Origin of the sequence: Paraburkholderia antibiotica (genome assembly GCF_012927125.1) — a bacterium.
Classification (GTDB): Bacteria; Pseudomonadota; Gammaproteobacteria; order Burkholderiales; family Burkholderiaceae; genus Paraburkholderia; species Paraburkholderia antibiotica.
In genome coordinates, this window is record NZ_JABBFZ010000001.1 from 283,251 (window position 1) to 744,623 (window position 461,373).

The 461,373-nt window shown below is 64.3% G+C and carries 393 protein-coding genes, 12 tRNA genes and 1 riboswitch (1 of these 406 cut by a window edge); of the genes, 245 read left to right on the forward strand and 160 right to left on the reverse strand.

Translation table 11 applies throughout. The features are described from left to right. Window positions 1-82: 82 nt before the first annotated feature. Window positions 83-1,237 (forward strand): PA0069 family radical SAM protein, encoded by a 1,155-nt coding sequence (locus HHL14_RS01330; protein WP_169495790.1) that lies wholly within the window; start codon window positions 83-85, stop codon window positions 1,235-1,237. A gap of 49 nt (window positions 1,238-1,286) precedes the next feature. Here HHL14_RS01330 and HHL14_RS01335 read toward each other — a convergent pair whose 3' ends face one another. After that, entirely contained in the window at window positions 1,287-1,754 is a 468-nt protein-coding gene (locus HHL14_RS01335; protein ID WP_169495791.1) for an NINE protein, read from the reverse strand. A 290-nt stretch (window positions 1,755-2,044) separates the two neighbouring features. Then, on the reverse strand, window positions 2,045-3,181 hold the full coding sequence (locus HHL14_RS01340; protein WP_456238709.1) for a PQQ-dependent sugar dehydrogenase: 1,137 nt from the start codon (window positions 3,179-3,181) through the stop codon (window positions 2,045-2,047). 222 nt (window positions 3,182-3,403) lie between these two features. Here HHL14_RS01340 and rpsP point away from each other — a divergent pair, with 222 nt between their 5' ends. The 7 genes from rpsP (at window position 3,404) to HHL14_RS01370 (ending at window position 7,813) form a co-directional block, all read left to right on the forward strand. Continuing rightward, window positions 3,404-3,658: a 30S ribosomal protein S16 gene (gene rpsP, locus HHL14_RS01345; protein WP_169495793.1), complete on the forward strand. Its 255-nt coding sequence runs from the start codon at window positions 3,404-3,406 to the stop codon at window positions 3,656-3,658. A gap of 13 nt (window positions 3,659-3,671) precedes the next feature. Then, entirely contained in the window at window positions 3,672-3,800 is a 129-nt protein-coding gene (locus HHL14_RS33505) for a hypothetical protein (RefSeq protein ID WP_268966563.1), read from the forward strand. Next, on the forward strand, window positions 3,793-4,518 hold the full coding sequence (gene rimM / locus HHL14_RS01350) for a ribosome maturation factor RimM (protein ID WP_169495794.1): 726 nt from the start codon (window positions 3,793-3,795) through the stop codon (window positions 4,516-4,518). Before HHL14_RS33505 ends, rimM begins: the two co-directional genes overlap by 8 nt. Before the next feature lie 25 nt (window positions 4,519-4,543). Then, window positions 4,544-5,311: a tRNA (guanosine(37)-N1)-methyltransferase TrmD gene (trmD, locus tag HHL14_RS01355; RefSeq protein WP_169495795.1), complete on the forward strand. Its 768-nt coding sequence runs from the start codon at window positions 4,544-4,546 to the stop codon at window positions 5,309-5,311. Window positions 5,312-5,477: 166 nt separating this feature from the next. Then, window positions 5,478-5,864: a 50S ribosomal protein L19 gene (rplS, locus tag HHL14_RS01360; RefSeq protein WP_169495796.1), complete on the forward strand. Its 387-nt coding sequence runs from the start codon at window positions 5,478-5,480 to the stop codon at window positions 5,862-5,864. A gap of 87 nt (window positions 5,865-5,951) precedes the next feature. Continuing rightward, window positions 5,952-6,734 (forward strand): NUDIX hydrolase, encoded by a 783-nt coding sequence (locus HHL14_RS01365; RefSeq protein WP_169495797.1) that lies wholly within the window; start codon window positions 5,952-5,954, stop codon window positions 6,732-6,734. Between the two features lie 140 nt (window positions 6,735-6,874). After that, the gene (locus HHL14_RS01370) at window positions 6,875-7,813 is read left to right on the forward strand and encodes a CobD/CbiB family protein (RefSeq protein ID WP_169495798.1); all 939 of its coding nucleotides are present in this window, start codon (window positions 6,875-6,877) and stop codon (window positions 7,811-7,813) included. A 146-nt stretch (window positions 7,814-7,959) separates the two neighbouring features. On the opposite strand, the gene HHL14_RS01375 is transcribed toward HHL14_RS01370, so the two are convergent. From HHL14_RS01375 to HHL14_RS01385, 3 genes are read right to left on the reverse strand one after another with little or no spacing between them, the layout of a single operon-like run. Continuing rightward, window positions 7,960-8,280, reverse strand: coding sequence for a putative signal transducing protein (locus HHL14_RS01375; RefSeq protein ID WP_169495799.1), 321 nt, complete (start codon window positions 8,278-8,280; stop codon window positions 7,960-7,962). 1 nt (window position 8,281) lies between these two features. Then, entirely contained in the window at window positions 8,282-9,289 is a 1,008-nt protein-coding gene (rsgA, locus tag HHL14_RS01380; protein ID WP_169495800.1) for a ribosome small subunit-dependent GTPase A, read from the reverse strand. Next, entirely contained in the window at window positions 9,286-10,545 is a 1,260-nt protein-coding gene (locus HHL14_RS01385) for a M48 family metallopeptidase (protein WP_169495801.1), read from the reverse strand. Before HHL14_RS01385 ends, rsgA begins: the two co-directional genes overlap by 4 nt. Before the next feature lie 294 nt (window positions 10,546-10,839). Between HHL14_RS01385 and orn the strand changes: the two genes are divergently transcribed. Next, window positions 10,840-11,457: an oligoribonuclease gene (gene orn / locus HHL14_RS01390; protein ID WP_169495802.1), complete on the forward strand. Its 618-nt coding sequence runs from the start codon at window positions 10,840-10,842 to the stop codon at window positions 11,455-11,457. 12 nt (window positions 11,458-11,469) lie between these two features. Here orn and mog read toward each other — a convergent pair whose 3' ends face one another. Together mog and yjgA are read right to left on the reverse strand one after the other, a co-directional pair. Then, a complete protein-coding gene (mog, locus tag HHL14_RS01395) occupies window positions 11,470-12,120 on the reverse strand; it encodes a molybdopterin adenylyltransferase (protein WP_169495803.1) in 651 nt (216 codons plus the stop codon). Then, window positions 12,101-12,718 (reverse strand): ribosome biogenesis factor YjgA, encoded by a 618-nt coding sequence (gene yjgA, locus HHL14_RS01400; RefSeq protein WP_169495804.1) that lies wholly within the window; start codon window positions 12,716-12,718, stop codon window positions 12,101-12,103. Before yjgA ends, mog begins: the two co-directional genes overlap by 20 nt. Window positions 12,719-12,979: 261 nt before the next feature. Between yjgA and pmbA the strand changes: the two genes are divergently transcribed. Further along, window positions 12,980-14,350 carry a metalloprotease PmbA gene (pmbA, locus tag HHL14_RS01405; RefSeq protein WP_169495805.1) on the forward strand — a complete coding sequence of 457 codons (1,371 nt, stop codon included), beginning with the start codon at window positions 12,980-12,982 and terminating at the stop codon, window positions 14,348-14,350. A 225-nt stretch (window positions 14,351-14,575) separates the two neighbouring features. On the opposite strand, the gene HHL14_RS01410 is transcribed toward pmbA, so the two are convergent. From HHL14_RS01410 to HHL14_RS33710, 9 genes are all read right to left on the reverse strand, one after another. Next, window positions 14,576-15,076, reverse strand: coding sequence for a dihydrofolate reductase (locus HHL14_RS01410; protein WP_169495806.1), 501 nt, complete (start codon window positions 15,074-15,076; stop codon window positions 14,576-14,578). 123 nt (window positions 15,077-15,199) lie between these two features. Then, window positions 15,200-16,837, reverse strand: a complete 1,638-nt coding sequence (locus HHL14_RS01415) for a sigma-54 dependent transcriptional regulator (RefSeq protein WP_329601595.1) — start codon at window positions 16,835-16,837, stop codon at window positions 15,200-15,202. Window positions 16,838-16,861: 24 nt separating this feature from the next. Further along, entirely contained in the window at window positions 16,862-18,301 is a 1,440-nt protein-coding gene (locus tag HHL14_RS01420) for a hypothetical protein (protein ID WP_169495807.1), read from the reverse strand. Window positions 18,302-18,407: 106 nt separating this feature from the next. Then, the gene (locus HHL14_RS01425) at window positions 18,408-19,220 is read right to left on the reverse strand and encodes a peptidase C39 (RefSeq protein WP_169495808.1); all 813 of its coding nucleotides are present in this window, start codon (window positions 19,218-19,220) and stop codon (window positions 18,408-18,410) included. A gap of 7 nt (window positions 19,221-19,227) precedes the next feature. Next, entirely contained in the window at window positions 19,228-19,941 is a 714-nt protein-coding gene (locus HHL14_RS01430) for a C39 family peptidase (protein WP_169495809.1), read from the reverse strand. Between the two features lie 106 nt (window positions 19,942-20,047). Next, complete coding sequence (locus HHL14_RS01435; protein WP_169495810.1) at window positions 20,048-21,439, reverse strand: serine-rich family protein; 1,392 nt, start codon at window positions 21,437-21,439, stop codon at window positions 20,048-20,050. A gap of 25 nt (window positions 21,440-21,464) precedes the next feature. Further along, window positions 21,465-22,148, reverse strand: coding sequence for a hypothetical protein (locus HHL14_RS01440; RefSeq protein ID WP_206002146.1), 684 nt, complete (start codon window positions 22,146-22,148; stop codon window positions 21,465-21,467). Further along, a complete protein-coding gene (locus HHL14_RS01445) occupies window positions 22,145-22,702 on the reverse strand; it encodes a hypothetical protein (protein WP_169495811.1) in 558 nt (185 codons plus the stop codon). Before HHL14_RS01445 ends, HHL14_RS01440 begins: the two co-directional genes overlap by 4 nt. 282 nt (window positions 22,703-22,984) lie before the next feature. Continuing rightward, on the reverse strand, window positions 22,985-23,287 hold the full coding sequence (locus tag HHL14_RS33710; RefSeq protein WP_329601596.1) for a hypothetical protein: 303 nt from the start codon (window positions 23,285-23,287) through the stop codon (window positions 22,985-22,987). A 703-nt stretch (window positions 23,288-23,990) separates the two neighbouring features. Here HHL14_RS33710 and HHL14_RS01455 point away from each other — a divergent pair. Continuing rightward, a complete protein-coding gene (locus HHL14_RS01455; protein ID WP_169495813.1) occupies window positions 23,991-25,388 on the forward strand; it encodes a sigma-54 dependent transcriptional regulator in 1,398 nt (465 codons plus the stop codon). 349 nt (window positions 25,389-25,737) lie between these two features. Then, a complete protein-coding gene (locus tag HHL14_RS01460) occupies window positions 25,738-26,709 on the forward strand; it encodes a thymidylate synthase (protein ID WP_169495814.1) in 972 nt (323 codons plus the stop codon). 139 nt (window positions 26,710-26,848) lie between these two features. Here the strand turns inward: HHL14_RS01460 and HHL14_RS01465 are convergent, their stop codons facing one another. Together HHL14_RS01465 and HHL14_RS01470 are read right to left on the reverse strand one after the other, a co-directional pair. Further along, on the reverse strand, window positions 26,849-29,674 hold the full coding sequence (locus HHL14_RS01465) for a DUF6600 domain-containing protein (RefSeq protein WP_169495815.1): 2,826 nt from the start codon (window positions 29,672-29,674) through the stop codon (window positions 26,849-26,851). Window positions 29,675-29,948: 274 nt separating this feature from the next. Beyond that, window positions 29,949-30,677 (reverse strand): ArsR/SmtB family transcription factor, encoded by a 729-nt coding sequence (locus HHL14_RS01470; RefSeq protein ID WP_169495816.1) that lies wholly within the window; start codon window positions 30,675-30,677, stop codon window positions 29,949-29,951. A gap of 537 nt (window positions 30,678-31,214) precedes the next feature. Between HHL14_RS01470 and HHL14_RS01475 the strand changes: the two genes are divergently transcribed. Then, entirely contained in the window at window positions 31,215-31,355 is a 141-nt protein-coding gene (locus HHL14_RS01475; protein ID WP_169495817.1) for a hypothetical protein, read from the forward strand. 317 nt (window positions 31,356-31,672) lie between these two features. Continuing rightward, on the forward strand, window positions 31,673-32,179 hold the full coding sequence (locus tag HHL14_RS01480; RefSeq protein ID WP_169495818.1) for an acyl-CoA thioesterase: 507 nt from the start codon (window positions 31,673-31,675) through the stop codon (window positions 32,177-32,179). An 86-nt stretch (window positions 32,180-32,265) separates the two neighbouring features. On the opposite strand, the gene fumC is transcribed toward HHL14_RS01480, so the two are convergent. The 4 genes from fumC to HHL14_RS01500 form a co-directional block, all read right to left on the reverse strand. Continuing rightward, window positions 32,266-33,663 carry a class II fumarate hydratase gene (gene fumC / locus HHL14_RS01485; RefSeq protein WP_169495819.1) on the reverse strand — a complete coding sequence of 466 codons (1,398 nt, stop codon included), beginning with the start codon at window positions 33,661-33,663 and terminating at the stop codon, window positions 32,266-32,268. Between the two features lie 59 nt (window positions 33,664-33,722). Continuing rightward, on the reverse strand, window positions 33,723-35,339 hold the full coding sequence (locus HHL14_RS01490; protein ID WP_169496280.1) for a phospholipase D family protein: 1,617 nt from the start codon (window positions 35,337-35,339) through the stop codon (window positions 33,723-33,725). A gap of 442 nt (window positions 35,340-35,781) precedes the next feature. Further along, complete coding sequence (panS, locus tag HHL14_RS01495) at window positions 35,782-36,741, reverse strand: ketopantoate/pantoate/pantothenate transporter PanS (protein WP_169495820.1); 960 nt, start codon at window positions 36,739-36,741, stop codon at window positions 35,782-35,784. Between the two features lie 353 nt (window positions 36,742-37,094). After that, complete coding sequence (locus HHL14_RS01500; protein ID WP_169495821.1) at window positions 37,095-38,507, reverse strand: MATE family efflux transporter; 1,413 nt, start codon at window positions 38,505-38,507, stop codon at window positions 37,095-37,097. 218 nt (window positions 38,508-38,725) lie between these two features. Between HHL14_RS01500 and HHL14_RS01505 the strand changes: the two genes are divergently transcribed. After that, window positions 38,726-38,899 (forward strand): hypothetical protein, encoded by a 174-nt coding sequence (locus HHL14_RS01505; protein WP_169495822.1) that lies wholly within the window; start codon window positions 38,726-38,728, stop codon window positions 38,897-38,899. Between the two features lie 184 nt (window positions 38,900-39,083). Here the strand turns inward: HHL14_RS01505 and HHL14_RS01510 are convergent, their stop codons facing one another. Continuing rightward, window positions 39,084-39,302, reverse strand: coding sequence for an RNA-binding S4 domain-containing protein (locus HHL14_RS01510; protein ID WP_075301915.1), 219 nt, complete (start codon window positions 39,300-39,302; stop codon window positions 39,084-39,086). A gap of 327 nt (window positions 39,303-39,629) precedes the next feature. Here HHL14_RS01510 and HHL14_RS01515 point away from each other — a divergent pair, with 327 nt between their 5' ends. The 3 genes from HHL14_RS01515 (at window position 39,630) to HHL14_RS01525 (ending at window position 42,913) form a co-directional block, all read left to right on the forward strand. Next, window positions 39,630-40,202 carry a hypothetical protein gene (locus HHL14_RS01515; protein WP_169495823.1) on the forward strand — a complete coding sequence of 191 codons (573 nt, stop codon included), beginning with the start codon at window positions 39,630-39,632 and terminating at the stop codon, window positions 40,200-40,202. 50 nt (window positions 40,203-40,252) lie between these two features. Further along, window positions 40,253-40,516: a hypothetical protein gene (locus tag HHL14_RS01520; RefSeq protein WP_169495824.1), complete on the forward strand. Its 264-nt coding sequence runs from the start codon at window positions 40,253-40,255 to the stop codon at window positions 40,514-40,516. A gap of 201 nt (window positions 40,517-40,717) precedes the next feature. Beyond that, window positions 40,718-42,913, forward strand: a complete 2,196-nt coding sequence (locus tag HHL14_RS01525; RefSeq protein ID WP_169495825.1) for an ATP-dependent helicase — start codon at window positions 40,718-40,720, stop codon at window positions 42,911-42,913. 20 nt (window positions 42,914-42,933) lie between these two features. On the opposite strand, the gene HHL14_RS01530 is transcribed toward HHL14_RS01525, so the two are convergent. The 8 genes from HHL14_RS01530 to fdxA all read right to left on the reverse strand — a co-directional run bounded on the left by HHL14_RS01530 (window position 42,934) and on the right by fdxA (window position 47,842). After that, a complete protein-coding gene (locus HHL14_RS01530) occupies window positions 42,934-43,704 on the reverse strand; it encodes a DUF4088 family protein (protein ID WP_169495826.1) in 771 nt (256 codons plus the stop codon). A gap of 450 nt (window positions 43,705-44,154) precedes the next feature. Then, on the reverse strand, window positions 44,155-44,478 hold the full coding sequence (locus HHL14_RS01535) for an AzlD domain-containing protein (RefSeq protein ID WP_169495827.1): 324 nt from the start codon (window positions 44,476-44,478) through the stop codon (window positions 44,155-44,157). Beyond that, window positions 44,475-45,236 (reverse strand): AzlC family ABC transporter permease, encoded by a 762-nt coding sequence (locus HHL14_RS01540; protein WP_169495828.1) that lies wholly within the window; start codon window positions 45,234-45,236, stop codon window positions 44,475-44,477. The genes HHL14_RS01535 and HHL14_RS01540 overlap by 4 nt, the downstream gene beginning before the upstream one ends. A 249-nt stretch (window positions 45,237-45,485) precedes the next feature. Then, window positions 45,486-46,328 carry a helix-turn-helix domain-containing protein gene (locus tag HHL14_RS01545; RefSeq protein ID WP_169495829.1) on the reverse strand — a complete coding sequence of 281 codons (843 nt, stop codon included), beginning with the start codon at window positions 46,326-46,328 and terminating at the stop codon, window positions 45,486-45,488. A gap of 103 nt (window positions 46,329-46,431) precedes the next feature. After that, complete coding sequence (locus tag HHL14_RS01550; RefSeq protein ID WP_169495830.1) at window positions 46,432-46,908, reverse strand: CreA family protein; 477 nt, start codon at window positions 46,906-46,908, stop codon at window positions 46,432-46,434. 278 nt (window positions 46,909-47,186) lie between these two features. Next, window positions 47,187-47,262 (reverse strand) — tRNA-Asn (locus HHL14_RS01555). 62 nt (window positions 47,263-47,324) lie between these two features. Beyond that, window positions 47,325-47,400: transfer RNA gene (locus HHL14_RS01560), tRNA-Asn, on the reverse strand. 118 nt (window positions 47,401-47,518) lie between these two features. Continuing rightward, entirely contained in the window at window positions 47,519-47,842 is a 324-nt protein-coding gene (gene fdxA, locus HHL14_RS01565; protein WP_169495831.1) for a ferredoxin FdxA, read from the reverse strand. 271 nt (window positions 47,843-48,113) lie between these two features. On the opposite strand from fdxA, the gene pncB reads away from it, so the two are divergent. The 5 genes from pncB to HHL14_RS01590 all read left to right on the forward strand — a co-directional run bounded on the left by pncB (window position 48,114) and on the right by HHL14_RS01590 (window position 54,293). Next, window positions 48,114-49,313, forward strand: coding sequence for a nicotinate phosphoribosyltransferase (gene pncB / locus HHL14_RS01570; RefSeq protein WP_169495832.1), 1,200 nt, complete (start codon window positions 48,114-48,116; stop codon window positions 49,311-49,313). A 216-nt stretch (window positions 49,314-49,529) separates the two neighbouring features. Further along, window positions 49,530-50,192 carry a LutC/YkgG family protein gene (locus HHL14_RS01575; RefSeq protein ID WP_169495833.1) on the forward strand — a complete coding sequence of 221 codons (663 nt, stop codon included), beginning with the start codon at window positions 49,530-49,532 and terminating at the stop codon, window positions 50,190-50,192. Between the two features lie 223 nt (window positions 50,193-50,415). Further along, complete coding sequence (locus HHL14_RS01580; RefSeq protein WP_407945258.1) at window positions 50,416-51,804, forward strand: sodium:proton antiporter; 1,389 nt, start codon at window positions 50,416-50,418, stop codon at window positions 51,802-51,804. A 54-nt stretch (window positions 51,805-51,858) separates the two neighbouring features. Further along, window positions 51,859-52,848, forward strand: a complete 990-nt coding sequence (locus tag HHL14_RS01585) for a 2-hydroxyacid dehydrogenase (protein ID WP_169495835.1) — start codon at window positions 51,859-51,861, stop codon at window positions 52,846-52,848. Then, window positions 52,845-54,293: a DNA recombination protein RmuC gene (locus HHL14_RS01590; protein WP_169495836.1), complete on the forward strand. Its 1,449-nt coding sequence runs from the start codon at window positions 52,845-52,847 to the stop codon at window positions 54,291-54,293. Before HHL14_RS01585 ends, HHL14_RS01590 begins: the two co-directional genes overlap by 4 nt. A 109-nt stretch (window positions 54,294-54,402) precedes the next feature. Here the strand turns inward: HHL14_RS01590 and HHL14_RS01595 are convergent, their stop codons facing one another. The 6 genes from HHL14_RS01595 to HHL14_RS01620 all read right to left on the reverse strand — a co-directional run bounded on the left by HHL14_RS01595 (window position 54,403) and on the right by HHL14_RS01620 (window position 61,979). Next, window positions 54,403-54,939: a GNAT family N-acetyltransferase gene (locus HHL14_RS01595; RefSeq protein ID WP_230412880.1), complete on the reverse strand. Its 537-nt coding sequence runs from the start codon at window positions 54,937-54,939 to the stop codon at window positions 54,403-54,405. After that, entirely contained in the window at window positions 54,939-55,214 is a 276-nt protein-coding gene (locus tag HHL14_RS01600) for a hypothetical protein (protein WP_085480927.1), read from the reverse strand. Before HHL14_RS01600 ends, HHL14_RS01595 begins: the two co-directional genes overlap by 1 nt. Window positions 55,215-55,284: 70 nt before the next feature. After that, the gene (moeA, locus tag HHL14_RS01605) at window positions 55,285-56,631 is read right to left on the reverse strand and encodes a molybdopterin molybdotransferase MoeA (RefSeq protein ID WP_169496281.1); all 1,347 of its coding nucleotides are present in this window, start codon (window positions 56,629-56,631) and stop codon (window positions 55,285-55,287) included. A gap of 61 nt (window positions 56,632-56,692) precedes the next feature. Beyond that, complete coding sequence (mobA, locus tag HHL14_RS01610) at window positions 56,693-57,319, reverse strand: molybdenum cofactor guanylyltransferase MobA (protein ID WP_169495837.1); 627 nt, start codon at window positions 57,317-57,319, stop codon at window positions 56,693-56,695. 10 nt (window positions 57,320-57,329) lie between these two features. Further along, window positions 57,330-58,436, reverse strand: a complete 1,107-nt coding sequence (gene moaA / locus HHL14_RS01615; protein WP_169495838.1) for a GTP 3',8-cyclase MoaA — start codon at window positions 58,434-58,436, stop codon at window positions 57,330-57,332. A gap of 276 nt (window positions 58,437-58,712) precedes the next feature. After that, window positions 58,713-61,979 (reverse strand): Rne/Rng family ribonuclease, encoded by a 3,267-nt coding sequence (locus tag HHL14_RS01620; RefSeq protein WP_169495839.1) that lies wholly within the window; start codon window positions 61,977-61,979, stop codon window positions 58,713-58,715. A gap of 738 nt (window positions 61,980-62,717) precedes the next feature. Between HHL14_RS01620 and HHL14_RS01625 the strand changes: the two genes are divergently transcribed. Genes HHL14_RS01625 through HHL14_RS01640 form a run of 4 tightly spaced genes read left to right on the forward strand, consistent with a single transcriptional unit; the run spans window position 62,718 to window position 65,845 of the window. After that, entirely contained in the window at window positions 62,718-63,752 is a 1,035-nt protein-coding gene (locus tag HHL14_RS01625; RefSeq protein WP_169495840.1) for an RluA family pseudouridine synthase, read from the forward strand. Further along, complete coding sequence (locus HHL14_RS01630) at window positions 63,745-64,404, forward strand: HAD-IA family hydrolase (RefSeq protein ID WP_169495841.1); 660 nt, start codon at window positions 63,745-63,747, stop codon at window positions 64,402-64,404. Before HHL14_RS01625 ends, HHL14_RS01630 begins: the two co-directional genes overlap by 8 nt. Further along, the gene (locus HHL14_RS01635) at window positions 64,401-64,811 is read left to right on the forward strand and encodes a Rieske (2Fe-2S) protein (protein ID WP_169495842.1); all 411 of its coding nucleotides are present in this window, start codon (window positions 64,401-64,403) and stop codon (window positions 64,809-64,811) included. The genes HHL14_RS01630 and HHL14_RS01635 overlap by 4 nt, the downstream gene beginning before the upstream one ends. 32 nt (window positions 64,812-64,843) lie before the next feature. After that, entirely contained in the window at window positions 64,844-65,845 is a 1,002-nt protein-coding gene (locus HHL14_RS01640) for a S49 family peptidase (RefSeq protein WP_169495843.1), read from the forward strand. Window positions 65,846-65,934: 89 nt separating this feature from the next. Here HHL14_RS01640 and HHL14_RS01645 read toward each other — a convergent pair whose 3' ends face one another. Continuing rightward, window positions 65,935-66,654 (reverse strand): SAM-dependent methyltransferase, encoded by a 720-nt coding sequence (locus tag HHL14_RS01645; protein WP_169495844.1) that lies wholly within the window; start codon window positions 66,652-66,654, stop codon window positions 65,935-65,937. Then, a complete protein-coding gene (locus tag HHL14_RS01650) occupies window positions 66,651-67,268 on the reverse strand; it encodes a Maf-like protein (protein WP_169495845.1) in 618 nt (205 codons plus the stop codon). Before HHL14_RS01650 ends, HHL14_RS01645 begins: the two co-directional genes overlap by 4 nt. A gap of 348 nt (window positions 67,269-67,616) precedes the next feature. Between HHL14_RS01650 and HHL14_RS01655 the strand changes: the two genes are divergently transcribed. The 22 genes from HHL14_RS01655 (at window position 67,617) to nagZ (ending at window position 88,077) form a co-directional block, all read left to right on the forward strand. Next, the gene (locus HHL14_RS01655) at window positions 67,617-68,273 is read left to right on the forward strand and encodes a DUF177 domain-containing protein (protein WP_169495846.1); all 657 of its coding nucleotides are present in this window, start codon (window positions 67,617-67,619) and stop codon (window positions 68,271-68,273) included. Window positions 68,274-68,375: 102 nt separating this feature from the next. Beyond that, on the forward strand, window positions 68,376-68,555 hold the full coding sequence (rpmF, locus tag HHL14_RS01660) for a 50S ribosomal protein L32 (RefSeq protein ID WP_006401275.1): 180 nt from the start codon (window positions 68,376-68,378) through the stop codon (window positions 68,553-68,555). Window positions 68,556-68,678: 123 nt separating this feature from the next. Next, the gene (gene plsX / locus HHL14_RS01665; RefSeq protein ID WP_169495847.1) at window positions 68,679-69,785 is read left to right on the forward strand and encodes a phosphate acyltransferase PlsX; all 1,107 of its coding nucleotides are present in this window, start codon (window positions 68,679-68,681) and stop codon (window positions 69,783-69,785) included. Further along, window positions 69,785-70,774 (forward strand): beta-ketoacyl-ACP synthase III, encoded by a 990-nt coding sequence (locus HHL14_RS01670; RefSeq protein WP_169495848.1) that lies wholly within the window; start codon window positions 69,785-69,787, stop codon window positions 70,772-70,774. The genes plsX and HHL14_RS01670 overlap by 1 nt, the downstream gene beginning before the upstream one ends. Window positions 70,775-70,895: 121 nt before the next feature. Beyond that, entirely contained in the window at window positions 70,896-71,831 is a 936-nt protein-coding gene (gene fabD / locus HHL14_RS01675; protein WP_169495849.1) for an ACP S-malonyltransferase, read from the forward strand. 116 nt (window positions 71,832-71,947) lie between these two features. Beyond that, window positions 71,948-72,697: a 3-oxoacyl-ACP reductase FabG gene (fabG, locus tag HHL14_RS01680; RefSeq protein ID WP_169495850.1), complete on the forward strand. Its 750-nt coding sequence runs from the start codon at window positions 71,948-71,950 to the stop codon at window positions 72,695-72,697. Between the two features lie 151 nt (window positions 72,698-72,848). Next, window positions 72,849-73,088, forward strand: coding sequence for an acyl carrier protein (acpP, locus tag HHL14_RS01685; RefSeq protein WP_004197638.1), 240 nt, complete (start codon window positions 72,849-72,851; stop codon window positions 73,086-73,088). 256 nt (window positions 73,089-73,344) lie between these two features. Further along, window positions 73,345-74,583, forward strand: coding sequence for a beta-ketoacyl-ACP synthase II (fabF, locus tag HHL14_RS01690; protein WP_169495851.1), 1,239 nt, complete (start codon window positions 73,345-73,347; stop codon window positions 74,581-74,583). Window positions 74,584-74,624: 41 nt separating this feature from the next. Beyond that, on the forward strand, window positions 74,625-75,104 hold the full coding sequence (locus tag HHL14_RS01695) for a hypothetical protein (RefSeq protein WP_407945247.1): 480 nt from the start codon (window positions 74,625-74,627) through the stop codon (window positions 75,102-75,104). A gap of 101 nt (window positions 75,105-75,205) precedes the next feature. Continuing rightward, window positions 75,206-75,805 carry an RNA polymerase sigma factor RpoE gene (gene rpoE / locus HHL14_RS01700; protein WP_006051939.1) on the forward strand — a complete coding sequence of 200 codons (600 nt, stop codon included), beginning with the start codon at window positions 75,206-75,208 and terminating at the stop codon, window positions 75,803-75,805. A gap of 92 nt (window positions 75,806-75,897) precedes the next feature. Then, window positions 75,898-76,509, forward strand: coding sequence for a sigma-E factor negative regulatory protein (locus HHL14_RS01705; RefSeq protein WP_169495853.1), 612 nt, complete (start codon window positions 75,898-75,900; stop codon window positions 76,507-76,509). 4 nt (window positions 76,510-76,513) lie between these two features. Further along, window positions 76,514-77,557, forward strand: a complete 1,044-nt coding sequence (locus tag HHL14_RS01710; protein WP_169495854.1) for a MucB/RseB C-terminal domain-containing protein — start codon at window positions 76,514-76,516, stop codon at window positions 77,555-77,557. A 38-nt stretch (window positions 77,558-77,595) separates the two neighbouring features. Then, window positions 77,596-79,113 carry a DegQ family serine endoprotease gene (locus tag HHL14_RS01715; protein ID WP_169495855.1) on the forward strand — a complete coding sequence of 506 codons (1,518 nt, stop codon included), beginning with the start codon at window positions 77,596-77,598 and terminating at the stop codon, window positions 79,111-79,113. After that, window positions 79,110-79,403 (forward strand): glutaredoxin family protein, encoded by a 294-nt coding sequence (locus HHL14_RS01720; protein WP_169495856.1) that lies wholly within the window; start codon window positions 79,110-79,112, stop codon window positions 79,401-79,403. Before HHL14_RS01715 ends, HHL14_RS01720 begins: the two co-directional genes overlap by 4 nt. A gap of 257 nt (window positions 79,404-79,660) precedes the next feature. After that, entirely contained in the window at window positions 79,661-81,454 is a 1,794-nt protein-coding gene (gene lepA / locus HHL14_RS01725; RefSeq protein WP_169495857.1) for a translation elongation factor 4, read from the forward strand. Window positions 81,455-81,472: 18 nt separating this feature from the next. After that, a complete protein-coding gene (gene lepB / locus HHL14_RS01730) occupies window positions 81,473-82,366 on the forward strand; it encodes a signal peptidase I (RefSeq protein ID WP_169495858.1) in 894 nt (297 codons plus the stop codon). Window positions 82,367-82,562: 196 nt separating this feature from the next. After that, window positions 82,563-83,846, forward strand: coding sequence for a ribonuclease III (gene rnc, locus HHL14_RS01735; protein WP_169495859.1), 1,284 nt, complete (start codon window positions 82,563-82,565; stop codon window positions 83,844-83,846). Between the two features lie 54 nt (window positions 83,847-83,900). Next, window positions 83,901-84,800 (forward strand): GTPase Era, encoded by a 900-nt coding sequence (era, locus tag HHL14_RS01740; protein ID WP_169495860.1) that lies wholly within the window; start codon window positions 83,901-83,903, stop codon window positions 84,798-84,800. Next, window positions 84,787-85,686, forward strand: coding sequence for a DNA repair protein RecO (gene recO / locus HHL14_RS01745; protein WP_169495861.1), 900 nt, complete (start codon window positions 84,787-84,789; stop codon window positions 85,684-85,686). The genes era and recO overlap by 14 nt, the downstream gene beginning before the upstream one ends. Further along, window positions 85,683-86,447, forward strand: coding sequence for a pyridoxine 5'-phosphate synthase (gene pdxJ / locus HHL14_RS01750; protein ID WP_169495862.1), 765 nt, complete (start codon window positions 85,683-85,685; stop codon window positions 86,445-86,447). Before recO ends, pdxJ begins: the two co-directional genes overlap by 4 nt. Window positions 86,448-86,472: 25 nt before the next feature. After that, the gene (gene acpS / locus HHL14_RS01755) at window positions 86,473-86,982 is read left to right on the forward strand and encodes a holo-ACP synthase (protein WP_230412881.1); all 510 of its coding nucleotides are present in this window, start codon (window positions 86,473-86,475) and stop codon (window positions 86,980-86,982) included. A 66-nt stretch (window positions 86,983-87,048) separates the two neighbouring features. Next, window positions 87,049-88,077, forward strand: coding sequence for a beta-N-acetylhexosaminidase (gene nagZ, locus HHL14_RS01760; protein WP_169495863.1), 1,029 nt, complete (start codon window positions 87,049-87,051; stop codon window positions 88,075-88,077). A 293-nt stretch (window positions 88,078-88,370) separates the two neighbouring features. On the opposite strand, the gene HHL14_RS01765 is transcribed toward nagZ, so the two are convergent. The 4 genes from HHL14_RS01765 to earP form a co-directional block, all read right to left on the reverse strand. Next, window positions 88,371-89,753 (reverse strand): sigma-54-dependent transcriptional regulator, encoded by a 1,383-nt coding sequence (locus HHL14_RS01765; protein WP_169495864.1) that lies wholly within the window; start codon window positions 89,751-89,753, stop codon window positions 88,371-88,373. Window positions 89,754-89,939: 186 nt separating this feature from the next. Further along, entirely contained in the window at window positions 89,940-90,146 is a 207-nt protein-coding gene (locus HHL14_RS01770) for a CsbD family protein (protein WP_169495865.1), read from the reverse strand. A gap of 269 nt (window positions 90,147-90,415) precedes the next feature. Next, window positions 90,416-90,973: an elongation factor P gene (gene efp / locus HHL14_RS01775; RefSeq protein ID WP_169495866.1), complete on the reverse strand. Its 558-nt coding sequence runs from the start codon at window positions 90,971-90,973 to the stop codon at window positions 90,416-90,418. Between the two features lie 401 nt (window positions 90,974-91,374). Beyond that, window positions 91,375-92,568 carry an elongation factor P maturation arginine rhamnosyltransferase EarP gene (gene earP / locus HHL14_RS01780; RefSeq protein ID WP_169495867.1) on the reverse strand — a complete coding sequence of 398 codons (1,194 nt, stop codon included), beginning with the start codon at window positions 92,566-92,568 and terminating at the stop codon, window positions 91,375-91,377. Window positions 92,569-92,901: 333 nt separating this feature from the next. On the opposite strand from earP, the gene uvrC reads away from it, so the two are divergent. From uvrC to HHL14_RS01820, 8 genes are all read left to right on the forward strand, one after another. Further along, window positions 92,902-95,208 (forward strand): excinuclease ABC subunit UvrC, encoded by a 2,307-nt coding sequence (gene uvrC / locus HHL14_RS01785; RefSeq protein ID WP_169495868.1) that lies wholly within the window; start codon window positions 92,902-92,904, stop codon window positions 95,206-95,208. A 201-nt stretch (window positions 95,209-95,409) separates the two neighbouring features. Continuing rightward, window positions 95,410-96,003 (forward strand): CDP-diacylglycerol--glycerol-3-phosphate 3-phosphatidyltransferase, encoded by a 594-nt coding sequence (gene pgsA / locus HHL14_RS01790; protein WP_169495869.1) that lies wholly within the window; start codon window positions 95,410-95,412, stop codon window positions 96,001-96,003. A gap of 199 nt (window positions 96,004-96,202) precedes the next feature. Next, window positions 96,203-96,278, forward strand: a tRNA-Gly gene (locus HHL14_RS01795). Window positions 96,279-96,341: 63 nt separating this feature from the next. Beyond that, a tRNA-Gly gene (locus tag HHL14_RS01800) sits at window positions 96,342-96,417 on the forward strand. A 129-nt stretch (window positions 96,418-96,546) separates the two neighbouring features. Beyond that, window positions 96,547-96,620: transfer RNA gene (locus tag HHL14_RS01805), tRNA-Cys, on the forward strand. 168 nt (window positions 96,621-96,788) lie between these two features. Further along, window positions 96,789-97,538, forward strand: a complete 750-nt coding sequence (locus HHL14_RS01810) for a TraB/GumN family protein (protein ID WP_169495870.1) — start codon at window positions 96,789-96,791, stop codon at window positions 97,536-97,538. Window positions 97,539-97,679: 141 nt separating this feature from the next. Further along, window positions 97,680-98,660, forward strand: coding sequence for a GGDEF domain-containing protein (locus HHL14_RS01815; protein WP_169495871.1), 981 nt, complete (start codon window positions 97,680-97,682; stop codon window positions 98,658-98,660). 207 nt (window positions 98,661-98,867) lie between these two features. Continuing rightward, window positions 98,868-99,368, forward strand: coding sequence for a GNAT family N-acetyltransferase (locus HHL14_RS01820; protein ID WP_169495872.1), 501 nt, complete (start codon window positions 98,868-98,870; stop codon window positions 99,366-99,368). Window positions 99,369-99,590: 222 nt separating this feature from the next. Here HHL14_RS01820 and HHL14_RS01825 read toward each other — a convergent pair whose 3' ends face one another. Genes HHL14_RS01825 through HHL14_RS01835 form a run of 3 tightly spaced genes read right to left on the reverse strand, consistent with a single transcriptional unit; the run spans window position 99,591 to window position 101,756 of the window. Beyond that, window positions 99,591-100,478, reverse strand: a complete 888-nt coding sequence (locus HHL14_RS01825) for a cytochrome c oxidase assembly protein (protein ID WP_169495873.1) — start codon at window positions 100,476-100,478, stop codon at window positions 99,591-99,593. A 44-nt stretch (window positions 100,479-100,522) separates the two neighbouring features. Continuing rightward, the gene (locus tag HHL14_RS01830; protein WP_169495874.1) at window positions 100,523-100,990 is read right to left on the reverse strand and encodes a copper chaperone PCu(A)C; all 468 of its coding nucleotides are present in this window, start codon (window positions 100,988-100,990) and stop codon (window positions 100,523-100,525) included. Window positions 100,991-101,018: 28 nt separating this feature from the next. Then, complete coding sequence (locus tag HHL14_RS01835) at window positions 101,019-101,756, reverse strand: SCO family protein (RefSeq protein WP_407945259.1); 738 nt, start codon at window positions 101,754-101,756, stop codon at window positions 101,019-101,021. A gap of 343 nt (window positions 101,757-102,099) precedes the next feature. Here HHL14_RS01835 and otsB point away from each other — a divergent pair, with 343 nt between their 5' ends. Next, window positions 102,100-102,849, forward strand: coding sequence for a trehalose-phosphatase (gene otsB / locus HHL14_RS01840; RefSeq protein WP_169495875.1), 750 nt, complete (start codon window positions 102,100-102,102; stop codon window positions 102,847-102,849). 55 nt (window positions 102,850-102,904) lie between these two features. Then, window positions 102,905-104,362: an alpha,alpha-trehalose-phosphate synthase (UDP-forming) gene (gene otsA, locus HHL14_RS01845; RefSeq protein ID WP_169495876.1), complete on the forward strand. Its 1,458-nt coding sequence runs from the start codon at window positions 102,905-102,907 to the stop codon at window positions 104,360-104,362. A gap of 134 nt (window positions 104,363-104,496) precedes the next feature. Here otsA and HHL14_RS01850 read toward each other — a convergent pair whose 3' ends face one another. Further along, entirely contained in the window at window positions 104,497-106,332 is a 1,836-nt protein-coding gene (locus HHL14_RS01850; RefSeq protein ID WP_169495877.1) for an ABC transporter ATP-binding protein, read from the reverse strand. 693 nt (window positions 106,333-107,025) lie between these two features. On the opposite strand from HHL14_RS01850, the gene HHL14_RS01855 reads away from it, so the two are divergent. The 3 genes from HHL14_RS01855 to HHL14_RS01865 all read left to right on the forward strand — a co-directional run bounded on the left by HHL14_RS01855 (window position 107,026) and on the right by HHL14_RS01865 (window position 109,823). Further along, complete coding sequence (locus HHL14_RS01855) at window positions 107,026-108,090, forward strand: glycosyltransferase family 4 protein (protein ID WP_169495878.1); 1,065 nt, start codon at window positions 107,026-107,028, stop codon at window positions 108,088-108,090. A gap of 255 nt (window positions 108,091-108,345) precedes the next feature. Beyond that, the gene (locus HHL14_RS01860) at window positions 108,346-109,206 is read left to right on the forward strand and encodes a hypothetical protein (protein WP_169495879.1); all 861 of its coding nucleotides are present in this window, start codon (window positions 108,346-108,348) and stop codon (window positions 109,204-109,206) included. Window positions 109,207-109,358: 152 nt separating this feature from the next. Continuing rightward, on the forward strand, window positions 109,359-109,823 hold the full coding sequence (locus HHL14_RS01865; protein WP_169495880.1) for a DUF2214 family protein: 465 nt from the start codon (window positions 109,359-109,361) through the stop codon (window positions 109,821-109,823). 184 nt (window positions 109,824-110,007) lie between these two features. On the opposite strand, the gene HHL14_RS01870 is transcribed toward HHL14_RS01865, so the two are convergent. The 5 genes from HHL14_RS01870 to HHL14_RS01890 form a co-directional block, all read right to left on the reverse strand. Then, entirely contained in the window at window positions 110,008-111,882 is a 1,875-nt protein-coding gene (locus HHL14_RS01870) for an ABC transporter ATP-binding protein (RefSeq protein WP_169495881.1), read from the reverse strand. A gap of 538 nt (window positions 111,883-112,420) precedes the next feature. Further along, window positions 112,421-112,495 (reverse strand) — tRNA-Val (locus HHL14_RS01875). 48 nt (window positions 112,496-112,543) lie between these two features. Then, window positions 112,544-113,278, reverse strand: coding sequence for a DNA polymerase III subunit epsilon (gene dnaQ, locus HHL14_RS01880; RefSeq protein WP_169495882.1), 735 nt, complete (start codon window positions 113,276-113,278; stop codon window positions 112,544-112,546). A 94-nt stretch (window positions 113,279-113,372) separates the two neighbouring features. Beyond that, window positions 113,373-113,819 carry a ribonuclease HI gene (gene rnhA, locus HHL14_RS01885; RefSeq protein ID WP_169495883.1) on the reverse strand — a complete coding sequence of 149 codons (447 nt, stop codon included), beginning with the start codon at window positions 113,817-113,819 and terminating at the stop codon, window positions 113,373-113,375. Next, window positions 113,816-114,697, reverse strand: a complete 882-nt coding sequence (locus HHL14_RS01890) for a class I SAM-dependent methyltransferase (protein ID WP_169495884.1) — start codon at window positions 114,695-114,697, stop codon at window positions 113,816-113,818. Before HHL14_RS01890 ends, rnhA begins: the two co-directional genes overlap by 4 nt. A 19-nt stretch (window positions 114,698-114,716) precedes the next feature. Here HHL14_RS01890 and gloB point away from each other — a divergent pair, with 19 nt between their 5' ends. From gloB to HHL14_RS01925, 7 genes are all read left to right on the forward strand, one after another. Next, a complete protein-coding gene (gloB, locus tag HHL14_RS01895) occupies window positions 114,717-115,508 on the forward strand; it encodes a hydroxyacylglutathione hydrolase (protein ID WP_169495885.1) in 792 nt (263 codons plus the stop codon). Between the two features lie 157 nt (window positions 115,509-115,665). Then, window positions 115,666-117,348 (forward strand): transglycosylase SLT domain-containing protein, encoded by a 1,683-nt coding sequence (locus HHL14_RS01900; RefSeq protein ID WP_169495886.1) that lies wholly within the window; start codon window positions 115,666-115,668, stop codon window positions 117,346-117,348. A gap of 260 nt (window positions 117,349-117,608) precedes the next feature. After that, window positions 117,609-118,850: an MFS transporter gene (locus HHL14_RS01905; protein WP_169495887.1), complete on the forward strand. Its 1,242-nt coding sequence runs from the start codon at window positions 117,609-117,611 to the stop codon at window positions 118,848-118,850. Between the two features lie 450 nt (window positions 118,851-119,300). Beyond that, entirely contained in the window at window positions 119,301-120,455 is a 1,155-nt protein-coding gene (gene carA, locus HHL14_RS01910) for a glutamine-hydrolyzing carbamoyl-phosphate synthase small subunit (RefSeq protein WP_169495888.1), read from the forward strand. Between the two features lie 272 nt (window positions 120,456-120,727). Next, entirely contained in the window at window positions 120,728-123,979 is a 3,252-nt protein-coding gene (gene carB / locus HHL14_RS01915) for a carbamoyl-phosphate synthase large subunit (protein WP_169495889.1), read from the forward strand. Window positions 123,980-124,133: 154 nt separating this feature from the next. Then, window positions 124,134-124,610 carry a transcription elongation factor GreA gene (greA, locus tag HHL14_RS01920; RefSeq protein ID WP_169495890.1) on the forward strand — a complete coding sequence of 159 codons (477 nt, stop codon included), beginning with the start codon at window positions 124,134-124,136 and terminating at the stop codon, window positions 124,608-124,610. Window positions 124,611-124,630: 20 nt separating this feature from the next. After that, window positions 124,631-125,140, forward strand: coding sequence for a DUF4149 domain-containing protein (locus tag HHL14_RS01925; RefSeq protein WP_206002185.1), 510 nt, complete (start codon window positions 124,631-124,633; stop codon window positions 125,138-125,140). 257 nt (window positions 125,141-125,397) lie between these two features. Here HHL14_RS01925 and HHL14_RS01930 read toward each other — a convergent pair whose 3' ends face one another. Then, entirely contained in the window at window positions 125,398-125,928 is a 531-nt protein-coding gene (locus HHL14_RS01930; RefSeq protein ID WP_169495892.1) for a YhbY family RNA-binding protein, read from the reverse strand. 196 nt (window positions 125,929-126,124) lie between these two features. Between HHL14_RS01930 and HHL14_RS01935 the strand changes: the two genes are divergently transcribed. From HHL14_RS01935 to phoR, 11 genes are all read left to right on the forward strand, one after another. After that, entirely contained in the window at window positions 126,125-126,787 is a 663-nt protein-coding gene (locus HHL14_RS01935) for an RlmE family RNA methyltransferase (RefSeq protein WP_169496283.1), read from the forward strand. 189 nt (window positions 126,788-126,976) lie between these two features. Beyond that, the gene (gene ftsH, locus HHL14_RS01940) at window positions 126,977-128,866 is read left to right on the forward strand and encodes an ATP-dependent zinc metalloprotease FtsH (protein ID WP_062127747.1); all 1,890 of its coding nucleotides are present in this window, start codon (window positions 126,977-126,979) and stop codon (window positions 128,864-128,866) included. A gap of 83 nt (window positions 128,867-128,949) precedes the next feature. Then, a complete protein-coding gene (gene folP / locus HHL14_RS01945) occupies window positions 128,950-129,849 on the forward strand; it encodes a dihydropteroate synthase (RefSeq protein ID WP_329601597.1) in 900 nt (299 codons plus the stop codon). Window positions 129,850-129,877: 28 nt separating this feature from the next. Then, window positions 129,878-131,239, forward strand: coding sequence for a phosphoglucosamine mutase (glmM, locus tag HHL14_RS01950; protein ID WP_169495893.1), 1,362 nt, complete (start codon window positions 129,878-129,880; stop codon window positions 131,237-131,239). Between the two features lie 592 nt (window positions 131,240-131,831). After that, a complete protein-coding gene (gene pstS, locus HHL14_RS01955) occupies window positions 131,832-132,863 on the forward strand; it encodes a phosphate ABC transporter substrate-binding protein PstS (protein WP_169495894.1) in 1,032 nt (343 codons plus the stop codon). A gap of 170 nt (window positions 132,864-133,033) precedes the next feature. Next, the gene (pstC, locus tag HHL14_RS01960; RefSeq protein ID WP_169495895.1) at window positions 133,034-134,035 is read left to right on the forward strand and encodes a phosphate ABC transporter permease PstC; all 1,002 of its coding nucleotides are present in this window, start codon (window positions 133,034-133,036) and stop codon (window positions 134,033-134,035) included. Continuing rightward, complete coding sequence (pstA, locus tag HHL14_RS01965) at window positions 134,032-134,928, forward strand: phosphate ABC transporter permease PstA (RefSeq protein ID WP_169495896.1); 897 nt, start codon at window positions 134,032-134,034, stop codon at window positions 134,926-134,928. Before pstC ends, pstA begins: the two co-directional genes overlap by 4 nt. A 17-nt stretch (window positions 134,929-134,945) precedes the next feature. After that, window positions 134,946-135,794 carry a phosphate ABC transporter ATP-binding protein PstB gene (pstB, locus tag HHL14_RS01970; RefSeq protein ID WP_169495897.1) on the forward strand — a complete coding sequence of 283 codons (849 nt, stop codon included), beginning with the start codon at window positions 134,946-134,948 and terminating at the stop codon, window positions 135,792-135,794. A gap of 26 nt (window positions 135,795-135,820) precedes the next feature. Continuing rightward, the gene (phoU, locus tag HHL14_RS01975; protein ID WP_169495898.1) at window positions 135,821-136,525 is read left to right on the forward strand and encodes a phosphate signaling complex protein PhoU; all 705 of its coding nucleotides are present in this window, start codon (window positions 135,821-135,823) and stop codon (window positions 136,523-136,525) included. 26 nt (window positions 136,526-136,551) lie between these two features. After that, window positions 136,552-137,253 (forward strand): phosphate regulon transcriptional regulator PhoB, encoded by a 702-nt coding sequence (gene phoB / locus HHL14_RS01980; protein ID WP_008922879.1) that lies wholly within the window; start codon window positions 136,552-136,554, stop codon window positions 137,251-137,253. A gap of 75 nt (window positions 137,254-137,328) precedes the next feature. Continuing rightward, the gene (gene phoR / locus HHL14_RS01985; RefSeq protein WP_169495899.1) at window positions 137,329-138,642 is read left to right on the forward strand and encodes a phosphate regulon sensor histidine kinase PhoR; all 1,314 of its coding nucleotides are present in this window, start codon (window positions 137,329-137,331) and stop codon (window positions 138,640-138,642) included. A 162-nt stretch (window positions 138,643-138,804) separates the two neighbouring features. Here the strand turns inward: phoR and ppk1 are convergent, their stop codons facing one another. Then, the gene (gene ppk1 / locus HHL14_RS01990) at window positions 138,805-140,868 is read right to left on the reverse strand and encodes a polyphosphate kinase 1 (protein ID WP_169495900.1); all 2,064 of its coding nucleotides are present in this window, start codon (window positions 140,866-140,868) and stop codon (window positions 138,805-138,807) included. A gap of 205 nt (window positions 140,869-141,073) precedes the next feature. On the opposite strand from ppk1, the gene ppx reads away from it, so the two are divergent. Next, the gene (ppx, locus tag HHL14_RS01995; RefSeq protein ID WP_169495901.1) at window positions 141,074-142,729 is read left to right on the forward strand and encodes an exopolyphosphatase; all 1,656 of its coding nucleotides are present in this window, start codon (window positions 141,074-141,076) and stop codon (window positions 142,727-142,729) included. A gap of 134 nt (window positions 142,730-142,863) precedes the next feature. On the opposite strand, the gene HHL14_RS02000 is transcribed toward ppx, so the two are convergent. Next, the gene (locus tag HHL14_RS02000; protein WP_169495902.1) at window positions 142,864-143,676 is read right to left on the reverse strand and encodes a GNAT family N-acetyltransferase; all 813 of its coding nucleotides are present in this window, start codon (window positions 143,674-143,676) and stop codon (window positions 142,864-142,866) included. Between the two features lie 263 nt (window positions 143,677-143,939). Continuing rightward, window positions 143,940-144,398 carry a phosphohistidine phosphatase SixA gene (sixA, locus tag HHL14_RS02005; protein ID WP_169495903.1) on the reverse strand — a complete coding sequence of 153 codons (459 nt, stop codon included), beginning with the start codon at window positions 144,396-144,398 and terminating at the stop codon, window positions 143,940-143,942. 340 nt (window positions 144,399-144,738) lie between these two features. On the opposite strand from sixA, the gene HHL14_RS33025 reads away from it, so the two are divergent. Together HHL14_RS33025 and HHL14_RS02015 are read left to right on the forward strand one after the other, a co-directional pair. Then, window positions 144,739-145,248, forward strand: coding sequence for a hypothetical protein (locus tag HHL14_RS33025; protein WP_230412882.1), 510 nt, complete (start codon window positions 144,739-144,741; stop codon window positions 145,246-145,248). Between the two features lie 9 nt (window positions 145,249-145,257). Then, window positions 145,258-145,674 carry a DUF4279 domain-containing protein gene (locus tag HHL14_RS02015; protein ID WP_169495904.1) on the forward strand — a complete coding sequence of 139 codons (417 nt, stop codon included), beginning with the start codon at window positions 145,258-145,260 and terminating at the stop codon, window positions 145,672-145,674. 208 nt (window positions 145,675-145,882) lie between these two features. Here HHL14_RS02015 and HHL14_RS02020 read toward each other — a convergent pair. From HHL14_RS02020 to HHL14_RS02035, 4 genes are all read right to left on the reverse strand, one after another. After that, window positions 145,883-145,959: transfer RNA gene (locus tag HHL14_RS02020), tRNA-Pro, on the reverse strand. A gap of 194 nt (window positions 145,960-146,153) precedes the next feature. After that, complete coding sequence (locus tag HHL14_RS02025; RefSeq protein WP_169495905.1) at window positions 146,154-146,333, reverse strand: hypothetical protein; 180 nt, start codon at window positions 146,331-146,333, stop codon at window positions 146,154-146,156. Between the two features lie 921 nt (window positions 146,334-147,254). After that, window positions 147,255-148,631 (reverse strand): MATE family efflux transporter, encoded by a 1,377-nt coding sequence (locus HHL14_RS02030; RefSeq protein ID WP_169495906.1) that lies wholly within the window; start codon window positions 148,629-148,631, stop codon window positions 147,255-147,257. Further along, on the reverse strand, window positions 148,628-148,936 hold the full coding sequence (locus HHL14_RS02035) for a DUF2288 domain-containing protein (RefSeq protein ID WP_169495907.1): 309 nt from the start codon (window positions 148,934-148,936) through the stop codon (window positions 148,628-148,630). Before HHL14_RS02035 ends, HHL14_RS02030 begins: the two co-directional genes overlap by 4 nt. A gap of 664 nt (window positions 148,937-149,600) precedes the next feature. Between HHL14_RS02035 and HHL14_RS02040 the strand changes: the two genes are divergently transcribed. After that, entirely contained in the window at window positions 149,601-149,873 is a 273-nt protein-coding gene (locus HHL14_RS02040) for a hypothetical protein (protein ID WP_169495557.1), read from the forward strand. Between the two features lie 32 nt (window positions 149,874-149,905). Here HHL14_RS02040 and HHL14_RS02045 read toward each other — a convergent pair whose 3' ends face one another. The 3 genes from HHL14_RS02045 to HHL14_RS02055 form a co-directional block, all read right to left on the reverse strand. After that, on the reverse strand, window positions 149,906-150,232 hold the full coding sequence (locus HHL14_RS02045) for a hypothetical protein (RefSeq protein WP_169495908.1): 327 nt from the start codon (window positions 150,230-150,232) through the stop codon (window positions 149,906-149,908). A gap of 209 nt (window positions 150,233-150,441) precedes the next feature. Next, the gene (locus tag HHL14_RS02050) at window positions 150,442-151,161 is read right to left on the reverse strand and encodes a peptidoglycan DD-metalloendopeptidase family protein (RefSeq protein ID WP_169495909.1); all 720 of its coding nucleotides are present in this window, start codon (window positions 151,159-151,161) and stop codon (window positions 150,442-150,444) included. A gap of 342 nt (window positions 151,162-151,503) precedes the next feature. Then, on the reverse strand, window positions 151,504-152,412 hold the full coding sequence (locus HHL14_RS02055) for an aldose epimerase family protein (RefSeq protein ID WP_169495910.1): 909 nt from the start codon (window positions 152,410-152,412) through the stop codon (window positions 151,504-151,506). Window positions 152,413-152,517: 105 nt separating this feature from the next. On the opposite strand from HHL14_RS02055, the gene HHL14_RS02060 reads away from it, so the two are divergent. The 12 genes from HHL14_RS02060 (at window position 152,518) to HHL14_RS02115 (ending at window position 168,980) form a co-directional block, all read left to right on the forward strand. After that, window positions 152,518-152,799, forward strand: a complete 282-nt coding sequence (locus tag HHL14_RS02060) for a hypothetical protein (RefSeq protein ID WP_169495558.1) — start codon at window positions 152,518-152,520, stop codon at window positions 152,797-152,799. 361 nt (window positions 152,800-153,160) lie between these two features. Further along, the gene (locus tag HHL14_RS02065) at window positions 153,161-153,991 is read left to right on the forward strand and encodes an undecaprenyl-diphosphate phosphatase (RefSeq protein WP_169495911.1); all 831 of its coding nucleotides are present in this window, start codon (window positions 153,161-153,163) and stop codon (window positions 153,989-153,991) included. A gap of 269 nt (window positions 153,992-154,260) precedes the next feature. Then, window positions 154,261-154,337, forward strand: a tRNA-Arg gene (locus HHL14_RS02070). Window positions 154,338-155,164: 827 nt separating this feature from the next. Beyond that, window positions 155,165-163,000: a beta strand repeat-containing protein gene (locus tag HHL14_RS02075; RefSeq protein ID WP_230412883.1), complete on the forward strand. Its 7,836-nt coding sequence runs from the start codon at window positions 155,165-155,167 to the stop codon at window positions 162,998-163,000. Further along, entirely contained in the window at window positions 162,985-163,821 is an 837-nt protein-coding gene (locus HHL14_RS02080) for a hypothetical protein (RefSeq protein ID WP_169495913.1), read from the forward strand. The genes HHL14_RS02075 and HHL14_RS02080 overlap by 16 nt, the downstream gene beginning before the upstream one ends. A 158-nt stretch (window positions 163,822-163,979) precedes the next feature. Next, complete coding sequence (locus HHL14_RS02085) at window positions 163,980-164,456, forward strand: toxin glutamine deamidase domain-containing protein (protein WP_206002148.1); 477 nt, start codon at window positions 163,980-163,982, stop codon at window positions 164,454-164,456. Between the two features lie 330 nt (window positions 164,457-164,786). After that, complete coding sequence (locus HHL14_RS33905) at window positions 164,787-165,257, forward strand: DUF6862 domain-containing protein (protein ID WP_407945248.1); 471 nt, start codon at window positions 164,787-164,789, stop codon at window positions 165,255-165,257. After that, entirely contained in the window at window positions 165,157-165,603 is a 447-nt protein-coding gene (locus HHL14_RS33910; protein ID WP_169495915.1) for a TNT domain-containing protein, read from the forward strand. The genes HHL14_RS33905 and HHL14_RS33910 overlap by 101 nt, the downstream gene beginning before the upstream one ends. A gap of 552 nt (window positions 165,604-166,155) precedes the next feature. Beyond that, entirely contained in the window at window positions 166,156-166,710 is a 555-nt protein-coding gene (locus HHL14_RS33030; RefSeq protein ID WP_230412884.1) for a hypothetical protein, read from the forward strand. Window positions 166,711-166,952: 242 nt separating this feature from the next. After that, on the forward strand, window positions 166,953-167,237 hold the full coding sequence (locus tag HHL14_RS02100) for a hypothetical protein (protein ID WP_169495916.1): 285 nt from the start codon (window positions 166,953-166,955) through the stop codon (window positions 167,235-167,237). Window positions 167,238-168,347: 1,110 nt separating this feature from the next. After that, window positions 168,348-168,575 carry a hypothetical protein gene (locus tag HHL14_RS32800; protein WP_206002149.1) on the forward strand — a complete coding sequence of 76 codons (228 nt, stop codon included), beginning with the start codon at window positions 168,348-168,350 and terminating at the stop codon, window positions 168,573-168,575. Between the two features lie 9 nt (window positions 168,576-168,584). Further along, the gene (locus HHL14_RS02115) at window positions 168,585-168,980 is read left to right on the forward strand and encodes a hypothetical protein (RefSeq protein WP_169495918.1); all 396 of its coding nucleotides are present in this window, start codon (window positions 168,585-168,587) and stop codon (window positions 168,978-168,980) included. Window positions 168,981-169,110: 130 nt separating this feature from the next. Here HHL14_RS02115 and HHL14_RS33035 read toward each other — a convergent pair whose 3' ends face one another. Beyond that, window positions 169,111-169,233: a type I toxin-antitoxin system SymE family toxin gene (locus HHL14_RS33035; protein ID WP_230412885.1), complete on the reverse strand. Its 123-nt coding sequence runs from the start codon at window positions 169,231-169,233 to the stop codon at window positions 169,111-169,113. A 1,312-nt stretch (window positions 169,234-170,545) separates the two neighbouring features. Here HHL14_RS33035 and HHL14_RS02125 point away from each other — a divergent pair. The 8 genes from HHL14_RS02125 to HHL14_RS02160 all read left to right on the forward strand — a co-directional run bounded on the left by HHL14_RS02125 (window position 170,546) and on the right by HHL14_RS02160 (window position 181,890). After that, window positions 170,546-171,726, forward strand: a protein-coding gene (locus HHL14_RS02125; RefSeq protein ID WP_169495920.1) for an IS3 family transposase whose coding sequence is annotated in 2 segments (ribosomal slippage) — window positions 170,546-170,798 and window positions 170,798-171,726 — 1,182 coding nt in all. Because the reading frame shifts where the segments join, the coding sequence is not laid out codon by codon here. 174 nt (window positions 171,727-171,900) lie between these two features. Then, window positions 171,901-172,263: a hypothetical protein gene (locus HHL14_RS02130; RefSeq protein ID WP_169495921.1), complete on the forward strand. Its 363-nt coding sequence runs from the start codon at window positions 171,901-171,903 to the stop codon at window positions 172,261-172,263. Window positions 172,264-172,664: 401 nt separating this feature from the next. Beyond that, a complete protein-coding gene (locus HHL14_RS33715) occupies window positions 172,665-175,271 on the forward strand; it encodes a DUF637 domain-containing protein (protein ID WP_206002150.1) in 2,607 nt (868 codons plus the stop codon). Window positions 175,272-175,273: 2 nt separating this feature from the next. Beyond that, window positions 175,274-175,576 carry a hypothetical protein gene (locus HHL14_RS02140; protein WP_169495923.1) on the forward strand — a complete coding sequence of 101 codons (303 nt, stop codon included), beginning with the start codon at window positions 175,274-175,276 and terminating at the stop codon, window positions 175,574-175,576. Window positions 175,577-175,795: 219 nt separating this feature from the next. Continuing rightward, on the forward strand, window positions 175,796-176,254 hold the full coding sequence (locus tag HHL14_RS02145; RefSeq protein ID WP_169495924.1) for a hypothetical protein: 459 nt from the start codon (window positions 175,796-175,798) through the stop codon (window positions 176,252-176,254). Between the two features lie 867 nt (window positions 176,255-177,121). Further along, complete coding sequence (locus HHL14_RS02150) at window positions 177,122-179,161, forward strand: two-partner secretion domain-containing protein (protein WP_169495925.1); 2,040 nt, start codon at window positions 177,122-177,124, stop codon at window positions 179,159-179,161. A 71-nt stretch (window positions 179,162-179,232) separates the two neighbouring features. Beyond that, window positions 179,233-180,999 carry a ShlB/FhaC/HecB family hemolysin secretion/activation protein gene (locus HHL14_RS02155; RefSeq protein WP_169495926.1) on the forward strand — a complete coding sequence of 589 codons (1,767 nt, stop codon included), beginning with the start codon at window positions 179,233-179,235 and terminating at the stop codon, window positions 180,997-180,999. A 21-nt stretch (window positions 181,000-181,020) separates the two neighbouring features. After that, entirely contained in the window at window positions 181,021-181,890 is an 870-nt protein-coding gene (locus HHL14_RS02160) for a peptidyl-prolyl cis-trans isomerase (protein WP_169495927.1), read from the forward strand. Window positions 181,891-182,249: 359 nt separating this feature from the next. Here the strand turns inward: HHL14_RS02160 and HHL14_RS02165 are convergent, their stop codons facing one another. Further along, on the reverse strand, window positions 182,250-183,812 hold the full coding sequence (locus HHL14_RS02165; RefSeq protein WP_206002151.1) for a metal-dependent hydrolase family protein: 1,563 nt from the start codon (window positions 183,810-183,812) through the stop codon (window positions 182,250-182,252). Between the two features lie 235 nt (window positions 183,813-184,047). Between HHL14_RS02165 and HHL14_RS02170 the strand changes: the two genes are divergently transcribed. Continuing rightward, window positions 184,048-185,613, forward strand: a complete 1,566-nt coding sequence (locus HHL14_RS02170) for a methyl-accepting chemotaxis protein (protein ID WP_169495928.1) — start codon at window positions 184,048-184,050, stop codon at window positions 185,611-185,613. A 133-nt stretch (window positions 185,614-185,746) separates the two neighbouring features. On the opposite strand, the gene HHL14_RS02175 is transcribed toward HHL14_RS02170, so the two are convergent. Further along, the gene (locus HHL14_RS02175; protein ID WP_169495929.1) at window positions 185,747-187,327 is read right to left on the reverse strand and encodes an acid phosphatase; all 1,581 of its coding nucleotides are present in this window, start codon (window positions 187,325-187,327) and stop codon (window positions 185,747-185,749) included. Between the two features lie 229 nt (window positions 187,328-187,556). Between HHL14_RS02175 and HHL14_RS02180 the strand changes: the two genes are divergently transcribed. The 3 genes from HHL14_RS02180 (at window position 187,557) to HHL14_RS02190 (ending at window position 190,174) form a co-directional block, all read left to right on the forward strand. Then, window positions 187,557-189,020 carry a cytochrome-c peroxidase gene (locus HHL14_RS02180; protein WP_169495930.1) on the forward strand — a complete coding sequence of 488 codons (1,464 nt, stop codon included), beginning with the start codon at window positions 187,557-187,559 and terminating at the stop codon, window positions 189,018-189,020. Window positions 189,021-189,240: 220 nt separating this feature from the next. After that, on the forward strand, window positions 189,241-189,630 hold the full coding sequence (locus tag HHL14_RS02185) for an RT0821/Lpp0805 family surface protein (protein WP_169495931.1): 390 nt from the start codon (window positions 189,241-189,243) through the stop codon (window positions 189,628-189,630). 88 nt (window positions 189,631-189,718) lie between these two features. After that, entirely contained in the window at window positions 189,719-190,174 is a 456-nt protein-coding gene (locus HHL14_RS02190) for an NUDIX hydrolase (RefSeq protein WP_169495932.1), read from the forward strand. Window positions 190,175-190,223: 49 nt separating this feature from the next. On the opposite strand, the gene HHL14_RS02195 is transcribed toward HHL14_RS02190, so the two are convergent. Both HHL14_RS02195 and HHL14_RS02200 read right to left on the reverse strand, forming a co-directional pair. After that, complete coding sequence (locus tag HHL14_RS02195) at window positions 190,224-191,117, reverse strand: transporter substrate-binding domain-containing protein (RefSeq protein ID WP_230412909.1); 894 nt, start codon at window positions 191,115-191,117, stop codon at window positions 190,224-190,226. 277 nt (window positions 191,118-191,394) lie between these two features. Then, the gene (locus HHL14_RS02200; protein ID WP_169495934.1) at window positions 191,395-193,119 is read right to left on the reverse strand and encodes a glutamine--tRNA ligase/YqeY domain fusion protein; all 1,725 of its coding nucleotides are present in this window, start codon (window positions 193,117-193,119) and stop codon (window positions 191,395-191,397) included. Window positions 193,120-193,814: 695 nt separating this feature from the next. On the opposite strand from HHL14_RS02200, the gene ggt reads away from it, so the two are divergent. After that, window positions 193,815-195,677 (forward strand): gamma-glutamyltransferase, encoded by a 1,863-nt coding sequence (gene ggt, locus HHL14_RS02205; RefSeq protein ID WP_169495935.1) that lies wholly within the window; start codon window positions 193,815-193,817, stop codon window positions 195,675-195,677. Between the two features lie 103 nt (window positions 195,678-195,780). Further along, window positions 195,781-196,341: an RBBP9/YdeN family alpha/beta hydrolase gene (locus tag HHL14_RS02210; protein ID WP_169495936.1), complete on the forward strand. Its 561-nt coding sequence runs from the start codon at window positions 195,781-195,783 to the stop codon at window positions 196,339-196,341. Between the two features lie 302 nt (window positions 196,342-196,643). Here the strand turns inward: HHL14_RS02210 and HHL14_RS02215 are convergent, their stop codons facing one another. Then, window positions 196,644-197,864 (reverse strand): CaiB/BaiF CoA transferase family protein, encoded by a 1,221-nt coding sequence (locus HHL14_RS02215; RefSeq protein ID WP_169495937.1) that lies wholly within the window; start codon window positions 197,862-197,864, stop codon window positions 196,644-196,646. A gap of 298 nt (window positions 197,865-198,162) precedes the next feature. Between HHL14_RS02215 and alaS the strand changes: the two genes are divergently transcribed. Continuing rightward, window positions 198,163-200,787, forward strand: a complete 2,625-nt coding sequence (gene alaS, locus HHL14_RS02220; RefSeq protein WP_169495938.1) for an alanine--tRNA ligase — start codon at window positions 198,163-198,165, stop codon at window positions 200,785-200,787. A gap of 211 nt (window positions 200,788-200,998) precedes the next feature. On the opposite strand, the gene HHL14_RS02225 is transcribed toward alaS, so the two are convergent. Beyond that, a complete protein-coding gene (locus HHL14_RS02225) occupies window positions 200,999-201,979 on the reverse strand; it encodes a LysR family transcriptional regulator (protein WP_230412886.1) in 981 nt (326 codons plus the stop codon). 147 nt (window positions 201,980-202,126) lie between these two features. Here HHL14_RS02225 and HHL14_RS02230 point away from each other — a divergent pair, with 147 nt between their 5' ends. The 9 genes from HHL14_RS02230 to HHL14_RS02270 all read left to right on the forward strand — a co-directional run bounded on the left by HHL14_RS02230 (window position 202,127) and on the right by HHL14_RS02270 (window position 213,624). Then, window positions 202,127-203,602: a YbfB/YjiJ family MFS transporter gene (locus HHL14_RS02230; RefSeq protein WP_169495939.1), complete on the forward strand. Its 1,476-nt coding sequence runs from the start codon at window positions 202,127-202,129 to the stop codon at window positions 203,600-203,602. Window positions 203,603-204,239: 637 nt separating this feature from the next. After that, entirely contained in the window at window positions 204,240-204,770 is a 531-nt protein-coding gene (locus HHL14_RS02235; protein WP_169495940.1) for an NUDIX domain-containing protein, read from the forward strand. A 163-nt stretch (window positions 204,771-204,933) separates the two neighbouring features. Continuing rightward, on the forward strand, window positions 204,934-206,082 hold the full coding sequence (locus tag HHL14_RS02240; protein WP_169495941.1) for an iron-containing alcohol dehydrogenase: 1,149 nt from the start codon (window positions 204,934-204,936) through the stop codon (window positions 206,080-206,082). Between the two features lie 182 nt (window positions 206,083-206,264). Beyond that, on the forward strand, window positions 206,265-206,714 hold the full coding sequence (locus HHL14_RS02245) for an acyl-CoA thioesterase (protein ID WP_169495942.1): 450 nt from the start codon (window positions 206,265-206,267) through the stop codon (window positions 206,712-206,714). Between the two features lie 58 nt (window positions 206,715-206,772). Then, window positions 206,773-207,711 (forward strand): branched-chain amino acid ABC transporter permease, encoded by a 939-nt coding sequence (locus HHL14_RS02250; RefSeq protein ID WP_169495943.1) that lies wholly within the window; start codon window positions 206,773-206,775, stop codon window positions 207,709-207,711. Window positions 207,712-207,859: 148 nt separating this feature from the next. After that, window positions 207,860-209,206 carry a branched-chain amino acid ABC transporter permease gene (locus HHL14_RS02255; RefSeq protein ID WP_329601603.1) on the forward strand — a complete coding sequence of 449 codons (1,347 nt, stop codon included), beginning with the start codon at window positions 207,860-207,862 and terminating at the stop codon, window positions 209,204-209,206. Continuing rightward, a complete protein-coding gene (locus HHL14_RS02260) occupies window positions 209,203-210,015 on the forward strand; it encodes an ABC transporter ATP-binding protein (RefSeq protein ID WP_169495945.1) in 813 nt (270 codons plus the stop codon). The genes HHL14_RS02255 and HHL14_RS02260 overlap by 4 nt, the downstream gene beginning before the upstream one ends. Beyond that, on the forward strand, window positions 210,012-210,737 hold the full coding sequence (locus tag HHL14_RS02265) for an ABC transporter ATP-binding protein (RefSeq protein ID WP_169495946.1): 726 nt from the start codon (window positions 210,012-210,014) through the stop codon (window positions 210,735-210,737). Before HHL14_RS02260 ends, HHL14_RS02265 begins: the two co-directional genes overlap by 4 nt. Before the next feature lie 445 nt (window positions 210,738-211,182). Further along, window positions 211,183-213,624 (forward strand): hypothetical protein, encoded by a 2,442-nt coding sequence (locus HHL14_RS02270; RefSeq protein WP_407945249.1) that lies wholly within the window; start codon window positions 211,183-211,185, stop codon window positions 213,622-213,624. 94 nt (window positions 213,625-213,718) lie between these two features. Here HHL14_RS02270 and iolB read toward each other — a convergent pair whose 3' ends face one another. From iolB to HHL14_RS02305, 7 genes are all read right to left on the reverse strand, one after another. After that, window positions 213,719-214,519 (reverse strand): 5-deoxy-glucuronate isomerase, encoded by an 801-nt coding sequence (gene iolB / locus HHL14_RS02275; RefSeq protein ID WP_169495947.1) that lies wholly within the window; start codon window positions 214,517-214,519, stop codon window positions 213,719-213,721. An 86-nt stretch (window positions 214,520-214,605) separates the two neighbouring features. Then, the gene (gene iolE / locus HHL14_RS02280) at window positions 214,606-215,523 is read right to left on the reverse strand and encodes a myo-inosose-2 dehydratase (RefSeq protein WP_169495948.1); all 918 of its coding nucleotides are present in this window, start codon (window positions 215,521-215,523) and stop codon (window positions 214,606-214,608) included. A 10-nt stretch (window positions 215,524-215,533) separates the two neighbouring features. Continuing rightward, window positions 215,534-217,555: a 3D-(3,5/4)-trihydroxycyclohexane-1,2-dione acylhydrolase (decyclizing) gene (gene iolD, locus HHL14_RS02285; RefSeq protein WP_169495949.1), complete on the reverse strand. Its 2,022-nt coding sequence runs from the start codon at window positions 217,553-217,555 to the stop codon at window positions 215,534-215,536. Then, entirely contained in the window at window positions 217,552-219,576 is a 2,025-nt protein-coding gene (locus tag HHL14_RS02290; RefSeq protein ID WP_169495950.1) for a bifunctional 5-dehydro-2-deoxygluconokinase/5-dehydro-2-deoxyphosphogluconate aldolase, read from the reverse strand. Before HHL14_RS02290 ends, iolD begins: the two co-directional genes overlap by 4 nt. Window positions 219,577-219,592: 16 nt before the next feature. Continuing rightward, window positions 219,593-220,411, reverse strand: a complete 819-nt coding sequence (locus tag HHL14_RS02295; RefSeq protein ID WP_169495951.1) for an ATP-binding cassette domain-containing protein — start codon at window positions 220,409-220,411, stop codon at window positions 219,593-219,595. A gap of 13 nt (window positions 220,412-220,424) precedes the next feature. Continuing rightward, window positions 220,425-221,603, reverse strand: a complete 1,179-nt coding sequence (locus HHL14_RS02300) for an ABC transporter permease (protein WP_169495952.1) — start codon at window positions 221,601-221,603, stop codon at window positions 220,425-220,427. Between the two features lie 322 nt (window positions 221,604-221,925). Beyond that, window positions 221,926-222,972, reverse strand: coding sequence for a sugar ABC transporter substrate-binding protein (locus HHL14_RS02305; protein WP_169495953.1), 1,047 nt, complete (start codon window positions 222,970-222,972; stop codon window positions 221,926-221,928). A gap of 309 nt (window positions 222,973-223,281) precedes the next feature. Here HHL14_RS02305 and HHL14_RS02310 point away from each other — a divergent pair, with 309 nt between their 5' ends. The 4 genes from HHL14_RS02310 (at window position 223,282) to HHL14_RS02325 (ending at window position 226,544) form a co-directional block, all read left to right on the forward strand. Further along, window positions 223,282-224,166, forward strand: coding sequence for a MurR/RpiR family transcriptional regulator (locus HHL14_RS02310; protein ID WP_169495954.1), 885 nt, complete (start codon window positions 223,282-223,284; stop codon window positions 224,164-224,166). Next, the gene (gene iolG / locus HHL14_RS02315; RefSeq protein ID WP_169495955.1) at window positions 224,159-225,175 is read left to right on the forward strand and encodes an inositol 2-dehydrogenase; all 1,017 of its coding nucleotides are present in this window, start codon (window positions 224,159-224,161) and stop codon (window positions 225,173-225,175) included. Before HHL14_RS02310 ends, iolG begins: the two co-directional genes overlap by 8 nt. Continuing rightward, window positions 225,175-226,206: a Gfo/Idh/MocA family oxidoreductase gene (locus tag HHL14_RS02320; protein ID WP_169496288.1), complete on the forward strand. Its 1,032-nt coding sequence runs from the start codon at window positions 225,175-225,177 to the stop codon at window positions 226,204-226,206. The genes iolG and HHL14_RS02320 overlap by 1 nt, the downstream gene beginning before the upstream one ends. 110 nt (window positions 226,207-226,316) lie before the next feature. Continuing rightward, the gene (locus HHL14_RS02325) at window positions 226,317-226,544 is read left to right on the forward strand and encodes a sulfurtransferase TusA family protein (RefSeq protein ID WP_075301700.1); all 228 of its coding nucleotides are present in this window, start codon (window positions 226,317-226,319) and stop codon (window positions 226,542-226,544) included. A 144-nt stretch (window positions 226,545-226,688) separates the two neighbouring features. Here HHL14_RS02325 and galU read toward each other — a convergent pair whose 3' ends face one another. Next, a complete protein-coding gene (gene galU, locus HHL14_RS02330; RefSeq protein ID WP_169495956.1) occupies window positions 226,689-227,570 on the reverse strand; it encodes a UTP--glucose-1-phosphate uridylyltransferase GalU in 882 nt (293 codons plus the stop codon). Window positions 227,571-227,636: 66 nt separating this feature from the next. Next, on the reverse strand, window positions 227,637-230,516 hold the full coding sequence (locus tag HHL14_RS02335) for a valine--tRNA ligase (protein WP_169495957.1): 2,880 nt from the start codon (window positions 230,514-230,516) through the stop codon (window positions 227,637-227,639). 905 nt (window positions 230,517-231,421) lie between these two features. Between HHL14_RS02335 and HHL14_RS02340 the strand changes: the two genes are divergently transcribed. Beyond that, the gene (locus tag HHL14_RS02340; RefSeq protein WP_169495958.1) at window positions 231,422-233,782 is read left to right on the forward strand and encodes a UvrD-helicase domain-containing protein; all 2,361 of its coding nucleotides are present in this window, start codon (window positions 231,422-231,424) and stop codon (window positions 233,780-233,782) included. Continuing rightward, window positions 233,779-234,591, forward strand: a complete 813-nt coding sequence (locus HHL14_RS02345) for a 5'-methylthioadenosine/adenosylhomocysteine nucleosidase (protein WP_169495959.1) — start codon at window positions 233,779-233,781, stop codon at window positions 234,589-234,591. The genes HHL14_RS02340 and HHL14_RS02345 overlap by 4 nt, the downstream gene beginning before the upstream one ends. A gap of 129 nt (window positions 234,592-234,720) precedes the next feature. Here HHL14_RS02345 and HHL14_RS02350 read toward each other — a convergent pair whose 3' ends face one another. Further along, complete coding sequence (locus tag HHL14_RS02350; RefSeq protein WP_169495960.1) at window positions 234,721-236,625, reverse strand: propionate--CoA ligase; 1,905 nt, start codon at window positions 236,623-236,625, stop codon at window positions 234,721-234,723. Between the two features lie 462 nt (window positions 236,626-237,087). Here HHL14_RS02350 and HHL14_RS02355 point away from each other — a divergent pair, with 462 nt between their 5' ends. Together HHL14_RS02355 and HHL14_RS02360 are read left to right on the forward strand one after the other, a co-directional pair. Next, window positions 237,088-237,573 carry a tlde1 domain-containing protein gene (locus tag HHL14_RS02355; RefSeq protein ID WP_169495961.1) on the forward strand — a complete coding sequence of 162 codons (486 nt, stop codon included), beginning with the start codon at window positions 237,088-237,090 and terminating at the stop codon, window positions 237,571-237,573. A 1-nt stretch (window position 237,574) separates the two neighbouring features. Further along, on the forward strand, window positions 237,575-237,826 hold the full coding sequence (locus HHL14_RS02360) for a hypothetical protein (protein ID WP_407945250.1): 252 nt from the start codon (window positions 237,575-237,577) through the stop codon (window positions 237,824-237,826). A 182-nt stretch (window positions 237,827-238,008) separates the two neighbouring features. On the opposite strand, the gene HHL14_RS02365 is transcribed toward HHL14_RS02360, so the two are convergent. The 5 genes from HHL14_RS02365 to HHL14_RS02385 all read right to left on the reverse strand — a co-directional run bounded on the left by HHL14_RS02365 (window position 238,009) and on the right by HHL14_RS02385 (window position 244,849). After that, a complete protein-coding gene (locus HHL14_RS02365; protein WP_169495962.1) occupies window positions 238,009-239,274 on the reverse strand; it encodes an MFS transporter in 1,266 nt (421 codons plus the stop codon). A gap of 524 nt (window positions 239,275-239,798) precedes the next feature. Next, window positions 239,799-240,734 carry an efflux RND transporter periplasmic adaptor subunit gene (locus HHL14_RS02370; RefSeq protein WP_169495963.1) on the reverse strand — a complete coding sequence of 312 codons (936 nt, stop codon included), beginning with the start codon at window positions 240,732-240,734 and terminating at the stop codon, window positions 239,799-239,801. 14 nt (window positions 240,735-240,748) lie between these two features. After that, entirely contained in the window at window positions 240,749-240,949 is a 201-nt protein-coding gene (locus tag HHL14_RS02375; protein WP_169495964.1) for a DUF1656 domain-containing protein, read from the reverse strand. Beyond that, on the reverse strand, window positions 240,939-243,152 hold the full coding sequence (locus HHL14_RS02380) for an FUSC family protein (RefSeq protein ID WP_169495965.1): 2,214 nt from the start codon (window positions 243,150-243,152) through the stop codon (window positions 240,939-240,941). Before HHL14_RS02380 ends, HHL14_RS02375 begins: the two co-directional genes overlap by 11 nt. Before the next feature lie 8 nt (window positions 243,153-243,160). Continuing rightward, window positions 243,161-244,849: an efflux transporter outer membrane subunit gene (locus HHL14_RS02385; RefSeq protein ID WP_169495966.1), complete on the reverse strand. Its 1,689-nt coding sequence runs from the start codon at window positions 244,847-244,849 to the stop codon at window positions 243,161-243,163. A 266-nt stretch (window positions 244,850-245,115) separates the two neighbouring features. Here HHL14_RS02385 and HHL14_RS02390 point away from each other — a divergent pair, with 266 nt between their 5' ends. Further along, window positions 245,116-246,054, forward strand: coding sequence for a LysR family transcriptional regulator (locus tag HHL14_RS02390; protein ID WP_169495967.1), 939 nt, complete (start codon window positions 245,116-245,118; stop codon window positions 246,052-246,054). A gap of 281 nt (window positions 246,055-246,335) precedes the next feature. Further along, a complete protein-coding gene (locus HHL14_RS02395) occupies window positions 246,336-246,488 on the forward strand; it encodes a hypothetical protein (RefSeq protein ID WP_169495968.1) in 153 nt (50 codons plus the stop codon). A gap of 196 nt (window positions 246,489-246,684) precedes the next feature. Here the strand turns inward: HHL14_RS02395 and HHL14_RS02400 are convergent, their stop codons facing one another. The 4 genes from HHL14_RS02400 to wrbA all read right to left on the reverse strand — a co-directional run bounded on the left by HHL14_RS02400 (window position 246,685) and on the right by wrbA (window position 250,310). Further along, the gene (locus HHL14_RS02400) at window positions 246,685-247,491 is read right to left on the reverse strand and encodes a metallophosphoesterase (protein WP_169495969.1); all 807 of its coding nucleotides are present in this window, start codon (window positions 247,489-247,491) and stop codon (window positions 246,685-246,687) included. 53 nt (window positions 247,492-247,544) lie between these two features. Beyond that, window positions 247,545-248,963: an FAD-binding oxidoreductase gene (locus HHL14_RS02405; RefSeq protein WP_169495970.1), complete on the reverse strand. Its 1,419-nt coding sequence runs from the start codon at window positions 248,961-248,963 to the stop codon at window positions 247,545-247,547. 154 nt (window positions 248,964-249,117) lie between these two features. Then, window positions 249,118-249,609: a DUF2069 domain-containing protein gene (locus HHL14_RS02410; RefSeq protein ID WP_169495971.1), complete on the reverse strand. Its 492-nt coding sequence runs from the start codon at window positions 249,607-249,609 to the stop codon at window positions 249,118-249,120. Between the two features lie 98 nt (window positions 249,610-249,707). After that, window positions 249,708-250,310 carry an NAD(P)H:quinone oxidoreductase gene (gene wrbA / locus HHL14_RS02415; protein ID WP_169495972.1) on the reverse strand — a complete coding sequence of 201 codons (603 nt, stop codon included), beginning with the start codon at window positions 250,308-250,310 and terminating at the stop codon, window positions 249,708-249,710. Between the two features lie 144 nt (window positions 250,311-250,454). On the opposite strand from wrbA, the gene HHL14_RS02420 reads away from it, so the two are divergent. After that, window positions 250,455-251,768 (forward strand): YihY family inner membrane protein, encoded by a 1,314-nt coding sequence (locus HHL14_RS02420; protein WP_230412888.1) that lies wholly within the window; start codon window positions 250,455-250,457, stop codon window positions 251,766-251,768. Window positions 251,769-251,846: 78 nt separating this feature from the next. On the opposite strand, the gene HHL14_RS02425 is transcribed toward HHL14_RS02420, so the two are convergent. The 3 genes from HHL14_RS02425 to HHL14_RS02435 form a co-directional block, all read right to left on the reverse strand. Next, window positions 251,847-252,167 (reverse strand): Mpo1-like protein, encoded by a 321-nt coding sequence (locus HHL14_RS02425; RefSeq protein ID WP_169495973.1) that lies wholly within the window; start codon window positions 252,165-252,167, stop codon window positions 251,847-251,849. 423 nt (window positions 252,168-252,590) lie between these two features. Then, a complete protein-coding gene (locus HHL14_RS02430) occupies window positions 252,591-253,424 on the reverse strand; it encodes an alpha/beta fold hydrolase (RefSeq protein ID WP_169495974.1) in 834 nt (277 codons plus the stop codon). Then, entirely contained in the window at window positions 253,421-254,833 is a 1,413-nt protein-coding gene (locus tag HHL14_RS02435; RefSeq protein ID WP_169495975.1) for an O-acetylhomoserine aminocarboxypropyltransferase, read from the reverse strand. The genes HHL14_RS02430 and HHL14_RS02435 overlap by 4 nt, the downstream gene beginning before the upstream one ends. 285 nt (window positions 254,834-255,118) lie before the next feature. On the opposite strand from HHL14_RS02435, the gene HHL14_RS02440 reads away from it, so the two are divergent. From HHL14_RS02440 to aroC, 3 genes are all read left to right on the forward strand, one after another. Further along, a complete protein-coding gene (locus HHL14_RS02440) occupies window positions 255,119-255,589 on the forward strand; it encodes a CBS domain-containing protein (RefSeq protein ID WP_169495976.1) in 471 nt (156 codons plus the stop codon). 166 nt (window positions 255,590-255,755) lie between these two features. Next, window positions 255,756-257,693, forward strand: a complete 1,938-nt coding sequence (locus HHL14_RS02445) for an MFS transporter (RefSeq protein ID WP_169495977.1) — start codon at window positions 255,756-255,758, stop codon at window positions 257,691-257,693. A gap of 169 nt (window positions 257,694-257,862) precedes the next feature. Then, on the forward strand, window positions 257,863-258,963 hold the full coding sequence (aroC, locus tag HHL14_RS02450; RefSeq protein ID WP_169495978.1) for a chorismate synthase: 1,101 nt from the start codon (window positions 257,863-257,865) through the stop codon (window positions 258,961-258,963). 110 nt (window positions 258,964-259,073) lie between these two features. Here the strand turns inward: aroC and HHL14_RS02455 are convergent, their stop codons facing one another. Beyond that, the gene (locus HHL14_RS02455; protein ID WP_169495979.1) at window positions 259,074-260,747 is read right to left on the reverse strand and encodes an electron transfer flavoprotein-ubiquinone oxidoreductase; all 1,674 of its coding nucleotides are present in this window, start codon (window positions 260,745-260,747) and stop codon (window positions 259,074-259,076) included. Between the two features lie 189 nt (window positions 260,748-260,936). Here HHL14_RS02455 and HHL14_RS02460 point away from each other — a divergent pair, with 189 nt between their 5' ends. Both HHL14_RS02460 and HHL14_RS02465 read left to right on the forward strand, forming a co-directional pair. After that, window positions 260,937-261,713 (forward strand): SDR family oxidoreductase, encoded by a 777-nt coding sequence (locus HHL14_RS02460; RefSeq protein WP_006052429.1) that lies wholly within the window; start codon window positions 260,937-260,939, stop codon window positions 261,711-261,713. A 106-nt stretch (window positions 261,714-261,819) separates the two neighbouring features. Beyond that, window positions 261,820-262,251, forward strand: coding sequence for an acyl-CoA thioesterase (locus HHL14_RS02465; RefSeq protein ID WP_169495980.1), 432 nt, complete (start codon window positions 261,820-261,822; stop codon window positions 262,249-262,251). 108 nt (window positions 262,252-262,359) lie between these two features. Here the strand turns inward: HHL14_RS02465 and HHL14_RS02470 are convergent, their stop codons facing one another. Further along, a complete protein-coding gene (locus HHL14_RS02470) occupies window positions 262,360-262,905 on the reverse strand; it encodes a LuxR C-terminal-related transcriptional regulator (RefSeq protein ID WP_169495981.1) in 546 nt (181 codons plus the stop codon). 269 nt (window positions 262,906-263,174) lie between these two features. Here HHL14_RS02470 and HHL14_RS02475 point away from each other — a divergent pair, with 269 nt between their 5' ends. The 16 genes from HHL14_RS02475 to HHL14_RS02550 all read left to right on the forward strand — a co-directional run bounded on the left by HHL14_RS02475 (window position 263,175) and on the right by HHL14_RS02550 (window position 278,124). Continuing rightward, window positions 263,175-263,879, forward strand: coding sequence for a CoA transferase subunit A (locus HHL14_RS02475; RefSeq protein WP_169495982.1), 705 nt, complete (start codon window positions 263,175-263,177; stop codon window positions 263,877-263,879). A 2-nt stretch (window positions 263,880-263,881) separates the two neighbouring features. After that, entirely contained in the window at window positions 263,882-264,523 is a 642-nt protein-coding gene (locus HHL14_RS02480) for a CoA transferase subunit B (protein WP_169495983.1), read from the forward strand. Between the two features lie 309 nt (window positions 264,524-264,832). Beyond that, the gene (locus tag HHL14_RS02485; RefSeq protein WP_169495984.1) at window positions 264,833-265,744 is read left to right on the forward strand and encodes an alpha/beta fold hydrolase; all 912 of its coding nucleotides are present in this window, start codon (window positions 264,833-264,835) and stop codon (window positions 265,742-265,744) included. Between the two features lie 83 nt (window positions 265,745-265,827). Further along, window positions 265,828-266,181 carry a RidA family protein gene (locus HHL14_RS02490; RefSeq protein WP_169495985.1) on the forward strand — a complete coding sequence of 118 codons (354 nt, stop codon included), beginning with the start codon at window positions 265,828-265,830 and terminating at the stop codon, window positions 266,179-266,181. An 81-nt stretch (window positions 266,182-266,262) separates the two neighbouring features. Continuing rightward, window positions 266,263-268,506 carry a RelA/SpoT family protein gene (locus tag HHL14_RS02495; protein ID WP_169495986.1) on the forward strand — a complete coding sequence of 748 codons (2,244 nt, stop codon included), beginning with the start codon at window positions 266,263-266,265 and terminating at the stop codon, window positions 268,504-268,506. A 120-nt stretch (window positions 268,507-268,626) separates the two neighbouring features. Next, window positions 268,627-268,703: transfer RNA gene (locus tag HHL14_RS02500), tRNA-Val, on the forward strand. Window positions 268,704-268,958: 255 nt separating this feature from the next. Further along, a complete protein-coding gene (gene thrS / locus HHL14_RS02505; protein ID WP_169495987.1) occupies window positions 268,959-270,866 on the forward strand; it encodes a threonine--tRNA ligase in 1,908 nt (635 codons plus the stop codon). 50 nt (window positions 270,867-270,916) lie between these two features. Beyond that, window positions 270,917-271,441, forward strand: a complete 525-nt coding sequence (gene infC / locus HHL14_RS02510) for a translation initiation factor IF-3 (RefSeq protein WP_073430551.1) — start codon at window positions 270,917-270,919, stop codon at window positions 271,439-271,441. 257 nt (window positions 271,442-271,698) lie between these two features. After that, window positions 271,699-271,896 carry a 50S ribosomal protein L35 gene (rpmI, locus tag HHL14_RS02515; protein ID WP_006052501.1) on the forward strand — a complete coding sequence of 66 codons (198 nt, stop codon included), beginning with the start codon at window positions 271,699-271,701 and terminating at the stop codon, window positions 271,894-271,896. A gap of 29 nt (window positions 271,897-271,925) precedes the next feature. Beyond that, window positions 271,926-272,285 carry a 50S ribosomal protein L20 gene (gene rplT / locus HHL14_RS02520; protein WP_006052502.1) on the forward strand — a complete coding sequence of 120 codons (360 nt, stop codon included), beginning with the start codon at window positions 271,926-271,928 and terminating at the stop codon, window positions 272,283-272,285. Window positions 272,286-272,443: 158 nt separating this feature from the next. Beyond that, on the forward strand, window positions 272,444-273,457 hold the full coding sequence (gene pheS / locus HHL14_RS02525) for a phenylalanine--tRNA ligase subunit alpha (protein WP_169495988.1): 1,014 nt from the start codon (window positions 272,444-272,446) through the stop codon (window positions 273,455-273,457). A 175-nt stretch (window positions 273,458-273,632) separates the two neighbouring features. Then, window positions 273,633-276,068: a phenylalanine--tRNA ligase subunit beta gene (gene pheT / locus HHL14_RS02530; RefSeq protein ID WP_169495989.1), complete on the forward strand. Its 2,436-nt coding sequence runs from the start codon at window positions 273,633-273,635 to the stop codon at window positions 276,066-276,068. Window positions 276,069-276,136: 68 nt separating this feature from the next. Then, the gene (locus tag HHL14_RS02535; protein WP_093643287.1) at window positions 276,137-276,547 is read left to right on the forward strand and encodes an integration host factor subunit alpha; all 411 of its coding nucleotides are present in this window, start codon (window positions 276,137-276,139) and stop codon (window positions 276,545-276,547) included. Window positions 276,548-276,589: 42 nt separating this feature from the next. Beyond that, window positions 276,590-277,009, forward strand: coding sequence for a MerR family transcriptional regulator (locus tag HHL14_RS02540; RefSeq protein WP_169495990.1), 420 nt, complete (start codon window positions 276,590-276,592; stop codon window positions 277,007-277,009). A gap of 87 nt (window positions 277,010-277,096) precedes the next feature. Beyond that, a tRNA-Pro gene (locus HHL14_RS02545) sits at window positions 277,097-277,173 on the forward strand. A gap of 123 nt (window positions 277,174-277,296) precedes the next feature. Beyond that, window positions 277,297-278,124, forward strand: coding sequence for an AbiJ-NTD4 domain-containing protein (locus HHL14_RS02550; protein ID WP_230412889.1), 828 nt, complete (start codon window positions 277,297-277,299; stop codon window positions 278,122-278,124). A 92-nt stretch (window positions 278,125-278,216) separates the two neighbouring features. On the opposite strand, the gene HHL14_RS02555 is transcribed toward HHL14_RS02550, so the two are convergent. From HHL14_RS02555 to HHL14_RS02590, 8 genes are all read right to left on the reverse strand, one after another. Beyond that, complete coding sequence (locus HHL14_RS02555) at window positions 278,217-278,942, reverse strand: hypothetical protein (RefSeq protein WP_169495991.1); 726 nt, start codon at window positions 278,940-278,942, stop codon at window positions 278,217-278,219. A 9-nt stretch (window positions 278,943-278,951) separates the two neighbouring features. After that, window positions 278,952-279,266, reverse strand: coding sequence for a hypothetical protein (locus HHL14_RS02560; RefSeq protein WP_169495992.1), 315 nt, complete (start codon window positions 279,264-279,266; stop codon window positions 278,952-278,954). A gap of 115 nt (window positions 279,267-279,381) precedes the next feature. After that, complete coding sequence (locus HHL14_RS02565) at window positions 279,382-279,753, reverse strand: DUF1493 family protein (RefSeq protein ID WP_169495993.1); 372 nt, start codon at window positions 279,751-279,753, stop codon at window positions 279,382-279,384. Window positions 279,754-279,755: 2 nt separating this feature from the next. Beyond that, window positions 279,756-280,187: an STM2901 family protein gene (locus HHL14_RS02570; protein ID WP_169495994.1), complete on the reverse strand. Its 432-nt coding sequence runs from the start codon at window positions 280,185-280,187 to the stop codon at window positions 279,756-279,758. Between the two features lie 683 nt (window positions 280,188-280,870). Next, entirely contained in the window at window positions 280,871-281,473 is a 603-nt protein-coding gene (locus HHL14_RS02575; RefSeq protein ID WP_329601598.1) for a lysozyme, read from the reverse strand. Between the two features lie 44 nt (window positions 281,474-281,517). Continuing rightward, window positions 281,518-282,651, reverse strand: a complete 1,134-nt coding sequence (locus HHL14_RS02580; RefSeq protein WP_169495995.1) for an acyl-CoA dehydrogenase family protein — start codon at window positions 282,649-282,651, stop codon at window positions 281,518-281,520. A 27-nt stretch (window positions 282,652-282,678) separates the two neighbouring features. After that, on the reverse strand, window positions 282,679-283,887 hold the full coding sequence (locus HHL14_RS02585) for an acyl-CoA dehydrogenase family protein (RefSeq protein WP_169495996.1): 1,209 nt from the start codon (window positions 283,885-283,887) through the stop codon (window positions 282,679-282,681). A gap of 76 nt (window positions 283,888-283,963) precedes the next feature. Further along, window positions 283,964-286,084 (reverse strand): 3-hydroxyacyl-CoA dehydrogenase NAD-binding domain-containing protein, encoded by a 2,121-nt coding sequence (locus HHL14_RS02590; protein ID WP_169495997.1) that lies wholly within the window; start codon window positions 286,082-286,084, stop codon window positions 283,964-283,966. A 155-nt stretch (window positions 286,085-286,239) separates the two neighbouring features. Between HHL14_RS02590 and HHL14_RS02595 the strand changes: the two genes are divergently transcribed. Then, entirely contained in the window at window positions 286,240-287,148 is a 909-nt protein-coding gene (locus HHL14_RS02595) for a LysR family transcriptional regulator (RefSeq protein WP_169495998.1), read from the forward strand. 30 nt (window positions 287,149-287,178) lie between these two features. Here HHL14_RS02595 and HHL14_RS02600 read toward each other — a convergent pair whose 3' ends face one another. After that, the gene (locus HHL14_RS02600; RefSeq protein WP_169495999.1) at window positions 287,179-288,045 is read right to left on the reverse strand and encodes a hypothetical protein; all 867 of its coding nucleotides are present in this window, start codon (window positions 288,043-288,045) and stop codon (window positions 287,179-287,181) included. A gap of 341 nt (window positions 288,046-288,386) precedes the next feature. Between HHL14_RS02600 and HHL14_RS02605 the strand changes: the two genes are divergently transcribed. Next, a complete protein-coding gene (locus tag HHL14_RS02605; RefSeq protein ID WP_169496000.1) occupies window positions 288,387-288,767 on the forward strand; it encodes a DUF5594 family protein in 381 nt (126 codons plus the stop codon). 142 nt (window positions 288,768-288,909) lie between these two features. Here HHL14_RS02605 and HHL14_RS02610 read toward each other — a convergent pair whose 3' ends face one another. The 5 genes from HHL14_RS02610 to HHL14_RS02630 form a co-directional block, all read right to left on the reverse strand. Next, a complete protein-coding gene (locus HHL14_RS02610; protein ID WP_169496001.1) occupies window positions 288,910-291,027 on the reverse strand; it encodes a phosphocholine-specific phospholipase C in 2,118 nt (705 codons plus the stop codon). A gap of 113 nt (window positions 291,028-291,140) precedes the next feature. After that, a complete protein-coding gene (locus HHL14_RS02615) occupies window positions 291,141-291,452 on the reverse strand; it encodes a hypothetical protein (protein WP_169496002.1) in 312 nt (103 codons plus the stop codon). A gap of 124 nt (window positions 291,453-291,576) precedes the next feature. After that, window positions 291,577-292,488 (reverse strand): alpha/beta fold hydrolase, encoded by a 912-nt coding sequence (locus HHL14_RS02620; protein WP_169496003.1) that lies wholly within the window; start codon window positions 292,486-292,488, stop codon window positions 291,577-291,579. Between the two features lie 12 nt (window positions 292,489-292,500). Then, window positions 292,501-294,099: a benzoate-CoA ligase family protein gene (locus tag HHL14_RS02625; protein ID WP_169496004.1), complete on the reverse strand. Its 1,599-nt coding sequence runs from the start codon at window positions 294,097-294,099 to the stop codon at window positions 292,501-292,503. 163 nt (window positions 294,100-294,262) lie between these two features. Continuing rightward, the gene (locus tag HHL14_RS02630; protein ID WP_169496005.1) at window positions 294,263-294,730 is read right to left on the reverse strand and encodes a DUF4863 family protein; all 468 of its coding nucleotides are present in this window, start codon (window positions 294,728-294,730) and stop codon (window positions 294,263-294,265) included. 215 nt (window positions 294,731-294,945) lie between these two features. Here HHL14_RS02630 and HHL14_RS02635 point away from each other — a divergent pair, with 215 nt between their 5' ends. From HHL14_RS02635 to HHL14_RS02655, 5 genes are all read left to right on the forward strand, one after another. Further along, entirely contained in the window at window positions 294,946-295,989 is a 1,044-nt protein-coding gene (locus tag HHL14_RS02635) for a helix-turn-helix transcriptional regulator (protein ID WP_169496006.1), read from the forward strand. 123 nt (window positions 295,990-296,112) lie between these two features. Further along, complete coding sequence (gene boxC, locus HHL14_RS02640) at window positions 296,113-297,792, forward strand: 2,3-epoxybenzoyl-CoA dihydrolase (protein ID WP_169496007.1); 1,680 nt, start codon at window positions 296,113-296,115, stop codon at window positions 297,790-297,792. A gap of 121 nt (window positions 297,793-297,913) precedes the next feature. Beyond that, a complete protein-coding gene (boxB, locus tag HHL14_RS02645) occupies window positions 297,914-299,341 on the forward strand; it encodes a benzoyl-CoA 2,3-epoxidase subunit BoxB (protein WP_169496008.1) in 1,428 nt (475 codons plus the stop codon). A gap of 58 nt (window positions 299,342-299,399) precedes the next feature. Then, a complete protein-coding gene (gene boxA, locus HHL14_RS02650; protein ID WP_169496009.1) occupies window positions 299,400-300,635 on the forward strand; it encodes a benzoyl-CoA 2,3-epoxidase subunit BoxA in 1,236 nt (411 codons plus the stop codon). Window positions 300,636-300,861: 226 nt separating this feature from the next. After that, on the forward strand, window positions 300,862-301,641 hold the full coding sequence (locus HHL14_RS02655; protein WP_169496010.1) for an amino acid ABC transporter substrate-binding protein: 780 nt from the start codon (window positions 300,862-300,864) through the stop codon (window positions 301,639-301,641). Between the two features lie 136 nt (window positions 301,642-301,777). Here HHL14_RS02655 and leuA read toward each other — a convergent pair whose 3' ends face one another. Next, complete coding sequence (leuA, locus tag HHL14_RS02660; RefSeq protein WP_169496011.1) at window positions 301,778-303,484, reverse strand: 2-isopropylmalate synthase; 1,707 nt, start codon at window positions 303,482-303,484, stop codon at window positions 301,778-301,780. A 389-nt stretch (window positions 303,485-303,873) separates the two neighbouring features. Between leuA and HHL14_RS02665 the strand changes: the two genes are divergently transcribed. Then, window positions 303,874-304,206, forward strand: coding sequence for a hypothetical protein (locus HHL14_RS02665; RefSeq protein WP_169496012.1), 333 nt, complete (start codon window positions 303,874-303,876; stop codon window positions 304,204-304,206). 58 nt (window positions 304,207-304,264) lie between these two features. On the opposite strand, the gene HHL14_RS02670 is transcribed toward HHL14_RS02665, so the two are convergent. Continuing rightward, the gene (locus HHL14_RS02670; RefSeq protein WP_169496013.1) at window positions 304,265-304,933 is read right to left on the reverse strand and encodes a cadmium resistance transporter; all 669 of its coding nucleotides are present in this window, start codon (window positions 304,931-304,933) and stop codon (window positions 304,265-304,267) included. A gap of 160 nt (window positions 304,934-305,093) precedes the next feature. On the opposite strand from HHL14_RS02670, the gene HHL14_RS02675 reads away from it, so the two are divergent. Continuing rightward, window positions 305,094-305,594 (forward strand): hypothetical protein, encoded by a 501-nt coding sequence (locus HHL14_RS02675; protein ID WP_169496014.1) that lies wholly within the window; start codon window positions 305,094-305,096, stop codon window positions 305,592-305,594. 287 nt (window positions 305,595-305,881) lie between these two features. Here the strand turns inward: HHL14_RS02675 and HHL14_RS02680 are convergent, their stop codons facing one another. Both HHL14_RS02680 and HHL14_RS02685 read right to left on the reverse strand, forming a co-directional pair. Next, window positions 305,882-307,198 (reverse strand): DUF3443 domain-containing protein, encoded by a 1,317-nt coding sequence (locus HHL14_RS02680; protein WP_169496015.1) that lies wholly within the window; start codon window positions 307,196-307,198, stop codon window positions 305,882-305,884. A gap of 83 nt (window positions 307,199-307,281) precedes the next feature. Further along, window positions 307,282-307,746 (reverse strand): DUF2844 domain-containing protein, encoded by a 465-nt coding sequence (locus tag HHL14_RS02685; RefSeq protein WP_169496016.1) that lies wholly within the window; start codon window positions 307,744-307,746, stop codon window positions 307,282-307,284. A gap of 489 nt (window positions 307,747-308,235) precedes the next feature. Here HHL14_RS02685 and bamC (HHL14_RS02690) point away from each other — a divergent pair, with 489 nt between their 5' ends. Further along, a complete protein-coding gene (gene bamC / locus HHL14_RS02690) occupies window positions 308,236-309,471 on the forward strand; it encodes an outer membrane protein assembly factor BamC (RefSeq protein ID WP_169496017.1) in 1,236 nt (411 codons plus the stop codon). A 167-nt stretch (window positions 309,472-309,638) separates the two neighbouring features. Continuing rightward, window positions 309,639-309,794 carry a hypothetical protein gene (locus HHL14_RS02695; protein WP_169496018.1) on the forward strand — a complete coding sequence of 52 codons (156 nt, stop codon included), beginning with the start codon at window positions 309,639-309,641 and terminating at the stop codon, window positions 309,792-309,794. A 598-nt stretch (window positions 309,795-310,392) separates the two neighbouring features. Here HHL14_RS02695 and HHL14_RS02700 read toward each other — a convergent pair. The 6 genes from HHL14_RS02700 to HHL14_RS02725 all read right to left on the reverse strand — a co-directional run bounded on the left by HHL14_RS02700 (window position 310,393) and on the right by HHL14_RS02725 (window position 317,631). Then, entirely contained in the window at window positions 310,393-311,331 is a 939-nt protein-coding gene (locus tag HHL14_RS02700; protein ID WP_169496019.1) for a DMT family transporter, read from the reverse strand. 344 nt (window positions 311,332-311,675) lie between these two features. Next, complete coding sequence (locus tag HHL14_RS02705) at window positions 311,676-313,274, reverse strand: L-lactate permease (RefSeq protein WP_169496020.1); 1,599 nt, start codon at window positions 313,272-313,274, stop codon at window positions 311,676-311,678. A 425-nt stretch (window positions 313,275-313,699) separates the two neighbouring features. Further along, complete coding sequence (locus HHL14_RS02710; protein ID WP_169496021.1) at window positions 313,700-314,215, reverse strand: hypothetical protein; 516 nt, start codon at window positions 314,213-314,215, stop codon at window positions 313,700-313,702. Window positions 314,216-314,406: 191 nt separating this feature from the next. Continuing rightward, entirely contained in the window at window positions 314,407-314,619 is a 213-nt protein-coding gene (locus HHL14_RS02715) for a glycine zipper 2TM domain-containing protein (RefSeq protein ID WP_169496022.1), read from the reverse strand. A 324-nt stretch (window positions 314,620-314,943) separates the two neighbouring features. After that, window positions 314,944-316,875: a phosphomethylpyrimidine synthase ThiC gene (gene thiC, locus HHL14_RS02720; RefSeq protein WP_169496023.1), complete on the reverse strand. Its 1,932-nt coding sequence runs from the start codon at window positions 316,873-316,875 to the stop codon at window positions 314,944-314,946. Window positions 316,876-316,969: 94 nt separating this feature from the next. Further along, window positions 316,970-317,087: riboswitch (TPP riboswitch) on the reverse strand. Window positions 317,088-317,229: 142 nt separating this feature from the next. Continuing rightward, window positions 317,230-317,631, reverse strand: coding sequence for a GreA/GreB family elongation factor (locus tag HHL14_RS02725; protein WP_329601599.1), 402 nt, complete (start codon window positions 317,629-317,631; stop codon window positions 317,230-317,232). Window positions 317,632-318,344: 713 nt separating this feature from the next. Between HHL14_RS02725 and HHL14_RS02730 the strand changes: the two genes are divergently transcribed. Then, window positions 318,345-318,788 (forward strand): hypothetical protein, encoded by a 444-nt coding sequence (locus HHL14_RS02730; protein ID WP_169496024.1) that lies wholly within the window; start codon window positions 318,345-318,347, stop codon window positions 318,786-318,788. 560 nt (window positions 318,789-319,348) lie between these two features. Then, window positions 319,349-320,269 carry an EamA family transporter gene (locus HHL14_RS02735; RefSeq protein WP_169496025.1) on the forward strand — a complete coding sequence of 307 codons (921 nt, stop codon included), beginning with the start codon at window positions 319,349-319,351 and terminating at the stop codon, window positions 320,267-320,269. A gap of 120 nt (window positions 320,270-320,389) precedes the next feature. Here HHL14_RS02735 and HHL14_RS02740 read toward each other — a convergent pair whose 3' ends face one another. Beyond that, a complete protein-coding gene (locus HHL14_RS02740) occupies window positions 320,390-322,429 on the reverse strand; it encodes an NADPH-dependent 2,4-dienoyl-CoA reductase (protein WP_169496026.1) in 2,040 nt (679 codons plus the stop codon). A 307-nt stretch (window positions 322,430-322,736) separates the two neighbouring features. Here HHL14_RS02740 and HHL14_RS02745 point away from each other — a divergent pair, with 307 nt between their 5' ends. After that, a complete protein-coding gene (locus tag HHL14_RS02745; RefSeq protein WP_169496027.1) occupies window positions 322,737-323,534 on the forward strand; it encodes a DUF4397 domain-containing protein in 798 nt (265 codons plus the stop codon). Between the two features lie 309 nt (window positions 323,535-323,843). Here the strand turns inward: HHL14_RS02745 and HHL14_RS02750 are convergent, their stop codons facing one another. Together HHL14_RS02750 and HHL14_RS02755 are read right to left on the reverse strand one after the other, a co-directional pair. Continuing rightward, a complete protein-coding gene (locus HHL14_RS02750) occupies window positions 323,844-323,981 on the reverse strand; it encodes an entericidin A/B family lipoprotein (protein ID WP_169496028.1) in 138 nt (45 codons plus the stop codon). 241 nt (window positions 323,982-324,222) lie between these two features. Beyond that, window positions 324,223-325,908 carry a sensor histidine kinase gene (locus HHL14_RS02755; protein WP_169496029.1) on the reverse strand — a complete coding sequence of 562 codons (1,686 nt, stop codon included), beginning with the start codon at window positions 325,906-325,908 and terminating at the stop codon, window positions 324,223-324,225. A gap of 40 nt (window positions 325,909-325,948) precedes the next feature. On the opposite strand from HHL14_RS02755, the gene HHL14_RS02760 reads away from it, so the two are divergent. The 5 genes from HHL14_RS02760 (at window position 325,949) to HHL14_RS02780 (ending at window position 328,628) form a co-directional block, all read left to right on the forward strand. Then, a complete protein-coding gene (locus tag HHL14_RS02760; RefSeq protein WP_090805380.1) occupies window positions 325,949-326,125 on the forward strand; it encodes a DUF1328 family protein in 177 nt (58 codons plus the stop codon). A gap of 138 nt (window positions 326,126-326,263) precedes the next feature. Continuing rightward, window positions 326,264-326,425 carry a DUF1328 domain-containing protein gene (locus HHL14_RS02765; RefSeq protein WP_006052455.1) on the forward strand — a complete coding sequence of 54 codons (162 nt, stop codon included), beginning with the start codon at window positions 326,264-326,266 and terminating at the stop codon, window positions 326,423-326,425. 234 nt (window positions 326,426-326,659) lie between these two features. Continuing rightward, the gene (locus HHL14_RS02770; protein WP_169496030.1) at window positions 326,660-327,205 is read left to right on the forward strand and encodes a ferritin-like domain-containing protein; all 546 of its coding nucleotides are present in this window, start codon (window positions 326,660-326,662) and stop codon (window positions 327,203-327,205) included. Between the two features lie 338 nt (window positions 327,206-327,543). Then, window positions 327,544-328,176 carry a response regulator gene (locus HHL14_RS02775; protein ID WP_169496031.1) on the forward strand — a complete coding sequence of 211 codons (633 nt, stop codon included), beginning with the start codon at window positions 327,544-327,546 and terminating at the stop codon, window positions 328,174-328,176. 20 nt (window positions 328,177-328,196) lie between these two features. Beyond that, window positions 328,197-328,628 (forward strand): response regulator, encoded by a 432-nt coding sequence (locus HHL14_RS02780; protein WP_169496032.1) that lies wholly within the window; start codon window positions 328,197-328,199, stop codon window positions 328,626-328,628. 148 nt (window positions 328,629-328,776) lie between these two features. Here the strand turns inward: HHL14_RS02780 and HHL14_RS02785 are convergent, their stop codons facing one another. The 8 genes from HHL14_RS02785 to HHL14_RS02820 form a co-directional block, all read right to left on the reverse strand. Then, the gene (locus tag HHL14_RS02785; RefSeq protein WP_230412890.1) at window positions 328,777-329,157 is read right to left on the reverse strand and encodes a DUF1493 family protein; all 381 of its coding nucleotides are present in this window, start codon (window positions 329,155-329,157) and stop codon (window positions 328,777-328,779) included. Further along, window positions 329,154-330,356 (reverse strand): MFS transporter, encoded by a 1,203-nt coding sequence (locus tag HHL14_RS02790; protein WP_169496034.1) that lies wholly within the window; start codon window positions 330,354-330,356, stop codon window positions 329,154-329,156. Before HHL14_RS02790 ends, HHL14_RS02785 begins: the two co-directional genes overlap by 4 nt. A 164-nt stretch (window positions 330,357-330,520) precedes the next feature. Continuing rightward, the gene (locus HHL14_RS02795; RefSeq protein ID WP_169496035.1) at window positions 330,521-331,345 is read right to left on the reverse strand and encodes a phosphodiesterase; all 825 of its coding nucleotides are present in this window, start codon (window positions 331,343-331,345) and stop codon (window positions 330,521-330,523) included. A 55-nt stretch (window positions 331,346-331,400) separates the two neighbouring features. Beyond that, window positions 331,401-332,456, reverse strand: a complete 1,056-nt coding sequence (locus HHL14_RS02800; protein WP_169496036.1) for an ABC transporter ATP-binding protein — start codon at window positions 332,454-332,456, stop codon at window positions 331,401-331,403. Continuing rightward, window positions 332,453-333,394 (reverse strand): ABC transporter permease, encoded by a 942-nt coding sequence (locus HHL14_RS02805; RefSeq protein WP_230412891.1) that lies wholly within the window; start codon window positions 333,392-333,394, stop codon window positions 332,453-332,455. The genes HHL14_RS02800 and HHL14_RS02805 overlap by 4 nt, the downstream gene beginning before the upstream one ends. Window positions 333,395-333,444: 50 nt before the next feature. Continuing rightward, window positions 333,445-334,269, reverse strand: coding sequence for an ABC transporter permease (locus HHL14_RS02810; protein ID WP_169496038.1), 825 nt, complete (start codon window positions 334,267-334,269; stop codon window positions 333,445-333,447). Next, window positions 334,266-335,270: an ABC transporter substrate-binding protein gene (locus HHL14_RS02815; RefSeq protein ID WP_206002190.1), complete on the reverse strand. Its 1,005-nt coding sequence runs from the start codon at window positions 335,268-335,270 to the stop codon at window positions 334,266-334,268. Before HHL14_RS02815 ends, HHL14_RS02810 begins: the two co-directional genes overlap by 4 nt. A gap of 315 nt (window positions 335,271-335,585) precedes the next feature. Next, window positions 335,586-336,656, reverse strand: coding sequence for a LacI family DNA-binding transcriptional regulator (locus tag HHL14_RS02820; protein ID WP_169496039.1), 1,071 nt, complete (start codon window positions 336,654-336,656; stop codon window positions 335,586-335,588). 253 nt (window positions 336,657-336,909) lie between these two features. Here HHL14_RS02820 and HHL14_RS02825 point away from each other — a divergent pair. The 5 genes from HHL14_RS02825 (at window position 336,910) to HHL14_RS02845 (ending at window position 341,392) form a co-directional block, all read left to right on the forward strand. Then, window positions 336,910-336,994, forward strand: a tRNA-Leu gene (locus HHL14_RS02825). Window positions 336,995-337,511: 517 nt separating this feature from the next. Further along, window positions 337,512-337,856 carry an effector-associated constant component EACC1 gene (locus HHL14_RS02830; RefSeq protein ID WP_169496040.1) on the forward strand — a complete coding sequence of 115 codons (345 nt, stop codon included), beginning with the start codon at window positions 337,512-337,514 and terminating at the stop codon, window positions 337,854-337,856. A gap of 19 nt (window positions 337,857-337,875) precedes the next feature. Continuing rightward, window positions 337,876-339,021: a caspase family protein gene (locus HHL14_RS02835; RefSeq protein ID WP_169496041.1), complete on the forward strand. Its 1,146-nt coding sequence runs from the start codon at window positions 337,876-337,878 to the stop codon at window positions 339,019-339,021. 515 nt (window positions 339,022-339,536) lie between these two features. Next, window positions 339,537-340,403, forward strand: a complete 867-nt coding sequence (locus tag HHL14_RS02840; RefSeq protein WP_169496042.1) for a hypothetical protein — start codon at window positions 339,537-339,539, stop codon at window positions 340,401-340,403. A gap of 110 nt (window positions 340,404-340,513) precedes the next feature. Further along, a complete protein-coding gene (locus tag HHL14_RS02845; protein ID WP_169496043.1) occupies window positions 340,514-341,392 on the forward strand; it encodes a Tll0287-like domain-containing protein in 879 nt (292 codons plus the stop codon). Between the two features lie 152 nt (window positions 341,393-341,544). Here the strand turns inward: HHL14_RS02845 and HHL14_RS02850 are convergent, their stop codons facing one another. After that, window positions 341,545-341,832, reverse strand: coding sequence for a hypothetical protein (locus HHL14_RS02850; RefSeq protein WP_169496044.1), 288 nt, complete (start codon window positions 341,830-341,832; stop codon window positions 341,545-341,547). Between the two features lie 303 nt (window positions 341,833-342,135). On the opposite strand from HHL14_RS02850, the gene HHL14_RS02855 reads away from it, so the two are divergent. Next, window positions 342,136-342,645 carry a M48 metallopeptidase family protein gene (locus tag HHL14_RS02855; RefSeq protein ID WP_169496045.1) on the forward strand — a complete coding sequence of 170 codons (510 nt, stop codon included), beginning with the start codon at window positions 342,136-342,138 and terminating at the stop codon, window positions 342,643-342,645. 60 nt (window positions 342,646-342,705) lie between these two features. Here HHL14_RS02855 and HHL14_RS02860 read toward each other — a convergent pair whose 3' ends face one another. After that, entirely contained in the window at window positions 342,706-345,063 is a 2,358-nt protein-coding gene (locus HHL14_RS02860) for an FdhF/YdeP family oxidoreductase (protein WP_169496046.1), read from the reverse strand. A gap of 211 nt (window positions 345,064-345,274) precedes the next feature. Here HHL14_RS02860 and HHL14_RS02865 point away from each other — a divergent pair, with 211 nt between their 5' ends. Beyond that, complete coding sequence (locus HHL14_RS02865; RefSeq protein ID WP_169496047.1) at window positions 345,275-346,711, forward strand: aminotransferase-like domain-containing protein; 1,437 nt, start codon at window positions 345,275-345,277, stop codon at window positions 346,709-346,711. A 61-nt stretch (window positions 346,712-346,772) separates the two neighbouring features. Then, window positions 346,773-347,132 (forward strand): helix-turn-helix domain-containing protein, encoded by a 360-nt coding sequence (locus tag HHL14_RS02870; RefSeq protein ID WP_169496048.1) that lies wholly within the window; start codon window positions 346,773-346,775, stop codon window positions 347,130-347,132. Window positions 347,133-347,217: 85 nt separating this feature from the next. Here HHL14_RS02870 and HHL14_RS02875 read toward each other — a convergent pair whose 3' ends face one another. Beyond that, a complete protein-coding gene (locus tag HHL14_RS02875) occupies window positions 347,218-347,784 on the reverse strand; it encodes a lysozyme inhibitor LprI family protein (protein ID WP_169496049.1) in 567 nt (188 codons plus the stop codon). A gap of 363 nt (window positions 347,785-348,147) precedes the next feature. Here HHL14_RS02875 and HHL14_RS02880 point away from each other — a divergent pair, with 363 nt between their 5' ends. The 8 genes from HHL14_RS02880 to HHL14_RS02915 all read left to right on the forward strand — a co-directional run bounded on the left by HHL14_RS02880 (window position 348,148) and on the right by HHL14_RS02915 (window position 356,061). After that, on the forward strand, window positions 348,148-349,098 hold the full coding sequence (locus HHL14_RS02880) for an SH3 domain-containing protein (protein ID WP_169496050.1): 951 nt from the start codon (window positions 348,148-348,150) through the stop codon (window positions 349,096-349,098). Window positions 349,099-349,374: 276 nt separating this feature from the next. Next, on the forward strand, window positions 349,375-351,690 hold the full coding sequence (locus HHL14_RS02885) for a putative bifunctional diguanylate cyclase/phosphodiesterase (protein ID WP_169496051.1): 2,316 nt from the start codon (window positions 349,375-349,377) through the stop codon (window positions 351,688-351,690). Window positions 351,691-351,840: 150 nt separating this feature from the next. After that, window positions 351,841-352,029, forward strand: a complete 189-nt coding sequence (locus HHL14_RS02890) for a hypothetical protein (protein WP_169496052.1) — start codon at window positions 351,841-351,843, stop codon at window positions 352,027-352,029. 147 nt (window positions 352,030-352,176) lie between these two features. After that, window positions 352,177-353,580: an FAD-containing oxidoreductase gene (locus tag HHL14_RS02895; RefSeq protein ID WP_169496053.1), complete on the forward strand. Its 1,404-nt coding sequence runs from the start codon at window positions 352,177-352,179 to the stop codon at window positions 353,578-353,580. A gap of 71 nt (window positions 353,581-353,651) precedes the next feature. Beyond that, complete coding sequence (locus HHL14_RS02900; protein WP_169496295.1) at window positions 353,652-354,026, forward strand: cupin domain-containing protein; 375 nt, start codon at window positions 353,652-353,654, stop codon at window positions 354,024-354,026. 116 nt (window positions 354,027-354,142) lie between these two features. Beyond that, complete coding sequence (locus HHL14_RS02905) at window positions 354,143-354,718, forward strand: TMEM175 family protein (protein ID WP_169496054.1); 576 nt, start codon at window positions 354,143-354,145, stop codon at window positions 354,716-354,718. Window positions 354,719-354,723: 5 nt separating this feature from the next. Beyond that, window positions 354,724-355,539 (forward strand): hypothetical protein, encoded by an 816-nt coding sequence (locus HHL14_RS02910; protein ID WP_169496296.1) that lies wholly within the window; start codon window positions 354,724-354,726, stop codon window positions 355,537-355,539. A gap of 33 nt (window positions 355,540-355,572) precedes the next feature. Further along, the gene (locus HHL14_RS02915) at window positions 355,573-356,061 is read left to right on the forward strand and encodes a metallophosphoesterase family protein (RefSeq protein ID WP_169496055.1); all 489 of its coding nucleotides are present in this window, start codon (window positions 355,573-355,575) and stop codon (window positions 356,059-356,061) included. Window positions 356,062-356,304: 243 nt separating this feature from the next. Here the strand turns inward: HHL14_RS02915 and proP are convergent, their stop codons facing one another. The 4 genes from proP to HHL14_RS02935 all read right to left on the reverse strand — a co-directional run bounded on the left by proP (window position 356,305) and on the right by HHL14_RS02935 (window position 360,915). Further along, the gene (gene proP, locus HHL14_RS02920; protein WP_169496056.1) at window positions 356,305-357,768 is read right to left on the reverse strand and encodes a glycine betaine/L-proline transporter ProP; all 1,464 of its coding nucleotides are present in this window, start codon (window positions 357,766-357,768) and stop codon (window positions 356,305-356,307) included. A gap of 827 nt (window positions 357,769-358,595) precedes the next feature. Next, a complete protein-coding gene (locus HHL14_RS02925) occupies window positions 358,596-358,868 on the reverse strand; it encodes an oxidative damage protection protein (RefSeq protein ID WP_169496057.1) in 273 nt (90 codons plus the stop codon). A 77-nt stretch (window positions 358,869-358,945) separates the two neighbouring features. Beyond that, window positions 358,946-360,334, reverse strand: coding sequence for an amino-acid N-acetyltransferase (gene argA / locus HHL14_RS02930; RefSeq protein ID WP_169496058.1), 1,389 nt, complete (start codon window positions 360,332-360,334; stop codon window positions 358,946-358,948). Window positions 360,335-360,342: 8 nt separating this feature from the next. Further along, window positions 360,343-360,915 carry a hypothetical protein gene (locus HHL14_RS02935; RefSeq protein ID WP_169496059.1) on the reverse strand — a complete coding sequence of 191 codons (573 nt, stop codon included), beginning with the start codon at window positions 360,913-360,915 and terminating at the stop codon, window positions 360,343-360,345. Window positions 360,916-361,167: 252 nt separating this feature from the next. On the opposite strand from HHL14_RS02935, the gene hrpA reads away from it, so the two are divergent. Further along, the gene (gene hrpA, locus HHL14_RS02940; protein ID WP_407945251.1) at window positions 361,168-365,376 is read left to right on the forward strand and encodes an ATP-dependent RNA helicase HrpA; all 4,209 of its coding nucleotides are present in this window, start codon (window positions 361,168-361,170) and stop codon (window positions 365,374-365,376) included. An 83-nt stretch (window positions 365,377-365,459) separates the two neighbouring features. Here the strand turns inward: hrpA and HHL14_RS02945 are convergent, their stop codons facing one another. Then, the gene (locus HHL14_RS02945; RefSeq protein ID WP_329601601.1) at window positions 365,460-367,817 is read right to left on the reverse strand and encodes a YadA family autotransporter adhesin; all 2,358 of its coding nucleotides are present in this window, start codon (window positions 367,815-367,817) and stop codon (window positions 365,460-365,462) included. 268 nt (window positions 367,818-368,085) lie between these two features. Here HHL14_RS02945 and HHL14_RS02950 point away from each other — a divergent pair, with 268 nt between their 5' ends. The 6 genes from HHL14_RS02950 (at window position 368,086) to HHL14_RS02975 (ending at window position 376,110) form a co-directional block, all read left to right on the forward strand. Then, window positions 368,086-368,271 carry a hypothetical protein gene (locus HHL14_RS02950; RefSeq protein WP_206002157.1) on the forward strand — a complete coding sequence of 62 codons (186 nt, stop codon included), beginning with the start codon at window positions 368,086-368,088 and terminating at the stop codon, window positions 368,269-368,271. A gap of 364 nt (window positions 368,272-368,635) precedes the next feature. Continuing rightward, window positions 368,636-369,655, forward strand: coding sequence for a YVTN family beta-propeller repeat protein (locus HHL14_RS02955; RefSeq protein WP_169496062.1), 1,020 nt, complete (start codon window positions 368,636-368,638; stop codon window positions 369,653-369,655). 74 nt (window positions 369,656-369,729) lie between these two features. After that, entirely contained in the window at window positions 369,730-370,728 is a 999-nt protein-coding gene (locus HHL14_RS02960) for a sterol desaturase family protein (RefSeq protein ID WP_169496063.1), read from the forward strand. Between the two features lie 214 nt (window positions 370,729-370,942). Beyond that, the gene (locus HHL14_RS02965; RefSeq protein WP_169496064.1) at window positions 370,943-371,809 is read left to right on the forward strand and encodes an EI24 domain-containing protein; all 867 of its coding nucleotides are present in this window, start codon (window positions 370,943-370,945) and stop codon (window positions 371,807-371,809) included. Between the two features lie 10 nt (window positions 371,810-371,819). Beyond that, window positions 371,820-372,647: a competence/damage-inducible protein A gene (locus HHL14_RS02970; RefSeq protein WP_169496065.1), complete on the forward strand. Its 828-nt coding sequence runs from the start codon at window positions 371,820-371,822 to the stop codon at window positions 372,645-372,647. Between the two features lie 550 nt (window positions 372,648-373,197). After that, window positions 373,198-376,110, forward strand: coding sequence for a GH92 family glycosyl hydrolase (locus HHL14_RS02975; protein WP_169496066.1), 2,913 nt, complete (start codon window positions 373,198-373,200; stop codon window positions 376,108-376,110). Between the two features lie 339 nt (window positions 376,111-376,449). On the opposite strand, the gene HHL14_RS02980 is transcribed toward HHL14_RS02975, so the two are convergent. Beyond that, complete coding sequence (locus tag HHL14_RS02980) at window positions 376,450-376,914, reverse strand: rhodanese-like domain-containing protein (RefSeq protein WP_169496067.1); 465 nt, start codon at window positions 376,912-376,914, stop codon at window positions 376,450-376,452. A gap of 456 nt (window positions 376,915-377,370) precedes the next feature. Here HHL14_RS02980 and glnA point away from each other — a divergent pair, with 456 nt between their 5' ends. The 4 genes from glnA to HHL14_RS03000 all read left to right on the forward strand — a co-directional run bounded on the left by glnA (window position 377,371) and on the right by HHL14_RS03000 (window position 384,168). Next, a complete protein-coding gene (gene glnA / locus HHL14_RS02985) occupies window positions 377,371-378,786 on the forward strand; it encodes a type I glutamate--ammonia ligase (RefSeq protein ID WP_169496068.1) in 1,416 nt (471 codons plus the stop codon). Window positions 378,787-379,005: 219 nt separating this feature from the next. After that, window positions 379,006-380,148: a nitrogen regulation protein NR(II) gene (glnL, locus tag HHL14_RS02990; RefSeq protein ID WP_169496069.1), complete on the forward strand. Its 1,143-nt coding sequence runs from the start codon at window positions 379,006-379,008 to the stop codon at window positions 380,146-380,148. A gap of 36 nt (window positions 380,149-380,184) precedes the next feature. After that, window positions 380,185-381,723: a nitrogen regulation protein NR(I) gene (ntrC, locus tag HHL14_RS02995; protein WP_169496070.1), complete on the forward strand. Its 1,539-nt coding sequence runs from the start codon at window positions 380,185-380,187 to the stop codon at window positions 381,721-381,723. Window positions 381,724-382,044: 321 nt separating this feature from the next. Then, window positions 382,045-384,168: a prolyl oligopeptidase family serine peptidase gene (locus HHL14_RS03000; protein ID WP_169496071.1), complete on the forward strand. Its 2,124-nt coding sequence runs from the start codon at window positions 382,045-382,047 to the stop codon at window positions 384,166-384,168. Between the two features lie 80 nt (window positions 384,169-384,248). Here HHL14_RS03000 and xth read toward each other — a convergent pair whose 3' ends face one another. The 3 genes from xth to HHL14_RS03015 all read right to left on the reverse strand — a co-directional run bounded on the left by xth (window position 384,249) and on the right by HHL14_RS03015 (window position 387,378). Continuing rightward, entirely contained in the window at window positions 384,249-385,025 is a 777-nt protein-coding gene (xth, locus tag HHL14_RS03005; RefSeq protein WP_169496072.1) for an exodeoxyribonuclease III, read from the reverse strand. 238 nt (window positions 385,026-385,263) lie between these two features. After that, a complete protein-coding gene (locus tag HHL14_RS03010; protein WP_169496073.1) occupies window positions 385,264-385,743 on the reverse strand; it encodes a hypothetical protein in 480 nt (159 codons plus the stop codon). A 9-nt stretch (window positions 385,744-385,752) separates the two neighbouring features. After that, a complete protein-coding gene (locus HHL14_RS03015; RefSeq protein ID WP_169496074.1) occupies window positions 385,753-387,378 on the reverse strand; it encodes a GMC oxidoreductase in 1,626 nt (541 codons plus the stop codon). 589 nt (window positions 387,379-387,967) lie between these two features. Between HHL14_RS03015 and HHL14_RS03020 the strand changes: the two genes are divergently transcribed. After that, window positions 387,968-388,044, forward strand: a tRNA-Met gene (locus HHL14_RS03020). Between the two features lie 670 nt (window positions 388,045-388,714). Here HHL14_RS03020 and HHL14_RS03025 read toward each other — a convergent pair. Further along, window positions 388,715-388,948, reverse strand: coding sequence for a hypothetical protein (locus HHL14_RS03025; RefSeq protein ID WP_169496075.1), 234 nt, complete (start codon window positions 388,946-388,948; stop codon window positions 388,715-388,717). Between the two features lie 156 nt (window positions 388,949-389,104). Between HHL14_RS03025 and HHL14_RS03030 the strand changes: the two genes are divergently transcribed. From HHL14_RS03030 to HHL14_RS03050, 5 genes are all read left to right on the forward strand, one after another. Continuing rightward, the gene (locus HHL14_RS03030) at window positions 389,105-389,581 is read left to right on the forward strand and encodes an Hcp family type VI secretion system effector (RefSeq protein ID WP_169496076.1); all 477 of its coding nucleotides are present in this window, start codon (window positions 389,105-389,107) and stop codon (window positions 389,579-389,581) included. Window positions 389,582-389,583: 2 nt separating this feature from the next. Continuing rightward, on the forward strand, window positions 389,584-390,234 hold the full coding sequence (locus HHL14_RS03035; RefSeq protein ID WP_169496077.1) for a hypothetical protein: 651 nt from the start codon (window positions 389,584-389,586) through the stop codon (window positions 390,232-390,234). Next, window positions 390,231-390,797, forward strand: coding sequence for a hypothetical protein (locus tag HHL14_RS03040; RefSeq protein WP_169496078.1), 567 nt, complete (start codon window positions 390,231-390,233; stop codon window positions 390,795-390,797). The genes HHL14_RS03035 and HHL14_RS03040 overlap by 4 nt, the downstream gene beginning before the upstream one ends. A 975-nt stretch (window positions 390,798-391,772) precedes the next feature. Continuing rightward, window positions 391,773-392,366: a lysozyme gene (locus HHL14_RS03045; protein WP_169496079.1), complete on the forward strand. Its 594-nt coding sequence runs from the start codon at window positions 391,773-391,775 to the stop codon at window positions 392,364-392,366. After that, window positions 392,353-392,838: a lysozyme inhibitor LprI family protein gene (locus tag HHL14_RS03050; RefSeq protein ID WP_169496080.1), complete on the forward strand. Its 486-nt coding sequence runs from the start codon at window positions 392,353-392,355 to the stop codon at window positions 392,836-392,838. The genes HHL14_RS03045 and HHL14_RS03050 overlap by 14 nt, the downstream gene beginning before the upstream one ends. A gap of 19 nt (window positions 392,839-392,857) precedes the next feature. Here HHL14_RS03050 and HHL14_RS03055 read toward each other — a convergent pair whose 3' ends face one another. Continuing rightward, window positions 392,858-393,556, reverse strand: coding sequence for an aspartate/glutamate racemase family protein (locus HHL14_RS03055; RefSeq protein WP_169496081.1), 699 nt, complete (start codon window positions 393,554-393,556; stop codon window positions 392,858-392,860). Between the two features lie 254 nt (window positions 393,557-393,810). Here HHL14_RS03055 and HHL14_RS03060 point away from each other — a divergent pair, with 254 nt between their 5' ends. Continuing rightward, entirely contained in the window at window positions 393,811-395,115 is a 1,305-nt protein-coding gene (locus HHL14_RS03060; protein ID WP_169496082.1) for an amidohydrolase family protein, read from the forward strand. 148 nt (window positions 395,116-395,263) lie between these two features. On the opposite strand, the gene HHL14_RS03065 is transcribed toward HHL14_RS03060, so the two are convergent. Beyond that, window positions 395,264-397,369: a M3 family metallopeptidase gene (locus HHL14_RS03065; RefSeq protein WP_169496083.1), complete on the reverse strand. Its 2,106-nt coding sequence runs from the start codon at window positions 397,367-397,369 to the stop codon at window positions 395,264-395,266. Between the two features lie 500 nt (window positions 397,370-397,869). Between HHL14_RS03065 and HHL14_RS03070 the strand changes: the two genes are divergently transcribed. After that, a complete protein-coding gene (locus HHL14_RS03070; protein ID WP_169496084.1) occupies window positions 397,870-398,988 on the forward strand; it encodes an acyltransferase family protein in 1,119 nt (372 codons plus the stop codon). 237 nt (window positions 398,989-399,225) lie between these two features. On the opposite strand, the gene folD is transcribed toward HHL14_RS03070, so the two are convergent. The 3 genes from folD to fixL all read right to left on the reverse strand — a co-directional run bounded on the left by folD (window position 399,226) and on the right by fixL (window position 403,810). Beyond that, a complete protein-coding gene (folD, locus tag HHL14_RS03075) occupies window positions 399,226-400,098 on the reverse strand; it encodes a bifunctional methylenetetrahydrofolate dehydrogenase/methenyltetrahydrofolate cyclohydrolase FolD (protein ID WP_169496085.1) in 873 nt (290 codons plus the stop codon). Window positions 400,099-400,652: 554 nt separating this feature from the next. Further along, complete coding sequence (fixJ, locus tag HHL14_RS03080) at window positions 400,653-401,297, reverse strand: oxygen response regulator transcription factor FixJ (RefSeq protein WP_169496086.1); 645 nt, start codon at window positions 401,295-401,297, stop codon at window positions 400,653-400,655. Continuing rightward, entirely contained in the window at window positions 401,294-403,810 is a 2,517-nt protein-coding gene (gene fixL / locus HHL14_RS03085) for an oxygen sensor histidine kinase FixL (protein ID WP_169496087.1), read from the reverse strand. The genes fixJ and fixL overlap by 4 nt, the downstream gene beginning before the upstream one ends. A 275-nt stretch (window positions 403,811-404,085) precedes the next feature. Here fixL and aceE point away from each other — a divergent pair, with 275 nt between their 5' ends. The 3 genes from aceE (at window position 404,086) to lpdA (ending at window position 410,568) form a co-directional block, all read left to right on the forward strand. Then, window positions 404,086-406,782, forward strand: coding sequence for a pyruvate dehydrogenase (acetyl-transferring), homodimeric type (gene aceE / locus HHL14_RS03090; RefSeq protein WP_169496088.1), 2,697 nt, complete (start codon window positions 404,086-404,088; stop codon window positions 406,780-406,782). Between the two features lie 84 nt (window positions 406,783-406,866). Continuing rightward, entirely contained in the window at window positions 406,867-408,513 is a 1,647-nt protein-coding gene (gene aceF, locus HHL14_RS03095) for a dihydrolipoyllysine-residue acetyltransferase (protein WP_169496089.1), read from the forward strand. Window positions 408,514-408,804: 291 nt separating this feature from the next. Next, a complete protein-coding gene (gene lpdA / locus HHL14_RS03100) occupies window positions 408,805-410,568 on the forward strand; it encodes a dihydrolipoyl dehydrogenase (RefSeq protein ID WP_169496090.1) in 1,764 nt (587 codons plus the stop codon). Window positions 410,569-410,952: 384 nt separating this feature from the next. Here the strand turns inward: lpdA and HHL14_RS03105 are convergent, their stop codons facing one another. Further along, entirely contained in the window at window positions 410,953-411,525 is a 573-nt protein-coding gene (locus tag HHL14_RS03105) for a phasin family protein (RefSeq protein WP_169496091.1), read from the reverse strand. Between the two features lie 275 nt (window positions 411,526-411,800). Then, window positions 411,801-412,019, reverse strand: coding sequence for a hypothetical protein (locus HHL14_RS03110; protein ID WP_169496092.1), 219 nt, complete (start codon window positions 412,017-412,019; stop codon window positions 411,801-411,803). Between the two features lie 291 nt (window positions 412,020-412,310). Here HHL14_RS03110 and pbpG point away from each other — a divergent pair, with 291 nt between their 5' ends. Then, entirely contained in the window at window positions 412,311-413,501 is a 1,191-nt protein-coding gene (gene pbpG, locus HHL14_RS03115; protein ID WP_169496093.1) for a D-alanyl-D-alanine endopeptidase, read from the forward strand. 114 nt (window positions 413,502-413,615) lie between these two features. Here the strand turns inward: pbpG and HHL14_RS03120 are convergent, their stop codons facing one another. Then, entirely contained in the window at window positions 413,616-414,428 is an 813-nt protein-coding gene (locus HHL14_RS03120; RefSeq protein ID WP_169496094.1) for an IclR family transcriptional regulator, read from the reverse strand. A gap of 178 nt (window positions 414,429-414,606) precedes the next feature. On the opposite strand from HHL14_RS03120, the gene HHL14_RS03125 reads away from it, so the two are divergent. Both HHL14_RS03125 and HHL14_RS03130 read left to right on the forward strand, forming a co-directional pair. Further along, window positions 414,607-415,329 carry a (Fe-S)-binding protein gene (locus HHL14_RS03125; RefSeq protein WP_169496095.1) on the forward strand — a complete coding sequence of 241 codons (723 nt, stop codon included), beginning with the start codon at window positions 414,607-414,609 and terminating at the stop codon, window positions 415,327-415,329. Window positions 415,330-415,442: 113 nt separating this feature from the next. Continuing rightward, window positions 415,443-416,858: a lactate utilization protein B gene (locus tag HHL14_RS03130; RefSeq protein WP_169496096.1), complete on the forward strand. Its 1,416-nt coding sequence runs from the start codon at window positions 415,443-415,445 to the stop codon at window positions 416,856-416,858. Window positions 416,859-417,045: 187 nt separating this feature from the next. Here the strand turns inward: HHL14_RS03130 and HHL14_RS03135 are convergent, their stop codons facing one another. After that, window positions 417,046-417,585: a hypothetical protein gene (locus HHL14_RS03135; protein ID WP_169496097.1), complete on the reverse strand. Its 540-nt coding sequence runs from the start codon at window positions 417,583-417,585 to the stop codon at window positions 417,046-417,048. Window positions 417,586-417,872: 287 nt separating this feature from the next. Here HHL14_RS03135 and HHL14_RS03140 point away from each other — a divergent pair, with 287 nt between their 5' ends. From HHL14_RS03140 to iscX, 10 genes are all read left to right on the forward strand, one after another. Beyond that, window positions 417,873-418,109 carry a hypothetical protein gene (locus HHL14_RS03140; protein ID WP_169496098.1) on the forward strand — a complete coding sequence of 79 codons (237 nt, stop codon included), beginning with the start codon at window positions 417,873-417,875 and terminating at the stop codon, window positions 418,107-418,109. Between the two features lie 163 nt (window positions 418,110-418,272). Further along, entirely contained in the window at window positions 418,273-418,770 is a 498-nt protein-coding gene (locus tag HHL14_RS03145) for a low molecular weight protein-tyrosine-phosphatase (RefSeq protein WP_169496099.1), read from the forward strand. Window positions 418,771-419,012: 242 nt separating this feature from the next. Further along, window positions 419,013-419,543, forward strand: a complete 531-nt coding sequence (gene iscR / locus HHL14_RS03150) for a Fe-S cluster assembly transcriptional regulator IscR (protein WP_169496100.1) — start codon at window positions 419,013-419,015, stop codon at window positions 419,541-419,543. 78 nt (window positions 419,544-419,621) lie between these two features. Next, complete coding sequence (locus HHL14_RS03155; protein ID WP_169496101.1) at window positions 419,622-420,845, forward strand: IscS subfamily cysteine desulfurase; 1,224 nt, start codon at window positions 419,622-419,624, stop codon at window positions 420,843-420,845. An 82-nt stretch (window positions 420,846-420,927) separates the two neighbouring features. Beyond that, window positions 420,928-421,338, forward strand: a complete 411-nt coding sequence (gene iscU / locus HHL14_RS03160; RefSeq protein ID WP_169496102.1) for a Fe-S cluster assembly scaffold IscU — start codon at window positions 420,928-420,930, stop codon at window positions 421,336-421,338. A gap of 75 nt (window positions 421,339-421,413) precedes the next feature. Next, on the forward strand, window positions 421,414-421,737 hold the full coding sequence (iscA, locus tag HHL14_RS03165) for an iron-sulfur cluster assembly protein IscA (RefSeq protein WP_169496103.1): 324 nt from the start codon (window positions 421,414-421,416) through the stop codon (window positions 421,735-421,737). A gap of 168 nt (window positions 421,738-421,905) precedes the next feature. Beyond that, window positions 421,906-422,433, forward strand: coding sequence for a Fe-S protein assembly co-chaperone HscB (gene hscB, locus HHL14_RS03170; RefSeq protein WP_169496104.1), 528 nt, complete (start codon window positions 421,906-421,908; stop codon window positions 422,431-422,433). Window positions 422,434-422,833: 400 nt separating this feature from the next. Continuing rightward, a complete protein-coding gene (hscA, locus tag HHL14_RS03175; protein ID WP_169496105.1) occupies window positions 422,834-424,705 on the forward strand; it encodes a Fe-S protein assembly chaperone HscA in 1,872 nt (623 codons plus the stop codon). A 160-nt stretch (window positions 424,706-424,865) separates the two neighbouring features. After that, window positions 424,866-425,207, forward strand: a complete 342-nt coding sequence (fdx, locus tag HHL14_RS03180) for an ISC system 2Fe-2S type ferredoxin (RefSeq protein WP_169496106.1) — start codon at window positions 424,866-424,868, stop codon at window positions 425,205-425,207. Between the two features lie 15 nt (window positions 425,208-425,222). Continuing rightward, window positions 425,223-425,420 (forward strand): Fe-S cluster assembly protein IscX, encoded by a 198-nt coding sequence (gene iscX, locus HHL14_RS03185; protein WP_013588918.1) that lies wholly within the window; start codon window positions 425,223-425,225, stop codon window positions 425,418-425,420. Between the two features lie 118 nt (window positions 425,421-425,538). Here the strand turns inward: iscX and HHL14_RS03190 are convergent, their stop codons facing one another. The 5 genes from HHL14_RS03190 to HHL14_RS03210 form a co-directional block, all read right to left on the reverse strand. Next, window positions 425,539-426,279 (reverse strand): glycine zipper 2TM domain-containing protein, encoded by a 741-nt coding sequence (locus HHL14_RS03190; protein WP_169496107.1) that lies wholly within the window; start codon window positions 426,277-426,279, stop codon window positions 425,539-425,541. Window positions 426,280-426,730: 451 nt separating this feature from the next. Then, complete coding sequence (gene lysS / locus HHL14_RS03195) at window positions 426,731-428,275, reverse strand: lysine--tRNA ligase (protein WP_169496108.1); 1,545 nt, start codon at window positions 428,273-428,275, stop codon at window positions 426,731-426,733. A 130-nt stretch (window positions 428,276-428,405) separates the two neighbouring features. Then, a protein-coding gene (gene prfB, locus HHL14_RS03200; protein WP_169496109.1) for a peptide chain release factor 2 occupies window positions 428,406-429,510 on the reverse strand; the annotation gives its coding sequence in 2 pieces (ribosomal slippage) (window positions 428,406-429,428 and window positions 429,430-429,510; 1,104 coding nt in all). A 110-nt stretch (window positions 429,511-429,620) separates the two neighbouring features. Next, window positions 429,621-431,327, reverse strand: coding sequence for a single-stranded-DNA-specific exonuclease RecJ (gene recJ, locus HHL14_RS03205; protein ID WP_169496110.1), 1,707 nt, complete (start codon window positions 431,325-431,327; stop codon window positions 429,621-429,623). 64 nt (window positions 431,328-431,391) lie between these two features. Then, window positions 431,392-432,612, reverse strand: coding sequence for a regulator (locus tag HHL14_RS03210; protein WP_169496111.1), 1,221 nt, complete (start codon window positions 432,610-432,612; stop codon window positions 431,392-431,394). A gap of 344 nt (window positions 432,613-432,956) precedes the next feature. Between HHL14_RS03210 and HHL14_RS03215 the strand changes: the two genes are divergently transcribed. From HHL14_RS03215 to ftsB, 9 genes are all read left to right on the forward strand, one after another. Further along, entirely contained in the window at window positions 432,957-434,210 is a 1,254-nt protein-coding gene (locus tag HHL14_RS03215) for a lipoprotein-releasing ABC transporter permease subunit (protein ID WP_169496112.1), read from the forward strand. 31 nt (window positions 434,211-434,241) lie between these two features. Further along, window positions 434,242-434,958, forward strand: coding sequence for a lipoprotein-releasing ABC transporter ATP-binding protein LolD (gene lolD / locus HHL14_RS03220; RefSeq protein ID WP_407945252.1), 717 nt, complete (start codon window positions 434,242-434,244; stop codon window positions 434,956-434,958). Window positions 434,959-435,251: 293 nt separating this feature from the next. Continuing rightward, window positions 435,252-436,040 carry a TatD family hydrolase gene (locus tag HHL14_RS03225; protein WP_169496114.1) on the forward strand — a complete coding sequence of 263 codons (789 nt, stop codon included), beginning with the start codon at window positions 435,252-435,254 and terminating at the stop codon, window positions 436,038-436,040. 122 nt (window positions 436,041-436,162) lie between these two features. Beyond that, window positions 436,163-438,919 carry a DNA internalization-related competence protein ComEC/Rec2 gene (locus HHL14_RS03230; RefSeq protein WP_169496115.1) on the forward strand — a complete coding sequence of 919 codons (2,757 nt, stop codon included), beginning with the start codon at window positions 436,163-436,165 and terminating at the stop codon, window positions 438,917-438,919. A gap of 357 nt (window positions 438,920-439,276) precedes the next feature. Then, window positions 439,277-440,080 (forward strand): alpha/beta fold hydrolase, encoded by an 804-nt coding sequence (locus HHL14_RS03235; RefSeq protein ID WP_169496116.1) that lies wholly within the window; start codon window positions 439,277-439,279, stop codon window positions 440,078-440,080. 147 nt (window positions 440,081-440,227) lie between these two features. Beyond that, window positions 440,228-441,889 carry a CTP synthase gene (locus HHL14_RS03240; RefSeq protein ID WP_169496117.1) on the forward strand — a complete coding sequence of 554 codons (1,662 nt, stop codon included), beginning with the start codon at window positions 440,228-440,230 and terminating at the stop codon, window positions 441,887-441,889. Continuing rightward, window positions 441,886-442,740 carry a 3-deoxy-8-phosphooctulonate synthase gene (kdsA, locus tag HHL14_RS03245; RefSeq protein ID WP_169496118.1) on the forward strand — a complete coding sequence of 285 codons (855 nt, stop codon included), beginning with the start codon at window positions 441,886-441,888 and terminating at the stop codon, window positions 442,738-442,740. The genes HHL14_RS03240 and kdsA overlap by 4 nt, the downstream gene beginning before the upstream one ends. Window positions 442,741-442,904: 164 nt before the next feature. Beyond that, entirely contained in the window at window positions 442,905-444,188 is a 1,284-nt protein-coding gene (gene eno / locus HHL14_RS03250) for a phosphopyruvate hydratase (RefSeq protein ID WP_085480598.1), read from the forward strand. Window positions 444,189-444,301: 113 nt separating this feature from the next. Continuing rightward, window positions 444,302-444,739, forward strand: coding sequence for a cell division protein FtsB (gene ftsB / locus HHL14_RS03255; protein ID WP_169496119.1), 438 nt, complete (start codon window positions 444,302-444,304; stop codon window positions 444,737-444,739). A gap of 165 nt (window positions 444,740-444,904) precedes the next feature. Here the strand turns inward: ftsB and HHL14_RS03260 are convergent, their stop codons facing one another. The 3 genes from HHL14_RS03260 to HHL14_RS03270 all read right to left on the reverse strand — a co-directional run bounded on the left by HHL14_RS03260 (window position 444,905) and on the right by HHL14_RS03270 (window position 447,105). Further along, window positions 444,905-445,291: a hypothetical protein gene (locus tag HHL14_RS03260; RefSeq protein WP_169496120.1), complete on the reverse strand. Its 387-nt coding sequence runs from the start codon at window positions 445,289-445,291 to the stop codon at window positions 444,905-444,907. A 274-nt stretch (window positions 445,292-445,565) separates the two neighbouring features. Next, the gene (hslO, locus tag HHL14_RS03265) at window positions 445,566-446,516 is read right to left on the reverse strand and encodes an Hsp33 family molecular chaperone HslO (protein WP_169496121.1); all 951 of its coding nucleotides are present in this window, start codon (window positions 446,514-446,516) and stop codon (window positions 445,566-445,568) included. Window positions 446,517-446,580: 64 nt separating this feature from the next. Continuing rightward, complete coding sequence (locus HHL14_RS03270; RefSeq protein ID WP_169496122.1) at window positions 446,581-447,105, reverse strand: gamma carbonic anhydrase family protein; 525 nt, start codon at window positions 447,103-447,105, stop codon at window positions 446,581-446,583. Between the two features lie 395 nt (window positions 447,106-447,500). Here HHL14_RS03270 and HHL14_RS03275 point away from each other — a divergent pair, with 395 nt between their 5' ends. From HHL14_RS03275 to HHL14_RS03320, 10 genes are all read left to right on the forward strand, one after another. Further along, window positions 447,501-448,478, forward strand: coding sequence for a ferritin-like domain-containing protein (locus HHL14_RS03275; RefSeq protein WP_169496123.1), 978 nt, complete (start codon window positions 447,501-447,503; stop codon window positions 448,476-448,478). Window positions 448,479-448,547: 69 nt separating this feature from the next. After that, window positions 448,548-449,432, forward strand: coding sequence for an alpha/beta fold hydrolase (locus tag HHL14_RS03280; protein ID WP_169496124.1), 885 nt, complete (start codon window positions 448,548-448,550; stop codon window positions 449,430-449,432). A gap of 192 nt (window positions 449,433-449,624) precedes the next feature. After that, window positions 449,625-450,455, forward strand: a complete 831-nt coding sequence (locus HHL14_RS03285) for a 3',5'-nucleoside bisphosphate phosphatase (RefSeq protein ID WP_169496125.1) — start codon at window positions 449,625-449,627, stop codon at window positions 450,453-450,455. A gap of 138 nt (window positions 450,456-450,593) precedes the next feature. Beyond that, a complete protein-coding gene (locus HHL14_RS03290) occupies window positions 450,594-451,229 on the forward strand; it encodes an L-threonylcarbamoyladenylate synthase (RefSeq protein WP_169496126.1) in 636 nt (211 codons plus the stop codon). Between the two features lie 64 nt (window positions 451,230-451,293). Continuing rightward, window positions 451,294-451,956, forward strand: coding sequence for a site-2 protease family protein (locus HHL14_RS03295; RefSeq protein WP_169496127.1), 663 nt, complete (start codon window positions 451,294-451,296; stop codon window positions 451,954-451,956). A 7-nt stretch (window positions 451,957-451,963) separates the two neighbouring features. After that, the gene (locus HHL14_RS03300) at window positions 451,964-453,166 is read left to right on the forward strand and encodes a tryptophan--tRNA ligase (RefSeq protein WP_169496128.1); all 1,203 of its coding nucleotides are present in this window, start codon (window positions 451,964-451,966) and stop codon (window positions 453,164-453,166) included. Between the two features lie 56 nt (window positions 453,167-453,222). After that, on the forward strand, window positions 453,223-453,822 hold the full coding sequence (locus HHL14_RS03305) for a class I SAM-dependent methyltransferase (protein ID WP_169496129.1): 600 nt from the start codon (window positions 453,223-453,225) through the stop codon (window positions 453,820-453,822). Between the two features lie 43 nt (window positions 453,823-453,865). Next, window positions 453,866-454,783 carry a 4-hydroxy-tetrahydrodipicolinate synthase gene (gene dapA / locus HHL14_RS03310; protein ID WP_169496130.1) on the forward strand — a complete coding sequence of 306 codons (918 nt, stop codon included), beginning with the start codon at window positions 453,866-453,868 and terminating at the stop codon, window positions 454,781-454,783. A gap of 129 nt (window positions 454,784-454,912) precedes the next feature. Then, entirely contained in the window at window positions 454,913-456,052 is a 1,140-nt protein-coding gene (bamC, locus tag HHL14_RS03315; protein ID WP_169496131.1) for an outer membrane protein assembly factor BamC, read from the forward strand. Between the two features lie 7 nt (window positions 456,053-456,059). After that, on the forward strand, window positions 456,060-456,833 hold the full coding sequence (locus HHL14_RS03320; RefSeq protein ID WP_169496132.1) for an MBL fold metallo-hydrolase: 774 nt from the start codon (window positions 456,060-456,062) through the stop codon (window positions 456,831-456,833). 163 nt (window positions 456,834-456,996) lie between these two features. Here HHL14_RS03320 and HHL14_RS03325 read toward each other — a convergent pair whose 3' ends face one another. Further along, on the reverse strand, window positions 456,997-457,695 hold the full coding sequence (locus HHL14_RS03325; RefSeq protein ID WP_169496133.1) for a Bax inhibitor-1/YccA family protein: 699 nt from the start codon (window positions 457,693-457,695) through the stop codon (window positions 456,997-456,999). 268 nt (window positions 457,696-457,963) lie between these two features. Between HHL14_RS03325 and ndk the strand changes: the two genes are divergently transcribed. The 4 genes from ndk to ispG form a co-directional block, all read left to right on the forward strand. Beyond that, complete coding sequence (ndk, locus tag HHL14_RS03330; RefSeq protein ID WP_027198082.1) at window positions 457,964-458,389, forward strand: nucleoside-diphosphate kinase; 426 nt, start codon at window positions 457,964-457,966, stop codon at window positions 458,387-458,389. A 214-nt stretch (window positions 458,390-458,603) separates the two neighbouring features. Further along, window positions 458,604-459,755 (forward strand): 23S rRNA (adenine(2503)-C(2))-methyltransferase RlmN, encoded by a 1,152-nt coding sequence (rlmN, locus tag HHL14_RS03335; RefSeq protein WP_169496134.1) that lies wholly within the window; start codon window positions 458,604-458,606, stop codon window positions 459,753-459,755. A 213-nt stretch (window positions 459,756-459,968) separates the two neighbouring features. Next, window positions 459,969-461,069: a helix-turn-helix domain-containing protein gene (locus HHL14_RS03340; protein WP_169496135.1), complete on the forward strand. Its 1,101-nt coding sequence runs from the start codon at window positions 459,969-459,971 to the stop codon at window positions 461,067-461,069. An 86-nt stretch (window positions 461,070-461,155) separates the two neighbouring features. Next, a protein-coding gene (gene ispG / locus HHL14_RS03345; protein WP_169496136.1) for a flavodoxin-dependent (E)-4-hydroxy-3-methylbut-2-enyl-diphosphate synthase crosses the window boundary here: on the forward strand, window positions 461,156-461,373 show its 5' portion. 1,099 nt of this gene lie beyond the right edge of the window; the window shows 218 of its 1,317 coding nt (coding positions 1-218); its start codon is at window positions 461,156-461,158; the stop codon falls past the right edge of the window.

Here is a 461,373-nt window from a genome sequence, read left to right on the forward strand (position 1 = left end):
ATTTATACAGGTGTTTTGCGCCGTTTTTGTTGTTAGTGCCCAGCGCTTCCTGCCCCGTTTTTCTGCCCTCGTGTGCCTCGCCGTGGATACCCCCGACACTCCTGACGTTCCGGAATTTCCGATCGCACCGCCGGCGCCTCGCAAGGGGCGCGGGGCGGTCGCGAATCTGCAGGGCCGCTATGAAGTCGACCAGCGTGAAGCCGTCGACGATGGCTGGCAGGCGGCCGAAGAAGACGGCGAACCGAAAGCGCTGCGCACGCAGGTGTTCGAGGAGCGCGCCAAAACCATCCTCACGCGCAACGCGTCGCCGGATATTCCGTTTTCCGTGTCGCTGAATCCGTATCGCGGTTGCGAGCACGGTTGCATCTACTGCTTCGCGCGGCCCACGCACAGTTATCTCGGGTTGTCGCCGGGGCTCGATTTCGAAAGCCGCATCTACGCGAAAATCAATGCGCCGGAGCTGCTCGAGCGGGAGTTGTCGAAGAAGTCGTATGTGCCGGAGCCGATCGCGCTCGGTGTCGCCACCGACGCATGGCAGCCGGCCGAACGCGATCTGCGTCTCACGCGCCGCGTGATCGAAGTGCTGAGCGAGCGCAATCAGCCGTTCGCGGCGATCACCAAGTCGTCGTTGATCGAGCGCGACATCGACCTGCTCGCGCCCATGGCCGCGCGCGGGCAGTTCATGGCGGCGATCACGATCACGACATTGGATGCCGACATTGCGCGCACGCTCGAACCGCGCGCGGCCACGCCGTCGCGTCGGCTACGCGCCATCCGCACGCTCAGCGAGGCGGGCATTCCGGTCGGCGTCAGCATTGCGCCCGTGATTCCATTCGTCACCGAACAGGATATGGAGCGCGTGCTCGAAGCCTGCGCGGAAGCGGGCGCGAGCAACGCCAGCTATATCGTGCTGCGCTTGCCATGGGAAGTCGCGCCGCTATTCAAGGACTGGCTCGCCGCGCATTTCCCGGATCGGGCCGAGCGCGTGATGAACCGGGTGCGCGATATGCGCGGCGGCAAGGACTACGACTCGTCGTTTGCGAAACGCATGAAAGGGGAAGGCCTGTGGGCCGACCTGCTCAGGCAGCGCTTTCACAAGGCCGTGCGCCGCCTCGGGCTGAACGAGCGCGAGCGCGGCATTCTCGATATGTCGCACTTCCGGCGGATCGAGCCGTCGGTTGCGGCAGGGCAGGCTACGGCGTCGGAGCGGGACAATCCGCAACTACGGCTTTTCTGATGCGTGTGAAGCGCCGCTGCCGATGCCGGTGCAGCGCGACGCATGCCGCTTACTGCGAGATCGCCTTGGCGGCTTCGACCTGACTTTCGAAGTAGGTCTGGAACGACAGCGCGAGACCGGTCATCAGCAGGAACGCGCCGATCAGCAGCGAGAAGATCACGACGAAAATGACCGTCCAGCCGGAGCGGCTTTTGCGTTGCGTGTGGGCGTTGAACTGTTCGTCCCATTTCTGATCCGGCCGCAAGCCATACACGAGCGCGGCAAGAAACGCGGCGAACAGGGAAATGGCGCCGATGGTCGCGAGCACCCAGCCGAGTATCGACGCGCGCTCGGTGGCGATCAGCAGCATCACGCCCGGAATACCGATCAGCGTGCCGAGCAGATGCGCCCAGCCGTAGAGGTCGCGCGTGCCGTACAGATAAAAGCGGTGGGCGCCGAGGCTGCCGAACAGGAACGCCAGGGCGGCGGTAATCGTCTTGGATCTGAAGCGCGGGGAACTCGAAGCAACGGTGGACATAAACGCGTGGGCAGAGTGACAGGCGGTCGAAAGGAGTGCCGCGCGGTGGGGCGCGGACCGACGCGCATTCTACGCCGGTCACGCGCGGGCGGTCACTTCGGGGGCGAGGGTGGGCTATCGGATGGTCGTGAATGACGCGGGCGTGGGGAGCTTTGGCGCTTGCGCGGCGACGAGGAGGTTCCGAGGAACGTCGCTCGACGCGGCATGGGCGAGAGCCTCGGGCTGAACTCGTCGTGGCAGTCCGCCGTTCGTGAGCACGGCCGCGCTGCTCAGCCGCGCGCTCTGTCACATTACGGCGCCGAATACGTCACGCGATAAATCGCGCCGGCCGTATCGTCGCTGATCAGCAGCGAGCCGTCGGGCAGCGGCAGCACGTCGGCGGGGCGACCCCAGACGGCTTCGCCGGGTTGCAGCCAGCCTTCCGCGAAGACTTGCTGGCGCGCGTGGCTGCCGTCCGGATCGGTGATCACGCGCACCACGCGGTAGCCGACCTTCTTGCTGCGGTTCCATGAACCGTGCTCGGCGATGAAGATGTTGTTGCGGTAGTCGGCCGGAAACATTGGACCATCGTAAAAGCGCATGCCGAGTGCCGCCACGTGCGCGCCGAGCGTGACCACGGGCGGGGTGAACTCGCTGCACGGATGGTCTTTGCCGAACTCGGGGTCGGGCGTGTCGCCGCCGTGGCAGTACGGAAAGCCGAAATGCATGCCGGCTCGCGGGGCGTGATTGAACTTGTCGTTGGGGATGTCGTCGCCGAGCAGGTCGCGGCCGTTGTCGGTGAACCACAGTTCGTGCGTGACCGGATGCCACGCGAAGCCGACCGAATTGCGGATGCCGCGCGCGAAGACTTCATAGTGGCTGCCATCCGGATCCATCCGGCCGATCAGCGCAAAACGGTTCGGATCCTTGTCGCAGATATTGCAGGGCGCGCCCTGCGGCACATAGAGCTTGCCGTCCGGGCCGAATGCGATGAATTTCCAGCCGTGGTGGGTCTCGGTGGGCAGCTTGTCGGTGATGACGACGGACTTCGGCGGATCGTTCAGATGGGAATCGATGGCATCGAAGCGGACGATTTTCGACACCGCGGACACGTACAGCGCGCCGTCATGCCAGGCCACGCCGGCCGGCATCTGCAGGCCGGAGGCGATCACGTGGCGGTCCGTCACGCGGCCGTTCTGCAACTCCAGCGCATAGACGTGTCCGTCGAGACTGCCTATATAAAGGATGCCTTTCGGCGACAGCGCCATCGCGCGCGCGCTCGGCACGTCATCCGACAGCACCTCGATATGAAAGCCCGGCGGCAGTTTGATTTTCTCGATCGGCAGCGCGGCGGCCGCGGCTGTCAGCATGGGCGCGGCGAGTAGAACGGCGGCTGCTGCGCGTAGAATCCGGCTTCGCGTTGTGCGGGCGGCGCCGGCAAAGCGCACGAAGAAGGCAAAAAAAGCGGGCAGAAACGGGATGGTCGACGGACGTTTCACGGGCGCTCCCTCAGGAAATTCGGGCGTTTGGGCGGGTTCGCGGGCTTCTCGTGGAAGGCCGGCGCAGCCTCGTCGCTCAGTTTATCCCGGTAAGTGTTTGTTATGGCGTCAGTTTCCCGCTATAATCGCGTGTTTCAGTCGTTCCGAACCCCGGTTTTCAAGGATTCTAGTATGGTCATCATCCGCTTGGCTCGTGGCGGCTCCAAGAAGCGCCCGTTCTACAACATCGTTGCCACCGATTCGCGTAGCCGTCGTGACGGCCGCTTCATCGAGCGCGTCGGCTTCTACAACCCGGTCGCTACGAAGGGCGAAGCCCTGCGTATCGCTCAGGACCGCCTGACGTACTGGCAAGGTGTTGGCGCACAACTGTCGCCGACCGTTGCACGTCTCGTGAAGGAAGCGCAAAAGGCGCAGCCGGCTGCTTAAGATGGCGGCCCGCATGCGTATCGTCGTCGGCGTGGCCGGCGGCTCGCGCAGCTTGCGCGAGCAGTCCGATGCGCAAATTGTTTCACTGATGCAGGTGCCAAAGCTGGCAGCGAAGTTGTCGTTGAGGATATCTCATGTCTGAGCGTGATTCCGGCAGTTCTGGGCGCGCCAAGGCAGCTTCGCGCGCGAAGGCGTCTGGTCAGGCGTCGTTTGGTGCATTCGTCCGCAAACCGGTCGAGCGCACCGAAGACACGGCGAAAGTCAATGTCGCAACCGCCGCTTCCGAAGCTGCAGAAATGCGCGCGGAAACGGCGGCAAGCTGGCCGGCCGATGCGGTCGAGGTCGGCGCAATCGTCGACGCTTATGGTCTCAAAGGCTGGGTCAAGGTAGCCGCGCATGCGGATGCTGGGCGGGGCGGCGACGCCTTGCTGAGCGCGAAGCGCTGGTGGCTGCTGAGAGGCCAGGAGCGCAGATCGGCGCCTTCCTCGCAGGCCAAAACGCATGGCGATAGCGTGGTTGCCCGTCTGGGCGGCGTCGCTGACCGCGATGCGGCGCTGGCTATGCGCGGTTCTCGCGTGTACATCAGCCGCAGCGAATTTCCGGCTCTCGAAGCCGACGAATTCTACTGGGTCGATCTGATCGGCCTGGATGTCGTGAACCTCGCCGGGATTAACCTCGGCAAGGTTGCCGGCATGATCGACAACGGTGCGCAGTCGGTGCTGCGCATCGAATATCCGGCTACCGACAAAACCGGCAAGCCGGTCGCGGACGAACGTCTGATCCCGTTCGTTGGCGTCTTTGTCAAAACGGTGGACCAGGCGGCCAAGCAGATCGTCGTCGACTGGGAAGCCGACTATTGAAATCTTTCGTTGAGTGGGGAGAGCGATGCAGTTCGATGTCGTAACGCTCTTTCCTGAAATGTTCCGCGCGCTGACCGACTGGGGTATCACCAGCCGGGCCGCGAAGCAGGAGCGCTATGGGTTGCGTACGTGGAATCCGCGCGATTTCACCACCGACAACTACCGCACGATCGACGATCGCCCGTACGGCGGTGGCCCCGGCATGGTGATGCTGGCTAAACCGCTCGAAGCAGCGATCGATGCCGCGAAAGCGGCGCAGTCGGAGCAGGGCATCGGCGCGTCGCGTGTCGTGATGATGTCGCCGCAAGGCGCCACGCTGAATCACGATCGCGTGATGAAGTTCGCGGCCGAGCCTGGTCTGATCCTGTTGTGCGGGCGTTACGAGGCAATTGATCAGCGTCTGCTCGATCGTGTCGTCGACGAGGAAGTCAGTCTTGGCGACTTCGTGCTGTCGGGCGGCGAGCTGCCGGCAATGGCGTTGATGGATGCGGTCGTGCGGCAACTGCCCGGCGTGCTCAACGATTCGCAGTCGGCGGTGCAGGACAGTTTCGTCGATGTGCTGCTCGATTGTCCGCATTACACGCGTCCCGAGGAATACGAGGGCGTGCGGGTGCCCGATGTGCTGCTCGGCGGCCATCATGCGGAAATCGAAGCGTGGCGGCGGCGCGAAGCGTTGCGCAACACGCTGAACAAACGGCCCGATCTGATCGTGAAGGCCAGAAAGAACAAGATGCTGAGCCGTGCCGATGAGGCATGGCTCGCAAGTCTCGCGAAGGAAGAGCCGAAGGCCTGAGGCCCCGGTCTTTCGAGCGGACACAAGGCGGTGCCGACCATGCGTGGGCGGTGCCAGATGTGAACCCATCCTCTATCGGGGCCGTAGCCGAGCGCAGCAGGGCAACCTGCGGGAAACCAGCGTGAAGCAGGTACGAACGCCGACAAGATGGATCCAGGAGTCAGTCATGAATCTGATTGCAAAACTCGAGCAGGAAGAAATTACGCGCGTTCTCGGCGAAAAGACCATCCCCGACTTCGGTCCGGGCGACACGGTCATCGTCAGCGTGAACGTGGTTGAAGGTACGCGTAAGCGCGTGCAGGCTTACGAAGGCGTCGTGATCGCCAAGCGTAACCGTGGTCTGAATTCGTCGTTCATCGTCCGCAAGATTTCGTCGGGCGAAGGCGTCGAGCGTACGTTCCAGACGTATTCGCCGCTGCTGGCAAGCATCGTCGTCAAGCGTCGTGGCGATGTGCGTCGTGCAAAGCTGTACTATCTGCGCGAGCGTTCGGGCAAGTCGGCTCGAATCAAGGAAAAGCTGGTCTCGAAGGACCGCGCTGCTTCCCAGGCGTAAATGCTGTAAGAAAAAGCACCCCATGTGGGTGCTTTTTTGTTGGCCAGGTCAAAATAGCGGTATGTCCCCGCTCATCAGAGAGACCCGTTGATCCGCCCCGTCTTTGAGCCCGAAACGCTGCCTGTCGTCGCGACGGGCGCCGATCTGCCCGCGATCGAGGGCGAACGTCTCACGCCCGACGCACTGCGGGCCCGCTTCGAGCGCCAGCTTGCCTGGACGCCCGAAAAAATCGCCGATGCGCCGTGGCGCAATACCGAACTCGATCCGCGTGTGGCCGCTGTGCTGGTGCCCCTGGTCGTGCGCGAGCGCGGCCTCACTGTTCTGCTCACCCAGCGCGCGGACCATCTGAGTGATCACGCCGGCCAGGTGAGTTTTCCAGGCGGGCGCCAGGAACCGTTCGACGCCGACGCAACCGCGACCGCGCTGCGTGAAGCTCAGGAAGAGGTGGGGCTCGATGCGTCGCGTGTGGAAATCCTTGGCGTGTTACCCGACTATCTGACCGGCACCGGCTTTTGCGTATCGCCGGTGATCGGTCTTGTGCATCCGCCGTTCTCGCTGCGCATCGACACGCTCGAAGTGGCCGAGGTCTTCGAAGTGCCGCTCGCGTTTCTGATGAACCCGGCCAATCACGAAGAGCGAGTGTTCCGTTACGAAGGCGGCGAGCGTCGCTTCTTTGCGATGCCGTATCCGCGCGGCGAATTGACGGCGGCACCGGAACTCGCCCACGAGCCAGTTGAGCAAGGCGTGGCGTCGGCCATACCTGCGGCCACATCCGCGGCCACACCCGCAACCGTTCAGAGCGGCCAACATTTCATCTGGGGCGCGACGGCGGCGATGCTGCGCAACTTCTATCGCTTCCTTGCCGCATGAGTCTGACGACCGACCGGGCCGGCAAAGTTGCGTGGACGACGCACTTGTCGGCGGTTTGTCAGCGTGCTTGCTCAGTCGCATCCGACCCTGTGCTATCGTTATAAAACAATCGTAAAAACTTAAAAAGCACGGCGCATCGCATGACTTTTTTCTCCGTATTGCTGGCTCTGATCATTGAACAGGTGCGCGCGCTGTCGCCGAACAATCCGGTGTCCGCGTTGCTTCAATACCATGCGGAGTCGGCGGCGCACGGATTCGATGCCGGCAAGCCGCGCCACGGTCTGCTCGCGTGGCTCGTGGTGGTGGTGCCCTGGACGCTCGCGGTCGCGCTCGTCTACTACGTGCTGTATCACCTCCACTTCATGCTCGCGTTCCTGTGGAACGTCGTGGTGCTGTACTTCACGCTCGGCTTCCGGCAGTTCAGCCATTACTTCACCGACATCCATCTCGCGCTGAACAACGACGACGTGCCGCGCGCGCGCGAAATTCTCAACGAGTGGACAGGGCTCGACACGGTCGACATGCCGGTCAGCGAGATCGTGCGTCATACGCTGATTCACGCGGTGGTCGCGTCGCATCGTCATGTGTTCGGCGTGTTCTTCTGGTTCCTGATTCCGGTGGGGCCCGCGGGCGCGGTGTTGTACCGGTGCGCCGAGTATCTGGCGCGCGCGTGGGCGCAACCGGCCGACGACCGTACCGCCGCTTTTTCGAGCTTCGCGCAGCGTGCGTTCTTCGTGATCGACTGGGTGCCGGCGCGGTTGACGTCGCTGGGCTTTGCGATCGTCGGTAATTTCGAGGATGCGATTTACGCGTGGCGCAATCATGCGCGGCAATGGCCCGACGCAAACGACGGCGTGCTGCTCGCCGCCGGCAGCGGGGCGCTTGGCGCACGTCTGGCCGGCCCGCTTGCCGAACCGTCGAGCCTCGACGCGCTCGCGACCGGCGACGGCGGCCCGATGCAGGTCGGCGACGACTGCACGCCGCGCACGTTGCAGTCGGCGGTGGGTCTGGTGTGGCGCGCGGTGGTGCTGTGGATGATTCTGTTGCTGATGCTGACGATCGCCGTGTGGCTTGCGTGACGCATCCGCGCCTCTCGATGTGATAGCAAGCAAAACAAAAAGCCGGGCATGCCCGGCTTTTTCAATTCCTGAACCTGAAAGCGTGAACCCGAAAGGCGCGACGCCGACATCATCGTCATCGCCAGCGTTACCACCGCGAGCCCACATCATCCCTTCAACGGATCGCGCGCGGTTCCGCATTGCCAGCACACGGTGAACTGCGCCTCGAGCATTTCTCCGCACTGCTGACACTGCCAGCCCGGCGCCCCCGGCGCCGGCCCTTGAGACGCCGCCTCGATCAGGCTCCGCGCGAGCGCCTCGTCGCGCTCGTCGACGAGCCACAGTTCCGGCGCGCACTGATCGGCCGGAATTTCGCCGAGCGCGCCGTTCAGATAGCGGTTGTGCAATTCGCACGCGATGCCCGCGGCCTCCAGCACATTGACCCAATGCTGTCCGATGATCAGATTCGGCGCACGCATCAGCTTCATGTCAGCGGACGATCTGGCTCGCCTCGTGCACGAGCTGCGCATACAGCGTATGCCGCTCGCGGCGGATGCGGCCATCGGCGACCGCTTCGAGAATCGCGCAGCCCGGTTCGTGCAGATGATGGCAGTTGTAGAAGCGGCAGTTCGGCAGCAGCGGCCGGAACTCGGGGAACGCGCGTTCGAGCCGGCCTTCGGTCAGGTGGTGCAGACCGAATTCCTGGAAGCCCGGCGAGTCGATCAGCGCGCCGGCCGTGCCGTTCACGTCGGTGCTGCCAGGTTCGCCAGCTTCACCGTCCACACCGTCGACGGAATCCGGCAACGGATAAAGACGCGTGAACGTGGTCGTATGGCGCCCGCTGTTCAGCGCGGTCGAGATTTCGCGCGTCGCCACTTCGGCGTCCGGGATCAGCAGATTCACGAGCGTCGATTTGCCCATGCCGGACTGGCCGAGCAGCAGGGTCGCGTGGCCTTGCAGATGCTCGGTCAGGGTCACGCGCGCCGCGTCGGGCTGCATGCGGATCGATACTTCGAGCACCGGATAGCCGAGCGCGCGATACGGCTCGAGCCGCCGCCGCGCACCATCGAGCGCGCCGGTCACGTCGATCTTGTTGAGCACGATCAGCGGTTTCAGCTCGTTGGCTTCGGCGGCGACGAGCGCGCGGCCGAGCAGGTCCTCGCTGAAATGCGGTTCGGTCGCGAGCACGATCAGCAACTGGTCGAGATTCGCCGCGAACAGCTTCGACTTGTACTGATCCGAGCGATACAGCAGATTGCGCCGCTCGCCGATCTCGACGATCACGCCCTGGTCGGCGGACGTCGGTTCGTAGATCACCCGGTCGCCGACCGCGACCTCGCTGCGCTTGCCGCGCGGGAAGCATTGCAGCATTGCGCCGCCATCCTCGGGAGCGACCAGATAGTGGCGGCCATGCGAGGCCACCACGAGGCCGCCGACGCGCGTGCCGTGCGCGCCTGCCTGCGCGCGCGGCGCTTTTTTCGGGGCGCGGCCGCTCATGCGTGCCGCAGCAGTCGGTCGATCCGCTGCGACGCCGGCGGATGCGAGTAGTAGAACGCGGTGTAGAGCGGATCGGGCGTCAGCGTCGACGCGTTGTCCTCGTACAGCTTGACGAGCGCGTTGACGAGATCCTGCGCGTCGGTCTGGGTCGCCGCGAACGCGTCGGCTTCGAACTCGTGCTTGCGCGAGCTGAGGCTGCCGAGCGGCGTGACGAAGAACATGAACACCGGCAGCGCGAGGAAGAACAGCACGAGTGCGAGCCCGCTATTGCCGCCGATCAGCGACGGCCGCACGCCGAGCCCTTCATAGAACCACACGCATTGGGACAGCCAGCCGAGCAGCGCGAGCATCACGAGACTGATCGCGAACGTGACCAGCATCCGTTTCATCACGTGACGTCGCTTGAAATGGCCAAGCTCGTGCGCGAGCACCGCTTCGATTTCGCGGCCCGACAGGCGCGCGAGCAGAGTGTCGAAGAAGACGATGCGCTTGCTCGCGCCGAAGCCCGTGAAGTACGCGTTGCCGTGCGCCGAACGACGGCTGCCGTCCATCACGAACAGGCCCTTCGCGGCGAAGCCGCAGCGCTTCATCAGCGCCTCGATGCGGCTGACCAACGCCTCGTCCTTCAGCGGTTCGAACTTGTTGAACAGCGGCGCGATGAAGGTCGGGAAAATCAGCAGGCCAAACATCTGGAAGCCGACCCACACGACCCATGCCCACAGCCACCACAGGCCGCCGGCGCGATTCATCAGCCACAGCACGACGAACAGCAGCGGCAGGCCGAACGCGACGCCGAGCAGCGTGCCCTTCAGGCGGTCGAAGAAGAACAGGCCGCGGCTCATGCGGTTAAAGCCGAAGCGTTGCTCGACGACGAACTGCCGGTAGTAGTCGAACGGCAGGTCGATGGCGCTGGTGATCGCGATGACCGCCGCCACCAGCGCGATCTGGCCGAGATAGCCGCGGCCGAGCCAGTCGGAGATCGCGAGATCGAGCATCTGCACACCGCCCAGCAGCGTGAGCCAGATCAGCACGGCCGCGCCGACGACGATCTCGATCATCGCGAGCCGGGTGCGTTCGATCGTGTAGTCGGCCGCGCGCTGGTGCGCGGTGAGCGCGATGGTGGTCGCGAACTGGCTCGGCACCTGTTCGCGATGAGCGGCGACGAAGCGGATCTGCCGCGACGCGAGCCAGAGTTTGGTGCCGACCATCGCCACGACGGCGATGACGAACAGAGCGGTGAAGTACAGGGTAGGCATCCGGGGATTCCGTGGTATCTATGCGAGAATTATATGTTTCTTCCCGTCTTGCGGCGGGGCGGTACGGTTTTCAGCGGTTTGGTTTGGGTTGGGGGCGGAGACAACGGCAGCGGTTCGTGGTGTCGTTCGAGGTAGTCGCACGAGGCAGCGCGCCGCTGCCGCAAGACTGCCGGGCTGCCGGACCACCTGAGCACGCCCGCCGCGCCGGACCGCACGAAGCCATTTCAAACGAACACACGCCGCGGCACGCGGGTTTCCAGTGAAGCTCGCCGCGCGGCCCTCAGGGTTGCCTTCATGACTGACATCCTCGCATCCACCGAACAGCCGCCGCTCGTACGCAGCGACATGAATCTCGTCTGGCTGGACATGGAAATGACCGGGCTCGAGCCCGACACCGATCGCATCATCGAAATCGCGGTGGTGGTGACGAATTCGACGCTCGACAGGATGGTCGAAGGTCCGGTGCTGGCGATTCATCAAAGCGACGAGACACTCGCGAAAATGGACGAGTGGAACCAGAACACGCATGGCCGCTCGGGGTTGATCGACCGCGTGAAGGCGTCGACGGTCAGCGAGGCCGATGCGGTCGAACAGATCCGCGCGTTCCTCGGTGCGTACGTGCCGCCCGGCAAATCGCCGATGTGCGGCAACTCGATTTGCCAGGACCGCCGCTTCATGGCGCGCTGGATGCCGGATCTGGAGCGCTTCTTCCATTACCGCAATCTCGACGTGAGCACGCTGAAGGAACTGTGCCGCCGCTGGCAGCCGACGATCTACAAGGGCTTCCAGAAGCGCGCGATGCACACGGCGCTGGCCGACATCCACGAGTCGATCGACGAGCTGAAGTACTACCGCGAGCATTTCCTCGTGCCGTCGGCACCGACCCTGGATGCGGCCGCGGGCGACAAATAAACGGAAACCGCCTTAATCCTGCCGCGGAGCGCGCACCGCGCTCTTCGGCCGGAACGCCTTCACCACGTCGGCGTTGGTTTCCACATACGGGCCACCGATCAGATCGATGCAATACGGCACCGCCGCGAAAATGCCCGGCACCTTCACCGCATTGCCCGCGTCCGCGTCGCGCAGACCTTCGAGCGTTTCCTTGATCGATTTCGGCTGACCCGGCAGGTTGACGATCAGCGCCGCATGATCCGCCGTCTCGCGGATCACCGCGACCTGACGCGACAGGATCGCGGTCGGCACGAAATTCAGACTGATCTGCCGCATCTGCTCGCCGAAACCGGGCATCTCTTTAGTGGCGACCGCGAGGGTCGCCTCGGGCGTCACGTCGCGCCGCGACGGGCCCGTGCCGCCTGTCGTCAGCACCAGATCGCAGCCGACTTCATCGACCATCTCGACGAGCGTCGCCGAGATGGTCGGCGCGTCGTCGGCGATCAGGCGGGTAACCACCTGCCACGGCGACGTGAGCGCCGCGCCCAGCCATTCCTGCAGCGCCGGAATGCCTTTGTCCTCGTACACGCCGCTCGACGCGCGGTCGCTGATCGACACGAGGCCGATCACGATTTCATCGGGATGGTTGCGCGGCTGACGTCGCTCAGGCGTCGCGGTCGTCATCGTCGTCGTCCGTGGGGAGATCGGCGTTGTGTGCGTCGTCGGCTTCGTCGTCCGCGCCGGCGGCGTTCTTGATCCACTGGAACAGTTCGCGGAAGTAGCGCGGCGGCTTGCTCTGCTGCGCTTCCTTGCGTGCGTTGCGGATCAGCGTGCGGCCCTGCTGCGGATCGGCGTTCGGATGCTGGCGGATGAATTCGGTCAGCGCGGCATCGTCGGCGAGCAGCTTTTCGCGGGTGCGCTCGATCCAGTGCAGCTTCGCCGTTTCCGACTTGTTGACGCCCTTGTAGGTGTCGAGCGCGGTACGCAGCGCGGCGACTTCCGTCTCCAGCAGCGCGCGCATCACGCGGCCGACGTACTGGACCTGGCGGCGCTTGCCTTCGAAGTCGGTGATGCGGCGAGCTTCGCGCACGGCCTCGTCGAGCTTTTCGGGCATCGGCATGCGCTTGAGCGCGTCTTTCGGCAGCGCGATCAGCTCCGCGCCCAGATCCTGCAGCGCGGCCATTTCGCGCTTGATCTGGGACTTGCTGGGGCGGTCGTAGCCGTTTTCGTCGACTTCCGTCACGACGGATTCGATCGGTTGAATGCGGGTTTTGCGTGTCATGGCGATATTGTAACTTGCCGCGCTGGCCTGGCCGTGAGGCTGCCGGCTCGTGGAGTCGGGCGCAGTGGGTCGAAGCGGGTCAAAGCGGGCCGCGTCGCTCGCGCATGCGGCCTCGCGCGCGGCGGTGCCGCGAATCACAGGTACGGCGTCGCGTACCTTGCTATGATCGCGGGATGCATTTATCCCGCACCCGCGCGCGCCTGCGCCGAACCCGGTGCGCATACCCAGGGCCCGCGCGGCCCCAACAGGACGACAACCACAATGGCAGCAGACATGGACGTCAAGCAGCGCTTTTTTCCGCATACCCAGGATGAGCTGAAGGAAATCGCCTCGGACATCCTTCGTCACGCGAAGGCGCTCGGCGGCACCGACGCCGCAACCGAGATTTCCGAGGGCGACGGCCTGTCCGTCTCCGTGCGGCGCGGCGAAGTCGAAACGATCGAGCACAACCGCGACAAGATGGTCGGCGTGACGGTGTTCATCGGCAACAAGCGCGGCAACGCGAGCACCTCGGACTTCTCGTCTCAGGCGCTGAAGGACACGGTCGCGGCCGCCTACAACATCGCGCGCTTCACCGCCGAAGACGATTGCGCGGGCCTCGCCGAAGCCGAGCTGCTCGAAACTGCGCCGCGCGACCTCGATCTGTATCACCCGTGGAATCTGTCCGCCGACGAAGCCGTTGAAATCGCGCGCCGCGCCGAAGATGCCGCATTCGCGACCGATCCGCAGATCAAGAATTCGGAAGGCGCGAGCGTGTCGGCGCAGCACTCGCAGTTCGTGCTGGCGACCTCGCGCGGCTTCCTCGCCGGCTATCCGTATTCGCGCCACTACGTCGCGTGCGCGCCGATCGCCGGCAGCGGGCGCAACATGCAGCGCGACGACTGGTACACGTCGACGCGCAGCGCCGACGAGCTCGCCGATCCCGAAGCGGTCGGCCGGTACGCGGCCGAGCGCGCGCTGGCACGCATCGGCGCGCGCGGTCTCGACACCCGCAAGGTGCCGGTGCTGTTCGAGGCGCCGCTCGCGGCCGGGCTGCTCGGCGCGTTCGTGCAGGCGACGAGCGGCGGCGCGCTGTATCGCAAGACCTCGTTCCTCGTCGACAGTCTTGGCAAGCCGGTGTTCGCGCCGCACGTGCAGGTGGTCGAAGACCCGCACGTCGCGCGCGCGATGGGCAGCGCGCCGTTCGACGAAGAAGGCGTGCGCACGCATCAGCGCTCGGTCGTGAAGGACGGCGTGGTGGAGGGCTATTTCCTGTCCACGTACTCCGCGCGCAAGCTCGGCATGCAAACTACCGGCAACGCGGGCGGCTCGCACAACCTGTCGTTGCGCAGTTCGAACACGCGCCCGGACGACGACTTCGAAGCGATGCTGAAGAAGCTCGGCACGGGGCTGCTGCTGACCGAGCTGATGGGGCAGGGCGTCAACTACGTGACCGGCGACTATTCGCGCGGCGCGTCGGGCTTCTGGGTCGAGAACGGCAAGATCCAGTATCCGGTCGAGGAGATCACGGTCGCGAGCACGCTGCAGGAGATGTTCCGCCACATCGTCGCGATCGGCGCGGATACGATCACGCGCGGTACCAAGCAGACCGGCTCGGTGCTGATCGAACGGATGACGATCGCGGGGCAGTGAGGGGGAATATAAGCAGGCAATCAGCGGTGGGCCGGTTTGCGGCCGCGCGGATGCGCTCCCGATGCTGGTGAGCGCGCCTCGAAAACAGAAACGCCACGCAACGGCAGGTTGCGTGGCGTTTTTTTTATTCGCGCGGTAGGTGTCGCGAGGACCGACACAGGCGTGCTTGACGCGCGGTACATGCGTGGCAAGTGTCTTGCAAACGCGCGTTAAGCGCGCCCGCCTTCAGACGTCCTTGCGCTGATACGTGACGAACGCGTAGTCGAAGTCGTTCGGCGCGTTCGAGTGATGCGCCTCGCGCGCGATCTCTTCCCACACGGCGCGGTCGATCACGGGGAAGGTCGCGTCGCCGTCGAAGTCGGCGGCGATCTCGGTGACGATCAGCTTGTCCGCGTGCTGCAGCCCCTCCTGATACAGCTGCGCGCCGCCGATCAGAAATGCCTGCGGCGCCTGATCCTGGCCGGCGAGGCGCAGCGCGTCGTCGAGATTGGTCGCGGTGTCGCAGCCCTGATAGCGCCGCGACGCATCGCGCGTGACGACGATGTTGCGACGTCCCGGCAAGGGCCGGCCGATCGATTCGTGCGTCTTGCGGCCCATGATGATGGGCGCGCCCATCGTGGTGCGCTTGAAGAACTTGAGGTCCTCGGGCAGTCGCCAGGGCAACTGGTTGTCGCGGCCGATCACGCCGTTGCTGGCGCGAGCGACGATCAGGGTGAGCGTCGTCATCGAATGGAAAGAGGAGGGTAACCGGGCGATTCTACCCGACCCGCCGGCACGTACCGCCGCGCATGCGGCTTGGGGCGGTGCCGGCGGCGGCTCATTGCCTCACTCGGCCCCACCCAGTCCCATTCACCCCCGCGCCGGCTCATCCGCCGCGAGCGCACCCTTGTCGTCGGTGCCGCCGAGTTCGCGTAGCCCGTGCACGCCCATCAGCCGGTACAGCGTGACGCGCGAGATATTCAGATCCGCGGCGGCCTCCGTCAGTCGATGCCGATGACGCAGCAGCGCCGCCTCGATCGCGCGCTTCTCGGCGGCCTCGCGCGCCTGCGTGAGCGTCATGCTTTCCTGCTCGGTGAAGCCCGCGAGGTCGAGATCGTCGGCGGAGATCAGCTTGTTCTCGGCCATCACGATCGCGCGGCGCACGCGATTGATCAGCTCGCGCACGTTGCCGGGCCAGCCGTAGTTGTAAAGCGCCTCGATCGCCGACGGCGTGAAGCCGCGAATCTTGCGCGCATTGTCGTTCTTGAACTTGTGCAGGATGTGATACGCGAGAATTTCGATGTCCTTGCCGCGCGTGCGCAACGGCGGCTCGTCGACGCGCAGCACGCACAGACGGTGGAACAGGTCGGCGCGGAACTGGCCGTCGCGCATCGCGCCGTCGAGATCGACGTGGGTCGCCGAAATGATGCGCACGTCGACCGGAATCGATTCGCGCCCGCCGAGCCGCTCGATCTTGCCTTCCTGCAGAAAGCGCAGCAGGCTCGCCTGGCTTTCGAGCGGCAGATCGCCGATTTCGTCGAGAAAGAGGGTGCCGCCGTCGGCCGCCTCGACCCGGCCGATCTTGCGCTGGTTCGCGCCGGTGAACGCGCCGCGCTCGTAGCCGAACAGTTCGGATTGCAGAAGATGATGCGGAATCGCGCCGCAGTTGATCGCCGTGAACGGCGCCTTGCGGCGCGGCGAGCGCTCGTGAATCGCCAGCGCGGTGAGCTCCTTGCCGGTGCCCGATTCGCCGGAGATGAACACGCTCGCGTCGGTGTTGGCGACCTTGCGGATGGTGCGAAAGAGCTGCTGCATCGCCTCGCAGGTGCCGACCATTTCCTCGTCGCCCGATTCACCGACGGGCGGCGCGACCTCCGGATCGCACAGCGCGACCATGCCGAACGCGTGGCCGGCCAGATAGTCGATCGTCGCGTGCGCGACTGGCAGCTTCACGAAGTCGAAGCAGTAGTGGCGCACGAGGCGTCGCACGAGCGGATCGTTGAGGCGCTCGTTGGTGGCGAGCGCGATCCAGCCGACCTGCTGCTGGCGCAGGCTGGTCTCGAGTCCGCCGATGTCGCGCGGCGCGAAGCTCGCCAGATCGACGATCCCCGCGCACGCGAGATCGGGCTTCACGAGCCGCCCGAGTTCGTGCGCGGAGCGCGCGGCCGCGACCTGCCAGCCCCGGCTTTTCAGCTGCGCGATCAGCGTTTCGTCGGGCGCGCGCGCGACGTACAGCAACACACGGGCGACGCCGCGTGCCGACGCGGCCGTCCCGCTCGCTCCGGTTGCATGGGCCGCATTGACGCCGCCGCCGGCGGCGATGCCGAGCACGTTCGCGGCGGCGGCAGGCGTCGGCTCGCCGGCTAGCGCCATCGCGTCGGCTTCCGGCGCCTCAGCCGCCGACACATCGTCGCCGGCCGCATCGCGCTCCACCGGCCGCGCCAGCGACAGATGCGATCCCGCTGCCGCCACGGCAGTCACACTGGTCAGATGAGGTGATTCACGCACGTTCGACCTCGCATCGTTGGCACGTCAGAAGGTGTAGGGAAACCGCACGCCGACCACGAAGTTCGGCGCGTCGGGGGTGAGCCCGATCGACACCGACCCGTTGATGGTCAGGTGCTTGTTCACGACGTGGTTCAGGCCAAAATTCATCGCTGCGGCCGTGGTTTCGCTGCCCGGCACCTTCGTGTAGGAGCCGCCCGGCGCGCGGGTCTGCGACTCGGGTTCGAGCGCCATCGTGAACGACACGCTGGCCGAATCCTTGTCGGAGAACGCCAGCGCGACGCCGCCGCCGAACTGCACGATGTCGCCGAGCTTGACGGTCGCCGGTTCGGTTTGCCCCTGCACCGACGAGATGTCCGCGAACGAACGCGCGATGTTGTAGGTGTACGAAACACTGCCGAACAGCACCACCGGGTCGTAGGTCTTCAGCACCGACAGACCCGCGGTGATGTTCCAGAAGCCGGTGCCGGTCGGCAGCCTGGTCGGCGCGACCAGGTTGGTGTTGTCGGCGTCGACCTGCACGACCTTCTGGCCGAACGGCGAGGTGCCGGTCGGCGCCTTGAAGCGCAGGCTGCCGACCACGTCCGGCATGCTGTTGGTCTCTCTCAGGAACTGGTAGTAGATGCCGAAGTTCACGTCGCCGAGCGCATGGCTCGACACCGTCGCGTCCGACAACGTGCTCGCCGCGCCGCCCGCGCCGCCGACGATGAAGTTGCTGCGCCGGTACACGTACGGCACGTCGACGTCGACGCTGATGCGGTCGGTCAGCCCGTAGCGCGTATCGAGGTCGGCCATCACCTGGTGCGACTTGGTCTGGCCGAGGTTGATGTTGCCGAGGAAGATCGCATCGAGCGCGAGGAAGCCCGACAACTGCAACTGACGACGGTCGTAGTAGGTATCGCTGATACCGAAGTCCATCGTCAGCTTGTGGTCGAACAGCGGCGCATGTTCGCGCTGCACGACCGCCTGCTCGGCCTGGGTGCGCACCGGCTCGGCGGCGCGCTGGGTCTGGCCGACCGCGCCGCTGCCGTCGGTGGCGGGCGGCAGGCCGCCGGCCGCGCTGCCCGTATCCGGCGGCGGCGGGTTGACCGGCACGCCGGTCGCGGTGCCGGTGGTGCCGGCCGGCGCGGGCGCGCCCGGCGTGATCTGCGCGAGCGGCGGCAGCGGCACCGGCAGGTTGTCGGCGCCGGGCTGCTCGGCGACCGCGTCGCTGCCCGCGGGCGCGCCCGCGCCGGGCATGCCGCGGCCGCGTTGCGCCATCTCGAGCTGGGTGACCTGGCGTTCGAGCGAATGGATTTGCCGCTGCTGTTCGTCGACGACGCGCATCAGCGTATTCAGACGATCTTCCACGGATTGACCGGCGAGCGCCTGCGCGCTCGCCGATTGCGAAAGGGCCCATAGCATGGCGGCGGCCGGAATGGCCGCCAGCGCCATGCGCGGCGCCCTGGTTGACGACATGTTTTTCATCTTTTACCCCCCGGTGTACCGGCCGCGCGTCCTGCCTCCCTGCCTCCGTGGCGCGCGACCGTATCTTTACTGCCTGTGCTGCGATGGCGGGTGGCGGCCCGCCGGTTTATCTCCTGTTCTGCAAAGCCTGTAGTACGCCGATCTGACGGAGCATCGCGGCCGACATCTGCTGCGTTTGCAGATGCAGTTGCAGGGCGTTGGCGACTTGCTGGTTATTGCCCGCAATCTGCAGCAACTGGGCGATCTGCCCGTTGCCCGGTGCGATGGTCTGGGTGGCGAGCCCAGCCGGTGTCTGCAACGTGACATTCACGCCGCCGTTGCCGAACGAGATGCCGGCTTTCACCGAGCCGGTCGAATTGCTGGCCACGGCCGACGGCGTGTTCGCGGCACCCGTCAGCGTGACTGCGTTGTTGTTGAAGTCGATCAGCGCGGCATTGGTGCCGCTGTTGTTATCGCCCGCGACCTGGGTGATCTGCGAGACGCCGTTCACGCCGATGCTCTGGCCGCCGCTCGCCGACGCGTTGGGATTGGCGCCCCAATCCCCGCCATGGCCGCCGTGGCCATGCGAGCCGCCGCTCACGCTGGCCGAGGTGGCGACGGAACTGGCGAGCTGGCCGCTCGCGTTCTGCGCCGCGCTCAGCGTGCCCTGGGCGAGCGCGCTCACGCCGTTGGGCAACTGCCACTGCGAAATGACGTTCAGCACGAAGCCGGAAATCATCGTGGCGCCGGCATATTTGCCGGTCTGGGTCGCGAGGACGTCGTCGCCGACGACCTGCACCGTGAGGGGCGCGACGGCGGCGCGCGGTATCGGATCGGACGTCGCTGGCGAGGCGGCGCCCTCCGACGCCTGGGCCATGCCGGCGGCGCCGCATGCGGCGGCGCAGAGCACGAACCCAAGCTGTGTAAGGTGTGACTTCATGGCGGGATCAGAACATGTCTGCCTTGTTCAAGCCGTACTCGAAAAAGGGAGTCGCGGCGGTGCCGCCTTCCAGCGCACCGGCGCGCAGCTTCAGCGCGAGCGACTCGTTGCCCTGCAACAGCGGTGAATCCTCCCTGAAGGGTTTGCCGAGGACCGCGAACACCAGACCGTTCCAGGTCTTCGCGAAGTCCTCTTCGAGCACGATGCGATTGCCGAGGGCCGGGTCCGCGATGAACACGCGGCCGTCCTGCGCATGCTTGACGATCACGAAATGCTCGTACCCGTCGATGTTCATCAGGACCATCACGGGGATCTGAAGGTGGTGAAGCGCTTCGACGGTGACGCGAAAGCCGCGTCCGCGCAGACCGATGGTCTCGACGAAGTTCTTCATGTCGAGCATCGAGAAGCCGTTCTTGACGACGACTTCAGGCGTCGAAAAAGCCATCATCCGGCGAATCAGTTCGGTCTCCGGAATATCGATGCCATAGCCGTACTTGAGGAGGGTGGCGAGCGCCGCGGCGCCGCAGCTGTAGTCGAACTGCTGATTGACGATGTGGCTGTAGCGCAGATCCTTCATCGAGCGGATCGGCTTCGTCAAAGGCACGCCGACGAGCGTCGACGTGTCGATGCTCGACTGTGCGGCGGCGTGACCCGCGCACAGCACACAGCCTGCCAGCGCTACGGCGAACGGTAGCGCCGGGAACCCCTTGAACCCGGTCATGCTGGTCTCCTGCCCGATGCGCGCCGGCAGCTTCTGCGGCTGCCGGCGCGTCCTCCCGACTGCTTTAACGCTTCTTCTGCTGTACTGCTGTTGTTGCTGCGCCGGCTTAGTGGCCGCTGTTCAGAGCCGCGATCGCCAGGCCGTTGTGCTGCAGGTTGCCCGCGCCGCCGGCGATGTTCACGCCGATGTTGCCGGACGCGCCGTGCAAGGTGTCGGCGCCGAGCATCGCAGTGCCCTGGAATTGCCCGCGTACCGTCATGCCGGCGGTTTGCGAGTTGTCATCCGTGGCGTCCATCGCGGTCGTCATCGCGTGGCCCGGCGAGGTCGTCGTGACGGCGCCGGCAAGGCTGTTGTTCTGCACGTTGCCGATACCCGACGCGACGTTCACGCCGACATTGCCCGTCACACCCGACAGCGAGCCGTTGCCGACCGACGCGTTCAGGTTGAAGTTGTTGATGCGGGCATTGCCGCTCGACGATTGCGTGTTGAAGTCCTGCGCGTTGCCGAACACGTTGCCGATGTCGACCGAAGCGAGCGAGACGTCGTTGCTTTGCTCGTTGCTGATGCCTTCGGCGATGTTCACGCCGAGGTTGCCCGACACGTTGCTCGCCGCGTTGGTGCCGGTTGTCGCCGTTAGCGTGCCGGCCACCTGGTTGTTGATGTGCTCGGTGACCGAGCCGCGGGTCGTCACGTCGGTGGTCGCGAGGCTGGCGTCGACGCCCCATGCGGCGCCGTATGCATCGGTCGACGACGAGCGGCTGCGCGAATAGCCCGAGGACTGTTCGCCGACCGCCGCATAGCCCGAGCCCTGGCTCGCGGTGAAGCCCCACATACGGCCTTGACCGGACGCTTCGCTCGCTTCGAAGCCGCCGGCGAGGCCCGACGAGTTCGAATAGCTCGATTCGCGATAGCCGGCCTGCAGGCCGCCGTGCGCGTTGAACGAGCCGTTGCCGTGCGAGAACGTGTTGTGGTCCGAATAGCTGTAGCCGCCGCCGATCGAGCCGCCCGCCGCGATGTGGCCGCCGGAGTTCTGGCTGGTGTGCGAGAAGCCGCCCGCGATGCCGGCTGCCTGCTGGCTCATTTCATAACCGCCGCCCGACACCGACGAGCTCTGGCTGCCGTAGACATAGCCGCCCGAAGCTTCGAAGCCTTGCGAGCCGGAGCTCGAGGTCGAATGGTTTTGCGTCGTGAACGCGAAGGCCGTGCCGCCGCCTCTGACCGACGAGCGGTTGTTGTTGATCGTGGTGGTCACGCTGCCGCTGGCATAGGTCTGCGCCTGCGGATCGAGCGATGCATTCACGGTGACTGACTGATTGTTGTTGATCACCGCGCCGGCCGTGCTCGACACGTGCACGCAGCCATACAGTCCGACCAGCCCTTCCACGCCGACCATCTCGCCCACGGCGGTGGTGTTGAACAGCCAGGCCTTTTGCGGTGCGGCAAACGCGCTGCCGGATGCGGCAACGAGCACGGCTGCGGCAATAAGAGTGCGCTTCATGATTCGCTCCGATACTTAAGTGTGGTCAGTTAAAAAAAGTGCCCGCCGGGGGACGGAGCACAAAACTGTTTGCCGTGGCATTACCGGCGCCGGCTGCCTGGTTGACCTGTACGATCCCGTTCGCGTTGCGGAAGGCCTGGTTGGAAATGTTGGCCTCGCGCATGCCGTGAGCCGTACTGGATGGCCCCAGACTCCCGTTTTTCGGGGCCGTCGCGGATAGCTCCCCATCCGAGACGGTCTCGACTCCGAGCGCCGCAGTCCCCAACAGGGTGCTGTTGCGCTGCAGATTCCCTGCTCCGGCGGACTGGTTCACCAGTACCGCGCCGGATGTATTCGAAAAGGCGTTGGCTTCGATCGAGGCCTGTGCGCGCGGTACCTTGGCCGCGACCGACGCGCTTTGCACGCTCGCGTTCGCGTTGCCGACCAGGCCGCCGCTCGTCACCGTGATCTGGTTGGCCTGGGCGTTGTCGACGCCGGCCGTTTCGTTGACCGTGAATGCGCCGGTGACGCCCGCGCCGGCACCGTTGCCGATCGTCGCGGTTGCGCCGACGACGGGGATCGACTGGGCCTGCGCCTGGTTCGCCACGAGGGCCGTCGCGCCGATGCCGATGCCGACGGAGATTGCGACCTGAGCGCACGCGCTGACCCAGACACGCAACGCGCCGGCGTGCAGTGGCCTGAGCGGAAGACGAATGAGGCGCGCGTTCATTTCATGCCTCCGAACGCGCCGCCGAGTACGTTCGACAGCGGCGCGAGCGCGCCCGTCACCGTCGAACTGATCGTGCCGCCGATGCCGGCCGCCGGACCCCCGATGCCGCCCGCGTTCAACGGGATGGCGTTGCCGGTCGCCTTGCCGGAGAGAATCTGCGTGACCGCCTGCATGCCGGTGCCGCCGAGCACGCCGCCTTCGGCGACGCCGCTCGACCCGTGCGCATTGGTCAGATCGGTGTCGCCCACGAGTGTGGCGAGCGCCGGATTGAACGAATTGGCCGGGAAAGTGGTGGCGCGCACCGCGACCGGGTCCTGGTCGCGCGGCACGGGGACGAACGCGTCGCGCGGCGTAACAGTGCGCTCGACGATGATGTCGCCCGGATTGGCGACCTGTTCGGCACGCGCGGCGCTCGCGAAGCAGACGGTGAGGAGGGCGGTGGCGAGAGCGGCGGCCATCGTGCTGGTGCAAGCCGCGGGCGCGAAGGCAGGCGCGCCGTGAAGCGACGCCGTCGCCAGCCTTGAGGCGCGCGGCATCTGGAGGGTCGTAGTCATGTCCCGGTCCTTTCTCTTCTCTCTTGTAGCCCGCCGGCGCGCGGCGTGTGGTGCGCGCCGCGTGGCCGGTCCTGCATTGCCTGGTCTCTGTTGCTTTTGAGCTGCTTGTCGTACGTTGCCTGGGTGCTGTCTTGCTTCGGTGTTGCTTTGCGTTGCGCTGCTGCTTGTTGCTACCGCTTGCTGCCTGTTGCTGCGTCCCTGCTGCTCGTGCGTTGCGTTGGCGCGACGGGTGCGAAATGGGCGCCGTGACGTGCGTTGTTGCTTGTGTCGTTATGTGCGCCGTTACTTACGCTGGTACGTCGCGACGTTGCCCTGCGCGGAGTGCGCGGCATCGACCGGTACCGGCAACGGCGAGGGCGGGGCGATCTCGTCCCACAACGTCACCTGGTTGCCGCCGCCTTGCATCAGCTGCGGCGTCGCGGCGACCATCAACATGCCGACCGCGCCGCCGCGTTGCCGCGACAGCATCTGGTCGTCGAGCGAAATATCGTTCACCGATGCAGCATCGGCGGCCGGGCTCGCTGGCTGGGCGGAGAGCTGGCTGGGGTCGTCAGGGGGCGTCAGCGCAAAGGATTGCGCAGCCACGGAAGTGGGGCTGGTGGAGTCGCTAGAGTCCGCCAGCATGGCGGATTGAGTCGAAGCGGCCGGCGTGCTGCCGGTGTCGGCCGCTGCCGGCAAGGCGCTCAATGCAAGAGCCGCACAAATGGCGAAGCGTGCTGCGCGGCTTATTGGATCGATGCGGAAAGCGAGTCGCATGATGTGTCTCCCTGGTGCATGGCATTTAGCGAAACATGTGCCATCGCTCGCAACCCATTGATGCGCCTGGAAGCGGCATGCATAACAATGCGAAATAGACGCTAAATCGAAAAAAAATGTTTCAGCGTTGAAACGACTCAGCAGGAAATACCTATAATTTGTTAATCCCACGGTACTAAGTACCTTCTGCAAACCGTGAAATAGACCTTTCGGTAATCTTTTATTTGTCGGCTGAATAAATGTTTATCGCCCGCCGCGCCTTAATGGGTAAAGGGTCCCCGATTAAATTCGCATAATTGTTTTCGACGCGGCGCGCGTATAGTAAGCTCTCGAAAACAGCTTCAGATTTAAAAAAGGCCCATAACAGGTCGTCTCAAACACACACGCCGCTTTCTGGGGATCAGCTGTCCGCACGGAATGGAATGGCCGTTCGGTTTTGCGCTTCGCGAAACCCGAATGGGTCAGCGTGTCTGAACCACAGTTTCAGGTGCATGCGTCGTCCTTAACGTTCGTTGACGAGAGGATCTGAATAATGGAACCCGCAACGCGGCAACTGATTTACGTTTCGCGTGACCCAAGCGCGGAACTGAATACGCGTTTTCTGCAGCGCGGCTGGCATGTCGAAGTCGTCGGCTCCGCGCGCGACGCCCGCCGCGCGGTCCGCACCGGCATGGCGGCCGGCGGCCTGCTTGATCTTTCCAGCGATTTCCAGCCGCACGAAATCGCCGCTTTCGAATCCTGTCTGACCATGCCGAACGTCGGCTGGGTCGCGGCCACGATGCCGGGCCAGCTGCAGGACGCCGCGTTGCGCCGGCTCGTGCGCGACTACTGTTTCGATTACGTGACGGTGCCGTATTCGGGCGATCGCATCGTCGATTCGGTCGGTCACGCTTACGGCATGATCTCGCTCGGCGAAACCGCGTCGAACGACGGCTCGCAAGGCGCCGAAGGCGAAATGGTCGGCTCGTGCGATGCGATGCTCGCGTTGTTCCGCTCGATCCGCAAGGTCGCGATGACCGACGCGCCGGTGTTCATCTCTGGCGAATCCGGTACCGGCAAGGAACTCACCGCGGTGGCGATTCACGAACGCTCGGCGCGCCGCAACGCGCCGTTCGTGCCGATCAACTGCGGCGCGATTCCGCCGCATCTTCTGCAATCCGAACTATTCGGCTACGAGCGCGGCGCGTTCACTGGCGCGAACCAGCGCAAGATCGGCCGGGTCGAGGCCGCCAATGGCGGCACGCTGTTTCTCGATGAAATCGGCGATCTGCCGCTCGAAAGCCAGGCGAGCCTGTTGCGTTTCCTGCAGGAGCGCAAGGTCGAGCGGCTCGGCGGCCATACCGCGATCGACGTCGACGTGCGCATCATTTCCGCGACCCACGTGGACATGACCGCGGCGATGATCGAAGGGCGTTTCCGCTCGGACCTGTATCACCGTCTGTGCGTGCTGCAGATCGACGAGCCGCCGCTGCGTGCGCGCGGCAAGGACATCGAGCTGCTCGCGCGACACATGCTCGAACGTTTCAAGAAAGATGCGAGTCGCCGGCTGCGCGGCTTCGCGCCCGATGCGATCGCGGCGCTGCATAACTACGGCTGGCCGGGCAACGTGCGCGAGCTGATCAACCGTGTGCGCCGTGCGATCGTGATGTCGGAGGGACGCGCGATCACCGCGCGCGACCTCGAACTCGCGGAGTACGTCGAGATCGTGCCGGTGTCGCTCGCACAGGCGCGCGAGGCGGCCGAGCGGCAGGCGATCGAACTGGCGCTGCTGCGGCATCGCGGGCGTCTCGGCGACGCGGCACAGGAACTCGGTATTTCCCGCGTCACGCTGTATCGGCTTTTGTGCTCGCACGGCATGCGGCATATGGAAGGCGAGCCGATGGCCGCGGCGCCGCATGGCGATCTGCCGGCTTCGGTGCAGCATCTTTGAGTCTCGTCGGGACGCGAGCGGGCCGTAGGCGTTGAGCGGTTGAGTTGAGCGGATGAGCGGTGAGGCTGGCGGCCTGCGAGGGTCGTTATGTCGTCGCCGGTCGCTGCGCGTCGTTCATCGCTGCTCTGGCAGCCTGCGCGTCTTGTGCCTCTTGCGCTTCTTGCTTTTTGCGCATCCGTCGCCGGTTGCGATCTTTTCCTCCTGTCCGTCATCCCCTGAATTGTCAACGCGCCACGCCATGCCGGGCGTCGCCGGGTTGCGCTTGCTAGAATCGGGTTTTGCTCAATCTCGTGGCGTAGATCGAGTTGGACTCGCGAGTCCGATTCGCGCCGTGTCGAAGGAACCCCGCATGAAACAATACCTGGACCTCGTCCGCACGATTCTCGATACCGGCACGTGGCAGGAAAACCGCACCGGCATCCGCACCATCAGCATGCCGGGCGCGATGCTGCGTTTCGATTTGCAGCAGGGCTTTCCGGCGGTCACGACGAAGAAGCTCGCGTTCAAGTCGGCGATCGGCGAGCTGGTCGGGTTTCTGCGCGCGTCGCGCAGCGCCGCGGATTTCCGCGCGCTCGGCTGCAAGGTGTGGGACGGCAACGCGAACCAGAACGCGCAGTGGCTCGCCAATCCGTATCGCGAGGGGCCCGACGATCTCGGCGACGTGTACGGCGTGCAATGGCGCAAGTGGCCGGCCTACAAGGTGCTCGACGCCGACGCGAGCGCGCAGCTGGCCGACGCCCAGGCGCGCGGCTTTCGCGTGATCACGCAATTCGACGAAGACGGTCGCCCGAAGGTGCTGCTCTACAAGGCGATCGATCAGCTGCGCCAATGTCTCGACACGATCATGCAGAACCCCGCCGATCGACGGATTCTGTTTCATGCGTGGAACCCGGCGGTACTCGATCAGATCGCGCTGCCGGCCTGCCATCTGCTGTATCAGTTCCTGCCGAACGTGACGCGTCGCGAGATTTCGCTGTGTCTGTACATCCGCAGCAACGACGTCGGCCTTGGTACGCCGTTCAATCTGACCGAGGGCGCGGCGCTGCTGCATCTGGTCGGTCGACTGACCGGCTATACGCCGCGCTGGTTCAGCTATTTCATCGGCGACGCGCACATCTACGAAAACCAGCTCGACATGTTGCAGCAGCAGCTCACGCGCGAGCCGTACGAGAGCCCGCAACTGGAGATCGCCGATCGCGTGCCCGAGTACGCGAAGACCGGTGTGTATCAACCGGAATGGCTGGAGCAGATCGAGCCGGCGGATTTTTCGCTGGTCGGCTATCGACACCACGAGCCGCTGACCGCGCCGATGGCGATCTGATGACGTGCGATGTGCGACAGCGAGCGCGTTGCACAGTAAAAAACCCCGCGAGCTTGCGCGTCGCGGGGTTTTTTTATTGGCGCTTTGCTGTCCGGAGTGGGGTGTTGCTGAGGACAGGGCGCGAGGCGAGGCCGCGCGCTCAACCCTTGTGATGCTCGTCGCGATTGCCGCCGCCCTGATGCTGCTCGGCGCGTTGCTGCTGCGGCTGAGGTTGCGGTTGCGGTTGCGGACGCGGCTGCTGGACCTGCTGGGGCTGCGGCCGGGGTTCCGGGCGGGGCTGCTGCATCTGTGGACGCGGGTCCGGGCGAGGTTGCTGCACCTGCGGACGCGGCTCGAAATGCGGCTGTTGCGCCTGCTGGATCTGCGGCTCGGGGCGTGGTTGCTGGACCGGCTGTGGACGCGGCTCGAAACGCGGTTGCTGCGCTTGCTGCACCTGTGGCTCCGGTCGGGCTTGTTGCATCGGCTGCGGGCGCGGTTCGAAGCGCGGCTGTTGTGCTTGCTGAACCTGAGGTTCCGGGCGCGGCTGCGGCGCTTGCGGGCGCGGTTCCATCCGCGCTTGCTGAGCCTGTTGTTGCTGTTGCGGCGACTCGGCGTGCGGCGGTTGTTGCATCGGCTGCATGGATTGCAGCGGTTGCGGCCGACCTTCCGGTTGCCGTGCCTGCTGCTGCGCGTCCGGATTCTGTTGCGGATGCGGCACACCCGGTTGCTGCGCGAAACCCGGCTGTCCCGCTTGCTGCGGACTGCCCGGTTGCTCCATGCGCGGCCGTTGCTGGCCCATCGGTGTATGCGGTTGCGTCCACGCCGGCTCTGAGCGGCCGACCGCGCCCCATTGCTGCGGCGGCGCGCCGTGCTGCTGTGCAGCGCTGCCCGGAGAGGCGCCCCGGTAGTTGCCCGGATAGTTGCCCGGATTGCCGCCACCCGCCTGCGGCGGCCGCGGCACGCCATTCGGCGCATGGGCCGGCTGGCCCATCTGCCCCATCTGACCTGGCTGACCTGGCTGACCCGGTCGGCCGATCTGCCCGCTCTCGCCCGGTTGCGGCTGACGCGGATTGCCCGCCATGGGCGGCATCCCCGGTCGCGTCTGCGGCGCTTCGCCGTGCGCGCCCGCGACAGGCCCCGCGCCTGGTCTCTCACCCGGCTTTTCACCCGGCCGCTGTCCCGCCTGTTCGACGCCACGCGGCGCATTCCCGCCTGTTGGGCCGCCAGCCGGGCCGCCCATCATGCCGGGTCCGCCGGGCGTACCCGGCGCACCCGCCGCCATTCCCGGCGGCCGTCCCGGCACATGCGACTGCACGACCCGCACATTCGCGATCGGCAGCGCGCCCGGCGTGCCGGTCATATGCGCGGGCACCGAGGTTCGCACGACCGGCTGGCCGCCGCCCGGCACCCGCCCGCCGCTTTGCGCGAAACGTTGCGCGAGGACGTCGTGATATGCGGCCGGCATCGTCGGATTACGCGTCGCGACCACCGGTCGGCCGGCGACGCTCGCCGGCGGCCGGTAATTCGCGCGTCGCAGATCCGGGCCGAAGCTCTCGCGCACCGGCGCGATGCCCGGCGCGCCGGGGTTGATCCGCGCGTTGTGCCACTGACGCGGATCGACCTTCTGCGCGAACCGTCCGGTCGGCTGGCCATGCACGAACGCGGTCGCCGGCATCGCGGTTACGCCGCCCGGCACGCGATAGTTCACGTAGGTGTTGTGAACGTTCACGTTGGTGATGTCGCGGTGGTAATCGTTGACGATCGTCGTGCGGTTCACGCGGTTGTAGTACGCGGGGCTCCAGCGGTCGCGGTCGCCCCAGTGCGGATGCCACGGCTCGCCCGGCCCGAGCGGGAACCACGCGACGCCCGCCGCAACCGCTCCGCCGATCGCCAGATTCACGCCCCAGTCGACGCCCCCGCCGCCGCTGTCGTCGCCATCGCCGACGAAAGCAACCAGCGCCGGCGCATAGACCGGCGGCGCGTCGGCTTCGAGCGGACCCGGCACCCACGCCCAGCTGTCGTCGACCTGAGCCCAGCGGCCGTAATGGTAGGGCGCGAAGCCCCACGGTTCGTCGTCGACCCAGGTCCAGCCCCACGGCGCCTGCCAGACCCAGTGGCCGTCGTGGTACGGCGCCCAGCCGGCCGGCGTCGCGCGCGGCACCCAGACTGCGCCGTACTGCGGGGTGTCGCGCCAGGTGCCGTTGGCGTCGAGGTCCGCGTAGCCGGGGATGTCGCGCGACACGTAGCGCGCCGACACCGAGCGGTCTTCGGTCGCGTCGCGGCTGGCGGCCCACTGGTCGAGTTCGTCGGGACCCGGCGCGCGGGCGTCGGCGAGCTGTTGCAGGTTGGTGCCGGCGAAGCGGATCTGCTGGCCCGCCGCGACCGGGATCTGGCCGCCGTCGCCATACGCGACCGCGCTGCCGCTGCGCACGGTGACGGTGGTGCTGCTGCCATCGGGCGCGACGTCCACACGATAGTCGCCGGGGCCGTTCATGCCGAGCGCCAGATTCGGCGTGTCGATTTCATACGACGAGCCCGCCGGCAGTTCGCGCACGCGCGTCGACAGCGTGCCTTGCGCGACTTTGAGCTGCGCGCTGGTGTCGTCGAGATTGAGCACGTCGAGGCTGGTGTTCTGGCCGAGGCGTACCGCGGTCGAGCCGATGTGCAGTTCGGAGCGCGCGTTCTGGTCGTTCCAGAGCTGGTCGCCGGTCGTAAGAGGCCGGTTGATCTGCGCGTAGGACCAGTCGGCGGCGCCGGCGGGTTCGGTGGTCACGGTGCCGGCCATGTAGTTCAGACGCGCGATGCGCCCCGGCGGATCGCCTGCCGGCGCGGTGGCGATGTCGGCTGCGCCCTGCGGCGCTGGCGGAGCTTCCTGCGCGAAACCAACCTGCGCGGCGAGTGCGACGACGGCGGCCGCGATCAGCGTATAGCCGACCAGAAGGCGTGAAGTTCCGGGCTTGCTCGGGGACGGGGTAAGGCGTGTCATGACGGGTCTCCGGCGGACGCGGCAACGCGCCGAATCCTTGGAGTCACTGTACCCGCCGGCTATGTTTCAAGGCCCCCTGTTTTGTAAGGTGGCTTCGCTGGCGTGTAACAAAAGGTCTCGGAGAAGGGCTGGGAGGTGGAAGCGAGTCGGGTTGCGTGGGTCGGGTAGCGCCGCATCGCGGATGAATTTGAATTGCGGTCCGTTTGTCTGGCGATCGCTTACGCGGCGATGGTTGATGGCTAGTTTGTCCGACGGCAAGGCACCCGACGCTGCCTCATCCCGTCACCGCTCCCGTGCCAAGAAACGCATCGAAATGCTGATGCCCCGCCGGCGTGATGCGCAGCACGCGCGGCCGCTCGGTACGCTCGACCCAGCCGTGCACCGACCACGCGTCGAGCAGCGCCGCGCCGAGCGCGCCGCCCAGATGCGGGCGGCGCATGCTCCAGTCCGGGCAGGTGCACGCGAAGCGGCGTCGGCGGCTGTGCTGCGCGGACAGATCGACGCCCCAGCCGGCGAAGCGCTCGGCGCCTTGCGCGGTGGCATCGAGCGAGGTGCCGTGCTGGGTCAGCATCCCGTCGTCGAGCATGCGCTCGAAGATCCGCACCGACAGTTCGCCCGCCATGTGGTCGTAGCAGGTGCGGGCGTAGCGCATTTCCAGCGGCACGGTGCGCGCGGGGCGCGGCGCGGCCCGTTGCGGCGCGCTGACCTGCGCGACATTGGCGAGCGCCTCGATCGACGCGGCAATCTCCGCCGACGCGATCCGGAAGTAGCGATGCCGGCCGCGCACTTCGAGCGCGAGCAGGCCACCATCGGTGAGTCGTGCGAGATGCGCGCTCGCTGCCGAGGGCGACAGCCCGGCGATCATCGTCAGTTCGCCGGCGGGGCGGGCGCTGCCGTCCATCAGCGCCCACAGCATCGCGGCGCGGCCGGGATCGGCGAGCAGCGCGCCGATGCGGCTGAGGCCGGGGAAGTGGTTCTGGTCGTCGGTGAGAGCGGTGGTCATCGGAAGCTCCTGAGTCGGCGGGGCGGCCGCGCGGGTAAGCGAAGCGGCGCGCGGCAGGCAAGCAGGCAAGCAGGCAAGCAGGCAAGCAGGCAAGCAGGCAAGCAGGCAAGCAGGCAAGCAGGCAAGCAGGCAAGCAGGCAAGCAGGCAAGCAGGCAAGCAGGCAAGCAGGCAAGCAGGCAAGCAGCACACGGCACACGGCACACGGCACACGGCACACGGCACACGGCACACGGCAGCAAAGCAGCAAAGCAGCAAAGCAGCAAAGCAGCAAAGCAGCAAAGCAGCAAAACCTGGTTCGCCCGGTCACGCGGCGCAGTGACAACGCAAACCGCGTCGCCATGACGCTCACTGTACCCGCGCCCGGGATTCGATGTTTCAGCCTCGCGTGAATAATGAAATACCGTGACCGCGCCCGGCGCACCTCGCCGCAACGACCCGCGGCTTAAGCAGCGTACGTGGGCAGGCCGACCGCTCGGCTGCGCCGCCCGATGCCGCCAGGCTAGAATCGAAGCCTGTCTTTGCAGGAATCTGAAGTGATGAAATCTCTCTTTGCGGTTGCCGCAGCGGTTCTGTTGTTCAGCGCCTGTGCGCAGGGCGGAGGCGGCCCGGGCTCGGCCGGCAGCGGCAGCATCACCATGTACGGCACGATCGACCAAGGTATTAGCGTCCGCAACTAGCGCGCGGATCGCATGCGGTGCGCAGGCAGTACACGAAAAGCAGCCACACAACCGGACCGCGCCTGACGGCGACTGGGTGGCGCGTCCTCCGTGGAACTTCATGAAGCCCGCATCGAGCTCGAGCCACGAACGCAAATGCGCCGGCGTCCACCGGCACCCAAACCGTCACGTTTCGAAAGTACTTCGAAAGAAAGCCTGAACAGTCTGACTTCCCGCCGCCGTCCCTTCGTCAGCCCCCCCAATCGATGCCGCACCGCCGGCAATATTGCGCTCGTATAATCGCCTCCTTTCAATGCATCCGCGTGATCGGAGCCAAGATGAGCACTATCCCCGCAGCACCGTTGGATCGTTCGGAAACCACCTTCCGCTTTCTCGCCGAGCCGACCTCGGTCAACTTCGGTGGCAAGGTGCACGGCGGTGCGCTGATGAAGTGGATCGACGAAACCGCGTACGCGTGCGCGGCAGTGTGGTCGGGGCGCTATTGCGTGACGGTCAGCGTCGGCAACATCCGCTTTCGTCGGCCGATTCTCGTCGGCAATCTGGTCGAATTGCGCGCGCGCGTGGTTGCAACGGGCCGCACCAGCATGCACATCCACGTGTCGGTGCAGGCGGGCGATCCGAAGGGCGGCGAGCTGCTGCAGACCACCGACTGTCTGGTCGTGATGGTCGCCGTCAACGAGAACGGTCACCCGGTGTCGGTGCCCGCATTCGTGCCCGAGACCGACGAGCAGAAGCGGCTCGCGAAGTACGCGATGGACGTGAAGGAAGCGCTCGACGCGATCGTCGAGCTGAAGCCGGACGAAGTCGCGCAGGGGAAAATTTAAGCGCAGCGACACACTCCGCAACGCTTACGCCACCATTCGTCGGTCACCCATAGCAGCCCGCGCGGGCTCGCCGGCAACGCGCGCACTCAGCCCGTGCGCCCGACCATATCCTTCGGCCGCACCCACTCGTCGAACTGCTGCTCGCTCACATAGCCGAGCGCGAGTGCCGACGCTTTGAGCGTCGTACCTTCCTTGTGCGCCTTCTTGGCGATCTGCGCGGCCTTGTCGTAGCCGATGTGCGGATTGAGCGCCGTCACCAGCATCAGCGATTCGTTGAGCAGCGTGTCGATGCGCTCGCGATTCGGCTCGATGCCGACCGCGCAGTTGTCGTTGAAGCTCAGCGCGCCGTCGGCGAGCAGGCGCGTCGACTGCAGCACGTTGTGCGCGATCATCGGCCGGAACACGTTCAGCTCGAAATTGCCGCTCGCGCCGCCGATGTTCACCGCGACGTCGTTGCCGAATACCTGCGCGCAGAGCATCGTCAGCGCTTCGGACTGGGTCGGGTTGACCTTGCCCGGCATGATCGAGCTGCCCGGTTCGTTTTCCGGAATCGACAGTTCGCCGAGGCCACAGCGCGGACCGCTCGCGAGCCAACGGATGTCGTTGGCGATCTTGTTCAGGCTCGCCGCGACCGTCTTCAGCGCGCCGTGCGCGAACACCAGCGCGTCCGCGCCCGCCATCACCTCGAACTTGTTCGGCGCCGACACGAACGGCAGACCGGTCAGCTTGCCGATCGCGGCGGCGACGCTGTCGGCGAACTTCGGATGCGCGTTCAGACCGGTGCCGACCGCGGTGCCGCCCTGCGCGAGTTCGTACAGATGCGGCAGCGCCGACTCGACGTGACGGATGCCGTGCTCGAGCTGCGCGACGTAGCCGGAAAACTCCTGCCCGAGCGTCAGCGGCGTGGCGTCCTGCAGATGCGTGCGGCCGATCTTGACGACATCGGCGAAGGCCTTCGCCTTGTTGTCGAGCGTATCGCGCAGCGTCTTCAGCGCGGGCAGCAGATGCTTGACGATCGCGTACGCGGCCGCCACGTGCATCGCGGTCGGAAACACGTCGTTCGACGACTGGCCGCGATTCACGTCGTCGTTCGGATGCACCTTGCGCGCTTCGCCGCGCTCGCCGCCGAGCAGCTCGCTCGCGCGATTCGCGATCACCTCGTTCAGATTCATGTTGGTCTGCGTGCCCGAACCGGTCTGCCAGACCGCGAGCGGAAATTCGCCCGGATGCTGACCGTCGATGATCTCGTCGGCCGCTTGCATGATCGCGCGGGCCTTCTGCTCGTCGAGCACACCGAGGCCGAGATTGACCTCGGCCGCCGCGCGCTTGACCACCGCGAGCGCGGTGATCAACTCGGGCGACTGCTTCTCGGTCGAAATCTTGAAGTTCTGCAGCGAGCGCTGGGTCTGCGCGCCCCACAGGCGGGCGTTCGGCACTGCGATTTCGCCGAACGTGTCGCGTTCCATCCGCACGTCTTCAGTCATGTTTGGCTCCGCTTCTCAAGGTTGCGCTCAAAGTTCTGCTTGGATGCTCTGCGTTGCGCTCAGAGTTCCGAATTGACAGGCAATAAGGAGAATAGACCCGTTAGCGCGTTCCGGTAGAAACCCGCCTGCGGATCGAAAATATACGTGCGCTTTTCGCCGTTCTCGACGTCGGTCCACACGAGCGGTGACAGCGGCGCGCCGATCGAGCGCAGATACGCGAGCTGGTCCGGGTCGGCGAGCGTTACGTGATAGCTGGTCTCGGGTTGGATCGCGCGCTCGAAGATCTGCGCGACCTGATTGGCGAGCTCGGGACTGTGGATCACCAGCGCGAGCTCGGTGTTCAGATTCGCCGAGCGCGGGTCGAGATTCATCGAGCCGATCACCAGAATCTCGTGATCGATCACGTAGGTTTTCGCGTGCAGACTCGCGCGCGAGCGCGAACCGACGATGCCGATGTTCGGCGTATCCTGGTGCGGCTTGAATTCGTACAGCTCGACGCCTTGCTGCAGCAGCGGCACGCGAAACGGACTGTAGCCGGCCTGCACGGCGACCGCGTCGGTGGCGGCGAGCGAATTGGTCAGCACGGCGATGCGGATGCCGCGATGCGTGAGTTCGCCGGCCGCCTGCACGCCCGCGTCGTGCGGCACGAAGTACGGCGACACGATCAGGAAGTCGTGATGCGCGTCGCGCATCAGTTCGCGCAGCCGCTGCATCGGCGGGCTCACGTAGTCTGGCGACGGATGCTCGATCTTCTCCGGCCGATCCGCCTTGAATTCGGCCGGCGCCCATGTGAGACCCAACTGTTCGCCCGCGATCTGCGCGGCGAGCGGCGTCGCGTTCAGCGGCTTGGCGTTGTACGGATCGGCATGGGTGCGCCAGTGCTCGCGCAGATCGTCGCGCGTCTGGTCGAGTTCTTTCTGGTCGAATTTCTGCTTGTTCAGCGCATGCAGCGGATAGGCGAGGCCGCTGTTCCAGTAGTCGTCGAAACTCGCGGAGACGTCGGCGACGATCGGGCCCGCCGCGAGCACGTCGAGGTCGCGGAATTGCAGCGTTTCGCTCGCGCTGAAGTATTCGTCGCCGAGATTGCGGCCGCCGACGATCGCCAGCTGGTTGTCCGCGATCATCGCCTTGTTGTGCATGCGGCGCGTGAAGTGGCCGATCTGCGTGAACACGTTGGTGGTGCGCTCGAACATCCCTTCCTGCGCGCTGCCGAACGGATTGAACACGCGGATCTCGATGTTGTCGTGCGAGTTCAGGCCCGCCATCACGCGGTCGATGTCCTTGAAGTTCAGATCGTCGACCAGCATGCGTACGCGCACGCCGTGGTCGGCTGCGTAGAGCGCCGCGCCGAGCAGCAGCTTGCCGGTGGTGTCCTCGTTGGCGATGTAGTACTGCATGTCGAGGGTTTTCGTCGCCGCGCGCGCGAGCGCGATGCGCATCTGCAACGCGTCGGTGCCGCTCGACAGCACGCGAAAACCCGACTGCTGCGGATGCTTCGCCTCGAGCGGCGCAAGCTCGCTACGCAACGGCGTGTCGGCGGTGACGGGCAGCGCCTGGGTGACTTCGCGGTCGAACGCAGTGGCGGGCGGCTTGGTCGCGCAGGCGGTCAAACATGCCGCTGCGCACAGCAGCAGGAAAAAATGTCTCGTTGTGCTGAATGTCGACTGGCCGCGCAGCGCGCGCCGATGCTGTTCGTGTTGCCCCTGCACGCTGTTTTCCCCTTGCTTTGCAAGCTTTTCGTGGCGGCGCGGTGAACCCGCTCACGTCGTCGAGAGAGCCCATTCTAAGGGGAATTGGGGCGCGTGTTGGGGGTTCTGGGGTGTGGAGGCAGAGGGAAGGGGGCTTGCGCGTGGACGCCGGGGACGTGCGATGGAGGCTCTGCTGCGAGGCGCGTGTTGCGTGCTGAGGAGTGTGAGATGTGTGCCGCAAGGAGCAAGGCGTGGGGCTTGCTGTGAGGCGTGAGGGTTTGGACTTCGTTTGCGCCGTCAGGTTGCACAACGGTAGCGATCGCGCCGATTCAATGCCGCGGCTCGAATCGGCAGCTTTTGACTGCTGCGTGTCTACCGAAGGCCGCGGCGAGGCACACCTTCACCCCAACCGCGGCCAGCGGCAAGAAACTCAGCCGCGCTCAGCGTTCAGTCCGCGCTCGCCGTCGACATGCGTCGAGCCCTTTGCCGGACGTCCCGCCCAGAAGCCCGCGAGCAGCGAGCCGGACAGGTTGTGCCACACCGAGAACAGCGCGCCCGGCAGCGCGGCGAGCGGCGTGAAGTACAGCTTGCCGAGCGTCGCCGCGAGCCCCGAATTCTGCATGCCGACTTCGATCGCGAGCGTGCGGCAGACGGATTCGTCGAAACCGAGCAGACGGCCGCCCCAATACCCGCCGAGCAGACCGATGCCGTTATGCAGCACCACGCCGAGCATCACGACGAGCCCGACCGACGCGATGCTCTTCTGCGTGCCGCCGACCACCGCGCCGATGATCAGCACGATCGCGACCATGGAGACGAGCGGCAGGATCGGTTCGATCTTGCGCACCAGCTTGCCGAACAGATGATTGACGACGAGACCGACGACGATCGGCAGCGCGACGATCTGCAGGATGCTCATCAGCATCCCGTGCACGTCGACGACGATCGACGCGTCGACATACAGACGCGTGAGCAGCGGCGTCGCGAATACGCCGACCAGCGTCGACAGCGCGCTGATCGTCACCGACAGCGCGACGTCGCCGCGCGCCAGATAGATCATCACGTTCGACGCGGTGCCGCTCGCGACGCTGCCGACCAGCACCATGCCGGCGGTCAGATCGGGCGGCATGCGCAGCGCCTTCGCAATGACCCACGCGGCGAGCGGCATCACGAGGTAGTGCAGCACGATGCCGGCGATCACCGGCGCGGGGCGCGTGAACACGCGCAGGAAGTCGGAGGCCGACAGCGTGACGCCCATCGCCAGCATGATGATCGTGAGGAGCGTGGTGACGTGCGGCGCGATGCCGGAGAACGACGCCGGCGAGAAATACGCGGCGACCGAAACGAGCACGGCCCAGAGCGGGAACAGGCGGGTGACGCGGGCAAGCATGGCGGGTGGATCCTTGGTTATGTTTTATCGCGAGAAGAGGGCACGGCGTGCGCGGCGTGCTTTGGCGGGTCATCGAACGGGAGACCGGGCTCGAGCGGAATCCGGGCGGGGCCTTGACGGAACTCGGCCGGAGCCTCGGAACCGACCAGAACCGACCAGGTTGCGGCCTAGGTTCGGTCGGACTTAAGCCGGGGATTCAGTCGGGATTCAACTGAGCTTCGGCCGGGATTCAGCCGAGCCAGGCTTCCGCCAGCGCGCGCAGCGCCTCGACACACCGCGTGTGCGCGTGCCGAGGCGGCAATTTTACCTTTGCAGGGAATGCTTCAGGAGTAGGGCTTAACCTGCTGTCGCGCTCAAACCGGCCGCGCCGGCGGCGCAACCGGCGCGGGGGGCACCTGTCGCAAGCTCAGCCGGTGAAAGCGCAGCGTCATCAGCAGCGCGACGCTCGCGAGGCCGGCCGCGAGCCCCCACCACAGCCCGCGCGCGCCGAGCCCTGCGTGAAACGCGAGCAGATAGCCGGTCGGAAAACCGATCGCCCAGTAGCCGAACGCGGCGGCGATCATCGGTACGCGCGTGTCCTTCAGACCCCGCAGACAGCCGGAGCCGACGGCCTGCATCCCATCGACGATCTGGAAAATCGCCGCCACGCCGAGCAGCGAACTGGCGAGCGCGACCGTCGACGCATTGGCCGGATCGTCGAGCCGCAGATACAGACCGACGATCCAGTGCGGCGCCGCGATCAGCAGGATGCCCGACAGCGTCATGAAGCCGACCCCGAGCGCCAGGGCGACGAAGCCCGCGTGGCGCGCCGCGAGCGGCTGGCCGGCGCCGGCCCAGTAGCCGACCCGCACGTTGGCTGCCTGGCCGATCGACAGCGGCACCATGAACGCCACCGACGCCACGTTCAGTGCGATCTGGTGCGCGGCCAGTTGCGACTCGCCGAGCAGGCCGACCATCAGCCCGGTGGCGAGAAAGAGGGTCGACTCGACGCCGTAGGTGATCGCGACCGGCCAGCCGATGCCGAACAGCTCACCCATCAGCGGCAGCTTCGGCCGCGTCGCGACGACGAAATGTTTGAAGCGCGGCCGCAGATGCAGCAGCGCCATCAGCACCAGCGCGGTCAGCCACACGGTGATCGTGGTCGCTACCGCCGAGCCGAGGAAGCCGAGTCGCGGCAGCCCGTACGCGCCGTGAATCAGCCCGTAGTTCAGAAAGCCGTTCACGCCGACGCTCGCAATCGATACCCACAACAGCCGCCGCGCCGCGCCGATCGCCGGCAGGAACGAGCGCATCAGGCCGACGCCGATCAGGCTCGCGGGCGCGCCCCAGCGCAGCACCGCCGCGTATTCGCCGACGTTGTGCGCGAGCAGGCCGGGCTCGCCGAACGCGAGCAGGATGTGCGACGCGAACGACAGCAGGATGAACGCCGGCACCGACAGCAGCACCGACAGCACGAAGCCGGTCCAGTAGATGTGCGGCACCCGGCCGTCGTCCTGCGCGCCGCGCGCGTGCGCGACGCTGACGCTGACCGAGGTCAGCACGCCCTGCAACAGCGTGACGACGACGAAAAACAGGTTCGCGCCGAGGCCGCCGGCGGCGAGCGCGTCGGGGCCGAGCGAGCCGAGCAGGATCGTGTCGGTGACGCTCATCGCCATCTGCGATAGCTGCGCGATCGCGAGCGGCGCGGCGAGCCGCGCGGTATCGGCCGCGTGGCGGGAGAGGGTCGGCGCCCGGGAGGTCACCCGGGCGAAGCTGGATTGAGTCATGAACCGTCTGAGCGCGGAAAGTGGCGACAGCGCGGCGGATGTGGCAAATGCAGCGGACGTGGCGGCGACGGCGGCGCGTGTTGTTGCGCGCTCGCGGGCGGCTCGTCGGTTCTGGCTCCGCTTCGGCTCCGGCTCCGGCTCCGATTGAGGCGGCTCGGCGAAGCGGGCGACGCGAAAAAAGCCGCGCCGCGATGGGGAGCCGATGAGTCATTGAGCCGATGAGCCGGTTGGCCGACTCCGCGACCTTGCTTGCCGATGGCGTGATCCGTCAGTTTGCTGTCGAAACCGACAGCTTATTGTGTCGCCCGACCGATGTCGATGGAGAACGCACGCTTGTGGTGCGTGCGCTGCTGCGAATTCTCGGAATGGTGGGGGGTGAGGTGCCGCGGTGATTGGCGGCGGGGTACGGCGGGGATTTTTGCTGGTGGCCGGTGTGTAGTGGATTAGCGCTGACTCCGGCTCCGGCTCCGGTTCCGGCGGCGCGACTGCGAGAGCGAGAGCGAGAGCGAGAGCGAGAGCGAGAGCGAGGCTGGCCGTGTACGTTAGCGTGGACTCACATCGCAGCGCTTCCCGCCATCAACCCTCGTGCACCGCGATCCGCGTGTCGCCGAGCAGCACGACCTGGCCCGCGCGGATTTTGCAGGTTTTGCGCGTCTCGACCCGGCCGTCGACCGTCACCGCGCCGTCCGCGACCATCATCTTCGCGGAGCCGCCGCTGTCCGCGAGGCCCGTAATCTTCAGCAGATTGTGCAGTTCGACATAGTCGCCGGTGAGCGTGAAATTGAGGTTGGGCATGGCGTTTGCACCTTCGGGCAGGGTCGCGATCGGGGTTCGCATCATAAAGCAAGCGGCGCGCGGGTGAGGCGTCGCGAGCGTCGCGCAAGCAATTGAAAGAAGATGTTATGCAATTGTCGGAAAGTGAAACCTTCCGTAACGCTAGTCGCTCCAGATCGAATTCACTCCTAAAGTGCAGTTCAGCAAGTAAAGCACGCTGGATTTCCGGGATCGCCCCCCGGCCTGTTTCCAGCGATGCGTAGACCGGACGAGGCGCGCGGGACATCCCGTCATCGCGAGGCCGGACAGTTCGCCCGTGTCACCACACTCTTAAAAGAGAGGATAGCCATGACCCAGATTCGTTCGCTCCTGATCGGTACCGCCCTTACTGCTTTCGCCGCGACCGCCGCCGTCGCGCAGACCGCGCAGCCGGCAGCAGGCATCGGCGCTCAGGCACAACTCCAGGCACCGACCCAGGCGCAGGCCCAGGGTGGGGTCGACATCGCGCCGCCGTCGGCCGCGGGCCTGCAGGCCCCGCAGGTTCCGTCGCCGGCTGCGGCCGCGCCGGGTATGCAGGTGCCGCCGTCGGCCGCCGCCACTCAGGGCATGCAGGCGCCCGCTGCGCAAGGCGTCGAGCCGCCCCCGCCGCCGACCCGTCTGACCGCTTCCGGCTCGACCGATCCGCTGGTCCAGAAACGCGAGGCTGACGCCAAGGCGAATGCCGAGTATCGCGCGTCGAAGAAGGCATCGAAGACCGAAATGAAGGCGCAGCAGAAGGCCGCGAAGGACCAGTACAAGGATCAGGTACGCGGCGCGAAGCTGAATCAGAAGGCCGACAAGCAAAGCGCTAACAACGCAATGAAGATGGATCTGGAAGGGCAGGCGAATGTGCAGGCCGAGGGTGCTGAGGCGAAGCATTAAGCCGAAGCATTAACCAGTCAGGCAGCATGTTTCGACCAGGGAGGTCATCCATGAACATCACCCGTACCACCAGAAACCGTCTTTACGCCGTGTTGATCGCGGGTTGCCTGTCGTCGGCCGTTTTTGCGCAGACGACCGATCCGGCCGCGGCGCCCGCCACGCATGCCGACAAGAAGGCCGCCAAGGAGCAGGTGAAGGCCGATAAGAAGGCCGCGGTCGCGCAGGCCAAGGCCGACAAGACCAAAACCGATGCCCAGGCCGACGCCGACAAGGCGAACGCCGACGCCAACCTGAAGGACGCGAAAAAGCAGTAACGAAGCAGCAGTAACGAAACAAAGCGAAGTAAAGGGCAGCACAAACCGGCGGTCGCGCCATCGCGGACCGTCGGTTCATCGCGTGGCTGAGCCGTGTTTTTTCAGCGTTTGGGCCCAGGAAAAAAGGGCGCTTGTCGCCGGCGGTTGTATGGATATACAGTGTGCGTCGCCTCCTGAATTCATCCCTACGCCAACCGATCCGTGTCCACCGTCGCCGAATCCGCTCCGCCGTTCGATACCGCCGCCTGGCTCGCGAAACTCAACGACGCGCAGCGTGAAGCCGTCGAATACGGCACCGACACCGCGGACTCGCCGCCGGGCGCGCTGCTGGTGATCGCCGGCGCCGGCTCCGGCAAGACCAACACGCTCGCGCACCGCGTCGCCAATCTGGTGGTGAAGGGCGCCGATCCGCAGCGCATCCTGCTGTTGACCTTTTCCCGTCGCGCGGCGCTCGAAATGATCCGCCGCGTTACACGCATCACCGCAGCCGCGACCGCGACCGCCACGGCCGGCGGAGTCGGCGGAGTCGGAGTCGGAGCTCAGGCGGCCGCCCGTGCGGCCCTCGCGCAGGGGCTCACATGGTCGGGCACCTTCCACAGCGTCGGCGCGCGGCTGTTACGCGAATACGCGGACCTGATCGGCCTCGCGCCCGCGTTCACGATCAACGACCGCGAAGACTCCGCCGACCTGATGAACCTCGTGCGCCACGAGTTGGGGCTGTCCGCGAAAGAGCGGCGCTTCCCGGCCAAGGGCACCTGTTTCGCGATCTATTCGCGCGTCGTCAATACCGGCGCGTCGCTCGGCCAGGTGCTCGACAGCGCGTTTCCGTGGTGTCGCGAGTGGGAAGACGATCTGCGCCGGCTGTTCGCCGCATACGTCGATGCCAAGCAGAAGCAGAGCGTGCTCGACTACGACGACCTGCTGCTCTACTGGTCGCACATGGCCGCCGAGCCCGCGATCGCGGCGGATCTGTCGGCGCGTTTCGATCACGTGCTGGTCGACGAATATCAGGACACCAACCGGCTGCAGGCGTCGATCCTGCTCGCGCTGAAGCCGGATGGCCGCGGCCTGACCGTGGTCGGCGACGACGCGCAGTCGATCTACTCGTTTCGCGGCGCGACCGTGCGCAACATCCTCGATTTCCCCGCGCAGTTCGATCCGCCCGCGCGCCAGGTCACGCTGGAGCGCAACTATCGTTCGAGCGCGCCGATTCTGGCGGCGTCGAACGCGGTGATCGAACTCGCGAGCGAGCGCTACACGAAGAACCTGTGGACCGACAAGGCGTCGGCGCAGCGCCCGCGCCTCGTAACCGTCGCCGATGAGGCCGCGCAGGCCCGCTACGTGGTCGAGCAGGTGCTCGAAGCGCGCGAGCAGGGGATGACGCTGAAGTCGCAGGCGGTGCTGTTTCGCGCCGCGCATCACAGTGCCGCGCTCGAAGTCGAGCTGACCCGCCGCAACATCCCGTTCGTCAAATTCGGTGGCCTGAAATTTCTCGACTCGGTGCACGTGAAGGACGTGCTCGCGGTGCTGCGCTGGGCCGAGAATCCGCGCGACCGCGTCGCCGGTTTTCGGGTCGTGCAGCTATTGCCGGGCGTCGGCCCCGCCACCGCCGCGAAGCTGCTCGACGACATCGCGGCGCGCGCCGGCACCGGCGTGAGCGATCCGCTTGCGACGACCGGCGGCGCGCTCGCGGCGCTCGCCGGGTTTGCCGCGCCGGCGCGCGCGCAGGAGGACTGGCATCCGTTCGTCAAGCTGATGTCGAGCGTGTACGGGCGGCAGACGCCGTGGCCCGCCGAGTTCGAAATGGTGCGGCGCTGGTACGAGCCGCATCTGGAGCGCAATCACGAGGACGCCGCGATCCGCCACGCGGACGTGCTGCAGATGGAGAGCATCGCCGGCACGTATCCGTCGCGTGAGCGCTTTCTGACCGAACTGACGCTCGATCCGCCCGACGCGACCAGCGATGAATCCGGCGTGCCGCTCATCGACGAGGACTACCTGATCCTGTCGACGATCCATTCGGCGAAGGGGCAGGAGTGGCGCAACGTGTTCGTGCTGAATGGCGTCGACGGTTGCATTCCGTCCGATCTCGGCACCGGCAGCGACGAGGAAATCGACGAGGAGCGTCGGCTGCTGTATGTGGCGATGACGCGTGCGAAGGAAGACCTGCACATCGTCGTGCCGCAGCGTTTTTACGTGCACAACCAGACGCATCTGGGCGATCGCCATGTGTGGGCGTCGCGCACGCGTTTCATTACAACGCCGATGCTGCCGTTGTTCGATGCCTATGCGTGGCCGCGCGTGCCGGTCGCGAGCGCGCCGAGCGCCGCGGGGCTGGCCGCTGCCGCGCAGGCGAAGATTGAGATCGGGGCGAAGCTCAGGAAGATGTGGGATTGAGCGGGGCGGCGGCCCCACACTCAATGCGATTGCCGCTGTTGCTGCTGTTGCGCGACCGGTCGCGGCGGCACGAAGAAATTGCGCAACCAGGCCGCGAGCCGCGAGAACACGTCGTACGGTTCTTCGACGAAAATTTCCGGCTTCAGGAGTCGCAGATACTCCATGATCTGCTGCGCTTCCTGCTTCTGGAACGTGCCGTGCGAAAGACCGAGCCGCAACAGCCCGCGCAGTTCGCCAAGCTTTTCGCGCGCGGTGCTGCCGACGCTCGTCTCGCACGCGACCTTCGCCTCATAGACGCGCTGACGCAGCGATTCGACGAGCCGCCACGCCGGCGTCTGCATCACTTCCTCGAGCGCCTGGATGTCCTGCACCGAACTCTTGATCTGCGACGCCAGCGGATCGACCAGCGTCGTGTCGCCTTCCGCTTCCTTGACGATCGCCGCCGCCCAGTCGCGGCATTGCTTGGCGAGTTCCTCGGGCGTCCATTCCGAGCGCGCGGCGAAGCCGAAGCCGAACTCGCCCGCCTGACGCATCAGGATCGAGACCACGTCGGGGAATTCCTTGTCGAGCGTGCGCTTGGCCCACGCGTACTGACCGCCCTGCAGCATCCGCTGCACCGCGTGCTCGGTGAGCGGCACCATGTTGTCGAGCAGTTTCGCGCGCAGGAAATCCTCGAACGACGGCGTCGCGAACTGCGGATCGAGCTTCAGCGATACCCGCAGAAACGCATCGAAATCCTTGCGCAACGACGCGACGGTCTCGTCCTTGAGCTTGAGGGTGATTTGACCCATGTGTTATCCCGTTTAATGCTGCCGCACGGCGCGCCGTCGCGATATCGCCCGGCCGCGCGCGGACCGGGGCGGCGCGACGTCGACTGCCGACGCGGTGTATTCCAGCCTGTTGCCGCCTCACCAGCGGGACGAATCCCGATGAGCGGACCTCGACTGCATATCGGCGCAAGAGCGGGAAACTTGAGGGCGGATGTGTGTTGTGTGGCGGTTTTGGAGGGCGGGGTCGGGTTGTGTGGGGAGAGGGCCGGGGTGGTAGACGCAGGGGACGGCCTGGCAGCGGGAAAGCGGGAAAGCGGGAAAGCGGGAAAGCGGGAAAGCGGGAAAGCGGGAAAGCGGGAAAGCGGGAAAGCGGGAAAGCGAGGAAGAAGGGAAAAGCGGCGGCCCGACACGACAAGAGAGTCGACAGGCCGCCGGGGACTGGCGGAGAGGTTAAGCGGAGACGACGCGCGCTTACTTCAGCACGAGGAACTGCCACCCGAAGAACACGACCAGGCCGACCGCGATCGTCAGCAGCGGCCGGCGCGTCGTCGCACTGACGACGACCGCAGCAAGCGCGCCGACCAGTTGCGGATTGCGCCAGCTCAGCTCGGCGTTGCCGCCATGCGGCGACACGGCCATCGGTACGATGATCGCGGTCAATACGGTGACGGGCACGAAGCCGAGCGCGGTGCGAACGAGCGGCGGAAACACCAGCCGGTCGCCGAGCACGAACACGGCCGCGCGGATCACCCAGGTAATCGTGGCCATGCCGACGATCAGAACGACGTAGTTCATCGCGTGACCTCCGCAGTGCGGCGCGCGCCGCGCAGGTTCAGACGCGAACTCGACAGCAGCACGCCGACCGCGACGCCCGCGAACACCGCGCCGAGCAGACCGAGCTTGTACGGCCAGGCCTGCCAGAAAAACGCCAGCGTGCCGGCGGTGGCCGCCGCCGCGATGTAGCGCAGCGCGACCAGTTGCGGCACGACGATCGCGATGAACGTCGCGACCATCGCAAAGTCGAGCCCGAGCGATTGCAGGCCCGGAAAAGCCGCGCCGAACAGCAGACCGGCGATGGTCCACAATTGCCAGTTCAGGTACATCGCGGCGCCGGCACCGAAGAAGTAATACGGGCCGACCGTGCCCGGCTCGCGATGCCGGTAATGCTCCCACGCGACCGCGAAGACCTCGTCGGTGAGCAGCGCGCCGAGCGCCCAGCGCCAGCGCTTGGGCAGATGCGCGACGTGCGGCGCGAGCGTCGCGCTATACAGCACGTGACGCAGATTGACGACGAGCGTGGTCGCCCAGATCACGGCGAAGCTCGCGTGTCCGGCGATCAGGCCCAGCGCGATGAACTGCGCGGAGCCGGCGAACACGACGAGCGACATCAATTGGCCGTGCCATAGGTGCAGCGGCCCGGACGTGACGAGCGTGCCGAAAATGACGCCGAACGGCGCGGCGCCGACCATCATCGGGATGATGTCGCGCGCGCCGGCGGTGAATTCCTTGAGATGGCCCGGGCGGGTGGCCTGGCCTTGGGTTGAATCGGTCAATCTAGCCTCCTTGATTCCGGAAGCATAGCGAGAGTGGAGCGATTGGGCTTGTACGTTCTTGCGGCGAGAGGCGCGGTTACTCTGTGTACGCTGCACTGCGGGCTGCGGGCTGCGGGCTGCGGGCTGCGGGCTGCGGGCGAAGGGCGAAGGGCGAAGGGCGAAGGGCGAAGGGCGAAGGGCGAAGGGCGAAGGGCGAAGGGCGAAGGGCGAAGGGCGAAGGGCGAAGGGCGAAGGGCGAAGGGCACCCCGTCAGGGGCCGCGATGCGTCCCCTGCCATTGCCCCGGCGGCACGCCGAACATGCGCCGGAAATGGCGCGTGAAATGGCTCTGATCGGTGAAACCGCTCGCGGCGGCGACGTCGGTGACCGACACGCCCGCGCGCAACGGAGCGAGCGCGCGCTGCAAACGCACCTGGTTGCGCCACGCATGCGGCGGCAAACCGGTCGATTGTGTGAACAGCCGCGCCGCGTGAAACGGCGACAGACCCGCCGTCTTCGCGACCTCGGCGAGCGTGACGGCCTCGACGAGATCGCCGGTCAGACGCTCCTGCATCAGCGCGACGCGGGTGTCGTCGGTGGCGATGCGCGCGGAGGCCGGCCGCGTCTGCGCATAGCGGACCAGCAAGGTGGACAGGGCGTCGAGCATCGCGGCTTCGGCGGCGAGCGGATCGTCGCCGGCTTCGAGCAGACGGTGAGCGCGCGCGAGGCGCGTTGCCAGATCGGCATCGCGGATCACGCCGGGCTCGAACCACGGCAGCGTCTGCGGCTTGCCGGCGACCTCGTCGGCAAGCTCGCGAATGAACTCGACGGGCGCATACATCACGCGATACCGCCACCCGGCCTCGACCGCCTTCGACCCCGTATGCAGTTCGCCCGGATTGATGATTGGCACGCTGCCCGCTTCGGCGACGTAATGCTCGCCGCGATACCGATAGCATTCCGCGCCCGCGACGATCACCGGAATCGTGTACGCGTCGTGCCAATGCGGCGCGAACTCGTGGTCGCGATATTCGGCGGTGAGCAGATCCGCGCCCGGCAGCAGCGGCGTGCGCCAGTAGCGGGCGGAATCGCGGAAACGAGGGGTAGCGGTCATGACGGAAATCCGGCTGGACCGGTCAGTGTAGCGCGTCGCGGGCGGTGCGGTGTCGCGCGGTGTCGATTACCGTTGTGCGCCGCCCGGTTCGCGCCGGTTTCAGTTACTTGACGGGAATCGTCGTGCCGGCTGGCATCGGCACCGCGCTTACGCTGTTTTTCGAGCTACCGCTGACGACGCGGTCGCTGTAGGTCAGATACACGAGTGTGTTGCGCTTCGTGTCGACCACGCGCACCACGTGCAGCGATTTGAAAATCAGCGACATGCTCACCGAGAACACGTCGTCCTTCTGCTTGACCGGGCCGGTGAAATGCAGCGGCGCAACCTGGCGGCATGCGATCGACGCCTCGGTCGGATCTTCGGCGATGCCGAGCGTGCCTTTCACGCCGCCGGTTCGCGCGCGCGACACGTAGCAGGTCACGCCTTGCACGACAGGATCGTCATACGCCTCGACGACCACGCGGTCGGAACCGGTGACACGGAAGTTCGTATTGACGCTGGCGACTTCTTCGCCGTGCGCGGTCGACAGCAGTAATGCGCCGGCGGCGGCGAGTGCGATGCGTAGCGAGGTGGATTTCATGGGCGTGCGGGTGAGTGCGTGGAGTGGGGCGACTGCGCGAAGCGGTGAAGCGCGCGCCGCGCAGCCGCCATCGTATAACGACCCGTGAACCAGGCGGGGCGAACCGCTCCAGCGCCGCTTGCTCGGTGCGTAGTGTGCGCGACACCATGTTTGGCGCGCACGAGCTTCGAGCGAGGCGACAGCTCATGCGATCGTCGCTACATCCGCAGCAGGGAACACCGTGAAAAGCCGTCGCGCAAAACAAAAAGGCCCGCACGGATGCGGGCCTTTCAAAATTTTGGCTCCTCGACCTGGGCTCGAACCAGGGACCTACGGATTAACAGTCCGGCGCTCTACCGACTGAGCTATCGAGGAACAGCAGTACAACTTGATCTACATAAAAAAACCCGTCCTGGTTAACGGGCTTTTGCAATTCTTGGCTCCTCGACCTGGGCTCGAACCAGGGACCTACGGATTAACAGTCCGGCGCTCTACCGACTGAGCTATCGAGGAACAGAACAACAACAGCAGAGAAGCGAAATTGTAGAGCCAGCTTAAACGCCTGTCAACACCCTTCGCTTAATTCGTACGACTCCGAATCTGGCGCAACGGCTGACGAAGCGTTCCGCGCTCAGCGTGCGAGCAGCGCGAGCTTGTCCTTCACGTCCTTGAATTCGTCGGCTTCCGGCAGCGGTGCTTTGGTCTTCGTGATGCTCGGCCAGTTTTTCGCCAGGTCGGCATTCAGTTCGATGAAATTCTGCTGGTCGCCCGGCACATCTTCTTCGGCATAGATAGCATTTACCGGGCACTCGGCCACGCACACGGCGCAGTCGATGCATTCATCGGGGTCGATCGCGAGGAAGTTGGGACCTTCGCGAAAGCAGTCCACCGGGCACACATCGACACAGTCGGTATAGCGGCACTTGATGCAGCTTTCGGTCACAACGTGAGTCATTCAGGCAGCTCCTGCATACGGAATCAGGGAAGGCGCGAACGCCAAAAGCGATATTGTAACGTAACGTCAAGAGGCGCATGAAGCATCGCGCAACGGCTCTTATACGTTTTCGTGATTAGTTTATTGCGCGTCGAACTGAAGCATCGGGAGCGCTGAATGCTGATGCATTCGGGTAACATGCGTCAGGTTGGCGCGTACGGTTGCCGTACGCGACCGTTGAACGGGGCATGGGAGCCCTGTTCGTTTCTCCAGCGGTTCAGTTCGTACCATCATGATTATTACTTCGCTGCTCGATACCGATCTGTACAAGTTCACGATGATGCAGGTGGTATTGCATCACTTCCCCGCGGCGAATGTGGAGTACCGTTTCCGCTGCCGTACGTCGAACGTCGACCTCGTGCCGTATATCGACGAAATTCGTGCGGAGGTGCGCAAGCTCTGCGAACTGCGCTTCACCGACGGCGAGCTCGACTACCTGGGTCGCATGCGCTTCATCAAGGGCGACTTCATCGAGTTTCTCGCGCTGTTCCATCTGAACGAGAAGTATATTTCGATCACGCCGTCGCCGAAGGGCAATGGCGAAATCGACATCGACATCAAGGGGCCGTGGCTGCATACGATCCTCTTCGAAATCCCGGTGCTCGCGATCGTCAACGAAGTCTATTTCCGCAACACGCAGCAGACGCCCGACTATCACGAAGGGCGCGGCCGTCTGGTCGACAAGATCCAGCTGCTCGGCGCGCGGCCGGAATTCGCCGACTGCAAGATCGCCGACTACGGCACCCGCCGCCGCTTCTCGAAGCAGTGGCACGAGGAGGTGATCCTCACGCTGAAGGACGGTCTCGGCGAGCAGTTCGCCGGCACGAGCAACGTCTTTTACGCGATGAAGCACAGCCTCACGCCGCTCGGCACGATGGCGCACGAGTACCTGCAGGCTTGCCAGGCGCTCGGTCCGCGGCTGCGCGACTCGCAGACCTTCGGCTTCGAAATGTGGGCGAAGGAATATCGCGGCGACCTCGGTATCGCGCTGTCCGACGTGTACGGTATGCAGGCGTTCCTGCGCGATTTCGACATGTACTTCTGCAAGCTCTTCGACGGCGCGCGTCACGATTCCGGCGATCCGTTCGACTGGGGCGAACGCCTGCTCAAGCACTACGAGGCGAACCGTTGCGATCCGCGCACGAAGATCCTCGTGTTCTCGGATGCGCTCGACATCCCCAAGGTCCTGCAGCTGTACGAACGCTTCCGTGGCCGCTGCAAGCTCGCGTTCGGCGTTGGTACCAATTTGACCAACGACCTCGGTTACAACCCGCTGCAGATCGTCATCAAGATGGTTCGCTGTAACGGCCAGCCGGTCGCGAAGCTGTCGGACTCGCCGGGCAAGAACATGTGCGAGGACAAGGCGTATCTCGCGTATCTGCGCCAGGTGTTCGGCATCGCGCAGCCGGAAGAAGAGACGGCTGGAAAGTAGCGGGCTGTGTAACGGGCCGTGTGGCGCGTTGCGCGGTTCGCCGGGTTTGTGGTTCAGGGCTCGTTCATGATCTGTGCGCGTTCGGGATGACGTGGCAATCAGTGTCGCCGGGCGCGCGTCGCCCGGCAATATGCCGTTCGGCCAGGGTGTGAGCGGGGAGGGCGGTCGGTATAATCCTTGCCATATCGCACGGCCGTCGACACGAGGATTTCGCCCATGGACACATCGATTGCCCGCCGCAACATCCTGGCGCGCATCCGCGCCGCGCAAGGTCGCGAGCCCGAGCCGGCCGCTGCCGAGCGTGAAGCCGCGGCGGACTACCTCACGCGCCATCCCGCCGGTCCGCGTCCGGAGTTGCCCGCCGATCTGTGCGCACACTTCATCGAAGAAGCACAGAAAATGGCGACGACGGTCGATACCGTCGCAACCCTCGCCGATGTGCCCGCCGCCGCGCATCGCTATCTGGCGCAACACGGTTTGCCGCTGCAAGCCATCGCGTGGCAAACGCTGTGCGATCTGCCGTGGGCCGAGGCAGGCCTCACCGTCGACTTTCGCAAACCGCAGGACAACGACGCAGTCGGTCTCACCGGCTGCTTCTGCGCGACCGCCGAGACCGGCACGCTCGTGCTGCTGTCCGGTCCTGAAACTTACGCATCGGCCGGCCTGCTGCCGGAAACGCATATCGCGATCGTGCCGGCGTCGCGCATCGTCGCGGGTCATGAGGAAGCATTCGGCCTGATCCGCAAAGAGCGTGGCGAGCTGCCGCGCGCGGTCAATTTCGTGTCAGGACCGTCGCGCACCGGCGATATCGAACAGACCATCGTGCTGGGCGCGCACGGCCCTTACCGGGTGCATGCGATCGTCGTGCAGGGTGCGTAAGGAGGTGCCGGAGAGGGTGCTTGAGCGGTTGCCTGAGAAAGGACCTGAAGGGGCGCCGGACAGCTTGCCTGACGAACTGTCCGAGTGGGCCGCGCGGCATCGTTGTCATGCAGACGCAGCGCCGGCTGTCGCGGTTGCGCACGCGGCCGCGAGTCATCGCGAGAGCGGTAGCGACATGAAGCGTCAAATCGGACGCTTGAGCCCGGGGTTCGCCATTGCCGCGATGCTCACGCTCTGGGCGCAACCCACCTGGGCCGCGATGCCCGATGGCGCGACGCTGTCGGCGCTATGGGGTCTACCGTTCGCGGGCGTGCTGCTGTCGATTGCGATCTTCCCGCTTGTCGCGCCGATCTTCTGGCACCACCATTTCGGCAAGATCGCGGCGGCGTGGTCGCTCGCGTTCGTCGTGCCGTTCGCGGCGAGCTTCGGCATCGGCGAAGCGTTCGGCGCGCTCGTGCATGCGATGCTCGACGAGTACCTCCCGTTCATCATTCTGCTCACCGCGCTTTATACGGTCGCGGGTGGCATCTGCGTGCGCGGTAATCTGCGCGGCACACCGCGTCTGAACACCGCGCTTCTCGCGCTCGGCACGCTGCTCGCGAGCGTGATGGGCACGACCGGCGCGGCGATGCTGTTGATCCGGCCGTTGCTGCGCGCGAACGACAATCGTCGCCACGTGACGCACGTGGTCGTGTTCTTCATTTTCCTGGTCGCGAACATCGGCGGCTCGCTGTCGCCGCTCGGCGACCCGCCGCTGTTTCTCGGCTTTCTCGAAGGCGTGCGCTTTTTCTGGACCACCACGCATCTGGCGGCGCCGATGCTGTTCGTGAGCGGCGTGCTGCTTGCCGGCTTCTATGCGCTCGATTCGTATTATTTCCATCGGCGCGAGGAGGTGCGTTCGGCCTTCCTCGATCCGACGCCCGACGGCGCGCCGCTCGGCATCGACGGCAAGCTCAACTTCGTGCTGCTCGCAGCGGTGATCGCGTTCGTGCTGCTGAGCGGCCTATGGCGCCCGCAGATCACGTTCGACGTGTTCGGCACGCCCGTCGAACTGCAAAACGTGGTGCGCGATGTCGCGCTGATCGCCGTGACGCTACTGTCGCTCGCGTTGACGCCGCGTGCGGCCCGCGCGGGTAACGACTTCAACTGGGCGCCGATCGCGGAGGTCGCCAAACTGTTCGCCGGCATCTTCGTGACGATCGTGCCGGTCATCGCGATGCTGCATGCGGGCGACGCCGGCGCGTTCGCGGGCCTCGTCCATCTGGTCAATGAGCCGGACGGCACGCCGCGCAACCTCATGTACTTCTGGGCGACCGGCCTGCTATCTTCATTCCTCGACAACGCGCCGACCTACCTCGTGTTCTTCAACCTGGCCGGCGGCGACGCGCAGACCCTGATGAGCACCGGCGCGACCACGCTCGCGGCGATTTCGGCCGGCGCGGTGTTCATGGGCGCGAACACTTACATCGGCAATGCGCCGAACTTCATGGTGAAGGCGATCGCGCAATCGCGCGGCGTGCGCATGCCGAGCTTTTTTGCTTATATGGGCTGGTCCGGCGCGGTACTGCTGCCGCTCTTCGCGCTGACCGGCTGGCTGTTTTTTCGACATTGAGCGCGACGCCGACGCGACCTTGCCTTCGACCGGCGCGCCACACGGAGACTTGCAATGCAGAAAATCCTCGTTGCCCGTTCGATCTTTCCCGACGTGATCGAGCGGCTCAAACAGTATTTCGACGTCGACTGGAACGAGGGCGACGTGCTGCCCGCCGACGAACTGAAGCGCCGGCTTGCCGACAAGGATGGCGCGCTGACCGCCGGCGAGATGATCGACGCGGGTGTGCTGGCGGCGGCGCCGCGTCTGCGCGTGGTGGCGAACATGGCGGTCGGCTACAACAATTTCGATATGGCCGCGTTCAACGCCGCGAACGTGCTCGGCACCAATACGCCCGACGTGCTGAACGAATCGACCGCCGATTTCGGCTGGGCGCTGATGATGGCCGCCGCGCGCCGCATCGCCGAATCGGAGCATTGGCTGCGCGCCGGGCAATGGCAGAAGTGGAGCTACGACGGCTTTCTCGGCAACGACCTGTACGGCTCGACGCTCGGCGTGATCGGCATGGGCCGGATCGGCCAGGCGCTCGCGCGGCGCGCGCGGGGCTTCAACATGCGGGTCGTCTATCACAACCGCTCGCGCGTCGCGCCGCAGATCGAGGCCGAACTGAACGCGGAGTACGCGTCGAAAGAGGAACTGCTGCGGCGCGCCGATCACGTCGTGCTGGTGCTGCCGTACACGAAAGATAACCATCACACCATCGGCGCGGCCGAACTCGCGCTGATGAAGCCGACCGCGACGCTGACCAATATCGCGCGCGGCGGCATCGTCGACGATGCGGCTCTCGCCGAAGCGCTGCGCGAGCGGCGCATCGCGGCGGCGGGCCTCGACGTGTTCGAGGGCGAGCCGAAGCTGAATCCGGCGCTGCTCACCGTGCCGAACGTCGTGTTGACGCCGCACATCGCGAGCGCGACGGAAACCACCCGTCGCGCGATGGCGAATCTCGCCGCGGACAATCTGATCGCCGGGCTCGGCGCGGGGCCGCGTGCCGGTCAGCCGCCGAATCCGATCAACCCCGACGTGATTGGCAAGGCGCGTTCATGACGATGATTCTGGTAGCGGCCGTCGCGGTGCTGGCGGTCGCGTTGGTGATTGCGCTGGCGCTGCTGCTGCGCGGTCGCGGTCACGAGGAACAGCACGAGCAGTTCGAGATGCTGAACGAACGGCTCGATGGCGTCGTCGATGCGCAGGTGCATAGCGCCGAGCGGCTCGAGCGGCAATTGCGCAACGACATCGCCGAGACGGCGCGCGTGTCGCGCACCGAGCAAAGCGGTGGCTTCGCGCATTTTCAGCAGACGCTCGCCGCGCAGTTCGGCAGCATGACGACGGTGCAGGGCGGCAAGATCGACGGTTTCGCGCAGCAGCTCGACGCGGTGCGCCATAGCCTGCAGGCGCAGGCGCAGCAGGCGCGCGACGAGCAGGGCCGCTCGCTGAAGCAGTTCGGCGACACGCTGAGCCTGCAGCTCGGGCAGCTGACCGAGGCGAACGACCGGCGCTTCGCCGAAGTGCGCGCGACGATCGAGCAGCGCCTGAAGGACATCGAGGCGAACAACGCGACGCGGCTCGAGGAAATGCGCCGCACCGTCGACGAAAAACTGCACGCGACGCTCGAACAGCGTCTCGGCGAGTCGTTCAAGCTGGTGTCCGATCGGCTCGAACAGGTGCATCGGGGCCTGGGCGAAATGCAGACGCTGGCGGCAGGCGTCGGCGATCTGAAGCGTGTGCTGACCAACGTGAAGACGCGCGGCACGTGGGGCGAAGTGCAGCTCGAAGCGTTGCTCGAACAACTGCTGACCGCCGATCAATACGCGAAGAACATCGCGACGGTGCCGAAGAGTGCCGAGCGCGTCGAGTTCGCGATCCGTCTGCCCGGAAGACTGGAGCCGGGCGGCGCGAATACGCCGGTCTGGCTGCCGATCGACGCCAAATTCCCGCGCGAGGACTATGAGCGCCTGATCGAGGCGCAGGAGCGTGCCGATCCGGTGGCGGTCGAGGACGCCTCGCGCGCGCTGGAGGCGCGGATTCGCGCGGAGGCACGTACGATCGCCGAGAAGTACGTGGCGCCGCCGCATACCACCGACTTCGCGCTGCTGTTCCTGCCGACCGAAGGCCTGTACGCCGAGGTGTTGCGTCGGCCGGGGCTTACGGATCTGCTGCAGCGCGACTATCGGGTGACGATCGCCGGGCCAACCACGTTGACCGCGTTGCTCAACAGTCTGCAGATGGGTTTTCGCACGCTCGCGATCGAAAAGCGTTCGAGCGAGGTGTGGCAGGTGCTCGGTGCGGTGAAAACGGAGTTCGGCAAATTCGGCGATGTGCTCGCGAAGACCAAGGCGCAGCTCGAAACCGTCACGCGTTCGATCGAGGCCGCGGAAACGCGTACGCGCGTGATGAACCGCAAGCTGCGCGACGTCGAGGCGTTGCCGGGGGAAGAGGCGAGCGGTTTGCTCGGCGATGCGTTGTCGGGCGCGGAGCCCGATGAGCCGTAAGCGGCGACGCGTGAAGGTGTGAGGCGGGAGGAAGCGAAACGGGACGGCACTTCAGGCCGCCGGACCGCCGCGCCAAGTCCCGTCCGGCATTCGTTACGCTCGTTACGCGTTATGCGGCGCTGCCGCCGGGTTCGCCGCTGGGTCCACCATCGGGGCCACCGTCGGGCCCACCATCAGCCAACCGCTCCAGCGCTTCTCCCGTCACCCGCACGACGCGCCAATCCGGCAGCACCGTCGCGCCCATCTTCTGATAGAAGCTGATTGCCGGCTGGTTCCAGTCGAGCACGGTCCACTCGAAGCGAGCGCAATAGCGCTCCACCGCGAGCGCCGCGACACGCCGCAGCAGCGCGGTGCCGAGCCCGCTGCCGCGTTGCGAGGGCTGCACGTAGACGTCTTCGAGGTACAGTCCGCGCCGGCCGGCGAAGCTCGAAAAATTGTGGAAGAACAGCGCATAACCGACGACGCGGCCCGCGTCTTCGGCGACCAGCGCTTCGATCGACGGCCGCGCGCCGAATAGCGCGTCGCGCAGGCTCTCTTCGGTCGCGACGAACAGGTGCGTGAGCTTCTCGAACTGCGCGAGTTCATAGGAGAGCGCGAAGATCGCACCGATATCCGCGGGCGTGGCGGCGCGGATCGTCGCCGGCATTACGCTTCTTCCGGCGCGTCGGTCAGATGAATTTCGATGCCGCCGAAGCGCGACGCGACCCAGTTGTACGCATGACACGCGATCCACAGCAGCACGAAACCGAGAATCGCGTTCAGCAGCAGCGCGCTGAACACGGTGCTCAGCTCGACCGAGCCGTAGCGCACGAACGCGACCACCACGCCGAGCAGCACGATCGGAACCGAGAACGTCAGATACACGAGGATCAGCGCCTTGGCCGTTTGTCCCGGTGCGATGAACGAAATCTGTTTTTTCATGTAAGTCAAACCCGTGTGTCGTGATGGTGGTAGTTGAAGTGCCGGTGAAGTGTCGCGTGTCGCGGGGGCGTCAGATCAGGCCGTCGAACAGCATGATCGACACGCGTTCTCCGGCGTCGATGTCGGCTTCGTCGTGGCCGAGCACGATGAAGCAGTTGGCTTCGCTCATCGAGCTCAGTACGCCCGAGCCTTGCGAGCCGGTGGGCGTCACGTGCCAGTGTCCGTTTGCGTCCGGTTCGGCGACGCCGCGCTGGAATTCGGTGCGGCCCGCGCGCTTGCGGATCGCGACGCGGCTCGCTGCATGCAGCACGGGCAGCGGTCGCGGCGTCGCGCCGGCCATCAGCAGCAGCGCTTCGCGCACGATCTGATAGAAGGTCACCATCACGGCGACCGGATTGCCCGGCAGGCCGAAGAATAGCGCAGGTTTGCCGAGTCCCGGCTGCTCGCCGGACCACAGGCGGCCGAAGGCGAGCGGTCGGCCGGGGCGCATCGCGAGACTCCAGAACGCGACGTCGCCGAAGGTCTGCAGCAGTTGCTTCGTGAAATCCGCTTCGCCGACCGATACGCCGCCCGAGGTCAGCACCACGTCGGCATTGGCCGCGGCGCTGCGCAACGCGGCTTCGAGCGCGGCGGGTTCGTCGCGGATCACGCCGAGGTCGAGCGCGTCGACGTTCAGGCGCCGCAGCATCGCGAACAGCGTGTAACGGTTGCTGTCGTAGACCGAGCCGGCGTCGAGCGGCTCGCCGAGCGAGCGCAGTTCGTCGCCGGTCGAAAAGAATGCGACGCGCAGACGCCGCCGCACACTGACTTCGCCGATGCCGAGCGATGCGAGCAGGCCGAGGTCGGACGCACGCACGATGCGTCCCGCGCGCAACGCGACGTGGCCGCGCGCGAGATCTTCGCCGGCGCGGCGGCGGTTCGCGCCCACCGCGACTGCGTCGGCGGCGAAGCGGATGGTTGCCGGATTCGCGCTGTCGCGCTCCACCCGTTCCTGCGGCACGACGGTGTCGCAGTCCGGCGGCATGCAGGCGCCCGTCATCACGCGCACGCACTGGTTCGCGGCGACGCGGCCCGCGAACGGATGGCCGGCCAGCGCCTTGCCGGCGACCGTCAGCTCGATGCTTGCCCCTTGCGCGCTGCCCGGTGTGCTGTTTTGTGTGCTGCTTTGTGCGCTGTGCGCGAGCGCCGCGCTGTGGAACGCGTAGCCGTCCATCGCGGAGTTCTCGTGCGCGGGGACGTCGATCGGCGACACGATGTCGGCGGCGAGCACGCGGTCGAGCGCATCGCGCAACGCCACGCGCTCGACCGCCGCGATCGGCGTGGCCCACTGGCGGACAATCGCCTGGGCAGCCGAAACGGGTAGCGCGTGAGGATCGTACTGCGCGACGCAGCGGGAAAAGTCGTTAAGCGTGGTCATGAAGGGCTGGGCGTCGCGACCGGAGACGGGCGCGGCTAATGCCGTGCGGCCGGGGCGGATGTCAGCCGGGGCCTCGATCGCGTTCGAGGTCGGCGAGTTCTTGTAACGAATTGGCATTGTAAAACGCGCGCTCGTCGGTAAAGACGACTTCGACCGTCTTGTGGCGCGCGTACCACGCGCGGACCTTGCGCTCGCCGGCGGCCAGAAACGCCGCCAGGTCGTCCGCGAGGGCCGTGCGCAGGAGCGCGAACACCGGGTACAGCGACGCGTTGCCGCGGGCGTCCAGCGTCGTGACGGTGGCGATGTCCGCGTGGTTGGCGTCGAGCGCTTGCGTGAGGCGCGCGGCGAGGTCGGCGGGCAGCCACGGGGAGTCGCACGGGGCGGTCAGCAGATACGCGGTGCCGGCCGCGCGCATGCCGGCCAGCAACCCGGCGAGCGGTCCAGCAAAGTCAGGAAGTGTGTCGGGGATGACCGTCGCGCGATACGTCGCGCCGAGCGCGGCGTAAATGTCGGCGTGGCGATTCGCGCTGATCAGGAGCGCGCCGGTCTGCGGCGCGAGACGCCGCAGCACGTGCGCGGCGAGCGGTTCGCCATGGAGCGGCTGCAGCCCTTTATCGACGCCGCCCATGCGCGTGCCACGGCCGCCCGCGAGCACGAGGCCGGTGATCTGTTCGCGCGTGGTGTGCATACGGGGCCGCTCAGCCGCCGATATAAGACATTTCGACGCGTCGCCCGGCCGGTTCCCGCTCGGCCGGCTGGCTGCCGCGCAGCTGCGAATAGCGGTCGCTGCGGCGCTGCCAGATTTCGGCGATCGCGGTAGCGATTTCGGCATCGCTGGCGCCGCCGCGCAGCAGCGCGCGCAGGTCGTGACCGGTCGACGCGAACAGGCACAGATACAGCTTGCCTTCGGTCGATAGCCGCGCGCGCGTGCAACTGCCGCAAAACGCGCGCGTAACGCTCGAAATCACGCCGATCTCGCCGCCGCCGTCGACATAACCCCAGCGCTGCGCGGTTTCGGCGGCGCTGTGCGCTTCGAGCGGCACGAGCGGGAAGTGTTCGGCGATGCGCGAGACGACGTCGGCCGACGGCAGCACTTCCGTCATGTTCCAGCCATTCGAGGTGCCGACGTCCATGTATTCGATAAAGCGCAGCACCGCGCCGGTGCCTTTGAAATGACGCGCCATCGGCACGATTTCGCCGTCGTTGGTGCCGCGTTTGACGACCATATTCACCTTCACCGGCGCGAGCCCGACCGCGTGCGCGGCGGCGATGCCGTCGAGCACGTCGGCGACCGCGAAATCGGCGTCGTTCATGCGGCGAAACAAGGTGTCGTCGAGCGCGTCGAGGCTGACGGTCACGCGCGTGAGGCCGGCGTCCTTCAGGCTGCGCGCCTTGCGCGCGAGCAGCGAACCGTTGGTGGTGAGCGTGAGATCGAGCGGGCGGCCCGCCGGTGTGGTCAGTCGCGACAGGCGTTCAACCAGGAATTCGAGGTTCTTGCGCAGCAGCGGCTCGCCGCCGGTCAGCCGGATTTTCTCGACGCCATGCGCGACAAATAGCTGCGCGAGCCGTTCGATTTCCTCGAAGCTCAGAAGCGCGCTGTGCGGCAGGAACGTGTAGTCCTTGTCGAACACCGCGCGCGGCATGCAGTAGACGCAGCGGAAATTGCAGCGGTCTGTGACCGAAATCCGCAGATCGCGCAGCTCCCGCGCGAGCGCGTCTTGCAGTACGCCGCTAGGCGTCTGCTCCGGACCGGCGATGACCGGCGCCGCGCTGAGATCGGCAACAGGGATGATGCGTCGAGACATGAGGGTGCTTCGTCGGTGCTTGCTGCGGCTTAAGCGGGCCGCGGATCTTTCATTTTATCGGAAATGCCAGACGCGGCAGGCGGGCGGCGGGCCGTGTCGGGGTATACGGGGAGGCGTATTCCACGAGCGGCGGGGGGCTTCGATGAGTGGGGATACATCAAAGCGGCCTCGAAGCGTTGCCCAGGCGCTACTCAAGCGCCAAAAGAAAAAGCCCGCCGGGAAGGGCGGGCTTTTTCGCGGGGATGCAAGAGTCCCGGCGGGACCCTGCGACGCTGCTTACTGCTGATGCTTGACCGTCTCGACCTGCTGCATCGGCGTGCTATCGGCCGCCGGCAGCGGCTTGCGTTCACGGACTACGCGCGCCGGCTTGACCGTTTGCGCCGCCGCTTCCTGCGCGGCGCGCAGCTTGTCGGCGTCGGTGTTCACCCAGATCAGACCGGCCTGTTCGAGGACCGGCTTGAGTGCATCCGCCGACGCGGCACGGGCCGGAGCCTGCGCCACGGGTTGTGCTGCGGGTTGTACCGCGACGACCGGCGCCGGCTCGACTGCAGCCGGTTCCGTTGTCACGACCGGCTGCGGTTCGACGATCTCGGCTTGCGGTGCCGGCTCGGCAGCCGGAGCCGCGACGACCGTGGCCGGAGCCGCGGTTTCGAGCGCGGCAGGGGCGGCCTGGACTTCGGCTTGCGCCTCGACTGCCGCTGCCGGCTGTGCTTCGACGGCCGGGGTGGCTGCCGGAGCCTGAACTGGAGCCTGAGCCGGGGTCTCGAACGATGCCGGAGCCGGAGCTTCGGTACGGGCGACCGGCTCGACTGGCTGGATCGGTTCGACCGGCGAAAGCGTCTCGCCAGCGACCGGAGCGACTTCGGCGGCTGCCGCTGCCGGCTCGACCGGAGCCTGTTCAACCGGCACGACCTTTTCCGTCTTGGCCGCGCTTTCCGGAGCCAGAGCCGGCGTTTCGGCGGCAGCGTGCAACTCGGTCACGACCGCGGTTTCCGTCGCGACAGCGGCGACGACCACTTCGACCGGCGTCACATGCTTCGCTTCGCTGGTTTCAGCCTGATGCTCGACCGGCTCGGCGGCGCGCACTGGCGCTTCGTCGCTGGCGGCGACGTTATCGCCTTCTTCCGCGCCATCCGCGACGAGATTGCCGTTCACGTCCTCTTCGCGCTCGCGACGGCCGCCACGACGACCCCGGCGGCGGCGACGACGCTCTTCACCGTCACGCGCGACCGCTTCCTGATCGATCGGCGCGCCGTTTTCATCCACCAGCACGCGGTTGCGTGCCTGTTCGTCGGCGGCTTGCGTGTCGGCGGTTTGCGTCAGTGCTGCCGCGGCGGCTTCCGCCTGCGGCTTGCGACGCTCGCCGCGCTCCGCGCGTTCGCCACGTTCACGGCGCTCGCCGCGTTCCTGGCGTTCGGCGCGTGCACCGTCGACAGCTTCGGCGCGCTCGGCACCGCGGTTCTCGCGTTCGCGACCCTCGCGTGCTTCACGCGGTTCACGACCTTCACGGGCCTCGCGCTGCTCACGGGGAGCGCGCGGCTCGCGGCCTTCGCGTGCTTCACGCGATTCACGGCCTTCGCGCGGTTCGCGTTCCTCGCGACGCTGCGACGGCTGCTGACCTTGTGCCTGACGGCCGCCGGTTGCGCCCTCGCCGCGTGCTGCCGTATCGCGGCCGCCTGCGCCGCCACGACGGTTGCGGTTGCGATCGCCGCCACGCTCACCGGTGCGCTCGCCGCGCTCCGTGCGTTCGCCGCGTTGCGGACGGGCCTGCTGCTTGTCGGCCGTGACCGGTGCGGCCGGCGCCGGCGCAGCGGGCTGCATGCCGAACAGATTCTTCAGCCAGCCGATGAAGCCGCCGCTTGCCGGCGTCACCGCGACCGGAGCCGGGGCAGCAGCCGGGCGAACCGGTGCGCTCGGCGCCGGCTTTTCAGGCGTGATGCCCTTGACCGCCGCTTCCTGCTTCGGCTTCACTTCCTCGGTACGCTTGCTGTAGCCGGTTTCCGACTCCAGTTCGCGGGCCGCTTCCTCGGCCATTTTCCACGATGCGCGCGGGTCGTCGAGGCGCGCATCGTCGTGACGCAGACGCTCGAGCTTGTAGTGCGGCGTGTCGAGGTGCTTGTTCGGGATCAGCACGACGTTGACCTTGAAACGCGACTCGATCTTGTTGATCTCGGCGCGCTTTTCGTTCAACAGGAAGGCGGTCACTTCGACCGGCACCTGGCAGTGGATCGCCGCGGTGTTTTCCTTCATCGCTTCTTCCTGAATGATCCGCAGCACTTGCAGCGCGGACGATTCGGTATCGCGGATGTGGCCCGTGCCGTTACAGCGCGGGCAGGTCACGTGGCTGCCTTCGGAGAGGGCCGGGCGCAGACGCTGGCGCGACAGCTCCATCAGGCCGAAGCGCGAGATCTTGCCCATCTGGACGCGCGCGCGGTCGTGCTTGAGCGCGTCTTTCAGGCGCTGCTCGACTTCGCGCTGGCTCTTGGCCGATTCCATGTCGATGAAGTCGATCACGATCAGGCCGCCCAGGTCGCGCAGACGCAGCTGGCGGGCGACTTCGTCGGCGGCTTCGAGGTTCGTGCGCGCGGCCGTTTCCTCAATGTCCGCACCCTTGGTGGCGCGTGCCGAGTTCACGTCGATCGCGACGAGCGCTTCGGTGTGGTCGATCACGATCGCGCCGCCCGACGGCAGCGGCACCGTACGCGAGTACGCGGTTTCGATCTGGTGTTCGATCTGGAAGCGCGAGAACAGCGGCACGTCGTCATGATACCGCTTCACCTTGCTGACATTATCCGGCATCACGATATCCATGAAGGCGCGTGCCTGGTCATGGATTTCGGTCGTGTCGATGAGGATTTCGCCGATATCGGGCTGGAAGTAATCGCGGATGGCGCGGATCACGAGGCTCGATTCGAGATAGATCAGCATCGGCTGACCGGTCGAGCCGCTTTGCGACGCGGCTTCGATCGCGCGCCACAGTTGCATCAGGTAGTTCAGGTCCCACTGCAGCTCTTCGGCGCTGCGGCCGATGCCGGCCGTGCGCGCGATGATGCTCATGCCTTCCGGCAGTTGCAGCTGCGCCATGGTTTCGCGCAGTTCCTGACGGTCGTCACCCTCGATGCGGCGCGACACGCCGCCGCCGCGCGGGTTGTTCGGCATCAGCACCAGATAGCGGCCGGCGAGCGAGATGAACGTGGTCAGGGCAGCGCCCTTGTTGCCGCGCTCTTCCTTTTCGACCTGAACGATCAGTTCCTGGCCTTCCTTGAGCGCGTCCTGAATGCGTGCGGAACGCATATCGACGCCTTCGCGGAAGTACTGGCGGGCGACTTCCTTGAACGGCAGGAAGCCGTGGCGGTCTTCGCCGTAATTGACGAAGCAGGCCTCGAGCGACGGCTCGATGCGCGTGATGATGCCCTTGTAGATATTGCCTTTGCGCTGTTCGCGGCCGGCGGTTTCGATGTCGATATCGATGAGTTTTTGCCCATCGACGATGGCGACGCGCAGTTCTTCCTGCTGCGTCGCGTTGAACAACATTCGTTTCATTGAACGGCTCCAGAGCGGCCTCGCCGGCCCAGCTGCGCGGTTGTCAGTCGCGAGAGCAAGGGAGGGCAGCGGCGTGCCGCGTCTTATTGTGTTTTCACAAGCACGCTGGAGCGGGAATGATGGCGGGAGAATTGCCTGAGAAGGCCCGGCCCCATCAAGAATGGGCTCGGTGCCGTAGGGCACATGCGAACACGGCTTCAAATCATGACCTGACACGCCCCGTTCCGCCAGCAGACCATCACAAGCTCCGGTTCCGTCATGCCGGCGCGCCAACTGGGCGCACGAGCGGACGGCGAAAGCCGCGGTCGTGCCGCAACGGGAAGTTCGCGCAGGCGGCGCGTCTTTTCCTGCTGGGGGTGTCTCGCTTCATTTTTTGACGTCGCCATGTCTTGTACTCTCTACAAGACGTCTCGGGCGCACGCCGTATTTTCGCTACTTGCAGCTTCATCCAGCAGGGCGTCATACCACCCGGATCACGAAGCTGAAAGCTAAATTCTTTTTTACCAAAATTCCGTTACCGTCGAAGCCGACCGTTGACCGAACGCGCCTGTGGGCGCCGTCCCTGCCGGGTACCGACTTCGTGCGTGCAACTTGTTGCATCTCATTTGCAGGGTGAGCAACCAGACCCCGGCGCAAGTAAAATAACGGTTTATCGCTTGCGCTCGCGCAATCCACCCGCACTCCGGACGCTGGACTCTGCGCCGGCTGCCGCGGACTGCTGGGCAAATTATATTCAGAATGAAAGAGTTAGGCAAAACATCCCAGAGATCGGTTACAGGCGTGGTCGCGAGCGACCAGGTCTCGCTGATCGAAATCGACGACAGCTCGGCCGGGCAGCGCATCGACAATTTCCTGTTGCGCGTCTGCAAGGGCGTACCGAAGAGCCATATTTATCGCATTTTGCGGAGCGGCGAAGTACGTGTGAACAAGGGCCGGATCGACGCGCAATACCGGCTCGAACTTGGCGATCTGGTGCGCGTCCCGCCGATCCGCATCGCCCAGCCGAACGAGGCCGCGCCCGCGCCGGTGCCCGCCGGCGGATTCCCGATCCTGTTCGAAGACGAGCATCTGCTCGTGATCGACAAGCCTGCCGGTGTCGCGGTGCATGGCGGCAGCGGCGTTGCGTTCGGCGTGATCGAGCAGATGCGCGAGGCGCGGCCGCAGGCAAAATTCCTCGAGCTGGTGCATCGGCTGGATCGCGAGACGTCCGGCGTGCTGATGCTGGCGAAAAAGCGCGCGGCGCTCGTCAATCTGCATGAGCAGATTCGCGAAAACCGGATGGACAAGCGCTATTACGCGTGCGTGCACGGCGAATGGGCGAGCGACTGGGGCCGCCGCCGCGCGGTCAAGGAACCGCTACACAAATACCTGACCGCCGACGGCGAGCGCCGCGTGCGCGTGCAGCCGGATGGGCTCGCGTCGCATACGGTCTTCAATCTGGTTGACCACTGGCCGGGTTATGCGCTGCTGGAAGCGGAGCTGAAGACCGGTCGAACGCACCAGATTCGTGTGCATTTGCAGCATCTGGAACTGCCGATCATCGGTGATGCCAAATACGGCGACTTTGCGCTCAACAAGGCGCTGGCGCGCGCCAACGCGAAGCCGGGCATCAAGCGGATGTTCCTGCATGCCTATCGGCTGAAGCTTACGCATCCGGCCACCGGCGCGCCGCTGCAGCTCGAAGCGCCGCTGCCCGCGGAGTGCCGCGGTTTCATCGAACAACTCAACGAATTACGCACGGGGTTCAACCCGGAGACGACCTTGCATGGCTAGAGAGCAATTTGATCTGATCGTGTTTGACTGGGATGGCACGCTGATGGATTCGACCGTGCACATCACGCGCAGCATCCAGGCGGCGTGCCGCGATCTCGGCCTGCCGGTTCCCGCCGACGAAGCCGCGAGCTACGTCATCGGTCTCGGACTGCGTGACGCGCTGCAAATGGCCGCGCCGACGCTCGATCCGGCCGACTATCCGCGTCTTTCGGAGCGCTACCGCTTTCATTATCTGGTCAAGGATCAGACCACCGAGTTGTTCCCGGGTGTGCGGGACATGCTGCAGGAGTTGCGCGATCTCGGCTATCTGCTCGCGGTGGCGACCGGCAAAAGCCGCGTCGGCCTGAACCGCGCGCTCGACCAGGCGCGCCTGACGAGTCTTTTCGACGGCACCCGCTGCGCCGACGAAACGTTCTCGAAGCCGCATCCGGCGATGCTGCACGAGTTGACCCGCGAATTGGGGCAGGATAACGCGCGCACGGTGATGATCGGCGATACGACGCACGATCTGCAGATGGCAATTAACGCCGGAGTCGCTGGAATTGGCGTTACTTACGGTGCACATCCGGCCAATTCGCTGAATGCGCTGGAGCCGAAATTCGTCGCGTCGAGCGTGAGCGATCTGTGCGGCTGGTTGCGGGAGAACGCGTGAGCGCCGGCGGCGTGGCGGAAACCGACGCTTGCGCGGCCGTGCGGATCTGCGCGGCGGACGAGCTGGTCGACGGCGGTAATGGCGTACGGCGTGACGCGCGGCTCGACGGGCAGGACGTCGTGGTGTTTTTCGTCCGTTACGACGGGCGCGCATACGGCTATCTGAACCGCTGCGCGCACGTGCCGATGGAGCTGGACTGGTCGGAAGGGCAGTTCTTCGAATCGTCAGGCTTATACTTGATGTGCGCAACTCATGGCGCGATTTACGCGCCGGATAGCGGCAAATGCGTCGGTGGACCATGTCGCGGCGGCAAATTGCGTCCCCTGCAGGTCGAGGAGCGCGATACGTCTGAAGGCCGTGCGGTATTCTGGCTACCCGACGGTGATTTGCTGCCCGCCAGATCCTGATTTCTCCCTTTCCCCCTCTTTAGACTGCCCGCATGTCCGACAATTTGACCCCAGAGAAGGACCCGACTCCGGGTGACCGTCCCGGCGCGCCTGCCAATGAACCGGCCTGGGAGCGCGCCGCGCTCGAGCGTATTGCGCTCGCGGCGATCAACGAGCAGCGGGCGGCGCGTCGCTGGCGGATTTTCTTCCGTTTCCTGTTCCTCGTCGTGTTTGCGCTGATTGTCTGGGGCGCGGTCAATTTCTCCGGCGAGCGCGTCGCGACCACCGGGCGGCACACGGCGATGGTGTCGATTGAAGGTGAAATCGCATCGGATACGCGAGCAAACGCCGAAGATATCAACACTGCACTCGATACCGCTTTCGAGGATTCCGGCACCGCGGGCGTGATCCTGTACTGCAACAGTCCTGGCGGCAGTCCGGTGCAGGCGGGCATCATCAATAGCGAGATTCATCGGCTGCGTGGCAAATATCCGTCGATCCCGCTGTACGTCGTGGTCGGCGACATGTGCGCGTCGGGCGGCTATTACGCAGCAGCGGCGGCCGACAAGATCTACGTCGACAAGGCCAGCATCGTCGGTTCGATCGGCGTGCTGATGGAAGGCTTCGGCTTTACCGGGCTGATGGACAAGCTCGGGGTGGAGCGCCGCTTGCACACATCGGGTGAGAACAAGGGCTTTTTCGACCCGTTCTCGCCGGAAACGCCGAAGATGAACGAACATGCACAGGCGATGCTCGATCAGATTCACGCCCAGTTCATCGATGCCGTGCGTCAGGGGCGCGGCAAGCGCCTGCATGAGACGCCCGATATGTTCTCGGGCCTGTTCTGGACCGGTCAGAAGAGCGTCGAACTCGGCCTCGCCGATGGCTTTGGCGATCCGGACTACGTCGCGCGGGAAATCTTCAAGGCGCCGGATATCATCGATTACACCGTCAAAGAGAGCATTACGGATCGTGTTGCGCGCAAGTTTGGCGCAGCGGTCGGTGCTGGCGCGATGCGGGCGATGGCGTTGGGTACGAAGCTGAACCTGCATTGATCCGCTGTTATCACGCTGCTATCAATAAGAAAGCCCGCGCAATCGTCGTAGATTGCGCGGGCTTTTTCATTTCTGCGCGACTGGCGCGTTCAGACGGCCAGAATCAGGAAAATCGCCGGCCGCTTGTGCAGATCGAGTTCCGGTTTCTTCTTCCAGTCAGCGACGGTGCGGCTCGCGATCGTTTCCGACGGCAGGGTCAGATCGACGGCCACGCAGACGAGCGTCGACGGCGCGCAGGTCGCAAGCAGGGTGTCGAGCAGCGCGCGATTGCGGTAGGGCGTCTCGATGAAGATCTGCGTTTGCTTCGCCTTGCGTGACTGCTGCTCAAGATCCCGCAGACGCTTCGCGCGCTCGGCGGCATCGACGGGCAGGTAGCCGTGGAATGCGAAGCTCTGGCCGTTCAGGCCCGAGGCCATCAAGGCGAGCAGGATGGAGCTCGGCCCGACCAGCGGCACGACCTTCACGCCGCGCTCGTGCGCGCGTCGCACCAGCAGCGCGCCCGGATCGGCAACGGCCGGGCAGCCCGCTTCGGAGACGAGGCCCGCGTCGGTGCCGGCGAGCAAAGGCGCGAGCAGCCGGTCGATCTCGCCGGCCGGCGTGTTGACGTTCAGCTCGCGAATCTCGATTTCCTGGATCGGCCGTTCGGTGCCGACTTTCTTCAGGAACGCTCGGGTGGTTTTGGCGTTTTCGCCAATGTAATAGTGCAGCGATGCCGCGCGAGCGCGCACCGGCGCCGGCAGCACGAGCTCGAGTGCGTTCGCGTCGCCTTCGCCGAGCGTGTTGGGGATCAGATACAGAGTGCCGCTCATTGCGCCTCCAGAAGCGGGTAGCCGGCTGCGAGCAGCATGCTCGACAGTGCGATCAGCGGCAGGCCGACGAGCGCGGTCGGATCGTCGGAATGGATCGCCTCCAGCAGCGCGATGCCGAGCCCTTCGGATTTCGCGCTGCCGGCGACATCGTAGGGCGTTTCGGCGTGCAGATAAGCGTCGAGCGCGGTGTCCGGCAGGTTGCGGAAACGCACGCGGGTGACGACGTCGACGGATTGCGCGTGGTCCGTCGCGCTGTCGAACAGGCACAGCGCGCTATGGAACAGCACCTCGCGGCCGCGCATCGCCTGCAATTGCGCGAGCGCTTTCGCGTGCGTGCCGGGCTTGCCGATCTGCAGGCCATCGTAGGTGGCGACCTGGTCGGAGCCGATCACGAGCGCGTGTTCGTCGGCGGGGAGCCCTTTGGCAACCGCGCGGGCTTTGGCTTCGGACAGGCGCAGTGCGGTCGCTTCGGGCGTTTCGCCGGCGAGCGGGGTTTCGTCGATCGCGGGGACGACGACGTCGAACGGCACGCGCAGACGTTCGAGCAACTCGCGTCGATAGCGCGAACTCGACGCCAGAATCAGACGTGGCGGGCGTTTGGGGGAATCGGACATGGATAAACGGCGGCTAGGGAGGCGGGTCGTACGGGGTTGCGCGGAGTTCGCGCACGTACGGGCTTAAGTGTTTGACTCGAAAAGACAAAACGGATATAATTTTGGGCTTTTCACGGTATGCTTGCCCTAGATGGGCTCGGCGCGTTCGGCTTCTTCCGGTAGTCTGAAAGCTGCGGGAAGCGTTGAGCGGGTTGAGAGGGCCGCGATTCAAAGGCCGCGATTGCCGCAAAAAACGGTTGCAAATCGAAGGCCGCAAATCCACTGGCTGGCACACCGGTTTATCTTCGCGAAGGTTTCGCCGTCGCGGATCACCCCGGCAACATATAGTTTGTCGACGCAGGAGCGCACATGACTCAACATCCTGGCAAACCTGCAGGTCTGTCCGACCCGCATGAACTCGATCTGTTCGAATTTGCGCGGAGCGGGCGTCAGGCCGCGGGTGTCGTGCGCGTCTCGCAACTGCCGCGCATGTTAAACGAAGTCCCGGCGGAAGCGCCAGATCGCGACACCGCGTTCACCTGGCAGGCCGAAGGGGCGACGCAGCCGGAATTGCAGGACGACGGCACCGAAGGTCCCCAGCCTTATCTGCGGCTGGCGATTCACGGTTCCGCGTGGCTCGAATGTCAGCGCTGCTTGACGCCGTATTCGCAGGCGTTCAACGTCGATGCAACTTACCGGATCGTCAATACGGAGGCGGAAGCCGAAGAGTTTCCGCTCGACGAGGATGAAGTCGAAGTGATCGTGGGCTCGCGCCAGTTCGATCTCGTCGACTTGATCGAAGAAGAGTTGCTGCTTTCCTTGCCGCTCGTGCCCAAGCACGAGGTCTGTCCTGAAGTGCACGAGAGTCTTGTCTCGGGTGTGGACGGCAGCGAAGGCGAGGGCGACGAAGCCGCGCAAGACCAGGCGGGCGAGGCCGGCGAGCCGGAGCAGTCCGGTGAGCGGCGCAATCCGTTTGCGGCGCTCGAAAGTCTGAAGCGCGACGAGCCGGGCGGCAGGAAGCACTGAACAAGTTGCAGGGTAGCGCGATGCGGTTGCATTGGCCATCTGGCCAGTGGCGGAGACTGTATCGGGCTGTGTTAGAATTCGGAAAATTTTTAGGAGTTAGTCATGGCAGTTCAACAAAATAAGAAGTCGCCGTCGAAGCGCGGTATGCACCGTTCGCACGATTTCCTCACGGCAGCGCCGCTGGCCGTCGAGCCGAGCACGGGCGAAGTGCATCTGCGTCACCACATTAGCCCGAACGGCTACTATCGCGGCAAGAAAGTCGTCAAGACGAAGAACGACTAATCGTTCACTGCGATGCGCCCTGCGGCGTTTCGCGTGGCGATCGGCTCGCTTGACATTTTCCCGGTTCGGCAAAAAGGCGGCATTCAACTGCCGCTTTTTTGTGTCTGAAATTCGTCGCACTCCATGACAGTAAAGCTCACGATAGATTGCATGGGAGGCGACCACGGCCCGTCCGTGACCGTTCCCGCTGCCGTCAACTTCGTTCGTTCGCATCCTGACGCGCAACTGTTGCTCGTCGGCATTGAAAGTGCGATTCGTGCGCAGCTGAAGAAGCTCAAGGCTCAGGATCTGCCGGCGTTGACCGTCGTGCCTGCTACCGAGGTCGTCGCGATGGACGATCCGGTCGAGGTCGCGCTGCGCAAGAAGAAAGATTCGTCGATGCGCGTGGCGCTCAATCGCGTCAAGGAAGGCGAGGCGCAAGCCTGCATTTCCGCCGGCAATACCGGCGCGCTGATGGCGGTCTCGCGTTATGTGCTGAAAACGCTGCCGGGCATCGAACGCCCGGCCATCGCGTTCGCCCTGCCCAATCCCACCGGTTACACGATGATGCTCGACCTGGGCGCCAACGTCGATTGCGAGCCGCAGCATCTGCTGCAGTTCGCCGAGATGGGGCACGCGCTCGTGTCCGCGCTCGAAGGAAAAGAGCGGCCCACCATCGGCCTGCTCAACATCGGCGAAGAAGTCATCAAGGGCAACGACATCATCAAACGCGCCGGCGAACTGCTGCGCGCGAGTACACTGAACTTTCACGGCAACGTCGAAGGCGACGATATCTACAAAGGCACCGTGGACGTGATCGTCTGCGATGGCTTTGTCGGCAACGTTGCGCTGAAGACGTCGGAAGGTCTCGCGCAGATGCTGTCCAACATCATCAAGGAAGAGTTTGGCCGTTCGTGGCTGACCAAGGTGATGGCGGTGCTCGCGCTGCCGGTATTGATGCGTTTCAAGAAGCGTGTCGATCATCGGCAGTACAACGGTGCCGCGCTGCTCGGCCTGCGTGGCCTCGTGATAAAAAGCCACGGTTCCGCCGATGCCTACGCGTTTGAGTGGGCCATCAAACGCGGGTATGATGCCGTCAAAAACGGCGTGCTGGAGCGCCTTGCGCGGGCAATGGACGAGAACGCGGGTTCTCTCGAACAGGCGGCGCGCGACGCAAGCGGTGCGGGTCACGCAAGCCCGACCGCAGGCCAGCCGGCCGAGCCCTACGCTGCGCAATCCTCGAAGGCATAATGGCTCAATCCAACATCTATTCCCGCGTGCTGGGCACCGGCAGCTATCTGCCGTCGCAGCGCATCACCAATCAGGAGCTCGCCGAGCGTCTCGCGAAGCAGGGCGTCGAGACCAGTGACGAATGGATCGTCGCGCGCACGGGCATCCATGCGCGTCATTTCGCCGAGCCGAACGTCACCACCAGCGACCTCGCCCTGATCGCCGCGCAGCGTGCGATCGAAGCGGCGGACATCGATCCGCAGTCCATCGACCTGATCGTCGTCGCCACTTCCACCCCTGATTTCGTCTTCCCAAGCACCGCCTGCCTGCTGCAGAACAAACTCGGCATCAAGAATCACGGCGCCGCGTTCGACGTGCAAGCCGTCTGTTCCGGCTTCGCCTACGCGGTCGCGACGGTGGATGCCCTGATCCGCAGCGGCCAGCACCGCACGGCGCTGGTGATCGGCGCGGAGACGTTCTCGCGCATTCTCGATTTCAACGACCGCACCACCTGCGTGCTGTTTGGCGACGGCGCGGGCGCGGTGATCCTGCAGGCGTCCGACGAACCCGGCGTGCTCGCGAGCGCGCTGCACGCGGACGGCAGCCATTCGAACATTCTCTGTACGCCGGGCAACGTGAACGGCGGTGTGGTGGCGGGTAGCGCGTTCCTGCACATGGACGGCCAGGCGGTGTTCAAGCTCGCGGTCAACGTGCTCGAAAAGGTCGCGATCGAAGCGCTGGCCAAAGCGGACCTGAAGCCGGAGCAGATCGACTGGCTGATTCCGCATCAGGCCAATATCCGCATCATGCAAAGCACCTGCCGCAAGCTCGGCTTGCCGCAGGAACGCATGGTCGTCACGGTGGGCGAGCACGGCAACACGTCGGCGGCGTCCATTCCGCTCGCCTTCGACGTCGCGGTGCGCGACGGCCGTATCAAGCGCGGCCAGAACGTGCTGATCGAAGGCGTTGGCGGCGGCTTTACGTGGGGCGCGTCGGTCATCCGCTACTGAGCGCGACGACGCCTCGCAGGGCGCCGCTGGCGGCGCCCGTGCGGCGGTCGGAACAGTGCGCGCGCCATGCAGCGCGCCTCGGCCGGCCGTCACATCCGATTAAACCGATTTTGGGGACGATATGAAATTCGCGTTCGTTTTTCCTGGGCAAGGCTCGCAGACGGTCGGCATGCTCAACGCCTTTGCCGATCACGCCATCGTGCGTGAGACGGTTCAGGAAGCCTCCGACGCACTCAATCAGGACCTCGGCAAACTGATCGCCGAAGGCCCTGCCGAAGATCTCAATCTCACCACCAACACCCAGCCGGTCATGCTGACCGCGGCCTACGCGATCTATCGCGCGTGGCAGCAGGCAGGCGGCCCGGCGCCGGCGATCGTCGCCGGTCACAGTCTTGGCGAATACACGGCGCTCGTCGCGGCCGGCGCGCTCGCGTTTCGCGACGCGGTGCCGCTCGTGCGTTTCCGCGCGCAGGCGATGCAAACCGCGGTGCCGGTGGGCGAAGGCGGCATGGCCGCGATTCTCGGCCTCGACGACGACACGGTGCGCGCGGTATGCGCGGAAGCGTCGGCGGCGGGTGTCGTCGAGGCGGTCAATTTCAATGCGCCGGCGCAAGTCGTGATCGCCGGTCACAAGGCTGCGGTCGAGAAAGCCTGCGAAGTTGCGAAGGCGAAGGGCGCGAAGCGCGCGTTGCCGCTGCCGGTGTCGGCGCCGTTCCACTCGTCGCTGCTCAAGCCCGCGTCGGATCAGCTGCGCGAATACCTCGCGAGCATCGACCTGCAGGTACCGTCGATTCCGGTCATCAACAACGTCGACGTCGCCGTCGTCAACGAGCCGGCCGGCATCAAGGACGCGCTGGTGCGCCAGGCGGCCGGTCCGGTGCGCTGGGTCGAGTGCGTTCAGGCGATGGCCGCGCAGGGTGTCACGCACGTGATCGAGTGCGGCCCGGGTAAGGTCCTTGCGGGTCTGACCAAGCGTATCGACGGCAATCTCGCCGGCGCGTCGGTGTTCGATCCGGCGTCGCTCGAAGAAACGCTGAAGCTCGTGACGGCAGGCTGAACGCGCTGTTCGCAAAGCGACTTCGGTAGGGCACGTGCCGCGCAAAACGCGGCACGCTTCGACACCCAGAATCAACAAAAATCAACGAGCCCTTTAAAGGGCATCCGGACTGACAGATGGAAAAGACTCTCGACAAGCAGATCGCAATCGTGACGGGCGCATCGCGCGGTATCGGCCGTGCGATCGCGATGGAACTCGCGCGTCAGGGCGCGACGGTCATCGGCACCGCGACCAGCGAAAGCGGCGCGGCCGCCATCAGCGAAGCGTTCAAGGCGGCCGGCGTGAACGGTCGCGGCGCGGTGCTCGACGTCAACGACGCGGCCGCGGCCGAAGCGCTGATCGACGGTACGGTCAAGGAATTCGGCGTGCTCAACGTGCTCGTGAACAACGCCGGCATCACGCAGGACCAACTGGCGATGCGTATGAAGGACGACGACTGGGACGCGGTGATCGACACCAACCTGAAGTCGGTGTTCCGCCTGTCGCGCGCGGTGCTGCGCCCGATGATGAAAGCGAAGGGCGGCCGCATCATCAACATCACGTCGGTGGTCGGCTCGGCCGGCAACCCGGGGCAGATCAACTATGCGGCCGCGAAGGCCGGCGTTGCGGGCATGACGCGCGCGCTCGCACGCGAGATCGGCAGCCGCGGCATCACCGTGAACTGTGTGGCGCCGGGCTTCATCGATACCGACATGACCAAGGCGTTGCCGGAAGAACAGCAGACCGCGCTGAAGACGCAGATTCCGCTTGGCCGCCTCGGCAGTCCGGACGACATCGCGCATGCGGTCGCGTTTCTCGCGTCGCCGCAGGCGGGCTACATCACCGGCACGACGTTGCACGTGAACGGCGGCATGTATATGCAGTAACCAAATTCGGTTACTATCCGCGCCTTGATGCGTTAGTAAAAGCACGAGGCGCATGCGTCGACAGGAACCCGATGCGCAGCTTTTTTGCCGGGTCAAACCTGATAAAATGCGCGCACCTGTATTTTTGAACTTCTTTTCCCTTGGAGGGGTAATGGACAATATCGAACAGCGCGTCAAGAAGATCGTCGCGGAACAACTGGGCGTTGCGGAAGCGGAAATCAAGAACGAAGCGTCGTTCGTGAACGATCTCGGCGCTGACTCGCTCGACACCGTTGAGCTCGTGATGGCCCTCGAAGACGAATTCGGCATGGAAATTCCGGATGAAGAAGCCGAGAAGATCACTACCGTTCAGCAAGCAATCGACTACGCTCGCGCGAACGTCAAGGCCTAAGGTCATTCGCGCCTGCGTTTCTGCACTGGCCGCGCATGACGCCCTGCCGTGCCGCCTGGCGGCGCCAGCAGGGTTGACGCTTTCGGGCGTGTCTTCTGGATCACCATTCGCCACGCCGCTTGCCATGCAGGAGCCGGACATGCTGACAGCGCAATTTTCCGCGCGATTGCCGACTTAAACAGCCACAGGGCACACAGGGCAAATTCCTGTGGCCGCTGTGGCTTTTGCTTTTGTCATCTATGAAAAAGGGGTTACCGTGAGCCGCCGTCGTGTTGTTGTTACAGGCCTGGGGCTGATTTCGCCTGTTGGCAATAATGTTGCCGATGGCTGGGCCAATCTGGTCGCCGGCAAGTCTGGGATTGCCAATATCACGAAGTTCGATGCGTCGAACTTCTCGACTCGTTTCGCCGGCGAGGTGAAGGGCTTCAATATCGAGGACTACATCCCCGGTAAGGAAGCACGCCACATGGACACGTTCATCCATTACGGCGTGGCTGCGGGCATCCAGGCGATGCAGGACAGCGGCCTCGAAGTCACCGACGAGAATTCCGAGCGCATCGGCGTGGTGGTCGGTTCGGGCATCGGCGGTCTGCCGATGATCGAAATCACCCAGACCGAGCTGCTCAATCGTGGCCCGCGTCGGATTTCGCCGTTCTTCGTGCCGGCTTCGATCATCAACATGATCTCCGGCCATCTGTCGATCAAGTTCGGCATCAAGGGTCCGAATCTGTCGATCGTCACCGCGTGCACGACCGGTCTGCACTGCATCGGCGAGGCTTCGCGCCTGATCGAATACGGCGATGCCGACGTGATGATCGCCGGTGGCGCGGAATCGACCGTGTCGCCGCTCGGTATCGGTGGCTTCGCGGCGGCGCGCGCGCTGTCGCAACGCAACGACGATCCGGCGACCGCGAGCCGTCCGTGGGACAAAGACCGCGACGGCTTCGTGCTCGGCGAAGGCGCCGGCGTGATGGTGCTCGAAGAGTACGAGCACGCGAAGGCGCGTGGCGCGAAGATCTACGCGGAAGTCGGCGGCTACGGCATGAGCGGCGACGCGTATCACATGACCGCGCCGCTCGAAGATGGCGACGGCGCGCGCCGTTGCATGCTGGCCGCGCTGAAGAACGCAGGCATCAATGCTGATCAGGTGAACTACCTGAACGCGCACGGCACCTCCACGCCGCTCGGCGATCTGGCGGAAACCACCGGCATCAAGCGCGCGTTCGGCGACCACGCAAAGGACATGGTCGTGAACTCGACCAAGTCGATGACGGGTCACCTGCTGGGCGGCGCCGGCGGTCTGGAATCGGTGTTCACGGTGCTCGCCGTGCATCACCAGGTTTCGCCTCCGACCATCAACATCTTCAACCAGGACCCGGCCTGCGATCTCGACTACTGCGCGAACACCGCGCGGGAGATGAAGATCGACGTCGCGCTGAAGAACTCGTTCGGGTTCGGCGGCACGAACGGCACGCTGGTGTTCAAGCGCGCGTGATCGCCTGATCACGGGTGGCGCGTCAGTCCACGAAGCCGGCCTTGCCGGCGCATTCCCTCGAGCCGGCAACGTCGGGCAGGGCGACGCAGCGCATTGCGCTGCGTCGTTCGTTCGCGCTCCGCGTTGCGATGGGTGTGTTCGTGCTGACCGCGACTCTGGCTGTTTATGTCTGCCTCGCATCTCATCTGGGTGCGTGGCAGGCCATTCCGTTGACACTTGCCGTTGCCGCGCTGCTTGCGCTGGGCGCGGCAAGACATGATGCGGCGCAGCCTGCCGCGCTGCATATCGGACCGGGCGAGCTCTCCGTCTGGGATCGCGCGGGCGGGTTGCTTGCGCAAGGCCGCGTGGTCGGTTGCGCGCAGTGGAGCGACCGCTTGCTGGTGCTCGGGCTCGAAAACGAGGGGCGCCCGATGCGACGTCTGCATAGCCGCTCGCGCACCCTGCTATTCGCCGCCGATGCCTTGCCGGCCGCGGTCTTCCGGGAGCTTGCCGTGCTGGGCCGGCGTGCGGCCGGCGCCTGACTGTAACGACTGTAACCGCTGTTACCGTAGTAACGTGCCCTCACGAGGGGGACGCTACAATGATCCCCCGCCATGCGCCCTATAGTTAACGGATTTATCAGGTGAGCGAAAAAGAAATTGATCAGGTGCTGGTCGAGCGCGTCCAGAAGGGCGACAAGGCCGCCTTCGAGCTTCTGGTCTCCAAATACCACCGCAAGATTCTCCGGCTGATCTCGCGTCTCGTGCGGGACCCCGCCGAAGTCGAAGACGTCGCGCAGGACGCTTTTATCAAGGCGTATCGCGCGTTGCCGCAGTTTCGTGGCGAGTCGGCGTTTTATACGTGGTTGTACCGGATTGCGGTGAATACCGCGAAGAACTACCTTGCTACCCAGGGCCGGCGCGCACCGACCTCGACCGAAGCGGATGCTGAAGAAGCTGAAACTTTCTCTGACGCCGACCAACTAAGGGATATCAACACGCCTGAGTCGATGTTGATGAGCAAGCAGATCGCTGAGACGGTCAATGCTGCGATGGCGGTTTTACCGGAAGAATTGCGCACCGCCATTACTCTTCGAGAAATTGAGGGTTTGAGCTACGAAGAAATCGCGGAGATGATGGGTTGCCCAATTGGCACAGTCAGATCACGAATTTTCCGCGCTCGCGAAGCCATTGCGGCAAAATTGCGCCCGTTGCTTGACACTCCCGAAGGCAAGCGCTGGTAAACGCTTCAGGGCGGCCGGCCGGTTGACGGGGCATAGGTGCAATATCTGGTTTAGTGGTGTCACTACGGGGTATTTGTAAGATGGGGAGCATCATGGGGTCGGTCTCGATGCAATCGCAGGTGGGCTCGCACGGCGAGCGTCTGTCCGCCTTTGTCGACGGTGAGCTGTTCGACGAGGAGCATTTGAATCTGGACAAGTTTCTTGCAGAACTCGATGGCGACGATCGTGCCGCCTGGTCGAGCTATCACCTGATCGGCGACGCGCTGCGCTCGGACGATCTGGCGGTGAGTCCGGCACGCAGCAGTGCATTTCTGGGCGGCTTTGCCGCGCGGCTCGAAAGCGAGCCGCATCTGCTGGCGCCGGCCGCCGCACCGGTTGCGCGCCGGCTGCTCGGGTTGCGTCGCCGGGTCGTGCCGGCCTTTGCGGTGGCCGCTGCCGCCGCCACGCTGACCTGGATCGTCGTGCCGCAATTGCAGGGCGTGCCGGGCGGTCCGGGCGCGCAACTCGCGTCGCTCCAGTCGCACGGCGACTCGGTGCAGCGTGTGGCGATGGCGTCGGTGCCGTCGTCGCAAGACTCCAACATCATTCGCGACGCGAGCCTCGATCAATACCTCGAAGCTCACCAGCAGTTCGCGCAACAACCGGCAATGGCAGGCGCGATGCCCGTGATTCGCGCTGCCTCAGTCTCCACGCAGGGCCAATAGTTTGATGCAGACTTCGCGGTTGAAAAAAACGACTATCTGGGGGCGGTTGCCGGCATTCCTGTTCTGCGCAGCCGTATTGTTGTCCGCCACACCGCGGGTCTTCGCACAAACAGCCGATCCGGCCGCCGTACGTCGTACGGCGGCTGAATTGCTCGACCGCATCCATCAGGCTGCCCAACAGCAGAACTATGAGGGCGCGTTCGTCTATCAGCGCGGCGATTTCGTGCAGACGTCGCGTATCGCGCATTATTCCTCCCATGCCGACGGCCAGTTCGAGCAGCTCGAAAGCCTCGACGGCAAGCCGCGCAAAATGCTGCGGCATAACGATGACATGTACACGTTCGTGCCGGAACGGCGTCTGGTGGTCGTCGAAAAGCGGCAGAACAAAGATTCCTTCCCGGCGCTGCTGGCCGTCAACGGCGACCAGGTGCTATCCGTCTACGAGCCGAAGATGCTTGGCGACGACCGCGTCGCGGGCACCGACAGCCAGGTGATGGAGCTTGACCCGAAAGACGCCTACCGGTTCGCGTACAAGCTGTGGTCCGATAAAAAGACGGGATTGCTGCTGCGCGCGCAAACGCTCGACCCGAGCGGTCAGGTGCTCGAACAGCTGTCATTCACGCAAGTTCGCATCGGTGTGCCGGTCGACAAGGCGGCCATCGTCAATGGCATTCGTAACCTCGCGGGTTGGACTGTTGTGCGTCCGCCGGTCGAACCGGTCGACATGGCCGCGCAAGGCTGGCAGATCGCGCCGTCGGTGCCGGGCTTTCGCATGATCCGTCAACTGCGCCGGCCGATGGCTTCGCGCGAAGCGGGGCAGCCGCCGATCCCGGTCGATCAGGCGGTATTTTCCGACGGTCTTGCGGCGATTTCGGTGTTCGTCGAGCCGGTCGAGAACAATACGCGCAAGGAAGGTACGGGCAATAGCGGCGCGACGCACGTCCTCGTTAAACGTCAGGGCAACTTCTGGATAACCCTGCTGGGAGAAGTGCCCCAAACCACGTTGCAGCAGTTCGCGTCTGCCATAGAATACAAAGCTTCGAAGTAACCCTTCCGAATCCTGAAATCCCCTCGGCTTGCTACGATATGACGACTTTTTCGGTGCGCAAATTCCTCGCGGCCGTCGTGGTGGCGGCGTGTTTGCCGCTCGTGCCGCATATGGCGTCGGCGGCTCCCGCCGCCAATCTGCCTGACTTCACTGATCTCGTCGATAAGGTCGGCCCGGCGGTCGTCAACATTCGCACGACCACGCGCGTGTCGGGCGGCAGTGCTCGCGGCGGTCTGCCGCCGGGTATGGACGACGGCGACATGTCGGAATTTTTCCGCCGCTTCTTCGGCATCCCGTTGCCGCAGTCGCCGCAATCTCCGGGCTCGCCGTCGCCGCGCGGCGGCGATAACGGTGGCGGCGGGAGTGGCGGCAGCCCGGATTCGCCGGACAACAGCGATCCTGAACAGAACAGCGGCGTGGGCTCCGGCTTCATCCTGTCGGCGGATGGCTACGTGATGACCAACGCGCACGTGGTCGACGATGCGGACACCATTTACGTGACGCTGACCGACAAGCGCGAGTTCAAGGCGAAGCTGATCGGCGTCGACGACCGCACGGACGTCGCGGTCGTGAAGATTAACGCGGCGAACCTGCCGACCATTACGATCGGCGATTCGAACAAGGTGCGCGTCGGCGAATGGGTCGTCGCGATCGGTTCGCCGTTCGGGCTCGAAAATACGGTGACGGCCGGCATCGTCAGCGCGAAGGGGCGCGATACCGGCGACTATCTGCCGTTTATCCAGACCGACGTGGCCGTCAACCCGGGTAATTCGGGCGGTCCGTTGATCAACATGCAGGGCGAAGTGATCGGCATTAATTCGCAGATCTATAGTCGCACGGGCGGTTTCATGGGCATTTCGTTCGCGATTCCGATCGACGAGGCGATGCGCGTGGCCGATCAGTTGAAGAATTCGGGCAAGGTGGTGCGTGGCCGGATTGCGGTGGCGATCGGTGAAGTCACGAAAGATGTGGCCGATTCGCTCGGCTTGCCGAAGGCGCAGGGCGCGCTCGTCAGTAGCGTCGAGCCGGGCGGCCCGGCCGATAAAGCCGGCGTGCAGCCGGGCGACATCATCCTGAAGTTCAACGGCCATTCGGTCGATACCGCGACGGATCTGCCGCGCATGGTCGGCGACACGAAGCCCGGCACGAAGACGACGCTGACGATCTGGCGCAAGGGACAGACGCACGAATTGCTGGTCACGATCGCCGAAATGCAGGCGGACAAGGTCGCGAAGGCCGATCAGAAGAAGCCGCAGGCACCGAAGCAACGCGCAACCAACGCGCTCGGCATCGCCGTCAGCGACATTCCCGCCGATCAGCAGAAAGCGCTGAAGCTTCACAACGGCGTGCAGATCGATGCGGTCGACGGTCCGGCGGTGCGCGTCGGGTTGCAAAAGGGCGACATCATCCTGCGAGTCGGCGATACGGACGTCACGAGCGCGAAGCAGTTCGACGATCTGACCTCGCATCTCGATTCGCAAAAGATGGCCGCATTGCTGGTGCGACGTGGCGACAACACGCAGTTCGTGCCGATCCGTCCGCGCGCGCAGAAATGACGAAAACGGCATCGCTCACGCTCTATGGGCGCGCGTGGTGCCATTTGTGCGAGGACATGCGCGCCGCGCTCGAGCCATTGCTGGCCGAGTTCGGCGCGCAGGTAACGGTGGTCGATGTCGACTCCGACCCGTTATTTGAGGCGCGTTATAACGAGCTGGTGCCGGTTCTGGTATTCGAGGGCGCCGAGCTATGTCACTACCATCTCGACGAAGCGCGCGTGCGCGCTGCGTTGATGGCTGCGGTGACACCTGATGCGACGCCTTACGCACGTCGTGCAGCGGCACCCTGAAGCGGCATGGTTGCGCGGTCGGTTCGTCCGTTGCGTCATCTCAACCTCACATGAACACAGCGAATCGCATCGATTCACGCACGCCTTTCCCGCTGCTTTCGCTGAATTTCTCGCATCTTCTGCGCTGTCTTTCGGTCCGGGCTTTGCAAGATACGCCGGCCGATAGCCTTTTCGGCTAAAATAGATAGGTTTTTCACCTACTTACAAGGCGTGCTCCGCTATTGTCCGGGCGCGCCTTTTCGCTTGATCGGCACTGAATGGATCATATTCGTAACTTCTCGATCATTGCGCACATCGACCATGGCAAGTCGACGCTCGCCGATCGCATCATCCAGATTTGCGGCGGCCTGTCCGACCGCGAGATGGAAGCACAGGTGCTCGACTCGATGGATCTCGAGCGCGAGCGCGGCATTACCATCAAAGCGCAAACCGCCGCGCTGACGTATCGCGCGCGTGACGGGCGCGTCTACAACCTGAACATGATCGACACGCCGGGGCACGTCGACTTCTCGTACGAAGTCAGCCGTTCGCTGTCCGCGTGCGAAGGCGCGCTGCTCGTCGTCGACGCGAGTCAGGGTGTTGAAGCGCAAACTGTCGCTAACTGCTACACGGCCATCGAACTTGGCGTGGAAGTGGTGCCGGTGCTCAACAAGATCGACCTGCCGGCTGCGAACCCTGAGAACGCGATCGCCGAAATCGAGGACGTTATCGGCATCGACGCGGCCGACGCCACGCATTGCAGCGCGAAGACCGGCCTCGGCGTCGAAGACGTGCTCGAAGCGCTGATCGCGAAAGTACCGGCGCCGAAGGGCGATCCGGAAGCGCCGCTGCAGGCGCTGATCATCGACTCGTGGTTCGACAACTACGTCGGTGTCGTGATGCTGGTGCGTATCGTCAACGGTACGCTGCGCCCGAAGGACAAGATCCGTCTGATGGCGACCGGCGCGCAGTATCCGGTCGAACATATCGGCGTCTTCACGCCGAAGTCGAAGAATCTCGAAGCGTTGTCGGCGGGGCAGGTGGGCTTCATCATCGCCGGCATCAAGGAGCTGGCGGCGGCGAAGGTCGGCGATACCGTCACGCTGGTCGGCCAGCCGGCGGCCGAGCCGCTGCCCGGTTTCAAGGAAGTGAAGCCGCAGGTGTTCGCGGGCCTCTACCCGGTCGAAGCGAACCAGTACGACGCGCTGCGCGATTCGCTCGAAAAGCTCAAGCTGAACGACGCGTCGCTCCAGTACGAGCCGGAAGTGTCGCAGGCACTCGGCTTTGGTTTCCGCTGCGGCTTCCTTGGTCTTCTGCATATGGAGATCGTGCAGGAACGTCTCGAGCGCGAGTTCGACATGGACCTGATTACCACGGCGCCGACCGTGGTCTACGAAGTCCTGCAACGCGACGGCACCACGCTGATGGTCGAGAATCCGGCCAAGATGCCGGAGCCGTCGAAGATCGAGGAAGTGCGCGAGCCGATCGTCACCGTGAATCTGTACATGCCGCAAGACTATGTCGGCGCGGTGATCACGCTGTGTACGCAAAAGCGCGGCAACCAGATCAACATGCAGTATCACGGCCGCCAGGTTCAGCTCACGTATGAAATCCCGATGGGCGAAGTCGTGCTCGATTTCTTCGATCGTCTGAAGTCGATCTCGCGCGGCTACGCGTCGATGGATTATGAGTTCAAGGAATACCGCGCGTCGGACGTCGTGAAGGTCGACATGCTGATCAACGGCGACAAGGTCGACGCCTTGTCGGTCATCGTGCACCGTTCGCAGAGCCAGTATCGCGGCCGCGAAGTGGCGGCGAAAATGCGCGAGCTGATTCCGCGTCAGATGTACGACGTGGCGGTGCAGGCCACCATCGGTTCGAACATTATTGCGCGCGAAAACATTAAAGCGTTGCGTAAGAACGTGCTGGCAAAATGCTACGGCGGCGATATTACGCGTAAGAAGAAGCTGCTCGAAAAGCAGAAGGCAGGTAAGAAGCGCATGAAGCAGGTGGGTTCGGTTGAAATCCCACAGGAGGCTTTCCTTGCGATTCTGCGTGTCGAAGACAAATAAGTTGAATAACGGAACCCTATGAATTTTGCGCTGATTCTTTTTGTGCTCGTCGTTTTGACGGGCGTCGCATGGGTCGCGGACAAACTGGTTTTCCTGCCGGCACGACGCCGCGCGGCGGAAGCCGCGGTCGCCGAGTTCGACCGTCAACAGGCACGCATCGGCGAGCGTTTCGCCGATGAGAACGCCGTGCAAACGCGCTCGCGTCTGCGTGACGACAAACTGCGTCAACCGTGGTGGCTCGAATATACGGCGAGCTTTTTCCCGGTGATTCTGGTCGTGTTCGTGGTGCGCTCGTTCGTGGTCGAGCCGTTCAAGATTCCGTCGGGTTCGATGGTGCCGACGCTGCTGGTGGGCGACTTCATCCTCGTCAATAAATTCGAGTACGGTCTGCGTCTGCCGATCACCAATACCCGGATCACGCAGGGCAGTCCGGTTCGACGTGGCGATGTGGTGGTGTTCCGTTATCCGAAGGACGAATCGGTCGACTACATCAAGCGCGTGATCGGTCTGCCGGGCGACGTGATCGAGTATCAGGACAAGAAACTCACGATCAACGGCAAGCCGGTGCCCGAAACGCCGCTGGCCGATTATCTCGACGAAGAACGCCTCGGTTATGCGAAGCAGTTTCAGGAAGATATCGACGGTCGCAAGAACGCGATTCTGAATAATCCGGCGGTGCCTCCGTTTATCGTCGGCGCGGAAGATTATCCGTATCGCGACAACTGCACGTACAACGCGCGCGGCGTGATCTGCAAAGTGCCGCCGGGCAATTACTTCATGATGGGCGACAACCGCGACAACAGCGCGGATAGCCGTTACTGGGGTTTCGCACCGGAAGGCAATATCGTCGGTCGCGCGTTCTTTATCTGGATGAATTTCAGCGATCTGAAACGTATCGGCACATTCCAGTGAGTCGCGTGCGTCGATCGCATGACGTTCGACGCATGATTGCTCAGGCACGCCGCGCGAATAACCGGCCTTCCGGTTATCTCGATCGCGGCGTGTTGCCACGCTACTTTAAGAACTCGCGGTAACGTCGCTTCACCACGCTTTTTCCGCTGGCGCCCCGCGTTTCCGCCGGGTCAGGCGCCCGCGTTATACTCTGCCCATGCCCCTATCTCCGTTGGAAAGCCGTTTGCGCTATGAATTTCGCAATGCGGAATTGTTGCGTCAGGCTTTAACACACCGCAGTCATAGTTCCACGCATAACGAACGGCTCGAATTTCTCGGCGACTCCGTTCTGAATTGCGCGGTGGCTGCGCTTTTGTTCCAACGTTTCGGCAAGCTCGACGAAGGCGACCTGTCGCGGGTCCGCGCCAATCTGGTCAAACAGCAGTCGCTTTACGAAATCGCTCAGGCACTCAATATCTCCGAAGGCCTGCGGCTCGGCGAGGGTGAGCTGCGCAGCGGCGGTTTCCGCCGGCCGTCCATCCTTGCGGATACGCTGGAAGCGGTGCTGGGCGCGATTTTCCTCGACGGCGGCTTCGATGCCGCCCAGACGGTCATCAAGCGTCTGTACGTGCCGATTCTCGACCATATCGATCCGCGCACGCTCGGCAAGGACGCGAAGACGCTGCTGCAGGAGTATCTGCAAGGTCACAAGATCGCGCTGCCGACCTATACGGTGGTCGCGACCCATGGTGCGGCGCACAATCAGCAATTCGAAGTCGAATGCACGGTGCCGAAGCTGGACGTGAAAGTGTCCGGCTCGGGCGCGAGCCGTCGCGCGGCGGAGCAGGCGGCCGCCAAGAAGGCGCTCGACGAAGTGATGGCCGCGGCGCCCGCCGTGGTCGCGAAGCCGAAGCGCTCGAAGGGCGCGCGTGCCGCGAAAAACGCCGAGCTGGAAATCGTGCCGGGCGTGACGGGGGTGCAGACCGCGCTGGATCTGCGCACGCCGGATCGCAAGCAGGATCGCGGGACGGCGCGCGGCGAAGGGCGCACGGTGGCGGCGTCGGAAGCGTCTGCCGAGAAGCTCGCCACGGAAAAGTCCGGCGCGGAAAAGACCGTAGCCGAGCGCGCCGCGCCTGCGGTCGCCGGTGCGCCGCTCGCGGTAATTCGTGCCGCGCACGTCGAGTACAGCGCGCAGGACAAGGCGGAGCGCGCCGACAAGGCCGACAGGGCGGAAAAAGCCGATCGGCCGCTCCTGCATGTCGGCGATAAAGTCGCCGATAAACCTGTCGACAAGCCCGCCGACAAAACCCCCGACCTCAAATCCGAAGCCGTTTCCACACCGGCCCGCGCAGCAGACCGCCCGCGCAGCCGCGAAGCCGCGCCAGGCGCGCTCGCGCCGGGCGTGACCGCCACCGCAGCACCGGCGGCTCCGGCGCCCGCCGAACACGAACCCGGCGTTGCCGACGCGGTGCAAACGCGCGTCGCCGACGCGGGCCATTGATTGCCATCGGCGCCCACCTCCGGCGCGCCGAACCGAACCTGCCGTAGCCCGAATATGAACGCTCCCACTCCCACTGGTTTTCGCTGCGGCATGGTCGCGATCGTCGGCCGGCCGAATGTCGGCAAATCCACGCTGATGAACGCGCTGGTCGGCCAGAAAGTCAGTATTACGTCGCGCAAGGCGCAGACCACGCGCCACCGCATTACCGGCATCAACACGCTCGACGACGCGCAGTACATCTTCGTCGACACGCCCGGCTTCCAGACGAAGCACAGCGGCGCGCTGAACCGCTCGCTCAATCGCGCGGTCACGTCCACGCTGACCTCGGTCGACGCGATCCTGTTCGTGATCGAAGCCGGCCGCTTCGGCCCCGACGACCAGAAGGTGCTCGACCTGATCCCGGCGAAGGTGCCGACGTTGCTGATCGCGAACAAGCTCGATCGCGTGTCGGATAAAGACTCGCTGTTCCCGTTCATGCAACGGATGAGCGCGCTGCGCGAGTTCAACGAGATCGTGCCGCTGTCGGCGAAAAATACCGACGACATCAAGCATCTGATGGCGACCGTCAAGCCGTTCCTGCCGGAAGGCGCGCCGATCTACGGCGAGGACGACCTGACCGATCGCAGCGAGCGCTTCCTCGCCGCCGAAATCCTGCGCGAAAAAGTGTTCCGCTGGACTGGCGACGAACTGCCGTACACGAGCACCGTGCTGATCGAGAAGTTCGAAACGGAAGGGCGTCTGCGCCGTATTTTCGCGACGATCCTCGTCGATCGCGATATGCACAAGGCGATGATCATCGGCCAGAAGGGCGCGAAGCTGAAGCAGATCAGCACCGAGGCGCGCATGGACATGGCGAAGCTGTTCGATGGCCCGGTGTACCTCGAAACCTTCGTCAAGGTGAAGAGCGGCTGGGCCGACAACGAAGCCGGGCTTCGTGCGTATGGGTACGAATGACGCGTGGATGACGCTGAATTCCGATGCTGCTCCGGACGAGCCGGAGCACGACCCGTCGCGGCCCGCGCGTAGCGCGAAAAAGTCCACCGCGAAAACCGCGCGGAGCGCGTCGAGCGACGCCGGCGAACCGCGCAAGGCGGCGCCCCGCCGCGCGCCGCGCACCTCCGCATCCGACTACCGGATCACCGAGCAGCCCGCGTTCGTGCTGCATAGCTACCCGTATCGCGAGACCAGTCTGATCGTCGACGTGCTGTCGCGCGATCACGGTCGTCTGGCGCTCGTCGCGAAAGGCGCGAAACGCCCGCACTCGGCGCTGCGCGGCGTGCTGCAAACCTTCCAGCCTTTGTCGCTCGCGTGGTCGGGCAAATCCGAAGTGCGTACGCTGACCGGCGCCGAATGGGTCGGCGGCATGTTGCCGCTGACCGGCGGCGCGCTGCTCTGTGGCTTCTACGTCAACGAACTGCTGGTCAAGTTCTGCGCGCGCGAAGACCCGCATCCCCGACTGTTCCATCACTACGTCGTCACGCTGACGCGGCTCGCGCACGACGAGCCGCCGGTGCAGGTGCTGCGCTCGTTCGAACGCGTGCTGCTGCGCGAGACCGGTTACGCGATGTCGCTCGATCGCACCGTGTCGCGCAAAGCGGTGCTCGCCGATGGCCGCTATGTGTTCGATCCCGAGCGCGGTGTGCGCGAGGCGTCGGACGAATGGCCCGCGCAGTGGCCGGTGGTGTCGGGGCAAACCTTGCTCGATATGGAACAGGACGATTACCATCGAGCGCAGACCGTCGCGCAAAGCAAAACGCTGATGCGCTTTCTGCTCAACACCTATCTTGGCGGCACGCCGCTTGCGACCCGCCAGATCCTGATCGACCTGCAGAATCTATGAGCTTCTTCCTGACTTCGCCGACCGTGATCGACCTCGGCGTGAACATCGACCACGTCGCCACGCTGCGCAACGCGCGCGGCACTTCCTATCCCGATCCGATCCGCGCCGCGCTGATGGCCGAGGAAGCGGGCGCCGACGCGATCACGTTGCATCTGCGCGAAGACCGCCGGCATATCGTCGATGCCGACGTGCGCAAGCTGCGCCCGCTGCTGAAAACGCGCATGAATCTCGAGTGCGCGGTCACGCCAGAGATGCTCGATATCGCCTGCGAAGTGCAGCCGCACGACGTGTGTCTGGTGCCGGAAAAGCGCGAGGAACTGACGACCGAAGGCGGTCTCGACGTCGCTGGCCAGTTCGAGGCGGTGCGTGCCGCGTGCAAGCAACTGGCGGAGGCGAACTCGCGCGTGTCGCTGTTCATCGACCCCGAAGAAACGCAGATCCGCGCCGCGCATGAAGCGGGCGCGCCGGTGATCGAGCTGCACACCGGCCGCTATGCGGAAGCGCACGACCCGGCCGAGCAGCAGCGCGAATACGAGCGCATCGTGCGCGCGGTCGAATTCGGCGCGACGCTCGGTCTGAAGGTCAATGCGGGCCACGGCCTGCATTACACCAACGTGCAGCAGATCGCGGCGATCGACGGCATCGTCGAACTCAACATCGGGCACGCGATCGTCGCGCATGCGATCTTCGCGGGCTGGGACAACGCGGTGCGCGAGATGAAGGCGATCATGGTCGCCGCGCGTCTCGGCGCGCGCGCCTGATCCGGCAGCCGGACGAGGCACACGCATGGCGATCTACGGCATCGGTACCGACATCGTGCAGGTGAGCCGCGTGGCCGCGGTGATGACTCGCACCAACGGCCGGTTCGCCGAGAAGGTGCTCGGTCCCGACGAACTGCGTGTCTATCACGCGCGCCAGGCTCGTTCGGCGGCGCGCGGTCTCGCGTTTCTGGCGACGCGTTTCTCGGCAAAAGAGGCATTCTCGAAGGCGATCGGCCTCGGCATGCATTGGCCGATGAGCTGGCGCGCGCTGCAGACGCTGAACAAGCCGAGCGGCGAGCCGATGGTGGTCGCGTCGGGCGAACTGGCCGACTGGCTCGACGCGCGCGGCATCACCGCGCGCGTGACGATCAGCGACGAGCGCGATTACGCGGTGTCGTTCGTGATCGCGGAGACGGGGCTGTCGGTAGGGCAGGAGGCGGCGGCAGGCGAGTCCGCGCTTCCAGCTTCGTCCGCGCCTCCGGCTTCGTTAGCGCAGACGGCTAGCGGACAAAACCCGAAGATAAAGCCCGAATAAAACGTTGAACGCGACCGTCACGGGTCGCGTTCGTCCTTGCCTCTGACTCCCTTCCAGCGGAATTCGATGAAAACCACACCCGGACCGGTGATGCTCGACGTGGTCGGCAAAACGCTGAATCGCGACGACAAACGACGCCTCGCTCACCCGATGACCGGTGGCGTGATCCTGTTCGCGCGCCACTACGAGAGCCGCGCGCAACTGGTCGCGCTGACCGACGCGATCCGCGCGATTCGCCCGGAGCTGCTGATCGCCGTCGATCACGAAGGCGGCCGCGTGCAGCGCTTTCGCACCGACGGCTTCACGGTGCTGCCGTCGATGGGCAAGCTCGGCGCGCTGTGGGATCGCGACGTGCTGCTCGCGACCAGGGTCGCGACCGCGGTCGGTTATATCCTCGCCGCTGAACTGCGCGCGTGCGGCATCGACATGAGCTTCACGCCCGTGCTCGATCTCGACTACGGTCACTCGCAGGTGATCGGCGATCGCGCGTTCCATCGCGATCCGCGCGTTGTCGCGCTGCTCGCGAAAAGTCTGAACCACGGTCTCGCACTGGCCGGCATGAGTAATTGCGGCAAGCATTTCCCGGGGCACGGCTTCGCGCAGGCGGACTCGCACGTCGCGATGCCGACCGACGAACGCCCGCTCGACGAAATCCTCGGCAACGACGTCGCGCCGTACGACTGGCTCGGTTTGTCGCTGGGCGCGGTGCTGCCGGCGCATGTCGTTTATCCGCAGGTCGACGCGAAGCCGGCCGGTTTTTCGCGCGTCTGGCTGCAGGACATCCTGCGCGGCAAGCTCGGCTTCGAAGGTGCGATTTTCAGCGACGATCTGTCGATGGAAGCGGCGCGTCAGGGCGGCACGCTGACCGAAGGCGCGGCGGCCGCGCTGGAAGCCGGCTGCGACATGGTGCTGATTTGCAATCAGCCGCACGAGGCGGAGAAGGTGCTCGATGCGCTGCGCTTTACGCCGTCGAAGGAATCGCGGCGGCGTCTGAAGCGGATGCGGCCGCAGGGCAAGGCGCTGACGTGGGGCAAGCTGATGGCCGAGCCGCGGTATGTGGACGCGCAGGCGCTGGTGAAGAGTACGTTTGCATAACCGACTGCGGTGAGCGGTTTGCAAGGGCGATCCGCGTGAGCGGCTTGCCGACGCGGCTGCGCTGAGCGATGTGCGCGATTATTTTTCGCGCGCGCCTGCGTTGGCCGCACATCGTGCAGCCGAACGGCGAGCACGAAAAAAATCGCGAAAAAATCCACAAAAATTCCGCGCAAAGAAAATGGCGCCTCGAAGCGATTCGAGGCGCCATTTTTTGTCTTCACGGTCGACTTGCCGCTGTCCTTCGCCGCCCTGGCTCCTACAACATGAGCCAACGGCGCGGGACCCGCTCCCCCTCAGTTCAAACGCATCCGCTGCAGCTTGTTGTACAGCGTCTTCGGGCTGATGCCGAGCAACGACGCCGCGCGATGCCGCGTCCCGCCGACCGCGTCGAGCGTCGCGCGAATCAGCATTTCCTCGACGTCCGCGAGCGGCGTGCCCACCGTCACCTGCACGCGGCTGCCGTTCAGATCGCGGCCGTTCGCGGTGCCCGCTTCGTCCGCGCGCAACGATTCGATGACGTCGCCCGACGACTGATACGCGCGCCGCACGCGCTCCTGCAATTCGCGCACGTTGCCCGGCCAGTCGTAAGCGAGACATTCGCGCAGGAAGTTCGGCCCCGCCTGCTTCGCGACCTCGGTCGTGCCGCGCGCGGCCGCTTCGAGATTCATTTCATCGACGACCGCCTGCGCGATCAGCACCGGATCGTCACCGCGCTCGCGCAGCGGCGGCAGTGTGACGGCCGCCGCTTCGAGGCGCAGCGCGAGATCCGGATGAAGGCTGCCTTCCGCGACCGCCGCGCGCGGGGATTTGCGCGTCGACGCGACCAGCCGGAAGTCGGTGACGACCTGATTGGTGCCGCCCACGCGCATGAAGGTCTGCGAATCGAGCGCGCGGAGCAGCGCTTCCTGCTGCGCGCGCGGCAACTCGCAGATCTCGTTGATGAACAGCGTGCCGCCGCTCGCCTGCTCGAACAGGCCCGGCTCACGCTGCTCGGCGCCGCCGAACGCACCGCGTTCGTGACCGAACATCACGCTGTCGAGCGAACGATTGAGCGCGGCGACGGCTGCGCTACGGCAATCGAACGTCACGAACGGACCCTTGCGACGCCGGCTCATATCGTGCAGCGTGCGCGCGGCAAACTGCTTGCCGGTGCCGGCCTCGCCCCAGATCAGCACGGACGCTTCGGTCGGCGCAAGATGCTCGATCGTGTCGTACACGTGCTGGATCGCGCCGCTGCGGCCCAGCATCGAACCGAAGCGGCCGAGCTGGCGCAGCGACGCGCGCAGCGTCTGCACTTCCTCGGTCAGCTCGTACGGCCGCGGGATGCGCGCGAGCAGGCTGCGCAGGCGCGGGATGTTGACCGGTTTCAGCAGATAGTCCCAGATGCCGTGCCGCAACCCTTCGATCGCGCTCTCGACGGTCGCGTTACCGGTCATCACGATCACCGGCAGCGCGCCGCCCGGCGGATGCGCGGGCAGATGCTGCAACAGATCGAGGCCGCTGCCGTCCGGCAGGTTCAGGTCGACCAGCACGACGTCGGGAATGAAGCGCGTCAGCGCTGCGCGGGCTTCGGCGAGGGTGGTCGCGGTGTCGACGGAAAAGCCGTCGGCGGCGAGGATCGCGGACAGTCCGGACAGGCTATTGGGATCGTCTTCAACTATCAGTGCGTGTGGCATAGCGAGCGCAATTTTATGAATGGATGAAATACCCGGTACGCAGTTGAGGCGGATGGCGCAGAGCGGGCTCGGGCGGGCTCGACGACAGGGCGGTACGAATGGTCCTGAACGACTGGAGCGATGGAATCGCTGCGCGCCGCACCGGAAGTCGCGAGGCGGGCACTTGTAGTTCCTGCATCGGCTCTGTCAGATATCCCGGTTGCTATCGAAAAACCGACGAACCTCCTGTTCGGCCTGTTCGCGGGTCTTGCCATAGCGTTCCTGGATCAGGCCGGCGAGCTTGTCGGCGCGGCCTTCGGCCTTGGTCAGTTCGTCGTCCGTCAGCTCGCCCCATGCGGTCTTCGCCTTGCCGACCATCTGCTTCCACTTGCCTTCGGCGATGTCGTTGTTCATGGTGCCTCCCGAGTTGAAAAAATAAGCGATGCGGGTTTCTTCTCGGATAAGCAGAGTTCGTGCCAAAAATATTTGCTCAGGCGTATCAATGACTTGGCCAACGCAGAACGCGAAATTAGCGCGCTGCGATGGCAATTTTTGAGAGTGCCCCGGTAAAGTTTTCCTAAACCATACACAAAGGGACAGAAAAGAAAAAGCGCCCAAAATTGAGCGCTTTTTGTGCAGGCCGGCAGGGTGCCGACGCTGGCGAGGGTGCTGCGGGCAGGCGCTTAGGCGCGGCTGCGGTACTCGTGCGTACGGGTGTCGATTTCGATCTTGTCGCCGATGTTGCAGAAGAGCGGCACTTGCAGTTCGAAGCCGGTGGTCAGCTTGGCGTTCTTCAGGACCTTGCCCGACGACGTATCGCCCTTGACAGCCGGTTCCGTGTAGATGATTTCGCGAACCAGCGTGGTCGGCAGTTCGACCGAGATCGCCTTCTCGTTGTAGAACACGACTTCGCAAGCCATGCCGTCTTCGAGGTAGTGCAGCGCGTCGCCCATCATTTCGGCTTCGACTTCGTACTGGTTGTAGTCGGCGTCCATGAACACGTACATCGGGTCGGCGAAGTACGAGTAGGTCACTTCCTTGCGCTCGAGCACGACGACGTCGAACTTGTCGTCTGCCTTGTACACGGTTTCCATGCCTGCGCCGGTCAGCAGGTTCTTGAACTTCATCTTGACGACGGCGGAGTTACGGCCCGATTTGTTGTATTCGGCCTTTTGCACGACCATTGCGTCTGCGCCGATCATCACGACGTTGCCGGTGCGGAGTTCCTGTGCGGTCTTCATAAAACTGTCCTGTACGAGATAAATAGCTAACTGTTGCTCAACGGCATACGGCGCAAACGGCTTCGGCGTTTCGCTCACCGCCTGCTGGCACCGCGTTGAAGCGGCGACGCTGCGTGGATGCGTGAAACGGGGCCGGTTCGCGGAGGAGACCTGCGGCAGGGCTGCTGACGCAACCCGGAGTGCCCGGCATTCCACCTGTCCGTTACCTGATTTTTACCCTTGCGGGCGTGTACACGAGTGGCGCCGATCCGCAAACATACGTCCCTTTTTTGACATTCGCGTGCCAGCCCGGAGGTTGGGGCGCGCGCTGCGTTTTCCACTGGGGACCGGCCAGCCAGACTGGCCATGATGCGTTGCCGAGGATCGGGCCGCGCTTGCGTCGTCGGCCGTTGGATAACCGCTTATTTTAACTGAGTTTTTACGAATGAGGTCAGATTTCCGGCGAGATCGCCGACTTGCGCGAGTTCGATCGCCCACGCGGCAGCGCGCCGTTGCAGCGCCGGATAATGATGCTGGAATTCCGCCCAGTCCGGCTGGCCCGTGCCATTCCAGGCGTGCCAGAAGCGTTCGAGCGCGCCGCGCGCGGCGGCGGGTAGCGTGCGCGTGTAGTGCGCGAGCGCGGCGTCGAGCTTCGGCAGATGGGCGTCGTCGGCTTGCGGGTAGATATGCCAGACGAACGGCTTCGCGGCCCATTGAGCGCGCACGAACGAGTCCTCGCCGCGCACGAAATTGATGTCGCTGGCCCACAGCAGCGCGTCGTAGCCGGGTTGTTCGGTGAAGGCGAGGGCGTGAGCGGTCAGGTTGCCGCGCGTCGCGTGGGCGCCCGCGGTGAATGACTGCATGCCGAAAAAGCGCGCGAGCGCGCCGGAAATGCGGCCTTCGGGTGCGAGCAGCACGATCGGGCTCGCGCTGTCGCGCCATTGTTCGAGCAGGCTGTCGACGGCTGGGTTTTCGTACGCGAACAGCGACACGACGGTCGCGTCGGCGGGCGGCGGCGCGTGGCCGGTGGTGCGTTGCCACCAGTCGGCGCGCGCTGCCGGCGATGCTTCGAAGGCGGCGCGCGCCGCGTCCAGGCCGCGTTCCTTCAGCACGCCGCCGGTGCCGGGGCCGAGTCCGGGGAAGAAGAACGTCTTGCTGAGCGCGTAGCGCGGGTGCGGCGAGGGTCGTAGATGGAAATCGGCGACCCAGTCTTCGGCGCTCAGATATTCGAGGTTGAGCCACAGCGGCGCGCGGGCGCGTTCGGCCATCGCTGCGACATACACGGGCGGCAGTTCGCAGGCGAACGCCTCGATCACGACGTCGGCGACTTCGAGCGTTTCGCCGGCGTGGGCCGGCTCGTGCCAATGCTCGATGACGATGCCGTCGAGCGTCTGCCGCGCGCGGTCGGTCGCGAGTGCCGGGCACAGTTTCCGGAACGCGTGCAGATCGTCGACGAACACGCGCACCTGCCAGCCGGATTCGCTCGCCAGCTGGCGAGCGAGACGCCAGCACACGCCGATGTCGCCGAAGTTGTCGATGACCGCGCAGAAGATATCGCAGGCGATCGGATCGGCAGGTGCGGCGGGTGATACGGAATCGGGCGGGGTGGAGGACATGGCGGCTCGGAAGGTTCGCGGACTCCGGCGACGCGCAGCGGGTTCGAACGAACGCGGAATGTTCTAAACTGGCGATTCTAAAGCCTCGCTCGCGATTGCGCGCGGCGGCTTTGCCGGTGCGCTTTGCCGGTGTTGTTCGGGCCGCGAAGCGCATCGCGCGCCGTGCGATGTCGCAGCCAGCGCCGAACGCGAGAACGGCAACGCAACATCGACGAAGCGACAATGCAACAACGCTAAAGCAACGCCAAAGCAACGCCAAAGCAACGCCAAAGCAACAACGAAAACGAGACAACGCGACAATCGCGCGAGACCGTCCCACCCAATCGACCCCGCATGACCGAATCCGCAGCAACCGACGCCCCCGACGCTTTCGAGCCCAAAAAAGTGCTCGCCCAACTGCCGCATCTGCCCGGCGTCTACCGCTATTACGACACGAGCGGCACGGTGCTCTATGTGGGCAAGGCGCGTGATCTGAAAAAACGCGTCTCGAGCTACTTCACGAAGACGCAGCTGTCGCCACGCATCGCGATGATGGTCACACGCATCGCACGCATCGAGACGACGGTCACGCGCTCGGAGGCCGAGGCGCTGCTGCTCGAAAACAATCTGATCAAGGCGCTCGCGCCGCGTTACAACATCCTGTTTCGCGACGACAAGTCGTACCCGTATCTGAAGCTGACCGGCCACAAGTTTCCGCGCATGGCTTATTACCGCGGCTCGGTCGATCGCAAGAACCAGTACTTCGGGCCGTTCCCGAGCGCGTGGGCGGTGCGCGAGAGCATCCAGATCCTGCAGCGCGTGTTCCAGCTGCGCACCTGTGAAGACTCGGTGTTCAACAACCGTACACGGCCATGTCTGCTGCATCAGATCGGCCGCTGCACGGCGCCGTGCGTCGCCAACATCAGCGAAGAGGATTACGCGCGCGACGTCGCCAACGCGTCGCGCTTTCTGCTCGGCCGCCAGGGCGAGGTGATGAAGGAACTCGAGCAGAAGATGCATGCGTTCGCGAGCGAGCTGAAGTTCGAACAGGCCGCGGCGGTGCGCAATCAGATGAGTTCGCTGTCGACGGTGCTGCATCAGCAGGCGATTGAAGTCGGCAGCGATAGCGACGTCGACATTCTCGCGGTGGTCGCGCTGGGCGGGCGCGTGTGCGTGAATCTCGCGATGGTGCGCGGCGGCCGGCATCTCGGCGACAAGGCGTATTTCCCGACCCACGTGGAGAGCGCGTTGACCGCGGAAGAGGGTGGGTTGCAGGACGACGAGGGTGAAGGTGGGGACGCGCCGGCCGACGCGGCTGCGCCAGCTTCGCGAGCCGATGCTGTTGTCACCGATGCGGCGCGCGCGGTTGTGGCGGTTGACGCCGACGCGCTCGCGATCGCGCGGGCCATGCCGTCGGAAGATGAAGACACGGATGGTGACGAAGCAGAGTCGGATGCAGACCTGGACGCAACCGGACAGGCCGGCGAAGAAACAGACGACACGGAAGAAACCGAAGAAGCCACAGCCGCCGAAGAAGCCGACGACGGAACAGTCGACGAATCCGACGCCACCCCCCCCACCGCAAAGCGCCGCAAAGGCCGCGCGTCCGGCGGCATCGAAGCCGAAGTGCTGGAAGCCTTCGTCGCCCAGCATTACCTCGGCAATCGTGTGCCGCCGGTGCTGGTGGTGAGCCACGCGCCGGCGCGTGAACTCGTCGACGTGTTGATCGAACAGGCCGGTCACAAGGTGACCGTGCTGCGTCAGCCGCAAGGCCAACGACGCGCGTGGCTCGCGATGGCCGAGCAGAACGCGCGGCTCGCGCTCGCCCGGCTGCTGTCGGAGCAGGGCTCGCAGCAGGCGCGCACGCGCGCGCTGACCGACACGCTTGGCATGGAATGCGACGACCTCGCGCATCTGCGTATCGAGTGCTTCGACATCAGTCACACGATGGGCGAAGCGACCCAGGCGTCGTGCGTCGTGTATCACCATCACAAGATGCAGTCGTCCGAGTACCGCCGCTACAACATCACCGGCATCACGCCCGGCGACGATTACGCGGCGATGCGCCAGGTGCTGACGCGCCGCTACGAGAAGATGGTCGCGCAGGCCGCCGCGAATGCGAGCGACAAAGCCGCCGAATCGCCGGGCGACGCGCTCGCGGAGCCGTTGCCCGGCGCCGATGCCGATGCCGCCGAGCCGGCCGCGGCGGGCGGCGTGTTGCCGACCATCGTGCTGATCGACGGCGGCAAGGGGCAGGTGGAAATCGCGCGCCAGGTGTTCACCGAACTCGGGCTCGATACCGGCATGCTGGTCGGCGTCGCGAAGGGCGAGGGGCGCAAGGTTGGGCTCGAAACGCTGATTTTCGCCGACGGCCGCACGCCGCTCGAGCTCGGCAAGGAAAGCGCCGCGCTGATGCTGGTCGCGCAGATCCGTGATGAAGCGCACCGTTTCGCGATCACCGGCATGCGCGCGAAACGCGGCAAGACGCGTCAGACCTCGCGGCTCGAGGAACTCGAGGGCGTCGGCGCGAAGCGGCGTCAACGGTTGCTGGCGCGCTTCGGCGGCTTGCGTGGCGTGGTGGCCGCGAGCGTCGAGGACCTTGCGAGCGTCGAGGGTATTTCGCAGGCGCTGGCCGAGCAGATCTACCGGCAACTGCATTGATGCTGGATTGGCCGCGCGGTATGAAGCGTTCCGCGCGAAGGTCGTGAATTGCCCGGCGCGTGCCGAGGCGGGCTTGCCGTCCGCCGCGTAACGTCAGCCGGGCGTGATCCGCCTGCTTTCATCGCCGTGCCGGCTTGCTTGTGGCAGGCCTTGTGACACGGCACAATTGCAACTCACTCGTCAGACGCTGCGCCTGCCCCCATGCCGTTTAATTTTCCGATATTCCTGACCTGGCTGCGGATCGTGCTGATTCCGCTCGTCGTCGGCGTGTTCTATCTGCCCGACATGATGATGAGTCCCGCGCACCGCAATCTCGCGGCCGCGACGATCTTCATCCTGGCCGCGCTCACCGACTGGTTCGATGGCTTTCTCGCCCGCAAATGGAATCAGACCTCCGCGTTCGGCGCGTTTCTCGATCCGGTCGCCGACAAGCTGATGGTGACGGCCGCGTTGCTCGTCCTCGTGCAACTCACGCGCATCGATTCGGCGATCGCGCTGGTGATCGTCGGACGCGAAATCGCCATCTCGGCGCTGCGCGAATGGATGGCGCAGATCGGCGCATCGAAGAGCGTCGCGGTCAATTCGCTCGGCAAGTTCAAGACCGCGTGCCAGATGGTCGCGATTCCGATGCTGCTGTTCTATGGCCCGCTGCCGCTCGGTGGCCACTTCACGGTCGACACGCGCGTGTGGGGTCTGTGGCTGATCTATCTCGCCGCGTTCCTGACGATCTGGTCGATGCTGTACTACATGAAGCTCGCGTGGCCGCAGATTCGCGAGCGCGGCGGCATCGCGTAACGACGTGAATGACGATGCGCGGGGGCGCGCAAAAGTATGTTCGAACCCCGCGCAAGAACGAGTGAAATATTTTCTGTAAAAGAGATGGGCAAAAGGGGTTGACACGTTTCAGTCGGTTCTCCATAATCTCGTTTCTCCGATGCACGCAACGCGAAACACCGGAGACGCAGTAAGGCAGTAGCAGTAAATGCAGCACAACGCGGGAGTAGCTCAGTTGGTAGAGCGCAACCTTGCCAAGGTTGAGGTCGCGAGTTCGAGCCTCGTCTCCCGCTCCAGTTTTTGAAGCAGCGCGTTGTTTGGTGAAGTACAAAATGCAGCGCGATGTGAAGTAGTTGAATGCGGGAGTAGCTCAGTTGGTAGAGCGCAACCTTGCCAAGGTTGAGGTCGCGAGTTCGAGCCTCGTCTCCCGCTCCATACATCAGGGGAAGCAACGCTTCCCTTTTTGTTTGGAAGGCCGGTCGTTCTGAATTTTCCAGAGCTTCGGTTCTTCTGGTGACCGCCAGATAAATCTGCGAACCTGTGTCTGGGTTCCAGTCCGCTTGTGGCGCGATAGCAAAGCGGTTATGCAGCGGCCTGCAAAGCCGTTTAGGCCGGTTCGACTCCGGCTCGCGCCTCCAGTATTTGATGTAGAGAAAAGCCCCGCACTGTCGGGGCTTTTCTTTTTTCCGCGCGATTTTTTTCTAAAGCGGATCAGAAGTCGATGGCGGATCACGCGAGTGACGCGTCGCATCCAAGGCGAGCGATAAAATCGCAGCATCTCCATCGCCAGTTCCCATCAAAGCCGCATGTATTTCCAACTCACCGGCACCCACATCCGCCTGCTTGGCTCGATGCATCTGTTTCCCGCGACGAGTCGTCGAACGCCGCCGTGGATCGCCGAAGCCTACGACTGGGCCGACGCGCTGGTATTCGAGTCCGACCCGGCGACGATCCTGCCGTATCTGAAAGCCGTCGCGCAACCGGGTGCCGCGCTGCTACGCCCCCTGATGCGCGACGACGCCTGGACGCAGTTGCAGGCGCTTTGGCCCGTCGACGGTCCGCTGGCGCCTCTCGAAGCGCTACGGCCGTGGGCCGCGTTGGTCGTTGCGCCGACGCTGTTGCAGCAGGTCGTCGAAGGTGTCGAGCCGCGCATGCTGCGTTCGGCGAATGCGCAAGCCAAGCCCTATCGATATCTTGAGACCGCGCAGGACGTGGCGGAGGCGCTCGAATCGATTCCGCTCGAAGCGCTCGCCGCCGCGCTCGATCTGCTGATGGCCGATCGCGGCGAGCCGCAACGCACACTCGAACGGATGCACGCGGCGTGGCTCGACGGCGATCTGCAGGCGCTGCAGCGCATCGCGGTCGAATCGCCGGCGTTCAATCTGCCCGGGATTCGCCGCGCGATCCTCGATCTGCGCAATCGCGTGTGGGCTGAGCGTGTCGGCGAATGGTCCGACGCGAGTGAGCGCACGCTGGTCGTCGTCGGTGCGTTGCATCTGTGCGGTCCCGGCAATCTGCTCGACTGTCTCGGGCGACCGGTGACGGCGGTGTTCTGAGCGCGAGCGCTGCCGTGCTCGACGCAGCCGCGCGACGCCTCGATCGAGGCCAGGCAGTTTTCGCCATTTCCATGCCCGCGAACGCCGCTATACACTAACCGCTGATAACTTCGATCACCCGACGTTTCGCGAGACCCTCCCATGCTTGTCCCACCGACGCCCAGCAACGAAAGCGCCCGCCTCGACGGATTGCAGGCGCTGCGTATCCTCGACACGTCGCCGGAAGAGCGCTTCGATCGTTTGACCCGACTCGCGCGGCGGCTTTTTGGCGTGCCGATTGCCGTCGTGAGTCTCATCGATGCGAACCGGCAGTGGTTCAAATCGTGCATGGGGCTGGATGCGAGCGAGACCTCGCGCGACGTGTCGTTCTGCGCGCACGCGATTCTCGGCGACGACATTCTGATGGTGCCCGACACGCTCGCCGACGAGCGCTTTCACGACAACCCGTTCGTCACCGACGAGCCGAAAATCCGCTTCTACGCAGGCTGTCCGTTGACGGTCACGAATGGCAGCAAGGTCGGCACGCTGTGCCTGATCGATACGAAACCGCGCCTGCTCGATCCCGAGGACCGCGCATTGCTGCGCGATCTCGCAGGCATGGCCGAACAGGAACTCGCGGCGATCCAGCTCGCGACGCTCGACGAACTCACGCAGCTGTCGAACCGGCGCGGCTTCGAAGTGCTTGCGCAGCATGCGCTGGGTGTCTGCAAGCGGATGGATAAACCGGCGTCGCTGCTGTTCTTCGATCTGAACGACTTCAAGCAGATTAACGACACGCTGGGGCACGCGGAGGGCGACCGCGCGTTGCAGTCCTTCGCCGAGGTGTTGCGCACCGCGCTGCGCGAGAGCGACGTGATCGGGCGGCTCGGCGGCGACGAATTCGTCGTGCTGCTGACCGGCGCGAGCAGTCTGGAGACGCACGAGGTAACGCAGCGTCTCGCGCATCTGCTCGATGCGCGCAATGCCGAGCAACTGCGCGGTTATCAGATTCGCTTCAGCGTCGGGCACGTGTCGTACGAACCGGCGCGGCACGACACGATCGCCGAACTGCTCGCGGCGGCCGACGCGGCGATGTACAGCCACAAGCAGGCATCGAAGGCGCGCGCCGCGCAGCGCCGGTGAGTGGTGTTGCATTGGGGCGCTGCATGGGTCGCTGAACGACGCGCTCGTGAAGCGATCGATGCTTCGCTCAAACACAACCTGAACAGCGCAGATGCAACGGCAAACACAGCGCAAACACAGCGCCACGCGATAGCTTGCCGCCTGCGCGCGCGGCATAATTACAGACCGTTGCCCACGCGCGTTGCGCATTTTTTCCGAAAGCCACCGATGACTGATTCTCAGCACACCGCCGCCGCGCGGCTCGCCCAACTCGAATGGCGCTGGAAGCCGTTCGTCGACCTTTCGAGCTTCGAAGTCTATGACATGCTGGCCGCGCGTAGCGCGGTGTTCGTTATCGAACAGAACTGCCTGTATGGCGATATCGATGGGCTCGACGTGCAGGCCTGGCATCTTCTCGCGTATGGCGCGGGCGAAAATGCCGCGCTGCCGCCGCTCGCCGGCTATCTGCGCGTGCTGTTGCCGGACGCGGAGGATACGGACGTGCGGATTGGCCGGGTGCTGACGACCGCGCCGTTTCGCGGCATCGGTCTGGGCAACGCGATGCTCGCGCGCGCGATCGCGCAGATCCGCGAGCAGTGGCCCGCTACGCCGATCCGTCTGCACGCGCAGGCGCATCTGCAGGGATTCTATGGCGCGTTCGGTTTCGAGCCGGTCGGCGAGATTCACGACGAGGACGGCATCCCGCACGTGTGGATGCGTTCGCTCTGAGCGAACGGATGGGGCAGCGGAGGAGGCGGCTTTTCGCACGCGCATGTTCGCGTGCGCGCATGTCGATACACGTGAACGAAGCGCCGTTTATCAGCGCTTCGAAGCGGGCATAGCCTTCGCGAGGCATTCGCTCTGTCGCGCTTGCCGGCGTGTCGTCTGCCGCATTACGCCTGCACCACGCCGTTCAGCCGCGTTTTAAATCTGGCGTTCGTCGGTCGTCGCTTACCGATGCCCACGCGCAGTCGTCGAAGACGACGCAGGCGCGATCCCGCGCGCCGCTTTCGTGCGTCGCTCGGCCCGCAAGCGTCCGCGTGCCGACAGTCGCATCCAGTGGCGCAGCGCGATCAGCGCGCCGATCACGCTCATCATCGAACCCGGAATCCACAGCAGCAGCCCGCCGATCTGTTGATCGCGCATCGGGCTCAGCCACGTGAACGCGCGCCCGCAGATCGAATAGATCGGATACAGCTCGTGCGGCGTGAAGAAGATGAACGCGCCAAGGATGATCTGTGGCGGGATCGCGGCGATTACCACCAGCACGCGCTTGCCCGGCGACAGACGCGCGGGCGGCGCGGGGCGCGGATCGAGCACGAGCCACCAGAACAGCAGACCGTCGATCACCATGCTCCAGTTCATCACGCGATAGAGCCGCCAGTCGAGCATCGCGACGAAGTGAATCGGCGACATCAACCAGAAGTAGATCAGCCCGACGAACAGCGTGACCGCGACGACCGGATGCATGACGACGTCGAGCACCTTGCGCACGAGCGGCATCTGCAGCGCGGGCCGCACGAAGCGCTGCCGCCAGCGCAGCGGAATGCCGGCGCGCAGCGCCGCGCCCGGATACGACAGCGCGATGAAGAACGGCCCGAGGTGATGCAGCACCAGATGCTGCAGACGATGCATGAAGAACTCATGCTCGAAGAAATAATCGAGCCGCGTATGCAGCACCACGTACAGCGCGATCAGCCCGAACCAGAACGACAGTTGTCGCGCGAACGACAGCCGCGCCTTGCGCGCCCCGCGCACGAACAGGATCGCGGGGATCAGCAACGCGATCACGACGGTCGGCGAAAACTCCCAGGGATCGAGCCAGTAGAGCAGGTTCATGACGATCGGGATGTCGGTGGCGCGGGGTGTCGGGTACTTTGGGGTTACTTCGTTTGAGCCGGCGACTTGACCGCGAACGGTGTGGTCAGCGTTTCGCCGTCGGAGAACTTCAGCGTCAGATGCACGGTGTCGCCTGGCGCGACCTTGTGCTTCGCGTCCTCGAGCATCACGTGATAGCCGCCCGGCGCGATCGCGACCTGGCCGTGCGCGGGCACCGTCAGCTTGTCGACCATCACCATCTTCTGCGACGAGCCGTTCGAAACGGTCTGATGCAGCATCGCGTCACCGTAGTCGTCGCTCGAGATGTCGACGAGATCGACCGGTTTGTCGCTCGCATTGACGAGCGTCGCGTAGCCGGCCGCGGGCAGGTTGTTCGGCAGCCAGCGCACCCAGGCGTCCTTGACGCTGATTGCGTGGGCATCGGCCGCATGCGCAGCCGACGTAAAGCCGAGACCGAGCGACAGCGCGATTGTGCCGGCGAGGGAAGCGAACGTTTTGAGCTTGATCGTCATGATGGAATTGAAGTGAGAGGGACCGGAATCAGGATGAGGCATCGATAATGCGGCGCAGGTCCTGTGCGATCGCATCGGGCGTGTCGTGATCGGTGGCGAGCAGGCGTGCGCGGCCCCGGCTGTCGAACACGTAGACGGCGGAACTGTGCGTGACTTCGTAATTGCCGCGCGGGTCGCGTTTCTCCATCTGATAGGCCACGCGATAACGCTTGGCGAGCGACTCGATCTGCCGGTCGGTGCCGGTCAGTCCCTCGGCGTGCTGGGCGTCGAAGGCGCCGACGTAGTCGTGCAAAGCCTGTGGCGTGTCGCGCGCGGGATCGACGGTGATGAACAGGATATGCACTTTCTGCGCGTCGGGGCCGAGTTTGCCGAGCACCTGCATCAGGCGGCCCATCGTTTCAGGGCAGACGTCCGGGCAGTGCGTGTAGCCGAAGTAGACGAGCGACGCGCGGCCCTTGAAGTGATCGGCGGTGACGGGGCGGCCGTCGTCGGCGGTCAGCGTGAACGACAGGTCGGGCAGGTGACCGGTTACGTTGGTCAACTGCCACGGTTCGGCGTGCTGCGTGCAGCCGCTTAACGTGCCTAATGTGGCTAAGGTGCTTAATGCGGCAGTAAGCGCAACCAGCGTGCCGAGCGCCTTGCGTGCAGCAAACCGATGCGCAAAACCGTACGCGACCCGGCGTGCCAATCCTCGCGTGAACCGCCGCAGCCATGAGCGGCTGGCGTTCGATTGCGGGCGACGACGGGTCGTGAAGATCGGGAACAAAACAGGGTTCAATAACTCGATTGAAGAGCGGGCGATGCGATTGAGCGATAGCATGCAACGATGACCTCGGACGGTAACCATCCGCGTGGCAGCGACTGTAGCGCAATTTCGCCGCGCGCGTCGCTGAGCGCCCCGGGCGCGCGGTTTGCGGGGCAATTTGCCGCAGGCGGTCGAAAGCCGTCTGAAGTGCGATTGTTCTGTTTTTGAACGCAATCGGTGCGATGAGGCGAGCGCAGTGCCCGCCAGGCTTGAGGCCCGGCTTACTTTCTCGAAAAATTGATGGATGCGCGGTAAGATGCGCACACTTTTCCGGCCGCAGAAGGCTGAAAGGCGAACCCAGGCAATGCAAGCACTTCCGGCTGTTCTGTCTCCGAGCGAGACGGCATTTTTCTTCGATTTCGACGGCACGCTCGTCGAACTCGCGCCCACGCCGGACGGCGTGCTGGTGCAACCGCGCGTGATCGAGCTGCTGCGCGAGCTGCGCAGTCTGACGAATGGCGCGGTCGCGGTGGTGTCAGGGCGCGGCATCGACAGCATCGACAGTTTTCTCGGCATGCCCGATCTGCCGGTGGCTGGTCTGCACGGCGCCGAGCGCCGCGATGCGAACGGCGACACGCAGCGCGTCGGCTTTAACGACGAGCGGCTGCTGCGCATGGAGCAGGTGCTCGCGCAGGTCGTCAACGAACACCCGGGCATGCTGCTCGAGATCAAGGGCGCCGCGCTCGCGATGCACTATCGCAATGCGCCGGACCGCGAGCCGATCGCGCGCGAGGCGACCGAGCGGCTCGTCGCCGAGTATCCGGGCTCCTATGTGCTGCAGCCGGGCAAGATGGTCTATGAGATCAAACCGAAGGACGTCGACAAGGGCCGCGCCACGCGCGCGTTTCTCGACGAGTTGCCGTTCACCGGCCGCACACCGGTTTTTGCCGGCGACGATCTGACCGACGAGAAGGGCTTCGCGGTCGTCAACGAGCGCGGCGGCCTGTCGATCAAGGTCGGCGCGGGCGAGACGATGGCGCATACGCGTGTCGAATCGGTGAGCGCGCTGCTCGACTGGCTCGAGACGATTGTCGCGGCGGCGCGCGCCGCGTGATGCCGGTGCCGCATCGCTCAACGAAAACAACATACTGCATCGGGAATCGCGCTTCATGAGCCGACTGATCATTGTTTCGAACCGGGTTGCGCCGATCTCGGAGGGCGGCCCGGCGGCGGGCGGTCTGGCGGTCGGCGTGTACGACGCGCTGAAAGAGACCGGCGGCATGTGGTTCGGCTGGAGCGGCGACGTGCTGAGTTCGGGCCAGCCGCAGATCAAGGTCGAGGAACGGGGGCCCGTGACCTTCGCGACCGTGCCGCTGATGCGCCGCGATTACGATCAGTACTACCGCGGTTTCTCGAACGCGACGCTGTGGCCGGCGTTCCACTATCGCTCCGATCTGCTGCACTACGACCGGCATGACTTCGGCGGCTACTGCCGGGTGAACGCGTGGCTCGCGCAGCAACTCGTGCCGCTGCTGCGCGACGACGACGTGATCTGGGTGCACGACTATCACCTGATTCCGTTTGCGCAGGCGCTGCGGGCATCCGGCGTGAAGAATCGCATCGGCTTTTTCCTGCACATTCCGTTTCCGGCCTCGCAGGTGCTGCTGGCCGTGCCGCCGCATCGCGAACTCGTCGAGGCGCTGTGTTCGTTCGATCTGCTCGGCTTCCAGACGGGCCCCGATCTGCGCGCGTTCTGCGACTACATCGTCAACGAGGCGGGCGGCACGATCGAAGCGGCGACGAACGGCCCGCTCACCGTGCAGGCGTTCGGCCGCACGTTGCGAGCCGCCGCGTATCCGATTGGCGTCTATCCCGACGAGATCGCCGAGCTCGCGAAAGCGGGCGAGCGCGGCAAACCGGTGCGCACGATGAAGGCGACGCTGCATTCGCGCAAGCTGATCATGAGCGTCGACCGGCTCGATTATTCGAAGGGACTGGTCGAGCGGTTCCGCGCGTTCGAACGCCTGCTCGAACACACTGCCGCGTTGCGCAACAAGGTGTCGTTCCTGCAGATCGCACCGCCCACGCGCGCCGATCTGCACGCGTATCAGGACATCCGGCTGCAGCTCGAGAGCGAGTCGGGGCGTATCAATGGCCGCTTCGCCGAGCTCGACTGGACGCCGATTCTGTACATCCACAAGCAGTACGAGCGCTCGGTGCTGGCGGCGCTGTTCCGCACCGCGCACGTCGGTTACGTGACGCCGTTGCGCGACGGCATGAATCTCGTCGCGAAGGAGTACGTGTCGGCGCAGAATCCGGACGATCCGGGCGTGCTGGTGCTGTCGCGCTTTGCCGGCGCGGCGCAGGAGCTGGAGGGTGCGCTGATCGTCAATCCGGTCGATATCGACGGGATGGCCGAGGCGCTCGCGCAGGCGCTCGCGATGCCGCTCGTCGAGCGTCAGGCGCGCTATCGGGACATGATGGCGCAACTGCGCGAGAACAATGTGTCGGTCTGGCGCGATAACTTCATGCGCGATCTGCAGAACGTCGAGGGTGCGAAGGGCGTCCGAGCTGGTAAGGCGGCGGTCGCGCGGAAGCGGGCGGGGCGCGTGAGCGTGGCGGGTTAGGCCGCGTGGGTTAGGCCGTGTTAAAGGCGAAAGTAACAAGGCACAAAAAAGCCGCTCCATGGAGCGGCTTTTTCGCGGGTGCCGTGGCGGCGCGCCGGCAACCTATGGGGCCATAGGGCGCACAGCCCTGTAGGTCAGGCCACGTGCTGTTCGTCGATCTTCTTGCCGCCGATATGCAGCGTCTGGCCCTTGCCGTACTGCTTCGCGAGCAGGTCGCGATAGAGACCCGGGCGCTGGCGCAGTTCTTCCGGCGAGCCGTCGTCGATAACCTTGCCCGCGCTCATCACGATGATCCGGTCGAAGTTGTTCAGCGTCGACAGTCGGTGCGCGATCGCGATCACCGTGCGGCCGACCATCAGCCGGTCGAGCGCCTTCTGGATCGCTTCTTCCGACGCGCTGTCGAGCGCGGACGTGGCTTCGTCGAGCAGCAGGATGGGTGCGTTCTTCAGGATCGCGCGCGCGATCGCGATGCGCTGACGCTGACCGCCCGACAGCTTCACGCCGCGATCGCCGACGATCGTGTCGTAGCCTTCCGGCATTGCCTCGATAAAGTCCGAGCAGCGTGCCTCGCGCGCGGCGGCGAGCACTTCCTCGCGGCTCGCCTCGGGGCGGCCGTAGGCGATGTTCTCGTACACCGAGCGATGGAACAGCGAGATATCTTGCGGCACCAGCGCGATGGTATGGCGCAGGCTGTCCTGCGTGATCGACGCGATGTCCTGGCCGTCAATCCTGATCGCGCCGCCCTGGGTTTCGTAGAAACGCTGCAGCAGCGCGAGCACCGTCGATTTGCCGGCGCCCGATTTGCCGATCAGGCCGACGCGCTGACCGGGTTCGATATTCAGGTCGAAGTGATCGAGAATCGCGCGGCGGCGCGGATAGGCGAAGGTGACGCTTTCGAACGTGACGCGGCCGCCTTGCGGCACGAGTTCGGTCGCGTCGTCGCGATCGGGCATGCCGTGCGGTTCGAGCAGCGTGCGCACCGCTTCCGCGAGTCGCGCGACGTGCTGCGTGACGTCGACGAGCGCAACGGCGAGATCGCGCGTGCCGTGCAGGATCGTGAAGCCGAGCGAGCTGACGAGCACGATGTCGCCGGAGGTTGCGCGACCCTGGTCCCACAGCCACAGCGCCCAGCCGAGCAAACCGGCCGACAGCAGCGCGGTGATCACCGCGTGCAGCAGCCGCAGCTTCTCCAGATACAGAAGACTCTGTTGACGCGCATCCATCTCCGACTTGACCGTCGCGGCAAAGCGGTTCTGTTCGCGGAAGGTCATGCCGAACGCGCGCACGAGGCTCATGTTGCTGATCACGTCGACGAGCTCGCCGTCCACCGACGCCGCCTTGGTCGCGAACGTATGGTGGCGCGCGGAGCCGCGGCCCGCGAGCTTGTACAGCACCACCGACAGGATCGCCGAGCACAGCATCAGGCCGAGCGCCATCAACGGATTCACCGAAACGATCATCACGATCGCGCCGAGCACCGCGATGCAGGGCGGCAGCACGTTCCACGCGGTGGTGTTTTCGGCGGTATAGACGGCGTTCGAGGTGGCGGTGATCCGGCTGGCCAGCATGCCGGGCTGTTTTTCCGCGTAGTAGGTCGGCGAGTGGCCGCTCAGATACTGGAAGAGGTCGCGCCGCAGGTCGCCCGTCACGGCGACGAACGTGTGCGCGGCGACCCAGCCGCCAACCCGCCACAGCAGGTTGTCCGCAGCGATCAGGCCGACGAGGATCGCGAACGCTCCCCACAGCGGCCCGGGATGATGCCGGCCGCCGGCCAGCACGTCGATCAGATGCTTGATCGCGTATTGCGAAGCGAGCGCACAGCCCACGGCCGCGAACACGCTGCACAGCACGATCGCATGCGCGAGCGGATGGCGGCGGATAAAGCGGAAGAGAAACGCAAGCGGCCGGTGCGCATAGCTCGCGAGCTTTGCGTTCTGGGCGTTACGCTGGGCGATGGTCAAGTGTTCCAATTGAGCTGAGGTCGATGTGTTGCGGGTTGTGCATGCAATGCGCGGGCCACGCGGAAAAGCATGGCGCTCCGCGAAGCCGATGCTTCGCATTGTAAACATGCAAAGACGATTGCGCCCTGTGAATCCGGGCCTTTGGCGCGATTGATTCGCGATGGACTGCCGCGCTCCGCTCTGTCTCGACACGCCGGTTGCCCAACGGTTCACGCAGAAAGCGACAAATTTCGAGATATAATTACAGATTGCATTCAACTGTGCTGCGACAATTTTTCAATTGCTGCTGCAAAATTGATGTAGTAGAGCTTTCAGATACTGTCCGCCGTGACTGGCCGAACCCCTGTTACCACTCTAAAACTGTCTTATAAAACAGGGGTTTGCAAAGTGTTTCGCGTTTGTAACAACGTAAAGACTTTGAAATGTCGCAATGCGGCAAGAATCCGGGCATCGATAATGCGTGCTCATTAGCCCGGCAAATTTTCTGACAGTTTGTCAACGTAGGTGCCCCATGCGCGTTTACTCGCACATGCGCAGACGCTGATGCACTGGTCTGGGCTCGTTACCCAAGCGATCCATCGCAGGATTTCTCGAAAGAATCAGGCCCTCGCCGGCTTATCCGGCCAGACTGCCCTGGCGAGCAAGCGAGTCGCTTTTTCCAAACGCAGTACTTTTGCCTGATTTTTACTAGGAGTCGTCATTATGCGAATCGCTCAAATCGCTCCGTTGCACGAGGCGGTTCCTCCCAAGCTGTATGGTGGTACGGAACGTGTGGTGTCCTATCTGACCGAAGCGCTGGTCGAGCAGGGCCACGACGTCACGCTGTTTGCGAGCGGTGATTCGCAGACCTCGGCCAAGCTCGAAGCTTTCTGGCCGCAGGCGCTGCGTCTCGACCCGACGATCCGCGACGTGATGGCGCCGCACATGCTGCTGCTCGAAGAAGTGCGCCGCCGCGCGGACGAATTCGACGTGCTGCACTTTCACATCGACTACTACCCGTTCTCGCTGTTCGCGCGTCAGCCGGTGCCGTTCCTGACCACGATGCACGGCCGTCTCGATCTGCCGGAACTGCAGCCGATTTTCAACACGTTCAACGACGTGCCGGTCGTGTCGATTTCCGACAACCAGCGCCTCCCGCTGCCGCAGGCGCACTGGCTGCAAACCGTCTACCACGGTCTGCCGGAAGACGTGCTCACGCCGATCCCCGACGTCGAACCGGGCTACCTCGCATTCCTCGGCCGCGTGTCGCCGGAGAAGGGTCTCGACCGCGCGATCCGCATCGCCGGCCAGGCCGGCATGAAGCTCAAGGTCGCCGCCAAGATCGACAAGGCCGACCGTGCGTATTACGAAGAAACGATCAAGCCGCTGATGGCGCTCCCGCACGTCGAGTACATCGGCGAAATCGGCGAAGCCGAAAAGCGTGAGTTCCTCGGCAACGCGCATGCGCTGGTGTTCCCGATCGACTGGCCGGAGCCGTTCGGTCTGGTGATGATCGAAGCGATGGCTTGCGGTACGCCGGTGATCGCGTTCAACCGCGGCTCGGTGCCGGAAGTGATCGAAAACGGCGTGTCGGGCTTCGTCGTCGAAGACGAAATCAGCGCGGTTGCAGCCCTCAAGCGTCTGCACACGCTGCCGCGCGCGGCGGTGCGCAAGGCCTTCGAAGCACGCTTCTCGTCGAAGGTGATGGCGAAGAACTACGTCGCTACGTACGAAGAACTGCTGCGCCGCAAGCAACGCACGGTGCTGCGCGAAGTCAACGCGAACTAAGCTGCGTCTACTTCGGCCTGATCCGCAGTCAATGAAGACTGGCGAAGGCACGCGTTAAACCGCGCGCTTCGTCTCCCGCAACGCCCCGTCGGCACTTCGCCGGCGGGGCGTTGTTGCATGCGCGCCGCGTTTTTTGTCCGCGGGAGGCCAAAAATACCGGTTTCCGCCCGGCGCGAACGGGCGACACTCGGTATTATCCCTATAATTGCCGTGCCGCAAATTGGACTGCGGCGCCGCCGTCGAAAGGAGGATGCCTTGGCGAGAACGAAAGAGACGCGTGCGAACGCCGCGCCCGGCGCCGGAACGATTTTTACGTTGCGCGCCATCGGTCTCGTGCTCGTCGCCCGCTGGCTTTTCTCGATGTCGCAGTCGCAGATGAGCCTGAGCACTGCGATCACCTCGATGGCATCGTCGCCGTGGGCCTGCATCAACCTCGTATTCCTGTTCCTGCTGATTTTCCTGCCGGGCGCGCGTGCCGTCGCCGAGCGTCCGTTCCATCCGCTGCCGCAATGGCTGCGTCAGGCGTTGCGCCTGTTTGCTTTCCTCGGGTTTCTGTTTGCGCTGTGGTCGATCGGTGCGTTCGTTGCGAGTGCCGGCTGGCATCGCACGATGCAGGCGGTCGCCGCGACCAACGGCTGGCTGCTGGCCGCGCCGGTGCTGTATGCGGCGGTGATCTGGATTTGCCGGCCGCTGCCGCTGTGGCGTACCAACGTCGCGGCGCGGCGTTTTGCGATCGGCCGCTATGCGGTGTCGCTCGATCCGGTCACGCGCACGGTCGTGGTGTGGGCCGAGCGGCGCAAGGTCGGGCAATACGACGCGCGCGAGTTGTCGGTGCGCTGGGCGAATGGGCCGGATCCGCGTCCGACGCCCGCTCCCACGCCCGCGGTCGTGTTCGGCGCGGCGGGAGAGCCGGGCACATCGGCTGCGCCGATGGGTTCGGTGGCGGCACCGTCGCTCGCGCGCAGCGCATTCGGCGTGCGTCCGAAGGTCGAGTTGCTGTGGGATTCGCCGGCCGCCGCCGGGCATAACCGGCAGACGGTGTTTCGTGCCGCGCTGATGACCGAAGGCGATCGCGTCGCCGCGCGGGCGCTCGACACGACGTTGCGGCAAGTCTGACCCAGGCCGTTTTGTGCTGTCGACCACGTCGGGTGGCCGATGCGCGCCTGCCGAAGCGCAGCTTCGCAGATAATGCAGTCATGACGCCCGGTGCGTGAAAGCGGGCGAGTGGGACACTCATCGATCGTATCGCGTCTTTCGCAGGAGTCGCTATGCTGGTTCGCTGGTTGCTTGCCGCCCTTCATCTCCTTGCTTATGGTTTTGCGCTCGCGTCGATTCTTCGGCGCACGTGGTCGTTGCGTCGAGCGTCGGTGCCCGCCGCGTTGCGTTCGGTGTTTCGCGCGGATACGCGCTGGGGCATCGCCGCGCTGGTGCTGATCGTCACCGGTCTGATGCGCGTGTTCGGCAGCTACGAGAAGGGCGCCGACTACTATCTCCACGAGCCACTCTTCCACGTGAAGATGGCGCTGCTGGTCCTGATCCTGATCCTCGAAGTGCCGACGATGCTCGGCCTGATGCGCTGGCGAGCGTCGGTGCGTAGCGGCGAGGCGCCCAATCTGAAAAAGGCGCGTTCGTATGCGCACTTCAGCGTGATCCAGACGGTATTGCTGGTACTGATGGTGTTTGCCGCGACGGGGATGGCGCGTGGTGTCGGGCTGCCGGCCGGCGTGGTGTAGCGCGGCGGCGATCCGGTTTGCGCCGGTGGGCGACGTCGAAGCAGCGCTGGGGCGACGATAGGGCGACGCTTCGGCGGTCCGTTCAAGCGAGGTCGAGTGCCACGCCTGCGCGCAATACCCCATGCGCAATACCGACACCGTTCAGCGCACGTCTTCTTCGTGCGCTGAACGGCTAGCCAGCCAATCAACTCACCAGCACATCCGAGTCATCGCTCCGCTTCGTCTTGCCGCTCGCCGTTTCGCGCGCGAGTTCCGGCTCGCCGAGCCCCTTGATCAACTCCAGCGCCTGGCGCTCGAAAAGCCGCCGGTACAGGCCGTTGTCGCGCTTGATCAGCGCGTCATGACTGCCTTCCTCGAGCACCTTGCCCTTGTCCAGCACCAGCAACCGGTCGAGCGCGCGCACCGTCGACAGCCGATGCGCGACCACCAGCGTCGTGCGGCCCTGCATCAGCCGCTCCATCGCGCGCTGGATCAGCACTTCGCTTTCGCTGTCGAGGCTCGAAGTGGCTTCGTCGAGAATCAGGATCGGCGCGTCGGCGAGAAACGCGCGCGCGATCGCGACGCGCTGACGTTCGCCGCCCGACAGCTTGATCCCGCGTTCCCCGACCAGCGTGTCGTAGCCGTTCGGCAGCGCGGCGATGAAGTCGTGCGCGCTGGCGAGCCGCGCGGCCCGTTCGATCTCGGCATGGCTCGCGCCGGGCTTGGCATACGCGATGTTCTCGGCAAGCGAGCGGTGAAACAGCACCGGTTCCTGCTGCACGATCGCGATCTGGCTGCGTAGCGACGTCTGCTGAACCTGCGCGATGTCCTGTCCATCGATCGTGATCCGGCCGCCCGAAATATCGTGCAGGCGCTGGATCAGCTTGATGAAGGTCGTCTTGCCCGAGCCCGAATGACCGACGAGGCCGACGCGCTCGCCCGGCGCGATGCGGATCGAGAAGTCGTCATAAAGCGGTCGGCTGTGCGCGCCATAGTGAAACGACACGTGCTCGAAACGGATCTCGCCGTTGCGGATCGCGATCGGACCGGCGCCCGGACGATCTTCGATGCCAAGCGGCTGGCTCTCGAGCGATACCAGCTCCTCCATATCGTTGACCGAACGCTGCAGGTTGCGGATGTGCATGCCGATGTCGCGCAGATAGCCTTGCAGCATGAAGAACATCGTCAGCGCGAACGTGATGTCGCCGACGCCTGCCTCGCCGCGCGCCCACAGCAGCAGCGCGGCGCCGAGAATCGCGGCCTGGATCGCGACCAGCATGCCACCCTGGATCCCGCCGTTGATCGTGCCGCGCGTCCACGTGCGGCGCGTGCGTTGCCGCCATTTGCCGATCACGTGTTGCAGGCGCGCTTCCTCGCGAGCCTCGGCGCCGAACGCCTTGACGACGCCGTTGCAGCTGACCGCGTCGGCGAGCGCGCCGCCCATGCGCGTGTCCCACGTGTTCGCGAGACGCGCGGCCGGCGCGACGAAGCCGAGCGAGACCGAGACCGTCACGCCGATATACAGCAGCGAGCCGATGCCGACGACGAGGCCCATCATCGGCCAGCGCCAGCCGAGCAGCGCGGTCGCGCCGACCAGCATCGCGAGCGACGGCAGCAGGGCGATCAGCAGCGTGTCGTTGAGCAGATCGAGCGCCCACATGCCGCGCGTGATCTTGCGTACCGTCGAGCCGGCGAAGCTGTTCGCGTGCCAGTCGGTGGAAAAGCGCTGCACGCGATGAAATGCGTTGGCGGCGATCTCGCTCATCATCTTCAGCGTGAAGCGGATGATGTTGAAGTACACGCCCTGGCGCAGCAGCGTCGCGCCGAGGCCGAGCGCGGCGAGTACGCCGAAAGCTTCGAGCGCACGATGCCAGACGGTCGCGTCAGCGGCGGGGCCGGCCGCGATCGCGTCGACGAGCTTGCCCGCGAATACCGGCGTGAGAATGTCCGCGCCGGCGGTGAAGAGGGCGAGCGCGGCGATCACGACGATGCGCCACGGCTGTTGTGCCCAGTGACGGAAGGTGAAACCGAGGACGTCCTTGAAGGCCTGTCCGCGAAAGTCGAGTTTTTTGCTGGTCATTTGCTTTCGACCCGGCGACGCGCGAGCGCACCGAGGTTCCAGTCAGAAGCGAAAGGGGCAGACAGTCGACGGATGCCGGGCGGCGCGCAACGAATCCAGCGAATGGCGCGGGAAACAGCAGCGCAACAGCGAGCAGCGCAACAACCAACGACGGCAATACAGCAGTGGACTGTCTGGAATAATGCGGCGCGCCTCACAAGGCGGCCCCGCACTGGCGACGACGTTGCGGCTCTTACGGTCGCGTTACGGGTCGCATCAGTCGTGTCGGACGGACCGACGGTCGCGGAACCATGCAAGGGAGCGCGCGATGCACGATCAACATGTGACGCCTCCCTATGATGGTGTGAGATGGAGAAACCGGACGGGCGAATACCCGAATGCCGAATATATCAGCTGTGCACGGCGCTCGCCAACATACGGAATCACGGTGTCGGCGCGCTCGAACACTCGTGCGCGATACGCCGGGCGAAAATAGAAAAAGGGCTTACGCACTTCTGCGTAAGCCCTTTTGTCTTCGGTGATCGACACACCAAGAATCTGGTGGGTAGTACTGGGATCGAACCAGTGACCCCTGCCGTGTGAAGGCAGTGCTCTACCGCTGAGCTAACCACCCGAAGAGATTGAGATTATGTCAGGCTTTTTTGAGTTCGTCTAGTATTTTTTAAGTAGTTTGCTCATCGGCTGCGGCCGCGGGTTCGATACGCCAGACGCTCGTGCCTTTGACTGCTTTATCGAGGCCGTCGAGCACCGCTTCGTGCGCGGCGATTTCGTCGTCGCTCGCGGCGACCACGATCAGGTCGAGCGAGTCGAGCGCGACGCGGGGCGCATGCGCGTCGCCGCCGCTCTGCACTTCGCCGAGCATGTCGATGACGAGGCTTTCCTGGCCGCGCGTCATGGCCAGATAGACCTCGGCGAGCAGTTCCGAGTCGAGCAGTGCGCCGTGCAGCGTGCGGTGCGCGTTGCTGATGCCGAAGCGGTCGCACAGCGCATCGAGCGAATTGCGCTTGCCGGGGAACATCTGCTTCGCGCGCGCGAGCGTGTCGATGATCTCGCCGCAGTACGTCTTCACCTGCGGCAGGCCGAGCAGCGCGAATTCGGCGTCGAGAAAGCCGATGTCGAACGGCGCGTTGTGAATGATCAGGTCCGCGTCCTGGATGAAATCGCGGAACTGGTCGACGATCTCGGCGAACTTGGGCTTGTCGCTCAGGAACTCGGTGGTCAGCCCGTGCACGGCCAGCGCGCCCGGATCGCTGTCGCGCTCGGGGTTGATGTAGAAGTGCAGGTTGTTGCCGGTAAGCCGGCGGTTCACCAGCTCGACGCAACCGAGTTCGAGAATCCGGTCGCCGCCGCGAGGGTTCAGGCCGGTGGTTTCGGTATCGAGAATGAGTTGACGCATGTCGGATGGGCCTGCTTCGAAAAAATTTGCTGAAAAATCGCGGAGGGGTAGCGCGCGTCGCCGCTAAAGAATGAGTGACGACGCGGCAGCCGCCTTACATTTGCGCGAGCGATGCGACGCCGCGATTGGCGAGCTGATCGGCGCGCTCGTTCTCCGGATGGCCGTTATGTCCGCGCACCCAGCGCCATTCGATCTCGTGTTGCGCGACGAGCGCATCGAGCCGCTTCCACAGGTCGGCGTTCTTGACCGGCTGCTTCGCCGCGGTGATCCAGCCTTTCTTCTTCCAGCCGTGGATCCATTCGCTGATGCCTTTCTGCACGTACTGCGAGTCGGTGTGCACGATCGCCTTGCACGGCCGCTTCAATGCTTCGAGCGCGGCGATCACGCCCATCAGCTCCATGCGATTGTTGGTCGTGTTGGCTTCGCCGCCGAACAGTTCTTTTTCCTGGCTGCCGAAGCGCAGCAGTGCGCCCCAGCCGCCGGGGCCGGGATTGCCCTTGCAGGCGCCGTCGGTGTAAATGTCGATGTGGTCCGGAGTCATTCGGTGTGATTGCGTGTATTCGGGGTGGCGGCGGAGGCGAGGCCCGCGGCGAGCACGGGCTTCTTCACTTTGAGCGGGCCGACGAGGCGCATGCCGCGCACGCGCTTGATCGCCTTGATCATGTAGGTGGCGCCGAAAATCGGCCACCAGCGGTCGCCGGCGGCCTCCATGAAGCCGTAACGGGCGAGCCACTGTTCGCTCGCGAGCGGCGGACAATAGCAGCCGAAGCGTCCGCGTTCAAGGTCGAAGCCGAGCAGCTTGATCCAGTCCTTCAGGCGCGTGAACGCGATCAGATCGACGGCGGCAGGTACGAACGGGCGCCCCGTCATCTTGCCGATCGACTGCCGCACGCCCCACAGCGACAAGGAATTGAAGCCGAGGATGATCAACTGACCTTCCGGCATCAGCACGCGCTCGGCTTCGCGCAGCAGCCGGTGCGGGTCGCTGGTGAACTCGAGCGTATGCGGCATCACGATCAGATCGACGCTTTGCGCTTCGAAGGGCAGGTCGAGCAGATCGCACCAGACCGCGCTGCGTCCGGCGGGCGCGTGCAGGTCGAGGTCGCTGGGCGTGACGTTGCCGGACAGGGCATCGCCAGGATTGCCGACGACGCCGATGTCGCCTGCGCCGCCACGGCGCAGCGCCCGCGGATACATATAAGGCGAGCTCGCGCCGCTCGCCGCATCGAGCACGAGGCCGCGGCACGGCATGCGGTTCTCGCGCAGCGCGTCGAGCTGCGGCAGGCCGAGTTGCAGCGCATGATAGCCGAACACGTCCGACACCACGCGGTCGAGCTGCCGCTGCTCCCAGTCGAGCACGTAGCGCCCAGGCGGCGAATCGGTCCAGGCGGGCCAGTCTATAATCGCTCGGTCAGTCATATCTAAAAATGCGTCGCCTATGAATGCGCTCGAGTACGTACCGGTCCCGGCGTTTGAAGACAATTACATCTGGGTCATTGCCGACGGACATCACGCGGTCGTCGTCGATCCGGGCGATGCCGCCCCTGTGCGCGCCTATCTGGCCCAGCGAGGCTGGCGGCTGAGCGCTATTTTACTCACGCACCATCACCAAGACCACGTCGGCGGATTGGCCGATCTGCTGAACGGCCAGGACGTGCCGGTCTACGGCCCCGCCGGCGAAGCGATTGCGCACGTTACGCAGCGTCTGAAAAACGGTGATCGCGTGACGATCGCGGCGCCCGCGCTCGAATTCGGCGTGCTCGACGTGCCCGGCCACACGAGCGGCCACATCGCCTATTTCCAGGCGGCGGATCCGCGCGGCACGCCGCACGTGTTTTGCGGCGACACGCTGTTCGCCTGCGGCTGCGGCCGGCTGTTCGAAGGCACGCCGAGCCAGATGCTGACTTCGCTCGATGCGCTCGCCGCGCTGCCCGGCACGACCGAAGTGCATTGCGCGCACGAGTACACGCTGTCGAATATCCGCTTCGCGCTCGCCTGCGAGCCGCACAACGCCGCGCTGCAGGCCTGGCGCGACAAGGCGAGCGAACTGCGCGCGCGTCACCAGCCGACTTTGCCCACCACGATCGCGCACGAACGCGCGGTCAATCCGTTCCTGCGTGCCGGCGAAACGGCGGTGCAGGCGAGCTTGCGCGAGCAGTTGCATGAAACGGTGCCTGATCGTCTGACGGCCTTTACGTTGATGCGCGAGTGGAAGAATCGCTTCCGCTGATTCGCGCCGCATTCACGCTATCTTCAAGCGATGAATCGCAAAAATTCGCCAAGCCCAAGATTCGCTTGATTTTTTCCCAGATTTTCCGATTGACGGAAACGGCGCCGTTTCGTACTATCGGCTGCAAATTCCAGCCCTTGTGGAAGCCGAGACGTTCATGAGATTTATCTTAAGCGCGTTATTGGTCCTGACACTCGCCGCCTGCGCGAGCCAGGGACCGACGACGAACACCGCCAATTCCGCCAGCCAGCAAGCCGTAGCCGACGCACTTCGCAAGAACGCCACCGCTAAAGAAACCATCAATGTCGACCAGAGCTCCGTCAATCAGTTGACGAGCCAGGACGCCGATCTGTGGGGCCGCATCCGCCGCGGCTTCCAGTTGCCGGACCTGCAGAGCGACCTCGTCGACATGCAGCTGAACTGGTATCTGCAACGTCCCGATTACGTGCAGCGCATGACCGAGCGCTCGCAGAAATACCTGTATCACATCGTCGAGGAACTCGAGGCGCGTCATATGCCGACCGAGCTCGCGCTGTTGCCGTTCATCGAGTCGGCGTATAGCCCGCAGGCGCTGTCGGTCGCGAAGGCGGCGGGCATGTGGCAGTTCATGCCGGGCACCGGCCGCACCTATAACCTCAAGCAGAACATGTGGCAGGACGAGCGCCGCGACGTGCTCGCGTCGACCAGCGCCGCGCTCGACTATCTGTCGAAGCTGCACGACATGTTTGGCGACTGGCAGCTCGCGCTGGCCGCTTATAACTGGGGCGAGGGCAACGTGCAGCGCGCGATCGCGCGCAACGAGGCGGCCGGCTTGCCGACGGATTATCTGAGCCTGCGCATGCCGAACGAAACGCGCAACTACGTGCCGAAGCTGCAGGCCGTCAAGAACATCGTGATGAACCCGCAGATGTACGGGCTCGCGTTGCCGTCGATTCCGAACCACCCGTACTTCGTCACGGTCACGACTTCGCACGACATCGACGTCGACGTCGCCGCGCGACTCTCCAACATGTCGACCGACGAATTCCGCTCGCTGAACCCGTCGTTCAGAAAGCCGGTGATTCTCGGCACGACGCAGCCGCAGATTCTGCTGCCGTTCGACAACGCATCGGCGTTCGAGCGCAATCTGAAAACGTACTCGGGCTCGCTGTCGTCGTGGACCACCTACACGGTCGACCAGCGCGCGACGCCGGCTGCGATCGCGCAGAAAATCGGCGTCGACGCCGACACGCTGATGGAAGTGAACAAGATTCCGGTCGGCATGCGCCTGAAGCCGGGCTCGACGATCGTCGTGCCGCGCGGTTCGGACGACGACGAGGACATCAGCGCCGACGTCGCCGAAAGTGCGGTGCTCGCGATGGAACCCGACGTTCCCGACACGCGCAAGATGCTGATCCGCGTGCGCCGCAACCAGTCGATGGCCGCCATCGCGCTGCGCTATGGCGTATCGGTGGGGCAGCTGAAGGCGTGGAACAAGACGCGTCGCGATCAGGTGTCGCGCGGCCAGGTGATCGTGCTGCACGTGCCGGTTGGCAAGGCGGTACCGGCCGAGCCGGGCCCGGAAAAAATCGCGACCGACGTGCAGGGCGGCGGCGTCCAGAAGATCGGCACGCGGGTCGCAGACACACGCAACGAATCGCGTTACGATAAGAGGAAAGGGCACGGTCGCAGCGCCATCGTCAAGGTATCCGAGCCGGCCGGCAAGGCTGGCAAGGCGGCGCCCGCTGCCAGCAAGGGCAAGGTCGAGAAGGTGTCGGCCGCGGTGCCCGGCAAGGCGTCGAAGGCCGCGGCAGAGAGCCGCCCGAAGACCGCGGCCAACGCGAAGAAGAAGGGTAAGTAGACCAATAGCGGCTCCCACGGTAGTGACCACATGCGTTGCGGGGGCAGCGCATGGATTGCGCTCCGATCACGCACCGTGTTCATCCAACGCCGTCACCTTCGGGTGACGGCGTTTTTCATTGCGCAGACAATTTCTGCGAATTTGTCGCATTTCCTTTATTGTTCGTGCTTTGGCCACGTCGGTCGCGCCGCACGGTCTTGCCCTGATCCGTGTGCGTCGCGCGACGTTGCCGCCGCCGTTTCCCAGCTCATTCCAGACTTATGTCGTCGACCCAACTGCGCGTCTTTCTGCTCTTTTCCGCCGGCTATTTCGTCTCGTACGTGTTTCGCGGCGTCAATCTCGGTTTCGCGCCGTTCATTACACACGATCTCGGTCTGTCCGCCGCCGACCTGGGTGTGCTGACGAGTCTTTACTTCCTTGGTTTCGCGGGCGCGCAGATTCCTGCCGGCGTGCTGCTCGATCACTTCGGCGCGCGTCGCGTGACGGCCGCCACGCTGCTCTTCGCGGCGCTCGGCATCTGGGTATTCGGCGCCGCGCATAGTCTCGGCATGATGATGGTCGGGCGGCTGCTGATCGGCGTCGGCGTGTCGGTGTGCCTTGGCGCCGCGTTCAAGGCGCTCGCGCAGCATTTCCCGGCCGCGCGTCTGCCGTTGATGAACGGGCTCGTGATGGCGATCGGCGGCTTCGGCGGCGTGATGGTCGGTTCGCCGCTGACGTGGGTGCTCGGTTTTTCGAGCTGGCGCACGGTCTGCATTGGGCTCGGCGTGCTGACGGTGCTGGTCGCGCTCGCGCAATGGACGCTCGCGCCGGACGCGCGCGAAACGCATCGTCAGGCGAGCCTCGCCGCGCAGTTCAAGGGCACGTGGCACATCCTGCGCAGCGCGGCGTTCTGGAAGATCGCGTCGTTTTCTGTCGTCACGCAGGGCGTGTTCTACGCGATGCAATCGCTGTGGGTCGGTGCGTGGTTGCGCGACGTGCAGGGCTTCGAGCCGCATGAGGCCGCGGCGCTCGTGTCGATCCTCGGCTTCGCGATGATGGCCGGCTGCGTCGGTTTCGGCGCGGCGGCGCGCAGTCTCGAGCGGCGCGGCATCTCGCTGTATGCGTTTTGCGGTATCGGCATGGCGCTGTATGTGCTGACGCAACTGCTGATCATGTTCAGGGCGCCATTGCCGGCGAGTCTGCTGTGGGCGGCCTACGGGATTTTCGGCGGCACCGGCATTCTGAGCTATGCGGTAATGGCGCGGCATTTCCCGCCGCAGATGATCGGCCGGGTCAACACGACGCTGACGCTGATTATTTTTTTGCTGATCTTCGGTTTCCAGATCGGTGTCGGCGCGGTGTTGTCGCATTGGCCGGCGAGCGGTGGCCGCTATCCGGCGGTCGCGCATCTGAGCGCGTGGGGGATTCTGGTCGCGTTGCAGGTGCTGAGCGCGATCTGGTACGTGTTGCCGGGGCGGCAGTTGGCGAAATCGGCCGAACTGCGCGCCGGTCAGGAAGCCTGAACGGTTGCCTGGCGATATGCGTATAGGTTGGCGGCCGGGAGATTTTGGCCTCGCTTGAGCGGCTTGACTCGAACCGCGCAAAAGATTTGCCAGCAGGCCTCGGGAGCCCGCCGGATAAGCCTTTGACGATTCTTTCGGGGCGCTGTCCTCCGTCCGCGGCCTATCTCAGATTTGGAGGCAAGGGCGGATTCAGGCTATAATTCGAAGGTTTGAGCTTATCAACCCGCACCCTAGCGCCTACCTCTCCTCAACCGTTCATCCGCCGCGCGCCATTGGCGTAGCAAGAAGGGCCCCGCACCCGCCGAGTCGTCCACACCACGGACCATCGCGCCTCTTGCAACGTCACCGGCAGCACGCGAGCGAGTCTGCGCGCGCATCCAGAATGTGTTTCGCTGCGGCTCGCAATCGGACAGACAGGTGGCAACAGGGTGTTCCCCCAAGGAGTCTCCCGTGTTGCCGTCATTTTCTCCCGCTCTACTCGCGCTCGCCGACGGCACGGTCTTTCGTGGTTATTCGATCGGCGCCCCCGGGCACACCATTGGCGAAGTCGTGTTCAACACGGCGATCACCGGCTATCAGGAAATCCTGACTGACCCGAGCTACGCGCGCCAGATCGTAACCCTTACGTATCCGCATATCGGCAACGTCGGCGTCAATGCCGAAGACGTCGAAGCGACGAAAGTCCATGCCGCCGGCCTGATCATCCGTGATCTGCCGGTTCTCGCGTCGAATTTCCGCATGGAGCGCACGCTCCCGCAATATCTGCAGGACGAGGGCGTGGTCGCCATCGCCGGTATCGACACCCGCAAGCTGACCCGTCTGCTGCGCGACAAGGGCGCGCAGAACGGCGCAATCCTCGCCGGTTCGGACGACGAAGCGAAGGCCATCGAACTCGCGCGCTCGTTCCCGGGCCTCGCCGGCATGGACCTCGCGAAGGTCGTGTCGACGCAGGCAACTTACGAGTGGACCAGAACCGAATGGCGTCTGGGCACCGGCTACGGCGAGCAGAAGGCGCCGAAGTACCGCGTGGTCGCATTCGACTACGGCGTCAAGCAGAACATCCTGCGTATGCTTGCCGAGCGCGGCTGCCACGTGACCGTGCTGCCGGCGCAATCGAGCGCCGCCGACGCGCTCGCGCTCAACCCGGACGGCGTGTTCCTGTCGAACGGCCCTGGCGACCCGGAACCGTGCGACTACGCGATCGCGGCGACGAAGGAACTCATCGAGCGCGGCATTCCGACCTTCGGCATCTGCCTTGGCCACCAGATCATGGGCCTCGCAGTCGGCGCGAAGACGATGAAGATGAAGACCGGCCATCACGGCGCGAACCATCCGGTCAAGGATCTCGAAGACGGCCGCGTGGTGATCACGTCGCAGAACCACGGTTTCGCGGTCGATGCCGACACGCTGCCCGCCAACGCGCGCGCGACCCACGTGTCGCTGTTCGACGGCACGCTGCAAGGCTTCGCGCTGACCGACAAGCCGGCGTTCTGCTTCCAGGGTCACCCGGAAGCATCGCCCGGTCCGCACGACATCGCGTATCTGTTCGACCGCTTCACCGCGTTGATGGACGCGCATAAGGGCGGCAAGAGCGCGGCGGCTTAAGGTCGAACCGCTGCAAGCGGCCAAAAGCGCTAGCAAAGGGCCAGCAATAGGCTCCAAGCGGGCCCCAAAAGCGGGCCCGAAGCGGGCTCAAAGCGGCCTGCTGCAGCGACAACGACAAGGCGGTATCGCGCGGCGAACTCGCCGCGCAACAGCGCGCGCTACGTGCAAACGGCGCGCGCCAACGGAAAGAATAGCAACCTGGTTGCATGGGACTGGAGTCAGGCGCCGAAGCGCCAACTCCAGTCGACACAGGAATATTTAGCGAGAGCGTTATGCCCAAGCGGACAGACATCAAGAGCATCCTCATCATCGGCGCGGGTCCGATCATCATCGGCCAGGCGTGCGAGTTCGATTACTCGGGCGCGCAGGCATGCAAGGCGCTGCGTGAGGAAGGCTACAAGGTCATTCTCGTCAACAGCAATCCGGCGACGATCATGACCGACCCGAACACGGCCGACGTGACCTACATCGAGCCGATCACGTGGGAAGTGGTCGAGCGCATCATCGCGAAGGAGCGCCCGGACGCGATCCTGCCGACGATGGGCGGCCAGACCGCGCTGAACTGCGCGCTGGATCTCCACGCGCACGGCGTGCTGGACAAGTACAAGGTCGAACTGATCGGCGCATCGCCGGAAGCCATCGACAAGGCGGAAGACCGTCAGAAGTTCAAGGACGCGATGACCAAGATCGGTCTCGGTTCGGCCAAGTCGGGCACCGCGCATTCGATGGAAGAAGCGCTCGCGGTGCAGGCGAAGATCGCGGCCGAAACCGGCAGCGGCTATCCGGTCGTGATCCGTCCGTCGTTCACGCTCGGCGGTTCGGGCGGCGGTATCGCGTACAACCGCGACGAATTCGAAGAGATCTGCAAGCGCGGTCTCGATCTGTCGCCGACGCGCGAACTGCTGATCGAAGAGTCGCTGCTCGGCTGGAAAGAGTACGAGATGGAAGTGGTCCGCGACACCAGGGACAACTGCATCATCGTTTGCTCGATCGAAAACCTGGACCCGATGGGCATCCACACCGGCGACTCGATCACGGTCGCGCCGGCGCAAACGCTCACCGACAAGGAATACCAGATCCTGCGTAACGCGTCGCTCGCGGTGCTGCGCGAGATCGGCGTCGACACCGGCGGCTCGAACGTGCAGTTCTCGATCAATCCGAAAGATGGCCGGATGATCGTGATCGAAATGAACCCGCGTGTGTCGCGTTCGTCGGCGCTGGCGTCGAAGGCGACCGGCTTCCCGATCGCGAAGGTCGCGGCGAAGCTGGCGGTCGGCTACACGCTGGATGAACTGAAGAACGAAATCACCGGCGGCGCGACCCCGGCATCGTTCGAACCGACGATCGACTACGTCGTCACGAAGATCCCGCGTTTCGCATTCGAGAAATTCCGCGAAGCCGATTCGCGCCTGACCACGCAGATGAAGTCGGTCGGCGAAGTGATGGCGATCGGCCGCACGTTCCAGGAATCGTTCCAGAAAGCGCTGCGCGGCCTCGAAGTCGGCGTCGACGGTCTGGACGAAAAGACCGATAACCGCGACGAGATCATCCGCGAGATCGGCGAAGCCGGTCCGGATCGCATCTGGTACGTCGGCGACGCGTTCCGTATCGGTATGAGCGCGCAGGAAATCTTCGAAGAAACCGCGATCGACCCGTGGTTCCTCGCGCAGATCGAGCAGATCATCCTGAAGGAAAAGGCGCTCGCAGGCCGTACGCTGGCAAGCCTCACCAAGGAAGAGCTCAAGTATCTGAAGCAGAGCGGCTTCTCGGATCGGCGTCTCGCGAAGCTCGTCGGCGCGAAGCCGGCGGACGTGCGCGCGCGTCGTATCGAGTTGAACGTGCGCCCGGTCTACAAGCGCGTCGACACCTGCGCGGCCGAGTTCGCGACGAAAACCGCGTACATGTACTCGACCTACGAGGAAGAGTGCGAAGCGAACCCGACGAACAACAAGAAGATCATGGTGCTGGGCGGCGGCCCGAACCGGATCGGCCAGGGTATCGAGTTCGACTACTGCTGCGTGCACGCCGCGCTCGCGATGCGCGAGGACGGCTATGAAACGATCATGGTCAACTGCAACCCGGAAACCGTGTCGACCGACTACGACACGTCCGACCGTCTGTACTTCGAATCGCTGACGCTCGAAGACGTGCTCGAAATCGTCGACAAGGAAAAGCCGGTCGGCGTGATCGTGCAGTACGGCGGCCAGACGCCGCTGAAGCTCGCGCTCGATCTCGAGGCGAACGGTGTGCCGATCATCGGCACGTCGCCGGACATGATCGACGCGGCCGAAGACCGTGAGCGCTTCCAGAAGCTGCTGCAGGACCTCGGTCTGCGTCAGCCGCCGAACCGCACCGCGCGCGCCGAAGACGAAGCGCTGAAGCTCGCCGACGAAATCGGCTATCCGCTGGTGGTGCGCCCGTCGTACGTGCTGGGCGGCCGCGCGATGGAAATCGTCCATGAGCCGCGCGACCTCGAGCGCTATATGCGCGAGGCCGTGAAGGTGTCGAACGATTCGCCGGTGCTGCTCGACCGCTTCCTGAACGACGCGATCGAATGCGACGTGGATTGCATTTCGGATGGCGAGGCCGTGTTTATCGGCGGCGTGATGGAGCACATCGAACAGGCGGGCGTCCACTCGGGCGACTCGGCCTGCTCGCTGCCGCCGTATTCGCTGTCGAAGGAAACCGTCACCGAACTCAAGCGCCAGACCGGCGCGATGGCGAAGGCGCTGAACGTGGTCGGTCTGATGAACGTACAGTTCGCGATCCAGCAAGTGCCGCAGGCGGATGGTTCGAAGGAAGACATCATCTACGTGCTCGAGGTGAACCCGCGCGCGTCGCGCACGGTGCCGTACGTGTCGAAGGCGACCAGCCTGCCGCTCGCGAAGATCGCGGCGCGCGCGATGGTCGGCCAGACGCTCGCGCAGCAAGGCGTGACGAAGGAAGTCGAGCCGCCGTACTTCAGCGTGAAGGAAGCGGTGTTCCCGTTCGTCAAGTTCCCGGCGGTCGATCCGGTGCTCGGACCTGAAATGCGTTCGACCGGCGAAGTGATGGGCGTCGGCCAGACCTTCGGCGAGGCGCTGTTCAAGTCGCAGCTCGCGGCCGGTTCGCGTCTGCCGGAGTCGGGTACGGTGCTGCTGACCGTGATGGACGCCGACAAGCCGAAGGCGGTCGAAGTCGCGCGCATGCTGCACGAGCTCGGCTATCCGATCGTCGCGACCAAGGGCACGGCTGCCGCGATCGAAGCGGCCGGCGTGCCGGTCAAGGTCGTCAACAAGGTGAAGGACGGTCGTCCGCACATCGTCGACATGATCAAGAACGGCGAGATCGCACTCGTGTTCACGACCGTCGACGAAACGCGCGCGGCGATCGCCGATTCGCGTTCGATTCGCATGAGCGCGCAGGCGAACAAGGTCACCTACTACACGACGATGTCCGGCGCACGGGCCGCGGTGGAAGGTTTGCGTTATCTGAAGAACCTGGAAGTCTATGATTTACAAGGACTCCACGCTCGCCTAAACTAAGGCTTCGACTTTTTGTCCAAGAAGTAAGTGCCGCGGTTAAGCGGCGTTCCGCAGGTGTTGTGGTCCGGGTTTTGCCCCGGGGCGCTGTCTCCTGCGGGATGCACTTAACCGCGGTGATTTTTTTTACGGCCGTTTTTTGTCTTCAGAGTTGTTTATGAGCACTATTCCCTTGACGAAGCGCGGCGCAGACATGCTGCGCGATGAATTGCAGCGCCTGAAATCGGTCGAGCGTCCCTCGGTGATCAATTCGATCGCGGAAGCGCGCGCCCAGGGCGATCTGTCGGAAAACGCGGAATACGACGCTGCGAAGGAAAAGCAGGGCTTTATCGAAGGCCGGATTGCCGAAATCGAATCGAAGCTTGCGGGTGCGCAGGTGATCGATCCGTCGCAAGTGGAAGCGGACGGCCGCGTGGTGTTCGGCGCGACGCTCGAGCTTGAAGACCTCGAATCGGGTGCGTCGGTCAAGTACCAGATCGTCGGCGACGACGAAGCGGACATCGACCACGGTTTGATCTCGATCAGCTCGCCGATCGCTCGTGCGCTGATCGGCAAGTCGGAAGGCGATGTCGCATCGGTGCAGGCGCCGGGCGGCGTGCGCGAATACGAAATCATCGCGGTGAGCTACATCTGAGGATGGCGCCGATGTCCTTGATGCCGCATCGGTTTTTCCGTCTGTTGACGATGGTGTGGGTCGGTAGTCTGCTGACTATCGGCTATGCGGCGGCGCCCGTGCTGTTCACGACGCTCGACCGGTCGGCGGCAGGCGAGGTGGCGGCGCACCTGTTTCGCATTCAGGGGTTGATCGGTGTCGTCTGCGGGATTTTGCTGCTGGGTCTCGCCAATCTGCTGGTGCGGCGTGGCAGCGATGGCTATCGTCGTGTGCGCTGGTTGATCGCCGGCATGCTGGTGTGCGTGCTGGTCGGTTACTTCGCGCTGCAGCCCTTCATGAACGCGATGCGTGTGGCTGCGCTCGAAGCGGGCAGCGACGTGGGTCATTCGGTTTATGCGGCGCGCTTCGGGATGCTGCACGGCGTGTCGAGCGTGTTTTACCTGATCGAGAGCGTGCTGGGTCTGGCGCTCGTGTGGTTGCTGCCGACACGCGTCGGTGTGGCGGCTGAGCAAGAGGGCGCGGGTCGCGTCGCCGGGAAGGTGGCGGGTTGATGCTTGCAGGTGTCTGGGGCAGGCGATTGATTTGCTGCTGAGGTCTGCCTGAGGCCTTGGCCGATTCCGCGGAGTTATTGCCACCGGGGTCGGCTGGTTGTCTGAGAGTGGCTGGCGTTGTGACCAATCGTCGCAATTGCGTTGGCGCTCGGCACCGATTCAATGGCCACGGCGCGGCATTCGCATGAAAAGCGCGGTTTTTATTTGCAGGCTGCTCATGCGCGGTGCGGACACCGTCCGCACCTTGTGTTTTCCGCTTACTTCGACGACTGATGCGAGCGTTTCGCGCTGGTTTGGCGCTTTTTCGCACGCTTGATGTTGCCGCCTTGCGTGACGCGCTCGTTGCCGCGCACCAGGACTGCCTTGGTTCGCGGTTTGCGCATCGGTACGTCGGTCGGCTTCGCGACCTTGACGATGCGCGGTGCGCGGCCCTTGGCGGGGTGGGCTTCTTCGGCTGCTGCTTCGCGCGCGCTCGGAAGTGCGCCACGCTTTGCCTTCACGGCCGGTTGTGCCGATTCGGGCTTCCAGATCACCAGCAACTTGCCGATATGCTGGATCGGCGCGGCGTTCAGCGTGTCGCAGATTTCCTCGTAGATGGCGACGCGTTCCTCGCGCTCATCGCCGAATACGCGAATCTTGATCAGCTGGTGCGCGGCAAGGTGCACCTTGATTTCGGCGAGCACAGCGTCGGTCAAGCCTTCGGCGCCGACGAGCACGACCGGTTTGAGCGCATGTGCCTGGGAGCGCAACTCGGCGCGTTGGTCGGGAGAGACTTTGAGGGCTGGCATGGAAAGTGGGAGACTCGACTAAAATGGCGGCTCCTGTATTTGCGTCCGCTTGCTTAAGCGGCGGATAGCTTGATTCGACAGGGCGCGCGTCAGAACAACAGAATCGCGGATGGCCGCCAGTGTGGCGGTGGCCGCGCGAATTAACCGCGTATTATCCCCTAAAGCGCGACACGACGCAGCAATAGTTCAATTTTTAATGGCAAAAAACAAGTTCAATACCGCGTGGCTGCACGACCACATCAACGACCCCTACGTCAAAATGGCGCAGCGGGAAGGTTATCGTGCCCGCGCGGCTTACAAGCTCAAGGAAATCGACGAACAGGACAAGCTGATCCGTCCGGGGCAGGTGATCGTCGACCTCGGCTCCACGCCCGGCAGCTGGAGCCAGTATGCGCGCAACAAGCTGTCGCGTGGCACCCAGCGCAATTCGGAGCGCGAAGGCGGCATCGACGGCACGATCATTGCCCTCGACATCCTGCCGATGGAACCCGTCGCCGACGTTCACTTCATTCAGGGCGATTTCCGCGAAGACTCGGTGCTGGGTCAGCTCGAAGAATTGGTCGGCGAGCGCCAGGTGGACCTTGTAATTTCGGATATGGCGCCCAACCTGTCCGGCGTGGCGATCGCGGACGCGGCGCGGATCGAGCATTTGTGCGATCTCGCGCTCGAATTTGCGCAAAATCACCTGAAGCCGGATGGTGCCCTTTTAGTCAAATGCTTTCACGGCAGCGGTTATAGTCAGATTGTCGAAAAGTTCAAGCGCCAGTTCAAGGTGGTGGCGGCCCGCAAGCCGAAGGCGTCGCGGGATAAATCGTCAGAAACATTTATTTTGGGTAAGCATCTAAAGCGTCCTGCATAGGGGCGCAACCAGACGGTTCCGTCCCTGCCGACCCGGCGTCCGATAAGTTGGAAACCGGCGTCGAAACGGCCCGCTACCCTATTTCTGTGGTAGCGAAACGTTATGGCAGGGGTCTGCGGACTGGATTAGAATGCTTTCGTGGTGCCGCAAGGCAAATGTAGGCGCCCGTCTAAGTGAAGGAGTGGTGCTTTGAACAACAATATGTTTTCGAAGGCAGCAGTGTGGCTGGTGATCGCACTGGTGCTGTTTACGGTGTTCAAGCAGTTCGACAAGCCCCGTGTCCAGGAAGGCGTTTCCTATTCGCAGTTCATGGACGACGCGAAGAACGGCAAAGTCAAGAACGTCATTGTCCAGGGGCGGAACCTCACGGTCACTCCAGCAGACGGCCAGAAGTACCAGATTGTGTCGCCCGGCGACATCTGGATGGTCGGCGATCTGATGAAGTATGGCGTACAGGTGAGCGGCAAGGCTGACGACGAACCCAATGCACTGATGTCCGTGCTGTATTACCTCGGGCCGACGATCCTGATCATCGGTTTCTGGTTCTACATGATGCGACAGATGCAGGGGGGCGGCAAAGGCGGGGCCTTCTCGTTCGGTAAGTCGCGTGCGCGGCTGATCGACGAAAACAATAACGCGATCAATTTCACCGACGTCGCCGGTTGCGACGAAGCCAAGGAAGAAGTGTCGGAACTCGTCGACTTCCTGCGCGATCCGCAGAAGTTCCAGAAGCTTGGTGGCCGTATTCCGCGTGGCGTGCTGCTCGTCGGCCCGCCGGGAACCGGTAAGACGCTGCTTGCGCGCGCCATCGCTGGCGAGGCGAAGGTGCCGTTCTTCAGCATTTCGGGTTCGGACTTCGTTGAAATGTTCGTCGGTGTCGGCGCGGCTCGGGTGCGCGACATGTTCGAGCAGGCCAAGAAGCACGCGCCGTGCATCGTGTTCATCGACGAAATCGACGCGGTCGGTCGTCATCGCGGCGCCGGCATGGGCGGCGGTAACGACGAACGCGAGCAGACGCTGAACCAGATGCTGGTTGAAATGGACGGCTTCGAGGCGAATTCGGGCGTCATCGTGATCGCTGCGACGAACCGTTCCGACGTGCTCGACAAGGCGCTGCTGCGTCCGGGCCGTTTCGACCGTCAGGTGTATGTCGGTCTGCCGGATATCCGTGGTCGCGAACACATCATGAAGGTGCACCTGCGCAAGGTGCCGATCTCCAACGACGTCGACGCGGCGGTGATCGCGCGTGGTACGCCGGGCTTCTCGGGTGCCGATCTCGCGAACCTCGTGAACGAAGCGGCATTGTTCGCGGCACGCCGCGGCAAGCGCATCGTCGAGATGACGGACTTCGAAGACGCGAAGGACAAGATCTTCATGGGTCCGGAGCGCAAGTCGGCCGTGATTCGCGAAGAATCGAAGCGTGCTACCGCCTATCACGAATCGGGTCACGCGGTGATCGCCAAGCTGTTGCCGAAGGCCGATCCGGTGCACAAGGTCACGATCATTCCGCGCGGTCGCGCGCTGGGTGTCACGTGGCAGTTGCCCGAGCATGACAACGAAACGTACTCGAAGGACTATCTGCTCGATCGTCTGGCGATCCTGTTCGGTGGCCGTGTCGCGGAAGAGTTGTTCCTGAACCTGATCAGCACGGGTGCATCGGACGACTTCAACAAGGCGACGCAGACCGCTCGTGCGATGGTCGCGCGCTTCGGTATGACGGATGCGCTCGGACCGATGGTCTATGTCGACGACGAAAACGACGCTTCGCCGTTTGGCCGTGGTTTCACGCGGACTATTTCGGAAGCGACGCAGCAGAAGGTCGATGCGGAAATCCGCCGCGTGCTGGATGAGCAGTACAACCTCGCGCGACGTCTGCTGGACGAGAACCGCGATAAGGTCGAAGCGATGACCGCTGCGCTGATGGAGTGGGAAACGATCGACGCCGATCAGATCAACGACATCATGGCAGGTCGTCCGCCGCGTTCGCCGAAGAGCTCGCCGCCTTCGGCAAGCGACGCCTCGTCGGGCGGCAGCCCGGGTACCGAGGTCAAGCCGGGTAGCGCAACCGCGCCGGCCTGATCGGCAGCCAGTAGAAAGTGCGGGCCGGTGTGTAGCACACCGGCCCGTTTTGCATTTATCCGTTCTAAGTGAAGCACTGCTACGTGTCGAAAGCCGATTTTTCTTCCGCTCCTCTCCCAGAACCGCTGCAATGCGGTCGCTTCAAGCTGACATTCGAACGCCCGTTGGTGATGGGCATCCTGAACGTCACGCCCGATTCCTTTTCCGATGGCGGCAAATACACGTTGCGTGACGATGCGCTGCGCCAGGCCGAACGCATGGTGCGCGAAGGCGTGGACATCATCGACATCGGCGGCGAGTCGACGCGTCCCGGCGCGCCGCCCGTGCCGCTCGACGAGGAGCTCGAGCGCGTGCTGCCGCTCGTCGAGTATCTGCGCGACACGAACGTGCCGTTGTCGGTCGATACGTACAAGCCGGAAGTGATGCGTCATGCGCTAGGCGCGGGCGCTGACCTGATCAACGACATCTGGGGCTTCCGCATGCCCGGCGCGATCGACGCGGTGCGCGACAGCGACTGCGGCCTTTGTGTAATGCATATGCTCGGTGAGCCGCAGACCATGCAGCTGGGCGAGCCGCACTATGAGGACGTGGTCAGCGAAGTGCGCGCTTTCCTCGAAGAGCGCGTCGAGACGTTGCGGCAGGCGGGAATCGCGCGCGAGCGCATCAGCGTCGACCCCGGGTTCGGCTTCGGCAAGGCAGTGGTCGAGCACAACTATGCGCTGCTCGCGCATCTGCGGGATACGGCGCCGCGCGCGGCATCGCCGTATCCGATTCTCGCGGGCATGTCGCGCAAGTCGATGGTCGGCGCGGTGATCGGCCGGCCGGCGCCGGAACGTGTCGCCGGCAGCATCGCCGCGGCGGTGTGCGCGGCCGAACGGGGCGCCGCGATTCTGCGCGTACACGACGTCGCGGAAACAGTCGATGCATTGAAAGTATGGGCAACCTTGCGCGACGCGGCGAATGCCGGCCGCGCGCACGGTTGAACCCGCAGCCACATAGGGGAGATCAAACATGGCACGTCGTTACTTCGGAACGGACGGGATTCGAGGCAAGGTCGGCGAAGGGCCCATTACACCGGAGTTCGTGTTGCGGCTCGGCTACGCGGCCGGCAAGGTGCTCGCGGGCGCGGACCACTGGGCGAAGACCGGCACCCGGCCCACGGTGCTGATCGGCAAGGACACGCGCGTGTCGGGCTATATGCTCGAGGCCGCGCTCGAGTCGGGCTTTTCGGCGGCCGGCGTCGACGTGATGCTGGCCGGGCCGATGCCGACGCCGGGCATCGCCTATCTGACGCGCGCGCTGCGGCTCGCCGCGGGCGTCGTGATCAGCGCGTCGCACAATCCGTATTACGACAACGGCATCAAATTCTTTTCGGCCGACGGCAACAAGTTGCCGGACGACGTCGAAGCGCAGATCGAGGAGCAACTCGAATTGCCGCTCGCGTGTGCGGCCTCCGAGCAGCTCGGTAAGGCGCGCCGTCTCGACGATGCGGCCGGCCGCTATATCGAGTTCTGCAAGAGCACGTTCCCGGCCGCGTACGACCTGCGCGGCATGAAGCTGGTCGTCGATTGCGCGCATGGCGCCGCGTACGACGTCGCGCCGCACGTGTTCCATGAGCTCGGCGCCGAAGTGATTCCGATCGGCGTGGCGCCGAACGGCTTCAATATCAACGACGGCGTCGGCGCGACCGCGCCGGACGCGCTGGTGCGTGCGGTGCGCGCGAATCACGCGGACCTCGGTATCGCGCTCGACGGTGACGCCGACCGCCTGCAGGTCGTCGATGCGGCGGGGCGTCTCTATAACGGCGACGAACTGCTGTACGTGCTGGTCAAGGATCGGATCGCGACCGCCGGGCACGTCGAAGGCGCGGTGGGCACGCTGATGACTAACATGGCCGTCGAAGTCGCGCTGCAGAAGGCTGGCGTGAAATTCGTGCGGGCTGCGGTCGGCGACCGTTACGTGCTCGAGCAATTGCGCGAGCACGGCTGGCAGCTCGGCGCGGAAGGCTCCGGCCATATCCTGTCGCTGGATCGCCATTCGACCGGCGACGGCATTGTGTCCGCGCTGCTCGTGCTCGCGGCGATGCAGCGCAGCGGCAAGTCGTTAGAGGATTTGCTCGAAGGCGTCACACTGTTCCCGCAAAAGCTGATTAATGTGCGCATGAAGCCGGACGCGGACTGGAAGGGTAGCGAGTCGATCCGTCGCGCGATCAAGGTGGCCGAGAGCGCGCTCGACGGCCGCGGCCGCGTGCTGATCCGCGCATCGGGTACGGAGCCGGTGCTGCGCGTGATGGTCGAGGCGCAGAACGTCGCCGATGCCGTGCAGCATTCGGAAGCGATCGCGGACGCGGTGCGGGAAGCGACGGCGGCCTGAGCGACGCATTAACGCTACTAACGGGCAGCAGCCGGTACTAACAGACGGCGGGACGGCGATAATCGCATCCCGCCGTTTTGTTTTATAGGTGACGTAGCCGCGACGCGCGCAGTCACCGCCGCAGCCCGGCCCCAGTCGCAGCCCAAGCCCAAGCCCAAGCCCAAGCCCAAGCCCAAGCCCAAGCCCAAGCCCAAGCCCAAGCCCAAGCCCAAGCCCAAGCCCAAGCCCAAGCCCAAGCCCCAACACTCCCCGAGCCTCGCCAGCATTCCGAACATCCCCACACCCACCCGACCCACCCAAATCGCGTCCCCGCAACCTTGCCACCTAGCCGCATCCACACCCACCGGCTACCGCCTCACCCCCCACCTCCACCCCAGCGCAAACGTTCCCGCCCCATCGTTTTTGCCTAACCTTCCGGCAATTCAATCCGCATCACCAGAGCACCAATTTGTCCGCTCCAACACCTTTCGACGAGTAATATTACTGTCACAGTTGTTTCATGATTAGTCATGGTTTTGTCACACAGAGACCCTAAGCTTCGCGGTGTTCGAGTTACCCGCTCACATCACACGCTTACCCCCCTGGAGGTCTCATGAAATTGATGCACACCGTGTTCGCTGGCGTCGCTGGCGCGCTTTTCGCTATCGCAGCGCAAGCCGCAGACATCACTGGCGCGGGCAGCACCTTCGCAGCACCGATCTACACGAAGTGGGCTGACGCTTATCAGAAGTCCGGCGGCGGCAAGGTTAACTATCAAGGTATCGGTTCGTCGGGCGGCGTGAAGCAGATCGTCGCGAAGACCGTCGACTTCGCCGGTTCGGACGCTCCGCTGAAGGACGACGAACTCGCCAAGGAAGGCCTGTTCCAGTTCCCGACGGTGGTCGGCGGCGTGGTGCCGGCTGTCAACGTGCCGGGCGTGAAGCCGGGCGAACTGGTGCTGTCGGGTCAGGTGCTCGGCGACATCTATCTGGGCAAGATCAAGAAGTGGAATGACCCGGCGATCGTCGCGCTGAACCCGAAGGTCAAGCTGCCGGATCTGGACATCGCCGTGGTGCGCCGCGCCGACGGTTCGGGCACCAGCTTCATCTGGACGAACTATCTGTCGAAGGTCAACCCGGAATGGAAGGCTAAGGTCGGTGAAGGTTCGACGGTCAACTGGCCGACCGGCACGGGCGGCAAGGGCAACGACGGCGTCGCGGCATTCGTGCAGCGTCTGCCGGGCTCGATCGGCTACGTCGAATGGGCGTACGCGAAGCAGAACCACATGAACTACGTCGCGATGAAGAACGAAGCCGGCGCAGTGGTTCAACCGCAGACCGAAACGTTCAAGGCTGCCGCTGCTGGTGCCGACTGGTCGAAGTCGTTCTACCAGATCCTGACGAACGAGCCGGGCAAGAACGCATGGCCGATCGTCGGCGCGACGTTCGTGCTGCTGCACACGGCACAGGACAAGCCGGCGCAAGGCACGGAAACGCTGAAGTTCTTCGACTGGGCGTTCAAGAACGGCAACCAGGCTGCGAACGATCTGGACTACATCTCGCTGCCGGAATCGGTCGTGTCGGAAATCCGTACGCAGTGGAAGCAGAAGGTGAAGGACTCGGCAGGCAAGCCGATCGCCGATTAAGACGTGTAGAGCGCGTGATGCGCGACGCGGCCGCTTGATGCCGCGTTCTGTAGCACCTTGGCCGTCCCCCTGTGGGGACGGCCAATGACATTAACCCGGCACTTGCCGTCGCATCGCTGGCCGCCCGACAGGTGTCGTTCGGCAACTGGAAACAGGTCCCTCAGGCTCTCATGTCCGATATTCATCTAGCGTCCGGCACGAGCCGGGCCACTCCGCCTGGCAGCGCGTCGCAGCAGAAAGCGCCTGGCCGCTCCGGCGACGTGATCTTCGGCGGCCTCGCACGCCTTTCCGCCATCGTGACGCTGCTGCTGCTCGGCGGGATCATCGTCTCCCTGATTATTGCCTCGATGCCGTCGATTCGCGAGTTCGGTCTCGCGTTCCTGTGGACGGCAACGTGGGATCCGCCAAGCAAGCAGTTCGGCGCGCTCGTGCCGATCTACGGCACCATCGCCACGTCGATCATTGCTTTGGTCATCGCGGTGCCGGTCAGCTTCGGCATCGCCCTGTTTCTCACCGAACTCTCACCCGCATGGCTGCGCCGCCCGCTCGGCATCGCGATCGAACTGCTCGCCGCGATTCCGTCGATCGTGTACGGCATGTGGGGTCTGCTCGTGTTCGCGCCGATCTTCGCGCAGTGGTTCCAGAAGCCGCTCGCCGCGGTGCTCGGCGGCCTGCCGATCGTCGGCGCGCTGTTCGCCGGGCCGCCGATCGGTATCGGCATTCTGTGCGCGGGCGTGATTCTCGCGATCATGATCATCCCGTACATCGCGTCGGTGATGCGCGACGTGTTCGAAGTCACGCCGGTGCTGCTGAAGGAATCGGCGTACGGCATCGGCTGCACGACGTGGGAAGTGATGTGGAAGATCGTGCTGCCGTTCACCAAGACCGGCGTGATCGGCGGCGTGATGCTCGGCCTTGGCCGCGCGCTCGGCGAGACGATGGCGGTCACGTTCGTGATCGGCAACACCAACCTGCTCGACAATATTTCGCTGTTTTCGCCGGGTAACAGCATCACGTCGGCGCTCGCCAACGAGTTCGCGGAAGCGGACCCGGGCCTGCATACGTCGGCGCTGATGGAACTCGGCCTGATCCTGTTCGTGATTACTTTCATCGTGCTGGCGATTTCGAAAATCATGCTGCTGCGTCTCGAGAAAGGGGAGGGCGCGAAATGAGCCAGTCGTCCCTGAACATGCCGGGTCTGAAGGATGCGGCCACGCTCGAAACGATGCGCGTGCGTCTGCAAGGCCGTCGTCGCCTGACCAACGCGGTTGCGCTGACGCTGTCGCTCGCGGCGATGGCGTTCGGCCTGCTGTGGCTCGTGTGGATTCTCTATACGACGCTGCGTCTGGGTATCGGCGGTCTGTCGGTCGAGCTGTTCACGCAGTCGACGCCGCCGCCGAACACCGACGGCGGCGGTCTCGCCAACGCGATCGTCGGCAGTCTGATGCTGGTGGGCCTCGCGACCTTCGTCGGCACGCCGATCGGCATCATGGCGGGCGTCTATCTCGCCGAGTACGGCCAGAAGGGCTGGCTCGGGAGCCTCACGCGCTTTATCAACGACATCCTGTTGTCGGCGCCGTCGATCGTGATCGGTCTGTTCGTCTACGCGCTGGTGGTGGCGAAGATGGGTCACTTCAGCGGCTGGGCCGGCGTGCTGTCGCTCGCGCTGCTGCAGATTCCGATCGTGATCCGCACCACCGAGAACATGCTGAAGCTGGTGCCGAACGCGATGCGTGAAGCCGCGTTCGCGCTCGGCACGCCGAAGTGGAAGATGGTGCTGTCGATCACGCTGAAGGCGTCGATCGCGGGCATCGTCACCGGCGTGCTGCTCGGCGTCGCGCGGATTGCCGGCGAAACCGCGCCGCTGCTCTTTACCGCGCTGTCGAACCAGTTCTTCTCGGTCGATATGGGGCAGCCGGTCGCGAATCTGCCGGTCACGATCTACAAGTTTGCGATGAGCCCGTTCGCGCAGTGGCAATCGCTTGCGTGGGCCGGCGTGTTCCTGATCACGCTCGCGGTGCTGGGACTGAACGTCCTCGCGCGCACGATCTTCTCGAAAAAGTAAGGGCGGAGTGTAATCCGATGAATATGGCAGAAACCCAACTCAATCCGATCGGGCACGCAGCCGCGCCCGCCGGCTCCGACCCCGTGCAGAGCGGCCAGGCGCACACGCCGGCGCGTCCGAAGATCGAGGTCAAGGACCTGAACTTCTTCTACGGCAAATATCACGCGCTGAAGAACATCAATCTGCAGATTCCCGAAGGCAAGGTGACCGCGTTCATCGGCCCGTCGGGCTGCGGCAAGTCCACGCTGCTGCGCACCTTCAACAAGATGTACGCGCTCTATCCGGAGCAGCGCGCCGAAGGCGAAATCGTGATGGACGGCGAGAACCTGCTGACCACGCGTCAGGACATTTCGCTGCTGCGCGCGCGCATCGGCATGGTGTTCCAGAAGCCGACGCCGTTCCCGATGTCGATCTACGACAACATTGCGTTCGGCGTGAAGATGTTCGAGAAGCTGTCGCGCTCGGAAATGGACGATCGCGTCGAATGGGCGCTGACGAAAGCGGCGCTGTGGAACGAAGTGAAGGACAAGCTCGGCCAGAGCGGCTACGGTCTGTCCGGCGGTCAGCAGCAGCGTCTGTGTATCGCGCGCGGTATCGCGATCCGTCCTGAAGTGCTGCTGCTCGACGAACCGTGCTCGGCGCTCGACCCGATTTCGACCGGTCGCATCGAAGAGCTGATCGCCGAACTGAAGAGCGATTACACGGTGGTGATCGTCACCCACAACATGCAACAGGCGGCGCGGTGTTCGGACTACACTGCCTACATGTACCTGGGCGAGCTGATCGAATTCGGCGACACCGAAAAGATCTTCATCAAGCCGGCTCGCAAGGAAACCGAGGATTACATTACGGGTCGCTTCGGCTAATCCCGGGCAAAACAACGGAGTACGACATGTCCGATAAGCATCTGTCCAGCCAGTTCGACGCCGACCTGAATCTCGTTTCGTCGAAAGTGCTCGAAATGGGCGGCCTCGTCGAATCGCAGATCGTCAACGCGATGCAGGCGCTCAACGAATTCGACCTCAATATCGCCGAGCAGGTCATCGTGGCCGAAGACCGTTTGAACAAGATGGAAGTCGAGATCGACGAAGAATGCAGCAACATTATCGCGCGCCGTCAGCCGGCCGCGCGCGACCTGCGTCTGCTGATCGCGATCTCGAAGACCATTACCAATCTTGAGCGCGCCGGCGACGAAGCCGAGAAGATCGCCAAGCGCACCAAACGCCTGATGGAAGACGGTGCGTCGCGCACCATCAACATCGCCGAGATCAAGCTGTCCGGCGAAATGGCGGTGTCGATCCTGCGCCGCGCGCTCGACGCGTTCGCGCGCCTGGACACGGTCGCGGCCGCGCAGATCGTGCGCGACGACAAGGCGATCGACGAAGAATTCCGCGCGTTCGTGCGCAAGCTGATTTCCTATATGACCGAAGATCCGCGTTCGATTTCGGTGGGCCTCGACTTCCTGTTCATCGCCAAGGCGATCGAGCGGATCGGCGACCACGCGAAGAACATCGCGGAATTCATCATTTACATCGTGAAGGGCACCGACGTGCGGCATCAGTCGCGCGACACGCTCGAACGCGAAGCGCTCAGCTAATCCAGAGATAAGGAACAGAGGTGCCGATGCCCAGCAGCATTCTCGTCATTGAAGATGAGCCCGCCATTTCCGAACTGATTTCGGTCAATCTTCAACACGCCGGTCATTGCCCGATTCGCGCGTACAACGCCGAGCAGGCGCACAACCTGATCAGCGATGTGCTGCCCGATCTGGTGCTGCTCGACTGGATGTTGCCGGGCAAGTCGGGTATTTCGTTCGCGCGCGATCTGCGCAACAACGAGCGTACCAAGCATATCCCGATCATCATGCTGACCGCGCGCGGCGATGAGCAGGACAAGGTGCTGGGCCTCGAAATCGGCGCCGACGACTACGTGACCAAGCCGTTCTCGCCGAAGGAACTGATGGCGCGCATCAAGGCGGTGCTGCGCCGCCGCGCGCCGCAGCTGACCGAAGACGTGGTCGCGATCAACGGCCTGAAGCTCGATCCGGCCACGCACCGCGTCGCCGCGCACGCGGAAGGCAGCGAGATCAAGCTCGATCTCGGCCCCACCGAATTCCGGCTGCTGCATTTCTTCATGACCCATCCGGAGCGCGTGCACAGCCGCACGCAACTGCTCGACCAGGTGTGGGGCGATCACGTGTTCGTCGAGGAGCGTACCGTCGACGTGCACATCAAGCGCCTGCGCGCGGCCCTCAAGCCGGCCGGGTGCGATGCTATGATTGAAACCGTACGCGGTAGCGGCTACCGGTTGGCGAAGAGCGCCTGATAGCCGCGGGCGGCGCATCGCGCGCCGCCGCCATCACTCCCTCCTGCGCTGTATTTTCTCTTCGATCGCTAGACCATGAACATCATCTGGGCGCGCTCCATCGTGTCGGTCGTGCTGCTTGCTGTTCTGTGCGCGGTGGTCGGCGCACTGGTGAACGTCAAGGCCGGGCTCGCGCTCGCCATCGTCATGCTGCTCGCACAGAGCATCTTCAGTACCTTCCACAAGCAGCGCCTGTGGCGTCTGCTCGACGCGCCGGTGTACGGCGAAGTGCCGAGCGCCCCCGGTATCTGGGGCGAAATCTACTACCGTCTGCACAAGCTCGCAAAGCGCTGGCACGCCCAGGTGCGCCAGGTCGAGCAGCAGCATTCGCGTTTCATCCAGGCGATCCAGGCATCGCCGAACGGCGTCGCGATGCTCGACGATCACGATCAGATCGAGTGGTGCAACGCGATTTCCGAAAGCCACTTCGGGCTCGACGCGAAGCGCGATCTGCGTCAGCACATCACGCATCTGGTGCGTCATCCCGACTTCGTGCGTTACCTCAATTCTCATCGTTACGAGGAAATGCTGATCATGCGCGGCATGGGCGACAAGCGCCAGAACGTGCTGTCTGTGCAGGTGTTTCCGTATGGCGATAATCGCAAGCTGGTGCTGTCGCAGGACATCACCGAGCTCGAGCGGACCGATGCGATGCGGCGCGACTTCGTCGCGAACGTCTCGCATGAACTGAAAACGCCGCTTACCGTGCTGTCCGGTTTTCTCGAGACGATGCGCGAGTTGCCGCTGGGCGAAACCGAGCGCGCGCGCTATCTGGAGCTGATGGAGCAGCAGGCTTCGCGCATGCGCCATATCGTTAGCGACCTGCTGGTGCTCGCGAAGCTCGAAGGCGACAATAAACCGCCGAGCGATCAGATGATCGACATGCGCGCGGTGCTGCGCCATCTGCGCGACGACGCACAGAGTCTGTCCAGCGACCATCACCGCATCGTCTTCGATGCCGACGAAGGGTTGACCGTCACCGGTGTCGAAACCGAAATCCTCAGTGCGTTCGGCAATCTGGTGACGAACGCGATCCGCTATACGCCGGACGGCGGCGCGATCAAGGTGGGCTGGCACGCACAGGGCGGCCACGCGGTATTCTCGGTGACGGACAGCGGCCTCGGCATTCCGGCCGCCGACATTCCGCGGCTCACCGAGCGTTTCTATCGCGTCGACCGCAGCCGTTCGCGCGATACGGGCGGTACCGGGCTCGGTCTGGCGATCGTCAAGCACGTGCTGCAGCGGCACGATGCGCAGCTCGACGTGAAGAGCGAGGAAGGGCGCGGCAGCACGTTCACGGTGCGCTTTCCGGTGTATCGGACCGCGCGTTGCCAGGCCGCGGCGGTCTGAGCATCGCGCCGCTCCGAACGCAGCCTCGACGCGACGCAATGAAAAAAACCTCCTGAAACAGGAGGTTTTTTTATTGGTGCGCTCGCCACGGCTACGACGGCTGTGGCGAGCGAGCCGCGAACACAGCCGTCGGCACGGCTAACGGCTAGCCACTAACAACGACTACGGGCAGAACTTCGTCAGCAGGCTCATCTGCGCATTGCGCGACGACTTGCCGGGCCGGCGGCGGCGATAGTGCCCGTCGCTTTGCATCAGCCACGCGGACTGGTTGTCGCCGAGAAACGCCGACAGACCTTCGGCGATCACGCGCCGCTTCAGACGCCGATTGTTGACCGGGAACGCGACTTCGACGCGGCGGAACAGATTGCGATCCATCCAGTCGGCGCTCGACAGATAGACCTGCTCCTGACCGCCGTCGTAGAAGTAGTAGATGCGGTGATGTTCGAGAAAGCGCCCGACGATCGAGCGCACCGTGATGTTCTCGGAGAGCCCCGGCACGCCCGGCTGCAACGAACACACGCCACGCACGATCAGATCGATCTTCACGCCGGCCTGCGAGGCCTCGTATAACTCGGCGATCACGGTCGGTTCGAGCAGCGCGTTCATCTTCGCGACGATGCGCGCCTTCCTGCCGGCGCGCGCGTTTTCGGCTTCCTTGCGGATCGCCTCGACGAGCTTCGGATGCAGCGTGAACGGCGACTGCCACAGCTCGTGCAGCTTCAGCTCGCCGCCGATGCCGGTCAGCTGCTGGAACACGTGGTGCACGTCCTCGCAGATCTTCTGATCGGCGGTCATCAGGCCGAAGTCGGTATAGAGGCGGGCGGTGCGCGGGTGATAGTTGCCGGTGCCCAGGTGCACGTAGCGCTTGAGCGTGGTCTTGCCGCCTTGCGACACGCGCCGCACGATCAGCATCATCTTCGCGTGGCACTTGTGGCCGACCACGCCGTACACGACGTGCGCGCCGACCGCTTCGAGCTGCGACGCCCAGTTGATGTTGGTTTCCTCGTCGAAGCGCGCGAGCAGCTCGACCACCACCGTGACTTCCTTGCCGTTGCGCGCGGCCTGCATCAGCGCGTCCATCAGCGGCGAGTCGGTCCCGGTGCGATAAATGGTCTGCTTGATCGCGACCACGTTCGGATCCTTGGCCGCCTGCAACAACAGTTCCAGCACCGGCTGGAAGCTCTCGTACGGATGATGCAGCAGCACGTCGCCCTGATCGATCACGTCGAACATGCTGGCGGCGTTGGCGATCTGCGGCGGCGTCGATGGAATATGCGGCACGAATTTCAGATCGGGACGGTCGACCATCTCCGGCAACTGCATCAAACGCACCAGATTGACGGGGCCGTTCGCGTAATAGCAGTCCTTGTTCGACAGACCGCTTTCGTCGAGCAGGCGCCGCACCACATGCGCGGGCGTTTCCGCCGATACTTCGAGCCGCACCGCATTGCCCAGATGCCGCGCCGGCAATTCGCCCTGCAGCGCGACGCGCAGATTGGTGATTTCGTCTTCGTCGACGAACAGTTCGCTATTGCGCGTGATGCGGAACTGGTTGCAGCTGCGCACCACCAGACTCGGAAACAGCTCGCCGACGAAGTGTTGCAACAGCGAGCTCAGCAGCACGAAGCCGTGCGGATAGCCCGACAGCTCCTGCGGCATGCGCACGAGCCGCGGCAGCGCGCGCGGCGCCTGCACGATGCCCATCATCGCCTGACGGCCGAACGCGTCCTTGCCTTCGAGTTCGACGACGAAGTTCAGGCTCTTGTTGAGCACGCGCGGAAACGGATGCGCGGGGTCGAGACCGATCGGCGTCAATACAGGCAGCAGTTCGTCGAAGAAGTAGTTGCGCGCCCACTCGGTCTGCGCGTCGCTCCATGCTTCGGTGCCGTGGAAATAGATGCCTTCCGCTTCGAGCGCGGTCAGCACGGTGTCGTGCAGCATCGTGTACTGGCGATGCACGAGTTTCTGCGCGCGCTCGACCACGAGGTCATAGACGTGCTGCAGCGACATGCCGTCGGGCGACAGCGCGCCCGGGTTGTCGCGCATCTGTTCCTGAAGCCCGGCCATGCGGACTTCGAAGAATTCGTCGAGGTTGCTGCTGGTGATGCAGATAAAGCGAAGGCGTTCGAGCAGGGGGACGGCGGGGTCGGCGGCTTGCGCCAACACGCGCTCGTTGAAACCCAGAATGCCCAGCTCGCGGTTCAAAAGGGGGTAGCGGACGGACATCGGCAGCGAGATTGGAATGTCTGGAATGGAGACGGAAAGACGCTCGGAAATTCTCACAATTAGATGACGTCCTGATGACATCGATGGTGTTTTTGAGATCTTATGCCGCAATCGTCGGCTGTCGTCAATAAGACCGACGTCTTATGCGACGATAGCCGGACTCCTACGGCCGCGAGGTGACACTGTGAAGCCCGCTACGCTTAGAATGGCGTCTTTGAACAGCGCGGCTGGCCGCGACGCGCATCACGCGCCGAAAGCGCCGGGCAGGCGCGTGACGCCCGCTGCGTCCGCCGCCACGCCAGCGGCCGCTGCAGCCGCCGCGCTCGCGCGCATGGAGTCCGCTTACCCGATGGCTACTACCCCTCAACTTCTCGCCGCGGTCGATCTCGGTTCGAACAGCTTCCGGCTGATCGTGGGCCGGGTCGAGGAAACCGACGCGGGCAGCCAGATCTATCAGGTCGACGCATTGCGCGAGCCGGTGCGGCTCGCCGCCGGCCTGTCGCGCGACAAGATGCTCGACCGCGCGTCGCAGGTGCGCGGCTGGGACGCGTTGAAGCGCTTCGGCGAACGTCTGCGCGATTTTCATCCGGATCATGTGCGCGCGGTGGCGACCAATACGCTGCGCATCGCGAAGAACGCGGGCGAATTTCTCGGCGAGGCGCAGGCCGCGCTCGGTTTTCCGATCGAGGTGATTGCGGGGCGCGAAGAGGCTCGTCTGATTTATGCAGGCGCCGCGCATTCGGTGCCGGCGAGCGCGGGCAAGCGGCTCGTCGTCGATATCGGTGGCGGTTCCACCGAATTCATCATCGGTTCGCACTACACGCCGATCAAGATGGAGAGCTTGTATATCGGCTGCGTGAGCCATAGCCGTGCGTTTTTCCCGGCCGGCAATGTCGACGAATACACAATGCGCCAGGCCGAACTGGCGGCGCGCCGCGAAATCCAGATCATTTCCTCCGAATATAAGCAGACCGGCTGGGAGCAGGCGATCGGCTCGTCGGGGACCGCGCGCGCGCTCGCCGAACTGGTCGAGGCGAACGGCTTCAACGACGCGGGCATCACGCACGGCATTTCGCGCGGCGGTCTCGAGCGTCTGAAGCGTGCGCTGATCAAGGCCGAGAACGTGAACCGGCTGAAGCTGGTGGCGCTCAAGAGCGACCGCGTGCCGGTGCTCGCTGGCGGCCTGTCGATCATGATCGCGGTGTTCGACGAACTCGGCGTCGATTACGTCGACACGACCGACGGCGCGCTGCGTCTCGGCGTGATGTACGACCTGCTGGGCCGTTCGCAGCACGAAGACATGCGCACGGTGACCGTCGAGGGCTTCATGCGCCGTTATGGCGTCGATCGCGCGCAGGCGACGCGCATCGGCGAGCTGTCGATGGGCTTCTACGACCAGTTCGTCGAACCCGACGAGGAATGCCGCGCGGAAAACCGCATGTTCATCGGCTGGGCGGCCGCGCTGCATGAGATCGGTCTATCGATCTCGCACAGTGCCTATCACAAGCATTCGGCGTATATCGCGAGCAACGCCGACATGCCGGGGTTCTCGCGTACCGATCAGGCGCGTCTTGCCGCGCTGGTGCTCGGCCATGCCGGCAAGCTCGGCAAACTGTCGCAGACGCGCGACGTCGAGTGGCCGCTGCTGTTCTGTGTGCGGCTCGCCGCGCTGCTGTGCCGTCGGCGCTCGGATGTCGGTCTGCCGGGGATCGCGGTCGCGCAGGCCAATGGCGGCTACGAGGTGCGTTTGCCGAACGCGTGGGTGGTCAATAATCCGTTGACCGACTACAGCCTGATTCAGGAAGCGGCGGAGTGGGAGAAGGTTGGGATTCCGTATCGTGTGGTTTATACGGAAGATTGACGCAAAGGGCCGATGCACTTCGGTCCTTTGCGTACGCGAATGAAAGGCGAATAAAAAAGCCCTGCATTTGCAGGGCTTTTTGTATTTCAGCGCAGGCTTTCGTCTGGCGAGTCGATAACGATCATCGGTCCGCTTCAACGCGGCAACGCATCGCCGAGGAAGTGCCGCGCGTAGCGCGCATTGATGTCCGACAGACGGAACAGCGTCAGGAAGTCGGCGGTATTGAAGTCGGGATCCCATGCCGGCGCGCCGCAAATCTTCGCGCCGAGCCGCAGATAGCCCTTCACGAGCGGCGGCGGAGCGACGGCGGCGCCGGTCTGCAGTTCATCGACCGGCAGCGGCGTATGCGGGAACGCGCGATATTCGGGCGCGGTCAGCGCGTTGTCGCGCAGCGAGCAGTAGAGGTTCGCCGCATAGTGGCCGCCGTCGACCATCGCGACGCTCGCGCAGCCGAGCATCGTTTCGTAGCCGTTGTGCTTCATGTACGCGGCGAGGCCCGCCCACAACGACATGATCACCGAGCCGCTGCGATAGTCGGGATGCACGCACGAGCGGCCGACCTCGACCATCTTCGCGCGCAGATGCGTGAGACGCGACACGTCGAATTCGCTTTCCGCATACAGACGGCCGATACGCGCGGCCTGGTGCGGCGGCAGCGCGCGGTACGTGCCGACTACCTTGAGCGTGTCGAGATCGCGCACCAGCAAATGATCGCAGTACGAATCGAATGCATCGACGTCGAGGCCGGCGGGGCCGGACAGACGTGCACCCATTTCGTCGGCGAACACCCGATAGCGCAGACGCTGCGCTTCACGCAATTCCTCGTCGCTGCGGGCCCACGAGACTTGCAGGCGATGCTGCGCGGTAACCGTTTCTTCTGCACGAGGCAGACGGCGCGATTCGAAGAGCGCGGCGAAGGGGAGGGTGGGCGTCGGCAGTTCTCGCATTGGCGGTCCTGGTCGAAAAGAGTGTGGGTATCTTTTTTCGCCAATGTAGTAACGCGGGGTGACGCTTGCATGGCAAAGCCGTGACGATTGGATGACGGCCCGTAAGCCCTCGCCGATGCAGTTGTAAAGTCGAAGGCTGAGTTTCGGCTACAGCCGCGGGTGGGTCAGGCGCGACTCAGAAGCGGCTCAGAAGCGGCTCAGAAGCGGCTCAGAAGCGGCTCAGAAGCGGCTCAGAGGGGGATTAGAGGGGGATTAGAAGCGGCTCAGATCAGATCGGGGCTGATCGCGGCACGCAGCACCGCCTGCTCTTCGCCGTCGCGCTCGCGGCTCTCGATCCACCAGATACCGGCTTTTTTCAGCGGCCAGCTTGCGCGACTGTTGCTGAGCAGTTGCGCGGCGACGTGACCGAGCGTCGGTTGATGACCGACGATCACCACGGTCTGCGCGATGCCGTCGGGCCAGCCGGCTGCTTCGAGCACGTCGTTCGCGCTCGCGTTCGGTGCCAGTTCACGCACGACGCGGTACTGGTCGCTCAGTGTCTCAGCGGTCTGGATCGTGCGCACCGCGGGGCTCGCCAGTATCAATGCGTCGTCGGGCAGACGGGCGCGCAGCCATTTGGCGGCGTTTTGCGCCTGCTTGCGGCCACGCGTGGTGAGCGCGCGGGCGAGATCGCTGGAGGCGACATCTTCGGCTTCGGCGTGACGCCAGAGGATCAGGTCCATGCGTGTCTCCTTGTTGTGGCTGACGGTTGGCGATTGGCCTATGCCGTGTTTGCGCGGTGCTTGCATGCGCGTGCTAGCGCAGGCGTTTTTTGATGCGGATTGAGCGAGCACTGTCGCATGGGGGCGTGGTGATTGGCAAGGCGAGTGCCTGGGGAGGAGGTCGGCGTTTGCTGGGACGGAAGAGTGAGTAGCAAGGCGAGAAATCACCATTTACTTCGAATAATCAGCCGATTATGTAAAGAGTTGTCAAGGTCGGATTATCCCGATTTAAAGTGTTTGACCGTGATCGATCCGATAGTTAATTTTCCGTACCCCTCCTGAAAAATCACCAAGGAGTCCAATGGAGAAACTGAAACAGGAAAACAGTGGGACGGACTGGTCGGTCCACGAAGAGTGCCTGCTTTGTCGTATTACCTATTCGATCTATTCCAACTTTCCGCCGATGCCGTCGGCACGGGCCCTGAACGTCGAAGCCAGCGAGTTCTCTCGGATTGACCGGCTGCGCTCGCTGCCAACCGGTTACGCTATGGCCGAAGCCTTGGGGTACGCATGGGCGTGCAGATGTCGCGGGCGCTCACGAACCCAGCCGCAGAACCTCGGCAATGCACAGCCGTTCGGGTACAAGCCCAGCGTATCAAGTGCTGGGGATGCGGAGGAACTGGCGGGGACAACAAACGAAAAATACGCCCGGAAAATGTATGGCTATGACAGTGCCACCTTCCGAGACATGGTCCACAGATTTAAGCGGGCGTTCACTGTCGGAGCAAAACAAGACCTTGAATTTGAAGAAAACGGGGACGTCTATTTCAATGGGGAATATCTTGACAATTTTCACGACTACGGCGACTGAGGGGCGAGTATGACAATCGAACGCCTTGCATCGGCAAGTTTCACGATAGGTGGCGATCATGTCGTGCCGGAATGGTGGACACAGTATTTTGGCGTGTCGCCGGATGTGTCAGGGACCAAGGGGGAGCCACTTCGTGACCGGACAGGGCAAGGCCGCAACTTGACGCGGTACACAGGCGTGTGGGGCATTGGAAGCGAAAAGGCTGTGCATAGTGACAGCCTGGAGCCGCATCTGCGCTATCTGATTCAACGGTTGGCGCTACCTCGGCAGGACCTGAAGGCGTGCATTGAACGCGCGGGCGCGAAAATGCGGTTTTTCTGCTATTGGGTCAATGAGTCCGGCGACCGGGTGCCCGATGTGCCCAACGATATCCGCGTCATGATGGAAGCAATGGGTGGGACGGTCGAGATTGACGAATACCGATGACGCCTGGACTGCAAGCGCTGCAAGCGCGCGCTTTGAGGCGGTGCAGGCTGCGCGTCGTGCCGTTGTATTCCGTCCGCGCAGCGCACAATGAAACCGATGATGTCGTACCGCCAGTGTTGGTCGAATTTGCCTACACAGCGCCTACATGGACCCACAAAGCAAAAACCCGCGAAGCCGTTGGCGACGCGGGTTTTTGTGCTGCTTTTCGTGGTCGGAGCGAAAGGATTCGAACCTTCGACCCTCTGATCCCAAATCAGATGCGCTACCAGGCTGCGCTACGCTCCGACGAATCAGAGATTCTACGTGGTCTCTGATAATGCCGTCAATCCCTTGTCGGAAAAACGGGTCGGAAACGCGCACAACTAGCGGCGAGCGGCGCGCACACGGGGCGCGTCGTCGGATGCCGCATCATGCATCGGCGATGCAATCCACTCGGTCATCGAGGCTTCGCGCTGCCGCGAGTCGGCAGCGTCCCGACCTCAATGCCGCGGACGCTTCCAATGCGGCATATGCAGATGCTGATGCGTGAACCAATGATGCAGCATGCCTTCGCCATCGTGTTCGCGCCGATAGGTGCGCGATTCGAACACCGACAGCGCCACCAGCACGAGCAAACCCACTGCGAGCCCGATCAGGCCTGCGATCGATTCTGCGTTCATGACAGCCTCCTGGAACAAGCGATCATGAGCCTATAGTAGGTCAGGTCTCGCGAAATCTCACGGAGCGGTAGGCGAGGCGTGCGCGGTGGCATCGTGCGACGCGCTTTGCGGGTAGACTCTCGGCGCGTCGGCGGACCTCCGTTCGCCACCCTGTTTTTCGGAGACGACTGCAGATGACCCGTGTTCTAACCCTCGCCTTGCTGTTGTGCGCCGGCATCGCCGGCTGTGCGGACAATCCGTCTGCCCATCATAAAGGCCCGCCGCAGGATCCCGCCGACTACCACGGCGTGCCTACCGATGATCGGCCGCCATCGATGGTGCCCCCGCCCGTATCAGAGTGAAGACAGTGAAGGCGTACGCGCGATAAGCGTGTGGTGGGCATATATCGCGTGAGTCGCGTCGTGTGTCGTTCTAGGTGGTGTGCGCCGGTCGCGCATGCCGACGCGCCACGCCATCAAAGCGCTCACTGAGCGAAAGGGCTCACATAGAAAGGCGCTGGAAAAGCGGCGAGGACCGACAGCGAGAGACGCGAAGCAGAGAAGAAATGAAGCAGCGAAGAAGGGGCGCAGCGCAGAGATAAGAGGCGAAGCACCGGCGCGGGCACGCCGGCACTTCTGACCCGAGTCGACTGTTCGCGCGGAGAACTCGGGCTGAGGCCATTCTAGGGCGCGTATGCGGTGCGATATGTATGCGCTTGTTTCAAGCCGTAACCGGCTGTCGTGGCTGGCTGGAGATCGATGAAACGCAATGTGCGGTGATGGCGAGTCGATGACGCGGATGCACGGAGTCGCAATAACGAGATATCCGACACAAACGGATACGCGCGGGAGCGACGGCAACGGCAAACAGCTTACGAGCGGAAAGGGCGCACCGCGCGAGGCAGCACACCGCAGCACGACACCGCAGCACCCCGTCCCACCACTACGCCACAGCAATCGCCCGCGCAACACCCGGTAGATAACGCCCCAACGTCACGCCTCGCGCAGCCATGAAGATCAACAGCGCGACCCACAGCCCGTGATTGCCGTGCAGCGTGAGCAATGCCGACGACGCCGCCACGAACACCGCGAGCGAGATCACCATCGACACCATCAGCTCACGCGTGCGCGTCGCGCCGATAAAGACGCCGTCGAGCAGAAAGCCCCACACCGAAATCACCGGCGATAGCGCCGCCCACGGCAAATACGTTTCCGCCGCTGCGCGCACCGCGGCCTGATCGGTCAGCCGCTCGACGATCCATGCCCCCGCGCCCCAGTACACGAACGAGAAGCCGAGCGCGCCGAGCGCCGACCACAGCGCGGTGACCTTGACCGCCTGCGCGAACGCATGCCGGTCGCGCGCGCCGATCGCCGCGCCGACGAGCGCCTCGGCGGCATGCGCGAAGCCATCGAGCCCATATGCCATGAAGGTCTGGAAATTCAGCAGCAGCGCATTGGCGGCGAGCGTCGCGTCGCCCTGCCGGGCGCCGAGGTGCGCAAACCAGCCGAACGACGACAGCAGACAGAGCGTGCGCACGAAGATGTCGCGATTGAGCACGACGAGCCGCTTCAGCGCCGCGCCATCGAACAACGCGGCGCGATTCAACGCGGGCAGACCACGCGGCCGACCGTGCCAGAGGATTGCCAGGCCGAGCACGAAGCCGAGCGCATCGGCGGTCGCGGTCGCCGCGCCGATGCCGGCCACGCCCCAATCGAATGCGTACACGTAGAGCAGCACCGCGACGATGTTCACGCTATTGATGAACACCTGCGACAGCAACGCGAGCCGCACCCGTTGCGTGCCGAGCAGCCAGCCCAGTACGACGTAGTTGCCGAGCGCGAGCGGCGCGGCCCAGATGCGTGCGTGACAATAGACGAGCGCATGTCGCTGCACGGCCTCGCTGCCGCCGATCAAACGCAGCGCGTAGCCGATCAGCGGCTGCTGCACGAGCAGCACGAATGCGCCGATCGCGGCCGCCATCAGCAACGCGCGCACGACGGTGTAGCGCAACTCGTCGTGATTGCCCGCGCCATGCGCCTGCGCGACGAGCCCGGTCGTGCCCATGCGCAGGAAGCCGAAGCCCCAGAACACGAAGTTGAAGAAGAGGCCGCCGAGCGCGACGCCGCCGAGATACGACGCGCTATCCAGATGACCGGCGACGGCGGTGTCGACCGCGCCGAGAATCGGCTGCGTCAGATTGGCGAGGACGATCGGAAACGCGAGCGTCAGTACCCGGCGATGCCAGCGCACCGGCAGCGCCGGCTCGGGTGTCGGGGTGCCGTGTCCGGGCGTCGCGGCCTCGGGCGCGGCGTCGCTCAAGAGCGCTCCTGCACACAGACCCACGGCGACACGACCACCGCCCACAGATCGGGGTCGCGCGCCGCGAAATCGGCGGCGGTTTCCGACTGCACACGCTCGACGAGGCCCGCGGACAACCATTGCGTGACCTGGGCGGTGTCGTCGCTGGCGATCGCTTCGGCGACGCTCACGAGGTCGAGATCGCGCGCCACGCGCAGCAGCATGCCGCGCGCAAAGAAACGTTCGAGTTCGCTCCAGCCGATCTTGGCGGTTTCGCCGAGCAGCTTCGCGTACAGGGGGCTGTGGGAGGCGTCGTTGGAAGTCATCGTATGCGGGGGTCGGACAGGGCCGTCACTATAAACCATCGGTGCGCGCGGGCGACCGCGTGCTGAAGGCTTGTCGAACCTGTCTGGATTTTTTTTGGGGAGCCGGGTTGAGTCGGATTCTGAACCTTCATGCCGGCGGATTCAATGGCGCCGACATGGTGCAGGCTTTATCGTCCGATTAATTAAATTGGAAACGGGATTTGAATCGCGCTTCACGATTGAGTGGTCTATTGTGTGACATTGATATTTCGTCGCGCGTGAATTTTGTTGTGAAGAATTAAAATCGATTATTCAACGGCGGCGCCGCGACTATTCGATGTGTTACGTGCGTTGGCGCACCAAGTTTATATGGTCGAAACACTGGTGCTATTACGCCGCAACGCATAGTCAAAAACGGCCACACGCCTTTCCTCAGGGGCTTTGGAGCCGGTTTGCGCAGACCTGTCGCGCGCATTGATTGGCGCGGCGTTCAAGCATTCGGGCTCGTGCGAATTAGCAGCTTAACGCTTCCGTATGCGGCGCATTTAGCCGGTTGCATTCCGACATTGCCGATTCTCCAATTGCGAAAACAGTACGGCGAGTAACATTGACCGCCATGTTTAATGGATTGCACTTGTAAATGGGGATTGTTAGATTTCGTTCTGGCGCATGGTGAACCGGTCCTTTGCCGATATGCGCCGAACCCCCGTTAGCCCGGCTTCGTGCCGGGCTTTTTTTCAGGCAAATCCAGCCGCTGTCGACGCGCGAATCTGGCATCGGGTTTGATGGGTTTCACTGCGAATTCACACGCGCCGCCGATGATGGCGGATTATTTTTCGGTGCGCGGGTGATGACCTGGTTGCTGATTTTTTTCGGCGTCTGGCCGATCGCGCTGGTGGTGTTGCTGCGCTTCGCCGCGCGCGTCGATCCGCGCTCAGGGCAGCGGCGACGACGTTAGCCGGCGCGCGGAAAAAAGGAAGAGGGCAGCCGCTACTGCTTGCAGCGAATCACCATCGAGCGGTTCTTCACGTTCGCGCCGAAAATTCCGCCGATCGTGCCGCCAGACGTCGCGCCGTTGTCGACGTCCTTCGATATCACGTCGTACCCATAATTGCCGCAGGCTTCGCCCGCGCGCTTGTAGCACTCGCCCCAGCTGGTGCTCGCGTCGCTGCCGCTGCAATTGATCGCGAAGCCGGTATCGCCGCTCGGCAGATAGGTCATCGTGGTCGTGGTCGAACAGCCGCCGAGGCTGCCGAGCGTCAGCAGACCCAGACCGAGTGTCGCAGCCGTCGCGACACGCGCCAATGCGCTCTTCATTTCAGATTCCTTGCAAATAACGGAAGGGGCGCGGCGCGCAGCCACGCCGCCTCGAATTGAGCGTTTATAGCACGCGGGGTTCCCGCCGCCGGTGTGCCGGGCAAGCGGGCCGCGTGCCGATGAACGCCGGCTTGGGCACACACGCATGTATGCAACGGGCGCGCGAACAGGCGTGCAAACCCGGCGCCGCAGTTAGGCGACCCTGCCACTCACCGCGCCGGCAGCGCCTTCGACGGATCGATCGAGCGGCCCTGATAACGCAGCTCGAAATGCAGCATCACGCGATCGCTGTCGGTGTCGCCCATTTCGGCGATCTTCTGGCCGCGCTGGACCGACTGACCTTCCTTCACGAACAACGCGCGGTTGTGCGCATAGGCGGTCAGATAGTTGGCGTCGTGCTTGAGGATCAGCAGATTGCCGTAGCCGCGCAGACCGTTGCCCGCATAGACGACCGTACCCGACGACGCTGCGACGACCGGCGTGCCGGCGGCCGCGGCAATGTCGATACCCTTCGAATTGCTGCCGTCGAAGCGGCGGATCACAGTGCCGTCGACCGGCCAGATCAGCGAAATCGGGACGGGCGCGGTGGTCGGCCCGTTATCGGGAGGCGTCGGGCGTGGCGCCGCTGACGCGCTCGCGCCGCCGCTACTGCCGCTACCGTTGCTACGAATTGCGCCGCTCGTCGACGCCGCGCCACCCGGCGGCGCGACGCGCAGCACCTGGCCGACTTCGATCGCGTCGGGATTGGTCAGGTTGTTCCAGCGAACGAGATTCGGCACCGACTGGCGGTTGCCGCGCGCTATCTTCGATAACGTATCGCCCCGTTCGACCCGGTAGTAGCCCGGACCCACCGGCGCCGATCCGCACGCGGCGAGCAGCGCGAGCAAGGCCGCGCAGCCGAGTCGTTTGATTCTTATGGTTTCCAGCATTGGACCTCGCAAAGCGCTGCCGCGCGCCGATCCCGATCACGCAGCAGAGGAGACAAAGCGTTCGATTCTAACGGTTTTGCATGGGAACACCCTCAAGCGGGTATGCGGAGCGTGTGCATGGCCGCGTGTGAGGGATGCACGCCGCGTGTGTTGAGACGCGCCGCGCCGGGTGAGCGTGCGGCGCTGAACCGGCGCTAAACCGGCGCGAATGGTGGGTGGCCGCTGGGTCGCGCTCGCGCAATATCTTGCAGTACGTACCGGCGCAACGCATCGGCACGGCGCATCGGCACGACGCGGCAAAACCACCCAGCAATACGACGCCCCAGCGCCGCAAGCACGACCTCAGCCCGTCTTCTCGACGGTAATCCGCAGCGCCGCCGCTTCGGTCTGTCCCGGTTCGAGCCAGCGCAAGCCACGGCCGTTGTGGATCGCATCCGGCAAACCGAGCCACGGCTCGACGCAGTAGAAATCGGACTCCGGCTTTTCGGTCCACGTCGTCACCGAGTACCAGGGCACCGAACCCGGGCGCTGCAGATCGATCGTGATCACACGCTTGAGGCCCGGCGCGACGAGTCGCACCGGCTGATCGGGCGTGCCGACGAGGCAATGGAAGCGGTCGTGAATGCGCGCTTCGTCGAGCGTGTAGCGCGGCGCGCCCGGTTCCGCGGCGCTGATCGAGCCGTCTTCCTGCTGATGGCAGCGCTCGGTGCGCGGCAGTTCGAGCGAGGTTTCCGCGCGCTGCGTGTGCGGCAGCGTGAAGTAGAAATGGTGGCCGGCGTAGTAGGGCAGACGCGTGTCGCCGGTGTTGGTGGTGGTGAGCGTCACGTCGAGTGTGCGCGCATCGACGAGGTCGTAGGCGGCTTCGAAACGGAAGCCGAACGGATAGAAGCCGCGCGTCGCTTCGCTATCGGTCAGCACCATGCGCAGACCCGCGCGCTGCACGTCGGCATGCGCGTCGAACGGCAGATCGCGCGCGAAGCCGTGCATCGGCAGTTCGCGCACCGTGCCCTGCGCATCGCGCCAGTAGCCGATCTTGCCGTCGACGCGATGCCGGCCGAGAAACGGAAACAGCAGCGGATTGCCGCCGCGAATCCGCGCGGGCACGCTCCAGTCGGCGTGTTCGGGCCAGTGGATGACCTCTTCGCCATCGATGATCCACGACAGCAGGCGGCCGCCGGCCTGCGGCGAGAAACGCAGCACCGACGCGTCCTGATCGATCTCGAGAATGTCCTGTTCGGGGGAAAGGGGCATGGTGAATGGTTAGCCAGTAAAGGTTGAGGGGCGCGCGAAACAGCGAAACAACGGGGCGGCGGCGCTCGGCGCAAAGCCCGTGGGCAGACGCTTGCGCGCGTTCGTTTGCGACGAAAAGCGGCCTTTGCCGCGCTTGCCGCAGCCGCGCCGCACGCCGGGAATCGCGATTTTGCGCTGCTTTGTGCTACGGGGAAACCCTTCTCGGGAAATTGCGAGTTCCTGAACAAGGCGAACCTTGCCGATAATCTGTCCGAGCGTTCGGTAAATCCGACTCCGGGCGAACTTGAGCAGGAGGGTGTAATGGATCTCGCAATGGCAATGGGTGTGGCCTTGTTCGGCATGTTCACGGCAAGCACGTACTATTTCTTCCACTCGCTCAAACGCTGATTCCCCTCTCCGGCGCGGCAGACCGTGCCGGGCCGCTGGCCATGCTGGCCGGCGCCGCATCGTTGGCAGGGACTGGCGCCGCCGTGCGCAGGAACCCTTCGTCCGCTCCGCTGGCACTTTCTCGCGAGCAATTTTCTTTCATCCGGTTGTTCCGGCATCGCGCTCGATGCCGCCGATTTCCTTGCCCTCGCGTAACAACGGTGTCGAGTTGTGACGCAGCGCGTCAATATTTCCCTGAATGTGGCCTAACCGCTTGGCGCTGACCTGGCAGCCAGGCATAATCGGTGCGCTTTTTGACGCGCCGTCTGTCCTATTGTGCGGCGCGCAGTTCCCCCGACACTTTCCTTACAAGGACCGCCGCGTGAACCTGTCGTTTCTGATTTTCCTGAGCGTGCTGCAAGGCGTTACCGAACTGTTTCCGGTGAGTAGTCTCGGCCACACGTTGCTCGTGCCGGCACTGTTCGACATGCATATCGATAAACATGCGCCGCAGTTGCTGCCGTTTCTCGTCGCGCTTCATCTCGGCACCGCGTTCGCGCTGCTGTGGTACTTCCGCGCGCGTTGGTGCGCGTTGGTGCGCGGTTTTTTCGCGTCGCTCGGCGGACGTCGTAACGACGATGGCCACATGATGTGGGCGTTGATCATCGGTACGATTCCGGCGGGTCTCGTCGGGCTCGTGCTCGAAAAGCGCCTCGAAGCAATTTTTCACGATCTTCGGATCGTCGCGGTCGCGCTGATCGTCAACGGCGTGTTGCTATGGTTCGGCGATCGTCTGCAACGTGCGCGCACGCATCGGGCGCCGGAAAAGCTGACGTTCCGCCAGGCTTTCTTCGTCGGCCTCGCGCAGATCGGCGCGCTGATTCCGGGCTTCTCGCGCAGCGGTCTGACGATGATCGCCGGCAATGCGGCCGGCCTGACCACCGAGAAGGCCGCCGAGTTTTCGTTCCTGCTCGGCACGCCGATCATTTTCGCGGCCGGCGTGCTCGAATTGCCGAAGCTGCTGCACGCGCCGAGCCAACTTGCCGACGCCGCGCTCGGCGGTGTGCTGACCGCGATCGCCGCGTATCTGAGCGTGCGTTTCCTGATGCGCTATTTCGAAGGCCGCGGCCGTCTCGCGTCGTTCGGCGTGTACTGCGTGATCGCGGGGATCGTGTTCCTCGGCTGGTTCCTGACGCATCCGCAACCGGTCTGAGCGGGCACGGGTGATCGGTTATAATCCGGGCCCCGATTGGCCTTGCGGTTGTCGCAGGGTTGCCATGAAGGCCGCTCATGGGTGAGGGCGCGAGCACGGTAGGTGTGTCGCGCTGTCAGCCGGGCTGATGCGGTAATCGAAGCAACTGCGGCAACCCGTCGAAGCCGCGCGCGGAATTTCCGGCTGGCTGTCCGGTCAGTTAGAATTTCAGTTTGTAGGGAATCGCGCGGCTCGCCGCGAGCGCCGGTTTCATGCAGATGCCAATCAATACGGCAGTAGCTCAGCTGGATAGAGCATCGGCCTTCTAAGCCGAGGGTCGGGGGTTCGAGCCCCTCCTGCCGTACCAGCCTTGCTAACGGCCCGCAATTTCGCGGGCCGTTTTCATTGGGTGCCTTGAATTTGCGGGCGCCTCTCTCTTCCGGATTGACTACCCGCTCGCTTTACGTCAAACGTGCGCGCATCCGACAAACGGCTCGCTCACGACATCGCCTGCACCCGAACGATTTGGGCGTCGTCTTATAGGCTTGCGATGCGCTCCGCTATACCGTTAGCGCTTTACCACGCTACGGTAGACACCGATCTGGAGCGCAAGATGTCCGTACGCTGCACTTTCTCGTTGAATGCAAAAACGACCTCTACTCCGTTGTACCGCGCGGGTTTTGGTTCGGTGACGGCCTACTTGAATTCAATAGGCCCGGACAATTCATCCGCTCGCATAAGCTCGACCTGCCGGTCCCCGGTAGCAGGTTGCGCGCCGCAACTATCGTGCAGATGTTTGGTTTTGCCGAATAGCGGGTGACGTTGCGACCTTGCGATTAGAACGGACTGAAATTTAAATCCATGCACATTGGATTAATAATCCGTCAGTTGTGCGCAACGTCATCTAATGAGTTCGTCAACCATTGTTACGCGTAGTCCTCGTAATGGGAATTGCGTGATAGCTTGAGCGCCAACATGACGCGGTGAGTGGTTCAGGGAGTAGGGCACCGCAGTCAAAAAACTAAAAAGAACAACCTAACCCACGCAATGAAGACCAACCATCGCGATATCGCGGCTTCGCTATTGCAGCGTGAGCTTGCGCGCTTCAGTGCATCGACTGCACGCCGCTTCGCTGCGCCAGCCTGTGACGACGGTTCGCCGCGTGCACGATGGATGCGCGTGACGGCGTGCATCATGGCAGTGGTGATGTATTTCGCGCCAGCCGTGCTACTTGCCGACGCCACCGCGCATGCCGCGCCGATTGTCGATCCGCGCGCGCCGATTCCCTTCCAGCCGACCATCACGCAGACAAGCACGGGCATCCCCACCGTCAACATCACTGCCCCGAATTCGAACGGCCTCAGTCTGAATAGCTACCAGTCGTTCAATATCGACAGTCGAGGCCTCGTGCTGAACAACAGCCTGACTGGTGGCACGCCGCTGCTGGGCGGCACGCTTGGTGCGAATCCGAATCTCGCGGGCCGTACGGCTACGACGATCATCAATCAGGTGACATCCACTGGTCCTGCTTCCTCATTGCTGGGTCCCCTTGAAGTGTTTGGGAATCCGGCTACCGTCATCATAAGCAATCCGAACGGTATTTCAGTCAACGGGATGGCGCTGACGAACATGCCAGGACTGGTGCTGACCACAGGTACGGTGCAGTTCCTCACGGGTATTGGCGGGACCTCGACGGGCTTCACGAATGCCGGTGCGCTCGCCTATAGCGTGAATTCGGGCAACATTTCGATCAACGGGCCACCGGGGGAGAATGGGCCAGGCGCTGGTATCGCCGGCACCGTTGGCAATATCGATATCATCGGCCAGACCATTAACGTCAACGCGCCGCTGCAGGCCGATAGCCGCGTTAACCTGATTGCGGGCAACCAGCTCGCCACGCCTACCGCGTCGGATTCCACCGGTACGACCTACGGCACGACGTCGAACGGGACGATCAACACGGCGGCCGCGATCGGCAATGGCGGCCTTGCCATCGACGCGAACCAGTTCGGTTCGGTCACGAGCGGCCAGGTGTTCATCGTCTCGACTGCGGCCGGCATGGGTGTGAACACGCAAGGCGCGCTCTCGGCAACCGCAGGCAATGTGGTCGTCAGTGCGAATGGCGATATCGATGTAGGTTCGACGTACGCGAAGCAGAGCGCGACGCTCATCAGCGCGGGCAACGTGTCGATAAGTGGCAATGGTCTGGCCAGCCAGTACACGGTGAATGCCGCTGGCGACATTTCCGCCGCGGGCGCAACGGTGCAGTCGGTGCAGGACCTGAACATGACGGCGGGCGGTAGCCTGTCGGTCGGCTCAGCCCGGTCGAACGGCAACGTGAACCTGACTGCGGGCGGCGACATGTCTGTCGGCTCGGTTGCCACGGGCGACAGTCTCACACTGACCACGACCGGAAAATCCGGCAACGGTGACCTGACCGTGGGCGGCGCGGTGTCGGCGCCAGGCGCAGTCGCGCTGAATGCGGCACGCGATATCACCGTGAACGGGGCGGTCACGGGCGGCTCCAGCGTACAGCTCAACGCGCAGCGCAACGCGTCGATTAACGGTCAGGCTCTATCCGGCGGTACGTTGTCGCTGAGCGGTACGACGGGCAACGTTAGTACGTCCGGCAGCGTGCTGGCCAATGGCGATCTCTCTGCGGTGGCCGGTCAGGCGATGACGCTGGGCGGCAATGTCAGCACGAGCGGCAATACGTTACTGACAGCCGGCACCGACCTGACCATTTCGGGCAATGTGTCCGGTAACGGCAGCGGATCGCTTGGCGCGGGCGGCAACCTGTCGGGCAGCGGCAGTGCGAGCTTCGGACAGGACGCGACGTTGAGCGCCGCGCAGGCAATCGATCTGAGTGGTTCGGTCCAGACTGGCGGCAATCTGAGTGCGGCAGCCGGCAGCAGTCTGACCGTGGGCGCAGCGACGGCTGTCGGCGATGCGACGCTCAAAGCCAGTGGAGGGGACGCGTCGATCAACGGGGCGGTGCTCGCCGGTGGCAATCTGGTGGCGCAGGCAACCGGCAATCTGACCGTTGCCGGTAGCACGACCAGCCTCGGGACCACCACGCTCACCGCGCAGTCGGGCAACCTGAGCGCGCAAGGCGATCTGAAGTCAACGGGCGATGCGTCGCTGTCGGCCGCTCAGACGCTCGTTGTGACCGGCAACACCCAGGTGGGCGGGAACGCGACACTGTCGGGTGCCAACATCACCACGGGCGGCACGACCACTGTATCCGGCACGCTGAACGCCGCCGCGCAAAACACACTCGACCTGTCCGCAGGGCAGCTCAACGTCGTGCGGGATGCCACGCTCACCGGCACGAACGTGTCGACGGGCGGGGCGCTGATCGGCGGTAACTTCACCGCGAACGCGAGCAACCAGCTGACAACCGGTGGCAGTCAGACGCTGGTCCAGGGGGCGGCGGCGCTGACCGGTACCAATGGCGTCACCAATACCAGCAGCGTGCTCGCGGGTGGGCCGCTTACCGTCACGGGTGCGAATGTCACCAACGGCGCTGGCGCGAACCTGATCTCGACGGCCGCGACGACGGTCAACGCCGTCAACCTGAACAACGCCGGCGCCATCGCCGGCCTGACGACAGCGGTAACGGCGAGCGGCGCGCTGACCAACAACAACGGCGCCATTGTCGGCACGAATCTGCTGAACGTTACGACGGGCAACCTGGCAGGTAACCAGAACGGCGTGCTGTTCGCGGGCAGTACCGATCCGTCCAGTCCCGCCACACCCGGCGATGCGACGATCACCGTGACCGGCGGTAGCGGCACGTTCAACAATGCAGGCGGTCAGATTGCCGCGCAGCACGACCTCACGCTGAACCTCCAGAACCAGGCGTTCGATCCGTCGGCAGCCACGAGTGGCACGATCAATCTCGGCAATGCGCTGACGATCAATACGCAGCAGCTTAACAATTCGGGCACCTGGGCGATGCCGGGTAATAGCGTTTCGATCAACGCGGCACAGGGCTTTAGCAATAGCGGCACGATCAGCAAAGCTGGCGATATCACGTTATCGACGAACGGAACGCTCACCAACAGTGGCACGATCTCGGCCGGTAACGACGTGAACCTGTCCGGCACGATCGTCAACCAGGCGGGCGGGACGATCGCGGCCAACGAAGACGTGAATCTCACGGGCGTGACGACCAATGCGGGCACGGTCAGCGCGGTGCGCGACGTCAACCTGAACGGCAGCAGCTTCGACAACAGCGGGGCGACCACGCGGGCCGGCCGCGATCTGAACGCGAACCTGTCGGGCGATCTGACAAACGTCGGCGGCACGATGACGGCGCAGAACGATGTCACGATCAATGCGGCCAACGTCAATAACAGCCAGGCCGGCAGCAACACGACGACCACCACCACGACCACGACGACCGTCGCGGCCGCGGGGCTAGGCTCCGCGTTGCTGTCGGCGCCGATGGGTAGCGAAACATACACGTTGCAGTCGACGAACCAGGTCAGCGACATCACGAGCACCTTCACGGGCGTTATCACGGGACGCGTCGGCGATCTGCAGCCGACGGGTGCGGCCACCATCACCGCGCCGGACCTCAGTAGCGGCACGCTGTACGGCGTTGCGTTGCCGGACGTGACTCAGACCACCACCACGACACAGCCGTCCGGCGCGGCGGGTGTGATCGCGGCCGGCCATGACCTGTCGATCACGACCGGCGCGCTCAACAATCATGGCGGCATGCTGTCGGCGGGCAACAACGTCACGCTGAAGGTGGCATCGCTCGACAACGGCGGCGACGCTGCCGTCACGACGATTACCGACAGCATCGATGCCGCCTCCTACGCGAGCTTTCTCACGCAGCTGAAAGCCGCTTATCAGGCTGGCACGCTCGAGGTCGCGCTCGACACCGTCGATGCACTCGACAACAGCTACAACACGCCGCTGGTCGGCCAGGCGAACATCATCACGTCGACGCCGGCGCCGATCCTGCAGACCTCGACGCTCACGACCTACACGAGCCAGAACGCGGGGCAGATCGTCGCGGGTAACAATCTGTCGTTGACCGGCACAGGTGCGAGCCTGACCAACGCGGGGAATCTGTATGCCGGGCAGGATCTGCTGATTACCGCGAACAACTTCACGAACCAGGGGTATCACACCAGCAACGTGACTTCGTCGACTGGCTGCGTGGCGGGCGTGGCGGTGGGGCAGTGCGGGTACTTCGGCACGATGCTCACGAGCGACTTTGAAGAGATCATGTACGAGCGCCCCGGGCAGGACTTCACGGACGCGATGACGAACAGCGCTGTCGCCGCGTACCTGGTGAGCGGCTATTCGGTGCCGTTTGGCCCGCACAACGACGCGGCGAACATTTTCGGCGATCAGACCAGCACGCAGAGCTACAGCTACACGCAGACCAACAACACGGTCTTTGCGGGCCGCGATCTGGTGATTGCCGCGCCGGTGGTGAACAACACCTATGGCAATCTGCTCGCTGGCCGCGACGTCGTGATCGGTGGCGCCGGCACCACGCGCGACAACACGAACCCGACGACCCCGCAGACGAATCTTACGCAGTCGTCGGCACTGACGAACACATCGGGCAATATCCAGGCAGGGCGCGATATCGCAATCAGCACGGCGGCGCTGACCAACACCGTTTCGGCGCCGGCGCAGGTGTACCAGAACTATGGCCAGACGGCGCAGTTCGGTTGCAGCGGCGCCTTCGTGCATTACTGCGACGCCTTCGTCGATGTGCAGTCGGGTGATGTGTCGACGATCACCGCGAATCGCAACCTGTCGATCAATGCGGGGAGCGTGACCAACACCGGCAGTCTGATCACCGCGGGCAGCGCTGCGACGGTGACGGCCACCTCGACGATCACGAACCAGGATCAGACGCTCAACGCTTACTGGCACGACGCGTACTGGGCGCCTGTGCTCGGTTCGTCGAAACCGCCTGACAACTTCGGTTGCGGGACCGCTGCCAACTGCGCGACGCTGTTTGGCAGCGCCTATCAGAGCGGCGCCGGTATCCAGCCGCCGACGCCGTATGCGAGCCTGCCCGGCACGATCCAGGCGCCTTCGCTGTCGGTGAGCGCCGGCGGCCAGGTGCAGAACTCGGGCAATGTGATGGGGCAGCAGGTCGCGATCACGGGCGCCTCGCTCGTCAACGGCCTGACGTCGCCGGCGATCTATACGCCGCAGCCGACCGGCTCGCAGCAGGTGATTTCGCTCGGCCCGGTGGGCACGCCGGTCGCGGCGACAAACGCGGCCAACCAGGCGGGCAATCTCGGGCTGATGGGGGCTGGTCTTGGGGCCGCGTCGGGTATCGGCAGCGCCATTGCGGGCGGCTCGGGCGCTGCGCTCAGTTCTGCCGCGAATGCAGGCTCCGGCGGCGGCGCCGTATCCGTGCCTGGCAGTCCCTCGGTGCAGACACCCGCGGGCGTCTCACACAGTGCGACCTATCTGGTGAGCAGTCCGGCCTCGCAGGTGATGGGCGATATCGGCGGAGCGCAACTGCTTGCGGCGCTGCCTGCGAGCCTGCAGCCATCCACGACGCAGTTCTACTACGACCCGTTCACCGAGGACCAGGTCCTGCAGCAGGCCGCGCTTGCGCAGACCGGTCAGGCGAGCTTTGTGAGTGGACTGGCGTACGACAACCAGAACCAGACGTCGGTGGCCAACCAGGAGAAACAGGTCCTCTACGGCAACGCGATCCAGTATGCGGAGGCGAACAACCTTGCGCTGGGGACGCCGCTCTCGCAGTCGCAGATCGCCTCGCTCGATGCGCCGATGCTGTGGTACGTCGAGGAGACGGTGCCGGAGCCGGGTTGCACGGCGACGGGCAACGCGGCATGTCCGACCGTGCAGGCGCTGATGCCGCAGGTGTACCTGCCGCAGAACTACGCGGTGGTCGAGCACGACGGCACGATCACGGGTCAGAACGTGACGCTGACGGCGACGAACGGCGGGGCGATCACGAACACCGGTTCGATCGCGGCAACGGACACGCTGAGCGTCAATGCGGGGACGCTGACGAACGAGGAGCGTTCGACCGACATTGGTACGCAGTACGACTTCATCAGCAGCATCGACGGGCTGCTGACGACGACCGGCACGGTGACGCAGCAGGGCGGGTTCATGTCGGCGGGCAACTACCAGATGAACGTCGACGCGGTGAACCAGATCGGTGGGGCGCTGCAGAAGCTCAACGCGGACGGCACGGTGGATGCAGCGGGGACGCAGCAGGAACTGGCGAACCTGAAGGCGCAACTGGGCAACAGTTTCGTGCAGGGTGCGGTGTCGGATGATCTGACGACGACGTTTACGTCGCTGGCGGAATCGCCGGGCCTGTTCCAGCAGATCGGGATGCTGGCCGTGATGGTGGTGGCGTCGGTGATGACGGCGGGCGCGGCGTCGGCGGCGATCGGCGCGGGCGCAACCGCGGGCAGTACTTTTGCTGCGGGTACGGCGGCCACGACGACGGCGGAAGGTGTCTTCATGCCAGCGGTATCGGCGGGGCTGGGGAATATGGCCCTCTCCGCAGGTGTTGCGGCAATGACCGGTAACGCGCTCGGGCAGGCTGCGAACGGTTCGTTCGATCTTGGTTCGATGGTTGAAGCCGGTGCGACAGCCATGCTGACGGTGGGGCTCACGAACGGCATTACGGTGGGCGGCCAGAGCCTGGCGTCGCTGGCGGGTGTGCAGAGTGTCGGCGATGCGCTGATACCACAGGCGGGGGCGACCACGGCGGGTACGATTCTCCAGCAGGGCGAGGCGATCGCGGCCGAGGCGACCGTTCAAGCGGGTGTGCAGACGGCGATCGAGGGGGGGAGCTTCCTGACGAACCTGGAGCACAGCGCGGTGAGCGATGTGGCAGCGGCGGGGGCGTATGCGATTGGGAATGCGTTCAGCGATCAGAGCGGCTTCTGGACCACGAGCAATCCGCTGTATGCGGCGGAGCACGCGGCATTGGGGTGTGCGGCGAGTGCTGCGCTTGGAACTGGATGTGCGGGAGGTGCCATTGGCGGGGCGATTAGCGCCGGGCTGAACCCGGTGATCGATGCGAACGGGAATATTCCGCCTGCAGCGCTCGCCGGCATCGAAACACTCGTGAGTGGCAGCGTTGCTGGTGCGCTCGGATTCAATGTTCAGGGCGCGGTGACGGCGGCGCAGAACGAGACGCTGAACAACTGGCTGAACCACGTCACGCTCGTCGGAGAGCAGTCGCAAGCGCAGCGGCTTCAGTCCGCGATGTCGGGATGTGATAGTGGAGATGCGGCTGCGTGTGCGACAGCGGCCAAGTTGATGCAGACCTCGAGCGCGAATGACCAGGCGCTGGCTACGGCATGCCAGTCGCCAGGCTCGCTGGCATGTGCATACCAGAAGTCACTCGCCTCTCTGGCAGGCAACAACCTTTCTGTTGTCAACGGTGTCACGGTTGCCACCGATGCGCCGCAGCCGACATACACAGCGCCGAGTCAGGCAGCAGCGACACTCGACAATATGCTGGGGAGTCCGCTCGCAGGCATCATGGGCGGAGCGGCCTATCTATCCGGGGGATCGACACAGACAGCCTACTATCTGTCTTCTCTGGGTGTCGCAGCGGATGGCATCGCCGCAGGTGTGGCCGGGTTTGGAGCATCGAAGACCGTCGACGTTGTTTCCGAAGCTGCAAACACTTCGACCCAGACTCCATTCCAAAGGGGGATACAATTCCAGGGCGACGCGTTGTCGGCGCTGGGAGTGCCTGAGAATACGCAGCGCATTACAGTTTCGTTGCCCAACGGATCTCCGGTCACTGTCGTTCCGGATGCTTTGGATGGGTCGACGATCGTTGAGGTCAAAGACGTGGTCAATCTTTCGAACTCAAACCAGTTCAGAGGTTACCTCGCCACGGGTAATCCGATTCAACTCATCGTCAGCCCAAACACAAAGACTATTTCGCAACCTCTGCAAAATTTGATCACTAACTCCGGTGGAACGATTAGGGTCTTCAACTCGTCGACCGGAACCTTCAGCCCATGGACTACGAAATAGAGGAAGGCTGCATGAAATTTAAAGCACCTGTGAGCGTCAACGTTCTCAGTCCATTGTCGCTTAGAGGGTCAACTGAGTTTCTTGACGCAGTGCAGATCTTTACCGACCTACTGCCCCGTTTAACGCCAGAAAGATGGGGTTGGTGGGAGCCACTTGATCGAGACTTTGACGCGAAGTATCTCGACAAACTTGTTCCCGAAAAAGGCGTATGCGAAACGGTCTATTGGCAACGTAAGAAGCAGCCTAAAGCAGAGGGAGCTTTTTCCGTGAGGTGGTCCAGTAAATCACCTAAGGTCTATGACACGCACTCCAATATCAGTTTTACTGCCGAATTGGGACAGGTCGAACAAGAAGCCATTGTCGGGTACCTGAAGAAAGCAAGCGTGCATTCTGCAGCAGATTTCGCACTTGTCGATACGCTTTCGGAGTCGTACCGGGACTTCGCGATTGAAAGTGGATCCGCGCCGTACGGAGAGCGATTCATGGTAGTCACGCACCTATTGCGACATTGGCTCCCAGATGTTTTCTGGGGCACAGTCTTCGGTCCGCCATACGTGCGTCTACTAGGAAAGGAGCGTCTTCTAAGCGCGCCCGCATATATCGTGGAGGAGTTGGCGCCAGAAATGGTGTACGTCCAGTTGTCTGAGTGCATCGCGGATGTCGTCGAAGACAATGCGGGTCTTCGAACACTCCGAGAACTCTTTAAAGAGCATTTTGAAAGCAATGCATTTTTCCGTCTAGGTCAGGGTTACGATCGACTGCAGCGAGGACCTGTGGGGGATGTTTTTACCGTGCCTACTTTCGAGTTGAGCGCTGAGTAATGGAGGACGCCACCGGGAGGCAGAAGGTACTTCAGCGTTGCCAGTGATTTGTTGCCACAAACACAACTACCGCTGTGGGTGCGCTGCCTGCTCCTCCAACTGGCACGGTGCAGGCTTGGAACGGTTCAATTACAGCAGGAGCAGTTCCTGATGGAGGGATGACTGCGTATCGAATCTGGGGTGGAGGAAGTACGCAGGCCGGCTCATGGCTGTCGCCAATACCCTTAGAATCATCAAGTGCCGCGCAGAGCTTATTGGCATTGCCACCCCCCAATACCGCTGAATTTATGTCGACCGTTCAAATTCCGGCAGGAACCCAAATACAATTTGGCACTGCTGCAAGCGCGCTGCCCGGAAGTCCAACAAGTATTGCAGTGCTCCAACAGCAGTTTGGTAGTAAGTTCGTGGCAGCCACCACAAGCAGCATTGAGCAGTCCTTGCTCCAACAAGGCAATGGTGCAACAGGGATTGTGTACGGGTTTCCGCCCGCTGGCTCTGATGTTGGGCATGTGTTCAATGTCGTCAACCAGAACGGGGTTATTAGGTATCTCGATGGCCAATCTGGCACAGTTGCTAATCCGTCAGCCTTTCCGGCATTGCTGTTTATGCCTGTGAAACCAATTGGTGCGCAATGAACATTGTCACTTTAAAAGCAGCAGTCGCCATTGGTGAGTGCTATCTCAATGAGTCGGTGCGGAGCCCGCATGATTCACCCGAAAATGATCGATGGGTCATATCGATGGAAAAGGTTAGCGATCATGGTGAATATTGGCTTTTGCATTACCAGTCGGTCTTGTACTTGGAGACAGGAGATCCATCCTACTTACTAGCCGGGAACCGTCCGCTTAAAGTATCCAAGGCGGGCGTGATATTAGGGTTTGACGACTCGAGCAAGCCTCGCAGCCAAGACTGAAAAGTTACGCTAACGGTAAACGGGTTTGTCGTTTCTAAGGCTTCAGTCCGCGATGTCGGGATGCGATAGTGGAAATGCGGCTGCGTGTGCGACAGTGGCCAAATTGATGCAGACCTCGATCGCGAATGACCAGGCGCTGGCTACGGCATGCCAGTCGCCGGGCTCGCTGGCATGTGCATACCAGAAGTCACTCGCCTCTCTGGCAGGCAACAACCTTTCTGTTGTCAACGGTGTCACGGTTGCCACCGATGCACCGCAGCCGACATACACAGCGCCGAGTCAGGCAGCAGCGACACTCGACAATATGCTGGGGAGTCCGCTCGCAGGCATCACGGGCGGAGGCCTATCTATCCGGGGGATCGACACAGACAGCCTACTATCTGTCTTCTCTGGGTGTCGCAGCGGATGGCATCGCCGCAGGTGTGGCCGGGTTTGGAGCATCGAAGACCGTCGACGTTGTTTCCGAAGCTGCAAACAGTACATCTACCAGTACTGCTATCCAGACCTATTGGCCGCCGAATAGTGGCTTCTTTACACAGCCGGTAAATCAGACGTTGGAAGCCGGTACTGTGGTAAGCCGATATGGTGGTTTCTACGACGCATCAGGGAACTTTGTCGACTATGGCAACTTTGTCGCTCCGGCTGATATACCGTATGGCATGCGAGCGTTGCCTCCAGGGACGGACGCATCGAAGCCATTGAGTGTGTACCAAGTCGTTACGCCGATACAGAATGTTCCGACGGGACCGGCATCGCCTTGGTTCGGTGAGTTGGGCTTAGGTACGCAGCATCAGTTACCCTTGACTATCCAAGACTATTTGGACAGTGGCGCGCTGCAACTGCTTAATCGCACGAACCCAACAAAGTGACGGTGGACCGATCTTGAACCCAAGTGACAAAAAGCGATATCTGGAATTTGATGCGGCGACGGGATACCCGGCCGGTTCGCGCATTCGATACGAGTGCGGTAATTGCGGCGGCATATTGGAATCGCTTCCTGAACACGCCGTTGCCTGCAAGTGTCGAAATGTGATTGTTGATAGCGACGCAGGGCGTGTCTCAGTAAAGGATCCTGCCCAGTTTCGCATCTTCGAGCTGCTTTGATGGGATTGGTGAATGAGAGGTAGTGAGGGATTGCCCGGACAGCAGCAATGAGACGAACCCGGCCGCAGCCGGGTTTGTTGTTACGTGCGAGCGGATTCAGCCGTGGTCGGGGGTGATGGAGATGCAGCTGTTGCGGGAATCGAAGGAGGAAAACACGCGCTGTCCGGGTGAGAAGCCGGCGAATCCGAGCCAGATATCAGCGACCTGCATCCAGGGCAGATAGGGTTGCGTGGGATCGGGTGGCGTGCCGTAATCGGGCGAGTTGCCGAGGACGGGTCTGGCGCTGGTGCGGGTGTGGCGTTTCGTGCGGGACGGACGTGCTTTATGACGAGACGCTGAACAATACGTGTGCGCCGGGCCACAACTGCGGCACGCTGGCTAGTGCGTTGAAGGACACGGGGCGCGCTGCGTGGAACACGGTACTGGGAGCGGCCCAGTCGGTGCCGAACTTCCTGAGCGGGTCGCTGCCCGGCTATCCTGGCTATGTGCCGTTCCTGCAAGGGGCGATGCTGCCGTATGACGACCCGGATTTCGGGAGTCCGGCGTCGCTGGTCGGAACGGTTGGAGTGGCTGCGCTGGCTGTTGGTTCGGCCGCGACAACCGGTGCAGCGGGTGGATCCAGGGCTTCCGCGTCGAGTTCGATTGTGACGGCAGGCGATGCGGATCTGGCGAATGTCTATAGCAATCAGGTTCAAGGCGTTGCCACAAACAGTGCAGTTGCGACGACTCAGGACGCCTATAGCTTTTACACACAACAGGCTCAGACGCTCAACGTGTCCACTGCCCCCAGCACTGCTGTGTTCTACTCGGGTCCAGGGAATCGTGCGCTTGCCGAAGAGTTTGCTACGACCAATGGATCAACAACTCTTTAAATGACGCCGGGCGGCAGTTGGCTGGACCAGCAGGCATTGTTTGGGCCGAATAGTCCGTTGACTCCGGAGCAGGCCCTGAACGTTTGGTCCACGTTATCATAGCGCTACGCGGCATCTGCCTCAGGGAACGTTGTCGGGTTCGTGCAAGGCGCACGTCCAACAGGTATCTTCAATACGGTGGAATATCCAACCTTACTGAATAATCCGAGTGTTACCAACGTCATTACGAATGGGCACTAGAAATGTTTGAAAAGCTATCGCCACAACGTGTCAGGAATACAGCTGGCTTTGTCGTTCAGGTGGCGGATCGTGAGACGGTCGAATACATACAAGGCTCGCGCATAGCGCGCATCACGGTCGATTTCGCGCCGCTAACAGGTGTCTATGAGGACACATTGACCGACTGGCTCGCCGATGGCGCGGTTCAGCCGATGTCTCCCCAAGATCGTGTCCGTGTGCTGAAAGACATTGGCGAGGGCCTGGCATTTATGGGGATACGCTTCGAATGGTGCAGGGTCAATCCGTAGGCGGTATATGGATGTTTGAGCCCACGCGTTGAAGTACAGGGCCGAACTAGCAGGGCGATAATGAACGATCCATATCAAGAGGCTAGGTCAATCGCCAATTCTCTCGACGGAACTGGGCATCATGAACATGCCGAGCAGCTTCGAAGTGCCCTTGTTGAGGGTGCGACCGGGACGGAGATTTACATGATCTTGCGCTGGCGATTGGCAAACATGGCGAACGACACGGCCATCTCAGCGGATGTTAAGAAGCAAATGCAGCTTCTTCACGACTACCTTGATCGAGCGTTGACATCGTAGCTTGCCGCAGCAATGAGACGAACCCGGCTGCAGCCCGGTCTGTTGTTACGTGCGAGCGGATTCAGCCGTGGTCGGAGGTGATGGAGATGCAGCTGTTGCGGGAATCGAAGGAGAAAAACACGCGCTGTCCGGGTGAGAAGCCGGCGAATCCGAGCCAGATATCAGCGACCTGCATCCAGGGCAGATAGGGTTGCGTGGTATCGGGTGGCGTGCCGTAATCGGGCGAGTTGCCGAGGACGGGTCTGGCGCTGGTGCGGGTGTGGGGTTTCGTGCGGGACGGACGTGCTTTATGACGAGACGCTGAACAATACGTGTGCGCCGGGCCACAACTGCGGCACGCTGGCTAGTGCGTTGAAGGACACGGGGCGCGCTGCATGGAACACGGTACTGGGAACGGCCCAGTCGGTGCCGAACTTCCTGAGTGGGTCGCTGCCCGGCTATCCTGGCTATGTGCCGTTCCTGCAAGGGGCGATGCTGCCGTTGACGACCCGGATTTCGGGAGTCCGGCGTCGCTGGTCGGAACGGTTGGAGTGGCTTCGCTGGCTGGTGATTCGGCCGCGACAACTGGTGCAGCGGGCAGAGCTAGGGCTTCCGCGTCGAGTTCGATTGTGACGGACAGGCGATGCGGATCTGGCGAATGTCTATAGCAATCAGGTTCAAGGCGTTGCCACAAACAGCGGAGCTACCGGGACAGTTTGGGACTCGATTACCGCAACGCAGCCTAATTATCCTGGGTCCGTCATCCCACAATCTTTTGAAATGTCTCTGCCGAACGGGCAAAGCGTTTGGGTGCACGGGAACGCGACGGAGCACATGGCTGAGTATGCGCAGATGGTGGCGAACAACAATCCCCCCGGTGTGGTTCAGCTAACGACGCAGCAGCAGCTTTCGAGCTTGCAGAGCGCGGTGAATACTGCGACTCAAGGTGGCGTGCCTTACAATCAATTGATTAACGTTAGCGGTTGGGAATTGAAATTTGCACCGCCACGGCAGCCTGGGCAGCTTCCTGCTCTCATCCATGCTTTACCCACTGGCAAGTAATATCGGGACATGGAAATCAAGATCGAAAAGCCATTCCGTTTGTACCTTGATGTTGTCGAGACAGACGAACACGTACCGTCGATGCGAATGCAGATCGCGATCGATGTGCAGCAGTTTGGACACAGCCTTGAATATCGAGGGAGCGTGTGGTTTGACTGCTCTGTTTGGGACACGTTTGTCGCTGGTTTGAACAGCGCGGATGATGGGGAAGCCCAACTCGTCGACATGGGCGGCCACTTTACTTTGCGGCTTGGGGCTGTTTCTGGAAAGCCGTCGATTTCGTGGGAGATGAGGAAGGCAGGTGTAACGGGAGCCGTTGCTACGGCTGCCTTTCGTTCACCGATTGATGAGGATACCTTGGCGCACGTGAAAAATCAGTTTGTGCGGTTTGATCGTTGGTGGTAGCCAGTCAAAGTTCGCGTTCGATGCGTCGACTGTCGATGGCAGCAGGATAGGTGTGCGCCGGTTATTGCCCGGACAGCAGCAGTAGGACGAACCCGGCCGCAGCCGGGTTTGTTGTTATGTGCGATCGGATTCAGCCGCGGTCGGGCGTGATTGAGAGACAGTTGTTGCGGTAATCGAAGGAGAGGAACACGCGCTGTCCTGGTGAGAAGCCGGCGCATCCGAGCCAGATATCGGCGAGCTGCATCCAGGGCATGTAAGGTTGCTGAAGATCGGGCGTGGGTCCGTAATCGGGCGAGTTGCCGAGGACGGGTCTGGTGCACGTATGAGCGTGGGGTTTCGTGCGAGACGGACGTGCTTTATGATTGGCGTCAGCCATGATCGACTCTCCCAATAAGAGTTGATGGTGGTCAGCGGGTCGTATGGGTTGGCGCCCATGCGGCCCGCGCTTCGTTTGCGGCGCGGGAGACTCCTTTTACCTGGGAATATAGATTAATTGTAAGGCGGGGCTGATCTCCAGCACGAAGATAAGGTCGTACAGCTGATCAACAAGGTACTGGCAAGCAACCCGACGCTTGCTTCGCAGTACACGCCCGATCAGTTGCTCAAGGCTGCAGAGAACGCCTATGGCGGCAACGGCGGTCCGAATGGGATGCGCGTGTGGACCAGTCTGGCTGATGCGCAGGCCGGTACGGCAGCACGCGGTACGACGTTTTATCAGAACGCTGCTGGCCTGTATGTGGAGCAATGGCTTGTGCCCGCTGGTGCTCAGGACGTAGCGCTCAACATCGTCAATAACGCCAGGTACGATTATGGTTCAGCGTACGCAAACGTAACGACCCACAATCTGCCCGAGTTGATGTCGACGTACATCGCCCAATTCGGCGCTGACTCGTCGAATTTCCAGGGGCCAGGAGAGGCAGCGGCTGGGTTGGGGTTGGCTGGTAGCCTGATCAGGAGAGGTGCGTCTGTTGTTTCAACTGCTGCCACAGACACCGCCGGAAATCCGATGCTCTTCAGAGGGGCGACTGATGGCTATGCTGGGAGTCCAGGACTGCAACAAATTGGTATTACACCGACATCGACCAATCCAGCTATCGCAACGACATTTGCCACTAGTAGCGGTACGGCGTACGGCAACGGGGTGGTGCAAATTGCGTCGCCAGCCGATCTCGCAGGCATTGAGGTATCTTCTTTAGGAAATGCCAGCACGCCTTCGCTCGCGCGCAGATCGAAAACGAATTTGCCGTTTCGGTTGCACCGTCACAGTTTTCGAATCTGGCATCGACGACGATTACGGCGGCACAAGCGCGATCGATCTTGTCTGGGATGGGCGTCGATATTCCGAATACCATTACCCTGCAGGGGTCCGAATTGACTGAATATCTCAGTACGCTACCTACAATGAGCCCTGCTCAAATAAGCACTTTCTTGCAAAAGGCTGCGCAAAATTGCGAAGGGGCAATAGTCATGATTGAGTTTGGAATTGCACACAAGCTGAGCTTCCCCTGAAATTTCGCCTTCCAATAGGTCGTGTATAAACTCGACGCAAAGGAAGGAAATCAGGCATGTTCAAGGTACCGAAACAGTCGTACACGACAGAGTTCAAGTTGGCCGCCGTACAGCGGGTCAAGGATGGCCAGGGAGTGGCCGTGGTGGCCCGCGAGCTGGGCATTTCTGAGCAGACGCTTCGCAACTGGGTGAAGGGCGAAGCGTCGGGCAAGCTCAACGGCGCCGGAGCGAAGCCGGTTACGCCGGAGCAGATGGAACTGTCGCGTCTGCGAGCTGAGAACAAGCGCCTGCAGATGGAGCTCGAGATCGCAAAAAAAGCGGCAGCATACTTCGCGAAGGACCTGCTGTGAGGTATGCCTGGATCGACCGGCAGGTCGGACAATATCCGCTGTCGTCGTTGTGCTACGTGCTGTCGGTCAGCGTGAACGGTTATCGCGCGTGGAAGCGCGGCGGTAGACCGGGGCGAACGCGATTGACGGATACGCAATTGCTGACGCTGATCCGGACGGTGCACGCCGAGGCCAAGGGCGCATATGGCTCGCCACGCATGACCAGGGAAATCCGTGATCGAGGCTTTCCAGTCAGCAAGGAGCGCGTGGAACGGCTGATGCGTGAGAACGGCATCCGGGCCCGGCACAAGCGCCGTTATCGGGCGACGACCGATTCGAAGCACAAGCTGCCGGTTGCGCCGAATCTGTTGAATCGCGAGTTCACGCCCGCCGAGCCGAATCAGGTGTTCAGTTCGGACATCACGTACATCTGGACCGACGAGGGTTGGCTGTACCTGGCCGTGGTGCTCGACCTGTTCAACCGGGAGGTGGTTGGCTGGTCGAGCAAGCCGCGGATGACGGCGGATCTCGTCACGGACGCACTGACGATGGCCTGGTTCCGCCGCCGACCCGCGCCGGGCGCACTGTGCCACTCGGATCGGGGCAGCCAGTATGCGAGTCACGAGTTCCAGCGCAAACTGGCCAGCTACGGTATGCGCTGCTCGATGAGCCGCCAGGGAAATTGTTGGGACAACGCCCCGACGGAAAGCTTCTTCAACAGCTTGAAGAACGAGCGGGTTCACGCCACGCGCTATCGGACGCATCAGGACGCGAAGGCCGATCTGTTCGAATACATCGAAGTGTTTTACAACCGCAGTCGTCGCCATTCGTCTCTCGGCCTCGTTTCTCCGGAGCAGTTCCTTCGGGACTGGATCAAGGCTCAGCAGACCAAGGATTCGGCTGCATAACTCGGGACCGTTGGAAGGCGAAAAACCGAGGGAACCTCAAACCCAAATACAATTTGGCACTGCTGCAAGCGCTTTCGGTCAGCCGGGAGGTGGGATACAGATTCAGTTGCTCCAACGCATTCCTTTGTCCAACTTCCGGGCCGGGGTTCCTTTGCCGAAATGAGGTGTGAGCGCATGAGTATTATTTTCTCTTCGGTACCATCAGGCGTTGTCGTCTCCCAAAGCAAGGATGGATCGTATTCGTGGTTGGGGCAGTACGACGGCATGTCCATCAAGAAAGCAATTCCGATGGGCGAGGGAACGTGTTGTGTCCTATTGATCGATCCCGATGCGAGCAATCGATCAGCATTTGAAAATCTGCTGTGTATCGACGTGAACGGGCGGCCTACTTGGATTGCAGAGTTGCCAACGAGCCCCGACGTATTTTTGGACGTAAGCCTTGGATCGGAAGGTCTGATTGCTCATACATGGAGTGGGATGCAAATTCTCCTCGACACCAAATCGGGCATAGAACTGGATCGAAAATTCAATAAATAGGCGTAGATCAGCTATAGCAGCAGTGCAACGAACCCGGCCGCAGCCGGGTCTGCTGTTACGTGCGATCGGATTCAGCCGTGATCGGGCGTGATGGAGAGACAGCTATTGCGGGAATCGAAGGAGAAGAACACGCGCTGTCCGGGGGAGAAGCCGGCGAGTCCGAGCCAGATTCGGCGACCTGCATCCAGGGCAGATAGGGTTTCTGAAACGACGCGTACTGGGCGGCTGTGCTCGGTTCGTCGAAACCGCCTGACAACTTCGGTTGCGGGACCGCTGCCAACTGCGCGACGCTGTTTGGCAGCGCCTATCAGAGCGGCGCCGGTGTTCAGCCGCCGACGCCGTATGCGAGCCTGCCCGGCACGATCCAGGCGCCTTCGCTGTCGGTGAGCGCCGGCGGCCAGGTGCAGAACTCGGGCAATGTGATGGGGCAGCAGGTCGCGATCACGGGCGCCTCGCTCGTCAACGGCCTGACGTCGCCGGCGGTCTATACGCCGCAGCCGACGGGCTCGCAGCAGGTGATTTCGCTCGGCCCTGTGGGCACGCCAGTCGCGGCGACAAACGCGGCCAACCAGACGGGCAATCTCGGGCTGATGGGGGCTGGTCTTGGGGCCGCATCGGGTATCGGCAGCGCCATTGCGGGCGGTTCGGGCGGCGCACTCGGTTCTGCCGCGAATGCAGGCTCCGGCGGCGGCGCCGTATCCGTGCCTGGCGGTCCCTCGGTGCAGACACCCGCGGGCGTCTCACACAGTGCGACCTATCTGGTGAGCAGTCCGGCCTCGCAGGTGATGGGCGATATCGGCGGAGCGCAACTGCTTGCGGCGCTGCCTGCGAGCCTGCAGCCATCCACGACGCAGTTCTACTACGACCCGTTCACCGAGGACCAGGTCCTGCAGCAGGCCGCGCTTGCGCAGACCGGTCAGGCGAGCTTTGTGAGTGGGTTGGCGTACGACAACCAGAACCAGACGTCGGTGGCCAACCAGGAGAAACAGGTTCTCTACGGCAATGCGATCCAGTATGCGGAGGCGAACAACCTTGCGCTGGGGACGCCGCTCTCGCAGTCGCAGATCGCCTCGCTCGATGCGCCGATGCTGTGGTACGTCGAGGAGACGGTGCCGGAGCCGGGTTGCACGGCGACGGGTAACGCGGCATGTCCGACCGTGCAGGCGCTGATGCCGCAGGTGTACCTGCCGCAGAACTACGCGGTGGTCGAGCACGACGGCACGATTACCGGCCAGAACGTGACGCTGACGGCGACGAACGGCGGGTCGATCACGAACACCGGTTCGATCACGGCAACGGACACGCTGAGCGTCAATGCGGGGACGCTGACGAACGAGGAGCGTTCGACCGACATTGGTACGCAGTACGACTTCATCAGCAGCATCGATGGGTTGCTGACGACGACCGGCACGGTGACGCAGCAGGGCGGGTTCATGTCGGCGGGCAACTACCAGATGAACGTCGACGCGGTGAACCAGATCGGTGGGGCGCTGCAGAAGCTCAACGCGGACGGCACGGTGGATGCAGCGGGGACGCAGGAGGAACTGGCGAACCTGAAGGCGCAACTGGGCAACAGTTTCGTGCAGGGCACGGCGTCGGATGATCTGACGACGACGTTCACGTCGCTGGCGGAGAGCCCGGGCGTATTCCAGGAAATCGGAATGGCGTTTGTGGTCGTGGTCACGTCGGTCATAACGGCGGGTGCGGCGACGGCGCTGATGTCCGGCGGAGCGCTGGCCGGCACGGTGGGCGGCTCGATGATCTCGGCGGGTGCGGCAGGCTTTACAGGTAGCGCGACGTCCCAGGCTGCAACGGGGCAGTTCAGCTTCGAGACTGCTCTCAAGGGCGGTCTGACTGCGGCCCTTACGGCGGGATTGACGAACGGCATTACTTACTCTGCCGATAGCGGAGTTGGGTGGTCCGGGCTGGGAAGCCAGATCAGCGACAACAGTCTGTCGGCACTGGCTGGCGTCAGGAATCTTGGTGGCGCGCTGGTTCCGCAGGCCGGGGCCGCCTCAGCGGGTACGATCCTCGCGCAAGGTGCGGCGCTTGCCGGTATGGCTGGCATACAGGCTGGTGTAGAGACGGCGATCGAGGGTGGGAGCTTCCTGACGAATCTGCGGGACAGCGCGGTGAGCGATGCGGCGGCGGCGGGGGCGTATGCGATTGGGAATGCGAATGCGGCGGGCGGCTTTGGCAGCGGCGTTCCGGGTGAACTGGGCTATGTGGCGGCGCACGCGGTATTGGGCTGTGCGGCCAGTGCCGCGCTTGGAACTGGATGTGCGGGTGGGGCGATTGGTGGCGCGGCGAGTGCGGCGCTGTCGCCGCTGCTGCTCGAAGGGATTGATCCGACGCATGCGCCGCTCGATGTGGGTCAGCAGGCAGCATTGGCAGCGTTTGCGACGATGGCTGGCGGGGGCCTCGCAGGGTTGCTGGGTCAGAATGTTCAGGGCGCAGCAACGGCCGCGCAGAATGAAGCGCTGAACAATTCGGGGTTGCATTGGGGCTTGCCGACGAATTCGGAGCAGGAAGCGATCGATGAAGAGCGCAAGGAGATGTCGCAACTCGACGCACACGCGGGACTAACCAACACGGAAGTCGTGGGTTACGATGCGGAGGGCAACCCGGCGACGGTGAGGGTGCCTCCACCACCATCGATGGCCGCTACCGCCACAAACAGCGGAACAACGACGCTTTATCGAGCGGTGGGACCGGCGGAGCTTGCAGACATTCAGGCTACTGGAACGCTTCAAAATCTCGGGTCGGCTGAGGGCAAATATTTCACCACATCCTCTTCGGCGGCGTCTTCCTACGCTCAGCAGGCGGTGAATGCGTTTGGTGATCCGCCCTACACAACTGTTACCACCCAAATTCCGAATAGCATTCTTAATGGCATAGAGCCGGTCTCGGTTGACCGTGGCATCCCTGCGTATGTGGTTCCAAATAATCTACTGCCGGGGTTGAAGCCTGGCATTAGCGGTAGTATGGCGATTCCTGGGAAGAATTAACCATGCAGCCAGATATCATCGCCAGAGTCACAATGTTTGCATCTGATGCAGGCGGGAAATCGTTGGCGATTCCCCCCGTTCGCTACGGATGTCCATTGTTCATTAACGGACAAGGTTTCGACTGTCGCTTGTTGCTCGATCAGGTAGGGCATGGCCTTGATCTTGGCGCTACGGCGGAAGTGCCGATCAAATTTCTGTACTTCGATTTGGTTAAAGGTCTCCTGGCGCCGGGAGTTCGATTTACGTTATGGGAAATGCGACACTTTGCCGATGGCGAGATATTGCAGGTCTGTCGGTTCTTATGAGGCATAGGCGTGTGCCAGCTATTTTTAGTCCGATGGCAGGATAGGAAAGCGAACCTGAAACGAGACCCGGCCGCAGCCGGGTCTGTTGTTACGTGCGAGCGGATTCAGCCGTGATCGGGTGTGATGGAGGGACAGCTATTGCGGTAATCGAAGGAGAAGAACACGCGCTGTCCGGGTGAGAAGCCGGCGAGTCCGAACCAGGGGTATCACACCAGCAACGTGACTTCGTCGACTGGCTGCGTGGCGGGCGTGGCGGTGGGGCAGTGCGGGTACTTCGGCACGATGCTCGCGAGCGACTTTGAAGAGATCATGTACGAGCGCCCCGGGCAGGACTTCACGGACGCGATGACGAACAGCGCCGTCGCCGCGTACCTGGTGAGCGGCTATTCGGTGCCGTTTGGCCCGCACAACGACGCGGCGAACATTTTCGGCGATCAGACCAGCACGCAGAGCTACAGCTACACGCAGACCAACAACACGGTCTTTGCGGGTCGCGATCTGGTGATTGCCGCGCCGGTGGTGAACAACACCTATGGCAATCTGCTCGCTGGCCGCGACGTCGTGATCGGTGGCGCCGGCACCACGCGCGACAACACGAACCCGACGACCCCGCAGACGAATCTCACGCAGTCGTCGGCACTGACGAACACATCGGGCAATAGCATTTTCTTGGTGTGACGACGCCAGATGGAAATCCACATCTTCCGATTAACTACTGATGGCTAAGTTCGATTACGCCGATATTGTTCGAGTGCTGGGAACGGCCCCTTCAGACCTCAGGCCTGGTGCTAAGGCTTGGATCGTAGGAGTGTTCGAAAGTCGACCCGGGAAATACTTCGATCAGTTTCCGCCAGGGATTGTCTACACGATCGAGTATGAGGATGGATCTTCGATCGAGATTCGTGAATCGTTACTAGAACGAGAGGTTGCAGAATAGGCGCGCACCGGTTATTGCACAGATGACAGCAATGAGACGAACCCGGCCACGTGCCGGGTTTGTACTTTTTTGCGTCGGCGTGCGTCCTCATCGTGGCTCATCTATCGAATTCCGGCGATCACGCGGCAAAGCTCGATGACGAGACAGACGAAGAAAGCGGCGAGTGAGCCCGCCGCGTCCACCGCGAAACTCAATCCGGAAGCAACCTGTGGGCGCTTCCGCATTTCTCCGAATCGGGAGAAACAGTAAGACAGACACCTCTTCTTTAGCCGCCAGGTGGCCTCACAAATCTTGACAGTCAGCCTGGCCAGGAACGGTTAGATTGCGTACATCCGCGCGCGCGAGACCTGCCAGTGCGCATTGCTCTTTAACGAGCGTCACGTGCGCGCTGGCAAAACGCGCCGGGACAAAAAACTCAGGAAGTGAGATCGCATCGGGGCGGGTGCAACGCTGCATCGCGTCTGGGATTGTGGGGTGTTGCGAACGTCGGGTGTGTCAGGTCCTGGATACGAGACCATCGGCGGGACGGTCGCATAGCCGGCCAGTCACACGCAACACGCGCTCCAGAAAACGACGGAGTTTTCCAGCGAAGGAAAGAGAACAACAACATGTGCATCAAACCGCTACAGCTGTACCTGCTGCTGGCGACGGCCGGTCTATATAACCCGGCAAATGCCGCCGGTATTGTCACTGATGGACGCACAGCCACATCCGTTGCAACCGCCAGCAACGGCCACCAGACCGTCAGCCTCTCCCCGGCAGTGGGTGGCGTCTCGCATAACACCTATTCGTCGTTCAACGTCAGCGCAGCCGGTGCCGATCTCAACAACACCGGCATCAACGCGAACACGATCGTCAACCAGGTCACCAGCACGAACCCCTCGCTGATCCAGGGCGCGATCTCGGTGCTGGGCCCGCGCGCCAACGTGATCCTCGCGAACCCGAACGGCGTGACGGTCGATGGCGGCAGTTTCGTCAACGCAGGCCACGTCGTGCTGTCAACCGGCCAGGTGAGCTTCAGCGACCAGACGCTCGCGCCCGGCATCATGCAACGCAACGTCGTGCTGACCACAAATGGCGGCACGATTACGATCGGCCCAGGCGGCCTGTCGTCCACACTCGTGAATCTCGATCTGGTGGCGAAGCACCTCACGGTAAGCGGCCCGGTCACGAACGACTACACCAGCTCTACCGGCGGCGTACGCGCGACCATTGGCGACAGCACGACTACCTGGGACACCGGCTTCTCTCCCTCGGACAACGGCCACGACTGGCTGGTCAGCAGCACCTCGCCAGGCACCACCGGCAACGCTCTCGCGATCGACATCACCGCCGCTGGCGGCCTGACGGGCGGTCACGTGCAACTGGTCGTCACCGATCAGGGCGCGGGCGTGCGCAGCCTTGGCAATCTCTACGCGAGCGCGGGTGACGTCGTCGTCAAGACGAACGGTGACGTGACGGCCGCAGACGGTTCGATCAAGGCCGAACACGATATCGCGATCACGACGCCAGGCACCGTCTCACTGCAGGGCGCGCAGATGAGCGCCGCGCACGACGTAACGGTGAACGCCGGCACGATTGCTCTGAGCGACGATGCCACCGGCCCATCGACGCTGAGCGCGCTCGCGGGCTCGGTCAACCTGACCAGTTCCGGCGACATCACGAACACCGGAAGCCTGATCCAGGCAGGCTTGATCGCCACGGATGGCACCACCACCGGCGGCAACGTCACGTTCACCGCAAACGGCAGCATCACGAACCGCTCGACGCCCGCGAACCTTGGCATCATCTTCGCCGCGAACGGCACCACGTCGCTAAACGCACAAGGCGACATCACGAACGACAACGCGCGAATTCTATCGAACCAGGGCCTGACGCTGACCGCGCAGGGCGACGTGCAGAACATCATCGACCACACAGACGGCGTCAACGGTGGCGCACCGGTGGCGTGGTCAAACACCGGCGGCAGCTTCCTGTTCTTCACGCACACATCGAGCGGCTTCGACGTCGACTACGGCACGGTCAGCGAACCGTCGCAGCTCGCGTACATCGCATCGACCGCGGGCCCGGTGACGATCTCCGGCAACAACGTGACCAATAGCGGCGGCATCATCCAGTCGAACGACGGCGCGATCAGCGTCACCGCGAAGGACACATTCAGCAACGCCGCCGTGTTCTCCGGCCAGGCGAGCTATTCGCACGGTTGCTGGATCTTCTGTCACGGCAGCGCATCGAGCAGCGTGACGCCGTACGGCGGCACGATCCAGTCCGGCGCGGATCTGTCGATCACGGCGGGCAATGTCGCGCGCAATCTTGGCGGCAACGTGTTCGCGCAGGGCGATATAGACGTGACAGCACCCGTCACCTACGCACAGGGCGTCACCGGCTATTCGGCGATCAACCAGGATCGCGGCTTCAAGGCGTTCTTCGGCAGCACATGGGCGCAGATCATTGCATCGGACGTCGGCGGCGGCTTCAGCGCGGACGGCGCCGTGCATCTCACGGGCGACGCCATCATCGATGGCGGTTCGATCAGCGGCGCGAAGGGTGTCAGCGCTACGGGCACGATCACGACCGTCCGTGCTCCGTCGAGCACGCCGGTGCAGATCGGCCAGCATCTCGGTCTGACCACATGGATCGGCTACTGATGTGTAGCCGTTCATTTCGCATTCACCCAGATATCACCCTGTTGGCGGCAGCGGTCCTGCAGGTGGCGGGCATGACGCCCGCGCTTGCGCAGACCTCGCTGCCTGCATCGCCGTCGTTGCCACAAGGCGCGCCGGTGCGTCCGGTGCAGGACCCTGGCCAGCAGCTCATCGACGAGCAACGCCAGCGGGCGCGGCAACGGCAGCTTGCCCAGCCGCCGGCGTCGATCGCTGTTGCGCCGTCATCAGCGGAAACGATGCTCGATATCCCGCTGGATACGCCGATCGACCAGATCGTTGAAACCGGGCCGACGTTTGCCGTCAACCGGATCGTGCTGGCCGGAGCGGATAAGAAGCCGTTCGTGTCGTCGTCGGGCATGCCGCAGGCGAGGCTCGACGCGATCATCAAGCCGTTCACCGACCACGCACTCGGCTCGCATCGTATCAACGTGCTGCTCAAGCGTCTTACCGAGGCCTTTGTGGACGCAGGCTACGTGACCACCCGCGCGCTGCTCGGACCGCAGAATCTCGGCAGCGGCACGCTGACTGTCACGATCCAGGTGGGCCACATCGGCAGCTATACGGTCAACGGTAAGCCGATCCAGCGTCTGGGCAAGGATGAGAAGTCCGCCGGCGGCGGCTGGCTCACGGACGTTGGCTATGAGAACGCGTTTCCAGCCGCGCCTGGTGCACCGCTGCGGCTGGAGGATATCGACCAGGGTGTCTCGCAGATCAACCGCCTGCGTCGCAACCAGGCGACGGTGCAGGTGCTGCCGGGGCAGAGCGTCGGCGATTCGGTCGTCGACATCAGCAATCGTTCTGGCGATGGCGTCTACTACAGCCTTGGCGTCGACAACTACGGCAGCTCGGCAACCGGCGTCACGCGTTATCGCGCGGGCATCGAGGCGGACAACCTGATCGGCCTGCAGGAATCGTTGAGCCTGAATTTCATCGATAGCACCGATAGCAACGCGCTGGTCGGTTCGTTCGCGGTTCCGTTCGGTCGCCACACTTTCAGCTACACGCTGTCCGACTCGGAATATCAGGAGGTGGTCGGCACGACCGCGCTGCTCTACGGACGCACGCTGAGCCACATCCTCGGCTGGAACTACGCACTCGATCGCACGCAGACCGACATCGTCAATCTCGATGCCACGCTGTCGTGGCGGCGCACGGATCGCGAAGTGAACGACGCCGATTTCGACCCGCAACATATTGCGGTGCTGCGGGTCGGCGGCAACTGGCTGCACAAGTTCGAGTTCAACAATGCGCCAGGCAGTGTGACGCTCGATGCCGGTCTTTCACAGGGACTGCCGTGGCTCGAGGCCGACCACAACAGGCCAAACATCGCACGCACCGACGCGCACGGCCAGTTCACCAAATTCGACGCGACGGCCACCTTCACGGTGCCGCTGCCGCCGCTGGGTCGCGCGCAGCTCGTATATCGCGGCGTGCTGGGCGGACAGTACACGAACGTCGCGCTGTACGGCTCCGAGCAGTTGTACCTCGGCGGCATGGACACGGTACGGGGTTTCCGCTCCGGTGAAATTGCCGGCGACCGGGGCATTTACTCGCGCAACGAACTCGCGTGGGTCAATACGCCCGCGTGGCAGGATGGCCGCATCGAACCCTACGTGTTCTTCGATGCCGGCAAAGCGGGACTCATCGCCGTCCCGGGTTTCCCGTCGCTTGTTGGCGCGGGCCTCGGCGTGCGTACGCAGTGGCAATGGCACCAGCAGATTCTGTCGGGCGAGTTGCTCGCAGGGCGTGCGCTGACACAACCCGCGGCCCTTGGGCCCAAAGCGACACTCATTCTTGGCACCCTCAACTGGACATACTGACAAAACATGAAGGCAAAGGAAATGAACAGAGCGTCTTATAAAACGGCGCTTGCCACCGCATTGGCAATCGGCTTCGGTGTCGCCGTGCCCGCATTCGCGCAGACGGCTTCTGCGCCGGCTGCATCGCTGCCGGCGGGCACGGTCGCGATCGTCAACGGCGTGGCGATCCCACAGTCGCAACTCGACGAAGCCGTGCGGCTCGCCGGACAGATGGGGCATCAGTCCGATACGCCGCAGTTGCGCCAGGTGCTCAAACAGCAACTGATCGAGCGCGAACTGTTCCGTCAGGGCGCGGAGAAGGCGCATTACGACACGAAGCCGGAAGTGCGGCAGGCGATGAACGAGGCGAAGGTCAACGCCGAGACGCAGCTATATCTGAAGGACACCATTCATCCCGAGCCGGTGACGGACGCGCAGGTGAAAGCACGCTATGACGCAATCGTTGCTTCACTCGGCAAGGAAGAATACAAGCCACGCATCATCGCGGTCTCCGATCCAATGACGGCCGCCACGGTGGTCAGCGAACTGAAGGCGGGCAAGGCTTTCGATCTGCTGGCCCAACAATATAGCGTCGCCCCTAGCAAGACGAGTGGTGGGCAGTTGCCGTGGGTCAGTTTCAAAACGCCGGTGACCGAAGGCAAGACGAGTGGTCTGCCGCTCGCGGTCGCGCAGGCTATCACTCAGTTGCCGGTCGGCGGGGTGAGCCCGGAGGCGATTGCGGTGGGCAATGTGCGTTTCATCGTGAAGCTCGACGCGAAGCGGCCGACGCAGGTGCCAGTGTTCGATCAGGTGAAGGGCACGATCCGACTGCAGTTGCAGATGCTGTCGGCGGAGAAGGCCGCTGCGGAGTTCACGGCAGGATTGATGAAGGACGCGACGATCCAGCAGTGACGGGCCGGCTTTACGGTTCAGATGACTGAATCGACAAAGGCGTTCCCAATCAGAGACCGCATCGCGGGCGATTACGCGCCGTTGCGCCGGACGGCAGAAATTTGCTTTCCGTAGCGGTATCTGGCAAGGCAAACTTAACAACACAACTATCGGTCGTGCCCGAGTTGCAGATGAATGTCTGCGATTTTCCAGTGGGGCAATGATGTCCGCCAATGCGTCCTGAGGTTTCTCGGCCTTCGAAGCGAGGGTCGGGGTTCGAGCCCCTTCTGCCGTACCAGAATCATCGAAGGGTTACAGGCCTTGCGTCCGTAACCCTTCTTTTTTTCCGCTCGTCTCATCGATCGTTTCGACCGAGCGGCTCAGTTAAACGCCACCCCCAACGTGTTCTTGAAAATACGCCCATCCTTCATGATGACCGCGAGATGGCTGCCCGGATCGGCGAGCAGCTGGATGTTCGCGAGCGGATCGCCTCTCACGACCAGCATGTCCGCGAGCGCGCCCGGTTCGATCACGCCGAGCTTGCCGGGGTAGGGGTTGCGCGGTCCTGCCAGCGCGAGCAGTTCGGCGTTGGTGCTGGTCGCCATCGTCAGCACGTCGGCGGCTTCGTACCAGCGCGTCATCTTCGCGAGCTGCGCGCCCTGGCGCGTCGCGAGTTTCGCGTCGAACAGCGTGTCGGTGCCCCACGCGGTTTTCAGGCCGTGCTTTTTCGCGAGCGCGTAAGCGGTGTCGGTGCCATTCGACATCTCGATCTGCTTCAACCGGCTCGGCGAACCCGCCGGGAAGAAGATCGCGTCCTCGTCGTCGAGGAACGGTTGCAGGCTGATCCAGATGCCTTCGTCGGCCAGCAGTTTCGCGGTGTTCTCGTCCATCAACTGGCCGTGTTCGATGCAGCGCACACCGCCGCGCACCGCAGTCGCGATCGCGCGCGGCATGTACGCGTGAACGGCCACATAGGTGCCCCAGTTCTCGGCGGCATCGACGGCCGCGCGAAACTCGGCTTCCGTGTATTGCGACACGTCGAGCGGGTCGTAGCTGGACGCGACGCCGCCGCCCGCCGCGAGCTTCAACTGGCTCGCGCCGAGCATCAACTGCTCGCGCGCGCGTTTGAGGATTTCGGACGTGCCGTCGGCGATCGCGCCGGCGCCCAGCACCTCGCCGCGCGACAGCGGCTGCCCCGCATGCGACGGAATCTCGTACGGCATGCGGAAGTCGCCGTGTCCTGAAGTCTGTGAAATCATCGCGCCCGACGGCCAGATGCGCGGCCCCGGCACCATGCCGATGTCGATCGCCTTCTTCAGCGAGAACGAAGGGCCGGCCATGTCGCGGATACTGGTGAAGCCGCGCATCAGCATGCGCTCGGCTTCGCTCGCCGCGGCGAGATTGACGAAGCCGATGTCGGCAACCATCAATTGCTGCATCGATAGCGACGCCATCATGATGTGCGCGTGCGCATCGATGAGCCCCGGCATCAGCGTATGTCCGCTGCCGTCCATCACCTGCATGCCGTCGAGCTTCTGGCCGTCGTCGGGTTCGACCGCGCTGATCTTGTTGCCGGTGACGATCACGCGCAGGCCGCTCTTCAGCGTTTTGCTCTTGCCGTCGAACAGGCGAATGTTGGTGAACGCGACCGGCGGTTGCTGCTGGTGAGATGACGCGGAGGCGCCGGGTTGCGGCGCGGAGGCCGACGTGCCGGAGGCGGCTGCCGCGCTGGCGAAGCTTGAGCTGCCCGGCAACGCGTGATGCGAGGCTGAAGCTGGAAGGAAGTCGGCGAACGACGGCTCAAACGACGGCTCGATCAACGGATCGGGCGTCTCGTTCAGTAGTCCACCGAGACGGGCATTGAGCCGCAGAAACGCCGGACTGTGGCAGACACAACCCCAACCCGCGGCGCCTGTGTGGCTCTGCGATGCTTGCATTTCCATTCGGAACTCCCTGGCTGAAAAGGGGCGCCGCCGCCGACACAATGCCGCGCCGGGACAGGCGTTCATCATGCATTCGGCGCATCTTAGCAGCTTGTGCCGGCGATGCGATAGCCTGTACGAGCGAGGCTCCGGACACCGTCGCGCGGCCCGCTTCGGGTGTTTCCCGACTCAGGAAATCGCGCGCGCTGCCGTTAATTCGCGAGAACCGTTTGATGCATCGCATGGAGGTCTCCGCGTGAACCGACTCAGCCTGAACACTAAACTTTGGTTGGCATTACTGATCACCTGGCTCGGTCTGCTCGGCCTTGGCGGCTGGGCCGCGTGGCAGTCGCGCGAGACGATGCTCGGCGAGCGCAAGTCGGCGGTGCGCAACATCGTCGAGAGTGCTTACGGTATCGTCGCCGATTACGCGCAGCGCGCCGACCGGCACGAGCTGACGCCGGAGCAGGCGAAGCAGCAGGCCATGGCGCGCCTCGCGACGATGCGCTATCCCGGCAACGGCTACATGATCGTGACGACCGCGACGCCGGTCGTGATCATGCATCCGGTGCTGGCCGATCTGCGCAACAAGGACGTGTCGCATTACGCGGACAGCGACGGCAAGCTGCTGTTCGTCGAGATGGTCAAGCTCGCGCAGGCGCAGGGCGAGGGTTTCGTCGATTACATGGCGCGTCTTGCCGGCAACAGCGAGCGCGTGCCGAAGATCAGCTTCGTCAAGCGCTTCGCCGGGTGGGACTGGTATCTGATTTCCGGCGTCTACGTGAACGACATCGACGCGGCGTTCCGTGCCGATCTGCTGCGCTATCTGTTGACGATCCTCGTGATCGGCAGCTTCAGCACGGCCGCGCTCGTGCTGATCATCCGCAACGTGAAGCGCAGCCTTGGCGGCGAGCCCGCTTATGCGGCGAGCGTCGCGGAAACAATTGCCGACGGCGATCTGTCGCGCCCGGTCGCACTCGCCGGCGACGATCGGCAGAGCATGCTGTTCGCGATGCAGCGCATGCAGAGCCGCCTCGCCGACGCGATCCGGCGCATCCGCGGCGGCACCGAGACGATCACGGTCGCGGCCGAGGAAATCGCGGCGGGCAATCTCGATCTGTCGGCGCGCACCGAGCAGCAGGCGTCGTCGCTCGGTGAAACGGCGGCGAGCATGGAGCAGCTCACCGCGACCGTCAAGCAGAACGCCGACAACGCGCTGCAGGCGAATCGCATGGCGCTGTCGGCGTCGAAGCTCGCGGGCGAGGGCGGCGAGGCCGTGCAGCACGTCGTCGCGAATATGCAGAGCATCGCGGCGAGCTCGGCGCGGGTTGTCGATATCATCAGCGTGATCGAAAGCATCGCGTTTCAGACCAATATTCTGGCGCTGAACGCGGCCGTCGAGGCGGCGCGCGCCGGCGAGGAAGGGCGCGGTTTCGCGGTGGTCGCGGGCGAGGTGCGCAATCTCGCGCGCCGCAGCGCGGATGCGGCGAAGGAGATCAAGAGCCTGATCGAGGATTCGGTCGAGCGTGTCGACAGCGGCAAGGCGCTGGTCGAGAAGGCGGGCGGCACGATGGACTCGCTCGTCGGCGCGGTGAAGCGGGTGACCGACATCATCAGCGAGATCTCGGCGGCGTCCGAGGAGCAGAGCCGCGGCATCGAGCAGGTCAATCTCGCGATCGCGCAGATGGACGAGACCACCCAGCAGAACGCGGCGATGGTCGAGCAGGCAGCGGCCGCCGCGCAGTCGATGCAGGAGCAGGCGCAGATGCTGCGCGACGTCGTCAATATGTTTCACTTGCAGGGGGCGGCTGCCGAGCATTGATGGTCGCAACCGCGCTGTGAGTGCGGCGAGCGCACATCCCGCCGCACAAAAAACGGGCAGCCAAAGCTGCCCGTCGAAGTCCCACCGCAATGGCGGGTTGCTGCTGCCGGTCATCCTTATCGAGTGCCCCCGATTACTGCCTGATATTCAGCGCCGCCGTCAGGTCGCCCATCGGCTTGCTGCCGTTGCTCGCGAGCGCCGCGTCGCGGGTGGCGATACCCGGCAGCGTCGGCAGCGAGAAGCGGCGCGTGATGAAGCGCAGGATCGACGTCGTGTCGTACTGCGTATGATCGACGTAGCCCTTCTTCGCGTACGGCGACACGATCAGCGCCGGAATGCGCGTGCCCGGTCCCCAGCGGTCGGCCTTCGGCGGCGCGACGTGATCCCAGAAGCCGCCGTTTTCGTCGTAGGTCACGACGACCAGCATGTTGTTCCACTGCGGGCTCTTCTGCAGATGCGCGATCACGTCCGCGATGTGCTGGTCGCCCGACGAGACGTCGGTATAGCCCGGGTGTTCGTTCAGGTTGCCCTGCGGCTTGTAGAACGACACCTGCGGCAGCGTGCCCGCGTCGATCGCCTTGATGAACTCCGAACCGGCCATCCCGCCGTCGAGCAGATGCTGCGCGCGATTCGTCGTGCCGGGCGCCAGGTCCGCGAAGTAGTTGAACGGCTGATGATGCGGCTGGAAATTCGGCGCCGTCAGATTCGCGCCGTAGATCACGTTCGACGTGCCGTTCTGCGCGGCCGACATCGCCGCGCCCCACGCGCCGCCATACCACGCCCACGAGACCTTCGCGTCGTTCAGCAGATCGCCGATGTGGTGCTGTGTCTGCGGCGGCAGCGTGGTCGCCGCGGACGGGTCGGCGAGCGTTGCATCGCCGCCGGAGGCTGCCTTGTTGCCGCTCGGCTGATACGGCGGCTGCATCGTGTTGATCGCGTAGAAGTCGGGCGTCAGGTTGCCCGACAGCACGTACCTGGGCGGACCGCTGAGGGCCGAAGCCGGCGAATTCGCCGCGAGCTTCAGTGTGACGCCGTCGCTCTCGACCGCCGACACCGAGCCCGCCGCCGGGCTCTTGTCCGCGTTCGGGTAGAGCGGGGTGCACGAGCAGATCAGCCACTGGTGATTGAGGAACGAGCCGCCGAACGCGCCCATGAAGAAGTTGTCGGCGAGCGTGTATTGCTGGGCGATTTTCCACAGCGGCAGCTTGTCGGCGTTCAGCGAATAATGGCCCATCACGAGGCCGCCCGAATCCGCCCACGCGGCGAACTTGTCGTTCTTGCCGCCGTTGATCTGCATCTGGTTCTCGTAGAAGCGGTGATACAGGTCGCGCGTCGTCGCGCTGATCGGCGTGTTGAAGCCCTTTGGGTCATCGATCGCGAACGGACTGTTCGGCAGGTTGGCCGTCATCGCCTCGGTGACGACCGGCGTCACGCCGGTTTGCGTGAGGCCGTTCCAGACCAGCGGCAGCGTCGCGAGCGCCGCGCCGTTGCGGTCCACCTGGGTCGAGTTCGTCGCGCTCACGTTCTGCAGACCGTTCGCGCCGGGGAAGTTGCCGTACAGGTTGTCGAAGCTGCGGTTTTCCGCGTAGATCACGACGACCGTCTTGATCGACGTGATGTCGGGCTGGATGGCGTCATTGCCGCCGCCGCACGCATACAGGCTCAGCGCGGCCGCGATTGCGATGGGCGTCGCGCGGATCATGGTGTTCTTCATTGGACTGGGTTCTCACTCTCGCGTTGGGGACGAGCCGCTTTGGTTTGCAGGAGGCGGCTTGCTGGCGAAAGTGTGTCGTCAGTTTTTGACAGAAAGATGTAATTAATTACGAATACATTCTTATTTGAGTTTCGTTGTAGGCAAAACGTCATGTAATAGACATGTAAACGAAATACGCTCGATGGTTTCGACAGCATGGATTCATCTTGCGTATGTGCAGCCTGGTCTGATGGGAATTCGAGCAGCGGTGATGCGGCGGGCGCTGGCGGTTGCGCTGGCCGTAACGGGTTTGACGACGATGCTGACGGCTTGCGATGGGCGATCGGGGGCGGGAGCCGGGGCCGCCGCGAGTGCCGTTGATACGGGCGCGAACGCGGACGCAAAGTCCGCGCTCGGTGCCGGCGCGGGCGCAGGTGGCGATGGTCAGCCTCGCGCGGTGGGTGCGGTGGCAGCGAGCGCTTCGCCAGTCACGCAAGCCGCGCCTGCGTTGCCGGTTACCGCCTCCACGGTCAAGGTCGCCGCGCACGACGCCGGCCAGAGTCGCGCGCAGGTCTACGAATCGGTGCGGCAGATGACGGCGCTCGGCAAGCAGCTGTTCTTCGACCCGACGCTGTCCGGCTCGGGCAAGCTCGCCTGCGCGTCGTGCCACAGTCCCGAGCACGGCTTTACGCCGGCCAACGCGCGCCCGGTGCAACTGGGCGGCAGCGATATGCGGCGCGCGGGGCTGCGCGCCGCGCCGACGCTGAAGTATCTGCAATCGGTGCCGGCGTTCGCCGAGCACTATCACGAGTCCGATGACGAAGGCGACGAAAGCGTCGATGCCGGTCCGACCGGCGGTCTGACGTGGGATGGGCGCGTCGATCGAGGCAGCGCACAGGCGAGCATTCCGTTGCTGTCGTCGTTCGAGATGGGCAGCTCGCCCGCGCGCGTGACGGCGGCGGTCAAGGCCGCGCCGTACGCCGACGCGTTTCGCGCGGCCTTCGGCGAACACATCTTCGATAACGACGACGCAACCTTCAACGCCGTGCTGCAGGCGCTCGGCACGTTCGAGCAGACGCCCGAGCTGTTCTATCCGTACACGAGCAAGTACGACGCGTATCTGGCCGGCAAGGCCTCGCTCAGCGCCGCCGAGCTGCACGGCCTCGAACTCTTCAACGACGAACGCAAAGGCAACTGCGCGAGTTGCCACATCAGCCAGCGCACCCGCGACGGCGCGCCGCCGCAATTCAGCGACTTCGGTCTGATCGCGATCGGCGTGCCGCGCAACCGCGCGCTGCCGGCTAATCGCGATCCGCATTTTTACGACCTCGGCGCGTGCGGACCGGAGCGCACCGACCTGAAGGGCCGCGACGAATTCTGCGGTATCTTCCGCACGCCGACGCTGCGCAACGTCGCGTTGAAGCAGAGCTTCTTTCACAACGGCATCTATCACTCGCTCGAACAGGTGGTGCGGTTTTATGTCGAGCGCGATACGAACCCCGGGAAGTTCTATCCGGTTGTCGGCGGCAAGGTGCGCAAGTTCGACGATCTGCCGCAGCGCTACTGGGCCAATCTGAATACCGAGCCGCCGTTCGATCGCAAGCCGGGCGACAAGCCCGCGCTCGATGAAGCCGAGATCGCCGACGTCGTGGCGTTTCTGAAGACGTTGACCGATGGGTATCGGCCGGAGGGGAAGGCGGCGGCGGCACGGTGAGGGGGCTGGTGCGGTTGGTACGGGTTGGTGCAGAGAGATGTGGATCAACGCGCGTCGTAGCGATCGCCAGCACGGCGCTCCTTATCCGACGCTCTCCTGTCACGCGCTGCAAGCTGAGTCGTCCGAATCCATCGAATCGTGCATGCTATGCTTTTGAGGTCTGGATCAAAAGCCGCCGCGCGCCTGCGAGCGTCGCGCACTCTTTCGAGGAGAATCGTTCATGTCGATGCGAACCCCCATGCTGTTCCGTCTGTGTGCCGCGAGTCTGCTGCTGGGCGCTGCGCTCGGCGCGCAAGCCGCGAACCTCGGTTTTCTGAACGACACGCCGATTACCTACATGAAGCAACGCGACGTCGACTCGCTCAAGCACACGGTGGTGGGCGCGCTCAACGATAAGAAAGACGGCGAGAGCCTGAAGTGGGACAACGAAGGCACCGGCAATAGCGTGAAGATCGACGCCGACATTACGCTCGGCAGTACCGCCAACGATGGCGGGCGCACCTGCCGCGACCTCGCGGTCGTGCTCAACGCGAAGGGGCAGGCGGTGCATCTGCGCCCGACCTTCTGTAAGGAAGGCGAAGGCCCGTGGCAACTGCAGAAAAAGCATTGAAGCGCATGCGCGGGATGAGCTTGATTGGTGTAGCTGGCGTGGTTAAGGCAGCGCGTGGCGCCGCGCGTCGTCGTGAAGAGGTCTGGCGATGAGCCCGCGCATCGTGTCGTGCGGGATCGTGTTGCTCGATCCCGATGGCCGCGTGCTGCTCGCGCACGCGACCGAAACCACGCACTGGGACATTCCGAAAGGGCACGGCGAGGACGGTGAGGCGCCGCACACCACCGCGCTGCGCGAGATGGTCGAGGAAACCGGTATCGCGCTCGAGCCCGCGCGCCTGAAGGACCTTGGGCTCTTCGTCTATCGGCGCGACAAGGACCTGCATCTGTTCGCGGCGCGCGCCGGCGTCGATGAACTCGATCTGAGCGGCTGCACCTGCACGTCGCTATTTCCGCGCCGCTCGGACGGCACGCTGATCCCCGAAATGGACGCGTACCGCTGGGCGTCGATCGACGAAATCCCGCGCTACGCGAGCCGCAGTCTCACACGGCTGTTCGAGACGACGCTGTCGCTCGCGGAGCTGCACCGCTCGCTCGGGCGCTAGTGCAATAGGGCGCTAGCGCCGGCAAAAACTCCAGCAAGAACGCCGGCAGTCAATCGAGCGCGCGGTCGTTCGGATGCGCGAACAACGCGCGGTTCTGCTCGGACAGCGGGAAATTGATATTGATCCCATGAGGCGGAATCGGCTGCGTGAACCATGTCCTGTAGAGGCGTTCGGCATCGCCGGAAGTCTGCGAATGCGCGATCACGCGATTCACGAGCGAGCGGAACGGCTCGTCGCCTTTGCGGAACATGCACGCGTAGACCTCGTAGCCGAGCGGCGTACCGGTCACGACGAAATCCTCGGGGTGCGGATCGGTCGCCCTGAAGCCGTAGACGATCGGCTCGTCCATCACGAACGCGACCGCGCGGCCATCCTTCATCGCGGTGAACGCTTCCTGATGATCGCGTGCGCTGATGATGCGCATGTTCAGCTGCCGGTCGGTGTTCAGACGTCGCAGCAGGCGCTCGTCGGACGTGCCGGCGGTCGTCACGACCGGCTTGCCGGCCAGATCCGCGAAATCGTCGATACCGCTGTTCTTGCGCGTGATCATGCGCACCGCGTACTGGAAGAAGCTGTCCGAGAACGCGGCGACGTTTTCGCGCTCGACCGTGTGCGTGGTCGAGCCGCATTCGAGATCGATCTGGTTGTTCAGCAGCATCGGCGTGCGGTTCGACGACGTCACCGTGACTTCGTGCACCCGCAGTTGCGGCATGCTCAGCGTCTTCCTGATTTCATCGACGATCTGCATCGCGATCGCCTGCGAGTAGCCGACCGTGCGCTTACCGTCGAAGTACGAGAACGGAATCGACGCCTCGCGCACGCCGAGCACGACCGCGCCGTCGTCGTGGATCTTTCTGAGCGTGCCGGTGAGTTCGTCCGCGCGGGCCGCGCCGCCGCAGGCGAGCGTCCCGCAGACGGCCAGCGCGGCGACTAGGCCCCGCATGCTGCCCCGTACGCCGCGCGCGTGATGCACGCCGCGCACGTGACGCGGCATCCGCGCGCGCGGATCGATTCGAATGGTGGTGCCCCCGGTCGCTTCCCCGCGGTGGGCTGCAATTTTCATCGGACCTCCCGGACCGGCGCGCCTGGTCGAGCGCGCAGTGAGTGTCGATCGAACGTTATGCAACCTTCATGTAACGAAAAGGCGTGTATCCCGTGACCGGGACACACGCCTGAGTCAACCCGGTCGGGCCGGCACGACCGGCGCCGACGATGCCAGCTTACGCCGGCTTGCCCCAACTGTCGCGCAGAGTGACGATGCGGTTGAATACGGGCTTACCCGGCTGCGAATCGACGCGGTCGGCGACGAAGTAGCCATGGCGCTCGAACTGGTAGCGCTGTTCCGGCAGCGCATGGCGCGCGCCGGTTTCGAGGTAGGCCTGGACCACGCGCTTCGAATCCGGGTTCAGCGCTTCGAGGAAGTCGCGGCCACCGGCGTCCGGTTGCGCTTCCTTGAAGAGCCGGTCGTAGATGCGCACCTCGGCCGGGCAGGCCGCCGTCGCGCTGACCCAGTGGATATTGCCCTTGACCTTGTAGTTGTTCGCGCCCTCGGTGCCCGACTTGCTGTCCGGGAAGTAGTTGCAGTGCACCGCGACGACGTTGCCGTTCTCGTCCTTGTCCGCGCCAGTGCACTCGATCACGTAGCCGTAACGCAGACGCACCTTGTTGCCCGGGAACAGCCGGAAGTAGCCCTTCGGCGGCGTTTCCGTGAAGTCTTCGCGCTCGATCCACAGTTCGCGCGAGATCGGGAATTCGCGCACGCCCTGTTCCGGATGATGCGGATGCACCGGTGCGCTGCACGGCTCGGTGAGGTCGGCCGGGAAGTTGTCGATGATCAGCTTGACCGGGTCGAGCACGGCGACCGTGCGCGGCGCCTTCGCGTCGAGATCGTCGCGCAGCGCGCCTTCGAACACGCTCATGTCGATCCAGGAATCGACCTTGGTTACGCCGATGCGCTCGCAGAACAGCTGGATCGACTCCGGCGTGAAGCCGCGCCGGCGCACGCCGACGATGGTCGGCATGCGCGGATCGTCCCAGCCGTCCACGTGGCCTTCGTTGACCAGTTGCAGCAGCTTGCGCTTGCTGGTGATCGCGTAGGTCAGGTTCAGGCGCGAAAACTCGATTTGCTGCGGCAGCGGACGCGTGAAGATGCCCGCGTCGGCGAGTTCGTTGAGGATCCAGTCGTACAGCGGACGATGGTCTTCGAACTCGAGCGTGCACAGCGAATGCGTGATGTTTTCGAGCGCGTCCGAGATGCAGTGCGTGTAGTCGTACATCGGGTACACGCACCACGCGTCGCCGGTACGGTAGTGATGCGCGAAGCGGATGCGGTAGATGACCGGGTCGCGCATGTTGAAGTTCGGCGACGACATGTCGATCTTCGCGCGCAGCACGTGATCGCCTTCCTTGAACTCGCCGGCCTTCATGCGGCGGAACAGGTCGAGGTTCTCCTCGACCGAGCGTTCGCGGAAACGCGACGGCGTGCCGACTTCGGTCGCCGAGCCGCGATTGGCGCGCATTTCCTCGGCCGACTGGCTGTCCACGTAGGCCTTGCCGCGCTGGATCAGCAGCTCCGCGTACTCGTACAGCTTGTCGTAGTAGTTGCTCGCGTAATACAGATGCTCGGTGTTGTCCTTCTTCCACTCGAAGCCGAGCCACTTGACCGAGTCGATGATCGAGTCGACGTATTCGACGCTTTCCTTTTCCGGATTGGTGTCGTCGAAACGCAGATGGCACACGCCGCCGTAGCTGCGCGCGACGCCGAAGTTCAGGCAGATGCTCTTCGCGTGACCGATGTGCAGATAGCCGTTCGGCTCCGGCGGGAAGCGCGTCTCGACGCGCTGGCTCCATTTGCCGGTGCGGTTGTCGTCGTCGATGATGTTGCGGATGAAATTGGATGCCGCGGGCGCGTCGTTGCGTTCAGCGTCTTTGCGTTCGGTATTCATGCGAGAAGATGAGAGTCCGTTGGGGCGCGCAATGCGCCCGCTGAGCCGTTAATTCTACCTGACGAGCCCGCTTGCGGCAGGCGCTTGCGGCGCGCGGCCAACGGTGGGGCGGGTTTTGCGGGGTGATTTGAGTGGGGGGCGGGGGCGCATTGGTCGTGGACCGGCGATGGATTGGAGCGGTGCGATAGAAAGGGGCGAATGGGCGCGAAGGGATGTGGATTGGTGATTGGGAGGCGGAGAGGCGGAGAGGCGGAGAGGCGGAGAGGCGGAGAGGCGGAGAGGCGGAGAGGCGGAGAGGCGGAGAGGCGGAGAGGCGGAGAGGCGGTGCGCTGTAACAGGAGGTAAAACGGTTTGGCGAGCGCCGCGACCGCAACTTAGGATGCCTGCGGCGCACCGTGCCGGCGTGGCGCGCACCGGTTGCACGTCGGCGTTGCTGCAAGGTGTCCGTGCGGTGCGCCGGCGAAGAATCCCCGTTCGAGCCTCGGCGGGCCGCGCAGCTTGCCGCCTCGCGCGCCGGATTTTTTCACGCAGCCTGCGCCGGACTGCGGCGCGTACGCGGCCTCACACCGGCGTGACCGGCCATATTGACCGGATTGCGGCCGTATTGATCAGATGGACCGCCTCGATCCTCATCGTCTTGCACGACGCGCCGTCGTTCGTGCACCATGCTCGCCTCGTTGCCGGAGTTTTCTCGGATGTCCATCCCGACGCACGGCGCGTCCCGCGCGCCTTTCGCTTGCGTTTCCGCGAGCGCCCAGTCTCATTCTGTTTCCCGCCGCCGTAGCCGTTTCGTGTCGGCATCGGCGTGGTGTGCCGCGTTGGTCGGTCTTGCCGGCGGCCTCGCCATGCCGCTGTCCGCCGCCGCGAAAACATCGCCGCCGAAACCCGCGCTCGATGCCTCCGCGGTGGCCGCGCCGGACGGCTACAGCGCCGACACCGCGCAGCAGATCTTCGCGCAGGGCGGCAATGCCGTCGATGCCGCGGTCGCGATGGCCTTCACGCTCGCGGTCACGCGGCCCGACGCGGGCAACCTTGGCGGCGGCGGTTTCATGACGCTACTCGTCGACGGCAAGCCGTACTTTCTCGACTACCGCGAGCGCGCGCCGCAGCAGGCGACCCGCGACATGTACCTCGACGACAAAGGCAACACCGTGCCGGGCATGAGCACGATCGGCCATCGCGCGGTGGCGGTGCCGGGCACCGTCGACGGCATGTGGGAAGCGCAGCGGCGCTTCGGCAAGCTCAAATGGAAGCAGGTGCTCGCGCCCGCGATCCATTACGCGACCGACGGCTTTCAGGTCGACGCGCGGCTGCAGCAGCGTCGCGACGCGGCCGCGCAGCGCTTCGCCGGCCGAACCAATTTCGACGCGTACTTCTCGAACCTGAAGGCGGGCGCGACGCTGCGTCAGCCGGAACTCGCGCAGACGCTGGCGCGACTCGCGAGCGACGGCGGCCGCGAGTTCTACGAGGGTCGCACCGCCGAGCAGATCGTCGCGCAGATGTACGGTCACGGCCTGATCACGAAACAGGACCTCGGTCAGTACAAGGCGCTATGGCGCGAACCGCTTGCCGCCGACTGGCGCGGCTATCGTGTGATCACCGCGCCGCCGCCGGGCTCGGGTGGCATCGGGCTGCTGCAGATGCTGAAAATGAAGGCTGCCTTGCAGCCTGCGTTCGATGGTCTCGCGCCGAATTCGGCGCCCTACATCCATCTGGTCGCGCAGATCGAGGACCGCGTGTTCGCGGACCGGCAGCGCTATATCGGCGACCCGGACGCGACGCCGGTGCCGGTCGCGAAGCTGCTCGACGACGCGTATCTCGCGCAGCGCGCGGCCGAAGTCAAACCCGCCGAGATGCCGGGCGCCGCGCCCGTTGCGCCTGCCGCGTCCAGCCTCGCCGGCGCGGCGGCGGAAAAGCCGCAGACCACGCATTTCTCGGTGGTCGACAAGTGGGGCAACGCGGTGTCGAACACCTACACGCTGAACGGCGACTTCGGCTCGGGCGTGGTGGTGGATGGCGGTGGCTTCCTGCTGAACGACGCGATGGACGACTTCGTCGTCAAGCCGGCGGGCGCCGGCGCGGCGGGCTCGACGGGTGGGGCCGCCGCATCCGCCGCGTCTGGTAGCGCGCCTGCGTCGCAAGGCACGGCCGACGCCGAGCCCAACACGATCGCGCCGGGCCGCCGGCCGATTTCGTCGATGACGCCGACGCTCGTGCTGAAGAACGGCAAGATCGCGCTCGCGCTCGGCACACCCGGCGGCTCGCGCATCCTGACGACGATTTTCCAGGTGATGACGAACCTGTACGACTTCGACATGACGCCGACGGATGCACTCGCCGCGATGCGCTTTCATCACCAGTTGTTGCCGCAGAAGACGATCTATTTCGAGCCGTACCATCCGGCGCCGGCCGAACTCGCCGAGCAACTGAAGGCGCTGGGCTATACGATCGAGCAGCAGTCGTTCAATGGCGATGTGCAGATGATCCGCGTCGACGGCACGACGCCGGAGCCGGCGAGCGATCCGCGCGGTGGCGGCGTCGCGCGGGTGATACGGTAGGCGGCCGAGCCGGTGTCATTCGAACGGACGACGGCTCGAGATGAGTCGACGCGGGAAACCAATGCGGTAAAACCAACGCAGCAAACCAGACGCGGGGAACGCGATGAGCGCACCAGAAACGCACACACTCGTGCTGCCGGGGTATCTGAACTCCGGTGTCGGCCATTGGCAAACGCGCTGGGAGGCGCTCGATCCGGCGTGTGTCCGGGTACAAATGCCGGACTGGGAGCAGCCGTCGCGCGACGCATGGTGCCGCACGCTCGACGCCGCGGTCGCCGCTGCCGACGCGCCGCTCGTGTTTGCCGCGCATAGCCTGGGCTGCCTGACCGTCGCGTTCTGGGCCACGCAGTACGCGAGCCCGGCGCAGCTTGCGAAGGTGGCCGGCGCGCTCCTGGTAGCGCTGCCCGATCCTGCCGAAGCGCATTTCCCGCGCGAGGCGAGCGGCTTCGCGCCGGTGCCGCTCGCGCGCTTGCCGTTCTCGACCATCGTCGTGGCGAGTAGCGACGATCCGTATGGCGGCGTCGTGTTTTCGCAGACCTGCGCGAACGCGTGGGGCAGTCGCTGGATCGATCTCGGCGCGCGTGGGCATATCAATGCCGATAGCGGCCTCGGCGATTGGGACGAAGGGCGGCGCTGGCTGGCTTCGCTGGGCACGCCGCGCTGACGCTGGACGCTCGTTGCTAGCGGCGGGTGCTTCGGGAGTAGGGCGGTGGCGTTCGTAGGCCGGGCAGTGGCGGCCTTGAGTCGCGGCCGTGAGTCAAGGCCGTGAGTCAAGGCCGTGAGTCAAGGCCGTGAGTCAAGGCCGTGAGTCAAGGCCGAGCCGCATCGCCGGATCTCGATCGGGAGGCCCGCCGTCGCCGCATCGCGCTATTACGACCACGCCACCTCACGCCACGCGACGGTCACGGCGATGGTCAGGCCACCAGACCACCGCCGCCTATCCGTCACAACCCAACCCTCACCCGCTCAGATCACCGATTTTCCCTTCAACTGCGCGATCTTCGCGTCGTCGTAGCCCAGCACGTCGTGCAGCACGCGCTCGGTATGTTCGCCGAGCAACGGCGGATGACTGACGGCCTGCGGCGGCGTGCTGGTCATATTGATCGGATTGCGCACGAGCTTGACCGTGCCGCCCGACGGATGCGGCAAATCCACCTGCAGCCCGCGCGCGACCACCTGCTCGTTCTCGAAGACTTCGTTCAGGTCGTTGATCGGCCCGCACGGCACGCCGGCCGCTTCGAGCGCGGAGATCCACTGCTGTTTGCCCTGCAGACGCACCATCTCGGCGAGGATCGGCACGAGGCTGTCGCGGTGGCGCACGCGCGCCGGGTTGGTCGCGAAACGGTCGTCTTCGGCGAGTTCGGGCCGGCCGCCCACTTCGACGAACTTGCGGAACTGGCCGTCGTTGCCGACCGCGACGATGATCCAGCCGTCGCTCGTCTGGAAGGTCTGGTACGGCACGATGTTCGGATGCGCATTGCCCCAGCGCACCGGAGGCTGGCCGCTCGCCAGATAGTTCGAGTTCATGTTGGCGAGCATCGCGACCTGCACGTCGAGCAGCGCCATGTCGATGTATTGCCCTTCGCCGGTACGGTCGCGATGCGTGAGCGCCGTCAGCACCGCGATGGTCGAATACATGCCGGTCATCAGATCGGCGATCGCGACGCCGGCCTTCTGCGGGCCGCCGCCGGGCTGACCGTCGCGCTCGCCGGTAATGCTCATGAAGCCGCCGATGCCCTGCACGATGAAGTCGTAGCCCGCGCGCTGCGCATACGGGCCGGTCTGCCCGAAGCCGGTGACCGAGCAGTAGATCAGATCGGGTTTCACCTGCTTCAGCGATTCGTAGTCGAGCCCGTACTTCTTCAACTGGCCGACCTTGTAGTTCTCCAGTACCACGTCGCTTTGCGCGGCGAGCTCGCGGATGATCTGCTGGCCTTCGGGCGAGGCGATGTCGACCGTGACCGAGCGCTTGTTGCGGTTCGCCGCGAGGTAATACGCGGCCTCGCGCGTATCGGCGCCTTGCGGGGTTTTCAGGTACGGAGGCCCCCAGTGGCGGGTATCGTCGCCGACCTCGGGGCGTTCGATCTTGATGACGTCGGCGCCGAAATCGGCAAGCGTCTGCGCGCACCACGGGCCGGCGAGCACGCGGGTGAGGTCCAGCACGCGGATGTGACTGAGGGCTCCCATATTCCTGACTGTCTCCTGATGTAGGCGGGCGCCGCGCGAGGCGCCGCGCCAGGTTTCGTTGCAAGCCATCTTAAGCGATTCCCGTCGCGAGGCGCAGTCAGCCGGACGTCATAGCGCTGTTCGGACGCGGGGACACGCCGGTGTCTCGGCCGCCGCACCCCGACCTGGCCGGATGGCCAGCCGCGCCGCGCGCGCTTGCCGATCCCGTATAATCGGTCGTTTAAAGAAACAGACAGTTGGCGTCTCCCACCGACCGCCAGTCTCCGTCAGGAACCGTCAGGACCGTCCCCCGCACGCTATGAAAGCCGCTGAAATCCGCGAGAAATTCCTCAAGTTCTTCGAATCGAAGGGCCATACGATCGTCCGTTCGTCGAGCCTCGTGCCCGGCAACGACCCGACACTGCTCTTCACCAATTCGGGGATGGTGCAGTTCAAAGATGTGTTCCTCGGCGCGGAGTCGCGTCCGTATTCGCGCGCCACGACCGCGCAGCGCAGCGTGCGCGCGGGCGGCAAGCACAACGACCTCGAAAACGTCGGCTATACCGCGCGTCACCACACGTTCTTCGAGATGCTCGGCAACTTCTCGTTCGGCGACTACTTCAAGCGCGACGCGATCCACTATTGCTGGGAACTGCTGACCACGGTCTACAAGCTGCCGGCGGACAAGCTCACGGTCACCGTCTACCAGGAAGACGACGAAGCCTTCGACATCTGGGCGAAGGAAATCGGCGTGCCGGTCGAGCGCATTATCCGCATCGGCGACAACAAGGGCGCGCGCTACGCGTCGGACAACTTCTGGCAGATGGCCGACACCGGCCCGTGCGGCCCGTGCTCGGAAGTGTTCTACGACCACGGTCCGGAAATCTGGGGTGGCCCGCCGGGATCGCCGGAAGAAGACGGCGATCGCTTCATCGAGATCTGGAATCTCGTGTTCATGCAGTTCAATCGCGACGCCCAGGGCAACATGACGCCGCTGCCCAAGCAGTGCGTCGATACCGGCATGGGTCTGGAGCGTCTCGCGGCCGTGCTGCAGCACGTGCACAGCAACTACGAGATCGACCTGTTCCAGGCGCTGATCCACGCCGCGGCCCGCGAAACGGGCGTGAGCGACCTCACGAACAACTCGCTGAAGGTCATCGCTGATCACATCCGCGCATGCTCGTTCCTGATCGTCGACGGCGTGATTCCGGGCAACGAAGGCCGCGGCTACGTGCTGCGCCGTATCGTGCGCCGCGCGATCCGTCACGGCTACAAGCTCGGCAAGAAGGGCGCGTTCTTCCACAAGCTGGTCGCGGATCTCGTCGCGCAAATGGGCGCCGCGTATCCGGAACTGAAGGACGCCGAGCAGCGCGTGATCGACGTGCTGCGTCAGGAAGAAGAGCGCTTCTTCGAAACCATCGAGCACGGCATGTCGATTCTCGACGCCGCGCTGGCCGACCTCGACGCAAAGGGTGGCAAGACGCTCGACGGCGAACTCGCATTCAAGCTGCACGACACCTACGGCTTCCCGCTGGATCTGACCGCGGACGTGTGCCGCGAGCGCGGCGTGACGGTCGACGAACCCGCGTTCGACGAAGCGATGGCGCGTCAGCGCGAGCAGGCGCGCGCGGCGGGCAAGTTCAAGATGGCGCAAGGCCTCGAATACTCGGGCGCGAAGACCACGTTCCACGGCTACGAAGAAATCGTCTTCGACGACGCGAAGGTCGTCGCGCTGTACGTGGACGGCGCGTCGGTGCAGCAGGCTAACGCCGGCCAGCAGGCGGTGGTCGTGCTCGATCACACGCCGTTCTACGCGGAGTCGGGTGGCCAGGTCGGCGACCAGGGTGTGCTCGCGAACGCCAGCACGCGCTTTGCCGTCGTCGATACGCTGAAAGTGCAGGCCGACGTGGTCGGTCATCACGGCGCGGTCGAACAGGGCACGCTGAAGGTCGGCGACGTGGTCAAGGCGGAAATCGATGCGGTGCGCCGCGCGCGCACCCAGCGCAACCACTCGGCCACCCACCTGATGCACAAGGCGCTGCGCGAAGTGCTCGGCTCGCACGTGCAGCAGAAGGGCTCGCTCGTCGACGCCGACAAGACCCGTTTCGACTTCGCGCACAACGCGCCGATGACGGACGAGCAGATCCGCCAGGTCGAAGCGATCGTCAACGCCGAAATTCTCGCGAACGCGCCGGGTATCGTGCGCCTGATGTCTTATGACGACGCGGTGAAGGGCGGTGCGATGGCGCTGTTCGGCGAAAAGTACGGCGACGAAGTGCGCGTGCTCGACCTCGGCTTCTCGCGTGAATTGTGCGGTGGCACGCACGTGAACCGCTCGGGCGACATCGGCTTCTTCAAGATCGTGATGGAAGGCGGCGTGGCCGCGGGTATCCGTCGCGTGGAAGCGATCACCGGCGACAACGCGGTGCGCTACGTGCAGGACCTCGAAGCGCGTGTCAACGCGGCCGCGGCGGTGCTGAAGGCACAGCCGTCGGAGCTGACGCAGCGCATCGGCCAGGTGCAGGACCAGGTGAAGGCGCTCGAGAAGGAACTGGGCGCGCTGAAGTCGAAGATGGCATCGAGCCAGGGCGACGAACTGGCGGGTCAGGCGATCGAGATCGGCGGCGTGCACGTGCTCGCGGCGACGCTCGAAGGCGCGGACGTGAAGACGCTGCGCGAAACGGTCGACAAGCTGAAGGACAAGCTGAAGAGCGCGGCGATCGTGTTGGCCGCGGTCGACGGCGGCAAGGTCAGCCTGATCGCCGGTGTGACCGCCGACGCAAGCAAGAAGGTCAAGGCGGGCGAACTGGTCAACTTCGTGGCCCAGCAGGTCGGCGGCAAGGGCGGTGGCCGTCCGGACATGGCGCAGGCTGGCGGTACGGAGCCGGCCAAGCTGCCGGCGGCGCTGGCAGGCGTCAAGGCTTGGGTCGAAGGGCAGCTTTGATACGAGACTGAATCGGGTTTCAATCCGGCTTGCGCCGGATTCGGCCCAAGGGGCCACGCGGCGCGCCGGTAGCACTGGTGTACTGCGTGGCCCTTTTGTTTTTGATGTGGCTGGGCCCTGCTGGGCGTGGGTGGAGGTGCCGGTTGCGGCAGCGTGCCCGGTTGCGCCGGAGCGATATTCTCCGCGTTATTGCCCCGCCCGAATTCAACCGTCAGATCGCGTCCGCATCTACCGCCGCCGCCTTCGAGCGCGGCAACTTCGCATCCACCGTATCCGCTTCCGCTGCGTCTGCTGCCGTGGTCGCCTCCGCCCCCGCCGCATCCTCCTGCGCGCCCACCAGCGTGCGCCGCAGCGCATTGAGCGCCGACGAAAAATGCCCGCGTCGCCAGACCAGCAGCGTATCGACCATGCCGATATCGGGCAGCGCGTGGACCGCGATATTGCTCGTGTCGCCCTGCAGATCGAGCACCGAGCGCGGCGCGACCGCGACGCCCGCGCCGGCCGCCACACACGCGACGATCGCGTGATACGAGCCGAGTTCCAGCACGCGCGCGGGCCGCACGCCGTGTTCGAGATACCACTTTTCGATATACGACCGGTACGCACAGCCGCGCTCGAACGCGATCAGCGTCGAGAGCGCGATGTCGCCCACCTCGTGAATCGGCCGATGACCGCGCGGCGTCAGCATTACCAGTTCCTCGCGGAACACCGGCACGCTCTCGAACAGCTCGCCGAGCGCGGCCGGATCGAGCGGCGTCGCGACCAGCGCGGCATCGACCTCGAATTCGCGCACGCGCTCGATCAATCTGCCGGTCGTGCCCGTCTCCAGTTCCAGCGCGACCGCGGGCCATTGCTGGTGATATTGCGCGAGCAGGCTGGGCAGACGCGTCGCCGCGACGCTTTCCATCGTGCCCAGGCGCAGACGGCCGCTCGGCCGATCCTCGCGCACCGCGTGACGCGCCTCGTCGGCGAGCGCGAGCAGGCGTTCCGCGTAGGGCAGCAGCGTTTCGCCGGCCGGCGTCAGCACGAGCCGGCGACCGTCGCGGATGAACAGATCGGTGCCGAGCTGCTCCTCCAGTTGCTTGATGCGCGTCGTCACGTTCGATTGCACGCGATTGAGCTTGGCGGCGGCGCGCGTCACGCCGTTTTCCCGCACGACGGCGCGAAAGATGGTCAGGGCGGCCAGATCCATAGTTCTCTCCTGGCGATGAGTGATATCCGAATTATTCATTTTTCGTGATCGATAGGTCAAGCTAAGATCGATCTAACCTACTGGCGCTTGATGCCTGACCTAACGCCTGATCTTAGGCCCGACCTGACGCTCGATCCGACCCCGATCATGAATAACCTCGCTTCCCGCCCCTCCCATCTGCACGAACGTTTTCACGAACCCGATGCGGCCCGGCGCGCGGCGCTCGCCTGCATGGTGACGCTGGCCGTCGTACTCGGGATCGGGCGCTTCGCGTTCACGCCGCTTCTGCCGCTGATGCTGCACGGTGGCGCGTCCGGCCGGCCGCTGCTTGATATCCAGCACGGCGGCTGGCTCGCGTCGGCCAATTACGCGGGCTACTTCGTCGGCGCGGTCACTTGCGCGGCGCTGCGGGCCGAGCCGGCGCGGATGGTGCGCATCGGGCTCGCCGCCACCGTGCTGCTGACGATCGCGATGGGCATCACCGGGCAATTCTGGGTGTGGGCGATCGTGCGCTTCGTCGCCGGCGCGGTCAGCGCGTGGACTTTCGTGTTCGCGTCGCAGTGGGGCTTGCGGCGGCTCGCCGAACTCGGCGCGCATGCGTGGAGTGGCGTGATCTATACCGGGCCGGGCGTGGGCATTGTCGGGACCGGCTTGCTGGTCAGCGTCGCGGGCGGCTATGGCGCGAGCGTCGGGTGGATCGGCTTCGGGGTGATCGGCGCGGTGCTGTCAGTGCTGGTGTGGCCGGTGTTTGTGGGTACGTCGCGGGCGGCGGTTGCGCGGGCTGGTATGAAGGGCGGTGGTGCTAGTGCTGGCTCAGTCCCAGTCTCAGGCTCAGGCTCAGGCTCAGGCTCAGGCTCTGCCGGAGCCGCACAACCCGCAGCTGGCTCGCGTGCTGCTGCGAACCTCGCTGGCAGTCAGTCCCACAGCCCGTCAGACAGCCGGCTCAATAACCAACCCGGTAACCAACCTGGTAACCAACCCGGCAGTCAATCCAGCATCCAACCCAGCGCGGCCCCCCGCACGTCGACCGGCCCCACCGTCCACCGCGCCGACGCATTCTGGCTGGTGCTGCTCTACGGCATTTCCGGCTTCGGTTACATCATCATCGCGACGTTCCTGCCGGTGATCGCGCGGCACGCGTTGCCGGGTTCGGCGTGGCCGGACCTGTTCTGGCCGATGTTCGGCGCGGCGCTGATCGTCGGAGCGTTGCTGGGCGCGCGTCTGCCGGTACATTGGGACAATCGCGCGCTGCTCGCCGGCTGCTACGTGCTGCAGGCGATCGGCATCGCGCTGGGCATCGTCTGGCCGACCGCGGGCGGGTTCTCGCTCGGCAGCATCCTGATCGGCCTGCCGTTCACCGCGATTACGCTGTTTGCGATGCGCGAGGCGCGGCGTCTGCGGGGCGACGATGCGGCCGGTCTGATGGGTTATGCGACGGCAGCGTATGGCATCGGACAGATCGCCGGTCCGCTGGTGGCCGCGCCGATCGCCGCGCACACCGGCTCGTTTTCGCCGGCGTTGTGGCTGGCGGCAGGCGCGTTGATCGTGGGAGCCGCAGGGCTCGTCGCGGTGGCACGCGTGCCGCGCGGCCGCGCCCGGATGCCGGATTGCGGTTGCAACTAACGGCCTCGATCGATCGCTGCGGATCATTTGCTGTAACCCGTCGTCGCAACTCACCGCCGGGGTGAGTTGCGGTGCGCTCCCGGAAAGTTTTCCTCCTCGCTCCAATCCCCATTCCCCCCAAGCCCAAATTCCGCACGCTCGCACTAAAATGACCGCTTTCGGTCATCCGATGCGCCTGTCTCCAGGCGTGTCGTGCCACCATGCAACACGTGCCTCCGTCCGGGATCACGCGGCGCGAGACCGTCGAGCGCTTCGTCGCCGACGTGCGTGAGCAGTGCGGCGCATGACTTGAACAGCGCGTGAAGCGGGGGCGGTTAAAGAGAGAGCGACGAGTGAATAAAGAGTGGGCCGAGCGCGAACAGGACGCGAGCAAAGCGGTGCGACATGCGCGAGTGTGCCGTGCGTCGCGGTGAGCGTCGCTTGAAGCGCTATGGCGATAGGACGTTGCGCGGATTGCGTGATATCGAATGACGCGACATCCTCCGCGCTGCTCAGCCCAGGCTTCCACCACGTGACGAACCCGCACGATCACCGCCGCTTGCGCTCGCCATTTACGCCGCGCCTTTGAGCGAGGCCACGCAAACCGCCGCGCTCGACCCCATCACTACATACACAAGACAAAGAGACGTCCCCCACCATGAGCGAATATCGATTCTGTCCCCGCTGCGCGAAGCCGCTGACCCAACGCGCCGACCCCGAGCACGAGGGTGGCCGGGTTCGTCAGAGCTGCCCCGATGACGAATGCGGTTACGTCCATTGGGACAATCCGCTGCCGGTCGTCGCCGCGATTGTCGAGTACGAGGGCAAGGTTCTGCTCGCGCGCAATGCCGCGTGGCCCGAGGGGATGTTCGCGCTGATCACCGGCTTCCTCGAAAACGGCGAGACGCCGGAGCAGGGCATCGCGCGCGAAGTGCTCGAAGAGACGTCGCTGCATACGGAGTCGGTCGAGCTGATCGGCGTGTACGAATTCATCCGCAAGAACGAACTGATCATCGCGTATCACGTGAAGGCGCACGGGACGATCGCGCTGTCGCCGGAGCTGCTCGAATACCGGCTCGTCGAACCGGCGAAGCTGCGGCCGTGGCGCGCCGGCACCGGGCAAGCGCTCGGCGAATGGATGCGGCGGCGTGGCCTGCCGTTCGAGTTCGTCGAGCGGCCGGGGCAATGATGTACACGCGTGCGGTGTGCGTTGGGGGGCGAGGCGTGGGCTCGAGGTCCGCATCTCGATGCGCGCGTAGGCACGGTATCGTCACAGCGGACACCATTTCATCGAACGGTTCATCCCTATCAATCAGCGGTCAATGAGCTCACGCTCAGGGAGAAGCAACGGCATGGCTTACATCTACTATCTGACCCACATTCATCTCGGCTATGACGCACTGGCGCAACTGTCGTCCGAATGCGCGCGTATCGGCATCAAGCGGCCGCTCGTGATCAGCGACAAGGGCGTCGTCGCGGCCGGCATCGCGCAGCGCGCGCTCGACGCGCTGAAGCTCGGCGATGTGGCCCTGTTCGACGACACGCCGTCGAACCCGACCGAAGCGATGGTGCTCGCGGCCGCCGAGCGGTATCGCAACGAACGCTGCGATGGCCTGATCGCGGTCGGCGGCGGTTCGTCGATCGATCTGGCCAAAGGCGTCGCGATCGCGGCCACGCATCCGGGGCCGCTCACGCAGTACGCGACGATCGAAGGCGGCAGCGCGAAGATCACCGACGCCGTCGCGCCGCTGATCGCGATTCCGACCACGGCCGGCACCGGCAGCGAAGTCGCGCGCGGTGCGATCGTGATCCTCAACGATGGCCGCAAGCTCGGCTTCCATTCGTGGCATCTGCTGCCGAAGTCGGCGCTGTGCGATCCGGGCCTGACGCTCGGTCTGCCGCCGGGGCTGACCGCGGCGACCGGCATGGATGCGATCGCGCACTGCATCGAGACGTTCCTCGCGCCCGCGTTCAATCCGCCCGCCGACGGCATCGCGCTCGACGGGCTCGAACGCGCCTGGGCCAGCATCGAGCGTGCGTGCGCGGACGGCGGCGATCGCGACGCGCGTCTGAACATGATGAGCGCGTCGATGCAGGGCGCGATGGCCTTCCAGAAGGGGCTCGGTTGCGTGCATTCGCTGTCGCATCCGCTGGGCGGTCTGAAGGTGAACGGCCGCACGTCGCTGCATCACGGCACGCTGAACGCGGTCGTGCTGCCCGCGGTGCTGCGCTTTAACGAGAGCGCGCCGAGCGTGGTCGCCGAGCGCCGCTATGCGCGGATGCGTCGCGTGATGGGCTTGCCGGAGCAGGCGGACGTCGCGCAGGCGCTGTTCGACATGACGGCGCGGCTCGGCCTGCCGACCGGCCTCAAGCAGATGGGCGTCGAGCCGGACATGTTCGACAAGGTCGTACAGGGCGCGCTCGCCGATCACTGCCATCGCACGAATCCGCGCGAGGCGACGGCCGACGACTATCGCCGCATGCTGACCGAGTCGCTGTGAGGGTTTGCCTGAACGGACCGACGCGCGGGTCGAATCGTGAACTGCTTAACGAATCGATCCGCGCATCCATTCGCTCAGGCATCCAATCAGTCATCCCAACGAAATAACGGAAACAGAACTGGCAACGAGCTGCCGGCCCAGCCAACCCGCGCCTTCCCATCACTCACTCGCCGCCACGCCCGATGAACAAACCCGCCCCCGCCATGCGCGCAGCCTACCCGCACGTCCTGCCGATCACGACGCGCTGGATGGACAACGATGTCTACGGTCACGTGAACAACGTCGTCTACTACAGCTACTTCGACACCGTTGTGAACGAGTATCTGATCCGCGCCGGCGTGCTCGACTTCGAGCACGGCACGACGATCGGGCTTGTGGTGGAGACGCAGTGCAATTACTTCGCGCCGCTGGCGTTTCCGGAGCGCATCGACGCGGGCTTGCGGGTGGTGCGGCTCGGCACCTCGAGCGTGTGCTACGAAGTGGGCCTGTTTCGCGAGGGCGAGAACGAGCCCGCCGCGCAGGGACATTTCGTGCACGTGTACGTCGACCGCGCGACGCGTCGTCCGGTGAATCTGCCCGCCGACCTGCGCGCGGCGCTCGAATCGCTGTACGTCGCCGGGCCGTGGGAATAAGGTAGGTATAGGGTAGGCTAAGGTAGCTATAGGGCACGGATACAGGCGGACCACACGCGTGCAGTCGCTCATCATCACTCTGCTCAACGGCCTCAGCTTCGGGCTGTTGCTGTTCATGCTGTCGGCCGGGCTGACGCTGATCTTCAGCATGCTCGGCGTGCTCAACTTCGCGCATGCGAGCTTCTACATGCTCGGCGCGTACGTCGGTTTTTCGGTGGCGGCGCATGCCGGTTTCTGGGCCGCGCTGGTGTTCGCGCCGCTCGTCGTCGGTCTGATCGGCGCGGCGCTCGAGCGTTGGCTGTTGCGGCGCCTGCGCGGGCACGGTCATCTGCCCGAGCTGCTGCTGACCTTCGGCGCCGCGTATCTGCTCGGCGAACTCGTCAAGCTCGGCTGGGGCCTCGGTCCGCTGTCGATGCGCATTCCGGCCGTGCTCGACGGTCTGCTGTTCTCGCTGTACGGGGCGGTGTTCACGCGTTATCGCGCGTTCATGATGGTGGTGTCGCTGGCGATGCTCGCCGTGCTCGCGGCGCTGTTGCGTGTGTCGAAGACCGGTCTGATCGTGCGCGCCGCGCTTACCCATCCGCAGGCGGTCGAGGCGCTCGGTCACGACGTGCCGCGCGTGTTCACCGGCGTGTTCGCGGTCGGCACCGCGCTCGCCGCGCTGGCCGGCGTGATCGGCGCGCCGCTCTTCGTGATCGAACCGGCGATGGCCGAATCGCTCGGCTCGATCGTGTTCGTGGTGGTCGTGATCGGTGGGCTCGGGTCGCTGGGCGGGGCGCTCGCTGCGTCGTTGCTGGTCGGTTGCGTGCAGACGCTGGCGGTGTCGAGCGACATCGCGTTGGGCGATCTCGTGTCGTTCGTCGGCGCGCCGTTGCCGCCCGAGTGGGACGCGTTGACGCTCGCGCAACTCGCGCCTCTGCTGCCGTATCTATTGCTCGTCGCGGTGCTGGTATTGAGGCCGCACGGGCTCTTTGGGCGGCGTGACGATCATGAGTAAGCGCGCCGTGCCATCTAGCGAAAGGTCGCCGTCGGGCGCTACGAAGCCGTCCGCGCACGCGCAGTCCGGGCGGGACGCTTCGTTCGATTCGTCCGGCTCGTCCGGTTCATCACGGCCGCCGTCATCCGCGCCACCAGCCCAGCGACGCATCCGTTCGCTGTTGCCCTGGTTTGCACTGCTCGCCTTTCTCATCGTGCCGCCGTTCGTGTGGCCGCAGAGCTGGTTGCTCGCGTATCTCGCGCAGAGCGCGACGATGATCGTGTTCGCGCTGTCGTACAACCTGCTGCTCGGCGAGACCGGCTTGCTGTCGTTCGGGCATGCCGCGTATGCGGGGCTCGGCGCGTTGATCGCCGCGCACGTGTTCAACGCGACCGGCATGCCGCTCGTGTTGCTGCCGCTCGTCGGCGGGATCGGCGGGGCGCTGTGCGGCGTGCTGCTCGGCTTCATCGCGACGCGGCGCGCGGGCACCGCGTTCGCGATGATCACGCTCGGCCTCGGCGAATTGGTGGTGGCGGCCGCGTGGACGTTGCCGGGCTGGTTCGGCGGCGAGGCAGGCGTTGCGATCGATCGCGCGAGCGGACCGTCGCTGGCCGGCTGGAGTTTCGGCCCGGCGCGCGAGGCCTATGCGCTGATCGCGTTGTGGTGCGTGCTCGCGAGCGTCGCGATGTTCGCGCTGTCGCGCACGCCGTTGCTGCGGCTCGCGAATGCGGTGCGCGACAACCCGGCGCGCGCGGCGGCGATCGGTTGCTATCCGCCGCGTATCCGCTATGGCGTGGTCGTGCTGTCGGCGTTTTTCGCGGGCATCGCGGGGACGCTGGGGCTCGTCAATATCGAACTCGTGTCGACCGAAAGCGTCGGCATGATGCGCTCGGGCGCGGTGCTGATCGCGACGGTGATCGGCGGCACCGCGGCGTTTTTCGGGCCGGTCGCGGGCGCGATCGTGCTGACGTTTTTCAGCGTGGCGATTGCGAGCGTGACGCGCGCGTGGCTGTTTTATCTGGGGCTCTTTTTTGTCGTTGTCGTGATCGCGGCGCCCGATGGGCTCGCGGGCTTCGGCGCGCGGCAGGCGGCGCGGTTTGCCGCGCTGGGTTGGCGGCGATGCCGCTCTGCGTATCTGTGGAGTGTGGCGGCGGGGCTGTTGTGGCTTGCGGTCATCGTGCCCGGCGTGCAGTGGGCCTATGCGGCGCAGTTCGGCGTGGACGAGGGCACGGTGTTCAGCGCGATGCTGAGCGCGGGGACGGGGGCGATGGTGGGCACGACGATAGACCCGCAAGCGGGCGATGTCGTGGCCGCCAGTTCCAGCGCGAGCGCCGATGTCGCCGCGAGCGCAACCTCGTCGCTATTGTCGACGCTCACCGCCACGCCGCTGCGTCTCGCGTTGCTGCTCGGCGCGCTCGCCCTATTGGCCGCGCTGACCACGTGCCGCGCGATGCACGCTCACGCACGTCTCGCGGCCCACGCCAGCGCCGCTGCGACCACCGGAGCCATCCGATGATCCCCGCACTCGCGCTCTACGGCATCGAAAAGCGTTTCGGCTCGACGCAGATACTGCGCGGCGTCGATCTGGAGATCGAGCCCGGCGAGCGGCACGCGCTGATCGGCCCGAACGGCGCGGGCAAGTCGACGCTGTTCAACCTGATCGCGGGCGGCGCGCGGCCGAGCGCGGGGCGCATTCATCTGTTCGGCGCGGAGATTACGCGGCTCGCGCCGGCCGCGATCGCGCGACGCGGTCTCGCGCGCAGCTTCCAGAGCACCAGCGTGTTCGCGCGGCTGTCCGTGTTCGACAATCTGCGTTGCGCCGCGCAGCTCGCCGAGCGCGACCGCACGCGCTGGTGGCATCGCCTGAGCGGATCGTTGGCCGTCGATGCGCGGGCCGCCGAGGTGCTCGACGCGGTCGGCCTCGGCGCGCGCCGCGACGTCGCCGCCGGCACGCTCAGCTACGCGGAGCAGCGCGCGCTCGATCTCGGCATCGCGCTCGCGGGCGGCGCACACACGCTGCTGCTCGACGAACCGACCGCCGGCATGAACCGCGCGGAAGCGGCGCGCGCGATCGAGCTGATCCGCGCGACCACCGCGGGCCGCACGCTGCTGATGGTCGAGCATGACATGGACGCGGTGTTCGCAATCGCCGATCGCATTTCGGTGTTGGTGCAGGGGCGCATCATCGCGAGCGGCACGCCGGGCGCGATTCGCGCGGATGCAGCGGTGCGGGCCGCGTATCTGGGCGAGCGCATCGAGCAACGCGCGGACCCGCGCGCGGATCCACGTGTTGGCGATCGGGCACAGCGGGGCGCGAAACCATGAGTGCGTTGCTTGAAATCCGCGATCTGAACGCGTGGTACGGCGCGAGCCAGGCGCTGCACGGCGTCACGTTGAGCGTCGCGCCCGGTGAAGTGCTCGCGCTCGTCGGCCGCAACGGCTCGGGCCGCTCGACGCTCGCTCGCGCGATCATGGGCCTCGTGCGCAGCGAGGGCGAACTGCGTTTCGCGGGCCGCCCGCTCGCCGGTCTGCGCACCTTCGAAATCGCGCGGCTCGGTGTCGGTTACGTGGCCGAGCATCGCGATGTGTTCGCGGCGCTGAGCGTCCACGAAAATCTGCTGCTCGGGATCGCATCGAATGCGGTGCAGCGCGCACGAGGCCGAGCGCCGCGCTTCACGCTCGACGACGCCTACGCGCTCTTTCCAGTGCTCGCCGAGCGCAGGCGCACGCGTGCCGGCGCGCTATCCGGCGGCGAACAGCAGATGCTCGCGCTGGCGAGGGCGTTGCTCGGCGATCCCGATCTGCTGCTGATCGACGAGCCCGGCGAAGGTCTCGCGAGCCTCGTGATGCAGCAGGTCGCCGCCTCGCTGCAACTGCTGCGCGAGCGCGGCGTCGCGATGCTGCTGATCGAGCAGCGCCTCGTGATTGCGCGGGCCATCGCGAGCCGTGTTGCGGTGATGGGGCATGGCGAGATCGTGTTCGACGGCATGCTCGACGCGTTTGTCGAACGTGCCGACGTGATGTATGAATGGTTGGGCGTGGGTTGAGCATGCGACTGTTCCGGCGCGTTGATTCGGCGTGTTGGTCCGGCAGATTCACGCGACGCGTTTATTGCACTGCCGCATGCCGGTCCGCAAACGTTTCGTCCCCCTGATCGTTGCCGCCGCTCGGGCTGGCACGCTTCGCCACCTCGCTTTCCGCTTTCTCCTGGCGTTTGAACCGCGCGTCGCGCAACGCCGCTGACGCCCGGCACGCGTGGCTCTCCGTCATTTCGTCGGGGCGATTCAAACGCTTGATCGTTTGGTGAACGCCCTCCAGAAATCTTGTCGGCAGCGCGCGGACAAAAAAAGACAATCAGGACAAAGGCGCGCAAGCACAGCATCGCGTTTCAGGTCAGTCCCGATGCGTGCGACGAACCCATCCACGCCGGATACGCAGCAAGCGTGCAGCAAGCACGCAATAGCGCGCGTCGCGGCTTCAGGAGGAGACGAGATGGAGCAGCGAGCGGTGTTGAGCCGGCAACGCGTCGGCGGGCGGAGCGGCTGGAGTGAGCGGAGCGGGCAAGGCGGACGACGGCGACGCGCATCTCCGCATGCGTGGCATTCGCGCTGCGGCGTAGGTGCCGCGCTGCTAGCCGCCGCGTTGCTGATGTCGGCGTGCGCGGACGCCAGCTCGACATCGGGCGACGTGGCGTCGAAGCCGTCCGGTAGCGCGAGCTCCGCAAGTGCCGATAGCGCCGCGAATCGTCAGGATCGCCAGGCAAGCAAGGGCGCGTCGCTTGCCGCGAACGGTACGGCAGCCGCCAGCACCGACCCCGCTTCTGTGGCGCTGCCGACGCTCGAACGCGACAAGGCCCGCCAGCTCGCCGCCGAGCAACGGATCGCCGTGCGCGTGCCGGCGGCGAGCGGCATGAGCGAAAAGCGCGAGCGTCCGCTGAGCTTGCGCGACTCCGGCATCGACGGTTCGCTGATGTTCGCGCGCGACGTCGACTTTCGCGTGACCGGCGACATCGGCTTCATGATTCACGACATGGCCGCGACGCTCGCGCCGACCCGCCCCGGCCAGCCGGTGGTATTCGACGATCCGACCAGCACGACGATCCACGTGCATCGCGGCCACGTGACGCTCGACAGCGCGAAGCTCACCGCGATCTTCAATCGCTATCTGTTCCAGTACCAGGGCTCGCCGCTGCGCAATATGCGCGTGGTTCCGCAGGATGGCGGCACGCTGCGCATCACCGGCGAGATGCATCGCGACACGTGGGTGCCGATCGTGCTGAGCGGTTCGCTGTCGATGCGCAACGCCCACGAACTGGTGTTCCATGCCGACCACGTCGAAGTGGCCGGCGTCGGCGCGGACCGGCTGATGCAGGCCGCGCACGTGCGCATGGCCGATCTGCTGAAGGTCGATACGCCGATCGCGCGACTCGATGGCGACGACGTCGTGATGCAGGTCGCGAAGCTGACGCCACCGCCCACGCTCGCAATGACGATCACGCAGATCGAAACGAGCGCCACGGGCGTGCGCTTCACGCTCGACGACGGCACCGTGCCGAAGATCGACTGGCCCGCGACGATGCCTGCGCGCGGCCTGCTCGTGCAGGGCGGCGACGTGAAGTTCATGCGCTCGATGCCGATGAACATCGACATGGCGATCGTGCCGCTGCCGGCGTCCGGAACGAACGCGAGTACAAGCGCCACTGCAAGCACCGATCCGACCGCACCGTTCGTGCTCGACCTGTATCACTATCGCGACCAGATGGCGGCCGGCTATCTGAGCTTCGACGAAAGCGGCGCGCTCGACGTGCATCTGCCGTCCTATCCGACGCTCGCGAGCGCGGCGAAAACGCCGCCACCGCAAATCGGCAGCGCGAGTGCGCGCTATAACGACAGCCTGCTGCGCGCGCAGCAGGCGTCGCTCGCACAGGCGCGCGCGGTGTGGCGATATGTGCCGCAGAACGTGCGGACCGCGTCGGCGGCGCACGCGATTCCGGTCGGCACGCGCGCGGCGTTTGCGGGCAAGAACTTCGCGACACCCGGTTCGGCGCTGAATCTGCAACCGGGCTTGGCCCTGAACGACGAACGTTATTCGCCGGGCCCCGCGCCTTTGATCCATGTGCAGAACGTCGATTTCTACGTAACGGGGCGCATCGGCTTTCACGTGCGTTCGCTCGACGCGCAGATGGTGCCGAAAAAGCCCGGCGAGCCAGTCGATTTCGACGATCCGAATCAGTACGACATCCACATCATCGGCGGCGAAGTCGTCGAGCCGTGGCCCGCGATGGCGGCGCTCTTCAACGACTATCTGCTCGACTATCAGCCGCGCTCGCTGAACGACCTGCAACTGACGCCTGCCGACGGCAAGCTCGAAGTAACGGGCGGCATCAAGCTGTGGAATCACTTCCCGGGCGTGTGGCTGCCGACTACGATGAGCGGCACGATCACCGCCGAGGACGAGCGGCATCTGGTGTATCGGCCGAGCTCGGTGAAGGTGCTCGGCGTGCCGCAGGCGGGACTGCTGCGCGCGCTCGACATTCCGCTCGCGTCGTTGACGCCGTTCGCGCGCAAGGGCGTCGCGCTGAGCGGCAACGAACTCGTGTTCGATCAGTACACGGTGTTTCCGCCGCCGGTGCTGGTGTCGCGTCTCGCGAGCGCGGCCGTCACCGACGAAGGCCTCGTGCTGAAATTCAAGCGTACTGGCGCGAGCGTCGCTAAGCCGCCGGTGGGCGCGGGCACCAGCTTCGTGTGGATCGAATCCGGCGACGTGAAGATGTTCAACTCGCTGGTGACGAACACGCGCACCTATATCGAGGACAGCTCGAACGCAGGCCCGATGAAGTTCGATCTCTACGGCTATCGCCGCGACGTGTCGAAGGGGACGGTGCGCATGGGCGAGGACGGCACGCTCAGCGTCGACCTGGCGGCGCGGAAGTAGGGGGCGTAGGGTGCGGTAACGCCGCGCGAATGTTGAGTTGCGGCGTCACCGTATTGGCACTATTCAGGTGTGCATCACGTGATGCAGATCATCGTTAAGCATCCTTATTAATGATCCATTCGTGCGCCGGGTCGTTATTGAAATGCCAGAGCCGCTGGCTGCCCGCCATCACGTTCAGATAATACGAGTCGTACCCGTACGGCACGACGACCGGATGATAGCCGCGCGGCACCATCACGACGTCGTGATCCTCGACCGCCATCGATTCGTCGATATCGCGCGAATCGGTGTACACGCGCTGGAACGCGAAACCTTGCGGCGGATCGAGCCGGTGATAATAGGTTTCCTCGAGCGAGCTTTCGTGCGGGATGTTGTCGGTGTCGTGCTTGTGCGGCGGATAGCTCGACGCATGACCGCCCGGTGTTTTCACTTCGACCACCAGCAGCGCTTCGGCCGGCTCGGTCTGCGGAAGAATATCGCAGACGTAGCGCGTATTCAGCGATTTGCCGCGCGTCGAGCGTTTCATCGACGCGGGTTCGATCAGCCGCCCCGGATAAACGCCGCGAGCCGGCGCGCTGGCCACGCCGATCTCGGCATCGCGGCACGCACGTATCGTCGCGCGCCGGTTCGGCGGCAGATAGACCGCGTACGGCGCCGCATCCTCGAACACGCTGTCGCGCGAACCGAGCGACGTCCACGTCGTGTTCGGCGTGTCGATATCGACGGCGCCGCTCAGCACGACAATGCACACCTCGCGCCCCGGCTCGAACACGTGCACGACTTCGTTCGGGCCGAGCCGGTACGCGGCGAATCCGACGTAATGCCAGTTGGCCGACTCCGGCGTCACGCGCGCGATCGTCTGGCTCTCGCGCTGTGCCTTCACCAATAGACTCATAGTCCCTCCTGTCCCATGCAAGCGGCTTATTGCAGTGAGTATTGCCTCGTGTGTTGCAGCGCTTATTGCACCATGTGTTGCACCGTTTATTGCACAGTATCCTCCGGTATCCCGACCGGCGCATCGACGAGCGAGCGCAACGTTCGGTACCCCTTCTGCGCGTACTCGAACGACGGCGCGACCACCGGGTCCTGTTCTGCCTCGACCACCAGCCAGCCGCAATAACCATGCCGCTTGAGCCGTCCGATGATCCCCGCAAAATCCACCGCGCCATCGCCCGGCACCGTGAACGCGCCGGCGATCACCGCGTCGAGAAAACTCCAGTTGCGATTGCGCGCGAGCTTCGTCACCGCGGGCCGCACGTCCTTGCAATGCACATGACAGACGCGCGCGATGTGCCGGTCGAGCACGGCCAGCGGATCGCCGCCCGCGAACGTGATGTGCCCGGCGTCGAATAGCAGGCCGACCGCGTCGCTCGTGCGCGCCATCAGCTGATCGACGTCGGCGGGCGTTTCGACGTACGCGCCCATGTGATGGTGATACGCGAGCCGCAGGCCGCGAGACAACGTGTAGCGGGCGAATTCGTCGACGCGCGCCGCGTACGCGGCCCATTGCGCGTCGCCGAAAAAACGCGGCCGTTGATAGAGTGGCCGCGCCGCGCCCTGGATCGAATCGGCGACTTCGCCATACACCATCACCGTGGCGCCGTTCTGCGCGAGCAGGTCGAGGTGCGGGCCGACCGCGGCGATTTCTTCCGCGACGCCGCGTCGGGCCAATTGTCCCGAGTACCAGCCGGACACCAGCGCGAGATCGTATTGCGCGAAGAGCGTCTTCAGCGCTTGCGGCTCGCGCGGAAACTTGTTGCCGAGCTCGAAGCCCTGATAGCCGATCTGGCGGCCTTCGGTCAGCGCGACGTCGAGCGGTGTCTCGCCGCCGAGCGACGGCAAATCGTCGTTCATCCACGACAGCGGATTAATGCCGATGCGTACGTCGAAAGCACTCATGGGTGAGCCCTCATTCGTGGTGATCGCCTGATGCGGGAGCGGGCGCGGCAGCAGCGGGCGTCGGCGCCTCGGCGCGCGCGGCGAGCTGCGCCGCGTATTTCGCGTGGGCGTCGCGCACTTCGGGGCGTGTCGACACTTCGGGCACCGCGACTTCCCACCACCAACCGCCGTCTTCGGTGGTGCGCGCGGGATCGGTGTCGATGCTGATCACGTAGGTGCGTTCGGCCGCGCGGGCGCGTTGCAGCGCCGCTTCGAGTTCGGCGAGATTGTGCGCATGCTCGGCCTGCGCGCCGAGCGCGCGCGCATGCGCGGCGAAGTCGATGCGCGGCACACCTTGCGGACCGTGCGCGCAGTCGTCGAGCAGGTTGTTGAACGGCGCGCCACCGCATGCCTGCTGCAGGCGATTGATGCAGCCGAAGCCGCGATTGTCGAGCACCACGACGATCAGCTTCGCGCCGAGCATCACCGAACTCGCGATCTCGCTGTTCATCATCAGATAGCTGCCGTCGCCGAGTATCACGATCACCTCGCGGTCGGGGCGCGCGAGCTTCACGCCGAGACCGCCGGCGATTTCGTAGCCCATGCACGAGTAGCCGTATTCGACGTGATAGGCGCCGGGCCGGCCCGCGCGCCACAGCTTGTGCAGCTCGGCGGGCAGCGTGCCGGCCGCGCACACGACGATGTCGTCGCTCGCGGAGTGTGGATGCGAGCGCTGCACCGCGCCGATCACGTCGCCTTCGTACGGCAGCACGCCGTCGCGCTGCGGCGCATGCGTGAGCGTGCTGACGGTGTCGCGCCAGCCGGCCGAGAGCTTTTGTGCGCGCGCGGTCCATGCACGTTCGGCATGCCAGCCTTGCAGCGGTCCGGCGAGCGCATCGAGCGCGAGCTTCGCATCGGCCTGAACGACGAAGCCGCGATGCTTGAGCGCGTCGAACGCGTTCGCGTTGAGCGCGATCACGTCGGCCTGCGTGAACAGCGTATTCGAGCCGGTCGTGAAGTCCTGCAGGCGCGTGCCGATCGCGAGCACGCAGTCGGCGTCGTGCGCGAGCGCGTTCGCGGCCGACGAGCCGGTCACGCCGAGCGCGCCCGCGTTCAGCGGATCGTTCCATGCGAGCGCGCTTTTGCCGGCCTGGGTCTCCGTAACCGGCACGCCATGCGCGTGGGCGAAACGCTGCAGCGCGTCGGCCGCGCGGCTGTACAGCACGCCGCCACCGGCGACGATCAGCGGGCGCTGCGCTTGCCGCAAGCGCGCGCAGGCGGCATCGATGTCGTCGCTGCGCGGTGCGGGTGCGTGAAAGCGCACGACTCGCGGTGTGAAGAAGTCCGCCGGGAAATCCCATGCCTGCGCCTGCACGTCCTGCGGCAACGCGAGCGTGACCGGTCCGCACGACGCGGCATCGGTCAGCACATGGATAGCGCGCGGCAACGCACTGAGCAATTGCGCCGGATGCACGATACGGTCGAAGTAACGCGAGAGCGGCTTGAACGCATCGTTCGCGGATACGCCGCCGTCGCTGAAGTCTTCGAGCTGCTGCAACACCGGATCGGGCGCGCGCGAGACGAAGATATCGCCGGGCAGCAGCAACACCGGCAAACGGTTCACGTGGGCGAGCGCGGCGGCGGTCAGCAGGTTGGTCGCGCCGGGTCCGATCGACGTCGTCACGGCCATCATGCGGCGGCGGAAGTGCGCCTTCGCATACGCGATCGCACTATGGGCCATCGCCTGTTCGTTGTGCGCGCGCAGGGTCGGCAGTGTGTCGCGATGCTGGTACAACGCCTCGCCGATACCCGCGACGTTGCCGTGACCGAAGATCGCGAATACGCCGCCGAACAGCGGTTCGACGCCGTGGCCGTCTTCGCTCGCGACGCGCTGCGCGGCCAGATAGCGCACCAGCGCCTGGGCCATCGTCAGGCGAATCGTGCCGCCGCTGCGCGGCTGCGCGTGCGTATGTGCGTCCGGTTGCGCTTGCGTTGACGCGGGCGTGGCGCCGCTCGCGGATGAGATGTCGTCGTGCCTGCTGCGCTCGTTCATGCGGCCTGCTCCTGGTGAACACGCGGCGACGTGCCGTGCGGCGCCTGGGGACCGCGTGCGGCTCGCCACGCGGCGATCAGCGTTTCGAACGTATGACGTACACGCGCGATCAGTTCGTCGTGGCCGATCTCGCCGGCGAGCCACGCATGGCCCGGCTCGTGAAAGATCGTGCGGCCGACCGTGAAGCCGCGGCACGTGGCCGACTGCGCGGCCGCGCGAAAGCCGTCGCTCAATTGCTCGACGCCGGCCGACAAGCCGAGCAGCACGACCCCGCGGCAATACGGATCGCGCTCGGCGATCAGCGCGTCGATCGCCTGCCATTGCGCGGCGTCCATCGGTTCGAGCTTCCACCACTCGGGGTAGAGGCCGAGGTTGTACAGACGCTTCAGCGCGCGATACACGATGTCCGGTCCTTGCGGCAACGACGCATGCTTCGGCGGAATCACCTCGAACAGCAGTTCGTGGCCGCTCGCCTGCGTCGCGTCGTAGAGCGCGCGCAATTGCGCTTCCTGTTCGAGGCGCTGCTCGATCGGTTCGTCCGGATGGAACTGCACGAGACACTTCGCGATGTGCTCGCGCGGCCAAGCTGTCAGCGTAGTGCCGATCGAGCGGCCATGATCGAACACCAGCGGCACCGAGCCAGGCAATTCGACCGGACGGCCGATCCACCAGCCGCGGCTGGTCGCGGCATTCAACGCGTCCTGACCGTAGCGGTCGTCGATCAGGACACCGATGCGTCCTTGCAGGTTCAAATCGCGTTCGGTCTGCGCGACCGCCTCGACAAATAAGCCCTTCAAACAGGCGATGCGCGCCTCATCCGTGCCGGTCTGCTGCGCGAGTTCGAAGAACGGATTGCGATGGTCGAACGCGAAGCCGAGCACTTCGGGCCACGGCTTGCGCGCCGGCGATACGCGATGCAGCCGCGCAAGCTGCGCGTCGCGATCTGGCCTACGCATACGCTGCGGATCGCGCTGGGCTTCGCGCAGGAAGTAGTCGAGTTCGGCCGGCGTCGGCATCGCCGGGGCGCAGCCGTGCCGCGACACGACCAGCGCGCCGCTCGCATTCGCGGCGCGCGCACAGGCATCGAGCGGTCGATCGCGAAGCCAGCCGGACAGGAAGCCTGAAGCGAACGCATCGCCTGCGCCAAGCACGTTCAGGACCTCGACTTCGACGCCGCCCTGGACCGGCACGTCGTCGAGCGAGGCCGGCACTTTGCCGTCGATAATCTGACAGCCGAGCGGCCCGCGCTTGAGCACGAGCGTGGCGGGCGTCACCGCGCGCACCGCCGTGAGCGCGTCGATCAGTTCGCTCTTGCCGCCGGCGATACGAAATTCTTCCTCGGTGCCGATCACCAGATCGAACAGCGGCAGGATCCGCTGCAAATGCGCGGTGACGCCTTCGCTGGCAATAAAGCGCGTTTCGCCATCGGCCTTGCCGGTGAGGCCCCACAGCACCGGCCGATAGTCGATGTCGAGCACGGTGCGCACGTCGTTGCGACGCGCGTAGTCGAGCGCGCGGCGGCTCGCGCGGTTCACCTGCTCGGTCGAGAAATGCGTGCCGGTAATCAGCAATGCTTTCGAGGAAGCAATAAAAGCTTCGTCGAAATCGGCTTCGTCGATCGCCATGTCGGCGCAGTTCTCGCGATAGAAGATCAGCGGGAACGTATCGCGGTCCTTCAGACCCAGCAGCACGAGCGCGGTCAGCCGTTCGCGGTCGATGCGCACGTGGCTCACGTCGCAGCCTTCCTGCGCGAGCGTTTCGGTCAGGAAGCGTCCCATGTGATCGTCGCCGACACGCGCGAGCATCGCCGCGTCGAGCCCGAGGCGCGCGCAGCCGAACGCGATGTTCGCCGACGATCCACCCAGATACTTCGCGAAGCTCGACACGTCTTCGAGCCGCGCGCCGACCTGCTGCGCGTACAGATCGACGGCGAGCCGGCCGAGGCAGACGATGTCGCGCACGCGGCCCGGCGCGAAGCGGCTGACCGGTGCCGCGCTGCTGGAGGTGCTGGATTGAGCCATGGAGAGTCCTGAGTAGTCAGATCGTCGCGCCTTCGAGTTCGCCGATCATCTTCTGCATCTCGGCGCCGCCGGCCATCATGTCGAGCACTTCGTCCTTGCTGATCGTCTCTTTCGTGAAGGTGCCGAGCGAGCGGCCGCGATTGAGTAGCGTGAACGAATCGCCGATCGGGTACGCGTGGTGCACGTTGTGCGTGATGAAGATCACCGAGATGCCCTTGGCGCGCGCCTTATGAATCAGCTTCAGCACGTTGAAGCTCTGCTTGACGCCGAGCGCGGCGGTCGGTTCGTCGAGAATCAGCACGCGCGCGCCGAAATGAATCGCGCGGGCGATCGCCAGACATTGACGTTCGCCGCCTGACATCGTGCCGATCGGCTGATGCGGGTCGCGCACATTGATGCCCATTTCGGCGAGCTTGTCGCGCGCGGTGCTCGCGCAGGTGTCGAGGTCCATCACGTTTAGGAAACCGAACAGTTTTTTCTGCGGCTCGCGGCCCATGAAGAAATTGCGCGCGACCGACAGCAGCGGCACCAGCGCGAGATCCTGATAGACGGTCGCGATGCCGAGATCGAGCGCGTCTCTCGGCGAAGTGAAGCGCACCGGCTGGCCGTCCACTCGATAGATGCCGGCGCTCGGCTGATAGACGCCCGCGAGCGTCTTGATCAGCGTCGATTTGCCGGCGCCGTTGTCGCCGAGCAGGCAATGCACTTCGCCGCGTTTGAGCCGCAGCGTGATGTCGTTCAGCGCGATGATGTTGCCGAAATAGCGGCTGACGTTTTCGAGCGCGAGGATGGTGTCGTCCGCGCCTGGTTCAGAGGGGCTCGTCGGAGTGCTCATCGTGAACGTCCTCCTAACGCGACGCCGCGACGCGGCCGCGCACGTAGTGGTTGAACAGCACGGCGAACAGCAGCATCACGCCGAGGAACACGCGGAACCAGTCGGAATCGACATTGGTGTAGGTGATGCCGATCTGCACGACGCCGAAGATCAGCGCGCCGAAGCACGCACCGACTACCGAACCGTAGCCGCCGGTGAGCAGCGTGCCGCCGATCACGGCGGCGATGATCGCTTCGAATTCCGCCTGCAAACCGCGATCGGCCGCGGCCGAGCCGATATCGCAAACTTGTAGCACCGCATACAGGCACGAGCAGAACGCGGTCAGCACGAAGAGCGAAATCTTCACGCGCCGCACGGGCACGCCGACGTTCTTGGCCGCGTTCGCATCGCCGCCGACCGCGAAGATCCAGTTGCCGAAGCGGGTCTTCGCGAGCGTGAACGCGCAGACCACCGCGAGCGCGAGCCACCACAGCAGCACTTTCGGAATGCCCGGCACGAGCGGCGTGCCGTTGTCGAGCATCTTCACGAGGCCGAGATGACCGAGCCAGACGAACACGCCTCTGAACGCGACGCCCTGGAAGAACGTGTGCGCGAACCAGTCCTGACGCGCGACGTCGCCGACGCCGGAGATGATCGTGCGATCGGCGAATTTCACCGACAGCGCGAGCGTGAGACCGCGCAGGATGAACAGGAACGCGAGCGTGACGATGAACGACGGCAGTCGCGTGCGCATCACGAGATAGCCGTTGAGCGCACCGAGCAGCATCGAGCCGACGAACGCGAACAGGATCGCGAGCCAGATCGGCCAGTGGAAGTACATGCTCGGCAGCGCGACCATCATGCCGGCGAAACCGATCATCGAGCCGATCGACAGATCGAACTCGCCGGCGATCATCAGCATGCACGCGCCGACCGAGATCAGGCCGAGATAGGCGGCGACCTGCGACCAGTTCATGATGCCGTCGAGGTTGAACATCCCCGAGTTGCCGGCCGCGATGCCGAATACGAGGAACACCATCACGGTGCCGGCCAGCGCGGCGAATTCCGGGCGCCCGAGCAGGTGGCGGAACCACGATTCGCGGCGCACGCGCTCGTCCGACGCGACGGGCGTCGCAGCCTGTGCCGACGGGTCCTGCGGGTCGGGCGGGGGCGGCTTGCGGTGCGAAGGATGGAAGAGGTCGGCGACACCCATTGCAGCTCTCCTTGAGACGCCGTCGGACTGCGGGTCGACGCAGTGCGCTTGGGCGTTGATGCAGGTGAAGGCGGCACGTAAAAAGTGGACGTGCAAGCGGTGTGCGAACGGCCTCGCGAGGGCGGCGTTCGCGCTGGCATCACAAAGCGAAGCAGTGCAGTGCGGGGCAGAGCGGAGCGGCGACGCGTGCGCAGTCAGGGAGCCAGGCCGTTCAGAGCCTGTCATGCGTGGCAACGCTTGCTATTCGTTGCCGTCCGCAGCTCTTCGTCGCACACGTGCCGCGATCGTTGGCGCCGCCGTCGTGCGGCGCCGGCTCATCCGTCTAGCGATACTGCCCCGCGTACTTCAGCACCTTGTCGACGTTGTCCTTCGTGATGAAACCCGGACCCGAGCCGATATTGCGCGGCCCGTACGATGGCGCGAGTCCGTAGGTCGCGAGCCGCTCCTTGAACTTCGGATTCGCCTGCAGCACTTCGCGGATCTTGACCGGATCGGTGGTGTGGTTCTTCTTCGCGATCGCGAGCACGGCGACCGGGATATAGCCCTGCAGATACGGCTGCTGGTCGATCGCGAACTGGATCGTGCCGTCCTGGATGCCCTTCGCGATGTCGCTATCGAAGTCGAACGTCGCGAACCAGATCTTGCCCGCGAGGCCCATCTGTTGCAGTGCCTTCAAGGTCGGATCGGCCGAGAGCGGCCCGAGCGTCAGCACCGCCTGGGTGTTCGGGTGATTGCGCAGGAACGCGCTGACTTTCGATTGCACGCCGGTCGGGTCCTGACCCGCGTCGAGCGTCGAGGTCTTGAAGTCGGCGCCGATCGCCTCCGCGAAACCCCGGCAGCGTTCGAACGAAGCCGGGTTGGTCGCGTAGTGATTCACGCACAGGAACGACTTGATGCCGGCCGCTTTGGCCTTTTCGCCGGCCGCCTTGCCGGCCGCGAATTCGGGCTGGCCGACGTGCATGATCGCGCCGAGCTTCGCGCTTTGCTCTTCGGTGCCCGAATTGATCGTGACGAGCGGGATGTGCTTCTCGGTGACCTTGGAGATCGAACTCTTCAGCACGTCGAAATCGGCGATCGACACGATCACGCCGTCGTAGTTGCGTGCCGCCGCCTGTTCGACGAGGCGCGCCATGTCGGCGATGTCGCCGTTCGGCGGATTGCGGTAGTCGGTCTGAACGTTGAAGTCCTCGTCGGCCTGCTTGATCGCGTTCTTGATCGTGTTCCACCACGAATCCGAATCCGGCGCGTGGCTGATCAGCACGAAGTGGGCGTCGGCCGCGCGGGCGGCGGTGGCCGCGCCGAATCCCGTCGCCAACGTCAACGCCGTCACCAGAATCCTGAGCGTAGCCTTGCCTCTGCAAAGTCTCATTGTCTCCACCTTTCTCGGTCTGTCGTTCGTTATCGAGGAGAGCGGGTGGTGGGGGCGCGGGCCCGGTTTCGGGGCCGATCGTAGCCGCCGGCGTGCGGATTTTCGCGCGGCGCGAAGCCGCCGCGACACCATCGCTCACGACCAAGAGTAGGTCATCTTCCGAGGCCTTGCAAAGAAAATTTCACGTCAAATAAAAATGGAAAATACGTTCCATTTGGTGGATGCGCTGCCTATAATCGGCAGCGTCGGACGTGTGTGGCGGTGAGCCGTGTGCGTCTGCCGCATTGCAGGAACACCCGAGAGGCAGTCATGGCGGAACAGATCACCGAAGAAGCGATGCCGGGCGTCGACGAATTGATGCAGCGCATCGCGGATAACTACGAGTCGCTGCCGCGGCAGTTGAAGAGCGTCGCGACGTATATCGAGCAGCACCGTTCGAGCGTGATGATGGACCGCACGAGCGACATCGCCGCGAGCTGCGGCGTGCATCCGTCGGCGGTCGTGCGCTTTGCGCAGCGCTTCGGCTTTTCCGGCTTCTCCGATCTGCAGGCGGTGTTTCGTCAGGCGTATACGGGGCAGGGCGTGTCGTCGCCGAGCTATCAGCAGCGCATCCGCAAGCTGATCGACGAGAAGCCCGGTAATTTGTCGGGCGGCGCGGTCGCGCGCGAGTTCATCGACGCGTCGCGCGGCGGCCTTGAAGAACTCGCGGCGGGCCTCGACGACAAACAGTTCGACGCCGCCGTGAAGATGCTGCAACAGGCCGACAACATCTACGTGATCGGCGTGCGGCGCTCGTTTCCCGTGGCGAGCTATATCGTCTATGCATTGCAGCACACGCATAAGCGCGTGCATCTGGTGTCCGGTTTCGGCGGTATGTATCGCGAGCAGATCCGCAGCGTGCGCAAGGGCGACGTGGTGATCGCGATCAGCTTCGCGCCGTACGGCAAGGAGACGCAGTACTGTCTGCGCGTCGCGCATCATCATCAGGCGAAGACGCTGGTTATTACGGATAGCCAACTATCGCCGCTCGCGCGCTACGCGAGCACGCAACTCTATGTGAAGGAAGGCAGCGCGTTCGCGTTCCGCTCGCTGACCAGCACGATCTGCCTGTGCCAGGCGTTGTTCATCGCGCTCGCGTACAAGCTCGAACTGAACGTTGAGGAATCCAACGACACCGGAGGCTACGATGACTGACGCGGCAAACACGATCGACGTCGCCGTATTCGGCGCGGGGCGCATCGGCAAGATCCATGCGGCGAATCTCGCGCGGCAGCCGGGCGTACGGCTCAAATACGTGGTCGACGTGAATCGCGAGGCGGCCGCGGCGCTCGCCGCGCAGCATGGCGCGCAGGTCGCGGATATCGACGGCGCGATCGGCGATGCGTCGATCGGTGCGACCGTGATCTGTTCGAGCACCGACACGCATGCGGACCTGATCGTGAAGTCGGCCGCGCAAAAGAAGCATGTTTTCTGCGAGAAGCCGGTCGATCTGACGCTGGAGCGTGCACGCGTGTGCGCGGAGGCGGTGGAGCGCGCGGGCGTGGTTTGCATGATCGGCTTTCAGCGCCGCTTCGATCCGACCTTCTCGGCGCTGAAGGCGCGTATCGACGCGGGAGAAATCGGCACGCCGGAAATGCTGGTCGTGACGAGCCGCGATCCGGGCGCGCCGCCGGTCGAGTACATCCGGCACTCGGGCGGCATCTTCAAGGACATGCTGATTCACGACTTCGACATCTTCCGCTGGATTCTCGACGACGAAGCCGACACGCTGCACGCCACCGGCAGTTGCCTGTCCGATCCGGCGATCGCCGACGCGGGCGACATCGATTCGACCGCGGTGACGATCCGCACGAAGCGCGGCCGGCTGTGCCAGATCAACACCGCGCGGCGCGCCGCGTACGGTTACGACCAGCGTTTCGAAGTGCTCGGCAGCACCGGCATGCTGCAGGCGGGCAACGTGCGGCCGACGGAGGTCACTGCGTACTCGACGACGGCAGTCTCGACCGACGTGCCCGAGGCGTTTTTTCTCGAACGTTATCGCGCGGCGTACGCGCTTGAAATCGCGCATTTCTTCGACGCGGTCACGCACGGCAAGCCGGTACGCACGACCGTCGCCGACGGCCTGAAAGCGCTCGAACTCGCGGAAGCCGCGACGCGCTCGTGGCGCGAAGGCCGCGCGATCCAGCTCGGCGAGGCCTCGTGATGAAGCCCGCTGCCAGGCTGGTGCGCGTCGGCGTGGTCGGGCTCGGGCGGCTCGGCAAACGGCATGCGGAGAATCTTGCGTATCGCGTACCGGGCGCGGCCCTCGTTGCCGCGTGCAGTCCGCTGGAGGACGAACGTGCGTGGGCGCGCGACGCGCTGCCCGAGCCGCGTCTTTATGCCGATTACGCGGCGTTGCTCGCCGATCCGCAGGTCGACGCGGTGTGGCTCGTCACGCCGTCGTCGCTGCACGCGCAGCAGATCGTCGACGCGTTGCGCGCGGGCAAGCATGTGTTCTGCGAAAAGCCGTTATCGCTCGACGTCGCCGAGTGCGAGCGCGTGCTGGCCGAAGCGGCGCGCTATCCGCACTTGCAGGCGACGATCGGCTTCATGCGGCGCTTCGATCCGAGCTACAAGGACGCGTTCGACAGGATCGCGGCCGGCCAGATCGGCCGGCCGTTTCTCGTGCGCTCGCAGACCACCGATCAGAACGACAACGACGGCTTCTTCGTGCGCTTCGCGGCGACCTCGGGCGGCATCTTTCTCGACTGCACCGTGCACGACATCGACGTGGCCCGGTGGCTGCTCGGCAAGCCGCGCGCGACGCGCGTGTTCGCGGCGGGCGCGGTCGCGCTGCACGATGGCCTGCGCGAATTCGGCGACGTCGACAATGGCGTCGCGATCTGCGAGTTCGAAGGCGGCCGGCTCGCGATGTTCTACGCGTCGCGCACGCAGGCGCACGGCAACGATTCGCACAGCGAAGTCATCGGTACGGCGGGCGGCCTGACGATCGGCCGCAATCCGCGTGCGAATCGCGTCGAGATCTACGATTCGACCGGCATCCGCAACGAATGCACGCCGAACTTTTTCGACCGTTTCGAGGACGCGTTCTTGCACGAAGCTCGCGCGTTCGTCGCGGCGGTGCAGGGTGGGGCGGAGCAGACTGGCGCGGGTCTCGCCGATGCGCTCGAAGCGACGCGCATTGGTGTCGCGTTGCGCGAGTCGCTGCACAGCGGGCAGGCGGTGGTGTTGTAGTGGCGTGCGCCGCTGCACGCGCCGGCGGCAATAGCGCGCCTGCTGTAGAATTTGGCCCTCAGTCCGGCGTCGTCAGCGACGCCTCGTCCCGAAGGTCATCGTCGATGCAAATTCAGATTCACAAGGAAGTCGATGCGCGCGGGCTCATGTGCCCGCTGCCCATCCTGCGCGCCAAGAAGGCGCTCGCCGACATGGAAAGCGGCCAGATTCTCAAGGTGCTCGCCACCGATCCCGGCTCGCAGCGCGATTTCGCCGCGTTCGCGAAGCAGACCGGCAACGAGATCGTCGAAAGCTCGGCGCAAGACAAGGTGTTCACGTTCCTGATGCGGCGCCGTTGAGCGGTCCTGCCCTGAGCGGCCCCACTGGTATTCGGTAAAAAAATCCGCGTCATGTAAAAAGAAGGCGCTGTTCCCGTGAGGGGACAGCGCCTTCTTCGTTCCAGCCTGCGGGCGGCCCGTTGGCCGCCGTGCTGTGCTGAACCGTCAGCCTTCGAGAACCGGCGAGCGGGTGCGCAGATATTCGTCGAAATCGGCGGCCACTTCCGGGTGACGCAGCGCGAACTCGACCGTCGCCTTCAGATAGCCGAGCTTGCTGCCGCAGTCGAAACGCGTGCCGTGGTACTTGTACGCGAGCACCTGTTCGTCGGCGAGCAGCGACTGGATCGCGTCCGTCAGCTGCAGTTCACCGCCCGCGCCCGGCTTGATCGAGCGCAGATGATCGAAGATGCGCGGCTTGAGCACGTAGCGGCCCACCACGCCAAGGTTCGACGGCGCCACGCTCGGTTCCGGCTTCTCGACGATGCCCGACATCTTGATGATCGAGTCTTCCCATTCCTTGCCGTCGACGATCCCGTACGACTTGGTGTCTTCCGGTGGAATCTCTTCGACGCCGATCACCGAGCTGTGATAGTGATCGAACACCTCGATCATCTGCGTCATCACGGGCGGCTTGCCGTACAGCAAGTCGTCCGCGAGGATCACCGCGAACGGGTTGTCGCCCACCAGCTTTTCCGCGCACAGCACCGCGTGGCCGAGACCGAGCGCTTCGGCCTGACGGACGTAGAAGCAATCGACGTGGCTCGGCTTGATGCTGCGCACCAGTTCGAGCAGCTTGGCTTTGCCGCGTGCCTCGAGTTCAGCTTCGATCTCATAGGATTTGTCGAAATGGTCTTCGATCGCGCGCTTGCTGCGGCCCGTCACGAAGATCATTTCGGTGATGCCGGCCGCCATCGCCTCTTCCACCGCGTACTGAATCAGCGGCTTGTCGACGATCGGCAGCATTTCTTTCGGGCTCGCCTTCGTGGCCGGGAGGAACCGGGTGCCAAGACCGGCTACCGGAAATACCGCCTTCGTAACTTTAAGCATGTGATTACCCTGAGTCCTCTGGTTTAAGTCCTTGCCCGCCGGTGAGGGGCGGGCAAGACACGTCGATCAGACCGGCAAGCGAGCCAGTTGGGCTTTCAGCTTGCCGACGGTGGCTTCGAAATCGGCGAGCCGTTTCTGTTCCTGTTCCACGACCACCGGCGGCGCCTTCGCGACGAAGCTTTCATTTTGCAGCTTGCCGTTGCATTTGGCGATTTCGTTGGTGAGGCGCGCGATCTCTTTCGACAGGCGTTCGCGTTCGACCGCCACGTCGATTTCGACCTTCAAGACGAGCTTGTCGCTCCCTACGATAGCAATCGGCGCGCCATCCGCCTGCGCGTCGAGTGCCGCTTCGTCGGCGATGATCTGCACTTCGGACAAACGCGCCAGCGCCTGAGCGTAAGGTGCGAAAGTGCGCAGGCGCTCCGCGTTGCCGGTGGCCAGCAAAGGCACCTTGACCGCGGGCGACAGGTTCATCTCGCCGCGCAGATTCCGGCATGCGTCGATCACCGCCTTGAGGTCGGCCGCCCACTGTTCGGCTGCTTCGTCGAGCTTCGACGGCTCCGCGATGGGGTACGGCTGCACCATGATGGACGCTTCGCCATCGATTTTGCCTTCGGGATAGCGTCCGGCGAGCGGCGCCACTTTCTGCCACAGCGCTTCGGTGATGAACGGGATCACCGGATGCGCGAGGCGCAGCACCGTCTCGAGCACGCGCAGCAGTGTACGGCGCGTCGCGCGCTGCTGGTTCGGCTGACCCGTCTGGATCTGAACCTTGGCGAGCTCGAGATACCAGTCACAATATTCGTCCCAGACGAACTTGTATATGGCGTTGGCCACATTGTCGAAGCGATAGTCGGCAAAACCCTTGGCGACGTCCGCTTCGACGCGCTGCAGTTGCGACACGATCCAGCGGTCCGCCGGCGAGAAATGCAGATGGCCGTCCGGGCCGCATTCGCCGCATTGCGACGGCTGACCGAAGCCGCAGTCCTGGCCTTCGCAGTTCATCAGCACGAAGCGCGTGGCGTTCCACAGCTTGTTGCAGAAGTTGCGATAGCCCTCGCAGCGCGCGAGGTCGAAGTTGATGTTGCGCCCGAGCGTGGCCATCGACGCCATCGTGAAGCGCAGCGCGTCGGTGCCGAAGGCGGGGATGCCGTCCGGGAATTCCTTGCGGGTCTTCTTCTCGATCGACGCGGCCTGCTTCGGGTTCATCAGGCCGGTGGTGCGCTTCGCGACCAGCGCGTCGAGGTCGATGCCGTCGACGATATCGATCGGGTCGAGCGTGTTGCCCTTGCTCTTCGACATCTTCTGGCCTTCGGCGTCGCGCACGAGGCCGTGCACGTAGACCGTGTCGAACGGCACCTTGCCGGTGAAGTGCGTGGTCATCATGACCATGCGCGCGACCCAGAAGAAGATGATGTCGAAGCCGGTGACCAGCACCGACGACGGCATGAAGTGCTTCAGATCTTCCGTTTCGTTCGGCCAGCCGAGCGACGAGAACGGCACCAGCGCCGACGAGAACCACGTGTCGAGCACGTCGTCGTCGCGCTTCAGCGAGCCGGTGTAGCCGGCCGCGGCGGCCTTCGCGCGCGCGTCTTCTTCGTTCTTCGCGACGAACACTTCGCCGTTTTCGCCGTACCACGCCGGAATCTGATGACCCCACCACAGCTGGCGCGAGATACACCAGTCCTGGATGTTTTCGAGCCACTGGTAGTACGTGGTGGTCCAGTTTTCCGGCACGAACCTGATCTGGCCGTTGCGGACCACGTCGAGCGCGGTTTCGGCGATCGATTTACCCGGATTGAACGTGCCCTCCGGTGCCGGCTTGCTCATCGCGACGAACCACTGGTCGGTCAGCATCGGCTCGATGACGACCCCGGTGCGGTCGCCGCGCGGCACCATCAGCTTGTGCGGCTTCACCGATTCGAGCACGCCGAGCGCTTCGAGATCGGCGACGACCTGCTTGCGGGCTTCGAAACGGTCGAGACCGCGGTATTTTTCGGGCGCGTTGTCGTTGATCTTCGCGTCGAGCGTGAGGATTTCGATTTGCGGCAGCTTGTGGCGCAGGCCGACCTGGTAGTCGTTGAAATCGTGCGCGGGCGTGACCTTGACGACGCCGGTGCCGAACTCGCGGTCGACGTAGTCGTCGGCGATGACGGGCACTTCGCGGTTCGACAGCGGCAGCGTGACGGTCTTGCCGATCAGGTGGGCGTAGCGCTCGTCTTCCGGGTGGACCATCACGGCGGTGTCGCCGAGCATGGTTTCCGGACGCGTGGTGGCGACGGTCAGATGACCCGAGCCGTCGGTGAGCGGATACTGGATGTGCCACAGGTGGCCGTTTTCTTCCTCGCTGACCACTTCGAGGTCGGACACCGCGGTGAGCAGCACCGGGTCCCAGTTGACGAGACGCTTGCCGCGATAGATCAGGCCCTGTTCATACAGGCGTACGAACACGTCGCGCACGGCGGCCGACATCTTGTCGTCCATCGTGAAGTATTCGCGCGACCAGTCGATCGACGCGCCGAGACGGCGCACCTGATTCGTGATGGTCGAGCCCGACTGCTGCTTCCATTCCCACACGCGTTCGACGAACTTCTCGCGGCCGAGGTCATGGCGAGACACGCCCTGCGCATCGAGTTGCCGTTCGACGACGATCTGCGTGGCGATACCCGCGTGGTCGGTGCCCGGCACCCACAGCGTGTTCTCGCCGAGCATGCGGTGATAGCGGGTGAGACCGTCCATGATGGTCTGGTTGAACGCGTGGCCCATGTGCAGCGTGCCGGTGACGTTCGGCGGCGGCAACTGGATCGAGAAATCCTTACGGTTGGCGTCGAAGGAGGGCGCGGCGTACGCGCGCTTTTCCCATTCAGGGCCCCAATGGGCTTCGATGGTGTGGGGTTCGAAGCTTTTTGCAAGCGTCGAGGTCGGGTCGCTCGGGGTGTCGCTCATGTTTCTGGTTAAAAGCCGGTTTTTTGGATTCGGAGAATGGTTGATTATAGCTGGAGGAGGTTTTTCGCCGTTCGGCGCTTTTCTTGTCGTTCTGGCTTGGTTGGCCTTTCCTTGTTGTGTTATCGGTCTATTAGCGTTGCCCCTGTGCGGGGCGGCACCTACTTTCTTTGCTTGCTGCAAAGAAAGTAGGCAAAGAAAGCAGCTTCACACCGCTAATTCTTAAGCGGGCACCCCGGTCAACCACCGGTAGTGGTGCATCTGGAATCTGTCACCTCGCACACTCCCCGTTCGTGACAAGGCAGTCATCCTTCCGGCGACGCTACGCGCGCCGAAGCCCCGGTCACCAACCATCGGTCGTTTCGGCATGTCGCCAGGAGCAAGCCCGGCTTAACCGATTGGTTGTTTTGGTGTGTCACTACGCACGGCCTTGATCTCACCACCGGTCTCCGGGGCGGCTGGCCGAGGCGCAGCCGACGGCCCCCACAGAGCAACCAACCCCACTGGTTTCCCAGGCAGACCCGTCCACGACGCACGCAGTGCGCAGTGGGAAGCATGACGGCTTTGTCACTACCGTCGAATGTGCGAGGGCACAGATTCCAGATGCACCACTACTCCCTCCAAGCCAGGGGACCCACTTAAGAGCTTGCGGTGTGAAGCTGCTTTCTTTGCCTACTTTCTTTGCAGCAGGCAAAGAAAGTAGGTGCCGCCCCGCACAGGGGCAACGCTAATAGACCAATAACACTGCAAGGAAAGGCCAACCAAGCCAGAACAACGAAAAAAGCGCCGCCCCGCCCAAGGGGCACCAACAAAGCCAGAACAACGAAAAAACCAGGCCAAGCCCTGCCCAAGGGCAACCCCTCCCTTGGGGCATATAATGTTGGTCGCTCTGCCGTCCGCCAGAAAAAATGCCCGATCTCCTCTCGAATCTGAACCCCGAACAACACGCCGCCGTCACGCTTCCGAATGAGCCCGCGCTGATTCTCGCCGGCGCCGGCAGCGGCAAAACCCGCGTCCTGATTACCCGCATCGCGTGGCTGATCCAGCAAGGTCTCGCGTCGCCCGCCACGGTCCTCGCGGTGACCTTCACCAACAAGGCCGCCCGCGAAATGATGGCGCGTCTGTCGGCGCTCCTGCCGATCGACACGCGCGGCATGTGGATCGGCACCTTCCACGGTCTGTGCAACCGCATGCTGCGCGCGCATCACCGCGACGCCGGTCTGCCCGCCACGTTCCAGATTCTCGATACGGCAGACCAACTGTCGGCGATCAAGCGCCTGATGAAGGGCCTCAACATCGACGACGAAAAGTACCCGGCGAAAAATCTCCAGTACTTCATCAACAACGCGAAAGAGCAGGGGCTGCGTCCCAAAGACGTCGACGCCACCGACAACTTCAACCGCAAGTTCGTCGAGCTCTACGAAGCCTACGACCAGCAATGCCAGCGCGAAGGCGTGGTCGACTTCCCGGAGCTGCTGCTGCGCTGCTACGAACTGCTCGCGCACAATCCGCCGCTGCGCGCGCATTACCAGGCGCGTTTCAGGCACATCCTCGTCGACGAGTTCCAGGACACCAACAAGCTGCAGTACGCGTGGCTCAAGCTGCTCGCGGGTGAGCACAACGCAATCTTCGCGGTCGGCGACGACGATCAGTCGATCTACGCGTTCCGCGGCGCGAACGTCGGCAACATGCGCGATTTCGAGCACGAATTCAGAGTGCGCAACCTGATCAAGCTCGAACAGAACTATCGCTCGCACGGCCATATTCTCGATGCCGCCAACCAGCTGATCGCGAACAACTCGCGCCGTCTCGGCAAGAATCTGCGCACCGACGCCGGCCACGGCGAACCGGTGCGCGTCTACGAATCGGCGACCGATTCGCAGGAGGCCGGCTGGATCGTCGAGGAAATCAAGGCGCTCATCAGCACCGGCACCTCGCGCAGCGAAATCGCGATTCTTTATCGCAGCAACGCGCAGTCGCGCACGATCGAGCACACGCTCGTCAATGCGGGCATCGCGTATCGCGTGTATGGCGGCCTGCGCTTTTTCGAGCGTCAGGAAGTCAAGCACGCGCTCGCGTATCTGCGCCTGATCGACAATCCGAACGACGACACCGCGTTCGCCCGCGTCGTCAATTTCCCGACGCGCGGCATCGGCGCGCGTTCGCTCGAACAGCTCGCGGACTCGGCGCGTCTGTACAACTGCTCGATGGCCGCGGCGATTCCGTACGTCGCGGGCAAGGCAGGCTCGAGCCTCGCCGCGTTCGCGAATCTGGTCGGCAGGATGCGCGCGGAAACGCAGCAGATGAGCCTGCCGGAAACCGTCGAGTACGTGGTGCGCACGAGCGGTCTCGCCGAGTTCTATCAAAACGAGCGCGAAGGCCAGGACCGCCTCGAGAACTTGCAGGAACTCGTCAACGCGGCCGCCGCGTTCGTCAGCGAGGAAGGCTACGGGCTCGACACGCCCGCGCGCTCGATCCCGCTGCGCCCCGGCGCCAGCACCGCGCCCGAACTCGCGGTCGCGACCGACGATCCGAACACCGTGGTCCTCGACGCCCCGGACATCGCCGATCCGGCGCAGAACCCCGACACGATGACGCCGCTCGCCGGCTTCCTGTCGCACGCGTCGCTCGAAGCCGGCGACAACCAGGCGCAGGCCGGCCAGGAAGCGGTGCAGCTGATGACCGTGCACGCGGCGAAGGGCCTCGAATTCACGGCGGTGTTTATCACCGGTCTCGAAGAGGGGCTGTTCCCGCACGAGAACAGCGCGATGGAGTCCGACGGTCTCGAGGAAGAGCGCCGTCTGATGTACGTCGCGATCACGCGTGCGAAGGAGCGGCTGTATCTGTCGTTTGCACAGAGCCGGATGCTGCACGGCCAGACGCGTTACAACATCCGTTCGCGCTTCTTCGACGAACTGCCGCAGGAAACGCTGAAGTGGTTGACGCCGAAGGTCGAGGCGGGTTCGCGCTGGGGCGGTCGCTCGGATAACGCCGGCTACGGGCGCGACTGGTTCGCGCGGCCGGGCTATGGTGGCGGTTCGGCCGCGGCATCGGTGGCATCCGCGCCGGCGCCGGCGTTCGCGAACGAGCAGCGCGCGGCCGACACCGGCTTCCGGGTCGGTCAGCAGGTGTTTCACACGAAGTTCGGCGAAGGCACGATCATCGCGCTCGAAGGCAACGGTACCGACGCGAAGGCCCAGGTCCGCTTCAAACGGCACGGCGAGAAGTGGCTCGCGCTGGCGGTGGCGAAACTGCAGGCGGTCGAATGAGCACGACGACTTCTGCTGCCATGGCCACGCCGCAGGCCACGGCCACGGTGCGCCCGCTCGGCATTCTGGCCGCGTTGCCGCAGGAACTCGGCGACCTGATCGACGCGATGCGCGCCGAGTCCGGCGTGCACACGGTCACGCACGGCCGGCGCGATTATCACGTCGGCAGCGTGCGGGGCACGCCGTGCGTCGTCACGCTCGCGCGCGTCGGCAAGGTTGCGGCGGCCGCGACGGCGAGCGCGCTGATCCACGCGTTCGACGTCGAGGCGATCGTATTTACCGGCGTCGCCGGGGGCGTGAGCCGCGACGTGCATGTCGGCGACATCGTCGTTGCGAGCACGCTGCTGCAGCACGATATCGACGCGTCGCCGTTGTTTCCGCGCTTCGAAGTGCCGCTGCTCGGCATGTCGCGTTTCTCGACCGATACGGCGCTCGCCGAGCGGCTCGCGGCCGCATGCGAGCGTTTCGTCGCGGAAGAGGGCGCGGCCTGCGCGGCGCGCTTCGGCACGCGCGAGCCGCGTGTGCATCGCGGTTTGATCGTGAGTGGCGATCAGTTCGTCGCGAGCGCGGCGGCGGTGGGTGCGTTGCGCGATGCGCTGCCCGATGCGCTCGCGGTCGAGATGGAAGGCGCGGCGCTCGCGCAGGTCTGCTACGAGTACGGCGTACCGTGCGCGGTCGTGCGCACGATTTCCGATACCGCCGACGACCACGCGCCCACGTCGTTCATGTCGTTCCTGACCGAGATCGCGGGCACGTATTCGAATGCGATCCTCGCGCGCTTTCTCGACGCGCCCCGCGGCGCGGGCTGAGTTTTGGGCGGGCGGCGGCGGGCGGCGGGTTAGGCGCGGTTTTTCGCAGAGCTTTCGCGCCACCTTCGCTCAATCCGAGCCGCTTTCCCGTTCGTTTCTCGCACTAGCTTCTCGTACCAGTTTCTCGCGCTAGTTCTTCCCGCCGTCGCCGAGCGCGTCGCGCACCTGCTGGAGCGCGGCCGGGTCTTCGATAGTCGGCAGCTCGCCCGGCTCGCGGCCCTCGGCGAGCGCCGCGATCGCGCGGCGCAATAGCTTGCCGGAGCGCGTCTTCGGCAGCATCGACACCATCACCACGCGCGCGGGCCGCGCGATCGAACCGAGCTGACGGTCGACCGTCATCGCCAGTTCGGCTTCGAGGCGCGCGCGCTCGCTCGGATCGCCTTCGGGTTGCGCGCTGCGCAGCACCACGAAGGCCATCGCCGCCTGCCCCTTCACCGGATCGTTGACGCCGACCACCGCCACTTCCGCGACGGCCGCGTGACTCGACAGCGCCTCCTCGATTTCGCGCGTGCCGAGCCGGTGACCCGCGACGTTGATCACGTCGTCGGTGCGGCCGAGGATCGTCACGTAGCCGTTTTCGTCCTGCACGCCCCAGTCGAAGGTCGAATAGACCTGCTGGTTCGGCACGCTCGACCAGTAGGTGCTGACGAAGCGCCGGTCGTCGCCCCAAACCGTCGACATGCAGCCCGGCGGCAGCGGATAGTCGAGCGTCAGCACACCTTTTTCGCCGACCGCGCAGGGCTCGCCGGTCAGCTCGTCGCGGATCGTCAGGTTGTAGCCGACCGACGGCACGCCCGGCGAGCCGAGCTTGTTCGGCAGATCTTCGATGCCGCGCGGAATCGCCAGCATCGGCCAGCCGGTTTCGGTCTGCCAGTAGTTGTCGATCACCGGCTTGCTCAGCGCGTTGGTGATCCACTCGGCGGTCGGTTCGTCGAGCGGCTCGCCGGCGAGAAACAGCGTGCGCAGGCTCGACAGATCGGCGGCCTTGAGTAGCGCCGGGTCCTGTTTTTTCAGCACGCGCAGCGCGGTCGGCGCGGTGAACATGATATTGATTTTGTGCTGCTCGACGAGCCGCCACCAGATGCCGCCGTCCGGGCGGATCGGCGTGCCTTCGTACATCACCGTGGTGAGCCCCGCGATCAGCGGCGCGTAGACGATGTAGCTATGGCCGACCACCCAGCCGACGTCGGAAGCCGTGAACATCGTGTCGCCGGGCTTGCCCTGGAAGATGTATTCCATCGATGCCGCGAGCGCGACCGCATAACCGCCAACATCACGCTGCACGCCCTTCGGCTTGCCGGTCGTGCCCGACGTGTACAGCACGTACGACGGCTCGTTCGATTCGAGCCATTCGCACGGCACGTGGGCGTTGAAAAACTGCTCGCGCAGCGGCTCGTAGGCGACGAGGTAGGGCGCGTTCAGGCGCTCGGGCGCGAGCTGCCGGTCGATCAGCAGCACGTGCGGCGTCTTGTGCGCGGCGCGCGCGAGCGCTTCGTCGACGAGCGGCGTGTAGTCGATCACTTTGCCACCGCGCGCGCCGGCGTCGGCGGTGACGATGAGCGCGGGCTTCGCGTCGTCGATGCGTGCCGCGAGGTTCGGCGCCGCGAAGCCGCCGAATACGACCGAATGAATCGCGCCGAGCCGCGCGCACGCGAGCATCGCGAAGAGGGCCTCGGGGATCATCGGCAGATAGATCAGCACGACGTCGCCGCGCTTGACGCCGAGCGAGCGCATCACCGCGGCCATCCGGTTGATTTCCGCGTGCAGCTCAGCGTACGTGTAATGCCGCTCGATGCCGGTTTCGGTCGACACGTAGATGAGCGCGTTCTGCTGCGCGCGTTCGGCGAGATGACGATCGACGGCGTTGTGGCAGAGGTTCGTACGGCCGCCGACGAACCAGCGCGCGAACGGCGGCTTCGAGCGGTCGAGCACGGTGCCGAACGGCGTGTGCCAGTGAATGCGCTGGGCTTCGTCGCGCCAGAAGGCTTCGGGGTTATCGATCGAGCGGCGGTGGAAATCGCGGTAGCGGGTCATCGGCGGCGATCCTCGTGCGGCGGGAGTGGACGGGGTTGGCGGTGAGACTTCCGTGCAAATTTTGCGCCCGGTGCGGCGCGGCTGCGCGCATCAGCTTAGAGGGGCGTGGCGGTGGGGGCAACGGGGGTTGTCCATAGGGACAATGGGCTCGCGCTCCAACAAAAGACCGCAATCGATTTTGCGCCAAAAAATGGGCCGTTGCCCATTTCGTATTGGGTTGGCGGCGGGTAGGGTGGCCGAGCCCGTGACGAGGCGTTGACGCACCGTCACGGCTCAGAAGTGTGCGGCTGCGGCACTGTTGCTGAAAAGGGCTTCGTAGTGGCTCGCTTTTCACATTGGCGCCATGCATTGCGCTGTCCGCACACGTGAAGCCGATAAGCCTCCTGGTCTGCTGCACTTCGCGTTTGCGGAAGAACGGATAAGGAGGCCAAGGAAATTTTTCCCTCCAGCTCAGAGGTTCGCATGTCCGATCGATACGCTGCCGAGCGAGGCACGCCGAGCGTTCCCGCTTGCGCGAAATCGCAGATATCACTTGGTTTCAACGGGCGCTTTCTGACCATGAGTGGCCCCGTTACCCGTATCTATGCCGCGGTGTCAGGTAGCCCGGATAGTGCGGGAAGGTTCGACCATTCACTGGAGCGCCAGCGTGAAAGAAGCAAGGGGCCGATTCCCATTGGTCAATACTGGATTGAGCCTTTGCAGATGTGGGAAAACCACTGGTATAACCTGGCTGCGCGTGCATCGTGGGGAAATCACCGGATTACCATTCATGTCTATCCAGGAACGCAGACATATGGACGGGGCGGCTTTTTTATTCACGGTGGCACCCACGCAGGCTCCGCCGGTTGCATCAACCTGAAGGCCGGAATGGACTTATTCGTACGCGACTTGAGGCAGGCGGCAGCGCAGTCGCCAGATTGCTACATTCCGCTAAGCGTGAGGTATTGACGTGCCGAAGTTCAAGATGGCCAGTGTGCTCGCCGGGGGCGTTCTGTTTGCTTTTATCGCCGCCGTGATCGTCTTCAATGCGATTAATCTGAACGAGGCATATGGCCGCGGTGAGCCCTATTATTCGCGCACGACGAACATGGATAAGTGGAGTGATCCGCTGCCGATTTTGGCCGCCGTTGATGGCGCCGCCGTTATTCTGATCGCAGGCGGGGTTTTTCTGTGGAGACGTATCGGGAAAGCTATGCGGTGATTGGTGTTCGCATTGCAATTAGCGATCAACAATCTGTCAGCTACCTGGTCGTGTCGCCGAAGGCAGAAATACAAACAAAAGCGCCGCCCCCGAAGGAGCGGCGCTTATAGACCAGGAATTCCAGGCGCGGGCCACCGCTTAACGACAAAGCCAAAATGCGTCGCCCTACCCAGGGACCCCGTTCAAGCCTTAACCCGCTTCCCCTCAACATCCGGCAACAACACAGTCAGCACCCCGATCAGCGGCAAGAACGAACAAACCTTATAAACGAACGCAATACTCGTCGCGTCGGCCAACTGCCCAAGCACGGCGGCGCCCACACCGCCCAACCCGAACGCAAATCCAAAGAAAAGCCCCGCGACCATCCCGACCTTGCCCGGAATCAACTCCTGCGCGTAGACCAGAATCGCCGAGAATGCCGACGCAAGCACCACCCCGATCACCACCGTCAGCACGCCGGTCCAGAACAGGTTCGCGTACGGCAGCAGCAGCGTGAACGGCGCCACGCCGAGAATCGATACCCAGATCACGTACTTGCGGCCGATCTTGTCGCCGATCGGGCCACCGATCACCGTACCCGCCGCCACCGCCGCCAGGAACACGAACAGATGGATCTGCGCGGCCTGAACCGACAGATGGAACTTGTCGATCAGATAGAACGTGAAGTAGCTGTTGATGCTCGCGAGATAGAAGTATTTCGAGAATACCAGCAGCACCAGTACGCTCATGGCCATGATGACCTTGTTACGCGGCAGCATCGCGTGTGCGCCCTGGCCGCGCGCCTTCTTCACCGACGGATGGCGCTTGTACCAGCGGCCGATCTGCGTCAGCACGACAATCGCGACAAGCGCCGCCGCCGAGAACCACGCGATGCTGCGCTGGCCATGCGGAATCACGATCAACGCGGCCAGCAGCGGTCCGAGCGACGAACCCGCATTGCCGCCAACCTGGAACAGCGACTGCGCAAGCCCATGACGGCCGCCCGACGCCATCCGCGCCACGCGCGACGATTCCGGATGGAACACCGACGACCCGCAGCCGACCAGCGCCGCCGCGATCAGCAGCACGCCGAAATTCGCCGCCACCGACATCAGCAGCAGACCGGCCAGCGTGAAGCCCATGCCGACCGGCAGCGAGTACGGCTTCGGATGCTTGTCGGTATAGCTGCCGACGAGCGGCTGCAGCAGCGACGCGGTGATCTGATAGGTCAGCGTGATCAGGCCGATCTGTCCGAACGACAACGCGAAGTTCTCCTTGAACATCGGGTAGATCGCGAGGATCAGCGACTGGATCATGTCGTTGAGCAGGTGCGAAAAACTGATCGCACCGAGCACGGAGTAGACCGTGTGCTGGACATTGCCCGCCGCGGGCGCGGCGGAAGTGGGCGGCGTGGTCGCGCCCGTGGCGGAGGCGCCGGCAAGGGCGCTTTTATCGAGACTCGTTTCCATACGCTAGAAAAAAGAGATCAGGCAAACGGTGGGAAGGGAAATCGGCAATGAGCCGGTGCGGGCAGCGCGCCTCGTAGGCGCGTTACGCGAAGCTTTGCGGCATTTCGTCGCGGCAACCGGCGTTGTAAGTATTTAGGCGAAGTTTAATGTGGCTTGAGTGAATTGTAAGGACAAGTTTTGTCGTGAATCGGACATGGGGTCGGATGCAGATGGGCGCTTTGGCTAAAGACGCTTTGTCCCGGTAGCACGCCGGGGTGAATTTCTGGAGCGTTTTATCGTCGCGGGACGAGCGCGGAGAATGGCTCGCTCGACGATCCGGCCTGTGGACCGAAGGCGAAGGCGAGGGGGAGGGTGACGGGGAACGGTGCGGCCGTAAACGGCAAAGCGGGCGCCGCGATGGGGATCGCGGCGCCCGCTTTGCTGCTACTTCGTTTTTGCTTTCCGCCTGACGGTGTCGCAGGCGTGGTGAGTATCACGCTCGAACGTGATGAATCTACGTTCGAGCACGCCAGGGTCGACGGGTCTCAGCTCGCCTTGGCCGGCCCGGATGCCGTATCCGACTTCGCATCCGACCTGGCATCGGCTTTCGAAGCCGACCCCGAGCCCGGCTGGACCACCACCGTGCAGGTCGTACCCGCCGCGAGCATCACGTCGTCGGGGACCGAGTCGATCTTCACGCGTACCGGCACGCGTTGCGCGAGGCGCACCCAGTTGAAGGTCGGGTTCACGTCGGCGAGCAGTTCGTGGCTCTGCGGATTGTCGCGGTCGTAGATACCGCGCGAGATGCTTTCCACGTGGCCTTGCAGCGTGCCGCCGCTCATCAGCTTCACTTCGGCCTTGTCGCCGACGCGCACGCGCGGCAGCTTGGTTTCCTCGAAGTAGCCGTAGACCCAGAACGAGTGACTGTCGACGATCGCAAGCTTCGCGTTGCCGGCGGTCGCGTAGTCGCCGCGGAACACGCTGAGGTTGGTCACGTAGCCGTCGACTGGCGACACGACACGGGTGCGATCGAGGTTCAGCTTCGCGGCGTCGAGCGCGGCGAGCGCCTGCTGGTAGGCGGCGTCGGCGGCCGACGCGGTATGCGTCGCGTTTTCACGGCTTTCCTTCGATACCACCAGCGAATCCATATCGGCACGCCGCTGCGCGTCGTCGCGCTTCATCTGCAACTCGGCGCGGCGCGCGGCGACGGCGGCCTGCGCCTGCTCGACGGCGATCTGGTAGTGCGACGGATCGATCTGCATCAGCAGGTCGCCCTTCTTCACGAACTGGTTGTCCTTGACCGGCAGATCGACAACCGCGCCCGACACGTCCGGCGCGACGTTGATGATCTCGGCGCGCACGCGCCCGTCGCGGGTCCACGGCTCGTCCATGTAATGGACCCACAGCACGCGGCCGATCAATATCGCGACGATAAAAATAACGGCTGTCGCAATGAAGCCCACAAGATTTCGGATGGTCATGTTTCGACTCTGGATCAACGATAAACGGCGAGGCCGAGAAGGCCGCACACAGACACGAGCAAGCTGGCCCGGAACAGGGAGGGGTGCCACACCACGCGATACAGGCCGGTATAGGCGATCACGCGATCGAGCACCCAGGTGAGCGCGGCGCCCGCGATGAACAGCAGCACGATGGCCGGCATGTAGGCATCCAGCACGGCGATATCACGTGGCATGGGGAACTCCTTCTGGTGACGCGCTGTTGCCTGCGCCCATCGCCGAAGCGAGCGGCGACTGCGGATCGAGCAGCGCGGTACGGATGAAATGCAGATGACTGAGAATGCGCAGCAACTGATGGCGCTCTTCGCGCGGCGGCGTGAAGCCGGCCATCATCTGCTGCACTTCGGCGATGGCGCGAGAGGTCGCGGCAAGCGCGTGTTCGAAGCGGTCTTCGCGCGGTCGCTCGAACAGCGCGGCGAGCGCATCCAGCAGCGCGCCGAGCGTGACCCGCCACGGCATGGTCTTGCCGTAGCGTGGGTGCGAGGGCAGCGTGGACACTTCGCGGCGCAGATCGATCACCGCGTTGCCGACTTCGAGCACCGAGAACAGCCAGCGCAGCGTGTCGCGCTTCGTCTCGGGCTCGTTCTGCGACAGTGCGTTGATCTGGAACATCAGATCGCGCGCGCCGCTCTCGAAGCGCGAGCGCACTCGCGCGAGACCCGTGCGGCCGGCCACCACCACCTGGCGACGCAGGTCGACCAGCAGGCGCTTGCGCAGCCAGGGCGTGGACGGCGGCAGCAGCACCGCGAATGCGATCGACGACACCAGCATCGACAGCACCAGCGCCAGCGCGTCGTTCATGAACGCGCTCGGGTCGTAGTGCACCACGTTGTCGGGACCAGCGAGAAAGCAGAAGAAGATGCAGTAGCCCATGCCATAGCCGGCCAGTTGCGGGCGGGTCGTCATGAACACGCCGAGCAGCAGGAACGGCGTGAGCGCGATGCACAGCAGCACGAAGCCGTCGATATGCGGATACACGCCGAACACCGCGAGCATGCCCATAAACGTCGCGAGCACCGTGCCGCCGGCCATCTGGAAGGCGATGCGCTTCGGATCCGGCGCCGACGACGCGAGCGCGCAGGTGGCCGCGGCGTTCAGCACCAGCGTCGAGCCGCTCGGCCACGCGGTCGCGATCCAGAACGCGCCGAGCACCATCATCACGATGGCCGCGCGCAGACCCGCGACGCCCGCCGCGATCGCGTTCGTCTTCGGCTCGTAGCGGTCGATCCAGCGCTCGCGCGCGTGCGTGTCGACCGCGAGCGATGCGTAGGTTGCCGCGTACGCGTGCAGATCGTCGATGAAGCGGTACAACAGTTCGGAGGCCGTATCGAAGTCGAGCAGTGGCGCGTCGGGATGCACTTCGAGCTCGGCGCGGGTCGCGCGCACGCGCTTCGGCAGCTCGGCTTTGTAGGCGTCGAGTTGCGCGGCGGCCTGCGCGGCGTCGGTTGCGGTCAGCACCGGCTCGCCCGAGTTCGCGAGCAGCGGCGCGATTTCGCGGAAGTACGGCTCGAGCGCATCGATCGCAATCGACGCGCCGTGCGTGCCGCTCGTGCGCAGACGGTTCATCAGTTGATGCAGCGCGTGAAAGCGCGTCGACGCGGTCATGAACTCGCTGTTCAGACGCGCAAGGCGCCCGCCGCGCATCCGCGAATCGGGGCCTTCGAACACGGCGACACTCCGCGCGGCCTCGAAACCGACGATGTCGGCGATGAAGCGCGCGTTGATCGCCTCGATCTGCGCGCGGTCGTTACGCCCGGCGAGCGATGCCGACACGTATTCGACGAAGGCCGAGAAACGCGCGCGCACGGTGGTGCGCATCTGCAGGCCGGCGAAGCGCGGAAACACGAGGCCGCTCACCGCGCCCGCGCAGACGATGCCGAGCACGACTTCAGCGACTCGCGTGAGCGCGGAGAGGAACGCGCCGTCCGGATGCTGCGAGGCCGGAATGCCGATCAGCGCGGCCGTGTAGCCGGCTAGCACGAAGCCGTACGAACGGAAGTTGCGGTTGCGCGCGGCGCCGGCGGTGCAGATGCCGACCCAGATCGCGGTCGAGATGATGAACAGTTCCGGCTGCTGCGAGAACAGGCCGATCAGCGCGAGCATCACGACGAGGCCGACCAGGGTGCCGCAGATCCGGTAGAAGCTCTTCGCGAACACCGCGCCGCTTTGCGGCTGCATCACGATGAACACGGTCGTCATCGCGGTGCGCGGCTGCGGCAGATCGAGCTTCATCGCGATGCCGAGCGCGAGGAAGCACGCGGCAAGCGCCTTGAACATGTAGATCCACGTCTGGCCGTCGGTGCGCGCCCATTCGACGAAGGCCTTGTGGAAATCGGCCAGCGAAGCCGGGCGCGCGGCGTGAGAAGAAGGGACGGACATGGCCTTCCTTACTCGGCCGCGGCGGCGCGCGGCGCGCGCGAGGCGGCAGCGCTTGCCGATGCCGAGCTGACGGTGGTGGCCGTGGCGTTCGCTTGCGCGTTTGCGTGAGCGTCCGCCGGCGTGTCGACCCCGGCGTTCGTCTTGACGGTGGCCTGTGCGTCCGCCGGCGCGCTCGCCTGCGTGTCGGCCGGTGCCGCGCCGCCGCTCTTGCCCTTGCCATGCGCCGGCAGCGTTTCGTTGTCCTGCGGGCCGTTGGCCGGATCGTCGAGACCGCCGCCGAGCGCCGTCATCAGCGACGCATGCGCGCCGAGACGTTCGGCGTGGATCTTCGCGACGCCTTCCTGCGCGCGCAGCAACTGGTTCTGCGCGATCAGCACGTTCAGATAGTCCGTCAGACCACGCCGGTAGCCTTCGCGCGACAGTTCGTAGTTTCTGCGGGCCGAGGCGACCGAGCGGTCGGCGTCTTCGGCCTGGGTCGACAGCGAGCGCAGGCGGATCACCTGGTCGGAGATGTCCTTCAGCGCATTGACGATCGACTGGTTGTAGCGCTCGACCGCCTCGTCGTAACCCGCCGACGCCGCGCCGAGCTGCGAGCGCAGTCGGCCGCCGTCGAAGATCGGCAACGTCAGCGCCGGACCCGCGCTCCAGCTATGAGACGGATTCTTCAGGAACTGGAACAGCGGCCCCATGGCCGCATAACCGCCGATCGACGCGAGCAGGTTGATGTCCGGATAGAAGTCGGCCTTCGCGACGTCGATCCCGCGCGCCTGTGCGGCGACCGTCCAGCGCGCCGCGACCACGTCGGGGCGATGGCCGATCAGATCGGCGGGCAGCGTGGCCGGCAGACCGGCGGACGCCGCCAGCGACAGCGTCGGGCGCTGCAGCGCGTCGCCGGCGCCCGGCCCCTTGCCCGCGAGCGCGGCCAACTGGTTGCGGCCGAGCGCGATCTGTTCCTCGATTGCGTCGATCTGGCGCTCGTATTCGGGCATCGGCGTTTCGGCCTGGCTGACTTCGAGCTGCGTGCCGATACCGCCTTTGAGGCGCCGCGTCGCGAGGTCGACGATCTGCTGCTGTTGCTGCAGCGTCGCCTTGGCGATGTCGAGCAGCGCGTAGTTCATCGACATCTCGACGTAGGTGCGCACCACGTTCGCCTGCAATTCGAGCTGGGCCGCGCGCGCGTCGGCGGCGCTCGCATGCGCGAGGTCGAGTGCGCGCTCGGCGGCGTTCCTGTCCTTGCCCCACAGATCGAGGTGGTACGCGAGGCCGAGCGTGCCGGTGTTATTCCACGACTGCTCGCCGGCGAGCGGGCCCGGACCGTAGTAGAGGTTGTCGGCCCATTTCTGACGCTGGATCGACAGGCTGCCGTTGACCTGCGGCGCGAGCGCCGCGCGCGCGACGCCGGCCATCGACGCCGCCTCGCGCACGCGCGCCTGCGCGACCGCGAGACTCGGATTGCCGGCCTGCGCGGTTTCGATCCACGCGTTCAGTTGCGGATCGTTATAGACGCGCCACCAGTCTGCGGCGGGCCATTGCGCGTCGGCGTTGGCGGCGCGGATCGCGTTGCCCGCGTCGAGCGAAGAAGGAGCAATCGTGCGCGTTTGCGGCGCGATGCCTCCGGTACTTGCGCACCCGGTGATTGTTAATAGGATCGTAAGAACCGCGGCTGCGGCGATCCCGTTGGGTACCGGAGACTGCACGATTTCCTCCAAAATTGACTATAGAAGCTTGTGCGCAATTATATTTTTCGATCGATTGCGGAATAACCGGTAAAGGTGCAAGGCATTTTTACGAGACGTGAGATAATTGCCTTTGCGAATCGTGTAACAATCGCCACCGATTAATCGCCATGTCGCTGCCAATGACCGGACAAGTACGAAAGTGCTCGCGCCGGACCGCACAGTGGCGCGGCATTGGACCGGCATGAGCGCCGCAACGGTGACGCCGGATCGACAGGGGAAGGGGTATGGACACGCTTCAAAACATGCGCGTTTTCGTCCGCGTCGTTGAAGCCGGCAGCTTCACGGGCGCCGCGCAGCATCTGAATACGACGACGGCTTACGCATCGCGCGCGGTCTCCGATCTGGAAGCGCACCTGCGCACGCGGCTCCTGAACCGGACCACGCGGCGCATCGCGCTGACCGAGGCCGGTGAGCGCTATCTGCAACGCTGCGAACAGATTCTTGCCTACGTGGACCAGGCCGAGGCCGAGGCGAGCGATGCGCATGCGCGCCCGTCCGGCAAGCTGAAGGTTCACGCGATGACGAGCTTCGGCCAGCACTACGTGGTGCCGGCCGTGGGCCGCTACCAGGAGCGCTATCCGGACGTGCATATCGAGCTGACGCTCGCGCAGCGCATGCCCGATCTGCTCGACGAGGGCTTCGACGTGTCGCTGACGCTCGCGACCGGCCTGCCGGATTCGGGGCTCGTGTCGCAGCGCCTGGGCAGCGCATTCAGCATTGCGTGCGCGTCGCCGGAGTATCTGGAGCGGCACGGCGTGCCGTTGACGCCGTCGGATCTCGCGCAGCACACCTGTCTGCAGATGGTCTCGCCGGTGTACGCGCCCGACAAATGGACCTTCGACGGCCCCAACGGCGAGGAAACCATCTCCCTCGGCGCGGCGACGTTCCAGGTGAACGTTGCCGAGGCGATGGTGGGGGCCGTCTCGCAGGGCATGGGCATCGCGCTGATTCCGATCTATTCGGCGATCAGCGGTTTGCGCAGCGGCAAGCTCGTGTGGCTGTTGCCCGAATACATGTCGCAGGAAATGAATCTGTATGCGCTGTACCCGTCGCGCCAGTATCTGGACGCGAAGATCCGCACGTGGGTCGAATTCCTGCGCGACGAACTGCCGTCCACCCTGGCGGCGGATCAGGCGGAATTGCGGCAGTTTGCGCGGTCCTGAATGTGGTTTTGAACGTGGTCCTGAATGTCGTCCTGAGCGCGGTTCCGATGCCGCGCTTGCAGATGCGGCTCGGAGCGTGCCACGCGTGCTCTTGCAATGCTTGACGTTTGAGTGATGCGCGGCGTGACAGGCTGTTACATCCGCGTCGCACCGCAACACTTCCTTACTTCTCGCGCCAAGTCGATTTGTTAACGTGTCGTTCACGCGTCGCCGCTACGGCGAGACGCGCTGGATTCGCCGCCGGTCGGCACCCTGCACAACCACTGAAGGACGACAAATTCATGGATACGCACCTGATGATCGGCGTGGCCGTCATGTTTGGACTGATCGGAATCGCTGCATCGCGCGATCTGCTGCGCCGCATGCGCGAACAGCAGCCGCAACTGGTGCCGGTCAAGGTCGAGCCGCAGGATGCGCCGCGTCGCGAGCGTTGAGGGCAGGAGCGTGGCCGCAATGGCCCGCTTCGAGGTGGTGTTGACGTTGGCGCGATGGAAGTCGATGCACGTTTAGCGCGCGTGGGTTTTCAGCTTTTTCAGTCGCTTTTTCCCCGAGTTTCTTCTTTCCTCGCCCAGTGCGCCGTTGTCTGTTCCCAGGCTGCGCGGGTGCTGCAACGCGCTTCGCTCCGACTCGCTAGATCTCGACAACCTTATCCCACGCAAATAGCGGATTTTCCCACTCACGCGTGCGTCGATCGAAATAGCCGCGCGGATTGCACACGACGCGCGTGCCGTCCACCACGTAGTCGAACGATGTATGCGTGTGGCCGTGAATCCACAACGCGACCGGTGCGCGCACGAGTTCCGGCAGATGATTGACGAAGCCCGCCGACACACGGTCTTGCGCGTAACGCTCAGCCAGACTCAGCCGATGCGGCGCATGATGCGTGACCACGATCGTCTGGCCCGCGAACGGCTTCGCGAGTTCGCCTTCGAGCCATGCGCGCGCGTGCCGGTGCAGCGCGAGCGAATCGGCGGGGGTGAAGTCGCGCGCGGCGTCGTGCGGATCGTGCGGCCAGTTCATCTGGATCAGCCCGAGATAATCGAGCATCACGCGGCGCGCGGCATCGATCGAGGTGTCGAGCGCCTCGGGCGTCGCGCCGTACAGCTCGAAGTCGGTCCACAGGGTCGTGCCGAGCACGCGCCAGCGGCCGTGCGGATCGACGAGCGCCGCGTTGTTCAGCACGTGCACGTTGTCGAGCTGTTCGGCCGCGTCGAGCATTGCGCGTTCGAGCGCGCCGAACTCGCCGTCGTAGTACTCGTGATTGCCCGGCACGTAGACGACCGGCACCGAGTCGTCGAATGCCTGCGCGGCCCAGCGCGGGCCTTCCGCATGATTGTGGATGTCGCCGGCCAGCACGACGAGATCGGCCTGCGCATGCGGGATCAGTTCGGGCTCGTCGTTTTCCAGATGCAGGTCGGACAGCACACGAATCTTCACGGACGCGACTCCTGAAAAAACGCCTGCGCGCCAGACCGCGCAGGCTTTGCCCATTAGCGTAGCACCTTGCCCGGATTCATCAGGTTCAGCGGATCGAGCGCGGCCTTGATTGCGCGCATCATCCGTACCTCGACGTCCTGCTTGTAGTGCGCGGCTTCGTCGATCTTCAACTGACCGAGTCCGTGCTCCGCGCTGATGCTGCCGCGATGCGCGTGCACGCTGTCGTAGACGATCTGGTTGATCGGGCTTTGATACTGCTGCAGAAACACCTTGGCGTCGACGCCTTCGGGCGCCTGCACGTTGTAGTGCAGATTGCCGTCGCCGAGATGGCCGAACGTGACCATTCGCGCACCCGGCGCGGCCGCGGCGACGGCGGCGTCGGTCGTCTCGATGAAGTGGCCGATGCGCGAGATCGGCACCGCGATGTCGTGCTTGATGTTCAGCCCTTCCTCGGCCTGGGCGAGCGGAATGTGCTCGCGCAGATTCCAGAACGCGCGCGATTGCGCGAGGTTTTCCGCGACCACCGCGTCTTCGACCAGCCCCTGTTCGAGCGCCGTTTCCATCAGCCCCTCGAACAGCGCGCGCGCATGCTCCTCGCTTTCGCTGTCCGACAGTTCAAGCAGCACGACTTGCGCGTGCGGCTCGGCGAACGGATAGCGCATCTGCTCGAAATGCCGGCCGACGAGGCGCAGGCAGAAATCCGACATCAGCTCGAAGCCGGTCAGAAGAGGTCCGGCGACGCGTTGCGTGAGCGCGAGAAAGTCGAGCGCCGCATGCGGCGACGCGAGCGCGGCGAGCGCGGTGACGCGCGCGGCCGGCTGCGGATGCAGCTTCAACACGGCCGCGGTGATCAGCCCCAGCGTGCCTTCCGCGCCGATGAACAGATCGCGCAGATCGTAGCCGGTGTTGTCCTTGCGCAAGCCGCGCAGACCGTCCCACAGTTCGCCTTGCGGCGTCACGACTTCGAGGCCGAGACAGAGCTCGCGCGTGTTGCCGTAGCGCAGAACGCCGGTGCCGCCCGCGTTGGTCGACAGATTGCCGCCGATCGTGCAGCTGCCTTCGGCCGCGAGGCTCAGCGGGAACAGGCGGCCGGCCGCTTCGGCGTGCTTTTGCACCTCGGCGAGGATCACGCCGGCTTCGACGGTGATGGTGTTGTTGTGCGGATCGATGTCGCGCACGCGATTCAGACGCCGCAGGCTGATCACCGCTTGGGCGCCGCTTGCGTCGGGTGTCGCGCCGCCCGCGAGGCCGGTATTGCCGCCCTGCGGCACGACGGCGACGCGATGCTCGGCGGCTAGCCTGACGAGCGCGGCGGCTTCGTTGGCGGTGGCTGGACACAGTACCGCGCAGGCCGCGCCGGTGTAGCGGCGACGCCAGTCGGTCAGGTAGGGCGCGGTGTCGTGCGGGTCGGTCAGCACGTGGGCGGCGCCGATGGCGTCACGGCAGGCGGCGAGAAAAGCGGTGTGGGTCATGTGAGTCGGTTGGCGGTGTTGGGGCTGGCGAAAAGTTGGCGGTGCGCGGTGGGCAGGGGCTGTCTGGATGCGCTATGGCAGGTTCGTTAAGTCTGCATGCGGCATGCGGCTAGAAATCCGACGTCTCATGCCGCGAGCGGCCAGGCCAGTCGTTTTACTCATGGCCGCTCTCGCTCTGGGACTCGTCACGACGCGTCCCGTTCGCGGGATTCGCGCCCGCCTGCTTCGCCCTGCGTTTTGCCGCGCGCTTGAACGGCCCGACGTAAGCGAGCGTGCTTGCAAAAAAGATCACGGCGAGCGCCGCTTGCAGCCAGCCGAGCCGGGAACTCAGCCCGAAGTCGCTCCAGCCGCGCACGACGCCCTCGGCGAAGTACAGCAGGATCAGCATCGACGCCCATTGCAGCGTATAAAGCCGGCGCCGCCACACGCCCGGCAGCGCGCTCAACAGCGGCAACGCCTTGAGCACGAGCAGCGAGCCGCCGGGGCGCAGCGGCGCGAGCCACCATTCCCACGCGATGGCGAGCGCGATCATCGCGACCAGCGTGACGGACGCCAGCAGCGCGGCGGCCGCTTTCGGCTGCACGGGCGCGGCGCCTGTGTGCAACGGTGCGTTTGCCGCGGAACGGGCGGAGGTCGATTCGCTCATGTCCGCAGGTGCATTTGCGACGCTGTCCGGCGCGGCTTCAGAAGCGCGCGCGGCGCGTGGCTCGGCGCCAGGTTCGGCCGGTTGCTGAGCCGCTTTGCTCACGGTCTTTCGCTCATCGACGCCGCGGTGCGCGCGACGCGTGCGCCAAGCGCGACCGCGAGCGTGCGTTCGTCGGCGGAAATCCCTTGCCCGGCCGTGCCCGCGCGCGCGAAATGCGACGCGCCGTATGGCGTGCCGCCGGTTTGCGTGGTGGACAGCGCGCTCTCGGTGTAAGGGATGCCGACGATCAGCATGCCGTGATGGAGCAGCGGCAGCATCATCGACAGCAGCGTGGATTCCTGGCCGCCGTGCAGGCTGCCGGTCGACGTGAACACGCAGGCCGGCTTGCCGGACAGGGCGCCTGCCAGCCATTGCGGTGTGGTGCCGTCGAGAAAGTATTTGAGCGCGGCCGCCATGTTGCCGAAGCGGGTCGGCGAGCCGAGCGCGAGGCCTGCGCATTCCTCGAGGTCGCGCAGCTCGACATACGGTGGTCCTTCGGCGGGGATGTCCGGCTCGCTCGCCTCGCAGACCGTGGAAACCGCCGGCACGGTGCGCACGCGCGCCTGCATGCCGGGAACGCTGTCGACGCCGTGCGCGATCGCCAGCGCGAGTTCGCGGGTGGCGCCGTGACGACTGTAATAGAGCACGAGAATGTCTTTCATAGGCCTCATCGGTGAACGGGTATTATAGGGGCTCGGTCCGCTGCACAGGCCACTCATAGCCGTTCGGCCAGGTGGTCCTGGCCGGGCATCGCGCGCGTTTCGCGCAGTCCGGAATTAGCGGTTCAGGAAGCAAGGAGGCAGGGTTTGTTGTCCAGGATGCGTTTCGATCTCGACACGCTCAAACGGCTCGCGCAATTCGCCGCGCAACGCATCGGTGAGGACCGGATTCCGCAGGTGGCGGGCAGCCTGACGTTCACGACGATGCTCGCGCTGGTGCCGCTCGCCACGGTCGCGTTCGCGCTGTTCACCGCGTTTCCGATCTTCAGCTCGTTCCAGGCGTCGCTGCAGTTTTTTCTGGCCGATCACCTGATGCCCGCCCAGTTGAACGACCAGATCTTCAAGTATCTGAACCAGTTCGCGTCGAAGGCCAAGGGGCTGACCACGATCGGCATGATCATCCTCTTCGTCACCGCGGTGATGACGATGATGACCGTCGAATCCGCGTTCAACGTGATCTGGCGCGTGCGCAAGGCCCGCCCGGTCGCGCAGCGCATCCTCGTCTACTGGGCGATCATTACGCTCGGGCCGATCCTGATCGGTGTGAGCCTGTCGATCTCGTCGTATCTGTTCACGCAGTCGATGTCATTCAGCGCCGCGCAGCGCATCACGCCGCTGATCGAATGGGCGCTCGCCGGCGCGACGCTGCCGCTGACGGCGCTCGCGTTCACGATTCTTTACGTTTATCTGCCCAACTGCCGCGTCGAATGGCGCGACGCGGTGGTCGGCGGCGTGATTGCCGCGGTCGCGTTCGAATTCGCCAAGCGCGGCTTCGGCTATTACGTGCGCCGTATTCCGACCTATACGGCGGTGTACGGCGCGTTCGCCGCGGTGCCGCTGTTCCTGCTATGGATGTACCTATGCTGGTTCATCACGCTGACCGGTGCGATGATCGCGTCGGCGTTGCCGGCGATCCGCATCGGCCAGTTTCATCGGCCCGTGTTCGACGGCAGCAACCTGTTCGATTCGCTGGAGTTGCTCGCGCGGCTTTGCGAAGCGCGCGAGGCCGGCAAGCGCGGCTACACGATGCCGGAGCTCGCCCGCATGCTTCGCCGCGACAAGGATACGACGCTGATGCTGTTGCAGCGGCTCGAGGACGTGGAGTGGATCGCGCGGCTGGAGGAGGACCGTACCGGTCCGCATTTCGTGCTGATCGCGAATCCAGCACAGGTCACCGTTGAGCGGCTGTTCGATCTGTTCGTGATCGACCGCGCGGAGCTCACGTATCAGCTCGAACTCGATTCGACGCGGGTGGACAGCGGCATGCTGCTGGCGTCGCTCGATAACGACAAGCTGAAGGTGACGTTGGCCGCGCTGCTGGCCGCACGCGCAGCCGCCAGGGCGCAGCGGGACGGCGAGAGCGAACGGGCGGCGGCTTCGATGCCGCATCAGGCGGCTTGAGGTGGCATGAGGTGGCGGGTGAGGCCGCGTTTCGTGCGGTAGAGAAATGCGGCAAGTGCGGCGCTTGCGTGCGGAAAACTACAACGAAATCTTGCCCACGCAGATGTCCTTGAACATGACCCAGTCGCCCATCAGGCTGTAGAACGGATGACGGAAGGTGGCCGGCTTGTTCTTCTCGAAGAAGAAGTGGCCGACCCACGCGAAGCCGTAGCCGCAGATCACGGCTGCCGGCAGCCATAGCCAGTCGCCGGTGGCGAGCGCCATCGCGAGACAGCCGATCACGCCGAGCGAGCCGACGAAATGCAGCCGCCGCGACACGACGTTCCGATGCTCGCTCAGGTAATACGGATAAAACTCCGCGAAGCTCGCGAAGTGATCGGTATGCGCTGTATGAGCCATGATGGCCTCCGGATGTGGACGCATGCTGATGGATGCGGCTCGATTGCGTGCCTGTCTGCTTTCCTGTTGCTGCCCGTTGCCGCTTTGGCGCTGACTGTTTGCCGTTGCTGCGCACTCGTGTTGCCGTGGGTTGCCTGGCGGAGCGCGTGGTTGGATGCCGGCGGAAAAAGACAGGTTTCGGTCATTGTCCGGCGATCGCCATCCGAGTGCAACCTGGCCATTCGGCCGATGGCGCGGCGGATCCGGCACGAGTATCGTGGCCCTATGTCGTGACCGTACGCCGAACGCGCAGTGCGATGGGCGACCGTGTAGCGATCAGTCGATGACCGCTCGCCATGCTTCCGGCGATGAGCTCCATGGGCGAGCCGTCCGTCTACGCATCATCTATATAGCTACGCGCTCCGGCATGCCTTCACCCCGCATTCACCCAGCATTCCGCGGTGCTCGCGACGCGAAGCCGAACAGCGCATCGAGTGTCGCGTCGGGTTGTTCGGTCATCAGCGCGTGGCCCGCGTCGAGCGTGACCGTGTCGACCGCGACGCCAGCCTGCCCGAGCGCATCGGCAAGCGCTTGCGCGGCGCGTGGCGGCGTCATCGCATCGCGTCGGCCGACGATCAGCCGAGTCGCGCAGCGCACCTGAGCCGCGCGTGCAAGACCGTCCGCGTATTGATCGCACGCGGTGAAATCGGTGTGGAACAGGTGCGGCTCGCCGCTGGCCGCAACGTGTTCCATCAGCCGCTGGTTCATCCCGTGCAGCCAGAACCCGGGGCCGGGGCACGACGGCTTCGCGGCGAGCGTCGAATGCGACCACTGGTTGACCATGCCGATCGCGTCGGATTCGCGATTGAGCGCGGCGTCGAGCAGCGCGTCGGAGACGGTCATCGGCAGCGCGGTGGCGAGCAGCGCGAGATGCGTTGCGCGTTGCGGGTAGCGGCCGGCGAAGTCGAGCGCGATCAGCGAGCCCATGCTGTGGCCGGCTACGAACGCGCGCGCGACGCCTACCGCATCGAGCAGCGCGGCAAGCCAGTCGGCCAGGGCGGCAACGCTGGTCAGCGCGGGGCCGGCGCTGCGGCGGTGGCCGGGCAGGTCGACGGCGAGCACGCTGAAGCCGTGATGTGCGAAGTAGCGGCTTTGCAGCGCCCAGACGCTGTGATCGTGCTCGGCGCCATGCACGAACACGGCGGTCGGCAGGCTCGCGTCGAAGGATTTGCCGCCCGTGTACGCGTAGGCGGGCTTGCCTTGTACGGTGACGATCATGCGGACTCCGGGCGTGAGGGGGCGGAGCTGGAGTTCGCGGTAGAGGTGGCAGCGGTGCTTTGAGATACACCGTCGCCGCGCGGCGACGTAGTGTTTCCCGCTGCCGCTTGCGTAGTTTTCTGCGCGGCCTTCAGTGCGACTTTCAGCGCGCGCTTGAGATCGTCGATCAGATCGTCGGGATCCTCGAGGCCGATCGACAGGCGGATCGTGCCTTCCGCGATCCCGGCCGCGGCGAGTGCGGTGGCGTCCATGCGGAAGTGCGTGGTCGAGGCCGGGTGGATGACCAGCGAGCGCGCATCGCCGACGTTCGCGAGGTGCGAGAACAGCGTGAGCGCTTCGATGAAGCTGCGCCCGGCCGCGCGATCGCCGCGCAGATTGAAGCTGAACACCGCGCCGGCGCCGCGCGGCAGCAACCGCTTCGCGAGCGCGTGGTCGGGGTGCGTCGGCAGTTCGGGATAGGCGACCGTTTCGACCGCTGCGTGGCCGGCGAGAAACTCGACCACGCGCCGCGTATTCGCGACGTGCCGCTCCATGCGCAACGGCAGCGTCTCGATGCCTTGCAGCAGTTGCCACGCGGCCTGCGGATGCAGGCAGGCGCCGAAGTCGCGCAGACCTTCGCGGCGTGCGCGCAGCAAAAACGGCGCGACCGTGCTTTCTTCGGCGAACACCATGCCGTGAAAGCCGTCGTAAGGCTCGGTGAATTCGGGAAAGCGGCCGGATGCATCGAAGTCGAACGTGCCGCCGTCCACCAGCACGCCGCCGATCGTCGTGCCGTGGCCGCCGAGAAACTTGGTCGCCGAATGGTAGATGAAGTCGGCGCCATGCTCGAAGGGGCGCAGCAGGTAAGGCGTCGTGAAGGTGGAGTCGACCAGCAACGGGACGCGATGTTCGTGCGCGATCTGCGCGATCGCCGCGATGTCGAGCACGTCGAGGCCCGGGTTGCCGAGCGTTTCGCCGAACAGCAGGCGCGTGTTCGGGCGCAGCGCGGCGCGCCACGCATCGAGGTCGCCCGGCTTCACGAAGGTCGTCTCGATGCCGAAGCGCCGCAGCGTGTAGTGCAGCAGATTGTGAGAGCCGCCGTACAGTGCGCTCGACGCGACGATGTGCGAGCCCGCGCCCATCAGCGTCGCGATCGCAAGGTGTAGCGCGGCCTGGCCGCTCGCGGTGCCGATTGCGCCCGCGCCGTTCTCGAGCGCGGCGACGCGTTCCTCGAACACGGCGACGGTCGGATTCGAGATCCGCGAATAGACGTGGCCGGCGCGCTCCATGTTGAAGAGCGCCGCGGCGTGATCCGAATCGCGGAACGAGAACGAGGTGGTCTGATAGATCGGCGTGGCGCGCGCGCCGGTGGTGGGGTCGGGGGTTGCGCCGGCATGCAGCGCAAGCGTATCGAAACGGTTGGCGGACATCGTGGGCGGCGGGCCGCGAGCGGCCGCGCGAAAGGGTCGGGGTGGCGGCCATCCTATCATCGGCGCGCGCGGCTTCAAGCGCGGTTTTCCTCGGGTTTGTCCCGATAGGAAGGGGAGCGGATCGTCGTCCGTATGCCGGAATGCATACGCAAAGTCGTATCAGTTCGAGATTGCGCAAGCCCGCTGCGCGTTGCCAGGCGGCCCGCTTTCCTTTTATGGGCCTTTCCGCTAGGATCGAAAAACCATTTCATGCATTGCAGAATTAGCGGTATCAGGAGAGAGATCATGCGAGTCAGCGACATTCTTAAAGTCAAGGGCAACACCCTTTTTACGGTCACGCCGGATACCACGCTGCATGACGCCGTCAACGCCATGGCCGAGCACGATATCGGCTCGCTCGTCGTGATGGAGTACGGCGACCTCGTCGGCATGCTGACGTTTCGCGAAATCATTCTGACTTTGAGCAAGAACGGCGGCAGCGTCGGTACGTCGACGATCCGCAAGGTGATGGACGACCATCCGATCACCTGCACGCCGGAAACCGACGTCAACGAAGTGCGTCGCATGATGCTCGAACATCACGTGCGTTATCTGCCGGTCCTGGAAAGCCGCACGCTGATGGGCGTCATTTCGTTTTACGACGTCGCGAAGGCGGTGGTCGAGGAGCAGGGCTTCGAAAACCGTATGCTCAAAGCCTATATCCGCGACTGGCCGGAAGAACAGGAAGGGCAGCAGGAACAGCAGCCGGCGCGCTAATGCGCGTGGCTCGGACGTCGCGCCCGGGCAAAGGTCCGGAGCGCGCATCCGCAAATAAGGCGTGCGCGAAAGCGCGCGCTTTTTTTGTGTCTGGCTTCGGGCCCTGCTTCACGCCTGTTCCATCGTTTGCTTCGCCATCACCCTCGCGCGCCGTTCTCCTGATCTCATGAACGATCGTCCCCTGCCTGCCGCTCGCCGCGCCGCCCGCGCGCACGACGAACACCCGTCCCAGTTCCGGCTGCTAAGCCAGCGCCGCTTCGCGCCGTTTTTCTGGACGCAGTTTCTCGGCGCGATGAACGACAACGTGTTCAAGATCGGCTTCACGTCGCTTGTCACGTATCAGGCGGCGCGCTTTTCGGGCGTCGATCCGAAGACCGCGGCGTTCCTGATTTCGGCGATCTTCATCCTGCCGTTCGTGCTGCTGTCGGCGACCTCGGGGCAGATCGCTGACAAGTACGACAAGGCGCTGCTCACGCGGCTCGTGAAGACCTTCGAGATCGGCGTGATGCTGATCGGCGGCGCGGGGTTCTGGCTGCATAGCGCGCCGCTGCTGTATCTGTGCACGTTCCTGATGGGCGTGCATTCGACCGTGTTCGGACCGGTCAAGTATTCGTATCTGCCGCAGCATCTGTCGAAAGACGAACTGGTGGGCGGCAACGGCATGGTCGAGATGGGGACCTTCGTTGCGATTCTGATCGGCACGATCGTCGGTGGGGTAGGCGCGGGGTTCGTCGAGCACGGCGCGGTGGTGCTGGCGAGCGCGTGTATCGCGATCGCGCTGATCGGTCGTGCGGTGTCCGGCTTCGTGCCGCGCACGCCCGCGCCGCAGCCCGAGTTGCGCATCAACTGGAATCCGGTCAGCGAGACGTGGCGCAATCTGAAGCTCGCGCGCGAAAACCGCACCGTGTTTCTGAGCCTGCTCGGTATTTCGTGGCTGTGGTTCATCGGCGCGACGTTTCTCGCGTCGTTCTTCAATTTCGCGAAAGACGTCCTGTCGGCCGACCCCGACGTCGTGACCGTGCTGCTCGGCACGTTCTCGATCGGCATCGGCATCGGCTCGCTGCTGTGCGAAAAACTCTCGAAGCGGCGCATCGAAATCGGCCTCGTGCCGCTCGGCTCGATCGGCATGAGCGTGTTCGCAATCGACCTCTTTTTCGCGAGTCACGCGCTGCCGCCGGCCGGACATCTGCTGAGCGTCGGCGAATTTCTCGCGCGGCCCGCGCACTGGCGCGTGCTCGCCGATCTGTTCCTGCTCGCGATGTTCGGCGGCTTCTACAGCGTGCCGCTCTACGCGCTGATCCAGAGCCGCAGTCAGCCGAGTCATCGCGCGCGCATCATCGCCGCGAACAATATCCTGAACTCGCTGTTCATGATCGTCTCCGCGCTGATGGCGATGGGTCTGACCGCGGCGGGCTTCGGCATCCCCGCGATTTTTCTGACGACCGCGTTGCTGAACGTGGTGGTCGCGGCCTACATCTACTCGCTGGTGCCGGAGTTTATGCTGCGCTTCGTCGCGTGGCTGCTCGTGCATACGTTCTACCGGATCCGGCTGGTGCACGCGGAGCGGATTCCGGACGAGGGCGCGGCGGTGCTGGTGTGCAACCACGTGAGCTTCGTCGATGCGATCGTCATCATGGCCGAAAGTCCGCGGCCGATCCGCTTCGTGATGGATCATCAGATTTTCCGCACGCCGTTCGTCGGCTGGCTGTTCCGCCACGCGAAAGCGATTCCGATCGCGCCCGCGCATCAGGACGCGGCGCTGCTCGCGCGTGCCTACGATCTGTGCGCGCAGGCGCTCGCGGACGGCGAGCTCGTGTGCATCTTCCCCGAAGGCAAGCTGACGCGTACCGGCGAGATGAATCCGTTTCGCCACGGCGCGACCGAGATCATCACGCGTACGCCGGCGCCGGTGATTCCGATGGCGCTGCGCGGGCTGTGGGGCAGCGTGTTTTCCCGATCGGTCGACGCGCACTGGCCGCGGCCGATCCGCAAGGGCGTGATGAGCCGGCTGAGTCTCGCGGTCGGCGAGCCGCTCGAGCCGGCGCTCGCGACGCCGGAGACACTGCAGCAGCTCGTGACCGAACTGCGCGGCGCGCGCAAATAGAGGTTGCGCGGAGAGAGTGTGTGCCGAGGCGCGGCCGCCGTGCTGCCGTGTTCACCTGTTTTCGGCCACCCGAGGCCTGGCCGATCGGCTAGCGCTTTCACCGGGCCGGGCTTCGAGCCGAACGGGCTGGCATAATAGCGTTCTCCCCGCATTTCTTTGGACGACGCTCATGTCCGGCAACACGCTCGGTACGCTTTTCACTGTCACGACCTTCGGCGAATCGCACGGCCCCGCTATCGGCTGCGTGGTCGACGGCTGCCCGCCGGGCATGGAACTCAACGAAGCCGACATCCAGTTCGAACTCGATCGCCGCAAACCCGGCACGTCGCGTCACGTCACGCAGCGCCAGGAAGAGGACAAGGTCGAGATCCTGTCGGGCGTGTTCGAGGGCAAGACCACCGGCGCGCCGATCGCGCTACTGATCCGCAATACGGATCAGCGCAGCAAGGACTACGGCAACATCGCCGAGACCTTCCGCCCCGGCCACGCCGACTATACCTACTGGCAGAAATACGGCATTCGCGACTATCGCGGCGGCGGTCGCTCGTCGGCACGTCTGACCGCGCCGACGGTCGCGGCGGGCGCGGTTGCGAAGAAATGGCTGCGCGAGAAGTTCGGCACCGAAATTCGCGGCTACATGGCTGCGCTCGGCGAGATCGACGTGCCGTTCGTCGACTGGGCGCAGGTGCGCGAGAACCCGTTCTTCGTGCCGAACGCGGAAATCGTGCCGCAGCTCGAAGCGTATATGGACGCGCTGCGCAAGGACGGCGATTCGATCGGCGCGCGCATCAACGTGGTCGCTTCCGGCGTGCCGGTCGGCTTGGGCGAGCCGCTGTTCGACCGGCTCGACGCGGACATCGCGCACGCAATGATGGGCATCAACGCGGTGAAGGGCGTCGAGATCGGCGCGGGCTTCGCGAGCGTCGCGCAACGCGGCTCGGTGCATGGCGATGAATTGACGCCGGAAGGCTTCGTCGGCAATCACGCGGGCGGCGTGCTCGGCGGTATTTCGACCGGGCAGGACATCACGGTATCGATTGCAATCAAGCCGACTTCGAGCATCCGCACGCCGCGCCGTTCGATCGACAAGGCAGGGCAGCCGGCCGTCGTCGAAACCTTTGGACGGCACGACCCGTGCGTCGGCATTCGCGCGACGCCGATCGCCGAGTCGATGCTCGCGCTGGTGCTGATCGATCACGCGCTGCGCCATCGCGCGCAATGCGGCGATGTCGAGGTCAGCACGCCGAAGATCGCGGCGAGCGCGCCGTAACGCCAGGCGCGGTCATGTAATCGCACAGCGCCGCCTACCGCGGCGCTTGTAAAAAAATCGGGGCGCCAGGCTTTCGCCGGGCGCCCCGATTTTTTTGGGCAACTGCCTGCTTACATATTCGGATAGTTCGGACCGCCGCCGCCTTCCGGCGTCACCCACACGATATTCTGCGTCGGGTCCTTGATATCGCAGGTCTTGCAGTGCACGCAGTTCTGCGCGTTGATGACCAGACGCTCGTTGCCGTTGTCGTTCTTCATGAACTCATATACGCCGGCGGGGCAATAGCGCGACTCCGGTCCCGCGTAGGTCTGCCAGTTCACGTTCACCGGCACTGTCGGATCTTTCAGCGTCAGGTGCGCCGGCTGGTTCTCTTCGTGGTTGGTGTTCGAGATGAACACCGACGAAAGGCGGTCGAAAGTCAGCTTGCCGTCCGGCTTCGGATAGGTGATCGGCTTGCACTGCGACGCCGGCTTCAGCATCTCGTGATCCCAATGCTGATGATGCAGCGTCCACGGCACGTTGCCGCCCAGCAGCTTCTGCTCGATGCCGACCATCAGCGTGCCGAGGTACAGGCCCTTGCTCATCCACTGCTTGAAGTTACGCGCGCGATACAGCTCGGTGTACAGCCACGAGGTCTTGAAGGTTTCCGGGTAGGCGCTCAGCTCGTCCGCCTGGCGGCCGGCCTGCACCGCGTCGAACGCGGCGTCGGCGGCCAGCATGCCGGTCTTGATCGCCGCGTGCGAACCCTTGATGCGCGACGCGTTCAGGAAGCCCGCATCGTCGCCGACCAGTGCGCCGCCCGGGAACACCAGCTTCGGCAGCGACATCAGGCCGCCCGCGGTGATCGCCCGCGCGCCGTACGACACGCGCTTGCCGCCTTCGAGAATCGCGCGGATCGCCGGATGCGTCTTGTAGCGCTGGAATTCCTCGAACGGCGACAGATACGGATTCGAATAGCCAAGGCCGACCACGAAGCCGACCACGACCTGGTTGTTGTCCATGTGATAGAGGAACGAGCCGCCGTAGGTATCGTTCTCGAGCGGCCAGCCGGCCGTATGCATCACCAGACCCGGCTTGTGTTTGGCCGGATCGATTTCCCACAGTTCCTTGATACCGATGCCGTAGACCTGCGGATCGACGCCGTCGCGCAGCTTGAACTTGTCGTGCAGCTGACGGCCGAGGTGGCCGCGCGCGCCTTCGCAGAACAGCGTGTATTTCGCGTGCAGCTCCATGCCGAGCTGGAAGTTCTCGGTCGGCTCGCCGTCCTTGCCGATGCCGAGATTGCCGGTCGCGACGCCTTTGACCGAGCCGTCGTCGTTGTACAACACTTCGGCCGCCGGGAAGCCCGGGAAGATTTCCACGCCGAGCGCCTCGGCCTGCTGACCGAGCCAGCGCGTCACGTTCGCGAGGCTGATCACGTAGTTGCCGTGGTTCTTGAAGTTGTCCGGCAGCGCCCAGGTCGGCACGTTCTTCGCGCCCGTTTCGGTCAGGAACAGGAACTTGTCTTCGGTCACGTCGACGGTCAGCGGCGCGCCTTTTTCCTTCCAGTCGGGGATCAGTTCGGTGAGTGCGCGCGGGTCCATCACCGCCCCCGACAGAATATGCGCCCCAATCTCAGAGCCTTTTTCCAGCACGCATACGCCTAGCTCGATGCCCTTTTCGGCAGCGCGCTGCTTCAGGCGAATCGCCGCCGACAGGCCGGCTGGGCCGCCGCCGACGATCACGACGTCGTATTCCATCGACTCGCGTGGACCGTACTGCTCAATGAGACTTGCGGGGGTCATTGATGCTCCTCTTACCGTTAGAATGCTTTTTTCGGGTTCGTATTGTGGGCGATCGATTCCCGCACCGCAACCCGGTGGTTGCAGATTAGCACGATCGTTCTATTCTGCGATACGGTATCGACCCGCAGCGACGGTTCTACCGCACCTCCGTCAACCGCAGTTGTCACTACAACCGAACAAGGAACGACAATGGGCCGTTCGATCAATCTGGAAGGCAAGGTGGCGCTGATTACCGGCGCCTCGAGCGGGTTGGGCAAGCGCTTCGCGCAGGTGCTGTCGCAGGCGGGCGCGAAGGTCGTGCTGGCGAGCCGACGCACCGAGCGGCTCAAGGAATTGCGCGCCGAGATCGAGGCCTCGGGCGGCGCGGCGCACGTCGTGTCGCTCGACGTGACCGACTACCAGAGCATCAAGTCGGCGGTTGCGCATGCGGAAACCGAGGCCGGCACGATCGACATCCTCGTCAACAATTCGGGCGTATCGACCACGCAGAAGCTCTCCGAGGTTACGCCCGCGGACTTCGAATACGTGTTCGACACGAACACGCGCGGCGCGTTTTTCGTCGCGCAGGAAGTCGCCAAGCGCATGATCATGCGCGGCAACAATGCGCAGAAGCCGTCGTACCGGATCATCAACATCGCGTCGATGGCGGGCTTGCGGGTGTTGCCGCAGATCGGCCTGTATTCGATGAGCAAGGCCGCGGTCGTGCACATGACGAAGGCGATGGCGCTCGAGTGGGGCAAGCACGGCATCAACGTGAACGCGATCTGCCCGGGCTATATCGACACCGAAATCAATCACCACCACTGGTCGACCGAGCAGGGGCAGAAGCTCGTGTCGATGCTGCCGCGTCATCGCGTCGGCAAACCGGAAGACCTCGACGGGCTCCTGCTGCTGCTCGCGGCGGACGAATCGCAATTCATCAACGGCTCGGTGATTGCCGCCGACGACGGCTTCGGGCTCGCGTAAGCACGCCCGCCGCCCGAGGCCATTTTTTTCAACGTTTCGACGCTTCAGGGTTTCAGCGCTTTAAAAGCTTCAAAGCCACGTAGCAGAGGAAGAACGGAAGTACAGAATGAGCGATTTTCACGCAGTTTTCGAAATGACGATGCCGATCCGCTGGGGCGATATGGATGCGTTCGGCCACGTGAACAACACGGTTTATTTCCGCTACATGGAACAGGTGCGGATTTCGTGGTTCGAGCATATGGGCTTTATCGGCAGCACCGGGGACGGGCAGGGGCCGGTGATCGTCAATGCGTCGATGGAGTTTCTGAAGCAGTTGCACTATCCGGGCGACGTGATCGGGCGGATGTCGGTGGCGACGCCGGGGCGCAGCAGCTTCGATACCGCGTTCGAGCTCCTGCGCGCGGACGAGCCGGAGACGCTCTATGCACGCGGCGCCGCGCGTTGCGTGTGGATCGACTACGCGGCGGGCAAGTCGGTGCCGGTGCCGGACGTGCTGCGCGCGGCCATCGAGCGGGCGGCTCTCGTCAAGGCGGCCTGAGCGCTGCTTCGCGCGGCGCGGAACTACGTCGCCAAACTACGCGTTCCTGCGGAACCACGTGGCCCGGGCAGACCGGCCGGGCCTTCAATCCGCTTTCTTCAGCTTTCTTCAATTGCCGAGCAGCCGCTGCAACAGCTCGGTCGCATTCCCCGTATCGTATTTGCGCATGAGCCGCGCGCGGTAGACATCGACCGTGCGCGGGCTGATGTCGAGCACGCGGCCGATCTGTTTGCTGGTCTTGCCGGTCACCAGCTGCGCGGCGATTTCGCGCTCGCGCGGCGTCAGCTCGACCGCGACGCGCCGCGTCGCGCTCAGATCCTCGAAGGTCCAGACGCCCGCCGCGTGCGGGTCCGATCGTTGCTGCGCGCGTCCTGTCACGTGACACCAGAACAGCTCGCCATTGGCGCGCTTCATGATGCGGTCGTCCGCATAGCTGCCGTGCGCGGTCATGATCGGCGGAATGCGCGCGCCGATGCGCTCGAACTCGTCTGCGGACGGATACAGCACCTGGAACGACTGGCCGAGCAGCGCATCGCGTGGGTAGCCGAAAATCGCCGCGAGCTGGTCGTTGCAGTCTTCGATGATCCGTTCGCGCGACAGCACGAGTCCGATCGGGGCGAGGTGGAACGCGGTGCGGTAATCCAGGGCGGGCATGGGCGGGAGGCAAGTACTTATGTATTTTTGCGTATTGTGCCGTATGGCGCGCCCAGCGTACTCTTTCGGCCTGATGACAACGCGGCGCAAGGTGCTGCGATGGGTGTCGGCAGAACCTGTCGGGACTCAACGCGCGCGCTGCCGCAGATGACTAGAATGACGTAGCGGCATCGCCTCGCGGCGGGAAGTTCGCCACGCGCCATGCCAGCCGCAATGATCCGGCGGCCGGCGTACCGGTTTCGGGTTTCCATAGAGGAAGGGACATACTGATGAACAAGGTCTATCCAGGCGCCGCCGAGGCGCTGAAAGACATCGTCAAGGACGGCCAGACGTTTGCCGTCGGCGGCTTCGGGCTGTGCGGCATTCCCGAGGCGCTGATCGCGGCGCTGCGCGATACCAAGGTGCAGAACATCACCTGCATCAGCAATAACGCGGGCGTCGACGGCTTCGGCCTCGGCCTGCTGCTCGAAACGCGTCAGATCAAGAAGATGATCTCGTCGTACGTCGGCGAGAACAAGGAGTTCGAACGCCAGTACCTGGCCGGCGAACTCGAGCTCGAATTCACGCCGCAAGGCACGCTCGCCGAGAAGCTGCGCGCGGGCGGTTCGGGCATCCCGGCGTTCTTCACGAACACCGGCTACGGCACGCTGATCGCCGAGGGCAAGGAAACCCGCCAGTTCGGCGAGAACCACTACGTGCTCGAGCATTCGCTGACCGCCGACGTCGCGCTCGTCAAGGCATGGAAGGCCGACAAGGCCGGCAACCTGATCTATCGCCGCACCGCGCGCAACTTCAACCCGATGTGCGCGATGGCTGGCCGCATTACCGTCGCGGAAGTCGAAGAGATCGTCGAAGTGGGCGAGCTCGATCCGGACGCGATCCATACGCCTGGCATTTTCGTGCAGCGCATCGTGCTGAATGCGAATCCGGAAAAACGCATCGAACAACGCATCGTCCGCGCGAAAGGAGACTGATCATGGCATGGACTCGTGACGAAATGGCCGCGCGCGCGGCGAAGGAACTGCAGGACGGCTTTTACGTGAACCTCGGCATCGGCTTGCCGACGCTGGTGGCCAACCACGTGCCGGCGGGCGTCGAAGTGTGGCTGCAGTCGGAGAACGGCCTGCTCGGCATCGGCCCGTCGCCGACCGAAGACGAAGTCGACGCCGACCTGATCAACGCCGGCAAGCAGACCGTGACGACGCTGCCGGGTTCGTCGATTTTCTCGTCGGCGGACTCGTTCGCGATGATTCGCGGCGGCCACATCAATCTGGCGATTCTCGGCGCGATGCAGATCAGCAAGAAGGGCGATCTGGCCAACTGGATGATCCCGGGCAAGATGATCAAGGGCATGGGCGGCGCGATGGATCTGGTCGCGGGCGTCAAGCGCGTGGTCGTGCTGATGGAGCACGTTGCGAAGGGCGACCAGCACAAGATCCTCGAGGAATGCACGCTGCCGCTGACGGGCGTGGGTGTGGTCGATCAGATCATCACGGATCTCGGCGTGATCGACGTGACCGATGCGGGCCTGAAGGTGACGGAACTGGCGCCGGGCGTCAGCGTCGACGAAATCAAGGCGAAGACCGGCGCGCCGCTCGACGTGAGCGCGGTGAGCTGAAGTGTAGTGATGGAGCCGCTGCCCTGTGCTGTGTGACGGGGTTGCGGTTCGATGTTCGATGTTCGATGTGATTACGGACGGGCGAGACGTGAGTCTCGCCCGTTCTTTTTTATGCGTCGGTTTAGCGCGTGTTTGCACGACGGTTGGCGCGGGGCTTCCTATGCCTTCTGGCCGATCCTTGTCGCGCGGCGAAGCGGTTTACAATCGTTCGCAGATCGCGTGTGGGGCGATGGTTGTGTTTGTCTGTCTGCCTCACCGCGTATTAACAGGCAACAAGCCCAATCCGCAGCGCTTTTGCAAGGACCCCAGATGACCGTAACGACTTCCGCTTCCGTCGCCGGACGGCCCGAGCCGCGTCAACGCTACGTGCAGTGCGCGAGCGGCGCCGGCCTGCACCGCGTCGCCTACACCGAATGGGGCGACCCGGAGAATCCGCGTGTGCTGCTGTGCGTGCATGGCCTGACGCGTTCGGGTCGCGACTTCGACCGCCTCGCCGCCGAGTTCGCCGATACCTACCGCGTGGTGTGTCCGGATGTGGTCGGCCGGGGCTTGTCATCGTGGCTCGCGAACCCCAACTTCTACGTCGTGCCGCAATACGTCGCCGACATGGTCACGCTGATCGCGCGCCTCGACGTCGAGACGGTCGACTGGTTCGGCACCTCGATGGGCGGCCTGATCGGCATGGCGCTCGCCGGTTTGCCGCAAACGCCGATCCGCAAGCTGCTGCTCAACGACGTCGGACCTCATCTGGAGCCGGTCGCGGTGAAGCGCATCGGCGATTACCTCGGCAAGCCCGCGCGCTTCGACACGCTGCAGCAGGGCGTCGACTACGCCGCGCAACTGGCGCAAAGTTTCGGCCCATTGACGCCGGACGAATGGCGCGAAATCAATACGCCGCTGTTGCGCGAAGAGGCGGGCAGTTGGGTGCTGCGCTACGATCCGCGCATCGCGCAGCCGTTTGGCGCGGTGACCGAAGAAGCCGCGAAGCTTGGCGAGGCGGCGCTGTGGCATTCGCTCGCATCGTTCCAGGGGCCGGTGCTGGTGGTGCGCGGCGAGCAGTCGGATCTGCTGTCGCGCGACACGGTCGCGAAGATGGTGGCGACGGGGCCGCGGGTGTCGAGCGCGGAAATCGCCGGCGTCGGCCATGCGCCGGCGTTTCTGGCGGCCGATCAGATCGCGCTCGCGAGACAGTTCTTTGTCGGCCCGGCCGCGAACGGGTGATAATGTTAAGTTCCGTATGACATTGCCGGGCGGCAGCGTCATGCGGAATGTCTTTCGATTAACCAACCAGCTCAGGATTTTTCATGGCAGTCATTCGTCATCACGTCGGCAAGCGTCTTTCGGAAATCGCCGTGCACAACGGCACCGTCTACCTCGCGGGGCAGATCGCCGAGGACGACGCGCAGGACATCACCGGCCAGACGCGTGAAGTGCTCGGCCACATCGACCGTCTGCTGGGCGAAGTGAACAGCGACAAGTCGCTTCTGCTGTCGGTGCAGATCTACATCTCGGACATGGTGCATTTCGCTGGCATGAACGCGGTGTGGGACGAGTGGGTGGCGCAAGGCAATACGCCGCCGCGAGCGACCGTCGAAGCGAAGCTCGCGAATCCGAAGTGCCTCGTCGAAATCGTCGTGGTCGCCGCACAGCGCGACTGAGCATCCCGCAGTTGTGCAGCATCGCGCCGCACCGTTTGTTGAAATCCCGTTGATTCGTCTGGCCCGGCGGGCCGTCGCACCATGAATACCGAAACCGTTACGAACGCGCCTCATCCCCATCCTTCCTTCGACGAAGCGATGGCGTTCGTGCGCGAGCATGCGGGCGAGGTGCGGCTGTCGTCGGGTGAGCTGCTCGCGGATCACGCGGCGGGCACCGCGTCGATCATGCGCAAGCTCAACGTCGATCCGCCGGCGGTGCTGGCCGCGGCGCTGTTCGCGCTGACGCCGCATCTGCGCGATCCGGAGCGCGTGATCGCCGACAACTTCGGCGAAGAGGTCGCGCAACTGGTCGGCGACGTACGCAAGCTGCTGCGTCTCGGCACGGTCAGTCTGCGTGCCGCGCAGAACGCGATGCCCGAAGCCGGGCGCGATGCGCAGGCCGCGCGCCGCGCGCAGGTCGAGGCGCTGCGCAAGATGCTGCTCGCGTTCGCGCAGGACATTCGCGTGGTGCTGATCCGGCTCGCGTCGCGGCTGCAGTCGATGCGCTATTACGCGGCGGCGAAGATCACGCCGTCGCCAGACGTTGCGCGCGAAACGCTCGATATCTACGCGCCGCTCGCGAACCGTCTGGGCATCTGGCAACTGAAGTGGGAGCTCGAGGACCTCGCGTTCCGCTTCGAGGAACCGGTCACCTACAAGCGCATTGCGAAGCTGCTCGACGAGAAACGCGTCGAGCGCGAGAGCTATGTCGCGCAGGCGATCGAACGTCTGCAGCAGGAACTGGCCGCCGCGCATATCCGCGCGGAAGTGAGCGGCCGGCCGAAGCATATCTATAGCATCTGGCGCAAGATGCGCGGCAAGGAGCTCGACTTCGCCGAGCTCTACGACGTGCGCGCATTCCGCGTGATCGTGCCGGACATCAAGGACTGCTACACCGTGCTCGGCATCGTGCACAACCTGTGGCAGCCGGTGCCGAAAGAGTTCGACGACTACATCTCGCGGCCGAAGCCGAACGGCTATAAGTCGCTGCATACGGTCGTGATCGGCGACGACGACCGCGCGTTCGAAGTGCAGATCCGCACGCAGGAAATGCATCGCTTCGCCGAATACGGCGTGGCCGCGCACTGGCGCTACAAGGAAGCGGGCGCGCGCGGCTATGGCGGCACGTTCACCGCGAGCGAGAAGTACGACGAGAAGATCGCGTGGTTGCGCCAGTTGCTGGCGTGGAAGGACGAAGTGTCCGAGGGCGAGCACGGCGAAGCGCGCGCGGCGCAGCCGTGGGAGCAACTGCGCCAGGCCACGCTCGACGACGATCACATCTACGTGCTGACGCCGCAGGCACGCGTGATTCCGTTGCCGCACGGCGCGACGCCGATCGACTTCGCATATCACCTGCATAGCGAGCTGGGGCATCGCTGCCGCGGCGCGCGCGTCGATGGCGCGATGGTGCCGCTCAACACACCGCTGCAGAACGGCCAGACGGTCGAGATCGTCGCGGTGAAGGAGGGCGGTCCGTCGCGCGACTGGCTCAATCCGCAACTGGGTTATCTGCAGAGTTCGCGCGCGCGGCAGAAGGTGCGTGCGTGGTTCAACGCGGTCGAGTTGCAGGAGCACATCGCCAACGGCCGGGCGATGGTCGAAAAGACCTTGCAGCGCGAAGGCAAGACCTCGGTCAATCTCGATCAGTTGGCCACGCGGCTCGGCTTCAAGACGACCGACGATCTCTTTTCCTCGGTCGGCAAGGAAGAATTCAGCTTGCGGCTCGTCGAGCAGGCGTTGCACGATGCGCCGCCGCCCGAGCCCGAGGTCGACACGCCGGAGCGGTTCGAGAAGCGCAGCAGCGGCGCGAGCGTCGCGCGCGGCGCGTCGACGGGCGTGCTGGTGGTGGGCGTCGATGCGTTGCTCACGCAACTGGCGCGTTGCTGCCGGCCCGCGCCACCCGACGACATCTGCGGTTTCGTGACGCGTGGCAAGGGCATGTCGGTGCATCGCAGCGATTGCGCGACGTTCCAGCGGATGGCCGAGCGCGCGCCGGAACGCGTGCTGCAGACCGCGTGGTCGGCGGACGTGATGAGTGGGCGTGGCCAGTCGGTCTATCCGGTCGACCTCAGTATCGAGGCGACCGACCGCCAGGGCTTGTTGCGCGATATCTCCGAAGTGTTCGCGCGAGAAAAGATGAACGTGATCGGCGTGAAGACGCAGTCGCGCCGTAACGCCGCGTTCATGCAATTTACCGTCGAGGTGTCGAGTTCCGCGCAGATTCAGCGTGCGTGCACGCTGCTCGGCGAGATCACGGGGGTGGTGCGGGCGATGCGCAAGAACTGATGTGCTGGGGGTCTCAGCGGTCTGGAGCCGCTGGTGCGCGAGTACTATCGCGCGGATTTAAAGTCTCTGCATAAAAGTACTTGCCAAGCTTCGCTAGACCCCATATACTCTCGTTTCTTCAGGCTCGTAGCTCAGCTGGTTAGAGCACCACCTTGACATGGTGGGGGTCGTTGGTTCGAGTCCAATCGAGCCTACCAACGAAAGAGAAATTCCGGTGTTGCCGGGGTTTCGCAAACTGCAGTAAGCCCTACGGGCACAAAAAGGCGAATACGGTATGGCACCGCGAACGTTGACCGAAACTACTTCGGAGCGACGCTAGTCGAGGACCAATTTCGCCAATGTAGTTTGCAAAAAATGTGAATGCGGCCCCTCGAAAGCGGGGCCGCATTTTTTTTGGCTTTTTTGACCTGGTTGTATGTGTGCCGCCGCCGGTCGGCACCTCGGAGAACGCAATGGTTTCGATACGTCTGCCTGATGGTTCTGTTCGACAGTACGAGCATCCGGTGACCGTCGCCGAAGTGGCCGCATCGATCGGCCCCGGCCTCGCGAAAGCCGCGCTCGGCGGCAAGATCGATGGTGAGCTGGTCGATACGTCCGCGCTGATCGATCACGACGTGGCGCTTGCCATCGTCACGGAGAAGGACGCGGACGGTCTCGATATCATCCGTCACTCCACCGCCCACCTGCTTGCGTACGCGGTGAAGGATCTGTATCCGGAAGCGCAAGTCACGATCGGTCCGGTCATCGACAACGGCTTCTATTACGACTTCTCGTACAACCGTCCCTTCACGCCGGAAGATCTGGAAAAGATCGAAAAGCGCATGCAGGAACTGGCGAAGAAGGACGAGCCGGTGTCGCGTCGCGTGGTGTCGCGCGACGAAGCGGTCGAGTACTTCAAGAGCATCGGCGAGAAGTACAAGGCCGAGATCATCGAATCCATTCCGTCCAGCGACGAAATCAAGCTGTACTCGCATGGCGGCTTCACGGATCTGTGCCGCGGCCCGCACGTGCCGTCCACCGGCAAGCTGAAGGTCTTCAAACTGATGAAGGTCGCGGGCGCGTACTGGCGCGGCGACTCGAAGAACGAGCAGCTGCAGCGCATCTACGGCACGGCCTGGACGAAGAAGGAAGACCAGGACCAGTATCTGCACATGCTCGAAGAGGCCGAGAAGCGCGATCACCGCAAGCTCGGCAAGCAGCTCGATCTGTTCCACATGCAGGACGAGTCGCCGGGCATGGTGTTCTGGCATCCGCGTGGCTGGACGCTGTGGCAGCAGGTCGAGCAGTACATGCGCCGTCGCGTGAACGAAGCCGGCTACCTCGAAATCAAGACGCCGATGATCATGGACCGCTCGCTGTGGGAAGCGTCGGGCCACTGGCAGAACTATCGTGAAAACATGTTCACGACGGAGTCGGAAAAGCGCGACTACGCGATCAAGCCGATGAACTGCCCGGGTCACGTGCAGGTGTTCAACCACGGTCTGCGTTCGTATCGCGATCTGCCGCTGCGTTACGCGGAGTTCGGTTCGTGCCATCGCAACGAGTCGTCGGGTGCGTTGCATGGTCTGATGCGCGTGCGCGGTTTCGTGCAGGACGACGCGCATATTTTCTGTACCGAAGACCAGTTCATCAGCGAATCGATCGCGTTCAACACGCTGGCGATGAGCGTCTACCGCGACTTCGGCTTCGACAACGTCGAGATCAAGCTGTCGCTGCGCCCGGACGCGCGCGCCGGCACGGACGAGACGTGGGATCGCGCGGAGCAGGGTCTGCGCGAAGCGCTGACGGCCTGCGGTGTCACGTGGGAAGAGCTGCCGGGCGAGGGCGCGTTCTACGGTCCGAAGGTCGAATATCACATCAAGGACGCGCTGGGCCGTTCGTGGCAGTGCGGCACGCTGCAGCTCGACATGGTGCTGCCGGAGCGTCTTGGCGCCGAATACGTTGCCGAAGACAACAGCCGTCGACGGCCGATCATGCTGCACCGGGCGATCGTCGGGTCGATGGAGCGCTTCCTCGGCATTCTGATCGAGCACCACGCTGGTGCAATGCCCGTATGGCTCGCGCCGATGCAGGTTGTCGTGATGAATATCGCGGAAAGTCAGGCCGAATATGCTCAGGCCCTAGCCCAATCGTTGCAAAAACAAGGGCTTAGAGTTGAGGCGGATTTGCGCAACGAGAAGATTAGCTATAAAATACGCGAGCACACGCTGGAAAAGGTCCCGTACCTGCTGGTGGTCGGCGACAAGGAGCGTGAAGCACAAACGGTAGCCGTGCGTGCCCGTGGCGGTGTCGATCTGGGTGTGATGCCCGCCGACGCCTTCATTGAGCGTCTGCGCCAGGACGTGCAGTCGTTCAATTGAGCCACCTGGCAGCCCGGCTCGTTTTTTTTAATTTTTAGAGGAAACGTAACATCGCTACTGATAAGTCTGCGCACCGCATCAACGGTGAAATTACAGCACCCGAGGTGCGACTGGTCGGCGTCGAGAACGAACCGCTCGGCATCGTGAAACTTGCTGATGCGTTCCGTATGTCGGAACAGCAGGACGTGGATCTGGTCGAAATCGCTCCGCAGGCGGTTCCGCCGGTTTGCCGCTTGATGGACTACGGCAAGTTCAAGTACCAGGAAGCGAAGAAGCAGCACGAGGCCAAGCTCAAGCAGAAGGTCATCCAGGTCAAGGAAGTCAAATTCCGCCCCGGTACCGACGACGGTGATTACAACGTCAAGCTGCGCAACCTCATCCGCTTCCTCGAAGACGGCGACAAGACGAAAATCACGTTGCGTTTCCGTGGCCGCGAAATGGCTCACCAGGAAATCGGCATGCGCATGCTCGAACGCCTGCGCACCGACCTCGACGAAGTCGGTCAGGTCGAGCAGATGCCGAAGATGGAAGGGCGCCAGATGATCATGGTACTCGCTCCGAAGAAAAAGAAGTAAGCGCGAGGCAGTTGACCGGAGCGACAGCGCGTCATGTGGCGCGCGCTCCGGTGGCGCAGGTTTGTTTGATACTGTGCCGGGTGTCCGGCGTGGTGTCGGAAGGTTTCGGAACGGCGCGCATGCAAGTGTGCGGCGGGTCTCGAAAGCGGCCGCTGGTGGTATCGGCGGTCTGCATACCAAGTGGAATGGGTTTCGAAGGGCGGGAAATGGCCAACTGGCCGACCGCACACCCATGTCCATCTAATAATGGAGTTGTCATGCCGAAGATGAAGACCAAGAAGAGCGCTGCAAAGCGCTTCGTGGTGCGTCCGGGCGGTACCGTCAAGCGCGGTCAGGCCTTCAAGCGCCACATTCTTACCAAGAAGACCACCAAGAACAAACGCCATCTGCGCGGCTCGACGGCAGTTCATGATTCCGATCTGAACTCCGTACGCGCAATGCTGCCGTTCGCTTAACCCTTAACCGACACTCATAGGAGCAAGACATGCCTCGAGTAAAACGTGGGGTTACCGCACGGGCCCGTCACAAGAAGATCATCAAGCTGGCCAAGGGTTACCGCGGCCGTCGCAATAACGTCTATCGCATCGCCAAGCAGGCGGTCATGCGCGCAGGCCAGTACGCCTACCGCGATCGCCGCAACAAGAAGCGTGTGTTCCGCGCACTGTGGATCACGCGTATCAACGCGGCGGTGCGTCAGCACGACATGACGTACAGCGTGTTCATCAACGGCCTGAAGAAGGCGTCGATCGAACTGGACCGCAAGGTGCTGGCCGACATGGCTGTGTTCGACAAGGCTGCTTTTGCTGCGATCGTTCAGCAGGTGAAAGCCGCCGTTGCAGCCTGATTGCGCTTCTGGCAATTAAAACTGCGTGGTTCGTTGCAGCGAACATCCGGTAGTCTCGGTGACGCTGCAACAAAAACGGGGCTCCTCACCGAGCCCCGTTTTTGTTGGTAGAACCAGTTTTGTTTCGATAGAACACTGACGTTGAAATGATGGGATCAATGGATCTGGACCAGATTGTCGCCGACGCGCAAAAAGCCTTCGCAGAAGCCTCCGACGTCACCACCCTCGAGAACGAGAAGGCGCGCTTTCTCGGTAAATCGGGTGCGCTGACAGAACTGTTGAAGGGCCTTGGCAAACTCGATCCCGACACGCGCAAGACCGAAGGCGCACGGATCAACCTCGTCAAGCAGCAGGTCGAAGCCGCGTTGACGGCCCGCCGTCAGGCGCTCGCCGATGCGCTCCTGAACCAGCGGCTCGCGGCCGAGTCGATCGACGTCACGCTGCCGGGTCGCGGCGCCGGCACCGGCAGCCTGCATCCGGTGATGCGCACGTGGGAGCGCGTCGAACAGATTTTCCGTACGATCGGATTCGACGTGGCCGACGGCCCCGAGATCGAAACCGACTGGTACAACTTCACCTCGCTGAACAGCCCGGAGAACCATCCGGCGCGTTCGATGCAGGACACTTTCTACGTCGACGGCAAGGATGCCGACGGCCGCCCGCTGCTGCTGCGCACGCATACGAGCCCGATGCAGGTGCGTTATGCGCGCACCAACACGCCGCCGATCAAGGTGATCGTGCCGGGCCGCACGTATCGTGTGGACAGCGACGCGACGCATTCGCCGATGTTCAACCAGGTCGAAGGCCTGTGGATCGCCGAAAACATCAGCTTCGCGGACCTGAAGGGTGTCTACACCGACTTCCTGAAGAAATTCTTCGAACGCGACGACATCCTCGTGCGCTTCCGTCCGTCGTATTTCCCGTTCACCGAACCGTCGGCCGAGATCGACATGCAGTTCGAAACGGGCAAGAACGCGGGCAAGTGGCTCGAGATTTCGGGCTCCGGCCAGGTTCACCCCACCGTGATCCGCAACATGGGTCTCGACCCGGAGCGCTACATCGGCTTTGCTTTCGGCAGTGGCCTCGAGCGCCTCACGATGCTGCGTTACGGCGTGCAGGATTTGCGCCTGTTCTTCGAAAACGACCTGCGTTTCCTGCGTCAATTCGCGTGAACCGGCGCGCGCGAGCGCGACAAAGCATAGAACGCGGCAGCGCACCCGGTGCGTGCCGCGAGCGTCCCCGGCAGAGCCGAGCGGGCTGGCCAGAAGCCGGTCCGAAACCGGTCCTTTACGGACACGAGGCATTTGCCGGACGTGGACCTAACCTGATCAGAACGTACACAGAACCATGCAATTTCCGGAATCCTGGCTGAGAACTTTTGTCGATCCGCAACTGACCACCGACGAACTGTCGCACGCGTTGACGATGGCGGGTCTCGAAGTCGAAGACCTGCGGCCGGCCGCGCCGCCGACTTCGAAGATCGTCGTCGGCCAGGTGCTGGAAGTCGTCAAGCACCCGGATGCGGACAAGCTCAACGTATGTCAGGTCAACGCCGGCACCGGCGCGACGCTGAACATCGTGTGTGGTGCGCCGAACGTCGCGCCCGGCATCAAGGTGCCGGTCGCGCTGGTGGGCGCGCAACTGCCGCCGGCCGAAGAGGGCGGCGCGCCGTTCGCGATCAGGCTGTCGAAGCTGCGCGGCGTGGAAAGCCAGGGCATGCTGTGCTCGGCGCGCGAGCTGAAGCTCTCCGAAGACCACAGCGGCCTGATGATCCTGCCGGAAGATACGCCGATCGGTCAGGACATCCGCGAGACGCTCAACCTCGACGACACCGTTTTCGAAATCAAGCTGACGCCGAACAAGGCGGACTGCCTGTCGGTGTTTGGCGTTGCGCGCGAAACGTCGGCGATTACCGGTGCGCCGCTGCGCCCGCTCGACATCAAGCCGGCGCCGGTCAAGCTCAACGAAACGCTGCCCGTGAAGATTTCGGCGCCCGATCTGTGCGGCCGTTTCTCGGGTCGCGTGATCCGCGGCGTCAATGCGCGCGCGAAGTCGCCGCAATGGATGGTCGAGCGTCTCGAACGCTCGGGCCAGCGTAGCATTTCCGCGCTCGTCGACATCTCGAACTACGTGATGCTCGAACTCGGGCGTCCGTCGCACGTGTTCGATCTCGACAAGATCCACGGCGGCATGGATGTGCGCTGGGGCCGCAAGGGCGAAACGCTGAAGCTGCTGAACGGCAACACGGTCGAGCTCGACGAAACGGTCGGCGTGATCGCCGACGAGCAGCATATCGAAAGCCTGGCAGGCATCATGGGCGGCGACAGCACCGCTGTCACGCTCGACACCACCAACATCTATCTCGAAGCCGCGTTCTGGTGGCCCGATAGCATTCGCGGCCGCTCGCGCAAGTACAACTTCTCGACTGATGCCGGCCATCGCTTCGAGCGCGGTGTCGACTATGCGACGACCGTCGAGCACATCGAGCGCATCACGCAACTGATTCTCGACATCTGCGGCGGCGAAGCGGGTCCGGTCGACGATCAGATCGTCAACGTACCGAAGCGCGAGGCGGTGAAGATGCGCGTTGCGCGCGCGAACCGCATCATCGGTGTCGCGATCAGCGCGGACGAGATCGCGCTGATCTTCACGCGTCTCGGCCTGTCGTTCGAACGCGATGGCGACACGTTCTCGGTGATGCCGCCGTCGTACCGCTTCGACATCGAGATCGAAGAGGACCTGATCGAAGAAGTCGCGCGTATCTACGGCTTCGAAAAGATTCCGGCGAATCCGCCGGTCGCGGCGAGCGAAATGCGCGCGACCAACGAGACGCAGCGCTCCATTCACACGATCCGCCACGAACTCGCCGCACGCGATTACGCCGAAACGGTGAACTTCAGCTTCGTTGACACCGAGTGGGAACAGGATTTCGCGGGCAACGACAACCCGGTGCGTCTGCTCAACCCGATCGCGAGCCAGCTGTCGGTGATGCGCACGACGCTGTTCGGCAGCCTGATCCACGTGCTGCGCACGAACCTGAACCGTCGCGCCGCGGACCGCGTGCGCGTGTTCGAGGCAGGTCGCGTGTTCCTGCACGATCCGTCGATCAAGGCAGGCGAGCTGACGGTCGAAGGTTTCGCGCAGCCGAAGATGATCGGCGCGCTGGCCTATGGTCCCGCGCTCGACGAGCAGTGGGGCGCATCGACGCGCACGGTCGACTTCTTCGACGTGAAGGGCGATATCGAGGCGCTGGTCGCGCCGGCGGTCGCGCGCTTCGTGAAGGCCGAGCATCCGGCGCTGCATCCGGGGCGTAGCGCGCGTATCGAACTGAATGGTCGCGCGGTCGGCTGGATTGGCGAATTGCATCCGCGCTGGATGCAGAAATATGATTTACCGCATGCGCCGATTCTGTTTGAAATCGAAGCGGAAGCATTAATGCAGCGAGTACTGCCGATTCCTTCGGATGTATCGAAATTCCCGCCGGTGCGACGCGATATCGCGGTGGTCGTCGAGCAGAAAATCGAGGTCCAGGCGCTGCTCGACGAGCTGCAGAAGGCGCTGTCCGAGCCTGTCTGCAAGAGCGTCCAGAAGGTTGCACTTTTTGACGAATTCCGTCCAAAATCAAACACTTCCGGTGGTCTGGCCGCGCACGAGAAAAGCCTTGCGTTCCGTGTGACCTTGCAAGATACTGGCGGAACCCTTCAGGATGAAACGGTCGATCTGGCTATTCAAACTCTGGTAGAACGTCTGGCTCGAGTATATGGCGCACGGTTGCGCGGATAACCGCATTTGACAATTGCACGGCTGTTTCCGCATCCATTGTTTTATGCTTGGCGCGCCATTTGATAGATATGAATGAAATGAACTCGAGTGATTTCGAAGCCCTTCTTACGGCGCAACGCAGCGCCATGATTCGAGATATTCCGACATCACCCGCCGCCGTTTCCAGTGAAACGCCGACGCTCACCAAAGCGGAACTTGCCGAGTTGCTGTTCGACAATGTCGGGCTCAACAAGCGGGAAGCGAAGGACATGGTCGAAGCGTTCTTCGAAGTGATCCGCGACGCGCTGGAGAGCGGCGACAGCGTCAAGCTGTCGGGCTTCGGTAACTTCCAGCTGCGCGACAAGCCGCAGCGTCCGGGGCGCAACCCGAAGACCGGCGAGGCGATTCCGATCGCCGCGCGCCGCGTGGTGACGTTTCATGCAAGTCAAAAGCTGAAGGCGCTCGTCGAGAACGGCGCCGAAGCGAGCTTCGCGCGCTGATCGCTGGCGCGCTTTCGCGCAACCCATCACGGCTAACTGACGATGACAGCGACGATCGAAAAAGTCGTGTTGCCTCCGATTCCGGCTAAGCGCTACTTCACGATTGGTGAGGTCAGCGAACTATGCGGCGTGAAGCCTCATGTGCTGCGTTACTGGGAGCAGGAGTTCACCCAGTTAAGGCCGGTCAAGCGGCGTGGCAATCGCCGTTACTATCAGCATCACGAGGTGCTGTTGATCCGGCGGATTCGTGAGTTGCTGTATGAGCAGGGTTTTACGATCAACGGTGCGCGCAACCGGCTCGATTCGCATGGCGGTGGTGGCGGAGCTGAGCCGATGGTCGATGAAGGCGAGGGTGCTGGCGCACCTGTGATGCAGGCGCCGGCATCGTCGGCAACGGTGGCGGTCGATGTCGATAAATTGCGCAAGGAACTGCAGAGCGTGATCGATCTGCTGGGCCACTAGTCATTGTCTGTTTGCTTCGTCCCTTCGCTTTGTTCGTGTGGGGCAGTTCTAATCGAATGAAGTGTCTGTTATAATTTTTCTTCTGTTCGGGGCGTAGCGCAGCCTGGTAGCGTACCTGCATGGGGTGCAGGTGGTCGGAGGTTCAAATCCTCTCGCCCCGACCAAAGAAATCAAGGCCTTATGGATGTACATCCATAAGGCCTTTTTCGTATTCTTCGTTTGACCCCAACATTGACCCCAACGCGGCGTGAAGCTGCAAATCCATAAGGATGAGAAAGACGGGGGCGATGGAGGGGCTCGACATTGGGGATGCAATGCGATTCAGTCAGCGGACGGGCGTGGTTGCCATACCGGAGACGTTGAAGCCGGAAGCGATGCCCGATGACTTGCGAAATACGCTTTGGAACGCAGCGGAGTTGAATGTCCGCCAATCTGAATTCGGGGCAATCACTCATGCCTATTGGGTGGACTTCATCAAAAAGCCCATCAATACGCGCCCGTTTTACCACAACACCGTCAGGAATACGTGGAGCTATCAGAAGGCATGGGAAGTTTTTCGATCCGATTTTCTCCGCGTCGCGTGGAGCGGCGTTTATGATCGAGTCGAGTTCTTGATCAATCTTTTGCCGCGACTTGCCGAACCATTCGATCAGGCGTTGGCGCGCGAGTTAGCCGCATATCGCATCGTTCACAAACAAGTAGTCCCGATCACGTCTGCTGCAGAAGTAGAAGCCCTTGAAGACGCGCTGTCGCAGCGCGACGCTTATGATGGGGTGCAGACACACATCGCATCGGCGCTTGCGCACTTGAGCAACCGCCAAAATCCCGACTATCGCAACTCGATCAAGGCGTCCATTTCCGCTGTCGAGGCTGCTGCTGCTGTGATCGCTGGTAAGCCTGGTGCAACGCTAGGGGCGGCGCTCGCTACCCTAGAGAAAGAGCGGAAGCTTCATGGCTCGCTCAAAGCAGCCTTCTCCGCGCTATACGGCTATACGAGCGACGCAAACGGCATCCGTCATGCGCTCATGGACGAGCCGGACCTCACTGCGGCAGATGCTAAGTTTTTCTTGCTCACGTGCTCTTCTTTCGTCAACTACTTGAAATCGCTTAACTGATGAAGCGCTGTAGCGGCGCGGCCATTTTGCGCGAGGATTGACATAGAGAGGAAAGTGCTGCGCGCGCTGATTTTGGCACCGCTTCGCCAGTTCTAGCCAAGAGGCTTTGGGTTTAGCTGTGCATCGAACATGCCCACAAGGACCTCTCCCGGGGTGCCCGCAATTTTCTTGATTGAGAACGTGTACTGCCAGACGGCGTCCCGAAGTGCACTGAATTTGGAAGCAAACACAAGAACGTCCTCTGCCCGGTAATGATATTTCGCGGTAGTGCCAGAAAACGGGTCTTCCGCATTGGCCTGCGGATAGGGATGGTTGCGGTTCGCGATGTACTCTGACGCGAACAAGAAATTTCCATACGAGCGACTGTTTACAGTGAAGCTGTAGGCTTGGCCGTGAGCGATCTCGTCCCGGCGACGCGAAGCCTCTCCGAAAGCATCGATCAGGCTACGCAATCGCTTCCCAGCCTTCGCTTTCCAGTGATGCCCGAAATATATTTCCGCTGCCGCTTTGATCGCTTCTCGACGTGCGCCACCGCTAACGATTGAGCCGAACGTACGCCTGACTGCTACGTACGACCCCGATTCGCACTCGCAGAGAATCAGGTACAACGTCACGAGGGCTGATTCCGCACTTTCCCAAGCGCTCAAAGCCGCGCCGACCGCGCGGAATATTTCATCCTGGGATTTACTGCCGACCGTAGCTGGCGACGGTGCTTCCCAGTACTTTTTGGAGAATGGAGATTGGTCGGCGGCCAAGGCGACCCGCACAGCATCAAGCTGAGCCATGACTTCATTTATATCTGGCGTCAAATCGCTCAATCCAATTGATCAGATTCGAGGAAGGTCCAGCATTGTTCTGCCCGGGTGATTCGCGGCGTCTGCTGTTTCAATACCTTCGAGGCCGCCCGGATAGACAACAACAGTTACTTGCGGGCCTAGCACTGTCTGACCTTGTACGGGAAATACTGTCCATACCTCGTCACCGCCTTGGATAGCATCCACTGCGCGAATTACCTCGTCAATACCCGGGCCAGCAGGGTTAGCCCACTGGTTGTTCCGAGGGTTGACCTGCCCCCATCGAACGTGTGTAACGCGGTCATTGGCGGCGTTAATTCGCACCCCGTCGATTACGTAGATGGACATGCCGGTCTCCGAATCTATCTTCCTCTCGTACCATCGTGGCACGCACGCGCCCCGTCGCAGCAGGAGGCATATGCGGACTCGCCTGCTAGTTTTGCGCGTGTCCCTGATTCCAGCCTCAAGCGCCTCGTTGACTCGCTTGCGCCTCTAGCAGTTCGGTATCCCACCGGCCGAATCGCATCGCATCGGCCAACATCCCAAGCGTTAGCGGAACGAGCGTGGACTGACGGAAACGCTTCGAGAAAATGCCGAGTACCGAACTCACCACGTCGAGACCATCTGGTCCGAAGTAGCGGTCATATGGAAAGCCTTGCGCCTGCACACCAAAAGTCTCGGCCCATTTGTCGATAAATTCGATCGCATCCACGCCGGTTAGGCCAAGGTCTTCTTCGAGGCGAGATGTAGGCGTGACCGTAAGTCGGCCAAATACGGGCTTGCCCAATTCCTTGCGAGCAAACGCTTCGAGTTTGTCCCAAGTCTCATCCGTCATGGTCACAATACTTGGTCCTCAGGTCGCACGAGGCGGTTATACGACTGCACAGTATGAACCATGATCATGAAGGCCTCGCCCGCCAGCACGACTACGCCGATAACCGGTATGGTCCGACCGACAAATGCTCCGAGGTTCCTCGTAAAGGCGATCCTGACTCCCTGGACGCCCACACGGGTAATTGTGGGTAGCCTTACGCGTACATCGAAAGGTAGAAGTTTGCGTGAGGCAAGCGATGCGACGGATGTTCCGGCTGTGGCACCGCCGAGCTTGCCCGCAACAGGGATCACATTCTGGCCAAGCAGCACAGCGGACGCGGCAACGAGATCATCGATGCCAAGTTCCTTGCAAGTCTGGTCCAATGCAATGAAGAAAAACAACTCTGCAGGTGTCAAATCTCTGTGTCGAAAATATGCGTATCGATTTTCACTCATGAGCGGCCCTAAAATCCGTCGAAATGAAGACGGAATGAGAATATCAAACTAGCCATTCATCACCATGTACAGTGAATATGGGCCGTCAAAATCGCCCCCCGTCCTGCGCTTCTGATGTCATTGATTCTCGATGGCGGCGGCGAGGGGTTGAGGCCACTCAACCTTCCCCCTCTTTCCTTGACCGTATCCATATAGAAAAAAACTAGCCTGCTGGTGACTGGAGATGGGCATTCGAGCGGTATTCATCTAGACGGCGCAGAAAGCCTTGCACTTCTGCGGGCGACATCCATGCGTTAAGTTCCGCGCCGGACTTCTCATTAAATCTGAGCTTCCAAACCCTCAGTTCGCCCGGCTTATAGCTCGCGGCCAATCGACGAAGATACGGCTCGGAAACTTCAAATGTCACATGCTCCGTGTACGTGCATCCGCCATAACCTGACCCGGAACAATCGACTACATCCCTTCCGATAATGGTCAGCGGCACCATCTTCGGGCCATCTAGCGTTTCATAGTTGACTGTCTCGTAGAATTTCCACGAAGGGCTTTGATAGCTGATGTACTCGTAGAACTGGCGCTTGCGGGCAGCCCACTCCTATTCACGATTTCATCGATCGGGCCGGAAGCGGTTGCTAGCGCCGCAGTGTTGACAAGCGTCAGTGCCAGAATCAGATATTTCATGGCTGTCAGTGCGTGAGGAACGGCGCCGCTTCTTCGCATCGACGACTTATCAAACCTCGCACACGCACTGCACGTAGGCGCCGGCCATGAGCGTCGCGGGGATGCACATAAATATTTTGGGCCATCTGGTTTGCAACATCGCCGAACTGTCCTCGATTGGCGGCCTCCAGTACCAGCCCGGCACCGGTTGCTCCCGTGTTATAGGTAAAGCTCACGAGGGCATCGAATTGTTCCTGTGTTAGAGCGTGGTTCGTGACCCGGTTTCTCACAGCGTTTTCTGCGGTTCGGACACCTGTGGCGAGTTGAGCGTCCACATCTGTGGGACTTACGGGACGGCGGAACTCCTCGGCTGTGCACGGGCCAGTGTGCACAAGCGTGCCTATGCCATAAGTGCAGTTGTTAGCAGTCCAACCGGCGCTGCTTAATCTCATGGACGCGTTTGCCATGCTTTCCTCTTCTAAATTTGGCAGGACCAATCTAGCAGAGGATTCATCGAGACGGCCATTCCAGCGCCAATTTGGGCTTGGCCTATTCAGAGTTGCTTTATCAAAAAAGAAAATGGGAACGGCGAACCGAGGTTCGTCATTCCCAATGTCGCTGCTGGCCATAGACAGGGTTCGCAGCACACGCTTTCACGCCGTCAGCACACCCTTCATCCCCGTCCCAACGCCACAAACCTCTCCAGATGATGATCCTCATCCCCCAACTGATGATCGATCATCACGAGGCGCTTCGCGTAATGCGCAAGCGGCAGCTCCCATGTCATGCCGATGCCGCCATGCAACTGAATGCATTCCTCGGCGACCAGCGTACCGATCCGCCCGATGCTGTACTTCGCCGCCGACACCGCGCGCTCGCGCGCGGTGCGTTCACCATCGAGCGCGGCTGCCGCATTGATGACCGCCGAGCGTGCCTGCTCGATTTCGAGCAGCAGGTCGGCCATCCGGTGCTGCAACGCCTGGAAGCTGCCGATTGGCACACCGAACTGTTTGCGCGTGCGCAGATAGTCGAGCGTGTAGTCTTTCGCGACGTCCATCGCGCCGACCGCTTCCGCGCACAGGGCGAGCACGCCGCAGCTCACTGCGTATTCGAGCGTCGCGAAGCCTTGATCCGCGGAGCCGAGCAGGGCGTCGTCGGCGAGTGCGACGTTGTCGAAGCTCACCTCGGCGGCGCGTCCGCCGTCGATCTTGCGATAGCCGCGCACGTTGACGCCCGTCGCGTCGCGCGGTACGACGAATAGCGTGATGCCGGCTTCGGCATCGTCGTCTCCACTCGTGCGCGCGGAGACGAGAAAGTGCGATGCATGCTCGCCATGCTGGACCACCGCCTTCGCGCCGTTCAACGTCCACGTGTTGCCGTCGCGCTGCGCGCGCGTGGTCGCGACACGCGCGAGTTCGTAGTGGCTGTCCGGTTCGCCATGCGCGAGCGCAACGATCTGCGAGCCGTCGATCAGCGAACTCACCATCGCTTTCTGCGCATCGTTGCCGCTGCGCGCCAGCGCGCGGCCGACAATCAGCGTATCGAGAAACGGCTCGACGACGAGGCCCCGACCGAGGCACTCGAACACGACAGAGATATCGAAGCCGCCGCCGCCAAAGCCGCCGTCCGCCTCGTCGAACAATGCGCCGATCACGCCGAGCTCGGCGAAGCGCGCCCACAGTTCGGTGCTGAAGCCTTGCGCCGAACGCGCGATCGCGTCGCGTGTCGCAAAGCCGTACTGCTCGCTGACAAACCGGTTCAGCGTATCCGCCAACATGCGGCGATCTTCAGTGTGCTGAAAATTCATGACATGCGTTCCGTACGTAAGCAGACCTTAAAGTCCGAGGATCATTTTGGAAATGATGTTCTTCTGGATTTCGTTCGAGCCGCCGAAGATCGACAGCTTGCGATTGTTGAAGTACAGCGACGCGGCGCTCGCGGCCTCATCGGGCCCGACCGGCACGCCGTCGAAACCGTCGTGCAGCGCTTCTTCGACGAACGGTTGCGCGTACGCCCCCATCGCGCGGCGCGTCAGCGACGAAATTTCCTGGCGGATTTCGGTGCCGCGAATCTTCAGCATCGAACTCTCGGCGCCTGGCACCCCGCCGCCCGCAACCGAGGCGATCACGCGCAGGTTGGTGGTCTTCATGTTCTCGAGATCGATCTCGACGCGTGCCATGCGTGCCGCGAATGAAGGGTCTTCGGCGAGCGGCCGGCCATTGCGTCGCTGCTTCGCCGCGATCTTGCGCAGCCGGTTGAACGCGGCGACTGAAAAGCCGACGCCCGCGATATTCGTGCGCTCATACGTGAGCAGATATTTCGCGTAAGTCCAGCCCTTGTTCTCTTCGCCGACGAGGTTCTCGGCAGGCACGCGCACATCGGTGAAAAACACTTCGTTGACTTCGTGTTCGCCGTCGAGCGTGATGATCGGCCGTACCTCGACGCCCGGCGTATTCATGTCGATCAGCAGGAAGCTGATGCCTTCCTGCTTGCGAACGTCGGTCGCGGTGCGCACGAGGCAGAAGATCATGTTCGCGTAGTGCCCGAGCGTGGTCCACGTCTTCTGGCCGTTGACGATGTAGTGCTCGCCCTGCGCGTCCTTGCCGCGTACCGCAGTCGTCTTGACCGACGCGAGGTCGGAGCCCGCGCCCGGTTCCGAATAGCCCTGGCACCACCAGTCGGAGCCGTCGAGAATGCGCGGCAGCCAGTGGCGTTTCTGTGCTTCGTTGCCGTACTTGATCAGCACCGGCCCGAGCATGTTGACGCCGAACGGCGCGACGCGCGGCGCGCCGGCCAGTGCGCATTCGTTTTCGAAGATGAATTTCTGCACCGCGTTCCAGCCCGGGCCACCGTATTCCTGTGGCCAGTGATTCGCGAGCCAGCCTTGCGCATGCAGGATTGCATGCCACTCGGCCATGTCGTCGCGCGTGAGACGGCGGCCGCCGTGCACCTTGTCGGCGAGACGCTGCGGGAGCTTGTCGCGCAGAAATGCCAGCACGCTGGCGCGAAACGCTTCTTCTTCGGAAGTGAAGTTCAGATCCATCGCGGTTGTTCCGTGAGAGTTCAGTCGACCGGCGCAGATGTGTTGCCGGTCGTCATGCAGTAAATAAGCAGTACGTCTAGGCGCTTTTGTTCAGGCTCGCGAAATCCGCACCGCGCTCGACCAGTTCGACCAGCAGCGGCGACGGCTTCCAGAACAGCGGGTCTTCCTTCGCGAACTCGCGGATGTCGGCGAGAATTCTGGGCAGCCCGACCATGTCCGCGTATTTCATCGGACCGCCGCGATAGCGCGGAAAGCCGTAGCCGTACAGGAAGGTCACGTCGACGTCGAGCGGGCGCAGCGCGATGCCTTCGTGCACCACGTTCGCGCCTTCGTTGATCATCGCGGCCATGTAGCGGCGCATGATGTCTTCGTCGCTGAACGTGCGTGGCGTGATGCCTGCTCGCGCACGCTCGGCCTCGATGATCGCCTCGACTTCCGGATCGGGCGTGCCGCTGCGCGATCCTTCGGGGTACAGATAAAAGCCGCGACCAGTCTTCTGGCCGAACCAGCCGCGCTCGCACAGGCGGTCGGCGATCTGCACGTAGCGCGCGGCCGGATTGCGGGTGGCCGCACGGCGTTTGCGCGTGGCCCAGCCGATGTCGCCGCCGGCGAGATCGACCACCTGGAATGGGCCCATCGGGAAGCCGAACGCGCGTACCGCCGCATCGATCTGATACGGCGATGCGCCGTCTTCCATCAACGCGTCGGCGGCCGCGCGATAAACGGCGAGCACGCGGTTGCCGATAAAGCCGTCGCACACGCCGGCGCGCACCGGCGTCTTGCGCAGCTTCTTCGCGAGTTCGAACGCGGTCGCGACCACGTCCGCGCTGACCTGCTTCGGCACCACCACTTCGAGCAGCTTCATGATGTTGGCCGGCGAGAAGAAGTGCAGGCCGATCACGTCGGCGGGGCGCGAGATGCTGGCGGCAATCGCGTCGATGTCGAGATACGACGTGTTGGTCGCGAGCACCGCGCCCGGTTTGCAGACGCGATCGAGCTCGGCGAACACGGCCTTCTTCACGTCGAGGTCTTCGAATACGGCTTCGATCACGAGATCGACGTGGGCGAGCGCATCGTAGGACGTGCTGCCGTTCCAGCGCGCCATCGTCGCGGCTTTTTTCTCTGCGGTAAGACGACCCTTCGCGATCAGGCCGTCGTAGACCTTTTCGATGTGGGCGCGGCCGCGCGCGAGCGACGCGTCGTCGCGCTCGATCATCGTCACCGGCAGGCCCGCATCGAGCACCGCCACCGCGATGCCGGCCCCCATCGTGCCGCCGCCGACCACGCCGATCGACGCGAGCGCGCGCGGTTTCGCGTCGCGTGTTTCGGGCGCCTTCAGCACTTCGCGCTCGGCAAAGAACGCGTGAATCAGGCCGGCGCGTTGCGGACTGTCTATGCACTCCAAAAACAGTTTGCGTTCGGTTTTCAGGCCTTCGTCGAAGGGCTGTTCGATCGCGGCTTCGACCGCGTCGACGATCTTCAGCGGCGAGAACAGGCCGCGCGATTTCTTCGCGGTCTCCGCGCGCGCGGCGGCCACCGCGGCGAGGCTCACGTCGCGATCGCCGAGCGCGGCGGCGTCGCGCGTGCGGCGCGCCGGCGCGTGCGCGGCGAGCAGCTCGTGCACGTACGCGAGTCCTTCGGCGAGGATGTCGTCGCTCGTGCCGATGCGGTCGATGAGCCCCAGCGCGAGCGCTTCCTTCGCGCTCGCGTGCCGGCCGCTCAGGATCAGATCGAGCGCGGCCTGCGCGCCGATCAGACGCGGCGTGCGCTGCGTGCCGCCGGCACCCGGCAGCAGGCCGAGTTGCACTTCGGGCAGGCCGAGCTTCGCACCGTCGACGGCGATCCGGTAGTGCGCGGCGAGCGCGACTTCGAGACCACCGCCGAGCGCCGCGCCGTGAATCGCCGCGACCACCGGCTTCGTGCACGCTTCGATGCGGTTGCACACGTCGGGCAGCGACGGCGGCACCGGCGGCTTGCCGAACTCGCGAATGTCCGCGCCGGCGATGAAGTTACGTCCCGCGCCGACGATCAGCACCGCTTCGACGGCGCGCTCCGCGTCGGCGGCTTCGATCGCCGCGAGCAGGCCGCGCCGCACGTCGGCGGAGAGCGCGTTGACCGGCGCGTGATCGATCGTGACGAGCAGCACCTTGCCACGCAATTCGCGCGTGACGACATCGGCTGAAGGGGTGGGGGTCATCGTGTCTCCTGTCTGCAGGTTGGGCGAGGGCGTACGCGGGTCGAACCGAACCGGGCGTACGCGTCGGATTGTCTGATTCTGGAGTGGTCAAGGTTCGTTGACAATGACATGGATGATTGACAGACTGTCAAAATTATTTTGACAGAGACGCCGCCATGGACGTCAATTCCCTGACCCTGCTGGTCGATATCCTCGACGCCGGCAATCTGAGCGAGGCCGCGCGCCGGCTCAAGATGAGCCGCGCCAACGTCAGCTATCACCTGAACCAACTGGAGCGCTCGGTCGGTCTGCAACTGGTGCGGCGCACCACGCGCCGCGTTGAGCCGACCGAAATCGGTTTGCGGCTCTACGAGCACGGCCGCACGATCCAGAACGCGCTGCTGGCCGCGCGCGAATCGGTGACGACGCTCGGTCAGAGCCTGCAGGGGCGGGTGCGGCTGAGCGTGCCGAGCGGCTACGGCCAGATCGTGATGTCCGACTGGCTGATCGCGTTCAAGCGGCTGTATCCGGGGATCGTACTCGACGTGATGTTCGAGAACCGCGTCGAGGATCTGATGCGCGACGAGGTCGACATCGCGGTACGGGTGATGTCGGAGCCGCCGCAGAATCTGGTCGCGCGCGACATGGGGCCGGTCCGGTATGTTGCGTGCGCGTCGCCCGAATTCGCGCAGACGCACGGTATGCCCGCGACGCTGGAGGATCTGCGCGCCGCGCCGTTGATTACCGCGGCGGTGATCGGCAAACAGCTACGGCTCGCCGCCTATCTGCATGACGAGCGCCACGAGGTGCTGCTCGAGCCGACGATCATTTCGGAGAACTTTCTGTTTCTGCGCCAGGCGGTGCAGGCCGGTCTCGGTGTCGGACTCGTGCCCGACTACGTGGTGCAGGACGATCTGAAGCACGGCGGCGTCGTGACCGCGCTCGACGAATGGCGGCTCAGCATCTTCGGCACGCACATGTACATGCTGTATATGCCGAACCGTCATCACACGCGCGCGGCCGCGACGTTCATCGAGTTCATGCTCGAGCAGACGCACCGCGTGAACGAAGCGCGCGAGCGGTAGCATCGCGTACGCGGCGGGTTGGCCTGGCGCCTACACGCCGAATCGACGCACGATCGCGGTCGTGACCATCGGCACGCCGACGCGCAGCAGCTTGCGCACGCCTTCGTCGCCGCCCACTTTGTCGACGACGTTGTCGATCATCGTCTGCATCACGTTAGCGGGGTAGAACTCGCGGAACAGTTCGTTCGCGCCGGTCTGCTCGAACACGTGATGCAGGAACGAACCGGCAGGCGGCCCGATACGCTTGAAGAGGCCCATCTTGACGACGCGGTTGTTCCACAGATGCAGCGAGTACGCGTCGGAACACAGCGCCGCGCATTCGTCGAAATAGCGCGGCAGGAACACCTTGTAGTAGTCGTCGAAATGCACCGGATAGAACAGGCTTTCGGGCAGGCCGGCCTTCACGCCGTAGACGGCGGTCAGCAGTCGCGGACCCGTGGCGCCCCATTTGAGCTCGGTGCCTTTCATCGCTTCGACGCGGCCGATCAGATCGCGCAGCCGCGGTTGCGCCGGATCGAGCCGCAGCAGCGCGGTGCAGATGCTGGTCGGCGTTTCGCGGCCGATCAGATCGCCGTTGGCGCTGAGGTCGAAGTCGCGCAACAGCAGCATGTCGGTATCGACCCAGATTTCGTCGGTCTTCGTGAACATCACGAAGCGGAAATAGTCGGTGAAGTGTGCCATCGACGGCACGCCGTGAATCGGAAAGTCGTTCAGCGAGTCGCGCGGCAGAATCGTGCTCGCGTCCTTCGCGATCACGCGCGGCGGCAGATTGGCGATCGGCTCGTAACTGTAGAGCGCGACTTCGCTGCCGTACAGCGTGAACGAATTCAGACAGGCGATTTCATACGGGGAGAGTTCCGGGCCGTGCCAGAACGATGCAAATCTTGCGGTGCTCATAAGCCTTCCGGGGGAGAATCGATTGAGCGACGTAATGCGACGTAATGCGACGTAGTGCGACGTAGTGCAGCGTCTTGCAACGTGATGCATTGCGTCAACCTGTATCGATGCTAGACGCGTGCGGGGAAGGTCAGACGTAAAGGGCCAAAAATGCACAGGAGTTGTCGCGAAACGTTGAAACGGGACTCGCGTGTCGGCGGATTGGGTCTGTGTTATGTCCTATACGCGGCGTTCGGCGCGATGTGACGAAGCGCTGAAAAAAAGGGCGCCAGGGCGTGGTGATAAGCGCTCCCATGCTACGATCACCCACCCGAAACAACCCATAACATCGGAGACACTGGATGCGCCCGGAGAGTGCCATTCGTTTTGACCAGGAGTTCGCGCCTCGTATCGCCGAAGCGATTGCCGCGTATTTTTCCAGCACTGTGCATACCGAAGTATTGCCGCATGGCGCGCGCGGCGAGCCCACACGTGTGCGCATTCACGCGGCGGCGCTCGAACAGCTAGGTCATTACCCGCATCCGTTGAATCTGTATCTGACCTGGGACAGCGACGAAATCGAGCGGCTGATGGGCGAAGAGGGCGGCGCGCGCTTCGCGAGATATCTGGCCGCGCTGCCGCGCAAGCTCAATGCGTGGACCCAGGCGCGCGAACTCGATTTTCTGACGCATACGCAGGGCGATCCGATCGCATTGCTCGGCGGGCTGGACTTCGAGGCATAAGCTTTTGCATCCGTCGCGCATCGTTTGACGCCGGCATGAAACGACGGCCGCTGCGATCACGTTGTGATCTTCTACGCAGCGGCCGTTGCTTTTACGACAGTACTTCAATCAGGCGTACCAGTACGCCTGGCTGCCTGGCAGCTTAACAACCCAGGGCCGGATCGCTCATGCTGCTGTTGCCCGTCTCCACGTGACCGGCGAGGCGTCGCGCGAAGGATGAGTCCGTATCGACGGTGATCGCGAGATCGTACCAGCCGTGCGCGTTGCGCAGATCGAAGTACAGCTTGTCGGTATCGCCGCCGCGCACCGTGTGTCGGATCACATGGTTCGGATCGTACGCATTGACGATCGTGAACTGGCAACGCGCGCTACCGGTATTGTCGAGCCGCAGTTGCAGGTTGCCGTTCGCGACGTCATAACCGTCGGCGACGTCCGGCTGCGCGCTCTCGTTGCCGCGCCATCCGCGATGCGCGACCACCTTGCCCGCAAAGCGGCGCAGGAATCCGTTCGGGCCGTGCACGGTGAAGTCGTAGCTGCCGTCGGCATTGAGCGGCAACGTGTCCGGCAGCCGCTTGCCGGCTTCGACCGTATAGCTGAGCGGGGCGTTGGCGCTGTTCGCCGCGTAGACGAGAAACACCGCGCCGGCGCGGCCGGTGTTGATGAAGCGCATCGTCAGCTTGCCGTTCGAGCCTTCGTTCACGCGCACGAACAGTTCGTACGGCAACGCGCGCGCGGGCCGCACGCCGGCTTCCTGCTTCGGCACGGTTTGCGTGGTAGGCGGTTGGGGCACGTAATCGGGGTGGCGATTCTGATCGGCCGGCGCGTAGCCGCTCGTGCTGGGCAGCGACGGCACCGACGCATTCGGATTCGCGAAGTTGAACGCCGAGGTCAGATCGCCGCACACCGCGCGACGCCATGGCGTGATGTTCGCTTCGCCGAGATTGTGCTGCTGGCCGAAGCGCTTTTCGATGAAGCGGATCACCGACGTATGGTCGAACAGTTCCGAGCACACGTAGCCGCCTTTCGACCACGGCGAAACCACGAGCATCGGCACGCGCGGGCCGAGTCCGTACGGCGCGGCGGCGGTCTTCGCATCGCCCGGATAGATTTCGTGCGTGACGTCGACCGTCGACAGACCATTCGCGCTCGACGCGGCCGCGAACGGCGCGGCGACGTGATCGAAGAAGCCGTCGTTTTCGTCGTAGTTGATCAGCAGCACGGTCTTGCTCCACACCTCGGGATTCGACGTGAGGATCTGCAGCACCTGATCGATGTACCACGCGCCATAATTGGTCGGCCAGTTCGGATGCTCGGAGTACGCTTCCGGCGCGACGATCCACGATACCTGCGGCAGCGTGCCGTTCTGCACGTCGCGCTTGAGGATGTCGAAATAGCCGTCGCCTTTCGCCGCGTTGGTGCCGGTGCGCGCGTTGTCGTACAGCGGATTGCCCGGCTGCGCATTGCGATACTGGTTGAAGTAGAGCAGCGAGTTGTCGCCGTAGTTGCCGATGTACGCGTTTTGCGTCCAGCCCCACGAACCGTTCGCATCGAGCCCGGTGCCGATGTCCTGATAGATCTTCCACGAGATGCCCGCGTTCTGCAGCACTTCCGGATAGGTCGACCAGCCGTAGCCGAGTTCGGAGTTGTCGATCACCGGGCCGCCGCCGCTGCCGTCGTTGCCGACCCAGCCGCTCCACATGTAGTAGCGGTTCGGATCGGTCGGGCCCATCAGCGAGCAGTGGTACGCGTCGCAGATCGTGAACGCGTCGGCGAGCTGGTAGTGGAATGGGATGTCGTCGCGCGTCAGATAGGCCATCGTCGTCGCGCCTTTGGCCGGCACCCACTGATCGTTGCGCCCGCCGTTGCACGCGGCGTGCGTGCTGCCCCAGTCGTGCGCGAGATCCTGCAGGAATTGCAGGCCGAGATTCGGCGCAGTGGGGCGGAACGGCAGCACGTAGCTGGCGCCGGCGGTATCGGTGGTGAGCGGCTGATACCAGACCGGCTGGCCGCTCGCGAGGTTGATCGCGCGCGTGTCGCCGAAACCGCGCACGCCTTTGAGCGTGCCGAAGTAATGGTCGAACGAACGGTTTTCCTGCATCAGCACGACGATGTGCTCGACGTCGCGGATCGTGCCGGTCCGGTTGTTGGCCGGAATCGCGAGCGCGTTGCGGATGCCCGGCGGCAGCATCGACAGTGCGGTGAAGGAACCGGCGGCTTGCGCGGCCGAGCGTAGAAAATCACGGCGATTTTTTGAGGTCATGGTTGTGGCTTTGATCTTCGGTGGAGGAACGGTGATGGAAAGCGGGGACGGCGAAGCGGTACTGCGGGTTGCGCCGACGCGCGGGGACAGGGCCGCCGCGCGTGGCGAGGCACTCAATCCACGGTGTGGATGACGGGCGTGGCGAGCGGCGGCGCCGTCGCGGACAGCGAGGTGCTGGCGTCGGAGGCGGGGGCCGCGGGCGTCTGGATCGTCAGTGTGGGCGACGCCGGATCGGCCGGCGTTGCGCTGTCCGATGCATTGAAGCGGGTGGCCGTCGGATGCTCAGTAGCCCTGAGCGTTGCCGTGTCGGCGGATTGTTCGTCGTTGCCGCATGCGCCGAGCGACGCGCTGAGCGCGATCAGCGCCAGTGCGCTTGCCAAACGTTTGCGCCGCGGCGCATGAAACGGCTTCGACACGTTGGGCATGGCACTGTCTCCGGCACGGGGAAGGGATGCCTTGGCATCGACGTGCCGAGGTCAGCGATGCAGCAGCATAGTCGCCGAACCGTGTAATTTTTATGAAGAATACGTAAGAGACAGGCCGTCGCGTTTATCGCTGCGAGGAGGGGAACGTTGCAATGAACGTCGCGATCGCGTCGTTGAGCGGCGCGGGCGCGTCGCGATGCGGCGAGTGTCCGCACGCGTCGAGCTTGACGAGCCGGGTGTGCGGCACGCGCGCGGCGATCGTGTCGATCTGCGCCATCGTGCCGTAGTTGTCGTCGTGGCCCTGGATCGCGAGCAGCGGGCGTTCGATCGGCGCGAGCGCATCGACGATCGACCACTGCCGGAAGGCAGGATCGAGCCAGATATCGTTCCAGCCATAGAACGCCGAATCGACGTCGGCGTGATAGCGCGCGAGCTTCGCGCGCAGGTCGGTGGTTTCGTAAAGCTGCTTCGTTTGCGCGATGCTTTGCACCGAGATGTCTTCGACGAACACATGCGGCGCGATCACGACCGCGCCCGCCAGCGCGTCGGGGAACAGCGCCGCATACAGCAGCGCGATCGAGCCGCCGTCGCTATGGCCGATCACCCACATGCGCTGGCGTTGCCGCGTGTCGACGTGAAGCGCGTCGAGCAGCGCGGGAAGGATGTCGCGCGCCTGCGCGGTCATGAAGTCGACCGGCCACTTCACCTGCGGTTCGCGCGGTGTGGAGAGGCCGTAGCCGGGCCGCGAATAGACGAGCCCGCGCATGCCGAGCCGCTCGCACAAACTTTGCGGCCAATCGCGCCACATCGCGATCGAGCCGAGACCTTCGTGCAGAAACACTGCGATCGGCCGTTCGTCCTGCTGCGCGCCGGGTTGTTCGCCGCGGTTGTTGGATTCAGCGAGTTCATTCACCCAGCGATACTCGATTCGCAGAGGCCCATGCGAAGCGGTAGCCGGCAATTCGGCGAAGCGGCTCGCAGCGGGTGTGGAAATTCTGGTGGGAATAACAGCGGCAGCAGTAGCAGGGTTCTGCATCGACGAATCACCTTATGACAGTTCGCGCAGCTTGAAGCGTTGTATCTTGCCGGTGGCGGTCTTCGGCAGATCGTCGGTGAAGACGATGTCGCGCGGATACTTGTGCGGCGCGAGCCGGTCCTTGACGAATGCCTTCAGTTCGTCCGCGAGTATCTCAGACGGCGCGAACTCGCGCTTGAGCACGACGAACGCGCGAGTCTTCACGAGCCCGTTACGATCGACGCCGACCACCGCCGCTTCGAGCACCGCCCGGTGCGCGACCAGCACCATCTCCACCTCGACGGGCGACACATACTGGCCGCTCACCTTCAGCATGTCGTCGCTGCGTCCCGCGTACACGTAGCAGCCGTTCACGAGGCGCCGATACTTGTCGCCGCTTTTGATCCATTCCCCGAGAAACGTCGCGCGGGTTTTCTCGCGATTGTTCCAGTACATCAGCGCTGCGCTCGGCCCCTTGATATACAGATCGCCGACTTCGCCATCGGGCACTGGCCGTCCGGCTTCGTCGCGCAACTCGACCTCGTAGCCGGGCACCGGGCGACCGGTGGTGCCGTACTCGACGTCGCCGGGGCGATTCGACAGGAAGATGTGCAGCATTTCGGTGGAGCCGATGCCGTCGAGAATCTCCGCGCCGAAGTGCGCGGTGAAGCGCTCGCCGACATCGCGCGGCAACGCTTCGCCGGCCGACGCGCACACGCGGATCGCGACCTCGGCGCGCGCGGGCAGATTCGGCGACACCAGCATGTTCGCGTACAGCGTCGGCACGCCATAGAACACGGTCGGGCGATGTTGCACGAGACGCGCGAAGATCGCGTCGGCGGTGGGGCGCTCGGCCATCAGGATCGCGGTCGCGCCGACCGATAACGGAAAGGTCAGCGCGTTGCCGAGCCCGTACGCGAAGAACAGCTTCGCCGCCGAAAACACCACATCGCTTTCGACGATGCCGAGCACCGGCTTCGCATACAGCTCGGCGGTCCAGTACAGATTCGCGTGCGTGTGGACGGTGCCTTTCGGCTTGCCGGTCGAGCCCGACGAATAGAGCCAGAAGGCGATGTCGTCGGCGTTGCTCGCGCAGGCTTTGAGCGCGAGCAACGCCGTGTCGACCAGCGTTTCGAAGCGTGGCGCGGCGCTGGAGCCGATCGGTGGTGGTTGAGTCGCCTGTGGTTGCGAGACGATCAACTGGCAGCCATCGGCGTCGATGCTGTTCAGTGCTTCGGTCACGTTGGGTAATAAGGGTTCCGAAACGATCACCGCTCGCGCGTGGCTGTGTGTCAGCATGTACGCGTAGTCGGCGGCGCTCAGTAGCGTATTGGCGACGACCGGCACGATGCCCGCGTACAGCGCGCCGAGAAACGCGACCGGCAGCGACACGGTGTCGAGCATCACCAGCAGCACGCGCTCCTCCGGATGCACGCCGAACGCGCGCAATGCGCTGGCGCAGCGCCGCGCGCGCGTCTCCAGTTCGCCGTAGGTGAGCGTGCCGTGGTCGTCGAGATACGCGAGCTTGTTCGCGCGCGCTTCGTTCAACCGGAACAGATGCGTCGCGAAGTTGAAGAGCGCGGGCGGCGCTGCGACCGACGGCGGCGCGGACTTTTCCAGCAGGGCTTCCATGTGTCTCCTCCATCCGTGGGGCGGTCCGGCGTTGCGGTCTTGCTGTGCGGTCCGGCTATTTTGTGCTCGTGATCCGCGTGATACGTACTGCTCGGGTCGGGTTGGCGCGGGCCGCTCGCCGGCGTTGCATTGCGCGGCATTGCGTGACGTGGAGCCCCCGGTGTTACGCGCGCGTGAATTCGATCGCGCCTTGCGGCAACAGATACAGCACGAGTGCCTGGCCATTCGCGACCGTCGGCCGATGCGCGGAGCCGGGGCCGTACACGCACCAGCCGGCTGGATGGCCGTCGAACGTCGCGCCGTCGGTGAGCGGCATGATCAGATCGATCTCGCCGTGCGGATGGACGTGATGCGGCCCGGCGATGTCCCGCATGTCGACGACGTCGACCGAAAAGCCGTGGGTCTCCGGCAGCGCCTTGAACACGCGGCCGTAGCGAATGCCGGCGGCTTCGCGGTTGCACAGCCAGCCGTCGGCGATGCCGCTGCGGCAGGCGCTGGCGAGTTCCTGGAAAGTGGGGCTGTCGGCGGGCCAGGTGTCGTTCAGCCATGCGGCGAGCGACGCGTCGAGCGGCCGCCCGGCGAGTTGCCCGGTGACGCCGGCGATCAGGCGCTGGAAATTCTGTGGGGACATGCGAGCCTCCAGAAGCGCGCCCACGCGAGCCGGATGGCTCTCGCACCGGAACTTTGGTGCATGCGTGCTGCCGCGCAATCTCCGTGACGCCGCCGGATCAACGCGGCGGCGTATGACTGTTTGTGGTTGGATCCGCTTTTGGCGAAAATTAAACCGTTCACCTGGTGCGTGTCAAGCACTATAGTACATGTACTGACGACCCGAGGCCGCAAAACATGAATCAGAAGTACTCTCCGGCAAAAGAGCTCCCGGCTGCATCGGATGAAGCCGACGACGCGGCCCGTACCGAGCGCACTGAACGCGCCGAGCACGGCGAGCGCGGCGGTGAGGCCGGCAATGAGCGCGCAGGCGAGCGCAACGGCGAACGCGAGGAGCGCGATCCGTTTCTGACCGCGATGGGCGAGCGCGTGCGTCTGCTGCGGGCGCGCCGCGGCATGACGCGCAAGACGCTGGCGGCCGAAACCGGCCTGTCAGAGCGGCATCTCGCGAATCTGGAGTCGGGCGTCGGCAATGCGTCGGTGCTGGTGCTGCGGCAGCTCGCGGCGACGCTGAACTGCTCGCTCGCCGAAGTGATCGGCGACGAAACCACCGCGTCGGCGGAATGGCTGCTGATCCGCGAGCTTTTGCAGGGACGCGACCAGGCGGCGCTGCAACGCGCGCGCGTCGCGCTCGCCGAGATGTTCGCGCAGGCGCCGCGCGACCCGCACCGCAAGGACCGCATTGCGCTGATCGGCTTGCGCGGCGCGGGCAAATCGACGCTCGGGCGCATGCTCGCGCAGGAGCGCAAGGTGCCGTTCGTCGAATTGACGCGGGTGATCGAGCAACTGGCCGGCTGCCCGCCGTCGGAGATTCACTCGCTGTACGGCGCGAGCGCGTACCGGCGCTACGAGCATCGCGCGCTCGAAGCGGTGATTCAGGAGCACGAGCGCGCGGTGATCGCGTCGCCGGGTGGGCTCGTGTCGGAGTCGGGCACCTTCAACGCGCTGCTGTCGCACTGCTTCACCGTGTGGCTGCAGGCGACGCCCGAGGAGCATATGCGCCGCGTCGTCGCGCAAGGCGATTTGCGGCCGATGTCGGGCAACCGCGAGGCGATGGACGACCTCAAACGTATCCTGGCCGGGCGCGCCGAACTGTATGGGCGCGCCGACATGAACTTCGACACCAGCGAGAAAACCCTGGCCGACGCCTACCTGCAATTGCGCGACCGCCTTGCCGCGCGGCTCGCGGCCGAAGCGCCGGATGAGATGCGCGTGAACTGATCGGCGGTGACGGGCGGCATGCCAGGGTTTCCACGTAAAAATGCACTAAAGTGCTTTACGTTGATATGATGATGCAATATTGTTCAAAAAACAGATTCGCATCGTCCAGTCAGGAGACGCCCCATGTCCACCGTACCCAGCGCCGTGACCGAGCTTGCGCCGGTCGACTATCGCACCGACCCGTCGCAGTACAAGCACTGGAAGCTGAGTTTCAACGGACCGGTCGCGACGCTCGGCATCGACATCGCCGAGGACGGCGGCATTCGCGACGGCTACAAGCTGAAGCTCAATTCGTATGACCTCGGCGTCGATATCGAACTGCACGACGCGATCCAGCGGATCCGCTTCGAGCATCCCGAAGTCCGCACGGTGGTGCTGACGAGCCTGAAGGACCGCGTGTTCTGCTCGGGCGCGAACATCTTCATGCTGGGGCTGTCGTCGCATGCGTGGAAGGTCAACTTCTGCAAGTTCACCAACGAAACGCGCAACGGCCTCGAAGATTCGTCGCGCCATTCGGGCCTGAAATTTCTCGCGGCGGTGAACGGCTCATGCGCGGGCGGCGGCTATGAACTCGCGCTCGCCTGCGACGAAATCTATCTGATCGACGATCGTTCTTCTTCGGTATCGCTGCCGGAAGTGCCGCTGCTCGGCGTGCTGCCGGGCACGGGCGGTCTCACGCGCGTGACCGACAAACGCAAGGTGCGCCACGATCGCGCGGATATCTTCTGTACGGTGGTCGAAGGCGTGCGCGGCGAGCGCGCGAAGGCGTGGCGTCTCGTCGATGAAGTCGTGAAGCCGAACCAGTTCGAGCAGGCGATCCAGGCACGCGCGCTCGAGCTCGCCGCGACGAGCGATCGTCCCGCCGATGCAAAAGGCGTCGCGCTCACGCGTATCGAACGCACCGAGCGCGAGGACGGCATCGGCTATCAAACGGTCGACGTGACGATCGATCGCGCGAAACGCGTCGCGACCTTCACCGCGCGCGCGCCGCAAGCCGCGCAGCCGACCGACATCGATGCGATCGTGGCCGCCGGCGCGAACTGGTGGCCGCTGCAATTCGCGCGCGAACTCGACGACGCGATCCTGTCGATGCGAACCAACGCACTCGAGATTGGCACCTGGGTGTTCAGGACCGAAGGCGACGCGCGCCATCTGCTCGCCGCCGACGCGACGCTGCTGCAGCACAGGGACCACTGGTTCGTGCGCGAAACGATCGGCATGCTGCGCCGCACGCTCGCGCGCATCGATGTGTCGTCGCGTTCGCTGTTCGCGCTGATCGAACCCGGCTCGTGTTTCGCGGGCACCTTCGCCGAACTCGCGTTCGCCTGCGATCGCAGCTACATGGCCGCGCTGCCGGACAACGAAGACGAGGAGCCGGCGATCACGCTGTCGGAAGTCAACTTCGGTTTGTATCCGATGGTCACGCATCAGTCGCGGCTCGCGCGGCGCTTCTACGAAGAGGCCGAGCCGCTCGACGCGGTACGCGCGCTGATCGGCCAGCCCGTCAAGGCGCTCGACGCCGAGCGGCTGGGGCTCGTGACCGCGTCGCCGGACGACATCGACTGGGCCGACGAAATCCGCATCGCGCTCGAGGAGCGTGCGGCGATGTCGCCCGATGCACTGACCGGCCTCGAAGCGAATCTGCGCTTCAACGGGCCGGAGACGATGGAGACGCGCATCTTCGGCCGTCTCACCGCCTGGCAGAACTGGATCTTCAACCGGCCGAACGCAGTGGGCGAGAAGGGCGCGCTCAAGGTGTACGGCAAGGGCAGCAAGGCGCAATTCGACGTGTCGCGCGTTTGATCGATACGCGCCGATACGTACCGATGCGCACGAACCCGCGCGTGAGATCCACGCCGAACAGATAACGCCGCCTGCCGATACGCGCCTCTCGCCATCGCAGCTTTCGCACTGGGAACCGACCATGTCCACGATCAACTACAGCGAAAAGATTCCGAACAACGTCAACCTCGCCGACGACCGGGCGCTGCAGCGCGCGCTCGAACAGTGGCAGCCGAATTTTCTGTCGTGGTGGGGCGATATGGGCCCGGAAGGCTCGCACGACTACGACGTGTATCTGCGCACCGCGGTGAGCGTCGATGCGGGCGGCTGGGCGCACTTCGACTACGTGAAGATGCCCGAGTATCGCTGGGGCATTTTTCTCACGCCGGGCGAGCAGGATCGCAAGATCCATTTCGGCGAGCACAAGGGCGAAGCCGCGTGGCAGGACGTGCCAGGCGAGCATCGCGCGAATCTGCGCCGGATCATCGTCACGCAGGGCGACACCGAGCCGGCTTCGGTCGAGCAGCAGCGTCACCTCGGTTTGACCGCGCCGTCGCTGTACGATCTGCGCAACCTGTTTCAGGTGAACGTCGAGGAGGGGCGCCACCTGTGGGCGATGGTCTATCTGCTGCATCGCTACTTCGGCCGCGACGGTCGTGAGGAAGCCGAAGCATTGCTCGGCCGCCGCTCGGGCGACGACGACAACCCGCGCATTCTCGGCGCGTTCAACGAGAAGACGCCGGACTGGCTCGCGTTCTACATGTTCACGTACTTCACCGATCGCGACGGCAAGTTCCAGCTGTCGGCACTCGCCGAGTCGGGCTTCGATCCGCTCGCGCGCACGACGAAGTTCATGCTGACCGAGGAAGCGCATCATATGTTCGTCGGCGAGTCGGGCGTGTCGCGCGTGATCCAGCGCACCGCGCAGGTAATGAACGAACTCGGCACCGCCGATGTCGCGAAGCTCCGCACGGCCGGCGTGATCGATCTGCCGACCATCCAGCGCTATCTGAACTTCCACTACTCGGTGACGATCGACCTGTTCGGCGCCGATCATTCGTCGAATGCGGCGACTTTCTATAGCTCGGGCCTGAAGGGCCGTTACGAGGAAGGCAAGCGCGATGACGATCATCGGCTGAACGAGCACGGCTACAAGCTGCTCGACGTGCAGGACGGCAAGCTCGTCGAGCGCGAGGTGCCGATGCTGAATGCGATGAACGAAGTGCTGCGCGACGATTACATCAAGGATTCGGTGGCGGGTGTCGGCCGCTGGAACAAGGTGCTCGAAAAAGCCGGCATCGATTTCCGCATGACGGTGCCGCACAAGGCGTTCAACCGGCAGATCGGCACCTTCGCGGGCACGCGCGTGTCGCCCGACGGCCGCGTGATCGACGAGGCCGAATGGGCCGCCAACGAAGCGAAGTGGCTCGCCACGCCGGAAGATCGCGCATTCGTCGCGTCGCTGATGGGGCGCGTCGCCGAGCCGGGCAAGTTCGCGAACTGGATCGCGCCGCCGGCGATGGGCGTGAACCGTCAGCCGGTCGATTTCGAATACGTGCGCTTTAACTGAAGTCGTTGTAGCGAGGGGGCGCGCCGCGCGCGCGTCGTGTTACCAGGCGGAGGAAGTCATGAACGGCCCAGTGTCGATCGAAGTTCTGCGGCAGCATCTGATCGATCCGGAGATCTGCATTCGCTGCAACACCTGCGAAGAGACATGCCCGATCGACGCGATCACGCACGACGACAACAACTACGTGGTCAAGGCGGACGTCTGCAACGGCTGCATGGCGTGCGTGCCGCCGTGCCCGACCGGCGCGATCGACAACTGGCGCAGCGTGCTGAAGGCCGACGCGTATTCGATCGACGAGCAGTTCACGTGGGACGTGCTGCCCGAGCAGAACACGATGGCGGTGCCGGCCGTGGACGAAGCGGCAGCCGCGTTGGCCGACGGCAGCGACGAGGCGGACGGCATCGAGGTCGACACGGTGCGCGGCGCGGTCGTGCCGCCGTGGTCGGCCGCGAAACCGTACGTGAATCTGTACACGCACAAGACGCCGACCACCGCGACCGTGGTCGGCAACTATCGCCTCACGGATGCGGCGACCTCCAGCGACATCCATCACATCGTGCTCGATTTCGGCGCGATGCCGTTTCCGGTGCTCGAAGGGCAGTCGATCGGCATTCTGCCGCCGGGCGCGAGTGCCGACGGCCGCGCGCATCATGCGCGTCAATACTCGGTGGCGAGCCCGCGCGACGGCGAGCGTCCCGGTTATAACAATGTATCGCTGACGGTCAAACGCGTGTCGCAGCAGCATGGCGACGCGATCGACGGCGTCTGCTCGAACTATCTGTGCAACCTGAAGAAGGGCGACGTCGTCAACGTGATCGGACCGTTCGGCAGCACCTTCCTGATGCCGAATCATCCGAACTCGCATCTGTTGATGATCTGCACGGGCACCGGCTCCGCGCCGATGCGCGCGATGACCGAGTACCGCCGTCGCAAGCGCCTGAAAGGCGCGACCGGCAAGCTGATGCTGTTCTTCGGCGCGCGTACCCAGCAGGAGCTGCCGTATTTCGGACCGCTGACGAATCTGCCGAAGGATTTCATCGACACCACCTTGGCGTTTTCGCGCACACAGGGTCAGCCGAAGCGCTACGTGCAGGACGCGATGCGCGAGCGCGGAGCGGACGTCGCGAACCTGCTAAAGGATGACAACACCTACATCTACGTATGCGGTCTGAAAGGCATGGAGGATGGCGTGCTGCAGGCGTTGAAGGAGATCGCCGAACAGCAGCAACTCGATTGGGAAGCGTTGTGGGCGAAGCTCAAGCGTGAAGGGCGGTTGCATCTGGAGACGTATTGATGCGGCGACTGAGAGGAATTAAGGCAGGGCATTAAAGCGGTGCTTTGGCTCGGTGCCTCCAATCGGCACATCGGATCGGCATATCGGCTCATCGGCGCATTCACGCGCAGCGCTTTGAAAAATTCGGACGGTTTGCTACAGTCGGCCCACGCTGCCCGTCGTGCCGGCCCGGGTAGCCGAGCGCAGCAGCTCGCCCCCGACGCAGCCACCCAGACGGAGCCGTCCGATGAAGCCGATTCGTTCACTCGCGATGATCGCGCTGTTGCAAGGCGTGCTCGCGCTTCCGGCGAACGCGGGCGATCTCGCGCAGATCAAGGCCTCCGGCGTATTGCGGATCGGCACGGAAGGCACCTACCCGCCATTCACCTATCACGACGACGCGGGCAAGCTGACCGGCTTCGACGTCGAACTCGCGAGCGCGATCGCGCAGCGTCTGGGCGTCAAACCGCAATTCATCGAAGGCAGATGGGAAGGGCTGATAGCCGGCCTCGACATCGACCGCTACGACGCGGTGATCAACGAGGTCGCGATCACCGACGAGCGCCGCGTCAAATACGATTATTCGAATCCGTACATCACGTCGCACGCGGTGCTGATCGTCGCGTCGGACAACACGAAGATCCGCTCCTTCGACGATCTGAAGGGCCGAAAATCCGCCAATACGCTGACCAGCAACGTTGGCAGAATCGCGGCCGCGCACGGCGCGCAGGTGATTCCGGCACAGAGCTTCGACGACTCGATCGATCTGGTCACGTCGGGCCGCGTCGATGCGACCGTCAACGATTCGCTGTCGTTTCTCGACTACCGACGGCGCGTGCCCGACGCGAAAATCAAGGTCGTCGCGGTCGATGCGTCGACCGATAACAGCGACAAATCCGCCGTGCTGATCCGCAAGGGCTGCCCGAAGCTGCGGATGTCGATCAACGACGCGCTGGCGGACCTGAGAAAAGACGGCACCTATCAGCGGATTTCGCTGAAGTACTTCGGGCGCGACGTGTTTCAGTGAATGCGCGGCGGGCGCAGGCGCCCGCCGCTACCGCGGATAAATGACCAATAAAAAAGAGGGGGCGTGAAAACGCCCCCTCTTTGCTGTCGGCACGCCGGCTACGCAGCCCGGCGTGTCGTCGATCTCAACGCCAAACTCACACCGTCGCGTCGCTCAGCGCGGCTTCGAAGAAATTGGCCTGAGCATCCGCGGACACTCGCGCATAAGCACGATTGACGCCGCTGATCACCGCGCGGATCGACGCGGTCACGAGATTCGCATCGACACCGACGCCGAACGCGCTGCCCGACACGTCCGCGCCGGCCATTTCGGCGATCGCGATCGCGCGTGCATCCGCGCCTTGCGTGAGTGCGCGTTCTTCGTAGTGCTGGATTCGCACGGGCACGTCGAACGCGTGCATCAGCGCGTCGAGCGGGCCGTTGCCGGCGCCGTTCAGCACGCGCGGCGTGCCGTTGATTTCGACGTTGAGCTTGATGTGCTCGCGGCCGTCACGCTCGGACAGGCTGTGGCTGATGTAGCGGATCGGTTCGGCCGTGCGCACGTATTCCTGCTGGAACAGTTCCCAGATCTGCGTGGGCGTGACTTCCTGGCCGCTGTCGTCGGTGAAGCGTTGCACCGCCGAGCTGAAATCGACCTGCAGACGGCGCGGCAACACGACGCCGTAGCTCTGCTCGAGCAGATACGCGATGCCGCCCTTGCCGGACTGGCTGTTCACGCGAATCACGGAGTCGTAGGTGCGGCCGAGGTCGCTCGGATCGATCGGCATGTACGGCACTTCCCAGACCGCGTCCGGCTTCTGCGCGGCGAGGCCCTTCTTGATCGCGTCCTGATGCGAGCCCGAGAACGCGGTGAAGACCAGATCGCCGACATACGGATGACGCGGATGCACCGGCAATTGCGTGCATTCCTCGGCCGTGCGCGCGACTTCGTTGATGTTCGAGAAATCGAGTTCGGGGTCGACGCCCTGCGTGTACAGATTCAACGCGAGTGTGACGAGGTCGACGTTGCCGGTGCGCTCGCCGTTGCCGAACAGGCAGCCTTCGACGCGGTCCGCGCCCGCCATCACCGCGAGTTCGGCGGCGGCGACGGCCGTGCCGCGGTCGTTATGCGGATGCACGGAGACGATCAGCGAATCGCGGCGCTTGAGGTTGCGATGCATCCATTCGATCTGGTCCGCGTAGACATTCGGCGTCGCCATTTCGACGGTGGCCGGCAGATTGACGATGGCCTTGTGTTCGGGCGTCGGTTGCCAGATGTCGAACACCGCGTCGCAGACTTCCTTCGCGAATTCGAGTTCGGTGCCGCTGAACACTTCCGGGCTGTATTGCAGCGTGAAGTGCGTTTCCGACTGCGCGTCGGCGAAGCGCTTCACCGTGCGTGCCGCCTTCTGCGCGAGTTCGACCACGCCGTTCTGGTCGAGGCAGAACACGATCTTGCGGAAGTCCGGCGCGGTCGCGTTGTACACGTGGACGATCGCGCGCGGGACGCCGCGCAACGATTCGAAGGTGCGCTCGATCAGATCGTCGCGCGCCTGCGTGAGCACTTCGATCGTCACGTCGTCGGGAATATGGCCACCCTCGATCAGCTCGCGCACGAAGTCGAAATCGGTCTGCGATGCCGACGGAAACCCGACTTCGATTTCCTTGAAACCGATCTGCACCAGCGTCTTGAACATGCGCATCTTGCGCTCGGCGTTCATCGGCTCGAACAGCGCCTGGTTGCCGTCGCGCAGGTCGGTGCTCATCCAGATCGGCGCGCGCGTGATGGTGCGCGACGGCCACTGGCGATCCGTCAAATTGATCGGCTTGAACGAGCGGTATTTGGTAGCAGGGTTTTTCAACATTTTCATCATCCGAGGGTGAGACCGTGAAGGGTGTCGACCGGACGACGAAACGCGATACTGGGCCGCCGGTCGGAAACCGGGGCTGGGTCAGTTACTGGGGATTCGAGCGGTGCTTCGGTGGATCAGAGAGAAGCGAACGCGCGCAACAGACCTAGCCCGGTAGAGCGGGCTAGTAGTAGCGATAGGGTGGTCTGGGCGCGGTACATAGTGCGCAATGGGAACATATTATTAACAATGCGTCAAGGGGCGCGATGGGGCGGGGCGATGCGGACCGGCCCCGGGATAGGCATGCTGCGTGCGTGGATGATGTCGAAAGGCGCTTGTGCTGGGCCCGCGGGCGGATAGGAGTGCGAGGACGCAGCGGGCAATTCACTGTGCAGGAGGTGGAAATGAAAAGGGTAGCGAAGATGGTGGGCGTCGCGTGCAACTGCGCGTGTGCGGTCTTGGTTGGCGGGTTCATCGGGCACGCGGACGCGCAGGGACTCAGTCCGCAGAACGACGTGAACGCGCCGCAGAACAGTACGCGTTTGATGCCGGAGGCGGCGCGCGGCAGCGAGTATCCGACGCATGGCAACCAGCAGGCGGGCGAGCTGAATCTGAATCCGGTCGATCCGCGCGCGCAACTGGTCAACGGTTTGCCGAACAACGCGAGCGCGGGCGGCTATGGCGCGCCGCTGGCGGGTGTGCGCACGGAGGTGCGGCCGCAGTCACCGGCGAATTGAGCGCGGTGAGACTGGCTCCCTCGGCGCCCGCGTCGTGCTTCGACGAGCGCCGTGCCGCTCACCCGCCGAACAGCATCCGCAGCGTGTCGTTGTTCACGATCACCGATACCCCGATCGCGAGCAGGATCAGCGGCAGCAACGCGGAGCCGTAGCGCCGGAGCGGCGCGCCGAGCAGCGGGTGGTCGACGAACCACACGGCGCCCGCGCACCACAGTCCGATCATCACGACGAACACCAGCGAAACGAGCACGTTTTCGGCCGGCGTGTGAGTCGCATAGAGCGGCACGTAGACGGCGAGATTGTCCGAGCCGTTGGCGATCGCGACGCCCGCGACGGTCCAGGCCGACGACGCGTGGCGTGGGGTGTAGCACGCGGCCGGTCGCGGTGTCGTGTGGGTGTCGTCGTGATCGTCATTGACGGCGGTGCGCGCTTTGTTCTCCAGCGTTTTGCTCTCCACGTCGCGGTGACCGAAGCGCTCCCACGCCTTGTGCAGGCCGACGGCGATCGGCAGAAAACCGAGCAGGCCGACATAGCCGACGGGCAGATGCGTAAGCAGCGACGCGAGCGCGAGCGCCGCCGCCATCAGCGCCAGCGAGCCCGCGTACTGTCCCGCGATCACGCGTCGGCGCGCCGCGCCCGTTTCGGTCAGGAACGCGAGCAGCACGAACAGATTGTCGATATTGGTCGCCGCGTAGGCGGCGATGGCGATCAGGACGAGGCTGAACATGAAGGGGAAGGGCATCGATACAGGGGAAAAGCGTCGGTGCGCGCGCGCTCGCCCGACACGATGCCGACGCGCCCGGCGAAGGTCAAGCGGTGGGTGGTCGCGACGCCGGTCGACAGAGCCGTAAGCTACAATGGCCGACGCCAAGAACCACGGAACATCGATGAAGATCCGGATCCTCTCTATCGTTTGTGTCGCGAGCGCCGCCGGGCTGCTCCCGGCCTGCACGATCGCCAACCGCAACTCCGGCGCATGCGAGCAACTGATGCGCAGCAAGCTGGCCGAAACGTCGTCGGATACGCTGCGGGTCACCCATCGCGGCGCCGCGATTCGCGGCTCGCGCGTGGTGGTCGAGGGATCGATCGAGCATGTGGTGAGCGCGTCCGACGTGGCCGCTTCCGCCGCGGTTGTGGCGTCCGCGCCGGTGGCGGCGTCGGCTGCGCTGGTAGCGTCTGAACCGCGCGCGTCGTCCGCGCCGCTTGCCGCGTCGGCGGCGCAGGCGGCATCGGAGGTCAAGGTCGCGGCCAAGCCTGCCGCGCCGAAGAGGATCAACACGCCGGCCGCCGCCGAGTGCACGTTCCACGGCGAGGAACTCGACGTATTCCGCTGGCTCGCGCCGGCAAAGCTCGCGACGCCGGTAGTGGCAACTGGCGACGCGGGTTGAGGCGCAGAACGTGCGGGACCAGCGTGCAGGTTGAACGTGCCGGTCAGCGCGCAAGTTGAACCCGCACGTTGCGCCCATGCCGCGATGAGCGCGTCGGATCAAGCCGGCTGACGCCAGCCAGATCAGACTCTCTTCCCGAACACCAGCTCTCGCGAGGCTAATGGCGACTTCCTAATAACGACTTCCGGATGGGTGACCGGAAATCGCATCCAATTCAGCCTGAACCAAAGCCCGAAGCGGAACACTTCCGCTTCTCGCGCTTTCCCGCCAGCCTCGCCATCAACACCTCAGAACGCGTAATACGGCCCGACCCCCGCCGACGTATTGCGCTCCGCAATCGCCGTGTACACGCGTTTGCCGTAGAAGAACGGCAGCCCCCAGCCAAATCCCTGACTCGAATTGCCGGCGAGGTTGTTGAACGCATTGTTCGCCGACGCGAACATCGTGTTCGAATTGCCTACCCCGAACGACACCGTGCTCGATACGCCATCGACGCCCGTGATCGACGCGTTCGCCGTCTGCGTCGCGCTCGGGCAGTACCAGAAGCCGCACATCGGGAACTGGGTCGAGTGAAAGAAGAGGCCGTTCGAGCCGCTGTCGAGATAGCTCAGCGCATAGGTCTGGCCGCCCGAGCTGGTCGTCACATAGCCGGTCGCCGAGTTCGCCTTGATCACGTTTGAGCCGCTCAGCGTGTTGTTCGCCTGGGTGCCGATGCCGAAGATCAGCGAGCCCGCCACGCCGACCGCGCCGCCATCGGCGACGGCGGGCAGATCGATGACGACGCCGTTGTTGTCGGTCGCGAAGCGGCTGACCGGGTTGGTGACCTGCTGCGCGATCGGCTGCGCGCTCGCGGTGCAGCTGCCGCTCGTCGTGCAACTGTAGTACCAGCGCGGCAGCGCCAGGTTCGAGCAGCCGCTGCCGCAGTCGACCGGGAACAGCCCCACGCCGAGGATGCCGTTCGAATGCAGGCTCGCGACCGTCATCAGCGGCGCGCCGGCGTTCGCGCAGTCGGTTGGCGCGGCGGGCAGTGCCGGGTCGGCGATCACCTGAACCGGAATCGACGACGCCAGCTGGCCGGCCATGCGCACGTCCGCGTTACGGATCGAGCCCCATGCGTAGCCGCTGCCGAACACCGCGCATTCGGCGCTCACGCCACCGCCCGATGCGTTCGACGTGACCGACGCCAGCGACAGGTTCGACGGCAGCGCGGACGCGAGGATGCGCAGGCCGTTCGAGCCGGTGTCGACCTGAATGTCGTCGATCGTCGCGCAGTTGCTGGTGCCGGCCTGGCAGATAGTGACGCTCGTCGTCAGCATGTTGCGGGTCATGCCGGGCGACACGCCGACCGCAATCGGCTGCACGTTCGCGACGTTCGATTGCGGCACGCCGGTGCTTTGACTCGTGTTGGACGCACTCGTCGAGTTGGTGTTGTTCGACGACGTCGTCGACGGCGTCGAGCCGCTGCCGGAGGAGCTCGACGAATCGCCACCGCCGCCCCCTCCGCCGCAAGCGGCGAGGGTCGCGCAGGCGACGAAGAGCAGGGCGTGTAGCGCGCGGGAAGAGTGAAGCGTGTTGAAAATGGGCAAGCGGCGAGCGGAGTTCATGGCGTGGGCGGTCCGTCGAAGGACTGAAAGGGGCGCGGAGAAAGCGTGGGGCGCACGTGAGGCACGCGTTGCCGACGCCCGCGTTACTGGATGTCGTCGGACGTGATGCCGGCTGGCAGCGCCGCCGGCAACCACGCACGGCCGACATAGCCACGCATCGGACCACCCGACTCGACGATCACGTCGGAACCCGCGATGCGCGACGCGTGCAGATTGCCGCTGCCCGCGGCCGCCGCGGCCCCGCTCCTGTACGACTCCGCGTATTTGCCGAGCAACGCGTGCAGGTCCGGCATCGTCGGGCCTTGCCATGCGTAGGCGACGATCAGACCGGTGCTGGTCGCGTATTCGTTGATGGTCGTATTGCCGGCGTCGGTCCACGTGCGCTCGCGCAGCGCGCCGTTGAGCACCATGCGCGGCGCGCTTGCTCCCGCCACCGCCTGAGCCGGCATCGTGCCGCCCAGTTCCGCGTGCGCGCTCACACTCGCGCAGCACGCGGCCATCGCGAGCGCGCACGCGATCGCTGACTGACTGAAACAGGACCTGGACATTTCGATATTCCTCGTAGAACACCCGGGTTTTATTGAGATAACGGATTTAACGTTTCCCCGGTTTTTTTTGATTCTTCTCGTGCCGTGTCGAACCCGAGTCGCATTTCATCTCAAAAATAAATCTCAAAAATAAAATGCATGCCGCCTGAAAATCCTTGCCAGGCAGGCGTCTGGCTAAATCACAAATGTCGTCTATATGTCAATTGGAAAAATATTAATCTTGTGTTAAATCTAGCTCATAAAAAGAAAAATGGAATGAGCGAAAGCAGGTTTTTTGATGTAGTCGATTCGTCGACATAATTTGGCCGTCGTATCTCAATATCGATGTTCTGCTTCTACTCTCGGGTCCACTACGCGTTTGTCGGCATCGCGCGGCCCAATCTTTAGCGCGGGCAACCCTCAGTTTTTGCACACGTTTCGCCGGGACCGGTAAAATCTCGGGTTGATCCACGGAAACTTGCCGTGGCGTAGCGGAAGGATTCCCCGAACATGACTGATCTTCGTCTCACCAAGCGGTTTGCAGTAATGCTGATGGCAGGCGGGCTGGTCGCCGGCTGCGGCACCTCGTCGCCAAACAAAATCGACTACAAGAGCGACTCCCGCTCGAGGCAGGTATCGCTTGCCGTCCCGCCGAACATGATCGACGAGACGGCCGATCAGCGTTCGCTGCCGCCGCAGGGCGGCGAAACCTCGTTGTCCGCGTTGAAGCAGGTACAGGCGCAGGCGCCGTCGTCGGGTAACGCGCAGGCCGTCGTACCGGCGGTTCAGGGCATGCACATCCAGCGCGACGGCACCGAAAGCTGGCTCGTGATCGACAACAAGTCGCCCGACCAGGCGTGGCCGCAAATTCGCCGCTTCTGGCAGGAGCAGGGTTTCCTGCTCGTCGTCGACCAGCGCGACAAGGGCGTGATGGAAACCGACTGGAACGAAACCCATGCGCAGATCAACGACGGCCTGATCCGCAACACGCTGTCGAAGGCGATGGGCAACAGCTACGTGACGTCGGAGCGCAACAAATTCCGCACACGTCTGGAGAAGGCGCCGAGCGGCGGCACCTACGTGTTCGTGAGCCAGAAGGGCATGCGCGAAGCGATCACCGGCACCAACAACGATTCGAGCCAGTGGCAGCCGAAGCCGAACGATCCGGCGCTCGAGCAGGAATACCTGAAGCGTCTGATGGCATCGCTCGCGCTGGCCGATTCCCGCGCGCAGTCGGGCGGCTCGCAAAACGAGGAACTGTCGCCGGCCGGCGCGCAGGTTGCGCCGAACGCGGCGACCGCCGGCGCGAAGTCGGCGGCTGCGGCCACCGCGGCGCAGAACGTCGCGCTCGCGGCCCAGCAGCCGATGCCGGACGCGGATGCGGCCGGCACCTCGGCGCAGCTGTCGTCGACCGAGCTGACGCTTGGCGAGCCGTATGACCGTGCATGGCTGCGCGTGGGCCTCGCGCTCGACCGCAGCAACTTCACCGTCGACGATCGCGACGCGACCCATGGCCTGTACTTCGTGCGCTACGTCGATCCGAAGGACATGACGTCGGCCGAGCAGGGCTTCTGGAGCCAGGTCTTCCACGGCAAGAAGGAGAAGGTCGCCAAACAGTACCGCGTGAACGTGCGCGCGGTGACGCCGAATCAGACCCGCGTCGCGGTGGTTGACGACAAGGGGCAGATCGACGAAAGCCCGCAGGCGAAGCAGATCATGAGCCTGATGGCTTATCAGTTGCACTGACAGTGCACTGACGTGAGGGCCTGACGGCCCGCGCTGGAAGTTCACAAAAACCGCCCGGTCGAGCCGGGCGGTTTTTTTTCGTCTGCGCGTTTTGCGCCCGAAGTGCTGCGCATGCGACTTGCTTCTGTTTGACCCCCGATATTCGCAGACCTCAATCGGAGCCAGGCATGTTCGACGTGATTCCCTACTGGATGTGGGCGGTGAGCCTGCTCGTTCTGGCGCTCGTCTGCGGCGCGGCCTTGAGCGCCAGCGATGCGCGGCAGCCGGCGCGGCCACGGTTGCCGCGCGTCATCGCGCAGCGCGCCAGACGGCCGCTGCACTGAGCTGTCCGTCCTTGCAGAGCGGTGTCCGTCGTTTGATACGCGACGCTTTCAGCCCTTCGCGGTCCGTCGCGTGAGCCCATGTAACGTGACGTTACGCCGGTGACGTAACTCGTGAGCGGGCTCCCAGCCCGTCTTCTCACTGCGCTTTTCTCCTGCCCCGTAAGAAATATCTCAATAAAAATCAGGGAGTTGCAGGCAATTCTCCACAATCGACGATAACTGGCACGCAAGCTGCTTTATAAGGTGTCATGGGGACGGATGGGATGCCCAGCGGCGGTTTGCGGCCGGTTCCCCGTCAGCGTTTCCAACCTATGCGGCAGCGGCCGAAGAGTCCGCATCGAACCAGATCATGGCCATGCGCGCGGCGCGTGGTCCCGGTGGCCCCGTCGCCTATCCTCGTAGGGCGACGGTTTTTAGCCCGCACTCCATGAGTGCGGGCTATTTTTTTCTGCGATGGATTTTTGCGGCGCGGCGCTCGACGGCGCCGGATGAAGAGGGGGCGACGCCGAACGGCGTCGCGCGACTTTCGTGATCGATCAGGTATCGGCGGCTCATCGCGACGGACCGTGCCCGTCGCGTGAGCGTGTGAGCTCGTGGCTCAGGTCCGCCGCTTGGTTTCCGTGCGGGCCGCGCCGAACCACGGCACGCGCTTGACCGCGCCCGTCGCGAGTGCTGTGCCCAGCAGAATCACCACGCAGCCTTCGAGCATGCCAGGCGACACCGCTTCGCCGAGAAACAGCGCGCCCCACAGGATGCCGAAAATCGGAATCACGAAGGTCACGGCAATCGCGCGTGCCGGTCCGGCCACCGCGATCAGATGGAAGAACAGCATGTACGCGACGCCGGTGCAGGCGACGCCGAGCGCGATCACCGCGCCCCACGCATGCAACGAGATCGGCGCGGTCGGCCAGTAGATCACCGCGAGCGGCAGCAGCACGATCGTCGCGCCGATCATCGTGCCGGTCGCGACGGTCAGCGCGTCGACGCCGGTCAGGTAGCGCTTCGTGTAATTGGCGGCGATGCCGTACAGCAGCGTGGCGCCGAGCGCCGCCGCGGCCGCGAGGGCGACCGTCAGCGGCGTGGCGGACGAGCCGGCGGGCGCCGCGATCTGATCCCACACGAGCATCAGCACGCCGAGAAAGCCGACCGCGAGGCCGAGCGTGCGCAGCGCGCTCAGCTTGTCGCGCAGCCACAGGAAGCCGACGAGGGCGCCCCACAGCGGCGCGCTTGCATTGATGACCGACGTCGCGCCCGCCGACAGCGTCAGCTCCGCATACGCGAACAGGCAGAACGGCGCCGCCGAGTTCAGGATGCCGACCGCGAGCAACGGCACGGCGCGCGTGCGCAGCAAGGTCGCCGATTGTTGCAGCGGCCGGCGCGCGATCAGCACGATGGCGAGGAACAGCGCGCCGATGCCGACGCGCAGCGCCATCAACGGCGCAACGCCGAAGTCGGTTACGCCGACGCGGATGAACAGGAACGACGCGCCCCACAGGGCAGCGAGAATCAACAGTTGCAGCAGGTTTTTGGCTTTCATTGAGAGGGCGTCGCGCGCGGTTGAGTCGGGACGCCAGCGCATCGTAACAGCGCGATCGCGCAAAACGTTTCAGTGCGGAATGAAACGGCAAGATACGGGAGACGACGGCGTCCGCTGAGGTCGATCGTAAGCGCTGCCGGGGCGCGCGCAAAACGAGCAATTCTCACCGCTATGTGAGCAAAATTGCGATCAGATGGAGCGGGATTGTAAACCGCGGCCACGCTGGGTAGGTGGCCGCGGCAGCAACATGAGTTATTTTGCGACGAAGGCGGGGGCAAGGGCGACAGCAAAAGCGCGGCACGGTGACGACGGGCTGCATCGCACTCGCCTGCCTTGCCCCGCGCTCAATGCGGAATCATCCACTGCAGGAAATTCTGCTGTGCCCACACCAGCAAACCGAGCAGCACCGTCAGCAGGATCGAGTGCTTGAAGGTCTTCGCGAACACGACGCCTTCCTTGCCCTTGAGTTCGGTGGTCGCGACGCCGGTCGAGATGTTCTGCGGCGAGATCATCTTGCCCATCACACCGCCCGACGAGTTGGTCGCCGCCATCAACACCGGGTTCAGGTTCAGCTGATTGGCCGCCACCACCTGCAGATTGCCGAACAGCGCATTGCCGGACGTATCGCTGCCGGACAGGAAGACCGCGACCCAGCCGAGGAACGCCGACACCAGCGGGAAGAACGGCCCGACCGACGCGACGCCGAGACCGAGCGTGTAGGTGAGCCCCGAGTAGTTCATCAGATAAGCGAGGCCGACGATCGTCGCGACGGTCAGAATCGCGATGCGCGTCTGCACCCACGTATCGCCGATCGCCTTGCCGAATTCCGCCGGGCTCAGCCGCACGATGAAGGCGGTGATGATCGCCGAGACAAGGATCGCGGTGCCGGTCGCGAGCGGCTGGAAGTCCCACACCGCGCCATACGGCGTGTTGTACAGCGTGATGAAGACGGCTTTGTGGAGACCTGGCCACGGCACCTTGACGTCACCGATCGTGAAGATTTTCGCGACTGTCCAGATGATCACGACGATCGACACGATGATCCACGGATACCAGCCCTGCGTGCCGCCGATCCGGCTGCGCACCTCGCCGATGCGGCCGACGTCGATCGCGAACCGCGGATCGGCGGCGGGCTTCCACACGCGCAGGAACGCGACCGTGAGAATCAGCGAGACCAGCGACGACAGCACGTCGGTCAGGCTGTAGTTCACGTAGTTCGACACGACGAACTGCGTGAGCGCGAAGCTCACACCCGACACCAGCAGCACCGGCCAGATCCGCAGCATGTTGCGAAAGCCCGCGTACACGCCGATCACGTAGAAGGGCAGCAGCACCGCGAAGAACGGCAACTGCCGGCCGACCATCCTGGCGAGCAGATCGGACGGCAGATGCGTGACCGCGCCGAGCACGGTGATCGGCACGCCGAGCGCGCCGAACGCGACCGGCGCGGTGTTGAAGATCAGCGTGAACGTGAGCGCTTCGAGCGTCGGGAAGCCGAGCATGATCAGCAGCGAACTCGTGATTGCGACCGGCGTGCCGAAGCCCGAAATCCCCTCGAGCAGCGCGCCGAACGAAAAGCCGACGACGACCAGCACGATGCGTCGGTCGTTGGGCAGATTCTCGATCATCCACAGACGAAAGGCTTCGAAGCGTCCCGAGCGTTGCGCGATGTTGTAGAGCAGGATCGCGGTGAACACGATCCACATCACCGGCCAGCACGCGAACACCGCGCCGGCCGCGACCGAGTTGAACGCGAGTCCGACCGGAAATTGCCAGACGAAAATCGCCACCACCAGGCCGACGATCAAACCCGCGAGCGACGCCTGCCACGCGGGACGACGCGCCCAGCCGAGCAGCGCGAGCACCGCGATGATCGGCAGTGCCGCGACCAGAAACGAGGGGAACAGCGAGTTGCCGACCGGAGTGAGTAGTTGATGAAACATCACGTCTCCTTCGTTGTGTCGTTGTTATCTGGATCGACGCGGGGGAGCTGCGGATGACGGGCGCGTCGCTGTGAAGGCGGATGCGCGCCTGATGACTCGAAGAAGCGGGCGCCGCCTGATTTAAGCGGGTGCTGCATGAGGCTTTCCAAGGATAGAGCGCCGGGTGGGCGCGTCAAGCCGGGAAACTACGGGCGGGGCGATGCAGGTTAGATGGCGTTGTGCCTGGGTGTGGTTCAGAGGTGATTCAGATGCGGCTTGGGCTGCGGTAGTGCGGTGGGGGGTAGGGCGGGCGCGTGACCGGAGTCCGCGACTCAGGCGGCGGCCCGTGTACAGCGACCGGAGCGCAGCATAGCTAAGCGCCAGGCCGCCGCGCAACGGCTAGCTAAGCGCCAGGCGCGAGCAACGCTACTCCCGAGCGACCCGCTTCAATGCCAATGGCGTCCTCCCCATCCATGTCCCCAACCGCCGCCCCAATATCCGCCGATACCGATCGCGACCGACGGCCCGTAATAGGCGGGATAACCGTAGTAGGCCGGATACGGATAGATCGGCGGCGGATAGTAAGCCGGATAGACGGGCGGCGCGACGTACACAGGCGCGGTAGCCGGCGCGGCGAGCGCGTAATCGGGCGGCGCGCTCTGCGACAGATTCTGCGGCGCGGTTTGCGCCTGCGCTTGCGATTGAGACTGACCATCGGCGGCTGTGGCGGGCACCGTCGCGTAATACGGGGCGTAGTAGCCGGATGGATAATAGCCGGCCGGGTAGTAGCAGCCGGCTAACGCGACGCTGCCCACCAGCATGCCGGCCATAGCGAGCCGACGTGGCAGAGCGAGATGATCGACGAGCCGGGTGACAGGCGAACTGACAGGCAAGCCGCGGAACGAACTGCGTGGCGGCCGGAGGCGCGGCGCGTGAACAGGATTGACGACGCGTGGCTTCATGGCGCGCTCCCGGTGAGCCGATGTCGCGCGGTGCGACATCGCTCATACGAGCTTACGCTCACGCCGAGGGAACGCTACGGCAAAACCGTAACGGCGTATTTCAGCTCACGTCAATCGTTCGGTATCCTGTTCAAATGATCGGGCTACGGTGACGCGACGCGCCGATTTGTCGACTGATTGGCCAACCTGATTTACTTGCCGACCTGGTTGCCGATAATGCCACCCGCCGCGGCACCGCCCAGCGTCGATAGTGCATTGCCGCCGATCGCCGCGCCGGCGGCACCCCCCACGCCCGCGCCGATAGCCGTGTCGCGTTGACGTCGGGTCATGCCGTCGCAGGCCGAGAGGCTGACGATGAGCGTCGCGATGGCAGCGAGCGTACCGATGTGACGGATCGTTTTCATGATGCTGACTCCGTTTGTAGTTGGAAGCGTTGGATAAAAACTCTTCACGGAAGCGGCACCAGACCGTGGACCAGACCGCCTCCTTGCCCTTGCATTCGATGGTAGCCGCGCACGCCGTATCCAGATGTGTGAGCTTGTCAGCGCAACGTCGGTTTCGTAATCAAATGTTTCTTTTGCCGTAGCACTCGACGTGCCCGATCGTGCCTGCCTTCACGTCCGCCCGCGCGTGTGCTCGCACCGCAAAAAACGTTGCCAATAAAAAAGCCCGCCATACCGGCGGGCTTCGATCCTGCTGTGCAGACTCGCGCGAATCGCGCAAGCTGCTTACTGCCGAAGATAAATCTCCGCGCCCTGCTTCATGAACTCGATCGACTTCACTTCCATCCCTTTCTGCAGCGCTTCCTTATCGCTGACACCCTGTTGCGCGGCGAACTCGCGCACGTCCTGGGTGATCTTCATCGAGCAGAAGTGCGGGCCGCACATCGAGCAGAAGTGCGCGACCTTGGCCGAATCCTTCGGCAGCGTTTCGTCGTGGAATTCGCGTGCCTTGTCCGGGTCGAGACCGAGATTGAACTGGTCTTCCCAGCGGAATTCGAAGCGTGCCTTGCTCAATGCGTTGTCGCGCACCTGCGCGCCCGGATGACCCTTCGCGAGGTCGGCCGCGTGCGCGGCGAGCTTGTACGTGATGATGCCGGTCTTCACGTCGTCCTTGTTCGGCAGGCCCAGGTGCTCCTTCGGCGTCACGTAGCACAGCATCGCGGTGCCGAACCAGCCGATCATCGCCGCGCCAATGCCCGACGTGATGTGGTCGTAGCCCGGCGCGATGTCGGTGGTCAGCGGCCCGAGCGTGTAGAACGGCGCCTCGTCGCACCAGTCGAGCTGCAGATCCATGTTCTCCTTGATCAGCTGCATTGGCACGTGGCCCGGACCTTCGATCATCACCTGCACGTCGTGCTTCCACGCGATCTGCGTGAGTTCGCCGAGCGTCTTCAGTTCGCCGAGCTGCGCTTCGTCGTTCGCATCGTAGATCGAACCGGGACGCAGACCGTCGCCGAGCGAGAAGGCCACGTCGTAGGCCTTCATGATTTCGCAGATCTCTTCGAAATGCTCGTACAGGAAGCTTTCCTTGTGATGCGCGAGACACCACTTCGCCATGATCGAGCCGCCGCGCGATACGATGCCGGTCATCCGGTTCGCGGTCAGCGGCACGTATTGCAGACGCACGCCCGCGTGAATCGTGAAGTAGTCGACGCCTTGCTCGGCCTGTTCGATCAGCGTGTCGCGGAAGATTTCCCACGTCAGATCTTCGGCCTTGCCGTTGACCTTTTCGAGCGCCTGATAGATCGGCACCGTGCCGATCGGCACCGGCGAATTGCGGATGATCCACTCGCGCGTTTCGTGAATGTGCTTACCGGTCGACAGATCCATCACCGTGTCGCCGCCCCAGCGGATCGCCCACGTCATCTTGTCGACTTCCTCGCCGATCGAGGACGTCACCGCCGAATTACCGATATTCGCATTGACTTTCACGAGGAAGTTGCGGCCGATGATCATCGGTTCGCTTTCCGGGTGATTGATGTTGTTCGGGATGATCGCGCGGCCGCGGGCGATTTCCTCGCGCACGAATTCCGGCGTGATTTCCGTGAGACCGTTCGGACCGAATGCGCTCGCGCCGAACGCCTGGCCCGGGTGCTGGCGGCCCATCATCGCGGCGAGCTTCGTGCCGTTCGGACCGCTCGCCTTCAGCGTCTCCAGATACTCGGCGCGGCGCTGGTTTTCGCGAATCGCGATGTATTCCATTTCCGGCGTGACGATGCCCTGTTTCGCGTAGTGCATCTGCGTGACGTTCTTGCCTGCGACGGCGCGGCGCGGCGTGCGATGCAGGCCCGGAAAGCGCAGTTGCGCGGTGGCCGGATCGGCGGCGCGCTCGCGGCTGAAGCTGCTCGACAGACCGGTCAGCGGTTCGGTGTCGCCGCGCTCTTCGATCCACGCCTGACGCAGCGCCGGCAGACCCGCGCGGATGTCGATCTTCGCGTCCGGATCGGAGTAGGGGCCCGACGTGTCGTACACGAAGATCGGCGGATTCTTTTCGCCGCCGAAGCTGTCGGGCGTGTCGGCCTGCGAGATTTCGCGCATCGGCACGCGGATGTCGGCACGCGAGCCGGTCACGTAGACCTTGCGGGAATTCGGCAGTGGCGCGACGGCTGCCTCGTCCACGTGGGCTTCGGCAGAAATAAACTTCGGATTGGCGTTCATGCAAGTCTCCATACAAAGCATAGTGGGGCGGCTAAGCAGGAGACTGAGACGGAAGGAGTCGGAAATCGCGTGAGGGTGAGGCGGTGGAGCTGGAGTGCGAAATCCGTACGCTTCCCTGCGCTGGCATTATCCAGATCAGGTTCAAAGGGTATTTCTCACCCACGTGGCACGGACCTCCAGCTCCGCGCTACGCAGGACCCCCGCGTTAGCAGCGCACACAATACACTGCCCGCCCGCTGTTTGGCAACCTGTCAGGATGTGGACCCAATAACGCATTGGGGCTCGCTCGAATTCGTTCTATGCTTGTTTCGAGATAGGGGCGGACTGAGGACTTACGCCGAAGCGACAGACGGCTTACAGCGTGAAATCGTCGGCGGCTTCCGGCTGGTAGAGGATCCGATCCACCTTGAGCACCTTCTGGTCGCCGCTCGGCGGCGTGAAGCGGATGCTTTCGCCGCGTCGCGCGCCAAGCAGCGCGAGTCCGGCCGGCGAGAACACGTTCAGGCGTCCCTGCGCGAAATCGGCGTTCGGCGGATAGACGACGGTCCACGTCATCTGCTCGCCGCTCGCGGTGTCGATCAGCGTCGCCTGTGAATTCATCGTGACGACGTCAGCGGGGATATCGCGCGAGTCGACGATCACCGCGCGTTCGAGCACGTCATCGAGCACGTCCTGCAGCTTTGCATCGGCGGCTGCGTGTTTTTCGAGACGGGTGACGTCGAGTTCGGTCAGGTAACAGGCTTTGGCTTTCTTCACGATGAGTACTCCAGATCAATGTTGGGAAGAAGGGCACACGCGAAAACGCGCGAAACATGGCGTGCGCATGCAGGCGCGAACGGACGCGCGGACAGGCGTGCAAACGAAGTAAGCCCGGAGCCCGACGACGTGGCCCCGGTTCAGCGATGGGCTACGTCAGAGTGGGCGCCGGGCGGCGTGAAGCGGGAGCGTTCGGGCCGCCTCGGCGGCACTGCGCGGCGCGCCGACCGGGCACGCGCCCACGCTTGCGCGGCAGCGGCGCAAGCGGGCGAGTGCATGGAAAGTCGGACGGCGCATGGAAGTCACGGATAGGACGAGCGGTATTAACCAGCTTGACCAGCGTTAGGGAGAGCGAAACAGACGCCCCGGTCGATGAGCCGCGCAAAGCAACGAGCAATCAGCAACGAGCAATGAGCCTGAAGCACGCACGACGACAACCGCGATATCTGAATCAGATGGTAGCACGCCGCCGCGCGCGCTCCGATTCGCGACCGGTGTCGCGATGTGCGTATTGCATGCGCGATGCGGGATGAGTACACCCCAGACCGACCAGGGCCGACCAAGGCCGACCGTAATGGACGACGTGTTCAAGCCAGTCAAAAGATTGCCGTTAATCAGTGTGCAGCGAAGGCTGCCGTGTCGCGAAGCGATTCGCGCCACGGCGTGTGGATGGCACGAGGCGACTCGCGCCGATTTACAGGAGAGAGGTGCGCATGAAAACGAAAAAATGGCAGTGGCGAACCGTCGTCCGGACGGCGGCGATGACGGCCTTGCTCGCCGCGCCGCCGATGGCGTCGGCGGCCAATGGCGGGGTGATCCGCTTCGTCGGGGCGATCGTCGCGCCACCGTTGCAGATCAGCACCGCTGCGGCGCCGGTGGCGATTGGCGTCGCGAGTGTGACGGGGCAGAGCTTCGCGCGCACCGTGACGTTCAGCGCGCCGTCGGGCACGGTCAGCGGCGCGAATGTCGCGCTTGAAGTCAACGGCAGCACGCAGTCGCGCGATCTGGTGGCGACGCGTTTCGTCGATCGTGGCGGACGCGTGTCCACCGCACGCGACGGCCGCTATACGGTGGGCCACGACGGCGGGGTGCTGTCGCTCGACGCGAAGCGCACCGATGTGAATACGCGTGTGACGGTGGTGGTCAGTTACGACTGAATGCGACAGGTGTCGTGACTGCGGCGCGGGTGAGCGGAGGGCTCGCCCGCGCTGTTGGAACGCTGCCGGAATGATGCATTGGGCGTCGCATTGTGTGTCATGGCTTATCGAGGTTCTTAGCGATCCTGCCGATATGGGGCACGCCATCCGTGCCTGAATTGCCGGGTTCCGGCAAAAAATCGAACTAGTTCGACATTCCAGCGAAGCCGGGGGACGTCCCCGGCTTTTCTGTTGCAACTACGCCAAAAAGTTACGATTCTCCCGCTCGACGCACCCAGCGCTTACTGCATAATGCGGAGCGCGCCGCGGCTTGCGTTCGTCCTGTCGTGCCGCTTCGGCCGACTCAATCACTCGTCGCTGCTTTGGGCGCTTCCCGCGTCATCCACATCGCCTCTCCACGTCTTATCGCTCCACCGACATGCCCGCCCGCTTCACCCCTCAGACCGCATCGCCGATGCGGTGTCCGCCGTCCCGTTGCGGCGGCGTCAGCGCGGGCGCGACGCCGCGCGCGCGGTCGATAACGCATCGCGCTTTTCGCGTGACCAGGGCGGACTGAACGCATGTCGCTACAAGACTCCGACTTTCTGCCGCGCTGGCTGCGTTTGCCGCGCTCGCGCAACGGCCAGATCGCGCTCGCGCTCGCCGTCGTCTATCTCGTGTGGGGCTCGACCTATCTCGGTGTGCACGTCGCGCTCGGCTCGTTTCCGCCGCTTCTGATGTCGGGGCTGCGCAACCTGTTTGCCGGCATTGGCCTGTTCGTATTCGCCGCGCGTCGCAAGCCGGTCTGGCCGAGCGCGGCCGAGGTCCGCAACGCGGGGCTCGTCGGCACGATGCTGGTGGGCTTGTCGAGCGGCATGCTCGCGTACGGGATGCGCACGGTCGGCACCGGCACCGCCGCCGTGATGGTCGCGACCGTGCCGCTGTTCGCGACGGTGATCGCGGCGCTCGCCGGCCGCAAGATCGGTCGCGGCGAATGGTTCGCGGTCGGGCTCGGACTCGCCGGCATCGCGATCCTCAGTCACGGCGACACCACGCCCGGCTCGGCCGGCGGCAGTCTGGCGATTCTGTGCGGCGCGCTGTTCTGGGCGGGCGGCGCGCATCTGGCCGGAAAACTGAAGCTGCCGGCTGACCTGTTTCTGTCGACTGCGCTGCAGATCGGCCTCGGCGGCGCGATATCGACGCTGGTCGCGTTGGCGTCGGGCGAGCGGATGCTCGAATTGCACGTCCTGCCGGTGCTCGCGTTTCTGTATCTGATGCTGATCGGCACGATGGCCGCGTACGTCGCGTACGGTTTCCTGATCCGGCACACGAGCCCGATCATCGCGAGCAGTTGCATGTACGTGAATCCGGTCGTCGCGGTAGCGCTCGGTGCGCTGTTGCTCGACGAGCCGGTCACGCGCTACACGGTGGTCGCGACGATCGTGATTCTGCTGAGCGTCGGTCTGTCTTTCTGGTTCGATCGGAAGCAGGGCAGCGCCTGAGGTTGGCGCATTTTTGATGTTGGCGTTCGGCGTTCGCGCCTCATCTTTCAGGCAAGCGCATGAATCATGAAGCATGAAGCCCGAGGCGTGAACACCACGCCTCCCGACCATCGCTAAAAATCAAAGCGCCGCGGCCAACTCCGCACCCTCGCGAATCGCGCGCTTCGCATCGAGTTCGGTCGCGAGCTTCGCGCCGCCGATCACATGAAAACGCGCGCCGCCCATACCGTTGCCATCCACTGCAGACGGCACCAGCTCGCGCAACGATTCCTGCCCCGCGCACACGACGATCGTCTCGACGTCGAGCCATTCGTCGGCGCCGTTACGCGCGATTCGCAGCCCGCGCGCGCTGATCTCGCGATACTCGACGCCATCGAGCATCTGCACGCCGTTTCGCACGAGCGTCGCGCGATGCACCCAGCCCGAGGTCTTGCCGAGCCCGGCGCCGAGCTTGCCGGCCTTGCGCTGCAAGAGCCAGATCTGCCGTACCGGTTGCGCGGGCGCGGGCGGCTTCAGCCCGCCGCGCTCGCGCACCGCGAGATCGACGCCCCATTCGTCGAGCCAGGTATCGCGCGGCACCGGTAGCGGCTCGCCCGCGCGATGCAGCAGAAACTCGCTGACGTCGAAGCCGATGCCGCCCGCGCCGATCACCGCGACACGCTCGCCGACCGGCGCGCCGCGCAGCACGTCGACATACGACAGCACGTTGGGCCCGTCGATGCCGGCAATCGATGGCCGGCGCGGCACGATGCCGGTCGCGACGATCACGTCGTCGTAGCCGCCGGCCGCGAGCAGCGCCGCATCGGCGCGCGTGCCGAGCCGCACGTCGACACGATGGCGCTGCAACTGGCTGCGGAAATAACGGATCGTTTCGCTGAACTCCTCCTTGCCCGGCACGCGCATCGCCAGATTGAACTGGCCGCCGAGCGTGTCGCTCGCCTCGAACAGCGTCACGCGATGGCCGCGTTCGGCCGCCACCGTCGCCGCCGACAAACCCGCCGGCCCCGCGCCGACCACCGCGACCGAACGCGCGGCCTGCGCGTTGGCGATCGGCCGGTAGATCAGCTCGGTTTCGCGCCCCGCGCGCGGATTCACGAGGCAGCTCGCGCGCTGATTCTTGAAGGTGTGATCGAGGCAGGCCTGATTGCAGGCGATGCAGGTGTTGATCTCGTGCGTGCGGTTTTCGGCGGTCTTCAGCACGAACTCCGCATCGGCGAGCAGCGGCCGCGCCATCGACACCAGATCGGCCGCGCCGTCGGCGATCAGCGTCTCGCCGATCTCGGGCGTATTGATGCGGTTCGACGCGATCACCGGCACCTTGACGGCGGCCTTCAGACGCGCGCTCAGCGACACGAACGCCGCGCGCGGCACCGAGGTCACGATGGTCGGCACCCGCGCCTCGTGCCAGCCGATGCCGGTATTGAAGATCGTCACGCCGGCCGCTTCGAGCGCCTGCGCGACCTGCACGGTTTCTTCCCACGTATTGCCGCCTTCGACGAGATCGATCAGCGACAACCGGTACACGACGATAAAGCGCTCGCCGCATGCCGCGCGCACCTGTTCGACGATCTCGCGCGCGAGCCGCATGCGGTTCTCGATGCTGCCGCCGTACCCGTCGGTACGCCGGTTGGTGCGCGGACACAGAAACTGGTTCAGCAGATAGCCTTCGCTGCCCATGATCTCGACGCCGTCGTAGCCCGCGCGTTGCGCGAGCCGCGCGCAGCGCGCGTAGTCGCGCACGGTCTTGCGGATGCCGGTGAGGGTCAGCGCGCGCGGCTTGAACTTCGAGATCGGCGACTTCAACGCCGACGCCGACACGACGAACGGCTGATAGCCGTAACGTCCCGCGTGCAGGATCTGCAGCGCGATCTTGCCGCCTTCTTCATGCACGGCGTCGGTCACGAGTCGATGATTGCGCAGATCGAACACCGAGTTCAGCGTGCCGCCGAACGGCAGCAGCCAGCCCTGACGATTCGGCGAGATGCCGCCGGTGATGATGAGCCCGACGCCGCCTTTCGCGCGCTCGCGAAAGTACGCGGCCAGTTGCGGGTAATGCCAGAAGCGGTCTTCCATGCCGGTGTGCATCGAACCCATCACGACGCGATTGCGCAGCCGCGTGAAGCCGAGATCGAGTTCGGCGAGTAAGTGTTGGTAAGACATGCGGGGACCGTGTAAGTATGGGAGCCGCTCGAACGATACACCGCGCGCCGGGCCCGACCCCCGAAGAAAAATTCTAAATCGCGCCGGCAAGCGCTCGCGCAAGACATTCGTCAGCCGCCGCAAGCCATCACGCGCTGTGCGGCACACGCATTGCTCAATGCGAGCGTCCATCGACACGAACCGCGCCACGTCAAGGCGGGCGCGCCGTGCGGCACGGATGGGAGGGAGTCACCGCGCGCCTCGCGACGGTTGCTCACATATCAATGGGCGATGGGCTCAGCGCCCGACATCGAGACAGGTGAACACAATGAAAATGATCCGAACCATGACCGCCGTCGTTGCGGTTGCATCGATCCTGAGTGCGTGCGGCGGCGGAGGCGGCAGCGACGTCGGCAAGGAGCTGGGGCTGACCAATCCCCAGATCCACTTCATCCACGCGATTCCGGGCGGTCCCGCGGTCGACTTCCTCGTCAACGGCAGCGCGCCTTCCGGGCAGACCAATATCTCCTATAAAGGCGTGACCAATCTCACGAATATCAACACGGGTTCGACCAACGTCGCCTATGCGGCCACCGGTTCGACGACCGCGCTCGCGAGCGGCAACTTCCCCGATGTCGCGAAGGGCCACGAATACACGGTGCTGGCGCTGCCGGCATTGACCGGCTCGGACATCGGCCTGATCGACGATCCGTTCGACAAGGGCCTGCTGTCCAATAGCGCGCGCGTGCGTGGCTTCAACGCGTCGGCGAACGCGACGAACCTCGATCTGTATCTGGTGCAGGCAAGCAACACCAACATCACGAGCGTATCGCCGACGATGGCCGGTGTGTCGTTCAAGAATGCGGTGCCGGCGAGCGGCCAGGATTCGATCTACGTATCGGGCGGCCAGTACGTGCTGATCGCGACGGCGGCCGGCAGCAAGACGCCGATCTTCCAGTCGGACTCGTTCTCGCTCGCGAACAATGCCGACTGGCTGATTACGTCGGTGCCGATCGCGGGCGCGCTGAGCCAGCTCGTGCCGGGGCAGATTCATCTGCTGATCGCGCAGAACGGCAACACCAGCACGCCGAGCATCGAACTGTCGAATACGCTGACGGGACAGTGAGGCCGGTCGATAGCCGGGTGTGACGACGCGGGCCGCCGTGCGTCCGCGTCATTGCGCGGACGCACGGCGGAAGTGCGATGAGTTGAACAACGATTCCGTCAGATCAGACAGAAAAATCAGGCAGCCAGGGAGGGCAGAACGGCGAGCCACGCGAGTGGCTCGCCGTTCTGTTTGGGACCTGTTGGGGCGGTCGGTAATTTGCGTCGGTAACGTGCGCAAAAGCACCGCATACGACGGACATAAAAAAGCCCGCCGCGACATTGCGCGGCGGGCGACCACCGATCCTTTCGGCGCTTAACGCTTATTCGCCTATTTTGCCTTTTCCGCCGAGTTCGTGATGGCATTGCCGCCCTTCGAGATGTCTTCGCCGGCCCCCGCCATCGTGTTGCAACCGGCGGCGAGCATGGCGGTTCCTGCGAGCAGAAGCAAAGCGATCAGTCGAGTCATGAAAGTTCTCCTTGTCGAGAATGCATCGGTTGATGTCGTCCGACCGGGGCCATGCCCGTCGATCAGGTTTCGATCCGGTCTCGAACCGGCCTGATTGCATGGTAAAAAAAGGGCGGGGGCGGCGCTGTCGGCCGCGCCGCGATTTTGTTGTAGGCGGGCTCCGGTGTTTGCGTCGGCGCACTCCTACAACGGTTAAGTGGCATCGCCGCGAAGCCTTGCCGGGCGGGGATCGGGACGGGCCTCAAGCCTGGCTCGACCAGACCGTGGTCGAATTCGCGGGCGGCAGATCGACCGATGGCGTCGCGGTGCTCGCGCTCGGCATCACGACGTCGATATCGGTGCCGCTCTGCGCGCCGCGGCGAATCTCGAAGCGCCCGCCGTGTGCCGCCACGCGCTGACGCATGCCGAGCAGGCCGTGCGTGTGCGTGCGCTTCAGATCGGCCGGCATGATGCCCACACCGTTATCGGCGATATGCAGCGCGACCTCGCCGTCGCCGACCCGCAACGCAATCTGTACCTTCGATGCCCGCGCGTACTTCGCCGCGTTCGTCAGCGATTCCTGCGCGACGCGAAAGAGCGCGATCTCGGTCTGCTCGTCGAGCTGGATGTCGTCGGCGGGCAGATGCAGTTCGAGCATCCAGTTGTTGCGCTGCGCGGCTTCGTCGGCGAGCGTGCGCAGCGCGGTGACGAGCCCGAAATTGGCGAGCACGGTCGGGCGCATGTCCTCGATGATGCGGCGCTTCAGCGCGATGCCCTGGTCGAGATTGGCGAGCGCGCGCTTGAGCTTGTCGGCGAGTTCGGGCTCGCTGTCCTTCAGCTTGCGACGCGCCCACGCGACGTCCATCCGGCACGCGGTCAGGATCGCGCCGAGTTCGTCGTGCAACTCGCGCGCGAGCTGGGTCTTTTCGTTTTCGCTGACCGCCTGCAAATGCCAGCCGAGCGCTTCGAGCTGGCGCGTGCGCTCCTCGACGAGCTGGTCGAGTTCTTCCTGCTGCGTGATCAGTTGACGCTGCGCGCGCGCCTGCCGGTCGATCTGGATGCCGAGATTGCGAAACAGCAGGATGAACAGCACGATATTCAGCGCCGACAGCCCGGCCGCGCACAGCGTGGAGAGCCGCTGATCGGCGCGGCTCGCGGCGAGCGCGTGCTGCGCGCGGCGCTCCTCGTTGTCGCGCAGCAGCGTGAGCGTGTTATCGATCAGCGACGCGTCGGCTGGATTGACGTCGCCTGGCGGGCCGCACGCGGCCAGATCGAGCGGTTGCGGCGCCGCGTGCTGCAACGCGGCGGCGCCCGCACCGATGCGCGCGTCGATCAGCGCGAGGATTTGCGTGAAGCTCGCGAGCTCCGCGCTGTCCGCGTGAGCGCTGCGATAGAAGCGCTCCAGTTGCCGCGTGTGCTCGCGAATGCGCGCGGCGCTCGCGCAGAACGCGTGCGCGGACGCATCGTCCTTTGTCAGAAGAAACTGGTTTTGCTGCGAGTCGAGGCGCGACAGGTCGCTCGCTAGCGTGCTCAATTGCACGGTCACGTCGCGTGCTTCGAGCGCGGTTTCGTATTCGGCGGTAATGCGCTGGCGCGCGGTTTCGAGAATCACGAGACCGCCCACCGTGATGACGATCGCCACCGTCATCGCGATTGCCCAACTGCGGTTGCGCATCCACTCGGCAAGTGTCGCCGCGCTCCAGCGGCGGCGGACTGGCGGCGGGTTCTGCACATTCGACACGTTTGGCTCCCTGGTGAGGACTTTGGCCACGTCGGGCCCCTTGCGCACGTCGACTACGTCGAGCGCGGCGTCGTTCTGGCGCGAGACTAACGCGCGCGATGCCGCGCAAGCAAGCCCGCGTAACGCCGTCGTAATCCAATGTAAGCGGATTCTCACACGAAAAACGGCGAGCGTCGGAATGCGCGCGCCGATGGGTGTCGATAGCATGAACGTGATCGTTCATTCACTGTTCCGGGAGGACGCCATCATGTTGAAGTGGGCCCTGTTCTTTGCGATCGTGGCCGTGATTGCCGGCCTGCTTGGCTTTACTGGCATCGCGGCCGGCGCGGCGGCTATCGCGAAGTTTCTGTTCTTCGTGTTCGTCGTGCTGTGCGTGGTGTTCCTCGTGCTCGGCTTCGTGGTGACCAAGAAGATGATCGATTAGCGTGATCAGGTCGATTAGTGCGGCGCGTTGCCGTATCGGCCGCCGCTCCCGTCGGTGCAATGAGGTGGCGGGCGAGCGGCTTGCTTCTCGCGTCATACGCAGACCAACAACGCAGGCCAACAAAAAGGGAGAAACGTCATGCTTCACTATGCCATCGTGTTCTTCGTGATCGCGATCATTGCCGCCGTGTTCGGCTTTACCGGCATCGCGGCCGGGGCAGCCGAAATCGCGAAGATCCTGTTCTACATCTTCCTCGTCGTGTTCGTCGTCACGTTGCTGCTCGGCGTGTTTCGAACGTAGGTTGTACATGGACGCGCGAGTGTGCATGAAGGCGACCCGGGCGAGGCAGCGAGGTACGTCATTGGCAGATAGCAGTCGATAAGGCAAAAACAAGGCAACGCGCGAGCGCGGCGTTTGAATGGTCCGCCTGAAAACGCCCGCGTTCGACGTACGCCGTCATTTCCCTGGCAGCGCATCGGGCGCGATTCGTGCTGGTGCGCGGTTCCCCCCAATACCGGATAAAGGAGAAGTTCGATGACGAAGCAATCTGGCGACACGTTCGTGATGGACATCAAGAAGATCCGCGAGGACGCGCGCAAGCATATGTCGGACGGCCCGGTCACGCAGACCTACAGCGCGAACCTCGACACGGTGCTCAAGCTGCTCAACGATGCGCTTGCCACCGAGATCGTCTGCACGTTGCGCTACAAGCGCCATCACTTCATGGCGAAGGGCATCAACTCGGAAGCGGTCGCCGCCGAGTTCGCCGAGCATGCGAGCGAGGAGCAGGAACACGCCGACCGCATCGCCGAGCGCATCGTGCAACTCGGCGGCGAACCGGATTTCGCGCCGCAGGGGCTGGGTGCGCGCTCGCATTCGGAATATAAGGAAGGCACCGATCTGACCGACATGATTCGCGAGAACCTGGTCGCGGAGCGCATCGCGATCGATACGTATCGCGAGATCGTCCGTTATCTGGGCGATAAGGATGTGACCACGCGCCGGCTGTTCGAGGAAATTCTCGCGGTCGAGGAAGAGCATGCCGACGATATGGCGGATCTGCTCGAAGGACGGCAGTGATCTGTGGGGCAACGCAGCGAAGCGATGCGTGGGTAGTGTGGCAGGACGGCGGTGTGGTGGTGGTGTGGCGACCGGCGCCGGCAAGGAAGCGCCGGGAGAACACCGATCAGGCACTGGCGTGCCGATGCCGCAAACGTGACGCGATGCGCGGCGAAGACATGAACACGGCGCGCGACGCGGCGCCATCACGTCGTCGCCATTTCGCGCTATTTCGCGGCCACGAATCGGCGCACCGCCGTATCCGGTCGGATCAGTGGACCGGGTTCATGTCCGCCCCGCTGCCCGGCTCATTACAATGTCTGCTTCGGAGCGATTCCCTTTGCACGGACACCCAACCGATGATTCGAGTGCTGATAGCTGACGATCACGCGATCGTTCGAGGTGGTTTCAGACAGTTCGTCGCCGACGAGCCGGACATGTGCGTCGCGGCCGAGGCGGCCACCGGCGAGGAAGCCATCGGTCTCGTGCGCGAGCAGGCGTTCGACGTGGTGCTGCTCGACATCGCGATGCCGGACAAGAACGGCATCGATACGCTGCGCGTGATCAAGCAGGTGCGCCCGCAACAGGGCGTGCTGATTCTGTCCGGCTATCCGGAGAGCCAGTACGCGATCAACCTGCTGCGCGCGGGTGCAAACGGTTATCTGAACAAGGACTGCGAGCCCGAGGAGATCGTGCGCGCGATCCGTTCGGTGGCGCGCGGGCATCGCTATCTGTCGGAGGCGGTCGCCGATACGCTCGCCGACAATCTCGACAAGCCCGCCGCGGGCCGACCGCATGAAGCGTTGTCGGAGCGCGAATTCCAGATTTTTCGCAAGCTCGCGGCCGGGCAGTTGCCGACCGAGATCGCGGAGGAACTGCATCTGTCGGTGAAAACAGTCAGCACATATCGCGCGCGCGTGCTGGAGAAAATGCGTCTCGCGAACAACGCGGACCTGACCTATTACGCGATCAAGAACGGCTTGATCGAATGATGGACGAGCGAGATCGCCCGATGAACAGCGAACCGAACCCTGTTGCCGGATCAGACAGTCACGCGCCGCTGCGCGTGCTGCTGATCGAGGATTCGCCGCTAATTCGCCGCAGCCTCGTCGAGGCGATCGATTCGTCGGGGTTGTTGCAGGTAGCCGCTTACGCCGATTCCGCCGATCAGGCGATCGCGTTGCTCGGCGACGAAGCGTTCGACGCGGTGATCGTCGATCTGCAACTGAAGCAGGGTTCGGGCGTACCGGTGCTCGCGTATCTGCAGCGCGAGGGGCTGATCGATGCGATGTTCGCGGCGGTGCTGACCAATCACGCGTTGCCGGCGTATCGTGCGCGCTGCGAGCAGTACGGCGTGCGGCACTTCTACGACAAATCGTTCGAGTTCGACCGCGTGCTGGATGCGTTGCAGGAGTATGCGTCGGGGCGGGGCGGCGGAATGTGAACGCTGAAGAGGGGCGGTGGTTTGAGTGCTGCTTTCGATGCGGTTTCCGATCCGGCTTCTAGTCCTGCTTTGCTTCCGGCGCCCGCTGTTGGTTTCGTTGTGACTCCCGCCGTGACTCCCGCCGTTGCTCCCACTATTACTCCCGCTGTTACTCCGTTCTCCACGCCCCGCTTTTCATCGCCTCTTCGAGCATGCCAAGCGTGAGCGCGTGGCCACCGAGCGCCTCGCGCGCCCTGGCGCTAAACGGCGATTTCAACGCAGCCGCGACGATGTCGCGTTTGCGCATCCTGGCCGATGGAACGTACCAGCTCACATCGAAATCGCCGAGGTCCACGTGAAAGCGCTCGGCCCACGCGTGCATCACCTCGACGATTCGGGCCGGCTCCCAATCGAGATCGTGATACAGATCCATGTCGCGGGTCGGCGCGTCGTCGAGCGATAACGGGGCGGGGGCGCGCATCGCGCGGATGAAGCGCTCGAGATCGCGCCAGGTGTTGCCCATGTTCATGACCGGCGAAGCAGCGCTCAATGTCCCGCCCGCGCCGGCAGCCGCAAATGATTCCACGCGCCGAGCCCAGCGAACAGGATCCCCGCGACGCTCACGCCGAGCCAGCCGAACATCGGCCATACGATTGCGCCGACGCCCGAGCCCAACGCCCCGCCGATGAAATACGCGACCATGTACACGGTATTCACGCGGCTGCGCGCATCGGGCTTCAGCGCGTAGATGCGCGACTGGTTCGAAATCTGCGCGGCTTGCACGCCGATGTCGAGAACGATCACGCCGATCACCAGCCCCGCAATGCTCTTTGCCGACACCCCGAAAATCACGAACGCGATCACGACCAGCACCAGCGACACCGTGATGATTGCACGCGGTCCGCGCCTGTCGGCGAACTTGCCGGCGAGCGGCGCGGCCAGCGCGCCCGCCGCGCCGACGATACCGAATAGCCCCGCCGCCTGCGGGCCGAGATGAAACGGCGTGCCCGCGAGCAGCAGCGCCAGCACCGACCAGAAGATGCTGAACGCGGCGAATAGCGCCGCGCCGGTCAGCGACGCCTCGCGCAGCGCGCGATGCTCGGCCACCAGATGCCACATCGACACCAGCAGCTTGCCGTACGGCAGCGTCGAGGTCGGCTGGCTTTTCGGCAAACGCAGAATCACGACGACCGCGAGCGCCAGCAGCGCGATGACCGATGCGCCGAATACCGCGCGCCAGCCGAAGTATTCGGCGACGATGCCCGCCGCGGTCCGCGCGAGCAGGATACCGAGCAGCAAACCGCTCATCACGGTGCCGACCGCGTGGCCACGCTCGGCCGGTGGCGCGAGTTCGGCCGCGAACGGCACGGCCTGCTGCGCGATTGTCGCAAGTACGCCGATGGCGAGACTCGCGACGATCAGCACCGCGAGCGTCGGCGCCGAGGCCGCGACGATCAGCGCGACGCAGATCGCGGCGATCTGCAGCAGGATCAGCAGACGCCGGTCGAAACGGTCACCAAGCGGCGCGAGCAGCAGCATGCCGGCCGCGTAACCGAGCTGTGTGACGGCCGGTACCGCGCCGACCCACGACGCGCTGCCGGGAAACGACTGGCGGAAGTTGTCGAGCAGCGGCTGGTTGTAGTAGATATTCGCAACCGAGATACCGGCGATCGTCGCGAGCAGCAGCAACAGGCTGCGCAACGATCGGGGCGAGGAGGTGGCGGTAGTGGAAGCGTCGGGTGTGGACATGACAGAGGCAGGCAGATTGGCGGACCGGCCCATGCGCGGTCCTCAAGCGTGCCGATCATACCGGAGCGGCGTGGTTCGTGCTTTGCGAGGCCGGCCGCGCGAGGTTCGCGCGGCGTTAAGTACGGCGCTGAGCACGACACCAGGCACGGCATCAAGCCTTGGGCTCAGTCGATCAACCCGTCATCGTCATAGAACGGATACGGCCCATCGGCCGCATCGACATACGCGTGATGCGTGACGATGCCGGTCGCCGGATCGTAGCGATGCAGGGCGTACGCGGGCGGCTCCATCACGAACACCGATGGCGCGTCTTCGCGCAGATCGAGCGCGACCTGGTGCGCGGGCGCCGGGATCGCGCTCGCGATCGTGCCGCCGAAGCGTACGAACATCGAGCGATGCACGTGCCCGCACAGCACGCGCTCGACGTTCGGATGCCGCGCGATCAGCGCCGCGAGTTTGTCCGACGCCGCCGGATCGAGGCGGATCTCATCCATATGCCCGATCCCGCATGCGAACGGCGGATGATGCAGCGCGACCACCACCGGCTTGCCGCGCGCCGCGTCGAGCTGTTCGCCGAGCCACGCGAGCCGCGCGTCGCACAGCATGCCGCCGCTCTTGCCGGGTACCAGCGAATCGAGCGCGATCACGCGCAGCGGGCCGAGGTCGAGCGCGTATTGCACGAACTCGCCGCCGCCTTGCAACTCCTCGTGCTCCGGAAACGCCGCGCGCAACGCATCGCGTTCGTCGTGATTGCCGACCATCAGGAAGTAGGGGAGGTCGAGCGGCGCGAGCAGCGTCTTCAGGTGTGCGTACTGTTGCGGGTCGCCCTGATCGACGAGGTCGCCGGTGATCAGCACCGCGTCGGGACGCGGCACGAGCGCATTGAGCGCGTCGACGCAGCGTGCGAGATAGGCGGCGGTATCGACGCGGCGATACGCGAGCACGCCCGGTTGCTTGATATGCAGGTCGCTAATTTGAGCCAGCAGCATGAGAGATCCTTCGGATTCTTGCGTGTTGAGCGCCGCGAGACGGCGCCGTCTTTACCTAAGATAGTGCAATGAGCGCATCCTGCTCGATCGAGATGCCGACCGGCGTGCCGCGCGCGAGTTCGATACGGCCCGCCACGTCGACGACGAGCGGCTCCGGCGCGGCGCCGCCAATTGTCAGACGCGTGCGTTCACCGAGAAACGCGGTGCTTTCGATCCTCCCGCGCAACTGCGCGACGGCTGGGTCGGTGAGGCGCGCGTCTTCGGGTCGGAAGAAAATCTCGTGCGTGCCGCCAGCGGCGGCCGACGCGTGCGCATGCGCGGGCAACGGCACGGCGCCGCCGCTCGTGGTCAGCATGCCGTCGCGCGGTTCGCCCGCAAGGCGGTTGATCGTGCCGACGAACTGCGCGACCGTGCGATTCGCCGGCCGATAGTAGATCTCGCGCGGCGAGCCGATCTGCTCGATGCGCCCCGCGCTCATCACGACGATGCGGTCGCCGAGCTCCATCGCCTCGGCCTGATCGTGCGTCACGTAGACGGTCGTGATGCCGAGCTCGCGCAGCAACGCGTTCATCTCGCCGCGCAAGGTGTCGCGCAGCCGCGCGTCGAGCGCGGTCAGCGGTTCGTCGAGCAGCAGCACGCGCGGCTGCACCGCGAGTGCGCGTGCGAGCGCCACGCGCTGACGCTGGCCGCCGGACAGTTGATCGATCGGTTTGTCGGCGTGTGCGGTAAGCCGCATCATGCCGAGCAGTTCGTCGACGCGTTGCCGCGCGAGCGCGGCCGGCGTGCGGCGGATCTTCAGCCCGTAGCCGATGTTGCCGCGCACGGTCAGATTCGGAAACAGCGCGTAGCTCTGGAACACCATGCCGACCGCGCGTTTCTCGATCGGCAGCGCGGTCACGTCGTCGTCGCCGAACACGATGCGGCCGCCCGCGTCGGGCGTTTCGAGGCCGGCGATCAATCGCAGCGTGGTGGTCTTGCCGCAGCCGGAGGGCCCGAGCAGCACCAGCGTTTCGCCCGCGTCGATGGCGAGATCCAGCGGTTCGAGCACGCGCGTGCCGCGAAACGTCTTCGCGCATTGCGTGAGCGTGATGGGAACGGAAGTGAGTTTCATCGCGTGTCGATGGCGTTGGCGGAAGAGACGGCGCGGCGCTTTTTCGACGCGCTGCGCTGGCCGGTCGCATCGACGCCGAGCCATTGCATCGCGACGAGCAGCGGCATCGTCATGATGAAGAACAGGATCGTGTACGCGCTGCCGATCTCGATGCGCATCGACGCGTAGGTATCGGCGAGGCCGACCGGTAGCGTCTTCGTATCGGGCGTGTGCAGCATCCACGTGAGGTTGAATTCGCCGATCGACAGCGTGAGCACCGCGAGCGCACCGGCGACGATCCCGGGCCGCGCATTCGGCAGCACGATCGTCACGAAGCGCGTGAAGAAGCTCGCGCCGAGGCTCGCCGCGCCTTCTTCGAGCGTGCGCAGATCGCTGCTCGCGCAGATCGCCGCGACCGCGCGCACCATGAACGGCAGCGTGAACACCACATGCCCGACGACGATAAACATCGCGCTCATCCGGAACGCGGTGAAGCCGCCGTAGATCACCAGCAGCGCGAGCGCGGACGCGAGGCCGGGCAGCGCGATCGGCAGCACCAGAAACTCCTCGACGATGCGCGCGAAACGCGTCTTGCTGCGCGCGAGCACGTAGCCGGCCGGCACGCCAGTCAGCAGCGTGACGACGAGCGTGGCGGCCGCGACTTCGAGCGACAGCCACACCGAGTCGTGATACTGCGTCCACACTTCGACGAGCCAGCGCAGCGTGAGGCCGCTCGACACGCCCTTGAAGTAATTGACCGTGAGCCCGGCGACGATCGACATCACGACCGGCACGATCAGGAACGCGCACAGCAGCAGCGTCACGCACCATTGTCCGGCGGCAAGCCACGCACGCGACGAGGGCCACGCGCGTCGCGCACGCGGTCCTGCTGCCGGCTGCGAAGAGGGCGAAGAGGGCGAAGAGGGCGAAGAGGGCGAGGAGGCGGTGATCGAGTTCATAGGAATGTTGTCGTTCCGTTCGCGAACGCCGGGTTCGGGCGACGTGCCGTTCATGCGCTCGCCGCCACGCCCGAGCCGCTCGCGCTGCGCGCCACCGCCAGCACCGCCCACGTGACGATGCCGAGCACGATCGACAGTCCCGCGGCCGTCACCATGTTCGCGTTCAGCGTGAACTCGGTATAGATGGTCATCGGCAGCACGTCGATGTCGGTGGCGAGCGTGAAGGCCGTGCCGAACGCGCCCATCGCGGTCGCGAAACACACCGCGCCCGCCGCGATCAGTCCTGGCGACAGTGCCGGCAACACGATGTCGCGCAGAATCCGCCATGGCGACGCGCCAAGCGAGCGCGCGGCTTCTTCGAGCGACGCATCGAGCTTGCTCGCCGACGCCATCACGGTGACGATCACGCGCGGAATCGAGAAGTACAGATAGCCGAGAAAGAGCCCGCTCATCGAATACGCGAACACCCAGCGCTCGCCCGCGAGTTTCAGCGACAGCGCGCCGATCAACCCTTGTCGCCCAGCGAGCATGATGACCATGAAGCCGACCACGACGCCCGGAAACGCGAGCGGAAACGTCAGCAGCGCGAGCAGCGTGCGCTTGCCCGCGAACTCGCGGCGCGCGAGCAACAAACCGGCGATCACGGAGAGCACCAGCGTCGCCGCCGTGACCGCCGCCGACAGCACCACGGTCGCGCCGAGGCTCGACATGTAGCGTGGATTCGTCAGCATCGCGCGATAGGTTGCGAACGCGTGGCCGCCGCCGGAGAGCTGCGCGAGTGCGCCCATCGGCAGCAGCCAGAACGCGATGAACACCACGAGCGCCGGCGCGAGCAACGCCACGCGCCAGCGCAGCGGGAACGTGACGTCGTTCAATGCATCACCTGCAGATAGCGCTCGCCGAAGCTCGACTGTTTCTCGGCCATCTTCGCGAAGTCGACCGGTTTGGCGCGCGCGTACTCGCTCGCGGGCAGGAATTTCGCGGCCGTGTCGGCGCTCATCGCGCTCGCGCGCACCGGCCGCAGATACGCTTGCGCCCACAGCTTCTGGCCTTCGTCGGACAGCACGAAATCGAGCACCTTCTTGCCGTTCGCGTCGTGTGGCGCGCCCTTCACGAGGCTCATCACGTACGGCACCGAGATCGTGCCTTCCTTCGGAATCACGAATTCGACGTTCGCGTGATCCTTGTACTTCGCGCGATACGCGTCGAAGTCGTAGTCGAGCAGGATCGGAATTTCACCGGACAGCACGCGCGCATACGCGGTCTGCTTCGGCACGATCGGCGCGTTGGCCTTGAGCTTCCTGAACCAGTCGAGGCCCGGCTCGAAGTTATCGAGCGTGCCGCCGAGTGCCTGATTCACCGCGACCGCGCCGGCATAACCAACGAACGCGCTCGACGGATCGAGGTAGCCGATCATCCCCCTGTATTCGGGCTTCAGCAGATCGGCCCACGAGCGCGGCACCGGCTTGCCTTCGAGCGCGTCCTTGTTGACGAAGAAGCCGAGCGTGCCCGAATGGATCGTGAACCAGTAGCCCTGCGGGTCTTTCAGATCGGCGGGGATGTCGTCCCAGTGCGCGGGCTTGTACGGCTGGATCACGCCCTTATCCTTCGCCTGGAACGCCGACGACACGCCGAGATAGACGACGTCGGCGACTGGGCTCTTCTGTTCGGCCATCAGTTGCGCGATCGATTGCCCGGAGTTCTTGTTATCGAACGGCATGCGGATGCCGGTCTTCTGCTGGATCGCCTTGATCTGGCTTGCCCAGTCGGCCCACTCGGGCGGGCAGTTGTAGCAGATCGCGGTTTCGTCGGCGCGCGCGGCTTGCGGTGCGAGCGTGACGAGTGCCGCGCCGGCGATGAGCAGGCTCGCCGGCAGCGCGGTTGTGGCGGCGTGTGAGAGTTTTTGCCAGAGTGGCTTGAATGGTTTGAGCGGCTTCAGCGGCTTGAGCGGCGACGCGAAACGTGAAAGTGTGCGGATCACTGCGGGTCTCCTGAGGCGGAAGAGAGCGGGTGGTTTTGGGTTGCGTTGGCGTGGGTGCTAGTGCTGCGTTGTGTGTTGGCGCGTGAGGTGGGTCGGGTGGATAGCGCGAGCCGTGTTCGAGATGCCGGCGGTGTATGCGAAGCGCGGACCGCGCATGCTGCCGGCTTCAGTGCCGTCGTTATTGCATGCGCTTTCGCAGGCCGATATGGTTCACGCGTAGGGCCTCGCTGCGGTCAGCGGACCATCGCGATCGGTCGATGCTTCGATCGTTCCCAGCGCCGCGATCGTCGCGCCTTCGCGCACGCTGTGCGGCAAGGTCAATGCGAGGGGCGTCGCACCGCACGTGTCGTCATCGCCGCCGATGCGCGTCAGCAACCGTTGCCATGCCGCGCAGCCGATCTCGCGATTCGGTGCGCAGATGCTCGCGAGCGGCGGCGACAGCAGCTCACCCATCGCGAGACCGTCGAAGCCGAGAATCGACATATCCTGCGGAATGCGCAGACGCGCGCGACGCAGACCGCGCATCACGACCATCGCGAGCAGATCGTTGCTGCAGAAGAGCGCGGTCGGACGATTCGCGCCGTGCGTCAGATGCGCGAGCACCGACGGCGCGAGTTCGTCCGCGTTGAAGTCGACTTCGAGCGCGGGCGCGGGCACGAGTCCGGCCTGCTGCATCGCCTCGCTATAGCCGAGATGACGCTGCCGCGCGCGGTCCGACGCGGCGAACGAGCCGGCCAGCATCAGGATGCGGCGATGGCCTTGCGCGATCAGTCGGCGCACGCCGTCGTAGGCGGCGAGACGATTGTCGACCGACACCGACGGCCGGCGCATCGTGTCGTTGTGCATCAGCACGTAGAGCAGGCCGGCGCGGTCGAGTTCGTCGAGCAGCGGATGCGCGTCGGCATCGGCGACGGTCAGGATCAGCCCTTCGACGCGATGCTCGCGCAGCGTTTCGATCGCGTGACGTTCGCGCTCGACGTCGTACTGCGTGGTCATCAGCATCAGCCGATAGCCCTGCGCAGAGGCGAGTTCGTCGATGCCTTGCAGACATTCGGCGAACACGGGATTGGCGAGCGTCGGCAGGATCACGCCGATCAGACGCGTACGCTCGCCGCGCAATTGCCGGCCGAGCGGGCTGGGACGAAAGTTCAGCGCGTCGATCGACTGACGCACCTTGTCGAGCGTAACGGGGTTCACGGTGTGCGGCGCGTTGATCGAGCGCGATACCGTCGCAATGGAAAAGCCCGCGTGGGCGGCGACATCCTTGATGGTCGGCGTCATCGGTTGGCGGTCCGCTGTAAACGTTTTCGTGAGCGGATTATGGGTAAGGTTTGTGACCTGGGGATGACTGGGGTGGGGGAGGTAGGGAGGGGCGGCGCTGGATCAACAGCCGGGTGGGTGGCGGCGTGCGTGACGAGGTTCGCTCCATCGGAGCGTGACTGGATCAGCGCTGTAATTCGCGATATACGAGCGTTCTTTGGTGCCCTCGCGAGGCAATGGTAGAATTCGCGTCCACGCGCGCTAGCGCCCCCCCGCCGGGGTGATGAAATTGGTAAACATAGCGGACTTAAAATCCGCCGCCTCACGGCTTGTCGGTTCGAGTCCGATCCCCGGCACCAGCGTTACCGCAATGGTTGCCGCAAAGAACTGCAAGAGCACTCGCAATATCCCTGCCGCCGCGCAAGGAAACCAGGCGAATTGCGAAGATGCCTGCATACAGTCTGCCATGCGCGAATGACGGGCATGACATGGATGACGCAAAGCGCAGATCGTCGTCCTATTCAAGTTCGCCGCGACATCGAGCGCCACGACTCGAAAGCGCGCCACCGGCTCCCACGTCTCCGACTAAAGCCAGTCTTTTTCAACACAATCGGAACGCCTCGGGCATCCGCTTTCCCCCATCCGCTAACCTGATCTGATTGGACAGGTCGATATCGCCATGCTTTGGCTGTTGCCGGCTAACGAAGCAACCGCGCTTGCGTGACGCGGCGCGCTGTCTGTGTGGCCGTTTCGTCGAACCTCATGGACAACGGCTCGCGGCGAGCGAACAATGCCCGTAATGACCGCGGCCTTGGGGCAGATAGCGTTTCCGATGCTGCGAACCTCGCTCTTTTCAACCATCGAAGGGAGTCATGCATGGACAAGCAACGTTACCGCTTTCTGGTCGCGGCCGAAGACGCGGCTACGGCCGGGCAGGCAAGCCAGGCGTTAGCGGACATGCTCAGAGAGATCGAGCAGGTGCAGGACGTCGATCGTCAGAAGGTCGACGAGGCCACCATGGATCTCGGCACGATCGTAACCGCACTGACCGCATCCGGCGCGACGCTCGCCATCGCTCAAGGGATCGCCGCGTGGCTGCGGGCGCGCAAGGGCGCGTCGATCACCATCGAACTCGATCCCGGCTCGGGCAGTGTGAAAGCGGTGGTGGCGGGCGTCGACGCGGAAGCGGCCGTCAGGATCGCCGAGATCATCCGAAGTTGACGCGGCGGAGAATCGGACCGTGCAGGCGTCCCGCTTCCTTGCCGCCGAATCGACGGCGGCCGTCGTTCTCGGCTCCCACGACTGGAGCGGGGCCGGACTGGGACGCGCGCCGGCTTTTCTGCGGGCGGGCAAGGAGTTCGTGCGCTATCTGATCGACAGCGCGGGCCTCGGTCTCGACCCTGCACTCGTGCTGGATCTGTTCGACGATCCGGCGCCCGCCGGCGAACAGCTCGCGCGGCTCAGAGACACGTTCGATGTGCTGCTTCGCGAGCGTCGCGACGAAGGCCGTCCGGTGGCGGATGTTCTTGTCTACTACGTCGGGCATGGCCAGACGGACGAGCAGGGGCATCTGTCGCTGCTGGTGCGCAGCAGTCATCGCGGCATGGAGTCGGAGACCGGCATCCGGGCCGCGGATCTCGCCAGGGTGCTCAAGGTTGCCGCTCCTCAACAGCGCCGGATCGTCGTGCTCGATTGCTGCTTTTCCGAGGCGGCCGCGCTTGAATTCATCGGCATGTCGGCGTCGCTGGAGCAGGCCATTGCCGCGACCGCCGCCAGGGATCTCGGCGACGACGAACCGCGACGCGGCACCTTGCTCATGTGCTCGAGCCCGATCGGCGAAGTGTCGATCGGACCGCCCAATGCCAGAATCACGCTGTTTTCAGGCGCGATGCTCGATGTGCTGCGCGAGGGCGCCGATGGCTATCCCGCCGAACTGTCTTTCGCGGACGTCCGCGATGCCGCGTTCGAGCGGATGGTACTGGGCTTCGGCGCCCACGCGCCCCGTCCGGTGCTCCATCAGGTGAATGCGAAGCAGGGTGACCTGACGCGTATCAAGGTTTTCCCAAACCGCGCGTTTCGTGGCGAGGCGACGGTGAAGTTCGAGCCGGCCGACGACGAGGTCCGCGCGGCAGCCGGACACGAAACGCCGATGGCGCAAGCGAAGTCCGAGCGCCTTCAGCATGAAGCCGGGGCTGTGGCGCAGGGCGACGGCCGACAGGCGGACCCGCAGGCGCGCGCGCAGAGCGAATACCGGCAGGATAATCGGCGCGTATCCGAGGCAACGCAACATGCCCGTTCAAAATTCGTGCTCAATATACTTGTCTCATTCCTGTTTTTTATCGCGCTGGCGATGGCATATATTATTCTCGTCAGTGGGCATTTCTAACCGGTTGTCTCTTTCGTCGTTTCGCCGTGAATGAGTTCGCGCTCCCTGGTCCAGGTGGCCGTTATGGCGTTAGTCAATAATTAATAATCAACGACATCATCCATTTTCTGTCGATTGACTTTCAATGCTGTTTCTCCGGATTGGAGCGTGCCTAAGTCGATTTCCGCCAATCTTCATAATCCGCTGGCGTATGGGTGCGAGCCAGTTACAGTGACTCAGGCGACATCGGCGATATAGGTCGTTTCACGCTCGCTTAAGCTTTATATTCGGGTAAACAGATTATGAGGCGACGACTGACGGTGAGACACTTAAAACAACTCATTGTGTCGTCGAAAACAGTGAGAAAAACACCGTCGTAACGGACGCTGATAATGCCATCCGATTATCGTTTCCTTCCAATCCTTGCGGCGGCATTTCAGCGTGCACGCACGGGCAGCGTATTGGTGGTTTTTGTGTCGGTGGTGTCGTGCGCTTATGCGGACATGGTGATTACTTTCGCCGAAAGTCCGGTGTCGGTGATTCGCGGCGCGTTTCTGTATCGAACGGGGGCGGGCACGAATCTGCGCGACGACGACATCGTCGAAACGGACGCCGGACAAGCCGCGCAACTCGAGGACGGTGCCGGCACGCTGATCGCGCTTGGGCCGCGAACGCGGGTTCTGTTGCGAACGACGTCGGCACAGCAGCCTGCCGCGGCAGGACCGGTGCGGATTGCAATGTTGAACGGTTGGCTCAAGGCCGGCTCTGCGGTGGGCGTGGCCCGGCAATTTCCGCTTTCGCTCGAATTTCGCGGACTGACGATCGAGCCCGCAGGCGGTCGTGCGTGGTCGGTCGTCGCAATGGTGACCGACCACCGTGCCGGACTCTTCGCCGAGACCGGCGATGACGCGATTGCGGCGCGCGCTCCCGCCCCGCAGCCTGAACGAACGCTTCGCGCCGGTCAGTACCTCGAGTTGAATGCCGACGAACTGCCGCGCGTGCAACCGCGCCCCTCCGTGGAGTTCGTGCGCGGTATGCCGCCGGTCTTCCGGGATCCTCTCGTTGGACAGGCGGGGCGGCTGCAGAGCCGGCACGAACTTCCGGCGCCGCTGCGCGCGGTCGATTTCGCGGACGTGTCCGACTGGCTCACGAGCAGCGTGAGCGAACGGGAGACGTTCGTCAGGCGCTTTGCTCCGCGGCTCGGATCGGCGTCCTTTCGCGCGGAGGTCGACGCGCATTCAAGCGATCTGCCGGAATGGCGTCCAGTTCTTCACCCGCCGCCGCGCGCGTCGACGGTGGCGCGCAAGAGGCGCGCTCAGGCGTCGCCGGAAGCGGGCAGCGGAAGTGGCGTCGACACCGAGTACCAGAATGAAACGACATCGGGTGATGTCGATGCGCATTGAACGCACTGGGGTGAATTGAAGCCGCATTGAAGCCGTATTGAAGCCGTATTGAAGCCGCCCCTGCGGCGCTAAGCGTCGAGATTCTTGCACGTTAATGATGGGGAGCAGCCATGAATCTGTCGTTGACCCTGAAATTCAATCTGGTCTTCCTCGTCGTGTTCGGGGCGGGATTCGTCGCGACCGGCGTCGTGGCCGACCGGGTACTGCAGGAAAACGCCGCACGCACGACGATGCGCGACGCGAGTCTGATGATCGAGGCGGCCACCGCGGTGCACAACTACACCGCCGAACAGGTGACGCCGCTGCTTTCCACGCAGATTAAATATACGTTCGTCCCGCAGTCGATTCCCGCGTATTCCGCAACCGAGAGCCTGCTCGCAATCCAGAAGAAATTTCGGGGCTTCTCGTATAAGCACGCGATGCTCAATCCGACCAATCCGCGCGACCGCGCGACGGACTGGGAGAACGACGTGATCCGTCGCCTGCACGATCATCCCGAGTTGCCCGAGTTGACTGGCGAGCGCGCCACGCCATGGGGCCCGAGTCTTTACATCGCGCGGCCGACCCGGATCGACTCGGGTGCTTGCCTCGAATGCCACGGCTCGCCATCGGCCGCGCCGAGCACTGTGCTGGACAAATATGGGCCGGCGAACGGGTTCGACTGGCCCTTACACGAAACGATCGGCGCGCAGTTCGTGTCCGTGCCGATGGTGTTGCCGCTGGAGCAGGCGAGGGGCGTCTGGCGCACGTTCATGGTGTCGTTTGCCGTGGTGTTCGCATGCGTGCTGGTCGCGCTGAATCTGACCGTGCATTTTCTGGTGACGAAGCGGCTCGGTGCGTTGTCGCGCGCGCTCGACGAGGCCAGTCGCGGGAAACTCGATGCCGCATCGTTCCCGACGCGCGGCGGTGACGAAATTGCGTCGCTCGCGGTGTCGTTTGAGAGGCTGAAAAACCGGCTGGTTGATGCGTTGAGGATGCGGGAATCGTAGGGCGTGATGGTTGGGCGGGTTGACGTTTTTGCGCAAGTTCGACGGTGACTGGAAAGTCACCAAGGTCGTCGATACGCTCGACTATCAGTGATGAGAGGGGGAGTCAGGGGTGATTGTGGCCTCTGGTTATTATTCCCACCGCTCGGACAGAGTTATTTCGGATTTCGTTGAGCACGTTGCCACGCAATGACGCTTGCCGGCACAACCCCTGCTGCGGAGATCAGATGCGCGACGACGAATAGGAGCAGGGCCAACATACTGTCGATGTCGGCGGCATCGGGGAGATAGTCGGGACTTTCCATCTTGCGTATTGCCCACTCGGTGCCGTGCTGCAGCCATAGCGGGATATCCCACGAAATATTCAGGAGCGCCGAGGTGAGCAGATGGCCCATGACGAGCCAGACGGCAAATGAGGCGAGCCACCACACAATGCGGCGCATCACTGCACTTCAACCCGGTTATATGTTTTTAGTTTGCTGCCAGGCGGTGACATCATAGGTTTAAACATTCTTCGTTGCATGCGGCTTAGGGTTATTCAAATCAGCATCGCGTTGTGGCGGAGTTCCGGTTTTAGCATCGTGTCCGTATGGTAGATATAGGACTTCGCCCAATTGGCTCACACGTTTGACGAACGCCCGCGTTGCTGGCGCTCACGGTACGCGCTGCGCTTCTGTTTAAATGTGCCGCGAGCCTGGGCTCGAGTAAGGTCGAGTAACATTCGGTCCAACAACCGAACAACCGCTATGTCGTCTCTCAACCTCAAATACCTCACCGGCTACCCCGCACCACTTCAAGACAAGGTGCGAACGCTGATCGCGACCGATCAGCTCGGTCCCTATCTCGCGCAGAAGTATCCGAACACGCACGAGGTCCAAACCGACCGCGCGCTGTACGCGTACTGCGCGGAGCTTAAACGCGAGCATCTGCGCAGCGCCGAGCAGATCGACAAGGTCACCTACGACAGCAAGCTCGACGTCGTGCGTCATGCGCTCGGCCTGCACACGAGCATTTCGCGCGTGCAGGGCGGCAAACTGAAGGCGAAGAAGGAAATCCGCATCGCGTCGCTATTCAAGGCGACCGCGCCGGAATTTCTGAAGATGATCGTCGTGCACGAACTCGCCCATCTGAAAGAGAGCGATCACAACAAGGCGTTTTATCGTCTGTGCGAGTTCATGCAACCGGGCTACCACCAGATCGAGTTCGACCTGCGTCTGTATCTGACGCATCGCGACCTGACGAAGAAAACCGCCTGACGTAGGTCGTCGGTACGCGCATGGCGCACCAGCAGGCAGTCAAACTCCAACAGCAAGTTTTCAAAGCGCCACGGCCACCGCCGCCGTAGCAGCTTCCACCGCCGATGCCGTCAACAGCACCGGAATCGACTTCGACGTCGGCGTCCCCGCGCCATCCGCCACCGACGACAGCGGCACCAGCGGATTCGTCTCCGGATAGTAAGCGCCGAGGCAGCCGCGCGGAATGTCGTACTCGACGAGCAGAAAGCCGTCCACGCGTCGCTCGACTCCATCGGCCCACACGCTGGTGATGTCCACGCGTTGACCGGCCGCGAAACCCAGCATCGCGAGATCGTCCGGATTGGCGAACAGCACGCGCCGTTGTCCATAGACGCCGCGATAGCGGTCGTCGAGACCGTAGATCGTCGTGTTGTACTGATCGTGCGAGCGGGTGGTCATCAGCGTCATCAGGCGCTCGCCGTATTGCTGGCGGGCGAGATGAATCGGCGTGTCGAGCGCGATCGCGTGCGCGATGAACTGCGCCTTGCCGCTCGGCGTTTTCCACACCCGATCGCGCGACGCCACGCCGAGGTGAAAGCCGCCGGGTTTCTTCAGGCGCTCGTTGTAGTCGTCGAACCCGTCGATCACCTTCGCGATGCCGTCGCGAATCAGCGCATAGTTCGCCGCGTGCGCGAGCCAGTCGACCTTGCCGCTGCCGAGCGTCGCCTGCGCCATGCGCGCGACGATCGCTACTTCGGAGAGCAGATTATCCGACGCCGGTTTGTTCATCCCGTACGAGATGTGCACCATGCTCATTGAGTCCTCGACGCTGACGCCTTGCGCCACGCCGTTCTGCAGGTCGATTTCGGTACGCCCGAGGGTCGGCAGGATCAGCGCGTCGCGGCCGTGCACGAGGTGGCTGCGGTTGAGCTTCGTCGTCACGTGCACGGTCAGATCGCATGCGCGCATCGCGTCCCACGTGCGCGGCGTGTCCGGTGTCGCGATCGAGAAGTTGCCGCCGAGACCGATGAACACCTTCACCTTGCCGTCGAGCATCGCCTGAATCGTGTTGACGACGTCGAGCCCGTGTTCGCGCGGCGGCTCGAAATCGTAGGTCGCGCCGAGTTTGTCGAGAAACGCCTGGGTCGGCTTTTCCTCGATGCCGACCGTGCGGTCGCCCTGCACGTTCGAGTGGCCGCGCACCGGGCACAGCCCCGCGCCGCGCCGGCCGATATTGCCGCGCATCATCATCAGGTTCGACAGCAACTGCACGGTCGCGACCGAGTTCTTGTGCTGCGTGAGGCCCATGCCCCACGTCGAGATCACCGCGCGCCCCTTCACGTAGATGTCGGCGAGTTTCAGCACGTCGTCGAGCGGCACGCCTGCTTCGGCGACGATCGTGTCCCAGCGCTCGGCGCGCAGATCGTCGGCGAACGCGTCGAAGCCGACCGTATGTTCGGCGATGAAGTCGACGTCGAGCACGCGCGCGAGGCCCGACGCGAGCGCTTCGTCGTCGAGTTCGATCACGCGTTTGGCGACGCCCTTGATCAACGCGAAATCGCCGCCGACCTTCGGGCGGATGAACACGGAGCTGATCTTCGTGCCGTTCGGCGACAGCATGTCGAGCGCGTGCTGCGGGCTCGCGAAACGCTCAAGCCCGCGCTCCTTGAGCGGATTGATCGACACGATCGTCGCACCGCGCTTCGCGCATTCGCGCAGTTCGCCGAGCATGCGCGGATGGTTGGTGGCCGGATTCTGACCGAAGATCAGCAGCGTATCCGCGTGTTCGAAATCGTCGAGCGTGACCGTGCCCTTGCCGATGCCGACCGTGTGCGGCAGGCCACGACTGGTCGCCTCGTGACACATGTTCGAGCAGTCGGGGAAGTTGTTGGTGCCGTACATGCGCACGAACAGCTGATACAGGAACGCGGCTTCGTTGCTCGCGCGGCCCGACGTGTAGAACGCGGCGCGGTCCGGATCGTCGAGGCGCTTCAGATGACTCGCGATCAGCTCGAACGCTTCGTCCCAGCCGATCGGCACATAGCGGTCGCGCAGCGCATCGTAGACGAGCGGATCGGTCAGCCGGCCGTGCTGTTCGAGTTCGAAGTCGGATTGCGTCATCAGCTCGGCGACGCTGTGCTCCGCGAAGAACGCGGGCGTCACGCGCTTACCGGTCGCCTCGGCGGCCACCGCTTTCACGCCGTTCTCGCAGAACTCGAACGTCGACGCGTGCTCGCGATCTGGCCACGCGCAGCCGGGGCAGTCGAAACCGTCGGGCTGATTCTGCTTGAGCAGCGTGCGGTAGTTGCCGCCCGCGACCTTTTCCTTGAGCAGGTTGAGCGCGACGTATTTGAGCGCCCCCCAGCCGGCGGCGGGGTGCTTGTACGGCTCGATGCGGGCTTCGGGGCTGGATTCAGCGCGGACTTCGTGGTTCTTCATGAGGTGGCAATGGATGGAACGCGAGGGCTTGGCGAGCCGATGATCGCTAGCCTACTGTGTTCCTCAAAGCACATCGGATACAGAAAACCGGAAAGAACAGGAGTACAGTTGCGCAACGGCGCGACCGCACATTCGGGCGTGTGCCGACCCGACGCCGCTTCATCCGCTTCATCCAATTCGTTCGACCCACCGCCGATCCATCCCGCCAGCCGTGAAACTCTACGAAAAACTCGCCGACGAAATTACCGAAGCCGTGCGCCGCGGCGTATTCGCGGCCGGCGAGCGGATTGCGTCGGTGCGTCAGGCGAGCCAGCAGCACGGCGTCAGCATCAAGACCGTGCTGCACGCGTATGCGTTGCTGGAGAGCCGCGGCATCGTCGAGACGCGGCCGCAGTCGGGCTATTTCGTGCGCGACGCGGCTGCGAAGGCGCTCGCGCCGGCGTCCGCCGCGACGCGCGCGGGCCGCAAGTCCACGCCGCCGCAACCGGCGCCGGCCACCGTCGACGTGAGCCGGCTGGTGCTGTCGACGTTGCGCAGCATCCGCGCGCACGACGCCGTGCCGTTCGGCTCGCCGTATCCAGATCCGTCGCTGTTCCCGTGGCGGCGCATCAACCAGTACGCGAACGCGATCGCGCGGCGGCACGCGAGCTGGAACCTGATCGACGATCTGCCGCCCGGCAATCCGGAGTTGATCCGGCAGATCGCGCGGCGCTACGCGGAAAACGGCCTGCCGGTCGATCCGGGCGAGATCGTCATCACGCTCGGCGCGACCGAGGCGATCAACCTGAGCCTGCAGGCGGTCGCGAAGCCGGGCGACACGGTCGCGGTCGAGTCGCCGACCTACTACGCGATGCTGCACGCGATCGAGCGTCTCGGCATGCGCGCGATCGAGGTGACCACGCATCCGGTCGACGGCATCGACATCGACGCGCTCGCCACGGTGATCGCACGGCAGAAGATCGCCGCCTGCATGGTGATGCCGAACTTCCAGAATCCGCTCGGCTTTTGCATGTCCGACGAGCGCAAGCGCCAACTGGTCGAGCTGCTCGCCGCGCACGAGATTCCGGCGATCGAAAACGACGTCTACCAGGAGCTTTATTTCGGCGACACGCGGCCGTCGACGCTGAAGACCTTCGATAAAAACGGCCTCGTGCTGCACTGTGCGTCGTTTTCGAAGAGCCTGAGCGCGTCGTACCGGATCGGCTGGGCGTTGCCGGGGCGTTATCGCGCGCAGTTCGAGAAGCTGAAATTCCTGAACACGCTGACGACGCCGTCGGTGCCGCAGGTCGCGCTTGCCGATTATTTGCGCCAGGACGGCTACGATCGTCATCTGCGGCACTTGCGCCGCGTGTACCGGCAGCAGGCGAGCATCATGAGCGCGCTGGTGCTGCGCTTCTTTCCGGTCGGCACGCGCGTGTCGACGCCGCAAGGCGGCTACGTGCTGTGGGTCGAACTGCCAGCGCGGGTCGATGCGATGCGGCTGTATCAGGCGGCGCTTGCGCGCGGCATCACGGTCGGGCCGGGCATGATGTTTTCGACGCGCAACGACTATCGACACTTCATCCGCCTCAACTACAGCTATCCGTGGATCGCGCAGGCGGAGGCCGCGCTGAAGACGCTCGGCGAGCTGGTGACGGCGATGGCGTGAGGTTGGGCAGATGGATGGGCTGGATTGCTGGATATGAACGCAAGCGAACGAGGAGACCTGCATGAATGACGACGATGACTTCGATCCGCAGCTTGTCGCGATCCTCGCGCAATTGTGGCGCGCGCAGCGCGAGTCGCCGGGGCGTGAGTGGTCGCTCGCGAAGCTGTCGAAGCAGTCGGGCGTACCGATGAGCAGCTTGCGGCGGCAGTTGACGGCGCTCGCGGACGGCGGTCTGGTGAATACGCGGGTCAATGAGGATGGCACCGGCGTCGCCAGTCTCAGCGAGGTCGGCGAGGCGCTGTGCGCGGAGCTGTTCGGCGATGGCGGGGAGGGCGTGGTTGGCCTGGATGACGGTGACGAGGGGGAGGGCGGCGCGGGTGTCGCCGGCGATGGTTCAGAGCCGCCGCCGAGCGTGCACTGATACGCGTTTCACCTGGCGCCGGCTCATGGCGGCGTTGTTTCCGTTTGGGCTTGCGAGCTGGATAAACCACCGCCCACCACCGCTCCTAATAACGTCCAGCACTCGCCTGAATTTCCGCATCGGCAGCAGCCGCCGCCGACGTGTCTCGCGCGTCTAGCGTCGCCATGCCACAAAACCAGTCGCTCCCCGCCAGCCGATAGGTCCATTGACCGCCACGTTGCCCAATCACGCTCGCACATTGCTCATTGACAACAAGACCCGGATTGGCGGCCGTGCATTGCAGCGCGCGCGCATCGTTGCCGGTCGACGGCACCGCGTGGCGCGTGCCCATCGGCAAGCTCGCCAGCAACTGCTGCAATTCGTCGATGCGTGTCGCATACCATGCCAGCAAACACCCGGTATCGCGACAGTTTGCTTCGCGCCACGTCCATTTGCTGTCGCTGTCGTCGATAAAGGCGCGGCGCTGGGCGACCCGACGCCGCGCTTTCCAGTAGAGTTGGCCCAGCGTGTCGTCGAGCGCGGACAACGCCGGGTCGCCGCAGATCAGGCGTTCGGTCGGCGAGCGGCCGCGCTGGCAGTCGAAGCTCGTCGCGTCGGCGTACGGCGGCGCGAGCAGCAGTGCGGCGAGCAGAAGTGGGCGGAAAAGGTTCATGGGGTCCCGGCATTACGTCGATGATGGATGTCATCGATGATCGGTCGGTCGGGCGTCGTACGGACCCCCGAACAACGTGGCAGTTCGGTTGGGTCGTTACCAGATATTGCCGCGCGAAGCGTTTGTTGGCATGCGTCGTGCGTAAAACGGGCAGGTGGGCACGGCGGTGATGGAACGCCACGTGCGAAGGGCCGCGGAGCCGTAGTTCGGTTCGCATTTCGCCTGGTTCGCATGTCATATAACCGCCGCAGCGTCTATATATAAGAAGTAGGGGCACATAAGCGGCATGCGAACAACATCAGCAGGACCGAAGCAGCACAGACGCCGGCTAGCTCAAAAGCGGCTTTCAAAACGGGAGCAGGAATGAAACAAAAACTCGTGCTGGGTTTTTATTTTGCGGCGGGACTGATGGCGCTGCCCGCCGCGGCCAATGCGCAATCGCAGGCCTATACGACGAGTCGGGTCAACGTGCGCGCGGGTCCCGCATCCGACTACCCGATCGTCACGCAACTACCGGGCGGCGTCCCGGTGACAGTGATGGGCTGTCTCGGCAACTACCAGTGGTGCGACATCGCCGCGCCGAATCTGCGCGGCTGGGTGTATGCGTCGCGCCTCAGTTCGCCGTATCAAGGCGGCAACGTACCGCTGATGAACTACGGCGCCGCGATCGGTCTGCCGATCCTCGCGTTTTCGATCTCCGATTACTGGGGCAACTATTATCGCGGCCAGCCCTGGTACGGCCAGCAATCGCGCTGGTCGCACCATCGGCCGCCTCCGCCGCCGCGACCCGGCGCTGGGCATCCGCCGAACTGGCGGCCGCTGCCGGGGAATGTGGGCGGCCCGCCGGGCAATGTCGGCGGACGGCCGCCGGGTGGACCGCCTCCCGGTAACGTCGGCGGACGGCCTCCGGGCAACGTGGGTGGTCGGCCTCCCGGCAACGAAGGCGGCCGACCGCCTGGCAATGCCGGTGGACGTCCTCCCGGCGCGCAGCAGCCGGGCAATCCGGGCGGACGGCCACCGGGCGGCCCTCCGGGTAATGCCGACGGCGGCCGTCCTCCTGGCGGAGCACAAGGCGGCGGTGGCCGTCCCCCGGGCGGAGGCGCGCAGCAAGGCGGCGGTGGCCGTCCACCAGGTGGAGGCGCCCAGCAAGGCGGCGGTGGCCGTCCCCCGGGCGGAGGCACCCAGCAAGGTGGCGGTGGTCGGCCACCGGGCGGTGGTGCGCAGCAAGGTGGCGGCGGCAACCGTCCGCAAGGCGGCCCCCAAGGCGGCGGTGGTGGCGGCGGACCCCGTCCTCCGGGCGGCGGCAACAACTGAAACTGAAGCGGCGCCTACGCGCAGATGGCAGACTGGCGGGCAGAGGGAGCAAGCCCGCCAGCCGGCGTTGAGCCGTGCCTGAACGTCGTCAGCCCGCAGGCGCGGCCCGCTTGCCGCGAGTCGCCGATCACCGCCGTTTCCTGTCGACCGACGCTTGTCCGCTTCATCCCGTTACCCTTCGCACGTCGTGCGCTATGGATTTTTGAGATGAATTCGCGTAAACCCCGGTGCGCCGCGTACACTAACTTGCCGATGTCGGGTTGGGGGGGCGCATCCATGATGAGCGAAGCGACAACAAGTGGCACGACGGCAGCCGCGCCGGAAGGCGCTCGCTACCGGCCGGAGCGGGCCGAGGAGGTGCTCGCGTCCGAGCGCAGCGTATTGCGGCTGATCACCCGCAACACGCCGTTGCCCGAACTGCTCGACGAAGTCTGCCGCCGCGCCGAGGCGCTGCTCGGCGACGGCGCGTCCTGTTCGATCCTGCTGCTCGATCCCGACGGCCGTCATATGCACGTCGGCGGCGCGCCGTCGCTGCCGCCCGCGTTGAGCGCCGCGGTCGACGGCGCCGAGATCGGTCCGGGTATCGGCTCGTGCGGCACCGCGATGCACGAGCGGCGTCTCGTGATCGCCGACGACATCGAAACCGATCCGCTGTGGGAAAACTTCCGCCATCTCGCGTTGCCGTACGGTCTGCGCGCGTGCTGGTCGGTGCCGTTCGAGAACGACGTCGGCCTCGTGCTCGGCGCGTTCGCCGTCTATTACGGCACCGTGCGTCGTCCGACGCCCGAGGAAGAAACGCTGCTGCGCGACATCGGCAGCAGCGTCGGCCTCGCGGTCCATCAGGACACGATGGCGCAGCGCCTCGCGCATAGCGAGGAGCGGCATCGGCTGGTGGTCGATCATCTGAGCGAAGGCATCGTCGTGCAGTCGCGCACCGGCCTCGTGCTCGCCTGCAATCCGAGTGCGCAACGCATGCTGCGCGCGAGGCCGCAAATCGTCGGCTGCCATATCGATACGCTGATCTCCCGCGCGTTCAGCGAGGACGGCAGCCTGATCAACTACGGCGACCGCCCGGTCGTGCGGGTCTTCGCGACCGGCAAGTCGCTGCTCGGCGTGACGGTGGGCATTGAGCTGAGCGGCGGCGAGATCGTGTGGATCACCGAAAACGTTGTGCCGATCCTGCGGCCCGGCGAGAGCGAGCCCGACTCGGTGCTGATTTCGTTTTCCGACATTGGTCCGGTGCGCGAGGCGCAGCGCCAGCTGAAGTTTCTCGCCACCCGCGATTCGCTGACGGGCCTCTACAACCGCGCGTATGTGACCGAGCGGATGCGCGATCTGTTCGCGTCGCGCGATGCGGGGGACGGCAGCGGCGGATGCGCGAGCGTCGCCGTGCTGTTCGTCGATCTCGACGGCTTCAAGAAGGTCAACGATACCGCTGGCCACGAAGCCGGCGACACGCTGCTGTGCAGCGTCGCCGAGCGGCTGTCGGCCTGCGTCGGGCGCGGCGATACGCTCGCGCGCGTCGGCGGCGACGAATTCGTGATTCTCGCCAGCGCGTACGGCAACACCGGCGAGCTGATCGGGCTCGCGCACCGGATCCTCGACATGATCGCGGTGCCGTTCGCGGTGGCCGGCAACGAGTACTACCTGGGCGCGTCGATCGGCATCAGCCTGTTTCCCGAGGACGGTCTCGACGTCGCGACGCTGATGCGCAACGCCGACTCGGCGATGTATCACGCGAAGCAGCGCGGCCGCAACAACTTCCAGTTCTTCACCGCCGAGCTGAACCGGCATCTGCAGCGTCGCTTCACGATCGAGCAGTCGCTGCGGCGCGCGCTCGCCGCCGACGAGCTGAGCCTCGTATACCAGCCGATCGTCGACAGCCAGAGCGGCCTCACGATCGGCGCGGAGGCGCTCCTGCGCTGGTACAACAACGAGCTCGGCAACGTGTCACCCGGCGAATTCATCCCGGTTGCCGAGGACGCGGGGCTGATCGGCGAGATCGGCGACTGGGTGCTCGCGCACGCGTGCGAGCAGGTCGCGCAATGGCGGCGCACGCTCGCGCCGCATCTGATCGTCGCGGTGAATCTGTCGCCGCGGCAATTCAACGACGGGCTGCTCGAGCGCATCGAGCGCTGTCTCGTGCAGTCGGGGCTCGAGCCGGCCGCGCTCGAACTCGAGATCACCGAGCGTCTGCTGATGAGCGACAGCGACACCGTGCTGCCGATGCTGAGCGCGCTCAGCGCGATGGGCGTGCGCATCTCCGTCGACGACTTCGGCACTGGTTATTCGTCGCTGTCATATCTGAAGCGCTTTCCGCTACATAACCTGAAGATCGACCGGTCGTTTGTCGCCGGACTGCCCGATCATCGCGATTCGATCGCGATCACCCAGGCGGTCGTCGCGATGGCGCATTCGCTTGGCATGAACGTGACCGCGGAGGGCGTGGAGACGGCCGAGCAGGCGGCGTTTCTGCGCGCGATCGATTGCGACAAGCAGCAGGGCTATCTGTACAGCCGGCCGGTCGGCGCGAGCGCGTATGCGCGCCGGCTCTACGACGCGCGGGCGATCGGCATGGCGAAGGCGTCCTGAGCCGATTGTTTTAGCCGATTGTTCGGATTGCCGGACAACTGACTTCGCGACGCCGCTATTTATCGGCGGCGACGCGCTCCCTAGAATTGCTCCCATCGAAACGGTCAAGTGTGTGCGATGCCGAAGCGGCGTCGCGCGATGGGAGTCGTCATGTCGGAGTTGATCAGGAACCAGCTTTATCGGCCGTCGGTCGTGTTGCCGATGGTTGCGCTCATGCAGGTGATGGTGTCGCAGGATTTCAATCTCGGCCAGGTCGGCTGGGTGTTCGCCACGCGCGGTGCGCAGGCGGCGCTGCAGCGTTCGCGCGCGTTGATCTGCGCGGTTCACTGCCACGCGTGAGCTTGCCCGGAACGTAGCCGCTACGTAGGGGCCCCGTAGACAATCGACGAGGCACACCAGAAAGAAAGCGCCTACGCAATCGCGCATGGCAGCCCACGGCACAAAGCGTAAGATGCAACGACCTGCACCCAGTCCGGGAGAGTTGCCATGCCACAGCACTTCGACGCAGTCGTGATCGGTACCGGACAGGGCGGCTCGCCGCTCGCGGTACGCCTCGCCCGCAGCGGCCGGCAAACCGCGGTGATCGAGCGCGGCGATTTCGGCGGGACTTGCGTGAACGTCGGCTGCACGCCGACCAAATCGTATGTGGCGAGCGCCCGCGCGGCGCATGTCGCGCGTCATGCGGCCGAACTCGGCGTGCAGGTGGGCGGCTCGATTAGTGTCGATCTCGCGGCGGTCAAGGCGCGCAAGGACCGCATCATCGGCGAGTCGCGCAGCGGCGTCGAAAAATGGCTGCGCGGCACCTCGAACCTCACCGTATTCAATGGCCACGCGCGCTTCACCGGCGCGCACACGCTCGCGATTACCGGGCGCGACGGCCAGTTGCTGCAGGAACTCAGCGCCGACGAAATCTTCATCAATACCGGCACACGCGCGATCGTGCCGCCGCTCGACGGCCTGCAGCGGATTACGTATTACACCAACTCGTCGCTGCTCGAACTGACCGACTTGCCGGAGCATCTGGCGATCGTCGGCGGCAGCTATATCGCGCTCGAATTCGCGCAGGTGTTTCGCCGCTTCGGCTGCCGCGTGAGCGTGCTGGTGCGCGGCGAGCGCGTGCTCAATCGCGAGGATGCGGATTTCGCGGAGTCGGTGCAGAAGGTGCTCGCGCGCGACGGCGTCGAGTTTCATTTCGGCGTGCAGCCGACGCGCGTCGAGCCGCATCCGCATCGCGCGAACGACGTGTGCATCGGCTTCGAGCAGAACATTCCGGCGATGGAAGCCTCGCACCTGCTGCTGGCAACCGGCCGCGCGCCGAATACCGACGACCTCGGTCTCGACGCCGCCGGCATCGAGACCGACCGGCACGGGGTGATCGTCGTCGACGGCCAGTTGCGCACCAGCGTGAGCGGCGTGTGGGCGATCGGCGACGTCAACGGTCGCGGCGCGTTCACGCATACCTCCTACGACGATTACCAGATCGTCGCGGCGAACCTGCTCGACGGCGGCGCGCGCAGCGTCGACACGCGGATCATGGCGTACGCGGTGTTCGTCGATCCGCCGCTCGCGCGCGTCGGTCTGTCGGAGACGGAGGTGCGCGACAGTGGCCGCGACGCGCTGATCGCGACGATGCCGATGTCGCGCGTGGGCCGCGCGCGCGAGCGCGGCGAAACCGCCGGCTTCATGAAGGTGCTCGCCGACGCGCACAGCAAACAGATACTCGGCGCGGCGATTCACGGCATCGAAGGCGACGAGGCGATCCATACGTTCATCGACATCATGACGGCCGGCGCGCCGTACCCGACTTTGCAATACGCGATGCACGTGCATCCGACCATCAGCGAGCTGGTGCCGACGCTGCTCGACGGCTTGCAGCCGCTCAAGCGCTGATGAAGTCGCGCAGGTAGTTGCACAGGCTGTCGCGCATGCAGTCCCACACACGCGCGCCCGACAATACGACCATGTCACCTTCGCCGAAACAAGGCCGCCGCGGCGGTAATCTGTTCGTCTCCGTCGCCGGGCAGCAGACGGCACAGGCGACCGACGAGCAGTTCGACACGCTGATCGAGCAGGGCGGCGTGACGATCGAGCGGATCGTCTCGACCGGGCAGGCGAGCCCGGCCGGCTTCTGGTACGACAGCCCGCGCGCCGAATGGGTGGTGCTGCTGAGCGGCGCGGCGCTGCTCGAATTCGAGGGCGAGGCCGAGCCGCTGCGGATGGGACCCGGCGACCACGTGCTGATCGACGCCCATTGCCGCCATCGCGTCGCGTGGACCAGCGACACCGGGCCGAGCGTGTGGCTCGCCGTGTATTACCCGCGCGACACGACGGCCTGAGCGGGCCATGCGCATCGACAAAGCGTCGCGCGATCATCGATAATCGGCAGCGGCGCGGCCCGTGCGCCGCACGCGGGCGGGCTGTGCGCCCCACCGCATTCATCACCGGGACTCGCATGGGCAAGGGACGCGTCGAAGCCTTCAGCGATGGCGTAATCGCCATCATCATCACGATCATGGTGCTCGAACTGAAGGTGCCCGAGGGCCACGATCTCGCGGCGCTGCGCCCGGTCGTGCCGGTGTTCTGCGCGTACGTGCTGAGCTTCATCTACGTCGGCATCTACTGGAACAACCACCATCACATGTTCCATGCGGTGCAGAAGGTCAACGGCCGCGTGCTGTGGGCGAACCTGCATCTGCTGTTCTGGCTGTCGCTGCTGCCGGCCGTCACGCACTGGATCGGCGAGACCCATCTGGCCGCGTGGCCGACCGCGACCTACGGCATCGTGCTGTTCATGTCGGCCATCGCGTACTTCATCCTGATCCATGCGCTGATCGCTATGCACGGCCGGGACTCGACGATCGCCCGAGCGATCGGCAGCGACGTCAAGGGCAAGGTCTCCGTCGTCATCTATCTGATCGGGATCGCGCTCGCGTTCGTGATGCCGTGGGCGTCGGCCGCGCTGTATGCGCTCACCGCCGCGTGGTGGCTGGTGCCGGACCGGCGTATCGAACACCTGCTGGAAGCCTGAGCGTGCTGCTTGCGCTGAAGCTCGTGCTGGTGCCGGCCTTTCTGGCCGCGCTGACGTTCGCCGCGCGCGCGTGGGGGCCGTCGGTGGCGGGCTGGCTCGCCGGGCTGCCGGTCGTCGCCGGACCGATCGTGCTGCTGCTCGCGCTCGAGCGCGGGCCGGCGTTCGCGGCACAGGCCTCGGTGGCGTCGATTGCGGCGATCGCCGCGTCCGAAGCGTTCAATCTCGCGTACGCGTGGACCTGTCGGCGAACGGACTGGCCGCTGGCGTTGCTGGCGGGCAGCGCCGGCTGGTTCGGCGCGGCGCTGCTGCTGGTGCGACTGCCGGGCGGGCCCGGCTGGGCGGCGGTGGCGGCTGTCGTGGTGGCGGGTGCGGCCGTCGCGGTCTCGCAGAACGGCTTGCCGCGCGTGACGGGGCCGGTGCCGGCGGTGCGCGTCGGCGGTATCGATCTGGCCGTGCGGATGCTTGCCGGCGCGCTGCTGACGCTTGCGGTGACGGCGGTCTCGGCATCGCTGGGCGCGGCGTGGAGCGGCGTGCTGTCGGTGTTTCCGTTGCTGGGCAGCGTGCTCGCGGTATCGGCGCAGCGCGCGCATGGGGCCGATTTCGTCGCGTTGCTGATGCGGGGGATGGTGGTCGGACGTGGCTCGTTCGCGGCGTTCTTCGCGGTGACGGCGGCGCTGCTGCCGCAACACGGCGTGGCGATGAGCTTTGGATGCGCGGCGGCGGTGTCGGTCGTCGTGCAGGGGCTGACGCGGCGGATGCTCGACGCGCAGCGACAGGCGCGGGTGGCCTCGCGCGAACTGGCCGGGTCGCGGGTGGAGTAAGAGCGCGGCTGGCCGAATCCGATTTCTGATTACATGACTGTGCGCACTTCGTCTTCGTCCATCGCTCGGATCGGCTTGATCTCCGATACGCACAACCTCGTGCGTCCCGAGGCGCTGCGCTATCTCGACGGCTGCGACGCGATCATCCACGCCGGCGATATCTGCAAGCCCGACGTGCTCGACGCGCTCGCGCGGATCGCGCCGGTCACGGCCGTGCGCGGCAACAACGATACCGGCGACTGGGCCGCGTCGCTGCCGACGCATGCGCGGCTGACCGTGCAGCAGGTGACGATCCTCGTCGTGCACGACCTCGCCGAGCTCGGTTGCGTGCCGCGCGACGAAGGCATCCGCGTGGTGGTGAGCGGCCATTCGCACAAGCCGTCGATCGATGAGCGCGACGGCGTGCTGTTCGTCAATCCGGGCAGCGCGGGGCCGCGGCGTTTCAAGTTGCCGATATGCGCGGGCCGGCTGGTGATCGAAGGTGCGCAGGTCAGTGCGAGTTTCGACGCGTTGCTGGCGTGACAATAAAAAACGGGCCGGCGAAATTTCGCCGGCCCGTTTTGCGTTGGAGCGTGTGAGTGGGGCGTGGTGCCTAGGGAGAGGCCAACGCGAGCCGCTGTGCGGCACAGTCGCGCGGCATTCGCGTGATGGCGTGCGATGTCGCCTGCACGAGCGCGTCGCGCGCCGACCTGCATCGCTTGCGCCGGGTTGCCGCCGGATGGCGAGCGCCAGCGCTTCGGCGCGGATCGGCTTGACGTTATCGCCTCAAGCGCGCGCCGTTGCCGCGTAGCGCTCGTCCATCTCTTCGGCTTCGCGCTCGCCGCGCAGCACAGCATGCGCCTCGGCGCGTGTCGCGACACACGGTGCCGAGCCGAGCAGCGGCTTGCGCGCGGTTTCGCGCAGCGCGAGCACCGACACGATACCGATCAGCGATGCGCCCATCAGGTAGTACGCGGGCATCATCAGATTGCCGGTACGGTCGACCAGCCAGGCGGTCACGAGCGGCGTGGTCCCACCGAACAGCGACACCGAGATATTGAAGCCGATCGCGAGCGCGCCGTAGCGGATCCGGGTCGGGAACAGCGCCGGCAGCGCCGACGGCATCACGCCGGTAAAGCACGACAGCAGCACGCCGAGAATCATCAGACCGCCGAACACCGGCAGCATCGTGCCCATGCGGATCAGCAGCAGCGCCGGGATCGACAGCACAAAGAGGCCCACGCAGCCGAACAGCATCACCGGCTTGCGGCCGATGGTGTCGGACAGATGGCCGGCGGCGAGCGTCATCGGCATCATGAGGACCATCACGATCAGCACGAGGAACAGGCCGTGCGTTTCGTTGAAGTGCAGCGTCGCCGACAGGTAGCTCGGCAGGTACGACAGCGCCATGTAGTCGGTCACGTTGAAGATCAGCACGAGGCCGACGCACAGCAGCAGCGGCTTCCATTGCTGCGCGAGCAACTGACTGAACGACTGCTTCGGCACCGCGCGATCTTCCGCTTCACGCTCCTCGGCCTGCTTCCTGAACGCGGGCGTTTCCTCGAGCTTCATGCGGATGTAGAGACCGATCAGCCCCAGCGGACCGGCGATCAGGAACGGCACGCGCCAGCCCCATGACAGCAGCGCGTCGGTCGAGAGCAGCGCGGTCAGCAGTGCGACCGTGCCCGCGCCGAGCACGTAGCCGATCAGTGTGCCGAACTCGAGGAAGCTGCCCATGAAGCCACGGCGCTTGTCGGTCGAGAATTCCGCGATGAAGGTCGCCGCGCCGCCGTATTCGCCGCCAGTCGAGAAACCTTGCACCAGACGCGCGACCAGCAACAGGACCGGCGCGAGAATGCCGATCGTCGCGTAGTCGGGGATCAGGCCGATCGCGAAGGTGCCGAGCGCCATCATGATCATCGTCATCGCCAGCACGCGCTGACGGCCGATGCGGTCGCCGAGCGGGCCGAACACCATGCCGCCGATCGGCCGCACCAGGAACGCCGCGGCGAACGTGCCGAAGGTCGCGATCAGCTGCGCCGACGGGCTCGACGACGGGAAGAACACCTTGCCGAGCGTGACCGCGATATAGCTGTACACGCCGAAATCGAACCACTCCATTGCGTTGCCGAGCGCCATCGCGCCGACGGCCCGTTTCAGGAGGGATTGGTCGACGACGGTGATGTCGTCGAGGGAAAGGCGTTGTTCTTGTTGGTTGTGTCGCCAGAAGCCGTTGCTGGAAGCGGTCAAGGTTAAAGCTCCAATGACTGCGACGAAACTCGTGATGCGTTCCGCCACGGTTGCTGGGAAGTGCAATTTCGTGAGCAAGGCGAGGGCGTCCACGGCACCGGTGACCTGGTGGCGGAACGGAGGGCGCAAGGAAAAAACAACGCCCGTGCCTCGCGACCTTGTCGCGAAAGAACACTCGTCTAGGTTGTGCTGACTGTTGCATCTGCGTGGCCGTGGAAGGGGGGCAGATGCATGAAGGACGCGAGGTGGCCGGAGGCTCGACCCAGCGCCGCTGGAAGGCTTGAAACGAAAAAGGCCGGTCTTGAATTTGCCGCTAACGCGGGGAAACGACCGACGAGCCTTCTTGTTTAAAAACAGCTCGATTCAGGTTGGCTTACGGGGCGCATTAGGCCTGCGCATTGGGCCCGGTTAGTCAGCTTGAAGCGAACGCGAATGAAGGTGAATTGCTGTTGAAACGACGCACATGTTAGCACGATGACCGAGGATCGCGCAAACCCGACTTTAGAGATGTCCCCGCCGATACCGCTCAATCCACTGCGGGGCGGGGGATTCGGCGGGGTCGGAACATGTTTGAGAAAGGACCATTTAGAACATTTCCGAAGCGGTTTTCGGGCCTGGATAAGTGGGTTTTCAGCGCGAATGACGGGGGTGATCGAGGCGGGGATGGGAGGGTGGTCGAACGACTGTCCGGACGAAAAAAATCCGCGCTCGCGGCGCGGATTTTGGGGCGTTCGGGCAGGACGACGCTTCATGTTGCGGCGCGCCCCTGCCTTCGCCTTCACTCACGAAGACAGTCTGGCGACTGTCTCCTATAGCGGTCAGGCAGCTCAGGCCGACGGCGGCACGTAGCCCGATGCGGTATCCGCGCCTTCGCCGAAGAAGAACTTTTCGGTCTGCTTCATCAGGTACTGGCGCGCGCGCGGATCGGCCATGTTCAGGCGGTTTTCGTTGATCAGCATGGTCTGCTGCTTCAACCAGTCTTGCCAGGCTTCCTTCGAAATGCTTTCGTATATCCGCTTGCCGAGTTCGCCCGGCAGCGGCGGGAAATCGAGGCCTTCGGCTTCCTTGCCGAGCTTTGCGCATTGAACCATACGAGTCATGCTGTGCTTCTCCTTTAATCGATGTGGGGCGGACAGTCGCCTGATCAGACCGGAGGTGCGGCCGATCAGTGGCGCGCTCAAAGCTGTTTCATCAGCACGAGCGACTTGCGCTGCCAGTTATAGAGTCGGCGGCGGTCTTCGGGCAGGTCGTCGACCGTGACCTTGACGAAGCCGCGCTTGAGGAACCAGTGTTCGGTGCGCGTGGTGAGCACGAAAATGCGCGTGAGGCCGCGTGCGCGGGCGCGCTGCTCGATGCGCTTGAGCAGGCGCTCGCCGTCGCCGGTGCCTTGCGCTTCGGGCGCGACCGTCAGGCATGCCATCTCGCCGATGCGCTCCTGCGGATACGGATACAGCGCCGCGCAGCCGAACAGCACGCCGTCGTGCTCGATCACCGAGAAATGGTCGATGTCGCGCTCGATCTGGTGCCGGTCGCGCCGCACCAGCGTACCGTCCGCCTCGAGCGGCTCGATCAGCGAGAGGATGCCGCCGACGTCGTCCGGCGTCGCTTCGCGCAGGCTTTCCAGATTCTCGTACGAGATCATCGTGCCGACGCCGTCGTGCAGGAACAGCTCCAGCAGCAGGCTGCCGTCGAGCGCATACGGGATGATGTGCGCGCGCGGCACGCCGCCGCGGCAGGCGCGGATCGAATGCTTGAGATAGAACGCGGCGTCGCCGGTGACTTCGCCACTTTCGTGCAGCTTGTAGGCGTCGTCGAGCGACAGTTCGCGGATCAGATCGACGCCTTCGTCGCCGGTGTCCATCAGGCCCGGCGTTTCGGTCAGGAACACGATCTTGTCCGCGCGCAGCGCAATGGCGGCGGCCGACGCCACGTCTTCCATCGACAGATTGAACGCTTCGCCGGTCGGCGAGAAGCCCAGCGGCGACAGCAGCACCAGCTTGCGGCTCGCGAGCGAATGGCGAATCGAATCCGCGTCGATCTTGCGCACGAGGCCCGTGTGCTGGAAGTCGACGCCGTCCAGAATGCCGACCGGGCGCGCGGTCACGAAGTTACCGGACACGACGCTGATGTGCGCGTGCGCCATCGGCGTGTTCGGCAGACCCTGGCTGATCGCGGCCTCGATGTCCAGACGCACTTCGCCGGCGGCTTCCTTCGCGGATTCGAGCGCGCGGGCGTCGGTAATGCGCATGCCGTGCGAAAACTCCGACTCGACGCCGTGCAGGCTCATCTGCTCCTCGACCTGCGGGCGCGAACCATGCACCAGCACGATCTGGATACCCATGGCCTGCAGCAGCGCGATGTCCGACACGAGCGCATTCAGTAGCCCCTGGTGCACCACTTCGCCGCCGAAACCGACGACGAACGTCTTGTTGCGGAACGCGTGGATATACGGTGCGACGGAACGCATCCAGTCGACGAATTGCGCGTGCTGGGCGAGGGTTTCCGGCGAGTCGGCGGGGGCCGGAACGCTCGCGGGCGCGGGGACGAGGTCGGTTTGGGAATTCATGCCGGGGATTATAATGCGCCCCCATGTCGAATGTACCCAAAAGTCCCGCTGGGGCGAACGAGAAACCGGCGCCGGCCGCCGATCAGACGAACCCCGGCACCGCGCCCCGCAACCCGGCGCAGGGCACCGAGTCCAACCCGCCGCGCGCAGCGCGCGAGCGGTCTGCCGCGTCGCTGTCCTCGCAGTTGTCCGACCTGAAAAACAACCTCGTGCTTGCGCGCGGCGCCGATCGACCGCTGACGGGCGGCGCGGCGAAGTACGCCGATGTCGGCGGGCAGGCTGGGAAGGCGGCGGATGTTGCGAAGGTTGTGCCGGCTGCGGTTGCGGCTGATGCTGTTGCTGCTGCGGCGGCGGCCCAGGCTCAAGCCCCGGCGGAGAAGACGCGGCGCGATGGCGGCCGTGGAGTTGAGCACAACGGCGGGCGAGCGCAAGGTGGGCAGGCGCGGCATGCGTCGGAAGTGCCTGCGCAAAAGTCTCCCGCTGCGGCTGTGAATGAGCGCGGCGGGCAGCGTCACGAGCGCCGGGATGAGGGCGATCAGCGGCGGCGTGAGATGCGTGAACCGATGCGTGAACCGATACATGAGCCACGCAAAACGCACGAAGTGCGGGAGCCGCGCGGAGCCACCGAGTCCCGCAAACCGGATGCGCCGCGCGCAGTTGCTGAAGCTCGCAAGCCGAACTTGCCACGCGAGGAGCGGGAGCCACGCGCTCAACACGAACCACGTGTAACCGCTGAATCTCGCAAACCGAACGCCCCGCGTGAGGCGGGGGACGCACGCGAGCCACGCGCTCAACACGGACCGCGTGCAGCCGCTGAAACGCGCAAGCCGAACGTGCCGCGCGAGGAGCGGGAGCCACGCGCTCCACACCAACCACGCGCAACCGCTGAATCCCGCAAGCCGACCGCCCCGCGCGAGGCGGGTGACACGCGCGAGCCACGTGCGCAACACGAACCGCGCGCAGCCGCTGACTCTCGCAAGCCGAACGAGCCGCGGGAAGCGCGTGAACCACGTGCTCAATACGAACCGCGCTCGGCCACTGAATCTCGCAAACCGAACGCCCAGCGCGAGCCGCGTGTCCCACGCGTGATCACCCCCAATCCGATTCCGCCGATTACGTTCCCCGAAGCGCTGCCAGTTTCCGGCCGCCGCGAGGAGATCGCGCGGGCGATCGCGGCGAATCAGGTCGTGATCGTGTGTGGCGAAACCGGCTCGGGCAAGACCACCCAGTTGCCGAAGATCTGTCTTTCGCTCGGCCGCGGCCTTGGCGCTGGCGGTACGGGCCTGATCGGCCACACGCAGCCGCGCCGGATCGCCGCGTCGGCGACCGGGCGCCGCATCGCCGAAGAACTCGGCACACCGTTCGGCGAAGTGGTCGGCTACAAGGTGCGCTTCAACGACAACCTCGCGCCAGGCGCCTCGGTCAAGCTGATGACCGACGGTATCCTGCTGGCCGAAACGCAGACCGATCCGCTGCTGAAGGCGTACGACACGCTGATCATCGATGAGGCGCACGAGCGCAGTCTGAACATCGACTTCCTGCTTGGCTACCTGAAGGAAATCCTCGCGAAGCGCCCCGATCTGAAACTGATCGTGACGTCGGCGACGATCGACGCCGACCGATTCGCGCGCCACTTCGGCAGCGACGACAAACCCGCCCCGGTGATCGAAGTGAGCGGGCGGTTGTATCCGGTGGAGGTGCGTTATCGGCCGGTCGTTGAAGACAGTCCGGCGGTGAAGGCCGCGCAGGGTACGTCGGGCAGCGCTTCGGCTGCCGGGCGCGAGCGGCCGAAGACCCAGCGCGAGACCGATCGCGATCTGATGGAAGCGATCGTCGACGCGGTCGACGAGTTGTGTCGCGAAGGCCCCGGCGACGTGCTGGTGTTTCTGCCCGGCGAGCGCGAGATTCGTGACGCCGCCGAGGCGCTGCGCAAGCATCATCCGCCGCACACGGAAATTCTGCCGCTGTTCGCGCGTCTTTCGGCCGCCGAGCAGGAGCGCGTGTTCCGCACGTCGAACGCGCGCCGCATCGTGCTCGCGACCAACGTTGCCGAAACCTCGCTGACGGTGCCGGGCATTCGTTATGTCGTCGACACCGGGCTCGCGCGTGTGAAGCGCTACTCGTACCGCAACAAGGTCGAGCAGTTGCAGGTCGAGTCGATTTCGCAGGCCGCCGCGAACCAGCGCGCGGGACGTTGCGGCCGTGTCGCCGATGGCGTCTGTATTCGTCTGTATGAAGAGAGCGACTTCCAGGGCCGCACGCGCTTCACCGATCCGGAAATCCTGCGGTCGTCGCTCGCGTCGGTCATTCTGCGGATGAAGTCGCTGCACCTGACGGCGATCGAAACGTTCCCGTTCATCGAGCCGCCGCCGGGGCGCGCGATTTCCGACGGCTACCAGTTGCTCAACGAACTCGGCGCCGTCGACGACGACAACCACCTCACGCCGCTCGGCCGCGAACTGGCGCGTCTGCCGCTCGATCCGCGCGTCGGCCGCATGATTCTGGCCGCGCGCGATCAGCAGGCGCTCAAGGAGGTGTTGATCATTGCGAGCGCGCTGTCGGTGCAGGACCCGCGCGACCGCCCGATCGAAGCACAGGAGCAGGCCGATCAGGCGCATCGCCGCTTTGCCGACGAACGTTCCGAATTCCTGCAATGGCTGAAAATCTGGAACTGGTTCGAGGAGGCGATCGCGCACAAGAAATCGAACCGCCAGCTGCAGGACGAATGTCGCAAAAATTTCCTGTCGCAACTGCGGCTGCGCGAGTGGCGCGACGTTCATTCGCAACTGCTGACGGTGGTGCGCGAGCACGGCTGGCGTCTGAACGAGGCGGAAGCGACGTTCGAGCAGATCCATCTCGCGCTGCTGACCGGCTTGCTCGGCAACATCGGCCTGAAGGCCGACGACGAGCCGTACTACCTGGGCGCGCGCAGTATCAAGTTCTATCTGTGGCCGGGCTCCGCGCTCGTGAAAAAAGCGGGCAAGTGGGTGATGGCCGCCGAACTCGTGGAGACGAGCCGTCTGTACGCGCGCTGTATCGCGAAGATCGAGCCGGAGTGGGTTGAGAAGGTCGGCGCGCATCTGCTGAAGAAGTCGCTGTCCGAGCCGCATTGGGAAAAGCGCGCGGCGCAGGTGTCCGCGTTCGAACGCGCGATGCTGTACGGCTTGCCGATTTACCACCGGCGGCGCGTCGCATTCGGCAAGCAGGACCCGGCGCGGGCGCGCGAGCTGTTCATTCGCGGCGCGCTCGTTGAGGGCGAGTTCGATACGAAGCTCGCGTTCTTCGCGCACAACCGCAAGCTGCTTGCCGACATCGAGCAGCTCGAGCACAAGTCGCGCCGCCAGGACGTGCTGGTCGACGATGAGCTGATTTTCGCGTTCTACGATCAGGCGCTGCCGGAGGGCATCTACACCGGCGCGTCGTTCGAACGCTGGTATCGCGACGAGGTGAAAAAGAGCGGACGGCCGGAGGACAAACTGCGGCTGTTGTATCTGTCGCGCGACGATCTGATGCGGCACGAAGCGGCCGGCGTCACGACCGATCTGTTCCCGAAGCGGCTGACGATGGCGGGCATCGAAATGGCGCTCACCTATCATTTCGAGCCGGGCACGCCGCGCGATGGCGTGACGCTCGCGGTGCCGCTTTATGCGCTGAATCAGGTGGACGCGCGCCGTTGCGAATGGCTCGTGCCCGGCATGCTGAAGGAGAAGGCGCAACTGTTGCTGAAGTCGCTGCCGCAGAAGCTGCGCCGACACTGCGTGCCGCTGCCCGAGTACGCGGCGGGTTTCGCCGAACGGCACGGGATGCCGCGCTTCGGCGCCGGCGGCTTGCTGGAAGCGCTGATCGCGGATGTGCGCGAGCAGACGCAGATCGCGATGAAGCAGTCCGACTTCAAGCTCGAGACGCTGCCCGCGCATCTGTTCATGAACTTCAAGGTCATCGACGAGCATGGCCGGCAGCTTGCGATGGGCCGCAATCTGGCGCAATTGCGTACCGAACTCGGCGGCCAGGCGCAGCAGCACTTCCAGAAGCTGGTGTCGAGCGCGGCCGGCGCGGCGTTGGCCGATGCGGGCGGCGGCGGTGTCGCGACGCCTGTACAGCCCGCGGACCCGGAGGCGGGTGGGGTACCGCGCGGCAAGGGCGCGGCCGTTCCGCAGACCGCACTGCAGGAGGGGGCACCAGGCACCGCGCTGTATGAAAAGCTGACCACCTGGAATTTCGGCAAGCTGCCCGAGCTGCTCGAAATCCGCCGTGGCGGTCAGACGCTGTTCGGCTATCCGGCGCTGGTGGATCGCGGCTCGCATTGCGACGTCGAGGTATTCGACTCGCCGGAAGAAGCCACGCGGATTCATCGCGCGGGTTTGCGCCGGCTGTTCGCGCTGCAGTTGAAGGAGCCGATCAAATATCTGGAAAAGAACCTGCCGGGTCTGCGCGAAATGGCGATGCAGTTCATGCCGCGCGGCACCCAGGAGGAACTGCGCGACCAGTTGATCGACACGGCGCTGGATCGTGCCTGTTTGCAGGATCCGTTGCCGGACGACGACGCGAGTTTCCACACGCGACGCGACGAAGGGCGCAGCCGCCTCACGTTGCTTGCTCAGGAAATTTCCCGCCTGGTCGGCCAGATTCTCGCCGAATACGCGACGCTGACGAAAAAGCTGATACAGGCAAAGTCGTTCGCGGCCGCTCACGCCGATCTGCAGAATCAGCTCGATGCACTGATTGGCAAGCGCTTCGTTGTCGACACGCCATACGTGCAGCTCGCGCATTTTCCGCGTTACCTGAAAGGGATGGCGCTGCGTATCGACAAGCTGCGGGCCGACCCCGCACGCGACGCGCGGCAATTCGCCGAGTTTCAGCCGCTGTACCAGCACTATCAACGCGCGGTGTCGCAACGCGGCGGCGTGGTCGATCCGCGCCTCGCGGAGTTCCGCTGGTTGCTCGAAGAGTTGCGCATCTCGCTGTTCGCGCAGGAACTGCGCACACCGATGCCGGTTTCGGTGAAGCGCTTGCACAAGGTGTGGGAGTCGATGCAACGGTAAGAGCGGTAAGGGCAGCGCGCGCGGGGCGCTGCCTGAGTCGTGTCGCGACCGGTTCTCGCCGGATGCGGTTGCGCGAGCTGCGCTCACCAATGCATCCCCGCGGCAATCGCGGCGCCGAACTGACCGCGCGAGTCGGTGCTGCCCTGAACCTTGTAGATCCACTTGCCGGTGCCCGATAGCTGCGATACGCCAATCGCCAGCGCCGACTGGCCGCCATAGGTACCTCCGGCCAGGGCGAGCATGCCGCGCCCGGGCAGCACCGCTTGCGGCAGGCCGGCCATCGCCAGCGCGGAAGCGGTGCCACCGTAACTATCCTTGCGCGCCGAGCGGATCTGGTCGTCTGTGTAGCGGTTCGCCTGACCCATTGCGCCGCTCATGCTTTGCTGCAGTTGATTGACGTTGACTGCGTCGGTGCCCTGGACGCCGGCTGCAACGTTGGTGATCTGGCGTTCCTGCCCCGGCGCGCCGACCGACACCGTATTTGCGCGATCCGCAACCGAGCCCTGACCCAATGCCACCGAGTTGCTGGCGCTCGCACTCGCCGTTGCGCCGAGCGCGACGGCGTTATTGCCGCTGGCGACGGCATTTGCGCCGATGGCCGCGGCATAGGTCCCGCTGGCTCGTGCATTGGCTCCTGCCGCAATCGCGTTCGCGCCGGCCGCTTGCGCATTTGCCCCCTCGGCGACGGCGTTCGTCCCGCTCGCCAGCGCGTTCGCACCTGTCGCGATCGCATGAGTACCCGACGCGACCGCGCCTTCTGTTGCGCTATCGCCGTCCGCGCTGAAGAAGGGATTGGTTGGACTGACGGCGGCGTTGTTGATCGCGCTCTCCAGCGCCGCATTCAATTGCCCGAGATTGACCGCGTCCGATGCCAGCACGCCATCCGCGACGTTGTGGATGACCGTGGCGTCGGCCGCTGTAGTACCGCCAAGCGTCACGCTGTTCAGGTTGATGCTGCCGTCGGCGTTGGTGTCGTACATCACGGCGCCTTCGAGTTTTGCCGCCGTCGTCTCGTTCTGAGCGCTTATGGCGTTCAGCTGGGCGACGTTGACCGCGTCGGTGTCGGCCGTGCCGGCTGCAACGTTGGTGATCTGGCGCTCGCTACCGACGGATCCGACAGAGACCGTCTCCGCGCGATCGGCAATCGAGCCCTGACCGAGCGCGACGGAATTCGCGGCCCACGCGTTCGCGCGATAGCCGAGCGAAAGTGCGTTGGTGGCCGTTGAATTGGCGCCGGAACCGAGCGCAATGGCGCCGTCACCGATCGCTTCCGCATATGCGCCGAGCGCCGTTGCACCCGAGCCATACGCTGATGCGGACGTGCCCATTGAAGTCGCGCCTGCCGTGCTGGCTGTGGCACCCGCACCGATTGCGATCGCGCTGGCGCCGTTCGCGCTCGCGTTTGCGCCGAAGGCTGCGGCGTCGGTACCCGTTGCGTTTGCGTTGCTGCCCGCCGCGAGCGCGCCCGTGCCATCGGCGAGCGCGTCGTCGGAACCGTCGGCCGGGCCGTCTGCCTTGAAGTAGTGTTGCGGACTGCTTTGCGCGAGCGCATCGACCTTACCGTCGACGGCACTCAGCTGGCTGATGTTGACCGCGTCGGTAGGGGCTGCGCCCGCGGCCACGTTGGTCAGACGTCGTTCGCCGTTCGCGGCGCCGAGCGAGACTTCTCCTGTTGCAGTGGGTGCGGCGATTGACGTGGCGCCGGCTCCCGCCGGTGCAAAGGCCGTCAGCGACAGGTCTGCGCTGGTGCTCGAATTCGCGCCGAGCGCGACGCTGTTGTCGGCGCTCGCGGTGGCCGCGTAGCCCAGCGCAAGCGCATTAGCGCCTGCGGCCAGCGAGCTGGCGCCGATCGCGCCGGCATACGCTCCGCTCGCCTGCGCGAGCGGGCCGAGTGCGATCCCGCCGATCCCGCTGACGACAGCCTGGCGGCCGAGCGCGACGCCCGCTTCCCCCGTCGCCGTTGCGAGGGCTCCGCCCGCGAGCGAACCGTCGCCGACGGCCTGCGCGTTGTAGCCGAGCGCGGTCGCCCCGATGCTGGTTGCGGTAGCGAGCGAACCGAACGCTGCCGCGGCGGAATTTCCCGCTATCGATCCCGAGCCGGTCGCGACGGAATCGACGCCGTTTGCTGTCGCGTTCAGACCGACTGCGGTTGCGCGGTCCGCCTGCGCGCTGGCACCGAGGCCGACGGCGCTTGCGCCGTCGCCTTGCGCGGAGGCGTTCAGGCCAGCGGCAACGGTACCTTGGCCTTGCGCATTGGCGCTGGGCCCCAGCGCGGTTGCTCCTTCGCCTTGTGCGTTGGCCTGCGAGCCGACCGCCAGCGAAAAGTCGCTGCTTGCGGTGGCTTGTGCGCCTACTGCGACCGCGAGATCACCCGCCGCACTGGCCGCCGTACCCGACTCAATGGAATCGGCGCCAGCTGCAGCAACGGGCGCGACGTACACCGCCGTTGCCGTGACGGCGGCGCCCGCTGTAATTCGTGCCGCCCGCGCGATGGTTTTCCGGTGCGCCGACGCGTGGTTTCTGATGCAGTTGGCTGTTCGTAGTGCGTGGGTTTCTGTTTGAGACGCTGCACGGCGAATGATTGAAGTGGCGTGGCTGATCAATTAAATACCTCCAGTTATTTTTTAAAAGGTGGGTGGACGAGAAAATGCGCGTGCATTTGCGTGTATTGAGCGGTTCGATACGCCTGTGTTGAGAAACGTTGAGAAAATGAAAATGCAGGATGAAAAAGGTGCTGCTCATTTGGAGGCTTTGCCTTTTTACGATCGCACCAGCCCCTACGCTTGCGGTGCGCATGTGGGACATGGGTTAAGCGGCGGGGTGAGTGCCGGGGTGCTGAAGATGATTTTCCGGCTTCGCGGTGCAATTAAAAAATCAGCGAACTCCGAAATTTAATCGGGCTAAAAAATATATTGATTAAGGTTTTATTTGTGGATGAGGAATTCGGAGTGATCCGATTGCTCCGCATAACGATTTGCGCGATTTTATGAGTCAAGCTGTTCATGGTTGAAATCGGGAGAGGGGCCTATGTATTCGCGCACAAATTCGTACACACACATTCGTACACAAAAGCGCGCCACGCAGGCAGCAAAAAACGAGGCGACGGGAAATCCGCCGCCGTATCTCTGCGCATGTCGGCAGCCCGCGCGGTTACCCGTTGTCGCCTCGTTCATTTTCCCGGCGTTTGGCCCCGATTCACGTCAACCGCTCGGCCCGGCAAACGTTCTACAATGACAGTTGTTCTCCGAAGCGAGTTTTCATGCGTAAATTTTTTCTTCGCGGCTTGACTGCCACGTTGGCCGCAAGTGCGGCGCTGGTCGCCGCCGCAGGCTTTTTTTCTCCGGCGGCTTACGCCAATAACGTGATCGTGCTCAATTCCGGCGAAGCCACGCTGAGCCTGATCGACGAGAACAGTCGCCAGGTCATCGGCACCGTGCCGACCGGCAAGGAACCGCATCACCTGATGGCCACGCCGGACAATTCCTCGCTGATCGTCGCCAATTCAGTGTCGAACAATCTGATGTTCGTCGATCCGAAGACCGGCCAGTTGCAGCGCTGGGTCGAGAACATCGAAGATCCCTACCAGATCGGTTTTTCGCCGGACCGCAAGTGGCTCGTCACCACGGGCCTGCGGCTCGACCGCCTCGATATCTACCACTACGACGGCCAGAAGAACCAGATGACGCTGGCTTCGCGCCTGCCGCTCGCGGTGATGCCGAGCCATATGGCGTTCACGAACGACAGCAAAACGGTATTCGTCACGCTGCAGGTGTCGGGTGAGCTTGCCGCGATCGACCTGTCTACGCAAACCGTGAAGTGGAAGATGAAGGTTGGCAAGGTGCCGGCAGGTCTGTGGATGACGCCGGGCGAGAAATACCTGCTGGTCGGCATGACCGGCGAGGATTACGTCGCGGTGGTCGACTGGCGCAACCAGAAGGTGGTCAAGACGATCCATACCGGCAAGGGCGCGCACAACTTCCGCTCGCTGGCGGACGGCAAGCATGTGGCCGTGTCGAACCGGGTGGCGAGCACCATCAGCATCATCGACGAAGACACACTCACCAACGTCGGCGACATCACCGGCCTGATGCCGGGGCCGGACGACATGGAACTTTCGGCGGATAAACGCTATCTGTGGGTTACGTTCCGCTTCGCGAAGCACGTCGGCATCATCGACCTGAATACGCGCAAGCTGATCCAGACCATCGCGGTGGGCCGCTCGCCGCACGGGATCTATTTCTTCAATCGCGCGCCGGTCACCGCGCCCAACGGTGCCTGAAGGTGCCTGAGCAAGCCCGCTAGCAGCAGGGTAGCCGCGCGAGATATGACGGACGAAGTAACCGGACCAGCACCATGTTCCATCTGATTTTTTCTTCGCTCGACAGCTTCGTTTCAGCCGTGCAGACATGGCTGTATGTCGACGTGGTGCAGCCGCTGCTGTTCCGTTTCAACCTGATGGACTACGACGAGGACACTTACGACAGCCTGTACTGGGTGATCGTCGGTGTACTCGAAGTGCTCGCGATGTACGCGCTGCTGCGCCCGCTCGAGGCGCTGCGCCCGGCCGAACAGTGGGAGAACCGTAAGGCGGTGCGTGTCGACGTGTTGTACACGTGGATCGCCAAGCTCGGTATTCTGAACCTGTTCTTTTTCTTCGCGCTGCAGCCGTTCTTCGACAATGTGCAGGGATGGCTGCGGTTGCACGGCATCGCAAATCTGAGTCTCGACAACCTGTGGCCCGGCGTGACGACGCAGCCGCTCGTCACGTTCGTGATGTATCTGCTCGTGCTCGATTTCGCCGGCTACTGGTATCACCGCTGGGAGCACCGCGTCGGCGTGTGGTGGGAGCTGCACGCGGTGCATCACAGCCAGCGCCAGATGTCGCTCTGGTCCGACGATCGCAACCATCTGCTCGACGATCTGCTGCAGGCGTCGTTTTTCGCGGTGATCGCGCTCGTGATCGGCGTGCCGCCGTCGCAGTTCGTCGTGCTGGTCGCCATCACCAACCTCGCGCAGAGCGTCCAGCACGCGAACATCCGCCTGTACTTCGGCTGGCTCGGCGAGAGGCTGCTCGTCAGCCCGACCTTCCATCGTCGCCATCACGCGATCGGCTATGGTCACGAAGGGCTCAAATACGGCTGCAACTTCGGCGTGCTGTTCCCGTGGTGGGACATGCTGTTCGGCAGCGTCTCGTGGAACCGCGAGATGGAGCCGACCGGCATCAGCGACCAGCTCGACGGCCGCCGTTATGGCGACGGCTTCTGGGCGCAGCATTGGCTGGCGTTCGTGCGCATCGCCCGGCGTCTTGCGCCGAAGCGCCGCGCGCCCGGCAACGATGCCGCCGCCGTTTGAGTTCGTGCTGAGTTTGCGCTGAGTTTGCGCTGAGTTTGCGCTGAGTTCGCCCCGAGTTCGCCCTTTACGGCGCCGTCCGATTTCCCCGGCGGCGCTCCCCGTGGTTTATCCTGTGCACGTTCGTGCGCATGCTCCAGTGCCCCAGCATGCTGGCGGCGCGCGGCGCGTTTTCTTCCCTATCGTTTCGTTGTTTCGTTCGCAGGCACTGGCTCGCATGAATGATCTGTTGCGCTCGTTTGGACGCGCGTTTGCAAGCGCGTTTCACCCCCGCATGCTCTGGCTGACTTTCAAACCGTTCATCGTCGCGACGGTCGGTTGGGGGCTGATGCTGTGGTTCTTCTGGCAAACGTTGACCGGTGCGACCCGCACGTGGCTCGACGACTGGTCATTTACCGCCACGCTCTACCGGCTGTTCGACTGGCTCGGTTTTTCGGCGCTCCATGCGGTCATCGCGCCGTTTATCGTGGTTGCGATGGCGATTCCGCTGATCGTCGTCACGGTGCTGCTGCTGATCGCGATGCTGTCGATGCCGTCCGTGATCCGCTTTCTCGCGGCGCGCCAGTTTCCGACGCTCGAGATGCGACGCGGCGGAACGTGGTACGGTAGTCTCGCTCAGGCGCTGTGGACCACGTTGATGTGTCTGCTGCTGCTGATCGTCACGTTGCCGCTGTGGCTCGTGCCGCCGTTTTTCGCGCTGATTCCGCCGCTACTGTGGGGCTGGCTCACGTATCGTGTGATGAGCTACGACGCGCTCGCATTGCACGCGACGCGCGACGAACGGCGCGAGCTCGTGCGGCGCCACCGGATGCCGCTGCTGCTGATCGGCATCGCGAGCGGGCTGCTGGGTTCGCTGCCGACGCTGCTGTGGGCGTCGTCGGTGTGGCTGATTGTGATGTTCCCGGTGATCACGATCGTGACGATCTGGATTTATGCGTTCATCCTCGTGTTCTCGGCGCTATGGTTTGGCTACTACTGTCTGCGCGCGCTGCAGCGTATGCGGGCGGAGCGGCATGACGGCGCGCGTGAAGTTGCGCATGAGATTGCGCATGAAGTCGCGCCGATTCCCAATCGATCAAACTAAAGAGGCGGCAATGGCATTTGGCGTCATCATCATCGGCGATGAAATCCTGTCGGGCAGGCGCGTCGACAAGCATCTGCCGAAAGTCATCGAGTTGCTCGGCGCGCGTGGACTGTCGCTCGGCTGGGCAGAGTACATCGGCGACGATCCGGAGCGGATCACGGCGACGTTGCGGCGCACGTTCGCGTCGGGCGACATTGTGTTTTCGACGGGCGGCATCGGCGCGACCCCGGACGATCACACGCGCCAGTGCGCGGCGGCCGCGCTCGGCGTGCCACTCGAACTCCATCCGGAGGCCGCGAAGCTGATTCAGGAGCGCATTCGCGACATGTATCAGCCCAAGGACGGGACGCCGCTCGATCTCGACTCTCCCGAAAATCGTCATCGGCTGAACATGGGCACCTATGCGCAGGGTGCATCGATTATTCCGAACGGCTATAACAAGATTCCGGGTTTTTCGATCCGGCATCACCACTTCGTGCCGGGCTTCCCGGTGATGGCGTGGCCGATGATCGAGTGGGTGCTCGACACGTACTACGTGCATCTGCATCACACCACGCCGCATGCGGAGAAGTCACTGCTCGTGTTCGAGTTGCCGGAATCGCGCCTGACGCCGCTGATGGAGAAGATCGAGCACGACTTCCCGGGCGTGCGGGTGTTCAGCCTGCCGAGCGTCGGCGATGCGGAGCGCGGCGGCGTCTACGCACGGCATCACATCGATCTGGGCGTGAAGGGCGAGCCCGAAGCGGTCGCGGCGGCGTTCGTCAAACTGCGTGAGGGCGTGCATCTGCTTGGCGGCGATATCGTCGAACCGGAGACGGCGGCCGCCAGGCGTAACTGAGCGACGAATTCCTCCCGGACTGCCGCGCCGCAAGATGGTTGCCGGCGAGGAGTCCGGGTAGCGACGGCGGACCGCGGCGCGTGCCGCTGCATCGATCGTCAGCGTGCGCGTCGCACGCACGAACCCGGCGTACCAGCTTCCTTCTACCTATCCCCATCGCGGTCACTGCCGGCAACGACCTGCCGGCAGTGACTACGAGCCATTCCGCTTGCCGGCGACGCTACGCCGATAGCCAATGCCGTAGCGCAATTCTCACGAAATCCCCTTCGTCGCGGCAATTGCGCCATTGACAATTGTTAGCTAAATAGAATGTACATTGCATAAAGAGATGTAAATGTGCCAATTCGATTTTTCATTGATTTATCTAATCCAGTTTTTGGGTAATTGAATCGAAATTTTAGTTTGTTTAGTAAATAAAAATAAACATAAAACCGGAATGGATAATTGATTGACGAGATTTGAATGGCTCGTATAGCATGGCCTCCAGTCAATGGCCTGATTGTCAGAAAGACAATTGGGATGGCTAAACAATACTCAGGAGACAGCCGTGATGGATATACGTCGTCTTTCGGCCGCGTTGATTTTTATCGGCGCCTTGTCGGGTTGTGGAGGAGACAGCCCCGGCAGTCAGGCCGGCACAGCCGCGGTAGCAGCGGATCAGCTTCACGGTGCCGCGCAGAGTGGCGCGAGCGCTGCAAACGCCGCCGCCCAGGCGTCGGCCAGTCACGCCTCGCTGCGTCTGACCCAATACGTCAATCCGCTCATCGGCACGCTGGCCAGCGACTCGCCGAATCCGGTGCCCGCGGGGCAGGCCGGCAGCGTGGTGCCCGCCGCGGGCCTGCCGAACGGCATGGTGCAATGGGCGCCCGACACGAATACCTCGCCGGCGCCGTCGACCAGCGCGGAGCCCGGTTCTCCGGCCGGTTACTACTACGACATCGGCTCGATCCAGAGCTTCAGCCTCACGCATATGAGCGGCGCAGGCTGTTCCGGCAACGACGGCGAATTCCCCGTGATGCCGACGCTCGATGCAAGCAAGCCGCTCGCGCAAACGTTTGACCACGCGAACGAGAAGTCGGTACCGGGCGCCTATTCGGTGGTGCTCGACAACCACATCAAGGTCGAATTGACGGCGACGCTGCGCAGCGGCTTCGGCCGCTTCACGTATCCGGATCAGCAGTCGTCGACGCTGGTACTCGATACGACCTACACGAATACGGCAACGGGTGTGGCCGGCTCGGTCACGAAGGTCGACGCGAAGACGATTTCTGGCAGCACTACCGGTGGACATTTCTGCGGTAATTCGACCAATGTGCCGGTGTATTTCTATGCACAATTCAGTCAGCCTTTTACGGCGGCTTCTTCCTTTGCCAATGGCCGTGCGGTCATGAATTTCGGTAAAGCCGACAAAGTGCTGATGAAAATCGGTATTTCGTACGTGAGTGTCGCCAATGCGAAGGGGAATCTCGAAAAGGAAAATTCCGCGTGGGATTTCGACGGCGTAAAGGCCGTGGCCGATGCAATATGGAATCAGCGTCTCAATACGATTCAGGTGAGTAGCCAGGACACCACGGCGCTGACCAAGTTCTATACGGCGTTCTACCACGCGCTATGGGCGCCGAGCGTATTCAGCGATACCAACGGCCAATACGTCGGCTTCGACCAGAAGGTCCACACGGTCAGCGCCGGCCATGCCGCGCAGTACACCAGCTTCTCGGGCTGGGACATCTATCGCTCGCTGATTCCGCTGAAGGCCATTCTGTTCCCGCAGGAAACCAGCGACATGGCGCAATCGCTCGTCAACGACGCGGATCAGTGCGGCGCGATTCCGCATTGGGTCAACGACAACGTCGAAGACGGCGTGATGCCGGGCGACGCCGGCTCACTGATCGTCGCGGGCGCGTATGCATTTGGCTCGCGCCAGTTCGACGCCTCGGGCGCGTTGAAACATATGATCCGCATGGCCAACGTGCCCGGCACCGCCTGCAACGGGGTGACGACCAACGGCGGCCGTGCCAGCTATCTACAGTACGGCTACATCACGAACGGCGAATGGGGGCAGGCCTCGTCGACGCTGGAATATGCGAGCAGCGATTTTGCGATCTCGCAGTTTGCCGGCGCACTGGGCAATTCGGCGATGCAAAAAATGATGCTGAGCCGCTCGGCCTACTGGCAGAACCTGCTCAACAAGTCGTTGACGCCGCCGCTGATCGCCGCGCGTAATGCGGACGGCAGCTGGATCGCGGAAACCCAGAGCAGCACCGATAACTACGTGGAAGGCAATGCCGAGCAGTACACGTGGATGGTGCCGTTCAACCCCGTCGGGCTCTTCGGGCAACTGGGCGGCAATTCGACGGCGGTATCGCGGCTCGACCAGTTCTTCACGGTGCTGAACGCGGGGATGAGCCTGCCCAATTTCTACATGGGCAACGAACCGACCTTCGAGGTGCCGTGGCTGTACAACTGGGCGGGCTCGCCGGCGGGCACGCAGAAGGCGGTCCAGCAGATCATGGCGAGCGCCTTCGGCACCGGGCCGAACGGTTTGCCCGGCAACGACGATCTCGGCGCGGTGTCGGGCTGGTACGTGTGGAGTGCGTTGGGCCTGTATCCGGAGATTCCGGGTGTCGGCGGCTTTGCGATCGGCAGCCCGCAGTTCTCGTCGATTACCGTTCGTCTCGGTAACGGCAAGACGCTGCGGATCAACGCCCCTGGCGCGCCCACCGCGAACTACGTGCAAAGCCTGCGCGTGAACGGCGCCGCGCACACCAGTTCGTGGCTCGACGTCGACGCGTTGGACAGGGACGTGACGCTGAACTTCGCGATGGGTTCGTCCGCGTCGCAGTGGGGCACGAATCCGGCCGATGTGCCGCCGTCGTATGGCGTGCCGGTCGCGCGTAACGTGGTGGACGCGTTCAACAACCACGGCATCGGCAGCGACGGCAGCACCGATACCGATGGTCTCGGCGCGGACTTCGACGGTTCGCTCTTCAGCTACTCGTCGCAGGCCTTGACGGCGGCGGGCGCGGTGCCGGGCAAACCGTTCGTCGTCGATGGCGCGAGCTTCGTGCTGTCGGGCGGCGCGCTCGATAACGCGGTGGCGGTGGGGCAGACCATCACGATGCCGCGCGGCACGCGGGGTCGCTCGCTGGTCCTGCTCGGTTCGGCCAACAACGGTCCCAGCTCGGGCACCGCGCTCGTGACCTATACGGATGGCAGCAGCGCGCCGTTCACGCTCGCGTTCGATGACTGGACCCTCAACGGCGGCAGCGCCGCGCCGCGGAATCCGATCGCGTTGACCACCACGTACCGCAATGCCGGCAATGGCAGCAACGACGGCGTCAAGGCCTACCTGTTCGCGCAGGCGGTGCCGCTGAGCGCGGGCAAGACGGTGGCGAGCGTTACGCTGCCGAAGCAGGTGAGTGCCGGCAAGTTGCATGTGTTCGGGATTTCCGCTGCGCCTTGAGTTTCGTGCGGTTCCGGGCAGTTCTGTGTTGCTCGGTAGGCGTCGGGCGCCGTGCGAGCGGCGCCCGAAGCGGCTCCTGATGAGGCAGGCCGTTTGAATGAGGCGCCTCTCATCAAGGCGCGCTTCGTGCGGTGCCCGGACATGCCTCGGCACGCCTGAAAACCAGACATCGCAGTGTCACACCCCGCGCCGATGATGCAGCCAATGTATTGTCGGCGCGGTCCGTTTCGGCGCTCCTGCTTCAGCACGCTGCGCCGGCTTTACCGATTTCGCCGACTTTGCCCTGAGGGAACGGCATGCTGCCCGAGCGGCTTGCCCGTCCGGCACGCGCGACCGGCTTCAGGCGCCAATCCACGGCAAGCCGCGAAAACACCATCCCGATACCGTCTTCCGATGCCCCTGGCCGTCCTTGTCGCCTTCGAAGCCTTCCAGCAGGTCGTACGCCTTCGTGAAGCCGGCCTGGGTCGCGGCGATTGCGGCCAGCTTCGAGCGCGCGGCGCTGCGGCACAGGAACAGCACCGGCGTGTCGGGCGAGGCGACCTGCGCGAGCTGCTGCACGAACTCCTGATTCGGCACCGCGCCCGGATAGCGCGTCCATTCGACATGTGCGTATTGTCCGTCGCCGATGACCGGCCGGCCGACCCAGTCGAGCTCGGCGCGGGTACGTACGTCGACGAGACGGGTGCGCGGATCGAGCTGCAGCAGTTCGAACGCCTCGGCGGGCGACACCGCGCCCGCGTAGGGCAGTTGATTCTCGGTACGGCGGGCGTCCGCCTGCGCGTACAGCTGTTCGAGCGTGCTCATGAGCGTCAAACTCCTTCGGACCAAATGATCATTCTAGCGCGCGGCATCCCGGCCGACGGTGCCTGTACGCGTCGTGCGGCAGCAAAGGCGCTTGCGGCGTCGAGTGCCCGAATGCGCAAACTTGGTGCAATTTCTCGCGTATGCACCAAAATAGGATTTAACATAGTCGCCAAACCGGTGAATGCACGAATCTGGTGCGTCGAACGATGCGCAGATTTCGCCGCGGCGCCGCGCAGCCCGCGCACGTCGCCTGCAGATCCTCGCACGACAAGGCTGAGCGGCAGATCAGCCGCTGAGGATATGTACGCTGGCACACTATCTGCTTTATTGGTGCCGATCGATTTGCCCCGGCAGTATTTCCTGCCTTGCGACGCCGTATGGGTGGACGCGCCGGGACGGGTCAGCTAGATTGGGCGGCGGCTGAATCCGCCGAATTCGTTAATCAGGAGATAGGTTATGAGTAAATCCGTGGCCGACGTCGTGCAACTCGTCAAGGACGAGGACGTCAAGTTTGTCGACTTCCGTTTCACCGACACGCGCGGCAAGGAGCAACACGTTTCGGTGCCGGTGTCGCACTTCGACGAAGACAAGTTTGAAAGCGGCCATGCGTTTGACGGTTCGTCGATTGCCGGCTGGAAGGGCATCGAAGCATCGGACATGCTGCTGGTCCCGGACGCGAACACGGCCTTCATCGACCCGTTCTACGAAGAATCGACCCTCGTGCTGACCTGCGACGTCGTCGAACCGGCTGACGGCAAGGGCTACGAGCGCGACCCGCGCTCGCTCGCGAAGCGCGCCGAAGCGTACCTGAAGAGCTCGGGCCTCGGCGACACCGCGTTCTTCGGTCCGGAACCGGAATTCTTCATTTTCGACTCGGTCCAGTGGAACACGGATCAGTCGGGCTGCTTCCTGAAGATCGGTTCGGAAGAAGCACCGTGGTCGTCGGCGAAGGAATTCGAAGGCGGCAACACCGGCCACCGTCCGGGCACGAAGGGCGGCTACTTCCCGGTCGCTCCGGTCGACACGTTCCAGGACATCCGTTCGGAAATGTGCCTGCTGCTCGAACAGATCGGCATCCCGGTCGAAGTGCACCACCACGAAGTGGCGGGTCAAGGCCAGAACGAAATCGGCACGAAGTTCTCGACGCTGGTTCAGCGCGCCGACTGGCTGCAACAGATGAAGTACGTGATCCACAACGTCGCGCATACGTACGGCAAGACGGCGACGTTCATGCCGAAGCCGATCGTCGGCGATAACGGTTCGGGCATGCACGTTCACCAGTCGATCTGGAAGGACGGCCAGAACCTGTTCGCGGGCAACGGCTACGCCGGCCTGTCGGAATTCGCGCTGTTCTACATTGGCGGCATCATCAAGCACGCTCGCGCGCTGAACGCGATCACGAACCCGGGTACGAACTCGTACAAGCGTCTCGTGCCGCACTTCGAAGCACCGGTCAAGCTGGCTTACTCGGCACGCAACCGTTCGGCATCGATCCGTATTCCGCACGTGTCGAACCCGAAGGGCCGCCGTATCGAAACGCGCTTCCCGGATCCGCTGGCGAATCCGTACCTGTGCTTCTCCGCGCTGATGATGGCGGGTCTGGACGGCGTGCAGAACAAGATTCACCCGGGCGAAGCCGCCGACAAGAACCTGTACGACCTGCCGCCGGAAGAGGATGCAAAGATTCCGACCGTGTGCGCCGGCCTCGACCAGGCTCTCGACGCACTCGACGCGGACCGCGAGTTCCTGACGCGCGGTGGCGTGTTCACGGATTCGATGCTCGACGCGTACATCGAACTGAAGACGGGCGAGCTACAACGCTATCGTCAGTCGGTGCACCCGATCGAATTCGAAATGTACTACTCGCTGTAAGCGGCCATGGCGCTTCGCCCGTTATTCGGCGAAGCGCCTGGTCCGACGCTCGCGATCGGTCACGAAGGGACGGCGGCGCCGTCCCTTTTTCGTTAGGCCACCGTGTTACGTGCGAGGGATGCACGAGGCCGGCCGCGCGCGGGCACTTCGTGTCACGACAAAGCGCCGCCAAAGCCGCTCTCCTGATTTATCACCATCTCCTATCGGCCAGACTGCAAGATGGTTCTGAAGAATCTGATCAAGGCAAGGAAAGGACACGAACAGACGCTGTCGGACGACGTGCAGCTCGTGAGTTCCGGTTTGCTGCCGGGCTTCGAGGCGTTGCCGACCGTCGTGCTGGTGCTCGAGAAGCGCACGTTGCGCGTGGCGTTCGCGAATCCGTCGGCGGAGTCGATGCTCGAAATGTCACGTCGGCAGCTCACGCAGATGGCGTGGCCGGACATTTTCTCGAACGCCGACGAACTGGTCGCGACGATCACCGCGATCGCCGCGCACCGTTTTCACGCGACGCATCTCGACGCCGTGCTCGAACGCCCTGGCCATGAGCCGCTGCACGTGCATGCGATCGTCGGCTTTCTGGAAAGCGCGCAGGACTACGTGCTGCTCGAACTGTTCGAGAACGAGCGGCATCTGCGCACTGACCGCGAAGAGCGCATCAACGATCTGACGGCCGTCAACAAGCAACTGATCCGCAATCTCGCGCACGAGATCAAGAATCCGCTCGGCGGCATTCGCGGCGCCGCGCAGCTGCTCGAGTTCGAACTCGGCGAGCGCCAGCGCGACGAATTGCGCGAGTACACGCAGGTCATCATCAAGGAGTCGGACCGGCTGCAGACGCTGGTCGACCGTTTGCTCGAACCGCACCGGCATCCGCATATCGTCGGCGACGTGAATATTCACGAGGTGTGCGAGCGCGTGCGCCAGGTGATTCTCGCGGAGTTTCCGCGCGGCCTGACGATCGAGCGCGATTACGACGTCAGCGTCCCGGATCTACGTGGCGACAAGGAGCAGTTGATCCAGGCGCTGCTGAACATCGTGCGCAATGCGGCAGAAGCATTGCGCGAACGCATTTCGCAGGGCGACGCGCGCATCGAGTTGCGCACGCGCATCGCGCGCAAGGTGACCATTTCGAAACGCCTGTGCAAGCTGGCACTGGACTTGCATATTGTCGACAACGGCCCAGGCATTCCCGAAGAGATTCGCGACCGCATCTTCTATCCGCTCGTATCGGGGCGCGAGGACGGCAGCGGTCTCGGTCTCACGCTCGCGCAGACGTTCGTGCAGCAGCACGAAGGTCTGATCGAGGTGGACAGCCGGCCGGGTCATACTGAGTTTCAGATTCTGCTGCCGCTCGACTGCTAGAAACCATTAGCACCCCAAGACTTCTGACCGACCTATATGAAGCCGATCTGGATAGTAGACGACGATCAATCGATTCGCTGGGTGCTCGAAAAAGCGCTCGCCCGCGAAAACTTCGCGACGCGCAGCTTCGCGAACGTGCGCGAAGCGTCGGCCGCGCTCGATCACGACAGCCCGCAGGTGCTGGTCTCCGACATCCGAATGCCGGGCGGCTCCGGGCTCGAGCTGTTGCAAACCGTGCACGACAAGCTGCCGGGGCTGCCGGTCATCATCATGACCGCGTTCTCGGACCTCGATAGCGCGGTTGCCGCGTTCCAGGGCGGCGCGTTCGAGTATCTGGCCAAGCCGTTCGACGTCGACAAGGCGGTCGAGCTGATTCGCCGCGCGGTCGACGAAAGCATGCGCGGCGAGCAGACAGTCGACGAGCGCGTCGCCGAGGCGCCCGAGATGCTCGGCCAGGCGCCGGCGATGCAGGACATGTTTCGCGCGATCGGCCGCCTGTCGCATTCGGCGGCGACCGTGCTCATTACCGGCGAATCAGGCACCGGCAAGGAACTGGTCGCGCGTGCGTTGCACCGACATAGCCCACGCGCGAACGGTCCCTTCATCGCGCTGAACACGGCGGCGATTCCGAAAGATCTGCTGGAGTCCGAACTATTCGGCCACGAGCGCGGCGCGTTCACCGGCGCGCAGGCGATGCGCCAGGGGCGCTTCGAGCAGGCCGAGAACGGCACGCTGTTTCTCGACGAAATCGGCGACATGCCGTTCGATCTGCAGACGCGTCTGTTGCGCGTGCTGTCGGACGGGCAGTTCTATCGTGTCGGCGGGCACAATCCGCTGCGCTCGAACGTGCGCGTGATCGCGGCGACCCATCAGAATCTCGAATCGCGCGTGCGCCAGGGGCTGTTTCGCGAGGATCTGTATCACCGCCTCAACGTGATCCGTCTGCGGCTGCCGGCGTTGCGCGAGCGTAGTGAGGACATCCCGCTGCTCACGCGACACTTCCTGCAGAAGAGCGCGCGCGATCTCGGTGTCGAACCGAAGCGCGTGTCCGACGAGGCGCTCGCGTACCTTGCGTCGCTGCCGTTTCCGGGCAACGTGCGGCAACTGGAGAATCTCGCGAACTGGCTGACGGTGATGGCGCCCGCGCAGACGATCGAGATCAAGGATCTGCCGCCCGATCTCGGGCCGACCCAGGTCGGCGCGAATGAACTGGCGACGACGGCGGGCATCGCTGCCGCGACGGATGGCGCGGCAGCGGCCGGTGCGGGCTTCGCGAATGGTGCGCCGCTGGCGGGTGCGGGCGCTGGTGGTGTCGTGCAGCCGCTGGGTGCGTCGGCGGTATCGATCGCGAGCGCGCTGAGCGCGTGGGAGGGCGGCTTGCGCACCGAGGTCGCGCGGATGCTGCGCGAAAACACAGCCGATGTGATGGACGAACTCGCGCGCCGTTTCGAGGCGGCGGTCATCCGCGAGGCGCTCGACTTCACGCGCGGGCGCAAGGTCGAAGCGGCGGAGCGGCTGGGTATCGGGCGCAATACGATCACGCGCAAGATTCAGGAACTGAATCTCGAACCGTGATCGTGCGTAAGCGCACGCGCTGAAAAAGCAGGCGAGGGCGGCTCAGGCCGCCTTCGCCGTTTTTGTTTCGGGCTTTTCGATTCGTGCCGCGTGCCGCGGGATGTTTTTTTGCTTTCGGGCGCGTTGCCTTGAGCGCCTTGTTTCCGCCTTTTGCTTCGGGCGCTGTGTTTCGGGCTCTTTGTTTTGGGGCCTTTGCTGCGGGCATTTCGCGTCGACCGCTTCGTCCCGAACGCTTCAATCTCGCAGAGCCGCCCCCCGCACAAACCGGCAACGCGTCAGGCACAAGGCATAATCAACGCTGTTCCGATCCAACAGCCGACGATGCCTGCCTCCAATTCCGCCACCCCGTTCCAGTGGCCGCTTTCCCCCGATCCCTTCCTGTCGCTCGAAGCGCTCTACGATCCCGACGCGCTCGCGTGGGTCGAAGCCCAGAATGCGCGCACGCTGGCCGCATGGTGCAGCGGCGCATCGTTCGAGACCTTGAAGCGGCGGCTCGCCGACGCCTATCTGCCGCGCGAGCGTCCGGTGATTCCGGACCGCTGGAAGGACTGGGCCTACGATCTGTGGCAGGACGAGCGCAATCCGCGCGGCATCTGGCGCCGTACCGCGTGGGCCGCATGGCGCAGCGGCAAGCCGGTATGGCAGAACCTGCTCGACTTCGATGCGCTCGGCGCGGCCGAAGGCATGCCGTGGGTCTGCGTCGATCTCGACATTCTTTTTCCGGACGGCGATCGCGCGTTGATCACGATGTCGCCGGGCGGTTCCGATGCGGTGGTGGTGCGCGAGTTCGATCTCGACGCACAGCAGTTTGTTGCCGACGGTTTCGCGATTGCGAAGTCCGGCAAGCACACGGTGTCGTGGATCGATCGCGAGACCGTGTACGTCGGCTGGGACAACGGCCGCAAGACCCTGACGCGTTCCGGCTATCCGCGCGAGGTGCGGCGCTGGACGCGCGGCACGGCGCTCGCCGACGCGCCGGTGGTGTTTCGCGGCGAGTTCGACGATATCGGCGTGGACGCGCACTACGATCCGCTCGAACGACGCCATACGGTGACGAGCAGCGTCGACTTTTTCGATTCGCACACGTACTCGCTCGACGAAGCGAGCGGCGCGTGGCGTCGCTACGAGGTGCCCGAGCATGTGGCGGTGGGCGGCTGGCAGGGCTGGCTGCTGCTCGAACCGCGACTCGACTGGGAGTACGAATGGCAGGGCAAGCCCGTGCGCTATCCGGGCGGCGCGCTGCTGGCGATCCGCGAAGATGCGTTTCTGCGCGGCGAGCGCGAGGTGATGCCGCTGTTCGTGCCGAACCCGCAGACCTCGGCCTGCGAGTGGTCGCATACGCGGCATCATCTGATCGTGTCGTATCTCGACGACGTGCGCAGCAAGACGCTGATCTGGACACCGTCGCAGCGCGAGGACGGCACGTGGCAATGGCGCGAGCGCGTGTTCGCGTCGCAAGGTGATGCGCAGGTCGATGTGTCACCGGTCGAGTCGACGCTCAACGACGAAGTGTTCGTCGATACCGACGACTACCTGCAGCCGCCGGCGTACTGGCTGACCGATCTCGCGCGCGACGAGCCCGGTGAATGGGAGTTGCTCGACCGCTGGCCGACACAGTTCGACGCGACGCGCTTCACGGTGACGCGCGGCCACGCGGTATCGGCCGATGGCACGCGCGTGCCTTATACGATGATCGGTCCCAACGATGCGCTTTCGCAAGCAGACCGAAGCGATACTCGCCCCTGTCTGCTCTCCGGTTACGGCGGCTTCGCGATTCCGTTGCTGCCGAGCTATCTGACCGGGCAGGGGATCGGCTGGTTGGAGCGCGGCGGCGTGTACGTGGTCGCGCATATTCGCGGCGGCGGCGAGTTTGGCACGCGCTGGCATACGGCCGCGCAGGGCGAACATCGGCAGCGTGCGTTCGACGATTTCATCGCGGTCGCCGAAGCGCTGATCGCGAGCGGCGTGACGAGCGCCGCGCAGCTCGGCATTCAGGGCGGCAGCAATGGCGGACTGCTGGTGGCCGCGTGCATGGTGCAGCGGCCCGAGCTGTTCGGCGCGGTGGTGTGCGAGGTGCCGCTGCTCGATATGAGCCGCTATCACCTGCTGCACGCGGGCGCATCATGGATCGACGAATACGGCGACCCGGACGAGCCCGACGAGGCACGCGTGCTGGCTACCTATTCGCCATATCACAACCTCGCGGCGGACGTCGCGTATCCGCCGGTGCTGTTCATGACGTCGACCGCCGACGATCGCGTGCATCCCGGTCACGCGCGCAAGATGGCCGCGCGCATGCAGGCGCTGGGCGCGCAACACGTCTGGTATCGGGAGAACACGGAAGGCGGCCACGGCGGCTCCGATGAGCTGGAGCAGGCCGAGCATGATGCGATGGTGTATGGCTTCTTGTGGGGCGTGTTGGGCGGCGGCGCGGCAACGGCCTAGGGTTCGATCGGAAGCGCGACCGGAAGCGCGACCGAACAGATCAGGAGCGAGGTATCGACGATGCCTCGCTCCTGTTGTTTTCAACCCAGTTGCGCGAACACCGGTGCGTGGTCCGACGGCTGTTCCAGCTTACGCGGCGCCTTGTCGACATCGCAGGCCGTGCAGATGTCGGCGAGCGCCTTCGACAGCAGGATGTGATCGATGCGCAGCCCCGCGTTGCGGCGGAAGGCCATCATCCGGTAGTCCCACCACGAATAGATCTTTTCCTGCTGCTCGAACTGGCGGAATGCATCGAGCAGACCGAGGCCGATCAGCCGCACGAACGCGGCGCGCTCTTCCGGCGACACGAGGTTCTGACCTTCCCACGCCTTCGGGTCGTGCACGTCGCGATCTTCGGGCGCGATGTTGTAGTCGCCGAGCAGCGCGAGCTTCGGATGCACGGTCATCTCGGTGGCGAGCCAGTCGTGCAGCGCGTCGAGCCAGCGCAGCTTGTACGCGAATTTGTCGGTGCCCGGCGCCTGGCCGTTCGGGAAATACGCGGAGATGACGCGCACGCCTTCGATGGTCGCCGCGATCACGCGCTGCTGCGGATCCTCGAAGCCGGGGATGTTACGCACGATGCTGGCTTCGTCGACGTGCAAGCCGTCGCGCACCAGAATGCCGACGCCGTTGTAGGTTTTTTGCCCCGCATACCAGCTGCGATAGCCGATCGCCTCGATTTCGGCGCGCGGGAATTTTTCGTCGGGGAGCTTCAGCTCCTGCAGGCACAGCACGTCGGTGCCGCTGCTCGCGAGCCAGTCGATCACGTGTTGCTGGCGGACTTTGAGGGAATTGACGTTCCAGGTCGCGATTTTCATGAGTTACATACACCGTTGATTTTATGGAGCGCTTGCATCGACGGAGATCAGGCGGGCGATACGCTCGACGAGCGCATGCCCATCCGTCACGCTCGAACCGCACCGCTAGCGATGCGGATCCAGAACGGGATCGTGAAGCATTTCCGTGTGGCCCGCAAGCCGGACGCGTGGGCGTGAAGCCGCGCGGGTCCGGTGCAGCGCCTGGAATCTCGACGGTGTAGGTGTTCGGAGGGACCGCTTATTTGCAACCCAGCTCTTGTGCCGAAGCGGCGAAACTCGCCACCGACTGACGGCACATCTCGTCGATGGCGGCGGGGACGCCGGTGTGGGACCAGAGACGGCGAGCTTCGTCAGCGCTTTCCTCGAGCTGATGGCCTGCTTCCGTATCCACACCCACTTTCGCGGCGCATGCGTCGATCTTCGCCAGATAGATGGCGCAGTCGGGCGGCAGTTCGGCGCGCGGGGCCGCTTCAGGTGACTCGTTGAATCCGTTTGCGACGGCACGCGTGGCTGCGACAGCCGGCGCGGCACTGGGCGCCGGAGCGGAGACGGGGGACGACGCCCCGTCCCCGTGCTGTTCGCAGCCCGCGAGCGCGCCGGCGGCGAGCAGCGCAAACACGCTGAGCAGAGCGAACCTACGCGTCGTCGTGCCTGCCGCACGCGTCGCAGCGGTCGTCGTCGAGACCGCGTGCGCGCGGATGGGACGGTCTTGCTCCATCGATCAGTTCTATACCGCGAAGTCCGTTGCAATGATCTTCTCGATATTGCGTTCCGCGAGCGCGGAGATTGTCAGCGATGGATTGACCGCACCCGTCGTGCCGGGAATGGTTGCGCCGTCGATCGCGTAAAGCCGCGGATAGCCGGCAATGCGCCCGTATGCGTCGGTGGCTTTGCCTAGCACGAGACCGCCCAGCGGGTGCGCGGTGAACGAGGCGTCCACATCGGCCGTGAACAGCGGCACACCGGTGACGACGTTGTTTGCCGCCGCGATCTTGTTGTTGACCGCGCGCGCGGCGGCGACCACGGCGTCGTTGCCGTTCGCCGGCCACTGAAGCGCGGCCTTGCCGGTGGCGGCGTTGTACACGAAGCGGCCGCGATTCGTCATGTCGAAGCCCATCCCGAGCGAACCGATAATGCCGAGGTTGATCGGGATGGCGGGCGTGTACCAGTTCTCCAGCGTCGTCGGCAGCGCGCCCGGCTGATGCAGCATCGACGCGCACGGCGAGCCCTGCGTGATGCTCGCGATCGGGCTGAACGAGCGCACCACGCGCGAATCGCCGTTGGTGCCCCAGCCCTCACCGACATGCTCGTTGAGCAGCGGCAGGTCGCCGCGATCGCGCGCGGCGACCATCAGTTCGCTGCTACCCATCGATCCCGCCGCGAGGAACAGGTAATCGCAAGTGAGCGAGTAGCTGTCGGTCACGGTGCCGTCGGGTGCATATCGGTTTGTGTCGAGCGTGTAGCGCGAACCGTCGAAGCGGATCCGCGTGACTTCGTGGCACGCATAGACGGTTGCTTTGCCCGTTGCCTGGGCCTGCTTGAGGTAGTTCTGGTTCAGATCGAACTTCGCGCCGTTACTGTTGCCGAGATTGCTCTCGCCGATGATCGCCGAGGGGCGGCTCGTGCCCTTGAGTTCGCTGCGCACCACGTCCCAGTTGAAGATCGAGTCGGTGGGCGTCGTGACGTAACCGGCCTTGGCCGACTGCTGATCCCAGATACGCGAGTGGCCAAAGGGGCCGGAGTTGTAAATGTCGGCGGGCATCGGATTGAGATTGAGCATGGTGCGCACGCGCGGGTAGTACGTGGCATTCATGTCGTTCCAGTCCACGAGATCGCCGAAGATCGTCTCGAAGTAGCTTTGCTGTGGCTGGATCATCACGCCGGTGAAGACGACCGAGCCGCCTCCGACGCACGCGCCGCGCCATACGTCGATCGTGCCGCACGACGTCACGTCCAGCACGCCGTTGAAGTAGTCGAATGCGTAGGTGAGCGTGTTCAATTCCTTCGCACTGGTGCGCTGCCAGTAACCGCGTCCGTCGGGCAGGACATCCGTCGCGAAAATCTGGCGCGATGTGCTGTTGGGCCAATGCGAGCCTCGCTCGAGCACGGTGGTCTGGATACCGGCGTTGGCGAGCCGCAGCGCGGCGATCGAGCCACCGAAGCCGCTGCCGATGACGATGGCTTGCGAATAGACGGGCGGCTTGGGAATGCTCGCGTAGATCTCGGGCACGAGCGCCTGGTATTTCAGATTGGTCAGCAGGCCGGCGGCACGGGCGGGGCCGCTGAGCATCGAGCCCATTGCCATGGCGGGGAGGCCCAATGCGGTGCGCTTAAGAAATTCACGTCTGGACATGGCGAAATTATCCGGAATGGATTGTTGGGCATCGAATGCGGTGGGAAATCCTATTCCTGTCGTGAAGGTTAAAGAATATTAAAAACTTCGATTTGTGGCGGTAAATAAATGAATTATGCGAATGTGATTTATAAGTTATATATATTGCGAATTTTTAAGCGGAATAATTGAAGCGCGATTTGTTGTGATTTTTCTATATGCGCGCGAATTGATCCGAATTGATCGGAAATTTTTTATGGAGCTGTTCCGGCGCGCAGCGCATGCGGAATTTCGCCTGAGAGTTGAGTCTTGCGCGCGATTGTCGTTGCTACGTGCTGTGAGGAGAGCTTCGTGTGCCCGTCGCGTTGCGGTATCGAAGGAGGGGCGCGTTGTGGGTGTTGCTGAGGTCGCCGCGTCACGTGGGATGGATGAAGCGTGCGGAAAATTTGCAGATCGGGAGCAGACTCATTGGCGACAGGCTGGAGTCTGGGCAACGCGTCGAGCGCGAATGAGACGAGCGCCATAGCCAAAGTGCTTGGCTCGTCGAACAAATGATTCGCACGATGACTTGACGTTACATGAATGCTCCGATATACTCTTTTTTCTCTGACGCGGGGTGGAGCAGTCTGGCAGCTCGTCGGGCTCATAACCCGAAGGTCGTAGGTTCAAATCCTACCCCCGCAACCAAAAGCAGCATGGCCTACAGTCGGTTTTGTGTATCTCTCGAAATCGTCCTGTTTGCCCGTAGGACATTCTCAGTGCAATCGCCGCGCATTTTAGGCGAATGTGCTAGAAAAAAGAACCCGCCCTGTGCGGGTTTTTTTGTTGTCTGTCGATCTGATGCGCCCTTCGACGTATCAAGCCCCTCTAGCGTTTTATTCTCCTCGGCCCGTGAGTGGCCCCACGCGCTCCTTTTCCTGCATAAGCCTTCGCTGGATAAGTCCAACAGCCTTGCGCGCGCCTTCGATCGTTGCGCTATCCCGTTGCAAGTACCCATGTTCTTCCGCCGTTAGCGCGCTGAGTTTCTCGAGCGCATGGCGGCCAGTCTGCAATTCGGGCGCAAGCCGCCTCACTATCTCGCTGCAGTGTTCTTTCCAGATTTTGTGTAGCTCGTCATAAGTCAGCGTGAAGAAAGGCAGCAAACTGTAGCGGCGCACTTCCGCTCACTTCTGCCTTTCGTTGGTCCAGTCGCGATCATCGGGCGACACCACAAGCGGCCCCGTGGTGCGCTTGTGGTCGCGCTTCGTGTGCTCGATTCGGTGAGCGTTTATGACCGTATGCGAACCGGTCGGCCAGAGTTTCGTCTTCGGTCATCCAGATCGAGGTGAGCACAAAGCGGGCAATAGCGGGCGACCACTCACGCAGCTTGTTCACGCGGTTCGTTAGCCGAGTCCCGGATTTCTTCGGCCACGATGCCCGCCTCGCGCAAGAACGCGTCTATGCGTTCGCTCGCGTGATCGAAGCGGCCCGGTACGTGTCGATTCCCGATCCGATCGGTTTCGATAATTGCGACATGGGCCGCGACTGTCGCGCGATTCACCCCGCAGCGTTCGGCGAGGCTGACCGCCGTTTCCTTCGTGTGCGTCCGCATGTTAGCGACTGCATGATGTGCCGCCAAAATTCAGACTTGAGCCATTGTTTCAGGGGCGAATCTTCTCTAGCGTCGCTTTAAGTTGGGGCGAATCCCGCTTTGGGTTCGCCGTTGGGCGCTGCGCGCTTTTCTCTGCGTGAAAAGGAGTGAGTAAGAGTGGCACAAGATATCTTTTTGAAAATCGACGGCATTACCGGCGAGTCACAAGACGAAATGCATGCCGGGGAAATCGACGTACTCGAGTGGAGTTGGGATATTTCGCAGCAGTCATCCATGCTCTCAGGTTCGGGCGGCGGCGCGGCCAAGGCCACGGTAAGCGACTTGGGTTTTACGCATCAACTAGACCGCTCAAGCCCTAACCTTGCCAGCTATTGCCTTACGGGAAAGCATATCCCCAAGTCCGTACTCACCATGCGCAGGGCGGGCGGGATCCCTCACGAGTATTACCGAATCACCTTGTCCGATGTGGTGATTACCTTCGTCGGGCCGGTTGCGAGTGCGGCTGGTTGCCATGAGCATGTGCGGCTCTCTTTCGCACGCATGAAAAACGAATACATCGTTCAAAACCCGATTGGCGGCACGGGCGGCACAGTGACGTCGCTTATTGACGTGAAAGCGAACAAGAGCAATTGAAAATGTCAGCGCTGCAAACCTACACCGGAGACGAACTTTCGTATTCGTGGGATGAGTCGCAAAAGCCGAAGGCCGCAGGGCTGTTTGATGTTCGTCCCCCTGGCGTGCCGTTCAATGCGAAACCTATCTACGATGCAGACCTGGATTGCATCATTGGTTATCAGCAAGAGGTTGCGGGCGTATCGCGAATCTATGGGCTAGATGGCCATGTGTCGGTAAGCGAGAAGCCGCTGGAGAGCCCGCTATTTGATCCGCTAGACGTGTTGTTTATGGTTGGCGGGTTCTGGCGTGCGGGTCTTCGCGGTCTTACTGAATGGGGCATCAAAGGCATAGGTTCACAGATTGGTCGAGCAACACTGTACGGTTTGCGTGCACGGTACTACGCACTCGTACAACGCCCGGTAAGATTCTCTGCCAAAGCGCTTGAACACATGATGGATCCGGATCGTTTCGTGCCGCTCCATATTCTTCGGTTAGCCGTAAAGTACGGTAGCCGCATTCCAGACCCACGAAACAGACCAGGGCTTTATATGTATGAAATCGCAATGTCGCGTTTAGGGGCGTATCAAGTAGGAAAGAAATACGTTCTTGAGGTTCTCGTCAATGAGAAAGATTACATAATCTATCACTTTAAATACGACGTGCGAAAATGAAAAACATTGTGATTCGCATTGAAAAGCCGGTTAATTCAAAGGCGGATTTCACTTGGGACGATCATGGATATTCATTAATGTGCAAGATCACGTACCTTGCCGCGAACCCGTCAAAGGTGCTCAATCTAAGTGAAAAACTGGATTTGCAATTTAACATTAGGGAGCACAACTATATCCTGACAGGCGGCTTTTTTGAAATGATGCTGGATCCACAGAAGCGGATTATTGATTGGTCCATCTATACCAACCCGAAACAATGGATTCGCACTGAGCGCACTTTCGAGGAAGCCGTCCCCGCGAGCGCTCGCATCGACGCGGAATTTGATGAAAATGGACGTACCAGTATGGGTGAGCCGAAGGAGTTTCATGAACCGATTCGCGGCGCGTTCTATCTTTCGTGGGCGCAATCGTCTACCTGGTATGAGATTGCGCCAGGTATGGCGCTTGGCGTTACGGAACAAAACCACTTAGCCGAACTGCGACTGGACGGTTTTTTCCTGCCGGAAGTGGAACAGAAAGTCGAGCGCTTGAGTTTGTGGAAAAAGCTAAGGCAACTCATATGACGCACGGGGAACGAATAGCCGCAGCGTTCCCTACCCGTGATTGTGCTTGCGCAACGGCTCTATCAGGACACGTCACGCTATGACGCGTTTGTGCAGCGGATAGGCCCGATTAATCCCGCGCCGGTCACATTTCAGTGATTGGAAGAATTGAATTCACTCATCGGGGGCTGCAAGCGTGTTCGTGCGCCCACGTATATACGCTGGGAATACGTCATGTGCGAATGGGTCGAAAGATCGGGACGCCGTGCCAGCATGGAGCCAAGACTTTCCGTGTTAGATGGGGCCGACAACGGCTGATATGAGTGAGCCGCGTGAAGAGATTGAAGCGTGACTCTGGGCAATGGCGACACACGATTGGGCTGTAACGGCACAGGCAACGCATGGGGGCGCGTTTCGGGCACGTAAAAGCCGTAGTGCTGGGCAAATACAACGTTAGATGAAACCGCAGCCACGAGCGCAAGCGTCAACCGACAAATTAATCCAATACTCACTCGCACTCCCTGCCCCTGATAAAGCCGGAATTCTAGAACAGCTTCGCTTCGGCGAATCTCGAAATGGCTTCGAATTCAGTCATGTCCGACGATGTAGCGCTAATAGCGGGTGGACGATCCATCGCAGGATGGATCGCTGTCGGGTAACGCGCGGCATGGAACGCATACCGGCCGATACAAAGCGATACTGGGCCACGCCTCGCGCGTGAGTTCGGCCGCGTCGCAGGAGAAAACGCCATGTCATCAAGGGACGCCTGACGTGATGCATCGTCATCGGCGCCTCTTCCTGTCCATACGCAAGAACGCACGAGCGTAGAGCCTCGATTGGGAGTTGTCTTATTGCTCCAGGAAACGCCTCTCGATACCTTTGAACCACGGCTTCAGATGAATCTGCGCGTGACGTAACCGATCGCGCAGACCACACGGCACGCAACAGAACGTGTTCGATCCATCGGTATCCAGTCGGTCATCAAGGGGAGGCAGCATGCCTGATGTACTTGCAACGGCAGTCACAAATACAGACGTGAATTCGTCGGCGGCTCGTCAACCGGGCAGGCTTCGCAAGCCCTGGCGAATCTCCAGTCGAGGATTGGCTTTTATGGCGGAGTGGGAAAGCGGGATCTTGAACGGAACATCTCGCGGGAATCCCATAGTCGATGGCTTTGTGCTGAAAGTCTACGACGATGGATTGGGTTTCCCGACCGTAGGCATGGGGCATAAAGTGACGCCCGCGAACAATCTCCGCTTAGGCGACACGATTTCGCTTGAACGTGCCGAAGCATTTCTGAGAGCCGATCTGGCCGACACGGAACGCGCGATCAACCGGGATGTCGACGTACCGCTGCATCAATACGAATACGACGCGCTGGTTTCGGTGCTTTGGAATGCCGGTCCTTATCGAAACAGGCAGGATCCGTGGCAAGGCACGCGCTCGCGTCATCTCGCCAACATACTCAACAGTGGGCGATACGAAGATATGCCTGATGTCATCCTTCATTTCGTCGCCACCCACGTTCTTTCTCGCCGACGCAGTGAGGCCAATCTGTTTGCAAACGGAATCTATAATGCGCGCCATTAGCATTTCACTACTGTTTCTGATTTTTGCACCATGGGTTGCCGCGCAGTCAATTTACGGAGAGGCATTCGACTATAAGAAAGCCGAGCCGACCAGTAAATATTTCGCGGGAAAGACCGCTGCGCAGATCAACGCACTCTGCAAGCATGATTCATTGCCAACGGCGGACCTGTCGGCTTGCGCCCAATATGAATTTGAAAATGCAGATAGTGCTTTGAGAAAAAGGCTGTCGGAGGTCCAGGCAGATACGCACTCGGCCCACCATCTTCGTCGTGGCGCGGGCGAGCCCGATCCGCTGCCTTACTTCAATAGGGCACAGGACAACTGGGCTCGCTATCGAGACAACGAATGCTATTTCGAAGTCTACGAAGTCGGTCCAGCGTCGTTACGTTTTGCCGAGTTCTGGGATTGCATGACGCGCATCACGAAGCTTCGCATTAAAGACCTATCGTCCGCGACTGCGGACACCCGGTAGGCAAAGCCGGAGCCTGTCGTTACGCCGCCCCGATCGCCCATTCCACCGCTGCCTGCGCATGCAACGCGGTGGTATCGAATACCGGCAGCACCGAGTCTTCCGGCTTGATCAGAAGCGTGATTTCGGTGCAGCCGAGTATCACGGCTTGCGCGCCGCGCGCGGCCAGGTGTTCGATCACGCGCTGATACACCTTGCGCGATTCGTTGTCGACGTTGCCGTGGCACAGCTCGTCGTAGATGATGCGGTGCACGTCCGCGCGTTCGGCATCGTCGGGCACCAGCGTGTCGAGGCCGTAGCGTTCGCGCAGGCGGCCCGTATAGAAGGTCTGCTCCATCGTATAGCGTGTGCCGAGCAGTCCGACACGCTCGACGCCCGCCGCGCGCAGCGCCGCGCCGGTCGGATCGGCGATGTGCAGGAACGGCACCGTGATCGCCTTTTCGATCGATTCGTACACGCGGTGCATCGTGTTGGTCGCAAGTATCACCAGATTGGCGCCGCCGCGTTCGAGCTGGCGCGCGGCGCTGGCCATCTGCTCGCCGAGCGCGGGCCAGTCGCCGGCACGCTGGTTCGCTTCGACCTCCGCGAAATCGACGGTCACCATCAGGCTGCGGGCGTTGTGATGGCCCCCTAGTCGTGCTTTCGCGTGGCGGTTCAGCAGCCGGTAATACTCAGTGGACGATTCCCAGCTCATGCCGCCGATCACGCCGATCGTTTTCATCTGTACGCTCCGTGAATGTCTGCCTGAAACGGCGAGTATAGGCGCGTCGCAGCGCACGTCGCCGGTACGGATGGCGCCGCGCGCGCCGGTACGCATCGACGCGCACGTTGGCAAAGCGATGCGCTCGTCAATGTGCAAGGCAAATGCACGAGGCAAAAGCACAAAGCAAAATCACGAGCAGCGCCCCGGTCTTTCTGGCGCCGATAGAATCGTAACCAGTCCCACCGCGATCAACTGAACCGGGAGAGCGATACATGGATCTGATCATCCGCCGCGCGAACCTGCCTCGCAGCGCCGCCCAGCAGACCCCGCAGCAGCATCGGCAAACGGTCGACATTGGCATCGACGCAGGCCGCATCGTCGCGGTCGAACCGCAACTGGCCGCGAGCGCGCGCGAGGAGATCGACGCTGCCGGCTCGCTCGTCACGCCGCCGTTCGTCGATCCGCATTTCCATATGGACGCGACGCTGTCGTACGGTTTGCCGCGCGTGAACGCATCGGGCACCTTGCTCGAGGGGATCGCGCTATGGGGCGAGCTGAAGCCGGAGCTTACGCAACAGGCGTTGATCGAGCGCGCGATGCAGTATTGCGATTGGGCCGTCGCGCGCGGCTTGCTCGCGATTCGCAGCCATGTCGACATATGCGATCCGCGTCTGCTCGCGGTCGAGGCGCTCATCGAAGTGAAGCGCCGCGTCGCACCGTATCTCGATCTGCAACTGGTCGCGTTTCCGCAGGATGGTCTGCTGCGCAGCGCCGGCGCGTTCGACAATCTGAAGCGCGCGATCGGCATGGGCGTCGACGTCGTGGGCGGTATTCCGCATTTCGAGCGCACGATGGCCGACGGCGCGCTGTCCGTGCGTTTGCTGTGCGAGTACGCAGCCGGGCAGGGCTTGCGCGTCGACATGCATTGCGACGAGTCGGACGATCCACTGTCGCGTCACATCGAAACGCTCGCGGCCGAAACGCATCGGCTCGGCTTGCACGGACGCGTCGCCGGTTCGCATCTGACCTCGATGCATTCGATGGACAACTACTACGTGAGCAAGCTGTTGCCGCTGATGCGCGAGGCGGGCGTCGCGGCGATCGCGAATCCGCTGATCAACATCACACTGCAGGGCCGCAGCGACACGTACCCTAAACGGCGCGGCATGACCCGCGTGCCGGAGATGCTGGCCGCGGGCATCACCGTCGCGTTCGGCCATGACTGCGTGATGGACCCGTGGTACAGCCTCGGCTCGGGCGACATGCTCGAAGTCGCCCACATGGGGCTGCACGTCGCGCAGATGACGGGCGTCGACGCGATGCACGCGTGCTTCGATGCGGTGACGCTCAACGCGGCGCGCATTCTCGGGCTGGACGGCTACGGCATCGCCCCCGGCTGCGCTGCCAATCTGGTCGTGCTCGATGCTCGCGACGAGGTCGAGGCGATCCGTCTACGCGCCGCGCGGCTTGCAGTTGTGAGCCGGGGCAGGGTGGTGAGCCGCGCGCCGGCTGCGCGGGCGTCGCTGTCGATCGACGGGCGGCCGGCGCAGGTGGACTTCAAGCTGCATCGAGCGTAGCGACGTTTGGCTCGCGCCAATGAAAAACCGGCGACGTGCTTGCGCAAGTCGCCGGTTTTTTATCGGCTTCGTTCGGCGCGTTTTTTACGTGCGCCGAACGAACGTTAATGATGCTTCAGGTGCGTGAGGTATCCCTCAAGCGGCTTCCTCAATGCGCGGCGCCCGGCGCCATGCCGTTATGCCGCAGCAGCGCATCGATATTCGGCTCGCGGCCGCGGAATGCCTTGAACGATTCCATCGCCGGACGGCTGCCACCCACTTCCAGAATCTCCCGGCGATAACGCATGCCGGTCGTCTGATCGAGCACGCTGCCCGCGGCCTGTGCCGCTTCCTCGAATGCCGCGTAGGCATCCGCCGACAGCACCTCGGCCCACTTGTAGCTGTAGTAGCCGGCCGCGTAACCGCCCGCGAAAATATGGCTGAACGTGTTCGGCCAGCGCGAGAACGGCGCTTGCGGCACCACGTGGAAGCGCTCGTTGATTTCGCGCGCGAGGTCGTTGGCGCTTTTCGCGCCGTTCGCGTCGAAGCCCGTGTGCAGCTGCATGTCGAACATCGAGAACACGATCTGCCGCAGCGTGCCGAGGCCGCTCTGGAAATTCTTCGCGGCGAGCATCTTGTCGAACAGCTCGCGCGGCAGCGGCTTCGCGGTATCGACGTGCGAGGTCATGTCGGACAGCACGTCCCACTCCCAGCAGAAGTTCTCCATGAATTGCGACGGCAGTTCGACCGCATCCCATTCGACGCCGTTGATACCTGACACGCCCAGTTCGTCGACGCGCGTGAGCATGTGATGCAGACCGTGGCCGAACTCGTGGAACAGCGTGATCACTTCGTCGTGCGTGAAGCAGGCGGGCTTGCCGCCGACCGGCGCCGAGAAGTTGCAGGTCAGATACGCGACCGGCGTTTGCACCGCGCCGTGCGCGAGCTTGTGGCGGCCGCGCGCGTCGTCCATCCAGGCGCCGCCGCGCTTGCCTTCGCGCGCATACAGGTCGAGATAGAACTGCGCGACGAGGCCGCCGTCCTGATTCTCGACGCGGAAAAAGCGCACGTCCGGATGCCACACGGCCGCTTCGTCGCGGCGGATGCGCACGCCGAACAGCGTTTCGGTGACCTTGAACAGGCCCTTGAACACCGCGTCTTCCGGGAAGTACTGCTTCACCTCGTTTTCCGAGAACGAGTAGCGCTTCTGACGCAGACGCTCGGCCGCGAACGTCATGTCCCACGGCTGCAGATCGGTCATGCCGAGCTCGCCCGCCGCGAATTCGCGCAGCTCTTTCCAGTCCTGTTCGGCATGCGGGCGCGCGCGCGTCGCGAGGTCTTCGAGGAAGGCCATCACCTGTGCGGGCGACTCGGCCATCTTCGGCGCGAGCGATACCTCGGCGAAATTGTGATAGCCGAGCATGCCGGCTTCCTCGGCGCGCAGCTTCAGTTCGTCGGCGAGCACCTGGGTGTTGTCCCACTCGGGCTTGCCGTGGCCGTATTGCGCGCCGAGTTCGGATGCGCGCGTCACGTACGCGCGGTACATCGCTTCGCGCATCGCGCGGTTTTCCGAGTACTGCATGACCGGGAAATACGACGGGAAGTGCAGCGTGAACTTGTAGCCGGTCTTGCCTTCGCGCTCGGCGGCTTCCTGCGCGGCCGCGATTACGTCGTCGGGCAGACCCGCCAGTTGCGCTTCGTTGCCCGCATCGACGAAGTACGCATACGCGTTGGTCGCGTCGAGAACGTGATCCGAAAACGCCTTCGACAGCGCGGCCTGACGTTCCTGCAATTCGGCGAAGCGCGGCTTCTGGTCTTCCGGCAGTTCGGCGCCCGACAGGCGGAAATCGCGCAGCGCGTTGCCGAGAATCTTTTTGCGCTCGCTATTGAGCGCGGCGAATTCGTCGCTGGCGTTCAGCGTTTTGTACTTCTCGTAAAGCGCCAGATTCTGACCGACGCTGGACCAGAACTCGGTCACGCGCGGCAGGTTTTCGCCGTACACGGCGCGCAGTTCGGGCGTATCGGCGACGGCGTTCAGATGGCCGATCACGCTCCATGCGCGCGACAGCGGTTCGGTGACGCGCTCGACCGGTTCGACCACGTCGGCCCACGATGCGGGCGTGGCCGGCAGCGCGGCGCGCTCGACGGCGGCGGTGGCGTTCGCGAGCAGCACGTCGAGCGCGGGCGTCACGTGTTCGGGGCGGATATCGCCAAAGCGCGGCAGGTCGGAAAAGTCGAGGAGCGGGTTGTCTTGGGACGTAGCGGTAGTGGACATAAGGCTTCCTGTCTGACGCGGGTGAAGGGGCGGTGCGGCGACGGGGGCGCGGCGCGTGGCGATATCGAAACGCGATATTCGCCGACGCGCGGCGCACCGCGCATGGCGGCACCGGATACAAACATTATTGGGGCGTGGTGCGCTGATTCCAATCCAATGGCAGACAAATTAACAGATGTGGCGGTGGGGCGGCCAATTCGACGATACGCGCGCGGTGCTGGATAGGGCGCGGTGAGCCTGAGCTCATCGGGTGACACGAGTGTCGGCGCGTGGTCGAGGCGCGACTCAAGACACGACGCAAGACGCGACGACACGCCGCGGGGCTCAAAGGCCATCAAGGTTGCCGAGGTCGGGAAGTCCACGGAGGGCCGCGGCGTGCCATGCCCCATTTCTGTGCGACAGCGAACGGTACGAATTGCTGCCGTGCCGCAATCTGACGACCGTCGCCGGCTCGCCGTTTTACGGTCGCCGGCCGGTGGCGTTCCCTGTCAGAGGACTCGATGAAACCGCTTTCGCACGCCCTATCGCGCAACGGCAACAACTTCGACCTCGTGCGGCTGATGGCAGCCGTTGCGGTCGTCTATGGCCATTCGTATCTGTTGCAGGCGCCGGACGGCACGACCGACTGGGTGCAGAACGCGCTCGGTTTCGACGGCTTCGGTGCGCTCGGCGTCTACGCGTTTTTTCTGCTGAGCGGCATTCTCGTGACCGCCAGCTACGACCGGCAGCGCTCGGTGCCGCGCTTCGTCGCGTTGCGTATCGCGCGGCTGTGGCCGGCGGTCGCGCTCGGCTCGGTGGTGACGGTGTTTATCGTCGGACCGCTGTTCACGACGCTGCCGCTGCGCGAGTATTTCACCACCGGCCTGACGTGGTCCAATCTCGACAATTTCTCGACCATCGTGCTGAAGTCCGGCTGGGCGCTGCCGGGCGTGTTCGAGCACAACCGCTTTCCGGTCGACGTATGCGCGCCGCTGTGGACGCTGCCGATCGAAGTGCGCTGCTATCTGATCGTGATCGTGACGGGCTTGCTGGGGCTGCTGTCGAGCCCGCGCGGCGCGCTCATCGCGGCGGCGCTCGGCTTTCTCGCGTTTGCGCTGCGTCTGCATCTGCCGCCGCATCTGCAGATCGGCGTGCGCCAGTTCGCCGATACGCCCGGCGGCTATTCGTTTTTCCCGGAGCCGTTCTTCATGCTCGGCATCGCGCTGTACGGCTGGCGCGCGCGCATTCGCATCGGCGGGCTGATCGCGCTGGCGCTGGCGATGGTGTTCCTCGTGTTTCGCGACACGGCCGGCGCGCAGCCGCTGTTCTATCTGATGTTCGTGTACGGCGTGCTGTGGATCGGCACGACGCCGTTATTGCGCCGCTTCGTGCCGCGTCACGACTACTCGTACGGGATCTATCTGTACGGCTTCATGGTGCAGCAATGCATCGCGGCGCTCGCGCCGCAACTGAGCCACGTGATGTCGCTGGTGGTGGCCGGGCCGCTGATTCTGGTGTGCGCGGCGCTGTCGTGGCATTACGTCGAGCGGCCGGTGCTGACGTGGTGTCGCGCGCGCCTCGCGCCGCAGCGTGCAGTGCTGGCGACGGGTATCGCGCCACGCGATCAGGCTGCGCGGTGATGTAGCGGAAGTCGGGGAGCGAGCCGCGGAAGCGGAGCGGGATGAGGCGGAGATAGACGGCCGATCGAGGCCGATCGGCGGTCGTTCGACGACGGGAGCGTTCGACACCTCCCGGGAGGGGGCCGTCAGATCGCATCGATCTATCGGCTCCCGCGCGGACGACGTGGCGCGGCTGTGTGACCAGCCTGCGCCGTCCGCGCTGATTGACGCGAGATGCGCGTGGTGCGCGCGTTGCGCTTACGCCTTCGCAGCCTGCGCCGCGTCCGCTTCGCGCTCGGCCGCTTCGATCGTGTTGACGAGCAGCATCGTGATCGTCATCGGACCGACGCCGCCTGGCACCGGCGTGATGTGGCCGGCCACTTCCTTGACGCCCGCGAAGTCGACGTCGCCGCACAGCTTGCCGGCGTCGTCGCGATTCATGCCGACGTCGATCACGGTCGCGCCCGGCTTCACCATCTCGGCGGTCAGGATGTTGCGCAGGCCGGTCGCGGCGACCACGACGTCGGCGTTGCGGGTGTGCGCGGCGAGATCGCGCGTCTTGCTATGGCAGATCGTGACGGTCGCGCCCGCTTCGAGCAGCAGCAGCGCCATTGGCTTGCCGACGATGTTCGAGCGGCCGATCACCACCGCGTTCGCGCCCTTCAGATCGATGCCGTAAGCCTCGAACATCTTCATCACGCCATACGGCGTGCACGGACGGAACAACGGCTGGCCGGTCATCAGCGCGCCGGCATTGGCGACGTGAAAACCGTCGACGTCCTTCTCCGGTGCAATCGCCTCGATCACCTTGTGGCTGTCGATGTGCTTCGGCAGCGGCAATTGCACGAGGATGCCGTGGATCGCCGGATCGCGGTTCAGTTCGTCGATGCGCGCGAGCAGGTCGGCTTCGGGCAGGTCGGCCGGATAACGGTCGAACGACGAACCGAGACCGTTGTCGTGGCAGGCCTTGACTTTGTTGCGCACATACACTTCGCTGGCCGGATTGTCGCCGACCAGAATCACGGCGAGGCCCGGCTGATGGCCGCGGGCGGTGAGGGCGGCGGCGCGCGTGGCGACGTCGGCGCGCAGGGTCTTGGAGAGGGCGAGGCCGTCGATCAGTTTGGCAGTCATGGTCGGTCGAGGATTGAGTCGGGAATCGGATCGGGAATCGGGTCGGCACAGGCGGCGCGGCGAGCGGCACGCGGCGTTCGCCGCAGCGCGCACGCGGTACTCAACGCGCTCGGGCGCCCGGTGGCGTCAGTCTGTCGGCCCGTGACGGGCACGCAAGGCCGGGTCGCGGAAGCGCCACTGCAAAGTCCGACATTATACCGGCGCGGGGGCGGGCTTCCGCGGTGATTCGGGAGGGACGACGGACGAAGAGGGGGGCAACTGCGGAAGGGAGGGGATGCGCCGCGCGGGGCGCATCGTTCGGCACATGGGGTGCTGCGCCGCTGGAGTGCACAGATCGGCTCAGCGCTGTGGCCCGATGACGATCTGGCACGAACCGGCACAACCCGGCTGCGAGGCGACCAGGCGGCGAGGCGAGTCATCCAGGCGAGCGACCCGAAAGCCCGGCTCAATCCGCTCAACGGCCGCATCGCAACAGGCCGTTGCCTGCCGGGCGCGCGCGGCCCTTCACACAAAGAGCCGCGCTCACCATCATGGCGCGCGCGCCAACCGCCTGCTTACTGGGCGGCCTGCGGCTTGTTCGACAGCGCGAGTCGCAGCAGATCGGCGACCGTGTTGACGTTCAGCTTTTCCATGATGTTCGCGCGATGCGCTTCGACCGTCTTGATGCTGATGCCGAGGTCGTCGGCGATCTGCTTGTTCAGGCGGCCGGCGATGATCCGCTCGAGCACCTGATGCTCGCGCGCGGTCAGCTTGCCGAGGCGCTCGGCGGCGGCGCGCTGCTGCTGGACGCTGCTGCTTTCGCTGCGCGCCTTGTCGAGCATGCGCTCGACCAGCTTGCGCAGTTCGGCTTCGTCGAACGGCTTCTCGATGAAGTCCATTGCGCCTTTTTTCATCGTCGATACTGCCATCGGCACGTCGCCGTGGCCCGTCACGAAGATGATCGGCAGCGACGCGTTGTCGGCGATCAGGCGCTCCTGCAGCTCGAGCCCGCTCATGCCGGACATCCGCACATCGAGGATCAGGCATGCGATCTGGCCCGGATGCTGATGCGGCTGCCATGCGTCGAGGAACTGCTCGGCGCTCGAGAAGCACTGAACGCGGTAGCCGTTCGCCTCCAGCAGCCAGCGCAGCGAATCTCGCACGGCCTCATCGTCGTCGACGACAAAGACGGTTTCCTGTGTGGTGACTGGGCTGTTCATAGCTCTCCCGTAACGGTTTGTGGTGTCGGCGCCTCGGACCCGCCGTTGCTCGGGCCGTCAGGCTCCCCAATGGGCAGACTGCAATGGAACGTGGCGCCCGTGATGTGGCCGTCGGATTCGACGTTGTTGACCACCCACAGACGCCCGCGGTGCGATTCGATAATCGAACGGCAAATGTTCAGCCCCATGCCCATACCATCGGACTTGGTGCTGTAAAACGGTTCGAACAGACGCTCGGCGGTCGCTTCGTCGACGCCCGGCCCCTGATCGACGACGCTGATGCAGACGAAGCCGCTCTCCAGCCGCACGACCACCCGGATCACCGGATCGACCGCGTTCGGCCGCGCTTCGGCCATCGCTTCGAGGCCGTTCTTCACGAGGTTGACCAGTACCTGCTCGATCAGCACCGGGTCGACGTAGATCACCGGCAGACGCGAGCGCAGGTCGGTGACGATACGGATGCGGCGCTTCCTCGCTTCGATTTCCGCCAGACCGACCGCGTCCGCGACGATGTCCGCGACACGTGTTGCCTGGCGCTTCGGCTCGCTGCGCTTCACGAACTCGCGGATGCGCTTGATGATCATGCCGGCGCGCACCGCCTGTTGCGCGGTCTTTTCGAGCACCGGCAGCAGGTTGTCGGGCGTCGTACGACCGGATTTAACCAGTGCGACGGTTCCTGAGCAATAGTTATTGATCGCGGCGAGCGGCTGATTCAGTTCGTGCGCGAGCGAGGAGGCCATTTCGCCCATCGTCATCAGGCGGCTCGTGAACTGCAGCTTTTCGTCCTGCTGGCGCGACAGTTCCTGCGCCTGCTTGCGGGTCGTGATGTCGGTCGCGATCTGCATCTGCGCGAGATGGCCGTCGACCCACTGGATGTACTGACGGCGCACCTCGAACCACTTCTGGATGCCCGGGATATAGATTTCCTGCGCGTCGGCGGTGCTTTCGGTCAGCGCGGCGGCGGGCAGGCCGACGTAGGTATCGACCATGTCGATCGAATCGGACGACGCCTGCGAGCTGTCGAAGCCGCCGCCCGCGAGTTCCAGATGGCCGTCCGGACGGATGCCGAACAGGTGCCGGTAGTAGCGGTTCGCGAACAGCAGTTCGGCTTCGTCGGCGGCCAGCACGGAGACGGCCGCGTCGAGGCTTTCGAGCACGGTCGTGAAGCGTTCGTGCGCGGCGGCGAGCTCTTCGCGCGCGCGCTTGGGCTCGGTGATGTCGGTCATCGACGACATCCAGCCGGTCTGCCGGCCCGAGCTGTCGATCAGCGGCGACACGTAAAGGCGCGCGTGGAACGTGGAGCTGTCTTTGCGGCGCACTCGCAGCTCGAAGCCGGACGACGGCGCCTTGCCGCGCAGCGTCATGTCGAGCTGGCGCTGCATTTCGGGGTAGGCATCGCGCGGCCAGTAGGCGAACGGCGCGCTCTTGCCGACGAGGTCGCTTTCGTCCCAGCCGGTCATCCGGCAGAACGCCGGGTTCACGTGGGTGATGCGCCCGTGCATGTCGAGCACGCGCATGCCGATCAGCACCGAGTTTTCCATCGCGCGGCGGAAGAACGCTTCCGCGTACAGCGCCTGCTGCGCCTCGAAGCGCTGGCGCGTGTGTTTCCACAGACTCCACAGGCTCCACAGCACGAAGCAGGACAGGCCGGCCACCAGCCAGACCAGCGTGTTGTTGGTGAAGTTGGTGATCTGCGGAAACGCGTACACGCGCACCGAGATGCCCTGGCCCGGCGGGTCGAGCGGCAGGTCGTAGAACATGTCGCGCGGCAGGCGCGGGCGGGTCGACGTGGTGGTCAACTCGCGGTTGTTCACGTCGATGATCGAGATCTTGTATTTGGCCGACAGCTCCGGCGGGATGTCGCGCTTCAGGATGCCTTCCACCGAGAACACCGCGGCGATCGTGCCGAGGAATTCACGGTCGCGGAAGATCGGTGTTTGCAGCGTGATGAAGCCGTTGCCGAGGTCGTCGTAGATGAGCGGCGAGTAGACCTGGCGGCGTGTGTTGCGCGCGTCGGCGAAACCGGCCTTGACCGCTTCGTCCATCTGCGCGTCGTTGGGGCGCGCGAGCCGCTGGCCGAGCACCGGCGGCGCCGCGTTCGGCCAGCGCGGCTGCTGCTGGCTCGTGTACCAGTTCATGTAGAGGATTTCCGGATGCCCCTGCATGATGTCCGTGCTGCTCACCTGGAACGAATGCTGGTCAGCATGGCCGGCGGCCAGATCGCGCGCGAGCGCCTGAATCTGCTCCTGCGCGCCGGTCATCGACAAACGGATCTGCTGCTGCGCCCACGCGACGTTGCGGTACAGCGTGTCTTCCTGTTGCTGCTGCTCGCGCCGGTTCAGACTCCACAGAATCAGGCTCATCACGACCAGAAACACCAGGATCGACAGGAGCGGCGTCAGCAGATAGGAGTTGGACCACCATGGGCCATGGTGCCAGCGAGGAGACGGCGACGAATCCGCTGGCGAACCGGCGGTGCGCGCCGAGCGAGAGAAAAGCCGTTCGGTCAACATGCGTGGCATTGTAGCGCAGCACGTCCCTCGCAAATGACGCAAAAAAGCGCGGAAAGTACCGTTAATCGGAGCAAACTAGCCGGCGGATACGCCGATCGGCAGTCAAATCAGGTTGCATTGCAGCAATTTTCCGCATTATGAGAATTGATCTCGTAATTTGAAAATTTGGTTGCGCGGACGTCGGGACCCTTATTACAATCGGCCGGAGCTGCCGCGGCCTGTCCTGTGTCCGCGTGGTCTGTTCAAAGTGCGTTCCCCATACCCAGGAGACGAGCATGTCCGCTGTACCCGACGAAGTCATGAAATATGTCGCCGCCGAGAAAGACGACGATCCCCAGGAAACCGGCGAATGGCTGGAAGCGCTGGATGGCGTGATTTCTGCTGTAGGCCCTGACCGTGCCCACTACCTGATCGAGAAGCAGATCGAATTCGCGCGCGTGCACGGCGAACATCTGCCGTTCTCCGCCAACACCCCGTACATCAACACGATTCCGGTCGCGCGCCAGGCGAACATCCCCGGCGACCAGGACATCGAACACCGCATCCGCTCGTACACCCGCTGGAACGCGATGGCGATGGTGCTGCGCGCCGGCAAGGAAACCAACGTTGGCGGCCACATCGCGTCGTTTGCGTCGGCGGCCACGCTGTACGACGTCGGCTACAACCACTTCTGGCATGCGCCGTCCGCCGAGCATGGCGGCGACCTTGTGTTCGTGCAGGGTCACTCGTCGCCGGGCGTCTACTCGCGCGCGTTCCTGCTCGGCCGCCTGACCGAGAAGCAGCTCGACAACTTCCGTCAGGAAGTGGGCGGCGAGGGCATCTCGTCGTATCCGCACCCGTGGCTGATGCCGGACTTCTGGCAGTTCCCGACCGTGTCGATGGGCCTCGGCCCGATCATGGCGATCTACCAGGCGCGCTTCATGAAGTACCTGCAGGCGCGTGGCATCGCGAAGACCGACGGCCGCAAGGTCTGGGCCTTCCTCGGCGACGGCGAAACGGACGAGCCGGAATCGCTCGGCGCGATCGGCATGGCCGGCCGCGAGCGTCTGGACAACCTCGTGTTCGTGATCAACTGCAACCTGCAGCGTCTCGACGGTCCGGTGCGCGGTAACGGCAAGATCATCCAGGAACTCGAAAGCGAGTTCCGCGGCGCCGGCTGGAACGTCATCAAGGTCATCTGGGGCAGCCGCTGGGATGCCCTCTTCGCGCGCGACAAGTCGGGCGCGCTGATGCGCCGCATGATGGAAGTCGTCGACGGCGAGTACCAGACGTACAAGTCGGAGTCGGGCGCATTCGTGCGCGAGCACTTCTTCAACACGCCGGAACTGAAGGCGCTGGTCGCCGACTGGTCCGACGACGACATCTGGAACCTGAACCGCGGCGGCCACGATCCGCACAAGATCTACGCGGCGTTCACGGAAGCGTCGAATTCGAAGGGCCAGCCGACCGTCATCCTCGCGAAGACGATCAAGGGCTACGGCATGGGCGAAGCCGGCCAGGCGATGAACATCACCCACCAGCAGAAGAAGATGCAGGTGGAGCAGCTGAAGAAATTCCGCGACCAGTTCCGTCTGCCGATCACCGACGAGCAGATCGTCGACGTGCCGTACCTGACGTTCGAGGAAGGCTCGAAGGAGCTCGACTACATGCGCCAGAAGCGCATGGACCTCGGCGGTTATCTGCCGGCGCGTCGTCAGAAGGCCGAATCGCTGCCGGTGCCGGATCTGGCGGCGTTCGATCCGCTGCTCAAGGGCACGGGCGAGGGCCGCGAGATCTCGACGACGATGGCGTTCGTGCGGATCCTGAACATCCTGCTGAAGGACAAGACGCTCGGCAAGCGCGTCGTGCCGATCGTGCCGGACGAGTCGCGTACCTTCGGTATGGAAGGCTTGTTCCGCCAGATCGGTATCTGGAATCAGGACGGCCAGAAGTACGTGCCGGAAGACTCCGACCAGCTGATGTTCTACCGCGAGTCGGAAACCGGTCAGATCCTGCAGGAAGGCATCAACGAAGCCGGCGGTATGGCCGACTGGATCGCCGCCGCGACGTCGTACTCGACGCACGGCGAGACGATGATCCCGTTCTACATCTTCTACTCGATGTTCGGCTTCCAGCGTATCGGCGACCTGTGCTGGGCCGCGGGCGACATGCGTTCGCGCGGCTTCCTGCTGGGCGGCACCGCTGGCCGTACGACGCTGAACGGCGAAGGTCTGCAACACGAAGACGGTCACTCGCTGCTGTGGGCCGCTTCGGTGCCGAACTGCATCAGCTACGACCCGACCTTCGGCTATGAACTCGCGGTCATCGTGCAGGACGGTCTGCGCCGCATGGTCGCCGAGCAGCAGGACGTGTACTACTACATCACGGTGATGAACGAGAACTACGAGCACCCGGCGATTCCGCAGGGCGAGACCGTAGCCGAGGACATCATCAAGGGCATGTACTCGTTCCGCAAGGTGTCGGCCGACAAGAAGACGCCGCACGTGCAGCTGATGGGCGCGGGCACGATCTTCAACGAAGTGATCGCCGCCGCCGACCTGCTGAAGAACGACTGGGGCGTCAATGCGGATCTGTGGAGCGTGCCGAGCTTCACCGAACTCGCGCGCGAAGGTCACGAAGTGCAGCGCTTCAACCTGCTGCACCCGACCGAAGAGAAGAAGCTCTCGCACGTCGAGAAGCTGCTGAAGGACGCGCCGGGTCCGGTGATCGCATCGACCGACTACGTGCGTGCGCTGACCGAGCAGATCCGCGCGTTCGTGCCGCAGAAGTTCGTCGTGCTGGGCACCGACGGTTACGGCCGTTCGGACACGCGCGAGAAGCTGCGTCACTTCTTCGAAGTCGATCGCTACTGGGTCACGGTCGCCGCGCTCAACGCGCTGGCTGACGAAGGCACGATCGAACGCAAGGTGGTCGCCGAGGCGCTCAAGAAGTACAACCTTGATCCCGCCAAACCCAACCCGATGACCGTCTAAGGCATCACCCGTGTGCCATGGCGCACGCGCCCGCTCCTCGAACGCGAGGGGCGGGCGGCGTGCGCGGCCCAGGAGACACTAACAATGAGTCAAGCGATCGAAATCAAGGTGCCGGACATCGGCGATTACAAGGACGTTCCTGTGATCGAGGTGCTGGTGAAGGCGGGTGATACCGTCGAGAAAGAGCAATCGCTCGTCACGCTGGAATCCGACAAGGCGACGATGGACGTGCCGAGTTCGGAGGCAGGCGTCGTCAAGGAAGTGAAGGTCAAGGTCGGTGATTCGGTGTCGGAAGGCACGCTGATCATCCTGCTGGAAGCCGCGGGCGCCGCGGCTGCTCCGGCTGCTGCTCCGGCTGCGGCCGCCGCTCCCGCACCGACGCCGGCTCCCGCCGCTGCTCCGGCAGCCGGTGGCGGCGTGCAGGAAATCAAGGTGCCGGATATCGGCGACTACAAGGACGTTCCCGTGATCGAGATCGCGGTGAAGGTCGGCGATCGCGTCGAGAAAGAGCAGTCGCTCGTCACGCTGGAATCCGACAAGGCGACGATGGACGTGCCGAGCTCGGCCGCCGGCGTCGTCAAGGAAGTGAAGGTCAAGGTCGGTGACACCGTGTCGGAAGGCGCGGTCATCGTCGTGCTCGAAGCGGATGGCGCTGCTGCCGCACCCGCCGCGGCACCGGCACCGGCACCGGCAGCGAAGGCTCCGGCCGAGAAGCCGTCCGACGCGCCGGCCGCGCCGAGCCCGGCACCGGCTGCGCCGTCCGCGCTTGCGCAGGCGCCGTCGATTCCGGCTGGCGAGGGCGGTTCGCGCCATCCGAGCCATGCGTCGCCGTCGGTACGCAAGTTCGCGCGCGAACTCGGCGTCGACGTCGCGCAGGTCAAGGGCACGGGTCCGAAGGGCCGCATTACCCAAGCCGACGTGACTGCGTTCGTGAAGGGTGTGATGACCGGCCAGCGCGCCGCGCCGGCAGGTGCCGCGCCGGCCGCGGGCGGTGGCGAGCTGAACCTGCTGCCGTGGCCGAAGGTCGATTTCACGAAGTTCGGTCCGATCGAATCGAAGCCGCTGTCGCGCATCAAGAAGATCTCGGGCGCGAACCTGCACCGCAACTGGGTCATGATCCCGCACGTCACGAACAACGACGAAGCGGACATCACCGAGCTCGAAGCGCTGCGCGTGACGCTGAACAAGGAACACGAAAAGGCGGGCGTGAAGTTCACGATGCTCGCGTTCGTGATCAAGGCTTGCGTGGCGGCCCTGCAGAAGTTCCCGACGTTCAACGCGAGCCTCGACGGCGACAACCTGGTGTTCAAGCAGTACTACCACATCGGTTTTGCCGCGGACACGCCGAACGGCCTCGTCGTTCCGGTGATTCGCGACGCGGACAAGAAGGGCCTCGTCGACATCGCGAAGGAAATGGCGGAGCTGTCGAAGGCCGCGCGCGACGGCAAGCTGAAGCCCGACCAGATGCAAGGCGGCTGCTTCTCGATCTCGTCGCTGGGCGGTATCGGCGGCACGCACTTCACGCCGATCATCAACGCGCCTGAAGTCGCGATTCTCGGTCTGTCGCGCAGCGCGATGAAGCCGGTGTGGGACGGCAAGCAGTTCGTGCCGCGCCTGACGATGCCGCTGTCGCTGTCGTACGACCATCGCGTGATCGACGGAGCGGCAGCCGCGCGCTTCAATGCGTACCTGGGTGCGATTCTTGCCGATTTCCGGCGTGTGATTCTTTGATGTGGTGAGGGTTGCGCGGGGCGCGGGTTTGTTTTTTCGGTGATCCGCGTCTCTCTGTAGAACCTGCTTTCTTGTCGGTCTATTGGCGTCGCCCCTGTGCGGGGCGGCACCTACTTTTCTTTGCACCCCAAGGGCACTTCCTTCGGGGCGTCTTCCAAAGAAAAGTAGGCAAAAGAAAGGCGCGTCCTTCGGCGGACGGCAAAGGATGTTTCTGTTCGCCGTGTCGCCAGCTTTTGGGCCCATGAAGACGAGGTTCTGCGCTCATCACAATCAACAGGAGAAGGGGACACTATGAGTCTCGTCGAAGTAAAAGTGCCGGACATCGGTGACTTCAAGGACGTCGACGTCATCGAAGTCAATATCAAACCGGGCGACACCATCGAGAAAGAGCAGTCGCTGCTGACGCTCGAATCCGACAAGGCGTCGATGGAAGTGCCGAGCGACACCGCCGGCACCGTCAAGGAAGTGCGCATCAAGCCGGGCGACAAGGTCTCGCAAGGCACGGTGATCGCGCTGGTCGAGGCGGCAGCAGGTGGTGCGGCCGCAGCAGCACCGGCGCCGGCTCCGGCCGCAGCGCCTGCACCCGCTCCCGCGCCGAAGGCCGCCGCGCCTGCTCCGCAGGCAGGCAGCTATGCGGGCGGCGCCGATATCGAGTGCGACATGCTCGTGCTCGGCTCGGGTCCCGGCGGTTACTCGGCCGCGTTCCGTTCCGCCGACCTCGGCATGAAGACCGTGCTGGTCGAGCGTTATTCGACGCTCGGCGGCGTGTGTCTGAACGTCGGCTGTATTCCGTCGAAGGCGCTGCTGCACACCGCGCTCGTGATCGATGAGGCGGCGGATCTCGCGTCGCACGGCATCACGTTCGGCAAGCCGCAGATCGATCTCGACAAGCTGCGCGACTTCAAGTCGGGCGTCGTCAAGAAGCTGACCGGCGGTCTCGCCGGCATGGCGAAGGCGCGCAAGGTCGAAGTGGTCGTCGGTACCGGTTCGTTCGTCGATCCGTACCACATGGAAGTGCAGGGCGAGGGCGGCAAGAAGGTCGTCAAGTTCAAGCAGGCGATCATCGCCGCGGGTTCGGAAGCGGTGAAGCTGCCGTTCATTCCGGAAGATCCGCGTGTGGTCGATTCGACCGGCGCGCTCGAACTGCGCCAGATTCCGCAGCGCATGCTGGTGATCGGCGGCGGCATCATCGGTCTGGAAATGGCGACCGTGTATTCGACGCTCGGCGCGCAGATCGACGTGGTCGAAATGCTCGACGGCCTGATGGCCGGCGCGGACCGCGATCTGGTCAAGGTCTGGGAGAAGTACAACAGCAAGCGTTTCGCCAACGTGATGCTGAAGACCAAGACCACCGCGGCCGAAGCGAAGGACGACGGCATCTACGTGACGTTCGAAGGCGAGAAGGCGCCGGCCGAGCCGCAACGCTACGACCTCGTACTGGTCGCGGTCGGCCGTACGCCCAACGGCAAGCGGATCGGCGCGGACAAGGCTGGTGTCGCGGTGACCGATCGCGGCTTCATCGACGTCGACAAGCAGCAGCGCACCAACGTGCCGCACATCTTCGCGATCGGCGACATCGTCGGTCAGCCGATGCTCGCGCACAAGGCGGTGCACGAAGGTCACGTGGCGGCTGAAGCCGCGCATGGCGAGAAGGCGTACTTCGACGCGATGCAGATTCCGTCGGTGGCTTATACCGATCCGGAAGTGGCGTGGGCCGGCAAGACCGAAGACCAGTTGAAGGCCGCGGGCGTCAAGTTCGGCAAGGCGGTGTTCCCGTGGGCCGCATCGGGCCGCGCGATCGCCAATGGCCGCGACGAAGGCTTCACGAAGCTGCTGTTCGATGAAGAGACGCATCGCGTGATCGGCGGCGGTATCGTCGGTCTGAATGCGGGCGATCTGATCAGCGAAGTGTGTCTCGCGATCGAAATGGGCGCGGACGCGACGGATATCGGCAAGACGATCCATCCGCATCCGACGCTCGGCGAATCGGTCGGCATGGCTGCCGAGCTGTACGAAGGCGTCTGTACCGATCTGCCGCCGGTGAAGAAGAAGTAATGCCGGCTGCTCCGTCTGCATCGCGAGATGTGGGCGGAGCGGGGCGGTAGAAGAAGTGCCATAAAAAACGGCGCGGTCCTTGCGGAGCGCGCCGTTTCTGTTTTTGCGGCCCGCTAATTTCGCGGCCAGCTGGAAGCAGGCGGAAGGGCAGGTAAAACAGCAGGCAAAAACCGGGCAAAAAAATCCCGGCATGGTGACCGGGCAAACGATACGTCATTGTTGCAACGTATCGGAGCGTTCGGCCAATCAAACCGTGTAAGCGGCAACGGCACGACGCTGTTGCTTGCAATAACGCCGGCGCAGCGGGTGGGCTGGGCCGGCGTGAAAACAATACCGTCGGAACGACAACGCCAGGCCGAAGCCTGGCGTGTTGACGGGTAATGCTTAGGCCGTCTTCTTGGCAGCGCGCGATGCTTGCGCAGCGGCTTGCGAAGCTGCCTTCGATGCGGCCGTTGCAGCTGCATTGAAGTTGCTTTCGGCGATTTCGACAGCCTGGCGGGTTGCCTTGTGGACCGTTTCGTACGTCGTGTTAGCAGCGGTGATCGCCGACTTCATCACGGCAACAGCGGTTTCCGAACCAGCCGGTGCGTTCTTCGCGACGTTTTCGACGAGAGCCTGGACCTTGCGGTTCTGCTCTTCGAATTGCGCTTCAGCGACGCGGGTGAATTCGCTTTGCGTTGCCGACACGATTTCGTACACGTGACGGCCATACGACAGCGCCTTTTCGGCGACCGGCTGTGCGAGGCTTGCCTGCAGTGCCAGCAGTTCTTGTGCGTCCTTCACGGACAGTGCGCGTTGGGCGTTTTCCTGGCTTTCGGCGAGCGTCGACTTCACAACTTGCAGGTTCAGTTCAACCAGCTTTTCGACGCCTTCGAATGCTTTGGTCGTCAGACCGAACAGCGTTTCGAAGTTGGCTTTCTGGGCTGCGGCGAATTGTTCGGGGGTCAGCAGAGTCATCGTTTACGCTCCTGGATCGCGGTCGGTCTATGGGGACCGCATTGGGTTGGTGGCGAGACGCAGGTTGATCGTCTGCCCGGACCGCGATGTATTGTGCATCGCAGCAATGGTTCCCATTTTAAGATGGTCAAAAATAAAGTCAAGTGTTTTTTGTGCGTTGCACAATGTCAAGAAACTGTCGATAAAACAACATGTTATGCAGTAGGCATGTCATTCAGGTGACGCGCGGCGTTTTACTATTTGCACCGTGCTGGTGCGAGATAAAACGCTGGAACTCACGCTTTCGGGAAATTATTTTTCCCCGCCAGGCGGTCGATGCAGGCAGGATAGAGGCTGATCGCCACGATTCGTCCCCCGAAAAAACCTGTCATCATGAATTCGATGTAAACCACAAACTGCTGCGGAACGTTAAGTAGCCACGGCAGTCGAATGCGCGTTAGCGGCTTCGGCAGACGCTTAACACAGTGTGTGTCGTTGAAGCGCAACGCCTTCATGGCTCGATGGTGCGCTACCCGTCGACGCTCTGACCGTATTTCCCCGGATCAAGGTTGTCTCGAAATTGCCGTTATGCTGCAAGAATCCACTCGATTCCTGCGCGCGGCGGCAATGGCGAGACATGGCCAGCGACGATCGTTTTTTTCGATCGAGGCGCGGCACTTATTTGCGTTTTCGCGATCGGAGCTTACAAGCCGGTTTAAGGAGTGCGTATAAGTGCTTCAAATTGCTAATTTTTCATTGCTTCACTACACTTGCGGAAACCTCTCGCCGCTCCCTATCGAACACCCATGAAAACCGACATGTTTTCGTCGCTAAAAGTGCTCCACGGCGCGGCGCGCAGCACCGCTCTTTCGGTGGCCGTTTCATTGGCCGTCGCAGCGGCATTCGCTACGCCTGTCAGCACTTTTGCAGCCACTTCTGCTGCAACCGCAAAAACCACGAAACACACCAAGGCCGCGAAGAAATCGGCCCCGGAAACGGCACCCGCCAAGGTGTCGAGCCGTGCGAAGGCCAGCAAGGGCGCGGCCGTGAAGGCCGCCGCCGCGGACGACGACGCGCCGCGCGCCGGTGCCAAACGCAAACGCGCGACCTTCGCCGCGAACGGCCGTCATCATTCGGCCGTGCGCCGCGTCGCGTATGAGCCGCGCCAGCCCACCGTCGGTCAGGCATTTGGCCTGCACGACACGCCGGACGCGCTGATGCTGCGCTCGAGCGTCGCCTACGTGATCGACCAGAACACCGGCGAGCCGCTCTTCGACAAGAATTCGCACGCGGTCGTACCGATCGCATCGATCACGAAGCTGATGACCGCGATGGTCGTGCTCGATTCGAAAGAGCCGATGACCGACCAGATCGAAGTCACCGACGAAGACCGCGACTACGAGAAGAACACCGGCTCGCGTTTGTCGGTGGGCTCGGTGCTCTCGCGTGAAGACATGCTGCACATTGCGCTGATGGCGTCGGAAAACCGCGCGGCGGCTTCGTTGTCGCGCTATTACCCGGGCGGCCGTCCGGCGTTCCTCGCGGCGATGAACGCGAAGGCGAAGCAGCTCGGCATGACCGACACGCACTTCGAAAATCCGACCGGCTTGACGAGCATGAACGTGTCGAGCGCGCGCGATCTGGTCAAGATGGTCAACGCGGCCTATCAGTACCCGCTGATCCGCAAGTTCTCGACCGATCACAGCTACGACGTGTACACGGGCAAGCGCACGCTCGCGTACAACAGCACGAATGCGCTGGTGCGTAACCCGACCTGGGACATCGGTCTGCAGAAGACCGGCTTCATCAACGAAGCGGGTGAGTGCCTCGTGATGCAGGCAACCATCCACGGTCGGCCGATGGTGATGGTGCTGCTCGATTCGTCGGGCAAGTATTCGCGCTTCGCCGATGCGACGCGTCTGCGCACGTGGCTCGATAACGGCGGCGGCGAGCAGCCGCGTATCACGAGCGCCGACGCTGGCGGTGCGGGTACCTGATACTCAGACCACGGGCGCTTAAAGAAAAAGCCTCGCGAATGCGAGGCTTTTTTCATGGTGCCGGTGCGGCTGGAACAGGCCGACAAGGCCAGGCAGCCGCCGGGCTGCCCACGTTCACGAATGCTGGCCGTGCGCGTGCGAATGATTCTGCTGAACCTGAGGCCGATAGCCGAGCGATTCGGAAATCATCAGCGCGGTCTGGCTCAACTGGCCGAGCCACGAATCCTGCAAACGGTCGGCCGGTGCCGACAGCGACAGCCCCGCAACCAGCTTGCCGGTATCGTCGTAGATGCCGGCGGCGATGCAGCGCACGCCAAGTTCGAGTTCTTCGTTATCGCGCGCGCAGGCCTGCTGGCGCACGTGCGAGAGCTCGCGCTCGAGCTTCGCGAGATCGGTGATGCTGTTCTGCGTGTGACCCGATAGACCCGTGCGCGTGGCGTACGCGCGTACGCGGGTGGCTTCGTCGGCGGCGAGGAACAGCTTGCCGACCGAGGTCAGGTGCAACGGCGCGCGCCCGCCGATTGCGCGAACCACCTGCATGCCCGAGCGCTCCGAATACGCGCGCTCGATGTAGACGATCTCGTCGCCCTGACGCACCGACAGGTTCACGGTTTGCCCCGTCTGCCGATGCAGCTCGCGCATCGGCGTGAGCGCCGCGTCGCGCACCGACAGACGCGCTTTCACGAGGTTGCCCAGTTCGAGCAGGCGCATGCCGAGACGGTAGGTGCCGGGATCCGAACGGTCGACGAGGCGGCACATCACCATGTCGTTCAGGATGCGGTGCGCGGTGGAGGGGTGTAATTCTGTGCGGAGAGCCAGTTCTTTCAGGCTGACCGGGTCGCTATGCGCCGCCAGTGCATCGAGCAGGCGCATCATGCGTTCGATCACCTGGATCGAAGTTTTGGGATCCGGGTTCGTATCGCTCATATGAGAATCGGTGGATGCGTCAAACAGCGAAAACTGATTGTATCTCGTATGGTGAAAAAAGCGAACGTGCTTCGACGGCCGCTTCGAATTCGGGACACTACACGTCCTATGTCTTCCGGCCGTTGGTATTGCGCGGCAAACAGCGGATAATCAGGCAAGTTTCCCCGAAGGAGGGCTCATGCGAGTCGGATTGTTCGTCACATGCCTGATCGACCTGATGCGGCCCGAAATCGGTTTTTCGGTCATCAAGCTGATCGAAGGCGCGGGTTTCGAGGTGATGGTGCCGCCCGCGCAGACCTGTTGCGGGCAACCCGCGTACAACTCGGGAGACCGTCGTATCGCACGCGATCTCGCCGAGAAAACGCTGCGCGAGTTCGAACAGTTCGACTACGTGGTGGTGCCGTCGGGCTCTTGCGGCGGCATGATCCGCGCGCATTACGGCGATCTGTTCGGCGACGACCCCGAGCTGATGAACCGTTTCGGCCGGCTGCGCGCCAAGGTGTTCGAGCTGACCGATTTCCTCGTCAATGTCGCGAAGGTTCAGTTGCCGCCGGGCGAATTCGCGGGGCAGGTGACCTATCACGACTCCTGCTCGGGGCTGCGCGAACTCGGCGTCAAATCGCAGCCGCGCGAATTGCTCGCGCAGGTCGGCGTCGCGGTGATCGAAATGAAAGGCTGTGAGCATTGCTGCGGCTTCGGCGGCACTTTCGCGGTCAAGTACGGCGATATCTCGACGGCGATCGTCGACGAAAAGTGCGCGAATATCGCGGCGAGTGGCGCGGGCACGGTGGTGCTCGGCGACCTCGGTTGCATGCTCAATATCGAAGGCCGGCTGCGGCGCAACGGCGATTCGACCACGCGCGTGCTGCATATCGCGCAGGTATTGGCCGGCGACGTGTAATCCCGAGCGGAAGGAACGCCGGCTGTCATCGCGGCGCGTTCCTTCGACCCCTTATGCGTTGCGGCGAGCGCGGATTCGCGCCGCGCGTCCGATCCGATTTCGTCAAGGTCGTTATGCAGATCCAATCGATGCAGTTCAAGGCGCGCGCCGGTCAGAAGCTGGCCGACCAGCGCCTGCAGCAGAACCTGACCAAGCTGTCCACCAAGTTCGTCTCGGCGCGCGCGAGCGCGATGACTGCGATCGACTTTCCGGCGACGCGCGCCGCGCTGAAGGAGCGCCGCAACCGCGCGCTCGACAATCTCGACGTCTGGCTCGAAACCTTCGAGCGCGAGGCGACCCGGCGCGGCGTGACGGTGCTGTTCGCCGAGACCACGGCGGAGGCGGCGCGGCTGATCGGCGACATCGCGCGCAAGCACGACGTGAAGAAGGTGATCAAGACCAAGTCGATGGTCACCGAGGAAATGCGCCTGAACGAAGTGCTCGGGCAGATGGGCGTGCAGTCGATCGAAACCGATCTCGGCGAGTACATCCTGCAGATCAACGACAACGAGCCGCCGAGTCACATCATCGCGCCGGTCGTGCACAAGGATAAGGACGAGATCGCCGATCTGTTCGCGAAGACACACGGCCGGCCGCGTCTGACCGAGATTCCCGACATGACGCGCGAGGCGCGCGAGATGCTGCGGCCGCATTTCCTGAGCGCGGACATGGGCGTGACGGGCGGCAACTTCATCGTCGCGGAAACGGGCTCGGTCGTCGTTGTGACGAACGAGGGCAACGAGGGCATGTGTACGGTGATGCCGCGCGTGCATGTGGCCGTCACCGGCATCGAAAAAGTACTGCCGACGCTCGAGGATCTCGCGACCGCGATGCGTCTCCTGCCGCGCTCGGCGACCGGCCAGGCTACCTCGAACTATTTTTCGATGCTGACCGGACCGCGTGGCGCGGGCGATCAGGATGGGCCCGAGCATATGTACGTGGTGCTCGTCGACGGCGGGCGCACCGGGCTGATCGGCGGCGACTTTCAGGAGATGCTGCGCTGTATTCGCTGCGGCGCCTGCATGAACCATTGTCCGGTGTATCAGAAGGTCGGCGGCCATGCGTATGGTTGGGTTTATCCGGGGCCGATGGGCTCGGTGCTGACGCCAAGCTACGTCGGTATCGACAAGGCGCTCGATCTGCCACAGGCGGCGACGCTGTGCGGGGAGTGCAATAGCGTGTGTCCGGTCGGTATTCCGCTGTCGGATCTGCTGCGCAAGCTGCGCGAGAAGCAGATGGAGCGACGTTTGCGGCCATGGCGGGAACGCGCGGGGCTGGCGGTGTGGGGGTGGTTTGCGCTGCACCCGGATGCCTATGCGCTCGTCACCAAGCTGGCGGTGCGGGTGCTGGAGCGTATGGGCGGGCGTCGTCGCTCGATCGCCAAACTGCCGCTCGCTGGCGCGGGCTGGACCAATACGCGCGATATGCCGGCGCCGGTTGGGCGCACGTTCCGGGAGTTGTATGCCGCGCAGCGCAGCCATATTGGCTGAGTGGGCGGTGAGAAGATGAGTCGTTTAGACGGCTGCGCGGGCGTGTAGCCGGCAGAGCAGGAAGCGGGGCGCGTGATGGATGACTGGACCGCCTGACTAGCGCAACGCATAGGCAGGCGCGAACGACTCGGTGCTAGTGACGCGTGCCTGCCGCGTCACTACCTGTTCTTTTCGCGTCCGTCAGTCTTCAGTGTTCAGTCTGTCCCGGTTGACGCGAAGGCGCATTTCTCACCCACGCGCTGTTCCGTCCGCCACCGCCGCCTCCACCACCAGCTTGCGGTTGAGCGGGCGGAGGCCCGCCTGCGCCGGGGCGTGGGCCACCACCGCCACCACCGCCGCTGGCGCCACCGGGGCCGTGCGGCCCGCCCGCCGCGCCTTGGGGCGGCGGCCCGCCGCGTTGTTGTCCCGGGCCGCCTCGGTCGTCGCCACGATTGCCGCGGTCGCCGCGGCGCCAGTCGTTATCGTTCGGACGACCCCGGTCCGGATAGCCGCGATAACCCGGGCCCGGTCCGTAGTAGCGTCCCGGCCCGTAATTGCCATAGCCGAGATAGACGTTGGCTTGCGGCACGACCGCGGCACCGGGGGCATACCCATAGCCGTCATAACCGTCGTAGCCGTTATAGGCGCCGTAGCCGTTGCTGTACATCGGCGTGCCGTCCGGATAGACCGCGCAGCCGCCGAGCAGGGCGGCGACCACGAGGCCAGCGAGAGGTGCGAAGCGTTTCATTTCTGGTGAACCTTTGTAGTACCTGATGCAAGCGCAAAGAAATGCGGATGTAAGAATAAGACCATCATTATCGCCGTCCGTGTCGGCAGCTTTGTATTCGTTTGTAAGGATTTCTTTTTCGTGCCAGCGGGCTAGAGAGTTCCGCGAAATGACGGTCAATTGACTATTCCACTTACGGCAACGATCTATCTCGCGGGGCTGGGTTTTTCCTGATTGTGAATTCCTATAGCATTTCGACTGGGCATAGTGGGTCACAAGCTCATGCGCCCTTACTCGGAAAACACATCATGAAAAAGACAATATCGGTGTACTGGCCCCTCGCCATTGTTGTGCCGCTCGCCGCATTCGCCTATTTGCACATCAACAACCACGTTGCTTCGCGCGCGTCGCAGACGCTCGACGCCAATCATCTGACCGCCGAACTCGCGCGCGCCGTGTCGTACGGCATGATCGACGACGCGTCGACTTCGCCGGCCAAGCCGATGCGCGGCGGTGCCGCGATGCCGGTGCCGGAAGCGTCGTAAGCCGATGGGCATGCACGCATCGGCGCCCTGCAAAGGCGGGGCGCGGTGCCTGCGTGTCAGTACCACGCCCGGCGGGAATCCGTCGAGGTTTGTATAATCGCGGCGCAATCCGCACACTGTCGTGCCGACCTCTACGCGGCGCTGCCGACGCGCTGAATCCCCGATGAAAACTGTGTCCATCTGTTTCGTCTGCCTCGGGAATATCTGTCGTTCGCCGACGGCGGAGGGCGTCATGCGTCATCTCGTCGACGAAGCGAAGCTCGCGGAGCGCATTCTGCTCGATTCGGCCGGCACCGGCGATTGGCACATCGGCGCGCCCCCCGACGACCGTGCGCAGCACGCGGCGCGCCAGCGCGGCTATGAGCTGGGTGCATTGCGCGGCCGCCAGATTGCGGCGGCGGACTTCGAGCGCTTCGATCTGCTGATCGCGATGGACGATCGCAACGTCGCGGCACTGCATCAGATTTGCCCGCCCGGGCAGCGCGACAAGATCCGTCTGCTGATGGAGTTCGTGCCGGAGACGGACGGCCGCTGGAGCGGCGCGCGCGAAGTCGTCGATCCGTATTTCGGCGGTGCGGAAGGCTTCGAGCAGGTGCTCGATCAGTGCGAGGCGGCGTGTCGTGGCCTGATCGCCGCGCTGCGTCCGCAATTGCTCGCGTAGATCCGCGTAAGGAGTAGGGCAAATCGGCGGCTGCATTCTGGGGCCAGATTTGGCGGCTGCAGCAAGGTTGCGCCAGGTCCGGGACGAGGCGCTCAAGCCTCGCTCCAAGCCTCAAAATCAGGCCCCAAAAAGTATGGCGGCCAATTAAGCAAATGACACAAATCGCGTTCGCCATACTTGACTAAATCGCTCATGTATTTATACTTGACAAAACTTGTCGAGAATTGCGGTTCCCACACCATATGAGACTCACCACGAAAGGCCGTTTCGCCGTCACGGCGATGATCGACCTGGCGTTGCGCCAGGAGCAGGGCCCGGTGACGCTTGCGGGTATCAGCCAGCGCCAACATATCTCCCTGTCGTATCTCGAGCAGCTGTTCGGCAAATTGCGCCGTCATGAAATCGTCGAGTCCGTGCGCGGACCGGGCGGTGGCTACAATCTCGCGCGCCGCGCGGAAGACGTGACGGTGGCCGACATCATCATCGCGGTCGACGAGCCGCTCGACGCCACCCAATGCGGCGGCAAGGGCACCTGCGAAGGCACCAAGCAGCACGACGGCCATTGCATGACCCACGAGCTGTGGTCGACGCTGAACCAGAAAATGGTCGAATACCTCGATTCGGTCTCGCTGAAAGACCTGGTCGACCAGCAGCGTTCGCGCGAAGGCGCGCCGGCGGTGTTGCGCGACAGGCGCAGCGACGCACCGGCGGTCGAGCCCGTCCGCGTCGCGCCGAAAGGGCCCAATTCCGTTTTCAACATGGCCGGTTCCTGAGCGCGGTACGAAATAGAAAAAGCCGCTGCCCGATACAGAATCCAGAAGCCATAGCACATGACGTCCCCGGAGCAATTGATGAATAACGACTCTCTCCATCTGCCCATCTACATGGACTACAGCGCCACGACGCCGATCGATCCGCGTGTGGTGGACAAGATGATTCCGTATCTGCGCGAGCAGTTCGGCAACCCGGCTTCGCGCAGCCACGCCTACGGCTGGGACGCCGAGCGCGCGGTCGAGGAAGCGCGCGAGCAGGTCGCCGCGCTGGTGAACGCCGATCCGCGCGAAATCATCTGGACTTCGGGCGCGACGGAGTCGGACAACCTGGCGCTGAAGGGCGCCGCGCACTTCTACAAGAGCAAGGGCAAGCACATCATCACGGTGAAGACCGAGCACAAGGCCGTGCTGGACACCTGCCGCGAGCTCGAGCGCGAAGGCTTCGAAGTCACCTATCTGGACGTCAAGGACGACGGCCTGATCGACCTCGAGAAGTTCAAGGCCGCGCTGCGCCCGGACACGATCCTGGTGTCGGTGATGTCGGTGAACAACGAGATCGGCGTGATTCAGGACATCGACGCGATCGGCGAAATCACCCGTGAAAAAGGCATCATTTTCCACGTCGACGCGGCGCAGGCCACCGGCAAGATCGCCATCGACCTGCAGAAGCAGAAGGTCGATCTGATGTCGTTCTCGGCGCACAAGACCTACGGCCCGAAGGGCATCGGCGCGCTGTACGTGCGTCGCAAGCCGCGTATCCGTATCGAAGCGCAGATGCACGGCGGCGGTCACGAGCGCGGCATGCGTTCGGGCACGCTGGCCACGCACCAGATCGTCGGTATGGGCGAAGCGTTCCGGATCGCGCGTGAAGAAATGGCTACTGAAAACGAACGCGTGCGCATGCTGCGCGACCGTTTGCTGAATGGCCTGTCGGAAATCGAAGAAGTGTATGTGAACGGCGACATGGAAAAGCGTGTGCCGCACAACCTGAACATCAGCTTCAATTTCGTCGAAGGCGAATCGCTGATCATGGCGGTGAAGGACGTCGCGGTGTCGTCGGGTTCGGCGTGCACGTCGGCGTCGCTGGAGCCGTCGTACGTGCTGCGCGCGCTCGGTCGCAACGACGAACTCGCGCACAGCTCGATCCGCTTCACGGTCGGCCGCTTTACGACCGAGCAGGATGTCGACTACGTGATCAACCTGCTGAAGACGAAAATTTCCAAGCTGCGCGATCTGTCGCCGCTGTGGGAAATGCACAAGGACGGGATCGATATTTCGACGATCCAGTGGGCCGCGCACTGACGCGCCAGCTGGACGCTGTCGAATTTATCGAACCGCGTACGTTCATCGGATTGCAGGTTGAAACGAATCAAGGAGTGTAATCATGGCTTATAGCGACAAGGTCCTCGACCACTACGAAAACCCGCGCAACGTCGGTTCCTTCGCGAAGGACGACGACGCGGTCGGCACCGGCATGGTCGGTGCACCGGCTTGCGGCGACGTGATGAAGCTGCAGATCCGCGTCGGCGCGGACGGCATCATCGAAGACGCGAAGTTCAAGACCTACGGCTGCGGCTCGGCGATCGCGTCGAGCTCGCTCGTCACCGAATGGGTGAAGGGCAAGACGCTCGATCAGGCCATGTCGATCAAGAACACCCAGATCGCCGAAGAACTGGCACTGCCGCCGGTGAAGATCCACTGCTCGATCCTCGCGGAAGACGCGATCAAGGCCGCGGTTGCCGACTACAAGCAGCGCCATGGCGAAGCGGTTGCCGAAGACGGCAAGGCCGCCTGAGTCACTGGAACTGGCACGACCGGTAAGCGCGGCGCGATCGAGCGCGCCGCGCGCATTGCGCAACTGAGAAACGCTATGGCAATTACGTTGACCGAAAAGGCAGCACAGCACGTCCAGAAATATCTGATCCGTCGTGGCAAGGGCATCGGCCTGCGCGTCGGCGTGCGCACCACGGGCTGCTCCGGGCTGGCCTACAAGCTCGAGTACGTGGACGAACTCGCGCCCGAAGACCAGGTATTCGAGACGAGCGGCGTGAAGGTCGTCGTCGATCCGAAGAGCCTCGCGTATATCGACGGCACCGAACTCGACTTCGCGCGCGAAGGGCTGAACGAAGGCTTCAAGTTCAATAACCCGAACGTGAAGGACGAATGCGGCTGCGGCGAGTCGTTCCGCGTCTAGTTCGGTACTTTCCGCGTACGGCGGATCAAAGGCGGCGCGGGCCGCCTTTTTAATTTGATCCGCGAGCGCAATCGGTCCAGCCGGAATCCGGAATCGGCCGCGCGCTTTGCAGACCGCGTTTTTTAGACCCGCACTCCGGTGCGTTTTCATCAACGGACTTTTCATCCGATGGCCTCGCTGAACGACAGCCACTTCGACCTGTTCGATCTGCCGGCGCAATTCGCGCTCGACGCGAGCGCGCTAGATCACGCCTACCGCACCGTGCAGGCACAGGTGCATCCGGACCGCTTCGCGGCGGCCGGCGACGCGCAGAAACGCATCGCGATGCAATGGGCGACGCGCGCGAACGAGGCGTATCAGACGCTGCGCGATCCGCTCAAGCGCGCGACCTACCTGCTGTCGCTGCGCGGCATCGACGTCGGCGCGGAGAACAACACGGCGATGGAGCCGGCGTTCCTGATGCAGCAGATGGAATGGCGCGAGAGCATCGAAGACGCGGCGGCGGCGAAGAACGTCGACGCGCTCGACGTGCTGCTCGGCGAGTTGCGCGACGAAGAGCGCCGGCGTTTCGACAAGCTCGGCGCATCGCTCGACAGCGGCGCGAATCAGGCGGCGGGCGAAGCGGTGCGGCAGTTGATGTTCATCGAGCGGGTCGCGTCGGAAATTGGCGCGCAGATCGAGCGGCTCGAAGATTGACGCGATTTTCGGGCGGTGCGCGTTGTGGTGCCGTTCGGCGGAAGCCGGTCGGAACGCGCGGCGCGGCGATCGCAGGCGGCGACAGCGCGAGCGCGATGGCCGCGCGGCGGCAAAGCAGCAAGCCGATGGCAACGCGGTAGCAAACAAGGCGCAAGCCGATAGCAACGCGGCGGCAACGGCAAGCAGCAACAGCCAGGAAAACGCAGGACTCAACGGAAAACGCAGAACACAGCAACAAGCAGCAACAACCAGCAGAAACCAGCAGAAACCAGCAGAAACCAGCAGAAACCCGCGAAGCAATAGCGAAGAACCAGCGCGACATGGCGGCAGAGCGCCGCGGCATCATTCCCCAGCAACGCGAATATTCAGGACGGGGCACAACGTCCCCGAGAAGATCCAGATGGCCTTACTGCAAATCTCCGAACCCGGCATGGCGCCGGCGCCTCACCAGCGGCGTCTGGCGGTCGGTATCGATCTCGGCACCACCAACTCCCTCGTTGCCGCCGTGCGCAGCGGCGTGCCCGACGTGCTGCCCGACGAAGACGGGCACGCGCTGCTGCCGTCGGTGGTGCGCTACCTGGAGCAGGGCGGCCGTCGCATCGGTCGTCGCGCGAAGGCCGAGGCGGCCAGCGATCCGCGCAACACGATCGTGTCGGTCAAGCGCTTCATGGGGCGTGGCAAGGCCGAGGTCGAAGGCGCCGAAAACGCGCCGTACGATTTCGTCGACGCGCCCGGCATGGTGCAGATCCGCACCGTCGACGGCGTGAAGAGCCCGGTCGAGGTGTCGGCCGAAATTCTCGCGACGCTGCGCCAGCGCGCCGAAGACACGCTCGGCGACGAACTGGTCGGCGCGGTCATCACGGTGCCCGCCTATTTCGACGAAGCGCAGCGTCAGGCGACCAAGGACGCCGCGCGCCTCGCGGGCCTGAACGTGCTGCGTCTGCTGAACGAGCCGACCGCGGCCGCGATCGCCTACGGTCTCGACAACAGCGCCGAAGGCCTCTACGCGGTCTACGACCTCGGCGGCGGCACCTTCGACCTGTCGATCCTGAAGCTCACCCAGGGTGTGTTCGAAGTGCTCGCGGCGGGCGGCGACTCCGCGCTCGGCGGCGACGATTTCGATCACGCGCTGTATCGCCACGTGCTCGAACAGGCCGGCATCGCGCCGCAGACGCTCGCGCCGCAGGACGTGCGTCTGCTGCTCGATAGCGTGCGCGACGCCAAGGAGGCGTTGTCGAGCGCACCGCAAGCGGCGTTCAAGGTGACGCTGTCGAATGGCGCCACGCTCGACCAGGCGATCGACGAAGCCACCTTCGAGACCCTCACCGCCGCGCTGGTGCAGCGCACGCTGGGCCCGACGAAGAAAGCGCTGCGCGATGCGAAGGTCACGACCAAAGAGATCAAGGGCGTCGTGCTGGTCGGCGGCGCGACGCGCATGCCGGTGATCCGCCGCGCGGTCGAGGCGTTCTTCGGCCAGCCGCCGCTGGTCAATCTCGATCCCGATCAGGTGGTCGCGCTGGGTGCCGCGGTCCAGGCCGATCTGCTCGCGGGCAACCGTGGCGCGGACGGCGACGAATGGCTGCTGCTCGACGTGATCCCGCTGTCGCTCGGCGTCGAGACGATGGGCGGTCTCACCGAGAAGATCATCCCGCGCAACTCGACGATTCCGGTCGCGCGCGCGCAGGATTTCACGACCTTCAAGGACGGCCAGACCGCGATGGCGATTCACGTCGTGCAAGGCGAGCGCGAACTGGTCAGCGATTGCCGCTCGCTCGCGCGCTTCGAGCTGCGCGGCATTCCGCCGATGGCCGCGGGCGCCGCGCGCATTCGCGTGACCTATCAGGTCGACGCGGACGGTCTGCTGTCGGTGTTCGCGCGCGAGCTGGGCTCGGGCGTCGAGGCATCGGTGGTGGTGAAGCCGTCCTATGGCCTTGCCGACGACGACATCGCGCGCATGCTCGAAGACAGCTTCTCGACCGCCGAAGTCGACATGCGGGCGCGGGCGTTGCGTGAAGCGCAGGTCGAGGCACGGCGTCTCGTCGAGGCGACCGAGGCGGCGTTGGCTGCCGACGCCGAACTGCTCGACGACAGCGAACGCGCGGCGCTCGACGCGCTGCTCGCCGCGCTGCGCGAGGTCGCCCAAAGCGAGGACGCCGGCGCGATCGAAGCGGCGACGAAAACGCTCGCCGAAGGCACCGACGAATTCGCCGCGCGCCGCATGAACAAGGGCATTCGGCGCGCGCTGTCGGGCCGCAAGCTCGACGAGATCTGAACGATGCGCACTGGCATGGCCATGCGCTCATGTCGATGAACTGAACAACCGGAGCGCGCCGCGCGGACTTAAAAACTCCGCACGGCGCCAGTAAAATGGTACGGAGCCTGCACGCGGCCTAGCCGGCAGCCACCGTGCCTCAGACCCAAACGGAAACTGTATGCCTCAAATCGTTGTGCTGCCTCACGTCGAACTGTGCCCGGACGGCGCGGTGATCGACGCCGTTCCCGGCAAGAGCATCTGCGACAGCCTGCTCGAACACGGTATCGAAATCGAGCACGCGTGCGAGAAGTCGTGCGCGTGCACGACCTGTCACGTGATCGTGCGTGAGGGTTTCGCCGCCTTGACGCCATCCGAGGAAGACGAGGACGATCTGCTGGACAAGGCGTGGGGGCTCGAACCGGCTTCACGTCTGTCGTGTCAGGCGATCGTGCCGGACGAGCAGGATCTGGTCGTCGAAATTCCGCGTTACTCGATCAATCACGCGAAGGAAAACCACTAACAGGAGGGCGCAGCCATGAAGTGGACCGATACGCAAGACATCGCGATGGCTCTGACGGACAAGCATCAGGACGTCGATCCGCAGCAGGTGCGGTTCACCGACCTGCATCGCTGGGTGACCGAGCTCGAAGGCTTCGACGACGACCCGAACCGCTCGAACGAGAAGATCCTCGAAGCGATTCAGGCGGCGTGGATCGAAGACGCGGATTATTGAGCGCGTACTCGGGCCCGTGTGCTGAATGCCAGGCTCCAAAGAAAAGGCGATTCCAATGGAATCGCCTTTTTTCATTGCCGTGAAGAAAGATGCCGCGCGTGCCGCGCTGACCTCGACCTTAGTCCGCGATCAGGCCGCCGTTTTCTATCCGCACGCGTTGGCCGTCGCGGAACGGCGGCGCTTCGTGATAGGTGAAATAGCGCGTGTGGCCGTTTTCCATCCGCACGCGTACCGAATACGACGTCGAGCTGCGCAGATGTTTTTCGACCGAGTTGCCGGCGAGACCGCCGCCGAGCGCGCCGAGCAGTGTCATGGCCGTGCGGCCGCCGCCGGCGCCGAACTGATTGCCGACCACGCCACCGGCGACCGCTCCACCGACCGCGCCGATCCCCGTGCCGTGACCTTCCTGATGCACCGCCGAAATCGCGACGACCGTGCCGCAGGTCGAGCAGTAGGCGGCTTGCGGTGTCGGCTGCTGCGCTGGTTGTTGCGCGTACTGCGGTGCGGCTTGCGCCTGCTGTTGCTGTGCGTATTGTGGTTGCCGCGTCGGGGCAGGGACGGGGACGGACGGCGCGGGCGCCTCTGCCTGTTGCTGGGACGCTTGCGGTTGCATCGACGGATTCGACGGATTCACCGGCGCGGCCGAATCGACGACGCCCGCTTGCGGCGCGGTCGCAATCTGCGCGGCCTGCGTCTGATCGTCCTGCGCGCTATTGCTCGACGCCTTCGGGAACACGCCGGTGATGGCCGCGGTCGCGACCAGACTCGCGATCAGCACCGCGCCGGCGGCGACCGCGATCAACGGATGAAGACGACGTTGTTGCGTGGGTTGAGTCGGGTGATCTATCGGATTGCTCATGTTGGGCCTCCGTTTCTGACAGAGCCGATTGCTTACGAGATCTTGCGAAATCGAGTGTCCGGCAATTCGATCCGGCCAGCGTTTCAATTTGTAACTAGTGCCCACGCGAGCGGTCGTGCAGGCGCGATGGGCGTGGCCGTATGCCTTTGGGGCATCCGCGCGGCGCGCCTCGCGTCGTCCGCACGATTCGAAATCTTCATTCGTCGGAGCGGCGTGCACGCGATAGGGCAGCTTTTACCCCTGGTTACAAACCCTTCGAAGCAGAAAACGGTCCTGCCCGGCGCATCGCCGCCGGCTAATCGCTGCGTGCGCCATTGCCGTGCAGGAAAGCCGCGCAATAAAAAACGCCCGGCATAACCGGGCGTTTTTCAGAAGCGTTGCGCAAACATCGCGTCGCACACACGGCGCAACGCTCGGCGGCGCACTCAGCGAGATTCAAAGCGAGCTTCGCTCAATCCTCGCGACGCAGATGCGGGAACAGGATCACGTCGCGGATGCTCGGGCTGTCGGTCAGCATCATCACCAGACGGTCGATGCCGATACCGCAACCGCCGGCCGGCGGCATCCCGTATTCGAGCGCACGGATGTAGTCGGCGTCGTAGAACATCGCTTCCTCGTCGCCGGCGTCCTTCTGGTCGACCTGCTTCTTGAAGCGCGCGGCCTGATCTTCCGGATCGTTCAGCTCCGAGAAGCCGTTGGCGATTTCGCGGCCGGTGATGAACAGCTCGAAACGCTCGGTGATGCCTGCCACCTTGTCCGACGCGCGCGCGAGCGGCGACACTTCGATCGGGTAGTCGATGATGTAGGTCGGCTCCCACAATTGCGACTCGGCGGTCTCTTCGAACAGCGCCAGTTGCAGCGAACCGACGCCCGCGTTCAGGAACTGCGGCTGCGACGCATCGACGCCGAACTTCTTCAACTCGGCGCGCAGGGACGTGGCATCGGCGAGCTGTTCGTTCGTGTATTGCGGCGCGTATTTCTGGATCGCCTGGGTGATCGTCAGGCGATGGAACGGCTTGGCCAGATCGAGCTCGCGACCCTGATAGGTGATCGTGGCAGTGCCGAGCGCGTCGATCGCCGCCTGGCGGATCAGTTGCTCGGTGAAGTCCATCAGCCACTTGTAGTCGGTGTAGGCCGCGTAGAACTCGATCATCGTGAATTCCGGGTTGTGGCGCACGGACACGCCCTCGTTGCGGAAATTACGGTTGATCTCGAACACGCGCTCGAAGCCGCCGACCACCAGCCGCTTCAGGTACAGCTCCGGCGCGATCCGCAGGAACATCTGCATGTCGAGCGCGTTGTGATGGGTGGTGAAGGGCTTGGCCGCCGCGCCGCCCGGGATCGGGTGCAGCATCGGCGTTTCGACTTCCATGAAGTCGGCCTGGGCCATGAAGTTGCGCACCGACGCGATCGCCTTGGTTCGCGCGACGAACGTGCGGCGCGTTTCCGGCGTGACGATCAGGTCGACGTAGCGCTGGCGGTACTTCATTTCCTGGTCGGCGAGACCGTGGAACTTGTCCGGCAGCGGGCGCAGCGACTTCGACAGCAGACGCAGCTCGGTACAGCGCACCGACAGCTCGCCCTTGTTGGTGCGGAACAGCACGCCGCGCGCGGCGACGATGTCGCCCATGTCCCACTTCTTGAATGCGTCGTAGGTGTCCTGACCGACGTCGGCCGGCGTGATGAAGAACTGGATCTGACCCGAACCGTCGCGCACGGTCGCGAAGCTCGCCTTGCCCATCACGCGCTTGAGCATCATGCGGCCGGCGATCGCGACTTCGAGCGGATTCGCTTCGAGCGCTTCCTTGTCGGCGTGCTCGTACTGCTGCTGCAGGTCTTCCGCGTGGTGCGTGGGACGGAAATCGTTCGGATAGGCGACGCCTTGCTCACGCAGCTCGCGCAGCTTTTCGCGGCGCTCGGCGATGATCTTGTTGTCGTCCGCTTCGGGCGCGACAGCGGCGACGGGCGCGGTATTCGGCTGGGTCGGTTCGGTCATGATGTGTGGTATTCGGTGGTCCGCGGCGGCGTGCGCCGGACGCGGGAAGCCAGTCAGTGTAAAAACCTCAGGCGGTCAAACAAGAGGCAAAAAACGGCGGCGCGGCCGCAGTGGGCCGCGCCGGTTGCGCTTACACGCCCTGTTTCAGGCTCGCGCTGATGAACGGATCGAGATCGCCGTCGAGCACGCTCTTCGTGTTGCTGATTTCGACGTTGGTACGCAAATCCTTGATGCGGCTGTTGTCCAGCACGTACGAGCGGATCTGGTGACCCCAGCCCACATCGGTCTTGCCGGCTTCGAGCTTGTCCTGCTCGGCCTGACGCTTGCGGATTTCCGCTTCGTACAGGCGCGATTTCAGCATCGCCATCGCTTCGGCGCGGTTGCGGTGCTGCGAGCGGTCGTTCTGGCACTGCACGACGATGCCCGACGGCATGTGCGTGATACGCACCGCGGAGTCGGTCTTGTTGATGTGCTGACCGCCCGCGCCGGAAGCGCGGTACGTGTCGATGCGCAGATCGGCCGGGTTGATGTCCACTTCGATCGAGTCGTCGATTTCCGGGTACACGAACACCGACGAGAACGACGTATGGCGACCGCCCGACGAATCGAACGGCGACTTGCGCACGAGGCGGTGCACGCCGGTTTCGGTACGCAAAAAGCCGTACGCGTATTCGCCTTCGATCTTGATCGTCGCGTTCTTGATGCCGGCGACGTCGCCTTCGGTCTGCTCGAGCACTTCGGTCTTGAAGCCCTTGCGCTCGCAATAGCGCAGATACTGGCGCAGCAGCATCGACGCCCAGTCGCACGCTTCGGTGCCGCCAGCGCCGGCCTGGATGTCGAGGAACGCGTTGTTCGGGTCGGCCGGGTTCGCGAACATCCGGCGGAATTCCATGTCGGCGACGCGCGCTTCGATGCCCTGGGCGTCGGCCTCGCAGGCAAGCAGCGTTTCGTCGTCGGCTTCTTCGCGCGCCATGTCGAACAGGTCTTGCGCATCGTTCACGTCGTTGGTGATCGACGTCAGCTTGCCGACCGTGTCGTCGAGCAGCTTCTTTTCCTTACCGAGTGCCTGGGCGTGCTTCGCATCGTTCCAGACGTCCGGGTCTTCGAGTTCCCGGTTGACTTCGATTAGACGTAGTGCTTTGTCGTCGTAGTCAAAGATACCCCCGTAGGTCGTCCGCGCGCTTGCGCAGGTCGGCCAGAGAGGCTTCGATCGCGTTGAGACGTTCCGCTTCCATGTCGATCTTCTATTCTGCGTAAAAAGCAGAAATTATAGCCGATCGGCACGCCAGGCCGGAGCCTTGCGGGCGATCCGGCGTGGGTTTGCGGTTGATTTTGCGAGGATTTATCAGCTCAGCGCATGCTCGACGATCAGCTGCACGCGCGATACGCCGTTCCACGTATCGCTCGCGAGCCGGTAGGCGACGGTGGTGCGCGCGGGCAGCGTGTCGGTGTGGTTGAACCAGATCGCGTTGAAGCGCTGGCGGCCGCGCAGCAGTTGCAGCTTCAGGTGCTTGTCCTTCACGAGCGCCTGCGACGCGACTTCGAACTCGCCCGAAAACACCGGCGCCGGAAAGCCCTGGCCCCACACGGCCGCGTCGAGCATCTCGACGAATTGCGGCGTGAAATACGCGTCTTCGAGTTCGCCGTCGGTCTCGACCGTGCGCGCGAGCGCTTCCGCGGACAGCCATTCGCGGCCGACCGCCTCGAACGCGGCGGTGAAGCACGGCACGTCGGCGGCGGCGATCGTCAGGCCCGCGGCCATCGCGTGGCCTCCGAATTTGACGATCAGGTCCGGCTCGCGCTTCGAGATCAGATCGAGCGCGTCGCGCAGATGGAAGCCCGCGATCGAGCGGCCCGAGCCCTTGACCATCACGCCGGTTTCGTCGGCGGGCGCGAACGTGAACGACGGGCGGTTGAACTTCTCCTTCAGCCGTCCCGCGACGATGCCGATCACGCCCTGATGCCAGCCCGGATTGAACAGCGTGATCGTGGTCGCGCCGGCGGGATCGACCGTCGACAGGTCGTCGAGCGCCTGCTGCTGCATGCCGGCCTCGATTTCGCGGCGCTCGCGGTTCATCGTGTCGAGCTGCTGCGCGAGTTCCCATGCGCGGCCGACATCGTCGGTGGTCAGGCATTCGATCCCGAGCGACATGTCCGACAGCCGGCCCGCCGCGTTCAGGCGTGGGCCCAGCGCGAAGCCGAGGTCGAAGCCGGACGCGCTGCGCGCGTCGCGCGCGGCGGCGCGAAAGAGCGCGGCGATGCCGGGCTGCATGCGCCCCTTGCGGATGCGCTGCAGGCCTTGCGCGACCAGCACGCGGTTATTGCCGTCGAGCTTGACGACGTCGGCGACCGTGCCGAGCGCGACCAGGTCGAGCAGGCCGTCGAGGCGCGGCTCGGGCAGCGCGTCGCCGAACGCGCCGCGGTGGCGCAATTCCGCGCGCAACGCCAGCAGCACGTAGAACATTACGCCGACGCCGGCCAGGCACTTGCTCGGGAACGTGCAGCCCGGCTGGTTCGGATTGACGATCGCGCGCGCGGCGGGCAGCTCGTCGCCGGGCAGGTGGTGATCGGTGACGAGCACGTCGATGCCGAGCGCGTTGGCCGCCGCGACGCCGTCGACGCTCGCGATGCCGTTGTCGACCGTGATCAGCAGATCGGGCTTGCCCGAAGCGCTGCGCGTCGCCAGCTCGACGATGTCCGGCGTGAGCCCGTAGCCGTGCTCCATGCGGTTCGGCACGAGGTAATCGATGTGGCCGCCGAACATTCGCAGCCCGCGCACGGCAACCGCGCAGGCGGTCGCGCCGTCGCAGTCGTAGTCGGCCACGACCAGCATGCGGCGGCCTTGCTGGATCGCGTCGGCGAGCAGTGCGGCGGCGTCCTCGCAGCCCTTCAGATCGGCGGGCGGCACGAGCCGCGCGAGGCCGGTTTCGACGTCTTCGGGCAGACACACGCCGCGCGACGCATAGAGGCGCGCGAGCACCGGATGCAGGCCGCAGCGGGTCAGCACGTCTGCGTCGACGGGGGAGCAGGGGCGTGTAACGATTCGGGTCATGCGAAAAGGCCGTGGATGATTCGAGGGAGCGGGCGGCAGGTCGTGCGCGGCATCATGGAGTGCGTCATTCGATGAACAGCGAGGCCAGCACGCGCCGGCGCCAGAATTTGCGCAGGTCGCCGCGCGTGACGGCGAGCGTCACCGAGCCGGTGTCGCCGCACAGCGTGAGGCAGAGTTCGGCGAGTTCGCCGGCTTGCAGCGCGGCGAGCGCGGGCTCGAACCAGTCGGTCTGCAGTTTTGCGAACGCCTGGTTCCAGCGCGCCCAGTCCTGTTCGATGTAGGGCGCGGAGAACGGATCGAGTTCGACCAGCGTGCCGGCGGAATGGGCGGCCGAGGCCGTGTTTGCCATGTGGTTTGTGGTGGCGTTCGTCGTGGCGGCTGTGCTTGCCGGTGCCGTCGCGCCCGACTGTGCGCCATTCGCGCCGCCGTTGCCGCGGACCGCGCCGCGCCGCGCTGCGGCCAGTTCGCCGAACGACGCGGGTGGCGCGCCCGTCGCGACCCCGGCGCTCAGCGCGAGACCGCGCGTCGCGGCCGCCTCCGACAGCACCTGCGCGAACGGACTGCGCACGGCTCGCGCGACACCCTGCGCGTGAAACCAGATCGAGTTGACGGCCGGCAGTCCACGCGCTTCGCGTGCTTCGTTGACCGGGTGCTCGAACCACGCCATCTGGATTTCGTTCTGCAGCTTCATCCACGCGCGCGAACGCTCGCCGGAGTGCGCTTCGTGCGGCAGCCAGATTTCGATATTGCGACCGCTCGCGCGCAGCGGCGACGCGCCCGCGAGCGTGCCGAACGCGTCGCTCGACAGATACCAGCGGGTCGGCTGCGGCGCCTCGATGCGCACGCCGAGTTCCTCGATCAGCGGACGCGCGACCGCGAGCAGCGTGCGGGCGTCGTCGTCGGACAGTTCGAGCGCGGCCGGGTCGATCAGCACGAGGTGATCGTGCGCGATCCGTACGTGTACCGGCTGCACGCAGGCCCACGTCGCGTCGCCGGGCTCGCCGCCGTCGGCGCGCAGCATGTAGGGCGCGAGCGGGGCTTCGTCGTCGGCGGCGGCCGGCGCGCTCTCGGGCAGTGCGCCGAACTGTCGCGCGACCCAGCGCTCGTGCGGCAGCGTGCGCTGAAAATCCTCGCCGATCACGCGTTCGACCAGCGTCGCGCGGGCGATCAGCTTGTCGAGCGCGGGACTGCGGATGTCGTGCAGGGCGGTGGAGGCGTCGGCTGCGGCAGGCAGCGCGAAGGGCAGCAGAAGGTGGAGGCGGTCGGCAGGCATGATGCTGCGCATTGTAGGGCAAAGAGTGCGAGTATTTCGACGGAAGGCGCCGGCGCGGCAACGGGTCGACCGACGGCGAGACGGCGAGGGACGGGGGCAGAGGCTTTGCGCGAGCCGGCCGGAATGTATGGCAAACTTCGCGCTTGATCGCGGTGGGCAGCCGGAGGGCGGTCGACGGGTAGCCGAGGGCAGTAGCGGGCCGTGACAGGCGGCCACGGCAAGCCGACCCGCAACCGGAACGATCGGCACTGCCGCGAGCCCAACGATCACGACGCCCGGACCGCGCGGCAGACGCTTCACGTTTCACAGCAGCCGCGCACAGCACATCGCCGCAGAACGACGCAAAAAGGATTCGCTTGAAATTTCCCTACGAATGGCAGATTGGCTGGCGCTACACGCGCGCCAGCAAACGCACGACCGGTAACGGCTTCATCTCGTTCATCGCGCTGGTGTCGATGTCGGGCATCGCGCTCGGCGTCGCGGCGCTGATCGTCGTGCTGTCGGTGATGAACGGCTTCCAGAAAGAGGTGCGCGACCGCATGCTGTCGGTGCTCGCGCACGTCGAAATCTTTTCGCCGACCGGCTCGATGCCGGACTGGCAACTGACGGCCAACGAAGCGCGCCTGAACAGGCAGGTGATCGGCGCCGCGCCCTATGTCGAGGCGCAGGCGCTGCTCACGCGTCAGGACGCGGTGAGCGGCGTCGCGCTGCGCGGCGTCGAACCGACGCTCGAGCCCGAAGTGTCCGACATCGGCAAGGAAATGAAGGGCGGCAAGCTGACCAACCTCGTGCCGGGCGACTTCGGCATCGTGCTCGGCGCCGACCTCGCCGCCAATCTCGGCGTGCAGATGAACGACAAGATCACGCTGGTCGCGCCCGAAGGCACGATCACGCCGGCCGGCATGCTGCCGCGCCTGAAGCAGTTCACGGTGGTCGGCATCTTCGAGTCGGGGCACTACGAATACGACAGCACGCTCGCGCTGATCAACATCAAGGACGCGCAGGCGCTGTTCCGGCTGCCCGCGCCGACCGGCGTGCGGCTGCGCCTGACCGACATGCAGCGCGCGCCGGAAGTCGCGCATCAGCTTGCGCGCAGCCTGTCGGGCGATCTGTACATTCGCGACTGGACCCAGCAGAACAAGACCTGGTTCTCGGCGGTGCAGATCGAAAAACGCATGATGTTCATCATCCTCACGCTGATCATCGCGGTGGCGGCGTTCAATCTGGTGTCGTCGCTGGTGATGACGGTGACCAACAAGCAGGCCGATATCGCGATTCTGCGCACGCTCGGCGCGCAGCCCGGCTCGATCATGAAGATTTTCGTCGTGCAGGGCGTGACGATCGGCTTCATCGGCACGGCGACGGGCGTCGCGCTCGGCTGCCTGATCGCGTGGAGCATTCCGTGGCTCGTGCCGATGATCGAGCATCTGCTCGGCGTGCAATTCCTGCCGCCGTCCGTGTATTTCATCAGCGAGCTGCCGTCCGAGCTGATTCCGGCCGACGTCGCGCGCATCGGCATCATCGCGTTCCTGCTGTCGGCGCTGGCGACGCTCTATCCGAGCTGGCGCGGTGCGAAAGTCCGTCCGGCGGAGGCGCTGCGCTATGAATGACCGCCTCGTCAATTCTTCTACCGATTCATCCATGACCGCTCAGGACCCCGCGTTGCATCCGTACGTGCTCGAAGCCACCGGCATTTCCAAATCGTTCGTGCAGGGTGGCCTGAACGTGCAGGTGCTCAACAACACGCAACTGTCCGTGCGACGCGGCGAGAAGCTCGCGATCGTCGGCGCGTCGGGGTCGGGTAAGAGCACACTGCTGCATGTGCTCGGCGGTCTCGACGAGCCGAGCGCGGGCCAGGTGTCGGTGCTCGGCAAGCCGTTCACGCAACTCTCCGAGCGCGAGCGCAACGATCTGCGCAATCGCGCGCTCGGTTTCGTGTATCAGTTTCACCATCTGTTGCCGGAGTTTTCCGCGCTCGATAACGTCGCGATGCCGCTGCGGATTCGCCGCATGACGACCGAAGCGGCGCGCCGCGAAGCGCTGCAGGTACTGGAGCGCGTCGGCATGGGGCATCGCGCGAAGCATCGGCCGGGCGAGTTGTCGGGCGGCGAGCGGCAGCGCGTCGCGATTGCGCGCGCGCTGGTGACGAAGCCCGCCTGCGTGCTCGCCGACGAGCCCACCGGCAACCTCGACGGCGGCACCGCCGACACCGTGTTCAATCTGATGCTCGAACTGTCGCGCACGCTCGAGACGAGCTTCGTGATCGTCACGCACGATCCGGAGCTGGCGGGGCGTTGCGACCGCATCATGCGATTGCGCGACGGCGTGCTGTACGAGGAGCCGCCGGTACCGGTTTGAGGTCGGCGGGGAGTTTGGCGCGGTTGAGGCGGCGGTCGACGTAGTGCGGGGGTGGCGGTAAGCGTAGGCACGAGCCGTGAACCGGGCTGCGGACGCAGGTGACGCAGACCGCAATCGCACCGCAGACGCAGCATAGGCGCGCAGCGGCACGCGCGTTGCGAGTGGTCGTGGTGCGGACGGCTGCGAATCGCCACGTTTGCCGCATCCGCCACGCCGGCCACACCCGCCGCGAATCTTCCAGCCGCCCGCGCTCCGCTTTCCTCAGTCCGCTTCCATTGCCAGCGAGACAGCCCATGTGGATCGACACGCACTGCCATCTCGACGCCTCGGAGTTCGACGCCGACCGTGACGCCGTTGCGGCCTCGGCGCGTCGCGCGGGGGTGTCGCGCATCGTGATTCCGGCGATCGGGCGGCAGAATTTCGCGGCGGTGCGCGAGCTGGCGCATCGCGTCGACGGCGGCGCGTACGCGCTCGGCATTCATCCGCTGTTCACGCCGGGCGCCGCCGACGCCGATCTCGACCTGCTGCGCATGGAGATCGAGGCGAGTCTCGACGATCCGCGCTTCGTCGGCATCGGCGAGATCGGGCTCGACTATTTCATCGACGGGCTCGACGACGTGCGCCAGCAGTTCTTCTACAACGGCCAGTTGCAGCTCGCGCGCGAATTCGATCTGCCGGTCATTTGCCACGTGCGTAAATCGCAGGATCAGGTGATCAAGGGACTACGACGGCATCAGATCCATCGCGGCATCGCGCATGCATTCAACGGCAGCTTCCAGCAGGCGCAGGCGTACATCGATCAGGGGCTGCATCTGGGCTTCGGCGGCAACCTGACCTTCGAGCGTGCGCGGCAGATTCGTCGGCTCGCGGAGCAATTGCCGTTCGACGCGCTGGTCGTCGAAACCGATGCGCCGGACATCGCGCCCTCGTGGATGTACAAGCAGCGCAATTCGCCCGAGCAGATTCCGGCGATCGGCGCGAGCCTCGCGGAACTGCGGGGTGTCCCATCCGACGCAGCGGCCCTAGGCACAACGGCTAACGCGCTCGCCGCGCTGCCGCGACTGGCCCTTTCCTCTGCATAATCGATTCGTTGGTCGACGGGATTCGCGCTAGGCGACTCCACGCCCGGCGGGTTTGCCGTTGTCTGTGCACTGCCCGTTTGCCGGCGCGTGATGGCGTCTCGCGCCAGCGGCACGGAGGGCGGATGCGGGCAGTGTGGTGCGGGTTTGCGTTGGGGGTGATCTGGCTGCAGCGGCAAGCAGCATTGCCGGAGGGGGGCGGCTGGTGGGCGTTGCTGCTGGCTGGATGCGTGGCGTTGGGCGTCGCGGTGTGGGGCTTGCGCGACGCGGCGGCGCAGCAGCCGGCGGGAGAGAGCGTGCAATCGGCGGCTGCCGATTCGCAGGGTCGCCGCGCGCGGGCGGGCAATGGTTATAGCGGGCTCATGCCGATGAAGTTGCGGGCGACGGGCCGCGCGAGCTGGCTGAGGTGGCAGCGGTGGTCGAAGGCAAGACTGGCGATGCGCGAAAGACGGCCCGACGCCCGCGTGCGACGCGCCGTCGGCTGGTTGGCCGTGGGTTGCGCGGCTTGCTGCATCGGCTTCGGCTATGCGGCCGCGCGCGCACAGCTACGTCTCGCGGTGAGCCTGCCGCACGCGTGGGAGGGGCGCGATATCGAGGTGGTCGGCAGCATCAAGGGTTTGCCGTCGCGTGACGACAAAGGCGCGCGCTTCCTCTTCGAAGTCGACGCGAACGACGCGCAACTCGCCGCGTTCCCGCGCGTGATCCAGCTGTCGTGGATGACCCGCGACGCACCGCCGCCGCCGCTCGAACCCGGCGAGCGCTGGCGCTTGCCCGTGCGGCTGAAGCGTCCGCACGGCAACGCGAACTTCGGCGTGCGCGATGCCGAAGCGACGCTGCTCGCGCGCAACGTGCGGGCGAGCGGCTATGTGAGCGCGCCGGAACGCGCGGTGCGACTGGCCGGTCACGCGGGCGGGCTCGGGGTGCGGGTCGACCGCTGGCGCGCCGTGTTGCGCGCGCGGATCGATACGGTGCTCGCCGATGCGCCGCATCGCGGCATCGTCGTCGCGTTGGCGATCGGCGCGCAGGACGAGGTCAGCGCCGCCGACTGGCAACTGATGCGCAGCACCGGCACCAGCCATCTGGTGGCGATTTCGGGGCTGCACATCGGCTTCGTCGCGGGACTGGCCGGCTGGTTCGCAGCCACGGTATGGCGGCGCTCGGGCTGGCTCGGTCGCAACTGGCCGCTGCGGCTGCCCGCGCAGATCGTCGGTGTGACGGCCGGTGCGCTGTTTGCCGCGTTGCACGCCGCGCTTGCCGGCTTCAACGTGCCGGCGCAGCGCGCGCTATGGATGGCGGCGCTTGCCGCGTTCGCGTTTGTCGGCGGTCGCCAGCTGGCGCGCTCGACGGTGTTCGCGTGGGCGCTCGGGCTCGTGCTGCTGATCGATCCGTGGGCGGTCGTATCGGCGGGGTTCTGGCTGTCGTTCGGCGCGGTCGGCGCGATTCTGTTTGCGATGTCGGGACGTCCGCGTGAGCGCGCTGGCGGTTCGCGCGAACCGGCCACGGACGATGAACAGAGCGGGGCGGGAGCGAAATGGCAAGCATTGCGCGCCGGACTGATGCGTCGCGGACGGGCGCTGGCCGAGCGGCTGCGCAGTGCCGCGCAGGTGCAGTTCGCGGTGACGATCGCGCTCGCACCGCTGACCGTCTACTGGTTCTCGCAGATTCCGCTGCTCGGTCCGCTTGCGAATGCGTTCGCGATTCCGTGGGTGAGCCTGCTGGTCACGCCGACGGTGCTGGCGGGCGTCGCGTTGCCCGCGCCGCTCGATGCATTCGCGTGGCGCGCCGCGCACACGTTGCTCGACGGTCTCGCGACGGGCCTGCGATGGTTGTCGGGGCCGCACTGGGCACTCTGGTGGTTGCCGCAGCCGCACGCATGGGCGCTCGCCGCGGCGGCGCTCGGCGTGCTCTGGTGTCTCGCGCCGCGCGGCTGGCCGTTGCGCTGGGCCGCGCCGCTGACCTGGCTGCCGTTGCTGATGCCGGGCGCCGACGGCGCGCTGGCGTCGCCCGCCGGCGCGTTCCGCCTGACCGCGCTCGACGTCGGGCAGGGCACCTCGGTGCTGGTGCAAACCGCGCATCACGCGCTGCTGTTCGACGCGGGGCCCGGGCCGGAATCGACTCACGCGGGCGAGCGCGTGGTCGTGCCGTTCCTGCAGGCGCAAGGCGTAACGACGCTCGATACGCTGATCGTCAGTCACTCCGATTCCGATCACGCGGGCGGCGTGCCCGCGGTGCTCGACGCGATCGGCGTGCGGCAGATGGTGGCCGGGCTCGAAGCGGACCATCCGCTGTGGTCGAACGCGCGGCGGCACGGCGCACAGACGCTGCCGTGCGCGGCGGGGCAGCGCTGGCAATGGGATGGCGTCGAGTTTTCGATGCTGTGGCCGGACCCGGGGCCGCTGCATGGCAAGCCGAACGATCATTGCTGCGTGCTCCGCGTGCGGACCTTGCCCAGCGCCGTGCGTGGGCCGGCCACTTCGGTCCGCGCGAACGACGCGCCGGCTGTCGCCGCATTGCTGACCGCCGACATCGAGGCGCCGACCGAGCGCGTGCTGCTCGCGCGCGATCGCGACGCGTTGCGCGCGCAGGTGCTGATCGTGCCGCATCACGGCAGCCGGACCTCGTCGACCGAGCCGTTTCTCGACGCTATCGGGCCGTCCGTCGCCTTATTTCAGATGGGCTACGAGAACCGCTTTCATCACCCGAATGCGGGCGTGTTCGCGCGCTACGTGGCCCGGCATATCGAACTCGGGCGCAGCGATCGCGACGGCGCGGTGCGGGTCGACGTCGATCCGGGCGCTCACGAGGCGCCGGTGCTGCTCGAGCGCTATCGCGATACGCGGCGCCGCTACTGGATGGATAGCACGGTGGATCAGCCGGCGTAGTGCGGATGAATGACGCACGCTTTGCGTTCTGACGATACTCGTCGATTTCGAGCGTGCCGCCCATTATTCGGTCGTCATTCGGTCGTCGTGCTCGACTCTACCGTCCTCGTGAAAAATCACGTTATCGGGCGGGCCCAGTCCATTTCGGCGCGGGGCGGGCGGAGTGAGCGAAGCGGGCGCCACGCACGCAGCTAGTGCAAGCGCTCTATATAGCGCCTGGGGCTCCGTGCCCAAACTGCGCGCCGATCCTGTAGGCTTTCTCGCAAACTGCGCGAAAACCTTGGAAAGGTCCGTCATCGGCCGGCGTAAATAGAGGCCCGCCACGCGCACGCAAAAACATCATGGAGATAGCCGCAGTTGAAAAACATCATCCATTTCTCGCATGCGAACGGTTTCCCGGCCTCGACTTACCGGACCATCTTCGCCGAACTCTCCGACGACTACGAGGTGCGATCGATCGAGCGCATCGGCCACGACCCGCGCTTTCCGGTCACCCAGGACTGGCCGCATCTGGTTGAACAGCTGCTCGACGACATCGGCCGTGCGTACGAGCGGCCTGTGTGGCTGGTCGGGCATTCGCTCGGTGGCTATCTGTCGTTGATGGCGGCGCTGAAAAAACCGCAGTGGGTGAAGGGCGTCGTGATGCTCGACTCGCCGGTGATCGCCGGCTGGCGCAGCAGTATGCTGCGCGTGTCGCAATGGACCGGGCTCGACGAGCGGCTTTCGCCGGCGGCGGCCACGCGCACGCGGCGCACGCAATGGGCGAGCCGCGACGACGCGTGGCGGCACTTCCACTCGAAGCCCGCGTTCGCGCGCTGGGACGAGCGCATGCTGTCGGACTATATCGACTTTGGCATCCCGCAGAGCGCGCCCGACGGCGCTCGCGCGCTCGCGTTCGATCGCCGCACCGAATATCAGATCTACCGGACGCTGCCGCATACGCTCGGCGCGCGGCTCGCGCGCGGCGCGCCGGTGCCGGTCGGGTTTATCGCCGGTACGCGCTCGAAGGAAATCCGTCAGGCCGGCCTTGATGCGACGCGCCGTGCGACCGGCGGCCACGTCGAGTGGATTGAGGGCAGCCATCTGTATCCGATGGAAAAGCCGCTCGAAACCGCACGCGCGGTGCAGCGGATGTTGCGCGAGCTCGAACGGACGGCCTGACGGCGCTTTCCGTCGTCTCGCACGTATCTCTGAATCGCGGCGCGGGCGTCATGCGAGGCGAAGCCGCGCGCGTGGTGGTCGGTCGTTTTTTGCTGGGTCGGGACAAGCCTTTACGGTATAATCCGTTTTTCCCGCGAGCATCCAGCGATGACCAAATATGTTTTCGTCACCGGCGGCGTAGTATCTTCCCTCGGCAAGGGTATTGCCGCCGCTTCCCTCGCCGCGATCCTCGAATCGCGCGGTCTTAAAGTCACCCTCCTCAAGCTCGATCCGTACATCAACGTCGACCCCGGCACGATGAGCCCGTTTCAACACGGCGAAGTGTTCGTGACGGAAGACGGAGCGGAAACCGACCTCGACCTCGGCCACTATGAGCGCTTCATCAGCACGAAGATGCGCAAGGCCAATAACTTCACCACGGGCCAGATTTACGAATCGGTGATCCGCAAGGAACGCCGTGGCGATTATCTCGGCAAGACCGTGCAGGTCATTCCGCACATCACCAACGAAATCCAGGCATTCGTCGAGCGCGGCGCGGCTTCCGCGACGTGCGGCGAGCCGGATGTCGCGATCGTCGAAGTGGGCGGTACGGTGGGTGACATCGAATCGCTGCCGTTCCTCGAAGCCGCGCGTCAGATGAGCCTGCGCCTCGGCCGCAACAGCGCGTGTTTCGTGCATCTGACGCTGGTGCCGTGGGTCGCCACGGCCGGCGAGCTGAAGACCAAGCCGACCCAGCACAGCGTGCAGAAGCTGCGCGAAATCGGTATTTCGCCGCACGTGCTGCTGTGCCGCGCCGACCGCCGCATTCCGGACGACGAGCGCGCGAAGATCTCCATGTTCTCGAACGTGCCGGAAGACGCCGTGATTTCGGTGTGGGATGCGGACAGCATCTACAAGATTCCGCAGATGCTGCACGATCAGGGTCTGGACGCGATCATCTGCGAAGAGCTCAAGCTCTCGCCGCAGCCGGCCAATCTGTCCATGTGGTCCGATCTGGTCGAGAAGCTGGAGAACCCGAAGCACGAAGTGACGATCGGCATGGTCGGCAAGTACGTCGATCTGACCGAGTCGTACAAGTCGCTGATCGAAGCGCTGCGCCATGCGTCGATGCATACGTCGACGCGCGTGAACATTGAATATATCGACTCCGAAGAGATCGAAACGCAAGGCGTCGAGAGCCTCAAGCATCTCGACGCGGTGCTCGTGCCGGGTGGTTTCGGCCGTCGCGGCACCGAAGGCAAGATTGCCGCGATCCGCTATGCACGCGAAGCGAAGGTGCCGTACCTCGGCATCTGCCTCGGCATGCAGCTCGCCGTGATCGAATTCGCGCGCGACGTGGTCGGCCTGAAGGACGCGAACAGCACCGAGTTCGATCAGGACACCAAGAACCGCGTGGTCGCGCTGATCACCGAGTGGTACGACCGCGAAGGCCGTGTCGAGAAGCGCACGGAAGAGTCGGACCTCGGCGGCACGATGCGCCTCGGCTCGCAGCGCTGCCCGATCAAGGCCGGCACGCTCGCCGAAGAGATCTACGGCAAGGACGTGAACGAGCGCCATCGTCACCGTTATGAGGTGAATAACCGTTTCGTGCCGCAACTCGAAGCAGGTGGTCTCGTCATCAGCGCCCGTACGCCGAGCGAAGATCTGCCGGAAATGATGGAACTGCCGCGCAGCATGCACCCGTGGTTCGTCGGCGTGCAGTTCCACCCGGAATTCACGTCCACGCCGCGCGACGGTCATCCGCTGTTCAAGTCGTTCGTCGAAGCAGCGCTCGCGCATCAGCAGTCGAGGGTTGAGGAGAAAGCATGAAACTGGGCGATTTCGAAATCGGGCTCGACAAGCCGTTTTTCCTGATCGCCGGTACCTGTGTCGTCGAATCCGAACAGATGACGATCGACACGGCCGGCCGCCTGAAGGAAATCTGCGCGAAGCTGAACATTCCGTTCATCTACAAATCGTCGTACGACAAGGCCAACCGCAGCAGCGGCAAGTCGTTCCGCGGTCTGGGCATGGACGAGGGCTTGCGTATCCTGTCGGAAGTGAAGCGCCAGCTCGGTCTGCCGGTGTTGACCGACGTGCACGCCGAGCACGAGATCGAGCAGGTCGCGTCGGTGGTCGACGTGCTGCAAACGCCCGCGTTCCTGTGCCGTCAGACCGACTTCATCCACGCGTGCGCGCGCTCGGGCAAGCCGGTCAACATCAAGAAAGGCCAGTTTCTCGCGCCGCACGACATGAAGAACGTGATCGACAAGGCGCGCGACGCCGCGCGTGAAGCCGGTCTGTCGGAAGACCGCTTCATGGCGTGCGAGCGCGGCGTCTCGTTCGGCTATAACAATCTCGTGTCGGACATGCGTTCGCTCGCGATCATGCGCGAAACCAACGCGCCGGTCGTGTTCGACGCAACGCACTCGGTGCAATTGCCGGGCGGTCAGGGCACGAGCTCGGGCGGCCAGCGCGAATTCGTGCCGGTGCTCGCGCGCGCCGCGGTTGCAGTGGGTGTCTCCGGTCTGTTCATGGAAACCCACCCGAATCCGCCGCAGGCGAAGTCGGACGGACCGAACGCGGTGCCGCTCAATCGTATGGCCGACCTGCTCGAGACGCTTGTTACGCTCGACCGGGCCGTCAAGCGCGGCCCGTTCCTCGAAAGCGATTTCAACTGAGTCAGGCGAACGCCGCGTGTCACGATTTCCCTCGATAATCGGCACGCGGCGTTTTCGCGAAATGGTCGTCGAACGTATCGGCGCGCGAGTTGTCTGTCGGGGAGACCGACAGGTCCCGATACAGTGTCACAGTAAAGAATTCAACGTCATCCTTTGAGGAAACCATGAGTGCTATCGTAGACATCATCGGTCGAGAGATTCTCGATTCGCGAGGCAACCCCACCGTCGAATGCGACGTGCTGCTCGAGTCGGGCACGATGGGCCGCGCAGCGGTACCGTCGGGCGCATCGACCGGCTCGCGCGAAGCGATCGAACTGCGCGACGGCGAAGCCGGCCGTTACGGCGGCAAGGGCGTGCTGAAGGCCGTCGAGCACATCAACACTGAAATCTCCGAAGCGATCATGGGTCTCGACGCTTCCGAGCAGGCGTTCCTCGACAAGACGCTGCTCGAACTCGACGGCACCGACAACAAGTCGCGCCTCGGCGCGAACGCGATGCTGGCTGTGTCGATGGCCGTCGCGAAGGCCGCTGCTGAAGAAGCCGGCCTGCCGCTGTACCGCTACTTCGGCGGTTCGGGCGCGATGCAACTGCCGGTGCCGATGATGAACATCGTCAACGGTGGCGCGCACGCAAACAACAGCCTGGACATCCAGGAATTCATGATCGTCCCGGTCAGCCAGCCGACCTTCCGCGAAGCACTGCGCTGCGGCGCCGAAGTGTTCCATGCGCTGAAGAAGATCCTGTCGGATCGCGGCATGAGCACGGCCGTCGGTGACGAAGGCGGCTTCGCGCCGAACTTCGGCAGCAACGAGGAATGCCTGTCCACCATCCTGCAAGCTATCGAGAAAGCTGGCTACCGCGCCGGTGAAGACGTGCTGCTCGCGCTCGACTGCGCGGCCAGCGAGTTCTACCACGACGGCAAGTACCAACTGGCGGGCGAAGGCCTGCAGCTGTCGTCGACGGAATTCGCGGACTATCTCGCGAACCTCGCCGACAAGTTCCCGATCGTGTCGATCGAAGACGGCATGCACGAAGGCGACTGGGAAGGCTGGAAGACGCTGACCGACAAGCTCGGCAAGAAGGTTCAGCTGGTCGGCGACGATCTGTTCGTCACGAACACGCGCATTCTGAAGGAAGGTATCGAGAAGGGCATCGCTAACTCGATCCTGATCAAGATCAACCAGATCGGCACGCTGACGGAAACCTTCGCGGCGATCGAAATGGCCAAGCGCGCCGGCTACACGGCCGTGATCTCGCACCGCTCGGGCGAAACCGAAGATTCGACGATCGCGGATATCGCGGTCGGCCTGAACGCCGGCCAGATCAAGACCGGTTCGCTGTCGCGTTCGGATCGCATCTCGAAATACAACCAGCTGCTGCGTATCGAGGAAGATCTGGGCGATATCGCCAGCTACCCGGGCAAGTCGGCGTTCTACAATCTGCGTTAAATCTGACGGCCAGTTTGTACACGCCGATCGATGAGCCGGTTATCCTTCGTTTGTGATTGACCCCGCCGCCCTGCGTATAGCGCAGGGCGGCGCGTATTTATTGTGCTTACTTCATGCGGCTTGTTACTGCTGTCCTGATCGTTCTGCTGGCGCTGATCCAGTACCCGCTCTGGTGGGGGCATGGTGGCTGGCTACGCGTGCATGAGTTGCAGCAGCAGCTCGCGCAGCAATTGCAGAAGAATGCCGACTCGAAGCTGCGCAACGAGCGCATTCAGGGCGAAGTGCAGGATCTGCAGAACGGCACGGCCGCGGTCGAGGAGCGGGCGCGCTACGAAATGGGCATGGTCAAGGACGGCGAAGTGTTCGTGCAGTTCGTGTCGCCGAACCAGCCGTTGCCGACGCCGAACACGCCGTCAGCGAATACGTCGACGCGCGGTGAGGTATCGGCGGCGCCGTTGCACGTGGTGCCGAATCCGGAGTCGCGTGCGAGGCCGGATCGCAGGCACGGCGGCAAGGCCGCGGCTGCGAAGGAGAAGAAGCCGGCGCATTGAGCGGCTGAGGTCGTCCCGGAGCGAAGGATGTTAAAAGGCAGGACGTAAAAAAAGCGCGGTTCGAATGAGCCGCGCTTTTTCTTTTGCGCGGCCATACCCGCGCTTGCTGACACGCCTGGCCGCTTATGGTCCGCTTATTGGCCTGCTTATTGGCCGTTTGCGGCTTTACCACCCCCAGGACGGCCCAAAGCCGACGCCAATGCCGGTGCCCCAGCCACGCCCCCAGCCACCGGTGGAAAAACCACCGGAGAAAGTAACCGGCGGCGACGGCGAGTAATAGCGCGACCACGCCTGAGCGGCGGCTTCGGCCGCCATCGTCTGATCCTGTTCGAACATCACCTGACGGTCGATCGCGTCGTAGCGCGCGCGTTCTTCCGGCGAGAGTGCCTGCCCGTGGCTGACGGCCTGCGCCTGATCGGCCGGCAAACGGCTCAGGATCGGGGACGGACCCGGCGGATCGATCGTGCAGCCGGTGAGTGCCGTGCCGCCCGCGACGATGGCCAGCGTGGCCAGCACACGCACGTGACGTGGTAACGAAAGACGGTGTGTCATGTTCGAATCTCCATCGGGGCGAGGCTTGCAGCGGCCATGCGAAGCATGGGAGCCATGCGTCGTCGCATGCATCGTTAGTGATTCTACGTAATGTTCGACGCGCGGCGATCGATAGCGCTCAAAAGCCAACCCCGAAAAGCCACCTCCCAAAGCAGCGCGCCGCCCGAGCCGTAACAAGGCAAAGGGCGGCGCAGTGAGGCGAGCATCGCGGAAGCTAGCTCAGGCGGCCGGCAAGCTGCCATGAAGCCCGCTTCGGGCGAGTATTACGCAGGTATCAATGACGCTGATCGGCCGCCGGCGTCACACCCTGTGAGAGTTCGCCGACCATGAAAAGTTGCGCGACGTCGACCGGATCGAACTCGTAGCGTTGATTGCAGAACTCGCAATGAATTTCGACGTGGCCACGCTCCTCGATCACGCCATCCACTTCATCGCGGCCGAGCATCTTCAGCATTGCGCCGACTTTTTCGCGCGAGCACGTGCACTCGAAGCGCGCGCCGACCGGCTCGAAATGCTGGACGTTTTCCTGCCAGAAGAGCCGGCGGAATACCGTCTCCGGCTCCTCCTTCAGCAGTTCGTCCTGCGAGAGCGTGCCGCCGAGCGTGCACACGCGTTCCCACGTGTCGGCGTCGAGCTGGCCCGGATGCGGGACGATGCCGCCGTCGCCCGGCAGCTTCTGCAGCAGCATGCCGACCGCGCGCTCGGTGTTCGCGGCGAGCCACATGCGCGTGTCGAGCTGCTCGGAGTGATGCATGTAGTGCTCGAGCACCTCGGCGATCGACTTCAGCGGTCCGTCGACGCCCTCGAGCGGCACGATGCTCTGATACGGCTGCTGACCGGGCTGCTTGTCGCTCGGGTCGAGCGTGATCACGCAGCGGCCGTGACCGCTCGCGTTCACGAGCTCGACGAGCGGGGTGGCGTCGTCGATCATGTGGCTGAGGTCGGCGGAGAGTTTCGCTGTCGCGCGCATCGTCAGATTCGAGCTGCACTGCACGACGAGCATCTTGACCGGGCCATCGCCGAAAATCTGCATGACGAGCGTGCCGTCGAATTTCAGGTTTGCCGACAGCAGCGCGCACGCCGCCATCATTTCGCCCAGAATCGTTCGCACCGGCGCCGGATAATCGCGGCGCGTCAGCACCTCCTGCCAGGTATTGCTCAGGGAAACGATCTCGCCGCGCACCGGCGCCGTGCTGAACATGAATTTTTGCAACTGGTCGCTCACAACTTTTCCTCAGTGGAATGACGCGGCCGATGCCGCGTCTTTGCGCGCCGCGCGCGCCGGCCGTCTAGCCGATGCGTACGAGCTGCGCCTTGAAATACTCGCGGCGTTCGGCATAGCTTGCCGTGCCGCGCTGCATATTGGCGATATCCGCTTCCGTCAGCTCACGCACCGCTTTCGCGGGCGCGCCGAGAATCAGCGTATTGTCGGGAAACACCTTGCCCTCGGTGACGACGGCGCCCGCTCCGACCAGACAGTTGCGGCCGATCACCGCGCCATTCAAGACCACCGCCTGAATGCCGATCAGCGCGCCTTCCTTGACCGTGCAGCCGTGCAGCATCGCCTGATGGCCGATCGTCACGTTCGGCTCGATCGTCAGCGGGAAGCCGTGGTCGGTGTGCAGCACGGCGCTTTCCTGCACGTTGCTGCCCGCGCCGATCGTGATCGGTTCGTTGTCGCCGCGCAGCGTCGCACCGAACCACACGCTCGAGTTCTCCTCGAGCGTCACGTTGCCGATGATGTTCGCCGAATCCGCGACGAACACGCTTTCATGGATGATCGGGGCGGCGTCGCCCAGCTTGTAAATCGTCACAATGTCTCCTGTTGATCGGTCGCCGCACGCGGGCAGGGCGGCTTGCGCCGGCCCGCGATGGTGGTCGGGTGTTCCGTCTCGCTAACCGACGGGCGCGCGCGAAGGCGCGCCGGGTAGTCGAATCGGGTATTGTAAACGGTTGTGCGTCCGGGGCGCCTGGCGCGGCCGCGCAGCGGGGGGGTGGGATTTCGGTTGCGCTGGTGGGAGGGTAGGTGACCGTTTCGCCAGTGGCACGGGGCGCGTTAGCCTGTTGCCGTGCCGCCGTGCCGCCGTGCCGCCGTGCCGCCGTGCCGCCGTGCCTGTCGGTTTTTCCTGCGGCCGATTTTTGCGCCACGACGTTTCCCGCCGCACCTTGTCCATCGCTTCTCCCGCTTCAATTGCCCGATCCGCTAGTCATGACGTCCGCCGCTTCGCCCGTTTCCTCCGCCTCGACCGCCTCGAATTCCGCCGACGAACCGTCCTGCGCGCGCCGCGCCGCGCTTGCCGCGTTGTGCGAGCAGGATCCGGCCACGAAGGCCGCCGCGACCCGCGCGCTTTACGCGGCGGTACTCGACGGCCGCGCGATCTGTCACGCGGACCTCGAACTCGCCGAACCCGCCGATCTGCCGGGCCGTCCCGCGCGCCCCGAACTGGTCGAGCCGCGCCAGCTCGGCCGTCGCAGCATGCAGTCGCCGCAAGGCCGAGCGGTGCTGCTGCATGCGCTCGCGCACATCGAATTCAATGCGATCAATCTCGCGCTTGACGCCGTCTGGCGCTTCGCCGCGATGCCCGCGGCGTTCTACGTCGACTGGCTCAAGGTCGCCGCCGAGGAGGCCTACCATTACTCGCTGCTCGCCACGCGGCTTGCCGAATACGGCCACGCGTACGGCGATTTCCCGGCGCACGGCGGCCTGTGGGACATGTGCGAGCGCACGCGCGGCAACGTGCTCGCGCGCATGGCGCTGGTGCCGCGCACCCTCGAAGCACGCGGCCTCGACGCGTCGCCGCCGATCCGCGCGCGTCTGCAACAGGCGGGCGATCACGCGTCGGCGGCGATTCTCGACGTGATCCTGCGCGATGAAATCGGCCACGTGTTGATCGGCAACCGCTGGTTTCGTCATCTGTGCGACGGTCGCGGTCTCGATCCTCACGAGACCTATCTGCGTCTGGCCGATCAGTATCACGCGCCGAAACTGCGCGGCCCGTTCAACTTCGAGGCGCGTCGCGAGGCAGGTTTCGACGAAGCCGAACTTGCCGCGCTCGCGGGCCTCGATGCCGAGCAGGGTGCCGGGCAAGACGCCCAGCAGGCGCGGCGCCAGGACGACCAACCGGGCGAGCAACCGAACGACCAACCGGCAACGCCGGCCACAGACAACCGAGCCGCATCTCAATAATCCGTTACCACTTCTTGCCCGCCTGTCCCTATAATCGAACGACCATTCTTTTTTCTGGGTGTGCCGTTTATGAATATTTCCCGCTCTGAGTTCGTTGCCGCGCGCGGCGTCCGTCTGCATGTGCGGCGTTGGGGCTCGCCCGACGCACCGATACTGTTCATGCTGCACGGCTGGATGGATGTCGGGGCGTCGTTCCAGTTCGTCGTCGATGCACTCGCTCACGACTGGCAGGTGATCGCGCCCGACATGCGCGGCTTCGGCCTGTCCGACTGGCCGATCGCCGAGCGCGGCGGCGGCAGTTACTGGATCCAGGACTATCTCGGCGACCTCGACGCGCTGCTCGACCACTATGCGCCGGGGGGCGAGGTGAACCTCGTCGGTCACAGCATGGGAGCGAACGTCGTGTGTCTGTACGCGGGCGTGCGGCCGCAGCGGGTGCGGCGCGTGGTCGATCTGGAGGGCTTCGGGCTCGCGCCGTCGCATCCGGCGCAGGCGCCCAGGCGTCTGCTCAACTGGCTCGACGAACTGCGCGATCCGCCGCGGCTGGGGCGCTACGCGTCGCTCGACGACGTCGCCGGGCGTCTGATCCGGACCAATCCGCGCCTCGATCCGGGGCGCGCGCAATTCCTCGCGCAGCACTGGTCGAAGCCGGACGGGGAAGGGGGATACATGCTGCTGGCCGATCCGGCGCACAAGGTGCGCGGCCCGATGCTGTATCGCCTCGACGAAGTGATGGCGGTGTGGCGTAAAGTCAGCGCGAAGGTGCTGCACGTCGAGGCCGCCGGTTCGCCGACGCTCGCGCAGATCGCAGGCGAGATTCCACTCGACGAATTCAAGGCGCGCTTCCAGGCGTTTCCGGACTGGCGCGAAGCGATCATCGAGGAAGCCGGGCACATGGTGCATCACGACCAGCCGGAGCAGATCGCGGCGTTGATCGAGGGCTTCTGCGCATAAGCGCGGTGCGCCGCTCGCTTTCCGATTCGCCTCATTCGGCTCCCTGATTCGGCTCCCGATACGGCCCCGAATTCGACTCATCAGCGCTCCTGAACTCTCGCCGCGCCGGCAAGCGGAAGCCGCGCCGCGAGATACCCCTGCGGTCCCTTACTGCATTGCAGTAAAATGACCACAGAACTTTCCAGGACCACGATGAACGCCGATCTTCACTGCCACTCCACCGTTTCCGACGGCCAGTTCGCGCCGGCCGACGTCGCGCGTCGCGCGCACGCGAACGGCGTGACGCTGTGGGCGCTCACGGATCACGACGAAGTGGGCGGCCAGCACGAGGCGCGCACCACCGCCGAGGCGCTCGGCATGAGCTACCTGAGCGGCGTCGAGATTTCCGTCACGTGGGCGGCGCGTACCGTGCACATCGTCGGACTCGGCATCGATCCGACCAGCCAGATCCTGATCGACGGTCTCGCGCGCACGCGCGACGGCCGTGCCGCGCGCGCCGAGGCGATCGGCGAGCAACTGGCCACGCTCGGCATTCCGGGCGCGTACGAAGGCGCGCAGAAATACGTATCGAATCCCGACATGATTTCGCGCACGCATTTCGCGCGTTTCATGGTCGAACACGGCCACTGCGCGACCACGCAGGAAGTGTTCGATCGCTATCTCGGCGACGGCAAACCGGCCTATATCGCACACCGCTGGTCCAAACTCGCCGACGCGCTCGGCTGGATCCAGGCCGCCGGCGGCGTGGCGATCGTCGCGCATCCCGGGCGCTACGCCTACTCGCAGCTCGAATTCGATACGTTCTTCGGCGAATTCATCGATCTCGGCGGCAAGGCGATCGAGGTCGTGACCGGCAGCCACACGCCCGACCAATACCGCGAATACGCGGACGTCGCGCGCCGCTTCGGCTTCGAGGCCTCGCGCGGCTCCGACTTCCACGCGCCCGGCGAGGGCCGCATCGAGCTCGGCGCACTGCCGCAGCTACCCGCTGATCTCAAGCCCGTCTGGGAACGCTGGCTGTGACCGCGGGTTGTGCCGCGGAGCGTGCCCTCATGGCACGTCGCGCGCGCAAGCCCGCCGGATGCGGCACGCGCACTGCATCGCACTGCTATTCGCCGCCTCCCGTCCGTCGCCGTGCATCTGTCGTCATCGTGAGTTTCCATGTCCCAATACTTCCGGCTTCATCCTGAAAATCCGCAGCCGCGCCTCGTCAAGCAGGCCGTGCAGATCATCAACGACGGCGGCGTGGTCGCGTTGCCGACCGATTCGACCTACGCGCTCGCCTGCCATCTCGACGACAAGGACGCGGTCGAGCGGCTGCGGCGGATTCGCGGGCTCGACGAAAAGCAGTTGCTGTCGCTGCTCGTGCGCGATCTGTCGGAGCTCGCTAATTTTGCGATGGTGGACAATCGCCAGTATCGGCTGCTTAAATCGGTGACGCCGGGCCCGTACGTGTTCGTGCTGCAGGCCACCAAGGAAGTGCCGCGGCGGGTGTCGCATCCGTCGCGCAAGACGATCGGTCTGCGCGTGCCGGATCATGCGATCACGCTCGCGATTCTCGAGGAGCTCGGCCAGCCGCTGCTCGGCTCGACGCTGATCATGCCCGGCGAAACCGAGCCGCTGAACGACCCCGAGGAAATCCGCGCGCGGCTCGAAAAGCAGCTGGATCTCGTGATCGATGGCGGAGCGTGCGTGTGCGAGCCGTCCACCGTGATCGACCTGACCGGTTCGGACCCGGTGCTGGTGCGGGCAGGGCGCGGTCCGCTCGCGCCGTTCGGTCTCGCCGAGACGGCGTGACGGTATGGACTGCATGAGAGAAAGCGGACAGACGCGCGCAGGCGCGTTGTTACAATAGCGAGCTATGGATTCCTCCCTGATACAGACGATTGCGGTCTACGCGCTGCCGGTGGTCTTCGCGATCACGCTGCACGAGGCCGCGCACGGTTACGTCGCGCGCTGGCTTGGCGACAACACCGCTTACGTGCTCGGCCGCGTGTCGGTCAATCCGATGCGCCACATCGACCCGCTCGGCACGATCGCGATTCCGCTGCTGCTGTACTTCGCGACGAGCGGCGCCTTCATGTTCGGCTATGCGAAGCCGGTGCCGGTCGCGTTCGGCAATCTGCGCAATCCGCGCTGGGGCAGCCTGTGGGTCGCGGCTGCCGGCCCGGCCTGCAATTTCATCCAGGCGCTGATCTGGGGCGTGGTCGGCGTCGCGCTCGCGGTGCTCAACGTCGACGAACCGTTTTTCACGCGCATGGCGGGTGCCGGTGTCGGCGTGAACCTCGTGCTCGGCGTGCTGAATCTCTTTCCGCTGCCGCCGCTCGACGGTGGCCGCGTGCTGATGGCGCTGTTGCCGCCGAAGCAATCGATCGCGCTCTCGCGGCTCGAACCGTACGGCTTTTTCATCGTGATGGCGCTCGTGATGACGGGCACGCTCACGCGTTTCTGGCTGAGGCCGCTCGTCACGCTTGGCTATAGCGCCATCACCGCAATTCTGACTCCACTCGTTTCGCTCTTCTAATACAACCATGTTCCCAGACCGTATCTTCTCCGGCATGCGGCCCACCGGGTCGCTGCACCTCGGCCACTATCACGGCGTGCTGAAAAACTGGGTCAAGCTGCAGTCCGAGTACCCGTGCTTCTTCTGCGTGGTCGACTGGCACGCGCTGACGACGCACTACGAAACGCCCGAGGTGATCGAAAAGAACGTGTGGGACGTGCTGATCGACTGGCTCGCTTCCGGCATCGATCCGGCGCAGGCGACGCTGTTCATCCAGAGCAAGGTGCCCGAGCACGCGGAGCTCGCGTTGCTGCTCGGCATGAGCACGCCGCTCGGCTGGCTCGAACGCGTGCCGACCTACAAGGAGCAGCAGGAGAAGCTCAAGGACAAGGACCTGTCCACCTACGGCTTCCTCGGCTATCCGGTGCTGATGGCGGCGGACATTCTGCTGTATCGCGGCTCGCTCGTGCCGGTCGGTGAAGACCAGGTGCCGCACGTCGAGATGACGCGCGAAATCGCGCGCCGCTTCAACTATCTGTACGGCCGCGAGCCGGGCTTCGAGGAGAAAGCGAACGAAGCCGCGAAGAAGCTCGGCGGCAAGCGCGCGAAGCTTTATCACGAGCTGCGCAACGCGTATCAGCAGGAAGGCGACGACGAAGCGCTCGAGCGCGCGCGCGCGATGCTGCAGGAGTCGCAGAGCCTGTCGATGAGCGATCGCGAGCGTCTGTTCGGTTACCTCGAAGGTTCGCGCAAGATCATCCTCGTCGAACCGCAGGCGATGCTGACCGAAGCGTCGCGCATGCCGGGCCTCGACGGCCAGAAGATGTCGAAGTCGTACGGCAACACGATCGGTCTGCGCGAAGACGCGGAGACCATCACGAAGAAGGTCCGCACGATGCCGACCGACCCGGCGCGCGTGCGCCGCACCGATCCGGGCGATCCGGACAAGTGCCCGGTATGGCAGCTGCATCAGGTCTATACCGACGAAGCCACGCACGAGTGGGTGCAGAAGGGTTGCCGTTCGGCGGGCATCGGCTGTCTGGAGTGCAAGCAGCCGGTGATCGAAGGGATTTTGCGCGAGCAGCAGCCGATGCTCGAGCGCGCGCAGAAGTACATGGACGACCCGTCGCTGTTGCGCGCGATCGTCGCCGACGGCTGCGACAAGGCACGCCGCTTCGCGACCGAGACGATGCGCGACGTCCGCGAGGCGATGGGCCTGTCGTACAACTGAGCCGGCACGCCGCCGAAACGCAACCGACGCAACCAACGCAACCGACGCCACGCAATATGAGCACATCCGCCGCGCTTCCGCACGGTCTCGGTGAGCCGTCGCGCTGGGTACGCCGCTGGGCGCATCTGGTCGCGCCGGGCGGCGCGGTGCTCGACGTGGCGGCGGGCGCGGGGCGGCACGCGCGGTTTTTCGCATCGCGCGGCCATCCGGTGATCGCGCTCGATCGCGACGCGGCCGCGCTCGACCTGCTGCGCGATGTGCCGCTCGTCACGCGCTGCGTGGCCGACCTCGAAGGCGCGCCGTGGCCGTTGCCTGACGATGCGGCGTTCGCCGCAATCGTCGTGACGAACTACCTGCACCGGCCGCTTTTCCCGCACTTGCTGCGCGCGCTCGCGCCCGGCGGCGTACTGGTTTACGAGACCTTCGCGCAAGGAAACGAAAGCGTCGGCAAACCCTCCAATCCTGCGTTTCTGCTCGCTCCGGGCGAGCTTCTCGAACGCGTGCATGGCCAGTTGCGGGTGCTCGCGTTCGAGGATGGATTTCTCGCGCAGCCGCGTCCGGCCTACGTTCAGCGGATCTGTGCGATCCGGGAGGCGGAGCGTTCAAACAACCCCGAGCAGGCGGCATCTCCGCCGTGTTACGAGTTGGCTGGCTAATCCGCTACAATCGCGGTTTACCTGATCAAATTCATGGCTTTTCATGACTAACGGCAAGCAGAGCGGTCACCAGGACGGCGTTAAGATTCGCGGCAGCATTCCTGCCATCATCACCCCGATGCTCGAAGACGGCAGCCTCGATCTGCCGGCGTTTCGCAAACTGGTCGACTGGCACGTCGACGAAGGCACGGACGCGCTGGTCGTCGTCGGCACGAGCGGCGAGTCGGCCACGCTGTCGGTCGAAGAACACGTGCTGATGGTCAAGACCGCGGTCGAGCACGCCGCGGGCCGGATTCCGGTGATCGCGGGCGCGGGCGCCAATTCGACCGCCGAAGCGATCGAACTCACGCGGCACGCGAAGGAAGTCGGCGCGGACGCGACGCTGCAGGTCGTGCCGTACTACAACAAGCCGACCCAGGAAGGCATCTACCGCCATTTCTCGAAGATCGCCGAAAGCGTCGATCTGCCGGTGATCCTGTACAACGTGCCGGGCCGCACCGTGGCCGACATGAGCAACGAGACCATCCTGCGTTGCGCGCAGGTGCCGGGCATCATCGGCGTGAAGGAAGCGACCGGCAACATCGATCGTGCCGCGCAGCTGATCAAGGCGGCGCCGGCTCACTTCGGCATCTATAGCGGCGACGATCCCACCGCGATCGCGCTGATGCTGCTCGGCGGCCACGGCAACATCTCGGTCACCGCGAACGTCGCGCCGCGCGCAATGAGCGATTTGTGCAAGGCCGCGCTCGCCGCGGACGCGAAGACCGCGCGCGAAATTCATCTGAAACTCCTGTCGCTGCACAAATACCTGTTCGCCGAAGCGAATCCGATTCCGGCGAAATGGGCGCTGCAGCAGATGGGGCGCGTGCAGGGCGGCATCCGCCTGCCGCTCACGCCGCTCGACGCGCAATACCACGAAGTGGTGCGCGGCGCGCTGCGCGAAGCGGGCCTGCTCGGCTGAGCGGCGCGCGCCGTCCAGTCGTCGCGCCCGTGCAAGGCCGCCACCGGCATTTCATTAACCGACGTCGCTCCAGCCCACGTTCCCGGCAGACCGAACCAGGCATCGCGTTCCAGTATCACGAAGGACTTCATGAAACGTTCCGCACTTTCCCTCCACGCAACCCGCATGGCGGCGCTGGCGCTTGCCCTGTCGTCGCTCGCCGGCTGTGACACGCTGAACGACTGGTTCGCTTCCGACCGCGTCGACTACAAGGCTACCCCGAGCGCGCCGCCGCTCGCTGTGCCGAGCGATCTGAGCACCTCGCCGGCCGATCAGCGCTATGTGGCGCCTCCCGCCAATCTGGCGCTGGGCGGTGCAACGGCGCGCACGGTCACGGCTGCGGGCAACGCGACCGAAGGTCAGCCAACCGCGCAGGATCCGCTCGGCATGCATATCGAGCGCGACGGCGACCGCCGCTGGCTGGTGGTCGACGGCCGCTCGCCGGAACAGCTGTGGCCGCAACTGCAGGAATTCTGGCAGGAGAACGGCTTCGCGCTGAAGACCGACGCGCCGGCCACCGGCATCATGACGACCGACTGGGCCGAAAATCGCGCGAACATTCCGGACGACTGGTTCCGTCGCACGGTGGGCAAGCTGATCGACTTCGCGTATTCGTCGGGTACCCGCGACAGCTTCCGCACGCTCGTGTCGCGCGGTCCGGGCGGCACGACGGACATCTCGATCGCGCATAGCGCGATGGAAGAAGTGATGACGGGGCAGGACAAGACCTCGTCGCGCTGGGAAGAGCGTCCGCGCGACCCGGCGCTCGAAGCGATGTTCCTTGCCAAGCTGATGCAGAAATTTGGCCTGACCGAAGCGCAGTCGAAGCAGTTGCTGACCGATGCGCACTCGGGCACCGCGCCGGCCACGATCGAGCATGACGCGGGCGCGTCGACGCTCGATCTGCAGGAGTCGTTCGACCGTGCATGGCTGCGCGTCGGCCTCGCGCTCGATCGCACCAACTTCACGGTGGACAACCGTGACCGCGAGAAGGGCATCTACTACGTGCGTTACGCGGATTCGATGCAGGAGCTGAAGAAGGAAGGGCTCTTCGGCAAGCTGTTCTATAGCGGCAATTCGGCGCGCAAGCCGGGTCAGGAATTCCTCGTCAACGTGCGCGCGAAGGGTGACGCGGTCACGCAGGTCGCGGTGCTGAACACGAATGGCCAGATCGATACGTCGTCGGACGCGCAGCGCATCGTGTCGCTGCTGCACGCGCAACTGAACTAGGCGCGTCGTGCGCTTCGCCAGTCTCGGCAGCGGCAGTGAAGGCAACGCGCTGCTGGTGGAGGCGCACAGCGGCGCGACCACTACGCGTGTGCTGCTCGATTGCGGTTTTTCCGCGCGGGAAGTGGAGCGGCGGTTGACGCGGCTCGGCGGCAGTGCCGAGCATCTCGACGCGATTCTGATTACGCATGAGCATAGCGACCACATCGGCGGCGCACTGACGCTGGCCCGCAAGTGGTCGATTCCGTTGTACATGAGCTGGGGCACCGCGCGCGCGGTGGGCGCCGACGAAGCCGATGTCGATCTGCAGGTGTTGTGGGGTGACGAGGCGGTAGCGATCGGCGACCTCAGCGTCCTTCCCTATACCGTTCCGCACGACGCTCGCGAGCCGCTGCAATACGTGTTCTCGAACGGGGCGAGCCGGCTTGGCGTGCTGACCGACGTCGGCATGTCCACGCCTCATATCAGCTCGGTGCTGAGCGGGTGCGATGCGCTCGTGCTCGAATGCAACCATGACGTGCAGATGCTCTCGGGCAGCCGATATCCGCCGTCGCTAAAGGCGCGCATCGGTGGCGATCACGGGCATCTGAACAATGACGCGGCGGCGGAAATTCTGGCCTCGCTCGATCGTTTGCGCCTGCGGCACCTGGTTGCCGCGCATCTGAGCCAGCAGAATAATTTGCCGGAACTCGCGCAGGCGGCGCTGGCGGGCGTGCTCGGCGCGTCGGCCACCGAAGTGGTGGTGGCGTCGCAGAGCGATGGGTTTGCGTGGCTGTCTCTTTGAGTCGGTTCGACGCCAATGTGATTCGAATCGTGTCGCGCGTGCGGTAGGCCTCAAGCGTCGTGCAATGAAAAAAGCCCATCACGAGCAATCGTGATGGGCTTTTTTTGATGCGTCTTGTTGCATCAGGCGCGGCGCCTCGGAGGCGCCACGTCCGTGGTCAGGCTTAATTGCGGTTGCCACCGAAAATGCCGAGCAGCGCGAGCAGGTTGACGAAGACGTTGTACAGATCGAGGTAGATCGCGAGCGTCGCGGTGATGTAGTTCGTTTCACCGCCGTTCACCACGCGCTGCACGTCGTACATGATGTACACCGAGAAGATCACGATCGCCATGACCGAGACCGTCAGCATCAGCGCCGGCAGTTGTAGGAACACGTTCGCGACCGATGCGAGCAGGATCACGATCACGCCCATGAAGAGCCACTTGCCGAGGCCCGAGAAGTCGCGCTTGCTGACCGTGGCGATGGTCGCCATCGCCGCGAAGATCACACCAGTGCCACCAAACGCGAGCATGATCAGCGACGGGCCGTTCGAGAAGCCGAGCACGAACGCGAGAATGCGCGACAGCATGAGCCCCATGAAGAACGTGAAGCCGAGCAGCACGAACACGCCGACGGCGCTGTCTTTGGTGCGCTGGATGGCGAACATGAAGCCGAAGGCGATCGCGAAGAACGCCAGCATGCTCATTGCCGGGCTGGTGGCGGCGAACAGCGAGAAGCCGGTGGCGAGGCCGACCCAGGCGCCGAGCACGGTCGGAATCATGGACAGCGCGAGCAGCCAGTAGGTGTTCCGTAGCACGCGGTTGCGCGTTTCGGCCGTGCTGACCGCGCCATTGCGGCCAAACATATACGGATGATCGTTCATGGTCTCTCCTTACCTCGGAAGCGTGTTTCGTAATGGTGATACGGCAATTCCTGAAGCGCCGGCGGCGCCGCATTCTTCCCTAAGATTAGCGCGACGGCGGGGAGTTTCAATACCCCGCAACTGCCCATACCGCCTACGCTACCAGCATTTTTGACTATTTGCCCGAATCCTTTCAATTCCGTAAGGGTACAATCGCAATCATACACGGGAACATGCTACAATAGCGGATTCATTTGAATCTGTAACCTCTTAATTTTTTGGAGTTTTTATGGCGATCGAACGCACTCTGTCGATTATCAAGCCGGACGCAGTGGCCAAGAACGTGATCGGCCAGATCTACACCCGTTTTGAAAACGCTGGTCTGAAGATCGTGGCATCGCGCATGGTTCACCTGTCGCGTGCTGACGCCGAGAAGTTCTACGCTGTGCACGCAGCACGTCCGTTCTTCAAGGACCTCGTCGAATTCATGATTTCGGGCCCGGTGGTCGTGCAGGCGCTGGAAGGCGAAAACGCGATCCTGAAGCACCGCGACCTGATGGGCGCAACGGATCCGAAGAAGGCGGAGAAGGGCACGATCCGCGCCGACTTCGCAGACAGCATCGACGCTAACGCGGTCCACGGTTCGGACGCACCGGAAACGGCAGCGGTCGAAATCGCGTTCTTCTTCCCGCAAGTCAACGTCTACTCGCGTTAAGCGCTTACTGCGGGCGTCGCGCGAGCGGCGTGCCGCGGCAGGTGCTGGCCGTCCCCGTGTCGCGCGCTTCGTGCAGCCGGGTTTTATCGCATGAATTGCGCGCGGGGGCCGGCAAAGTAGTAAGGTAAAAGCAGCAGGAATGGGCGCGATCGGCACGGCGTTCATGCAGCTTGTTGCATGAATGTAGTCTCGCACTGAAATGGCAGGATTCGATATGACGAGCAGTCCCAACGTCAACCTTCTCGACCTCGACGCCCAAGGGCTCGTCGCCTATTGCGACAGCCTGGGCGAGAAGCCGTTTCGCGCCAAGCAATTGCAGCGCTGGATTCACCAGTACAACGCTGCCGACTTCGACGGCATGACCGATCTCGCGAAGTCCTTGCGCGAAAAGCTCAAGGGGCGCGCTTCGATCACGATGCCGGACATCGTCAGCGACCATATTTCGTCGGACGGCACACGCAAGTGGCTGATCGACGTCGGCAACGGTAACGCCGTTGAAACCGTGTACATCCCGGAAGAAACTCGCGGCACGCTGTGCGTGTCGTCGCAGGCCGGGTGCGCGGTCAATTGCCGGTTCTGCTCGACCGGCAAGCAGGGGTTCTCCCGCAATCTCACCACAGGCGAAATCATCGGTCAGCTGCGCATGGCCGAGTTTGCGCTGCGCGCGGCACGCGGTGACGCGAGCGGTCGCGCGATGGGTGGCGACGGCAAGGGCGAACGCGTCGTCACGAACGTCGTGATGATGGGCATGGGCGAGCCGCTGCTCAATTACGACGCGGTCGTGCCGGCCATGCGCCTGATGCTCGACGACAACGCATACGGCCTGTCGCGCCGGCGCGTGACGCTGTCCACCTCCGGCGTCGTGCCGATGATGGACCGGCTCGGCGCCGATCTGCCGGTGGCGCTCGCGGTCTCGCTGCATGCGTCGAACGACGCGCTGCGCGACGAGCTGGTGCCGCTCAACAAGAAGTATCCGTTGCGCGAACTGATGGCGGCGTGCGAACGCTACCTGAAAGTCGCGCCGCGCGATTTCATTACGTTCGAATACTGCATGCTCGATGGCGTCAACGACAGCGAGGCGCACGCGCGCGAATTGCTCGCCGTCACGCGCAACGTGCCATGCAAATTCAATCTGATCCCGTTCAATCCGTTCCCCGAGTCGGGCCTGATCCGCTCGAAGTCGGAACAGATCAAGCGGTTTGCGCAGGTGCTGATGGACGCGGGCGTCGTCACCACGGTGCGCAAGACCCGCGGCGACGATATCGATGCTGCCTGCGGTCAGCTGGCCGGTGCGGTGAAGGACCGCACGCGTCTTGCTGAGCGCACCGGGAAGGCGGCGAAGGTGATCGAAGTTCGCGCCGTGTAATCGGCGGAATGGCTGGGTGCTGGCGTTCACGAATGAAGCTCCGCGAACGCAATAAAGTGCCAGATGTCACCGTCGATTGAAAAGAAAGTTTGCAGAATCGATCGGGAGCGGCACACAAAGCCGCGCATTTTGTTATAAACGGTCTGCGATTCGGACGTGAGGCTTGAGCCCGTCCGGTTGCACGAGAAAAGAATCGACGCGAAAGGATTTGGGATGAGTGAGCCGCAGCACCCGCAGCCGCACGAGACAGACACGAACGACGGCCATCCGGCACCCGCTGCGCGGGCGGTGGTCCAGCCTGTCGTGCAGCCGGCCCTCGATTCGCTGGCTGCGGTGGGCGCGCGCCTGAATCAGCTGCGCGAATCGAAAGGCTGGACGATCGAAGACGTGTCGGCGCGGCTGAAGGTGTCGGTCGTCAAACTGAGCGCACTCGAAGCGGGCGATATCAGCCATCTGCCGGATACCACCTTCGCGCTCGGCGTGGTGCGCAGCTACGCGAAAATGCTGGGCGCCGATCCGGCGCCTTTTACGGCGGCTCTGCGGCGCGAGAAGGGTGTGCCGGTACCGAATCTGTCGATGCCGGCATCGTCGGGCAAGGACCTGCCGCGCGGCAAGGTTTCGCTGACGCTCGGCGACAGCGGGCACAAGAGCCGCTCGTGGTTGTGGGGCATCGCGGCGATCGTCGTCGCGGTCATCGCGCTCGGCGTGTGGCGCACCAATAGCGGCGATTCGTCCGCATGGCTCGCGCGTCTGAAAGCGAGCGCGAACGGTTCGACGAGCAATGAAACGGGCGCCTCGGGCGCGGTCGCGCAAGGTCCGGCGTTGCCGGCACAGGAAGGCGCGTCGGCAGCGGATACGGCGACTGCCGCCAACACCGCGGCGAACGCGGATAATGCGGCATCTGCGACGGTTACGCCGATGCCTACGCCGCTTGCTACCGGTACGGCGCCGGGGTCGGCTGCGGCGGTGGTGAATGGAACGACGACGGCTGCGGCAGCGCAGGCCGGCTCGCAGCCTCAGGCCGTCGTGGCGGGCGCATCGGCGCCGGCGGTTGTCGCCGCACCGGGCGAGGCGGTCGTCGGGCTGCGCGTGACCCAGGACAGCTGGTTCAGCGTGCGTGGCAAGGATGGCAAGGAGCTGTTCTCCGGCCTCGTGCACGCGGGCGACTCGAAGGAAGTGAGCGGTGCGGCGCCGTTCAAGGTAACGGTCGGCAACAAAGCCGGTCTCGAATCGCTGACGCTCGACGGCCAGCCGGTCGATCCGTCGAAATATTCGGCAGCCAAAGGCAACGTGGCGCGCTTCGCGCTGCCTTGACAGATACGGTACGCGCCGCGGCCAAACCGGTCCGCGGCGCTTTTTCAATTCAGGCGCTGCGTTTTTGTGTAGCGCATGCGGCGTAAATGGGTTTTTCGATGCAATCCGAAGCTCAATCCCAATCCTGTAGCAAGATCGTTTCAGACGAGCCGGTGTTCGGCGGTCCCGCGATGCGGCGCAAGTCGCATGCGGTCAACGTCCGCTGGGGCGGCCAGCTCGTCACCATCGGTGGCGACTCGCCGGTGCGCGTCCAGTCGATGACCAACACCGACACCGCCGACGCAATCGGCACCGCGATCCAGAT

Excerpts from the sequence above, each read along its gene's own strand:
- HHL14_RS01335 (WP_169495791.1), bottom strand. The coding sequence starts at position 1,754 with ATGTCCACCGTTGCTTCGAGTTCCCCGCGCTTCAGATCCAAGACGATT.
- rpsP (WP_169495793.1), top strand. The coding sequence starts at position 3,404 with ATGGTCATCATCCGCTTGGCTCGTGGCGGCTCCAAGAAGCGCCCGTTC.
- HHL14_RS33505 (WP_268966563.1), top strand. The coding sequence starts at position 3,672 with ATGCGTATCGTCGTCGGCGTGGCCGGCGGCTCGCGCAGCTTGCGCGAG.
- rimM (WP_169495794.1), top strand. The coding sequence starts at position 3,793 with ATGTCTGAGCGTGATTCCGGCAGTTCTGGGCGCGCCAAGGCAGCTTCG.
- trmD (WP_169495795.1), top strand. The coding sequence starts at position 4,544 with ATGCAGTTCGATGTCGTAACGCTCTTTCCTGAAATGTTCCGCGCGCTG.
- rplS (WP_169495796.1), top strand. The coding sequence starts at position 5,478 with ATGAATCTGATTGCAAAACTCGAGCAGGAAGAAATTACGCGCGTTCTC.
- HHL14_RS01370 (WP_169495798.1), top strand. The coding sequence starts at position 6,875 with ATGACTTTTTTCTCCGTATTGCTGGCTCTGATCATTGAACAGGTGCGC.
- HHL14_RS01375 (WP_169495799.1), bottom strand. The coding sequence starts at position 8,280 with ATGAAGCTGATGCGTGCGCCGAATCTGATCATCGGACAGCATTGGGTC.
- rsgA (WP_169495800.1), bottom strand. The coding sequence starts at position 9,289 with ATGAGCGGCCGCGCCCCGAAAAAAGCGCCGCGCGCGCAGGCAGGCGCG.
- HHL14_RS01385 (WP_169495801.1), bottom strand. The coding sequence starts at position 10,545 with ATGCCTACCCTGTACTTCACCGCTCTGTTCGTCATCGCCGTCGTGGCG.
- orn (WP_169495802.1), top strand. The coding sequence starts at position 10,840 with ATGACTGACATCCTCGCATCCACCGAACAGCCGCCGCTCGTACGCAGC.
- mog (WP_169495803.1), bottom strand. The coding sequence starts at position 12,120 with ATGACGACCGCGACGCCTGAGCGACGTCAGCCGCGCAACCATCCCGAT.
- yjgA (WP_169495804.1), bottom strand. The coding sequence starts at position 12,718 with ATGACACGCAAAACCCGCATTCAACCGATCGAATCCGTCGTGACGGAA.
- pmbA (WP_169495805.1), top strand. The coding sequence starts at position 12,980 with ATGGCAGCAGACATGGACGTCAAGCAGCGCTTTTTTCCGCATACCCAG.
- HHL14_RS01410 (WP_169495806.1), bottom strand. The coding sequence starts at position 15,076 with ATGACGACGCTCACCCTGATCGTCGCTCGCGCCAGCAACGGCGTGATC.
- HHL14_RS01420 (WP_169495807.1), bottom strand. The coding sequence starts at position 18,301 with ATGAAAAACATGTCGTCAACCAGGGCGCCGCGCATGGCGCTGGCGGCC.
- HHL14_RS01425 (WP_169495808.1), bottom strand. The coding sequence starts at position 19,220 with ATGAAGTCACACCTTACACAGCTTGGGTTCGTGCTCTGCGCCGCCGCA.
- HHL14_RS01430 (WP_169495809.1), bottom strand. The coding sequence starts at position 19,941 with ATGACCGGGTTCAAGGGGTTCCCGGCGCTACCGTTCGCCGTAGCGCTG.
- HHL14_RS01435 (WP_169495810.1), bottom strand. The coding sequence starts at position 21,439 with ATGAAGCGCACTCTTATTGCCGCAGCCGTGCTCGTTGCCGCATCCGGC.
- HHL14_RS01440 (WP_206002146.1), bottom strand. The coding sequence starts at position 22,148 with ATGAACGCGCGCCTCATTCGTCTTCCGCTCAGGCCACTGCACGCCGGC.
- HHL14_RS01445 (WP_169495811.1), bottom strand. The coding sequence starts at position 22,702 with ATGACTACGACCCTCCAGATGCCGCGCGCCTCAAGGCTGGCGACGGCG.
- HHL14_RS01455 (WP_169495813.1), top strand. The coding sequence starts at position 23,991 with ATGGAACCCGCAACGCGGCAACTGATTTACGTTTCGCGTGACCCAAGC.
- HHL14_RS01460 (WP_169495814.1), top strand. The coding sequence starts at position 25,738 with ATGAAACAATACCTGGACCTCGTCCGCACGATTCTCGATACCGGCACG.
- HHL14_RS01465 (WP_169495815.1), bottom strand. The coding sequence starts at position 29,674 with ATGACACGCCTTACCCCGTCCCCGAGCAAGCCCGGAACTTCACGCCTT.
- HHL14_RS01470 (WP_169495816.1), bottom strand. The coding sequence starts at position 30,677 with ATGACCACCGCTCTCACCGACGACCAGAACCACTTCCCCGGCCTCAGC.
- HHL14_RS01475 (WP_169495817.1), top strand. The coding sequence starts at position 31,215 with ATGAAATCTCTCTTTGCGGTTGCCGCAGCGGTTCTGTTGTTCAGCGCC.
- HHL14_RS01480 (WP_169495818.1), top strand. The coding sequence starts at position 31,673 with ATGAGCACTATCCCCGCAGCACCGTTGGATCGTTCGGAAACCACCTTC.
- fumC (WP_169495819.1), bottom strand. The coding sequence starts at position 33,663 with ATGACTGAAGACGTGCGGATGGAACGCGACACGTTCGGCGAAATCGCA.
- panS (WP_169495820.1), bottom strand. The coding sequence starts at position 36,741 with ATGCTTGCCCGCGTCACCCGCCTGTTCCCGCTCTGGGCCGTGCTCGTT.
- HHL14_RS01500 (WP_169495821.1), bottom strand. The coding sequence starts at position 38,507 with ATGACTCAATCCAGCTTCGCCCGGGTGACCTCCCGGGCGCCGACCCTC.
- HHL14_RS01505 (WP_169495822.1), top strand. The coding sequence starts at position 38,726 with ATGAGCCGGTTGGCCGACTCCGCGACCTTGCTTGCCGATGGCGTGATC.
- HHL14_RS01510 (WP_075301915.1), bottom strand. The coding sequence starts at position 39,302 with ATGCCCAACCTCAATTTCACGCTCACCGGCGACTATGTCGAACTGCAC.
- HHL14_RS01515 (WP_169495823.1), top strand. The coding sequence starts at position 39,630 with ATGACCCAGATTCGTTCGCTCCTGATCGGTACCGCCCTTACTGCTTTC.
- HHL14_RS01520 (WP_169495824.1), top strand. The coding sequence starts at position 40,253 with ATGAACATCACCCGTACCACCAGAAACCGTCTTTACGCCGTGTTGATC.
- HHL14_RS01530 (WP_169495826.1), bottom strand. The coding sequence starts at position 43,704 with ATGGGTCAAATCACCCTCAAGCTCAAGGACGAGACCGTCGCGTCGTTG.
- HHL14_RS01535 (WP_169495827.1), bottom strand. The coding sequence starts at position 44,478 with ATGAACTACGTCGTTCTGATCGTCGGCATGGCCACGATTACCTGGGTG.
- HHL14_RS01545 (WP_169495829.1), bottom strand. The coding sequence starts at position 46,328 with ATGACCGCTACCCCTCGTTTCCGCGATTCCGCCCGCTACTGGCGCACG.
- HHL14_RS01550 (WP_169495830.1), bottom strand. The coding sequence starts at position 46,908 with ATGAAATCCACCTCGCTACGCATCGCACTCGCCGCCGCCGGCGCATTA.
- fdxA (WP_169495831.1), bottom strand. The coding sequence starts at position 47,842 with ATGACTCACGTTGTGACCGAAAGCTGCATCAAGTGCCGCTATACCGAC.
- pncB (WP_169495832.1), top strand. The coding sequence starts at position 48,114 with ATGATTATTACTTCGCTGCTCGATACCGATCTGTACAAGTTCACGATG.
- HHL14_RS01575 (WP_169495833.1), top strand. The coding sequence starts at position 49,530 with ATGGACACATCGATTGCCCGCCGCAACATCCTGGCGCGCATCCGCGCC.
- HHL14_RS01580 (WP_407945258.1), top strand. The coding sequence starts at position 50,416 with ATGCTCACGCTCTGGGCGCAACCCACCTGGGCCGCGATGCCCGATGGC.
- HHL14_RS01585 (WP_169495835.1), top strand. The coding sequence starts at position 51,859 with ATGCAGAAAATCCTCGTTGCCCGTTCGATCTTTCCCGACGTGATCGAG.
- HHL14_RS01590 (WP_169495836.1), top strand. The coding sequence starts at position 52,845 with ATGACGATGATTCTGGTAGCGGCCGTCGCGGTGCTGGCGGTCGCGTTG.
- HHL14_RS01595 (WP_230412880.1), bottom strand. The coding sequence starts at position 54,939 with ATGCCGGCGACGATCCGCGCCGCCACGCCCGCGGATATCGGTGCGATC.
- HHL14_RS01600 (WP_085480927.1), bottom strand. The coding sequence starts at position 55,214 with ATGAAAAAACAGATTTCGTTCATCGCACCGGGACAAACGGCCAAGGCG.
- moeA (WP_169496281.1), bottom strand. The coding sequence starts at position 56,631 with ATGACCACGCTTAACGACTTTTCCCGCTGCGTCGCGCAGTACGATCCT.
- mobA (WP_169495837.1), bottom strand. The coding sequence starts at position 57,319 with ATGCACACCACGCGCGAACAGATCACCGGCCTCGTGCTCGCGGGCGGC.
- moaA (WP_169495838.1), bottom strand. The coding sequence starts at position 58,436 with ATGTCTCGACGCATCATCCCTGTTGCCGATCTCAGCGCGGCGCCGGTC.
- HHL14_RS01620 (WP_169495839.1), bottom strand. The coding sequence starts at position 61,979 with ATGAAACGAATGTTGTTCAACGCGACGCAGCAGGAAGAACTGCGCGTC.
- HHL14_RS01625 (WP_169495840.1), top strand. The coding sequence starts at position 62,718 with ATGAAAGAGTTAGGCAAAACATCCCAGAGATCGGTTACAGGCGTGGTC.
- HHL14_RS01630 (WP_169495841.1), top strand. The coding sequence starts at position 63,745 with ATGGCTAGAGAGCAATTTGATCTGATCGTGTTTGACTGGGATGGCACG.
- HHL14_RS01640 (WP_169495843.1), top strand. The coding sequence starts at position 64,844 with ATGTCCGACAATTTGACCCCAGAGAAGGACCCGACTCCGGGTGACCGT.
- HHL14_RS01645 (WP_169495844.1), bottom strand. The coding sequence starts at position 66,654 with ATGAGCGGCACTCTGTATCTGATCCCCAACACGCTCGGCGAAGGCGAC.
- HHL14_RS01650 (WP_169495845.1), bottom strand. The coding sequence starts at position 67,268 with ATGTCCGATTCCCCCAAACGCCCGCCACGTCTGATTCTGGCGTCGAGT.
- HHL14_RS01655 (WP_169495846.1), top strand. The coding sequence starts at position 67,617 with ATGACTCAACATCCTGGCAAACCTGCAGGTCTGTCCGACCCGCATGAA.
- rpmF (WP_006401275.1), top strand. The coding sequence starts at position 68,376 with ATGGCAGTTCAACAAAATAAGAAGTCGCCGTCGAAGCGCGGTATGCAC.
- plsX (WP_169495847.1), top strand. The coding sequence starts at position 68,679 with ATGACAGTAAAGCTCACGATAGATTGCATGGGAGGCGACCACGGCCCG.
- HHL14_RS01670 (WP_169495848.1), top strand. The coding sequence starts at position 69,785 with ATGGCTCAATCCAACATCTATTCCCGCGTGCTGGGCACCGGCAGCTAT.
- fabD (WP_169495849.1), top strand. The coding sequence starts at position 70,896 with ATGAAATTCGCGTTCGTTTTTCCTGGGCAAGGCTCGCAGACGGTCGGC.
- fabG (WP_169495850.1), top strand. The coding sequence starts at position 71,948 with ATGGAAAAGACTCTCGACAAGCAGATCGCAATCGTGACGGGCGCATCG.
- acpP (WP_004197638.1), top strand. The coding sequence starts at position 72,849 with ATGGACAATATCGAACAGCGCGTCAAGAAGATCGTCGCGGAACAACTG.
- HHL14_RS01705 (WP_169495853.1), top strand. The coding sequence starts at position 75,898 with ATGGGGTCGGTCTCGATGCAATCGCAGGTGGGCTCGCACGGCGAGCGT.
- HHL14_RS01710 (WP_169495854.1), top strand. The coding sequence starts at position 76,514 with ATGCAGACTTCGCGGTTGAAAAAAACGACTATCTGGGGGCGGTTGCCG.
- HHL14_RS01715 (WP_169495855.1), top strand. The coding sequence starts at position 77,596 with ATGACGACTTTTTCGGTGCGCAAATTCCTCGCGGCCGTCGTGGTGGCG.
- HHL14_RS01720 (WP_169495856.1), top strand. The coding sequence starts at position 79,110 with ATGACGAAAACGGCATCGCTCACGCTCTATGGGCGCGCGTGGTGCCAT.
- lepA (WP_169495857.1), top strand. The coding sequence starts at position 79,661 with ATGGATCATATTCGTAACTTCTCGATCATTGCGCACATCGACCATGGC.
- lepB (WP_169495858.1), top strand. The coding sequence starts at position 81,473 with ATGAATTTTGCGCTGATTCTTTTTGTGCTCGTCGTTTTGACGGGCGTC.
- rnc (WP_169495859.1), top strand. The coding sequence starts at position 82,563 with ATGCCCCTATCTCCGTTGGAAAGCCGTTTGCGCTATGAATTTCGCAAT.
- era (WP_169495860.1), top strand. The coding sequence starts at position 83,901 with ATGAACGCTCCCACTCCCACTGGTTTTCGCTGCGGCATGGTCGCGATC.
- recO (WP_169495861.1), top strand. The coding sequence starts at position 84,787 with ATGGGTACGAATGACGCGTGGATGACGCTGAATTCCGATGCTGCTCCG.
- pdxJ (WP_169495862.1), top strand. The coding sequence starts at position 85,683 with ATGAGCTTCTTCCTGACTTCGCCGACCGTGATCGACCTCGGCGTGAAC.
- acpS (WP_230412881.1), top strand. The coding sequence starts at position 86,473 with ATGGCGATCTACGGCATCGGTACCGACATCGTGCAGGTGAGCCGCGTG.
- nagZ (WP_169495863.1), top strand. The coding sequence starts at position 87,049 with ATGAAAACCACACCCGGACCGGTGATGCTCGACGTGGTCGGCAAAACG.
- HHL14_RS01765 (WP_169495864.1), bottom strand. The coding sequence starts at position 89,753 with ATGCCACACGCACTGATAGTTGAAGACGATCCCAATAGCCTGTCCGGA.
- HHL14_RS01770 (WP_169495865.1), bottom strand. The coding sequence starts at position 90,146 with ATGAACAACGACATCGCCGAAGGCAAGTGGAAGCAGATGGTCGGCAAG.
- efp (WP_169495866.1), bottom strand. The coding sequence starts at position 90,973 with ATGAAGACCGCACAGGAACTCCGCACCGGCAACGTCGTGATGATCGGC.
- earP (WP_169495867.1), bottom strand. The coding sequence starts at position 92,568 with ATGTCCTCCACCCCGCCCGATTCCGTATCACCCGCCGCACCTGCCGAT.
- uvrC (WP_169495868.1), top strand. The coding sequence starts at position 92,902 with ATGACCGAATCCGCAGCAACCGACGCCCCCGACGCTTTCGAGCCCAAA.
- pgsA (WP_169495869.1), top strand. The coding sequence starts at position 95,410 with ATGCCGTTTAATTTTCCGATATTCCTGACCTGGCTGCGGATCGTGCTG.
- HHL14_RS01810 (WP_169495870.1), top strand. The coding sequence starts at position 96,789 with ATGTATTTCCAACTCACCGGCACCCACATCCGCCTGCTTGGCTCGATG.
- HHL14_RS01815 (WP_169495871.1), top strand. The coding sequence starts at position 97,680 with ATGCTTGTCCCACCGACGCCCAGCAACGAAAGCGCCCGCCTCGACGGA.
- HHL14_RS01820 (WP_169495872.1), top strand. The coding sequence starts at position 98,868 with ATGACTGATTCTCAGCACACCGCCGCCGCGCGGCTCGCCCAACTCGAA.
- HHL14_RS01825 (WP_169495873.1), bottom strand. The coding sequence starts at position 100,478 with ATGAACCTGCTCTACTGGCTCGATCCCTGGGAGTTTTCGCCGACCGTC.
- HHL14_RS01830 (WP_169495874.1), bottom strand. The coding sequence starts at position 100,990 with ATGACGATCAAGCTCAAAACGTTCGCTTCCCTCGCCGGCACAATCGCG.
- otsB (WP_169495875.1), top strand. The coding sequence starts at position 102,100 with ATGCAAGCACTTCCGGCTGTTCTGTCTCCGAGCGAGACGGCATTTTTC.
- otsA (WP_169495876.1), top strand. The coding sequence starts at position 102,905 with ATGAGCCGACTGATCATTGTTTCGAACCGGGTTGCGCCGATCTCGGAG.
- HHL14_RS01855 (WP_169495878.1), top strand. The coding sequence starts at position 107,026 with ATGCGAATCGCTCAAATCGCTCCGTTGCACGAGGCGGTTCCTCCCAAG.
- HHL14_RS01865 (WP_169495880.1), top strand. The coding sequence starts at position 109,359 with ATGCTGGTTCGCTGGTTGCTTGCCGCCCTTCATCTCCTTGCTTATGGT.
- HHL14_RS01870 (WP_169495881.1), bottom strand. The coding sequence starts at position 111,882 with ATGACCAGCAAAAAACTCGACTTTCGCGGACAGGCCTTCAAGGACGTC.
- dnaQ (WP_169495882.1), bottom strand. The coding sequence starts at position 113,278 with ATGCGTCAACTCATTCTCGATACCGAAACCACCGGCCTGAACCCTCGC.
- rnhA (WP_169495883.1), bottom strand. The coding sequence starts at position 113,819 with ATGACTCCGGACCACATCGACATTTACACCGACGGCGCCTGCAAGGGC.
- HHL14_RS01890 (WP_169495884.1), bottom strand. The coding sequence starts at position 114,697 with ATGACTGACCGAGCGATTATAGACTGGCCCGCCTGGACCGATTCGCCG.
- gloB (WP_169495885.1), top strand. The coding sequence starts at position 114,717 with ATGAATGCGCTCGAGTACGTACCGGTCCCGGCGTTTGAAGACAATTAC.
- HHL14_RS01900 (WP_169495886.1), top strand. The coding sequence starts at position 115,666 with ATGAGATTTATCTTAAGCGCGTTATTGGTCCTGACACTCGCCGCCTGC.
- HHL14_RS01905 (WP_169495887.1), top strand. The coding sequence starts at position 117,609 with ATGTCGTCGACCCAACTGCGCGTCTTTCTGCTCTTTTCCGCCGGCTAT.
- carB (WP_169495889.1), top strand. The coding sequence starts at position 120,728 with ATGCCCAAGCGGACAGACATCAAGAGCATCCTCATCATCGGCGCGGGT.
- greA (WP_169495890.1), top strand. The coding sequence starts at position 124,134 with ATGAGCACTATTCCCTTGACGAAGCGCGGCGCAGACATGCTGCGCGAT.
- HHL14_RS01925 (WP_206002185.1), top strand. The coding sequence starts at position 124,631 with ATGCCGCATCGGTTTTTCCGTCTGTTGACGATGGTGTGGGTCGGTAGT.
- HHL14_RS01930 (WP_169495892.1), bottom strand. The coding sequence starts at position 125,928 with ATGCCAGCCCTCAAAGTCTCTCCCGACCAACGCGCCGAGTTGCGCTCC.
- HHL14_RS01935 (WP_169496283.1), top strand. The coding sequence starts at position 126,125 with ATGGCAAAAAACAAGTTCAATACCGCGTGGCTGCACGACCACATCAAC.
- glmM (WP_169495893.1), top strand. The coding sequence starts at position 129,878 with ATGGCACGTCGTTACTTCGGAACGGACGGGATTCGAGGCAAGGTCGGC.
- pstS (WP_169495894.1), top strand. The coding sequence starts at position 131,832 with ATGAAATTGATGCACACCGTGTTCGCTGGCGTCGCTGGCGCGCTTTTC.
- pstC (WP_169495895.1), top strand. The coding sequence starts at position 133,034 with ATGTCCGATATTCATCTAGCGTCCGGCACGAGCCGGGCCACTCCGCCT.
- pstA (WP_169495896.1), top strand. The coding sequence starts at position 134,032 with ATGAGCCAGTCGTCCCTGAACATGCCGGGTCTGAAGGATGCGGCCACG.
- pstB (WP_169495897.1), top strand. The coding sequence starts at position 134,946 with ATGAATATGGCAGAAACCCAACTCAATCCGATCGGGCACGCAGCCGCG.
- phoU (WP_169495898.1), top strand. The coding sequence starts at position 135,821 with ATGTCCGATAAGCATCTGTCCAGCCAGTTCGACGCCGACCTGAATCTC.
- phoB (WP_008922879.1), top strand. The coding sequence starts at position 136,552 with ATGCCCAGCAGCATTCTCGTCATTGAAGATGAGCCCGCCATTTCCGAA.
- phoR (WP_169495899.1), top strand. The coding sequence starts at position 137,329 with ATGAACATCATCTGGGCGCGCTCCATCGTGTCGGTCGTGCTGCTTGCT.
- ppk1 (WP_169495900.1), bottom strand. The coding sequence starts at position 140,868 with ATGTCCGTCCGCTACCCCCTTTTGAACCGCGAGCTGGGCATTCTGGGT.
- ppx (WP_169495901.1), top strand. The coding sequence starts at position 141,074 with ATGGCGTCTTTGAACAGCGCGGCTGGCCGCGACGCGCATCACGCGCCG.
- HHL14_RS02000 (WP_169495902.1), bottom strand. The coding sequence starts at position 143,676 with ATGCGAGAACTGCCGACGCCCACCCTCCCCTTCGCCGCGCTCTTCGAA.
- sixA (WP_169495903.1), bottom strand. The coding sequence starts at position 144,398 with ATGGACCTGATCCTCTGGCGTCACGCCGAAGCCGAAGATGTCGCCTCC.
- HHL14_RS33025 (WP_230412882.1), top strand. The coding sequence starts at position 144,739 with ATGGAGAAACTGAAACAGGAAAACAGTGGGACGGACTGGTCGGTCCAC.
- HHL14_RS02015 (WP_169495904.1), top strand. The coding sequence starts at position 145,258 with ATGACAATCGAACGCCTTGCATCGGCAAGTTTCACGATAGGTGGCGAT.
- HHL14_RS02025 (WP_169495905.1), bottom strand. The coding sequence starts at position 146,333 with ATGAACGCAGAATCGATCGCAGGCCTGATCGGGCTCGCAGTGGGTTTG.
- HHL14_RS02035 (WP_169495907.1), bottom strand. The coding sequence starts at position 148,936 with ATGACTTCCAACGACGCCTCCCACAGCCCCCTGTACGCGAAGCTGCTC.
- HHL14_RS02045 (WP_169495908.1), bottom strand. The coding sequence starts at position 150,232 with ATGAAGAGCGCATTGGCGCGTGTCGCGACGGCTGCGACACTCGGTCTG.
- HHL14_RS02050 (WP_169495909.1), bottom strand. The coding sequence starts at position 151,161 with ATGCTGGAAACCATAAGAATCAAACGACTCGGCTGCGCGGCCTTGCTC.
- HHL14_RS02055 (WP_169495910.1), bottom strand. The coding sequence starts at position 152,412 with ATGCCCCTTTCCCCCGAACAGGACATTCTCGAGATCGATCAGGACGCG.
- HHL14_RS02075 (WP_230412883.1), top strand. The coding sequence starts at position 155,165 with ATGGCAGTGGTGATGTATTTCGCGCCAGCCGTGCTACTTGCCGACGCC.
- HHL14_RS02080 (WP_169495913.1), top strand. The coding sequence starts at position 162,985 with ATGGACTACGAAATAGAGGAAGGCTGCATGAAATTTAAAGCACCTGTG.
- HHL14_RS02085 (WP_206002148.1), top strand. The coding sequence starts at position 163,980 with ATGACTGCGTATCGAATCTGGGGTGGAGGAAGTACGCAGGCCGGCTCA.
- HHL14_RS33905 (WP_407945248.1), top strand. The coding sequence starts at position 164,787 with ATGTCGGGATGCGATAGTGGAAATGCGGCTGCGTGTGCGACAGTGGCC.
- HHL14_RS02100 (WP_169495916.1), top strand. The coding sequence starts at position 166,953 with ATGTTTGAAAAGCTATCGCCACAACGTGTCAGGAATACAGCTGGCTTT.
- HHL14_RS32800 (WP_206002149.1), top strand. The coding sequence starts at position 168,348 with ATGGCTGAGTATGCGCAGATGGTGGCGAACAACAATCCCCCCGGTGTG.
- HHL14_RS02115 (WP_169495918.1), top strand. The coding sequence starts at position 168,585 with ATGGAAATCAAGATCGAAAAGCCATTCCGTTTGTACCTTGATGTTGTC.
- HHL14_RS33035 (WP_230412885.1), bottom strand. The coding sequence starts at position 169,233 with ATGCCCTGGATGCAGCTCGCCGATATCTGGCTCGGATGCGCCGGCTTC.
- HHL14_RS02130 (WP_169495921.1), top strand. The coding sequence starts at position 171,901 with ATGAGTATTATTTTCTCTTCGGTACCATCAGGCGTTGTCGTCTCCCAA.
- HHL14_RS02140 (WP_169495923.1), top strand. The coding sequence starts at position 175,274 with ATGCAGCCAGATATCATCGCCAGAGTCACAATGTTTGCATCTGATGCA.
- HHL14_RS02150 (WP_169495925.1), top strand. The coding sequence starts at position 177,122 with ATGTGCATCAAACCGCTACAGCTGTACCTGCTGCTGGCGACGGCCGGT.
- HHL14_RS02155 (WP_169495926.1), top strand. The coding sequence starts at position 179,233 with ATGACGCCCGCGCTTGCGCAGACCTCGCTGCCTGCATCGCCGTCGTTG.
- HHL14_RS02160 (WP_169495927.1), top strand. The coding sequence starts at position 181,021 with ATGAACAGAGCGTCTTATAAAACGGCGCTTGCCACCGCATTGGCAATC.
- HHL14_RS02165 (WP_206002151.1), bottom strand. The coding sequence starts at position 183,812 with ATGGAAATGCAAGCATCGCAGAGCCACACAGGCGCCGCGGGTTGGGGT.
- HHL14_RS02175 (WP_169495929.1), bottom strand. The coding sequence starts at position 187,327 with ATGAAGAACACCATGATCCGCGCGACGCCCATCGCAATCGCGGCCGCG.
- HHL14_RS02180 (WP_169495930.1), top strand. The coding sequence starts at position 187,557 with ATGGGAATTCGAGCAGCGGTGATGCGGCGGGCGCTGGCGGTTGCGCTG.
- HHL14_RS02185 (WP_169495931.1), top strand. The coding sequence starts at position 189,241 with ATGTCGATGCGAACCCCCATGCTGTTCCGTCTGTGTGCCGCGAGTCTG.
- HHL14_RS02190 (WP_169495932.1), top strand. The coding sequence starts at position 189,719 with ATGAGCCCGCGCATCGTGTCGTGCGGGATCGTGTTGCTCGATCCCGAT.
- HHL14_RS02195 (WP_230412909.1), bottom strand. The coding sequence starts at position 191,117 with ATGCGGGGCCTAGTCGCCGCGCTGGCCGTCTGCGGGACGCTCGCCTGC.
- HHL14_RS02200 (WP_169495934.1), bottom strand. The coding sequence starts at position 193,119 with ATGAATACCGAACGCAAAGACGCTGAACGCAACGACGCGCCCGCGGCA.
- ggt (WP_169495935.1), top strand. The coding sequence starts at position 193,815 with ATGTCCATCCCGACGCACGGCGCGTCCCGCGCGCCTTTCGCTTGCGTT.
- HHL14_RS02210 (WP_169495936.1), top strand. The coding sequence starts at position 195,781 with ATGAGCGCACCAGAAACGCACACACTCGTGCTGCCGGGGTATCTGAAC.
- HHL14_RS02215 (WP_169495937.1), bottom strand. The coding sequence starts at position 197,864 with ATGGGAGCCCTCAGTCACATCCGCGTGCTGGACCTCACCCGCGTGCTC.
- alaS (WP_169495938.1), top strand. The coding sequence starts at position 198,163 with ATGAAAGCCGCTGAAATCCGCGAGAAATTCCTCAAGTTCTTCGAATCG.
- HHL14_RS02225 (WP_230412886.1), bottom strand. The coding sequence starts at position 201,979 with ATGGATCTGGCCGCCCTGACCATCTTTCGCGCCGTCGTGCGGGAAAAC.
- HHL14_RS02230 (WP_169495939.1), top strand. The coding sequence starts at position 202,127 with ATGAATAACCTCGCTTCCCGCCCCTCCCATCTGCACGAACGTTTTCAC.
- HHL14_RS02235 (WP_169495940.1), top strand. The coding sequence starts at position 204,240 with ATGAGCGAATATCGATTCTGTCCCCGCTGCGCGAAGCCGCTGACCCAA.
- HHL14_RS02240 (WP_169495941.1), top strand. The coding sequence starts at position 204,934 with ATGGCTTACATCTACTATCTGACCCACATTCATCTCGGCTATGACGCA.
- HHL14_RS02245 (WP_169495942.1), top strand. The coding sequence starts at position 206,265 with ATGAACAAACCCGCCCCCGCCATGCGCGCAGCCTACCCGCACGTCCTG.
- HHL14_RS02260 (WP_169495945.1), top strand. The coding sequence starts at position 209,203 with ATGATCCCCGCACTCGCGCTCTACGGCATCGAAAAGCGTTTCGGCTCG.
- HHL14_RS02265 (WP_169495946.1), top strand. The coding sequence starts at position 210,012 with ATGAGTGCGTTGCTTGAAATCCGCGATCTGAACGCGTGGTACGGCGCG.
- HHL14_RS02270 (WP_407945249.1), top strand. The coding sequence starts at position 211,183 with ATGGAGCAGCGAGCGGTGTTGAGCCGGCAACGCGTCGGCGGGCGGAGC.
- iolB (WP_169495947.1), bottom strand. The coding sequence starts at position 214,519 with ATGAGTCTATTGGTGAAGGCACAGCGCGAGAGCCAGACGATCGCGCGC.
- iolE (WP_169495948.1), bottom strand. The coding sequence starts at position 215,523 with ATGAGTGCTTTCGACGTACGCATCGGCATTAATCCGCTGTCGTGGATG.
- iolD (WP_169495949.1), bottom strand. The coding sequence starts at position 217,555 with ATGAACGAGCGCAGCAGGCACGACGACATCTCATCCGCGAGCGGCGCC.
- HHL14_RS02290 (WP_169495950.1), bottom strand. The coding sequence starts at position 219,576 with ATGGCTCAATCCAGCACCTCCAGCAGCGCGGCACCGGTCAGCCGCTTC.
- HHL14_RS02295 (WP_169495951.1), bottom strand. The coding sequence starts at position 220,411 with ATGAGCACTCCGACGAGCCCCTCTGAACCAGGCGCGGACGACACCATC.
- HHL14_RS02300 (WP_169495952.1), bottom strand. The coding sequence starts at position 221,603 with ATGGGTGTCGCCGACCTCTTCCATCCTTCGCACCGCAAGCCGCCCCCG.
- HHL14_RS02305 (WP_169495953.1), bottom strand. The coding sequence starts at position 222,972 with ATGAGACTTTGCAGAGGCAAGGCTACGCTCAGGATTCTGGTGACGGCG.
- HHL14_RS02310 (WP_169495954.1), top strand. The coding sequence starts at position 223,282 with ATGGCGGAACAGATCACCGAAGAAGCGATGCCGGGCGTCGACGAATTG.
- iolG (WP_169495955.1), top strand. The coding sequence starts at position 224,159 with ATGACTGACGCGGCAAACACGATCGACGTCGCCGTATTCGGCGCGGGG.
- HHL14_RS02320 (WP_169496288.1), top strand. The coding sequence starts at position 225,175 with ATGAAGCCCGCTGCCAGGCTGGTGCGCGTCGGCGTGGTCGGGCTCGGG.
- galU (WP_169495956.1), bottom strand. The coding sequence starts at position 227,570 with ATGCTTAAAGTTACGAAGGCGGTATTTCCGGTAGCCGGTCTTGGCACC.
- HHL14_RS02335 (WP_169495957.1), bottom strand. The coding sequence starts at position 230,516 with ATGAGCGACACCCCGAGCGACCCGACCTCGACGCTTGCAAAAAGCTTC.
- HHL14_RS02340 (WP_169495958.1), top strand. The coding sequence starts at position 231,422 with ATGCCCGATCTCCTCTCGAATCTGAACCCCGAACAACACGCCGCCGTC.
- HHL14_RS02345 (WP_169495959.1), top strand. The coding sequence starts at position 233,779 with ATGAGCACGACGACTTCTGCTGCCATGGCCACGCCGCAGGCCACGGCC.
- HHL14_RS02350 (WP_169495960.1), bottom strand. The coding sequence starts at position 236,625 with ATGACCCGCTACCGCGATTTCCACCGCCGCTCGATCGATAACCCCGAA.
- HHL14_RS02355 (WP_169495961.1), top strand. The coding sequence starts at position 237,088 with ATGTCCGATCGATACGCTGCCGAGCGAGGCACGCCGAGCGTTCCCGCT.
- HHL14_RS02365 (WP_169495962.1), bottom strand. The coding sequence starts at position 239,274 with ATGGAAACGAGTCTCGATAAAAGCGCCCTTGCCGGCGCCTCCGCCACG.
- HHL14_RS02370 (WP_169495963.1), bottom strand. The coding sequence starts at position 240,734 with ATGACCATCCGAAATCTTGTGGGCTTCATTGCGACAGCCGTTATTTTT.
- HHL14_RS02375 (WP_169495964.1), bottom strand. The coding sequence starts at position 240,949 with ATGCCACGTGATATCGCCGTGCTGGATGCCTACATGCCGGCCATCGTG.
- HHL14_RS02380 (WP_169495965.1), bottom strand. The coding sequence starts at position 243,152 with ATGTCCGTCCCTTCTTCTCACGCCGCGCGCCCGGCTTCGCTGGCCGAT.
- HHL14_RS02390 (WP_169495967.1), top strand. The coding sequence starts at position 245,116 with ATGGACACGCTTCAAAACATGCGCGTTTTCGTCCGCGTCGTTGAAGCC.
- HHL14_RS02395 (WP_169495968.1), top strand. The coding sequence starts at position 246,336 with ATGGATACGCACCTGATGATCGGCGTGGCCGTCATGTTTGGACTGATC.
- HHL14_RS02405 (WP_169495970.1), bottom strand. The coding sequence starts at position 248,963 with ATGACCCACACCGCTTTTCTCGCCGCCTGCCGTGACGCCATCGGCGCC.
- HHL14_RS02410 (WP_169495971.1), bottom strand. The coding sequence starts at position 249,609 with ATGAGCGAATCGACCTCCGCCCGTTCCGCGGCAAACGCACCGTTGCAC.
- wrbA (WP_169495972.1), bottom strand. The coding sequence starts at position 250,310 with ATGAAAGACATTCTCGTGCTCTATTACAGTCGTCACGGCGCCACCCGC.
- HHL14_RS02425 (WP_169495973.1), bottom strand. The coding sequence starts at position 252,167 with ATGGCTCATACAGCGCATACCGATCACTTCGCGAGCTTCGCGGAGTTT.
- HHL14_RS02430 (WP_169495974.1), bottom strand. The coding sequence starts at position 253,424 with ATGATCGTCACCGTACAAGGCAAGCCCGCCTACGCGTACACGGGCGGC.
- HHL14_RS02435 (WP_169495975.1), bottom strand. The coding sequence starts at position 254,833 with ATGTCCGCCAACCGTTTCGATACGCTTGCGCTGCATGCCGGCGCAACC.
- HHL14_RS02440 (WP_169495976.1), top strand. The coding sequence starts at position 255,119 with ATGCGAGTCAGCGACATTCTTAAAGTCAAGGGCAACACCCTTTTTACG.
- HHL14_RS02445 (WP_169495977.1), top strand. The coding sequence starts at position 255,756 with ATGAACGATCGTCCCCTGCCTGCCGCTCGCCGCGCCGCCCGCGCGCAC.
- aroC (WP_169495978.1), top strand. The coding sequence starts at position 257,863 with ATGTCCGGCAACACGCTCGGTACGCTTTTCACTGTCACGACCTTCGGC.
- HHL14_RS02455 (WP_169495979.1), bottom strand. The coding sequence starts at position 260,747 with ATGACCCCCGCAAGTCTCATTGAGCAGTACGGTCCACGCGAGTCGATG.
- HHL14_RS02460 (WP_006052429.1), top strand. The coding sequence starts at position 260,937 with ATGGGCCGTTCGATCAATCTGGAAGGCAAGGTGGCGCTGATTACCGGC.
- HHL14_RS02465 (WP_169495980.1), top strand. The coding sequence starts at position 261,820 with ATGAGCGATTTTCACGCAGTTTTCGAAATGACGATGCCGATCCGCTGG.
- HHL14_RS02470 (WP_169495981.1), bottom strand. The coding sequence starts at position 262,905 with ATGCCCGCCCTGGATTACCGCACCGCGTTCCACCTCGCCCCGATCGGA.
- HHL14_RS02475 (WP_169495982.1), top strand. The coding sequence starts at position 263,175 with ATGAACAAGGTCTATCCAGGCGCCGCCGAGGCGCTGAAAGACATCGTC.
- HHL14_RS02480 (WP_169495983.1), top strand. The coding sequence starts at position 263,882 with ATGGCATGGACTCGTGACGAAATGGCCGCGCGCGCGGCGAAGGAACTG.
- HHL14_RS02485 (WP_169495984.1), top strand. The coding sequence starts at position 264,833 with ATGACCGTAACGACTTCCGCTTCCGTCGCCGGACGGCCCGAGCCGCGT.
- HHL14_RS02490 (WP_169495985.1), top strand. The coding sequence starts at position 265,828 with ATGGCAGTCATTCGTCATCACGTCGGCAAGCGTCTTTCGGAAATCGCC.
- HHL14_RS02495 (WP_169495986.1), top strand. The coding sequence starts at position 266,263 with ATGAATACCGAAACCGTTACGAACGCGCCTCATCCCCATCCTTCCTTC.
- thrS (WP_169495987.1), top strand. The coding sequence starts at position 268,959 with ATGGTTTCGATACGTCTGCCTGATGGTTCTGTTCGACAGTACGAGCAT.
- rpmI (WP_006052501.1), top strand. The coding sequence starts at position 271,699 with ATGCCGAAGATGAAGACCAAGAAGAGCGCTGCAAAGCGCTTCGTGGTG.
- rplT (WP_006052502.1), top strand. The coding sequence starts at position 271,926 with ATGCCTCGAGTAAAACGTGGGGTTACCGCACGGGCCCGTCACAAGAAG.
- pheS (WP_169495988.1), top strand. The coding sequence starts at position 272,444 with ATGGATCTGGACCAGATTGTCGCCGACGCGCAAAAAGCCTTCGCAGAA.
- pheT (WP_169495989.1), top strand. The coding sequence starts at position 273,633 with ATGCAATTTCCGGAATCCTGGCTGAGAACTTTTGTCGATCCGCAACTG.
- HHL14_RS02535 (WP_093643287.1), top strand. The coding sequence starts at position 276,137 with ATGAATGAAATGAACTCGAGTGATTTCGAAGCCCTTCTTACGGCGCAA.
- HHL14_RS02540 (WP_169495990.1), top strand. The coding sequence starts at position 276,590 with ATGACAGCGACGATCGAAAAAGTCGTGTTGCCTCCGATTCCGGCTAAG.
- HHL14_RS02550 (WP_230412889.1), top strand. The coding sequence starts at position 277,297 with ATGGAGGGGCTCGACATTGGGGATGCAATGCGATTCAGTCAGCGGACG.
- HHL14_RS02560 (WP_169495992.1), bottom strand. The coding sequence starts at position 279,266 with ATGTCCATCTACGTAATCGACGGGGTGCGAATTAACGCCGCCAATGAC.
- HHL14_RS02565 (WP_169495993.1), bottom strand. The coding sequence starts at position 279,753 with ATGACGGATGAGACTTGGGACAAACTCGAAGCGTTTGCTCGCAAGGAA.
- HHL14_RS02570 (WP_169495994.1), bottom strand. The coding sequence starts at position 280,187 with ATGAGTGAAAATCGATACGCATATTTTCGACACAGAGATTTGACACCT.
- HHL14_RS02575 (WP_329601598.1), bottom strand. The coding sequence starts at position 281,473 with ATGGCCAGCAGCGACATTGGGAATGACGAACCTCGGTTCGCCGTTCCC.
- HHL14_RS02580 (WP_169495995.1), bottom strand. The coding sequence starts at position 282,651 with ATGAATTTTCAGCACACTGAAGATCGCCGCATGTTGGCGGATACGCTG.
- HHL14_RS02585 (WP_169495996.1), bottom strand. The coding sequence starts at position 283,887 with ATGGATCTGAACTTCACTTCCGAAGAAGAAGCGTTTCGCGCCAGCGTG.
- HHL14_RS02590 (WP_169495997.1), bottom strand. The coding sequence starts at position 286,084 with ATGACCCCCACCCCTTCAGCCGATGTCGTCACGCGCGAATTGCGTGGC.
- HHL14_RS02595 (WP_169495998.1), top strand. The coding sequence starts at position 286,240 with ATGGACGTCAATTCCCTGACCCTGCTGGTCGATATCCTCGACGCCGGC.
- HHL14_RS02600 (WP_169495999.1), bottom strand. The coding sequence starts at position 288,045 with ATGAGCACCGCAAGATTTGCATCGTTCTGGCACGGCCCGGAACTCTCC.
- HHL14_RS02605 (WP_169496000.1), top strand. The coding sequence starts at position 288,387 with ATGCGCCCGGAGAGTGCCATTCGTTTTGACCAGGAGTTCGCGCCTCGT.
- HHL14_RS02610 (WP_169496001.1), bottom strand. The coding sequence starts at position 291,027 with ATGACCTCAAAAAATCGCCGTGATTTTCTACGCTCGGCCGCGCAAGCC.
- HHL14_RS02615 (WP_169496002.1), bottom strand. The coding sequence starts at position 291,452 with ATGCCCAACGTGTCGAAGCCGTTTCATGCGCCGCGGCGCAAACGTTTG.
- HHL14_RS02620 (WP_169496003.1), bottom strand. The coding sequence starts at position 292,488 with ATGCAGAACCCTGCTACTGCTGCCGCTGTTATTCCCACCAGAATTTCC.
- HHL14_RS02625 (WP_169496004.1), bottom strand. The coding sequence starts at position 294,099 with ATGGAAGCCCTGCTGGAAAAGTCCGCGCCGCCGTCGGTCGCAGCGCCG.
- HHL14_RS02630 (WP_169496005.1), bottom strand. The coding sequence starts at position 294,730 with ATGTCCCCACAGAATTTCCAGCGCCTGATCGCCGGCGTCACCGGGCAA.
- HHL14_RS02635 (WP_169496006.1), top strand. The coding sequence starts at position 294,946 with ATGAATCAGAAGTACTCTCCGGCAAAAGAGCTCCCGGCTGCATCGGAT.
- boxC (WP_169496007.1), top strand. The coding sequence starts at position 296,113 with ATGTCCACCGTACCCAGCGCCGTGACCGAGCTTGCGCCGGTCGACTAT.
- boxB (WP_169496008.1), top strand. The coding sequence starts at position 297,914 with ATGTCCACGATCAACTACAGCGAAAAGATTCCGAACAACGTCAACCTC.
- boxA (WP_169496009.1), top strand. The coding sequence starts at position 299,400 with ATGAACGGCCCAGTGTCGATCGAAGTTCTGCGGCAGCATCTGATCGAT.
- HHL14_RS02655 (WP_169496010.1), top strand. The coding sequence starts at position 300,862 with ATGAAGCCGATTCGTTCACTCGCGATGATCGCGCTGTTGCAAGGCGTG.
- leuA (WP_169496011.1), bottom strand. The coding sequence starts at position 303,484 with ATGTTGAAAAACCCTGCTACCAAATACCGCTCGTTCAAGCCGATCAAT.
- HHL14_RS02665 (WP_169496012.1), top strand. The coding sequence starts at position 303,874 with ATGAAAAGGGTAGCGAAGATGGTGGGCGTCGCGTGCAACTGCGCGTGT.
- HHL14_RS02670 (WP_169496013.1), bottom strand. The coding sequence starts at position 304,933 with ATGTTCAGCCTCGTCCTGATCGCCATCGCCGCCTACGCGGCGACCAAT.
- HHL14_RS02675 (WP_169496014.1), top strand. The coding sequence starts at position 305,094 with ATGAAGATCCGGATCCTCTCTATCGTTTGTGTCGCGAGCGCCGCCGGG.
- HHL14_RS02680 (WP_169496015.1), bottom strand. The coding sequence starts at position 307,198 with ATGAACTCCGCTCGCCGCTTGCCCATTTTCAACACGCTTCACTCTTCC.
- HHL14_RS02685 (WP_169496016.1), bottom strand. The coding sequence starts at position 307,746 with ATGTCCAGGTCCTGTTTCAGTCAGTCAGCGATCGCGTGCGCGCTCGCG.
- bamC (WP_169496017.1), top strand. The coding sequence starts at position 308,236 with ATGACTGATCTTCGTCTCACCAAGCGGTTTGCAGTAATGCTGATGGCA.
- HHL14_RS02695 (WP_169496018.1), top strand. The coding sequence starts at position 309,639 with ATGTTCGACGTGATTCCCTACTGGATGTGGGCGGTGAGCCTGCTCGTT.
- HHL14_RS02700 (WP_169496019.1), bottom strand. The coding sequence starts at position 311,331 with ATGAAAGCCAAAAACCTGCTGCAACTGTTGATTCTCGCTGCCCTGTGG.
- HHL14_RS02705 (WP_169496020.1), bottom strand. The coding sequence starts at position 313,274 with ATGTTTCATCAACTACTCACTCCGGTCGGCAACTCGCTGTTCCCCTCG.
- HHL14_RS02710 (WP_169496021.1), bottom strand. The coding sequence starts at position 314,215 with ATGAAGCCACGCGTCGTCAATCCTGTTCACGCGCCGCGCCTCCGGCCG.
- HHL14_RS02715 (WP_169496022.1), bottom strand. The coding sequence starts at position 314,619 with ATGAAAACGATCCGTCACATCGGTACGCTCGCTGCCATCGCGACGCTC.
- thiC (WP_169496023.1), bottom strand. The coding sequence starts at position 316,875 with ATGAACGCCAATCCGAAGTTTATTTCTGCCGAAGCCCACGTGGACGAG.
- HHL14_RS02730 (WP_169496024.1), top strand. The coding sequence starts at position 318,345 with ATGAAAACGAAAAAATGGCAGTGGCGAACCGTCGTCCGGACGGCGGCG.
- HHL14_RS02735 (WP_169496025.1), top strand. The coding sequence starts at position 319,349 with ATGTCGCTACAAGACTCCGACTTTCTGCCGCGCTGGCTGCGTTTGCCG.
- HHL14_RS02740 (WP_169496026.1), bottom strand. The coding sequence starts at position 322,429 with ATGTCTTACCAACACTTACTCGCCGAACTCGATCTCGGCTTCACGCGG.
- HHL14_RS02745 (WP_169496027.1), top strand. The coding sequence starts at position 322,737 with ATGAAAATGATCCGAACCATGACCGCCGTCGTTGCGGTTGCATCGATC.
- HHL14_RS02750 (WP_169496028.1), bottom strand. The coding sequence starts at position 323,981 with ATGACTCGACTGATCGCTTTGCTTCTGCTCGCAGGAACCGCCATGCTC.
- HHL14_RS02755 (WP_169496029.1), bottom strand. The coding sequence starts at position 325,908 with ATGCTATCGACACCCATCGGCGCGCGCATTCCGACGCTCGCCGTTTTT.
- HHL14_RS02760 (WP_090805380.1), top strand. The coding sequence starts at position 325,949 with ATGTTGAAGTGGGCCCTGTTCTTTGCGATCGTGGCCGTGATTGCCGGC.
- HHL14_RS02765 (WP_006052455.1), top strand. The coding sequence starts at position 326,264 with ATGCTTCACTATGCCATCGTGTTCTTCGTGATCGCGATCATTGCCGCC.
- HHL14_RS02770 (WP_169496030.1), top strand. The coding sequence starts at position 326,660 with ATGACGAAGCAATCTGGCGACACGTTCGTGATGGACATCAAGAAGATC.
- HHL14_RS02775 (WP_169496031.1), top strand. The coding sequence starts at position 327,544 with ATGATTCGAGTGCTGATAGCTGACGATCACGCGATCGTTCGAGGTGGT.
- HHL14_RS02780 (WP_169496032.1), top strand. The coding sequence starts at position 328,197 with ATGAACAGCGAACCGAACCCTGTTGCCGGATCAGACAGTCACGCGCCG.
- HHL14_RS02790 (WP_169496034.1), bottom strand. The coding sequence starts at position 330,356 with ATGTCCACACCCGACGCTTCCACTACCGCCACCTCCTCGCCCCGATCG.
- HHL14_RS02795 (WP_169496035.1), bottom strand. The coding sequence starts at position 331,345 with ATGCTGCTGGCTCAAATTAGCGACCTGCATATCAAGCAACCGGGCGTG.
- HHL14_RS02800 (WP_169496036.1), bottom strand. The coding sequence starts at position 332,456 with ATGAAACTCACTTCCGTTCCCATCACGCTCACGCAATGCGCGAAGACG.
- HHL14_RS02805 (WP_230412891.1), bottom strand. The coding sequence starts at position 333,394 with ATGAACTCGATCACCGCCTCCTCGCCCTCTTCGCCCTCTTCGCCCTCT.
- HHL14_RS02820 (WP_169496039.1), bottom strand. The coding sequence starts at position 336,656 with ATGACGCCGACCATCAAGGATGTCGCCGCCCACGCGGGCTTTTCCATT.
- HHL14_RS02830 (WP_169496040.1), top strand. The coding sequence starts at position 337,512 with ATGGACAAGCAACGTTACCGCTTTCTGGTCGCGGCCGAAGACGCGGCT.
- HHL14_RS02845 (WP_169496043.1), top strand. The coding sequence starts at position 340,514 with ATGAATCTGTCGTTGACCCTGAAATTCAATCTGGTCTTCCTCGTCGTG.
- HHL14_RS02850 (WP_169496044.1), bottom strand. The coding sequence starts at position 341,832 with ATGCGCCGCATTGTGTGGTGGCTCGCCTCATTTGCCGTCTGGCTCGTC.
- HHL14_RS02855 (WP_169496045.1), top strand. The coding sequence starts at position 342,136 with ATGTCGTCTCTCAACCTCAAATACCTCACCGGCTACCCCGCACCACTT.
- HHL14_RS02860 (WP_169496046.1), bottom strand. The coding sequence starts at position 345,063 with ATGAAGAACCACGAAGTCCGCGCTGAATCCAGCCCCGAAGCCCGCATC.
- HHL14_RS02870 (WP_169496048.1), top strand. The coding sequence starts at position 346,773 with ATGAATGACGACGATGACTTCGATCCGCAGCTTGTCGCGATCCTCGCG.
- HHL14_RS02875 (WP_169496049.1), bottom strand. The coding sequence starts at position 347,784 with ATGAACCTTTTCCGCCCACTTCTGCTCGCCGCACTGCTGCTCGCGCCG.
- HHL14_RS02880 (WP_169496050.1), top strand. The coding sequence starts at position 348,148 with ATGAAACAAAAACTCGTGCTGGGTTTTTATTTTGCGGCGGGACTGATG.
- HHL14_RS02885 (WP_169496051.1), top strand. The coding sequence starts at position 349,375 with ATGATGAGCGAAGCGACAACAAGTGGCACGACGGCAGCCGCGCCGGAA.
- HHL14_RS02890 (WP_169496052.1), top strand. The coding sequence starts at position 351,841 with ATGTCGGAGTTGATCAGGAACCAGCTTTATCGGCCGTCGGTCGTGTTG.
- HHL14_RS02895 (WP_169496053.1), top strand. The coding sequence starts at position 352,177 with ATGCCACAGCACTTCGACGCAGTCGTGATCGGTACCGGACAGGGCGGC.
- HHL14_RS02900 (WP_169496295.1), top strand. The coding sequence starts at position 353,652 with ATGTCACCTTCGCCGAAACAAGGCCGCCGCGGCGGTAATCTGTTCGTC.
- HHL14_RS02905 (WP_169496054.1), top strand. The coding sequence starts at position 354,143 with ATGGGCAAGGGACGCGTCGAAGCCTTCAGCGATGGCGTAATCGCCATC.
- HHL14_RS02915 (WP_169496055.1), top strand. The coding sequence starts at position 355,573 with ATGACTGTGCGCACTTCGTCTTCGTCCATCGCTCGGATCGGCTTGATC.
- HHL14_RS02925 (WP_169496057.1), bottom strand. The coding sequence starts at position 358,868 with ATGACTCGTATGGTTCAATGCGCAAAGCTCGGCAAGGAAGCCGAAGGC.
- argA (WP_169496058.1), bottom strand. The coding sequence starts at position 360,334 with ATGAATTCCCAAACCGACCTCGTCCCCGCGCCCGCGAGCGTTCCGGCC.
- HHL14_RS02935 (WP_169496059.1), bottom strand. The coding sequence starts at position 360,915 with ATGTATCGGTTCACGCATCGGTTCACGCATCTCACGCCGCCGCTGATC.
- HHL14_RS02950 (WP_206002157.1), top strand. The coding sequence starts at position 368,086 with ATGAAAATGCAGGATGAAAAAGGTGCTGCTCATTTGGAGGCTTTGCCT.
- HHL14_RS02955 (WP_169496062.1), top strand. The coding sequence starts at position 368,636 with ATGCGTAAATTTTTTCTTCGCGGCTTGACTGCCACGTTGGCCGCAAGT.
- HHL14_RS02960 (WP_169496063.1), top strand. The coding sequence starts at position 369,730 with ATGTTCCATCTGATTTTTTCTTCGCTCGACAGCTTCGTTTCAGCCGTG.
- HHL14_RS02965 (WP_169496064.1), top strand. The coding sequence starts at position 370,943 with ATGAATGATCTGTTGCGCTCGTTTGGACGCGCGTTTGCAAGCGCGTTT.
- HHL14_RS02970 (WP_169496065.1), top strand. The coding sequence starts at position 371,820 with ATGGCATTTGGCGTCATCATCATCGGCGATGAAATCCTGTCGGGCAGG.
- HHL14_RS02975 (WP_169496066.1), top strand. The coding sequence starts at position 373,198 with ATGGATATACGTCGTCTTTCGGCCGCGTTGATTTTTATCGGCGCCTTG.
- HHL14_RS02980 (WP_169496067.1), bottom strand. The coding sequence starts at position 376,914 with ATGAGCACGCTCGAACAGCTGTACGCGCAGGCGGACGCCCGCCGTACC.
- glnA (WP_169496068.1), top strand. The coding sequence starts at position 377,371 with ATGAGTAAATCCGTGGCCGACGTCGTGCAACTCGTCAAGGACGAGGAC.
- glnL (WP_169496069.1), top strand. The coding sequence starts at position 379,006 with ATGGTTCTGAAGAATCTGATCAAGGCAAGGAAAGGACACGAACAGACG.
- ntrC (WP_169496070.1), top strand. The coding sequence starts at position 380,185 with ATGAAGCCGATCTGGATAGTAGACGACGATCAATCGATTCGCTGGGTG.
- HHL14_RS03000 (WP_169496071.1), top strand. The coding sequence starts at position 382,045 with ATGCCTGCCTCCAATTCCGCCACCCCGTTCCAGTGGCCGCTTTCCCCC.
- xth (WP_169496072.1), bottom strand. The coding sequence starts at position 385,025 with ATGAAAATCGCGACCTGGAACGTCAATTCCCTCAAAGTCCGCCAGCAA.
- HHL14_RS03010 (WP_169496073.1), bottom strand. The coding sequence starts at position 385,743 with ATGGAGCAAGACCGTCCCATCCGCGCGCACGCGGTCTCGACGACGACC.
- HHL14_RS03015 (WP_169496074.1), bottom strand. The coding sequence starts at position 387,378 with ATGTCCAGACGTGAATTTCTTAAGCGCACCGCATTGGGCCTCCCCGCC.
- HHL14_RS03025 (WP_169496075.1), bottom strand. The coding sequence starts at position 388,948 with ATGCGGACGCACACGAAGGAAACGGCGGTCAGCCTCGCCGAACGCTGC.
- HHL14_RS03035 (WP_169496077.1), top strand. The coding sequence starts at position 389,584 with ATGTCAGCGCTGCAAACCTACACCGGAGACGAACTTTCGTATTCGTGG.
- HHL14_RS03040 (WP_169496078.1), top strand. The coding sequence starts at position 390,231 with ATGAAAAACATTGTGATTCGCATTGAAAAGCCGGTTAATTCAAAGGCG.
- HHL14_RS03045 (WP_169496079.1), top strand. The coding sequence starts at position 391,773 with ATGCCTGATGTACTTGCAACGGCAGTCACAAATACAGACGTGAATTCG.
- HHL14_RS03050 (WP_169496080.1), top strand. The coding sequence starts at position 392,353 with ATGCGCGCCATTAGCATTTCACTACTGTTTCTGATTTTTGCACCATGG.
- HHL14_RS03055 (WP_169496081.1), bottom strand. The coding sequence starts at position 393,556 with ATGAAAACGATCGGCGTGATCGGCGGCATGAGCTGGGAATCGTCCACT.
- HHL14_RS03060 (WP_169496082.1), top strand. The coding sequence starts at position 393,811 with ATGGATCTGATCATCCGCCGCGCGAACCTGCCTCGCAGCGCCGCCCAG.
- HHL14_RS03065 (WP_169496083.1), bottom strand. The coding sequence starts at position 397,369 with ATGTCCACTACCGCTACGTCCCAAGACAACCCGCTCCTCGACTTTTCC.
- HHL14_RS03070 (WP_169496084.1), top strand. The coding sequence starts at position 397,870 with ATGAAACCGCTTTCGCACGCCCTATCGCGCAACGGCAACAACTTCGAC.
- folD (WP_169496085.1), bottom strand. The coding sequence starts at position 400,098 with ATGACTGCCAAACTGATCGACGGCCTCGCCCTCTCCAAGACCCTGCGC.
- fixJ (WP_169496086.1), bottom strand. The coding sequence starts at position 401,297 with ATGAACAGCCCAGTCACCACACAGGAAACCGTCTTTGTCGTCGACGAC.
- fixL (WP_169496087.1), bottom strand. The coding sequence starts at position 403,810 with ATGTTGACCGAACGGCTTTTCTCTCGCTCGGCGCGCACCGCCGGTTCG.
- aceE (WP_169496088.1), top strand. The coding sequence starts at position 404,086 with ATGTCCGCTGTACCCGACGAAGTCATGAAATATGTCGCCGCCGAGAAA.
- aceF (WP_169496089.1), top strand. The coding sequence starts at position 406,867 with ATGAGTCAAGCGATCGAAATCAAGGTGCCGGACATCGGCGATTACAAG.
- lpdA (WP_169496090.1), top strand. The coding sequence starts at position 408,805 with ATGAGTCTCGTCGAAGTAAAAGTGCCGGACATCGGTGACTTCAAGGAC.
- HHL14_RS03105 (WP_169496091.1), bottom strand. The coding sequence starts at position 411,525 with ATGACTCTGCTGACCCCCGAACAATTCGCCGCAGCCCAGAAAGCCAAC.
- HHL14_RS03110 (WP_169496092.1), bottom strand. The coding sequence starts at position 412,019 with ATGAAGGCGTTGCGCTTCAACGACACACACTGTGTTAAGCGTCTGCCG.
- pbpG (WP_169496093.1), top strand. The coding sequence starts at position 412,311 with ATGAAAACCGACATGTTTTCGTCGCTAAAAGTGCTCCACGGCGCGGCG.
- HHL14_RS03120 (WP_169496094.1), bottom strand. The coding sequence starts at position 414,428 with ATGAGCGATACGAACCCGGATCCCAAAACTTCGATCCAGGTGATCGAA.
- HHL14_RS03125 (WP_169496095.1), top strand. The coding sequence starts at position 414,607 with ATGCGAGTCGGATTGTTCGTCACATGCCTGATCGACCTGATGCGGCCC.
- HHL14_RS03130 (WP_169496096.1), top strand. The coding sequence starts at position 415,443 with ATGCAGATCCAATCGATGCAGTTCAAGGCGCGCGCCGGTCAGAAGCTG.
- HHL14_RS03135 (WP_169496097.1), bottom strand. The coding sequence starts at position 417,585 with ATGAAACGCTTCGCACCTCTCGCTGGCCTCGTGGTCGCCGCCCTGCTC.
- HHL14_RS03140 (WP_169496098.1), top strand. The coding sequence starts at position 417,873 with ATGAAAAAGACAATATCGGTGTACTGGCCCCTCGCCATTGTTGTGCCG.
- HHL14_RS03145 (WP_169496099.1), top strand. The coding sequence starts at position 418,273 with ATGAAAACTGTGTCCATCTGTTTCGTCTGCCTCGGGAATATCTGTCGT.
- iscR (WP_169496100.1), top strand. The coding sequence starts at position 419,013 with ATGAGACTCACCACGAAAGGCCGTTTCGCCGTCACGGCGATGATCGAC.
- HHL14_RS03155 (WP_169496101.1), top strand. The coding sequence starts at position 419,622 with ATGAATAACGACTCTCTCCATCTGCCCATCTACATGGACTACAGCGCC.
- iscU (WP_169496102.1), top strand. The coding sequence starts at position 420,928 with ATGGCTTATAGCGACAAGGTCCTCGACCACTACGAAAACCCGCGCAAC.
- iscA (WP_169496103.1), top strand. The coding sequence starts at position 421,414 with ATGGCAATTACGTTGACCGAAAAGGCAGCACAGCACGTCCAGAAATAT.
- hscB (WP_169496104.1), top strand. The coding sequence starts at position 421,906 with ATGGCCTCGCTGAACGACAGCCACTTCGACCTGTTCGATCTGCCGGCG.
- hscA (WP_169496105.1), top strand. The coding sequence starts at position 422,834 with ATGGCCTTACTGCAAATCTCCGAACCCGGCATGGCGCCGGCGCCTCAC.
- fdx (WP_169496106.1), top strand. The coding sequence starts at position 424,866 with ATGCCTCAAATCGTTGTGCTGCCTCACGTCGAACTGTGCCCGGACGGC.
- iscX (WP_013588918.1), top strand. The coding sequence starts at position 425,223 with ATGAAGTGGACCGATACGCAAGACATCGCGATGGCTCTGACGGACAAG.
- HHL14_RS03190 (WP_169496107.1), bottom strand. The coding sequence starts at position 426,279 with ATGAGCAATCCGATAGATCACCCGACTCAACCCACGCAACAACGTCGT.
- lysS (WP_169496108.1), bottom strand. The coding sequence starts at position 428,275 with ATGACCGAACCGACCCAGCCGAATACCGCGCCCGTCGCCGCTGTCGCG.
- recJ (WP_169496110.1), bottom strand. The coding sequence starts at position 431,327 with ATGACCCGAATCGTTACACGCCCCTGCTCCCCCGTCGACGCAGACGTG.
- HHL14_RS03210 (WP_169496111.1), bottom strand. The coding sequence starts at position 432,612 with ATGCGCAGCATCATGCCTGCCGACCGCCTCCACCTTCTGCTGCCCTTC.
- lolD (WP_407945252.1), top strand. The coding sequence starts at position 434,242 with ATGACCGCTCAGGACCCCGCGTTGCATCCGTACGTGCTCGAAGCCACC.
- HHL14_RS03225 (WP_169496114.1), top strand. The coding sequence starts at position 435,252 with ATGTGGATCGACACGCACTGCCATCTCGACGCCTCGGAGTTCGACGCC.
- HHL14_RS03230 (WP_169496115.1), top strand. The coding sequence starts at position 436,163 with ATGCGGGCAGTGTGGTGCGGGTTTGCGTTGGGGGTGATCTGGCTGCAG.
- HHL14_RS03240 (WP_169496117.1), top strand. The coding sequence starts at position 440,228 with ATGACCAAATATGTTTTCGTCACCGGCGGCGTAGTATCTTCCCTCGGC.
- kdsA (WP_169496118.1), top strand. The coding sequence starts at position 441,886 with ATGAAACTGGGCGATTTCGAAATCGGGCTCGACAAGCCGTTTTTCCTG.
- eno (WP_085480598.1), top strand. The coding sequence starts at position 442,905 with ATGAGTGCTATCGTAGACATCATCGGTCGAGAGATTCTCGATTCGCGA.
- ftsB (WP_169496119.1), top strand. The coding sequence starts at position 444,302 with ATGCGGCTTGTTACTGCTGTCCTGATCGTTCTGCTGGCGCTGATCCAG.
- HHL14_RS03260 (WP_169496120.1), bottom strand. The coding sequence starts at position 445,291 with ATGACACACCGTCTTTCGTTACCACGTCACGTGCGTGTGCTGGCCACG.
- HHL14_RS03275 (WP_169496123.1), top strand. The coding sequence starts at position 447,501 with ATGACGTCCGCCGCTTCGCCCGTTTCCTCCGCCTCGACCGCCTCGAAT.
- HHL14_RS03280 (WP_169496124.1), top strand. The coding sequence starts at position 448,548 with ATGAATATTTCCCGCTCTGAGTTCGTTGCCGCGCGCGGCGTCCGTCTG.
- HHL14_RS03285 (WP_169496125.1), top strand. The coding sequence starts at position 449,625 with ATGAACGCCGATCTTCACTGCCACTCCACCGTTTCCGACGGCCAGTTC.
- HHL14_RS03290 (WP_169496126.1), top strand. The coding sequence starts at position 450,594 with ATGTCCCAATACTTCCGGCTTCATCCTGAAAATCCGCAGCCGCGCCTC.
- HHL14_RS03295 (WP_169496127.1), top strand. The coding sequence starts at position 451,294 with ATGGATTCCTCCCTGATACAGACGATTGCGGTCTACGCGCTGCCGGTG.
- HHL14_RS03300 (WP_169496128.1), top strand. The coding sequence starts at position 451,964 with ATGTTCCCAGACCGTATCTTCTCCGGCATGCGGCCCACCGGGTCGCTG.
- HHL14_RS03305 (WP_169496129.1), top strand. The coding sequence starts at position 453,223 with ATGAGCACATCCGCCGCGCTTCCGCACGGTCTCGGTGAGCCGTCGCGC.
- dapA (WP_169496130.1), top strand. The coding sequence starts at position 453,866 with ATGACTAACGGCAAGCAGAGCGGTCACCAGGACGGCGTTAAGATTCGC.
- bamC (WP_169496131.1), top strand. The coding sequence starts at position 454,913 with ATGAAACGTTCCGCACTTTCCCTCCACGCAACCCGCATGGCGGCGCTG.
- HHL14_RS03325 (WP_169496133.1), bottom strand. The coding sequence starts at position 457,695 with ATGAACGATCATCCGTATATGTTTGGCCGCAATGGCGCGGTCAGCACG.
- ndk (WP_027198082.1), top strand. The coding sequence starts at position 457,964 with ATGGCGATCGAACGCACTCTGTCGATTATCAAGCCGGACGCAGTGGCC.
- rlmN (WP_169496134.1), top strand. The coding sequence starts at position 458,604 with ATGACGAGCAGTCCCAACGTCAACCTTCTCGACCTCGACGCCCAAGGG.
- HHL14_RS03340 (WP_169496135.1), top strand. The coding sequence starts at position 459,969 with ATGAGTGAGCCGCAGCACCCGCAGCCGCACGAGACAGACACGAACGAC.